The sequence below is a fragment of the Enterobacter sp. ECC-019 genome (genome assembly GCF_043974075.1).
GTDB classification, from domain to species: Bacteria; Pseudomonadota; Gammaproteobacteria; order Enterobacterales; family Enterobacteriaceae; genus Enterobacter; species Enterobacter asburiae_D.
The window spans coordinates 4,523,720-4,882,692 of sequence record NZ_CP143759.1 but is presented as its reverse complement, the minus strand read 5'-3'; the positions used below and the strand labels follow the sequence as shown (position 1 = coordinate 4,882,692).

Annotated in this window: 322 protein-coding genes, 7 tRNA genes, 2 other RNA genes, 1 pseudogene and 1 riboswitch (1 of these 333 cut by a window edge); of the genes and pseudogenes, 183 read left to right on the top strand and 149 right to left on the bottom strand. The window is 55.4% G+C overall.

The window, feature by feature from the left end:
• Positions 1-21: 21 nt before the first annotated feature.
• Both V1566_RS23140 and V1566_RS23135 read right to left on the bottom strand, forming a co-directional pair.
• The gene (locus V1566_RS23140) at positions 22-417 is read right to left on the bottom strand and encodes a YraN family protein (protein WP_028014533.1); all 396 of its coding nucleotides are present in this window, start codon (positions 415-417) and stop codon (positions 22-24) included.
• The gene (locus V1566_RS23135) at positions 375-2,522 is read right to left on the bottom strand and encodes a penicillin-binding protein activator (protein WP_395304752.1); all 2,148 of its coding nucleotides are present in this window, start codon (positions 2,520-2,522) and stop codon (positions 375-377) included. Before V1566_RS23135 ends, V1566_RS23140 begins: the two co-directional genes overlap by 43 nt.
• Before the next feature lie 62 nt (positions 2,523-2,584).
• On the opposite strand from V1566_RS23135, the gene rsmI reads away from it, so the two are divergent.
• The gene (gene rsmI, locus V1566_RS23130) at positions 2,585-3,448 is read left to right on the top strand and encodes a 16S rRNA (cytidine(1402)-2'-O)-methyltransferase (protein WP_023309315.1); all 864 of its coding nucleotides are present in this window, start codon (positions 2,585-2,587) and stop codon (positions 3,446-3,448) included.
• Between the two features lie 5 nt (positions 3,449-3,453).
• Positions 3,454-4,434, top strand: a complete 981-nt coding sequence (locus V1566_RS23125; protein WP_395304751.1) for a Fic family protein — start codon at positions 3,454-3,456, stop codon at positions 4,432-4,434.
• Between the two features lie 19 nt (positions 4,435-4,453).
• Here the strand turns inward: V1566_RS23125 and V1566_RS23120 are convergent, their stop codons facing one another.
• The 11 genes from V1566_RS23120 to kbaZ form a co-directional block, all read right to left on the bottom strand.
• Positions 4,454-6,343 (bottom strand): enterotoxin, encoded by a 1,890-nt coding sequence (locus tag V1566_RS23120; protein WP_395304750.1) that lies wholly within the window; start codon positions 6,341-6,343, stop codon positions 4,454-4,456.
• Positions 6,344-6,360: 17 nt separating this feature from the next.
• Positions 6,361-7,533, bottom strand: coding sequence for a MalY/PatB family protein (locus V1566_RS23115; protein ID WP_395304749.1), 1,173 nt, complete (start codon positions 7,531-7,533; stop codon positions 6,361-6,363).
• Positions 7,534-7,545: 12 nt separating this feature from the next.
• On the bottom strand, positions 7,546-9,117 hold the full coding sequence (gene malX, locus V1566_RS23110) for a maltose/glucose-specific PTS transporter subunit IIBC (protein WP_395304748.1): 1,572 nt from the start codon (positions 9,115-9,117) through the stop codon (positions 7,546-7,548).
• A gap of 116 nt (positions 9,118-9,233) precedes the next feature.
• Entirely contained in the window at positions 9,234-10,106 is an 873-nt protein-coding gene (gene kbaY, locus V1566_RS23105) for a tagatose-bisphosphate aldolase subunit KbaY (protein WP_395304747.1), read from the bottom strand.
• A gap of 12 nt (positions 10,107-10,118) precedes the next feature.
• A complete protein-coding gene (locus V1566_RS23100; protein ID WP_395304746.1) occupies positions 10,119-11,267 on the bottom strand; it encodes an SIS domain-containing protein in 1,149 nt (382 codons plus the stop codon).
• A 246-nt stretch (positions 11,268-11,513) separates the two neighbouring features.
• Positions 11,514-12,644: an N-acetylglucosamine-6-phosphate deacetylase gene (gene nagA, locus V1566_RS23095; RefSeq protein ID WP_395304745.1), complete on the bottom strand. Its 1,131-nt coding sequence runs from the start codon at positions 12,642-12,644 to the stop codon at positions 11,514-11,516.
• A complete protein-coding gene (agaF, locus tag V1566_RS23090; protein ID WP_395304744.1) occupies positions 12,641-13,075 on the bottom strand; it encodes a PTS galactosamine/N-acetylgalactosamine transporter subunit IIA in 435 nt (144 codons plus the stop codon). The genes nagA and agaF overlap by 4 nt, the downstream gene beginning before the upstream one ends.
• Positions 13,076-13,091: 16 nt before the next feature.
• Positions 13,092-13,970, bottom strand: coding sequence for a PTS N-acetylgalactosamine transporter subunit IID (agaE, locus tag V1566_RS23085; RefSeq protein WP_029739649.1), 879 nt, complete (start codon positions 13,968-13,970; stop codon positions 13,092-13,094).
• Complete coding sequence (gene agaW, locus V1566_RS23080; RefSeq protein WP_023309308.1) at positions 13,960-14,739, bottom strand: PTS N-acetylgalactosamine transporter subunit IIC; 780 nt, start codon at positions 14,737-14,739, stop codon at positions 13,960-13,962. The genes agaE and agaW overlap by 11 nt, the downstream gene beginning before the upstream one ends.
• A gap of 10 nt (positions 14,740-14,749) precedes the next feature.
• Positions 14,750-15,223: a PTS N-acetylgalactosamine transporter subunit IIB gene (gene agaV / locus V1566_RS23075; protein WP_063143553.1), complete on the bottom strand. Its 474-nt coding sequence runs from the start codon at positions 15,221-15,223 to the stop codon at positions 14,750-14,752.
• Between the two features lie 20 nt (positions 15,224-15,243).
• Positions 15,244-16,539: a tagatose-bisphosphate aldolase subunit KbaZ gene (gene kbaZ / locus V1566_RS23070; RefSeq protein ID WP_395304743.1), complete on the bottom strand. Its 1,296-nt coding sequence runs from the start codon at positions 16,537-16,539 to the stop codon at positions 15,244-15,246.
• A 251-nt stretch (positions 16,540-16,790) separates the two neighbouring features.
• Here kbaZ and V1566_RS23065 point away from each other — a divergent pair, with 251 nt between their 5' ends.
• Positions 16,791-17,594, top strand: coding sequence for a DeoR family transcriptional regulator (locus V1566_RS23065; RefSeq protein WP_063143552.1), 804 nt, complete (start codon positions 16,791-16,793; stop codon positions 17,592-17,594).
• A gap of 46 nt (positions 17,595-17,640) precedes the next feature.
• Here the strand turns inward: V1566_RS23065 and garD are convergent, their stop codons facing one another.
• Positions 17,641-19,212 (bottom strand): galactarate dehydratase, encoded by a 1,572-nt coding sequence (garD, locus tag V1566_RS23060; RefSeq protein WP_395304742.1) that lies wholly within the window; start codon positions 19,210-19,212, stop codon positions 17,641-17,643.
• Positions 19,213-19,586: 374 nt separating this feature from the next.
• Here garD and garL point away from each other — a divergent pair, with 374 nt between their 5' ends.
• The 14 genes from garL to V1566_RS22990 all read left to right on the top strand — a co-directional run bounded on the left by garL (position 19,587) and on the right by V1566_RS22990 (position 35,903).
• Entirely contained in the window at positions 19,587-20,357 is a 771-nt protein-coding gene (garL, locus tag V1566_RS23055) for a 2-dehydro-3-deoxyglucarate aldolase (protein WP_395304741.1), read from the top strand.
• Between the two features lie 21 nt (positions 20,358-20,378).
• Entirely contained in the window at positions 20,379-21,269 is an 891-nt protein-coding gene (gene garR / locus V1566_RS23050; RefSeq protein WP_395304740.1) for a 2-hydroxy-3-oxopropionate reductase, read from the top strand.
• Between the two features lie 59 nt (positions 21,270-21,328).
• An RNA gene (gene rnpB, locus V1566_RS23045) (RNase P RNA component class A) lies at positions 21,329-21,706 on the top strand.
• A gap of 525 nt (positions 21,707-22,231) precedes the next feature.
• Positions 22,232-22,843 (top strand): hypothetical protein, encoded by a 612-nt coding sequence (locus tag V1566_RS23040; protein WP_395304739.1) that lies wholly within the window; start codon positions 22,232-22,234, stop codon positions 22,841-22,843.
• On the top strand, positions 22,844-24,313 hold the full coding sequence (locus V1566_RS23035) for a PAAR domain-containing protein (RefSeq protein WP_395304738.1): 1,470 nt from the start codon (positions 22,844-22,846) through the stop codon (positions 24,311-24,313).
• 52 nt (positions 24,314-24,365) lie between these two features.
• The gene (locus V1566_RS23030; protein ID WP_227441845.1) at positions 24,366-24,710 is read left to right on the top strand and encodes a hypothetical protein; all 345 of its coding nucleotides are present in this window, start codon (positions 24,366-24,368) and stop codon (positions 24,708-24,710) included.
• A gap of 816 nt (positions 24,711-25,526) precedes the next feature.
• A complete protein-coding gene (gene tdcA / locus V1566_RS23025; protein ID WP_008501504.1) occupies positions 25,527-26,447 on the top strand; it encodes a transcriptional regulator TdcA in 921 nt (306 codons plus the stop codon).
• A gap of 101 nt (positions 26,448-26,548) precedes the next feature.
• On the top strand, positions 26,549-27,538 hold the full coding sequence (gene tdcB, locus V1566_RS23020; protein WP_395304737.1) for a bifunctional threonine ammonia-lyase/L-serine ammonia-lyase TdcB: 990 nt from the start codon (positions 26,549-26,551) through the stop codon (positions 27,536-27,538).
• A gap of 9 nt (positions 27,539-27,547) precedes the next feature.
• Positions 27,548-28,879 (top strand): threonine/serine transporter TdcC, encoded by a 1,332-nt coding sequence (gene tdcC, locus V1566_RS23015; protein ID WP_395304736.1) that lies wholly within the window; start codon positions 27,548-27,550, stop codon positions 28,877-28,879.
• A gap of 30 nt (positions 28,880-28,909) precedes the next feature.
• Positions 28,910-30,118, top strand: a complete 1,209-nt coding sequence (tdcD, locus tag V1566_RS23010; protein WP_395306035.1) for a propionate kinase — start codon at positions 28,910-28,912, stop codon at positions 30,116-30,118.
• 15 nt (positions 30,119-30,133) lie between these two features.
• The gene (pflB, locus tag V1566_RS23005) at positions 30,134-32,428 is read left to right on the top strand and encodes a formate C-acetyltransferase (protein ID WP_395304735.1); all 2,295 of its coding nucleotides are present in this window, start codon (positions 30,134-30,136) and stop codon (positions 32,426-32,428) included.
• A 148-nt stretch (positions 32,429-32,576) separates the two neighbouring features.
• Positions 32,577-32,987 (top strand): Spy/CpxP family protein refolding chaperone, encoded by a 411-nt coding sequence (locus V1566_RS23000; RefSeq protein WP_395304734.1) that lies wholly within the window; start codon positions 32,577-32,579, stop codon positions 32,985-32,987.
• 262 nt (positions 32,988-33,249) lie between these two features.
• The gene (locus V1566_RS22995; RefSeq protein ID WP_395304733.1) at positions 33,250-34,581 is read left to right on the top strand and encodes a hypothetical protein; all 1,332 of its coding nucleotides are present in this window, start codon (positions 33,250-33,252) and stop codon (positions 34,579-34,581) included.
• A gap of 20 nt (positions 34,582-34,601) precedes the next feature.
• Entirely contained in the window at positions 34,602-35,903 is a 1,302-nt protein-coding gene (locus tag V1566_RS22990) for a serine dehydratase subunit alpha family protein (protein WP_395304732.1), read from the top strand.
• Between the two features lie 46 nt (positions 35,904-35,949).
• Here the strand turns inward: V1566_RS22990 and V1566_RS22985 are convergent, their stop codons facing one another.
• On the bottom strand, positions 35,950-36,651 hold the full coding sequence (locus V1566_RS22985; RefSeq protein ID WP_395304731.1) for a pirin family protein: 702 nt from the start codon (positions 36,649-36,651) through the stop codon (positions 35,950-35,952).
• 104 nt (positions 36,652-36,755) lie between these two features.
• On the opposite strand from V1566_RS22985, the gene V1566_RS22980 reads away from it, so the two are divergent.
• Entirely contained in the window at positions 36,756-37,658 is a 903-nt protein-coding gene (locus V1566_RS22980; protein ID WP_023333543.1) for a LysR family transcriptional regulator, read from the top strand.
• Positions 37,659-37,699: 41 nt separating this feature from the next.
• On the opposite strand, the gene V1566_RS22975 is transcribed toward V1566_RS22980, so the two are convergent.
• From V1566_RS22975 to V1566_RS22925, 11 genes are all read right to left on the bottom strand, one after another.
• Positions 37,700-38,065, bottom strand: a complete 366-nt coding sequence (locus V1566_RS22975; protein ID WP_395304730.1) for a DUF805 domain-containing protein — start codon at positions 38,063-38,065, stop codon at positions 37,700-37,702.
• A gap of 106 nt (positions 38,066-38,171) precedes the next feature.
• Positions 38,172-39,158 carry a glutathione S-transferase family protein gene (locus V1566_RS22970; RefSeq protein WP_159514973.1) on the bottom strand — a complete coding sequence of 329 codons (987 nt, stop codon included), beginning with the start codon at positions 39,156-39,158 and terminating at the stop codon, positions 38,172-38,174.
• 71 nt (positions 39,159-39,229) lie between these two features.
• Entirely contained in the window at positions 39,230-39,622 is a 393-nt protein-coding gene (locus V1566_RS22965; protein WP_023309292.1) for a DoxX family protein, read from the bottom strand.
• A gap of 254 nt (positions 39,623-39,876) precedes the next feature.
• On the bottom strand, positions 39,877-40,173 hold the full coding sequence (locus V1566_RS22960; protein WP_032659774.1) for a YqjK-like family protein: 297 nt from the start codon (positions 40,171-40,173) through the stop codon (positions 39,877-39,879).
• 2 nt (positions 40,174-40,175) lie between these two features.
• Entirely contained in the window at positions 40,176-40,568 is a 393-nt protein-coding gene (locus tag V1566_RS22955; protein ID WP_023333540.1) for a phage holin family protein, read from the bottom strand.
• A gap of 1 nt (position 40,569) precedes the next feature.
• Positions 40,570-40,875 carry a YqjD family protein gene (locus V1566_RS22950; protein ID WP_008503141.1) on the bottom strand — a complete coding sequence of 102 codons (306 nt, stop codon included), beginning with the start codon at positions 40,873-40,875 and terminating at the stop codon, positions 40,570-40,572.
• A gap of 31 nt (positions 40,876-40,906) precedes the next feature.
• Positions 40,907-41,275, bottom strand: coding sequence for a DUF1090 domain-containing protein (locus V1566_RS22945; protein WP_008503142.1), 369 nt, complete (start codon positions 41,273-41,275; stop codon positions 40,907-40,909).
• Between the two features lie 142 nt (positions 41,276-41,417).
• Positions 41,418-41,801 carry an EnvZ/OmpR regulon moderator MzrA gene (gene mzrA, locus V1566_RS22940; protein ID WP_395304729.1) on the bottom strand — a complete coding sequence of 128 codons (384 nt, stop codon included), beginning with the start codon at positions 41,799-41,801 and terminating at the stop codon, positions 41,418-41,420.
• A 2-nt stretch (positions 41,802-41,803) separates the two neighbouring features.
• Entirely contained in the window at positions 41,804-42,466 is a 663-nt protein-coding gene (yqjA, locus tag V1566_RS22935; RefSeq protein ID WP_024906405.1) for a DedA family general envelope maintenance protein YqjA, read from the bottom strand.
• A 344-nt stretch (positions 42,467-42,810) separates the two neighbouring features.
• Positions 42,811-43,587, bottom strand: a complete 777-nt coding sequence (exuR, locus tag V1566_RS22930) for a transcriptional regulator ExuR (RefSeq protein ID WP_023309288.1) — start codon at positions 43,585-43,587, stop codon at positions 42,811-42,813.
• Positions 43,588-43,777: 190 nt separating this feature from the next.
• On the bottom strand, positions 43,778-45,076 hold the full coding sequence (locus tag V1566_RS22925; protein WP_159514971.1) for an MFS transporter: 1,299 nt from the start codon (positions 45,074-45,076) through the stop codon (positions 43,778-43,780).
• Between the two features lie 476 nt (positions 45,077-45,552).
• Here V1566_RS22925 and uxaC point away from each other — a divergent pair, with 476 nt between their 5' ends.
• Both uxaC and V1566_RS22915 read left to right on the top strand, forming a co-directional pair.
• On the top strand, positions 45,553-46,965 hold the full coding sequence (uxaC, locus tag V1566_RS22920; protein WP_395304728.1) for a glucuronate isomerase: 1,413 nt from the start codon (positions 45,553-45,555) through the stop codon (positions 46,963-46,965).
• A 17-nt stretch (positions 46,966-46,982) separates the two neighbouring features.
• A complete protein-coding gene (locus tag V1566_RS22915) occupies positions 46,983-48,470 on the top strand; it encodes a UxaA family hydrolase (protein ID WP_395304727.1) in 1,488 nt (495 codons plus the stop codon).
• Positions 48,471-48,556: 86 nt separating this feature from the next.
• Here the strand turns inward: V1566_RS22915 and sstT are convergent, their stop codons facing one another.
• The 4 genes from sstT to V1566_RS22895 form a co-directional block, all read right to left on the bottom strand.
• The gene (sstT, locus tag V1566_RS22910; RefSeq protein ID WP_134347461.1) at positions 48,557-49,798 is read right to left on the bottom strand and encodes a serine/threonine transporter SstT; all 1,242 of its coding nucleotides are present in this window, start codon (positions 49,796-49,798) and stop codon (positions 48,557-48,559) included.
• A 255-nt stretch (positions 49,799-50,053) separates the two neighbouring features.
• Positions 50,054-51,019: a TerC family protein gene (locus V1566_RS22905; RefSeq protein WP_023333533.1), complete on the bottom strand. Its 966-nt coding sequence runs from the start codon at positions 51,017-51,019 to the stop codon at positions 50,054-50,056.
• Positions 51,020-51,269: 250 nt separating this feature from the next.
• Positions 51,270-52,268 (bottom strand): Gfo/Idh/MocA family protein, encoded by a 999-nt coding sequence (locus V1566_RS22900; protein ID WP_395304726.1) that lies wholly within the window; start codon positions 52,266-52,268, stop codon positions 51,270-51,272.
• A gap of 70 nt (positions 52,269-52,338) precedes the next feature.
• The gene (locus V1566_RS22895; RefSeq protein WP_023333531.1) at positions 52,339-52,842 is read right to left on the bottom strand and encodes a YgjP-like metallopeptidase domain-containing protein; all 504 of its coding nucleotides are present in this window, start codon (positions 52,840-52,842) and stop codon (positions 52,339-52,341) included.
• An 83-nt stretch (positions 52,843-52,925) separates the two neighbouring features.
• On the opposite strand from V1566_RS22895, the gene rlmG reads away from it, so the two are divergent.
• A complete protein-coding gene (gene rlmG / locus V1566_RS22890) occupies positions 52,926-54,062 on the top strand; it encodes a 23S rRNA (guanine(1835)-N(2))-methyltransferase RlmG (protein WP_395304725.1) in 1,137 nt (378 codons plus the stop codon).
• 138 nt (positions 54,063-54,200) lie between these two features.
• On the opposite strand, the gene V1566_RS22885 is transcribed toward rlmG, so the two are convergent.
• From V1566_RS22885 to lsrR, 3 genes are all read right to left on the bottom strand, one after another.
• Positions 54,201-56,222 carry an FAD-dependent oxidoreductase gene (locus V1566_RS22885; RefSeq protein WP_395304724.1) on the bottom strand — a complete coding sequence of 674 codons (2,022 nt, stop codon included), beginning with the start codon at positions 56,220-56,222 and terminating at the stop codon, positions 54,201-54,203.
• Positions 56,223-56,407: 185 nt separating this feature from the next.
• Complete coding sequence (lsrK, locus tag V1566_RS22880; RefSeq protein ID WP_395304723.1) at positions 56,408-57,988, bottom strand: autoinducer-2 kinase; 1,581 nt, start codon at positions 57,986-57,988, stop codon at positions 56,408-56,410.
• 34 nt (positions 57,989-58,022) lie between these two features.
• The gene (lsrR, locus tag V1566_RS22875) at positions 58,023-58,991 is read right to left on the bottom strand and encodes a transcriptional regulator LsrR (RefSeq protein ID WP_010435856.1); all 969 of its coding nucleotides are present in this window, start codon (positions 58,989-58,991) and stop codon (positions 58,023-58,025) included.
• Positions 58,992-59,206: 215 nt separating this feature from the next.
• On the opposite strand from lsrR, the gene lsrA reads away from it, so the two are divergent.
• From lsrA to lsrG, 6 genes are read left to right on the top strand one after another with little or no spacing between them, the layout of a single operon-like run.
• A complete protein-coding gene (gene lsrA / locus V1566_RS22870) occupies positions 59,207-60,694 on the top strand; it encodes an autoinducer 2 ABC transporter ATP-binding protein LsrA (protein WP_395306034.1) in 1,488 nt (495 codons plus the stop codon).
• On the top strand, positions 60,691-61,722 hold the full coding sequence (lsrC, locus tag V1566_RS22865; protein WP_395304722.1) for an autoinducer 2 ABC transporter permease LsrC: 1,032 nt from the start codon (positions 60,691-60,693) through the stop codon (positions 61,720-61,722). The genes lsrA and lsrC overlap by 4 nt, the downstream gene beginning before the upstream one ends.
• Entirely contained in the window at positions 61,723-62,700 is a 978-nt protein-coding gene (lsrD, locus tag V1566_RS22860) for an autoinducer 2 ABC transporter permease LsrD (RefSeq protein ID WP_395304721.1), read from the top strand.
• A gap of 1 nt (position 62,701) precedes the next feature.
• Positions 62,702-63,703 carry an autoinducer 2 ABC transporter substrate-binding protein LsrB gene (gene lsrB, locus V1566_RS22855; RefSeq protein WP_023333523.1) on the top strand — a complete coding sequence of 334 codons (1,002 nt, stop codon included), beginning with the start codon at positions 62,702-62,704 and terminating at the stop codon, positions 63,701-63,703.
• Positions 63,704-63,714: 11 nt separating this feature from the next.
• Positions 63,715-64,602: a 3-hydroxy-5-phosphonooxypentane-2,4-dione thiolase gene (gene lsrF, locus V1566_RS22850; protein ID WP_395304720.1), complete on the top strand. Its 888-nt coding sequence runs from the start codon at positions 63,715-63,717 to the stop codon at positions 64,600-64,602.
• A complete protein-coding gene (gene lsrG / locus V1566_RS22845; RefSeq protein ID WP_395304719.1) occupies positions 64,599-64,892 on the top strand; it encodes a (4S)-4-hydroxy-5-phosphonooxypentane-2,3-dione isomerase in 294 nt (97 codons plus the stop codon). The genes lsrF and lsrG overlap by 4 nt, the downstream gene beginning before the upstream one ends.
• 96 nt (positions 64,893-64,988) lie before the next feature.
• Here lsrG and V1566_RS22840 read toward each other — a convergent pair whose 3' ends face one another.
• Positions 64,989-65,678 (bottom strand): B3/4 domain-containing protein, encoded by a 690-nt coding sequence (locus tag V1566_RS22840; RefSeq protein WP_395304718.1) that lies wholly within the window; start codon positions 65,676-65,678, stop codon positions 64,989-64,991.
• A gap of 42 nt (positions 65,679-65,720) precedes the next feature.
• Here V1566_RS22840 and V1566_RS22835 point away from each other — a divergent pair, with 42 nt between their 5' ends.
• Positions 65,721-66,323, top strand: coding sequence for a helix-turn-helix domain-containing protein (locus V1566_RS22835; protein ID WP_395304717.1), 603 nt, complete (start codon positions 65,721-65,723; stop codon positions 66,321-66,323).
• Between the two features lie 38 nt (positions 66,324-66,361).
• Here V1566_RS22835 and ygjG read toward each other — a convergent pair whose 3' ends face one another.
• Positions 66,362-67,741, bottom strand: coding sequence for a putrescine aminotransferase (ygjG, locus tag V1566_RS22830; protein WP_032660397.1), 1,380 nt, complete (start codon positions 67,739-67,741; stop codon positions 66,362-66,364).
• Positions 67,742-68,176: 435 nt separating this feature from the next.
• Here ygjG and V1566_RS22825 point away from each other — a divergent pair, with 435 nt between their 5' ends.
• Complete coding sequence (locus V1566_RS22825; RefSeq protein WP_395304716.1) at positions 68,177-69,697, top strand: methyl-accepting chemotaxis protein; 1,521 nt, start codon at positions 68,177-68,179, stop codon at positions 69,695-69,697.
• A 335-nt stretch (positions 69,698-70,032) separates the two neighbouring features.
• Complete coding sequence (locus tag V1566_RS22820) at positions 70,033-71,592, top strand: methyl-accepting chemotaxis protein (RefSeq protein WP_395304715.1); 1,560 nt, start codon at positions 70,033-70,035, stop codon at positions 71,590-71,592.
• On the opposite strand, the gene V1566_RS22815 is transcribed toward V1566_RS22820, so the two are convergent.
• Positions 71,589-72,083 (bottom strand): PadR family transcriptional regulator, encoded by a 495-nt coding sequence (locus tag V1566_RS22815; RefSeq protein ID WP_023333504.1) that lies wholly within the window; start codon positions 72,081-72,083, stop codon positions 71,589-71,591. The two genes, V1566_RS22820 and V1566_RS22815, sit on opposite strands and share 4 nt — an antisense overlap.
• Before the next feature lie 147 nt (positions 72,084-72,230).
• Here V1566_RS22815 and V1566_RS22810 point away from each other — a divergent pair, with 147 nt between their 5' ends.
• On the top strand, positions 72,231-72,995 hold the full coding sequence (locus V1566_RS22810; RefSeq protein WP_395304714.1) for a siderophore-interacting protein: 765 nt from the start codon (positions 72,231-72,233) through the stop codon (positions 72,993-72,995).
• On the opposite strand, the gene V1566_RS22805 is transcribed toward V1566_RS22810, so the two are convergent.
• Both V1566_RS22805 and V1566_RS22800 read right to left on the bottom strand, forming a co-directional pair.
• Positions 72,996-74,165 carry a DNA repair protein gene (locus V1566_RS22805; RefSeq protein WP_395304713.1) on the bottom strand — a complete coding sequence of 390 codons (1,170 nt, stop codon included), beginning with the start codon at positions 74,163-74,165 and terminating at the stop codon, positions 72,996-72,998.
• A gap of 321 nt (positions 74,166-74,486) precedes the next feature.
• A tRNA-Ile gene (locus V1566_RS22800) sits at positions 74,487-74,562 on the bottom strand.
• Positions 74,563-74,687: 125 nt separating this feature from the next.
• On the opposite strand from V1566_RS22800, the gene mug reads away from it, so the two are divergent.
• Complete coding sequence (gene mug / locus V1566_RS22795; RefSeq protein ID WP_395304712.1) at positions 74,688-75,194, top strand: G/U mismatch-specific DNA glycosylase; 507 nt, start codon at positions 74,688-74,690, stop codon at positions 75,192-75,194.
• Positions 75,195-75,295: 101 nt separating this feature from the next.
• Here the strand turns inward: mug and rpoD are convergent, their stop codons facing one another.
• The 3 genes from rpoD to rpsU all read right to left on the bottom strand — a co-directional run bounded on the left by rpoD (position 75,296) and on the right by rpsU (position 79,373).
• Positions 75,296-77,143, bottom strand: coding sequence for an RNA polymerase sigma factor RpoD (gene rpoD / locus V1566_RS22790; RefSeq protein WP_395304711.1), 1,848 nt, complete (start codon positions 77,141-77,143; stop codon positions 75,296-75,298).
• A 153-nt stretch (positions 77,144-77,296) separates the two neighbouring features.
• On the bottom strand, positions 77,297-79,042 hold the full coding sequence (gene dnaG / locus V1566_RS22785) for a DNA primase (protein WP_023333458.1): 1,746 nt from the start codon (positions 79,040-79,042) through the stop codon (positions 77,297-77,299).
• A gap of 115 nt (positions 79,043-79,157) precedes the next feature.
• The gene (gene rpsU, locus V1566_RS22780; RefSeq protein WP_001144069.1) at positions 79,158-79,373 is read right to left on the bottom strand and encodes a 30S ribosomal protein S21; all 216 of its coding nucleotides are present in this window, start codon (positions 79,371-79,373) and stop codon (positions 79,158-79,160) included.
• A 236-nt stretch (positions 79,374-79,609) separates the two neighbouring features.
• Here rpsU and tsaD point away from each other — a divergent pair, with 236 nt between their 5' ends.
• Entirely contained in the window at positions 79,610-80,623 is a 1,014-nt protein-coding gene (gene tsaD, locus V1566_RS22775) for a tRNA (adenosine(37)-N6)-threonylcarbamoyltransferase complex transferase subunit TsaD (protein ID WP_032650276.1), read from the top strand.
• A gap of 71 nt (positions 80,624-80,694) precedes the next feature.
• Here tsaD and ureG read toward each other — a convergent pair whose 3' ends face one another.
• The 10 genes from ureG to plsY all read right to left on the bottom strand — a co-directional run bounded on the left by ureG (position 80,695) and on the right by plsY (position 88,509).
• Entirely contained in the window at positions 80,695-81,312 is a 618-nt protein-coding gene (gene ureG, locus V1566_RS22770; RefSeq protein WP_157189741.1) for an urease accessory protein UreG, read from the bottom strand.
• A 9-nt stretch (positions 81,313-81,321) separates the two neighbouring features.
• Positions 81,322-81,996: an urease accessory protein UreF gene (locus tag V1566_RS22765; RefSeq protein ID WP_395304710.1), complete on the bottom strand. Its 675-nt coding sequence runs from the start codon at positions 81,994-81,996 to the stop codon at positions 81,322-81,324.
• Positions 81,996-82,535 carry a HupE/UreJ family protein gene (locus tag V1566_RS22760; RefSeq protein ID WP_395304709.1) on the bottom strand — a complete coding sequence of 180 codons (540 nt, stop codon included), beginning with the start codon at positions 82,533-82,535 and terminating at the stop codon, positions 81,996-81,998. The genes V1566_RS22765 and V1566_RS22760 overlap by 1 nt, the downstream gene beginning before the upstream one ends.
• A 9-nt stretch (positions 82,536-82,544) precedes the next feature.
• On the bottom strand, positions 82,545-83,003 hold the full coding sequence (gene ureE, locus V1566_RS22755; protein ID WP_134348913.1) for an urease accessory protein UreE: 459 nt from the start codon (positions 83,001-83,003) through the stop codon (positions 82,545-82,547).
• A 9-nt stretch (positions 83,004-83,012) separates the two neighbouring features.
• Entirely contained in the window at positions 83,013-84,716 is a 1,704-nt protein-coding gene (ureC, locus tag V1566_RS22750) for an urease subunit alpha (protein WP_395304708.1), read from the bottom strand.
• Positions 84,709-85,023, bottom strand: a complete 315-nt coding sequence (locus V1566_RS22745; protein ID WP_395304707.1) for an urease subunit beta — start codon at positions 85,021-85,023, stop codon at positions 84,709-84,711. Before V1566_RS22745 ends, ureC begins: the two co-directional genes overlap by 8 nt.
• 10 nt (positions 85,024-85,033) lie before the next feature.
• On the bottom strand, positions 85,034-85,336 hold the full coding sequence (locus V1566_RS22740) for an urease subunit gamma (RefSeq protein ID WP_006811999.1): 303 nt from the start codon (positions 85,334-85,336) through the stop codon (positions 85,034-85,036).
• A 10-nt stretch (positions 85,337-85,346) separates the two neighbouring features.
• The gene (locus V1566_RS22735; RefSeq protein ID WP_395304706.1) at positions 85,347-86,174 is read right to left on the bottom strand and encodes an urease accessory protein UreD; all 828 of its coding nucleotides are present in this window, start codon (positions 86,172-86,174) and stop codon (positions 85,347-85,349) included.
• A gap of 163 nt (positions 86,175-86,337) precedes the next feature.
• Positions 86,338-87,804, bottom strand: a complete 1,467-nt coding sequence (locus V1566_RS22730; protein WP_395304705.1) for an MFS transporter — start codon at positions 87,802-87,804, stop codon at positions 86,338-86,340.
• Positions 87,805-87,888: 84 nt separating this feature from the next.
• Positions 87,889-88,509 carry a glycerol-3-phosphate 1-O-acyltransferase PlsY gene (gene plsY, locus V1566_RS22725; protein ID WP_023309216.1) on the bottom strand — a complete coding sequence of 207 codons (621 nt, stop codon included), beginning with the start codon at positions 88,507-88,509 and terminating at the stop codon, positions 87,889-87,891.
• A gap of 107 nt (positions 88,510-88,616) precedes the next feature.
• Here plsY and folB point away from each other — a divergent pair, with 107 nt between their 5' ends.
• Together folB and bacA are read left to right on the top strand one after the other, a co-directional pair.
• Positions 88,617-88,985: a bifunctional dihydroneopterin aldolase/7,8-dihydroneopterin epimerase gene (folB, locus tag V1566_RS22720; RefSeq protein ID WP_395304704.1), complete on the top strand. Its 369-nt coding sequence runs from the start codon at positions 88,617-88,619 to the stop codon at positions 88,983-88,985.
• A gap of 105 nt (positions 88,986-89,090) precedes the next feature.
• A complete protein-coding gene (gene bacA / locus V1566_RS22715) occupies positions 89,091-89,912 on the top strand; it encodes an undecaprenyl-diphosphate phosphatase (protein WP_395304703.1) in 822 nt (273 codons plus the stop codon).
• Between the two features lie 10 nt (positions 89,913-89,922).
• On the opposite strand, the gene V1566_RS22710 is transcribed toward bacA, so the two are convergent.
• Both V1566_RS22710 and V1566_RS22705 read right to left on the bottom strand, forming a co-directional pair.
• The gene (locus V1566_RS22710; protein ID WP_395304702.1) at positions 89,923-91,164 is read right to left on the bottom strand and encodes a multifunctional CCA addition/repair protein; all 1,242 of its coding nucleotides are present in this window, start codon (positions 91,162-91,164) and stop codon (positions 89,923-89,925) included.
• 60 nt (positions 91,165-91,224) lie between these two features.
• A complete protein-coding gene (locus V1566_RS22705) occupies positions 91,225-91,845 on the bottom strand; it encodes a TIGR04211 family SH3 domain-containing protein (RefSeq protein ID WP_024906484.1) in 621 nt (206 codons plus the stop codon).
• A gap of 229 nt (positions 91,846-92,074) precedes the next feature.
• On the opposite strand from V1566_RS22705, the gene V1566_RS22700 reads away from it, so the two are divergent.
• From V1566_RS22700 to hldE, 3 genes are read left to right on the top strand one after another with little or no spacing between them, the layout of a single operon-like run.
• A complete protein-coding gene (locus V1566_RS22700) occupies positions 92,075-93,376 on the top strand; it encodes an inorganic triphosphatase (RefSeq protein WP_395304701.1) in 1,302 nt (433 codons plus the stop codon).
• 21 nt (positions 93,377-93,397) lie between these two features.
• Positions 93,398-96,253 carry a bifunctional [glutamate--ammonia ligase]-adenylyl-L-tyrosine phosphorylase/[glutamate--ammonia-ligase] adenylyltransferase gene (gene glnE, locus V1566_RS22695; RefSeq protein WP_395304700.1) on the top strand — a complete coding sequence of 952 codons (2,856 nt, stop codon included), beginning with the start codon at positions 93,398-93,400 and terminating at the stop codon, positions 96,251-96,253.
• Between the two features lie 40 nt (positions 96,254-96,293).
• Positions 96,294-97,724: a bifunctional D-glycero-beta-D-manno-heptose-7-phosphate kinase/D-glycero-beta-D-manno-heptose 1-phosphate adenylyltransferase HldE gene (gene hldE, locus V1566_RS22690; RefSeq protein WP_395304699.1), complete on the top strand. Its 1,431-nt coding sequence runs from the start codon at positions 96,294-96,296 to the stop codon at positions 97,722-97,724.
• Between the two features lie 115 nt (positions 97,725-97,839).
• On the opposite strand, the gene ubiK is transcribed toward hldE, so the two are convergent.
• Positions 97,840-98,136, bottom strand: coding sequence for a ubiquinone biosynthesis accessory factor UbiK (gene ubiK, locus V1566_RS22685; protein ID WP_014071796.1), 297 nt, complete (start codon positions 98,134-98,136; stop codon positions 97,840-97,842).
• A 119-nt stretch (positions 98,137-98,255) separates the two neighbouring features.
• Positions 98,256-98,406: riboswitch (FMN riboswitch) on the top strand.
• Positions 98,407-98,512: 106 nt separating this feature from the next.
• Between ubiK and ribB the strand changes: the two genes are divergently transcribed.
• On the top strand, positions 98,513-99,166 hold the full coding sequence (ribB, locus tag V1566_RS22680) for a 3,4-dihydroxy-2-butanone-4-phosphate synthase (RefSeq protein WP_023309208.1): 654 nt from the start codon (positions 98,513-98,515) through the stop codon (positions 99,164-99,166).
• A 32-nt stretch (positions 99,167-99,198) separates the two neighbouring features.
• Here the strand turns inward: ribB and zupT are convergent, their stop codons facing one another.
• Positions 99,199-99,972, bottom strand: a complete 774-nt coding sequence (gene zupT, locus V1566_RS22675; RefSeq protein ID WP_395304698.1) for a zinc transporter ZupT — start codon at positions 99,970-99,972, stop codon at positions 99,199-99,201.
• Positions 99,973-100,168: 196 nt separating this feature from the next.
• On the opposite strand from zupT, the gene ygiD reads away from it, so the two are divergent.
• Positions 100,169-100,957 carry a 4,5-DOPA dioxygenase extradiol gene (gene ygiD / locus V1566_RS22670; RefSeq protein ID WP_395304697.1) on the top strand — a complete coding sequence of 263 codons (789 nt, stop codon included), beginning with the start codon at positions 100,169-100,171 and terminating at the stop codon, positions 100,955-100,957.
• 79 nt (positions 100,958-101,036) lie between these two features.
• Here the strand turns inward: ygiD and V1566_RS22665 are convergent, their stop codons facing one another.
• The 3 genes from V1566_RS22665 to tolC form a co-directional block, all read right to left on the bottom strand.
• Complete coding sequence (locus V1566_RS22665) at positions 101,037-102,197, bottom strand: glutathionylspermidine synthase family protein (protein ID WP_395304696.1); 1,161 nt, start codon at positions 102,195-102,197, stop codon at positions 101,037-101,039.
• 2 nt (positions 102,198-102,199) lie between these two features.
• Complete coding sequence (locus V1566_RS22660) at positions 102,200-102,868, bottom strand: DUF1190 family protein (protein ID WP_063145595.1); 669 nt, start codon at positions 102,866-102,868, stop codon at positions 102,200-102,202.
• A 194-nt stretch (positions 102,869-103,062) separates the two neighbouring features.
• The gene (tolC, locus tag V1566_RS22655; protein ID WP_395304695.1) at positions 103,063-104,541 is read right to left on the bottom strand and encodes an outer membrane channel protein TolC; all 1,479 of its coding nucleotides are present in this window, start codon (positions 104,539-104,541) and stop codon (positions 103,063-103,065) included.
• 204 nt (positions 104,542-104,745) lie between these two features.
• Between tolC and nudF the strand changes: the two genes are divergently transcribed.
• The 5 genes from nudF to parE are packed head-to-tail and all read left to right on the top strand — an operon-like array spanning position 104,746 to position 109,154.
• Positions 104,746-105,378 (top strand): ADP-ribose diphosphatase, encoded by a 633-nt coding sequence (nudF, locus tag V1566_RS22650; RefSeq protein WP_024906492.1) that lies wholly within the window; start codon positions 104,746-104,748, stop codon positions 105,376-105,378.
• A complete protein-coding gene (locus tag V1566_RS22645) occupies positions 105,375-105,797 on the top strand; it encodes a DUF1249 family protein (RefSeq protein ID WP_014833293.1) in 423 nt (140 codons plus the stop codon). The genes nudF and V1566_RS22645 overlap by 4 nt, the downstream gene beginning before the upstream one ends.
• A gap of 27 nt (positions 105,798-105,824) precedes the next feature.
• Complete coding sequence (gene cpdA / locus V1566_RS22640; protein WP_029740697.1) at positions 105,825-106,652, top strand: 3',5'-cyclic-AMP phosphodiesterase; 828 nt, start codon at positions 105,825-105,827, stop codon at positions 106,650-106,652.
• Positions 106,652-107,233 carry an esterase YqiA gene (gene yqiA, locus V1566_RS22635; protein WP_008502976.1) on the top strand — a complete coding sequence of 194 codons (582 nt, stop codon included), beginning with the start codon at positions 106,652-106,654 and terminating at the stop codon, positions 107,231-107,233. The genes cpdA and yqiA overlap by 1 nt, the downstream gene beginning before the upstream one ends.
• Before the next feature lie 28 nt (positions 107,234-107,261).
• Positions 107,262-109,154: a DNA topoisomerase IV subunit B gene (gene parE / locus V1566_RS22630; RefSeq protein WP_029740698.1), complete on the top strand. Its 1,893-nt coding sequence runs from the start codon at positions 107,262-107,264 to the stop codon at positions 109,152-109,154.
• Positions 109,155-109,236: 82 nt separating this feature from the next.
• On the opposite strand, the gene V1566_RS22625 is transcribed toward parE, so the two are convergent.
• Positions 109,237-111,378: a TonB-dependent siderophore receptor gene (locus V1566_RS22625; RefSeq protein ID WP_395304694.1), complete on the bottom strand. Its 2,142-nt coding sequence runs from the start codon at positions 111,376-111,378 to the stop codon at positions 109,237-109,239.
• Between the two features lie 385 nt (positions 111,379-111,763).
• Between V1566_RS22625 and V1566_RS22620 the strand changes: the two genes are divergently transcribed.
• Genes V1566_RS22620 through V1566_RS22600 form a run of 5 tightly spaced genes read left to right on the top strand, consistent with a single transcriptional unit; the run spans position 111,764 to position 116,437 of the window.
• Positions 111,764-112,576, top strand: a complete 813-nt coding sequence (locus V1566_RS22620) for an ABC transporter ATP-binding protein (RefSeq protein ID WP_395304693.1) — start codon at positions 111,764-111,766, stop codon at positions 112,574-112,576.
• A complete protein-coding gene (locus V1566_RS22615) occupies positions 112,573-113,556 on the top strand; it encodes a FecCD family ABC transporter permease (RefSeq protein WP_395304692.1) in 984 nt (327 codons plus the stop codon). The genes V1566_RS22620 and V1566_RS22615 overlap by 4 nt, the downstream gene beginning before the upstream one ends.
• Positions 113,553-114,593, top strand: a complete 1,041-nt coding sequence (locus tag V1566_RS22610; protein ID WP_395304691.1) for a FecCD family ABC transporter permease — start codon at positions 113,553-113,555, stop codon at positions 114,591-114,593. The genes V1566_RS22615 and V1566_RS22610 overlap by 4 nt, the downstream gene beginning before the upstream one ends.
• 9 nt (positions 114,594-114,602) lie before the next feature.
• Positions 114,603-115,553, top strand: coding sequence for an iron-siderophore ABC transporter substrate-binding protein (locus tag V1566_RS22605; protein ID WP_395304690.1), 951 nt, complete (start codon positions 114,603-114,605; stop codon positions 115,551-115,553).
• Positions 115,550-116,437, top strand: a complete 888-nt coding sequence (locus V1566_RS22600; RefSeq protein ID WP_395304689.1) for a MurR/RpiR family transcriptional regulator — start codon at positions 115,550-115,552, stop codon at positions 116,435-116,437. The genes V1566_RS22605 and V1566_RS22600 overlap by 4 nt, the downstream gene beginning before the upstream one ends.
• A 17-nt stretch (positions 116,438-116,454) precedes the next feature.
• Here the strand turns inward: V1566_RS22600 and lysM are convergent, their stop codons facing one another.
• The 5 genes from lysM to qseB all read right to left on the bottom strand — a co-directional run bounded on the left by lysM (position 116,455) and on the right by qseB (position 120,077).
• Positions 116,455-116,895: a peptidoglycan-binding protein LysM gene (gene lysM / locus V1566_RS22595; protein ID WP_395304688.1), complete on the bottom strand. Its 441-nt coding sequence runs from the start codon at positions 116,893-116,895 to the stop codon at positions 116,455-116,457.
• Between the two features lie 143 nt (positions 116,896-117,038).
• The gene (locus V1566_RS22590) at positions 117,039-117,353 is read right to left on the bottom strand and encodes a putative quinol monooxygenase (protein WP_032640570.1); all 315 of its coding nucleotides are present in this window, start codon (positions 117,351-117,353) and stop codon (positions 117,039-117,041) included.
• Positions 117,354-117,384: 31 nt separating this feature from the next.
• Entirely contained in the window at positions 117,385-117,966 is a 582-nt protein-coding gene (locus V1566_RS22585; RefSeq protein WP_047347835.1) for an NAD(P)H-dependent oxidoreductase, read from the bottom strand.
• Between the two features lie 105 nt (positions 117,967-118,071).
• On the bottom strand, positions 118,072-119,421 hold the full coding sequence (gene qseC, locus V1566_RS22580; RefSeq protein ID WP_395304687.1) for a quorum sensing histidine kinase QseC: 1,350 nt from the start codon (positions 119,419-119,421) through the stop codon (positions 118,072-118,074).
• A complete protein-coding gene (gene qseB, locus V1566_RS22575) occupies positions 119,418-120,077 on the bottom strand; it encodes a quorum sensing response regulator transcription factor QseB (RefSeq protein ID WP_395304686.1) in 660 nt (219 codons plus the stop codon). Before qseB ends, qseC begins: the two co-directional genes overlap by 4 nt.
• Before the next feature lie 139 nt (positions 120,078-120,216).
• On the opposite strand from qseB, the gene V1566_RS22570 reads away from it, so the two are divergent.
• From V1566_RS22570 to V1566_RS22550, 5 genes are all read left to right on the top strand, one after another.
• Entirely contained in the window at positions 120,217-120,618 is a 402-nt protein-coding gene (locus V1566_RS22570; RefSeq protein ID WP_395304685.1) for a YgiW/YdeI family stress tolerance OB fold protein, read from the top strand.
• A gap of 118 nt (positions 120,619-120,736) precedes the next feature.
• Positions 120,737-122,995 (top strand): DNA topoisomerase IV subunit A, encoded by a 2,259-nt coding sequence (gene parC, locus V1566_RS22565; protein WP_395304684.1) that lies wholly within the window; start codon positions 120,737-120,739, stop codon positions 122,993-122,995.
• A gap of 163 nt (positions 122,996-123,158) precedes the next feature.
• A complete protein-coding gene (plsC, locus tag V1566_RS22560; RefSeq protein WP_063145584.1) occupies positions 123,159-123,896 on the top strand; it encodes a 1-acylglycerol-3-phosphate O-acyltransferase in 738 nt (245 codons plus the stop codon).
• Between the two features lie 58 nt (positions 123,897-123,954).
• Entirely contained in the window at positions 123,955-125,367 is a 1,413-nt protein-coding gene (gene ftsP, locus V1566_RS22555) for a cell division protein FtsP (protein WP_032659948.1), read from the top strand.
• 151 nt (positions 125,368-125,518) lie between these two features.
• Complete coding sequence (locus V1566_RS22550) at positions 125,519-127,690, top strand: YgiQ family radical SAM protein (RefSeq protein WP_395304683.1); 2,172 nt, start codon at positions 125,519-125,521, stop codon at positions 127,688-127,690.
• Positions 127,691-127,774: 84 nt separating this feature from the next.
• Here V1566_RS22550 and dkgA read toward each other — a convergent pair whose 3' ends face one another.
• Positions 127,775-128,602 carry a 2,5-didehydrogluconate reductase DkgA gene (gene dkgA, locus V1566_RS22545; RefSeq protein WP_395304682.1) on the bottom strand — a complete coding sequence of 276 codons (828 nt, stop codon included), beginning with the start codon at positions 128,600-128,602 and terminating at the stop codon, positions 127,775-127,777.
• Positions 128,603-128,707: 105 nt separating this feature from the next.
• Positions 128,708-129,871 (bottom strand): alcohol dehydrogenase, encoded by a 1,164-nt coding sequence (gene yqhD, locus V1566_RS22540; RefSeq protein WP_182071638.1) that lies wholly within the window; start codon positions 129,869-129,871, stop codon positions 128,708-128,710.
• Positions 129,872-130,067: 196 nt separating this feature from the next.
• Between yqhD and V1566_RS22535 the strand changes: the two genes are divergently transcribed.
• The gene (locus tag V1566_RS22535; protein WP_395304681.1) at positions 130,068-130,967 is read left to right on the top strand and encodes an AraC family transcriptional regulator N-terminal domain-containing protein; all 900 of its coding nucleotides are present in this window, start codon (positions 130,068-130,070) and stop codon (positions 130,965-130,967) included.
• Between the two features lie 47 nt (positions 130,968-131,014).
• On the opposite strand, the gene yghB is transcribed toward V1566_RS22535, so the two are convergent.
• On the bottom strand, positions 131,015-131,674 hold the full coding sequence (yghB, locus tag V1566_RS22530; protein ID WP_159514908.1) for a DedA family general envelope maintenance protein YghB: 660 nt from the start codon (positions 131,672-131,674) through the stop codon (positions 131,015-131,017).
• 143 nt (positions 131,675-131,817) lie between these two features.
• Positions 131,818-133,005: a cystathionine beta-lyase gene (metC, locus tag V1566_RS22525; protein ID WP_395304680.1), complete on the bottom strand. Its 1,188-nt coding sequence runs from the start codon at positions 133,003-133,005 to the stop codon at positions 131,818-131,820.
• A gap of 252 nt (positions 133,006-133,257) precedes the next feature.
• On the opposite strand from metC, the gene exbB reads away from it, so the two are divergent.
• The 3 genes from exbB (at position 133,258) to V1566_RS22510 (ending at position 136,144) form a co-directional block, all read left to right on the top strand.
• Positions 133,258-133,989: a tol-pal system-associated acyl-CoA thioesterase gene (exbB, locus tag V1566_RS22520; protein ID WP_395304679.1), complete on the top strand. Its 732-nt coding sequence runs from the start codon at positions 133,258-133,260 to the stop codon at positions 133,987-133,989.
• Between the two features lie 4 nt (positions 133,990-133,993).
• The gene (gene exbD, locus V1566_RS22515) at positions 133,994-134,419 is read left to right on the top strand and encodes a TonB system transport protein ExbD (protein WP_023309173.1); all 426 of its coding nucleotides are present in this window, start codon (positions 133,994-133,996) and stop codon (positions 134,417-134,419) included.
• A gap of 273 nt (positions 134,420-134,692) precedes the next feature.
• Positions 134,693-136,144 (top strand): methyl-accepting chemotaxis protein, encoded by a 1,452-nt coding sequence (locus V1566_RS22510; RefSeq protein WP_395304678.1) that lies wholly within the window; start codon positions 134,693-134,695, stop codon positions 136,142-136,144.
• Here the strand turns inward: V1566_RS22510 and V1566_RS22505 are convergent.
• Together V1566_RS22505 and V1566_RS22500 are read right to left on the bottom strand one after the other, a co-directional pair.
• Positions 136,141-136,587: a cytoplasmic protein gene (locus V1566_RS22505; protein WP_395304677.1), complete on the bottom strand. Its 447-nt coding sequence runs from the start codon at positions 136,585-136,587 to the stop codon at positions 136,141-136,143. The two genes, V1566_RS22510 and V1566_RS22505, sit on opposite strands and share 4 nt — an antisense overlap.
• A gap of 1 nt (position 136,588) precedes the next feature.
• The gene (locus tag V1566_RS22500; RefSeq protein ID WP_395304676.1) at positions 136,589-136,993 is read right to left on the bottom strand and encodes a hypothetical protein; all 405 of its coding nucleotides are present in this window, start codon (positions 136,991-136,993) and stop codon (positions 136,589-136,591) included.
• Positions 136,994-137,096: 103 nt separating this feature from the next.
• On the opposite strand from V1566_RS22500, the gene V1566_RS22495 reads away from it, so the two are divergent.
• Both V1566_RS22495 and V1566_RS22490 read left to right on the top strand, forming a co-directional pair.
• Positions 137,097-137,600, top strand: coding sequence for an ESA_00282 family adhesion-associated protein (locus tag V1566_RS22495; RefSeq protein ID WP_023309170.1), 504 nt, complete (start codon positions 137,097-137,099; stop codon positions 137,598-137,600).
• Positions 137,601-137,681: 81 nt separating this feature from the next.
• Positions 137,682-138,170: a TIGR00645 family protein gene (locus V1566_RS22490; RefSeq protein WP_047347852.1), complete on the top strand. Its 489-nt coding sequence runs from the start codon at positions 137,682-137,684 to the stop codon at positions 138,168-138,170.
• 97 nt (positions 138,171-138,267) lie between these two features.
• On the opposite strand, the gene V1566_RS22485 is transcribed toward V1566_RS22490, so the two are convergent.
• Positions 138,268-139,308: an aldo/keto reductase gene (locus tag V1566_RS22485; protein WP_335244790.1), complete on the bottom strand. Its 1,041-nt coding sequence runs from the start codon at positions 139,306-139,308 to the stop codon at positions 138,268-138,270.
• 230 nt (positions 139,309-139,538) lie between these two features.
• Here V1566_RS22485 and V1566_RS22480 point away from each other — a divergent pair, with 230 nt between their 5' ends.
• From V1566_RS22480 to V1566_RS22470, 3 genes are all read left to right on the top strand, one after another.
• Positions 139,539-141,086, top strand: coding sequence for a methyl-accepting chemotaxis protein (locus tag V1566_RS22480; protein WP_395304675.1), 1,548 nt, complete (start codon positions 139,539-139,541; stop codon positions 141,084-141,086).
• 128 nt (positions 141,087-141,214) lie between these two features.
• The gene (locus V1566_RS22475) at positions 141,215-141,469 is read left to right on the top strand and encodes a hypothetical protein (RefSeq protein WP_395304674.1); all 255 of its coding nucleotides are present in this window, start codon (positions 141,215-141,217) and stop codon (positions 141,467-141,469) included.
• 348 nt (positions 141,470-141,817) lie between these two features.
• Positions 141,818-142,096, top strand: coding sequence for a hypothetical protein (locus V1566_RS22470; protein WP_395304673.1), 279 nt, complete (start codon positions 141,818-141,820; stop codon positions 142,094-142,096).
• Positions 142,097-142,106: 10 nt separating this feature from the next.
• Here V1566_RS22470 and V1566_RS22465 read toward each other — a convergent pair whose 3' ends face one another.
• Positions 142,107-142,697: a TetR/AcrR family transcriptional regulator gene (locus tag V1566_RS22465; RefSeq protein ID WP_395304672.1), complete on the bottom strand. Its 591-nt coding sequence runs from the start codon at positions 142,695-142,697 to the stop codon at positions 142,107-142,109.
• A 141-nt stretch (positions 142,698-142,838) separates the two neighbouring features.
• Between V1566_RS22465 and V1566_RS22460 the strand changes: the two genes are divergently transcribed.
• The 3 genes from V1566_RS22460 to V1566_RS22450 are packed head-to-tail and all read left to right on the top strand — an operon-like array spanning position 142,839 to position 145,707.
• Positions 142,839-143,894, top strand: coding sequence for a sugar phosphate isomerase/epimerase family protein (locus V1566_RS22460; RefSeq protein ID WP_395304671.1), 1,056 nt, complete (start codon positions 142,839-142,841; stop codon positions 143,892-143,894).
• A gap of 24 nt (positions 143,895-143,918) precedes the next feature.
• Positions 143,919-144,815 carry an alpha/beta fold hydrolase gene (locus V1566_RS22455; protein WP_395304670.1) on the top strand — a complete coding sequence of 299 codons (897 nt, stop codon included), beginning with the start codon at positions 143,919-143,921 and terminating at the stop codon, positions 144,813-144,815.
• On the top strand, positions 144,805-145,707 hold the full coding sequence (locus V1566_RS22450; protein ID WP_395304669.1) for an alpha/beta hydrolase: 903 nt from the start codon (positions 144,805-144,807) through the stop codon (positions 145,705-145,707). Before V1566_RS22455 ends, V1566_RS22450 begins: the two co-directional genes overlap by 11 nt.
• A 73-nt stretch (positions 145,708-145,780) precedes the next feature.
• On the opposite strand, the gene V1566_RS22445 is transcribed toward V1566_RS22450, so the two are convergent.
• Complete coding sequence (locus V1566_RS22445) at positions 145,781-146,113, bottom strand: glycine zipper domain-containing protein (RefSeq protein ID WP_213330193.1); 333 nt, start codon at positions 146,111-146,113, stop codon at positions 145,781-145,783.
• 155 nt (positions 146,114-146,268) lie between these two features.
• The gene (gene yghU, locus V1566_RS22440) at positions 146,269-147,135 is read right to left on the bottom strand and encodes a glutathione-dependent disulfide-bond oxidoreductase (protein ID WP_395304668.1); all 867 of its coding nucleotides are present in this window, start codon (positions 147,133-147,135) and stop codon (positions 146,269-146,271) included.
• Between the two features lie 184 nt (positions 147,136-147,319).
• On the opposite strand from yghU, the gene gss reads away from it, so the two are divergent.
• A complete protein-coding gene (gene gss, locus V1566_RS22435; RefSeq protein ID WP_395304667.1) occupies positions 147,320-149,182 on the top strand; it encodes a bifunctional glutathionylspermidine amidase/synthase in 1,863 nt (620 codons plus the stop codon).
• Positions 149,183-149,234: 52 nt separating this feature from the next.
• Here gss and pgaD read toward each other — a convergent pair whose 3' ends face one another.
• From pgaD to pgaA, 4 genes are read right to left on the bottom strand one after another with little or no spacing between them, the layout of a single operon-like run.
• The gene (gene pgaD / locus V1566_RS22430; protein WP_395304666.1) at positions 149,235-149,669 is read right to left on the bottom strand and encodes a poly-beta-1,6-N-acetyl-D-glucosamine biosynthesis protein PgaD; all 435 of its coding nucleotides are present in this window, start codon (positions 149,667-149,669) and stop codon (positions 149,235-149,237) included.
• Complete coding sequence (gene pgaC, locus V1566_RS22425; protein WP_395304665.1) at positions 149,666-150,997, bottom strand: poly-beta-1,6-N-acetyl-D-glucosamine synthase; 1,332 nt, start codon at positions 150,995-150,997, stop codon at positions 149,666-149,668. The genes pgaD and pgaC overlap by 4 nt, the downstream gene beginning before the upstream one ends.
• Entirely contained in the window at positions 150,990-152,927 is a 1,938-nt protein-coding gene (pgaB, locus tag V1566_RS22420) for a poly-beta-1,6-N-acetyl-D-glucosamine N-deacetylase PgaB (protein WP_395304664.1), read from the bottom strand. The genes pgaC and pgaB overlap by 8 nt, the downstream gene beginning before the upstream one ends.
• Positions 152,928-152,935: 8 nt before the next feature.
• Positions 152,936-155,374, bottom strand: coding sequence for a poly-beta-1,6 N-acetyl-D-glucosamine export porin PgaA (gene pgaA / locus V1566_RS22415; protein WP_395304663.1), 2,439 nt, complete (start codon positions 155,372-155,374; stop codon positions 152,936-152,938).
• 621 nt (positions 155,375-155,995) lie between these two features.
• On the opposite strand from pgaA, the gene V1566_RS22410 reads away from it, so the two are divergent.
• Positions 155,996-156,574: a helix-turn-helix domain-containing protein gene (locus V1566_RS22410; protein WP_395304662.1), complete on the top strand. Its 579-nt coding sequence runs from the start codon at positions 155,996-155,998 to the stop codon at positions 156,572-156,574.
• 291 nt (positions 156,575-156,865) lie between these two features.
• Positions 156,866-157,192: a hypothetical protein gene (locus V1566_RS22405; RefSeq protein WP_071995311.1), complete on the top strand. Its 327-nt coding sequence runs from the start codon at positions 156,866-156,868 to the stop codon at positions 157,190-157,192.
• On the opposite strand, the gene V1566_RS22400 is transcribed toward V1566_RS22405, so the two are convergent.
• The 3 genes from V1566_RS22400 to V1566_RS22390 all read right to left on the bottom strand — a co-directional run bounded on the left by V1566_RS22400 (position 157,170) and on the right by V1566_RS22390 (position 159,419).
• On the bottom strand, positions 157,170-157,988 hold the full coding sequence (locus tag V1566_RS22400; protein ID WP_024906534.1) for a DUF4225 domain-containing protein: 819 nt from the start codon (positions 157,986-157,988) through the stop codon (positions 157,170-157,172). The two genes, V1566_RS22405 and V1566_RS22400, sit on opposite strands and share 23 nt — an antisense overlap.
• 543 nt (positions 157,989-158,531) lie before the next feature.
• A tRNA-Phe gene (locus tag V1566_RS22395) sits at positions 158,532-158,607 on the bottom strand.
• 95 nt (positions 158,608-158,702) lie between these two features.
• Positions 158,703-159,419 (bottom strand): DUF554 domain-containing protein, encoded by a 717-nt coding sequence (locus tag V1566_RS22390; RefSeq protein WP_094935400.1) that lies wholly within the window; start codon positions 159,417-159,419, stop codon positions 158,703-158,705.
• Between the two features lie 181 nt (positions 159,420-159,600).
• On the opposite strand from V1566_RS22390, the gene V1566_RS22385 reads away from it, so the two are divergent.
• A complete protein-coding gene (locus V1566_RS22385; protein ID WP_395304661.1) occupies positions 159,601-161,736 on the top strand; it encodes an ornithine decarboxylase in 2,136 nt (711 codons plus the stop codon).
• Between the two features lie 86 nt (positions 161,737-161,822).
• Here V1566_RS22385 and V1566_RS22380 read toward each other — a convergent pair whose 3' ends face one another.
• The gene (locus tag V1566_RS22380; RefSeq protein ID WP_193940440.1) at positions 161,823-162,515 is read right to left on the bottom strand and encodes a response regulator; all 693 of its coding nucleotides are present in this window, start codon (positions 162,513-162,515) and stop codon (positions 161,823-161,825) included.
• Positions 162,505-164,130, bottom strand: a complete 1,626-nt coding sequence (locus V1566_RS22375; protein WP_395304660.1) for an ATP-binding protein — start codon at positions 164,128-164,130, stop codon at positions 162,505-162,507. The genes V1566_RS22380 and V1566_RS22375 overlap by 11 nt, the downstream gene beginning before the upstream one ends.
• Positions 164,131-164,475: 345 nt before the next feature.
• Between V1566_RS22375 and V1566_RS22370 the strand changes: the two genes are divergently transcribed.
• The 8 genes from V1566_RS22370 to citG are packed head-to-tail and all read left to right on the top strand — an operon-like array spanning position 164,476 to position 171,787.
• Positions 164,476-165,837: a 2-hydroxycarboxylate transporter family protein gene (locus V1566_RS22370; protein ID WP_395304659.1), complete on the top strand. Its 1,362-nt coding sequence runs from the start codon at positions 164,476-164,478 to the stop codon at positions 165,835-165,837.
• A gap of 17 nt (positions 165,838-165,854) precedes the next feature.
• Complete coding sequence (locus V1566_RS22365) at positions 165,855-166,718, top strand: fumarylacetoacetate hydrolase family protein (protein WP_395304658.1); 864 nt, start codon at positions 165,855-165,857, stop codon at positions 166,716-166,718.
• A gap of 13 nt (positions 166,719-166,731) precedes the next feature.
• Positions 166,732-167,754 (top strand): [citrate (pro-3S)-lyase] ligase, encoded by a 1,023-nt coding sequence (gene citC, locus V1566_RS22360; protein ID WP_395304657.1) that lies wholly within the window; start codon positions 166,732-166,734, stop codon positions 167,752-167,754.
• 16 nt (positions 167,755-167,770) lie between these two features.
• Positions 167,771-168,064 (top strand): citrate lyase acyl carrier protein, encoded by a 294-nt coding sequence (citD, locus tag V1566_RS22355; protein WP_008499773.1) that lies wholly within the window; start codon positions 167,771-167,773, stop codon positions 168,062-168,064.
• Positions 168,061-168,936: a citrate (pro-3S)-lyase subunit beta gene (gene citE, locus V1566_RS22350; RefSeq protein WP_395304656.1), complete on the top strand. Its 876-nt coding sequence runs from the start codon at positions 168,061-168,063 to the stop codon at positions 168,934-168,936. The genes citD and citE overlap by 4 nt, the downstream gene beginning before the upstream one ends.
• Positions 168,937-168,946: 10 nt before the next feature.
• Complete coding sequence (gene citF / locus V1566_RS22345; RefSeq protein ID WP_395306033.1) at positions 168,947-170,470, top strand: citrate lyase subunit alpha; 1,524 nt, start codon at positions 168,947-168,949, stop codon at positions 170,468-170,470.
• A complete protein-coding gene (gene citX, locus V1566_RS22340; protein WP_395304655.1) occupies positions 170,467-171,006 on the top strand; it encodes a citrate lyase holo-[acyl-carrier protein] synthase in 540 nt (179 codons plus the stop codon). The genes citF and citX overlap by 4 nt, the downstream gene beginning before the upstream one ends.
• Complete coding sequence (gene citG / locus V1566_RS22335; RefSeq protein ID WP_395304654.1) at positions 170,984-171,787, top strand: triphosphoribosyl-dephospho-CoA synthase CitG; 804 nt, start codon at positions 170,984-170,986, stop codon at positions 171,785-171,787. The genes citX and citG overlap by 23 nt, the downstream gene beginning before the upstream one ends.
• A 90-nt stretch (positions 171,788-171,877) precedes the next feature.
• Here citG and V1566_RS22330 read toward each other — a convergent pair whose 3' ends face one another.
• From V1566_RS22330 to mutY, 4 genes are all read right to left on the bottom strand, one after another.
• Complete coding sequence (locus tag V1566_RS22330) at positions 171,878-173,134, bottom strand: nucleoside permease (RefSeq protein ID WP_395304653.1); 1,257 nt, start codon at positions 173,132-173,134, stop codon at positions 171,878-171,880.
• Between the two features lie 225 nt (positions 173,135-173,359).
• Complete coding sequence (mltC, locus tag V1566_RS22325) at positions 173,360-174,436, bottom strand: membrane-bound lytic murein transglycosylase MltC (RefSeq protein WP_395306032.1); 1,077 nt, start codon at positions 174,434-174,436, stop codon at positions 173,360-173,362.
• A 124-nt stretch (positions 174,437-174,560) separates the two neighbouring features.
• Positions 174,561-174,833: an oxidative damage protection protein gene (locus V1566_RS22320; protein WP_023309138.1), complete on the bottom strand. Its 273-nt coding sequence runs from the start codon at positions 174,831-174,833 to the stop codon at positions 174,561-174,563.
• 26 nt (positions 174,834-174,859) lie between these two features.
• Positions 174,860-175,918: an A/G-specific adenine glycosylase gene (gene mutY, locus V1566_RS22315; protein ID WP_395304652.1), complete on the bottom strand. Its 1,059-nt coding sequence runs from the start codon at positions 175,916-175,918 to the stop codon at positions 174,860-174,862.
• 138 nt (positions 175,919-176,056) lie between these two features.
• On the opposite strand from mutY, the gene trmB reads away from it, so the two are divergent.
• The 3 genes from trmB to V1566_RS22300 are packed head-to-tail and all read left to right on the top strand — an operon-like array spanning position 176,057 to position 177,875.
• Positions 176,057-176,776: a tRNA (guanosine(46)-N7)-methyltransferase TrmB gene (trmB, locus tag V1566_RS22310; RefSeq protein WP_395304651.1), complete on the top strand. Its 720-nt coding sequence runs from the start codon at positions 176,057-176,059 to the stop codon at positions 176,774-176,776.
• Positions 176,776-177,102 (top strand): YggL family protein, encoded by a 327-nt coding sequence (locus tag V1566_RS22305; RefSeq protein ID WP_014885198.1) that lies wholly within the window; start codon positions 176,776-176,778, stop codon positions 177,100-177,102. The genes trmB and V1566_RS22305 overlap by 1 nt, the downstream gene beginning before the upstream one ends.
• Positions 177,103-177,158: 56 nt before the next feature.
• Positions 177,159-177,875, top strand: coding sequence for a DUF2884 domain-containing protein (locus V1566_RS22300; protein ID WP_395304650.1), 717 nt, complete (start codon positions 177,159-177,161; stop codon positions 177,873-177,875).
• Positions 177,876-178,096: 221 nt separating this feature from the next.
• On the opposite strand, the gene hemW is transcribed toward V1566_RS22300, so the two are convergent.
• Genes hemW through V1566_RS22275 form a run of 5 tightly spaced genes read right to left on the bottom strand, consistent with a single transcriptional unit; the run spans position 178,097 to position 181,411 of the window.
• Positions 178,097-179,239, bottom strand: a complete 1,143-nt coding sequence (gene hemW / locus V1566_RS22295) for a radical SAM family heme chaperone HemW (RefSeq protein WP_395304649.1) — start codon at positions 179,237-179,239, stop codon at positions 178,097-178,099.
• Positions 179,232-179,825, bottom strand: a complete 594-nt coding sequence (locus V1566_RS22290; protein ID WP_121932206.1) for an XTP/dITP diphosphatase — start codon at positions 179,823-179,825, stop codon at positions 179,232-179,234. The genes hemW and V1566_RS22290 overlap by 8 nt, the downstream gene beginning before the upstream one ends.
• Before the next feature lie 3 nt (positions 179,826-179,828).
• Positions 179,829-180,125: a DUF167 family protein YggU gene (gene yggU, locus V1566_RS22285; protein ID WP_023333349.1), complete on the bottom strand. Its 297-nt coding sequence runs from the start codon at positions 180,123-180,125 to the stop codon at positions 179,829-179,831.
• On the bottom strand, positions 180,122-180,688 hold the full coding sequence (locus tag V1566_RS22280) for a YggT family protein (protein ID WP_395304648.1): 567 nt from the start codon (positions 180,686-180,688) through the stop codon (positions 180,122-180,124). The genes yggU and V1566_RS22280 overlap by 4 nt, the downstream gene beginning before the upstream one ends.
• A 21-nt stretch (positions 180,689-180,709) precedes the next feature.
• Positions 180,710-181,411, bottom strand: coding sequence for a YggS family pyridoxal phosphate-dependent enzyme (locus V1566_RS22275; RefSeq protein ID WP_395304647.1), 702 nt, complete (start codon positions 181,409-181,411; stop codon positions 180,710-180,712).
• A 17-nt stretch (positions 181,412-181,428) separates the two neighbouring features.
• On the opposite strand from V1566_RS22275, the gene V1566_RS22270 reads away from it, so the two are divergent.
• Positions 181,429-182,409 carry a type IV pilus twitching motility protein PilT gene (locus tag V1566_RS22270; RefSeq protein ID WP_395304646.1) on the top strand — a complete coding sequence of 327 codons (981 nt, stop codon included), beginning with the start codon at positions 181,429-181,431 and terminating at the stop codon, positions 182,407-182,409.
• Positions 182,410-182,419: 10 nt separating this feature from the next.
• Here V1566_RS22270 and ruvX read toward each other — a convergent pair whose 3' ends face one another.
• The 8 genes from ruvX to metK all read right to left on the bottom strand — a co-directional run bounded on the left by ruvX (position 182,420) and on the right by metK (position 189,583).
• Positions 182,420-182,836: a Holliday junction resolvase RuvX gene (ruvX, locus tag V1566_RS22265; protein ID WP_021242076.1), complete on the bottom strand. Its 417-nt coding sequence runs from the start codon at positions 182,834-182,836 to the stop codon at positions 182,420-182,422.
• Positions 182,836-183,396, bottom strand: a complete 561-nt coding sequence (locus tag V1566_RS22260; protein ID WP_008499752.1) for a YqgE/AlgH family protein — start codon at positions 183,394-183,396, stop codon at positions 182,836-182,838. Before V1566_RS22260 ends, ruvX begins: the two co-directional genes overlap by 1 nt.
• An 82-nt stretch (positions 183,397-183,478) precedes the next feature.
• Positions 183,479-184,426: a glutathione synthase gene (gene gshB / locus V1566_RS22255; protein WP_395304645.1), complete on the bottom strand. Its 948-nt coding sequence runs from the start codon at positions 184,424-184,426 to the stop codon at positions 183,479-183,481.
• 19 nt (positions 184,427-184,445) lie between these two features.
• Positions 184,446-185,177: a 16S rRNA (uracil(1498)-N(3))-methyltransferase gene (gene rsmE / locus V1566_RS22250; protein WP_023309126.1), complete on the bottom strand. Its 732-nt coding sequence runs from the start codon at positions 185,175-185,177 to the stop codon at positions 184,446-184,448.
• Between the two features lie 51 nt (positions 185,178-185,228).
• Positions 185,229-185,936, bottom strand: coding sequence for a deoxyribonuclease I (gene endA / locus V1566_RS22245; protein ID WP_023333343.1), 708 nt, complete (start codon positions 185,934-185,936; stop codon positions 185,229-185,231).
• 94 nt (positions 185,937-186,030) lie between these two features.
• Positions 186,031-186,528 (bottom strand): SprT family zinc-dependent metalloprotease, encoded by a 498-nt coding sequence (locus V1566_RS22240; RefSeq protein ID WP_045888327.1) that lies wholly within the window; start codon positions 186,526-186,528, stop codon positions 186,031-186,033.
• A gap of 58 nt (positions 186,529-186,586) precedes the next feature.
• A complete protein-coding gene (gene galP / locus V1566_RS22235; protein WP_023309123.1) occupies positions 186,587-187,984 on the bottom strand; it encodes a galactose/proton symporter in 1,398 nt (465 codons plus the stop codon).
• A gap of 444 nt (positions 187,985-188,428) precedes the next feature.
• Positions 188,429-189,583 (bottom strand): methionine adenosyltransferase, encoded by a 1,155-nt coding sequence (metK, locus tag V1566_RS22230; RefSeq protein ID WP_010435443.1) that lies wholly within the window; start codon positions 189,581-189,583, stop codon positions 188,429-188,431.
• Positions 189,584-190,246: 663 nt separating this feature from the next.
• Here metK and yqgB point away from each other — a divergent pair.
• The 3 genes from yqgB (at position 190,247) to speB (ending at position 193,514) form a co-directional block, all read left to right on the top strand.
• A complete protein-coding gene (gene yqgB / locus V1566_RS22225; protein WP_127312443.1) occupies positions 190,247-190,378 on the top strand; it encodes an acid stress response protein YqgB in 132 nt (43 codons plus the stop codon).
• An 8-nt stretch (positions 190,379-190,386) separates the two neighbouring features.
• The gene (gene speA / locus V1566_RS22220) at positions 190,387-192,363 is read left to right on the top strand and encodes a biosynthetic arginine decarboxylase (RefSeq protein ID WP_023309121.1); all 1,977 of its coding nucleotides are present in this window, start codon (positions 190,387-190,389) and stop codon (positions 192,361-192,363) included.
• Positions 192,364-192,593: 230 nt separating this feature from the next.
• Entirely contained in the window at positions 192,594-193,514 is a 921-nt protein-coding gene (gene speB / locus V1566_RS22215) for an agmatinase (protein ID WP_014071686.1), read from the top strand.
• Positions 193,515-193,566: 52 nt separating this feature from the next.
• Here speB and V1566_RS22210 read toward each other — a convergent pair whose 3' ends face one another.
• Complete coding sequence (locus tag V1566_RS22210; protein WP_395304644.1) at positions 193,567-194,835, bottom strand: OprD family outer membrane porin; 1,269 nt, start codon at positions 194,833-194,835, stop codon at positions 193,567-193,569.
• A gap of 210 nt (positions 194,836-195,045) precedes the next feature.
• A complete protein-coding gene (locus tag V1566_RS22205; RefSeq protein ID WP_252046810.1) occupies positions 195,046-195,804 on the bottom strand; it encodes a M48 family metallopeptidase in 759 nt (252 codons plus the stop codon).
• Positions 195,805-196,076: 272 nt separating this feature from the next.
• On the opposite strand from V1566_RS22205, the gene tkt reads away from it, so the two are divergent.
• The 7 genes from tkt to V1566_RS22170 all read left to right on the top strand — a co-directional run bounded on the left by tkt (position 196,077) and on the right by V1566_RS22170 (position 204,446).
• Positions 196,077-198,068 (top strand): transketolase, encoded by a 1,992-nt coding sequence (gene tkt, locus V1566_RS22200; RefSeq protein ID WP_395304643.1) that lies wholly within the window; start codon positions 196,077-196,079, stop codon positions 198,066-198,068.
• 328 nt (positions 198,069-198,396) lie between these two features.
• A complete protein-coding gene (gene epd, locus V1566_RS22195) occupies positions 198,397-199,416 on the top strand; it encodes an erythrose-4-phosphate dehydrogenase (RefSeq protein ID WP_395304642.1) in 1,020 nt (339 codons plus the stop codon).
• Between the two features lie 49 nt (positions 199,417-199,465).
• Positions 199,466-200,629, top strand: coding sequence for a phosphoglycerate kinase (gene pgk, locus V1566_RS22190; protein WP_032660073.1), 1,164 nt, complete (start codon positions 199,466-199,468; stop codon positions 200,627-200,629).
• Between the two features lie 92 nt (positions 200,630-200,721).
• Entirely contained in the window at positions 200,722-201,801 is a 1,080-nt protein-coding gene (gene fbaA, locus V1566_RS22185) for a class II fructose-bisphosphate aldolase (RefSeq protein WP_029739216.1), read from the top strand.
• A 186-nt stretch (positions 201,802-201,987) separates the two neighbouring features.
• A complete protein-coding gene (gene mscS, locus V1566_RS22180; RefSeq protein WP_024906566.1) occupies positions 201,988-202,842 on the top strand; it encodes a small-conductance mechanosensitive channel MscS in 855 nt (284 codons plus the stop codon).
• 145 nt (positions 202,843-202,987) lie between these two features.
• Entirely contained in the window at positions 202,988-203,623 is a 636-nt protein-coding gene (argO, locus tag V1566_RS22175; RefSeq protein WP_395304641.1) for an arginine exporter ArgO, read from the top strand.
• A 91-nt stretch (positions 203,624-203,714) separates the two neighbouring features.
• Complete coding sequence (locus tag V1566_RS22170) at positions 203,715-204,446, top strand: oxidative stress defense protein (protein WP_008499728.1); 732 nt, start codon at positions 203,715-203,717, stop codon at positions 204,444-204,446.
• 41 nt (positions 204,447-204,487) lie between these two features.
• On the opposite strand, the gene argP is transcribed toward V1566_RS22170, so the two are convergent.
• A complete protein-coding gene (gene argP / locus V1566_RS22165) occupies positions 204,488-205,381 on the bottom strand; it encodes a DNA-binding transcriptional regulator ArgP (RefSeq protein WP_181620688.1) in 894 nt (297 codons plus the stop codon).
• A gap of 127 nt (positions 205,382-205,508) precedes the next feature.
• Between argP and rpiA the strand changes: the two genes are divergently transcribed.
• Together rpiA and serA are read left to right on the top strand one after the other, a co-directional pair.
• Positions 205,509-206,168, top strand: a complete 660-nt coding sequence (gene rpiA / locus V1566_RS22160) for a ribose-5-phosphate isomerase RpiA (RefSeq protein ID WP_003860091.1) — start codon at positions 205,509-205,511, stop codon at positions 206,166-206,168.
• Positions 206,169-206,434: 266 nt separating this feature from the next.
• Entirely contained in the window at positions 206,435-207,667 is a 1,233-nt protein-coding gene (gene serA, locus V1566_RS22155; RefSeq protein WP_048991660.1) for a phosphoglycerate dehydrogenase, read from the top strand.
• Positions 207,668-207,763: 96 nt separating this feature from the next.
• Here serA and V1566_RS22150 read toward each other — a convergent pair whose 3' ends face one another.
• From V1566_RS22150 to zapA, 3 genes are all read right to left on the bottom strand, one after another.
• Positions 207,764-208,360 carry a 5-formyltetrahydrofolate cyclo-ligase gene (locus V1566_RS22150; RefSeq protein WP_395304640.1) on the bottom strand — a complete coding sequence of 199 codons (597 nt, stop codon included), beginning with the start codon at positions 208,358-208,360 and terminating at the stop codon, positions 207,764-207,766.
• Positions 208,361-208,384: 24 nt separating this feature from the next.
• A non-coding RNA gene (gene ssrS, locus V1566_RS22145) (6S RNA) lies at positions 208,385-208,568 on the bottom strand.
• A gap of 41 nt (positions 208,569-208,609) precedes the next feature.
• On the bottom strand, positions 208,610-208,939 hold the full coding sequence (zapA, locus tag V1566_RS22140) for a cell division protein ZapA (protein ID WP_014071673.1): 330 nt from the start codon (positions 208,937-208,939) through the stop codon (positions 208,610-208,612).
• A 168-nt stretch (positions 208,940-209,107) separates the two neighbouring features.
• On the opposite strand from zapA, the gene V1566_RS22135 reads away from it, so the two are divergent.
• From V1566_RS22135 to V1566_RS22095, 9 genes are all read left to right on the top strand, one after another.
• On the top strand, positions 209,108-209,686 hold the full coding sequence (locus V1566_RS22135) for a YecA family protein (protein WP_395304639.1): 579 nt from the start codon (positions 209,108-209,110) through the stop codon (positions 209,684-209,686).
• Between the two features lie 31 nt (positions 209,687-209,717).
• Positions 209,718-211,031, top strand: a complete 1,314-nt coding sequence (gene pepP / locus V1566_RS22130) for a Xaa-Pro aminopeptidase (RefSeq protein ID WP_395306031.1) — start codon at positions 209,718-209,720, stop codon at positions 211,029-211,031.
• Entirely contained in the window at positions 211,028-212,206 is a 1,179-nt protein-coding gene (ubiH, locus tag V1566_RS22125; protein ID WP_395304638.1) for a 2-octaprenyl-6-methoxyphenyl hydroxylase, read from the top strand. The genes pepP and ubiH overlap by 4 nt, the downstream gene beginning before the upstream one ends.
• 12 nt (positions 212,207-212,218) lie before the next feature.
• Positions 212,219-213,421, top strand: a complete 1,203-nt coding sequence (gene ubiI, locus V1566_RS22120; protein ID WP_395304637.1) for an FAD-dependent 2-octaprenylphenol hydroxylase — start codon at positions 212,219-212,221, stop codon at positions 213,419-213,421.
• A 398-nt stretch (positions 213,422-213,819) separates the two neighbouring features.
• Positions 213,820-214,914, top strand: a complete 1,095-nt coding sequence (gene gcvT / locus V1566_RS22115; RefSeq protein WP_395304636.1) for a glycine cleavage system aminomethyltransferase GcvT — start codon at positions 213,820-213,822, stop codon at positions 214,912-214,914.
• 23 nt (positions 214,915-214,937) lie between these two features.
• On the top strand, positions 214,938-215,327 hold the full coding sequence (gene gcvH / locus V1566_RS22110; RefSeq protein ID WP_008499718.1) for a glycine cleavage system protein GcvH: 390 nt from the start codon (positions 214,938-214,940) through the stop codon (positions 215,325-215,327).
• A gap of 127 nt (positions 215,328-215,454) precedes the next feature.
• Positions 215,455-218,328: an aminomethyl-transferring glycine dehydrogenase gene (gcvP, locus tag V1566_RS22105; RefSeq protein ID WP_395304635.1), complete on the top strand. Its 2,874-nt coding sequence runs from the start codon at positions 215,455-215,457 to the stop codon at positions 218,326-218,328.
• Positions 218,329-218,398: 70 nt separating this feature from the next.
• Complete coding sequence (locus tag V1566_RS22100; protein WP_121424594.1) at positions 218,399-219,142, top strand: SDR family oxidoreductase; 744 nt, start codon at positions 218,399-218,401, stop codon at positions 219,140-219,142.
• A 223-nt stretch (positions 219,143-219,365) separates the two neighbouring features.
• Positions 219,366-220,352 carry an IS110 family transposase gene (locus V1566_RS22095; RefSeq protein ID WP_395304634.1) on the top strand — a complete coding sequence of 329 codons (987 nt, stop codon included), beginning with the start codon at positions 219,366-219,368 and terminating at the stop codon, positions 220,350-220,352.
• A 52-nt stretch (positions 220,353-220,404) separates the two neighbouring features.
• Here the strand turns inward: V1566_RS22095 and bglA are convergent, their stop codons facing one another.
• Entirely contained in the window at positions 220,405-221,838 is a 1,434-nt protein-coding gene (gene bglA, locus V1566_RS22090; protein WP_252033567.1) for a 6-phospho-beta-glucosidase BglA, read from the bottom strand.
• Positions 221,839-221,954: 116 nt separating this feature from the next.
• On the bottom strand, positions 221,955-222,686 hold the full coding sequence (locus V1566_RS22085) for a MurR/RpiR family transcriptional regulator (protein ID WP_395306030.1): 732 nt from the start codon (positions 222,684-222,686) through the stop codon (positions 221,955-221,957).
• Positions 222,687-222,951: 265 nt separating this feature from the next.
• Between V1566_RS22085 and V1566_RS22080 the strand changes: the two genes are divergently transcribed.
• Positions 222,952-223,611 carry a hemolysin III family protein gene (locus V1566_RS22080; protein ID WP_023333307.1) on the top strand — a complete coding sequence of 220 codons (660 nt, stop codon included), beginning with the start codon at positions 222,952-222,954 and terminating at the stop codon, positions 223,609-223,611.
• Between the two features lie 97 nt (positions 223,612-223,708).
• Here V1566_RS22080 and ygfZ read toward each other — a convergent pair whose 3' ends face one another.
• Positions 223,709-224,689, bottom strand: coding sequence for a tRNA-modifying protein YgfZ (gene ygfZ / locus V1566_RS22075; RefSeq protein WP_121424591.1), 981 nt, complete (start codon positions 224,687-224,689; stop codon positions 223,709-223,711).
• Between the two features lie 294 nt (positions 224,690-224,983).
• On the opposite strand from ygfZ, the gene sdhE reads away from it, so the two are divergent.
• Both sdhE and V1566_RS22065 read left to right on the top strand, forming a co-directional pair.
• Positions 224,984-225,250: an FAD assembly factor SdhE gene (sdhE, locus tag V1566_RS22070; RefSeq protein WP_010435322.1), complete on the top strand. Its 267-nt coding sequence runs from the start codon at positions 224,984-224,986 to the stop codon at positions 225,248-225,250.
• The gene (locus tag V1566_RS22065) at positions 225,231-225,641 is read left to right on the top strand and encodes a protein YgfX (protein ID WP_395304633.1); all 411 of its coding nucleotides are present in this window, start codon (positions 225,231-225,233) and stop codon (positions 225,639-225,641) included. Before sdhE ends, V1566_RS22065 begins: the two co-directional genes overlap by 20 nt.
• 6 nt (positions 225,642-225,647) lie before the next feature.
• Here V1566_RS22065 and fldB read toward each other — a convergent pair whose 3' ends face one another.
• Complete coding sequence (gene fldB, locus V1566_RS22060; protein WP_032643260.1) at positions 225,648-226,169, bottom strand: flavodoxin FldB; 522 nt, start codon at positions 226,167-226,169, stop codon at positions 225,648-225,650.
• 101 nt (positions 226,170-226,270) lie between these two features.
• Between fldB and xerD the strand changes: the two genes are divergently transcribed.
• The 5 genes from xerD (at position 226,271) to lysS (ending at position 232,364) form a co-directional block, all read left to right on the top strand.
• Positions 226,271-227,167 (top strand): site-specific tyrosine recombinase XerD, encoded by an 897-nt coding sequence (xerD, locus tag V1566_RS22055; protein WP_023309098.1) that lies wholly within the window; start codon positions 226,271-226,273, stop codon positions 227,165-227,167.
• A 28-nt stretch (positions 227,168-227,195) separates the two neighbouring features.
• Positions 227,196-227,909 (top strand): bifunctional protein-disulfide isomerase/oxidoreductase DsbC, encoded by a 714-nt coding sequence (gene dsbC / locus V1566_RS22050; RefSeq protein ID WP_029740340.1) that lies wholly within the window; start codon positions 227,196-227,198, stop codon positions 227,907-227,909.
• A 5-nt stretch (positions 227,910-227,914) separates the two neighbouring features.
• On the top strand, positions 227,915-229,648 hold the full coding sequence (gene recJ / locus V1566_RS22045; protein ID WP_395304632.1) for a single-stranded-DNA-specific exonuclease RecJ: 1,734 nt from the start codon (positions 227,915-227,917) through the stop codon (positions 229,646-229,648).
• 90 nt (positions 229,649-229,738) lie between these two features.
• Positions 229,739-230,837 (top strand): peptide chain release factor 2 gene (gene prfB / locus V1566_RS22040; RefSeq protein ID WP_154816141.1). Its coding sequence is split into 2 segments (ribosomal slippage): positions 229,739-229,813 and positions 229,815-230,837, totalling 1,098 coding nucleotides; the frame shifts between segments, so codons are not numbered across the junction.
• Positions 230,838-230,846: 9 nt separating this feature from the next.
• Positions 230,847-232,364 carry a lysine--tRNA ligase gene (gene lysS / locus V1566_RS22035; RefSeq protein ID WP_395304631.1) on the top strand — a complete coding sequence of 506 codons (1,518 nt, stop codon included), beginning with the start codon at positions 230,847-230,849 and terminating at the stop codon, positions 232,362-232,364.
• Between the two features lie 38 nt (positions 232,365-232,402).
• Here the strand turns inward: lysS and idi are convergent, their stop codons facing one another.
• A complete protein-coding gene (gene idi, locus V1566_RS22030) occupies positions 232,403-232,945 on the bottom strand; it encodes an isopentenyl-diphosphate Delta-isomerase (RefSeq protein WP_063439898.1) in 543 nt (180 codons plus the stop codon).
• 163 nt (positions 232,946-233,108) lie between these two features.
• Between idi and actS the strand changes: the two genes are divergently transcribed.
• From actS to V1566_RS22010, 4 genes are all read left to right on the top strand, one after another.
• Positions 233,109-233,852, top strand: coding sequence for an amidase activator ActS (gene actS, locus V1566_RS22025; protein ID WP_058840909.1), 744 nt, complete (start codon positions 233,109-233,111; stop codon positions 233,850-233,852).
• Positions 233,853-233,932: 80 nt separating this feature from the next.
• A tRNA-Gly gene (locus V1566_RS22020) sits at positions 233,933-234,006 on the top strand.
• An 89-nt stretch (positions 234,007-234,095) separates the two neighbouring features.
• Positions 234,096-236,048, top strand: coding sequence for a DUF6538 domain-containing protein (locus V1566_RS22015; RefSeq protein WP_395304630.1), 1,953 nt, complete (start codon positions 234,096-234,098; stop codon positions 236,046-236,048).
• 162 nt (positions 236,049-236,210) lie between these two features.
• Complete coding sequence (locus V1566_RS22010) at positions 236,211-237,368, top strand: Shedu immune nuclease family protein (RefSeq protein WP_050098015.1); 1,158 nt, start codon at positions 236,211-236,213, stop codon at positions 237,366-237,368.
• 87 nt (positions 237,369-237,455) lie between these two features.
• Here V1566_RS22010 and V1566_RS22005 read toward each other — a convergent pair whose 3' ends face one another.
• The 5 genes from V1566_RS22005 to V1566_RS21985 form a co-directional block, all read right to left on the bottom strand.
• Complete coding sequence (locus tag V1566_RS22005) at positions 237,456-237,782, bottom strand: NIPSNAP family protein (RefSeq protein ID WP_050098016.1); 327 nt, start codon at positions 237,780-237,782, stop codon at positions 237,456-237,458.
• A gap of 352 nt (positions 237,783-238,134) precedes the next feature.
• Complete coding sequence (locus V1566_RS22000) at positions 238,135-238,686, bottom strand: DUF4468 domain-containing protein (protein ID WP_062773132.1); 552 nt, start codon at positions 238,684-238,686, stop codon at positions 238,135-238,137.
• A 102-nt stretch (positions 238,687-238,788) separates the two neighbouring features.
• Entirely contained in the window at positions 238,789-239,361 is a 573-nt protein-coding gene (locus V1566_RS21995) for a hypothetical protein (RefSeq protein ID WP_395304629.1), read from the bottom strand.
• 407 nt (positions 239,362-239,768) lie between these two features.
• Positions 239,769-240,782: a hypothetical protein gene (locus V1566_RS21990; protein WP_062773138.1), complete on the bottom strand. Its 1,014-nt coding sequence runs from the start codon at positions 240,780-240,782 to the stop codon at positions 239,769-239,771.
• Between the two features lie 154 nt (positions 240,783-240,936).
• Complete coding sequence (locus V1566_RS21985; protein WP_062773141.1) at positions 240,937-241,407, bottom strand: DUF1643 domain-containing protein; 471 nt, start codon at positions 241,405-241,407, stop codon at positions 240,937-240,939.
• 192 nt (positions 241,408-241,599) lie between these two features.
• Between V1566_RS21985 and V1566_RS21980 the strand changes: the two genes are divergently transcribed.
• The 5 genes from V1566_RS21980 (at position 241,600) to V1566_RS21960 (ending at position 244,540) form a co-directional block, all read left to right on the top strand.
• Positions 241,600-242,223 carry a recombinase family protein gene (locus tag V1566_RS21980; protein WP_227523326.1) on the top strand — a complete coding sequence of 208 codons (624 nt, stop codon included), beginning with the start codon at positions 241,600-241,602 and terminating at the stop codon, positions 242,221-242,223.
• 66 nt (positions 242,224-242,289) lie between these two features.
• Positions 242,290-242,634, top strand: a complete 345-nt coding sequence (locus tag V1566_RS21975; RefSeq protein ID WP_126440979.1) for a hypothetical protein — start codon at positions 242,290-242,292, stop codon at positions 242,632-242,634.
• Positions 242,635-242,661: 27 nt separating this feature from the next.
• Positions 242,662-243,615, top strand: coding sequence for a DUF4365 domain-containing protein (locus V1566_RS21970; protein ID WP_395304628.1), 954 nt, complete (start codon positions 242,662-242,664; stop codon positions 243,613-243,615).
• A 1-nt stretch (position 243,616) separates the two neighbouring features.
• On the top strand, positions 243,617-243,808 hold the full coding sequence (locus V1566_RS21965; RefSeq protein WP_395304627.1) for a hypothetical protein: 192 nt from the start codon (positions 243,617-243,619) through the stop codon (positions 243,806-243,808).
• 105 nt (positions 243,809-243,913) lie between these two features.
• Positions 243,914-244,540 carry an SIR2 family protein gene (locus V1566_RS21960; protein ID WP_395304626.1) on the top strand — a complete coding sequence of 209 codons (627 nt, stop codon included), beginning with the start codon at positions 243,914-243,916 and terminating at the stop codon, positions 244,538-244,540.
• Between the two features lie 14 nt (positions 244,541-244,554).
• Here the strand turns inward: V1566_RS21960 and V1566_RS21955 are convergent, their stop codons facing one another.
• The gene (locus V1566_RS21955) at positions 244,555-245,052 is read right to left on the bottom strand and encodes a hypothetical protein (protein WP_045783877.1); all 498 of its coding nucleotides are present in this window, start codon (positions 245,050-245,052) and stop codon (positions 244,555-244,557) included.
• 239 nt (positions 245,053-245,291) lie between these two features.
• Between V1566_RS21955 and V1566_RS21950 the strand changes: the two genes are divergently transcribed.
• The 10 genes and pseudogenes from V1566_RS21950 to cysS all read left to right on the top strand — a co-directional run bounded on the left by V1566_RS21950 (position 245,292) and on the right by cysS (position 260,647).
• Entirely contained in the window at positions 245,292-245,756 is a 465-nt protein-coding gene (locus V1566_RS21950; protein ID WP_395306029.1) for a helix-turn-helix domain-containing protein, read from the top strand.
• Positions 245,757-245,930: 174 nt separating this feature from the next.
• A complete protein-coding gene (locus V1566_RS21945; RefSeq protein ID WP_395304625.1) occupies positions 245,931-246,803 on the top strand; it encodes a DUF6998 domain-containing protein in 873 nt (290 codons plus the stop codon).
• A gap of 287 nt (positions 246,804-247,090) precedes the next feature.
• Positions 247,091-247,388, top strand: a pseudogene (locus V1566_RS21940) (integrase); the annotation flags it as partial.
• 1,819 nt (positions 247,389-249,207) lie between these two features.
• A complete protein-coding gene (locus V1566_RS21935; RefSeq protein ID WP_395304624.1) occupies positions 249,208-250,860 on the top strand; it encodes an amino acid adenylation domain-containing protein in 1,653 nt (550 codons plus the stop codon).
• A 128-nt stretch (positions 250,861-250,988) separates the two neighbouring features.
• Positions 250,989-252,401, top strand: coding sequence for a citrate/2-methylcitrate synthase (locus tag V1566_RS21930; RefSeq protein ID WP_395304623.1), 1,413 nt, complete (start codon positions 250,989-250,991; stop codon positions 252,399-252,401).
• Positions 252,402-254,996 (top strand): aconitate hydratase AcnA, encoded by a 2,595-nt coding sequence (gene acnA / locus V1566_RS21925; protein ID WP_395304622.1) that lies wholly within the window; start codon positions 252,402-252,404, stop codon positions 254,994-254,996.
• Between the two features lie 297 nt (positions 254,997-255,293).
• A complete protein-coding gene (locus tag V1566_RS21920) occupies positions 255,294-256,778 on the top strand; it encodes a DUF6025 family protein (RefSeq protein ID WP_395304621.1) in 1,485 nt (494 codons plus the stop codon).
• 151 nt (positions 256,779-256,929) lie between these two features.
• On the top strand, positions 256,930-257,949 hold the full coding sequence (locus V1566_RS21915; protein WP_395304620.1) for a dipeptide epimerase: 1,020 nt from the start codon (positions 256,930-256,932) through the stop codon (positions 257,947-257,949).
• Positions 257,950-258,021: 72 nt separating this feature from the next.
• Positions 258,022-259,248, top strand: a complete 1,227-nt coding sequence (locus tag V1566_RS21910) for an MFS transporter (RefSeq protein ID WP_395304619.1) — start codon at positions 258,022-258,024, stop codon at positions 259,246-259,248.
• A 22-nt stretch (positions 259,249-259,270) separates the two neighbouring features.
• Positions 259,271-260,647, top strand: coding sequence for a cysteine--tRNA ligase (cysS, locus tag V1566_RS21905; RefSeq protein WP_395304618.1), 1,377 nt, complete (start codon positions 259,271-259,273; stop codon positions 260,645-260,647).
• 687 nt (positions 260,648-261,334) lie between these two features.
• Here the strand turns inward: cysS and V1566_RS21900 are convergent.
• The 6 genes from V1566_RS21900 to V1566_RS21875 all read right to left on the bottom strand — a co-directional run bounded on the left by V1566_RS21900 (position 261,335) and on the right by V1566_RS21875 (position 268,166).
• Positions 261,335-261,407 (bottom strand) — tRNA-Cys (locus tag V1566_RS21900).
• A 269-nt stretch (positions 261,408-261,676) separates the two neighbouring features.
• Positions 261,677-262,747, bottom strand: coding sequence for an ABC transporter ATP-binding protein (locus V1566_RS21895; protein WP_395304617.1), 1,071 nt, complete (start codon positions 262,745-262,747; stop codon positions 261,677-261,679).
• Positions 262,740-264,509: an iron ABC transporter permease gene (locus V1566_RS21890; RefSeq protein ID WP_023309073.1), complete on the bottom strand. Its 1,770-nt coding sequence runs from the start codon at positions 264,507-264,509 to the stop codon at positions 262,740-262,742. Before V1566_RS21890 ends, V1566_RS21895 begins: the two co-directional genes overlap by 8 nt.
• Positions 264,510-264,589: 80 nt before the next feature.
• Entirely contained in the window at positions 264,590-265,678 is a 1,089-nt protein-coding gene (locus V1566_RS21885) for an ABC transporter substrate-binding protein (protein WP_131633632.1), read from the bottom strand.
• A gap of 168 nt (positions 265,679-265,846) precedes the next feature.
• Positions 265,847-266,542: a response regulator gene (locus tag V1566_RS21880; protein ID WP_339275145.1), complete on the bottom strand. Its 696-nt coding sequence runs from the start codon at positions 266,540-266,542 to the stop codon at positions 265,847-265,849.
• Entirely contained in the window at positions 266,526-268,166 is a 1,641-nt protein-coding gene (locus V1566_RS21875) for an ATP-binding protein (protein WP_395304616.1), read from the bottom strand. Before V1566_RS21875 ends, V1566_RS21880 begins: the two co-directional genes overlap by 17 nt.
• Before the next feature lie 176 nt (positions 268,167-268,342).
• Between V1566_RS21875 and yjdI the strand changes: the two genes are divergently transcribed.
• Together yjdI and V1566_RS21865 are read left to right on the top strand one after the other, a co-directional pair.
• Positions 268,343-268,573: a 4Fe-4S mono-cluster protein YjdI gene (gene yjdI / locus V1566_RS21870; RefSeq protein ID WP_008499689.1), complete on the top strand. Its 231-nt coding sequence runs from the start codon at positions 268,343-268,345 to the stop codon at positions 268,571-268,573.
• 10 nt (positions 268,574-268,583) lie between these two features.
• Complete coding sequence (locus V1566_RS21865) at positions 268,584-268,856, top strand: GNAT family N-acetyltransferase (RefSeq protein WP_045329184.1); 273 nt, start codon at positions 268,584-268,586, stop codon at positions 268,854-268,856.
• A 27-nt stretch (positions 268,857-268,883) separates the two neighbouring features.
• Here V1566_RS21865 and V1566_RS21860 read toward each other — a convergent pair whose 3' ends face one another.
• A complete protein-coding gene (locus V1566_RS21860; RefSeq protein WP_395304615.1) occupies positions 268,884-269,495 on the bottom strand; it encodes a LysE family translocator in 612 nt (203 codons plus the stop codon).
• A 115-nt stretch (positions 269,496-269,610) separates the two neighbouring features.
• On the opposite strand from V1566_RS21860, the gene V1566_RS21855 reads away from it, so the two are divergent.
• A complete protein-coding gene (locus V1566_RS21855; RefSeq protein ID WP_023309067.1) occupies positions 269,611-270,081 on the top strand; it encodes an Lrp/AsnC family transcriptional regulator in 471 nt (156 codons plus the stop codon).
• 37 nt (positions 270,082-270,118) lie between these two features.
• Here V1566_RS21855 and V1566_RS21850 read toward each other — a convergent pair whose 3' ends face one another.
• Positions 270,119-271,348, bottom strand: a complete 1,230-nt coding sequence (locus tag V1566_RS21850) for an amino acid permease (protein WP_032660186.1) — start codon at positions 271,346-271,348, stop codon at positions 270,119-270,121.
• Positions 271,349-271,467: 119 nt separating this feature from the next.
• Positions 271,468-271,929, bottom strand: a complete 462-nt coding sequence (locus V1566_RS21845; protein WP_395306028.1) for a multidrug/biocide efflux PACE transporter — start codon at positions 271,927-271,929, stop codon at positions 271,468-271,470.
• A gap of 105 nt (positions 271,930-272,034) precedes the next feature.
• Here V1566_RS21845 and V1566_RS21840 point away from each other — a divergent pair, with 105 nt between their 5' ends.
• From V1566_RS21840 to V1566_RS21815, 6 genes are all read left to right on the top strand, one after another.
• Positions 272,035-272,901, top strand: a complete 867-nt coding sequence (locus V1566_RS21840; RefSeq protein WP_395304614.1) for a LysR family transcriptional regulator — start codon at positions 272,035-272,037, stop codon at positions 272,899-272,901.
• Positions 272,902-272,994: 93 nt separating this feature from the next.
• On the top strand, positions 272,995-274,173 hold the full coding sequence (locus V1566_RS21835) for an acetyl-CoA C-acetyltransferase (RefSeq protein WP_038417283.1): 1,179 nt from the start codon (positions 272,995-272,997) through the stop codon (positions 274,171-274,173).
• Between the two features lie 234 nt (positions 274,174-274,407).
• Entirely contained in the window at positions 274,408-275,244 is an 837-nt protein-coding gene (gene kduI / locus V1566_RS21830; protein ID WP_395304613.1) for a 5-dehydro-4-deoxy-D-glucuronate isomerase, read from the top strand.
• 63 nt (positions 275,245-275,307) lie between these two features.
• On the top strand, positions 275,308-276,069 hold the full coding sequence (kduD, locus tag V1566_RS21825) for a 2-dehydro-3-deoxy-D-gluconate 5-dehydrogenase KduD (RefSeq protein ID WP_395304612.1): 762 nt from the start codon (positions 275,308-275,310) through the stop codon (positions 276,067-276,069).
• A 312-nt stretch (positions 276,070-276,381) separates the two neighbouring features.
• Positions 276,382-277,797: a sugar porter family MFS transporter gene (locus V1566_RS21820; RefSeq protein WP_395304611.1), complete on the top strand. Its 1,416-nt coding sequence runs from the start codon at positions 276,382-276,384 to the stop codon at positions 277,795-277,797.
• A 133-nt stretch (positions 277,798-277,930) separates the two neighbouring features.
• Complete coding sequence (locus V1566_RS21815; RefSeq protein ID WP_395306027.1) at positions 277,931-278,623, top strand: aspartate/glutamate racemase; 693 nt, start codon at positions 277,931-277,933, stop codon at positions 278,621-278,623.
• Here V1566_RS21815 and V1566_RS21810 read toward each other — a convergent pair.
• The gene (locus tag V1566_RS21810; RefSeq protein ID WP_339275134.1) at positions 278,618-279,544 is read right to left on the bottom strand and encodes a LysR family transcriptional regulator; all 927 of its coding nucleotides are present in this window, start codon (positions 279,542-279,544) and stop codon (positions 278,618-278,620) included. The genes V1566_RS21815 and V1566_RS21810 overlap by 6 nt on opposite strands.
• Positions 279,545-279,665: 121 nt before the next feature.
• Between V1566_RS21810 and lysA the strand changes: the two genes are divergently transcribed.
• Positions 279,666-280,928, top strand: a complete 1,263-nt coding sequence (lysA, locus tag V1566_RS21805) for a diaminopimelate decarboxylase (protein ID WP_395304610.1) — start codon at positions 279,666-279,668, stop codon at positions 280,926-280,928.
• Here lysA and V1566_RS21800 read toward each other — a convergent pair.
• Positions 280,898-281,935, bottom strand: a complete 1,038-nt coding sequence (locus V1566_RS21800) for a LacI family DNA-binding transcriptional regulator (protein ID WP_395304609.1) — start codon at positions 281,933-281,935, stop codon at positions 280,898-280,900. The two genes, lysA and V1566_RS21800, sit on opposite strands and share 31 nt — an antisense overlap.
• Before the next feature lie 220 nt (positions 281,936-282,155).
• Between V1566_RS21800 and V1566_RS21795 the strand changes: the two genes are divergently transcribed.
• A complete protein-coding gene (locus V1566_RS21795; RefSeq protein ID WP_395304608.1) occupies positions 282,156-282,641 on the top strand; it encodes a GNAT family N-acetyltransferase in 486 nt (161 codons plus the stop codon).
• Here the strand turns inward: V1566_RS21795 and galR are convergent.
• The gene (gene galR / locus V1566_RS21790) at positions 282,602-283,618 is read right to left on the bottom strand and encodes an HTH-type transcriptional regulator GalR (RefSeq protein WP_395304607.1); all 1,017 of its coding nucleotides are present in this window, start codon (positions 283,616-283,618) and stop codon (positions 282,602-282,604) included. The two genes, V1566_RS21795 and galR, sit on opposite strands and share 40 nt — an antisense overlap.
• Positions 283,619-284,242: 624 nt before the next feature.
• Here galR and aas point away from each other — a divergent pair.
• Complete coding sequence (gene aas / locus V1566_RS21785; protein ID WP_395304606.1) at positions 284,243-286,402, top strand: bifunctional acyl-ACP--phospholipid O-acyltransferase/long-chain-fatty-acid--ACP ligase; 2,160 nt, start codon at positions 284,243-284,245, stop codon at positions 286,400-286,402.
• A complete protein-coding gene (gene lplT / locus V1566_RS21780; protein ID WP_395304605.1) occupies positions 286,395-287,588 on the top strand; it encodes a lysophospholipid transporter LplT in 1,194 nt (397 codons plus the stop codon). Before aas ends, lplT begins: the two co-directional genes overlap by 8 nt.
• 91 nt (positions 287,589-287,679) lie before the next feature.
• Here lplT and V1566_RS21775 read toward each other — a convergent pair whose 3' ends face one another.
• The 3 genes from V1566_RS21775 to mutH all read right to left on the bottom strand — a co-directional run bounded on the left by V1566_RS21775 (position 287,680) and on the right by mutH (position 289,891).
• Positions 287,680-288,720 (bottom strand): NADP(H)-dependent aldo-keto reductase, encoded by a 1,041-nt coding sequence (locus V1566_RS21775; protein ID WP_038417288.1) that lies wholly within the window; start codon positions 288,718-288,720, stop codon positions 287,680-287,682.
• 131 nt (positions 288,721-288,851) lie between these two features.
• Positions 288,852-289,070 carry a YgdI/YgdR family lipoprotein gene (locus tag V1566_RS21770; protein ID WP_008499668.1) on the bottom strand — a complete coding sequence of 73 codons (219 nt, stop codon included), beginning with the start codon at positions 289,068-289,070 and terminating at the stop codon, positions 288,852-288,854.
• Between the two features lie 128 nt (positions 289,071-289,198).
• On the bottom strand, positions 289,199-289,891 hold the full coding sequence (gene mutH, locus V1566_RS21765) for a DNA mismatch repair endonuclease MutH (RefSeq protein WP_395304604.1): 693 nt from the start codon (positions 289,889-289,891) through the stop codon (positions 289,199-289,201).
• A 683-nt stretch (positions 289,892-290,574) separates the two neighbouring features.
• Here mutH and rppH point away from each other — a divergent pair.
• The 12 genes from rppH to recD all read left to right on the top strand — a co-directional run bounded on the left by rppH (position 290,575) and on the right by recD (position 308,891).
• A complete protein-coding gene (gene rppH, locus V1566_RS21760; protein ID WP_013098553.1) occupies positions 290,575-291,105 on the top strand; it encodes an RNA pyrophosphohydrolase in 531 nt (176 codons plus the stop codon).
• 12 nt (positions 291,106-291,117) lie between these two features.
• Complete coding sequence (gene ptsP / locus V1566_RS21755; protein WP_395304603.1) at positions 291,118-293,364, top strand: phosphoenolpyruvate--protein phosphotransferase; 2,247 nt, start codon at positions 291,118-291,120, stop codon at positions 293,362-293,364.
• 194 nt (positions 293,365-293,558) lie between these two features.
• On the top strand, positions 293,559-294,434 hold the full coding sequence (gene lgt / locus V1566_RS21750; RefSeq protein ID WP_023309046.1) for a prolipoprotein diacylglyceryl transferase: 876 nt from the start codon (positions 293,559-293,561) through the stop codon (positions 294,432-294,434).
• 6 nt (positions 294,435-294,440) lie between these two features.
• Positions 294,441-295,235, top strand: coding sequence for a thymidylate synthase (gene thyA, locus V1566_RS21745; protein ID WP_014885081.1), 795 nt, complete (start codon positions 294,441-294,443; stop codon positions 295,233-295,235).
• 183 nt (positions 295,236-295,418) lie between these two features.
• Positions 295,419-295,880: a prepilin peptidase-dependent protein gene (locus tag V1566_RS21740; RefSeq protein ID WP_395304602.1), complete on the top strand. Its 462-nt coding sequence runs from the start codon at positions 295,419-295,421 to the stop codon at positions 295,878-295,880.
• The gene (locus tag V1566_RS21735; RefSeq protein WP_395304601.1) at positions 295,874-296,434 is read left to right on the top strand and encodes a prepilin peptidase-dependent protein; all 561 of its coding nucleotides are present in this window, start codon (positions 295,874-295,876) and stop codon (positions 296,432-296,434) included. Before V1566_RS21740 ends, V1566_RS21735 begins: the two co-directional genes overlap by 7 nt.
• Positions 296,431-296,832 carry a DUF2509 family protein gene (locus V1566_RS21730; RefSeq protein WP_395304600.1) on the top strand — a complete coding sequence of 134 codons (402 nt, stop codon included), beginning with the start codon at positions 296,431-296,433 and terminating at the stop codon, positions 296,830-296,832. Before V1566_RS21735 ends, V1566_RS21730 begins: the two co-directional genes overlap by 4 nt.
• Complete coding sequence (locus V1566_RS21725) at positions 296,817-297,140, top strand: prepilin-type N-terminal cleavage/methylation domain-containing protein (protein ID WP_395304599.1); 324 nt, start codon at positions 296,817-296,819, stop codon at positions 297,138-297,140. The genes V1566_RS21730 and V1566_RS21725 overlap by 16 nt, the downstream gene beginning before the upstream one ends.
• Positions 297,141-297,152: 12 nt before the next feature.
• The gene (gene recC / locus V1566_RS21720) at positions 297,153-300,527 is read left to right on the top strand and encodes an exodeoxyribonuclease V subunit gamma (protein WP_395304598.1); all 3,375 of its coding nucleotides are present in this window, start codon (positions 297,153-297,155) and stop codon (positions 300,525-300,527) included.
• Positions 300,528-300,667: 140 nt separating this feature from the next.
• Positions 300,668-303,535: a pitrilysin gene (gene ptrA / locus V1566_RS21715; RefSeq protein WP_395304597.1), complete on the top strand. Its 2,868-nt coding sequence runs from the start codon at positions 300,668-300,670 to the stop codon at positions 303,533-303,535.
• Entirely contained in the window at positions 303,532-307,074 is a 3,543-nt protein-coding gene (gene recB, locus V1566_RS21710; protein WP_395304596.1) for an exodeoxyribonuclease V subunit beta, read from the top strand. Before ptrA ends, recB begins: the two co-directional genes overlap by 4 nt.
• Positions 307,071-308,891 (top strand): exodeoxyribonuclease V subunit alpha, encoded by a 1,821-nt coding sequence (gene recD / locus V1566_RS21705; RefSeq protein ID WP_395304595.1) that lies wholly within the window; start codon positions 307,071-307,073, stop codon positions 308,889-308,891. Before recB ends, recD begins: the two co-directional genes overlap by 4 nt.
• A gap of 34 nt (positions 308,892-308,925) precedes the next feature.
• Here recD and argA read toward each other — a convergent pair whose 3' ends face one another.
• The gene (argA, locus tag V1566_RS21700; RefSeq protein WP_395304594.1) at positions 308,926-310,257 is read right to left on the bottom strand and encodes an amino-acid N-acetyltransferase; all 1,332 of its coding nucleotides are present in this window, start codon (positions 310,255-310,257) and stop codon (positions 308,926-308,928) included.
• Between the two features lie 227 nt (positions 310,258-310,484).
• Here argA and amiC point away from each other — a divergent pair, with 227 nt between their 5' ends.
• Complete coding sequence (gene amiC, locus V1566_RS21695) at positions 310,485-311,738, top strand: N-acetylmuramoyl-L-alanine amidase AmiC (RefSeq protein ID WP_134348866.1); 1,254 nt, start codon at positions 310,485-310,487, stop codon at positions 311,736-311,738.
• Positions 311,739-311,826: 88 nt separating this feature from the next.
• On the opposite strand, the gene V1566_RS21690 is transcribed toward amiC, so the two are convergent.
• From V1566_RS21690 to V1566_RS21680, 3 genes are all read right to left on the bottom strand, one after another.
• A tRNA-Met gene (locus tag V1566_RS21690) sits at positions 311,827-311,903 on the bottom strand.
• Between the two features lie 44 nt (positions 311,904-311,947).
• Positions 311,948-312,024 (bottom strand) — tRNA-Met (locus tag V1566_RS21685).
• A 44-nt stretch (positions 312,025-312,068) separates the two neighbouring features.
• A tRNA-Met gene (locus tag V1566_RS21680) sits at positions 312,069-312,145 on the bottom strand.
• A gap of 208 nt (positions 312,146-312,353) precedes the next feature.
• Here V1566_RS21680 and mltA point away from each other — a divergent pair.
• Both mltA and tcdA read left to right on the top strand, forming a co-directional pair.
• A complete protein-coding gene (mltA, locus tag V1566_RS21675; RefSeq protein ID WP_213328667.1) occupies positions 312,354-313,451 on the top strand; it encodes a murein transglycosylase A in 1,098 nt (365 codons plus the stop codon).
• Between the two features lie 75 nt (positions 313,452-313,526).
• On the top strand, positions 313,527-314,333 hold the full coding sequence (gene tcdA, locus V1566_RS21670; RefSeq protein WP_395304593.1) for a tRNA cyclic N6-threonylcarbamoyladenosine(37) synthase TcdA: 807 nt from the start codon (positions 313,527-313,529) through the stop codon (positions 314,331-314,333).
• Here the strand turns inward: tcdA and csdE are convergent.
• Both csdE and csdA read right to left on the bottom strand, forming a co-directional pair.
• Complete coding sequence (gene csdE, locus V1566_RS21665) at positions 314,324-314,770, bottom strand: cysteine desulfurase sulfur acceptor subunit CsdE (protein ID WP_023333259.1); 447 nt, start codon at positions 314,768-314,770, stop codon at positions 314,324-314,326. The genes tcdA and csdE overlap by 10 nt on opposite strands.
• A complete protein-coding gene (gene csdA, locus V1566_RS21660; RefSeq protein WP_395304592.1) occupies positions 314,770-315,975 on the bottom strand; it encodes a cysteine desulfurase CsdA in 1,206 nt (401 codons plus the stop codon). The genes csdE and csdA overlap by 1 nt, the downstream gene beginning before the upstream one ends.
• Before the next feature lie 192 nt (positions 315,976-316,167).
• On the opposite strand from csdA, the gene V1566_RS21655 reads away from it, so the two are divergent.
• The 4 genes from V1566_RS21655 (at position 316,168) to rlmM (ending at position 319,190) form a co-directional block, all read left to right on the top strand.
• A complete protein-coding gene (locus V1566_RS21655; protein WP_008499648.1) occupies positions 316,168-316,395 on the top strand; it encodes a YgdI/YgdR family lipoprotein in 228 nt (75 codons plus the stop codon).
• 349 nt (positions 316,396-316,744) lie between these two features.
• Positions 316,745-317,662: a glycine cleavage system transcriptional regulator GcvA gene (gene gcvA, locus V1566_RS21650; RefSeq protein ID WP_023309032.1), complete on the top strand. Its 918-nt coding sequence runs from the start codon at positions 316,745-316,747 to the stop codon at positions 317,660-317,662.
• Between the two features lie 39 nt (positions 317,663-317,701).
• A complete protein-coding gene (locus V1566_RS21645) occupies positions 317,702-318,097 on the top strand; it encodes a DUF423 domain-containing protein (RefSeq protein ID WP_023309031.1) in 396 nt (131 codons plus the stop codon).
• Positions 318,090-319,190, top strand: a complete 1,101-nt coding sequence (gene rlmM, locus V1566_RS21640; protein ID WP_395304591.1) for a 23S rRNA (cytidine(2498)-2'-O)-methyltransferase RlmM — start codon at positions 318,090-318,092, stop codon at positions 319,188-319,190. Before V1566_RS21645 ends, rlmM begins: the two co-directional genes overlap by 8 nt.
• 62 nt (positions 319,191-319,252) lie before the next feature.
• Here rlmM and xni read toward each other — a convergent pair whose 3' ends face one another.
• The 5 genes from xni to queF form a co-directional block, all read right to left on the bottom strand.
• A complete protein-coding gene (gene xni / locus V1566_RS21635) occupies positions 319,253-320,008 on the bottom strand; it encodes a flap endonuclease Xni (RefSeq protein WP_045355757.1) in 756 nt (251 codons plus the stop codon).
• 112 nt (positions 320,009-320,120) lie between these two features.
• On the bottom strand, positions 320,121-321,488 hold the full coding sequence (gene sdaB, locus V1566_RS21630) for an L-serine ammonia-lyase II (protein WP_023333255.1): 1,368 nt from the start codon (positions 321,486-321,488) through the stop codon (positions 320,121-320,123).
• Between the two features lie 65 nt (positions 321,489-321,553).
• A complete protein-coding gene (locus V1566_RS21625; protein WP_063144713.1) occupies positions 321,554-322,849 on the bottom strand; it encodes an HAAAP family serine/threonine permease in 1,296 nt (431 codons plus the stop codon).
• Between the two features lie 514 nt (positions 322,850-323,363).
• Complete coding sequence (ppnN, locus tag V1566_RS21620; protein WP_159514820.1) at positions 323,364-324,728, bottom strand: nucleotide 5'-monophosphate nucleosidase PpnN; 1,365 nt, start codon at positions 324,726-324,728, stop codon at positions 323,364-323,366.
• Positions 324,729-324,844: 116 nt separating this feature from the next.
• Positions 324,845-325,687 carry an NADPH-dependent 7-cyano-7-deazaguanine reductase QueF gene (queF, locus tag V1566_RS21615; RefSeq protein ID WP_395304590.1) on the bottom strand — a complete coding sequence of 281 codons (843 nt, stop codon included), beginning with the start codon at positions 325,685-325,687 and terminating at the stop codon, positions 324,845-324,847.
• Between the two features lie 69 nt (positions 325,688-325,756).
• Between queF and syd the strand changes: the two genes are divergently transcribed.
• From syd to V1566_RS21575, 8 genes are all read left to right on the top strand, one after another.
• Positions 325,757-326,302 carry a SecY-interacting protein gene (syd, locus tag V1566_RS21610; protein WP_395304589.1) on the top strand — a complete coding sequence of 182 codons (546 nt, stop codon included), beginning with the start codon at positions 325,757-325,759 and terminating at the stop codon, positions 326,300-326,302.
• A 631-nt stretch (positions 326,303-326,933) separates the two neighbouring features.
• On the top strand, positions 326,934-327,263 hold the full coding sequence (locus tag V1566_RS21605; protein ID WP_213328660.1) for a YqcC family protein: 330 nt from the start codon (positions 326,934-326,936) through the stop codon (positions 327,261-327,263).
• Positions 327,260-328,036: a tRNA pseudouridine(65) synthase TruC gene (truC, locus tag V1566_RS21600; protein ID WP_063144718.1), complete on the top strand. Its 777-nt coding sequence runs from the start codon at positions 327,260-327,262 to the stop codon at positions 328,034-328,036. The genes V1566_RS21605 and truC overlap by 4 nt, the downstream gene beginning before the upstream one ends.
• A 24-nt stretch (positions 328,037-328,060) precedes the next feature.
• Positions 328,061-328,510: a flavodoxin gene (locus V1566_RS21595; protein ID WP_221551397.1), complete on the top strand. Its 450-nt coding sequence runs from the start codon at positions 328,061-328,063 to the stop codon at positions 328,508-328,510.
• A gap of 295 nt (positions 328,511-328,805) precedes the next feature.
• Positions 328,806-330,161: a galactarate/glucarate/glycerate transporter GudP gene (gene gudP / locus V1566_RS21590; protein WP_033146426.1), complete on the top strand. Its 1,356-nt coding sequence runs from the start codon at positions 328,806-328,808 to the stop codon at positions 330,159-330,161.
• Positions 330,161-331,501, top strand: a complete 1,341-nt coding sequence (locus V1566_RS21585) for an enolase C-terminal domain-like protein (protein ID WP_395306026.1) — start codon at positions 330,161-330,163, stop codon at positions 331,499-331,501. Before gudP ends, V1566_RS21585 begins: the two co-directional genes overlap by 1 nt.
• A 15-nt stretch (positions 331,502-331,516) precedes the next feature.
• Complete coding sequence (gudD, locus tag V1566_RS21580) at positions 331,517-332,854, top strand: glucarate dehydratase (protein ID WP_395304588.1); 1,338 nt, start codon at positions 331,517-331,519, stop codon at positions 332,852-332,854.
• A gap of 78 nt (positions 332,855-332,932) precedes the next feature.
• On the top strand, positions 332,933-334,072 hold the full coding sequence (locus V1566_RS21575; protein WP_395304587.1) for a glycerate kinase: 1,140 nt from the start codon (positions 332,933-332,935) through the stop codon (positions 334,070-334,072).
• Positions 334,073-334,197: 125 nt separating this feature from the next.
• Here V1566_RS21575 and V1566_RS21570 read toward each other — a convergent pair whose 3' ends face one another.
• The gene (locus V1566_RS21570) at positions 334,198-335,355 is read right to left on the bottom strand and encodes a DDE-type integrase/transposase/recombinase (protein ID WP_395304586.1); all 1,158 of its coding nucleotides are present in this window, start codon (positions 335,353-335,355) and stop codon (positions 334,198-334,200) included.
• A 104-nt stretch (positions 335,356-335,459) separates the two neighbouring features.
• Positions 335,460-338,219 (bottom strand): two-component sensor histidine kinase BarA, encoded by a 2,760-nt coding sequence (barA, locus tag V1566_RS21565; protein ID WP_395304585.1) that lies wholly within the window; start codon positions 338,217-338,219, stop codon positions 335,460-335,462.
• Positions 338,220-338,276: 57 nt separating this feature from the next.
• Here barA and rlmD point away from each other — a divergent pair, with 57 nt between their 5' ends.
• The 5 genes from rlmD (at position 338,277) to eno (ending at position 345,961) form a co-directional block, all read left to right on the top strand.
• Complete coding sequence (rlmD, locus tag V1566_RS21560; RefSeq protein WP_395304584.1) at positions 338,277-339,575, top strand: 23S rRNA (uracil(1939)-C(5))-methyltransferase RlmD; 1,299 nt, start codon at positions 338,277-338,279, stop codon at positions 339,573-339,575.
• Between the two features lie 51 nt (positions 339,576-339,626).
• Positions 339,627-341,858 (top strand): GTP diphosphokinase, encoded by a 2,232-nt coding sequence (gene relA / locus V1566_RS21555; RefSeq protein WP_395304583.1) that lies wholly within the window; start codon positions 339,627-339,629, stop codon positions 341,856-341,858.
• Between the two features lie 69 nt (positions 341,859-341,927).
• Positions 341,928-342,719 (top strand): nucleoside triphosphate pyrophosphohydrolase, encoded by a 792-nt coding sequence (mazG, locus tag V1566_RS21550; protein ID WP_395304582.1) that lies wholly within the window; start codon positions 341,928-341,930, stop codon positions 342,717-342,719.
• 223 nt (positions 342,720-342,942) lie between these two features.
• On the top strand, positions 342,943-344,580 hold the full coding sequence (gene pyrG / locus V1566_RS21545) for a glutamine hydrolyzing CTP synthase (RefSeq protein ID WP_010434601.1): 1,638 nt from the start codon (positions 342,943-342,945) through the stop codon (positions 344,578-344,580).
• An 82-nt stretch (positions 344,581-344,662) separates the two neighbouring features.
• Complete coding sequence (gene eno, locus V1566_RS21540) at positions 344,663-345,961, top strand: phosphopyruvate hydratase (protein WP_010434599.1); 1,299 nt, start codon at positions 344,663-344,665, stop codon at positions 345,959-345,961.
• 52 nt (positions 345,962-346,013) lie between these two features.
• On the opposite strand, the gene V1566_RS21535 is transcribed toward eno, so the two are convergent.
• A complete protein-coding gene (locus V1566_RS21535) occupies positions 346,014-347,123 on the bottom strand; it encodes an SDR family oxidoreductase (protein WP_213328654.1) in 1,110 nt (369 codons plus the stop codon).
• Positions 347,124-347,482: 359 nt separating this feature from the next.
• Positions 347,483-348,307 carry a MurR/RpiR family transcriptional regulator gene (locus V1566_RS21530; protein WP_010434594.1) on the bottom strand — a complete coding sequence of 275 codons (825 nt, stop codon included), beginning with the start codon at positions 348,305-348,307 and terminating at the stop codon, positions 347,483-347,485.
• Positions 348,308-348,472: 165 nt separating this feature from the next.
• Between V1566_RS21530 and V1566_RS21525 the strand changes: the two genes are divergently transcribed.
• Genes V1566_RS21525 through queE form a run of 3 tightly spaced genes read left to right on the top strand, consistent with a single transcriptional unit; the run spans position 348,473 to position 351,465 of the window.
• Positions 348,473-350,032 (top strand): PTS transporter subunit EIIC, encoded by a 1,560-nt coding sequence (locus tag V1566_RS21525; RefSeq protein WP_395304581.1) that lies wholly within the window; start codon positions 348,473-348,475, stop codon positions 350,030-350,032.
• Positions 350,032-350,739 (top strand): N-acetylmannosamine-6-phosphate 2-epimerase, encoded by a 708-nt coding sequence (locus V1566_RS21520; protein WP_395304580.1) that lies wholly within the window; start codon positions 350,032-350,034, stop codon positions 350,737-350,739. The genes V1566_RS21525 and V1566_RS21520 overlap by 1 nt, the downstream gene beginning before the upstream one ends.
• 54 nt (positions 350,740-350,793) lie before the next feature.
• Entirely contained in the window at positions 350,794-351,465 is a 672-nt protein-coding gene (queE, locus tag V1566_RS21515) for a 7-carboxy-7-deazaguanine synthase QueE (protein WP_193940372.1), read from the top strand.
• 87 nt (positions 351,466-351,552) lie between these two features.
• Here queE and queD read toward each other — a convergent pair whose 3' ends face one another.
• On the bottom strand, positions 351,553-351,915 hold the full coding sequence (queD, locus tag V1566_RS21510) for a 6-carboxytetrahydropterin synthase QueD (protein WP_023309002.1): 363 nt from the start codon (positions 351,913-351,915) through the stop codon (positions 351,553-351,555).
• A 306-nt stretch (positions 351,916-352,221) separates the two neighbouring features.
• Here queD and cysJ point away from each other — a divergent pair, with 306 nt between their 5' ends.
• The 3 genes from cysJ (at position 352,222) to cysH (ending at position 356,550) form a co-directional block, all read left to right on the top strand.
• Complete coding sequence (cysJ, locus tag V1566_RS21505) at positions 352,222-354,027, top strand: NADPH-dependent assimilatory sulfite reductase flavoprotein subunit (protein WP_395304579.1); 1,806 nt, start codon at positions 352,222-352,224, stop codon at positions 354,025-354,027.
• The gene (cysI, locus tag V1566_RS21500) at positions 354,027-355,739 is read left to right on the top strand and encodes an assimilatory sulfite reductase (NADPH) hemoprotein subunit (protein WP_395304578.1); all 1,713 of its coding nucleotides are present in this window, start codon (positions 354,027-354,029) and stop codon (positions 355,737-355,739) included. Before cysJ ends, cysI begins: the two co-directional genes overlap by 1 nt.
• Before the next feature lie 76 nt (positions 355,740-355,815).
• Positions 355,816-356,550: a phosphoadenosine phosphosulfate reductase gene (gene cysH / locus V1566_RS21495; protein ID WP_023308999.1), complete on the top strand. Its 735-nt coding sequence runs from the start codon at positions 355,816-355,818 to the stop codon at positions 356,548-356,550.
• Positions 356,551-356,647: 97 nt separating this feature from the next.
• Here the strand turns inward: cysH and V1566_RS21490 are convergent, their stop codons facing one another.
• Complete coding sequence (locus V1566_RS21490) at positions 356,648-357,691, bottom strand: aminopeptidase (protein WP_395304577.1); 1,044 nt, start codon at positions 357,689-357,691, stop codon at positions 356,648-356,650.
• A 237-nt stretch (positions 357,692-357,928) separates the two neighbouring features.
• Between V1566_RS21490 and cysG the strand changes: the two genes are divergently transcribed.
• Positions 357,929-358,973, top strand: the 5' portion of a protein-coding gene (gene cysG / locus V1566_RS21485) for a siroheme synthase CysG (RefSeq protein ID WP_395304576.1). It continues 314 nt past the right edge of the window; 1,045 of the gene's 1,359 nt are visible here — the first part of the coding sequence; the start codon lies at positions 357,929-357,931; its stop codon lies beyond the right edge, outside the window.

The window sequence follows — 358,973 nt, the reverse complement described above, 5'->3', positions numbered from 1 at the left end:
GTTATCCCTTTTAAATCTTAATTATGCGTCTTCGCCAAAAGCGTTTTTAAGCCATTCGATCTCATTTCCGGTGAAGGCTATCACATCGAACCGGCAATCCACAGTATCAAAGCTCCCATTATGGCGGGCAAGCCACAAGTGGGCAGTCTGTAATAATTTATGTTGTTTGGCGAGCGTCACGCTGGCGGCAGCACCGCCAAAACGGGAGGACTGTCGAAAGCGGACTTCTACAAACACGATGACCTGACCGTCTTTCATGATCAGGTCGATTTCGCCGCCGCGCCCGCGGACGTTAGCGGCGATGAAGCGCAGTCCTTTGCCTTCAAGCCAGCGACGCGCCTTTAATTCCCACGCATCGCCGGTCTCTTTACGGCTTAACTGGCCGGGACGATTTGCCCCTGCTGGTATTTGAGCCATGATAACTTCCTGTTGATCACGCAGTCCTGAGTCGCGGTCAGATCGCCGGTGTTGCCGTTAAGCTCAAAGCCCGGAACCTGACGCATCTGGGTAAAGTGGTTCGCCAGCGCCCATGCATCGACGCCCATCGCATACAGACGCGCCAGCGAATAATCGTTACGTACGGTACTCAGCGCCTGCTGCATCAGCGCCGGGTTGCTGCCTGCCAGCATCGGGATTTCGCTGTACTGCAGACCATCCATTTCCAGACGGAAATCCGGGCCTGCAGTGCCCTGCGCGCTGCGCGAGCTGGCGTAGAGCGTTGCGCCGCTCTGGCTGCCGTTACGCATCGCGATCATGGGTTTGATAAAGGCGATCTCCTGCGGCGTGGCAACGATATAGGCCGCATCCACTTTACCGCCACCGCTAATCTGAGCGTCGGTAGGAGGGGCAGGGATCGTCAGGCCGCCAATCGTCACGCCCTGCTGCTGTGGCAGGCTCGCGGTGACAGGACTGCCGTTAAGCGCGATACCCGCTCCACCGTTTACGCCCGCGCGCAGTTCAGAGACGGAACCGAATTTCTGCTGCAGCACCACGCCGCCGCCAAGCTTCTGCCACTCATCGGCAAAGGCGTTGGCCACGCGATCCCCCAGCGCGCTGCGTGGGATGAGCAGCAGCGGAGCCTGTTTACCCTGTTCGTGAATATGACGCGCCGCGTCGCGGGCTTCATCTTCAGGGGAAAGTGCGAAATAGCAAATATTGGCCCGGTTCTGAACCTGCTCAGGCTGGTTGAGCGCCAGCACGTTCAGCGTGGTATTGCTCTTCATCAGCTCTTCCACGTTGTTTTTCAGCAGCGGACCGACAACGATGCTCGCCCCGTCCTGTTGAACCTGCGCCAGAACCTGGTCAAGCGGCTGCGAGCTGGTGTCGTAGATTTTCAGCTCAGCGCCCGGGTTGGCGCTGGTGGTTGCCACGGCCTGCGGCTGGGCAGCAGGTTGGGCCGCGGGTTGTCCAGGCTGCTGTTGAGGCTGTTCTGCTGTTGTGCTGGGCGCTGGCGCCGCTTGCGTCTCAGCCGGAGCCTGGGCAGCCGGTGCAGCTGTAGCCGGAGGCGTTGTTGGAGCCGTCACCGGGTTTTGCATCGTACCCTGCGCCGGCGCTTGCGCCGTGGTCAGGTCGCTGGTCTCTGCTGCTGACGGGCTGACAACGTCATTCACGTTAGCCGCCTGAGCCGCCTGCGCGGGAACCGCGCTGCCGGTAACCGACGTCGTGCCGTTTTTCGCTGCCTCAAAGCCCTGCTGAATGGTTCGGCCAAACACCGCCGCCTGGCCGTTGAGCGGCAGAAGCAGGGCGATTTTGCTGGTGGACGCTGGCTTAAAGTTCTGCACGTTCACCAGCTGGGTTGGCAGCATTTTCGCCCCCGGGTTTTGCGGGTAGCGCGTCTGCCAGTCCGTAATACCGGCCTTCAGCATCTTTGGATCGTTGCGGTTGTTAAACCACATCTGCTGCAGATCCAGCCAGCCCTGCAGGACGTTTTCATCGGCGTTGATGACCAGTGCCTGCGCCTGTTCCTGGGTCATAGAGGCAAGCGCTTGCCAGGTGGCATCAATATTTTTCTGCTTGTCGGCACCGCCGAGCAGCGGCTCTTGCGCGACGAGAGCACGGAGGAGCGTGAGGGATGGTCGCCCCTGCTCCGCGGTAATGCCCGCCTGCCAGAAGCGAGCTTGCTGATTTTTATCCAGCGCGCTCAGGTCGGTGTCACCGAGGATCTTCTTCGCGGCGGCGTAATCCTTCAGCGCGACCTTCAGCTCGGCAGAGAGCAGGCTCTGCTCACGACGCTGGGCGTCGTTAAGATCTTTCGGCAACTGGTTAAACAGTTCGGCAGCCTGCTGGGTTTTACCCTCTTTCAGCAGTGCACGAATGGCGAGTAATTGCCAGTTGGTCTTGGTATCATTTGAACTCTGCGACATTTGTTGCAGATAAAAGCCAGAATCAGCCTGAGCAGAACCCTGAAGATGGGCCGTGCTCTGGTCAGGTGCCTGGGTGCCACAGCCTGCAAAGATCAGGGCTGCCAGCAGAAGCGGCACGCTGCGCGTGGCTTTTTTTCGAAGAAACGTTAACGGTACCATACTGTATCCAGTGATTTTTTTTACGCAATGCTCAATATTAAATCGGCAATACGGACGAAACAATGAAACAACACGAAACGGCAGATAATTCTCAAGGCCAGCTTTATATTGTACCTACTCCTATCGGGAATTTATCTGATATTACCCAACGTGCGCTCACCGTACTGCAAGCTGTTGATTTAATTGCCGCTGAAGATACCCGCCACACCGGCCTGCTGCTGCAACACTTCGCGATTAACGCCCGTTTGTTTGCTCTGCACGATCACAATGAGCAACAAAAAGCCGAAACGCTGGTGGCGAAGCTGAAGGAGGGGCAAAACATTGCGCTGGTCTCCGACGCCGGTACGCCGCTGATCAATGATCCTGGCTATCACCTGGTGCGTACCTGCCGTGAAGCCGGTATTCGCGTTGTGCCACTGCCGGGGCCGTGTGCCGCCATTGCTGCGCTGAGCGCGGCGGGTCTGCCGTCTGACCGTTTCTGCTATGAGGGCTTCCTGCCAGCCAAATCCAAGGGCCGTCGCGATGTGTTAAAAGACCTGGAGGCGGAACCGCGCACCCTGATTTTCTACGAATCCACGCACCGCCTGCTGGAGAGCCTGGAAGATATGGTGACCGTCTGGGGAGAGGCCCGCTACGTGGTGCTGGCGCGCGAGCTGACCAAAACCTGGGAAACGATCCACGGCGCGCCGGTGGGTGAACTGCTGGCGTGGGTGAAGGAAGACGAAAACCGCCGCAAGGGTGAAATGGTGCTGATTGTCGAAGGACATAAAGCGCAGGAAGATGCGCTGCCAGCCGACGCGCTACGCACGCTGGCGCTGCTGCAGGCGGAACTGCCGCTGAAAAAAGCGGCGGCATTAGCGGCGGAGATCCACGGCGTGAAGAAAAATGCGCTGTATAAGCACGCGCTGGAGCAGCAGGGGGAGTAATCCAGATGAGCCGCTATCAGCCTCCGTTCACCATCACACCCTTTATCCTCAATCAGGTGGCTGAGATTGGTGAGCTATTGGGGCACTGGGCGGCACACTCAGGTAGAACTTCGCCACTTCTCCGTAAAGAGAACCGTATTCGAACCATTCAGGCCTCGCTAGCCATTGAACACAACTCTCTGACGACAGGGCAGGTGACGGCTATCATGGATGGCAAACGCGTGCTTGCACCTGAAAAAGATATTCAGGAAGTACGTAACGCTATCCTGGCATATGAAAAATTGCCCGAATGGAAGCCCTGGAAGCTCAATGACTTACTCAGTGCGCACCGATTATTGATGATGGGTCTGGTCGATCATCCCGGAAAGCTCAGAAATGGGGACGTAGGGGTGTACCGTGGAAACCAGTTAGTCCACATGGCTCCGCCTGCCTCGCAGATGAACCGCCTTATCGACGATCTTCTTTCCTGGCTTAAGCAAACCGATCTTCACCCGCTGATTGCGAGCTCGGTATTTCATTACGAGTTTGAGTTTATTCACCCCTTTTCGGATGGAAATGGCCGCATGGGGCGGCTGTGGCAAACGCTGATCTTAAGCCAGTGGCGTGCAGAGCTTGCATGGCTGCCCGTTGAGACACTCATTCACTTCCAGCAAGCGCGCTATTACCAAATTTTAGGACAATGCGATCGGGCCAGTGATTGCACGGCATTCGTGGCGTTTATGCTACAAAATCTGGCCGAAGCTTTGCGGGAAAGCATCGATATGACATCCATCATGTCGGAAAAAATGTCGGAAGAATTGTCGGAAAAGGAAAACACTATCCTTGACCTTCTTACCGTTCAACCGCAAATGACTGCGGTGATGTTGGCTTCTGTATTGGGCGTGACTTCCCGCACCGCAGAACGCTATCTCCATTCTTTGCAAACAAAAGGTAAATTAAAACGCCTGGGGGCAAGGAAAGGAGGAAGCTGGCAGGTCATGGCTTAACCTGCCAGCTGAACACTTTTTATTTTTCTGGCACCGCCTCAAACACCAGCGTTTCCAGCGGCTGCAGTGTAATCACCACCGCGTTTTTGTACTCCTCCGGTACGGTTGAATTACTGCCGTACACCGCTTTCAGACTAAACTGCGCCGCGTTTCCTCTCGGGATTTCGAAATCTTTCGCCAAATCCAGGAAGTAGCTTTGCGGCTTATCCGACGGGTTACGCAAGCCGAGAATCGCTTTGTCCTTGCTCCAGGATGCCCAGCCGTAAACCTGCAGCGCGGTTGGATCACCACCAATCCAGTGCGTGTCTACCAGCACGCTGGCGTTATCCCGCGACCATTTCGCCGCCTGCGCCAGGGTATCCCATTTCGCCTTGTTCAACATTGAAGGAGTGATATACAGCTCTTGCAGCTGCGTGCCGGTCGCGAAGTAGCTCCAGACCTGATCGGCAAAATCGCTGTCCGTTTGTACTTTTTCCAGCCCGTAATAGGCGTTTTCCGCGCTGACGATCCCGTGGTACATCAGCGAGTTCAGCGGGAACAGCGGGCCTTTGCGTACAATGGAGCGGTACGTTTCCGCATCGCGGTAGGTCATCCACTGCTGCACCGGTGTGCCGGGGCCGTACAGGTTGATGTCATCGCCCTGGCGCCAGATAGAATCGGCGTAGAACAGCCAGGACGGGCTGGCGTTGGTACCTGTCGTCAGGTTGATAAACAGATTCGGGTTGGCACTGCGCATGTTATGCAGCAGGGCGATAGAGGCGTCAAAATCCGAGGCATACGGGCTGCCCTGGATATGCGCATTGGCATTACCCATCCCGTCCAGCTTGAATGAGGTAATGTGTTCGTTTTTGATAAGCTTAACGATCTGCTCATTGAAGTTCTTAAAGTAGTTCGGCCCTGACAGCGCCAGCTTTCCGTCGACGGTTTCGAACCCATACTCTTTTGCATGCGAGACGCGCACGTCGCGCGGCTTGTTGTAGCCTCCCCACGGCGAGAGCCACAGTCCGACCGAGCTGTGCAGGCTGTCGGCTTTTTCCCTAACCTTGCCAAAACCGTTGCTGAATGCCGGGCCAAACAGCCAGCGCCCGGTAAGGTCGTCCCAGCCGTCGTCCAGCAGGAAGGCGTCCAGCGCCACGCCGCGTCCGGTAATAAATTCCTTATTCCACTCGTCCATCCGCCCCAGCACATCCTGCTCGGTGTATGGATTGAAAAAGCCGATATCCATCCAGCTGTTGTAGTGCAGATAAGGCTTGTACGGCCGTGGACGCACGGCATCAATAAACTGGTTCACGCTGCGGCGCAGCTGGCTGATTTCCGGAAAGGTGCCGAACCAGGTGGTAAAGCTGACCGGCGACTCTGGCTGGATCGGCGATTTCAGCTCTACGTTAAGATTGGTGGTCGCTTCATAGGCGTAAGTGTTAACGATGGGCTTGTCCGGCAAAATAAAGAACGAATCAGCAACGATCGGCGAGCTGTTAATCGCCCCGTCAACATAGGGTGCCTGAGACTGCTTTTGGGTCGGGAAGAAGGTAATTTTCGCCACGTCTCGCGGCTGGCCGACTGCGGCAACGGTGTAGTCGATACTGGCGTATTTTCCCTTCACCAGGTTCAGCTTCACCGTTACGTTAAAGTCCGGATGGGTAAAGTCGACGACAATTGCGTTGTCCTGCTTTTCGACGTGCTTAATGGTGAAATCCGCGGTGTGGATTTTTGTCTCGTCCGGCAGCGTCAGAAAGAACAGCTCCTGCGGCGTGATGGGGTGGTTCGTTTTCTTGTCTTTTACCACTACCGCTGAACTGGCATCGTCAAACGACAGAGCAATATTGTCGTTATCCAGCGCGTAGTTGGCGGCCAGAGCGCCGTGAGAAACAAACAGGGCCAGCATCGAGAGTGTGAGCACTTTTTTCATCAGGGTAAGATTCCTTATTAGTAATGCTTCAGCATTCGGTTGATGGATTGCTCCAGCCAGTAGCGCTGGGTGCCGAAGTTAATCCGCAGGTAGTTTTCGCCGTTTTGCACGTAGTGGCTGCCGTCTTCAATCACGACACCGGCCTGTTGGGCGAAATGTTGGGTCAACGCTGTGGCGCTGCGGTCGTCGGCGCTTACGTCTATCCAGGCCAGATACGACGATTCCGGGTTCATCATCTTCCACGCCGGGAAGTGGGTCTGAATAGCGTCCGCAAGGTAGCGGGCATTCCCTTGCAGGTAGCCGTTCAGCGCGTCGAGCCACGTCAGGCCGTGCTGGTAGGCGAGAATAATCCCCCATACGCCGAACATATTGGGTGAGGTAATCGAGTTCTTCTCAAGCTGCTGGCGGAAGCGCTGGCGCAGCGAATCGTCCGGGATCATGGAGTAGGACGTTTTTAGCCCGCCCAGGTTGAAGGCTTTATTTGGCGACGTCAGCACGATCAGGTTGTCCAGTGCGGCACAGCCCGAGGTCAGACAGCTGACGAATGTGCCGTCCAGAATGTGCTCAGCGTGAACCTCATCGACAACCAGAATCGTGCCGTAGCGTTTACAGAGATCGGAGACCTGGCGTATCTCATCCGCGCGCCAGATCCTGCCCGAGGGGTTATGCGGCGAGCAGAAGAACCACAGTTTTGGGCGGTGGGTTTTGAGCTGATCTTCAACCAGATTAAAATCCAGCTGATAGCGGTTTTGCTTCACTGATAGCGGGTTAGCAAGCACCCACACGCCCTGGCGCTGCGCCGCCATCGCAAACGGATCGTAGACCGGCGTGTTCATCATCACGCTATCGCCAGGCGTGCAGAACGCCTGGACCGTGTAATGGAGCGTGGAGACGGTGCCGTAGGTCAGGGTGATCCACGACTTTTCCACCTCAACCTGATGACGCGTGCGCTGGAAGGCCATCACCGCGTCGTAAAATTCGTCGAAGCACCAGGTATAGCCAAAGGTACCGTGCTCCACGATGCGCTGGAAGCCTTCAATAACGGCCGGTGGAGAGGTGAAATCCATATCTGCGATCCACAGTGGGATAAACCCCTGCGGGACATCACCAAAGCGTGAGCAGACAAACGCATGGTCCCATTTACGGCACTTATCGCTTTTACGCTCGACGATTTTGTCGAAATCAAACACAACAACCCCCTGTTAGGTTAAGGCTTCAATGCCGGTTTTGACGCTTTGCACCTGCGGGCCGATGATCACCTGAACGCTGTGAGCATCCAGCACCACCACCGACAGGGCGCCAGCCGCTTTCAGTGCCTGCTGATCGATAAGCCCCATCTCCTTCACGACCAGACGCAAGCGGGTGATGCAGTTGTCGAGCGACTCGATGTTTTCTTTGCCACCGAGCGCGCGCAGGATAAGCCCGTGATCGTATTTCGATTTTCCACGCGCGCGGGTGTTGGCTTCGACGGCCTGCTGCGTACCCTGCGCGTCCACCTCACGGCCCGGCGTCTTGATATCGTGTTTGAGGATGTACCAGCGGAAGACGAAGAAGTAGATGGCAAACCAGGCGATACCGACCGGGAACAGCAGATACCATTTGGTCGACATCCCTTGCATCACGCCAAAGATCAGCAGATCCAAAATCCCGCCGTCGGTGTTGCCGATGGTTACCCCCAGCAGGGCCATCACCATCAGCGCCAGGCCCGACATCACGATATGGAAGGCGTAAAGCGCGGGGGCGATAAACAGGAACAGAAACTCAATCGGTTCTGAAATACCGGTGACGACGGAAACCAGCACGCCGGAAAGCAGCAGCCCCTTAATCACCGGGCGGTTTTCCGGGCGCGCGGTGCGGTAGATGGCGTACGCCACGGCAGGTAAGCCAAAGATAAAGGTCGGCATAAAGCCTTGTGACAGAAACGCGGTAACGTGCGGGCTAAACGGCAGTCCGGCTTTCAGCTCGGCGTAGAAGATATTCAGCGCGCCGGCCACTTCATGACCGTTGACCATCTCAATGCCGCCTGCCGGCGTGAAGCGCACCATCGCCAGCAGAATGTGGTGCAGACCAAAGGGTTTAAGCAGCAGCACGCCTACGCCGTACAGGAACGGTCCGAAAACGCTGGTGCTCTGAATGATATGGCCAATTCCGGCAATCCCCAGCGCCACGTATTCCCACAACAGTGGGATAAACAGCCCGACCAGCGACAGCGTAAGGGCGGTGATAATCGGCACGAAACGAATGCCGCTGAAAAAGGCAAAGGCATCGTGTAACACGGTGTCCTGAAAACGCTCGTGCAGGAAGTAAGTGATTACCCCCACCACGATGCCGCCCAGCACGCCCATCTCCAGGGTCTGGATCCCCAGCACGATCGATTGCCCAACCTGCCTCATGGTGGCGGCGTCGGCAAGCTGGTGGGTGGCGGTCAGGTAGTAGTTGATGCTCATGTTCATCAGCATATAGCCAACGAACCCGGCAAAGGCGCCCACGGCCTTGTTGCGTTTGGCGAGGCCCATCGGGATAGCCATGGCAAACATCAGCGGCAGATAGGTAAAGGCGAAGCCGCCCACCATGGCGACAAAGCCAAAGGTCAGCTGCGTTAACTCACCGCCCAGAAAGGGAAAACTTTTAATGGTAGAAGGGCTGGTGACGGAGCTACCGATACCCAGCAGCAACCCCATAAAGGCCAGCAGAGAGACCGGGAACATAAACGTCTTTCCCAGGCTTTGGAAAAATTCCCACGCTTTCGATTTAAACGACTTTTCCTGTGTCATGTAGGGACTCCTCGGATTTTTAGGATAATGGAAGGCGCTGTCTGGCTTAAGGACGCGCCTTCATATTTGCGAGGCTTATAGTTATTTTTTTGGTATTGACGTAATGCGCGATGGGATCAGGCTTCGGCAGGAAGCAGGAGCCGATTTGCCGAGCCGCAAACGGCGATCTTGTTTTTGACCACCTCTTTCATGGCGTCCATGCCGACCCGCATGTAGAAGCGCGGATCGTTCCCCTGCGGGTTTTCGGCAAACCAGGCTTTAACCGCGTCAGAGAAGGCAATTTTCAGCTCGGTGGCTACGTTGACTTTGCACACGCCCAGCTCGATGGTGCGGCGCACAAACTCATCCGGCACATCGCTCGCGCCGTGCAGCACCAGCGGTACGGTGACCACTTCGCGGATTTCCGCCAGCCGCTGGAAGTCAATTTTCGGGCGTTTGGTATACAGGCCGTGTGCGGTGCCGATGGCGACGGCAAGGCTATCGACGCCGGTCAGCTCGACGAAGCGTTTCGCCTCCTGCGGATCGGTGAGGAACGCGCTTTCGGCGTCCACGCTCATGTCATCTTCCACGCCACCGAGACGGCCCAGCTCGGCTTCGACGCTGCAGTCGTTGAGGTGGCAGAAATCGACCACCGACTTCACCAGCTTCACGTTTTGTTCAAACGGATAGTGGCTGCCGTCGATCATCGCGCTGCGTACGCCCGCGTTGACCTTGCGGCGAATATCGTCCAGCGATTCGTGATGATCGAGGTGCAGCGCCAGCGGCATGTCGTAGGTGTGGGAGTACGCGCTGCACAAGGCGTAGATCTCTTCCAGCGCAATATGCTTAAAGGTGCCCGGCGTGCCCGCGAGGATCACAGGCGATCGCATTTCGCTGCACGCTTCGAGGATCGCCTGGATCGTCTCCGCGTTGTGGATGTTGAACGCCGGAACGGCGTAGCCTTTTGCCTGCGCGTCCTGCAGAAGATATTTGGTAGAAATAATACTCATGAGCCGATCCTCTTAAGCCTGCCACGGGTGAATAACAACGCCCTGCACTACGCGGTTGACCGTCCCGCTGGCGGATGGCGTATCGGGTGTATTTCCTACGCTGATTGACTGCGTGAGCGCAAAGACCTGGGCATACATCAGGAAGCAGAACGCCAGTTCCATATCGATAAACGGACGTGAAGGCGGCAGCAGAATGTGCGGACCCGCTTCAATGACCGGATCGTTTTCAGCGGTGATGGCGACGACGCGCAGGGCCTGGCGATCGCGGCGCAGCTCGGCCAGCAGATCCAGATCGTACTGACGCGTATACGGATGGCTGGAGATAAACACCACCACCAGCGTTTCGCTATCGACCAGAGATTTAGGCCCGTGACGGAAGCCCGTCGGGGAGTCGTAAAACGCCGCCAGCTTGCCCGCCGTAAGCTCCAGCACCTTCAGCGCCGATTCGCGCGCCGCGCCCTGCAGGCCGCCGCTTCCCAGATAGACAACGCGTTTCCACGCTTCATTGCCAAAGACGCCGTGACTGAAATCACCCAGAGCAGTGAGGATCGCCTGGCAGCGATCGGCGACGTCGCGGAAGGCGTGGCTATTGATCGTTTCCGGGGCGAATACGGCCAGACAGCTCGCCATCATGGTGGTAATGCTGCTGGTCATCGCGAACCCGCGATCGTGCGTTTCGGCAGGCATCAGCAGGGCCAAGGCGTTATCGCTGTCGACGGCGTTCTGGTACAGGCTCCCCGCCTCGTTGCAGGTAATCGACAGGTGGTAGCACTCCGGCACGAACTGGTTTGCCAGCTCAACGGCCGCGACGCTTTCCGGGCTATTGCCGGAGCGGGCAAACGAAATTAGCAGCAGCGGATGCGCAGGGCTGAAGTAGTCCATCGGGTTCGTGACCAGATCGGTTGTCGGGACGGCAGTGAAGTTTTTCCCGGTGTAGCTCGCGAGCCAGGGAGAAACAATATCGCCGATAAAGGCGGACGTGCCCGCGCCAGTCAGGACGATCCGCAGATCGTCCTTGCGCAGCAGCGGCGTCAGGAAACTGTCGATCGAAGCACGCAGGTTATCGATGTTGTTGAGCGAGCGGATCCAGCTGGCAGGCTGCTGGCGGATCTCTTCCTCGGTCCAGGTGCCGGTTGTCGCGGCGGTAGTGGTTTGTGGCATAACTCAGTCCTTAGTCGTGTGAATTCCACATCAGACGCTGGCAATCGTGTCGCTATCTTTCGTTTCGTTTCACTTGTTCACTTAAGCAGTTAAATAAAATTTATAGAAAAGAAATCGAAACTTCAATGGAATAAAAGAAATAAAACGAAAAGTGTGATCGTGAAAGGAAAGGGTAATTTTAAGGAAAAGAAAAGAAAGGCCTTACGATCGGGTGCCGTAAGGCCAACAGGAAACACAATGAAAGGGCTAAAGGGGGAGAGCCAGGCCCTGAATCCAGATCTGCTGGAGGTGTAAACCACCGTCCAGCGAAATAATATTGGCGCGTTTACCCGGGGCTATGGATCCGAGCTGACCGTCAATGCCCAGCAGCCGGGCAGGGTGCAGCGAGGCCATATGGATAGCGTCTTCAGGGGTTACGCCCGCATACTCCACCATATTCCTGACCGCGGCATCCAGCGACAGCGTGCTACCCGCCAGCCCGCCGGAGGCGGTTTTCACCACGCCGTGGTGCATCGTGACCTCTTCGCCACAGAGCGTATACCGTCCGTCCGGCATACCTGCCGCCTGCATGGCATCGGTAATCAGCACCACGCGATCCTGCGCGCAGCAGCATAAGCGCATCGCCCCCGGATGGACGTGGTGGCCGTCGGCAATCAGCTCCAGCCACGCCCGTTTGTCCGTAAGCCCTGCGCCGACCATACCGGGCTCTCTGTGGTGCAGCCCCGTCATGCCGTTGTAGCAGTGAACCAGCCCGTCGGCACCCGCATCAAACGCGGCGAGAGTTTGCCGGTACGTGGCAGCGCTGTGGCCCAGCATGACGCGTATACCGCGCTGTTTAAGATGGTGGATCGCCTGCAACGCGCCGGGTTTTTCTGGCGCGAGCGCCACTACCCGCAGCGTGCCCTGTGAAACGTCAACCAGCCTGTCCAGCTCAGCGATATCCAGCTCCCGGAACAGCTCCGGCGGATGCGCCCCTTTGTTCTGCGGCGTAAAGTACGGTCCTTCCAGATAGCTGCCCAGGATCTGCGCGCCGGGGCCGCCGGACTGAGTGCGCCGGGCGATACGCATCAGCGTGGCGTGAATACTCTCCAGCGGCGCTGTCACGGTGGTGGGTAAAAATGCGCCCACGCCTTCGCACGCTTTATGCATTGCCAGAGTATCAAGCACGTCAGGCGCATCATCCATGACGTCTACGCCCGCGCCGCCGTGGACGTGCGTATCGATATACGCCGGGCAAAGCAGCTCCGCATCGCGCGTCGTAACGCCCGCCGGGATGGGTTCAATCGCCGCAACCGCACCGCTTTCAATGCGTAGCTGGTGGTCGTCCAGCCAGCCCTGTTCGGTAAGGATCCGTCGCGCGCGCAGCAGCTGGCTCATATCCCTTCCTCGGCAGGGGCTTCCTCACGACAGCGCCCCAGCTCGTCCATCAGGCTCGTCAGACCGCGGTGTCCGCACTCCAGCGCCTGCAGACGAAACGCTTCGCTGCTTAATCCGTCGCGCTCCAGCACCATCTCCAGCAGCAGCTGCAGGTTGGTGCCGGTAATCACTTCGCTGCCCGGCCTTTGCATCGCGAGCGTGGATGCCACGCGGAACGGCGTGCCGCCGAGCAGGTCGGTGAGAAAAATAATATCGTGCTGCGCATCGAGTTCGCTCACCGCCTGCTCAAGCTGAGCGGTCAGCCGCGCGGTGGTGGAGGTTTCCGGAAAATCGATGGCGATAAACTGCGGCTGCTCGCCGAGGATCTGCTTCATCGCCTGCTCAAGCCCGCTGGCAAACCCGCCGTGACCCGTCAAAATAATGCCTAACATCGCAACCTCTTTGCTTTTACAGGAAGTGACAGAATTTACCGACAACGCCCAGCAGCACGGTGATACCAATCAGCCTCAGCGGGCTCCAGCCGCGGCGTACCAGCCAGAACATCGTCAGGGTGTAGACCAGCGGCAGGAACGCGGGCATCAGCTTGTCGATGACGTCGGCCTGCAGTTTGACAACGGCATCACCCGCCTTGATTTCGAGCGTGGTATTGAGGCGGACGTAGGTTGCCACCAGCGCGCCGATCACCGTCATCCCGACGATAGACGCCGCGTGGCCGACCTTTTTGGTGTTGGCTTTAATCAGAGGAATAGCCGCGACGCCCATCCGGTAAGCGTAGTGCGCCAGGCCAAAACGCAGGCCGAGGTGTACCACGTTAAACAGCACGATAAAGACCACCGCGCCCAGAATCGATCCTTGCAGCGCCAGGCTGGCACCAATACCGCCACAGATGGGCAGCAGGGTCAGCCAGAACATGGCATCGCCAATACCGCCGAGCGGCGCGCCGACGGCAATTTTGGTGCTCTGGATGCTGTTTACATCCTGCTTGGATCGCTCCATCGCCAGAATGATGCCGATAACAAAGGTCACCAGGAACGGGTGGGTGTTAAAGAAGCCCATATGGCCTTTCATCGCCCGCGCCAGGTCCCGCTTGTTGGTGTGGATCTTTTTCAACGCGGGCAGAAGCCCGTACAGCCAGCCGGAGGCCTGCATACGTTCGTAGTTAAACGAGGCCTGCAGCAGCATGGAACGCCAGGCCACGCGGTTAATATCCTTTTTCGTCAGTTCGGCACCGATGTTCTGGTCTTCGTAGACGTTTTCATTCACGCCGGTCAGCAGCGTCTCTTCGCTTTCAGACACGCCCGGCAGGGTGGTTTGGTTAGATGCCATCTTCGAATTCCTCTTTCTGAGCGGCGGGAGCCGTCGGTTCAGGTGATTTACGCATCAGGTCGATCAGCGCCATGGCCAGCGCGGCCGCCGCAATCGCCAGCACCGGAAGCTTGAGCCAGGCCGCGGCGACAAAGCCGATAATGAAGTAAGGGATGTAGACGTTTTTCATCATGATCTTCAACAGCACGGCGAAGCCGATGGCTGGCATGATGCCGCCCGCGACGCCGAGGCCGTCAATCAGACGCGCTGGCAGAACGTCAATGGCGGTTTTCGCGTGCTCCGCACCGAAATAGATGGGCAGAAATGCGCACAAGAAATAGAAGATGCCGAGCGCCAGCAGGGCCAGATAATTAACCCGTTCAATGCCGTTGGTATCAGCATTGGCCGCCATGCGATCGCAGCGGGACATCACGCCGGACATCACCGAGAAGAGGAACGTAATCCCCATCTGAACCGCAACGGCAAACGGCACGGCGACGCCAACGGCAACTTCCGGCTTCACGCCGGTGCTGATGGCAAATGCGGTGCCCACGATGGTGCCGATAATGACGTTCGGCGGCTGGGCACCGGCGAGCGGGGCCAGCCCCATCCAGACCAGCTCTAACGTACCGCCGGTCAAAATGCCGGTGTGCAGATCGCCCAGAATCAGGCCGACCAGCGGCCCGAGTACCACCGGGCGGTGCATGTGCGTTAACCCGTTAAACATATCCAGACCGGCGATAAAGGCGAGTATGCCCAACCCCAGCGCCTGCAACAGACTGATTTCCATTGTGAATCCCTCAGAGCAGTTTAAAGAGATCCAAAGCAGTTTCTGTTGGAACGCCCTGAACGAAGCATTCCACACCGGCCGCTTTCAGGCCGTTGAACGCGGCGATATCGTTCGCGTCGACAGAGACCGTTTTGGCAATTTGTTGTTTGCCACTGGCGTAGTGCATGTTTCCGACGTTAATACGGGTGATGGGCACGCCGCCCTCAACCAGCTTCAGAAAATCGGCGGGTGATTTGCAGACCAGCAGAATTTTCTGGCGGTCAGCGGCGCGGTGAATGTTGTCGATCGCTTTTTGCAGCGACCAGAAGCGCACGGCGATCCCTTCCGCGAGCACCATTTCCATCAGGTTCTGTTGAACCGGATCCTCTGCGACCTCATCGTTAGCGACCAGCACCAGGTTTGCCCCCGCAAACCCCACCCACTGCACGCCCACCTGACCGTGGATCAGGCGTTCGTCGATGCGGCATAAAACAATGTTTGGCATAGCGTTTTCCTCTTTTTTAATTATGCGTTTTGAGTCATTACGCCTTCGCAGGCGGCGTGGTACTGCTGGAGTATGTCCTGAATGTGGTCGATGATGAGTTCCCGTGGCGTTGACTTGAGAGCGCCCTCGCGAACTTTGCTGTACTGCAGCGGCAGGTACTGGCTGATCAGCGGCAGAGGAATAGGCTCGTCTGCCAGGTTACGCACCAGCCGTTCAAAGGTGTCGTCGATCTGGCTGTCCGGCCAGTAGTAGCGCACGCGGTCAGAGTAGCTGTAGCCGCGCGCCAGGCGACGCGCGTTGCCGTCACCGTGGTAATGGCTTTGCCAGTATTCCGGGCGATCGAGCATGACGTTTTCCAGCACGTGACGCAGGCCGGAGCTGGCTTTTGCCGGCAGCAGCTCCTCTTCTATGGCGGCCAGCGAGAACAGCGCTTCGCGCAGGGCGAAGGTCAGGGCGGGGCCAACTTTCAGAATCGCAAAATGATCGTTGACCAGCTGACGCAGCGCCTGCGGCGTCTGGTAGTCGGTGGAGTGCGCTTCAAACACCAGCGTATCGTAGGCTTCAACCATTTTGCTCAGGGCAACGGCTTTCTGTGGCTGATAGTCGCAGACGTGCGCGTGGTCGAACTCCACGCCGGGCTGGACCACCAGGCCAATAATGCGCGGCCAGATGTCACTTAAGCCTTCCTTTTCGAACGCGTGGCGGTGCGCTTCAAGCGTGGCGCGTGCCGCGTCCGGCGTGGTGACGGCAAGTTCGGTGAGCGTCTCGTGCGCACCACCGGGAACCGGCACTTCCGTGCCGATAACGTAGACCAGATCGGATTCACCAAACTGCTCGCGACAGGTCGCTTCGGCGATCTTCGCCAGGCGTGCGGCGCGTGCGGCAACGATCGCATCGGTCAGGGGAACGGGGTCGTCCTCGCATGACATGCTGCAGTCGAGGTGGATCTTTTTGAATCCGGCAGAGACATAGCTTTTGATCAGATCGTCTGCATTTGCCATCGCCTGTTCCGCAGGGAGATTTTGCCAGCGGTTAGGGCCCAAATGATCGCCGCCAAGGATCAGCTGTGACGTCGGGAAACCGAGCGAATCGGCAAGCTGGCAGACAAATCCGTAAAAATCTGCAGGCGTCATGCCGGTATAGCCGCCAAACTGATCCACCTGGTTGGAGGTGGCCTCGATCAGCAGTGGCGACTGATGCGAATGCGCGTAACGAATGGCAGCTTCAAGTACCAGCGGATGTGCGGAACAGACGGCATAGATCCCGTTTGAATTCCCTCGTTTATGTTGTTCCACCATTTCTGTCAGATGTTTCACTTTCCTCTCCATTTCGGATGGTAATGATATTTATCTTTCGTTTTGTTTCATTTAATCCTGCATCACGGTGATATAAAAATAAAACGAAAGATAATAGTTTTCCGATCTGTTTCACAAAAGAAACATAATGAAAGGTTTCAGCTCAGTGTTGGCTTGCGTCTGGACGTAAGGGGGGACTTGCATTCCCGAAAAAGAAAGGCCTTAATAGACAAAACGAAATGAAACGAAAGACTATTTATTAAGGAGCTCGTATGAGCAGCACCGATTCATCCGCGGAAAAGCGCATCACCGGCACCAGTGAAAGGCGAGAGCAGATCATTCAGCGGTTGCGGGCGCAGGGAAGCGTGCAGGTTAACGACCTGTCTCATCTGTACGGCGTATCGACGGTGACGATCCGCAACGACCTTGCGTTCCTGGAGAAGCAGGGCATTGCCGTTCGCGCTTACGGTGGGGCATTGATTTGCGAAGGCAACATGCCGGGCGCTGAGCCTTCCGTGGAGGATAAAAGCTCGCTGAATACGGCGGTGAAGCGCAGTATCGCGCAGGCCGCTGCCGCGCTGGTTAAACCCGGGCACCGTATTATTCTTGACTCCGGCACCACGACGTTTGAAATTGCCCGCATGCTGCGCCAGCACACGGACGTCATTGCGATGACCAACGGGATGAACGTGGCGAATGCGTTGCTGGAAGCGGAAGGGGTGGAACTGCTGATGACCGGCGGGCATCTGCGTCGTCAGTCGCAATCTTTCTACGGTGACCAGGCAGAACAATCGCTACAGAATTACCATTTTGACCTGCTGTTCCTGGGCGTTGACGCCATCGATCTCGATCGCGGCGTGAGCACGCACAACGAGGATGAAGCTCGTCTGAATCGCAAAATGTGCGAGGTGGCGGAGCGTATTATCGTTGTCACTGACTCCAGCAAATTTAACCGCTCAAGCCTGCATAAAATCATTGATACACAAAGGATTGATATGATTATTGTCGATGAAGGTATTCCGGCGGAGAGCCTGGACGGGCTGCGGAAAAGCGGGATTGATGTGGTGTTGGTTTAAGGTTTTTACCCTCTCCCCTATGGGGAGAGGGCAGGGTGAGGGGAAGTCACGTCACCGGTGCCGGGTTGAACACCGCCAGCTGATTATGCAGCCCCCACTGATCAGAGAACGTTTTCTTCCGCCCACTGGCCACATCCAGAATGAAGTGGAACAGTTTCCAGCCCACGTCCTCAATACTTTCTTCCCCGGTAGCGATGGTGCCTGCGTTGATATCCATTAAGTCATACCAGCGGTTTGCCAGCTCGGTGCGCGTCGCCATTTTAATCACCGGCACCGCCATCAGGCCGTACGGCGTGCCGCGCCCGGTGGTAAAGACCTGCACCGTAATGCCGGATGCCACCTGCTGCGTGCCACAAACAAAATCGCTGGCCGGCGTTGCCGCGTAAATCAGGCCGCGTTTCGTCGGGCGCTGGCCCGGAGATAGCACTTCTGCAATGGCACTCTGACCGGATTTTGCAATGGAGCCGAGGGCTTTTTCCACCACGTTTGCCAGGCCGCCTTTCTTGTTGCCCGGAGACGGGTTGGCGCTGCGGTCGGTTTTGCCCATATCAAGATAGTTGTCGTACCAGGCCATTTCCTCGAGCAGGCGCTTGCCGACCTCTTCATTAACGGCGCGTGGCGTCAGCAGATGGATGGCGTCACGCACTTCGGTCACCTCGGAGAACATCACCGTGGCGCCGCAGCGAACAAGCAGATCGGACGCATAACCCACCGCCGGGTTGGCCGTCACGCCGGAGAAGGCATCGCTCCCGCCGCACTGGGTGCCCACGACCAGTTCCGAGGCCTGGCACGTTTCACGCTGGCGGCGGTTAAGCTTGTCCAGATGACGCTCTGCCACCTGCAGAATATCGTCGACCATTGAGCGGAAACCAACGTGGTGTTCGTCCTGCAGGCGCACGATGCTGGCCTCGTCTGCCGGAATGGCTTTCACATCTTCGGTGCCCTGCAGCAGGCGCTCTGGCTGCAATTTTTCACACCCCAGACCGATGACCATCACCTCGCCGCCAAAGTTCGGATTCAGGGCGATATTGTGAATGGTACGGATAGGCACCACGGCAGCGGGTGCGTTAATCGCCACGCCGCAGCCGTAGAGGTGGTTCAGGCCCACCACGCCGTCGACGTTCGGGTATTTCGGCAGCAGATCGCGTTCGATGATTTTCACCACGTAATCCACGACGCCTGCCACGCAGTGCACGCTGGTGGTAATGCCAAGCAGGTTCTTGGTGCCGACGCTGCCGTCCGCATTGCGGTAGCCTTCGAAGGTATAACCCTCCAGCGGAGGTAGCGGTTCCGGCACGCGGGTCGCCAGCGGAAGCGTGTTCAGCGGCGGCGCTTCCGGCAGCGCCACCAGCGACTCCTCAACCCAGCTACCCTGTGGTATAGAGCGAACGGCATAGCCGATGACTTCACCGTAACGTACGATTTCGCTGTTAGCTGGGATATCCACCAGGGCGACTTTATGTCCCTGTGGAATATGTTCAATCAGTTCCAGCCCGTCCGGGAAGCGGGTGCCCGCTTTTAAGCCATTATCGTTGACAATAATCGCCACATTATCGGTGTCGTGTACTTTTATATAAAACGCCGTCGGCGCTGCCTGTCGAATTTCAATGTTGGCCATTGTTCAGTATTCTCCAGCAAAGTGTCTGATAATAAATTCAGCCAATTTTCTAACGGTAGAAATAAATACGCGGCTTTCAGAATTAAAGCATGTCAGTACAGGGGGCATGAAAATGTGATCGCGATCGCTCCCGAACCGGTAATCCCTGATTCTGTGCATTAGCGCCCAGTGCTTTGTGCATATGCAAAAATTTTTATCAAAATATACCGCAATGCTTGAGCATTACAACAATGTGCGGTCGTGGATTGCGTCTTATACTGAATGACGATTTTATAACGCCAAAATACGTCAGAATAATAAATACAATGCTGGCGCGGTGTCTGAATAAATAAAATGATACTGAAAAAGGCTGCGGAATAAAAAAGGTAAATACGATGAGTAACGATATCTTCCCGAATAAATTTAAAGCGGCCCTCGCGGCGCACCAGATTCAGATTGGCTGCTGGTCCGCGCTGGCAAACCCAATCAGTACCGAAGTGCTGGGCCTGGCCGGTTTCGACTGGCTGGTGCTGGATGGCGAACATGCGCCGAACGATATCAGCACGTTTATTCCGCAGCTGATGACGCTGAAAGGCAGCCATAGCGCCCCGGTAGTGCGTGTACCCACCAACGAGCCGGTGATTATCAAGCGTCTGCTGGATATCGGCTTCTACAACTTTCTGATCCCGTTTGTGGAGACGGAAGAACAAGCGGCGCTGGCCGTAGCTTCAACGCGCTATCCGCCAGAAGGGATCCGCGGCGTTTCCGTTTCGCATCGCGCCAATATGTTTGGCACCGTGCCGGACTACTTCGTGCAGTCTAATAACAACATCACCATTCTGGTTCAGATCGAGAGCCAGCAGGGCGTTGATAACCTCGACGCGATTGCAGCCACAAACGGCGTGGACGGTATCTTCGTCGGCCCAAGCGATCTGGCTGCCGCCTTTGGCCATCTGGGTAACGCCAGCCACCCTGACGTGCAGCGCGCGATCCAGCATATCTTTGCCCGCGCTAAAGCACACGGCAAACCGTGTGGCATTCTGGCGCCGGTTGAGGCTGATGCTCGTCGCTATCTGGAGTGGGGAGCCACGTTTGTTGCCGTCGGCAGCGACCTCGGCGTATTCCGCTCGGCTACGCAGAAATTAGCGGACGCTTTTAAAAAATAACCATCATTGAGGAAACAGATTATGACGCTGAAAGTGGGTTTTATTGGCCTGGGGATCATGGGTAAACCAATGAGTAAGAACCTCATCAAAGCGGGTTACTCACTGGTGGTATCCGATCATAATTCGCAGGCCGTGGCTGAGGTAATGGCGGCTGGCGCAGAAACGGCCACCACCGCCAGAGCCATTGCCGAGCAGTGCGATGTCATCATCACCATGCTGCCAAACTCCCCGCATGTTAAAGAGGTTGCGCTGGGTGAAAACGGCATTATCGACGGTGCGAAGCCGGGCCTGGTGCTGATTGATATGAGCTCTATTGCGCCGCTCGCGAGCCGTGAAATCAGCGAGGCGTTAAAAGCGAAGGGCGTCGATATGCTGGATGCACCGGTCAGCGGCGGTGAGCCGAAAGCGATCGACGGCACGCTGTCGGTGATGGTCGGCGGTGCTAAAGCCGTTTTCGATAGATTTTACGACCTGATGAAAGCGATGGCGGGCTCCGTGGTGCATACCGGGGATATCGGGGCGGGTAACGTGACCAAGCTGGCAAACCAGGTGATTGTGGCGCTGAACATTGCCGCCATGTCCGAAGCGCTGACGCTGGCAACCAAAGCGGGCGTCAATCCGGACCTGGTTTATCAGGCCATTCGTGGTGGTCTGGCGGGCAGTACCGTGCTGGATGCCAAAGCGCCGATGGTCATGGATCGTAATTTCAAACCCGGTTTCCGCATCGACCTGCATATCAAAGATCTGGCGAACGCGCTGGATACGTCACACGGCGTGGGCGCACAGCTGCCTCTGACCGCGGCGGTCATGGAGATGATGCAGGCGCTGCGTGCCGATGGCCTGGGCACGGCCGATCATAGCGCGATTGCATGCTATTACGAGAAACTGGCGAAGGTGGAAGTGGCGCGTTAATCACGCCTTGCCCACACCTTAGGGTGACAGCGGCGCGCAAACCCTCTATACTGCGCGCCGAAGCTGACCAGACAGTCGCCGCTTCGTCGTCGTCCCTTTCGGGGGAGACGGGCGGAGGGGAGGAAAGTCCGGGCTCCATAGGGCAGGGTGCCAGGTAACGCCTGGGGGGGAAACCCACGACCAGTGCAACAGAGAGCAAACCGCCGATGGCCCGCGCAAGCGGGATCAGGTAAGGGTGAAAGGGTGCGGTAAGAGCGCACCGCGCGGCTGGTAACAGTCCGTGGCACGGTAAACTCCACCCGGAGCAAGGCCAAATAGGGGTTCACAAGGTACGGCCCGTACTGAACCCGGGTAGGCTGCTTGAGCCAGTGAGCGATTGCTGGCCTAGATGAATGACTGTCCAACGACAGAACCCGGCTTATCGGTCAGCTTCAACTTCTTCTATAACAATACGTTGGTGTGTCTCAGATTTTCTAAGGCAAAACTGTGACACAGACTGTGATACAAAAGAGACACACCAACGGCTGTTCTATCCCCAACATCCTAAAGCGTGGCAATCGCTACAGCGTTCATTTCAGACTACCTTCAGGCGGTTTTTTCGCGTGTCTCTGGGCTGCGATTCAGCCAGTAGAGCAAGATTTATATCTTTCCGTCTCCCTATGTTCATTTCATTTGTAAAATCGTCCCGGTTTGAGCCAGCCCTACTATTGGATATCGTGCAGAAAAGGAGGAAATTAGAACAAAAATACATTGATGATTATTTACTCAGCATTCAGACCGCCTTCTATGTCGCAGCAAAAAATCCCCTCAAAAGTGCGTAGTACTATGCGAAAGTCAGGTTCGCTAGCTGATGAAAAACGTAATTTGTTTGAGTACCTACGTCACCAAGTCGAAACATTGTCCATACAGCAAAAGCTTCAATATTTCACAATCCGAATGAAATAACAGAAAATATTTACCGAGTGAATTATTTAAAACAATGTTTCAATTTTGGTGATAAACCGCTTTTGGGTGCATGGGTGTTATTTGTACAATGTGTCCGAGAACAGAAAAATTCACAGCAAGCAGAGGGACTTATGCAACAGTACACCAACGAACTCACTTCATCGGTCATCGCATCTTTCGATGCTCCCCGTTATACCGACCAGCAACTATCAGAAATGAATGTGGAAGCCCGCAATCTCATTATTGAACAGCAAGAATATGCCCGACACCATCCAATCACAGCCATCTATCGTGCAGCGGTTGCCGGAAGTCTTACTCTTCGGGGTGGCGTTGTCGATGAACCTAATCCGGATCCGAGTCAGGGCATGAAAGTCCAACTCGATAATGGTCAATGGGTCAGCATGGTTACAGAAGGTGCAACCGTGACCTATCCAGACGGGACTAAGGCCACCATTATCACCAGCGCCGGACAGTTAAGCGAATGGGAAGGTAAAGGGATCGCGCTGGTTGGTAGTTTACTTGATAACGGAGATCAAATTCTCAGCACCCCTGATTATAGATTGATGTTCTCTTTCCGCGAGGGTGAATCAATGCCAGATGATTTCCTGACTGTTGCAAAGGTGGCGTAAATGGGGGGAATGCGTCCAAACGTTTTAGGTCGTGGAATAGCGTTGTTTGGTGATCAGACTACAACTGGCGCAAAGCTAATCCCCTCACTTTCTTTCGGTAACATTCTGGGCCGTCGCCCGATTGTTCTGGGTGACAAGACCACAGCTTGCCCAAAATGCGGCAAAGAAGGAAAAGTTGTTGAAGGTGAGCCACACCGCACAATTCACCAGATCCCTGTTGCCGTGGACAAGTGCGTAGTTTTATGTGGCTGCCTCTCTGGATCTAACCGTATCATAGCCCCTTTGGGCTGGATAGGCCCAGGTGAATCCCCCTCTCAGGCAACAGCAAGGTATCTGGCAGAAGCGGCAACCGCAGCAGCCACTTTAGCTGCATCTCAACAGTCGCAGGTAGAACCAGAACAACACGCCCAAACAGCGAAAAAGAAAACAGGTATTGACGCAGGTTTTACCATTATTCCTTACGGCGGTACTACAGAAGCTTGGCAACGTCTGCTATTTACGGAAAACCCGCCAGCAGGCGTAAAGGAGCTATTCGCTACACTAAACGGCCCGGATAAAAGATATAAAGCGGGTTCTATCATGCTGGTAGTTGACCCCGATAAGCAGGATGAAGAGCAAATCTCCCATATGCGGGCCGCGAAACAGCGGATTGATGCAGCATTAGCGCCGCTCTCCATCCAGCAGGCTAACTTCCTTTTCAAATATAAAGATACCATTGAGATGTTTGCAGCTGCTGCGACTACTGCAAACGATGCTGCTGGAAAGGCAGGAAGAGCGACGGAAGCAGCGAAGGGATATTTCGAGAGAGTCGAAAAAATTCTCGTCGAGATCGAGAAGACATACAAAAACCAGTACATCACAAGCGGCACACTGATCGGTGAACAATTCTTCGTTGAACGCCGTCGCTTATTTGGTCAACTTGATAGCGTGCTGAAGATGTTCATGAAACATCGATTCATGTTCAACGAATACACCGATCTGAAAAGCGCCCTTGGCCTTTCCAGCCGTTCAATTACCCACCGCTGGAATGAAACTGGTGTTAGTGATATTGAAGGTTACGCAACCCATATCGAGAAGCTGGCGAAGTACGTTAAGTGGATGGAAACAGCCGGGAAGATCGGTATTGGTCTGTCTGCTTTGGATACCGCAGCGAAGATCATGGAAGCCTGCACCGTTGGCAGGGATTGCGCCAAAACCTCGTTTACTTCCATCGGTGAATTTTCAGGTGGCCTAGTAGGTGGAGCTGTGGGAGCTAGGATTATTGGCGCTGGCGCAGCAAATACTATTTGCGCTGTGGTTCTGGGGGCTGCAACCATAGAGGCAGGAGGAGCGGGAGCGCTGCTTTGCACGCTCAGTGTATCTGGCGGAATTGCATACGGAAGCGATAAAGCTTTTAGCTGGTCTGTCGGAAAAGCGAGCGAATCCATTGGGGAGGCCCTCGGTCTTTATGAGATTACCAGTGATGATTAGTATAAAAATGGTATCGGTTATAGCCACACTTACAGGATTGTTATTAGGTGTCTTGAGCATCGTCGTGTCCGTCTTAAACCGTAAACGGTTTAGCGAAATTTGCGTCCTGTACAAAAAAAAATATGGCAGCCTTCCTGATGCCGTCTTGCTGTTCGAAAACGTCAACACGCTTTACGTCAACATAGCCTATAGTACGAAAGTGCAGTTCATCTACATCCCTCTATTATGGAATCGCAGTTCAATCCTGACCAAAAACGATGACAAGGACTTCATCAGAGGACTTCCCAAACGGCTGATCGGACCTTTCTATGTCGAGATATATCTGGCTGTCGTCAGTCTAATCTTCTTTATCATTGGGGGGCTACTGATGGTAGCGATAGAGCGCGGTTGGGTGTAAAAGGCGCGTCCCTTAGCGGGCTTTACTCTATAACACTAAGTGCGATACAGTCTGCGACAAATGATAACCCCAGCGCCGCAGATGCCTGACGTATGGTTGAACGAACCCGGCTTATCGGTCAGCTTCAACTTCTCGGAGAACCCCGCTTCGGCGGGGTTTTTGCTTTCAGGGGGGTGTAGGCTGGGTAAGCGCAGCGCCACCCGGCACCAGACAAACGACATCAATTCTCATATTTGCGACATTAAGCACATTTCACTGTTTTTATCCCTTCCGTATCGCTCCTGTGTCTGCGGACGATCGTCATCACAAAATTTCACGCTAAAAAACAGGCTATTTTCAGTATTGATAATTTGTTATTATTGTTACCTTAATGATCGCGAAACTTTTCTCGTTTGATATGCATATATTGAATTCAAATACATTTCTCCCGTGAATATGTGACGTATTCCACTCTTTTCCGCCAGCCTGAAAATTCGCGTCGGAAAAATTTGATAATTGAAAGAATGTTTCAAACAAATAGCGGTTATTTATTGGCCTTTAATTGCCTGAAATATCGTCTTTATTGATTTTTTCCAGACGGTAAAATTTATCCGGGTTATCGCCATAAAATAAATTTATTACCGCTATTTTTGTTGATCAATATCAGCGTAGTAGCGTATTTATCCTATGGTATCCATTTGATAAATATATGTTTTATTGGTTTTTTGAGGTGTAGGTTAAGGGGGCTGGAAAGCAAATTGTGAGTAACAGCACATACCCCTTCAAACATTATTGAGTAGAATTCACCCCGTCATAGGGAAATAAGTGCAGAATATTATGAACACTATTATTCTACCGAAAACACAGCACCTCGTGGTATTTCAGGAAGTCATTAAAAGTGGCTCCATAGGTTCTGCAGCAAGACAGCTGGGCCTGACGCAGCCCGCCGTCAGCAAAATCATCAGCGATATTGAGTCCTACTTCGGCGTGGAAGTGATGGTGCGTAAAAACACCGGCGTAAAACTCACTGCCGCGGGCCAGGTTCTGCTCTCGTACTCTGAGTCGATCACCCGCGAAATGAAAAACATGGTGAGTGAGATCAACAGCCTGAGTTTCAGCACCGTTATGGACGTCTCCTTTGGTTACCCGTCGCTGATCGGCTTTACCTTCCTGTCTGAGATGATCAAAAAATTCAAGGAAGTGTTCCCGAAAGCACGCGTCTCGATGTATGAAGCTCAGCTCTCCTCTTTCCTGCCGGCCATTCGCGACGGTCGTCTGGATTTCGCTATCGGCACGCTGAGCGATGAAATGCTGTTGCAGGATCTGCACGTCGAACCGCTGTTTGAGTCCGAGTTTGTGCTGGTCGCCAGCAAAACGCGAACGTGCACCGGCCCGACGACACTGGCATCGCTCACGCACGAGCAGTGGGTGATGCCGCAAACCGATATGGGCTACTACAAAGAACTTCTGACCACCCTGCAAGACAACCACATCAGCATCGAAAACATCGTCCAGACCGATTCCGTCGTCACCATTTATAACCTTGTCCTGAATGCCGATTATCTGACGGTCATTCCCCGCGATATGATTGCACCGTTCGGTTCTGACCAGTTTATTGTGCTGCCAGTGGAAGATGAATTACCCGTGGCGCGTTATGCCGCCGTGTGGTCAAAAAATTACAGGATTAAAAAATCGGCGTCAGTATTAGTTGAGCTGGCAAAACAATATTCGTCGATGAATATCGAAAGACGACGATGAATAATTAGTATCCATTTTAAAAACACCCAGAGCGTTAACGTGTTAACGCGCTGATACCCTGACTTTGCCTGAAAAGAATGAATTATTATAACGAGGATATTATGCATATTACCTACGATCTGCCGGTAACGATTGAAGATATTCAGGACGCCAGAAAACGACTGGCAGGAAAAATATATAAAACCGGTATGCCACGTTCGAATTATCTGAGCGAACGCTGTAAGGGCGAAATATTCCTGAAGTTTGAGAACATGCAGCGTACCGGCTCGTTTAAGATCCGCGGCGCGTTTAACAAGTTAAGCTCGCTGACCGACGCTGAAAAACGCAAAGGCGTTGTCGCCTGCTCCGCGGGGAACCACGCGCAGGGGGTGTCCCTCTCCTGCGCCATGCTCGGCATCGACGGTAAAGTGGTGATGCCGATGGGCGCGCCGAAATCCAAGGTTGCCGCTACCCGCGACTACTCCGCAGAAGTCGTGCTGCACGGTGAAAACTTCAACGACACCATCGCCAAAGTCAGCGAAATCGTCGAGATGGAAGGGCGTATTTTTATTCCCCCTTACGACGATGCCAAAGTCATCGCCGGGCAGGGCACCATCGGTCTGGAAATTCTTGAAGATTTATACGATGTGGATAACGTCATTGTGCCTGTCGGCGGTGGCGGTTTAATAGCCGGGATTGCGACGGCGATTAAATCCATCAACCCCACCATAAATATTATCGGTGTACAGTCTGAAAACGTTCACGGAATGGCAGCCTCCTGGCAGGCAGGAGAAATAACCAACCATCGCGTTACCGGCACGTTAGCCGACGGCTGCGATGTCTCTCGTCCGGGGAAATTAACCTTCGAAATCGTTCGTGAGCTGGTTGATGACATTGTGCTGGTCAGCGAAGACAACATTCGCGACAGCATGATCGCGCTTATTCAGCGAAATAAAGTGGTGACGGAAGGCGCGGGTGCGCTGGCCTGTGCCGCGTTATTAAGCGGCAAGCTTGACCACTATATTCAGGGTCGTAAAACCGTCTGCATTATTTCCGGCGGCAATATCGATCTCTCCCGCGTTTCCCAAATTACCGGCTTCGTTGACGCATAAAGGTGACCTATGAGCAACACAGAAAGCATTATCGTTGGCCAGACAAAAACGTCCTCCTGGCGTAAGTCTGATACCACCTGGACGCTTGGCCTGTTTGGTACCGCTATTGGCGCAGGCGTGCTGTTCTTCCCCATTCGCGCAGGCTTTGGTGGATTGATCCCGATCCTGCTGATGCTGGTTCTCGCGTTCCCGATTGCGTTTTACTGCCACCGCGCGCTGGCGCGTTTGTGTCTGTCCGGCAGCAACGTTTCCGGCAACATCACCGAAACGGTGGAAGAGCATTTTGGTAAAACAGGCGGGGTGGTGATCACTTTCCTCTACTTCTTCGCCATTTGCCCACTGCTGTGGATTTACGGCGTCACCATTACCAACACCTTTATGACCTTCTGGGAAAACCAGCTCCAGCTGCCTGCGCTAAACCGCGGCGTGGTGGCGCTGTTCCTGCTGCTGGTGATGGCCTTTGTTATCTGGTTTGGTAAAGACCTGATGGTGAAGGTCATGAGCTTCCTGGTGTTCCCGTTTATCGCCAGCCTGGTGCTGATTTCCCTGTCGCTGATCCCTTACTGGAACTCGGCGGTGATCGACCAGGTCAACCTGAGTGAAATCGCCTTTACCGGCCATGACGGCATTCTGGTCACGGTGTGGCTGGGTATCTCCATCATGGTCTTCTCCTTCAACTTCTCGCCTATCGTCTCCTCGTTTGTAGTCTCCAAGCGCGAAGAGTACGAGCCTGAGTTCGGGAAAGAGTTCACCGAGCAGAAATGTTCCAAAATCATCGGTCGTGCCAGCCTGCTGATGGTGGCCGTGGTGATGTTCTTCGCCTTTAGCTGTCTGTTTACGCTCTCTCCGCAGAACATGGCGGACGCCAAGGCGCAGAACATTCCGGTGCTCTCTTACCTGGCGAACCACTTTGCGTCAATGTCAGGAACCAAATCGACGTTCGCAACGGTACTGGAATACGGTGCCTCCATCATCGCGCTGGTCGCTATCTTCAAATCCTTCTTCGGGCACTACCTGGGCACGCTGGAAGGGCTGAATGGCCTGATCCTTAAGTTCGGCTACAAGGGCGACAAGAAGAAAGTCTCTGTTGGCAAACTGAACACCATCAGCATGGTGTTCATCATGGGCTCCACCTGGGTTGTGGCCTACGCCAACCCGAACATTCTGGACCTTATTGAAGCCATGGGTGCGCCAATCATCGCCTCTCTGCTGTGCCTGCTGCCGATGTATGCCATCCGCAAGGCACCGGCGCTGGCGAAATACAAAGGGCGCACCGAGAACATCTTCGTTACCGCGGTCGGCCTGCTGACCATTCTGAATATCGTTTACAAACTGTTCTAACCCATTGCTCAGGAAGAGCGGAGTCACATGATGATTGAGTTTCCGGTTGTACTGGTTATTAACTGCGGATCGTCCTCTGTTAAGTTTTCGGTGCTCGACGCCAGCAGTTGCGATCCCCTGATGACGGGCATTGCAGACGGGATCAACACCGAGAAGGCCTTTATTTCCGTGAACGGGGGTGAGCCAGCCAGACTGGCTCACCAGGACTACGAAGGGGCGCTGTCTGCCATCGCCCTGGAGCTGGAGAAGCGTAACCTGATGAGCAGCGTGGCCTTAATTGGCCACCGCATTGCGCACGGCGGCGATCTCTTCAGCGAGTCGACCCTGATCACGGAAGAGGTGATTGAGCAGATCCGCCAGGTCTCCCCGCTGGCGCCACTGCATAACTACGCCAACCTGAGCGGCGTGGAAGCCGCAGAGCGCCTGTTCCCGGGCGTGCAGCAGGTGGCGGTATTTGATACCAGCTTCCACCAGACGCTGCCGCCGCAGGCGTATCTGTACGGTCTACCGTACCGCTATTTTGAAGAGCTGGGCGTGCGCCGCTACGGCTTCCACGGGACCTCTCACCGTTACGTGGCCGCGCAGGCGCATACGCTTCTCGGGCTGTCCCCCGATGACAGCGGGCTGGTGATTGCCCATCTCGGGAACGGGGCGTCCATCTGCGCGGTGCGCAACGGCGAAAGCGTCGATACCTCAATGGGGATGACGCCGCTGGAAGGGCTGGTGATGGGCACGCGCTGCGGCGACGTGGACTTCGGCGCGATGGCGTGGATTGCCCAGCAGACCGGCCAGTCGTTTGAAGATCTGGAGCGCGTGGTCAATAAAGAGTCCGGGCTGCTGGGGATCTCCGGCATCTCTTCAGACCTGCGCGCGCTGGAGAAAGCCTGGCACGAAGGCAGCGAGCGGGCACAGCTGGCAATACACACCTTTGTTCACCGTATTGCGCGGCACATTGCGGGTCACGCGGCGTCGCTGCACCGCCTGGATGGGGTGGTCTTTACCGGCGGCATTGGCGAAAACTCGAAGCTTGTCCGCGCGCTGGTGGCGGAACGCCTGAAAGTCTTTGGCATCATCCTCGACGATGCCAAAAATGCCCTGCCGGGCAGCGCGGGTGAGCGCGTCATTAGCACCGAGTCGTCCCGCGTGGCCTGCGCGGTTGTCCCTACCAACGAAGAAAAAATGATCGCGCTGGACGCCCTCCGTCTTGGGAAGGTTGCCCCGGCTGCGGCTTACGCCTGATAAAGCGAGAATCACATGAAAGTAACAATCGATACGGGCGTCGCACCCTACAGCGACGCATGGGCCGGGTTTCGCGGTGAAGAATGGAAAAACGCCGTCAACGTCCGCGATTTTATTCAGCATAACTACACCCCTTATGAAGGCGATGAAACTTTCCTCGCGCAGGCGACGCCAGCAACGACGGCGCTGTGGCAGAAGGTAATGGTCGGCATTCGCCAGGAGAACGCCACCCACGCTCCGGTGGATTTTGACACCAACATTGCCACCACTATTACGGCCCACGGGCCGGGCTATATCGACCAGGATCTGGAGACGATCGTCGGGCTGCAAACCGATAAGCCGCTCAAGCGTGCGCTCCATCCGTACGGCGGGATCAACATGATCCGCAGCTCGTTCGAAGCCTATGGCCGGGAGATGGATCCGCAGTTCGAATACCTGTTTACCGACCTGCGCAAAACCCACAACCAGGGCGTGTTTGACGTCTACTCCCCGGAGATGATGCGCTGTCGTAAATCCGGCGTGCTGACCGGTCTGCCAGACGGCTACGGGCGCGGACGCATCATCGGAGACTATCGCCGCGTGGCGCTGTACGGGATCGCTTATCTGGTGCGCGAGCGTGAACTCCAGTTTACGGATCTGCAGGGCAGGCTGGAGCGCGGTGAAGATCTGGAGGCGACGATCCGCCTGCGTGAAGAGCTGGCGGAGCACAAGCGCGCGCTGCTGCAGATCCAGCAGATGGCGGCGAACTATGGCTTTGATATCTCGCGCCCGGCGATGAACGCCCAGGAAGCGGTGCAGTGGGTCTATTTTGCCTACCTTGCCGCGGTGAAATCCCAGAACGGCGGGGCGATGTCGCTGGGGCGCACGGCCTCGTTCCTCGATATCTACATTGAACGCGACATGCAGGCAGGACGGCTGAATGAAGTTCAGGCGCAGGAGCTGATCGACCACTTCATCATGAAGATCCGTATGGTGCGCTTCCTGCGCACGCCGGAGTTCGACACGCTCTTCTCCGGCGATCCGATCTGGGCGACGGAAGTGATCGGCGGCATGGGGCTGGACGGGCGCACGCTGGTGACCAAAAACAGCTTCCGTTATCTGCATACCCTGCACACCATGGGGCCTGCACCGGAGCCGAACCTGACGATCCTCTGGTCTGAACAACTGCCGATCGCGTTCAAGAAATACGCCGCGCAGGTGTCGATCGTCACCTCTTCGCTGCAGTATGAGAACGACGATCTGATGCGTGCGGACTTCAACAGCGACGACTACGCCATTGCCTGCTGCGTCAGCCCGATGGTGATCGGCAAGCAGATGCAGTTCTTTGGCGCGCGTGCCAACCTCGCCAAAACGCTGCTGTACGCGATCAACGGCGGGGTGGACGAAAAGCTGAAGATCCAGGTCGGCCCGAAAACCGAGCCGCTGCTGGATGACGTGCTGGAATACGACACCGTGATGGCGAGCCTCGATCACTTTATGGACTGGCTGGCGGTGCAGTACATCAGCGCCCTGAATCTCATTCACTACATGCATGATAAGTACAGCTACGAAGCCTCGCTGATGGCGCTGCACGATCGGGACGTCTATCGCACCATGGCCTGCGGCATTGCCGGGCTGTCGGTGGCGGCGGATTCCCTGTCGGCCATTAAATATGCCACGGTGAAGCCGGTGCGCGACCATACCGGACTGGCGGTCGATTTCGTGATTGAAGGGGACTATCCGCAGTACGGCAACAACGACGACCGCGTGGACAGCATCGCCTGCGACCTGGTGGAGCGCTTTATGAAGAAAATTCAGGCGCTGCGGACCTACCGCAACGCGGTGCCAACCCAGTCGATACTGACCATCACCTCCAACGTGGTTTACGGCCAGAAGACCGGGAACACGCCGGACGGACGCCGCGGCGGCACGCCGTTTGCGCCTGGCGCGAACCCGATGCACGGTCGCGACAGAAAAGGGGCGGTGGCCTCGCTAACGTCGGTTGCCAAACTGCCGTTCACCTATGCGAAAGATGGGATCTCCTACACCTTCTCCATCGTGCCGCAGGCGCTGGGCAAGGACGAGCGGGTGCGCAAAACCAACCTGGTAGGGCTGCTGGACGGGTATTTCCATCATGAAGCGTCCATTGAGGGTGGGCAGCATCTGAACGTCAATGTCATGAACCGGGAAATGCTCCTCGATGCCATTGCGCATCCCGAGAATTACCCGAACCTGACAATCCGCGTTTCGGGCTATGCGGTGCGTTTTAATGCACTGACGCGCGAGCAGCAGCAGGATGTGATTTCGCGAACGTTTACCCAATCTATCTAAAGTGAGTTCTTATGCCCCCTCAACGCAGGGGGCATTTTTTTGCCCGCTAAACATACAAAATTGTTTATATAATTACTCACACATATTCATCCGCTCTTGAAAAACAATACGCCTGCTTTTCCCTATAACAGCATGTAAGGACAGTAAGATGATGAAAATGACCCGTATTGCGCTGGTCGCCGCCTCGCTGGCAGTGTGCAGTTTTACGGCACAGGCCGCGAACGTTGAGGCAGCCCCGTCTCCCTCGCAGGATCCGCTGGTACAGCACCTGAAGCTCAGCAATGAGCAGGTTAAGAAGATTGAAGATCTGCATAAGCAACTGGAACAAAATGTCAGCAAGATCTCGATGACGGGCGTGAAGGACGGCGCGCTGATCGACATGTTCCAGGCGGGTAAATGGGACGAAAGCACGGTAAAAAGCCAGCTTACCGCCTTTAGCAAAATTGAAGAGCAGACCCGTTATTACCGCGTGAAATATTACTTCGACGTCAGCCAGGTATTGACGCCGGAACAGCGTAAACAGATTCGAACCGATATGGCGAATGCGCTGGCTGAATGATTTCTGACCCGCGCCAGGCGCGGGTTTTTTATTTTTTGATCGCCGTCACTTTTAGAAAATCCACGTTAAACGACCAGAAACGGAAGCAAAATTTCCTCCAGATGCAGAATGTCCTTATAAAAATTGTGACATTTTTCTCTCGCGCTCCAGATATGATCTTTCCACACGAATAACACGCACCTGCTGCCCTCTGAATCGCCATCGCTGGCGATCGGAAACCTATAAAAACAACTGTTTACCCTACAAAATAAGCGAGTGCCCAATGGATACGGCAACAAACAGCAGTGTGATTGTGAGTGATTCCCCTGCGGCAAGGCGGGCGGGAATGAGCGAAAGCGAGTGGCAAGCGGCAATTAAATTCGACAGCACCGACACGGGCTGGGTCATCATGAGTATCGGGATGGCTATCGGCGCGGGGATAGTTTTTCTCCCCGTACAGGTAGGATTAATGGGGCTGTGGGTGTTTTTGCTCTCATCAATCATCGGCTATCCGGCCATGTATTTATTCCAGCGTCTGTTTATTAATACGCTGGCGGAATCGCCGGAGTGCAAAGATTACCCGAGCGTAATTAGCGGTTATTTGGGTAAGAACTGGGGCATCTTATTAGGCGCGCTCTATTTCGTGATGCTGGTGATCTGGATGTTTGTCTATTCCACGGCCATCACCAACGACAGCGCCTCGTATTTGCACACCTTCGGCGTGACCGACGGTTTGTTATCTGACAATCCGTTTTACGGGCTATGCCTGATCTGCATTCTGGTGGCCATTTCGTCGCGCGGTGAAAAGCTGCTGTTTAAAGTCTCCAGCCTGATGGTGCTGACCAAATTGTTTGTGGTGGCCGCGCTGGGGCTGTCGATGATTGGGCTCTGGCATCTGGCCAACGTGGGCATGCTACCGCCTGCGGGGCTGCTGATTAAAAACGCCATCATTACGCTGCCCTTTACCTTAACCTCCATTCTGTTTATTCAGACCTTAAGCCCGATGGTGATCTCATACCGTTCACGTGAAAAATCCGTGGAGGTTGCGCGTCACAAGGCGCTGCGGGCGATGAATATTGCCTTCGGCATACTGTTTGTGACGGTCTTTTTCTACGCCGTCTCTTTCACTCTGGCGATGGGGCACGATGAGGCGGTTAAAGCTTACGAGCAGAACATTTCGGCTCTGGCGATTGCAGCGCAGTTTATCAGCGGTGACGGCGCGGGCTGGGTCAAAATCGTCAGCGTGATCCTCAATATTTTTGCTGTGATGACCGCGTTCTTCGGCGTCTATCTCGGCTTTCGCGAGGCTACGCAGGGTATCGTCATGAACATCCTGCGCCGCAAAATGCCGGCAGAGAAAATCAGTGAAAACGCCGTCCAGCGCGGGATTATGCTGTTCGCCATCCTGCTGGCCTGGAGCGCGATTGTCTTAAATGCGCCGGTGCTGAGCTTCACCTCCATTTGCAGCCCTATCTTCGGCATGGTGGGCTGCCTGATCCCTGCATGGCTGGTCTACAAGGTGCCGGCCCTGCATAAATATAAAGGCGTATCGCTGGTGATTATCGTCATCACCGGACTGCTGCTTTGTGTTTCTCCTTTCCTCGCATTCTCCTGAGGGTAATTAAGGTCGTAACGATGGCTAAGCAAACTCATCCTTTATGGAATCAATTTATTCGCGCGGTGCAGGAAGAAGTGAAGCCTGCCCTTGGGTGCACTGAGCCCGTGTCTCTGGCGCTGGCCTGCGCGATGGCCGCAGACCTTCTGCCGGGGGAGGTCACGCAAGTAGAGGCGTGGGTATCGCCGAACCTGATGAAAAACGGGCTGGGCGTAACGGTGCCGGGCACTGGGATGGTCGGGTTACCCATTGCGGCGGCGCTGGGCGCGATTGGCGGTAACGCCAACGCCGGGCTGGAGGTGTTGAAAAATGTCTCCGCCGATGCGCTGATACGCGCCAAAGCCCTGCTTGAGACGGGGAAGGTGCAGGTCAAACTGCAGGCGCCGTGCGATGAGATTCTTTACTCCCGCGCCTGTGTTCATGCCGGGGACACCTCGGCAATGGTGACCATCGCTGGCGGGCATACGCGGGTGGTGGAGGTGGTTTGTCAGGGCGAAACGCGCTTTACGCTTGACGATCAACGGTGCCAGACGAATGACGATCCGCTGGCGGTGCTTTCAACTACCACGCTGTCGCAGATCCTGGAGTTTGTTGAGCAGGTGCCGTTTGAGGCGATCCGCTTTATCCTGCAGGCAGGGCAGCTAAACGATGCGCTCTCCCGCGAAGGGCTCAGCGGGAAGTGGGGGCTGCACATTGGCGCAACGCTCAGTAAGCAGCGCTCGCGCGGATGGATGGCGCAGGATCTGGGTTCAGACATTGTTATTCGTACCAGCTCAGCCTCGGATGCTCGCATGGGCGGCGCGACGCTGCCGGCGATGAGCAATTCGGGCTCTGGCAATCAGGGGATCGCCGCCACTATGCCGGTGGTGGTCGTGGCTGAACACGTTCAGGCTGACGACGAACGGCTGGCGCGGGCGCTGATGCTGTCACATCTTTCGGCGATCTATATCCACGTCCAGCTTCCGCGCCTGTCGGCGCTGTGCGCGGCGACAACGGCTGCGATGGGCGCTGCCGCGGGGATGGCGTGGCTGATGGGCGGTTCTTACCAGACCATTTCAATGGCGATAGGCAGTATGATCGGTGACGTCAGCGGGATGATCTGCGACGGGGCCTCTAACAGCTGCGCCATGAAGGTCTCAACCAGCGTCAGTAGCGCCTGGAAAGCGGTGATGATGGCACTGGATGATTCTGCCGTAACGGGCAACGAGGGGATTGTGGCGCACGATGTGGAGCAGTCGATCGCAAACCTGTGCGCGCTGGCGTGCCGCTCAATGCAGGAAACGGACCGGCAGATTATTGAGATTATGGCGAGTAAGGTGTAGCGCATTTCCCTCTCCCACCGGGAGAGGGTTAGGGTGAGGGCATTCTTTAAACCGGCAAATCAATCAGCAGCGCGCGCAGCGGCGTATCCGCCACCAGGGTGATATTCGCCTCATCACGAATAAACGCCCCGTCTCCGCAGGTGAGCGCTTCTTTCTCTTCCGTGTGCGTCACCGCATGCACCGTACCGTGAATAGACTGCAAATAGGCGCGCGGACCATGAAGCTGGAAGCTCGCCTGCTCATCTTTCTTCAGCTCGATATGGTGCAGCCACACCTGCTGACGCAGCTGCAGACTCTCTTTACTGCCGTCCGGCGATGCAATCAGCTGCTGCTTATCGCCCGTTAAATCTAACTTCTGTACCAGCGGATTTTCCCGCTCAGGGCAGGCGTCCAGCCACAGCTGCATACGGGTCAGCGTTTTGTCTTTGCTGAGGTTATGCTCGCTGTAGCTAATGCCCGGCTGCGTGGAAATTAACAACGCTTCGCCAGCCTTTGCCTGGACATGATTGCCCTCGCTATCGCGGTATTCTGCCTCGCCTTCCAGGATCAGGTTCAGGATATCGACTTTCGGGTACGTACGCGGCTGGAAGGAGGCGCCCGGGGCGAGCACTTCCTGGTTCAACACGCGCAATGAAGCGTAACCGAGGAGTTTAGGGTCAAAGTAGTGTCCAAAGGAAAAGGTGTAGCGGGCCTGCAGCCAACCGAAATCGGCTTGTCCGCACTGTTTAGCTGTTCTTGTCGTAATCATAAACTTGACCTCTCTTTACACTAAAACAATGGTAAAGGTATGGACGCTGCATTGTTAGCCAGATATTCTGCCCGGTATGTTCAAATTTCCTGAATGAGAACGAGATGGCTAAAGAGAGAGCATTGACGCTTGAGGCGCTTCGCGTCATGGACGCAATTGACCGGCGCGGCAGTTTTGCGGCGGCGGCAGATGAGCTGGGGCGCGTTCCGTCTGCGCTAAGCTACACCATGCAGAAGCTGGAGGAAGAGCTGGACGTGGTGCTGTTTGACCGCTCCGGGCATCGAACAAAATTCACCAACGTCGGGCGAATGCTGCTGGAGCGCGGCCGCGTGCTGCTGGAAGCGGCGGACAAGCTCACGACGGACGCCGAAGCGCTGGCGCGCGGCTGGGAAACTCATCTGACGTTAGTTACCGAAGCGCTGGTGCCGACTGAAGCGCTGTTCCCGCTGGTGGACCGCCTGGCGGCGAAGGCCAATACCCAGCTGTCAATTATAACCGAGGTGCTGGCAGGTGCGTGGGAGCGTCTGGAGACGGGCAGGGCGGATATCGTCATTGCGCCGGACATGCACTTCCGTTCCTCATCGGAAATCAACTCGCGCAAGCTTTACAGCGTGATGAATGTCTACGTTGCCGCACCCAATCACCCGATTCACCAGGAGCCGGAACCGCTCTCTGAGGTGACGCGCGTGAAGTATCGCGGCGTGGCTGTAGCGGATACCGCCCGTGAACGGCCGGTGTTAACGGTACAGCTGCTGGATAAGCAGCCTCGTCTGACGGTGACCTCGCTGGAAGACAAACGGCAGGCGCTGCTGGCAGGTCTGGGCGTGGCGACCATGCCGTACCCGTTTGTCGAAAAAGACATTGCGGAAGGGCGGCTGCGCGTTGTCAGCCCGGAATATAGCCACGAGGTGGATATCATTATGGCGTGGCGCCGCGACAGCATGGGCGAAGCCAAATCGTGGTGCCTGCGCGAAATACCTAAACTCTTCGCCCACCACAATAAATAAACGAGTAGGCCCGGTAAGCGTAAGCGCCACCGGGCTCTGATTTACACGCCTGCTTTCGGATCGGGACCAAAGCGATTTTCGCCCGGCGTCCCGCTCTGGCAGTTGAAGATCAAAATCACGATCCAGCCCACAATCGGGATCAACAGCAGCAATAGCCACCACGCTGAACGATCGGTGTCGTGCAGTCGACGGAACAGCACCGCCCATGATGGCAGCAGGACTAACAGGCCATAAATGGTGGTCAGCACGCCTTCACCGCCAGCCCGCTCCCAGCCAAGAATTTTATCTACAATACCCAGCACCATGATGAGGATGAAGTTCACCAGAACGAACATCCAGTACTCTTTACGGCGGGCGCGGCCACCAAATCCAATGTAGTTGCGCAGTACTTTTAAATACCAGTCCATTTTCCTTGCCTCATTAGTCAGTCAATCACTTGTTTTCTAAGCGATCGAGGTAAGGATAGATGGAGATTGTGAATTAAAAAAGGGCATCTATTGATGCCCTTAATATTTATCCAAAACGGACGTCGCGCCCGTGAGGTTCATCCAGATCCTGCCACGGCCCAATGGAGATAATGCCCGTCGGGTTGATGGTTTTGTGGCTGCGGAAATAGTGGGTGCGAATATGGTCGAAGTCGACCGTGTCGGCAATACCCGGCATCTGGTAGATGTCGCGCAGGAAACCATACAGGTTCAGGTAATCGCTGATGCGGTGCTTGTCGCACTTAAAGTGGGTGACATAGACCGGATCAAAGCGAACCAGCGTGGTCCACAGGCGAATGTCCGCTTCCGTCAGGCGATCGCCCGTCAGGTAGCGATGCTTGCCCAGGAGCTGTTCCAGACGCTCCAGCGATTCAAACACCTTTCCAACCGCTTCGTCATACGCTTCCTGGCTGGTGGCGAAACCGGCCTTGTAGACACCGTTGTTGACGTTATCGTAAATCCAGCTGTTCAGCTCATCAATTTTTTCACGCAGCTCAACCGGATAGTAATCTCCGGCACGGGCGCCGTGCGCGTCAAACGCGGTATTGAACATGCGGATGATTTCCGCAGACTCATTGCTGACAATCGTCTGGTTTTTCTTGTCCCACAGCACCGGCACGGTAACGCGCCCGGTGTAATGGGGATCGGCGCGCAGATAGAGCTGGTAAAGGAAATCGTGGTGGTAAAGATCGTCGCCGGTCGCCGCAGGGAAATCACTGTCAAACGTCCAGCCGTTTTCCAGCATCAGCGGGTTCACGACTGAAACCGGAATTAAGGATTCAAGACCTTTAAGCTTGCGCACGATCAGCGTGCGGTGTGCCCACGGGCAGGCAAGCGAAACATAAAGATGATAACGGTCTTTCTCAGCCGCAAAGCCGCCTTCGCCGCTCGGGCCTGGCGCACCGTCGGCGGTCAGCCAGTTACGGAAGGCCGAAACTGAGCGCTTGAAGCGACCTCCGGTGGATTTGGTGTCATACCAGACATCCTGCCATACGCCGTCTACGAGTTGTCCCATTTTTTCTCCTCCGTCAGATAGCAAAAGCGAGGAGATGTCTCCTCGCTTTGTGTTCATTCAGTATAGCGTGCTTACCATTTCTTATTCAGAACGCGGTCGATGCTGTATGCGCCCGGGCCAGTGACGGCCAGCAGCAGGAAGCCACCCGCGATGGTCAGGTTTTTCATGAACATCAGAGAGTTCACGCCTTCCGCAAAGTTGCTGTGGAAGATGAACGCCGTCAGCACGGTGAAGCCTGCGGTAAACAGCGCGGTGGTACGGGTCAGGAAGCCGAACAGTACCGCCAGGCCGCCGCCGAACTCAAGAAGAATGGTCAGTGGCAACAGGAACCCCGGAACGCCCATGGCTTCCATATACTGCTGGGTACCCGCATAACCGGTGATTTTTCCCCAACCTGCGACGATGAACAGAATTGGCATCAGAATACGCGCGACCAGTACACCAACATCTTCTAATTTTTTCATTTTACTCTCCAGGAAACCACATCAGCGGCTGAACTTTATTTGTCTGCAATTCCGGGTAGATACCGCGTCATTGCTGTCGATGGAGAGCATCATAAACGGGGCGGGTGGCAATTGTTAGCAAGGAAAACTGTCAATCTAATTCAAAGATATTGAGTAAGGGAGGGGGAGGCGGATTTTGCCGGGTGGCGCTGCGCTTACCCGGCCTACGATGGCATGTAGGCCGGGTAAGGCGTAGCCGCCACCCGGCGAGAAGGCTAGCGTAACTGCTGCTGACGGATCGTCGCTTTCACCAGACGCCAGGCGCTCCAGGCGCCAAACCCACGACGAGCCCAGCGGATCAGCATGTTCGGATGACGAACGGACCAGATAGCCATCACGCTGCTGCCGACCAGCGCCCATGAACGCAGGCTCAGGACGGTATTCCAGCCCCGGTCAAACCGTCGCGTCGCGTCAATCCAGTCGCGACGACTGGCAGACAGATCCAGCCGTTGCTGCTGGATCTGGCTTAACAGGTACGCTTTTCGCTTTTGACGTTCGGCTTTACCGCTCACGGCTAGTCATCCTCCAGCAGGGCGCGATCGTTCGCCAGCTCCTGACGCGTATGGCGCAGGAAAGTGGACTTGCGCGCTTTACGCAGCGTCCAGATACCGCCTATCAACGCGGCGACCAGCAGAACGACGGTGGTGGCAATCATCGCGTTAAGACGATACTGCGGATCGATGGCCCAGATGATTAACACCATCAGGCTCATCAGACCAAACGCGGCGAAGAGCATGGTCAGCCCGAGCATCAGCAGCATCTGGAAGAGGTTCGCTTTCTCCTCTTCCAGCTCGACCACTGCCAGCCGGACGCGCGTTTCGGCAATCCCGACCAGCGTCGTTAAAATACGCTGGCCGATGCCGAGGACGTTGTTAGCAGGCCCTTGTGCGTGACGAGGATCTTCCATATCAACGACGCGTCAGAAGGACACCCAGTACCACACCCACTGCGGCACCAATTCCGACACCCGTCCAGGGATTATCACGCACATATTCGTCCGCGCGCGCAGCCGCTTCGCGGGTCTGTTTCGCCAGTGCATCACCGGTTTCACCCAGGCGATAGCGGCTCTCTTTCAGCGCCTGCTCCGCCTTGCTGCGCAGTTTGCTGACCTCTTCTTTTGACTTGTCAGCAGAGGAGTTCAGCACCTCTTCAAGGGTATCGGCCAGGGATTTCAGTTCAGCGCGCAGATGTTCAGACGTCGTATCTTTTGACATGATTCTCTCTCCTGTTGAGATTTCCGTTAACTCAATAATCGCGAGCTTCCAGCGCTTTCAGATCATCCTGCGCTTCTTTCAACTTCTTCTCGCGCTTAGCAATTTTTTCCGCATCCCCTTTCTCTTTCGCTTCCTGCAGGTCGCGACGGCGCTCGGCTATCTCGTCCTTCTGTTCAGCGATTTTCTTCTGGTGGTCAGCACGAAGCTTGCTGTCTGAACAGTTCGCTTTCACTTCGCTCAGCGCTTTTTTAAGACCATCAACACGGTGCTGATTGTTATGCTTTTCGGCATAACCGATCTCACGCTGAATATCCTGTTCTTTCTCCTGACAGAGAGAGTTTGCGAAGGATGCTGTGCTTAAAGAAAAAAGGGCCAGAGCCAGAGTCATGCGGAATTTCATTATCGAAACCTTCCATTGTGTGGCGGCATAAGCCGCTATCCAAAGTTATGCGGAGTACATCGAGGGGTGCTCCGCGTACTTAAGCATAGTAAGTAAACGGGGGATTCACCAAAGTGAGTGAAAAGATTCGGAATCCTGGAAGTTATCCAAACCGATGCGACGTATCGCGAATCAATGAGAGCCAGGCTGCAGGTTGGCTCTCATCTTCCTGCTGAGCAATGATATACCCGTGCGGCAGCGTACGGTCGAGAACCACTTTCGCGGCGGCACTTTGCGCACGGGAATCAAACTTGATCAGTAAAACATCGTCCTGCGGGGTGATGCTCTTAAAGCGGATCCCGTTCGCATCCAGATGATGCCAGACAGAAAAACCGTCAGGCACGCTGGCTCCCTGGTTTACCGGGCGGATGGCCAGCGTCGATTCCTGATGCGAAAGCGTGCTCCAGGCCAGCAGCAGGGCGCTGATTACCACTAGGGTAATCACGGCAAAGGCAAAACGGCGCAGAGCGAGCGGTGAGATAACCATCGTCAGCCTCTGGCTCCGTATTTCTTTTTCCACAGGACAACCAGTGAGCCAATCAGGCCGAAGACCAGCAGAACGACGGGCAGCAGCATCAGGCAGGACATCAGCTGGTCTTCATATTTCATAAAGACCGGCGTTTTACCCAGTGCATAGCCCAGCGTCGTCAGAATAAGCACCCATAGCAGACCGCTCATCCAGTTAAAGAACTGGAAGCGCGTGCTGCTCAACCCCGACAGACCGGCAATGGTGGGCAACAGGGTGCGAACAAAGGCGATAAAGCGGCCAATCAGCAGCGCGGAAAGCCCGTGCTTATGGAAAAGGTGGTGCGCCCGCTGGTGATAATGCGCGGGAAGATGAGAGAGCCAGTTCTGGACGATCCGGGTATTGCCCAGCCATCTTCCCTGGATATAGCTCACCCAGCAGCCGAGGCTGGCCGCAACGGTCAGTAATAAAATGGTGTGTGGAAACGCCATCGCCCCTTTGGCACACAGCACGCCGACAAGCACCAGCAAACTATCACCAGGCAGGAAGGCAGCAGGCAGCAAACCGTTCTCAAGGAACAGGATCATAAACAAGACGAAATAGAGCATGCCAATCATGGAAGGGTTGGCCAGCGTTTCAAAATCCTGCGCCCAGAGGGCATGCAGTAGTTGGGTCAAAAGTTCCATTCAGTGTTCCTGGAAATCGGTTAACGTCACGCCTGTTATCCGGGACAAACAGCACGGCGACATTGTTGTGATTTCATTATGGTCGCTCGCGGACACATTGCGGTGTGGCCAACACTGTTCCCTGTTAATTGGCTGGTTAGCAAGCACTAACTTACAAAATAAGGAATTGAATCCAATTGTAACAAAGCCCAACGTTCTGCGTCACAGAATTTGCAGGGGTGAGTTGATTTTGGCGTAAGCCCTGGAAGTGAGCGAGGGGATTTACAAAGGCTGACACTATATATGTTTTGCTTACCCATTTAAGCCGGAAGGCGCAACGTAGCGCCTGCCAGCAGAAAGGTCATCTATTTTGCGGCACTGGATGCCGTATCGAGATGAACAACGGGATTATCGGCAAAAAGATAGCGGTCAGCGTTAAATTCGAAGTCATCGCTGGTTTCGTTGAACAGCATCTGCTTGGTGTTTTCCAGGTGCTGCCACATCGCCAGCTTGGCGGCATGCGGATCTTTACGAATCAGCGCCTTAAGGATTTGGTCGTGATCGTCACACCAGTTGTCGACGGTACGGGAATCGATATGGTCGTGCAGTTTTTTCCAGTACGGGTTGTGAACGCGCTGAGTCCACATTTTTTCTACGATTGCCGCCAGGGCCGTATTTTGTGTTGCCAGGGCGACCTGAACGTGGAACTGAAGATCCCACTCTGAATCGCGGAAACATTTTTCCTTACGGGCGTTCTCCTGGATCTCCATCAACTTCATGATGTCCTGCTTGGTCACCTGCGTCGCCGCAAACTCAGCAATATTGCTTTCGATCAGCTGGCGAGCCTGGAGCAGCTCAAACGGGCCATAGCTGGCGAATTCCAGGCTTTCGTCCGCGACGGGAGAGTGTTTCGGCAGATTAGAAATCACGTGAATGCCGGAGCCTTTGCGTACCTCAACGTAGCCTTCCACCTCCAGCATGATAATCGCTTCACGCACCACGGTGCGGCTCACGCTTTTTTCATCCGCGATGAAGCGCTCGGCGGGCAGTTTATCACCGACAAGATAGACCCCTTGCTCGATGCGATCTTTCAGCTCCGCAGCAAGTTGTTGATATAAACGACGTGGTTCGGTGATTTCCATATGCGCTCCAGGCAGGGTACGGCAGATGATTTGTTATACCACTTTTGCGTGCCACTCTCCAGATTTTGCCATTAAAAAAGCCGCTACTGAGCGGCCTTTAAATGCCGGGTGGCGCTGCGCTTACCCGGCCTACGGTTTTGTTGGTTGCTGTAGGCCGGGTAAGGCGAAGCCGCCACCCGGCACAGCGATGCTAACTCTGCGTCGCCGGTTTTCCGAGCGACTCTTTCGCCAGCTCTTCTGCCGATTTGCTTTTCAGCACCGTCCAGATAACCACCGCACCCATCAGGTCGAAGATCGCCAGCACCGCGAACAGCGGGCTGAAGCCGATGGTATCCGCCAGCGCGCCGACCACCAGTGCAAACATGGTGCTCGCGGTCCAGGCGGCCATGCCGGTCAAACCGTTGGCGGTTGCCACTTCGTTACGACCAAAGACGTCAGACGAGAGCGTAATCAGCGCGCCGGACAAGGACTGGTGCGCAAAGCCACCGATGCACAGCAGGGCAATGGCGATGTACGGGCTGGTGAACAGACCGATCATGCCCGGGCCAATCATCAGCAGTGCGCCCATGGTCACGACCAACTTACGGGAAACAATCAGGTTCACCCCAAACCAGCGCTGGAATAGCGGTGGCAGGTAGCCGCCCACGATACAGCCCAGGTCAGCGAACAGCATTGGCATCCAGGCGAACATCGCGATCTCTTTCAGGTTAAAGCCGTAGACTTTAAACATGAAGAGGGGGATCCAGGCGTTAAAGGTACCCCAGGCCGGTTCAGCCAGGAAACGCGGCAGGGCGATACCCCAGAACTGACGGGTGCCCAGGATCTGCCAGACGGTCATTTTTTTACCGTTGTTGGTCTGATGCTGCGCTTCCTGACCGCCAATGATGTATTCGCGTTCTTCTTCGGAGAGCTTTTTCTGATCGCGCGGGTGTTTATAGAAAATCAGCCACGCCATCGCCCAGGCAAAGCTCAGTACGCCAGAGATGATGAACGCCATCTGCCAGCTGTGCATCACGATAGCCCACACCACCAGCGGCGGTGCAATCATTGCCCCGATGGACGAGCCTACGTTGAAGTAGCCGACCGCAATGGAACGCTCTTTCGCCGGGAACCACTCGGAGCTGGCCTTCAGGCCCGCCGGGATCATTGCGGCTTCTGCCGCACCGACCGCACCGCGAGCCAGCGCCAGTCCACCCCAACTGCCTGCCAGCGCGGTTGCACCGCAGAACACCGCCCAGGCGATGGCGAAGAAGGCATAACCGATTTTGGTACCGAGGATATCCAGCACATAGCCAGCAACAGGCTGCATGATGGTATAAGCCGCGGAATAGGCGGCAATGATGTAGGAGTATTGCTGCGTGGAGATATGCAGCTCTTCCATCAACGTTGGCGCTGCTGCTGCCACGGTGTTACGCGTCAGGTAACCCAGCACGGTGCCTAACGTCACCAGTGCGATCATATACCAACGTAACCCTTTAATTTTACGCATCTAAAACCTCATCGTTATGTTATTTCCGCGCCAGAGCACGGCAACCTCTCAACCGTTTCCGGGAGCAGTTGTGTAACGGGAGGGGCGTAGCCGGGAGCATGTCCCGGAACGGCCCGAACCTTGCCATAAGTAAGCGTGCATAAGTCGGTATCCGTACCGTTAAACCCGATGTCTCTCACACCGGTAATGCATTCCGTCGGCTGAGTGTTTGCGACGGCGAAAAGATAACTTGTCATACAACTTTAAAAGGTGAGTGACATCACAAATGTATGATTCTTTGTGGGGACATTATCCGTTGCGCGCAAAGCCAGTAACGGCGGGGGCTGCAGAAGGGTTTACTCCATTGAGGGTAATTTATTTGTTGACGTTTATTGATCTCACTCACGAAAAAAGCTTCGGTGGGTGGAAATTGGTGTGATAACTTTGCAGCATATGAACATACGCTTTCTGACGCTCCCGTAATGAGGAAGACGATAATGACGCCGTTTATGACCGAAGATTTTCTGTTAGATACCGAATTTGCTCGCCGCCTGTACCACGACTACGCAAAAGACCAGCCGATTTTCGACTACCACTGCCATTTACCGCCGCAGCAGGTTGCCGAAAATTACCGTTTCAAAAACCTGTATGACATCTGGCTGAAGGGTGACCACTACAAATGGCGCGCCATGCGCACCAACGGCGTCGCCGAGCGCCTGTGTACCGGCGATGCGACCGACCGCGAGAAGTTTGACGCCTGGGCGGCGACCGTTCCGCACACCATCGGCAACCCGCTCTACCACTGGACGCATCTTGAGCTCCGCCGTCCGTTTGGCATCACCGGCAAACTGCTCTCCCCAACGACCGCCGATGAAATCTGGGATCGCTGCAACGCGCTGCTGGCGCAGGATAACTTCTCCGCGCGCGGCATCATGAAGCAAATGAACGTGAAGATGGTGGGCACCACCGACGATCCGATTGACTCCCTGGAACATCATGCGATTGTCGCCAAAGACACCGCTTTTGATATCAAAGTGCTGCCAAGCTGGCGCCCGGACAAAGCCTTCAATATTGAGCAGGCCACCTTTACCGATTACATGGCGAAGCTGGCGGAAGTGTCGGATACCGACATCCGTCGTTTCGCTGACCTGCAAACCGCGCTGACCAAACGCCTGGATCACTTCGCGGCGCACGGCTGTAAAGTGTCTGACCACGCGCTGGACGTGGTCCTGTTTGCGGATTCAAACGAAGCCGAGCTGGACAGCATCCTTGCGCGTCGTCTCTCCGGCGAAGGCTTAAGCGAGCACGAGGTGGCGCAGTTTAAAACGGCGGTGCTGGTATTCCTCGGTGCGGAATACGCGCGTCGCGGCTGGGTACAGCAGTACCATATCGGCGCGCTGCGCAATAACAACCAGCGCCAGTTCAAACTGATCGGTGCTGACGTGGGCTTTGACTCCATCAACGACCGTCCGCTGGCGGAAGAGCTGTCCAAACTGCTGAGCAAACAGAACGAACAAAACCTGCTGCCAAAAACCATCCTGTACTGCCTGAACCCGCGCGATAACGAAGTGCTGGGTACCATGGTCGGCAACTTCCAGGGCGAAGGGATGCCGGGCAAGATGCAGTTCGGTTCCGGCTGGTGGTTCAACGATCAGAAGGACGGAATGGAGCGTCAGATGACGCAGCTGGCGCAGCTGGGCCTGCTGAGCCGCTTTGTCGGCATGCTGACCGACAGCCGCAGCTTCCTGTCCTATACCCGCCATGAATACTTCCGCCGCATTCTGTGCCAGATGATTGGCCGCTGGGTGCACGCGGGCGAAGCGCCAGCGGATATCCAGCTGCTGGGCGAAATGGTGAAAAACATCTGCTTTAACAATGCGCGTGACTACTTCGCCATTGAACTGAACTAAGGCCGTTTGAGGTTGATATGCAATACATCAAAATCCATTCGCTGGATAACGTTGCCGTCGCGCTGGCTGATTTGACCGAAGGTACGAGCGTCACGTTCGACGGTCAGTCGGTCACGTTGCGCCAGGCCATTGGGCGTGGACACAAGTTTGCCCTGCTCCCCATTGCGAAAGGGGAGAACGTGGTGAAGTACGGTTTGCCCATCGGTCATGCGCTGACGGATATTGCGCCGGGTGAATATATTCACTCCCACAATACCCGCACCAATCTTAGCGATCTGGATGAGTACAGCTATCAACCTGATTTCCAGGCGGAAGCCGGGCAGGCGGCAGATCGTGAGGTGCAGATCTACCGTCGCGCCAGCGGCGAGGTGGGGATCCGCAACGAGCTGTGGATCCTCCCGACCGTCGGCTGCGTGAACGGGATTGCGCGTCAGATCCAGACGCGCTTCCTGAAAGAGACTAACGATGCCGAAGGCACTGACGGTGTACATTTGTTCAGCCACACCTACGGCTGCTCGCAGCTTGGCGACGACCACATCAATACCCGAACCATGCTGCAAAACATGGTGCGTCACCCGAACGCGGGCGCGGTGCTGGTGATTGGTCTGGGCTGCGAGAACAATCAGGTTGACGCTTTTCGCGACACGCTGGGCGAGTTCGATCCTGAGCGCGTGCACTTCATGGTGTGTCAGCATCAGGACGACGAAGTGGAAGCGGGCGTGGAGCAGCTTCATCAGTTGTATGACGTGATGCGCCACGACAGGCGCGAGCCGGGCAAGCTGAGCGAGCTGAAGTTTGGGCTGGAGTGCGGCGGGTCTGATGGTCTTTCCGGCATTACCGCCAACCCGATGCTGGGCCGCTTCTCGGACTACGTGATTGCCAACGGCGGCACGACGGTGCTGACCGAAGTGCCGGAAATGTTCGGCGCGGAACGTATTTTGATGAGCCACTGCCGCGACGAAGAGACGTTTGAGAAGACCGTCACCATGGTAAACGACTTCAAACAGTACTTCATTGCCCACAATCAGCCGATTTATGAGAACCCATCGCCGGGTAACAAAGCGGGCGGGATCACCACGCTGGAAGAGAAATCCCTCGGCTGCACTCAGAAAGCGGGCGCGAGCCAGGTGGTTGATGTGCTGCGTTACGGTGAGCGCCTGAAAACGCACGGTCTGAACCTGCTGAGCGCACCGGGCAACGATGCGGTCGCCACCAGCGCGCTGGCGGGAGCGGGCTGTCATATGGTGCTGTTCAGCACCGGGCGCGGCACGCCGTACGGCGGTTTTGTGCCGACGGTGAAAATCGCCACCAACAGCGAGCTGGCGGCAAAGAAAAAGCACTGGATCGACTTTGATGCGGGTCAACTGATTCACGGCAAAGCCATGACGCAGCTGCTGACGGAGTTCGTGGACGCTATCGTGGAATTTGCTAACGGTAGGCAGACCTGCAACGAGAAGAACGATTTCCGCGAGCTGGCGATTTTTAAGAGTGGTGTGACGCTTTAAGTTCTTTGTCGGGTGGCGCTAGCGCTTACCCGACCTACTGAACCCTGTAGGCCCGGTAAGGCGTAGCCGCCACCGGGCTTTTCTTTTTAACTGCGCAGGGCGTTCTTCGCTAAACGCGCATCTTCCGCCTGGCACACGGCGGCGGTGAACATCACGTCGGTGGAGGAGTTAATCGCCGTCTCGCAGGAGTCCTGCAAAACGCCGATGATAAAGCCCACCGCAACCACCTGCATGGCGATCTCGTTCGGGATGCCGAACATATTACACGCCAGCGGGATCAGCAGCAGGGAACCGCCCGCCACGCCGGATGCGCCACAGGCACAGAGCGCAGCAACAACGCTTAGCAGCAGCGCCGTTGGCAGATCCACCGGGATACCCAGCGTATTGACCGCCGCCAGCGTCAGCACCGTGATGGTAATTGCCGCTCCCGCCATATTGACGGTCGCCCCCAGCGGGATTGAGACGGAATAGGTATCGCGGTCCAGATTCAGCTTCTCACACAGCGACATGTTGACCGGAATATTCGCCGCTGAGCTGCGGGTGAAGAAGGCAGTCACGCCGCTTTCGCGCAGGCACATCAGCACCAGCGGGTACGGGTTACGACGGGTCTGCAGGAACACCAGCAGCGGGTTAATCACCAGCGCCACCACGGCCATACAGCCGATCAGTACCAGCAGCAGTTGGGCATAGCCCCACAATGCGCCAAAACCGGTCGTTGCCAGCGTCGAGGCGACAAGACCAAAAATACCAATCGGTGCGAAGCGGATCACCACCGTCACGATAAAGGTCACGGCGTTAGAAACATCGGTGATCAGGTTTTTGGTGGTGTCATTGCTATGGCGCAGCGCAAAGCCCAGGCCCACCGCCCACACCAGAATGCCGATATAGTTGGCGTTGATCAGCGCGTGAATCGGGTTTGCCACAATGCTCATCAGCAGGCCGTGCATCACCTCAACAATGCCCGCAGGTGGGGTAATGTCGGTTGCGCCGGTGGTCAGCTGCAGCGTGGAAGGGAAGATAAAGCTAACGATAACCGCCGTCAGCGCGGCGGAGAACGTACCCAGCAGGTACATCCACAGAATCGGGCGAATATTGGTTTTTTGCCCCTGTTGGTGGTTGGCGATTGAGGCCATCACCAGGGTCAAAACCAGAACCGGCGCGACCGCTTTCAGCGCGCCGACGAACAGCGTGCCGAGCAGGCCGGTGGCCTCGGCGGCAGGTTTCGAGATCAGTGCCAGCGCAATGCCGAGCACAAGGCCAACCAGTATTTGCTTAACGAGGCTGCCGCGCGACAGACGCGCAAACAGACCAGACGAGGATGCGGTCATGGAGATTCCTTAAGTGAAATTGCGTTCCATCCCGGATGTGCTCTTAGTCACATTTATGTCCGGATGTAAGTAAATGTTTGCCTGGTCGAGTATAGGGAAAGTGTCTTGGGAGGGAAGCGTAAAATGCTAGATTTTACGTGTTGCGTCATGTTTTTTAACTATTGATTAACGAAAATAGCGGGTGGCGCTGCGCTTACCCGGCCTACGGGGTGACGTTGTAGGCCCGGTAAGCGCAGCGCCACCGGGCAAAACGTACTAAGCCTGCTGCTTCTTATCGTGCTGGCGATTAACCCAGGTATTGATAATCAGCGTCACGATCAGAATGCCAAACACCACGCCGAGCGAAATGGCGATCGGGATATGGTAGAAATCGACGATCAGCATCTTGATACCGATAAACACCAGGATCACCGACAGACCGTACTTCAGCATCGAGAAGCGCTCCGCCGCGCCTGCCAGCAGGAAGTACATCGCACGCAGGCCGAGGATGGCGAACAGGTTTGAGGTCAGGACGATGAACGGGTCGGTGGTCACCGCGAAGATCGCCGGAATGCTGTCCACCGCGAAAATCACGTCGCTCAGCTCAACCAGAATCAGCACCAGCAGCAGCGGGGTGGCAAACAGCAGGCCGTTCTTGCGCACGAAGAAATGCTCGCTCTCAATCTTGTCGGTCATGCGCAGATGCCCACGGATCCACTTCACCAGCGGGCGATCGCCAATCGCGGAGCCGTCCTCTTTCGCCAGCGCCATTTTGACCCCGGTGAACAGCAGGAACGCGCCGAAGACGTACAGCAGCCATTCGAACTGGGTGATCAGCCAGCTGCCGGCGAAGATCATGATGGTACGCAGAACAATGGCACCCAGCACGCCGTAGACCAGCACGCGGCGCTGCAGGGCCGCAGGCACGGCAAAGTAGCTGAACAGCATCAGCCAGACGAAGACGTTATCGACCGCCAGGGCTTTTTCAATCAGATAACCGGTGAGGAAGGCGAGCGCCTGAGGATCGGCCACCGCGCGGCCTTCGGTCGAGGCCAGATACCACCAGAAGGCGGCACAGAAGAGCAGGGAGAGGGTGACCCACACCAGAGACCAGGCCGCAGCCTGTTTGATGCTCATACCGTGTGCGCCGCGACGCCCCTGCAAAAAGAGGTCGATCGCCAGCATGATGAGCACGACAACCGCGAATCCGCCCCACAACATTGGAGTGCCGACAGAATGCATACTATTTTCCTTACACATAAAAAACAAAAACGGCCATGGTCAGAAGACGATAGCCGTTAGCTTTTTATGCATAGACCTCGCCTTCCGGCAAGGTCTCACTTACAACCACGAGGGTTGCCCGGCGACCGGATGCGTGTTTAACGCATCGTAATGACGATCCACCGGCGAAGAAGTTACTCCCCTTTGCAGGTAACAAAATATGTCAGACCATCAGTTTCGTCAATGGTCTGCGCCGTTTCATTACACAGCTTTACGCGATCGCTTCCGCGTTTACGCCGTCTGCCGGGAACACCACGCCGGTCTGGCGGCGGATCTCCGTTTGCAGCTTCGCCGTGGTGCGGCTCACCGCCAGGCCAGGGTGATTCACTTCGTTGTCTTCCACCAGACGGGCGAAGACCTCTGCCTCATAGAGCATAGTGTTAATATGCTGAGGCTGCGTCAGCTCCTGCGCTTTGCCGCCGCGCGGCACAAAGCTCACCTTCTGGCACTCAGAGATTTTCTCGATCACCAACGACCCGGCTTCGCCCTGAATTTCGCTCGGCAGCACGGAATCGCTGACCTTGGAGTGCTGTAGCGTGACGCTGAAATCACCGTAATCCAGCACTACGAGTCCGTGCGCATCCACGCCGCTTTCCAGCAGGCTGGCGGTGGCCGTCACGCCGTGCGGCTCGCCCCACAGCGCCACGGCAGAGGCCAGGCAATAAAAACCGATATCCATAATCGAGCCGTTCGAGAAGGCCGGATTAAAGGTGTTCGGGTTCTCGCCGTCGAGATAACGCTGGTAGCGCGAAGAGTACTGGCAGTAGTTGATAAAGGCTTTACGCACCTTGCCAATTTTCGGCAGGGACTGCTGCAGCAGCAGGAAATTCGGCAGGCTGGCGGTTTTGAACGCTTCGAACAGCACCACCTGGTTTTTGCGGGCAAGCGCAATGGCCGCTTCCACTTCCTGGATATTTGACGCCAGCGGCTTCTCGCAAATCACATGCTTTTTGTGGCTGAGAAACAGCTTTGTCTGCGGGAAGTGCAGGGAGTTCGGGCTGGCGATATACACCGCGTCAATGGCGTCGCTTTGCGCCATCTCATCAAGCGAAGTGAAGAGATGCTCAACGAGGTAGTCGTTAGCAAAACTCTGCGCCTGCTCAAGGCTGCGGGAATAGACTGCGGTAAGTTTAAGTTTGCCGGTTTCGTGGGCGGCGTCGACGAACTGGCGTGTGATCCAGTTCGTACCAATGACTGCGAAACGTATCATAAACGTTTACGTACTCCGTAGCGGGGAACCTTTAGCCACTGTAGCACGTCATCATGACAATTCGCGTGCGCTATTCCGCATTACCATTTAACGATAAATGCGTAAGCCACAGCCGGGTATCAAACTCCAGTTGATGGTACTGCGGCTCCATGTGGCAGCACAGGGAATAGAACGCTTTGTCGTGCTCTTTCTCCTTCAGGTGCGCCAGCTCGTGGACGACGATCATCCGCAGAAAGGCTTCCGGCGCGTTACGGAAAACCGTTGCGACGCGGATTTCGGCCTTCGCTTTCAGCTTGCCGCCCTGCACGCGGGAGATGGCGGTGTGCAGGCCGAGCGCGTTTTTCAGCACGTGGATCTTGTTGTCGTACATCACCTTGTTGATCGGCGGCGCGCTCTTCAGATACCGGCTTTTCAGATCCTGCGTATACTGCCAGAGGGCCTTATCGGTCGCGAAATCGTGCGTGCCGGGATAGCGTTTTTCCAGCACCGCGCCGAGCTTCTGCTCGGCAATCAGGCTGCGAACCTGAGTCAGTAAATGCTCCGGATAGCCCTGGAGATAAGTAAGTTGGTTCATCAACGCCCCAAATCGACAATAAAACGGGTATACTCACGCACCCTTTTCAGGGATACGCCAAATTTTACCATTCAGGAGGGCCGATGAGCCACTTAGACAACGGTTTCCGTTCACTCAACCTTAAACGTTTCCCGGAAACGGACGACGTTAACCCGCTCATGGCGTGGGAAGCGGCGGATGAATATCTGCTGCAGCAGTTGGATGAGACTGAAATCCGCGGCCCGGTTTTGATCCTGAATGATGCGTTTGGCGCGCTGGGCTGTGCCCTGGCGGAACACACGCCTTACAGCATCGGCGATTCCTACCTGAGCGAGCTGGCGACGCGTGAAAACCTGCGCCATAACGACATCGAAGAGTCCAGCGTGAAGTTCCTCGACAGCACCGCGGACTACCCGCAGGCGCCGGGCGTGGTGCTGATCAAAGTGCCAAAAACTATGGCGCTGCTGGAGCAACAGCTGCGCGCGCTGCGTAAGGTCGTGACGCCAGAAACCCGCATCATCGCGGGCGCCAAAGCGCGCGATATCCACACCTCGACGCTGGAGCTGTTTGAGAAAGTCCTTGGCCCGACCACCACGACGCTGGCCTGGAAAAAAGCGCGCCTGATCAACTGTACCTTCACTGCACCAGCGCTGGCCGACGCGCCAGAGACGCTGAGCTGGAAGCTGGAAGGCACAGACTGGACCATCCACAACCACGCAAACGTCTTCTCCCGCACCGGTCTGGATATCGGCGCGCGTTTCTTTATTGAAAATCTGCCGGAAAACCTGGAAGGGGAAATCGTCGATCTGGGCTGCGGTAACGGCGTGATTGGCCTGACGCTGCTGGCGAAGAACCCGGAAGCCAGCGTGGTGTTCAGCGACGAATCGCCAATGGCGGTGGCGTCGAGCCGTCTGAACGTGGAAACCAACATGCCGGAAGCGCTGGACCGCTGCGAGTTTATGATCAACAACGCGCTGTCTGGCGTAGAGCCGTTCCGCTTCAACGCGGTGTTCTGCAACCCGCCGTTCCACCAGAAGCACGCCCTGACAGATAACGTCGCGTGGGAGATGTTCCACCACGCGCGCCGCTGCCTGAAAATCAACGGCGAGCTGTACATCGTGGCGAACCGTCACCTGGACTACTTCCATAAGCTGAAGAAGATTTTCGGCAACTGCGTCACCATTGCGACGAACAACAAGTTTGTGGTGCTGAAGGCGGTGAAGCTGGGTCGTCGTCGCTAAGATTGTTTTGCCTGGCGGCGCTTCGCTTGCACAGGCCTACGTAGTGTGCGGTCTGATGCCTGGTGGCGCTGCGCTTACCGGGCCTACAACGGCCTCGAACCCGTAGGCCCGGTAAGCGCAGCGCCACCGGGCAATGTTCTAGATCTCCAGAGCTAACTTCGTCCCCTGCGCAATTGCCCGCCGCGCGTCCAGCTCCATCGCCACATCGCACCCGCCAATTAAATGCACCGTTTTACCGGCTTCGCGCAGCGGATCGGCCAGATCCCGCTTCGGCTCCTGCCCGGCACATAAAATGACGTGATCCACGCGCAATAACTGCGGCTCGCCGCCGATCGTGACGTGCAGACCCTCGTCGTCGATCTTCTGGTAGCTGACCGCCGGGATCATCTTCACCCCGCGCGAGAGCAGGGTGGCGCGGTGGATCCAGCCCGTGGTTTTGCCCAGCCCTTCGCCCGGCTTGCTGGCTTTACGCTGCAGCATCACGATCTGGCGCGGGCTTTTCGGCAGCTGAGGCCCTTCCGGGCGTAGCCCGCCGGACGGCTTCAGGCTGGTGTCGATACCCCATTCCACGCAAAACTCGGCAATGTTCTGGCTGGTGGCCTCGCCCGGCTGGCTTAAGTACATGGCGGTATCAAAGCCGATACCGCCGCAGCCGATAATCGCCACCTTCTCGCCAACCGGCGTTTTGTCTCGCAATACATCCAGATAGCTCAACACCTTCGGATGATCGATACCCTCGATCGCCGGCAGGCGCGGGACGATCCCGCTCGCCAGGATCACCTCGTCGAAATCGATCAGATCCGCCGCGCTGACAAACTGGTTAAGCCGCAGATCGACGCCCGTAAGCTCGATCATTCGGCGGTAGTAGCGCAGCGTTTCATAGAACTCCTCTTTGCCGGGGATCTGCTTGGCGATATTAAACTGCCCGCCAATCTCCGCCAGCGCATCAAACAGCGTTACGCTGTGCCCGCGCGAGGCGGCATTTACCGCAAACGCCAGCCCCGCCGGGCCAGCCCCCACCACGGCCAGGCGTTTTTTATTGACCGCCGGAACGATCGGCATTTTGGTTTCATGGCAGGCGCGCGGGTTGACGAGGCAAGAGGTAACCTTGCCGACGAAGATCTGATCCAGACAGGCCTGGTTACAGCCGATGCAGGTATTAATCTCGTCCGCACGGCCGCTTTGCGCTTTGGACAGGAGTTCGGCATCCGCGAGGAACGGACGCGCCATCGACACCATATCGGCGTCGCCTCGCGAAATCACATCGTCAGCCACCTGCGGATCGTTAATGCGGTTGGTGGTGACCAGCGGAACTGACACTTTGCCCTTCAGCCTGCGCGTTACCCAGCTGAACGCCGCGCGCGGCACCGGGGTGGCGATGGTCGGGATGCGCGCCTCGTGCCAGCCGATGCCGGTGTTGATAATCGTGGCACCTGCGGCTTCAATCGCCTGCGCCAGCTGCACGGTTTCGTCGAACGTCCCGCCGCCCTCCACCAGGTCGAGCATCGACAGGCGGAAGACGATAATAAAATCAGCCCCTGCACGTTCGCGCACCGCGCGCACCACCTCCACGGCAAAGCGCATCCGGCGGGCATAGTCGCCGCCCCATTCGTCTTCACGGTGGTTGGTGCGGGCGGCGAGAAACTCGTTGATCAGGTAGCCTTCTGAGCCCATCACCTCAACGCCGTCGTAGCCCGCCTCGCGGGCCAGCGCCGCGCAGCGGGCGAAGTCGTCAATCAATGCCAGGATCTCATCGTGGGTCAGGGCGTGAGGTTTAAAACGGTTAATCGGCGCCTGAAGAGCCGACGGCGCGACCAGGTTCGGCTGATAGCTGTAGCGTCCGGTGTGCAGGATTTGCAGGGCGATTTTACCGCCCTCGCGGTGGACCGCGTCGGTCACAATGCGGTGGTGCGGCAGCTGTGACGCATCGTTCAGGACCGCGCCGCCCTCCATGCCCACGCCGGAAGGCGCAGGGGCCACGCCGCCGGTGACAATCAGCGCCACCCCATGGCGGGCGCGCTCGGCATAGAAGGCTGCGAGACGCTCGGCCCCGTCCGGATGCTCCTCCAGCCCGGTGTGCATCGACCCCATCAGCACGCGGTTTTTGAGTGTGGTGAACCCCAGATCGAGAGGGGCGAATAACGACGGGTAGCGGCTCATAGTCTCTTCCAGTGTAAAATTATTGTTATGTGGTCGGATGAGTTACTAATTTAGCCAGCGACAGCGGAAAGGTAAAAACGGGATCGAATGATTGTGATAGATCTCAAAGAACTTCCCCGGTGGCGCTGCGCTTACCGGGGCTACAAAACCCCAGGACGGATAAGCGCAGCGCCATCCGGCGTATTTTACGGCGCCGCTGCGCGCGCTAGCCCCGGGGCCTGCCACATCGACGTCGTCAGCCCGCTGTCCACCAGCCCAAGCTGGTCGGCGTACACCGCCTGCCATTTCTGCATCATGCCGTCGTACAGCTCGCGGTGCTGCGGGTTCGGCGTGAACTCGCGGCTCCACTTCACCAGCCGCTCGCCCGTCGAGGCCATATCCGCAAATAGCCCCGCGCCAGCACCTGCCGCGATGGCGCAGCCGAGCGCCGTCGCCTCTTTCACTTCCGGCACGCGCACCGGCAGGCCGGTGACGTCGCTTAAGATCTGGCTCCACAGGGCGCCCTTAGCCCCCCCGCCCGCAAACACCAGGCTTTCAAACGTCACGCCGGAGAAGTGGGAAATCTGCGCCAGGTTGCAGGCCGAGACGATCGCCGCGTTCTCTTCCAGGGCGCGGAACAGCGTCGCTTTGTTGCACTTTTCCGGGTCGATGGAGAGGTTAATAAACGACGGCGCGGCGTGGTACCACTGCTTAAAATGCATGGCGTCGGAGAAGATCGGCATCACCCCGTGGGAGCCCGCCGGTACGCGGCTCGCCATCTCTTCCAGCAGGGAGTAGGTGTCCATCCCCATCCGCTCGGCAATCAGCTTTTCCTCCGCGCAGAAGGCGTCGCGGAACCAGCGCATGGTCAGCCCGGTAAAGAAGCTGATCGACTCCGCCTGCGCCATGCCGGGAATAACGTGCGGGTTCACGCGGATGTTCATCTCGGGGTCGGTGCGCACCTGCGGCAGGTTTACGACCTGCTGCCAGAAGGTGCCGCCCAGCACCGCCGTTTGTCCGGCGCGGACCACGCCCAGCCCCAGACAGCCCAGCTGTACGTCGCCGCCGCCCATCACCACCGGGGTACCTTCGCGCAGGCCGCTCTGCTGCGCGGCCTCTTTGGTGATAGCGCCCAGCACGGTGCCGGTCTCTTTCACCGGGGAGAGGATATCGGCGCGCAGCCCGGCCATGTCGAGCAGCGCCGGACGCCAGTCGCGGGAAAACAGATCCAGCATGCCGGTGGTGCCCGCGTTCGACGGATCAACCGCCAGCTCGCCGGAGAGCTTCGCCGCCAGCCAGTCGCTGATCATGGTGATGGTCGCGGCCTTGCGGTAAATATCCGGGCGATGGTGCGCCAGCCACAGCAGGCGCGGCATGGCGCTCAGCGCCAGCGTCTGGCCGGAAACCTCATACACTTCGGATTCAAAACGGTCGTCGTGGATCTCTTTGAGTTCGGCCACCTCGCGGCTGGCGCGGGCGTCGACGTTGGCGCAGGCCCAGATGGCCTCGCCGTTGCGGTCGTACAGCACGATCCCTTCGCGCATCGAGCAGCAGGCGACGGACTGAATGTCCGCCGCGCTCAGGCGCGCACGCTCCAGCGCCTGATGAATGCACCGGCAGGCCAGCTGCCAGTTGGTCTCGAGGTCGAACTCCATCGACCCCGGCACGTTCTCCACGCTCAGATGCTTCCACTCGGCCTGGCCGACGGCAATCTGGTTGCCCTGTAAATCGAAAATAACGGCGCGAACGCTGCCTGTCCCTGCATCTAACGCTAAAAGGTAACTCATGAGCTTGCCTCATTGTTAGCGCAGGGCATCCCCGTTACGTCAGGGCCAGCACCGCGCGGGCTGTCGTCTCCTCCGTCACCAGGCCATTGATACGGCGACCCTTCAGTGCGGCATAAATCGCATCGGCTTTCTCTTCTCCTCCGGCCACGCCAACGATGGTGGGCAGCTGCGCCAGTTCATCGAGCGTGACGCCCAGCAGTTCTTTATGGATCTCCAGCTCCTCGACGCACTCGCCCTCGGCATTGAGGAAATAGCCGAGAATGTCGCCGACCGCCCCTTTGCGGGCGTACATCAGCTGTTCACCTTCGCTGATATAGCCGGAGCGCAGTATCGTGGCGTCACGGCGCTGGTTCACTGAACCAATGCCGACCACCGCCACGTCGGCGGCGGTGGCGGCGAGGATCACGTCCCGCACGCTGGTCTCGCGTTTTAAGATCCCGGCGACTTCAGCGGATGACACGCGAAGCGGGGCGGGGATCATGCTGACGCTGCAGGCCGCGTCCAGCTGGCCGATACCGGTCATATACGGCCCGACGCCGCCGGAGAGCGTCACCAGGCGGATCTGCTGCGAGCTGATAAAGCCGCTCAGGTGCTGCAGGCTGCTCATGGTGGTTTCACCAAACCCCACCGCCAGCAGCTGGCCGGGCTCCAGTACGCCCATCAGCGACTGCGCCGCGCCAATGCCCAGCCGCACGTTCATCGGCGGCGTATTTAACGCGGGCATCACGCGCACCAGCTTCAGGCCAAAGCGCTGCTGTAGCTCGGTTTCCAGCGCCAGGCAGCCCTCGTAGCGGGAGTTAATCTGCACGCGGATCACTCCGGACTGACGGCCCTTCTCCAGCAGGCGAGAAATCTTCAAACGCGGCAGCCCGAGCCGCTCGCCGATGTCGTTCTGGGTTAATCCGTCGTGGTAGTAGCACCAGGCCACGCGCGCCACGAGTTCCTCTTCCGCCAGTGCCAGCCCGGCAAACCGTCCTTCTTCCGCAGTGCGTTTATCGCTCATAGTTGAACTCTTATAAAAATTTAGATCATATGTTCGTGATGGCGCGAAGGGAAAGTGTGAGCCACGCGACAAAACGGATCTTTTAGATCGTTTCTGGTTTATCTGTATCTCAATCGATAAAACTGTGATCCCTGCACGGTTGTAAATATAGTTCACCGTCTACGCTTTTGAACATTATTAAATCTAAAAATCATTTGTTCAATATCGGAGCGATGATGACCTCACTTCTCGACGCGCGGAATATCAGCAAGCAGTTCTCAGGCGTGCCGGTTCTAAAAGGCATTGATTTCACGCTGCTTGCGGGCCAGGTGCACGCGCTGATGGGCGGAAACGGCGCGGGAAAATCGACGCTGATGAAGATCATCGCCGGGGTCGAAACGCCGGACAGCGGTGAACTTTCTGTCGAGGGGCAGTCATATGCGCGGCTCACGCCCGTACAGGCGCACAGGTTAGGCATTTACCTGGTGCCGCAGGAGCCGCTGCTGTTTCCCAACCTGACGGTGCGGGAAAACATCCTGTTCCGCCTGCCGCGCGAGCGCGATCTGGAAAAGCGGCTGGCGGAGAAACTCCAGCAGCTGCAGTGCCAGCTTAGCCTCGACGCCGCCGCCAGCACTCTGGAAGTGGCGGATCAGCAGATGGTGGAGATCCTGCGCGGGCTGATGCGCAATGCGAGGATCCTGATCCTCGACGAACCTACGGCCTCCCTCACGCCGGGTGAAACCGAGCGGCTGTTCCGCCAGATCCGCGCCCTGCAGGCGCTCGGCGTCGGGATTGTTTTTATCTCCCATAAGCTGCCGGAAATTCGCATGCTTTCAAGCCACGTCTCGGTGATGCGCGACGGCGCGGTAGTGCTGAGCGGTGAAACCGCGCAGTTCGACGATAACGCCCTGATCGCCGCCATGACGCCGGTAAGCCGGGAGAAATCCCTCAGCGATACGCAAAAGCTGTGGCTGGCGCTGCCGGGCAACCGCCGCACCCAGCCGCAGGATTTCCCGGTGCTGCGCGTTGACGATCTTACCGGGGAAGGCTTTATCGATCTCAGCCTTGAGATCTCTGCCGGGGAGATCGTCGGCCTGGCCGGGCTGGTGGGATCCGGGCGCACCGAGTTTGCGGAAACGCTCTACGGCCTGCGGCCTGTGCGCGGCGGCCGCGTCTGGCTGGAGAATCAGGAGATCACCGGCGAGCCGGTAAGTTCGCGCCTGGAGAAAGGGCTGGTCTACCTGCCGGAAGACAGGCAGGTGTCCGGCCTGTTCCTCGACGCGCCGATCCGCTGGAACACCGTGGCGCTCAACGAGCCGTCGATTTGGCAGCAGCGCAAGCGGGAGTCTGCGGTGGTGGAGCGCTATCACCGGGCGCTGGGGATCAAGCTCAACCATGCGGATCAAACCGTGCGCACGCTCTCCGGCGGCAACCAGCAGAAGGTGCTGCTCGCGCGCTGTCTCGAGGCCAACCCTTTACTGCTGATCGTCGATGAACCGACGCGCGGGGTGGACGTCTCGGCGCGCGCCGACATCTACCAGCTGATAAAAAGCGTGGCGGCGCAGAACGTGGCGGTGCTGATGATCTCAAGCGATCTTGACGAGTTCCCGGGCCTCGCGGACCGGGTGCTGGTGATGCATCAGGGCGTGCTAAGCGGCGAGCTGTCGCGCCACGCCGTCAGCCTCGACAAGATGATGGCGCTGGCGTTCGGAGGGCAATCATGAAGACCTTACTCAAAAACCGCGAGCTGAGCGCGTTTCTCGCGATTCTGGCGCTGTTCGCCGTGCTGGTGGCGCTAAATCCGTCCTACCTGAGTTTACAGACGCTGGGGATGATCTTCGCCAGCTCGCAGATCCTGATCCTGCTGGCCATCGGCGCGGCGCTGGTGATGCTGACCCGCAATATCGACGTGTCCGTCGGTTCCATTGTCGGGCTGTCCGCCATCGCCGTCGGCGTGGCGCTTAATAGCGGCTACAGCCTGCCGGTTTCCATTCTCTTCGCGCTGTCTATTGGCGCGCTGGCCGGGGCGTTCAACGGGTTTCTGGTGGTGGGGCTGCGCATCCCGGCGATTGTCGCCACCCTCGGCACGCTGGGGCTGTACCGCGGGGCGATGCTGCTCTGGACGGGCGGAAAGTGGATTGAGGGGCTGCCGCCGGGGCTGAAATCCCTCTCTGAGCCAGCCGCCGTCGGCATTTCGCCGCTCGGCATGCTGGTGTTGATCGTCGCGGCCACAGGCGCGTGGACGCTCTCGCGCACCGCGTTCGGGCGTGATTTCTACGCGGTGGGGGATAACCTCGCCGCCGCGCGCCAGCTGGGCGTGGCGGTGAACCGCACCCGCATGATTGCCTTTACCCTGAACGGCATGCTGGCAGCCTGCGCCGGGATCGTCTTTGCCGCGCAGATTGGCTTTGTACCCAACCAGACCGGCAGCGGGCTGGAGATGAAGGCCATCGCCGCCTGCGTGCTCGGCGGTATTTCGCTGCTGGGCGGCACGGGCACGCTGATTGGCGCGCTGCTCGGCGCCTTCTTCCTGACCCAAATCGACACCGTGCTGGTGCTGTTCAGGCTCCCGGCGTGGTGGAACGACTTTATCGCCGGGCTGGTGCTGCTGGGCGTGCTGGTGCTCGACGGGCGCCTGCGGCAGGCGCTGGCGCGCCATCAGCGGGCGCTGAAGTACGGTCGCTTCCAGCCGGGTAACAAAGGGGGAAAGCACGTCACCCCGTTTCCCAAACGCAAAAAAGAGGTGGCGTAAATGAGGCTTAACTGGGAAAGCGCGCTGCTGATTTTGCTGGTGCTGGAGATCCTGCTCTTTGGCGCCATCAACCCGCGCATGCTCGACATCAACATGCTGCTGTTCAGCACCAGCGACTTCATCTGCATCGGCATTGTAGCGTTGCCGCTTACGCTTGTGATCGTCAGCGGCGGAATCGACATCTCCCTCGGCTCAACCATCGGCCTGTGCGCCATCGCGCTGGGCGTCATGATGCAGGCGGGGTGGCCGATGGCGGTCGCCGTTCCATTGACGCTGCTGCTCGGCCTGCTGTGCGGATTATTTAATGCCGCGCTGATTCACTACACCGGCATCAGCCCGCTGGTGATCACCCTCGGCACCCTCTACCTCTACGGCGGCGGCGCGCTGCTGCTCTCCGGCATGGCGGGAGCGACGGGCTACGAGGGCATCGGCGGCTTCCCGGACAGCTTCACGGCGTTCGCTAACCTCACGGTGCTGGGTCTGCCGATCCCGCTGGTGTTGTTCGCGGTAATCACCGTCTTCTTCTGGCTGATTACCCACCGCGGGCGCTTTGGCCGTCATCTGTTTTTAATCGGCCAGAATCCTCGCGCGGCGCGCTATGCGGCGCTGTCGGTGAACGGAATGCCCTACGCGCTGTACGGTCTGGTGGGCGTGGCCTCGGCGATTGCCGCGCTGGTGATGGTCTCCTACTTCGGCTCCGCGCGTTCGGATCTGGGGCGCGATTTGCTGATGCCAGCACTCACCGCCGCCGTGCTCGGCGGGGCCAATATCTACGGCGGGTCAGGTTCGGTTGTCGGTACGGCGCTGGCAGCGCTGCTGGTGGGCTACCTGCAACAGGGTTTACAGATGGTCGGCATCCCTAACCAGGTGTCGAGCGCGCTGTCAGGGGCGCTGCTGGTTGTGGTGGTGATGGGACGTTCGCTGAGTCTGCACCGCGAGTGGGTGCGTTCTCTCTTTAGAAAACTATCCGGAGCGTAAGATGAAAACAAAACTGTTCGTCCTGGCAATGGCCCTCAGCTTCGCCTCGGCGCAGGCGGCGGACCGCATTGCCTTTATCCCGAAGCTGGTGGGCGTGGGCTTCTTCACCAGCGGCGGCAACGGCGCAAAAGAGGCGGGGAAAGATCTCGGCGTGGACGTGACCTACGACGGCCCGACCGAGCCGAGCGTCTCCGGCCAGGTACAGCTCATCAACAACTTCGTCAACCAGGGCTATAACGCCATTATCGTCTCCGCCGTGTCGCCGGACGGCCTCTGCCCGGCGCTCAAGCGCGCGATGCAGCGCGGCGTCAAGGTCCTGACCTGGGATTCCGACACCAAGCCGGAGTGCCGCAGCATCTACATCAACCAGGGGACGCCGGAGCAGCTGGGCGGCCTGCTGGTGGAGATGGCGGGCAAGCAGGTCACCAAACCGAACGCTAAGGTGGCGTTCTTCTACTCCAGCCCCACCGTTACCGACCAGAACCAGTGGGTGAAAGAGGCGAAGGCCAAAATCGAGAAAGATCATCCGCAGTGGCAGGTCGTGACCACCCAGTTTGGCTATAACGACGCCACCAAATCCCTGCAAACCGCCGAAGGGATCTTAAAAGCGTATCCGGATCTGGATGCAATCATCGCCCCGGACGCCAACGCGCTGCCTGCGGCGGCGCAGGCGGCGGAAAACCTGAAGCGCGAAGGGGTGGCGATTGTCGGCTTCAGCACGCCGAACGTGATGCGTCCGTACGTTGAGCGCGGCACGGTGAAAGCCTTCGGCCTGTGGGATGTCGTACAACAGGGAAAAATTGCGGTCAATGTCGCCGATCGTTTGCTGAAAAAAGGCGATCTTAACGTGGGCGACAGCGTGGACGTAAAAAATATCGGGGCGCTGAAGGTCGAGCCGAACAGCGTGCAGGGTTACCAGTATGAGGCGAAGGGCAACGGCATCGTGCTGCTGCCGGAGCGGGTGGTGTTCACCAAAGAGAACATCAGCAAATACGATTTCTGACGGGGGAGCAAATGGCTGATTTAGACGACATCAAAGACGGCAAGGATTTTGGCATCGGCACGCCGCAGCAGAATGTGCCGTTCACGCTGAAGGGCTGCGGCTCGCTGGACTGGGGCATGCAGTCCAGGCTTGCGCGCATCTTCAACCCGCAGAGCAACCGCACGGTGATGCTGGCCTTCGACCACGGCTACTTTCAGGGGCCGACCACCGGCCTTGAGCGTATCGATCTCTCTATCGCGCCGCTGTTTGGCGAAACCGACGTGCTGATGTGCACCCGCGGCATCCTCAGGAGCCAGGTGCCAGCCGCGACGAACAAACCGGTGGTGCTGCGCGCCTCTGGCGGTAACTCGATTCTGGGCGAGCTGTCGAACGAGTGCGTGGCGGTGGCGATGGAGGACGCCCTGCGCCTGAACGTCTGCGCGGTGGCGGCACAGGTGTACATCGGAAGCCCGTTTGAGCATCAGTCGATCAACAACATCATCAAGCTTGTCGATGCGGGCGCGCGCTACGGCATGCCGACGCTGGCGGTGACGGGCGTCGGCAAAGAGATGGCGCGCGACGCGCGCTATTTCTCGCTCGCCAGCCGCATCGCCGCCGAAATGGGGGCGCAGTTCGTCAAAACCTACTACGTGGACGAGGGCTTTGAAAAAGTGACCGCCAGCTGTCCGGTGCCGATTGTTATCGCCGGGGGCAAAAAGCTGCCGGAGCACGAGGCGCTGGAGATGTGTTGGCGCGCGATTGACCAGGGCGCTTCCGGCGTGGACATGGGGCGCAATATCTTCCAGTCCAGCGCGCCGCTCGCCATGCTGAAGGCGGTAAAAAAAGTGGTTCACGAGAACTGGAATGCCCGCGATGCGTTCCAGTTCTGGCAGGAAGAGAAACAGGGAGAAGCAAAATGAACGTGACGCTGGTGGAGATCAACATTAAGCCCGAGCGGGTGGACGAGTTTCTGGAGGTGTTCCGCGCCAACCACGAGGGGGCAGTCAAGGAGCCGGGAAACCTGCGCTTTGACGTATTGCAGGACCCGAGGGTCAAAACCCGGTTCTTTATCTATGAGGCCTATAAAGACGAGGAGGCGGTGCTGGCGCATAAGCAAACCCCGCACTATCTGGCGTGCGTGGATAAGCTTGAGGAATTGATGTCAGAGCCGCGTAAGAAACGCAGTTTTGTGGGGCTGTTGCCGGAGTAGCGGCTTTGCCCGGTGGCGCTGCGCTTACCGGGCCTACGGGTGTGAGGCTGTGTTGATTTTGTAGGCCGGGTAAGCGTTAGCGCCACCCGGCGTTGTTCAGGCCAGCTCCAGCAGATGCACCCGGGCCGTGGCTCCCGGCATCAGCCGCTGCAGGTTGTTGACCAGCTCTTCTCCTGCCTCTTCCAGTGCCGCCAGCGGCACTGATGGCAAACTTTCGAGAATAAACCACATAGACGTCGCCTGGCTGTCCAGACGGGTACGCACCCCCTGTCGCCAGTTCCAGCGGCGGCAGGTGACGCCGAGGTCGTCGCGCCAGATAACCTCGCCAGCATCCGGGTATTCCACCACCGGCTGGCCCTCTTTGAGGGTATCAAACGGCTCGCTGCCGTCGGCCAGCGTCAGACGCGGCGCGCCCGAGTACGCCGCGAGATTTTCTCCGCCAACCGGAATGGCATAGCGAATGCTCACCGCATTATAGATATCCACGACCGGATCCAGCGACGGCAGTGAACCGTCTTTCAGTACCCGCTTGCGCAGGGCTGCGGCGGAACAGGGCGTGCGTTTCGGTTTCGCGCCGAAGGCTTTAAACACCTCATCCCAGCCTGAAAGGTGTGCATCAGCCCACGGCACATCATCATTCAACATCTGCTGGCAGGCCTGCGCCAGCGCGGCGGGCGCAACCTCCGGGTGGGCAATCGGCGCAGCTTCAACCAGAATGCTCAGCGCCCGAAAGCCCGGAGCGATCCCGGCAAGACGCGAATCTATTGACGGCGTAACGAGAGACATAAATAATCCTGTATTGACTGTTTTATACCATGGTAGTGACCAATGACTGATAAAGTCAATATAATGACTGATTCGGGTGCCGATGTTGCCCAGGTAAGCCTGGCCGTGGCGAACCGCATCCGCAACTGGCGTAAAGAGAAAAAGCTGTCGCTGGACGAGCTGTCCCGCCGGGCCAGCGTCAGCAAAGGGATGCTGGTAGAGATCGAAAAGGGCGTAGCCAACCCCAGCATCGCCATCTTGTGCAAGCTGGCCGCCGCGCTCGGCATCTCCGTGGCGGATATCGTCAACGTCTCCAGCGAGCCGCTGGTGCATGTTATCGAAGAAGCGGCAATTCCGGTGCTGTGGCAGGGGGCACAGGGTGGACGCGCCAGACTGCTGGCGGGTACGGCAGGCCCGGACATGATTGAACTCTGGCAGTGGGAGATGCAGCCGGGGGAGCGTTTTACCTCTCCGGGGCACCCGGCGGGAACCTGTGAGCTGCTGCACGTGAACGAAGGGGTTTTAACGCTGACGGTGGACGAGACGGTGACGCAGGTGAATGCTGGCGCATCGGCGGTGGCGAAAACGGAAGCGGCGCACGGCTACGCCAATGAAGGCGATACCGTGCTTCGCTTCACCATGACGGTGGCGGAGTTTCACCGATAAAAAGTAGGCCGGGTAAGCGTAGCGCCACCCGGCGTTGATTACGCCTCTTCCACGCTCACCCGCAGCGCTGCCAGCGCTTTACGCGCCGCTTTCAGCACCTGCTCACACTGCTCAATGGTCAGCGTCAGCGGCGGTTCAATGCGGATGGTTTTCGAGTTGTTGAGCGTTCCGGCGACCAGCACCCGCTGGCGGAACATTTCGCTCGCGAAGCTATAGCCGGTTTCGTTATCGACAAACTCAATCGCCATCAGCATCCCTTTCCCACGCGCGTCCTGCACCAGGTCCGGATACTCCCGGCCTAGCTGACGGAAGCCGTCCAGCAGCATGTCGCCTTTCTGCTCCGCCTGAGCGGGCAGGTTTTGCTCCAGCAGCACGTTGATGGTCGCCAGCGCGGCCGCACAGGCCAGCGGGTTACCGCCAAAGGTGGTGGTATGCAGGAACGGATTATCGAACAGCACCGAGAAGACCTCCTCGGTGGCCACCGTCGCGCCAATCGGCATCACGCCGCCGCCGAGCGCTTTCGCCAGGCACAGAATGTCCGGCTGAACGTTTTCGTGCTCGCAGGCAAACATCTTGCCGGTGCGCCCCATCCCGGTCTGGACTTCGTCGAGGATCAGCAGGGCGCCAAACTCATCGCACAGCTGACGCACGGCGGGCAGATAGCCCTGCGGAGGGAGGATCACGCCGCCTTCGCCCTGAATCGGCTCCAGGATCACCGCCGCCACGTCATCGCCGGTTTTACGGCATTCGCTCAGCACGGTGCGCATGGCGTTGATGTCGCCAAACGGCACGTGGCGGAAGCCCGGCAGCAGCGGCATAAACGGTTTGCGGAAGGTGGATTTGGCGGTAGCAGACAGTGCGCCCAGGGATTTACCGTGGAACGCGCCGCTGGTGGCGATAAAGGTGAATTTCCCGCGCGGCGACTGGTACGCTTTGGCGAGTTTAATCGCCGCTTCGACCGATTCCGTGCCGCTGTTGCTAAAGAAGCTGTACTTCAGCTTGCCGGGCGTTAAGGCCGCCAGCGTTTTCGCGAGCATAGCGCGAAGCGGGTCAAGCAGTTCCTGGCTATGGAGAGGTTGTTTCGCAAGTTGATTCTGTACGGCGGAAACCACTACTGGATTACGGTGCCCCACGTTGAAAATTCCAAAACCTCCCAGGCAATCTATAAACTCCTGTCCCTGGGTGTCGACAAGCGTGTTTAGACTCCCCGCTTGCCACTCTACGGCTCCGTAATCCCCGCCGGCGGTAACAGATTTGCGATACTCCAGAAACCCTGGATTGACGTGCTCTTTAAAGTAATCGATGACCTCTCGGTTAAGTTGTTTCATCTCCTCATGATCGAGCGTTCGCTTCTCAATGAGATTCAGTGCGTGCGCGGTACAGGCAAGAGCCGAGGCGCTGGAAGGTAACCTGTTCAAAATGTGCTCCCGGGGATCGCGTATCACATGATACTGGATTAAGTATTGCAGGGATTACGCCACTTCAGATGACTTAACGAAAATCGGGATAAACGCCAGGTTAAAATAATGTTGCACAATATTTAATCATGCCGGAGGAACCGAAACGGGATTAAGCGATACACGGTAGAGAGCCTTAAAAAGAGCGGAAACGCGCAACTGCACCAAAGAAGTGCATGTGCTGCGACTTAAGCGGGCATTAACGGTTCATGCTTTGTGGGTAATTTCTTAGCGAAAGTATTTGAAATCAATGAATTATAAAATTGTACAAAAAGTATGGTTTAAGTGAAATCTGCGATCTTCATCAAGTTTAACAACTAAAGATAAATTGTTTACCGCCGAAAAAACATTGACCCACAAAATTAACATTCAAATAACCTGCAAGGGATGCCCACGATGTCCTCTCCAACCTATGTCACCCAGAATGAATATCCTCTGGACGATGACACCACCTTAATGTCTACCACAGACGTCCACAGCTACATTACCCACGCCAACGACACCTTTGTGCAGGTGAGCGGCTACCAGCTTGATGAGCTGACGGGCCAGCCGCACAATCTGGTACGCCACCCCGACATGCCAAAAGCCGCGTTTGCCGATATGTGGTACACGCTGCAGCAGGGCGAGCCGTGGAGCGGGATTGTCAAAAACCGCTGTAAAAACGGCGACCACTACTGGGTGCGTGCGAATGCGGTGCCGATGGTGCGCCGCGGGCAGGTGACGGGCTATATGTCCATTCGCACCAAAGCCACAGCGGAAGAGATTGCCACCGTGGAGCCGCTCTACCGGGCGCTGAATGACGGGCGCTGTAAAAAACGTATTCATAAAGGGCTGGTAGTTGGAAAGGGCAGGTTGGGTAAACTGCCGGCCATGCCGCTGCGCTGGCGCGTGCGCAGCGTGATGGCGGTGCTTTTTGCCGTGCTCGCCGCCACGCTGGTCGCGACCTCCGCCGGGTGGACGCCGCTCGCCGCAGCCGCGCTGGTGATGCTGCTGGGAACGCTGCTGTTTGAGCAGCAGATTGTCCGCCCGGTAGAGAATGTGGCGCGACAGGCGCTGAAGGTCGCAACCGGTGAGCGCAACAGCGTGCAGCATCTGAACCGCAGCGACGAGCTGGGGCTGACGCTGCGCGCGGTCGGGCAACTGGGCCTGATGTGCCGCTGGTTAATCAATGACGTGTCGAGCCAGGTGGTAAGCGTCCGTGACGGCAGCGACAGGCTGGCGCAGGGAAATGAAGATCTGAACGATCGGACGCGTCAGACCGTGGCGAACGTGCAGCAGACCGTCGCGACAATGAACCAGATGGCCGCTTCCGTTCAGAGTAACTCTGAAACCGCCGCCGAGGTGGATAAACTCTCCGTGGCTGCCAGTAGCGCGGCGACGAAAGGGGGCAACGCGATGCAGACCGTGGTCAAAACTATGGATGACATTGCCGACAGCACGCAGCGAATTGGCTCGATTACCTCCCTGATTAACGATATCGCTTTCCAGACTAATATTCTGGCGCTGAACGCGGCAGTTGAGGCGGCAAGAGCAGGGGAGCAGGGCAAAGGTTTTGCCGTGGTCGCGGGTGAAGTCCGCCATCTCGCCAGCCGCAGCGCCAGCGCAGCGAATGATATTCGTAAACTGATTGATGCCAGCGCCAGTAAGGTGCAGTCCGGCTCTGAGCAGGTGCACGCCGCAGGCCGTACGATGGATGATATTGTCGAGCAGGTGAAAAACGTGACGCAGCTTATCGCCCAGATAAGCCACTCGACGTCCGAGCAGGCAACCGGGCTGTCAGAGTTGACCCGTTCGGTAGCAGAACTCGACAGCATCACGCAGAAAAACGCCGACCTGGTCGAGGAGAGCGCCCATATTTCTGCGATGGTGAAACACCGCGCCGGACGCCTTAAGGATGCGGTGACTGTGCTCCATTGAGTCAATAATGTTCCGGAAAAGCCGTTTATACCGTAAGGCATAAGCGGTTTTTTTTGTGTGGATGTGACTATTAATGTGTTTTATTGTTAACCCCACATTAAATAACTAAAGAAAGTGCCTCGGTTATTTATCCCTGCCTAAGTCAGTTTTCCAGAATGCTATTTTGAAAAAGCCCCGTCCGGTGGTCTGATAACGATCGATGGGGCGGTATTAATAGCCTGTACCTATCCATTGTTATGGTTATGAAATAAAAAAACGATCAAAGTCATAAAGTTAGCGGATTCGTTACCGATAACAGCGATCGTCTGAGAAATAATCACATCGATGGAGAAAATATGTTCTTACATGACGTAAAGATCGGCACAAAATTATTTCTGGCGTTTGGGTTCTTTATTGTCCTGATGGCGATCAGCGCGAGCTTATCATTGCTGAGCCTGAACCGGGCAAATAATGGGATGCAATCCATTATTACCAGTGACTATCCAACCACGGTAAAAGCGAACCAGTTAATCGATAACTTCCAGGAATTTATTAGCACTCAACAGCTGATGCTGCTGGACGAGCAGGGCACCTACACGGGTCAATCTCAGCAGCGCCTGAAAGAGATCAGCGAGCACATCACGGTGATCCTGGGCGAGCTGAACAACGCGCTGCAGGATCAAAAGTCTCAGCAGGTGCTGGCGGATATCCGCAGCGTGCGCCAGCAGTATCTTGACTCGCGCTACCGCATTTTGCAGGCGGTGCAGAACAACAATCGTGCGGGCGCTATTCAGGAGATGATGACCACCACCCTCGCCGTGCAGCAGGCTTATAAAGCGAAGGTGAAGGAGCTGATTACCATTCAAAACAGCGAGATGCAGAGTGCAGGCGCGCAGGTGGAAGGAGATTTCAGGTCTAACCGCCTGCTGCTGATCCTGCTCACGCTCTTTAGCGTCGCGGCAGGAAGCCTGATCGGCTGGTTTATCGTGCGTGCTATCACTCGCCCGCTCGGCGAGGCGGTGCATTTTGCGAAAGCCATTTCAGAGGGCGACCTGACGGGCAGCATCACGCCACACGGCAAAGACGAAACGGGTCTGCTGCTGCATGCGCTGATGGAGATGAAGACGAGACTGCTGGACATTGTGCAGCAGGTGCAAACCGGCTCGGAGAATATTTCCAGCGCGGCCGCGCAGATTGTCGCCGGGAACCAGGATCTGGCCGCGCGCACGGAAGAGCAGGCAAGTTCTGTCGAACAAACCGCCGCCTCGATGGAGCAGATTACCGCGACGGTGAAAAATACCGCCTCGCATACCGGGGAAGCAACCAACCTCTCGGCGGATGCCGCCACGGTGGTCAAAAACAACGGTGAGATGATGAAGCAGGTGACCAGTAAAATGCGCCTGATTAACGAAACATCGAACCGGATGTCAGACATTATCGACCTGATCGACGCCATTGCGTTCCAGACCAACATTCTGGCGCTGAACGCGGCGGTGGAAGCAGCGCGCGCCGGCGAGCACGGCCGCGGCTTCGCGGTGGTTGCCGGCGAGGTGCGCCAGCTTGCCCAGAAGAGCGCGTCGTCTGCCAGCGAAATCCGCGAGCTGATTGAGAGCTCCACCAGCCAGACTCAGGACGGGATGAACCTGGTCGAAAAAGCGAGTGGGCTGATCAACGGGATGGTCGGCAACGTGGAAGAGATGGACGTGATCCTGCGGGAAATTCGCCAGGCCAGCCACGAGCAGACGGAAGTTATCTCGCAGATTAACAGCGCGATTGGCCTGATTGACGCCACCACCCAGCAGAACTCCGCGCTGGTGGAGGAATCTGTGGCTGCGGCGGCATCGCTTAACGAACAGGCGATGCACCTGAAAGAGCTGGTACGCGTCTTCCGCGTGAGCGAGCACGCGCCGGCTTAGTCCAGCTGGGAGATCTCGAGCGCCGCGCGGTCAATGACGCCGATAATCTGCTTGAGCTGCGCGTCGCTGAGCTCTCCCTGATTCACCTTCAGATCTAACACCGCTTTGAAGTTATCCAGCGCCCGTTTCATCTGCGGGTTTTTGCGCAGCTGAAAACCGACGGAACGGGCTTTGATACGCACCTGGATCTGTTCCAGCTGCTCCCGGTTTTCGTCCAGCCAGCGTTGTCCTTCAGCGGTAATCGCAATCTTCTTACGACCGCTCTCTTCCTCCGTAATGGTGATAAAAGTCTGATCCTGAAGATAATCCAGGGTTGGATAGATCACCCCTGGGCTCGGGGTGTAATTCCCCTGGGTCAGATTCTCGATCTCTTTGATCAGCTCATAGCCGTGGCTCGCGCTGCGGGTCAGGATATCCAGAATCACCAGCCGCAGATCGCCGTGGCCGAAAAAGCGCGGTCGACGCCCGCCGCTGTCGTGTTCGTGTCGCATAACAGATCCTTTAATTTGATATATCTAAACTATATCTAAGATATATTCAGATGCAATCTAAAAGTTCTTGCATTTTTACTGACTAGTAATCATTATCATTTGAAAATTAATTTAGATATATCGTATTCACCAGAGAAGGGGCTATAAATGGCATCTACCCGTTACCCACAACGTGTTCGTAATGACCTGCGTTTTCGCGAGCTGACGGTGCTCCGCGTTGAGCGCGCCAGCGCGGGTTTTCAGCGTATTGTTTTAGGCGGCGAGGCGCTGGAGGGCTTTAGCTCCCGGGGTTTCGACGACCATACCAAAGTCTTTTTCCCGGCCCCTGGGGCGGTGTTTGTACCGCCGGTGGTCACCGATGAAGGCATCGACTGGGGCGACGGTGTGCGTCCTCAGGCGCGCGACTATACGCCGCTCTACGACGAGGCAAATCATGAGCTGGTACTCGATTTCTTCATTCACGACGGCGGCATTGCCAGCCGCTGGGCGGTCGAGGCGAAAGCGGGGGACAGGCTGACCATCGGCGGTCCGCGCGGTTCGCTGGTGGTGCCGGTGGATTACGCCTGGCAGCTGTACGTGTGCGACGAGTCCGGCATGCCCGCGCTGCGCCGACGCTTAGAAAGCATTGCTAAACTGCCGGTTCGCCCGCAGGTTCATGCGGTAGTGACGGTCGGGGACGAAACTTATAAAGACTATCTGGCGCACCTGAGCGAATTCAACATCACATGGGTGGTGGGCCACAGCGAGCAGGCGGTAGGCGACCATCTGGCGGCACTGACCGTTCCGGGAGAAGACTACTTCATCTGGCTGACCGGAGAAGGGAAGGTGGTGAAAACGTTGAGCCGTCAGTTTGAAACCGACGCGATTGATCCTCAACTGGTGCGTGCCAGCGCATACTGGCACGCCAAATAGTCAGGCGGCGGAATCCAGCTGCGCTTCGCTCACCTGATGTTCGAGCGAGGCGCGGACCTCGTGCAGCGCTTTCTCCTGCTGAGCGAAGTAAGCTTCCATATTGTTCAGCGACGAGACCAGCAGCCAGGACTCCTCTTTCTCCAGTTCTGCCAGCTCGTTCACTAAGATGTCTATCTGCTCGCGAACCTGCGCCATTTTTTTGCGGATACGTTCCAGATCGTTCAGCCTGTCGCTTGCCATCAGCGGCTCGAAGCCCTGCTGCAGGCGGGCCACCAGTGAGCGAATGGTTTTAACGTCACCACGCTGCTTCGCCTGGTTGAGCTGCACCATCATCGCGTTGGCTTCCTCTTTCAGGTCGTCCGCCACCAGGTCCGGGTGGCAGAGCTTGCTCGCCTGACGCCAGAGACGCTTGAGCTCGTTCCGATCCTCTTCCGAAAGATCCTTGCCCTTGCGCAGTCGCACTTCGGCATCGTGATGCTGCTCGCGATACTTCTCGTACTCTTCGTTAGCGTCGTCGCGCGCCTGACGCGCAGGCTCCTCTTCGCGCGTTAAGCCGCTTTCCAGCTCCAGCGCTTCGGCCAGCAGGTTGGCAATCAGATTGCTTTGCTGCTCCAGATACTTACGCGCCTCAGCGGCCTGTACGGAGTCGGCCGGGAGATCGCGCCATCGCTGGGTGAGCGTCGCCAGCACCTCTACCGCCTGCGCCATATAGCGCTGGCAGCGACGGTAATCTTCCTCGCGACGACGCGCTTCCGCCTGCTGACGACGCAGGTTGAGCTCTGCCAGCGTTTTACGCAGGGCGAGGATCTGCTGCATCAGCGGGCCCAGACGGGAGAAATAGAGATCGTTGAACTCATCAAGCTGCTGCACCCGGGCGTTGCGGCGGTCAATCAGATCGCGCAGACGCTCTTCCAGCGCCTTTAGCTCAAGCTTGCTGGCGGCTACCTGCGGATCGCGCCATTGGGTTACGGCGCGCTGGCCCTGCAGCCACGCGGTAATTGCCGCCATCGCAGAGGTGTAGTTCTTCTCCTCAAGCGCCACGACGATTGCCTGTAGCTCATCGTCAAACGCTTCATTTTTCAGGCGTGTCAGCTGGCTCTGGATGATGTCGTCATCTTCCAGTTCAATGGCATTTTTAATGATTTCTAGCCGTTTTATCGGTGTGCTCATGATGCCTTTCGCTTTGGCGCTTAAGTATTTGAGTTAAGGTTAGTTGTTGTAAAAGCTACAGGAAATAATACACACGGATGATGATCGGCGCGATGGGGGATTTCTTTAGTTTTTAGGGTTTGTGAGGGTGAGCGGCAGGCCGGGCTACGTTTGATTGATTTCGTATGTGCTTGCATAGGGTGCAGCAAAAATCAGAGGCGGGATACAGCCTGGCGAATGCTTGAGGAAAACTCAGGGGACAACAAGGGGGCAGCCGTGATTCATCCAACAAAAAAGCCACTCAATTGAGTGGCTTAATCATATGATTCTACTGCTAAAATTTGGTGGCCCCTGCTGGACTTGAACCAGCGACCAAGCGATTATGAGTCGCCTGCTCTAACCACTGAGCTAAGGGGCCGTGGCGGTGAATTATAAAGTAACTCCCCGCAGCAATCCAGCCATTCACACCTGCCTGCTGTTTTTATAAACAACGCATAATCAATCCTTTATACTTCCCTGACGATGTATCAAGCGGGAGTAGAGATGATCAACGATATTCTGGCCCCAGGCCTGCGGGTGGTGTTCTGCGGAATCAACCCGGGTAAGTCCTCGGCGCACACCGGTTTTCACTTCGCCCATCCGGGGAATCGCTTCTGGAAAGTAATCTACCAGGCCGGGTTCACAGACAGGTTACTCAAGCCCGAAGAGGAGCAGCATCTGCTGGACACGCGCTGCGGAATCACCATGCTGGTCGAGCGGCCTACGGTGCAGGCGAGTGAGGTCAACCTGCATGAGCTGCGCAGCGGCGGGCGAGAGCTGGTCAAGAAGATCGAAGACTACCAGCCGGCTGCGCTGGCGATCCTCGGCAAGCAGGCCTACGAGCAGGCGTTTAGCCAGCGTGGAACGAAGTGGGGCAAGCAGAGCATCAGGATTGGCGTTACTCAGGTGTGGGTGCTGCCGAACCCGAGCGGGCTCAACAGAGCAACGCTGGATAAGCTGGTAGAGGCGTATCGGGAGCTGGATGAGGCGCTGATGGTGCGGGGGCTGTAATCCTCTGCGGCCTGATGCCCTCACCCTGGCACTCTCCCGGTGGGTGAGGGAATAAACAAAAAAAAAGCTCCCGATTGGGAGCTTTTTACTGTTTACCTGGATTAATCGTCCAGGAAGCTACGCAGCACTTCAGAACGGCTTGGATGACGCAGCTTACGCAGCGCCTTCGCTTCGATCTGACGGATACGTTCGCGGGTAACGTCGAACTGTTTACCCACTTCTTCCAGCGTGTGGTCGGTGTTCATATCAATACCGAAACGCATACGCAGGACTTTCGCTTCACGGGCGGTCAGGCCAGCCAGAACGTCGTGCGTCGCAGCACGCAGGCTCTCGGTGGTGGCAGAGTCCAGCGGCAGCTCGAGGGTGGTATCCTCGATGAAATCACCCAGATGCGAATCTTCATCGTCACCGATTGGTGTTTCCATGGAGATTGGCTCTTTGGCGATTTTCAGCACTTTACGGATCTTGTCTTCCGGCATCAGCATGCGCTCGGCCAGCTCTTCCGGCGTCGGCTCGCGGCCCATCTCCTGCAGCATCTGGCGGGAAATACGGTTGAGCTTGTTGATGGTCTCAATCATATGCACCGGAATACGGATGGTGCGCGCCTGATCCGCGATAGAGCGGGTAATAGCCTGACGGATCCACCAGGTTGCGTAGGTGGAGAACTTGTAACCACGACGGTATTCAAACTTATCTACCGCTTTCATCAGACCGATGTTGCCTTCCTGAATCAGATCCAGGAACTGCAGACCGCGGTTGGTGTATTTCTTGGCGATAGAGATAACCAGACGCAAGTTCGCTTCAACCATCTCTTTCTTCGCACGGCGGGCTTTCGCTTCACCGATGGACATACGACGGTTGATGTCTTTAACTTGCTCGATGGTCAGGCCGGTCTCTTCTTCAATCTGATGCAGCTTCTGCAGACCACGATAGACATCGTCCTTCACGTCATGCAGTTTTTCAGACCACGGCTTGTTCATCGCGATAGCCGCGTTGAACCAGGTTTCGCTGGTTTCGTTGCCGGTGAAGAGGGTGATGAAGTTCTTCTTCGGCATTTTGCACTGCTCAACGCACAGCTTCATGATGATGCGTTCCTGGGTGCGTACGCGATCCATCATCACGCGCATGCTGTTTACCAGGTAGTCGAACTGTTTTGGCACCAGGCGGAACTGTTTGAATACTTCAGACAGTTTCAGGATCTCTTCCTGAGCGGCGGCATGGCTGCGGCCTTTCGCTTTGATGGTGTCACGCGTCACTTCGTACTGGGTACGCAGCTCGGCAAACTTCTCACGCGCCAGTTCCGGGTCGATGCTGTTGTCATCGTCCGCAGTGTCGTCGTCGCTCTCTTCTTCATCTTCGTCTTCGTCATCATCCATCTCTTCCTGAGACAGTTCAGAACCGACGTGAGTGGCGGTAGGCGCCATATCTTCTTCAGCGTTCGGGTCGACGAAACCGGTGATCAGGTCAGACAGGCGCGCTTCTTCCGCTTCAACGCGATCGTACTGCTCCAGCAGATAGGTGATCGCTTCCGGGTACTCGGCAACGGAGCACTGAACCTGGTTGATCCCGTCTTCGATGCGTTTTGCGATGTCAATTTCGCCTTCGCGGGTCAACAGTTCAACGGTACCCATTTCGCGCATGTACATGCGGACCGGGTCAGTAGTACGCCCGATTTCAGATTCCACGCTGGACAGTACCTGTGCAGCAGCTTCTTCCGCATCTTCGTCAGTGTTGTTGGAGGTTTCAGCCAGCAACAGATCATCGGCATCCGGTGCTTCTTCCATCACCTGAATGCCCATGTCATTGATCATTTGGATGATATCTTCGATTTGATCTGAATCGACGATATCTTCCGGCAGATGGTCATTGACCTCGGCATAGGTCAGATAGCCTTGCTCCTTACCACGTTGGACAAGAAGTTTCAGCTGTGACTGCGGGTTTTGCTCCATAAGACGGTATCCACACTTAATTCGTTTGATTGGTGTCGGCGATGGGGCTGCCAACCTTTAAAGCGAGGGCGTACTTATATTTTTGCCGCTGCCTCTCAGTGCGGCTGCCGGGGGCTTCCCGATCGATATTCGGCACTTAAGCCGTTAAATTTTTTATTTCTTCGCCAGTTCCTGGTTAATCATCCAGAGCTCCCGGCGTTCTTCGCTGCTTAAACCGTGTGTGCGCTCGCGAGCAATTAACTCTTCCTGGCGCAGCTCAAGCATCGAATCAAACATATGGTTGAGTGAGTCGGTGAACGTTTTTTCTGCAATGTCCTTATCTGCTATATCGTCCCACATCGACAATTTTTCAAGGGTAGCGGCCTCTTTTGTGCCGCGATAATGCTCTAAAAGTTGTCCGGTGGTCAGACCTGGCTGAGACAAACACGTGTTGACCAGTTCTGAAAATAAGCCAAGCCCGGGCAATTTTTCGTGGTTTAAACCCGCCAGCGACGGCACCTGCGGCGCGAGCTCGGGGTTTTGTACCAGCAACCCTATCAGTATACGCATGGTTGTGCGTTTTAGCTGAGGCGCGGGGCGAACCGCACCGTTTTCAGCCTGTTTAGGCATTAAACGTTCAAGCTGGCTGTCATCCAGAATGCCGAGCTTGTTGCCTAATTCCTGACGCAGATAGATGCGCAGCGTTTCGCCGGGCACCTGGCTGATTAACGGCAGCGCCAGCGTACTGAGCTGCGCGCGCCCGTCAGGGGTACTCAAATCGACCTGCGGCATCAGGCTGTTAAACAAAAACGTGGAGAGCGGCTGAGCCTGCTCCATCCGCGCTTCAAACGCCGCTTTGCCCTCTTTACGCACCAGCGTATCCGGGTCTTCGCCGTCGGGCAGAAACATAAAGCGTAGCTGACGCCCGTCGGTCATATACGGCAGCGCGGTTTCCAGCGCACGCCAGGCGGCGTCGCGTCCTGCGCGGTCACCGTCATAACAGCAGATGACGTTGTTGGTCACCCTGAACAGCAGTTGAATATGATCGGCGGTGGTGGACGTGCCTAACGACGCAACCGCGTAGTTGATGTCGTACTGCGCCAGTGCCACGACGTCCATATAGCCTTCGACGACCAGAAGACGCGGAGGTTCCGCATTATTCTGTTGCGCCTCATAAAGACCGTACAGCTGGCGGCCCTTATGGAAAATATCGGTTTCCGGGGAGTTGAGGTATTTCGGCAGGGCATCACCCAGCACGCGACCACCAAAACCAATTACCCGGCCACGCTTGTCGCGGATCGGGAACATGACCCGTTCGCGGAAGCGGTCGTAGCTTCGTCCCTGGTCGTTGGTGACCAGCATGCCTGCATCGATGAGAGACTTACGATCTTCGCTATTGCCGCCAAAACGCTTTAACACGTTGTCCCAGCCGGGCGGGGCGTAACCAATAGCGAAACGCGCAATGACATCGTCGCTCAGTCCGCGCTTGTTCAGATACTGACGCGCAGGCTCAGCCGCAGAATGCTTAAGAGACTGTTGGTAAAACGAATTCAGGCCATCCATCAGTTGATACAGCGTTTGCCGTTGATGGCGCTCGATCTGACTTGGCCCACTGCCTGCTTCATACGGCACTTCAAGGTTATGCATCGCTGCCAGCTCTTCGACGGTTTCAACGAACTCGAGCTTGTCGTAGTTCATCAAAAAATCGACGGCATTACCGTGTGCGCCACAGCCGAAGCAATGGTAGAACTGCTTTTCACCGTTTACGGTGAAGGAGGGGGTTTTTTCATTATGGAACGGACAGCACGCATGGTAGTTCTTGCCCTGCTTTTTTAGCTTTACCCGCGCGTCGATGAGATCGACGATGTCGGTTCTGGCAAGCAGGTCATTGATGAAAACGCGTGGGATTCTTCCGGCCATATGCCCCGTTATTTTTAGTGACTCATAAACGAAAACAAGCCGCGCATTCCTTCCGGAAGCACGGCCTTACGACTATTACTCTGTCTGTCAATTGAGGGCTTTGGCCCTCAACCAATTAGTACAGACGAGTACGGCGTGCGTTTTCGCGAGCCAGTTTCTTCGCGTGACGTTTCACAGCGGAAGCTTTAGCGCGCTTACGTTCTGTCGTTGGTTTTTCATAAAACTCACGACGACGAACTTCAGCCAGAACACCTGCTTTCTCGCATGAACGTTTGAAGCGACGCAGTGCTACGTCGAACGGCTCGTTTTCACGTACTTTAATTACCGGCATGTAACTCTCACCTTTAATAAATTCGGTTTGCCGCTGGCATCAACGCCAGCTTATTTCAAAATGGTGCGGAATTTTACTGCAAATGCTGCTGCTTTGTAAAGCACCGATGCGATTTTGAAAGGGACTTTAATAAGGGTGAGGAGTATACACGAGCCTTCTTCCTGGGGCGAACAAAGTTTTACATCAACCCGCCCAGGCTCTACACTGCGCGGTATTGAAACGAGGTAAAACAAGTCATGCGTGTACTGGGTATTGAAACATCCTGCGATGAAACCGGCATCGCCATTTACGACGACGAAAAAGGGCTTCTGGCCAACCAGCTGTATAGTCAGGTGAAATTGCACGCTGACTACGGCGGCGTCGTGCCTGAACTGGCCTCTCGTGACCACGTGCGTAAAACGGTTCCCCTGATTCAGGCGGCGCTGAAAGAAGCGGGATTAACGGCAAAAGAGATTGATGCAGTGGCGTATACCGCAGGCCCGGGCCTGGTCGGTGCGCTGCTGGTTGGCGCAACGGTTGGCCGTTCGCTGGCGTTCGCGTGGGATGTGCCGGCGATCCCGGTTCACCATATGGAAGGGCACCTTCTGGCGCCGATGCTGGAAGAGAATCCGCCTGAATTTCCGTTTGTGGCGCTGCTGGTCTCCGGCGGTCATACGCAGCTGATTAGCGTAACGGGCATTGGCAAGTACGAGCTGCTGGGCGAGTCGATCGACGATGCCGCCGGTGAAGCGTTCGATAAAACCGCCAAGCTACTGGGGCTGGATTACCCGGGTGGCCCGATGCTCTCCAAAATGGCGTCGCAGGGGACGGAAGGGCGCTTTGTCTTCCCGCGCCCGATGACCGACCGTCCGGGGCTGGACTTTAGCTTCTCCGGGCTGAAAACCTTCGCGGCGAACACGATCCGCAATAACGATGACAGCGAGCAGACTCGCGCCGATATTGCGCGCGCGTTTGAAGATGCGGTGGTGGATACGCTGATGATCAAGTGCAAGCGCGCGCTGGATCAGACCGGCTTTAAGCGTCTGGTGATGGCCGGCGGCGTGAGCGCTAACCGCACGCTGCGCGCGAAGCTTGCCGAGATGATGCAAAAGCGTCGCGGGGAAGTGTTCTATGCCCGCCCGGAATTCTGTACCGATAACGGCGCGATGATTGCTTACGCCGGAATGGTGCGCCTGAATGCGGGCGCAACGTCCGACCTGAGCGTGTCCGTGCGTCCGCGCTGGCCGCTGGCGGAACTGCCGGAAGCGTGAGTTTTTTTGCCCGGTGGCGCTGGCTTACCGGGCCTACAGCATCCACGTGTGCCAACGGGCAATAAACCGCACTACACCCGCAGCATCCCTTTCTCTTCCAGAAACGCAATAATCGTCGCTAAACCGTCACCCGCCTTCAGGTTGGTAAACGTCCACGGACGATCGCCGCGCATGCGATTGGTATCGCGCTCCATTACCTCCAGCGATGCCCCCACGTACGGCGCGAGATCGGTTTTGTTGATCACCAGAAAATCGGATTTGGTGATCCCCGGCCCGCCCTTGCGCGGGATCTTCTCGCCTTCGGCCACGTCGATGACGTAGATCGTCAGATCCGCCAGCTCCGGGCTGAAGGTGGCGCTCAGGTTATCGCCGCCGCTTTCAACGAAGATCAGATCCAGATTGCCGAACTTCTCGCTTAACGCTTCCACCGCCGCCAGGTTCATTGAGGCATCTTCGCGAATGGCGGTATGCGGGCAGCCGCCCGTCTCCACGCCGACGATGCGCTCCGGCGCCAGCGCGCCCGCTTCGGTCAGGATGCGCTGATCCTCTTTGGTGTAGATATCGTTGGTCACCACCGCGAGATGGTAGGTATCGCGCATCGCCTTGCAGAGCGCTTCCAGCAGTGCGGTTTTGCCCGATCCTACCGGGCCGCCCACGCCCACGCGCAGGGGATGTTTGTAATCAGCCATGTTGACTCCTCAGGAACGGAATAGTCGTGAATATTGGGTTTCGTGGCGCGCGGAGGCGATGGCGGACAGCGGCGTTGCTGCCCCCAGCGCGTCGTCGCTACGTAAAAATGCCTGTTCAAAACCAGCGGCGTAGTGGTCGCTCAGTTCGATAATCAGCTGCTGCGCAGCCTGCTGCCCAAACGGTACCAGCTTGACGCCCGCCATGACCGCGCTCTCCATCCAGCTGTAGCCGAGGCTCAGCGCCAGCTCGCGCACGCTAATGCCCCAGCGCACGCCGAGCCAGGCCATGCCGCAGAGCTGGCTCTGCATAAACAGCGGCAGCCATTCGGGCGGACAGTCAGGTTCCCAGCTCTTAATCAGTCGCGTAAAGGCCGCCCCGCGGTTGCGCTCTTCTTCGCGCAGCTCGCGCGTTTCCCGGCAGGCGAGAAGGTATGCCGTCCAGCGTTTTGCATTTGTAAGATCGCGTTGCTCGCAGGCCTGATAAAGACGGACAAACAGCGGCAGATCGACGCAGAAAAAGCTCTGCTCCATCTGCTGGATTTGCCAGCATTTGAACGCGTCGGCATCCGTGACCCAGCCCGCCTCAACGGCCCACTCAAGCCCCTGCGACCAGGTAAACGACCCGACCGGCAGGCTGCTGCTGGAGAGCTGCATCAGGCGCAGCCTCTGGCGGGCGTGCTCCATCAGCTCATCAGCGCCAGCAGGGCGGAGACAATCAGCCCGCCGCCGAAGGTTTTACGCAGGCCGTCGTGACGGCGCAGCAGCAGCCCCACGGCAAAGCTGGCGCACAGCACCGTGGCGCTGGCGAGCATAAAACCGCTGGTGAAGAGCCAGAAGCTGTGTCCGGACATCTCCACGCCGTGCGCCCAGCCGTGGAACATCGCCAGGGCAGGTACCGCCAGCAGCAGACGGTTTTCAGTTTTAAACATCATCACGCCGGATACCGCCAGCGAGGCGATAATCAGCATCTCCATGCCGCTGAAGCCGCCGAGCAGGCTGCCCGCAATGGCACCGACAAGCATCATCCCGAGGGTGGCAAACGGCAGCAGGAGTTTGCGACCGCTCAGCGCCGAGAGCACGCCTGCGCCCGCCAGCATCAGCAGGTGATCGAGCCCGGTCAGCGGATGGAGAAAACCGGCCTGAAAGCTGTCGGTACCGTGGCCGGGATGCGCGAGCGCGGGAACGGAAAAAGCCAGCAGTAACAGCGGTAAATACTTGCGCATGATGGATCCTTAATGTGAATGAGCGTGAGAATGGCTGTGGGCATCGCTGGTGTAAGCGCCCGCTTCCGGTTCAAACGGCAGGCTGGCGTAGGCCACTTCCAGCCCGAACTGGCGCAGCATGTCGTCGAGAACGTGGTCGTGGTGATAGCGCAGCTCGCCGGGCATGATCTGCAGCGGCACGTGGCGGTTGCCCAGGTGGTAGCAGGCGCGGGCGAGCAGGAACGGATCGGCGCAGCGCACCACGGAAACCGACTCCGGAGCGGCGATCACTTCAATCACTTCGCTGCCGTCGTCGGTAGTCAGCAGGTCGCCCCCGCGCAGCAGCAGGCCGCGCGGCAGCATCAGCCCGGCTTCGCGGCCGTCGTTCAGCGATACGCGGGCGCGGCTTTTCACCCGCACGTCAATCGGCAGCGTGACGCTGGCGGTAATCGGATGCGCATGGTCCAGGCGTTGGGTTAAATAGATCATCATCACTCCTCAAAACAGGAAATAGCGTTGCGCCATCGGCAGAACGTCAGCCGGTTCGCTGTTTATCAATTGACCGTCGACGCGCACCTCGTAGGTTTGTGAGTCGACGGTGATATTCGGCTGCAGGCCGTTGTGGATCATGTCCGCTTTTTTGACCGTCCGGCAGCCTTTCACCACCGCGGTGGCGCTCTGCAGGTTGAGCTGCTGCGAGATGCCTTTCGCACTGGCGGCCTGTGAGATAAACGTCAGGCGCGTGGCGTGGCGCGCGGCGCCCAGCGATCCAAACATCGGGCGGTAATGCACCGGCTGCGGCGTGGGGATCGAGGCGTTGATATCGCCCATCGGCGCACAGGCGATCATCCCGCCCTTGACGATGGTGGCGGGCTTGACGCCGAAGAACGCCGGGGACCAGACCACGAGATCCGCCAGCTTGCCCGCCTCAATCGAACCGACTTCGTGGGCGACGCCGTGGGTGAGCGCAGGGTTAATGGTGTATTTGGCGACATAGCGCTTCACGCGGAAGTTGTCGTTATCGCCGGTCTCTTCCGGTAGCGCGCCGCGCTGGACCTTCATGCGGTGCGCGACCTGCCAGGTGCGGATAATCACTTCCCCGACGCGGCCCATGGCTTGCGAGTCTGATGACGTGAGCGAGAACGCGCCGATGTCGTGCAGCACGTCTTCCGCGGCGATGGTTTCACGACGAATGCGGGATTCGGCAAACGCCACGTCCTCGGCGATATCCGGATCGAGGTGATGGCAAACCATCAGCATGTCGAGATGCTCGTCGATGGTATTCACCGTGTAGGGCAGCGTCGGGTTGGTGGAGGAGGGCAGAATATTCGGGTGCGCGCAGGCGGTGATGATATCCGGCGCGTGGCCGCCGCCCGCGCCTTCGGTGTGGAAGGTGTGGATGGTGCGCCCGGCGATAGCCGCCAGCGTGTCTTCGACAAACCCGGACTCGTTCAGCGTGTCGCTGTGCAGCGCCACCTGAATATCCATCTCGTCAGCGACCTCCAGCGAGCAGTTAATTGCCGCAGGCGTTGCGCCCCAGTCTTCGTGGATCTTCAGCCCGATGGCACCGGCGGCAATCTGCTCGCGCAGGGCGTCCGGGTTGGAGCCGTTACCTTTGCCGAGCAGGCCGATATTCACCGGCAGCGTATCGGCAGCCTGAAGCATACGGGCGATATACCACGGCCCCGGCGTGCAGGTGGTGGCGTTGGTGCCCGCCGCCGGTCCGGTGCCGCCACCGATCATGGTGGTGACGCCGGAAACCAGCGCCTCTTCCGCCTGCTGCGGGCAGATCCAGTGGATGTGGGTGTCGATCCCACCAGCGGTGACGATCTTCCCCTCGGCGGCAATCACCTCCGTTGCCGCGCCAATCGGGATCGTCACGCCGGGCTGAATGTCCGGATTTCCGGCTTTGCCGATGGCGAAGATCCGCCCGTTCTTGACGCCGATATCGGCTTTTACGATCCCCCAATGATCGACGATCAGCGCGTTGGTGAGAACCAGATCCACGCAGCCGTCAGCGGTCATCTGCCCCTGTCCCATGCCGTCGCGGATCACCTTTCCGCCGCCGAACTTAACCTCTTCGCCGTAGACCGTGAGATCGTCTTCCACTTCAATCCACAGCTCGCTGTCGGCCAGCCGCACTTTATCCCCGATTGTGGGGCCGAACATATCGGCATACGCCCGGCGTGAAATGTCAGCCATGTTTCACCTCTCCCATCACCTCGCCGCGAAAGCCGAAAATGCGCTGCGCTCCGGTGACCTGAACGAGCGTCACTTCCCGCTTCTGGCCGGGTTCAAAACGCACGGCAGTGCCCGCCGGGATATTCAGTCGGTAGCCTTTGGTAGCTTCCCGATCGAACTTCAGCGCCGGGTTGACCTCGTAAAAGTGGTAGTGCGATCCGACCTGGATCGGCCTGTCGCCGTGGTTTTCGACAACCACGCGTTGGGTTTCACGCCCGACGTTGAGAGCAATATTTCCGGGCAGGATCCGGTATTCGCCTGGGATCATTACGCGCTCCTTAGACGATCGGGTTATGGACGGTGACGAGCTTCGATCCGTCCGGGAAGGTGGCTTCGACCTGAATATCCGGGATCATCTCCGGGACACCCTCCATTACCTGGTCGCGCCTCAGGACGTGGCGGCCCGCCTCCATTAGCGAGGCGACGGTTTCGCCATCGCGCGCGCCTTCCATAATGAAGGCGCTGATCAGCGCAACCGATTCCGGATAATTGAGTTTTACCCCGCGCGCAAGGCGGCGTTCGGCAACCAGCGCGGCGGTGAACAGCAACAGCTTGTCTTTTTCTCTGGGGGTCAGTTCCATAACGTTTCTCTTATGTCTGCCAGATACGCGGCGAACAGGCGGGTTTAGTGGTGAGAAGCGGGCGAAGCGACTGCCAGATATCGCGCATCACCCGCTGGCAAATCAGGTTGTCGTGGGAGAGAAAACGCACCGACAGCAGGCCATCGGTGAGCGTTGCCCCGGCAAACGTCTTCAGCGGTGCGAGCCGTTCGCGCGCCGCGTCGAGATGTTCTTCCCGGGCTGGGTAGAACAGCAGCGTGCCGATCCACGGATGCCCGGCGACGGGCGTGAGATCGCCGTCGCTAAGATGCTGGCGCTCAATCAGGCGCGGCTCATCATCTACCCACACCTCAAGGCGGCTCTCCAGGATGCCGTGGCTGAAGGTCTCACCGATCACCGGGCGACCCAGGCAGTACAACTCCCACGCCAGCAGCGTGCTGGAGGCCTTCAGGTGGAAGACGGAGCGCAGCGCGGCATTCGCGCCGGGAAAAATAATGGTGTCCTGCGGCAGCCACTCCAGGGTGGAATCTTCATCAAGATAAAAATGCTGGCTCAGACGGGCCAGCGGGCCGCTGCTGCGATAGAACTTGCTGGCGCCGGGCATGGTGATAAGCACATGGCTTTTGGTGTCCAGCCGAACGGAAATGTCCAGCGTATCGCCGCCCACAATCCCGCCGGGCGGGTGGAGCAGGTAAAGGTGGCAGGTTTCCCCTTCGGGATAAAACGGACGCTGAACGGTAAGCGGCCCGACGTGGTGGGCGGAGTGCAGGAGGGTTTTCTCAGGGGTGTGACAAAACTGCAGGGCAAGCGATGCCTGCCAGCCTTTATACGTATTATCAGTGACCTGAGCTGCTAACATACTGCATCCATTTCCACACCATCGGGATACGTTTCAGTATGCCCTGGAGGAAATGAAGCCTGTCATATGAGTCGCTTATGGATGGTCTGTAATGTAGGCCGGGTAAGCGCAGCGCCACCCGGCAAGAAAGGCGATGACATTATTAATGACGGGGTTTGCGGGATTACCGGTAATCCTCCGCATCCACATCATACCCGGAAGGTTCCCAGCGGATCGCCAGCAGCGATGCCAGGCCGATAAACGGTGCCAGCGCAATTACCCAGAACACGGCGGTATCCAGCGAGGCGACCAGCAGCGGGAACAGGAACAGCGACATCGTCGAGCTGCTTCTCATCAGCGTCTGATTGAGACCCACGCCCACACCGCGCAGCGAGGTCGGGTAGCTCAGCGAGGCAAACGTCATGGTGTGCGCGCCCGGGCCGAAGCCCTGACCGAACAGGAATAGCGCCAGCATCGCGACGGCGAGCACCCCTTCAGAGGCGCCTTCAGGGCGGCCAATCAGCGCCAGGCCCAGCAGCGCGACAAGCTGACAGGCATAACCCGCCAGCGACATCCGCCAGGCGCCGAAGCGCGGTACGTAGCGTACCGCCAGCAGTCCGCCGACGAAGGCAAACAGCAGGTTAAGCACCAGAGAAATGAGAATGGTGGTGAGCATCGACTGAACAAAGAAACTGGAGATGATCACCGGCAGACCAAACGCCACGGCGTTATAGGCAAACGAGGAGACGACGGAAAGCAGCGTGGCGAGCGTCGTGCGGCGTAAGTAGATGCCCCGGAACAGGTTCAGATAGTTTGACCATTTCGCTTTATTCACGACAGGGGCTGGCTGGCTGAGCGCATCCTGCGGCACGTGGGCATTGATGTTATACGACTGGCGTAAAATGGACGCGGCCTCTTTCAGGTTGCCCTGATTCGCCGCCCAGACCGGAGATTCGCTCATATAGCGGCTGCGGATGGCGATAATCACCAGCGCGGGCACTGCACCAAAGCCGAGAATCAAACGCCAGAGCCAGTCGCTGTGGCTTTCCGGCAGCACGGCGTAGAAGAAAAGCACCAGCAGGTAGGAGATGCTGATGGCGGCATACCAGGTGGGGCACCACATCGCGACGCTGGAAGCCTTATTTCCGGGCCCTTTCAGCCTGGCGAACTCGCTTAAAAACGCCATCGCCACGGGAAGGTCGATCCCGACCCCCAGCCCCATCACAAAGCGGGCGCCCGCGAGCACATATTCGTTCGGGGCCAGTGCGCAGGCGATAGCGGCTACAACGAAGAACACCATGTCAGCCATAAAAACGCGGTAGCGCCCGATTTTATCCGTTAGGTAACCGCCGAGCAGCGCCCCGACAATGGCACCAAAGGTAATCGCCGAGGCTACCATACCGGTACCGGCGGGCGTCAGGTTAAATTCGCGGGTGATGTCTTTAATGCCGAATGCCAGCGCGCCCAGATCGTAGGCATCAAGGAAAATGCCGCCCAGCGCGATACCGACCACGATACGGGCATTTGCCCGGCCCTGAGAACCGTCATTAACGAGGCGTGATACATCCGAAGCGCTGCGCACCCACTGGATGTCGCCATCAGGAGGAATACCTGCCGGTGAAAGGGGAGTTGTTTCTGTGATTTCAGCCATTTTCTTCTTATGTGGTTGTGTTGTGTCTTTAACAGTTACCACAGGCAGAAGGTGACCAAAATCACATTTGGCTATAAGGCATAACTAACCCTTCGGAGCGTCTTTTTTCTTTCTCTTGAGCTTCGTCCAGATTTTGGTCTCCTGACGACGCCACAGGCGCTGAATATTGTCGTGATGACGAAGCAGGATAAGACAGGAGAGCATCGACACCGGGAAGGTAAACTGGGGCTTGAACCACCAGACGTAGAACGGCGCGATCAGCGCGCTGACGATAGCGCCCAGCGACGAATAGCCGCTCAGCAGAATGGTCAGAAGCCAGGTCCCGGCCATGACGCCGGTTAAGTCCCAGCCGATGGGCGCAATGGCACCAAAGGCGGTCGCCACACCTTTACCGCCTTTAAAGCCGAAGAATACGGGCCAGATGTGGCCGACGCAGGCAGCAATAGCAATGAGCCCCAGCCAGAACGGCGTGACGCCCAGCGCATACGCGCCCCAGACGGGTAGCATCCCTTTCAGAACATCAAAAATCAAAACCGCTACGGCTGCTCCCTTGCCGCCAATTCGTAGTACGTTGGTCGCCCCCGGATTCCCGGAACCATTTTCACGCGGGTCAGGTAACCCGGCAATGCGGCAGACCAGAATGGCGCTGGAGATTGAGCCGCAAAGATAGGCGAGGAGGATCATTCCAGGCGCGATTGCACTCATAACGCTGTTCCGTTTTGAAAATGTATCTGTATTCTCAGCATCTGTGGATAATACGCATAATTCGCCGGAAGTGGTATCCGGTTTAGCCAAAAAGCAGGCAGGTCGTGATGGATATTGTATTTATAGAGCAACTTTCGGTAATCACCACAATTGGTGTTTACGACTGGGAACAGACCATCGAGCAGAAGCTGGTGTTCGATATCGAAATGGGATGGGATAACCGCAAATCGGCAAAAAGCGATGACGTGAACGACTGTCTGAGCTATGCCGATATCAGTGAAACGGTTATCGCCCACGTTGAAGGGCAGGGTTTTGCGCTCGTCGAACGGGTGGCTGAAGAAGTTGCAGAATTGCTGCTGACCAAATTCAACTCACCGTGGGTGCGCATCAAGCTGAGCAAGCCGGGAGCGGTGGCGCGCGCCGCCAATGTTGGCGTCATCATTGAGCGTGGCACAAATCTGAAAGGTACGAATTAACGTCATAATTGCTAAACCCTTTTAGGTTATATCTGTCTTATAGCTGTATCTTTCACGGTAGCCGTTGGGGCGACCGTTTTTTTATATCTTTTTAGGGGTTTATAGATGAGCGATATGCACTCGCTGCTGGTGGCGGCAATACTGGGTGTGGTCGAAGGATTGACGGAGTTTTTGCCGGTTTCCAGTACGGGCCATATGATTATCGTTGGCCATCTGCTGGGCTTTGAAGGGGATACCGCAAAAACGTTTGAAGTGGTGATCCAACTGGGGTCTATTCTGGCGGTGGTTGTGATGTTCTGGCGTCGCCTTTTTGGCCTGATCGGCATCCATTTTGGTCGTGCGCCTCAGCACGAAGGGGCCGGTAAAGGTCGTCTGTCACTGATCCATATCCTGCTCGGGATGGTCCCTGCGGTGGTGCTGGGCCTGGTTTTCCACGACGCCATCAAATCTCTGTTTAATCCGATTAACGTGATGTACGCGCTGGTGGTGGGGGGCTTCCTGCTGATCGCCGCGGAATTGCTGAAACCAAAAACGCCGCGCGCGGAAGGTCTGGACGATATGACCTATCGTCAGGCGTTTATTATTGGTTGCTTCCAGTGTCTGGCGCTGTGGCCGGGCTTCTCGCGTTCAGGCGCAACCATCTCCGGCGGGATGCTGATGGGCGTAAGCCGTTACGCCGCGTCAGAGTTCTCGTTCCTGCTGGCGGTGCCGATGATGATGGGCGCCACCGTACTCGACGTCTATAAGAGCTATCACTTCCTGACGGCTGGCGACATTCCGATGTTCGCTGTTGGCTTCATCACCGCGTTTATCGTGGCGCTGATTGCCATCAAAACCTTCCTGCAGTTGATTAAGCGTATCTCGTTTATTCCGTTCGCGATCTATCGCTTTATCGTGGCGGCAGCGGTGTACGTGGTCTTCTTCTGACCGATTGCCCTCAGTCTTTCGGCTGAGGGCAATGCTTTTCCTTCCAGTCCGACACCGCCTGAATTCGCCGTTTCGTGAGTTCTTCGCGAATTTCCGGTCCTTTGAATCCTGCTTCGACAACGTCCTTTGTGGGCACCGCTTTCGCTACGTCCCAGGCTTTACGCAGTAAACGTCCCTGCGGGTAATCGCACGCTTCAAACCCGGTACGACCGCGCACGTCAGCTTCGCTGGTGAGCGCAATTTGCTCTACGCGCTGGGGTTTGCGCCAGGCGTCGATGTTATCGAAAAGCTTAACGATGGTAGCCGGTTTCAGGATCGGGAAGGTGTGGATCAGATCGTGGAACTCGGCCACCAGTTTCGCCAGATCGCGGATCTCGTTCGGCACGCGCAGACGCTGGCACAGCCCCTCGACCAGCTTCACCCCTGCCGGGCCGTGCCCGTGGTGGCGAGGCCAGAATTCTTTTGGCGTTAAGCCTTTGCCGAGATCGTGGCACAGGGTGGAAAAGCGCACGTCCACGTCAGGGCTGAGCATGGCCGCCATGCTCAGGGTCATCAGCGTGTGTACACCGGTATCAATTTCCGGATGCCATTTTGCCGGGGCAGGTACGCCAAACAGCGCGTCTATTTCCGGGAACAGCACCTTCAGCGCGCCGCAGTCGCGCAGGACCTGGAAAAAGACCTGCGGGTTGCGCGTGGTGAGCGCATTTTCCGTCTCTTTCCAGACGCGCTCTGGCGTCAGGTGTGCAAGCTCGCCCGCCTCGGTCATGGCGGTCATCAGCGCCATTGTCTCATCGGCAATACGGAAGCTGAGATGGGCATAACGCGCGGCAAAGCGCGCCACGCGCAGCACGCGGAGCGGATCTTCAGAAAACGCCGGGGAAACGTGACGTAAAATACGGTTGCGCAGATCGTCCTGACCGCCATAGGCGTCAACGATCTGTCCGTGCTCGTCCTGCGCCAGCGCGTTGATGGTGAGATCGCGGCGCAGAAGATCTTGCTCCAGCGTCACGTCCGGCGCGGCATAGCAGGTGAAGCCCGTATAGCCCGAGCCCGACTTCCTCTCGGTTCGCGCCAGGGCATACTCTTCACGGCTTTTCGGGTGCAGGAACACGGGGAAATCGCGGCCTACCTGCTGGTAGCCCGCGTCGAGCATCTCTTCAGGGGTGGCGCCAACCACCACCCAGTCTTTATCTTTGACCGGCAGACCTAACAACGCATCACGTACCGCACCACCGACAAGATAACTCTTCACGCCCAACTCTCCCGTTTTCTCTTTTCCAGAATGATACGTAAGTCTGGCAGAGAAGACGAATTAGTTCATCCAGCGGTCTTTACGCTTGCGGCTTGGGATCAGATGCGGCAGGACCAGACCCAGTACCAGACCCACGCCCAGCACGCCGCCGCCATACATAAACCACTGCATGATAATGGTGCGCTGTTTGTCGTCGAGCTGCAGATTGGCGGCATTCACTTTCTTCTGCGCGACAATCAGCTCGTTTTTCAGTTTCTGGTTCTCTTCTTTCAGGCCGTTAATCACACCGTCGCTTTGCGCCACTTTCTGCTGCATTTCAGCGGTGCGCTGGTTCCAGGTGCCGTCGATGTTGTTCAGCTTGTCGGTCAGGGTCTTCACCTGGTTTTCCAGATCCGGTACGCGCGTGCGCAGGCTAGGCACGGTGCTCAGCTCTTTCAGCGGGATCCAGGAAGTACGACCGGTACTGTCGCGAACCTGACCGTAATTGGTGTCCGCGTTGGTCTGTAACAGGGTGACTTCCTCGCCGGCATTCACCGTGCCCACGAGGCGATAATTATCTCCGGGGCCACTGCGTACCCAGGTGTTCAGTTCGTCAGAAACGTAACGCTTTTCTTCAGCGTGCACTGCGGTTGCGGCGCTAAAAGCGAGTAAAGTAAGTCCAATCAGGCGTAATTTAAGCATCATTAGTCGTTATTTTCATAAATAGTGGAACGATAGTAGTGGCAACAGTGTCTCTACGCAAAGCATTCGTCAGCAATCAGAATCATCTGTGTCACGACTCTACAGATTTACGCCCGACAAATTGCTCATTGCATGGCAATTTGGCGCAAAATACTATGTACTGACAAACAAATGGCGAGGAAGTTCGCCCTCATTGACGCGTCTGTGACGCACGCAAAAGTACAAGGCTATGGCACAAGAAATCGAATTAAAGTTTATCGTCGAAAAAGACAGCGTTGACGCACTCCGCCAGCATCTGCATACGCTTTCCGGCGAACACCATGCACCGGTACAACTGCTTAATATCTATTACGAAACGCCAGACAACTGGCTTCGCCGCCACGATATGGGGCTGCGCATCCGTGGCGCGAGCGGGCGCTACGAGATGACGATGAAAATTGCCGGCCGCGTGGTCGGCGGTTTACATCAGCGCCCGGAATACAATATCGACATCAGCAAGCCAGAACTTGAGCTGGAACGTTTCCCGGCGGAAGTCTGGCCGGAAGGCGAGCTGCCTTCCACGCTGGCGGAACAGGTTCAGCCGCTGTTCAGCACCGATTTCTGGCGCGAAAAATGGCTGGTGACGGAAGGCAAAAGCCGCATTGAAATCGCCCTCGATCTGGGGGACGTGAAGGCGGGTGAGTTCCAGGAGCCGATTTGCGAACTGGAGCTTGAGCTGCTGGAAGGGGACGCGAATGACGTGCTGAAGCTGGCGCGCAAGCTGGTGAACCAGTCCGGATTACGTCAGGGAAGCCTGAGTAAAGCCGCGCGGGGTTACCATCTGGCCGCCGGAAATGCGCCGCGCGTGCTAAAAGAGACGACCATCCTGCACGTTGCGCCGAAAGCCAGCGTTGAGCAGGGTCTGGAAGCCGCGCTGGAGCTGGCGCTTTCTCAGTGGCAGTACCATGAAGAGCTGTGGGTGCGAAATGTGAAAAACGCGAAATCCCACGTGCTGGCGGCGATTGCCCTGGTGCGCCATACCCTGACGCTCTTCGGCGGTATTGTTCCTCGCAAAGCGAGCGCTCACTTACGTGACCTGCTGACGCAAACCGAAGCGCTGATGCTCTCTGACGTATCGGCGCAAACGGCGATCTACAGCCCGCAAACCGCGACGGCAAAACTGGCGCTGACTGAGTTTCTGGTGACGCGCGGCTGGCGCGCCTTCCTGGATGCGAAAGCAGAGGCCAAAATCGCGGAAAACTTCAAACGTTTCGCGGATATTCATCTTTCCCGCCATGCCGCCGAACTGAAGACTACGTTTGCTTACCCGCTGGGCGATCAGTATGGCGATCAGCTTCCCCGTCTTTCGCGCAATATCGACAGCATGGTGCTGCTGTCCGGTGCCTATGACGGCGTGAAGGCGCAGGCCTGGCTGGAGAACTGGCAGGGGCTGAAACACGCCATTGAAACCCGCCAGCATATTGAGATTGAGCATTTCCGTAACGAGGCCATTTCGCAAGAGCCGTTCTGGCTGCACAGCGGAAAACGTTAACTCTGGCAAGGAACCCCAATAATGCCGCTTTCTTCGCAGTTACAGCAGCAGTGGCAGACCGTTTGCGAACGTCTGCCCGAGTCATTACCGGCCTCATCGTTAAGCGAGCAGGCAAAGAGCGTGCTCGCCTTCAGTGATTTTGTGCAGGAAAGTCTCACCGCCAACCCGGACTGGCTGGCAGAGCTTGAGAACGCGCCGCCGCAGGCGGACGAGTGGCGGCATTATGCCGGCTGGCTGCAAACCGCGCTCGAAGACGTTGCGGATGAAGCCACGCTGATGCGCGTCCTGCGCCAGTTCCGCCGTCGGGTGATGGTGCGCATTGCCTGGGCGCAGTCGCTTGAGTTGGTAAGCGAAGAGAGCACGCTGCAGCAGCTAAGCGAGCTGGCGCAAACATTGATTGTCGCCGCGCGCGACTGGCTGTACGCCGCCTGCTGTAAAGAGTGGGGCACGCCGTGCAGTGAGGAAGGGGTTCCTCAGCCGCTGTTGATTCTGGGGATGGGCAAGCTGGGCGGCTGCGAGCTGAATTTCTCCTCCGACATCGACCTGATTTTTGCCTGGCCCGAGAACGGATCCACGCGCGGCGGCCGTCGCGATCTGGACAACGCCCAGTTCTTTACCCGTCTCGGCCAGCGTCTGATTAAGGCGCTGGATCAGCCCACGCAGGACGGTTTTGTTTACCGCGTGGACATGCGCCTGCGCCCGTTCGGTGACAGCGGCCCGCTGGTGCTGAGCTTTGCCGCGCTGGAGGATTATTACCAGGAGCAGGGGCGCGACTGGGAGCGTTATGCGATGGTTAAAGCGCGGATCATGGGCGACAGCGACGACGCCTACGCCAACGAGCTGCGCGCCATGCTGCGCCCGTTCGTGTTCCGTCGCTATATCGACTTCAGCGTCATCCAGTCTCTGCGCAATATGAAAGGGATGATCGCCCGTGAGGTGCGTCGTCGTGGGCTGAAAGACAACATCAAGCTCGGCGCGGGCGGCATTCGCGAAATCGAATTTATCGTTCAGGTCTTCCAGCTTATTCGCGGTGGCCGTGAGCCGTCCCTGCAGTCCCGCTCGCTGTTGCGGACGCTGAGCGCCATCGAGCAGCTGCACCTGCTGCCGGACGGCGACGCGCAAACCCTGCGCGAGGCCTATCTGTTCCTGCGCCGTCTGGAAAACCTGCTGCAAAGCATCAACGACGAACAGACCCAGACCCTGCCGGGCGATGACCTTAACCGGGCGCGCCTGGCCTGGGGCATGCGCGTGGACGACTGGGCGGCGTTAACCGAACGGCTGGATGCCCATATGGCAGGCGTACGCCGCATCTTTAACGAGCTGATTGGCGATGACGAAAGTGAATCGCAGGACGATGCGCTTTCCGAGCACTGGCGCGAGCTTTGGCAGGATGCGCTTCAGGAAGATGACACCACGCCGGTGCTGACGCACTTAACTGACGACGCCCGGCATCGCGTGGTGGCGCTGATCGCGGATTTCCGTCTTGAGCTGAACAAACGCGCCATCGGCCCGCGCGGTCGTCAGGTGCTGGATCACCTGATGCCGCACCTGCTGAGCGAAGTCTGCTCGCGGGCAGACGCGCCGGTGCCGCTCTCACGCATGATGCCGCTGCTGAGCGGGATTATCACGCGTACCACCTACCTGGAGCTCCTGAGCGAGTTTCCGGGGGCACTCAAGCACCTGATTACGCTCTGCGCCGCGTCGCCGATGGTGGCGAACAAGCTGGCGCGTTACCCGCTGCTGCTGGATGAGTTGCTCGACCCGAACACGCTGTATCAGCCAACGGCAACGGATGCCTACCGGGACGAGCTGCGTCAGTATCTGCTGCGCGTGCCGGAAGAAGACGAAGAGCAACAGCTGGAGGCGCTGCGTCAGTTTAAGCAGGCGCAAATGCTGCGCGTGGCGGCGGCGGATATCGCCGGAACGCTGCCGGTGATGAAAGTGAGCGATCACTTAACCTGGCTGGCAGAGGCGATCATCGACGCGGTGGTGCATCAGGCGTGGATACAGATGGTGGCGCGCTACGGTCAGCCGAAGCACCTGGCCGATCGTGAAGGCCGCGGTTTCGCGGTGGTGGGCTACGGCAAGCTGGGCGGCTGGGAGCTGGGCTATAGTTCCGATCTGGATTTAATCTTCCTGCACGACTGCCCGGTTGACGTGATGACCGACGGCGAGCGCGAGATTGACGGGCGCCAGTTCTATCTGCGTCTGGCGCAGCGCATCATGCACCTGTTCAGTACCCGCACCTCGTCGGGCATTTTGTATGAGGTGGATGCGCGCCTGCGTCCGTCCGGCGCGGCGGGCATGCTGGTGACCTCAACGGAATCCTTCGCCGATTACCAGAAGAATGAAGCCTGGACGTGGGAGCATCAGGCGCTGGTGCGCGCTCGCGTGGTGTATGGCGATCCGCAGCTCAAAACGCAGTTTGACGTCATCCGCAGGGAGGTAATGACCACCGTGCGTGATGGCAGCACGCTGCAAACGGAAGTGCGCGAAATGCGCGAGAAAATGCGCGCGCATCTCGGCAATAAACACCGCGATCGCTTTGATATTAAAGCCGACGAGGGCGGGATTACCGATATTGAATTCATTACCCAGTATCTGGTGCTGCTGCACGCCCACGACAAGCCGAAGCTGACGCGCTGGTCCGATAACGTGCGCATTCTGGAACTGCTGGCGCAAAACGACATCATGGACGAGCAGGAGGCGCAGGCCTTAACCCGCGCCTACACAACGCTTCGCGATGAGCTTCATCACCTGGCGCTGCAGGAGGAACCGGGGCACGTGGCGCTGGACAGTTTTGCTCATGAACGTGCTCAGGTAATGGCCAGCTGGCAGAAGTGGCTGGTGGAACCGTGCGTAACAAATCAAGTGTGATATTATCGCGCGCAAATTGTGAATCTTTCTGGAGTCAGGAATGAAAGTAACACTGCCAGAGTTTGAACGTGCTGGGGTAATGGTTGTTGGGGATGTGATGCTGGATCGCTACTGGTATGGGCCTACCAGCCGCATCTCTCCAGAAGCACCGGTACCGGTGGTTAAGGTCGACACCATTGAAGAGCGTCCCGGCGGCGCGGCAAACGTGGCGATGAACATTGCCTCTCTGGGCGCGCAGTCGCGTCTGGTGGGCCTGACCGGCATCGACGATGCGGCGCGCGCGCTGAGCAAGTCGCTGGCGGACGTGAACGTGAAGTGCGACTTCGTTTCTGTTCCGACCCACCCGACGATCACCAAGCTGCGCGTGCTGTCGCGCAACCAGCAGCTGATCCGCCTCGACTTTGAAGAAGGTTTCGAGGGCGTCGATCCTGAGCCGCTGCACGAGCGTATCAACCAGGCGCTGGACAATATCGGCGCGCTGGTGCTGTCCGACTACGCCAAAGGCGCGCTGGCGAGCGTGCAGACGATGATTAAGCTGGCGCGTAAAGCCAGCGTGCCGGTGCTGATCGACCCGAAAGGGACCGATTTTGAGCGCTATCGCGGCGCGACGCTGCTGACGCCAAACCTCTCCGAGTTTGAAGCGGTGGCAGGCAAGTGCAAAACCGAGGAAGAGCTGGTTGAGCGCGGCATGAAGATTATTGCTGACTTTGAGCTGTCAGCGCTGCTGGTGACCCGCTCCGAGCAGGGGATGACGCTTCTGCAGCCGGGCAAACCGCCGCTGCATATGCCAACCCAGGCGCAGGAAGTGTACGACGTGACCGGTGCCGGTGATACGGTGATCGGCGTGCTGGCGGCAACGCTGGCAGCAGGAAATTCGCTGGAAGAGGCGTGCTACTTCGCCAACGCTGCGGCGGGTGTGGTCGTCGGTAAACTCGGGACCTCAACCGTTTCGCCAATCGAGCTGGAAAACGCGGTGCGCGGTCGTGCGGATACCGGTTTTGGCGTCATGACCGAAGACGAGCTGAAGGTGGCCGTCGCCGCCGCTCGCAAGCGTGGTGAAAAAGTGGTGATGACCAACGGCGTATTTGACATCCTGCACGCGGGCCACGTGTCGTATCTGGCGAATGCGCGCAAGCTGGGCGATCGCCTGATTGTGGCGGTCAACAGCGATGCGTCGACGAAGCGCCTGAAGGGTGAAACGCGTCCGGTGAACCCGCTCGAGCAGCGTATGATTGTGCTCGGCGCGCTGGAAGCGGTGGACTGGGTAGTGTCGTTTGAAGAAGACACGCCGCAGCGCCTGATCGCCGGTATTCTGCCGGACCTGCTGGTAAAAGGCGGGGATTATAAGCCGGAGCAAATCGCAGGTAGCGAAGAGGTCTGGGCCAACGGCGGTGAAGTGATGGTGCTCAACTTTGAGGACGGGTGTTCAACCACCAACATCATTAAGAAGATCCAGAAAGACAGTCAGTAAAAAAACGGGCCAGCAGGCCCGTTTTTTATGTCGGGTGGCGGCTGCGCCTTACCCGACCTACGCGTTCATGTAGGCCCGGTAAGGCGTAGCCGCCACCGGGCACAACAGGGCGCACTTACTCCTGGTCGTCCACCGGTGGAATAGCCGGTGCCGGCTTCACTTCTTCCGGCGCATTACGGTTTTCCAGCTCGGTCAGACGCTGTTCCAGCAGCGCCAGCTTCTCGCGGGTGCGCAGCAGAACCTGGGTCTGCACGTCAAACTCTTCGCGGCTGACTAAATCAAGGCGAACCAACTGCGCCTGCAGCGTCTGGCGGATTTTCTTTTCTACGTCATCACCAAATTCACGAATGCCTTTTGGCATCGATTCATGAACCTGACGCGCAATCTGCTCAATTTTTTTCGGGTCAATCATTGTCGTTTCCCTTGATGGAAAGGTGTTAGTGTCCATTGTAGCGCGTCATGCCCGGGGTAAACAAAATTGTTTGATGCTTATGCATTGCCCAGGATAATCAATAGCGTTATAGTTATCTCGCTTATTCTCAGGGCGGGGCGAAATTCCCCACCGGCGGTAAATCAGCGTGACGCTGAAAGCCCGCGAGCGCTTTGGGTGAAAACTCAAAGGTCAGCAGATCCGGTGTAATTCCGGGGCCGACGGTTAGAGTCCGGATGGGAGAGAGTAACGATCCAGTCGGGCATGGGCCCGCTCACGTTATCTTTTTGCCGCTTATACGGCGCTCCTAAGACTGCCCTGATTCTGGTAACCATAATGTTAATGAGGTTTTTTTACCATGAATCAGACGCTACTTTCCTCTTTTGGCACTTCAACTCAACGTGTTGAACATGCACTGGATGCACTGCGCGAAGGCCGCGGTGTGATGGTGCTTGACGATGAAAACCGTGAAAACGAAGGCGACATGATTTTCGCCGCCGAAAACATGACCGTTGAACAGATGGCGCTGACCATCCGTCACGGCAGCGGCATCGTATGCCTGTGTATTAATGAAGATCGTCGTAAGCAGCTCGATCTGCCGATGATGGTTGAGAACAACACCAGCGCCTTTGGTACCGGTTTTACCGTGACCATTGAAGCGGCGCATGGCGTGACCACCGGTGTGTCAGCGGCTGACCGTCTGACCACCGTTCGTGCCGCGATTGCAGACGGTGCGAAGCCATCCGATCTGCATCGTCCAGGCCACGTCTTCCCACTGCGTGCGCAGGCGGGCGGCGTGTTGACCCGCGGCGGTCACACCGAAGCGACCATCGACCTGGTGACGCTGGCAGGCTTCAAACCGGCAGGCGTGCTGTGTGAACTGACCAACGATGACGGCACCATGGCGCGCGCGCCGGAGTGCATCACCTTTGCGCGTCTGCACAACATGCCGGTGGTAACGATTGAAGATCTGGTCGAGTATCGCCAGGCGCACGAGCGTAAAGCCAGCTGATAATAAAAACGCCGGGATATCCCGGCGTTTTTTTACCCGATTCCTGCGGTCTGCAGCAGAACCAGACTTAACCCCATCACCGACATCCCGCACAGGACCCCGTAGCTTGGGTTGTTGTTAGGATCGATCTCTTTCGCCAGCGGCATCAGTTCATCCACCGAAAGCGCAACCATAATCCCGGCTACCGCTGCCATAATCGCCGCCATCACTACAGGAGAGACCAGGCTACCAAGGATCAACCAGGCCAGCACCCCGCCAAGGATTTCGGCCATCCCGGAAATACCCGCCCAGAACACCGCGGTGCGTTTTGAGCCCGTGGCGGCATACACCGGTCCGGCGACGGCCAGTCCTTCAGGAATATTGTGTAAGGCGACCGCCAGCGCAATGCCAAAGCCCATCTCAAGATTGCTGCTGGCCGTCACGTAGGTTGCAACCCCCTCCGGGAAGTTATGCAGGCTGATGCCAAGCGTTAACAGCACGGCGGTGCGCTTGATATTGCGCGGCATGGGCGTCACGTTTTTCTGCATTAAATCCTGCGGATGCGCGTGCGGCAGCATCCGATCGAGGGCAAAGTATCCCAGCAGGCCAATGACAAACATGCCGTAACCCAGCAGCGGAGACATGCCTTCTGTTCCCAGCGCGGCAGGCAGCATCTCCATCAGGGAGATGAGCAGCATGATCCCGGCAGCAAAGCCCAGTGAGAACGCCAGTACGCGGTTAGAGGGCTTTTGGCCGATCACACCGAGGATCGCACCGATAAAGGTCGCGGCGCCCGCCAGTATGGTCAGGATCAAGGGGACTGACATGCATTGCTCCTTATGATAATGATTCTCATTAATATAAATGATTCATTTCAGGCAAAGCGAGGGGGGAACCCCGGCTTTACACATTCCTTACATTCAAATTTCCTGATGATGATCTTCATGCTTATCTGCGTTCATCTTTGCCAGATTGCGCGTAATGTAGCACCATTAAATTGACACCTTCTGTAAGGATATCACCATGACTTCTTCCCGTATGCCAGCCCTGTTTTTAGGCCACGGTAGCCCAATGAACGTTCTGGAAGACAACGTCTATACCCGTGCCTGGCGTCATCTGGGCGAGACGCTGCCGCGTCCGAAAGCGATCGTGGTGGTGTCTGCGCACTGGTTTACCCGGGGGACGGGCGTGACCGCCATGGAAGCGCCAAAAACCATTCATGATTTTGGCGGCTTCCCGCAGGCGCTGTACGACACGCATTATCCGGCCCCCGGCTCGCCTGAGCTGGCACAAGAGCTGGTAGATTTGCTGGCACCTGTTCCTGTAACGCTGGATAAAGAAGCCTGGGGCTTTGACCATGGCTCCTGGGGCGTGCTGATCAAAATGTATCCTGATGCGGATATCCCGATGGTGCAGTTGAGCATCGACAGCACCAAGCCGGCCGCCTGGCATCTTGAGATGGGCCGTAAGCTGGCAACTCTGCGTGATGAAGGCATCATGCTGGTGGCAAGCGGTAACGTGGTGCATAACCTGCGCACGGCACGCTGGCACGGTGAGAATACGCCGTACCCGTGGGCGACCTCTTTTAACGACTACGTCAAAGCGAACCTGACGTGGCAGGGCCCGGCTGAGGAGCATCCGTTAGTGAACTATCTGGATCACGAAGGCGGTTCGCTCTCTAACCCGACGGCGGAACACTTCCTGCCTCTGCTGTACGTTCTTGGCGCGTGGGATGGTCAGGAACCGGTTACGATCCCGGTCGACGGTATCGAGATGGGGAGTCTGAGTATGTTGTCGGTGCAGGTAGGGTGAAAACATGCCCGGTGGCGCTACGCTTACCGGGCCTACAAAACCGTAGGCCGGGTCAGGCGAAGCCGCCGCCCGGCAGATCTTACTCCACAAAGATGTGCGGATAGAACCGTGACAGATCCTGCGTGATCAGCGCGCGATCTTCGCGAATGCCAATCCCGGCTGGTTGATCGTTGATGAGCCAGCTGCCAATCAGCGTATAGCTGTCGCCAAACTTCGGCAGCTGATAGAACTCCTGGACGATCATCCCTTCCTCGCCGTACGGCCCTTCAACCGCTTCCAGCGTTTTACCGTTTTCGATAATCGAGACGTTTGCGCCTTCGCGGGAGAAGATCGGCTTAACGACGTACTTCTCCATCTGCGGATGGTCATCTTCCGCAAAGTACGCTGCCAGCAGGTTCGGATGGTTCGGGAACATCTCCCAGAGCATCGGCAGCAGGGCTTTGTTAGAGATAATGCTCTTCCATGCCGGCTCCAGCCAGCGCACGCCAGCATCTTCCAGCTTGGTGGAGAACATCTCGCGCAGCATATATTCCCACGGGTAGAGCTTGAACAGGTTGCTTATCACCTGGTCCTGCGTGTCGGTAAACTGACCTTTCTCCCCCAGACCGATATCCTCGATATAGAGGAACTCGGTCGCCACTTCCGCTTCTGCGGCGCAGTCCTGCAGATACTGAACCGTGCCACGGTCTTCTTCCGTATCGCGGCAGCAGGCGAGATGCAGCAGATTGAAGCCAAATTGCTCGCGCAGTTCGGCGAAGCGCTCGATCAGCTTTTCCTGCAGGCTGTTAAACTGGTCGCTGCCTTCCGGCAGGTTTCCGGCATTGGCCTGGTCTTCCAGCCAGATCCACTGGAAGAACGCCGCTTCGTACAGCGAGGTTGGGGTATCCGCGTTGTTCTCAAGCAGCTTAGGTTCGCCCACGCCGTCCCATGCCAGATCGAGACGAGAGTAAAGCGACGGCTGGCTGGTTTTCCATGATTGACGAACAAAACTCCAGGTGTGTTTCGGGATGCGGAACTTTGCCATCAGCTCGTCGCTGTCGATGACCTTTTCCACAACCTTCAGGCACATCTGGTGCAGCTCGGCGGTCACCTCTTCCAGTTTTTCCACCTGGGCCAGCGTGAGCTTGTAATAGGCATCTTCACACCAGTACGGCTCGCCGTACATGGTGTGGAAGTTAAAACCGTACTCGGTGGCTTTTTCACGCCAGTCCGGGCGCTCGGTGATACTGACTCGTTCCATGATCAGCCGCCCATTGAGCGAGTAGAGGAGGTACCGGTCGCACTGCGCTGCATGCTGGTCTGCTTCGCCACAGATTCACCAAACCCGCCGCGGGTGATGGTGTTGGTCGTTGCGGGCTTCGGCGCCATCGCCGTTTTCGGAACGGTCACGGTGCGGCCAGGGGTCGCTGCGCCATAGCCTTTGCCGCTGGCATCGGTATATTGACCGTAGGCCGGGCTGGCCGGGTTTTTCGAGCTAAACAGCGGCTGCTGCTGGTAGCCCGCACCGCCGCCCATCAGACGACCCATCATGTAGCCAGCCATCAGCGGCATCCAGAAGCTGCCGCTGGACTGCGCCTGCGCCTGATTTTCAGGTGCGGTGCCTGCCTGAGCCGGTGCCTGCTGGCACTGACCTTCACCAAACTCCGCCACGCAGTCTTCGCGTGAGGCATATTTCGGTGCGGTACGTTCCGCTTCTTTCAGCGCGCTCGTGTAAGCCGTTTTACATTCGGCGGCTTTGCCGGTTGCGGCGGAGCAGTCGTCTGCGTTTTGATACAGCGAAACCGTTTCGTCATTTTTCTCACAGCCTGCCAGCATAAAGACAGCCGTGACCGCCAGCGCAACAGGCGTGAGGTGACGCGCGTTCCAGCTCTTGCGGAACGAAGCGTGATTTATAGATTTTGTCCGTTTCATCTTTGTCTTCCTGGACCCAGTGGTAATAACGCTCAGAATAGAGGATGAGTGGTTGAAAATGAAGCGAAGAAGGGCCGAATCAGGGGGATCTTTACGTTGGCTTACGTTCGGATGTGATTTTGCGCCGGGTGGCGCTGCGCTTACCCGGCCTACGATTAAGTAGGCCCGATAAGCGCAGCGCCATCGGGCAATGCTTAGTTACGGAACGGATTATTGCCTTTGCTGGCAGGCGCAGTGGTACGCGCGGCGGCAGGCTGTGCAGCAGGGGTGTTGCTGTTACCATTGAAATTATCTACGGCAGCAACCTGATCGGGATTCTCAGGTGCAACGCTGTCCGGAGAGGTGGAGACCGGTTTGCCCAGCGCGCTGTTCAGCATCTGCAGGTCTTGCTCGTTCAGCGTACCCAGAGCCTGCTTAATGTTCAGCTGGTTAATCAGGTACTGGTAACGCGCGCTCGAGAGCTGCTGCTTCGCGTTGTACAGCGTGGTGGTCGCGTCGAGCACGTCAACGATAGTACGTGTACCGACCGAGTAACCCGCTTCCATCGCGTCCAGGGAGCTCTGTGCAGACACAACGGCCTGTTTATAGGCGTTGATGCTGCTGATCGAGGCGTTCACGTTGTTGAAGGACGAACGTACGGTCTGCACCACGTTACGATGCGCGCTTTCCAGCTGCTCGCTCGCGCCAACAAAGTTGTACTGCGCCTGTTTCACCTGGGAGTTGACCTGACCGCCCTGATACAGCGGCAGGGAGAAGCTCAGGCCAACTTTGTTCTGACCCATATTGCTGTCGTCATATTGGGACGTATTGGTTTTAGAGCCGCTATAGGTCGTATCAGAGACACCGGTAGAGGCGCTCAGGCTCAGGGTTGGCAGATGGCCGTCCTGCGCCTGACGAATTTGCTCGCGGGCCAGGTCCTGGCTCAGACGCGCCTGCAGCAAACTCAGGTTGCGGTTTTCCGCCTCTTTCAGCAGGGCGTTAACGGCCTGCGGTTTATCCGTTTTAAAGCTGTCCACGTTCAGCGACGCCAGCTCAGGATAGTAATTCCCGGTGACCTGACGCAGGGATTCCAACGCGTTATCGAGGTTGTTACGCGCGGTCACCTCGTTGGCCAGCACGGTGTCGTACTGTGAACGGGCGTTCTGCACGTCGGTGATCGCGACCAGACCTACGTTGAAACGCTGGGTGGTTTGATCTAACTGGCGGTAAATTGCCTGTTTCTGCGCTTCGGTGTAGGAGAGCGCGTCAATGGCGCTCAGCACGTTGAAGTACGCCGTGGCGGTGTTCAGGATCAGCGTCTGCTGATCGGTCTGATAGGTCACATCCTGGATACCCGCGCTCTTTTCCTGCAGGGTCAGGGCACGCCATTTGGACATATCAAACAGTGTCTGTGTCAATTGCAGTGAGGCGCTGGTAGCATTGGAGTTAACGCCGTTAGCGTCGCGGAAACCGTTGCTGTAGGTATAATCTGCACCTAAACCTAACTGTGGCAGCAAGGGGCTACGCGCTTCGTTAATCTTTTCAAACGCAGCATCACGATCGGCCGCTGATTTACGTAAATCAGGGTTGCCCAGACGTGCCTGCTGGTAGACCTGTAACAGGTTTTCCGCCTGGCTCATTGCACTGAAGCCCGTCAGGCTCAGGCCGATAAGGATGGGGAGCAATTTCTTCATTTGCATTCCTTGTTGTGAAGCAGTATTAGCGCTGATCTAATTAAAAAATAATTGCCGATTCTAACAGAATCTTCCATACCAAAAGGTTGGCGTTACGTGCCATCTGGCGGTAATTTGCACCAATCTACCATATAGCCTTACAAACGGCAGCCAAACAGCCTTGAAATTCACAATTTCATCACCATTGCTACCAGGACTCGACTCATGCAAAAACCAGATAAGTTGCCCGTGACATTCGCCAAAAACGATGTAGAAATTATTGCACGAGAAACGCTTTATAGCGGTTTTTTTTCAATGGATCTTTACCGTTTCAGGCATCGCCTGTTTAACGGGGAAATGAGCGGCGAAATCAGACGCGAAATTTTTGAGCGCGGGCATGCGGCTGTCTTGCTACCCTTTGACCCAGTGCGTGACGAAGTTGTGCTGGTGGAGCAGATCCGCATCGCCGCTTATGACGTCAGCGAGAGCCCGTGGCTGCTGGAGATGGTGGCCGGGATGATCGAAGAAGGCGAGTCGGTCGAGGACGTCGCCCGGCGCGAGGCGCTGGAAGAGGCGGGGCTGGTGGTCGGCCGCACAAAACCGGTGCTGAGCTATCTGGCAAGCCCGGGAGGCACCAGCGAACGCTTATCCATAATGGTGGGCGAAGTGGACGCCACGACCGCAGAAGGCATTCACGGTCTGGCAGATGAAAACGAAGATATTCGGGTTCATGTGGTAAGTCGGGAACAGGCTTATCAGTGGGTAGAAGAGGGGAAAATCGACAACGCAGCGTCTGTCATCGCCCTGCAATGGCTACAGCTGCATTATCAGACATTACGAAACGAGTGGAAAAAATGAAGCGTTATACGCCTGACTTCCCAGAAATGATGCGCCTGTGCGAAACCAATTTCGCACAATTGCGCCGCCTGCTGCCGAAAAACGACGCACCCGGCGAAACGGTAAGCTATCAGGTGAGCAACGCGCAGTATCGGTTAACGATAACAGAATCAACGCGCTACACTACGCTGGTGGAGATTGAGCAAACGGCCCCAAGCATTAGCTACTGGAGCCTGCCGTCGATGACGGTGCGCCTCTATCACGACGCGATGGTCGCTGAAGTGTGTTCAAGCCAGCAGATCTTTCGCTTCAAAGCGCGTTATGATTACCCGAATAAAAAGTTGCATCAACGCGACGAAAAGCATCAAATTAACCAGTTTTTAGCCGACTGGCTAAGATATTGTTTAGCACATGGAGCAATGGCGATTCCGGTTTGTTAGCGTCATAAACCTACCTAAGGACACCATTTGGAAAGCCTGTTGAACCTGACTGTTGCTGGTGGGGCGCCAGTCAGGATATTACAAATCACCGATACCCACCTTTTTGCCGAAAAGCATGAGACGCTACTGGGGGTGAATACCTGGGAGAGTTATCAGGCGGTGCTTAGCGCCATTCACGCTGAAAACCGTGCATGCGATCTGATTGTCGCAACGGGCGATCTGGCGCAGGATCAGTCCTCCGCGGCCTACCAGCATTTTGCTGAAGGCATCGCGAGCTTTAGCGTGCCTTGCGTCTGGCTGCCGGGAAACCATGACTTCCAGCCTGCCATGTTCAGTTCTCTTCAGGATGCGGGGATTTCTCCGGCGAAATGTGTTTTTGCGGGTGAACAGTGGCAGATCCTGCTGCTGGACAGCCAGGTATTTGGCGTCCCGCACGGTGAGTTAAGCGAGTTTCAGCTCGACTGGCTTGAGACCAAACTGGCTGCTGAACCTGAACGCCACACGCTGCTGTTGCTTCATCATCACCCTCTGCCGGCGGGCTGCAGCTGGCTCGATCAGCACAGCCTGCGCAACTCTGCGGCGCTGGATCGCGTGCTGGCGAAGTTCCCGCGGGTGAAAAATCTGCTGTGTGGGCATATTCACCAGGAACAGGATCTCGACTGGAACGGACGCCGCATGCTGGCGACGCCGTCGACCTGCGTTCAGTTTAAGCCGCACTGCGCCAACTTTACGCTGGATACCATCGCGCCAGGCTGGCGCTGGCTGGAACTGCATGCCGACGGCACGCTGACCACGGAAGTCTGCCGTTTGACCGGTGCAAAATTCCGCCCGGATACCGCTTCAGAAGGCTATTGATGTCTACGCTCCTTTATCTGCACGGATTCAACAGCTCGCCGCGCTCCGCAAAAGCGACACAGTTTCGCCAGTGGCTGAGCGAGCATCACCCCGACGTTGAGATGATTATCCCGCAGTTGCCGCCTTACCCGGCTGAGGCCGCGGAGATGCTGGAATCTATCGTTCTTGCGCACGGCGGCGAAACCTTCGGTGTGGTCGGTTCATCCCTGGGCGGGTATTACGCCACCTGGCTCTCACAATGCTTCATGCTGCCCGCCGTTGTGGTTAATCCGGCGGTTCGGCCATTTGAGCTGCTGAGGGACTTTCTTGGCGAAAACGAGAACCCCTACACCGGCCAGCAATATGTGCTAGAGTCACGCCATATTTACGATCTCAAAGTTATGCAGGTCGACCCGCTTGAGGCGCCGGATCTCATCTGGCTGCTGCAACAGACGGGTGATGAAGTGCTGGATTACCGCCAGGCAGTGGCGTATTACGCCTCCTGCCGCCAGACTATAGAAGAGGGCGGAAACCATGCTTTCACGGGCTTTGAGAATCATTTCACCCAGATTGTCGATTTTCTTGGACTGCACAGCCACTGACAATCAATGCGAATTGCTAGTTTAAATCATGACGCAAACCTATAACGCTGATGCCATTGAGGTCCTCACCGGGCTTGAGCCGGTTCGCCGCCGCCCGGGGATGTACACCGATACGACGCGCCCAAACCATCTGGGCCAGGAAGTTATTGATAACAGTGTGGACGAAGCGCTGGCGGGCCATGCCAAACGCGTTGACGTTATCCTGCACGCCGATCAGTCTCTGGAAGTCATCGACGACGGGCGCGGTATGCCGGTGGATATCCACCCGGAAGAGGGCGTGCCTGCCGTTGAGCTGATCCTCTGTCGTCTGCACGCGGGCGGTAAGTTCTCCAACAAGAACTACCAGTTCTCCGGTGGTCTGCACGGCGTGGGTATTTCCGTCGTGAACGCCCTGTCCAAACGCGTGGAAGTGAACGTCCGTCGCGACGGCCAGGTCTATAACATCGCGTTTGAAAATGGCGATAAGGTGCAGGATCTGCAGGTTGTCGGCACGTGCGGTAAACGCAATACCGGCACCAGCGTCCACTTCTGGCCTGACGAAAGCTTCTTCGACAGCCCGCGTTTTTCTGTTTCTCGCCTGACGCACCTGCTGAAAGCCAAAGCGGTGCTGTGTCCGGGCGTGGAAATCACCTTTACCGATCACGTTAACAATACCGCACAAACCTGGTGCTACGCCGACGGTCTGAACGACTACCTGTGCGAAGCGGTAAACGGCCTGCCAACGCTGCCGGAAAAACCCTTTGTCGGTAACTTTAGCGGCGATACAGAAGCTGTGGACTGGGCGCTGCTGTGGCTGCCGGAAGGCGGCGAGCTGCTTACGGAAAGCTACGTTAACCTGATCCCAACCATGCTCGGCGGTACCCACGTCAACGGCCTGCGTCAGGGGCTGCTGGACGCGATGCGCGAGTTCTGCGAATACCGCAATATCCTGCCGCGCGGCGTGAAGCTGTCGGCGGAAGATATCTGGGATCGCTGCGCCTACGTGCTCTCCGTGAAGATGCAGGATCCGCAGTTTGCCGGTCAGACAAAAGAGCGCCTGTCGTCACGTCAGTGCGCGGCGTTCGTCTCCGGCGTGGTGAAAGATGCGTTTACCCTGTGGCTGAACCAGAACGTTCAGGCGGCAGAGATGCTGGCTGAAATGGCCATTTCCAGCGCCCAGCGTCGTCTGCGCGCCGCGAAGAAAGTGGTGCGTAAAAAGCTGACCAGCGGCCCTGCGCTGCCGGGCAAGCTGGCAGACTGTACCGCGCAGGATCTCAACCGTACCGAGCTGTTCCTCGTGGAAGGGGACTCGGCGGGCGGATCGGCCAAGCAGGCGCGCGATCGTGAATATCAGGCGATCATGCCGCTCAAGGGTAAGATCCTGAACACCTGGGAGGTCTCATCTGATGAAGTGCTGGCCTCGCAGGAAGTGCATGATATCTCGGTAGCGATCGGTATCGATCCGGACAGCGACGATCTGAGCCAGCTGCGCTACGGCAAGATCTGTATCCTCGCGGATGCGGACTCCGACGGTCTGCACATCGCCACGCTGCTGTGCGCGCTGTTCGTGAAGCACTTCAAAACGCTGGTGAAAAACGGTCACGTCCACGTGGCGCTGCCGCCGCTGTACCGTATCGACCTCGGCAAAGAGGTTTACTACGCGCTGACGGAAGAAGAGAAAGCGGGCGTGCTGGAACAGCTGAAGCGCAAGAAGGGCAAACCGAACGTGCAGCGCTTTAAAGGGCTGGGCGAGATGAACCCGATGCAGCTGCGCGAAACGACGCTGGATCCGAACACGCGCCGCCTGGTGCAGCTGACGATCAGCGACGAAGATGAACAGCAAACCAACGCCATGATGGATATGCTCCTTGCCAAGAAGCGTTCGGAAGACCGACGTAACTGGCTGCAGGAGAAAGGCGATATGGCGGATATTGAGGCCTGATGCCTCACCCTAACCCTTTCCCACAGGGAGAGGGAATGGATCGTAGGCCCGGTAAGCGTTAGCGCCACCGGGCTTTTTTACGTCAAAACTCCATCTTCACCGTAAACTGCACTTCGCGCGGATCGCCAATCTGGTTGCCCAGGTTGTTGGTCGCAATGGACGATGTGTAGTAGGTCTTATCAAACAGGTTTTTCACGTTCACCTGCAGCGTCACCGGATACTGCAGCTTCATCTTGTACGCCGCAAACGCATCCGCCACGAAATAGCCCGGCAGATAATAATCCGCACCGTTGGTTGCGGAACGACGGCTTACGCCGTGCCCGCCGCCGCCCAGCGTCAGGGTATTCCCGGCAAACGCATTGTGAATATCGTAGGTCAGGAACAGGGAGCCGGTATGGCGCGGCACGTTCGGCAGCGGTTTGCCCGCGTAGTCCGGGTCTTCCAGCACCTTCGCGTCGGTATAGCCATAGCTGGCGATAATGTTGGTGTTCTCGGTCAATGACCCGGCAAGATCCACTTCCACGCCCTGAGAGCGCACGCGGCCCGCGGTTTTGGCGACGGTTTCATCTCCAATGCTCTCGGTGTAAAGCACGTTGCGTTTGTGGATATCAAACAGCGCGATGTTGGCGGTAATGCCGTCGAACAGGTCGAACTTTGCGCCCACTTCGTAAGCATTAGACGTTTCCGGCGGCAGGTCGCCGATGTAGCTCGCAATGGACGACTGCGGCATAAACGTCTGGGAATAGTTGGCAAACAGCGAGACCGCCGGGGTGAGCTTATAGACAAGACCCAGCTTCGGCGTCCACTGGTCGTCGCGGCTGTCTGTGTTCACGTTAAACGGACGTCCTTTCCCCGCGTACTGGGTGTAATACTGGTAGCGCAGCCCGGCGACGGCGATCCACTTATCGGTCAGGTAGAGGGCATCCTGCGCGTAGGCGGAGTAGCTCTCCTGCTTAATGGTTTGATCGCTGTCGGATGCCGAGACGGTGGTGCACTTGCCGAGGCTGCCGTAGCTCGGGTTGTAAATATTGAAATCCTTAACGTTCTTACAGCGGATCATGTCCGTTCGCAGCAGATCGTAATTCTCATACGACACGCCGGTCAGGATCTCATTGTAAAAGCCCGCGATGTCCACGTTCCCCTGCAGATCCGCTCGCGTCGTGTGCATACGCTGGGTCGAGCCCTGGGTCGCATCCACGCGGCGGGTCAGGTTGCCGGTTTTTGAATCGTAAGCCATCACGCGAGCCTGGTTATCGCTGTATTTATCCTGGCTGTAGCTGTAGTCGAACTTCGCGGTCCACTGGCTGTTGAGCCGATATTCTGCATTGAGCTGAGCGAGATCGGACTGGCCGTCGGTCACGTTGAACGGTTCATCGAAGCGGGTTTTGCGATCGACGTCGACGGCTTTCTGGGTGTTGAGATCGAAGATCGTTCCGCGATCGAACGGCGTTTTATAGTCGCGATGCGAATAGAGCACGGTCACGGTGGCATCATCGCCAAACCAGGTGAGCGACGGGGCGATAAAGGTGCTGCGTTCGTTGCCAAAATTACGCCAGTAATCCTCGTCCTGATATTCGCCCGTCAGGCGATACGCCAGGCGCGTGCCGTCAATCGGGCCGGTAACATCGATCTGACCGGTGCCGCCGCCAAAGCTGGATGAGGTGGCAGAAATTGAACCGCCGAAGGTCTTCTCCGGGCGTTTGGTGACGACGTTAATCAGGCCGCCCGGATCGAGAATGCCATAGAGCGTTGAGGCCGGGCCTTTCAGCACCTCCACGCGCTCGGTTGCGGCATTAAAGCTGCGAGGCAGGACGGTGCGCAGGCCGTTGGTCATGATTGAGCCGTCGCGGTTTGCGCCAAACCCGCGGCGCACGAAGGCATCCTGCGTGCCGCCCAGAGTGTTGGTCTGCACCACGTTGCTGACGTGATAGAGTGCTTCATCCAGCGTGGTGGCGTGCTGATCCTCAAGCACTTTATCGCTGACGGTATTGACCACCTGCGGGATATCCAGCATCGGCATGTTGGTTAACGTAGCGGTGGAGGTATTCAACGGCTGATAGCCGTTCGTGGCCTCCGCCGTCGTATTTGGATCGGCGGTGACGGTAAGCGTTTCGCCGTCTTTAGCCGCGTTGGTATCTGCTGCCTGAACCAGCGGCGCCATAAACAGCAGTGAAAAGAGCGCGCGCCCTTTTACCCCAGAGAGTGAAGGTGTGAACGTAGCCATTACATCTGTTATCCCGAAATATCCCGCGAATGCGTTTCGCAGCAAAATGTGTGAGTCATTGCCCTTTACGGTCTGTCCGTTAGCCTGCGGTGGCATCAGACATGTAATTGAGAATCATTCAATCACGCGCGAATGTAGTAGTAAATGGAAAAAAGAAAAAACGGCTACAGCATTTAACCGTGCGTATCAGCGCAGCGGGACAATAATTAACATATTGATATTACTGTTTTTGTAATCCATGACGTGTTCATCTTCCCTCTGGCTTATCCCTGGTTTTTTTGGGGTGTTTCTTCTCTTGACTACTACATGGCGCAGCGTCAAACTCTCAAAAGAGAATGATTTTTATTTATATTTGTTGCGCTTTTTCTATTACGTTGGCATTCACGTGGCACACAACACAAAAAAACCGGGACTGGTTCTGGAGAACCTCTCTGCGGGTTATCAGAAAAAAATCATCGTTGATGATATCTCCCTTGCGATCCCACAGCAGAAAATAACCGTTCTGGTGGGTGCGAACGGCTGCGGAAAATCCACGCTGCTGAGCACCATTGCGCGTTTGCTTCAGCCGCTTGGCGGCGCGGCAGTTCTCGACGGCAAGGCGATCCACGACCAGCCGACCAAAGCGGTCGCCCGTCAGCTTGGCATTCTCCCGCAGTCTCCGCTGCTGCCGGAAGGGTTAACCGTTTTTGAACTGGTCTCGCGCGGGCGTTTTCCCTGGCAGAACTTTATGCGTCAGTGGAGCGACGAGGACGAACTGGCGGTGGAAGAGGCCCTGCGCCTGACCGGTACGGCAGAATTTGCCCATATGCCGGTGGAAAGCTTGTCCGGCGGCCAGCGTCAGCGCTGCTGGATCGCCATGGCGCTGGCGCAGCAAACGCCGTATATCCTGCTTGACGAGCCCACGACGTATCTCGATCTCCGCTATCAGGTGGAGATCCTGGAACTGCTGCACACCCTGACCCGCCAGCACGGGCGTACCGTGGTGGTGGTGCTGCACGATCTCAACTTCGCCGTGAACTACGGCGATTCGCTGGTCTTTTTGCGCCAGGGGAAAGTTGAAGGCGTATTGCATGAGGGCGATGCCTGCACGCCGGAGCTGATCAAAGCGGTGTTTGATGTGGATGTGCATATGTCCATAAACCCGTTGACCGGCAAGCCGTTCTTTATGCCGTTTCGCCAGGGCACGGTTCAGCCATGATGCGCTCCTCTCTGGCCTTTCCAATCTTCGCGTTGCTGCTGGCATTGGGGGCGATTCTGCACCTGGGGATCGGCGCGCGCTTTATTGCTCCGCAGACGGTGGTGGAGGCATTCTTCCATTTCGACCCGCGCAATTTCGACCACAGCGTCATTATCAAATTAAGACTGCTGCGCCTCTGCGCCGCGATGGTGACGGGCGCCGCGCTCGGCGTGGCGGGCGTGATGTTGCAGTCCGTGATCCGCAATCCGCTCGGCGAGCCGCATATTCTGGGGCTCAACGCCGGGGCCGCGCTAGCGGTGGTGATTACCAGCGCGCTTGGGCTGTCTCTGCCGTTTGGTCGCCCGCTCGTTGCCGCCGCCGGTGCCGCCGCGCTGTTTTTGCTGGTGCTGATGTTCTCCTCGTCCGGTCGCACCGGGCTTACGCCGATGAAGGTCACGCTGTGCGGCGTGGCGATGTCGGCATTTGCCTCGTCGATTACCGCCGCGGTGTTAATCCTCGATGAACAGACGCTGCTCGCCATGCGCACCTGGCTGGCAGGGGATCTGGCCGGGATCAACGTGCAGACGCTCCAGAGCGCCCTGTGGGCTGCAACAGCCGGTTTTGTTCTCGCTATCGGACTGTCGCCCTCGCTCAACATGCTGGCGCTGGGAGACCGGATGGCGCAGGGGCTCGGCGTGTCGCTGTTGAAAACTCGCCTGCTGGCCCTGCTGGCCATCGCGCTGCTTTGCGGTGCGGCCGTCTCTGTCGCCGGGCCGATTGGCTTTATCGGCCTGGTCGTGCCGCAGATCATTCGCCGTCTGGTGTCGGTCGATTTACGCGTGATGGTGCCGCTGTCTGCCCTGTGTGGCGCGCTGATTCTGCTGCTGGCGGATATCGCCGCCCGCACGCTGTTTACGCCCTGGGAGCTGGCAACCGGCATTATGACGGCCCTGGTCGGCGCGCCCGTGTTCATCTTTATGGCATCGAGGATGTTCAAATGAACCGGGCCGGATTCCGCGCGATCCGAATTGGCCGCCTATCGACGCTGGTTCGCCCGCGGGCGCTGGCGTGCCTGACCCTTTTAGCGCTGGTGGCGCTAAGCCTGCTGGGCTTTGGCCTGACGCACGGTTCTCTGCCCATTCCCACCTCCGCCATCGGGCGCGCGCTGTTTTCTCCTGAGAGCCTGACGGCGGAGACGCGCTACATCGTGATGGATATCCGCCTGCCGCGCCTGATGATGGCGGTGCTGTGTGGGGCGATGCTCGGTATGGCGGGGGCGGCGATGCAGTCCATCACCCGCAATGGCCTGGCTGACCCCGGGCTTATCGGCGTGAAGGAAGGCTGTAGCGCGGCGGTACTGCTGCTGATTTTTCAGTTCCCGGCGCTGGGCCTGGCCTGGCTTCCACTGGTCGGCATGGCCGGTGGGCTGTTTACCGCGCTGCTGGTCATCGCCCTGGCGCGCGATATCTCGCGCCCGCGATTCATCCTGATCGGCATAGGCGTGTCATGGGCCTTCGCCGCGGCAATGGGCGTCTTTATGACCACGGCGGACGTGCGCGACGTGCAGACGGCGATGCTGTGGCTGGCGGGAAGCCTGCATGCGGCCAGCTGGACGCTGGTGGGGTTAGCCGCGCTCTGGGCTGCCCCCGCGTTTGCGCTGCTGCTGTTTACCGCGCGGGCAGCGGACGTGGCGTTGCTCGGCAATCAGGCCGCCGCGGGCCTTGGCGTACGCACAACCCGGCTGGCGCTGCTGCGGGTTCTTGCCCCGGTGGTGCTGACGGCGGCCTGCGTCTCCTGCGTGGGGAGTATTGGTTTCGTGGGGCTGATTGCCCCGCATATGGCGCGCCTGCTGCTGCGCGGTGGGCAAACCGCGCTCCTGACGGGAAGCGCCGCGCTGGGCGCGCTGCTGGTGCTGCTGGCGGATAACGTCGGCCGTCTGGCGTTTCTCCCGCTGCAACTGCCGGCGGGAATTGTGATTTCATTGATTGGCGGACCGTTTTTCCTGCTGCTGCTCTGGCAGCGTCGGGACAGATTTTAGGGGACTATAATGCGCGTAGTGTTTTCGATGCTGTTGCTGGTGGGGTTCGCGGTGAGTGCGGCGGAGCCGACGCAGACGTTTACTGACGATCTGAACCGAAAAGTGGTGGTGCCGGTTCATCCGAAACGGATTGTCTCCTTACACGATCTGGATATTACCATTCCGCTGATTGAGCTAGGCGTGCCGCCGGTGGCAAGCCATGGCCGCACGCGGCCGGACGGCAGCCACTTTCTGCGCTCCAGCGGCATGTTGACCGGCGTCGACTTCGATAATTCCGACATTACGTTTATCGGCACGGCCGATATCGACATTGAAGCCATCGCCGCCGCAAAGCCTGACCTCATTATTACCGAGCCGACCCGCAACACTCCGCTGGAACAGCTGGCGAAAATTGCCCCGACGGTGAGCATCGATCATCTCGACGGCGGCGCGCCGGAGATCTACCGCAAGCTGGCTCAGCTCACGGGAACGCAGGCACGGCTCAAGGTTCTGGAGCGGCGCTATCAGGAGCAGATTAAGGCGCTGAAGGCGACTATTGATACCCGCAAGGTGACCGTGTCCGTGATTCAGGCCAATCAGGGGAAGATTAACGCTATGCACAGCTACCACTCGCTGGGCCGCGTGCTGCGTGATGCCGGGTTCACCTTCCCGCCGCTGATTGAGTCCATTCCGGAAGAGGGGCGGATTGACGTCAGCGCCGAGCGTCTGCCTGAGCTGGATGCCGATTTCGTCTTCGCCACCTGGCGTGGGGATACGGGCGGTAAACCGCAGGACGAGCTGGCGGCGATGGATGCGGTCATGCCGGGCTGGTGTCAGTTCCTGAATGCCTGCCGAACCGGGCACTACGTGCTGATCTCGCGTGAAGAGGCCATCTCGAATTCGTTCGCCTCGTTAGGGCTGATGGCCGCGCAGGTGCAGTCGCAGATTGCCGGACGTCCGCTGCCGGAGGCGACACGGTGATCCGCAAAGAGAAAGGGCGCGTGGATGTCTACGGCGACCGCTTTCGCGCGCGCGCGCATCAGCTGACGCCGCGTCTGCTGCAGGTTGCACGCTATATCCACGACAACCGCGAAGCGGTGATGGAACAGACCGCAATGGAGATCGCGACGTTGTTGAAAACGTCGGATGCCACGGTAGTCCGCGCCATTCAGGCGCTGGGTTTCGCCGGGCTGCGCGATCTCAAGCGGACTCTGGAGCAGTGGTTTGGTCCGGTAGTCACTTCCAGCGAAAAGATATCCACCACGGTGAATACGCTCGCCAGCGACGTTAACGCGAGCATTGATTTCGTGCTGGAGGGGCATCAACACACCTGCGAGGTGTTATCCGAGCCGCACAACCGCTACGCGATGGCCCAGGCGGTCTCTCTGCTGGCGCAGGCGAGGCAGGTCGCCATATTTGGTATTGGCGCCTCCGGCATTCTGGCCGAGTACACCGCCAGGCTGTTCAGTCGTATGGGGTTACCCGCCACGCCGCTTAACCGTACTGGAATAGGGCTTGCCGAGCAGCTGATTGCGCTTCAGCGCGGCGACGTGCTGGTGATGATGGCGCAGAAATCCGCGCACCGGGAGGGGCAAACCACGCTGCGTGAAGCAAAACGTCTGGGCATTCCAACCATCCTGCTGACCAACGCCCTTGACTCACGTTTCAGCAAGGAGGCCAGCGTGGTGATCCACGTTCCGCGCGGCGGGGAAAAGGGTAAAATCCCGCTCCACGGCACGGTGCTGCTGTGTCTGGAGATGATCATTTTATCCGTCGCCTCTACCGAACCGCAGCGCACCATCAAATCGATGAAGCGTATCAACGAGTTACACCGTGGGTTAAAACCGGGGAAGAAAAGCAGCTGATTTCCCCGGCTTGTGGATCACGCTTTAGGAATACGCAGCGTCTGGCCAGGATAGATTTTATCCGGGCTGGAGAGCATCGGGCGGTTAGCCTCAAAAATCTTATTGTACTTGTTGGCATCGCCGTACACGGTTTTGGAGATAGCGCTCAGGGTATCGCCGGATTTCACCGTGTAGTAGGTGGCTTCATCTTTGGCATCGGTCGCGGTGATGTTGTTCTCCACCTCGCTGACGCCCGCGATGTTCCCGATGGCGACCTGAATTTTTTCTTTCTGCTCCTGGGTCAGCCCGTCACCCGTCACGCTGGCTTTGCCGTCGGTAACGTTAACCTGAACCTTATCTGAACCGGGAATATTGAGTTTTTTGAGATGCTCGGTGATTTTGTCGCTCTGGCCTTTGTGATCGGTCAGGTTATCCCATAGCTTTTCGCCTGCTTCTTTCACGAAGTTAAAAAGACCCATTCCATCCTCCTGTTAATCATGAAGTCAGAATAAGCATAGCAGTTGAGTTTTAAGCTGATAAAAAAACCCGATGGCGCTGGCGCTCACCGGGCCTGGATCTGTTCTCCCTCTCCCTGTAGGAGAGGGCTGGGATGAGGGAAAATTTAAACCCCTTGCTCCAGAATACGGATGTGGGTTTCCAGCACGTCACCCTTCACCGCGTCGCTCCACGCTTTCATGTGCGGGGTCTGCAGGTGCGCTTCAAGATGCGCGACGGTTTCCCACTGCTCAACCATGATGATCGAGTCTGGCGCGGTCGCCTGGAAGCTGGCGTCAGTGGCAGCATCCACCATCGGCGCGTAGCCGTGGCAGCCTTCTTCTTTCAGAACGGTCGGGATAATTTTCGCGAACTGATCCAGCACCGCCTGACGGTGATGTTGACCTGGACGAGTACGGATTTCTGCGATAACGGTAAGCATGTTTACTACTCCTTTAATTCCAGGCTATCAGTTAAGCAAAAATTTCCGCGAGATGCTTGCGATATTCTGCGATATAGCTCGGGACGTCAGGCATTTTAATCACGTCGTTGACGATAAAGGTCGGCAGCGGATCCATGCCCAGGAACTGGTTTGCCTTGTGGAACGGCAGGTACGCACCGTCAACGCCTACGCCTTCGAAGAACTGATCTTTCTCGGTGAAGGCTTCCATTGGCGCGTTCCAGGTCAGCGAGAGCATATATTTTTTGCCCTGAATCAGGCCGCCTGAGCCGTATTTTTTGGAAGCGTCAGAGCGGGTGCGGCCATCGCTGGCATACAGTGAGCCATGACCTTCGGTGAACACGTCGTCCATGTATTTTTTTACGGTCCACGGCGCGCCCATCCACCAGCCTGGCATCTGCCAGATCACCACGTCAGCCCACAGGAAGTTCTGCACTTCGGCTTTTACGTCGTAGTTGCTGTCCGCGCGCACGACCTTAACATCATGCCCGGCGTCGCGCAGGAAACCGTCCGCGACCTCGGTCAGGGTGTCATTCAGCTGGCCTTTAGAGTGCGCAAATTCTTTTGCACCGTTGATAATCAGAATGTTGCTCATTATTTGTCCTCGATGATGAGAGTATGGCGAGTATTCTACGCGCGAGGACGGTGCGGTAAAATGAGCAAAATGTGCAAAGTCTTTTGCATTAAACGCAATAATCCCTTACCAGCTGACCTTCGCTTCAAAACCGCCTTCAGGCGCATTGCTCAGAGAAACGCGCATCCCATGCAGGGCGGCGATGCGCTTTACGATGGATAATCCCAACCCGCTGCCCGTGGCATCCTGACCCGGCGGACGATAAAAGCGCTCGCCGATGCGCGCCAGCGCGTCCGGTGAAATGCCGGGGCCGTTGTCGCGCACGGTAAAGCTACGCGCGTCCAGCGTCACGTCCACCACGCTGCCGCGCGGACTGTAGCGAATCGCGTTATCCAGCAGGTTGCGCACCAGCAGGCTCAGGAGCAACTGCTGGCCCGTGCGTGTAACCTCTGGTGCATGGATGTTCAGGCGGATATCAATGCCTGCCTGCTGCGCTGGATGCCAGATATCCAGAACGGCCGACTGCAGTAAGTCGGCCAGGATAATCGGTTCGACATCGTCAAGGTTATCCAGCGTGTCCAGACGCGACAGCGTGAGGAGCTGATCCACCAGCCGGGAAGCGCGGTCGATGCCCGCATGCAGCTGCGTCAGCGCCTTTTCCCGCGCCTGCGGATCGTCATGAGAGAGCTGCGCCACGTCAGTTTGCACCTTCAGGGCCGCCAGCGGGCTGCGTAATTCGTGGGCGGCATCGGACGTAAAGCGGCGCTCGCGGGTCATCATCTCCTGGGTGCGCGCGAAGAGATGATTCAGCGCGTCGAGCAGGGGACGCACCTCAGTGGGTACCCCTTCCGTCGGCAGTTTATCGGTGGCATCCGGCGAGCGGGAGCGCAGGGTCTGCGCCAGCTTTTTCAGCGGCTTCAGTTCACGGCTCAACAGCAGGATCAGCAACAGCAGCATTACCGGCAGCGCCACCAGCCACGGCGTAAGCTGCGAGCTGACCACGTCCAGCGCCATCTCCTGGCGGTACTCCCACTCCTGGCCGACCACCACGCGGTACTTTCCATCGGGTGAGGTCAGCCATAAAAAGCGCCACTCATCGTTGTCGCCCTGCAGCTGCCCGTTATCGAACCCGTCGCGGCGATAGTGGTACGGAATATCGCGCCCGTTTTCACCGTCGTTGAGGATCATTTTGCCGTCGACGGCGTAAATGGCGAAGGCCAGCGCGTCATCGTCCAGACGGCCATGCTTCACTTTTTTCGGGATCTCGCGCATGCGTTCGGGGGCGCGGATCTCGTCCAGATCCATCGTCAGCAGCCGTTTAGCAAACAGCATCTGCTGGGTATCGAACAGCTTGTCGAGCTTGTGGGTCGTTTGCTGCCAGGCGACAACGCTGGCGGCAAACCAGGCCGTCAGAGACAGGAGTAAAAAGAAAAGCGTCAGGCGCAGCTTCAGGCTCAGGCGTTGCGTCAGCTTCATGCGTCACCCAGGGTGTAGCCGATGCCGTGCACGGTGCGGATAAACTCGCTGCCAAGCTTGCGGCGCAAATGATGGACGTGAACCTCGATGGCGTTGCTGGAGACGTCGTCATCCCAGTTATAAAGCTTTTCCTCAATCAGCTTTCGCGGCAGCACCCGGCCCGCGTTGCGCATTAACAGCTCCAGCAGCGCGAACTCTTTCGGCTTGAGCGTCAGCGGCTCACCCTCCAGCGTGGCGACAAGACGGGTCGGGTCGAGCGTGACCTTCCCGTGACGTAGCTCGCTACGCGCCTGCCCGTGGCTGCGGCGGACCAGCGCTTCGAGGCGGGCACCCACTTCAATCAGCGCGAACGGCTTACAGAGATAATCATCCGCGCCCAGACGCAGCCCCTCGACGCGCTGGTTCAGCGCATCCCGCGCCGTCAGAATCAGTACCGGCTCGCTGTGCCCGCTTTCGCGCCACGCGCGCAGGATGTCCAGACCGTCAATTTCCGGCAGCGTCAGATCCAGCACCACGGCATCATAGGGGGCAGAAGCGAGCGCGGCCTGACCGGTTTTACCGTCGGTAAACCAGTCCACGCTAAAGCCCATTTTGCTTAACCCTGCCTTGATACCGTCGCCGATTAACCTGTCGTCTTCTACCAGTAAAATGCGCATGTTCCCTCCTTGATGCCGTCAGTAAACCCTCTGCAAGCGCCTGCTGTACAGCAATAATAAATAAATTTTTCCCTTAAGAAGTTGTTAAGGATTACCCTGTTAAATGGATTGCGAAACGACATTAAAGGGAGAGATGAAGATGAAAAAATTCGCTGCAATTGCTGCCATCATGATGATGACCACCGCGCCGGTCTTTGCTGCTCAGGGCGGTTTTACTGGCCCATCGGCCACACAGACCCAGACGCAAACTCAGCAGGGCGGTTTTGTAGATAACAACGCCAACCTCACCACCGCGGCAAAAGTGAAAGACCTGAAGGACGATGCGTGGGTGAAGCTGCGCGGGAACATTACCGAGCGCCTGTCCGATGATCGCTACACCTTCCGCGATGAGACCGGCACGGTGGTCGTTGAGATTGACCACAAGCGCTGGAACGGCGTGACCGTCACTCCGCAGGATAAAGTTGAACTGCAGGGTAAAGTCGATAAAGAGTGGAACGATTTTGAAATCGACGTGAAGCAGGTTATTAAGCTGAACAAATAACCCGAAAAGGGCCGCCTGTGCGGCCCTTTTTCTTTGTGACTCAATTCATCAGATGAGGTAGTATCTGCGGCAATATTGCCTGAAACCCTTCGGTTTCTGAGTTGAGGAATCACACGTAATGAGCGATATGGCAGAGCGCCTCGCGCTACATGAATTCACGGAAAACGCCTACCTGAACTACTCCATGTACGTCATCATGGACAGGGCGTTGCCGTTTATCGGGGATGGCCTGAAGCCCGTTCAGCGCCGCATCGTCTATGCGATGTCCGAGCTGGGCCTGAGCGCCAGCGCCAAGTTCAAGAAATCCGCCCGTACCGTCGGTGACGTTCTGGGTAAATACCATCCGCACGGCGACAGCGCCTGTTATGAAGCGATGGTGCTGATGGCGCAGCCGTTCTCTTACCGCTACCCGCTGGTGGATGGACAGGGGAACTGGGGGGCGCCGGACGATCCGAAATCCTTCGCGGCGATGCGTTATACCGAATCCCGTCTCTCTAAATATGCCGAAGTGCTGCTGGGCGAGCTGGGTCAGGGAACCGTTGACTGGGTGCCAAACTTCGACGGTACGATGCAGGAGCCGAAGATGTTGCCTGCGCGTCTGCCGAACATCCTGCTGAACGGCACCACCGGTATCGCGGTCGGCATGGCGACGGACATTCCGCCGCACAACCTGCGTGAAGTGGCGAAAGCCGCCATCACCCTGATCGAGCAGCCGAAAACCTCGCTGGACGAGCTGCTGGATATCGTGCAGGGGCCGGACTACCCGACGGAAGCCGAAATCATCACCTCGCGCGCGGAAATCCGCAAAATCTACCAGAACGGTCGCGGCTCCGTGCGCATGCGCGCGGTGTGGAATAAAGAGGACGGCGCCGTGGTGATCACCGCGCTGCCGCATCAGGTATCCGGTGCCAAAGTACTGGAGCAGATCGCCTCCCAGATGCGCAATAAAAAGCTGCCGATGGTGGACGACCTGCGCGACGAATCCGATCACGAGAACCCGACCCGTCTGGTGATCGTGCCGCGCTCAAACCGCGTGGACATGGAGCAGGTGATGAACCACCTGTTCGCCACCACCGATCTGGAAAAAAGCTACCGCATCAACCTGAATATGATTGGCCTCGACGGACGCCCGGCGGTGAAAAACCTGCTGGAGATCCTCACTGAATGGCTGACGTTCCGCCGCGATACGGTACGCCGTCGTCTGAATTACCGTCTGGAGAAAGTGCTTAAGCGCCTGCATATCCTTGAAGGTTTGCTGGTGGCGTTCCTCAACATCGACGAAGTGATTGAGATCATCCGTACCGAGGACGAGCCGAAGCCGGCGCTGATGTCGCGCTTTGGCATCAGCGAAACACAGGCCGAAGCGATCCTCGAACTGAAACTGCGCCATCTCGCCAAACTGGAAGAGATGAAGATCCGCGGCGAGCAGAACGAGCTGGAAAAAGAGCGCGATCAGCTGCAGGCGATCCTCGCGTCCGAGCGCAAGATGAACACCCTGCTGAAGAAAGAGTTGCAGGCCGATGCAGACGCGTTTGGCGACGACCGTCGTTCTCCGCTGCACGAGCGCGAAGAAGCGAAGGCGATGAACGAGCACGACATGCAGCCGTCCGAGCCGGTGACTATTGTTCTGTCGCAGAGCGGCTGGGTGCGTAGCGCCAAAGGCCACGATATCGACGCGCCTGGGCTGAGCTACAAAGCGGGCGACAGCTTCAAAGCGGCGGTGAAAGGTAAGAGCAACCAGCCGGTGGCGTTTATCGATTCTACCGGCCGCAGCTACGCCATCGACCCGATCACGCTGCCTTCCGCGCGCGGGCAGGGCGAGCCGCTCACCGGCAAGCTGACGCTGCCGCCGGGCGCGACGGTCGACCATATGCTGATGGAAGCCGATGATCAGAAGCTGCTGCTGGCATCCGATGCGGGCTACGGCTTTATCTGTACCTTTAACGACCTGGTCTCCCGTAACCGTGCCGGTAAGGCGCTGATCAGCCTGCCGGACAACGCCCACGTAATGGCGCCGCTGGTGATTGAGAACGAAAGCGACATGCTGCTGGCGATCACCACCGCCGGACGTATGCTGATGTTCCCGGTCAGCGATCTGCCGGAGCTGTCGAAAGGCAAGGGCAACAAGATCATCAACATCCCGTCGGCGGAAGCCGCGAAAGGCGAAGATGGCCTGGCGCACCTCTTCCTCCTGCCGCCGCAGAGCACGCTGACCATTCACGTCGGCAAGCGTAAGATCAAGCTGCGTCCGGAAGAGCTGCAGAAAGTGGTGGGTGAGCGCGGTCGCCGTGGCTCGCTGATGCGCGGCCTGCAGCGCATCGACCGCGTGGAGATTGACTCTCCTGCACGCAGCACCGCAGGTGACAGCGAAGAGTAATGTCGTGATATCCCCCTCTGCCCGGAGGGGGAATTTCAATAAAATTTCCCGTAAAATCGTTGTTAATTCGTGCGTTGCGATTAACAATACGCGCTCGTAATAAAGTCCTTACCTGGCCACAGGTGAAGTATAATTGTCAGCTGTTGGGGCTTCAGAGGTCGCTATGCTATATATTGTTCGTCTTATTCTTACCGTTATCTACTGCATTCTGGTCTGTATTTTCGGCTGCATCTATTGCCTGTTCAGCCCGCGAAATCCTAAGCATGTTGCCACCTTCGGCCATATGTTCGGTCGCCTTGCACCGCTGTTTGGTCTGAAGGTTGAGAAACGTCTGCCTGAAGGGGCGGAAAATTTCGGTAACGCCATCTATATCGCTAACCATCAAAACAATTACGATATGGTGACCGCCGCAAATATCGTTTTGCCACCGACCGTGACGGTGGGGAAAAAAAGCCTGCTGTGGATCCCGTTTTTTGGCCTGCTGTACTGGCTTACCGGTAACCTGCTGATCGACCGTAACAACCGTGCAAAAGCGCACAGCACCATTGCGGAAGTGGTGAATCATTTTAAAAAGCGCAGAATCTCAATCTGGATGTTCCCGGAAGGAACGCGCAGCCGCGGCCGCGGCCTGCTGCCGTTTAAAACCGGTGCGTTTCATGCCGCAATTGCGGCTGGTGTTCCAATTATTCCTGTGTGTGTTTCCAATACTTCGAATAAGATTAATCTTAACCGCCTGAATAACGGGCTGGTGATTGTCGAAATGCTGCCACCCGTCGATACCAGCAAATATGGTAAAGACCAGGTGCGCGAGCTGGCAGCGCACTGCCGTGAGCTGATGGCTCAGCATATTGCGCAGCTCGACAAAGAAGTCGCAGAGAGAGAAGCCGCCGGTAAGATTTAATCCGGCGTTGAAGGGAAAACGAATTCCCGCGTTGTTAGTCGTTTCAGATGGAGCTTATATGTCACTCAGTCGGCGTCAGTTTATTCAGGCTTCCGGGATCGCCCTTTGTGCGGGTGCGATGCCGCTGACAGCCAGCGCCGCCGGGCAGCAACAGCCGCTGCCTATTCCGCCATTAATTGAATCTCGTCGCGGTCAGCCGCTTTTCCTGACGCTGCAGCGCAGCCACTGGTCCTTCACCCAGGGGACGCGTGCGCCGGTCTGGGGCATTAACGGACGTTATCTTGGGCCGACCATACGCGTGTGGAATGGCGATGACGTTAAGCTCATCTACAGTAACCGCACCCCTGAAAATGTCGCCATGACCATCAGCGGCCTACAGGTGCCTGGCCCGTTGATTGGCGGCGCGGCGCGAATGATGTCACCCAGCGCCGACTGGGCGCCCGTGCTACCGATTCGCCAGAGCGCGGCAACCCTCTGGTACCACGCCAACACGCCTAACCGCACGGCGCAGCAGGTCTATAACGGCCTGGCCGGAATGTGGCTGGTGGAAGATGAGGTCAGCAAATCCCTGCCGATCCCGAACCACTACGGCGTGGATGACTTCCCTATTATTATCCAGGACAAACGTCTGGATAATTTCGGTACGCCGGAATACAGCGAGCCGGGCAGCGGCGGCTTCGTCGGCGATACGCTGCTGGTCAACGGCGCGCAAAGCCCGTATGTCGAGGTCTCGCGCGGCTGGGTGCGCCTGCGCCTGCTCAACGCCTCCAACTCGCGCCGCTATCAGCTGCAAATGAGCGATGGCCGTCCGCTGCACGTGATCTCCGGCGACCAGGGCTTTTTACCGGCGCCGGTTTCCGTCAAACAGCTGGCGCTCTCGCCGGGTGAACGTCGCGAAATTCTCGTGGATATGACCAACGGGGATGAAGTGTCGCTGACCTGCGGTGAAGCGGCGAGCATTGTTGACCGTATTCGCGGGTTCTTTGAACCGTCGAGCATACTTGTCTCGACCCTGGTGCTGACCCTGCGCCCAACCGGTCTGCTGCCGCTGGTGACCGATAGCCTGCCAATGCGTCTGTTGCCGCAGGAGATCATGAGCGGCTCGCCGGTGCGCAGCCGTGATATCAGCCTGGGCGACGATCCGGGCATCAACGGCGCGCTGTGGGATGTCAACCGCATCGACATTACCGCGCAGCAGGGGACCTGGGAGCGCTGGACGGTCCGTTCAGATATGCCGCAGTCGTTCCATATTGAAGGGGTGTCATTCCTGATCCGCAACGTCAACGGCGCAATGCCGTTCCCGGAAGATCGCGGCTGGAAAGATACCGTCTGGGTGGACGGTCAGGTTGAACTGCTCGTCTACTATGGTCAGCCTTCGTGGCCGCACTTCCCGTTCCTGTTCCACAGCCAGACGCTGGAGATGATGGACAGGGGCTCCGTGGGGCAGATGCTGGTGAATCCGGCACCGTAAAACGAGTCGGGTGGCGGCTTCGCCTTACCCGACCTACAGGCCCGTAGGCCCGGTAAGCGTAGCGCCACCGGGCAATAAATACCCCTTCATTTCCCACATTGATCCAGCGTATAATCCCGCTCCTTTTGTCTATTTTTTCTTCGGAAGCATTATGAGCGCAATTTCCCTGATCCAGCCGGATCGTGACCTCTTCTCCTGGCCCCAGTACTGGGCGGCCTGCTTTGGACCGGCGCCGTTCCTGCCGATGTCCCGTGAAGAGATGGACCAACTGGGCTGGGACAGCTGCGACATCATTCTGGTCACGGGCGATGCCTACGTTGACCACCCAAGCTTCGGTATGGCCATCTGTGGCCGTATGCTTGAAGCGCAGGGCTTCCGCGTGGGGATCATCTCCCAGCCTGACTGGAACAGCAAAGACGACTTTATGCGTCTGGGTAAACCCAACCTGTTCTTCGGCGTGACCGCAGGCAACATGGACTCGATGATCAACCGCTATACCGCCGATCGTAAGCTGCGCCATGACGACGCCTACACACCGGATAACGTCGCGGGCAAACGCCCTGACCGCGCGACCCTGGTGTATACCCAGCGCTGTAAAGAAGCCTGGAAAGACGTGCCGGTGATCCTGGGCGGCATCGAGGCGAGCCTGCGCCGCACCGCGCACTACGACTACTGGTCAGATACCGTTCGCCGCTCGGTGCTGGTGGATTCCAAAGCCGACATGCTGATTTACGGTAACGGCGAGCGTCCGCTGGTGGAAGTGGCGCACCGTCTGTCGCAGGGTGAACCGGTGAACAGCATCCGCGATGTACGCAATACCGCCATCATGGTGAAAGAGGCGCTGCCTGGCTGGAGCGGGGTAGATTCCCGTATCATCGACATGCCGGGCAAAATCGACCCGATCCCACACCCGTACGGCGAAGATCTGCCGTGTGCCGATAACAAGCCGGTTGAACCGAAAAAAGCGGAAGCGAAGGCTATCGTCGTGCAGCCGCCGCGCCCGAAACCGTGGGAAAAGACCTACGTGCTGCTGCCGACCTACGAGAAGGTGAAAGCCGACAAGGTGCTCTACGCACACGCGTCCCGTATTCTGCACCATGAAACCAACCCGGGCTGTGCCCGCGCGTTGATGCAGAAGCACGGCGAGCGCTTTATCTGGATTAACCCGCCGGCGATCCCGCTCTCCACCGAAGAGATGGACAGCGTCTTTGCGCTGCCGTACAAGCGCGTGCCGCACCCGGCGTACGGCAACGCCCGTATCCCGGCGTACGAGATGATCCGCTTCTCGATCAACATCATGCGCGGCTGCTTCGGCGGGTGCTCGTTCTGCTCCATTACCGAGCACGAAGGCCGTATTATCCAGAGCCGCTCTGAAGATTCGATCATCAATGAGATCGAAGCGATTCGCGACTCGGTGCCGGGCTTTACCGGCGTGATTTCCGACCTTGGCGGCCCAACCGCAAACATGTACATGCTGCGCTGCAAGTCGCCGCGCGCCGAGCAAACCTGTCGTCGCCTCTCCTGCGTCTATCCAAGCATTTGCGAGCACATGGACACCAACCACGAGCCGACGATCAACCTCTATCGCCGCGCGCGTGACCTGAAAGGCATCAAGAAGATCCTGATCGCCTCCGGGGTACGTTACGACATCGCCGTGGAAGATCCGCGCTACATCAAAGAGCTGGCAACGCACCACGTCGGCGGCTATCTGAAGATTGCGCCGGAGCACACCGAGGAAGGCCCGCTGTCGAAAATGATGAAGCCGGGCATGGGCAGCTACGATCGCTTTAAAGAGCTGTTTGACACCTATTCGAAGCAGGCGGGTAAAGAGCAGTATCTGATCCCGTACTTCATCTCCGCCCACCCGGGCACGCGCGATGAGGACATGGTGAATCTGGCGTTGTGGCTGAAGCAGCGTCGCTTCCGCCTGGATCAGGTGCAGAACTTCTATCCGTCACCGCTCGCCAACTCGACGACCATGTATTACACCGGCAAGAACCCGCTGAGTAAGATTGGCTACAAGAGTGAAGAGGTGGTGGTGCCGAAAGGGGATAAACAGCGTCGCCTGCATAAAGCGCTGCTGCGTTACCACGATCCGAAAAACTGGCCGCTGATCCGCCAGGCGCTGGAAGAGATGGGCAAAAAACATCTTATCGGCTCGCGTCGCGACTGCCTGGTACCGGCCCCGACGCTGGATGAGATGCGCGAAGCGCGTCGCCAGAATCGCAATACGCGCCCGGCGCTGACCAAGCACACGCCGATTGTGCATCAGCGTTCAAACGGTAATTCCAGTGCGAAAAAGCCCGTGAAGCGCAAAGCGTAAATAAAAAACCCCGGTAAGCCGGGGTTTTTTATGTCGACACGTAGGCCGGGTAAGGCGAAGCCGCCACCCGGCTTTTTTACGCGATTACCCGCCAAACTGGTCCGGGTCCGGCCCAAGCCGCTTGCCCTTATCCAGCTTCGCAATCTCGCCCAGCTCATCTTTATCCAGCCGGAAATCCCAGACGTCGAAGTTCTCGGCGATGCGCGACGGTGTGACCGATTTCGGAATGACCACCAGGCCGTTGTCCAGATGCCAGCGAATGACAATCTGTGCCGGCGTTTTGCCGTATTTATCCGCCAGCTCATGGATGATCTTTTGATCAAACACCCCTTCGCCGCCCTGCGCCAGAGGGCTCCAGGACTCGGTCTGGATTTTATGCGTGGCGTTCCAGGCATGTAACTGGCGCTGCTGCATCAGCGGGTGCAGCTCGATCTGGTTAATCACAGGTGCAACGCCCGTCTCGTCAATCAGCCGCTGCAGGTGATGAACCTGGAAATTACAGACGCCGATGCTTTTCACCAGCCCCTCTTTTTGCAGTTCAATCATTCCTCTCCAGGCATCAACGTAGTGATCGATAGCCGGAACCGGCCAGTGCATCAGCCAGAGATCGACGAAATCGAGCTGGAGTTTCTCCAGGCTCTCCTGCAGGGCTTCGCGGGGGCGTTTTTGATCGTCGTTCCAGAGTTTAGTGGTGATGAATAACTCATCGCGGGGGACGCCAGCGCTGGCAAGTGCCTTACCCACGCCGTCCTCGTTTTTGTATGCGGCAGCGGTATCAATGGACCGATAGCCGACTTCCAGGGCTTTATGAATGGCGGAGACGACCTCGTCGTTACCGGCTTTCCATACACCTAGCCCCAGCTGGGGCATCACGTTGCCGTCCTGCAGCTTGATTACGGTTTGGTTTGCCATTTTTCCTCCTTCAGGTGCGCATCGCCGGAGGGTTCCTCCGGCGATGGGGTGTGCATTAAGTCTGGACGAAATGTCAAAAAACGAAAGTCGGGAGGGCAAAAACGCTTATCGCGCCGCTTCGTAGATGCGACGGCTGACGTCCAGCGTAATGTCGCCGTGCTCGCCCAGGTGGGTCATGCCGTGCTCTTCAAGTTTCGCCAGCAGGGCAGGGATGGAGCTGCCGTCCAGGCCGTAGCCGGACAGACGCGTTGGCACGCCCAGACCTTCAAAGAAGCTGCGGGTTGCTTCGATGGCGGCATCAATACGCGCATCGTCAGAACCCTCGGTGATGTTCCACACGCGTTCGGCGTACTGCAGCAGCTTGGCACGTTTGGTATCACGTTTTTCGTTCCACAGGGCAGGCAGAACAACGGCCAGCGTCTGTGCGTGGTCCAGACCGTGCATCGCCGTCAGCTCGTGGCCCAGCATGTGGGTCGCCCAGTCCTGCGGCACGCCAGCACCGATCAGACCGTTCAGAGCCTGCGTTGCGGCCCACATCACGTTGGCGCGAACGTCATAGTTTTCCGGCTCTTTCAGCGCTTTCGGGCCGTCTTCGACGAGCGTCAGCAGAATGCCTTCCGCGAAGCGATCCTGAATTTTGGCATTCACCGGATACGTTACGTACTGTTCAACGGTATGAACAAAGGCGTCGACCACGCCGTTCGCCACCTGACGCGCAGGCAGGGTGTAGGTGTAAACCGGGTCCAGAATGGCAAACACAGGCTGAACGTGTTCGTTCATAAAGGCCTGTTTGTCGCCGGTCGTTTTACGGGAGATCACCGCACCCTTGTTGGATTCAGAGCCGGTCGCTGGCAGGGTCAGCACGGAGCCCATCGGGATGGCGCTTTTAATGTCGCTGCCGCGGGTTTCCAGGATGTGCCACGGATCGATGCCGTCTGCATAGTGCGCTGCCGCCGCGATGAATTTGGTGCCGTCCAGCACGGAGCCGCCGCCGACGGCCAGCAGGAAGGTGATGTTTTCTTCGCGGGCGATTTTCACCGCGTTCATCAGCGTTTCGTAAGACGGGTTTGGCTCGATGCCGCCGAACTCACGCACGTCCAGACCGTCCAGCGCGCTATAAACCTGATCCAGAACGCCGGTTTTTTTCACGCTGCCGCCACCGTAGGTGATCAGCACGCGGGCGTCAGCAGGGATCTGCGCGCGCAGATCGGCGATGGCGTCTTTACCAAACAGAATGCGGGTTGGGGTGTGAAGATTAAAGTTGTTCATTGCTCGTTCCCTTATAGTGGGTGAAAAACCGTGGTGGCGCAGAGGGCTACCTGATGCTGCACATTGTGGCTTTCCGGGGCTATCCTCTCAATGCACATTCCTGCCGATGTCTTGCCCATTTCTACAGAGCGCTGGAGAAAGCGCGGAAAACGACGCACACTGTCAGCGTCGGAAACCGTACCCGGAGTAACGTAATATGAACCGTGAAGCGATCTGCCATCAGCTCACTACGCAGATTAAAAGACTGATAGATAACGAAAATGGCGTCAGTGGCCTGCTTCCTGACATTCGCCTGCTTTATGGCACGCAGCCAGGGACGCGCACGCCGGTGATGTACCAGCCGGGCATCGTTTTTCTCTTCTCGGGCCATAAAATTGGCTATATCAACGAGCGCGTGTTCCGTTACGACACCAATGAATATCTGCTTCTGACAGTACCTTTACCCTTCGAATGTGAAACCTTCGCGACAGAGGCCGTTCCGCTGGCCGGTATTCGCGTCAACGTCGATATTCTTCAGCTGCAGGAGCTGCTGATGGAGATTGGTGAAGACGAGTTCTTCCAGCCTTCGATGGCGTCGAGCGGGATTAACTCGGCGACGTTATCGGAAGAGATCCTATGCGCCATTGAGCGTCTGCTGGACGTGATGGAGAGGCCACTGGACGCGCGTATTCTGGGCAAGCAGATTATCCGCGAAATTCTTTACCACGTGCTGCTGGGACCGGGAGGCGGGGCGTTACTGGCCCTGGTGAGCCGGCAAACTCACTTTAGCCTGATCAGCCGCGTGCTCAAGCGTATTGAAAGCCAGTACACGGAAAACCTCAGCGTTGACCAGCTCGCCGCGGAAGCGAACATGAGCGTCTCGGCGTTTCACCATAATTTTAAATCGGTGACCAGCACTTCGCCCCTGCAATACCTTAAAACCTACCGGCTGCATAAGGCGCGGATGCTGATGATCCACGATGGCATGAAAGCCAGCGCGGCGGCGATGCGGGTAGGCTACGAAAGTGCGTCGCAGTTCAGTCGGGAGTTTAAGCGCTATTTCGGCGTTACGCCGGGAGAGGATGCGTCACGTATCCGAACCATGCAGGGAGCCTGACGGGAAATGTAGGCCGGGTAAGGCGTAGCCGCCACCCGGCAATTACCTCACGCGCTGCAGTACTTCTTCTTGATCACTACCGCGATGGTCCCCACCAGCCCTGCTACCAGCAGGAACATCGGCAGCACCATCAGGAAGGTCATCACCTGATCTTCGTGGTGTTTCACAAAGGGGATCATATTCAGCGCGTAGCCGAGCGTGGTGACTACACCCACCCACAGCAGGGCGCTCAGCCAGTTGAAGAACTGGAAGCGGCGGTTTGACAGACCGGAAATGCCCGCCATGGTAGGCAGGAGCGTGCGAACAAACGCCAGGAAACGCCCCGCCAGCAAAGCCAGCAGCCCGTGCCTGTCGAACATGCAGGTCGCACGCTGATGATATTTATGCGGCAGCTGCGCCAGCCAGCCTTTCACGACGCGGGTATTCCCCAGCCAGCGGCCCTGCAGATAGCTCAACCAGCAGCCCAGGCTGGCTGCGGAGGTGAGAATAACCATCGTTGACGTGAAGTCCATGACGCCTTTGCCGATTAACGCCCCGGCAAGTAAAAGCAGGCTGTCACCGGGTAAAAAAGAGGCTGGCAGTAATCCATTTTCCAGAAACAGAGTTGCGAACATCACGAGGTAAACGATACCGACGACGTGAGGATCCGCCAGCGCGGCAAAGTCGTGTTGCCAGAGCGCCGCGATAATATCTTGAATAACAGCCATGGACTTTCCTGTGGAACAGCAGATATAGCGCTATTGTACTCCCATATTCGGCCGTCGGGTTTGATCCCGGGCGCAACTCATGCAGACTTTTCTGCTTGCGGTGTTCACAAAAGCGTCCAGGGAGTACATTTTCAGCCAGCACTCTACACGATACGCTCGAACCCTGCTGCTAAATCGGCAATCAGATCGTCAACATTTTCTAAACCGATATGCAGTCGAATCAGGGTACCGCTGAAGTCCACTTCTCCGCCGGGGCGCAGAGCCGCAACCTGTTCCGGCTGGTTAGGCAGGATCAGGGATTCAAATCCGCCCCAGGAGTAGGCCATGCTGAAGAGGGTAAAATTATCCAGATAGCTCGCCAGCTCGTCGTTATTCAGCCGTTTTTTCAGCACGAACGAGAACAGGCCGCTGCTGCCCGTAAAGTCACGCTGCCAGAATTCGTGGCCTTTACTGCCCGGTAGCGCGGGGTGATTAACGCGCTCAACCAGCGGATGCTGCGCCAGCCATTCGGCCACCTTCAGGCTGCTTTCATGGTGCTGACGCAGGCGAACGCCCAGCGTGCGGATACCTCGGCTGGTCATGTAGGCCGTGTCTGCGTCCACCATCTGGCCCATCAGGTAGGCATTTTCACGCAGCTGATCCCAGCAGCGCGCGTTGGAGACCGCCGTGCCAATCATGCCGTCAGAGTGGCCTATCAGGTACTTCGTCGCCGCCTGAATCGAGATATCGATGTCGAATTCCAGAGCTTTAAACAGCACGCCTGCCGCCCAGGTGTTGTCGATCATCACGATCGCCTCTGGCGCTTTGCTGCGCACGGCTTTCACGATAGCCGGCACGTCGTGAACTTCCATGGTGAGTGACCCCGGAGATTCCAGGAACACGATGCGCGTGTTTGGCTGAATAAGTTCGGCAATGCCTTCACCGATCAGCGGGTCGAACCAGCCGGTGGTCACGCCGAGCTTGCTGAGGATTTTGGTACAGAAGTCCTGGCTGGGCTCATAGGCGGTGTTGGTCATCAGGATGTGATCGCCCTGTTCCACAAACGCCAGAATGGTGTTGGCGACCGCAGCCGCCCCGCACGGGAACAGCGCGCAGCCCACGCCGCCTTCCAGCTCGCACATCGCCTCCTGCAGAGAAAAATGGGTTAGCGTGCCGCGACGGCCATAAAACAGCCCGCCTTTCGCGCGGTTGCGCGTGGCGATTTTTTTCTCCTCAACGGTATCAAACACCAGCGAGGAGGCTCGTTGAATCACGCTGTTGACCGATCCCTGAGTATATTTTTTGCTGCGTCCTGCCTGTACCAGCGTGGTATCAAGATGCTTTTTTGTCATGTTCGCTAACCCTGTTTTTTATACGTCTGGACGTCCAGACTACCACGATTGGAAAAAACTGCACCCGGAGGCTTATCGAATAAGCAGAAAATATTAGCAAAAAAGCGCATAAGAAATTTTTACTGCGTAAGCGCAAGGAAAGTGAGCGAAAATTACGGCACCATGCAAATACTAATGAGAACTACTATCAATTCGACGACGTTTTGATATTATTACGCTCAGATTTTGTGATTTGCGTCCTGGAGATACAGAGTGGGTAATAATTTGATGCAGACGGATCTCTCCGTTTGGGGCATGTATCAGCATGCTGACATCGTGGTTAAGATTGTGATGATCGGCCTGATTCTGGCGTCCGTTGTCACCTGGGCTATCTTCTTCAGCAAAAGCGCCGAGCTGCTTTCGCAGAAGCGTCGCCTGAAGCGCGAACAGCAGCAGTTGGCTGAAGCCCGCTCTCTGGATCAGGCTGCCGACATGACCTCCTCCTTCCACGCGAAAAGCCTGACCACCCTGTTAGTGAATGAAGCACAGAACGAACTGGAACTCTCCGCTGGCAGTGAAGATAACGAAGGCATCAAAGAACGTACCGGTTTCCGCCTGGAGCGTCGCGTTGCGGCCGTTGGCCGACACATGGGACGCGGCAATGGTTATCTGGCGACCATCGGTGCGATCTCACCGTTCATCGGTCTTTTCGGTACGGTCTGGGGCATCATGAACAGCTTTATCGGTATCGCGCAGAGCCAAACCACCAACCTGGCGGTTGTGGCGCCTGGCATCGCAGAAGCGCTGCTGGCAACGGCAATCGGTCTGGTTGCTGCTATCCCGGCGGTGGTTATCTATAACATCTTCGCGCGTATGATTGGCAGCTACAAAGCCACGCTGGGTGACGTTGCCGCGCAGGTTCTGCTGCTGCAAAGTCGCGATCTCGACCTGAATGCCAGCTCGGTTAAGCCGGTGCATGCGGCGTCTAAACTGCGCGCAGGTTAATAGTATGGCGATGCGTCTAAACGAAAATCTGGACGATAACGGCGAAATGCATGAAATCAACGTGACGCCGTTTATCGACGTTATGCTGGTTCTGCTGATTATCTTCATGGTGGCTGCGCCGCTGGCGACGGTGGATGTGAAGGTGAATCTGCCTGCCTCTTCCAGTCAGCCCCAGCCGCGCCCGGAGAAGCCTATTTACCTGTCGGTGAAGGCGGATAAATCCATGTTCCTCGGGAACGACCCGGTGACGGCCGACTCCGTCATCCCGGCGCTGGAGCAGCTTACGGGCGGTAAGAAAGACACCACGGTCTTCTTCCGTGCGGATAAAACCGTTGATTATGAAACCATGATGAAGGTAATGGACACGCTGCATCAGGCGGGTTACCTGAAGATTGGACTGGTCGGCGAAGAGAAAGCGGCCTCGAAGTGATAAAGAAGCTGGCGAAAGCCGGCTTTTTTGTTTGTTGCTATGTTAAATCGTTATTATTTTCTGCTGTATATCCCCATTCTTCATATTTATTTATCAATAAAGCCATAATTAATAATCTATTGATAGTTAAGTAAATATCAGTATTCGGCTGCGCCATTAAAATATATCGTTTGCTGAAATGGCGTCGTGGAATATCCCCACTACGCTTAAAAAAGATAATAAAAACAGTCCTTCTTCGAAGGATCTTTTCACCTGCACAGCAAGAGATTCCCTATGGCTACGATGACATGGCTGTATCCGCACGCGCCTCAAAACGACCAGTTTTCGCTTTCCGCAATTCGACGACGCGCCGACAGGCTCATTCTGGTGCTTATCTGGTCGCTGTGGGGGATCTCTCTGGGGGTTGGTTATATGAACGAGAATATTGTGCAGGGGGCTATTGTCGGTACCTCTCTGGCCAGTTTATCGACGCTGCTGACGCTGTTGTTTCCCGGTGCGCTCCTGCTCCGCCTGAGCTCTGCTTTTGTGCTAATGGCATTTTCCGCGTTGCTCATTCATCTGGGCGAGGGTGAAACCGAATACCATTTCTCAGTTTTTGTCCTGCTTTCCGCGCTGCTTGCCTGGCGAGACTGGCGGCCTCTGGTGATGGGGGCGGCGGTCATCGCGTTACATCATCTGGTGTTTAACTATCTGCAGGAGAATGACCTTTACGGCGTCGTAGTGTTCATGCACACCGGCTTTCATATGGTGGTTTTTCATGGTCTGTTTGTGGTGGTCCAGACCGCGATCCTGGTCCTGCTGGCGATACGAATGGAGCAGGACGCCCGCTCTGCGAGCGAGGTGGCAGGGCTCGCGGGCGTGATCAACCGCGAACCTGGGTACCTCACGCTTGCCGTCGATGCGGTGCCTGCAGAGTCTCCTTTTGCCCGCACGTTCAGCCTGACGCTTGGCACCATGCGCGCCACGCTTGAGCAGGTCAGCGTCAATATTGGACAACTGCTGGAGGCATCCTGCGCGTTAGGACAGCGCAACAGCGCGCTGTCGGAACGTACCGATCACCAGGCAAGTTCGCTGGCAACGGCGGCCAGTGCGATGGAACAGTTAAGGGCTGTCGCTACCCTGACCAGTGAAAAAGCCAGCCAGGTCAGGGAGGTGGCGTTCAGTACCAGTAACGTGGCGGAGCAGGGGGGCCATAACGTACGGCAGGCGATTGCGGCGATGGAGCACATTCGCGAGGAGTCGCAGCGTATTTACGCCATTCTGGAGCTGATCGACGGGATTGCGTTCCAGACAAATATTCTGTCGCTCAACGCCTCGGTCGAGGCTGCAAGAGCGGGCGAACATGGTAAAGGCTTTGCTGTGGTTGCCTCTGAAGTGCGTGTATTGGCCCAGCGCAGTGAGGGGGCTGCAAAAGATATCCGCCAGCTTCTGACCGCATCGCAGGCGACCACGCTGCAGGGTGTCGAGCAGGTTGAGCACGCGGGTATGACAATGAAGTCGATCATTGAGAGTATCGAAGGGCTTCGCTCTCTGCTGGAAGAGCTGTCGCAGATGAGCGAGCAGCAGCGGGCAAGCATTGCGCAGATGAACGACAGCATTGCCAGCATCGATGCCAGCGTGCAGGAGAATGTGCGTCACGTTGCGCAAACATTGCAGGTGGCCGACGCGCAGCGGCAGCAGACGGGTCAGTTAAAAGAGGCAATTGCCGTATTCAGATTTAACTAGCTTTGCGGTTCGGAGGGGGTGCTGGTGCCAGACGCCAGCGCGTCCTCATCCAGCGCAACGCAGGTGACGTTTGAAGTACGGTACTTACCGTCTGACAGCCTGCGCGTCAGACGCAGAGTGGCGATTTCTCTGGCAAGCAGATACTGATAATTGGCCTCAAGACGGCCGAGAAGCTTCTCTTTCAGTTCTGGCCGCTGTTCAATGATGGCGTTCATCACGGCACCGTAAATTTCTTCTTTGACCTGAAGCGGATAAATTTCACGGCGATTCTGCCATTTCAGACGAACCAGCGTCGCCGGGATCGATACCAGGTCTTGTGTAATACGCGTCATCTCGTCATTTTTTGTTTTTCGCAGTGCGTCGAGATTTTGCTTTAAGATAAATTCATCACTTTTTTTATCATCTAAAGTCAAATAAACGTCATTGTTTTTAACTTCTTTCACGTTAATCTTCCCCCAGGTCATAAAAAATTGGGTTGTTTTTTTCGCGCGTAATTAAATTAAGCCAAATTTCATTACCAGCTTCATTAATCTCTTCGGTTTTCTCGGCCAATATTTGACTTAGTTTCTGGGCATCTATTTCACCCTCGGCCTGCAGGTCATTCAGTAGGTGGACAAAGGCTTCAATTTTTATGGTGCGAAATAAGCGGTCTTTTATATGGCGATCGTGCTCTTCCAGCACCATATTTCGGGATTTGCCAGTTCGGGATACACCAATTAATATATCGGGCTCGAAATCAGAGAGCTTTCTTTTCCCCTGAGTGAAACTGGCCTCTTTTTCTGCTTCCGTCGGTTGCTGTTCCACAGGCGTGATGTGGTACTTAGCCGGGACGAGATAGTCGGGCAGCATTTTTAATTTCCTTTAATTTCAACAGGGTGGGGTTGGTAAAGGCGTGAGATTCGTTGACAATATCATGAGGCAAATTTAAAATCAAAAAAAATGGAGCCTACCCATGAACAGCATCTTTTTTACGGTCATCACATTACTATTACTGACCGCTGGTGTTCTTTTATTGATGCAGGAGTTCAATAAAACGAAAGTGTCGAAAGACACCAGTGAACCCCCGCAACCTGAACTGATGACAAAAGAGGAAGGTGAAGACCATTTCTCTGTATTGATGAACTCCGTTACGCCTGTCTGGTACTGGCGGGTGAACCACGAATATATCGACTTTTTACACGCGACAATTAAGCGCATGAAAATGTCGGAAATTAATGATACGCCCGGACTGTTTGAGGCACAGCGTCGCTGTAGCGACCTGAATTCAGCAGTGTATAAATATTATGACAATATCAAAAAGCGCTGCCTTAACGGCGAGAAGGTATCTTATTCCGATCTGGACGTATTAAATTTGCGGCAGTGTTTTCGCGAGTTCAGCCTGGAAGCCTATCCTGAGCTGGTGGCGCTTGTCTGGCCGGAGTACGCACGTCCCGAGGTTAACCCGGACAACGTCTGAGTGACGTACTGTTGAGTTATTGCAAACAGTCAGCGCCGTTGAGATATACTGGGCGCTGGTTTCTTTTGCAAACAGGACTTTATGGAACGCTTTTTTGAAAATGCCATGTACGCCTCTCGCTGGATACTGGCCCCCGTCTATTTTGGCCTTTCGCTGGCACTTGTCGCGCTGACGATTAAGTTCTTTCAGGAAATCTGGCATGTTCTGCCGAACATTTTTTCCATTGCCGAAGCGGATTTGATTCTGGTTCTGCTGTCGCTGGTGGATATGACCCTGGTGGGCGGGCTGCTGGTGATGGTGATGTTCTCCGGCTACGAGAATTTTGTCTCCCAGCTTGATATCGACGAGCGTAAAGAGAAGCTCAGCTGGCTGGGCAAAATGGATGCGTCGTCGCTGAAGAATAAAGTGGCCGCGTCGATTGTGGCGATCTCCTCTATCCACCTGTTGCGCGTGTTTATGGACGCGAAGAACGTGCCGGATAACAAACTGATGTGGTACGTCATCATCCACCTGACGTTTGTGCTGTCTGCGTTTGTGATGGGGTATCTGGATAAGATCAGTAAGAAGTAGAGACACCTTACCCCTCACCCTAACCCTCTCCCCAAAGGGGCGAGGGGACCGCTCGGTGCGGCCTTTCAGAGGGCCGGGGTGAGGGCATCAGACCGCACTATTTATCCGACGACGCCTGCCACAGATTCAACTCCCCATCCGCAACATGCTGGTCAATCCGCTTGAGTTCGTCCTCCGTAAAGCGCAGGTTTTCCAGCGCCTGAACATTCTCTTCCAGCTGTTCCGGGCGGCTCGCGCCAATCAGTACGGACGTCACGCGCGTATCTTTCAGCAGCCAGCTTAGCGCCATCTGCGCCATGGTCTGGCCACGGGCATGTGCCATCTCATTCAGTAAACGCAGACTGCTCAGGTTGGCGTCGGTCAGCATCTTCTGCGTCAGGCCGCGCGCTTTATTCCCTTCGCGCTGCATGCGTGAACCCTCCGGAATACCGTTCAGGTATTTCCCGGTCAGCAGACCCTGCGCCAGCGGGGTAAAGGCAATACACCCCGTACCGTTTGCTTCCAGCGCATCCAGCAAACCGGTCTTATCGACCCAGCGGTTAAGCAGGTTATAGGACGGCTGGTGGATCAGCAGCGGGATCTTCCACTCGCGCAGCAGCTCGGCCATTTTTTGTGTGCGCTCGGTTGAGTAGGAGGAAATGCCCACATACAGCGCTTTGCCGCTCTGCACGGCGTGGGCCAGCGCAGAGGCCGTCTCTTCCATCGGCGTGTTTTCATCCACGCGGTGGGAGTAGAAAATATCCACGTACTCGACGCCCAGACGCTTCAGGCTCTGGTCGAGGCTGGCGAGCAGATATTTACGTGAACCGCCGGAACCGTACGGCCCTGGCCACATGTCGTAACCCGCCTTGGTGGAGATAATCAGCTCGTCGCGGTATGCGGCAAAATCCTCACGCAGCAGGCGGCCGAAATTCTCTTCCGCGCTACCCGCCGGAGGTCCGTAGTTATTGGCGAGATCGAAATGGGTGATGCCGAGGTCGAAGGCTTTTCGCAGCAGCGCGCGCTGGGCATCAAGAGGCTGGACGTGGCCGAAGCTATGCCACAGTCCCAGTGACAGCGCGGGCAGGCGCAGGCCACTTTTCCCGCAATAACGATATTGCATATTCTCATAGCGGCCGGGGTAAGGGTGCCAGGACATGATGTCTCCTTTCTTATCGATGAAATTTCGAAACAACGTTTTCATTCTGAACTTATCACATCACAAATTACATCACTAAGCGCGGGCATAATGGTTAACGGTAGCTGTGCGACCAGTGAAGCCACGCTAATTAAAAATGATCACAAAACGTTATAATTTCCCTCGTTCCTGCCGATAACGAGAGTAGTACTCGCCTCTGGGCGAACTCACCCTCACGGCAAGGAAGACTTATGAATATGCTCCGTAATTTCACGATCCGCTTCGTCATGCTGACGATCCTCGGGATCTTTTGTTTAATGTGGGCGGGTGTTGGCTTGTACAGCACCTGGTCCCTTTCTCGCGTAACGGATGGCAATGAAGTCGATCGCCAGCTGGTTAAACAGATGACGGTCCTCAGCCAGGGCAACGACCAGTATTTCCGCTTTGTGACCCGTCTGAGCCGCGCAATGGAAGTCAAAGCCGCAGGCGGCACGCCGGATTTGGCCTCTGCCCAACAGGCGCTGGATAACATGGGCAAGAAACTGGCCGAGATGAAAGCCATTTCTCCAGGCCCAATGGATGAGCAGGTCTCTTCCCGGGTGATCGGTACCTGGCAGGCGCTGCTCGAACAGGGCGTCACGCCGCAAATGCAGCAGGCAAAGCTGGAGTCTCTGGAAGGGTATCGTCAGCAGGCCAACAACGTCACGCCACCGCTGAGCCGGGCATTCGGCGCGGCCGCTGAGGAGTTCAACAATGCTGCCGCGAAGTCGCTCGACAGTACCCGCGTGGTGGTGGACGGCCTGACCAGCATGACCCGCACGGTGATAATCGCCGCCACGATTATCGGCCTGCTGATCCTGCTCTTCACCGACCGCTACCTGGTGGCGATGCTGGTTAAACCGCTGGACCGCATCCGTCAGCAGTTCCGCCAGATTGCCCAGGGCGATCTCAGCCAGCCCATTGAGCCGTTCGGCCGCAACTGCGTGGGACAACTGGTGCCGCTGCTGAGCGCCATGCAGGACAGCCTGCGCGAAGCGGTCAGCACAATTCGCTCCGGCAGTGAAAATATCTGGCGCGGCGCGACGGAAATCTCCAGCGGTAACAACGATCTCTCTTCCCGTACCGAAGAGCAGGCGGCTGCGCTGGAAGAGACGGCAGCCAGCATGGAACAGCTGACCGCCACGGTGAAACTGAACGCGGAAAGCGCGCGTCAGGCAAGCCAGCTGGCCGATGTGGCCTCAACCACCGCCAGCCGCGGCGGCTCGCTGGTGGAAGAGGTGGTGACCACCATGAGCGGAATTTCTGAAAGCTCGAAGAAAATTGCTGAAATCACCAACGTGATCAACAGCATTGCCTTCCAGACCAATATCCTGGCACTCAATGCGGCGGTTGAAGCGGCGCGCGCGGGCGAACAGGGTCGTGGTTTCGCGGTAGTGGCAGGTGAAGTTCGCAACCTGGCAAGCCGCAGCGCCAACGCGGCTAAAGAGATCGAGGGGCTGATTACCGACTCCGTTTCCCGCGTAGAGCAAGGGGCGAAGCTGGTGGGCGACACCGGCACCACCATGGATGCGATTTTGCGTGACGTGACGGAAGTGACGACCATTATGAAGCAAATCGCTTCCGCCTCTGAGGAGCAAAGCAAGGGCATTTCGCAGGTCGGGATTGCCATTACCCAGATGGACGGCGTTACCCAGCAAAACGCCTCGCTGGTTGAAGAGGTTTCCGCGGCGGCGGCGGCGCTGGAGCGCCAGACCGAAGATCTTCAGCGCTCGGTGCAAAAGTTCCGCCTGACGGCATAACGCAACGTCGCAAGGCCGCCTTGTGCGGCCTTGCATTATTAACGCCTTCCCCATTCAGCGCGCGCTGAAACTGCTATTCTTTTGCTAACCCCACTGACGTTCTGGGCTCTCTTCTGTGAGGTGTTGCTATGAACAGATCGTTATCTGTCGTCCCTTTTCTGTCTTTCATTTTTCTGATGCTGTTCTCGGTTTGTGCCAGCGCGACCCAGCAGGCGCAGGAACGGCGCGTGGCGCGTGATGTCAGGCAGGAAACCCGGGACGCGTCACGGCAGGTGAAGCAGGCCTGCGTGGCGAACAATAACCAGAGTAATCACGACTGCCGTCAGGACAAGCGTCAGATGAAACAGTCCGGAAGACAAAAGGCGCGGGATATTAAGTATTAATCAGATTTGCGAGACGGCTTCCAGGAATGCCCCTTGCCGCCTCGCCCTGCCACAGGAGATGGCCAGTGTGATAGAGGGTTTGCTGAGTGTACTGGTGATATATTACGCCGATACGCTGAAAGCGCCGCGCTGGATAAATACGCCGGAAGGGAATATCGCGATTAATTAAAATTGTCTTCTGTTGCCGGGTGGCGGCTGCGCCTTGCCCGGCCTGCGTTATTATTTTCATGTGTTAATGTAACAATATATTTGGCATTTTCTGCACCGTAAAGGCGATGGGAATTAATATAGCCTTAAGCTCATCCCGACATAATTAATTTTCTTATTTTACCGGAAATAATACAGTCTATGAAAAAGCTCTATATTGTATTGGCCGCCATGGCAGGCCTGGCTATGGTCAATTCAGCAATGGCGCAAAGCGTCACCGTGGATGTCCCGAGTGGTTATAAAGTGGTGATTGTCCCGTCATCCACCACGGTTCCGGAGGCGGTAACCGTCGCGCCAGCACCGTCACAAACTGTCTATGCCGCGCCAGCGCCTGCTCCGGTTTATCACCCGCGTGCGCGTCATGTGGCGAGCGTGGCGGAAGGGATGGTGATTGAGCATCAGTACGACGATCATCATTGATGCTTCTCACTCAGCAATGCGGCAGCAGGCTCAGCGCTTGCTTAACCGCTGCCTGCAAACGCGATTCCGGAACACCGTCCCTGGCCTGCACCGACAAACCATGTAAAAAGACGGCAAAAAAGTCTCCCAGACTCTCTGCATCGGTCGTATCCGGCAGTTCACCGTTATGCACTGCATGATGGAGATGGTCGATGATCTGCTGCGTACGCTGCAGGCGATGCTGTGCCAGCCAGGTTTTGAGCGTTTCATTTTCCGCACTGACGCTGGCTGCAGAGGCCACCACCATACATCCTTGCGGCAAATCCGGATGGCAGTACAGATAAACCGCATCCATTAGCAGCGTCTGGAGGGTATCCCGCATGTTGCCCCCTGCGGATAAGGCCCGATCCGCAAAACCACCTTCCTGTTTTTCGTAATCGGCGATAGCTTCCCGAAAGAGCTGCTCTTTTGAACCGAACGCCTTGTAAATCCGTGCCGATGCAATCCCCAGCTCTGCCACCAGATCCGACATTGAGGTTCCTTCATAACCCTGTCGCCAGAACAGGTTGCGCGCTTTGATAAGCGCCTGGTCGCGATCGAACTGGCGCGGTCTGCCTGCCATTTTGTTGCTCCGGTTGGTCCTGAATTCAGTGGAACAGGATCGCTTAAATCATCTGGATTACCAACGAATTTATAATTTTCGCTTGCGGTTATCCGACTTTACTCCTATTGTTTGTCAATCGACAAATAATAGGAGTATACGATGAAAACCCTCAAAGGTCCCTCTCTCCATCTGGCTCAGTTCAGCGATGATGCGGCCCCGTTCCATAATTTGCCTGCGATAGCCCGGTGGGCGGCGGAAACGGGGTTTAGCGCTCTGCAAATCCCGGTATGGGATCGCCGTCTCTTCGACGTGGCGACGGCGGCAGAAAGCCAGACCTACTGCGACGATCTGACCGGTATGCTGGCGGAGCATGGCCTGGTGGTGAGTGAGCTGACCAGCCACATCTTCGGCCAACTGATGGCGGTACATCCTGCTTACGACAGCTTATGCGACAGCTTTGTGCCGCCGGAAGTCCACGGCAACCCACAGGCCCGCGGCGAATGGGCACAGCAACAGCTGCTGATGGCGGTCAAGGCCTCTGCCAGGCTTGGACTCAGCGATCTGGGTACCTTCTCTGGCTCGCTGGCGTGGCCCTATTTGTTCCCGTTCCCGCAGCGCCCGGAAGGGTTAATTGAAACCGCCTTTGACGAGCTGGCCAGGCGCTGGATGCCGGTGCTCAACGCCTGTGACGAGCAGGGTATTAACCTCTGCTATGAGATCCACCCGAGTGAAGATCTGCATGATGGGGTGACGTTTGAAATGTTTTATCAAAGGGTGAAAGAGCATCCCCGCTGCCGGATACTTTTCGACCCCAGCCACATGGTATTACAGCAGCTTAACTATCTGGATTTTATTGATATTTATAAGGACATGATCAACATGTTCCACGTCAAAGACGCTGAATTTAATCCGACCGGGCGTCAGGGTATTTATGGTGGCTATCAGTCATGGGTTGATCGTGCAGGTCGTTTTCGTTCATTGGGTGACGGCCAGGTGGATTTCAGGGCTATTTTCTCGAAGCTGACTCAATACGACTATGCCGGCTGGGCAACCCTGGAGTGGGAGTGCTGTTTGAAAAACCCGCTGGATGGTGCCAGAGAAGGGGCAGCGTTCATCCGCGACCACATTATTCACATCACCGATAAAGTCTTTGATGATTTCGCCGGTGCGCCAGTTAACCATCAGCAAATCAACGCATTACTCGGCATTCGCTAAGCCAAGACATTACAGGGAGTCCCCATGGAACAACAATACGGTGAGATCGCGCATGCGGATCTCAGGGCAGAACACGTCTATACGAAAGTGAACGGACAGCGCATCCATTGCGTCGTGGCGGGAAAAGGACAACCGGTATTACTGATACCGGGCTGGCCGCAGACCTGGTATACCTGGCGCTATGTCCTTCAGGCGCTGGCGGCGGCGGGTTTTCAGGCGATAGCGGTCGACCCTCCGGGTATTGGTGAGTCAGATAAACCGCGTGACGGCTATGATACCGGACGTGTCGGTGCCATGCTGCATACCATGATGGGGCAGTTGGGTCATTCGTGTTACAGAGTAGTGGGCCACGATATTGGCATGTGGATCGGCTATGCCATGGCGAGCGATTTTCCTCAGGCGATAGAACGACTTGTGCTGACAGAAGCGGTTATTCCTGGACTGGCCCCGCCACCGCCGATTTTTGTCGCACCGGAAGAGAACATCTTTCTCTGGCACTTCATGTTCAATCAACTGGCGGATCTACCCGAAACCCTGACCAGCGGGCGCGAATCACAGTATCTCAGCTATATTTTCGACCGCTGGTCTCATCGCCGTGAACGGGTTGCCGCAGAGGTGTATATTGCCGCCTATTCAACACCCGGCGGGCTGCGTGCGGGCTTCGACTATTATCGCGCTATCCCGGAAACCATCCGGCAGAACCAACGCCGTGCGCAAACGCCTTTAACCATGCCGGTGTTAACCGTGGGGGCCGAACATGCGACGCGCGATGCGCCGCTGATAACCCTGCAGGGCAATGCCCTTGATCTGCGTGGCGAGACGGTGGCGAACTGCGGGCATTTTATTACCGAAGAGTGTCATGAGGCGTTTATTGGGCTGATCGTACCCTTTCTTTCAGAGGACACCGATCATGCCGCTTGATAAACACATTGCTGACTTTCTGGCTGCATCATGGGGCGCGCCGCAACCGGCGTCGTTAGCCGACCTGCGTGCCGCCACCGAAGTGGATTTGCTGCGGCTACAGGGTGAGGAGGAAACAGGTGGCGGCATTCAACATTACGTTGTTATCGCTGATGATGGTTACGCTATCGGCCTTCGCGCGTATACGCCTGCTGCCTCAAACGCTGAAATCGCGCAGCCTGCAATGCTGTTTGCTCACGGCGGCGGATGGTGTCTGGGCTCGTTGTCGCTGTACGATCGGCCCTGTCAGGCATTGGCCAATGCTACTGGCCGGAAAATACTCTCCGTTGATTACCGTCTGGCACCTGAGTTCCCCTTCCCAAGGCCGTTAGAAGATGTTTATCAGGTACTGTGCTGGGCCAGTGAACAGGCCGCGCTTTTGGGGATAGATGCGACCCGTCTGGCGGTGGGCGGCGACAGTGCAGGCGGCAATCTTGCTGCCGCGACAGCTCTGCTGGCCCGGGATCGCGGCGGACCTCGCATTGAGCATCAGTTGCTGCTTTACCCGGCGTTAAGTCGCGAAATGTCGTCCCAAAGCTATTGTGAATTTGCTGAAGGTTATTATTTAACGCGTGATGCGATGGCGTTTTGCTGGGAAAACTATCTGGGAGAATGTCGTCATCCTTATGCCGAGCCGCTGCATATGGCCTCGCTGAGGGGGTTACCGCCAGCTACCATCCTGAGTTGTGAATATGATCCCCTGCGCGATGAGGCTGAAGAGTATGCGCTGCGGCTTGAGGAGGCGGGGGTGCCAGTGCGCTGCGAACGGTTGCCGGGAATGGTGCATGCCTGCATGCATATGTCAGGGATAACGCCAGCCGCGCGTCGGTTGTTCGAACGGGCTTGTATCTGATTCAAAAACACAAAAAACCCAGCGCGATCGCTGGGTTTATTATTCATGCCTGTTCACAAGGTGGTACACAGCCTTAGTGCGTCGCTTCACCAATCAGCGCGCCTGAACCGGCACCAACGGCCGCACCTTTCAGCACGCTCTTGCCGGTAACCGCTGCGGCACCAGCGCCCACGGCAGCACCTACCGCACCACCTTTACGCGCGGCTTTACCTTTGTCGCCGTTTTTGAACATGGCACCGGTGCCTGCGCCAACAACGGCACCGCCAACGGTCGATTTCAGATCTTTACCCGTGGCCGCACCAATGGCAGCACCTGCTACCGCGCCAGCGGCGGTTTTGTCGATGGCCATTCCCGAGGTGGAAAAAATGAGGGCGCTGATAACCAGCGTTGTTTTAATAAGTTTCATAACAGATCCTTTGTGACTGCTGTCGGTTGAGACGTCATTTCTCACTCTCAGACGCGAGAAAAACGTCCAGATAGTGCCAGCAATACCGGCTCAACCTTTAGGCTAATCATGCCCTGAGCAAGGATCTGCCGGGCGGCGAACCGCCCGGTCAGTCGTCACGCCTGACGTTTGTCTTCTGTATTGGTCTCGAAGTCGCTCGCCGCGTGGCGTTCGTGGAGCTGCTCGTTCAGCTCGCCGCTGGTGCGGTTAACGATGCGTCCGCGCTTAACGGCATGGCGATTCGCCACGTCTTTCGCCCAGCGCTGCACGTTGGTGTACTTCTCTGCATCCAGGAACTCGGCGGCGTTGTACACGCTGCCCAGCGCCACGCAGCCGAACCATGGCCAGATGGCGATATCCGCGATGGTGTACTCCTCACCCGCCACGTAGCGACCGCGCGCCAGCTGTTTATCCAGCACGTCGAACAGGCGTTTGGCTTCCATGGTGAAGCGGTCAATCGCGTACTCGATTTTCACCGGGGCGTAGTTGTAGAAGTGGCCAAAACCGCCGCCGAGGAACGGCGCCGCACCCTGGAGCCAGAACAGCCAGTTCAGCGTCTCGGTGCGTCCCGCCGGATCTTTCGGCAGGAAGTGGCCGAACTTCTCCGCCAGATAGAGCAGAATATTGCCGGATTCAAATACGCGCGTTGGCGGGTTCGTGGAGTGGTCACGCAGCGCCGGTATTTTCGAGTTCGGGTTCACCTCAACGAATCCGCTGGAGAACTGATCGCCCTCGCCAATGCGAATTAACCAGGCGTCATACTCCGCGCCAGCAACGCCCAGTGCCAGCAGCTCTTCGAGCATGATCGTCACTTTCTGACCGTTCGGTGTCCCCAGAGAGTAGAGCTGCAGCGGGTGGGAGCCCACGGGCAGTTCTTTCTCATGCGTCGCGCCGGAGATCGGACGGTTAATATTGGCGAACGCGCCGCCGCCGTTCTTGTTCCATTCCCACACTTTGGGGGGCTGATACGTGTTGTCTGACATGTTGGCCTGCCTTTTGAGTGATGTGTTGAGGGAGTTTAGCAGGAGATGAATCGACCGTTTAACGATGTGAGCGCAATGGTCAGGGGAGGTGTATGATAAATCCACCTCTGTCAGGTTAATTACAACGTGCAGACGACGACAACCCCTTAAAAAAATTGCCGCCTGCCTGTTTTAGGTTGGATACATGCGTAAAGGAAAGTTAAGCAGTGATGCGCCATTCGGGACATTGTTAGGCTATGCGCCCGGTGGCGTGGCGATTTACTCTTCAAATTACGGCAGTCTGGACCCGCGCAGCTACCCGCAAGACGCGGATTTTCGCAGCTACATTGGCAACGAATACATGGGCCACAAGTGGCAGTGCGTTGAGTTTGCCCGCCGTTTCCTGTTTCTCAACTATGGCTTTGTGTTTACCGATGTCGGCATGGCGTGGGAAATCTTCTCCCTGCGCTTTTTGCGTCAGGTGGTGAACGATAACATTCTGCCCCTTCAGGCTTTTGCCAACGGTTCGAAACGCGCGCCGCGCGCCGGAGCGCTGCTGATCTGGCAAAAGGGCGGCGAGTTTCACGAGACCGGCCACGTGGCGGTGATCACCCAGCTTCTGGACGATAAGGTGCGAATTGCGGAGCAGAACGTGATTCACTCCCCGCTGCCACTCGGGCAGCAGTGGACGCGCGAGCTGCGTCTGAGCGTGGAGAACGGGTGTTACACGATCCATGACACCTTCAACGACACGGAGATCCTCGGCTGGATGATCCAGACCGACGACACGGAACACAGCATTCCCCAGCCGGAAATCGACGGTGAACTGCTGAAAATCCGCGGCGCGCGGCTGAAAAACAGGCGTCAGTTCGACGGAAAATGGCTTAACGAAAACGACGCGCTGCAGCAGGCGTATATCCGCGCGAACGGCCATGTGATCAACAAAGATCCCTGCCAGTACTTCACCATTACCGAAAGCGCCGAGCAGGAGCTGATCAAGGCCACCAACGAACTGCACCTGATGTACCTGCACGCGACGGACAAGGTGCTAAAAGACGACAGCCTGCTGGCGCTTTTCGACATCCCGAAAATCCTCTGGCCGCGCCTGCGCCTCTCCTGGCAGTGGCGTCGCCACCATATGATCACCGGTCGTATGGATTTCTGCATGGATGAGCGCGGCATTAAGGTCTACGAGTACAACGCCGACTCCGCGTCCTGCCATACCGAGGGCGGGCTGATTCTCGAAGAGTGGGTGAAAAACGGCTATCGCGGCAACGGGCATAACCCGGCGGAAGGGCTGCTGGAAGAGCTGACCGGCGCATGGAAGCACAGCCACGCGCGGCCTTTCGTCCACATCATGCAGGACAACGATGTCGAAGAGGACTATCACGCGCTCTTTATTCAGCGTTCGCTGATGCAGGCCGGTTTCGAAACCAAAATCCTGCACGGGCTGGAGGCGCTCAGCTGGGATGCCGCCGGGCAGCTGATTGACGACGAAGGTCGCCACGTCAACTGTGTGTGGAAAACCTGGGCGTGGGAAACGGCGATAGAGCAGATCCGTGAGGTGAGCGAAACCGAATACGCCGCCGTGCCGATCCGCACCGGGCATCCCGAGGGCGAGGTGCGCCTGATTGACGTTCTGCTGCGTCCGGAAGTGCTGGTCTTTGAACCGCTGTGGACCGTGATCCCCGGCAACAAGGCGATTCTCCCGGTCCTGTGGCAGCTGTTCCCGAATCACCGCTACCTGCTCGATACCGATTTTGAGGTTAACGATCTGCTGAAGCAGACCGGCTATGCCGTCAAGCCGATTGCCGGACGCTGCGGCAGCAATATCGACCTGATCAGTGCCCAGGACGAACTGCTGGATAAATCCAGCGGCAAGTTTGTCGACCGTAAAAACATCTACCAGCAGCTGTGGTGCCTGCCGAAGGTCGACGGCAAATACATACAGGTCTGTACCTTTACCGTGGGCGGGAACTACGGCGGAACCTGTCTGCGCGGCGATGACTCGCTGGTGGTGAAGAAAGAGAGCGATATCGAGCCGCTGATTGTGGTTAAAGATAAGTAGTTGACTCCCGCGATAAAAAAGCCCCCGCAGGGTATCCTGCGGGGGCTTTTCGTTACTGTTCTTCCTCTTCCAACTGCTCGCTGCTCTTCAGATCGATGATGCGGCCAATCTGATCGTGATACACCGTCAGCAGGTTGTACTGGCTCATCTCGGAGATGATCTGCGGTGAAACATTAAAGCTGCGGGCCAGCTCCTCCTGGTGAAAATAGCCCGGCTGACGCCGCCTCACGTGGGCGCGGCGGCGATTGTACTGATACCACAAAATCAGCAGCCAGCCGTTGAGCGCGGCGAACAGCAAATAGATCAACACCGTATTAAAGGACGCAATAATGACGCCCCAGCGGTAGTTGCTCTCCTCGGTTAGCTGCATCCAGAGCCTGGCATACAGGAAAAACAGAAAGCCTCCCCACGCCACCAGCGTTAACGCGGCATCAAAAAGACGCGGCAATAGCCGATGCTCGGTCAAAATTAAGGTATTTTCGTTCATTGAAGGCTTCCTTTTCCCCGGTCAGGACTGATCCAGCGCGCGCGGGCGCGCTGACGTTTAAGCATCACTTTTGGAAATGCGACGAGGGTGGTGAACAGGCCAATCATCCAGTACACCATCGGGAACCAGATCACCCAGAAAAGCGAGCTGGCCACTTTTCGTTCATAGCGCCGCTCGATGAACAAGCTGACCAGGAACTGCAGCAGGCACATCACCCCCAGCAGCAGCCCGGTAAACTCCGGTGGAAAAAGGCTCTCCACCGTCAGGTTGGGTGGAACAGGCGCGACATGGCTGATGAGGAACAGCAGCACCGTCATCGCGTACGCGAAGGCCCACAGCGTTGACAGCGCGTACTCCAGAAACAGCGGCCACATGCGGTGATGCTCCCAGCGCACAATCTTGCGCAGGTTGACCAGAAACACCTCTGCGCCTCCCTGGGCCCAGCGCAGACGCTGTTTCCACAGGCCCTTCAGTGTCTCCGGCATCAGGATCCAGCACAGCGCCCGCGGCTCGAAAAAGATATCCCAGTGGCGCAGCTGGAGCTTCCAGCTGATGTCGATGTCTTCGGTGATCATGTCCGGGCTCCAGTACCCGACGTCTGCCAGCGCCTGTCGGCGAAAGGCGGCGATGACGCCGGAGACGGTAAAGACCCGGCCATAGATCCGCTGCGTCCGCTTGATGAGCCCAATAATGGAAGAGAACTCACCCACCTGTATGCGGCCAATCAGCGTGGAGCGCGTGCGAATGCGCGGATTGCCGGTCACCGCGCCGACGTGGGGGTACTGAATCAGCGGGGCCACCAGATAAGCGGCGGTATCGCGATCGAGCAGGGCGTCGCCGTCAATGCAGACCAGCAGATCGCCCCGGGCCGCCGCCGCCCCGGCTTTGAGCGCCAGCGCTTTCCCCTGGTTCTCCGCGAGGTTAATCACCCGCAGGCGCGGCTGTTCCAGCGCCAGCGCCTGCAATACTTCCGCGGTGTTGTCAGATGAGCCGTCGTTGATGGCGATAACTTCTATATTTTCATACCGCTGATCCAGCGCGGCGCTGATGGTCTCCCGGGCATTTCGTCCCTCGTTGAAACAGGGGATAAGAATGGAAATGAGCGGCTCGCCCGCGAGCGTCGGGGCGGGCGTGTCTTGATCCCACGACCAGTGGCGTTCAAGCTGATACCAGAAATAGAGGCCGCCGGTTATCCAGAGCACCGACATGAACAGCGGCCAGAAGAATACAAAATCCAGAATCAGTTCGCCGGTAAAGAGGGCGGCCACGCCTAATGGCAACCCGAATACCAGACATAAAATAGAGAATGCGATAATGCGATCAGTCATTGTCAGGGTACCAGTACGAAGAAAATTCAGGCCTGATGCGTGAGATATCAGGTTGGTTGTTGAGGAAGTCGTCGGGGTAGTAACCGTAGTTTTTGACACCGTTCAGCTGGAGCACGCGCATCCACTGCACAAGCTGGCTATCGGCAACGGCGCGCTGTGGTTTCTGATCCCAGTCCCTGGCCTGCAGTTCGAAAATGGTTTTATCGAGCGCGCCGGGGCGGGTGGCGACCGCTTTAACCAGACGCGTCAGCCAGGCATCGCTCTCGTCTACCGGAACGGACTCCATCAGCGGCATGGCCATTGGCACCGTCCAGTCATACTCCGCCAGAAAATCATCAAGATTCTGCGCGAACCACGCCTCGCTTTCGGGCTGCAGAATGGGTAAGGCGAACATATTGCGGGCGGTTTTTATCTGCGGGCCACGGATATGCTTCACCGCCAGGCTCAGGGCGTGGGTAAATCCGATAAGCCGTTGGCTCTTCTGGCGAGTCGTGTCCTGTCCGGCATCGTCCACGTCCGTCAGCACCGCATCATCATGGAACAAAATCCCATTGAAGCTGGCATAGCGGGCCAGATCTTCATAGATGTCCGTCACCTGCTGGCGCACCTGCGGGTCCCATGGGGTGAGCCGGATATAGGGCTCGGTGGCTTCGCGCAGCTGGCCGGTTTGACGATCCCGGCGCTGCACGCGCGGCAGGGAAGGATCGAGATCGAACGAGAGCACCGGCATCCACGCGAAGACTTTTACCCCCGCGCGGGTTTGTAGCTGCCAGGCAACAAAATTAAAGAGATCGGCCCGGACCGGCAGCCGGCGGTTGGGGAAATAGAGCGCCTTGATCCTGCCGTCGCCCTGCGGGTCGGCAAACGCCTGCAGGAAAACATGGCTGATTTTCATGTCATAGACCCGCTGAATCAGCTTGTTGATGTTTTGGGTCTGCTGGGTCGGATCGGGATCGTAAACGTAGTCGAGATCGATGTGCATGACGCGCACGGGATCGCGCTCCTGAACCTGGCTGACAGTACTGGCAAACGCCTTGAGCGAGGGATTTCCGGCGATCAGCAGACGGGGAATGTTGCCCAGATCCTGCACATTCCCCAGCCCGTCCTCAAGGGTGAAGGCCAGCTGATAGCCCTGCTGTCTGGCGATAGCGAGCGACGTACCGCTGGCGGCGCCGTAGGGCCAGACCCAGGCGCGCGGCGCTTTGCCCGTCACCTGCGTGATTTTTTCAGTCACTTTGCGAACGTCATCGCCGATCCGCTGGTTGAACTGCTGGTCGGTTTCATAGCGGCCCGTGGCTTTGTCATAAAAGCGATTGGCGATCGCCGGTTCCCGGCTGCCCTGCGGGTTGGCCGGAATGCCGTAATGCGAGGCCCAGGTATGCGATCCGATCTCTATCAGCGGAGACTGGCTGAGCTCGCGCACCATGTCCCACGTCGCGAAGCGATCGCGGGGCGTCATCAGGCCGCCGAAGTTAACTTTTTGATTTGCCGGCGTATCCACCCAGCTGCCCACCGGCGCCCACAGCGCAGGAACGTTCCATGCCTGAAGCAGCGGCCAGACGCGGGTGTAAAAGCTGCTGTAGCCGTCGTCAAAGCTGAGCAGAACGGCTTTTGGCGGCAGCGTTTTTTTCCCGTCATGCGCATCCAGAATGTCCTGCACGCTGATGGCGTGATAGCCGTTGTGCAGAAGCCAGCTTATCTGCTCGTTTAACGCGCTGGTGCGAACGGAGAGGTAGCGCTGATCGGCGGCATCGTCTTCTACGTCGTGGTAGGCGAGGACCAGAAACTGGTTCTCCGGCCAGGGTTTACTCGCCTCCAGCTGCGGCCGCGCTTTGGGCGCAATGAACGAGATCGCCTGCGCGCAGACGCTCGCGCTGAGGCAGAGCCAGCCGAGGAGTATCAGACTCACGGAAATACGTGTGTTCAGCATATTCATCCTTAAAAGCGTAAAGTCGCGTCAAACGTGACGGAGAGGTTGCTCTCGCGTTTGCCGTCGTAAGGGCGTTTATCCCAGTTCAGCATCACGCCGGTATCAATAACGTTGTTCCATTGAACGCGTTGCCCGTAACCCAGCAGGGCGATGGCGCCAGCGGACTGATTTTTCTGCCAGTAGCTGCCGCCTCCCGCCACGAACTGCTGGCTCCAGAGGGTGTCGTAATGGCGGACCATCTCATGGTCAACGGCCAGGGCAGCCGTCACGGACAGATCCCGTGCCGGGTTGTAATAGAGCGTGTCCCGCAGGCTGTTTTTACTGGCGGCGATCCCCGGTTCGAGATCCAGCGTCAGGGACGGGGTCTGCCAGAGACGCTCCTTACCCGTGAGGGTGTATTCCTGGCGACGGTTATGATCGGAGAAGCGGCTGAGGGCGGCGCTGAACTGGTACTCACGTCGCTCGTTTTGATACCAGCGCACCCCGCCTTCACCCCGGTTGGCGCTAATTCCGTTGCGCAAGGCCCGAAGGGGCGTGGTGCGCGACAGGCGTTCAAGGCTGCCGCTGACCTGCCAGCTATCGGTCACAAAGTACGTTGTTGAGAGGCGAGCGCCCGGCTTGTTTGCCCCGTGATAGCGGTTGCTGGAGAGTTCGGCTTCGAGCTGGAGATCGCGTGGTCGCCATTCGACGCCGCCCAAAAGGTGACGGCTGGTGCCTTTGCCTTCATCGAAATTACTCTGCGCATAGCGGGTGCCCGCAAACAGCCGCCAGTTATCCGCTACGGGTGGGCCATAGAGCGTGGCGTCCCAGCTCAGGTCGTGTGTCCCGCTCACGGGGCTATCTGAGTGCAAGCCCTTGCTTGCGTTGAGGCGCAGTTCGGACATGTGGTGGACCGTTCTGAGCCTGTCGAGACGCCTGGCGCTGCGATCGGCGGGCGTGCGAGCCAGCACGTCGTCAGCCAGTAAATCCATCTGTCGCCACTCCTGCAGGTCCATCGCGACGTAAGCCTGCTGTTGCTCTAGCTCTGTATTGGACGGCTCCAGCGCCTCCGCCATTTTCAGTTTTTGCTCGGCCGCGCGCGGCAGGCCCCGCGCCTGAAGCAGGGTGGCGTAGTCAATCTGTAACCCCTGATTGCCCGGTGCCGTTGTCGCCAGATGGTGCGCCAGCTTTTCGGCTTCTGGCAGGGCATTCGTCGCCAGCAAATAGTTAAAACGGAGCGACTGCCCGGTAAGCCATTGATCGTTCGGCTGAGGGGTAGGGGAGCCGAAATCGTAACGGGTCCAGGGGACGTCGCGGGTCTGGCGCTCAACGTACTGGCGGGCGGCCTGGTACTGTCCCGTATCCAGCCAGGCGTAGAAAAGCGCGTGCTCCTCGTCCTCTGGGTCGGAAGCGTATTGCGGGTAGCGTTGCAGAAGCGCGTAGGCGGCGGCCGCGTTTTGCTCCTGCAGATACGCGGAGATCACCCAGCCGATTGCCCAGTCCGGCACCGGATGCTGAGCTGCCGTAAGATCCTGATATTCGCTAATCACCTGTGGGTAATCAGCATGGGCGTACAACACGCCAAGCCTGTCGATACGCGCAAGGACGACATCTTCCGCCGCCTGCGGCTCTTTTTGCCAGCGGGCAAGCAGAGCGTCGTAACGATTCAGCACAGATTGCGCAAACTGCAGGCGCTCCTTTTCTGTTCTGCCAGGCACATCGGCAAGGCGAACCCATTCGGCGGTGGCATTGCGCTCAAGACGGCGACGCTCCGCGGGAGACAGCGTCACGCCTTGTGAAAGCCTGAGCGCGGGGGTATTCACCCGGTTATCTGTAAGCGCGTCGATCAGTTCGCTGAGGAGCGCTTTATTCTCAGGTGCGACATTCAGCGCGCGCGTGTCAGCCAGCAGCCGATCCCAGCTTTTTCCCTGACGTAACCAGACATACGAGAGCGTCTGAAGATGCGCCAGAGAGGGATTTTCCGCCACCAGCCGTCGGGCTTCCTGCAGGGCAAGTGTATCCATGCGGGCATCGGCCAGGGTTTTGATGTAGCCGATACGATAATCATCGTTATCCGGCGCAAGGCTACGCGCCTCTTTCCAGAGCGCCAGGGCAGGCTGCCACGCTTTTTGATTTCGCCTGGATTGCGCGACGGCAGCAACGCCACGGGCGGGCAGCGGCATGTAAATGCCGTAACGCTGCCAGACCTGAATAACCTCGTCATCATGACCCGCCCAGGCTGCAACCTGTAACCAGTCCGCAACTTGTTCAGGTGTCAGGGCATGCTGCTGCTGATAACGCTGAAGATAATCGAGAAACGGCGTGTAATTACCGTTACGCGCCTGTTGAATCTGTTGCTCATATACGGATTCAGTTGCCTGAGCCAGAACAGGAAAGAGGAATAACAGGAACAATAATGTTGGGGTGCGATAAAAGAATAACGTATTGAAGCGAAGTGATCTTTCCATATCTATTTGCCATTTGTTTATCATGAATCCATTGCATAACACGGCCGCCTTTAAACTCAGCGTTAAAGGCCATAAATGAGAACATTAAATCTGAATGCAGTGATGTTACGGGGTACTTACCTAAAGGTAATTATGGATCCTTATCTCAGTGGACTGGGTGAAAGCTAATGTACACCTGATATGTTGCCGGATAAATATGTTGAAATGTGGGGTTGTCGTTTTGAGATAATTCTGTATTGAGTGGTTTTTGACGTTTTTATTGGAATGATTGATTATTTGTAACTCATTGAAATGTATTTGTTTTATTTATATTGTGACAACTTTGTATATATTTTTAATGCGGTTTTTCTGCCTCAATTAAAGTACTTTCTGGTGCATGTTTGGGAAGTTTCATGACAAAAACTCTTAATGTTTGGAGAAGTGACTTTTCTGCGATTGTTTTTTATTTATAATTAATGGCAGCCATTGAATGATAGTCTACAGGAAGTCTTACACATCAATGCCTGTATTGAGGGATGTCTAAAGCCAGAATACATTTATCGTTAATATAACAGCGCTATAAAACGAAGGCGGCCTTCTTTCTGAAGGATCGTTCTTGCTTTAATCTAAAAGGGATGGTTAGTGGCAACTTCAATAGTGTTAGTGACTCAGGATCGCTACCTTGTCAGGGGGATCCGGATATTTTTTCCAGATATTATCCTGCTCGACTCGATTGACAGAAACATATTTGATAATGGTGCAGATGAATATTCTGTATTGATTGATAGCCGTTCTCCGCTCCGTTTATATGATTACCTGATACGCCATCCGGCCAGAACGAAAAAAACAATCTGCTGCGTTATGCTTGATATGCGACACCGCGAGGAGAATCTGCTCAGTATGAAGTTATTTATGAACACGTCGTTCACCGCGCCGGATATGGCCTCGCTGTTTAATCTGGTTCTCAATATGAAGGGCAGGCGCCTGACCACGAAGTGGCTGCTTAATTTACGGCTTAGCACGCACGAAGCGATCATGCTGCGGTTGCTGAGGGCAGGGATGTCGATGGAAGCCATTGCCGATGAGCTGAATACGTCGGTGAAAAGCCTCTATCGCAAACGAACGGCACTCTCGGAACGCCTGGGGGCGGAGAACTTCAACGAGGCGTGTTTGTTTATCTTTAAAAACAAACTGCTGGATGCAGGTGGGAACGATCCCTAGAGTGGGGAGAAACCAAAAGCATAAAACTGACTTGCGGGCGGTATTCTGAGCTTTGAGAATGCTGGATGAGGACAACTTCCTGGCCTTAGGTTTGGATTTACTCTGGCTCAAAACGACACAAAGACGTTGTCATGGACACGATTGAAGAGTCTGGTCACCGCTACTGTGTAGCATATCTTCAAATATTTGATTTAAATAAAATTTTTACAAATATCGTCAAGGAGCGATTTATCCGTCAAATTAAGTTAAACTTCGTCACAGGTTTCAGTGAGTTATGGGACGGATGGCAGAATGACGAGCGAAGAAGCACTTTTAAAATCAGGTTTTAGTAAACGAGATCTTCAAAAGCTAAAAAACAATATCGAGAATTACGGTGGTTCGTTTGATAGCGTAACTCATGATCTGGCCAATCGTTTTAAGGCAATGAAGTGGATAACTATTATTGCCTTTATCATACTGGCTTTAACTCTTTTACTTGCATCCAGGGATACAAGTCTGACACTTGCGCTCACGTTATTGATTGTACTCCCTTTTATCTGGTATATAACGCCAGCAAAACTTGGCTACAAATCCTGGCGTTATCGTAAAATGCTGACTAATTCTGGGACGGGTCGCTGACGGACAACAGATCAAAAATAATCTTAGCTTTGACCCCATAACCAGCAATTTTCATTGTAAGCTGCGGGCGGCTCAGTGTGCTCACCTTTCGGTAATAGTCTGTGGGCATATAACGAAACAGTCGCCAGGTACCTGGTCGCCGCAACAAGCCAAAAATGGTATAAGCGTTAGCGGCCAGTGAAATTGATTTGTAGACACCTAACCCGTTCTCACGACTAAAGCCCATAAACTCAGCTGTAGACATCGCGGCATCCGCGACCAGCCCTTCACTGGTAGTGTTGTTCGTTGCGTAGCGAGCCACTTCTTTACTGATGCTGTTTGCCCCGTCAGTAACCAGAACCGCACCAGCAAGGACCCCGAGAGGGGTCATAGTGCCAATAAGGGTAAATCCTGCGGCTATTTCAGCACCGGCCAGGACAACACTAACTGCCGAGATAACATACCCAACAATTTTGTTATTCTCTCGGATGAACTCGACTTTAGCGTAAAGCTTCGCTGCCTTAGTTCGTAATAAACGAGCTTGTTCCAAAAGGTTATAGTTTTCTTCTCTAAGTTTTTTAACGCATTCCATGCATTCTTCATCTGATTTAGCCCGACGAGCTAACGTAAACTGTTGTTCTATGAGGTCCCGAATTTCCTGAATAAACTTCATTCGAGTCAGACCATCGCTGAGATGAAAAGCCGACAGAGTGTTGGCTGTATTTACCAGTTTTCTGGCTTCCATATTCACCATCGTTTCCGCCCAGGCTTTATTTCTTCCACCTGATTGCATCATGTTAAGCAATGCTGCATCCATTGTAATTCCTCTCAATTGCTTTACCGGCATCTGTTTAGACTGATAAACGGCTCCCTCTGACAGCCATGCGTGCCAACGCATGGACAATATAGTAGCAATGTAGTTACGGGGTCTGAAGCAGAAGTCGCTTTTTGCAGCTACAATCCCGGCCTATCAGACAGCTTTCACCGGGCATCACCGGAAGTATCAGACCAGATTTTTGCTCAATGGCATCAATGAGAAGCCCGCTCTGGCTTGAGTGGACGCTGTAAGTAGGGAAAGGGCAACACCAGCGGAAAGCCAGCCGTTTTTGTCGGGAATTTCACCATCAATCAGGCCGGATGTGCAGCACGACTGGACGTTTTCGGAGGCCCTGAGCAATCCGGTATGTGTCCACTGTATAGTAGGTGCCGTTTCGGTCTTTGGTAGGCTTTATCATAATGCCCATTTTGTACCACCGGGAAGCGGGGCCGGAGGAAAGATAAGGGTGGTAACTACTGATAAAACAACAAGTTATTTACTAAGAAAGCAAAAAACCGCCACGAGGGCGGGTTCTTTAAATAGTGGTGCCCGGACTCGGAATCGAACCAAGGACACGGGGATTTTCAATCCCCTGCTCTACCGACTGAGCTATCCGGGCAACGGGGCGCATTAAACCCGATCTGCCCCCTGTCGTCAACGAAAAATGTTGTTTTCGTTACAGACTGCGCAATCTCTCACCATTTCGCCGCATCCTTAAGCGAAAAAGTGCGTCCAGAGCGCGGAGAGCGGCATAGCGAGCAGCAATGCGGGCAGCATGTTCACCACGGCAAACATCTTAATCCCACAGATGCGCAGCCCGGTAGCCAGCAGAAGCAGGCCGCCGACGGCGGTAAAGTCTGCCATCATTGCCGGCGTGGTGAGCGGGAGAATCAACGTGGCGCAGGTGGCGAGTGCCAGCTGGATCAGCAGCATCGGCACGCAAATCGCTGCAACGGCAACGCCGAGCGTGGTGGCAAAAATAGTGGCCGTAAAGAAATCAAGAAACGCCTTCGCAATCAAAATGCTTGGGTCGCCTGTCATCCCCTCCTGCATTGAACCGAAAATCCCGGTGCCGCTGGCACAAAACAGAATGATGATGGCGACATAGTTTTGAATAAACGACTCGTGCGTGCCGTGTTTCGCCTTGCCGCCCGGTCGGGCAATCAGGTTTTTGGCTTTACTCACCGCGCTGTTAATGCCTTTTTCCAGATAGCAGAACTCGCCAATCAGCGCGCCGAGCAGGGTGGCCAGCACCATCACCGGCAGGTTGGCGCATTTGATGACTAAAAGAATACCGATTCCTAACGATGCCAGGCCGAATATCGAGGGCATGGAGGTGCGAATACGCTCCGGCAACCGCTGGCTCAGCACGGCGCCGAGTACGCCGCCGAGCAATACGGCACCTGCGTTAATAAATGGCCCGATAACCAAAGTTAACTCCTGTTATTTAATCATTGATATTGCATTATTATGGCACGTCAGGGCTGCGCGGGCCTTAGCTTTGGGTGGTTTCGTGCATACTGATTCTTTCTTGCACCTCAAAATAAAAGGTGACATTATTGCGCGAATTTTCTCCTCCCTGTCTCACCGCTCGGTGAGGGTAACTGCGCCTATGAAAACCATGAAAATTGCCGTCAGCCGCGAGCTGGCCTCCACCGTGTCTACGCACCGCGAAAAGGTGACGCTGGACAGCACTGATTTTACCGATGTGGCGGCCGTGGTCATCACAACAGCTGAAAGTCGCAGCGGCATTCTTGCACTGCTGAAACGTACGGGCTTTCAGCTACCGGTGTTTATTTTCTCGCAGGAGCCAACGGACGTACCTGACGGTGCCACCGCGGTTATCTCGGGTAAAGCTCAGGAGTTTCTGGAACTGGAGACCGCTGCCAGCCGTTACGAAGAGAACCTGCTGCCGCCCTTTTTTGACACCCTGAGCCAGTATGTGGAGATGGGCAACAGCACTTTCGCCTGTCCGGGCCACCAGCACGGGGCATTTTTCAAAAAACACCCGGCAGGGCGACAGTTCTATGATTTCTTCGGTGAGAACGTGTTTCGCGCCGACATGTGCAATGCCGACGTGAAGCTGGGCGATCTGCTGATCCACGAAGGGTCCGCCAAGCATGCGCAAAAATTCGCGGCGAAAGTGTTCAACGCGGACAAAACCTACTTCGTGCTGAACGGCACGTCAGCGGCCAACAAGGTGGTGACCAACGCGCTGCTGACCCGCGGCGACCTGGTGCTGTTTGACCGCAATAACCATAAATCTAACCACCACGGGGCGCTGATCCAGGCGGGTGCCACGCCGGTTTATCTTGAGGCCGCGCGTAACCCGTTTGGCTTTATTGGCGGGATTGACGACCACTGCTTTGACGATGGCTATCTGCGGGAGCTGATCCGTGAGACGACGCCGGAGAAGGCCGACGAGGCGCGTCCGTTCCGCCTGGCGATCATTCAACTTGGCACCTACGATGGGACGATCTACAACGCCCGTCAGGTGATCGACAAGATCGGCCACCTCTGCGACTACATCCTCTTTGACTCCGCCTGGGTGGGCTACGAGCAGTTTATTCCAATGATGGCGGAAACGTCCCCGCTGTTGCTGGAGCTTAACGAGAACGATCCTGGGATTTTCGTGACCCAGTCGGTGCACAAACAGCAGGCCGGGTTCTCGCAAACGTCGCAGATCCATAAAAAGGATAACCACATTCGCGGCCAGGCGCGTTTCTGCCCGCACAAGCGGCTGAACAATGCGTTTATGCTGCATGCCTCCACCAGCCCGTTTTATCCGCTGTTCGCCGCGCTGGACGTGAACGCCAAGATCCACGAAGGGGAAAGCGGACGCAGGCTTTGGGCGGAGTGCGTCGAGCTGGGGATTGAAGCGCGCAAGGCAATCATTGCCAACTGTCATATGATCAAGCCGTTTATCCCACCGGTGGTGGCGGGACGGCCGTGGCAGGATCATCCGACGCACGCCATCGCCAGCGAGCTGCGCTTCTTCAGCTTTGAGCCGGGGGCTAAATGGCACGGCTTTGAGGGCTATGCCCGCGAGCAGTACTTTGTCGACCCGTGCAAGCTCCTGCTGACCACGCCGGGTATCGATGTTGAAACCGGGGAGTACACGGATTTCGGGATCCCGGCGACGATTCTGGCGCACTACCTGCGAGAAAACGGCATCGTGCCTGAGAAATGCGACCTCAATTCGATCCTGTTCCTGCTGACGCCTGCCGAAAGCAGCGAGAAGCTGGCGCAGCTGGTGGCGATGCTGGGCCAGTTTGAACAGCATATAGAAGACGACACGCCGCTGGCGGACGTGCTGCCGACGATCTTCCAGAAATACCCGGTGCGCTACCGGGATTACACCCTTCGCCAGCTGTGCCAGGAGATGCACGATCTCTACGTCAGCTTTGACGTGAAAGATTTGCAGAAGGCGATGTTCCGTAAGGAGAGCCTGCCTGAGGGGGTAATGAACCCGCAGGATGCAAACCGGGCCTATATTCGCGGAGAGGTGGAGCTGGTTCGCATACGGGATGCCGCAGGGCGCATTGCTGCCGAAGGGGCGCTGCCCTATCCGCCAGGCGTGCTGTGCGTGGTGCCGGGTGAAGTCTGGGGCGGGGCGGTACAGCGTTACTTCCTGGCGCTGGAGGAGGGCGTCAATCTGCTGCCGGGCTTCTCGCCTGAGCTGCAGGGGGTTTACAGCGAGAAGGATGCCGACGGGATTAAGCGGCTGTATGGGTATGTATTAAGGTAGACCCTCTCTCGAACGTAGGCCCGGTAAGCTTGCGCCACCCGGCGACTTGCCCGGTGGCGCAAGCTTACCGGGCCTACAATACTGCATCAGGCTTCTGTGCGGCGGTACATCCTCCTCGGATGCCCAATCTTGCCGTACAGCATCTCCACCGTCAGAAAACCCGCCTCTACGCAGTGCTCCAGATAGCGCCGGGTGGTGGTTTTGCTTAATCCCGTTTCGCTCACCACCTCGTCAACGGTAAAGCAGTGCGTTGCTTTGTCGTTGAACAGCGTCTGCACCCGCGCCAGCGTATTTTCCTCAATGCCTTTGCTGCCGTTGTCCAGGCGGTAGTTTTTCGCCTGTAGCTGATAGAGCGAATCCACGTTCTGCTGGTCGACAATCTTCCAGACCCGCTGCTGTTCGGCAAACTGCACAAACCGCTCCAGCGACTGGCTGAGCCGCTTCCAGGAGACGGGTTTGAGGATGTAGTCGAACGCGCCGTTGCGAATCGCCTGGCTGCAGGTATCCATATCGCTGGCGGCAGTAATAAAAATCACCGAGCAGTTGGCGCGGGCCAGCATGGGGTTATTGATAAGCGAGATACCTTTGCCGTCCGGCAGATAGTTATCCAGCAGCATCAGCTGCGGCTGTTTGCTTTCAAGCTCTGCCTGGGCCGCAGCCAGCGACGAGGCAATGCCTACCAGCCTCAGACGCGGATGTTTGCTTATCAGCTCCGCGTGCAGTTGCGCCAGTTCGTTCTCGTCTTCAACAATCAGTACGTCGATAAGTTCATGTTGCATAGTCGGTGTCTTCCAGTTGCCGGGCGGTTCCCGTGGCCGGGATAAACAAGGAGAAAATGGCGCCGCGCGGGGTATTATCGGCAACTTCTATCGCGCCGCCAGCCTGTGTGACATAGCTTTCGATCAGATACAGGCCAATCCCATGATCGCCGCGTGTTTTGGTGGTGATACCGCGTTCAAAGATCCGATCACGGATCGCCGGTGCAATGCCAACGCCCTGGTCGGCCACTTCAATAATCAGCTCCTGTTCGCTGAGTTTTATCAGCACTTCTACCGGCGCATGGGGAAGCGGCGATCGCTGCGTCGCTTCGATGGCGTTATCCAGCAGGTTGCCAATAATTGAAATCAGCTCTTGCTCCCCCAGCGGCAGGAACGATCTGTCCAGCCGACAGGCCGGGTCGAAGCACATCTCGACGCCTTTCTCCCGCGCGCGGGCGGCTTTCCCCAGCAGCAGGCCGCACAGGGTCGGGGAGCTGAAGCGCGAAGAGATAAAGTCCAGCAGCTCCTGAGCATGCTCCGACTGCGCCTGAATGTAGCCAATGGCTTCCTCATAGCGGCCCATATGCAGCAGGCCGGAGAGGGTCGTCATCCTGTTTAACTGCTCATGACGCATAATGCGCAGGTTATCGACATAGCGTTTTACCTGGCTGAGCTGGGCGCTGAGCGAGTCGATCTCGTTGCGATCGCGGAAGGTGATCACCCAGCCCTGCAGCGACCCCTCAAGCATAATGTGCACCCGGCTGGCAATTACCGTCAGATCGTTAAAACGGCAAATCTCGTCATGGGTATCTTTCGCCAGCATCGTCTGCGTGTCGAAGAACGGGACCGGATCGATCACCTGGCTTATCAGCTGTCCGCGCAGCTCGCGGGCCGGCTGGCTCAGACCCAGCAGTTTGCGCGCTGCCTGGTTGATCACCTCAATCCGCCTTTGATCGTCAATGGCAATCACCCCTTCATAAATAGACTCCATCAGCGCCTTCTGCTGGCGCACCAGCAGGCCGATCTCGCGCGGCTCAAGGGAGAAGATCTGCTTCTTAATACTGCGGGTAAAGAACCAGGAGAAAATAAAGAGAGCAATCAGCAGCAGCACGGCGGCAATCAGGATATTGACCACTTTACTGACAGTAATTGTGTCCAGGTAGCTGGTGAGATAGCCGACCGAAACAATGCCGACCACCTGGCCGGCAGCGTTAAAGATGGGGGCTTTACTGCGCAGCGAAATGCCCAGCCCGCCTTTGCGGATGGTGGTGGTGCTTTTACCCTGCAATACGGCTTCATTGTCTCCGCCAACCAGGGTAGTGCCCACTCTGTCGGCAAAGACGGAGTGAAAAAGATGCTGCCCTTTATTATCACCAATCACAATAAAGCTGGCGTCACTGTGCGCAGAAATCTTCTGCATAAAATCATGGATGGCGGAGATATTCTTTTGTTCAACTTCATTACGCAATGTCGGAATAAGTGCAATCTCTTCAGCCTGTATTTTGGCTCGCGTACTCATTTCCTGATAAAGCTGTTTACCGACATCTGCATAATAATATCCGCCCAGCAGCGCAAAAAGTACTGAGAAAAAGGCAACCAGCGAAATAAACAACTTGATCTGGAAAGAGACTTTCATAACTATCACGCGAGGTAGCAGCAAAGATCGCCAATATATCATCTTTTTTCGCGCGGACGCCTGCTTTGCCGAAAACTTGTGATCCCTTGCACAGCGGGCACTGTAAAAGAGTTATCCTGGAGGCTAACGTGCTTCGGGCTGCGCGAACAAATGTTATTTGTTTGTTCAATTCGGAAAAGAAACCATAAAAACCACGGGAATAAATAAGGTATAAATCACATTAAATAAAAGAAACCATTAAAACCATAGCTGCCATTAAAACTTCGCTTTTAATATGTCATCCCTCACATAAAGTAAGCCTTTGTGACTCTAAGCTGAACGCACAAAATAACCAAGGGGCTTATTATGAGCACAACTGACGATTCTTTCTCTGTTACCCACGACCCGATTGAAATTCAGCGACCTTCGCTCAAAGAGCGCTGGTGGCATATTATGGATACCTGGAAAATTGGGATTATTCCTCTGCCGCTGTTCGTTCTGGCGGGCGCGCTGATTGCGATTGATTGCCTGGGCGGAAAGCTGCCGAGCGATATCGTGGTGATGGTCGCCACGCTAGCCTTCTTCGGCTTTGCCTGCGGCGAGTTTGGCAAACGCCTGCCGATTGTCGGCAAACTCGGCGCGGCGGCGATTTGCGCCACCTTTATCCCTTCCGCGCTGGTCTACTATGGCCTGCTGCCGGACGTGGTGGTCGAGTCCACCACCAAGTTCTACAAATCCACCAACATTCTCTATCTCTATATCTGCTGCATTATCGTCGGCAGCATCATGAGCATGAACCGCACGGTGCTGATTCAGGGCTTCCTGCGCATCTTCTTCCCGATGCTGTGCGGCGAAATCGTCGGCATGATTGTCGGCATGGGCGTTGGTATGGCGCTGGGTCTTGAGCCGTTCCAGATCTTCTTCTTTATCATTCTGCCGATTATGGCGGGAGGCGTCGGGGAAGGGGCAATCCCGCTTTCTATCGGCTATGCCACCTTACTGCACATGGACCAGGGCGTGGCGCTCGGCCGCGTGCTGCCGATGGTCATGCTCGGCGGTCTGACGGCAATCATCATCTCCGGCTGCCTGAACCAGCTCGGTAAACGCTACCCGCACCTGACCGGTGAAGGCCAGCTGATGCCTAACCGCGCGAATGCCGATACCACCGTCTCTCAGCCTGCGTTTTCCGGCAAAGCGGACGTCACCACTATCGCCTCGGGCGCGCTGCTGGCGGTACTGCTCTACATGCTGGGCATGCTCGGCCACAAACTGATTGGCCTGCCAGCTCCGGTCGGCATGCTGTTTATGGCGGTATTGGTGAAGCTCTGCAACGGCGCCTCTCCGCGCCTGCTGGAAGGCTCGCAGGTGGTGTACAAATTCTTCCAGACCTCCGTGACCTACCCCATCCTCTTTGCCGTCGGCGTGGCCATCACCCCGTGGCATGAGCTGGTGGCGGCGTTCACGGTCAGCAACCTGCTGGTGATTGTCAGCACCGTTTCTGCACTGGTGGCGACCGGCTTCTTCGTCGGCAAAAAGATTGGTATGCACCCGATTGATGTCGCCATCGTCTCCTGCTGCCAGAGCGGCCAGGGCGGTACCGGCGACGTGGCGATCCTGACCGCAGGCAACCGCATGAGCCTGATGCCGTTCGCCCAGATTGCTACCCGTATCGGCGGGGCGATTAACGTCTCTATCTCACTGCTGATTCTGGGCAACTTCCTCGTTTAAGTTTTCAGGAAAGAACAATGAAACTCGCAAGCTTTTTATACCAGGGAAAACGCAGCTACGGCATCGTCCAGGCCGACGGCGTGATTGATTTAGGCCGCCGTCTCGGCGACCGCTACAGCGACCTCAAGGCGCTGCTGCAGGGCAACGGGCTGGCGCAGGCCACCCGCTACCTGAACGACGCCGTGGACGTACTGTTGAGCGCCATCACCTTCTTACCGGTGATCGTGCAGCCGGAAAAAATCCTCTGCGTCGGCATGAACTACGCCGACAAGCGCAAGGAGTTTGACCAGCATAATCCGGCCCCAACGCTGTTTGTTCGCTTCCCGGATTCACAGACCGGCCACAACGAGCCGGTGCTGAAGCCGCGCCACTCCAGCGAGTTCGACTACGAAGGCGAGCTGGCGGTGATCATCGGCAAAGGCGGGGAGAACATCAGCCGCGACGATGCCCTGCGCCACGTGGCGGGCTACAGCTGCTACATGGACGGCTCCGCCCGCGACTGGCAGCACACCTGGTTTACCGCCGGTAAAAACTGGCGTCAGACCGGCGCGTTCGGCCCGTGGATGGCGACGGCGGATGAGATCCCTGATCCGCATCAGCTGGCTATCCGCACCTGGCTGAACGGTCGCATGGTGCAGGAAGACAACACCAGCAGCATGATCCACAAGGTTGCGGAGCTGATCGAGTACATCAGCACCTTTACCCGCTTAAGCCCGGGCGACGTGATCATCACCGGCTCGCCTGGCGGGGTGGGTAAAAAGCGTAACCCGCCGCTGTTTATGAAAGAGGGCGATCGCATTGAGGTGGAGATCGAGAATATCGGTCATCTGAGCAACGTGATCGTGGAAGCGCCAGCCGTCGGGCTTGCGGCAGCACATTAAGTAAGGCGGCAGCATGCAATCGCAACCCATCGATTTTCGCCACACGCTGGTGGCGAAGCACCCGGAACGCTTAAGCCAGATCCGCTACCTGCTGGCAGACAGCGGCCTTGGCCTGGACAATGACATCACGCTGTTTGTCGAAGCCTGGTCCGGCTCGCAGCTGGTGGGTTGCGCAGGGCTTGCTGCCAACGTCATCAAATGTGTGGCGGTCAATGAACAGCTTCGTGGCGAGAACCTCAGCGCGCGCCTACTGGCAGAGGTGGAAAATGCGGCGCTGGAGCGCGGCCATTTCCACCTCTTCCTCTGCACCCGCCCGTGCAACCGGGAGCGCTTTGCCCGCAGCGGCTTCTGGCCGATTACCCAAAGCGGGAATAACGCGGTGCTGATGGAGAACACCCCGCAGGGGATCGAACGCTACTGCCGTTCCCTGCGCGCGAAGCGCAGGTGCGGGGAGAACATTGGCGCGATAGTGATGAACGCGAATCCGTTCACCCTCGGCCATCGCCATCTGGTGGAGCAGGCGGCGACGCGGTGCGATGCCCTGCATCTGTTCGTGGTGCGTGAAGACGCCTCGTTCTTCCCGTTCAGCGCGCGCCTCGAGATGGTGCGCGCGGGCGTGGCGCATCTGCCGAACGTGGTGGTGCATGAAGGTTCGCAGTACATCATCTCCCGCGCCACCTTCCCGGCCTACTTCCTGAAGGAGACCGGCAAAGTGCAGCAGGCGTGGAGCGAGATTGACGTGCTGATCTTCCGGGACTTCATCGCCCCGGCGCTCGGCATTACGCACCGCTTCATCGGCTCGGAGCCGTTTTGCGATATCACCCGCCAGTACAACCAGACGCTGCACGACCTGCTGGCCTCGCATATCGAGGTGGTGGAAATGCCGCGCATCAAGGCCACCGGCAACGCCATATCAGCGTCCGAAGTGCGCCGCTTACTGAAGACACAGCAGTTTTCCCGGATCCGGGAGATTGTCCCGGACTCCACCTTCGCGCATCTCGAAACGCATTACCGTGCGAGTGCGGAAGTCGCTTAACTACCAGGAATTTATCATGAAAATTGTAAGGGAGGCGCTGGCCGGAACGCAGGAGTCCAGCGACCTGATGGTGAAAATCGCTCCCGCTCACGGCGAGCTGGAGATAGTCATCCACAGTGAAGTGATTAAGCAGTTTGGCGAGCAGATTCGCCAGGTGGTCAACGACACATTGCGCGCCATGAACGTGCACCAGGGATTAATCATTATTGAAGACAAAGGGGCGCTGGACTGTGTGATTCGCGCCCGCCTGCAAAGCGCGCTGATGCGTGCCGCCGATGAACAGGCCATCAACTGGGGGGCGCTGAAATGAGCAAACTCCGCCGCAGTATGTTGTTCCTGCCGGGCGCCAACGCCGCCATGCTCTCAACCGCCTTTATCTACCGTCCCGACTCCATCATGTTTGACCTTGAGGACGCCGTTGCCCTGCGCGAGAAGGATACCGCGCGCATGCTGGTGTTCCACGCGCTTCAGCACCCGATGTATCAGGATATCGAAACCGTGGTGCGTATTAACCCGCTCAGCACGCCGTTTGGCCTGCAGGATCTGGAAGCCGCCGTACGAGCCGGCGTGGACGTGATCCGCCTGCCGAAAACCGACACGCCGGACGATATCTACGAGCTGGAAGGCCACCTCGAGCGTATCGAGCGCGAGTGCGGCCGCGAGGTCGGCTCCACCCGCGTGATGGCGGCGATTGAATCGGCCATTGGCGTTATCAACGCCGTGGCGATTGCCCGCAGCTCTCCGCGCCTCATCGGGATTGCGCTGGCCGCCTTTGACTACGTGATGGACATGCAGACCGAGCGCGGCGACGGCACCGAGCTGTTCTACGCCCGCTGCGCCGTGCTGCACGCCGCCCGCGCGGCGGGCATCGACGCCTTCGACGTGGTGTGGTCAGACGTTAACGACGAGGCCGGGTTCCTGCGCGAGGTCGATCTGATCCGCAAGATGGGCTTTAACGGCAAATCGCTGATTAACCCGCGCCAGATTGACCTGCTGCACAACGCCTACGCCCCGACGCAGGAAGAGGTGGATCACGCCAGAAGGGTGATTGAGGCGGCAGAAGAGGGCGAGCGTAACGGCCTGGGCGTGGTGTCGCTCAACGGCAAAATGGTGGATGCACCGATTATTAACCACGCGCAGGTGGTGCTGGAGCGCGCGGCGGCCTCCGGCGTGCGTCGGTAAGGATGAAATGATGAATCAGACAGAACTTCTTCACGTGAATTTTCCCCATCTGCGGGACTTAAAACCCTTTGATACCGCCCACAGCGCCACGCCGTGGCTGGCAGACTGCGAGGCTAAACATAACCGAAAACTGTGTGCGACCGTTGAAGAGGCTGTATTACGCAGCGGTCTGCAGGACGGGATGACCATCTCCTTCCATCACGCATTCCGCGAAGGCGACCGGGTGATCAACACCGTCGTGGCGCTGCTGGCGAAAATGGGCTTTAAAAACCTGACGCTGGCCTCCAGCTCGCTGATGACCTGCAACGACGCGCTGATCGAGCATATTGAAAGCGGCGTCATCACCCGGATTTACACCTCGGGCATGCGCGGCAGGCTGGCGGACGCCATCTCCCACGGGCTGATGGACGAGCCGGTGCAAATTCACTCCCACGGCGGGCGCGTGAAGCTGCTCCAGGACGGCGAGCTGAACATCGACGTGGCGTTTCTCGGCGTGCCGTGCAGCGATGAGTTTGGCAACGCCAACGGAACGCACGGCAAATCGTGCTGCGGCTCGCTCGGCTACGCCATGGTGGACGCGCACTTTGCCCGCAAGGTAGTGCTGCTGACCGAAGCCCTGGTGCCGTTCCCCAATATGCCCGCCAGCCTGGTGCAGGACCAGGTGGACTACATCGTGCAGGTTGAAAGCGTAGGCGACCCGGCGAAAATCAGCGTCGGCGCGGCGCGCGTCACCAGCAACCCGCGCGAGCTGATGATCGCCCGCTATGCGGCGGACGTCATTGAACACTCCGGCTACTTCAAACCGGGCTTCTCGATGCAGACCGGCTCCGGCGCGGCGGCGACCGCCTGTACGCGCTTTATGGAAGAGAAGATGGAGCGCAGCGGCGTGAAGGCGCGCTTTGCGCTCGGCGGCATCACCGGCAGCCTGGTGGATCTGCACGAGAAGGGGCTCATCGAAAAGCTGCTCGACACCCAGTGCTTTGACGGCCAGGCGGCGGCCTCGCTGGCGCGCAACCCGAACCACGTGGAGATCTCCACCAACGTTTACGCCAACCCCGGCAGCAAGGCGGCAAGCTGCGACCAGCTCGACGTGGTGATCCTCAGCGCCCTCGAAATCGACGTCGATTTCAACGTCAACGTCATCACCGGCTCTGACGGCGTGATGCGCGGCGCGTCCGGCGGGCACTGCGACGTGGCCGCCGCGGCGAACCTGACCATTGTGGTCGCACCGTTGCTGCGCAGCCGCATTCCGACGGTGGTGAAGTGCGTCACCACGCGCCTTACGCCGGGCGAAAGCATCGACGTGCTGGTCACCGACCACGGCATTGCGGTCAATCCGGCACGCCCGGAGATCCGCGAGCGGCTGCTGGAAGCCGGGCTTAATGTTGTGGATATCAGCGCGCTTTACGCGCGGGCGATTTCCCTGACGGGCGTACCGAAACCGATTGAATTTACCGACAAAATTGTCGGGGTGATCCGCTACCGCGACGGCAGCGTGATCGACACCGTACGACAGGTAAAGGAGGAAGTGTGATTTCAGCGACACCCGTGCGGGCGGGTGTCAGCCTGGACGAACTGCTGGCGGCGAAAGATCGCCGCGCAGCGCGCCAGGCTGACATGCTTGAGCACTATCAACAATCGGTGATTTCCCTCACGCTGGTCACGCCAGGGGAAATCAAAGACAGCCTGCGCTATCGCAATACCATGGGTGTGGCGCTGCAAATGTGCGACCAGCTGCTGTGGGAAAACCGTTGGCAGGTGCTGGACCGCCAGGTGCTGTGGCTCCCTACCGGGCCAGAAGCCCTGTGGTGCGTGGCCCATCCGGCGGTGGAAATCAAAGCGCACTGTGCGGATCTGGAGCAGACGCACCCGCTCGGCAGGCTGTGGGATCTGGACGTGATCTGCCCTCAGCACGGCCACGTCGGGCGTCAGTCTCTGGGGGCGAATCTCAGACGCTGCCTGATCTGCGACGAGCCCGCCCACGCCTGTTCCCGCTCGCGAAAGCATCCTGTTGAGGCGGTAGTTTCCCGCGTGGAGAAGACGATCGATGACTGGTTTGCTCGCGACTAAACCGCGCCCGGCTGACGTGCCCGCGCTTGCCGAAGCGGCGCTGTGGCAGGAGCTGGAGCTGACGCCCAAGCCGGGGCTGGTGGACAAGCTCAATAATGGCTCCCATCGCGATATGGACCACGCGCTGTTCGTCCGCAGCATCGCGGCGATTGCGCCGTGGTTTTCGCGTTTTGCCGAACTCGGTAACGCGCATGCGGATAAATCCGCTGACGCACAGCTGCGGATTATCCGCCCGATGGGGATGGCTTGCGAGCAGGCGATGTACGCCGCGACGAACGGAGTGAACACCCACAAGGGCGGGATTTTTGCCCTGGGTTTACTGTGCTTCGCCGCCGGACGTGTGAAAAATATCTCCGCGGACAGCCTCTGTTGTGAGGTGAGTAACATCTGCAGCGGGCTTGTGTCGCGTGAGCTGGCCGCGCGCAGCGGGCAGGCGACGGCGGGCGAGCGGCAATTTCAGCAGTACGGCTTAACGGGCGCGCGCGGTGAGGCAGAGAGTGGCTTTGCAACGGTACGTAAGGCGCTGGCGCAGTGGAACGGACATTCCCTTCACGGCCTGCTGTTACGCCTGATGGCGATAAATCAGGACAGCAATCTGGTTTCGCGCGGCGGCATTGAGGGGCTGCGCTACGTTCAGGGCTATGCACGGGAATTACTGGCTAACGGCTGGGACCGCGAGGCGTTGCTTAGAATGGATAACGTATTGATTAAACGAAACCTGAGTCCGGGCGGCAGTGCGGATTTGCTGTCGGTGGGGTGGGTGCTGTCTGCAATAAAATAGCCGGGTGGAGCTAACGCTCACCCGGCCTACTCTCCGTGCTTTTGTAGGCCCGGTAAGGCGAAGCCGCCACCGGGCAAAAGACATCAAGGATCAATGCGCAATCGGCTGCGCACCGTGCGGCTCGCGCACGTGCTTGTACTTGAACAGCGCAATGAACGCGAAGAACAGCACCAGCGAGTACGCGGCGAAGATCAGCCACACAGGCTGCCAGTTGGTGATGCCGTTGGTGGTATACATCTCAACCACTTTACCGCTCACCACACCGCCCAGAATACAGCCGAAGCCGTTGGTCATCATCAGGAACATGCCCTGCGCGCTGGCGCGGATTTCAGGCTTCACCTCTTTTTCCACAAACACCGAACCGGAGATGTTGAAGAAGTCGAAGGCGCAGCCGTAAACGATCATCGACAGCACCAGCAGCACGGTGCCGAACGCGCTCGGGTCACCGTAGGCGAACAGGCCGAAGCGCAGCATCCATGCCGCGATACTGATCAGCATGACGTTTTTGATGCCGTAGCGGCTCAGGAAGAACGGGATGGTCAGAATGAACAGCGTCTCAGAGATCTGAGAGATGGACATCATCACCGACGCGTGCTCGACGATAAAGCTTCCGGCAAACAGCGGGTTGTTATCGAAGCTGTGCAGGAAGGTGTTGCCGAACATGTTGGTGATCTGCAGCTCAGCGCCCAGCAGCATGGAGAAGATAAAGAAGATCGCCATGCGCTTGTTTTTAAACAGCGCGAACGCGTCCAGGCCGAGCATGGCGCTCCAGCTCTGGTTTTTCTGCTGGTTAGAAACCGGAATGTGCGGCAGCGTCAGGGTAAACACGGCCAGCACCACGGAGAGCACCGCACCGATATAGAGCTGCATATGGCTCAGTTCAAAGCCTGCGAAGCTCACGCCCCACATCGCCATGATAAAGCCGATGGTGCCCCAGATACGGATTGGCGGGAAGTCGGTCACGATGTCCATGCCCGCAGACTTGATGCGGTGGTAGGAGATGGTGTTGATCAGGCCAAGCGTTGGCATATAGGCCAGCGAGTTAAGCAGGATCACCATGAACATCGCCCCCGGCGTGGTCACTTCGGCCGCCATAAACAGCGTCCCCGCACCCACCAGATGGCAAAGCATGTACAGCCATTTCGCACTTAACCATTTATCCGCCACGATGCCCAGCAGCGTTGGCATGAAGACAGCCGCAATACCGAGCGAGCTGTATACGGCACCGATTGACGCACCGTCGAACTTGAGCGTCACAAACATATAGGAGCCGAGTGTAGTCAGCCAGCTACCCCACAGGCAGAACTGCAGAAACGACAATATTTTAAGCTGCAGCTTAAGGTTCATGTTACTTTCCTCACAAGTGAGCGGGAGATATGTTGTTATAGGAACATTCAGGGTTGTTATTTGATGCAATTCTATCAGTTGGCAACGATATGTTTTGTTACCTCCCGCAAAAAAATGCAATCCACATTAATTTGCAGTTTGGATTGTGATGCAAATAACATTTTCGTATGGGTGTTCACGTTCCCTCTCCCTTTTGGGGAGAGGGTTAGGGTGAGGGGGCGTTTTTTAGCGACGACGATAGTTCTTCTGCGCCGTATTCACCTTATACAGATAGCGGCGTGATTCCGCAGACGGGTGGCGGGTGGTGAGGGTTGAGTAGACATCCCCCGGCGCCATGCTGTTGATGATGCTCGCGGCCTGCACCTTGTCATTTGAGAAGACGCGCAGCACGCTGCCCGCACCGCCGTTATAGGCGGTGATCACCGCATAGCGGCGCGACGTTGGGTTATCAATGCCGCCCAGGTAGACATTGTTCAGCATCGCCAGGTAGGCCGTGCCGGTATCAATGTTGCTCTGCGGATCGAACAGATAGCTGCGGCTCGGCGTGCCGGATTTCCCCTGTGCGCGGAAGACGTCTTTACCGGCGCTGTGCTGGACAACCTGCATCAGCCCCAGAGCGTCGGAACGGCTTACCGCGTACGGGTTGAATGAGGATTCAGTCTGCATAATCGCCAGGATCAGCGACTCATCCACGCCGTACTTACGGGAGGCCTGACGCACCATCCCAATGTACTTATGCGCACGCTTGTCGAGGTGGTTCGGGACGAGGTTGATGGTGACGCTGTAGATAATCTTCAGACCGTTAGAGCGACTTTTCAGGCGCGTCTGCAGCAGGTAGTCGGCAAATTTCGTGGCGCGGCCTTCCCAGCGGATCGGCTGGCCGGTCTGATCGACAACCTGGCCGTACAGGAACGGCTCTTTCGAGATCGTGATATCGTCGGCATCGGAGTAGAGATCGATAGATCCCGGATCGTCACCCATCAGCAGGGTTTTGATAATCGCCTGACGGAGTCGTGCCGCAGGGTCGGTGCCTGCAATGGTCTCAACCGTGATCGTACCCTCATCAAAGTTGATGTGGCTACGGGTCTGATAGGCATCGGTGTACTTAACGTAGTCCTTAGGTCCGGCAATAAGAACTTCGTTAAATCCCCATATATTCTCGATGTTGTGGGCAAACTGCCCCATCAAAATGTCAAAACCGTTGGTGTCCTTGATCCAGGCTTCGTTGTAATCTTCGCCTTTTTTTGACGAACACGAGACAAGCAACGGCGCAACAAGGGCTAGCGCTAAAAGTTTTTTCATCATTCCGGGAGTGCGTGTTGTGTTTGCTTAGTCGTTGCTATTGCCCGGCGGCGCTACGCTTGCACGGGCCTACGGTTTTGTAGGCCGGGTAAGCGCAGCGCCACCCGGCAACAGCCGCTCGATATTATTTTTCCGGTGGCGTATAGCCTTCGATGTGCACGTCTTTACCTTCGAACAGGAAGCTCACCATCTCCTGCTCCAGCAGCTTGCGGTGTTCCGGGTTCATCATGCTGAGTTTTTTCTCGTTGATCAGCATGGTCTGCTTTTTCTGCCACTGTCCCCAGGCTTCTTTGGAGATTTCATTGTAGATGCGTTTACCCAGGTCGCCCGGATAAAGCTGGAAATCCTGGCCCTCAGCGTCACGCTGCAGGAAAGTACAAAAAATCGTTCTGGCCATACTCATTCCTCTTTTTCTTGTCGATGCTAAACCATTGCACCGGCACGTAATTGCTGTAACAGGCGCTCCACGGGAGCCGCCAGTCCGACTGATGGCGGTTGCGCTAAGTTATACCAGAGAGCGGTGCCTTCATCCATGCACGAGGCAAATGACGACACGGGAAGCCACATGGGGACAATATCCAGGTGGAAATGGCTGAAGGTATGGCGAAACGCGGTCAGCTGCGTCAGGTTATCGGCAGCAATGCCACGCTGTTTAAGCCATTCATGCAGCAAGTCTTCATTTTCAAACTGTGGGAAGCAGTATAGACCACCCCACAGACCGCTCGGCGGACGCTGGGCGAGGAAGACCTCGTCACCGTACTGCATCAGCAGCATATAGCCGGTGCGCTCCGGCAGCGTCTGTTTGGGTTTCTTACCCGGATACTGTGCCCACGAATGGTTGGCATACGCCACGCAGAGATTATTCACCGGGCAGAGTTCGCATTTTGGTTTTGAGCGCGTGCAGACCATCGCGCCGAGATCCATCATCGCCTGGTTGAAACGCTCGACGCCGTTGGCCGGGGTGACCTCTTCACTTATTTCCCAAAGACGTTTTTCAACGTCCTTCTTCCCCGGCCAGCCGTCGACGGCATAGCAGCGTGCCAGCACGCGCTTCACGTTGCCGTCGAGGATCGGGAAATGCTTGCCTAAAGACAGGGAGAGAATAGCGCCGGCGGTTGAACGTCCCACGCCGGGGAGATCGGCCACCTCATCGAAGGTTTCCGGGAATGTCCCGTTGTGGCGCGTCGCAACCTGCTGTGCGGCCTTGTGAAGGTTACGCGCGCGGGCGTAATAGCCAAGACCGGTCCACAGGTGCAGGACCTCGTCCAGCGGCGCGTTGGCCAGATCGGTCACCGTCGGGAAGCGCGCCATAAAACGCTCGAAGTAAGGGATCACCGTGGCGACCTGCGTTTGTTGCAACATCACCTCGGAGAGCCATACTTTGTAAGGCGTTTTTTCAATTTGCCAGGGCAGGGTTTTACGCCCGTATTTGTCGTACCAGTCCAGCACCTGGGCTGAAAATTGAGAGGCTTGCATGGTCATCGATTCGCATAATCAGGGACGCAGATTGCAGCACAGCGTCAATCTGCTGTAAACCGGATCTTTCCCATGCTTGCATAGAAGCCTTAACTTTGGATAATGCCCGTTTCCCGAACATTCTCACAAGCAGACAACTCTTTTATGAAAAACGACGTCATTTCACCGGAATTTGATGAAAACGGTCGCCCGCTGCGCCGTATTCGCAGCTTTGTCCGCCGTCAGGGCCGCCTGACAAAAGGGCAGCAACATGCGCTGGACAACTACTGGCCGGTGATGGGCGTTGAGTTCAGCGAGCAGCCTCTGGACTTTACTGAACTGTTTGGCCGCGAAGCACCCGTCACGCTGGAGATCGGTTTTGGTATGGGCACCTCGCTGGTGACCATGGCGAAAGCCCGTCCGGAGCAGAACTTCCTCGGTATCGAAGTCCACTCCCCGGGCGTGGGGGCATGCCTGGCAACGGCTCATGAAGAGGGCGTTGAGAACCTGCGCGTGATGTGTCACGACGCGGTGGAAGTGCTGCATAAAATGATTTCTGACAATTCTTTAACCATGGTTCAGCTCTTTTTCCCTGACCCGTGGCACAAAGCACGTCATAATAAACGCCGTATCGTTCAGGCACCGTTTGCCGAGCTGGTGAAAAGTAAGCTGAAGCTGGGCGGCGTCTTCCATATGGCGACCGACTGGGAACCGTATGCGGAACATATGCTGGAAGTGATGTCGTCTCTGGATGGTTACAAAAACCAGTCTGCAAGCAACGACTACGTACCGCGTCCGGAATCGCGTCCGGTAACGAAATTTGAACAGCGTGGCCATCGTCTTGGTCACGGTGTATGGGACTTAATGTTCGAGAGGGTGAAATAATGGCAAAGAATCGTAGCCGTCGTCTGCGTAAAAAAATGCATATCGAAGAATTCCAGGAAGTGGGTTTCTCCGTTGCGTGGCGTTTCCCGGAAGGCACCAGTGTAGAACAGATCGATCAGGACGTGGATGCGTTCATCAATGACGTGATCGAACCCAACAAGCTGGCCTTCGACGGTAGCGGTTACCTGGCATGGGAAGGTCTGATCTGCACCCAGGAAGTGGGTAAATGCACCGAAGAACATCAGGCGCTGGTACGTAAATGGCTTGAGGACCACAAGCTGGAAGATGTCCGCGTCAGCGAACTTTTCGACGTTTGGTGGGACTAATAAAGAAGTCAAGGGCCAGCATTAGCTGGCCCATTTTGTCTGAGGGAGTGTTTAAGATGCGCAAAACGTTGCTGGCTGTTGCTTTGATGGCAACCGGATTCACGGCCCATGCGGATTATCAATGTAGCGTCACCCCGCGTGATGACGTGGTGTTAAGCCCGCAAACCGTACAGGTCAAAGGCGAGAACGGCAATCTGGTGATTACGCCGCAAGGGAACGTCACCTTTAACGGCAAGCAGTACAACCTGACTGCCGCACAGCGTGAGCAGGCGAAAGACTATCAGGCCGATTTGCGTACCGCGCTGCCATGGATTAATGAAGGCGCGCTGACCCGCGTTGAGAAAAGCCGCATCGCGCTGGATAAGATCATTACTAAAGAAGTGGGTGAGAGCAGCAATATGCGCTCTCGCCTGACGAAGCTGGACAAGCAGCTTAAAGAGCAGATGAACCGCATTATCGAGACGCGCACCGACGGCCTGACGTTCCACTACAAGGCGATTGATGAAGTGCGTGCCGACGGGCAGCAACTGGTGAATCAGGCGATGGGCGGCATCCTGCAGGACAGCATCAACGAGATGGGAGCCAAAGCCGTACTGAAAGGCGGCGGTAACCCGCTGCAGGGCGTGCTGGGCAGTCTGGGCGGCTTGCAGACCTCCATTCAGAACGAGTGGAAGAACCAGGAAGATGATTTCCAGCAGTTCGGCAAAGACGTGTGTAAACGCGTGGTGTCGCTGGAAGATAGCCGAAAGGCGCTGGTGGGGACGCTTAAGTAAGTTCCCTGCGCGCTGGGCCCCTCACCCTAACCCTCTCCCCAAAGGGGCGAAGGGATGGTTTGCTCCCTCTCCCTTTTAGGGTGTACGGTCCGGGGTGAGGGTTGCAGCATTTGCGGTGTCTCAAGGATCTTTTCCAACACAGCCTCTTCGTTTTTTCAGAGTTCGTTGTTCCAGAATCGAATGACATGCCAGCCTTTCCCTCAGTCGGCACAACGGGGTGTTCAGGAATCTTCGGCGAGGAACAGCTCAAGAAGAGAGTTTAAGAACAGTTTGCCGTGCTCGGTGATCTGCCAGTATTCCTCGCTCTCGGTCAGATACCCCTGCGCCAGCGCCTCGTCGATCTGCGGACGAATCACCGACTCTGGCAGCCCAGTGTAACGCGCAAATTCCGCGCGCGGCGCGGCTTCCAGCAGACGGAAGCGGTTCATAAAGAACTCAAACGGCTTATCCGCCGCCTCGACGTCGTGCTGACGCTCCAGGTAGCGGCCTTCCATATACCCGCGCGGGTGGCGGGTTTTGGCGGTGCGCAGAATGCGTCCGTCCGGGAAGGTCACCTTGCCGTGCGCGCCGCAGCCAATCCCCAGATAGTCGCCAAAGCGCCAGTAGTTCAGGTTGTGCTGACACTGGTAGCCCGGCTTTGCGTACGCGGACGTTTCATACTGCTGATAGCCCGCAGCGGTTAGAAGCCTATGACCCTGCTCGAAGATATCCCACAGCGCGTCGTCGTCCGGCAGCACCGGCGGGCGCGAGCCAAACAGGGTGTTGGGCTCGATGGTGAGCTGGTACCACGACAGATGCGGCGGGTTCAATTCGATCGCCTGGCGCAGGTCGTCCAGCGCCTCTTCCAGCGACTGGTCCGGCAGGCCGTGCATTAAATCGAGGTTGAAGCTGCGAAGATTTAGCCCCGTCGCCAGATGTGCCGCGCGCTTTGCCTCTTCCGGGCCGTGAATGCGCCCCAGACGTTTAAGCTTCGGCTCGCTGAAGCTCTGCACGCCGATGGAGATGCGGTTCACGCCTGCGCGCTGATAGTCGACAAAACGGTCGGCTTCAACGGTGCCGGGGTTGGCTTCCATCGTGATTTCAGCATCCGCCGCCAGGTTCAGGCGCGCACGCACGCCGTCCAGCAGCGTCTGCATCGCCGGGCCGGACAGCAGGCTCGGCGTACCGCCACCAATGAAAATGGTCTTAACTTCACGTCCCTGTGCGTAAGTGACATCGGCGTCCAGGTCGGCCAGCAGATGCGCAACGTAGTCATCGTGCGGCACTTCGCCCTTCAGCGCGTGCGAGTTGAAATCGCAGTACGGGCATTTCTGCACGCACCACGGGATGTGAATATAAAGACTCAGAGGCGGCAAATTAGCCATTACGCAGTGCTTCCAGTAACAGTTTCAGCGCGCGTCCACGGTGGGATATTGCGCTTTTCTCTTCGCGGGTCAGTTCCGCAGCGGTTTTGCCCTCGGTCGGGACAAAGAAAATCGGGTCGTAGCCAAAGCCGCCGTTGCCAGCCGCTTCACGGGTAATCACGCCCGGCCAGCTGCCGTGGCAGACGATCGGCGTAGGGTCTTCCGCGTGGCGCATATAGACCAGTACGCAGTGGAACTGCGCGGTGCGCTGTTCGTCCGGTACGTCTTTCAGGGCGACAAGCAGCTTTTCCAGATTCTGCTGGTCGGTGGCGTCAACGCCGGAGTAGCGCGCGGAGTAAATCCCCGGCGCACCGCCGAGAAAATCCACGGCCAGGCCGGAGTCGTCGGCAATCGCGGGCAGGCCGGTTACCTGCGCGGCGTGGCGTGCTTTCAGGATCGCATTTTCGATAAACGTCAGCCCCGTCTCTTCGGCGGACTCCACGCCAAGATCGGTCTGGGCGACTACGTCCAGCCCAAAATCATTTAATAGCGAGGCCAGCTCGCGCACTTTACCGGCGTTGCCGGTCGCGAGAACAACTTTCTGCATGGTTTAGTCCTGTTCTTTCAGAGCCGCGACTTCCGTCGGGATAGATTGCGGATTAAGGATTTTTACCTGTTTATGTCGCCCAAGTTCACCTTTTTCAATGATGACCTGGCTTTTGGCGACGCGAAACTGTTTTGCCAGATATTTGGTCAGATGCGCGTTCGCCTGGCCGTCAACCGGCGGGGCGGTGATGGCGACTTTTAACTCGTCGCCATGCAGCCCAACAATACTGTCACGGCTGGCTTTGGGCTGAATATACAGCCGCAAAACCAGCCCGTCAGCGCAGGTGCTTACTGCACTCATAGCGCCATCCACAGCCCCGGCAGCAGCACGTTGCCCGTGGACTGTAACAGTTCAGCGATCCCCATGTTGACCACATAGAGCAGCAGAACCAGGATCATCGGGGAAAAATCGATGCCGCCCATAGACGGAAGCAGGTTACGGATCGGACGCAGCAGCGGCTCGGCCAGCTGAATCAAAGCATACTCCACCGGGCTACGCCCCTGGCTCACCCAGCTCATGATGGCCATTACCAGCAGCACCCAGAAAATCAGCAGGCCGACGGTTTTGACCAGAATCAGGACTGCAGCAATCCAGATAATCGGCTGGAAGGTGATGACCATAAACAGCACGATCGCTTTGATAACGCTCAGAATAAACGCCACCAGCAGAGACGAACTGTCGATGGGACCCATGGCCGGGATAATACGGCGTAATGGTCCGACAATAGGCTGCGTGATTTTCACGACAAACTGCGAGAACGGATTGTAAAAATCACAGCGGGCCCACTGCATCCAGACGCGCAGCAAAAGCGCCATCGTGTACAGCTCAAGCACAGTTGAGAGCAGGAAAGTCAACGTCTTCATGGCGTTCCTCAGGTTTCCTTATTATTTTGAGTAGTCGCGCGCACCGAAAATTGCCGTGCCGATGCGCACCATAGTGCTGCCTGCCGCGATGGCGGCTTCCATATCATCCGACATGCCCAAAGAAAGCGTGTCTACCGTGTTATAGCGCGCTTTAAGCGCTTCAAATGCTACAGCCATTTGCTGTGCCACGGCAAACTGCCTTTCATAACTTGACTCAGGCGCCGGAATTGCCATCAGCCCGCGCAGGGTTAAGTGCGGCAGTTCGGCCACCTCTGCGGCCAGCGCGTCCAGTTCGCTCAGCGCAATGCCGGACTTGCTGTTTTCATCGCTGATGTTGACCTGAATAAGCACGTTGAGTGCCGGCATTTCTGCCGGACGCTGGTCGTTCAGACGGGTAGCAATACGCAGACGGTCGATGGTATGGCACCAGTCGAAGTGCTCTGCCACCAGACGGCTTTTGTTCGACTGCAGCGGGCCAATAAAGTGCCATTGCAGACTTGTCTTCCCCTGTTCCTGGAAGTAGCGAATTTTATCCACGCCTTCCTGCACGTAGTTTTCACCAAACGCCCGCTGGCCTGCATCAATGGCTTCTGCGATGGCGCTCGCAGGCTTGGTTTTGCTGACTGCAAGCAGCGTAATTTCTTCTGAAGCCCGGCCGCAACGCGTTGCAGCGGCTGAGATTTTGTCCCGGACCTGTGCCAGGTTATGCGCAATGTCGTTCATTTTCCGAGGAGTAGTCTATGGATGTGGAAGAAATTGTGGCCCTTAGTGTAAAGCATAACGTCTCCGATCTACACCTGTGCAGTGATTCACCACCGCGCTGGCGCAGATTAGGCCGGCTTGAGCCTGCTCCCTTTCCGCCTCCCGACGTTGGGGCGTTATTAAAAGCGTGGCTCAACGATGAGCAGCAGGGAACATGGTGGGCGAACGGGCAGGTGGATTTTGCCGCGACGGTGACGGGAGGCCAGCGTCTGCGCGGCAGTGCCTTTAAGCAGATGCGCGGTATATCTGTGACGCTGCGGCTGTTGCCGCGTACCTGTCCGCAGCTCGCTTCGCTGGGCGCGCCGAGGGCAATCCCGGAACTACTGTCCAATGACGCTGGGCTGATTCTGGTGACGGGGGCGACCGGCAGCGGTAAATCTACGACGCTGGCGGCGATGGTCGATTTTCTCAACCACCACATTGACGGCCATATTCTCACGCTTGAAGATCCGGTGGAGTTTATCTACCAGAGCGAGCGTTGCCTGATCCAGCAGCGGGAGATAGGCCAGCACAGCCCGTCATTTGCCGAAGCGCTGCGCAGTGCCTTACGCCAGGATCCGGACGTTATTCTGCTGGGAGAGCTGCGCGACAGCGAAACGATCCGCCTGGCGCTGACGGCGGCGGAGACCGGACATCTGGTGCTGGCGACGCTGCATACGCGCGGGGCATCGCAGGCGATTGAACGGCTGGTCGATACGTTCCCGGCGCAGGAGAAAGATCCGGTGCGTAACCAACTGGCCGGCAGTCTGCGGGCGGTGCTGGCACAAAAGCTGCTTCCCGATCTACAGGGCGGGCGCGTCGCGCTGTATGAACTGCTGGTGAACACCGCAGCGGCAGCGAATCTTATTCGTGAAGGGAAAACGTGGCAACTGCCCGGCATCATCCAGACCGGTCAGCAGGCAGGAATGCAGAACTTTGACCAGAGCCTGGCGGAGAGACGGGCGCAGGGGCGGCTGTAGGCCCCTCTGTCTAAAAGCCCTGTTCGAAATAGCTTTCGAGGATGATGACTGCTGAAGCGGAGTCCACGCTGCCCTTGTTGAGCGCCCGGAAGCCGCCGTGCTCAAACAGGCCAGCACGCGCTTCGACGGTGCTAAGACGCTCGTCGTGAAGCTTCACGGAGACGCCAAAGCGGCCGTGGATTTTATTGGCGAACTTACGCGCCCGGGCGGTAAGCGGCTGTTCTGTGCCGTCCATGTTCAGCGGCAGCCCAACAATCACGTCATCCGGCTGCCACTCTTTAAGCAGACGTTCGATAAGATTCCAGTCTGGCGTGCCGTCATTAGCCTTCAGGGCCGTGAGTGGACGCGCGGTACCGGTGATGCGCTGACCCACGGCGACGCCAATGCTTTTGGTACCAAAATCGAAGGCCAGAAGCGTTCCACTCATCAGGCGTGCCCCGCTACGCCAGGCATGGTCAGGATATCAATGCCAATCAGCTTTGCCGCGTCGCGCCAGCGATCGGCGATAGGGGTTTTAAACAGGATATTCATGTCCGCAGGCGCGGTAAGCCAGGCGTTATCGAGGATCTCTTGCTCAAGCTGGCCTTTCTCCCACGACGAATAGCCCAGCGCCACCAGCACTTCAGAAGGCTGCTCTGCGGTGCCTAGCGTTTCGAGCACGTCACGCGATGTCGTGATAACAGTGTTGTCGGAGATGCGGATGCTGGAAGAGAATACTGGCGGCGTATGCAGGATAAAACCGCGATCTTCTGCAAGAGGTCCACCCAGCATCACGGGTTTATCAAGCCGGATTTCCGGTAGTCGCGCTTCAGCCGGGATTTTCAGCTTGTCCAGAATTCCTTCAACCTGAAGATTTTCCAGCGGTTTATTGATGATAATACCCATCGCGCCGTCTTCATTGTATTCACAAATATACACCACGGCGCGGCGAAAAATCGGGTCCTGGAGAGCAGGCATGGCAATAAGAAAGTGATGCTGTAAATTCATTGTCAGAGGTACTGTTTCCTGGTTTAAAAAGCGACAGCGCCCAGTATGCGGAGAAACCCGGGCGCTGTCACTCATTGGTGGGTTATTTCTGCAGGCGTTTTTCGATAGCGTCCATCAGCATTCCGGTAATGGAGACCGGGAATTCCGCTTCAATTTCACGAATGCAGGTCGGGCTGGTGACGTTCACTTCGGTCAGACGATCGCCGATGATATCCAGGCCAACGAAGATCAGGCCTTTGGCTTTCAGCGTCGGGCCAACGCGACGGGCAATTTCCCAGTCGCTTTCGGTCAGCGGGCGCGGCTCGCCGCGGCCACCGGCGGCCAGGTTACCGCGGGTTTCGCCACCCTGCGGGATACGTGCCAGGCAGTAAGGAACCGGTTCGCCATCTACCACCAGAACGCGTTTGTCGCCGTCTTTGATCGCCGGAATATAGTTCTGTGCCATGCAGTAACGCGTGCCCAACTCGGTCAGCGTTTCGGCAATCACGCCAACGTTCGGATCGCCTTCCTTCACGCGGAAAATCGACGCGCCGCCCATGCCGTCCAGCGGCTTCATGATGATATCGCCGTGCTTCTGCCAGAATTCTTTCAGCTGTGCTTTGCTGCGGGTCACCAGGGTTTCCGGCGTCAGGTCAGAGAACCAGGCGGTGTAGAGCTTCTCGTTGCAGTCGCGCAGGCTCTGCGGCTTGTTGACGATCAGCGTTCCTTTCTCTTCAGCGCGTTCAAGAATATAGGTGCAGTAGATGTATTCGGTGTCGAACGGCGGATCTTTACGCATCAGGATGACGTTCAGATCGGCCAGGGCAATGTCCTGCTCGGTACCGAACTCGTACCATTTGTCGTAGTTCTGCTCGACGTTAACGATGCGGGTGCGTGCGCGGGCTTCACCGTTGATCAGGTAAAGATCGTTCATCTCCATATAGTGGAGTTCATAGCCGCGACGCTGCGCTTCCAGCAGCATGGCGAAGCTGGAATCTTTCTTGATGTTAATGTTTGCGATGGGGTCCATCACGATGCCGAGCTTGATCATGTTCTTCTCCGTTAATGCTTCAACCCAGATCGCCAAACCGTACCTGTAGCGCGGTAATGGCCGTGAGTGCCGTTGTCTCAGTGCGCAGAACGCGAGGTCCCAACAGAATATCAGTAAACTGGTAACGTGCCGTCATCGCAATTTCGTCCGCCGACAGGCCGCCTTCGGGGCCAATCAGCAGGCGTACGCGCTCAACGGGCAGGGGCAGCGTATTGATGCTGGCGCTGGCGCGCGGATGAAGATTGAGCTTCAGCCCGCTCTCCTCTTCTGCACACCAGTCCTCCAGATCCATCGCCGGGCGGATCTCCGGAATACGGTTACGGCCGCTCTGTTCGCAAGCCGCAATGGCGATTTTCTGCCACTGCTGGATCTTTTTGTTCAGACGTTCCGCATCCAGTTTAACGCCACAGCGCTCAGAAAAAAGTGGCGTAATGAGGCTTACACCCAGTTCAATGGATTTCTGAATGGTGAACTCCATTTTCTCACCGCGCGACATCACCTGGCCCAGATGGATGTGCAGCGGTGATTCCCGGTCATCCACTTCGCCACGCAGCACGTTAACGTGTACGCTTTTTTTATCCGACCGCGTGATTTCCGCGTCGAAAACCTGGTTCGAGCCGTCGAACAGCTGGATAGCCTGACCTGCGCCCATGCGCAGCACGCGGCCAACGTGGTTGGCGGCATCATCAGACAGGGCGATTTCGCGGCCTGCGGTAATCAGTTCAGGATGGTAAATGCGGGGAATGCGCATAGTCAGAAATTCCATGTGTCATGCGATATAAGCGAATTGCCGTAGTGTAGGTTAGCTCTTTTGCGCCTGGCAAGCCCGCTGGACGTAGGGGTTGTGATTCCCCTGGACTCTGGCGATACGTTCGTCGCGCTGGCATTCCCACTCCGTCACCGGGTACTGCTTGTCCCAGGCGTTGAACAGCTGTGTCTGCTGGCGGGAGAGGTTGAGGTCGTAACGGTCACGCATATAGAAGTAGGTGCGGGCGATACTGCCGCGCGCGCGGGCAGGGGGCTCGGCGACTTTCTCTTTAAAATCAACCTTCATACCGCACTGGCCGTACTGGCCTTCACCACCGTTCCACTGGCTGTACATGAAATTACCGCGGTCGCCGTTCACTTCTCCTACGGCAGGCTGCAGGTTATGCATATCGCTTTCCATCTGGCGATAAACCGGATCTTTGGCGCAGTTTTTTCGTCCGCCATCCTGCCAGCACTGGCGCTGGTGGCCAAACTGCCAGGCCGGAACGACATGCTCCCATTCAATACGGCTGGCGCGGTTTTCGTTTTTACGCACCTTATAGCCGCAGGACTCAAGGTCAACGACCCCTTTTTTACCCTGCCAGTTAATTTTACAGCCGCAGTAGAAATCGCCCGGCACATCGGCGTTCACCTTCACGCCTGCTGCCTTCGCCTGGGAAAAACTGTTGATACCGTCGGCCAGCGCATGGCCTGAGAGCGCCGTCGTCAGAAAGGCGACCGCGAGAGAAAAATTACGGGACATCTTACACTCCGTGTCAAAACGAGCACGCAACGTAACGAATGTTGTTCCTGTATGCAATCAGTCAGATCAGGAAAGTTCCTGAAAGTTCAGATGATTATTCCGCAACCAGCGGCTCGCCGCATTTGACGCAGCGGTAAGTCGCCTCGCCGCGCACCACGCGATTATGGCGGCGGACGGTAAGCTGATGCTGCTGACACTGGCAGCGGTAGGGGAAGGTATTGCGGCGCACCGATTCCAGCTCGAACTGATGGGTACGGCGTGCCGGAACGCCGAGCACCGCTTCCATCATCCACTTCCACTCTTTCCCGTGGGGCGCGACGCGTCCGAAGTGTTTCCACACCAGCAGATGCGCCAGTTCGTGCGGTACCACTTCCTCGATAAACGCCTGCTGGTTTTCCATCATCAGCACCGGGTTAAGGCGGATCTCATAAGGCTCGAGCCAGGCGGTGCCGGCCGCGGTGCCGCGCTGCTGATAAACGATCTTAGGTTCAGGGTAATTGCGACCGAGCTTCAGGTTCGCCTGGGCGAGTTTTTCCCGCAGGCAGCGCATAACGGCTTGTTGAAGGGCGATGGGGAGACGGGGTGCTTTCATAGGGGCAGAGCATAAAGCGCGAAGCGGGGAGGCGCAAGAGGCGCCTCCCGCATGAGGATCAGTCGTGGGCGCCGATTTCGCGCAGAGGACGACCTTTCATAAGGTTACGTTCAATATGTTCCAGAGAAACGTGTTTGGTTTCTGGAACCAGCCAGATAGTCAGCACAATAAAGAAGATATTCAGACCGGCGTAGACCCAGAAGGTGTTCGCGTTGCCCAGGGTATTGAGCATGGTCAGGAACGTTGCGCCGACGATCATGTTGGCAATCCAGTTGGTTGCGGTAGAGCAGGTGATACCAAAATCACGCCCTTTCAGCGGCTGGATCTCAGAGCACAGCACCCAAATCAGCGGGCCAGCGCTCATCGCAAACCCGACGATAAACATCAGCAGCATGCCGACGGCAAAGTACTGGGCGGTTGGTGAGTGAATGCCCACATGCATCATGGTACCGAGGACACCCATACCGGCCGCCATCACCAGGAAGCCCAGCGTCAGGGTTGGCTTACGTCCCCAGCGGTCCACCAGACCGATGGCGATAAAGGTCGCCAGCACGTTGGTCAGACCCACGATAACGGTTCCCCACATCTGCTCGGTGGTGTTGGTATAGCCCGCCAGCTCAAAGATTTTTGGCGCGTAATACATGATGACGTTCATCCCGGTGAACTGCTGCATCACCTGAAGCAGCACGCCGAGGAACACCGCGCGGCGGAAGTTGCTGTTCTCTTTAAACAGCGCCCAGCCGGACTGTTTGACCTTCAGGCTTTCGCGGATCTCTTCCAGCTCGTTTTTCGCTTCGGCGCTGGTGTCGCGCAGGCGCATCAGTACGCGTTCGGCATCGTGGAATCGACGTTTCGCGGCAAACCAGCGCGGGCTGTCCGGCAGGAAGAAGACCCCAATCAGCAGCAGAATGGCCGGGATGATGATCACGCCGAGCATCCAGCGCCATGCGCCGCTGTAGCTAAACGCGGTATCGGAAAGGTACGCGCCCAGAATACCGATGGTGATCATCAGCTGATACATCGAAATCATACTGCCGCGGATTTTCTCCGGCGCGATTTCAGACAGGTAAAGCGGGGCGGTATAGGACGCCACGCCCACGGCCAGGCCGAGCAGCACGCGGGAAACCAGCAGAACCTCTACGTTAGGCGCTGCGGCAGAGAAGAGTGAACCGGCAACGAACAGGATCGCGCCGATCATCAGGCTCTTTTTACGCCCGAGCTTGAAGGAGAGCCAGCCGCTGCCGACGGCACCCACTGCGGCGCCAAACATCATGGAGCTCACCACCCACTCCTGTGTGTGAGCGCTGATCTGGAACTCGTCAGTGATGAAAGGTAATGCACCGGCAATCACGCCGATATCCAGGCCAAAAAGTAATCCTGCCAGGGCGGCGAGGAAACAGACGAAGAATGTCATCGCCTTGTTGGACGTACGCCCCTGTTTTTTATTGTCAGGCATTATGCCCTCCAGTTGGGTTATCAGTTTTATTGATGTAAAGGGTAGGTGAGTGACCCGTAAAAATATGTGAGATTAATCACATAGGTGTAATCGGTTACACTAACGCGAAACCGTAAAAATAATTAAAGCTTTGAAAATATAGAGGTAAACGAGGTGATGCGCATCGCGTTTGTTAGAATTTCAGACTTAACTGAAATGAAATGTAACAGCAGAAGAAAGGCGATCAAGCAAAGAGATTATTCTGAAAGCGGTACTTATCGGGTGTGGTGTAATCGATTCCATATGGCGCGCCTTTCAGCCGGGTGGCGGCTGCACCTTACCCGGCCTAAAAATACCGCAAAACCCGTAGGCCCGTGCAAGCGAAGCGCCGCCGGGCAAAGACGATCGCACAAATGCAAAAGGCCAGCCCGAAGGCTGGCCTTTTATAAAGCAGTTGTCAGTCGATTACTTCAGACCGGCAGCTTCACGCAGCAGGGCGGCTTTGTCGGTTTTTTCCCATGGGAAATGCTCGCGACCAAAGTGACCGTATGCCGCGGTTTCTTTGTAGATTGGGTGCAGCAGATCCAGCATCTGAATCAGGCCGTATGGACGCAGGTCGAAGAACTCGCGCACCAGCAGCGTCAGCTGTTCTGAAGGCACTTTTTCAGTACCAAAGGTTTCAACCATGATGGAGGTTGGCTCAGCCACGCCGATAGCGTAGGAAACCTGGATCTCACAGCGGTCAGCCAGGCCGGCAGCAACGATGTTTTTCGCAACATAACGTGCAGCGTACGCCGCAGAACGGTCAACTTTAGACGGATCTTTACCGGAGAACGCACCGCCACCGTGACGCGCCATGCCGCCGTAGGTATCAACGATGATTTTACGACCGGTCAGACCGCAGTCACCCATTGGGCCGCCGATAACGAAGCGTCCGGTTGGGTTGATGAAGAATTTGGTCGCAGAGCTCAGCCATTCGGTCGGCAGAACCGGCTTGATGATCTCTTCCATCACTGCTTCCTGCAGGGATTTCTGATCGATATCTTCGGAGTGCTGGGTAGACAGAACCACCGCGTCAATACCGACGATTTTGCCGTCGTCGTACTGGAAGGTGACCTGGCTTTTCGCATCCGGGCGCAGCCACGGCAGGGTGCCGTTTTTACGCACTTCAGCCTGACGCTGCACCAGACGGTGTGCGTAGGTAACCGGTGCTGGCATCAGCACGTCGGTTTCGTTGGTTGCATAGCCGAACATCAGACCCTGGTCGCCCGCGCCCTGTTCCAGCGGATCGGCACGGTCAACGCCCTGGTTGATGTCGGGAGACTGTTTGCCAATCGCGCTCAGTACCGCGCAGGAGTTGGCATCAAAGCCCATATCAGAATGCACATAGCCGATCTCACGCACCGTGTTACGGGTGATCTCTTCGATATCAACCCATGCGCTGGTGGTGATCTCACCGCCAACCAGAACCATGCCGGTTTTGACATAGGTTTCACACGCTACGCGCGCTTTTGGATCCTGCGCCAGGATCGCATCCAGCACCGCATCGGAGATTTGGTCAGCAATTTTATCAGGATGTCCTTCTGATACGGACTCGGACGTAAACAGGTGTTTTGCCATGTTTTATTTCACCTAAGAGGAATTTGGTTAGCTCAAGCTGCTGTGTGGAATAGCCAAAGGAGATAATTCTACCAAGGCCTGCAGGTTTTTGACACTGGCAGTATGAGTGTTAATCAGTATAGATGGATTAACATCTGGATGGCTATTTTAGGTCACTTCTTCGCCCGATTTCCAGTTTTTTTTGACTAACCTCTCACTCAGTTGAAATTGCGGCTGGCAATAATTCCTGACGGCCCCGGCAACACTCACATTTATCTTTTGCTTTTTACCCCTGTTCTCGGTATAAAACGCGGCGCGCGGCTCATACAAAATAAGCGCTCGATGAACTCATCGTGTCGCCACTTCCAGCCGGGTTAAGCAGTGAACTTTTAGCTTTGGCTTGTGGTCCGTTTCAGCAGAGGCGGCCGTGGAGGTGATACGAGATAATGAACCATCGTTTTCCGCATATTCAGCGCAGCCGTTCTGGCGCGTATTTGATTCCCGCAACCCGCATTTCTAGTCTGCAAACCTGCCGATGTTATACCCATCTCGGCGCTTCTCAGGATTCCAGGGCCGGTCACGCTTTGTGAAAACTGAACAAGGGCGCTCTTGTTAATACAAGAGTTTTCTCGTGGTTTCGCCGAACCTTGTCATACAGAGTTCGGATACGTGTTTTACAATGATATGAATAAGAAACCGGTCGCACGGTCTGGTTTTCAGCATACTCTGCTGGGAAACGGAGCCGTTTATGGGTTGTTATCGCCGTATAACGCTGCGATAGTAGTCAACTGTTTTACACTTAATACAAAGAGTTGAGGTTCGCTATGTCTGACGACATGTCTTCTTTTTCGCCTTCGTCAGCGGGCGAACAGGGTGTACTACGTTCTATGCAGGAGGTTGCGATGAGCTCCGAGGAAGCCAGCAAGATGCTGCGCACTTACAATATTGCCTGGTGGGGCAATAACTACTACGACGTTAACGAACTGGGCCACATCAGCGTCTGCCCGGATCCAGACGTCCCTGAAGCGCGCGTGGACCTTGCTAAACTGGTGAAAGCCCGTGAAGCTCAGGGTCAGCGTTTGCCTGCACTGTTCTGCTTCCCGCAGATCCTGCAACATCGCCTGCGTTCTATTAACGCCGCCTTCAAGCGCGCGCGGGAGTCCTACGGCTATAAAGGCGACTATTTCCTGGTTTACCCAATCAAGGTGAACCAGCACCGCCGCGTAATTGAATCCCTGATCCACTCCGGCGAACCGCTGGGCCTGGAAGCAGGCTCCAAAGCGGAGCTGATGGCGGTTCTGGCGCATGCGGGCATGACCCGTTCGGTGATCGTCTGTAACGGCTATAAAGACCGTGAATACATTCGTCTGGCGCTGATTGGCGAGAAGATGGGCCACAAGGTCTATCTGGTTATCGAAAAGATGACCGAAATCGCCATCGTGCTGGAAGAGGCTGAGCGTCTGAACGTGGTGCCACGCCTTGGCGTGCGTGCGCGTCTGGCGTCGCAAGGTTCCGGTAAATGGCAGTCCTCCGGCGGTGAAAAGTCCAAGTTTGGCCTGGCGGCAAACCAGGTGCTGCAGCTGGTGGAAATTCTGCGCGAGCGCGGTCGTCTGGACAGCATTCAGCTGCTGCACTTCCACCTCGGCTCGCAGATGGCCAACATTCGCGACATCGCCACCGGCGTGCGTGAATCCGCGCGGTTCTACGTGGAGCTGCACAAGCTTGGCGTGAATATTCAGTGCTTCGACGTGGGCGGCGGCCTCGGCGTGGACTACGAAGGGACCCGCTCGCAGTCTGACTGCTCGGTGAACTACGGCCTGAACGAATACGCGAACAATATCATCTGGGCGATCGGCGATGCCTGTGAAGAGAACGGCCTGCCGCACCCGACGGTGATCACCGAATCCGGTCGCGCGGTGACCGCGCACCATACGGTGCTGGTCTCTAACATCATCGGCGTTGAGCGTAGCGAAATCTCCGAGGCAACGCCTCCGGCAGACGATGCCCCGCGTTCCCTGCAAAGCATGTGGGAAACCTGGCAGGAGATGCACGAGCCGGGCACGCGTCGTTCCCTGCGCGAATGGCTGCACGACAGCCAGATGGACCTGCATGACATTCACGTGGGTTATTCTTCAGGCACCTTCAGCCTGCAGGAGCGCGCGTGGGCGGAGCAGCTTTACCTGAACATGTGCCATGAAGTGCAGAAACAGCTCGACCCGAGCAACCGCGCGCACCGTCCGATTATCGACGAGCTGCAGGAGCGTATGGCGGATAAGATTTACGTCAACTTCTCGCTGTTCCAGTCGATGCCGGATGCCTGGGGTATCGACCAGCTGTTCCCGGTTCTGCCGCTGGAAGGGCTGAACCACGCGCCGGAACGCCGTGCGGTGCTGCTGGATATCACCTGTGATTCCGACGGCGCTATCGACCACTACGTTGACGGCGACGGTATTGCGACGACGATGCCAATGCCGGAATACGACCCGGAGAACCCGCCGATGCTGGGCTTCTTTATGGTCGGCGCGTATCAGGAGATCCTCGGCAACATGCACAACCTGTTCGGCGATACCGAAGCGGTGGACGTGTTCGTGTTCCCTGACGGCAACGTTGAAATCGAGCTGTCCGATGAAGGGGACACCGTGGCGGACATGCTGGAATACGTTCAGCTGGATCCGAAAAAACTGCTCACCCAGTTCCGCGACCAGGTGAAAAACACCGGTCTGGACGATGCGCTCCAGCAGCAGTTCCTGGAAGAGTTTGAAGCGGGTCTGTACGGGTACACTTACCTGGAAGACGAGTAGCCGCTGATGCCCGGTGGCGCTGCGCTTACCGGGCCTACGAATGTAGGCCGGATAAGGCGAAGCCGTCATCCGGCAGAATGCGATACTCACTTGAACCCGTATGCATTACCGGCGATAATTCGCCCCAATAAGCGATTTACGAATCAATCCCTTCCTCGTCGGGTTTAACGACGCGGAGGGGATTTTTTTTCATCTGTTTTTAATGTATCGACTTTAAAAGAGGTCAGGACATGAGCACTTTAGGTCATCAGTACGATAACTCTCTGGTATCTAACGCGTTTGGTTTTTTACGCCTTCCGATGAACTTCCAGCCGTACGACAGTGACGCTGACTGGGTGATCACCGGTGTACCGTTCGATATGGCAACATCCGGTCGTGCGGGCGGTCGTCACGGCCCGGCAGCGATTCGTCAGGTTTCCACTAACCTGGCCTGGGAGCATAACCGCTTCCCGTGGAACTTCGACATGCGCGAGCGCCTGAACGTGGTGGACTGTGGTGACCTGGTGTACGCCTTCGGCGACGCGCGTGAGATGAGCGAAAAGCTGCAGGCGCACGCCGAGAAGCTGCTGGCTGCCGGTAAGCGCATGCTCTCCTTCGGCGGCGACCACTTCGTGACCCTGCCGCTGCTGCGCGCCCACGCGAAGCACTTCGGTAAAATGGCGCTGGTGCACTTCGATGCGCATACCGACACCTACGCGAACGGCTGTGAGTTCGACCACGGCACCATGTTCTTCACCGCGCCGAACGAAGGTCTGATCGACCCGAATCACTCCGTGCAGATCGGTATTCGTACCGAGTTCGACAAAGACAACGGCTTCACCGTGCTGGATGCGGGCCAGGTTAACGATCGCGGCGTCGATGACATCATCGCTCAGGTGAAGCAGATCGTGGGGGATATGCCCGTGTATCTGACCTTCGATATCGACTGCCTGGATCCGGCATTTGCACCGGGAACCGGTACGCCGGTCATCGGCGGTTTGACCTCAGATCGTGCCATCAAGCTGGTGCGCGGTCTGAAGGACCTGAACATTGTCGGGATGGACGTGGTGGAAGTGGCGCCTGCGTACGATCAGTCCGAGATCACTGCGCTGGCCGCAGCGACTCTGGCGCTGGAAATGCTCTACATTCAGGCTGCTAAGAAAGGCGAGTAAGCCTCGACTGGCGTGAAAAAAACCTCTCTCTTGAGAGGTTTTTTTATTGTCTTTAGAACACGTTAAACGGGTATTCCACGTAAGCGCGGATCTCATCCCCGCCCACGTTGTACTCGCTGGCGTTGCTGGAGACGCGCAGTACGGAGTAGCGCAGTTTCAGCTTCAGATCCTTCGCCGGACCATCCTGCACCTGGTACTGGATCTGGTTAAACCACTCGTGCTCTTTGCCATTGCTGGTTTCAGAGGTTTTGATGTTATCGCCGCGCACGTAGGCGGTGGTCCAGCTCAGGCCCGGTAAGCCAAGGCCGCCAAAGTCCAGACCGTAGGATGCCTGCCAGGAACGTTCATCTTCGCCGTTAAAATCAGACCAGTAGGAGTTTGCCAGCCAGATAGTGTTACCGCCGTCACCCACGCCACCCTTGTCGCGATAGCCGCCGTAGTTGTAGCCGGTGCTGCCGCTGCTCTGCTGGTACGCCACTTTGAACGTGTGAATGTCCCAGATGTAGCTCGCCGCCAGGCTCCAGATGGTGTTGCTGCGGCCCGTGTCGAGGTTGTCAGCGTAACCCTGATCAAGACGGGAGTTATAACCGTTGAAGTCGAGCACCAGCTGCTGCCCGGTGCTGAACGGTTGTTTGAAGTTCATGCCCAGGTACTGCTTGTTCATCACCTCTTCATTATGAGAGGCGTACAGCGCGCCGCTGAACTGGTCGTTAAACTGATAGCTCGCACCGCCGAAGGAGAGGCTCTTCAGTCCGCTGTCGTGGCGGTCATCGCTTTTACGCTGCTCGTCGGTGAAGTAACCGGCGTTGACTTCCAGACCGTCGATCTCTTTCGAGGTGAGCATGGTGCCGGTGTAGCTTTCAAACAGCAGGCGGGAGCTGTCTGCATTGATGATAGGCAGCTCAGGACGCTGATTTCCGTAGCTCAGCACGGTGTTTGATATGCGCATTTTGGCGGTAGCGCCAAACTTTGCAAGATCGGATTTTGCCCGGCCATCGTCTTCCTGTTTAAAGAAGTCGATACCGCCTGCGCCGCTTTTGCCACGGCCGCCGTCCAGGCGCACGCCGTATTGAGCAATACCGTCCACACCAAAGCCCACCAGCCCTTCGGTATAGCCGGATGCAAACGTGGCGATGATCCCCTGACCCCATTCGGCTTTGTCCTGCTGGCCCTGATGGTAGTCGCGGCTGATATACGCATTGCGTAAAAACAGATCCAGATGGCTGTCGTCAATAAAACCCTGGCTGTCGGATTGCTGGCTTGCAGCGGCAGGTAATGCGGCAAATAAACTTAAAGCAATTAATGATAATTCTTTTTTCACGGAGGGAACGTCTCTGTCTGGATATATTAATTTGAATAACTGCGGGGGTGATAATTACCGGAAAAAGTAACCTTTGCAATAATTATGTGACCAGACATTTCAATGTGACAGGACAGATTTGGCGGGGCTTTCAGGGGTGTTATCGATACGTGCTGTTAAGTTAACAATTCATGCGAAATAAAAAGGAGGCAAAACTGCCTCCTTCTGAAATTATTTAATTCCGTCTGCGGCCATCCGGTCGCGAATATGCTGTGCGCGTTCTTCCGAAGCCGGGTGATCGTCAAACATGGAGCTTTGGCGTCCTGCTTCCAGCCTGGCCAGTTTTTCGAAGCTGGTGGCTAAACCTGATGGATTAATGCCGCGTTTGCGCAACAGATCGTAGGAGTAGTCATCCGCCTCGGACTCCTGACGCTGTGAGAACTGAGAGTTAACCAGCTTTTCACCCACGTCGCCAAGCTGTGACTGCGACAGGCTGCCAACGATACCGCCCGCTGAAGCCGCCGCTGCGCGGATGGCATTGGTACCCAGGGCAACCTGCATCCCTTTCTTCACGTGGCCCAGGGCAACGTGGCCCATTTCATGGCCGATGACCGCTTCCACTTCGTTGTCGGTCATCATGTCCATCAGCCCGCTATAGACGCGGATACAGCCGTTCGCCATCGCGAAGGCGTTCACGTCTTTCGCCATGTACACCTTGTAGTTCACCGGCTGGCCGTTGATGTTGTCGCCCAGCGCGGAAGCGATCTTATTCAGACGCTGCGTGTAGGTACTGTTAGCCGGCGCAAGCGTGGCTTTTCCGTCCATATCTTTACAGGCCTGGTCGCTCAGCGCTTTCACCTGCGCATCGCTCAGGGAATAGGCCTGAAAGGCCTCTGCGCCTGACGTCATCAGACCGTTAGAATCCATATTCTGACAGCCGCTCAGCAGGAGCGTTGTACCCAGGGCCAGCACTATTGCACGCATTTTCATGAGGTTGCTTCCGTACTCGTTAATCTGAATAAAATCCGAAAAGTGCACCGTCAGCGAAGCCGGTGTCGGGCTAAGTATAAGGAATATCGACAGAGCCGGGCGAGTAGATTGCGCAACATGCGAGCATGATCCAGAGATTTCTTAACAAGCAAAAGAATGCTCCATGTACATGACTTGCGGCTTGGGTTACATTGTTGGCACTTTTTTCCGGCGTAGCCCAAAACGCGCTGTCGTCAAGGGCATGGCCTTTAACAGTCCGATCTGGAGTTAAAATGTCCTCACGTAAAGAGCTTGCTAATGCTATTCGTGCGCTGAGCATGGACGCAGTACAGAAAGCCAAATCCGGCCACCCAGGGGCTCCTATGGGTATGGCTGATATCGCCGAAGTCCTGTGGCGTGATTTCCTGAACCACAACCCGCAGAACCCGTCATGGGCTGACCGCGACCGCTTCGTGCTGTCCAACGGCCACGGCTCTATGCTGATCTATAGCCTGCTGCACCTCACCGGCTACGATCTGCCAATCGAAGAGCTGAAAAACTTCCGTCAGCTGCACTCTAAAACTCCAGGTCACCCGGAAGTGGGTTACACCGCTGGCGTAGAAACCACCACCGGCCCGCTGGGTCAGGGTATTGCTAACGCTGTGGGGATGGCGATTGCTGAGAAGACGCTGGCGGCGCAGTTCAACCGTCCTGGTCACGACATCGTAGACCACTTCACCTACGCGTTCATGGGCGACGGCTGCATGATGGAAGGCATTTCTCATGAAGTGTGCTCCCTGGCAGGTACCCTGAAGCTGGGCAAACTGGTTGCGTTCTATGACGACAACGGTATCTCCATCGACGGTCACGTTGAAGGCTGGTTCACCGACGACACCGCAGCACGTTTCGAAGCCTACGGCTGGCACGTTGTGCGTGGCGTTGATGGCCACGATGCTGACTCGATTAAACGTGCAGTGGAAGAAGCGCGCGCTGTGACGGACAAACCGTCCCTGCTGATGTGCAAAACTATCATTGGCTTCGGTTCGCCGAACAAAGCCGGTACTCACGACTCCCACGGCGCACCGCTGGGCGACGCGGAAATCGCACTCACCCGTGAAGCACTGGGCTGGAAACACCCTGCATTCGAAATCCCATCAGAGATCTACGCTCAGTGGGATGCAAAAGAAGTAGGCCAGGCGAAAGAAGCGGCCTGGAACGAGAAGTTCGCTGCCTATGCGAAAGCGTTCCCACAGGAAGCGGCTGAATTCACCCGTCGTATGAAAGGCGACATGCCGTCCGACTTCGACGCGAAAGCGAACGAGTTCATCGCTAAGCTGCAGGCGAACCCGTCTAAAATCGCGAGCCGTAAAGCGTCTCAGAATGCGATTGAAGCGTTCGGTCCATGGCTTCCAGAATTCCTGGGCGGCTCCGCTGACCTGGCGCCATCTAACCTGACCCTGTGGTCTGGTTCTAAGCCAATCAACGAAGATACTGCCGGTAACTACATCCATTACGGTGTACGTGAATTCGGTATGACTGCGATTGCCAACGGTATCTCCCTGCACGGTGGTTTCCTGCCGTACACCTCTACCTTCCTGATGTTCGTTGAATATGCACGTAACGCTGTGCGTATGGCCGCGCTGATGAAACAGCGTCAGGTGATGGTCTACACCCACGACTCTATCGGTCTGGGCGAAGATGGTCCAACTCACCAGCCGGTAGAGCAGGTGGCTTCCCTGCGCGTGACCCCGAACATGAGCACATGGCGTCCATGTGACCAGGTTGAATCTGCGGTGGCGTGGAAATACGGCGTTGAGCGTCAGGACGGCCCAACCGCGCTGATCCTCTCCCGTCAGAACCTGGCGCAGCAGGAACGTACGCCAGAGCAGCTGGCGAACATCGCTCGCGGTGGTTACGTGCTGAAAGATAGCGCGGGCCAGCCAGAGCTGATCTTCATCGCCACCGGTTCTGAAGTTGAACTGGCTGTGGCAGCGTGGGAAAAACTGACTGCCGAAGGCGTGAAGGCGCGCGTGGTTTCCATGCCGTCTACCGACGCGTTCGACAAGCAGGATGCCGCTTACCGTGAATCCGTCCTGCCTAAAGCGGTTTCCGCTCGCGTGGCAGTAGAAGCGGGTATCGCTGACTACTGGTTCAAATATGTGGGCCTGAACGGTGCCATCGTCGGTATGACCACCTTCGGTGAGTCTGCTCCGGCAGAGCTGCTGTTCGAAGAGTTCGGCTTCACCGTTGAGAACGTTGTCGCGAAAGCGAAAGAACTGCTGTAATTGCTGTTTTGCCCGGTGGCGCGCTAGCGCTTACCGGGCCTACAAATGGCACGAAAGTAGGCCGGGTAAGCGCTAGCGCGCCACCCGGCTTTTTTGTAGGCATTATTCCACCTAAAATGTGACGCAAGTCATATAGCTCGCTTATTCATCTGGACAGACATTCCTTTTATTTCCCGATTCGCTTATTCTTGCTGAAGCGTTTCAGTCGATTAAATGTTCGACAATTGACCAATCAATCGCAGTTTGTGACAGCAAGGATTCCCCTTCGGGCGTAGCTGGATTACTCTTTCAGCCACCTCAAACTCAGGGATTGCTTTGCAGGAGATCTATGACCGTACGCGTAGCGATTAATGGCTTCGGTCGCATCGGACGTAATGTGGTTCGTGCTTTATATGAATCCGGACGTCGGGCGGAAATAACCGTGGTGGCAATCAATGAACTGGCGGATGCTACGGGCATGGCGCATTTGTTGAAATATGACACCAGCCACGGACGCTTTGCCTGGGATGTTCGCCAGGAAAGAGATCAGCTTTTTGTGGGTGATGACGCTATTCGTGTGCTGCATGAGAACAGCATCGCCGGGCTACCCTGGCGTGAACTGGGTGTGGATGTGGTGCTTGACTGTACCGGTGTCTACGGCAACCGCGAACATGGCGAAGCGCATCTGGCTGCCGGCGCGAAAAAAGTCCTGTTTTCTCATCCCGGCAGTAACGACCTCGACGCGACCGTCGTGTTTGGCGTCAACCAGCATGAGCTGCAGGCCGAACACCGCATTGTTTCCAACGCCTCCTGTACCACCAACTGCATTATTCCGGTCATCAAACTGTTAGACGATGCGTATGGCATTGAATCCGGCACCGTGACCACGATTCACTCCGCCATGCACGATCAGCAGGTTATCGACGCCTACCATCCGGATTTACGACGCACTCGCGCGGCGAGCCAGTCAATCATTCCGGTGGATACAAAACTGGCGGCAGGGATCACCCGAATTTTTCCGCAGTTTAATGACCGGTTTGAAGCGATTGCCGTGCGTGTCCCAACGATTAACGTCACCGCAATCGACCTCAGCGTGACGGTGAAAAAACCGGTAAAAGCCAGTGAAGTCAACCTGTTGCTGCAAAAAGCGGCGCTGGGAGCATTTCATGGTATAGTTGACTATACGGAATTACCGTTGGTCTCAGTAGATTTTAACCACGACCCGCACAGCGCCATCGTTGATGGCACGCAAACGAGAGTCAGTGGCGCACACCTTATCAAGACGCTGGTCTGGTGTGATAACGAATGGGGCTTTGCTAACCGAATGCTCGACACCACGTTAGCAATGGCCGCTCAAGGTTTCAGGTAAGACGCATTGTGCGTCTGCAAAACTTTAAGAATCAACGAGAGGATTCACCATGTCTGTAATTAAGATGACCGATCTGGATCTGGCTGGTAAACGCGTTTTCATCCGTGCCGATCTGAACGTACCGGTTAAAGATGGCAAAGTGACCAGCGACGCGCGTATCCGTGCATCTCTGCCAACCATCGAACTGGCTCTGAAGCAGGGCGCTAAAGTGATGGTCACCTCCCACCTGGGGCGTCCAACTGAAGGCGAGTACAACGAAGAGTTCTCTCTGCTGCCAGTGGTTAATTACCTGAAAGACAAACTGTCCAGCCCGGTTCGCCTGGTGAAAGATTACCTGGACGGTGTTGAAGTTGCTGCCGGTGAACTGGTTGTTCTGGAAAACGTTCGCTTCAACAAAGGCGAAAAGAAAGACGACGAAACCCTGTCCAAAAAATACGCTGCGCTGTGCGACGTATTCGTGATGGATGCCTTCGGTACGGCTCACCGTGCACAGGCGTCAACCCACGGTATCGGTAAATTCGCAGATGTAGCGTGTGCGGGTCCTCTGCTGGCTGACGAACTGGAAGCGCTGGGTAAAGCACTGAAAGAACCTGCTCGTCCAATGGTGGCTATCGTTGGTGGTTCTAAAGTTTCTACCAAACTGACCGTTCTGGATTCTCTGTCTAAAATCGCTGACCAGCTGATCGTTGGCGGTGGTATCGCGAACACCTTCGTTGCCGCTCAGGGCCACAACGTGGGTAAATCCCTGTACGAAGCAGACCTGGTTGACGAAGCTAAACGCCTGCTGACCACCTGCGACATCCCGGTTCCAACTGACGTTCGCGTAGCGACCGAGTTCTCCGAAACCGCAACCGCGACCCTGAAATCTGTAAACGACATCAAAGATGAAGAGCAGATTCTGGACCTGGGCGACGTTTCTGCACAGAAACTGGCTGAAATCCTCAAAAACGCAAAAACTATCCTGTGGAACGGTCCTGTTGGCGTGTTCGAATTCCCGAACTTCCGCAAAGGTACTGAAATCGTTGCTAACGCTATCGCAGACAGCGAAGCGTTCTCTATCGCAGGCGGTGGTGACACCCTGGCAGCAATCGACCTGTTCGGTATCGCTGACAAAATCTCCTACATCTCCACTGGTGGCGGCGCATTCCTCGAATTCGTGGAAGGCAAAGTTCTGCCAGCAGTAGCAATGCTCGAAGAGCGCGCTAAGAAGTAAGCCATTCAAGGGCAGGGAAACCTGCCCAATTTTCAGCGCGCTTTTAAGAGCTCGCACCTTTTCTAACGGCCGAAGATACAGGACTAAGCAACATGTCTAAAATTTTTGATTTCGTAAAACCTGGCGTTATCACTGGTGATGACGTACAGAAAGTGTTCCAGGTAGCTAAAGAAAACAACTTCGCTCTGCCAGCAGTTAACTGCGTGGGTACCGACTCCATCAACGCCGTACTGGAAACTGCTGCTAAAGTTAAAGCTCCAGTTATCGTTCAGTTCTCTAACGGCGGCGCTGCGTTCATCGCAGGTAAAGGCGTGAAAACTGACATTCCTCAGGGTGCTGCAATCCTGGGCGCTATCTCTGGTGCGCACCACGTACACCAGATGGCTGAACACTACGGTGTTCCAGTTATCCTGCACACTGACCACTGCGCGAAGAAACTGCTGCCGTGGATCGACGGTCTGCTGGACGCGGGTGAAAAACACTTTGCGGCAACTGGCAAGCCACTGTTCTCTTCTCACATGATCGACCTGTCTGAAGAGTCACTGCACGAAAACATCGAAATCTGCTCCAAATACCTGGCGCGCATGGCCAAAATGGGCATGACCCTGGAAATCGAACTGGGTTGCACCGGCGGTGAAGAAGACGGCGTGGACAACAGCCACATGGACGCTTCTGCACTGTACACCCAGCCAGAAGACGTTGATTATGCTTACACCGAGCTGAGCAAAATCAGCCCACGCTTCACCATTGCAGCGTCCTTCGGTAACGTACACGGCGTTTACAAACCAGGTAACGTGGTTCTGACCCCGACTATCCTGCGTGATTCTCAGGAATACGTTTCTAAGAAACACAACCTGCCGCACAACAGCCTGAACTTCGTCTTCCACGGCGGTTCCGGTTCTTCTGCTCAGGAAATCAAAGACTCCGTAAGCTACGGCGTAGTGAAAATGAACATCGATACCGACACCCAGTGGGCAACATGGGACGGTATCCTGCAGTACTACAAAACCAACGAAGCTTACCTGCAGGGTCAGCTGGGCAACCCGAAAGGCGAAGACCAGCCGAACAAGAAATACTACGATCCGCGCGTATGGCTGCGCGCTGCCCAGACTTCTATGATTACTCGTCTGGAGCAGGCATTCAAAGAGCTGAACGCGGTAGACGTTCTGTAATTTGAGCTGCTAACAGCATCAGAAGGCCCGCAAATGCGGGCCTTTTTTTATGCTTTTTCAATACCCTGCCAGGCCGGTTTTTGTGATCTGTTTGGCAATACTTGCGCTTTTTGTTTACCCTTTACGGACCTGCCTGTCTCCATGGGGGATGGATTTTGTGTTTTGGTTTAACAAAAGGAAGAATAAATGGAACAACTCGATGTTGTAGACAGCATCAATAACGCCGGTAACTGGCTGGTGCGCAACCAGGCGCTGCTGCTGAGCTATGCCGTGAACATCGTCGCGGCGATTGCCATCATCATCGTCGGGATGATCGTGGCGCGTATCGTATCGAACGCGGTTAACCGCGTAATGCTGGCCCGTCACATTGACGCCACGGTGGCTGACTTCCTCTCCGCACTGGTGCGCTACGGCATTATCGCCTTTACGCTGATTGCGGCGCTGGGCCGTGTGGGCGTGCAGACCGCCTCCGTCATTGCCGTTCTCGGTGCCGCTGGTCTGGCTATTGGTCTGGCGCTGCAGGGCTCGCTTTCAAACCTGGCGGCAGGCGTCCTGCTGGTCACCTTCCGTCCGTTCCGCTCCGGAGAATACGTTGACCTTGGCGGCATTGCCGGGACCGTGCTGCAGGTGCAGATTTTCTCAACCACCATGCGTACCGTCGATGGCCGCATCGTGGTTGTGCCGAACGGGAAAATCATCGCGGGCAACATCATTAACTTCTCCCGTGAACCGGTGCGTCGTAACGAACTGATTATCAGCGTGGCGTACGACTCCGATATCGATCAGGTGAAGTCGCTGATTAGCAACATCATTGCTTCAGACGATCGCATTCTGAAAGATAAAGAGCAGACGGTTCGCCTGAACGAACTGGGCGCGTCCTCGATTAACTTCGTGGTGCGTATCTGGAGCAAGAGCAGCGATCTGCAAAACGTGTACTGGGACGTGCTGGAACGCATTAAGCGCGACTTTGACGCCAACGGCATCAGCTTCCCGTACCCGCAGATGGACGTAAACGTCAAAAAAGTTAAAGAAGCAGAATAACTTCACCCGTAGGCCCGGTAAGCGTTAGCGCCACCGGGCTTTATTTTTATAAGTGCTGCTAATCCCCAATTAATATTATCAATTTCCTCTAATGTAATTCGCGCAGTATAGTCACCTTCCAGAAGAATACTGTGAGAATTTCGTCATGTTATCCTATTACTTTCAGGGGCTTGCCTTAGGTGCGGCCATGATCCTTCCCCTCGGCCCGCAAAATGCATTCGTGATGAACCAGGGCATCCGCCGCCAGTATCATCTGATGATTGCCCTGCTATGCGCGGTTAGCGATTTACTGCTGATCTGTGCCGGGATTTTTGGCGGCAGCGCATTGCTGATGCAGTCTCCCTGGCTGCTGGCGCTGGTCACCTGGGGCGGCGTGGCGTTTCTGCTCTGGTATGGTTTTGGTGCCCTGAAAACGGCGACGAGCAGCAACCTCGAACTGGCGAGCGCGGAAGTCATGAAGCAGGGCCGCTGGAAGATTATCGTCACCATGCTGGCGGTCACCTGGCTTAATCCGCATGTTTATCTGGACACCTTCGTGGTGCTGGGCAGCCTGGGCGGGCAACTGGACGTTGAGCCGAAACGCTGGTTTGCGCTTGGCACGGTCAGCGCCTCTTTCCTCTGGTTCTTCGGTCTCGCCATTCTTGCCGCATGGCTGGCACCTCGTCTGCGTACTGCCAAAGCCCAGCGCATCATCAACACTCTGGTGGGGCTGGTGATGTGGTTTATTGCTTTTCAGCTGGCAAAAGAGGGGATTCACCACGTTCAGGAATTGTTCAACTAATCCTTGTCTTATGGACAACTGAACAAGACCCGCTAAGCTTGCTGGCATGCGCCCTGTTAATGGGCACTCTTCGCAACATGGAGGAATAACAGTGAAGTTTAAGGTGATGGCCCTGGCGGCATTAGTAAGTTTTGGTGCGGTGTCGGTGCAGGCAAGTGAACTGCCGGATGGCCCGCACATCGTCACTTCAGGCACCGCAAGCGTGGACGCGGTACCCGATGTTGCAACGCTGGCAATTGAAGTCAATGTCGCTGCGAAAGATGCGGCAACTGCCAAGAAGCAGGCTGACGATCGTGTTGCGCAATACCTCTCTTTCCTCGAGCAGAACGGTGTAGGTAAAAAGGATATCAACTCCGCGAATCTGCGTACTCAACCTGATTACGACTACCAGAATGGTAAAAGCATCCTGAAAGGCTACCGTGCCGTGCGTACCGTTGAAGTGACCGTGCGTCAACTGGATAAGCTTAACTCGCTGCTGGATGGCGCGCTGAAGGCGGGTCTGAACGAAATTCGTTCCGTGTCGCTGGGCGTTGCGCAACCGGAGAAATACAAAGATGAAGCGCGTAAAGCGGCGATTGATGATGCCATTCACCAGGCGGAACAGCTGGCTTCTGGCTTTAAGAGCAAGCTCGGCCCGGTTTACAGCGTGCGTTACCACGTCTCTAACTACCAGCCAAGCCCGATGGTACGAATGATGAAGGCTGATGCAGCCCCGGTGTCCGCTCAGGAAACTTACGAGCAGCCAACCATTCAGTTCGACGATCAGGTGGATGTGGTCTTCCAGCTGGAACCTGTTGCAGCACAGCCGAAACCGGCTCAGTAATCTGTAGGCCGGGTAAGGCGAAGCCGCCACCCGGCTTATTTTTAATCCTGTCTCAGCACCTTGTGCCCAAACGCCAGCAGCGCGTCGGTGACGTTGCGCATCATACGGCTTTCCGGCGCAAAACGGTGCCAGTAGAGCATCCGACGCTGATACAGCCCCGGCGTTAAGTCAATCAGCTCACCGCTTTTCAACTCTTTCTCAATCTGCAGATGCGGGATCATGCAGCAGGTGGTGCCCTGACGCGCAAGCTGCACAAAGGCTTCTGACGAGTTAACGATATGGCACGGCACGCTGCCCGGCGGCAGATCGAAATTTTGCTGCAGGAACGCCTGATGCATATCGTCCAGATGGTCGAACGCCACGGCAGGAGCTTTCAGCAGCGCGGCGCGGGTGACGCCGTTCGGGAAGTAGCGATCGGCAAAAGCTTTTGACCCCACAAACAGGTAGTCCAGGGCGCCCAGCTGATCGACAAGACAGCTTGGCAGCGCCTGAGGCTGAATACTGACCGCCCCAACCACTTCACCGCGACGCAGGCGTTCCTGGGTACGGGTCTCATCTTCAACCTGGAGATTCAGGCGGATAGGGGAGTCTGCTAATACCGGCGCAAGGGCCGGCAGCAGCCAGGTTGCCAGACTGTCGGCGTTGACCGCCAGAGAGAGCAGCAGCGGCGTAGAGCCCGTTTGTTCGTCACCCAGCCACTCGTCTTCCAGCAGTTCAACCTGGCGCAGCAGGGCGAGGAGCTTTTGCCCCTGTTCGGTTGGACGTGGCGGCACGGTACGCACCAGCAGCGGCTGGCCGAACATGTTTTCAAGCTGTTTGATACGCTGTGATACGGCGGACTGGGTGATGCAAAGCTTTTGCGCCGCGCGCTCAAAACCGCGTTCACGAATAACTGCATCAAGTGCCTGTAGTGTTCTGTAGTCCGGACGTTTCATTGCTCTGGCTGGCTCCTTAATTTTGCTTATTCTGCACTATGACACAATTTTCCCTTTGTGGCAGACGAATTCCATTCGACGTGTTCTATAATGCGCCCTGAGTTTTCACACCACAGGCAAAACGATCATGACGCAGGATGAACTGAAAAAAGCAGTAGGATGGGCCGCTCTCCAGTACGTGCAGCCGGGTACCATTGTCGGTGTCGGTACAGGATCCACCGCGGCACACTTTATCGATGCGCTGGGCACGATGAAGGGGCAAATCGAGGGCGCGGTTTCCAGCTCTGATGCTTCCACGGAAAAGCTGAAAAGCCTCGGCATTACCGTTTTCGATCTCAACGAAGTGGATCGTCTGGGGATTTACGTTGATGGTGCGGATGAAATCAACGGCCACATGCAGATGATCAAAGGCGGCGGCGCGGCGCTGACGCGCGAAAAAATCATCGCCTCCGTTGCGGACAAGTTTATCTGCATCGCGGATGCCTCCAAGCAGGTCGACATTCTGGGTAATTTCCCGCTGCCGGTGGAAGTGATCCCGATGGCGCGTAGCGCGGTTGCCCGTCAGCTTGTTAAGCTGGGCGGTCGTCCGGAATATCGTCAGGGTGTCGTCACCGACAACGGTAACGTGATCCTCGACGTTCACGGTCTGGAAATTCTTGACGCGATTGCGCTGGAAAATGCCATCAACGGTATTCCAGGCGTAGTAACCGTAGGGCTATTCGCCAACCGTGGCGCGGATGTGGCGCTGATCGGCACCGCTGACGGCGTGAAAACCATCGTAAAATGATCTGACGGGGGGAGTCCTCCCCCCGCTAAAAAAATTTTGAAAAGCTAAATTCGGTGACTTGTGTCACGTTTTTCAGCCTCTTTTGCCGATCCTGCCGCGTTTGTAAATTTCCATAGCATTTTACTCTGACATTTTGCTCTGGATGACTTTTCTTCAGAGTGCCGACGCAAACGTTCATATTGCTGCAATAGTTTTTTTTGATATGTTGGCTACAGCGGATTCATATCCAGCACAACATCAGTTCAGACAAAAACAGGGTCGGGTAAATGGCAAAGGTATCACTGGAGAAAGACAAGATTAAATTCCTGCTGGTCGAGGGCGTGCATCAAAAAGCAATCGATAGCCTTCGTGCGGCAGGTTACACCAACATCGAATTTCACAAAGGCGCGCTCGATACTGAAGAGCTGAAAGCGTCCATTCGTGATGCCCACTTCATTGGCCTGCGATCCCGTACTCATCTGACTGAAGATGTTATTGCCGCGGCGGAAAAACTGGTGGCTATCGGCTGCTTCTGCATCGGTACTAACCAGGTTGACCTGAATGCTGCCGCCAAACGCGGTATTCCCGTCTTCAACGCCCCGTTCTCCAACACCCGTTCCGTGGCGGAGCTGGTGATTGGCGAACTGCTGCTGCTGCTGCGCGGCATTCCAGAAGCGAACGCCAAGGCGCACCGCGGCGTGTGGAACAAACTGGCGTCCGGCTCTTATGAGGCGCGTGGTAAAAAGCTGGGGATTATCGGCTACGGCCACATCGGTACGCAGCTCGGTATTCTGGCGGAATCTCTGGGGATGCACGTGTTTTTCTACGATATCGAAAGCAAGCTGCCGCTGGGTAATGCGACCCAGGTTCAACACCTGTCTGACTTGCTGAACATGAGCGACGTGGTGAGCCTGCACGTGCCGGAAAATGCGTCCACCAAAAACATGATGGGCGCGGAAGAGCTGGCGCTGATGAAGCCGGGCTCACTGCTGATCAACGCCGCGCGCGGCACGGTTGTCGATATCCCGGCACTGGCGGATGCGCTGAAGCGTAAGCATCTGGCGGGCGCGGCCATCGACGTATTCCCGACGGAGCCTGCCACCAACAGCGATCCGTTTACCTCTCCGCTGTGCGAGTTCGACAACGTGATCCTGACGCCACACATCGGCGGTTCTACCCAGGAAGCGCAGGAGAATATCGGTCTGGAAGTGGCGGGTAAACTGAGCAAATACTCCGACAACGGTTCTACGCTCTCTGCCGTGAACTTCCCGGAAGTGTCTCTGCCGCTGCACGGTGGCCGTCGTCTGCTGCACATCCACGAAAACCGTCCAGGCGTGCTGACCGCGATCAACCAGATCTTTGCCGAGCAGGGCGTCAACATTGCCGCGCAGTATCTGCAAACGAACTCGCAGATGGGCTACGTGGTCATTGATATCGAAGCGGATGACGATGTTGCCGAGAAAGCGTTGCTGAGCATGAAGTCTATTGCGGGGACGATTCGCGCGCGTCTGCTTTACTGATGGTGCGGTTTGTGGTGTCGGGTGGCGGCTGCGCCTTACCCGACCTACGCTGAGCATTTGTAGGCCGGGTAAGCGTAAGCGCCACCCGGCTTTATTCTACCAAAGCCACGTTTTACTGGGCGTCACCACCGCAGGCAACGGCACATCCCACTTCTCCACCGGCAACGCCTCCACGCCCTGACAATCATGCGCGTAACCCACCGGCTGCAATCCGTACTGCTGCCAGTTTTGCAGCGTCCGGTCGTAAAAGCCGCCGCCCATCCCTAAACGTTGACCCTGTTCATCAAACGCCACCAGCGGCGTAATCAGCACATCCAGCTGTGACAGCGGCAGCACGTCGCGGACGTCGAGTTTCGGCTCGGTGATTTTCAGGCGATTCACCACCAGTTCGCTGTGCGGGTGGTAGTGCAGAAACAGCAGATTCCCCTCGCTAAACGGGTGCAGCACCGGCAGATAGACCTTCTTTCCGGCGCGCCAGAGCTGTTCTATCAGCGGCTGGGTATCCAGCTCTCCGTCAAATGACAGAAACAGCGCAACGGTGTGCGCCATCACGACAGGGGGATACGCCATCATACGGGCGGCGGCCTGCTGGGCAAAATGCGCTTGCTGATCGGCGGTTAACGCACGGCGGCGCTGGCGAATTAACTGACGGATGTCCTGGCGTGAAGCAGAAACTTCAGGGAATTGAGTCATGGTAATCGGTAGAAGAAAAGAGAGGGAATCTCCGAGATGCCGCCGCAGGCTGTAACCCTTGAACCCTTGGTTCAAGGTGAATGTGTCGTCATAGTTTTAAGGCTTCTCGGACGGACCGAGCATGCTCACCAACCATGGAGCGCCACATTCTTGTGGTATGAAATATCGGCTCAGGGGACTGGCCCGCTTGCGAACATCTCAGAGAAATTTTGTCTTCACAGTTACTCTACCATAGTCAACTGAGAAGTGTTATTCAAACTTTGGTCCCGGTCTTTCGGGAGTGCGACCTTGATCAAGCAATGCCTGTTCTATGGTCTGCTGGAGCATTTTAATACGTTGCTCCATGCTTGCCGCGTAGTCGCGGGTCTTCGCTTTTTCCTGAGTCAGTTCATAGCTGATGTTCAACGCGGCGATGAAAACCAGCTGCTCAGTATTTGTGACTCTAGTGCGTTCTTTTAGATCTTGCAACCGCTGATTCAAATCGTCCGCTGCCTGATTCAAAGCATCCCTTTGTTCAGGCGGACAATTCACTCGCAGTGAACGGCCAAAAATCTGGAGATCGACGGGTTGTGCAGACATGCCACCTTCCTGCTGATTGACTGCGCTGCCTTCGCTTACTGCCCCGGGGGCTGCGAAGGGGCGACACTATAGCTACCCTGATGTGAAGATACAAGCCCTTTTCTGGTATCACCAGGGTCCAAAGTGGTAGCATATCATGAAACTTCCCCCCTTTGATGACGAATGCTCATGTCTATACAGAACGAAATGCCTGGTTACAAGGATTTAAACCAGTTACTGAACCAGCAGGGAGTCGGTTTAACCCCTGCCGAAATGCACGGTCTGATCAGTGGCATGCTGTGCGGCGGAAACAGCGACAGCTCATGGCAGCCGCTGATCCACGACCTCACGAATGAAGGGCTGGCGTTTGGTCACGAGCTGGCGGAAGCGCTGCGTAAAATGCACGCCGCAACCAGCGATTCGCTGGAAGATGATGGCTTCCTTTTTCAGCTTTATCTGCCTGAAGGCGACGACGTCAGCGTGTTCGATCGCGCCGATGCGCTGGCCGGCTGGGTAAACCACTATCTGCTGGGGCTCGGCGTGACGCAGCCTAAGCTGGATAAAGTGACCGGCGAAGCGGGTGAAGCGATCGACGACCTGCGTAACATCGCCCAGCTCGGCTACGATGAAGACGAAGACCAGGAAGAGCTGGAAATGTCTCTTGAAGAGATTATTGAGTATGTGCGCGTGGCGGCGCTGCTGTGCCACGACAACTTCACGCGCTCACAGCCGACCGCGCCGGAAATCCGCAAGCCAACCTTACATTAAGAAAAATAACGCACAGGAGGGTGTCATGGTTATCTCGAGTCAAGAGTATTCGCGCCGCCGCCAGGCGCTGCTGGCAACAATGCAGCCGGGCAGCGCCGCGCTGATTTTTGCTGCGCCCGAAGTTACGCGCAGCGCCGACAGCGAATATCCCTATCGCCAGAGCAGCGATTTCTGGTACTTCACCGGTTTTAACGAGCCGGAAGCGGTGCTGGTGCTGATTAAGAGCAATGACACCCACAACCACAGCGTGATTTTTAACCGCGTGCGCGATCTGACAGCCGAAATCTGGTTTGGCCGCCGCTTAGGGCAAGAGGCCGCACCGGAAAAGCTGGGCGTTGACCGCGCGCTGGCGTTTAGCGAAATCAACCAGCAGCTCTATCAGCTGCTTAACGGCCTCGACGTGCTCTATCACGCGCAGGGCGAATATGCGTACGCCGATGAGATTGTTTTCACCGCGCTGGATAAGCTGCGCAAAGGCTCGCGGCAGAACCTGTCCGCGCCGGCTACGCTGACGGACTGGCGTCCGGTGGTGCATGAGATGCGCCTGTTCAAGTCAGAAGAAGAGCTGAATTTGATGCGCCGTGCGGGCGAAATCAGCGCCCTGGCGCACACCCGCGCCATGGAGAAGTGCCGTCCCGGGATGTTCGAATACCAGCTGGAGGGTGAAATTCACCACGAATTTAACCGTCACGGCGCGCGTTATCCCTCCTACAACACCATCGTTGGCGGCGGGGAAAACGGCTGCATTCTGCACTACACCGAGAACGAAAGCGCGCTGCGCGACGGCGATCTGGTGCTGATTGACGCCGGTTGCGAATATCAGGGCTACGCGGGGGATATCACCCGTACCTTCCCGGTGAACGGTAAATTCTCACCGGCACAGCGCGCGATTTACGACATCGTTCTCGACTCGCTTGAGACGGCGCTCAGGCTGTATCGTCCCGGAACCTCCATGCAGGAAGTGACCGGTGAAGTGGTGCGCATCATGATTACCGGTCTGGTCAGGCTCGGGATCCTGAAAGGGGATGTCGACACCCTGATTGCTGAAAATGCGCATCGACCGTATTTCATGCACGGCCTGAGCCACTGGCTGGGGCTGGATGTACATGACGTTGGCGCGTACGGCCCGGACCGCTCGCGCGTGCTGGAGCCGGGTATGGTATTAACCGTGGAGCCGGGTCTGTATATCGCGCCGGATGCCGACGTGCCTGAAGAGTACCGCGGGATTGGCATTCGTATCGAAGACGACATCGTTATTACCGAAACCGGTAACGAAAACCTGACCGCGAGCGTCGTGAAAAACGCTGACGATATCGAGGCGCTGATGGCAGCGGTACGCGTATGAGCGTGATTATCGTTGGCGGCGGCATGACCGGGGCCACGCTGGCGCTGGCCATTTCGCATTTGACGAAAGGCCTGCTTCCGGTGCACCTGGTGGAAGCTGTTGCGCCGCAGGCAAAGCATCATCCCGGTTTTGATTCCCGCGCCATTGCCCTGGCACAGGGTACCTGTCAGCAGCTATCCCGCATTGGCATCTGGCAGGCGATCGCCGATTGCGCCACGGCAATTAACACCGTTCACGTGAGCGATCGCGGTCATGCCGGTTTTGTGACGCTGGATGCCCATGATTACCGTATCGACGCGCTGGGTCAGGTTGTTGAACTCCACGACGTTGGCCTGCGTCTGTTCCGTCTGTTACAGGATGCGCCGGGCGTCACGCTCCACTGTCCGGCTCGCGTCGCCAGTTTTAGCCGCAGCGAAGATGCGGTCAGCGTAGCGCTCGATAATGGCGACGTTCTCGACGGTCAGCTTCTGGTGGCGGCGGATGGCTCGCGTTCGACGCTCGGCACGCAGTGCGGCGTCGAGTGGCGGCAGCAGCCTTACGGGCAGGTTGCGGTCATTGCGAACGTCTCTACCGCAGCAGAACACCACGGCAGGGCGTTTGAACGCTTTACTCAACATGGTCCGCTGGCGATGCTGCCGATGTCGGACGGGCGCTGTTCCCTCGTCTGGTGTCACCAGCAGGATAAGGCTGAAGAGGTTAAAGCCTGGTCAGACGAACGTTTTTGTACCGAGCTGCAGAAAGCCTTTGGCTGGCGGCTGGGGCGTATTACCCATGCTGGCCAGCGGGCGGTCTACCCGCTTTCACTGACCACGGCATCTCAGTCCATCTCCCATCGTCTGGCGCTTGTCGGTAATGCCGCGCAGACGCTGCACCCTATCGCAGGGCAAGGATTCAACCTTGGTCTGCGGGATGTCATGAGTCTGGCGGAATCGCTGGCGCAGGCATGGGGTGAGCAAAAAGATTGCGGTGCTTATTCGGTACTCAGCCATTACCAGAAGCGACGTCAGGCCGATAAAGAGGCGACAATCGGCGTTACCGACGGCTTAGTCCATCTCTTTGCCAATCGTTGGGCTCCGCTGGTTGCAGGCCGCAACCTCGGGCTGATGACGATGGAATTATTCATTCCGGCACGTGACGTGCTGGCGCAGCGGACTCTTGGTTGGGTCGCGCGTTAAGGAGTTATCACCGTGCAAAATGTTGATGTCGCCATCGTTGGCGGCGGTATGGTCGGACTGGCGCTGGCCTGTGGTTTACAGGGCAGCGGCCTGCGCGTGGCGGTGCTGGAGCAAAAGCAGCCTCAGCCCGTTGCACCAGATGCTCCGCCGGAACTCCGCGTCTCGGCGATCAATGCCGCCAGCGAGAAATTGCTGACGCACCTTGGCGTCTGGGCAGATATTGTGGCGCAGCGCGCCAGCTGCTATCACGGCATGGAAGTGTGGGATAAAGACAGCTTTGGTCATATTGCTTTTGACGATGAAAGCATGGGCTATAGCCATCTGGGTCATATCATCGAAAACGCGGTGATCCACCACGCGCTGTGGCAGAAAGCACAGCAGTGCGGCGACGTGACGCTGATTGCGCCTGCGCAGATCCAGCAGGTGGCATGGGGTGAAAACGAGGCGTTTATCACCTTACAAAGCGGCGACATGCTGACCGCGCGTCTGGTGGTCGGTGCTGACGGTGCGAACTCCTGGCTGCGCAACAAGGCCGATATCCCGCTGACCTTCTGGGATTACCGCCATCATGCTCTGGTGGCAACAATCCGCACCGAGGAGCCGCACGGCGGCGTGGCGCGGCAGATTTTCCACAATGACGGCATTCTGGCGTTCCTGCCGCTTGCCGATCCGCACCTGTGCTCGATTGTCTGGTCCCTGGTGCCGGAAAAAGCCCAGCAGATGCAGGAGGCGACGCCGGACGCCTTTAACCAGGCGCTGTGCGTGGCGTTTGATAACCGCCTTGGCCTGTGCACCCTTGAAAGCGAGCGGCAGGTATTCCCGTTAACCGGCCGCTACGCGCGTCAGTTTGCCGCGCACCGTCTGGCACTGGTGGGGGATGCGGCGCATACCATTCATCCGCTGGCCGGGCAGGGTGTTAACCTTGGCTTTATGGACGCGGCGGAGCTGGTCGATGAGCTGCGTCGTCTGCATCGTGAAGGGAAAGATATCGGCCAGCATCTCTACCTGCGTCGCTACGAGCGCAGCCGCAAGCACAGCGCGGCGATGATGCTGGCGGGCATGCAGGGCTTCCGCGAGCTGTTTGCCGGGGCGAATCCGGCGAAAAAACTGCTGCGCGACATTGGCCTCAAGCTTGCTGACACCCTTCCGGGTGTTAAACCTCAACTCCTCCGTCAGGCGATGGGTCTTAACGACCTGCCGGACTGGCTACGTTAATTTAGACCCCTGTCACACTTTATTTTCCCGGCCTCTGCGCCGGGGAAATTCCCTCGTTTGAAATATTCTAATTTCACCTCATTTTTCGCATTAGATAATCTAATGTCGTGTTTTTCTCGTTACGGAAATACGGCCCGTTTTTCCGCATGAAATATCACCATGTGCTAAATCCTGTTAGATCATTGTTAATTTTGTGCGGGGTTAATCGCATTTTTCCAGTGAATAACTCTGTAGGCTTTTTAGCGTTTTTTGGTCATAAGCTAATGTGATGACCCGTTTTACCTTATGGTTAACCGCCGGTTTCGGTGGTAAGTTCAGGTAAAAGAGAACGTTTGCGTCGGTGCCTGATAACGGGGCCGATACCGGGTTTCACGGTGAATTTTTTCAACGAGGACAAGATGGCTCAACAGACTCCTTTGTACGAACAACACGTGTTATGCGGTGCCCGCATGGTGGACTTCCACGGCTGGATGATGCCGCTGCACTACGGCTCGCAGATTGATGAGCACCACGCGGTGCGCACCGATGCCGGTATGTTCGACGTATCCCACATGACGATTGTCGATCTGCGCGGTAACCGCACCCGGGAGTTTTTGCGTTATCTGCTGGCAAATGACGTCGCCAAACTGAAGACGCCGGGTAAAGCGCTCTACACCGGCATGCTGAATGCCTCGGGCGGCGTGATTGATGACCTTATCGTCTATTACTTCACTGAAGATTTCTTCCGCCTCGTTGTAAACTCCGCCACCCGCGAAAAAGACCTCTCCTGGATCACCCAACACGCCGAACCTTATGCCATCGACATCACCGTCCGTGACGATCTGTCGCTGATCGCCGTGCAGGGGCCGAACGCGCAGGCGAAAGCCGCGTCTCTGTTTAACGACGAGCAGCGCAAAGCAACCGAAGGCATGAAGCCGTTCTTCGGCGTGCAGTCGGGCGATCTGTTTATCGCCACCACCGGCTACACCGGTGAAGCGGGCTACGAAATTGCGATGCCGAACGAGAAGGCCGCTGATTTCTGGCGTGCGCTGGTGGAAGCGGGCGTGAAGCCTGCGGGTCTGGGCGCGCGCGATACGCTGCGTCTGGAAGCGGGGATGAACCTCTACGGTCAGGAGATGGATGAAGGCGTCTCTCCGCTGGCCGCCAACATGGGCTGGACCATCGCATGGGAACCGGCTGACCGTGACTTTATTGGCCGTGAAGCGCTGGAGATGCAGCGCGAGAAGGGCACTGAACAGCTGGTGGGTCTGGTGATGACCGAGAAGGGCGTCCTGCGCGGTGAACTGCCGGTGCGTTTTACCGATGCTGACGGTAATCCTCGTGAAGGCGTGATCACCAGCGGTACCTTCTCCCCAACGCTGGGCTACAGTATTGCACTGGCACGCGTGCCGGCGGGCATTGGCGAAACGGCGGTGGTGCAAATCCGCAACCGCGAAATGCCGGTCAACGTGACCAAACCGATTTTTGTTCGCGCCGGTAAGCCGGTCGCCTAATCATTTTTATCAGGAGAACTTCAATGAGCAATGTGCCAGCAGAACTGAAATACAGCAAAGAACACGAGTGGCTGCGCAAAGAGGCGGACGGCACTTACACCGTAGGGATCACCGAGCATGCGCAAGAGCTGCTGGGCGACATGGTGTTTGTTGACCTGCCTGACGTGGGCACGACCGTTAGCGCGGGCGACGACTGCGCCGTAGCGGAGTCCGTAAAAGCGGCATCTGACATCTACGCCCCTGTGAGCGGCGAAATCGTTGCCGTCAACGACGCGCTGAGCGATTCACCGGAACTGGTGAACAGCGAGCCTTATGAAGGCGGCTGGATCTTCAAGATCAAAGCCAGCGACGAATCTCAGGTTGCCGCGCTGCTGGATGCGACCGCGTACGAAGCACTACTGGAAGACGAATAACGTTGTGCCGGATGGCGCTGCGCTTATCCGGCCTACAGGTCAACGTAGGCCCGGTAAGCGTTAGCGCCACCGGGCAACAGCGTTACAGATAACTACGATTCACTGCACGTTTCAGGAACCATCGCTCATGACACAGACTTTAAGCCAGCTTGAAAACCGTGGCGCCTTCATTGAACGTCACATTGGGCCGGATGCTCAGCAACAGCAGGAGATGCTGAAGACAGTTGGCGCGGATTCATTAAACGCACTGATCGGCCAGATTGTGCCAAAAGACATCCAGCTTGCCACGCCGCCTCAGGTGGGGGAAGCCACTACGGAATTCGCCGCGCTGGCGGAGCTGAAGGCTATCGCAGGCCTGAACAAGCGCTATAAGTCTTACATTGGCATGGGCTACACCAACGTGCAGTTGCCGCCGGTTATCCTGCGCAACATGCTGGAAAACCCGGGCTGGTACACCGCTTACACCCCGTATCAGCCAGAAGTCTCCCAGGGCCGTCTGGAAGCGCTGCTGAACTTCCAGCAGGTGACGCTGGATCTGACCGGTATGGATATCGCCTCCGCCTCGCTGCTGGATGAAGCGACCGCTGCCGCCGAAGCAATGGCGATGGCTAAGCGCGTCAGCAAGCTGAAAAATGCCAACCGCTTCTTCGTGGCGGCGGACGTGCATCCCCAGACGCTGGACGTGGTGCGCACCCGTGCGGAAACCTTCGGCTTTGACGTGATTGTCGACGATGCTGACAAAGTGCTGGATCACCAGGACGTCTTCGGCGTGCTGCTTCAGCAGGTAGGTACGACGGGTGAAGTTCACGACTACGGTACGCTGATTGCCGAGCTGAAATCCCGCAAAGTGGTTGTCAGCGTTGCCGCCGATTTTATGGCGCTGGTGCTGCTGACGGCACCGGGCAAACAGGGCGCGGATATTGTCTTCGGCTCAGCGCAACGCTTCGGCGTGCCGATGGGCTACGGCGGTCCACACGCGGCGTTCTTCGGCGCGAAAGATGAATTCAAACGCTCTATGCCTGGCCGTATTATCGGCGTATCGAAAGATGCTGCCGGTAACACTGCGCTGCGCATGGCAATGCAGACCCGCGAGCAGCACATCCGCCGCGAGAAAGCGAACTCCAACATCTGTACCTCGCAGGTGCTGCTGGCAAACATCGCCAGCCTGTACGCCGTATTCCACGGCCCGGCAGGCCTTAAGCGCATTGCCAGCCGCATTCACCGCCTGGCCGATATTCTGGCCTGCGGTCTGCAGCAGAAAGGCCTTAAGCTGCGCCACGCTCACTACTTCGACACCCTGTGTGTGGAAGTGGCGGACAAAGCGGCCGTGCTGGCGCGCGCGAATGCGGCAGAGATCAACCTGCGCAGCGACATCCACAACGCCGTCGGCATTACGCTGGATGAAAGCACCACCCGCGACGATATCCTGAACCTGTTCAGCGTGCTGCTGGGTGACGCGCACGGTCTGGATATTGACGCGCTCGATAAAGAGGTTGCGCTCGACAGCCGCTCCATTCAGGAAAGCATGCTGCGTAACGATGCGATCCTGACGCATCCGGTCTTTAATCGCTACCACAGCGAAACCGAGATGATGCGCTATATGCACTCTCTGGAGCGCAAGGATCTGGCGCTGAACCAGGCGATGATCCCGCTGGGTTCCTGCACCATGAAGCTGAACGCCGCGGCAGAGATGATCCCGATCACCTGGCCTGAATTCTCCGAGCTGCACCCGTTCTGCCCGCCAGAGCAGGCGGAAGGTTATCACATGATGATCAACCAGCTTTCCGACTGGCTGGTGAAATTGACCGGTTATGACGCGCTCTGCATGCAGCCGAACTCCGGCGCGCAGGGCGAGTACGCGGGCCTGCTTGCGATCCGTCACTACCACGAAAGCCGCAACGAAGGTCACCGCGATATCTGCCTGATCCCAAGCTCCGCCCACGGTACCAACCCGGCCTCTGCCCAGATGGCGGGCATGGAAGTGGTGGTGGTGGCGTGCGATAAGAACGGCAACATCGATCTGGCCGACCTGCGTGCGAAAGCCGAGCAGGCGGGCGACAAGCTCTCCTGCATCATGGTGACCTACCCGTCTACCCACGGCGTGTACGAAGAGACCATCCGTGAAGTGTGCGAAGTCGTGCACCAGTTCGGCGGTCAGGTTTACCTCGATGGCGCGAACATGAACGCTCAGGTTGGCATTACCTCTCCGGGCTTTATCGGCGCGGACGTGTCGCACCTGAACCTGCACAAAACCTTCTGCATCCCGCACGGCGGTGGCGGCCCGGGCATGGGTCCTATCGGCGTGAAAGCGCACCTGGCACCGTTTGTGCCGGGCCACAGCGTGGTGCAGATTGAAGGCATGCTGACCCGTCAGGGCGCGGTCTCTGCGGCACCGTTCGGTAGCGCCTCTATCCTGCCAATCAGCTGGATGTACATCCGCATGATGGGCGCGGAAGGGCTCAAGCAGGCGAGCCAGGTGGCGATCCTGAATGCCAACTACATTGCGACGCGCCTGAAGTCCGCCTTCCCGGTGCTCTATACCGGCCGCGACGGTCGCGTGGCGCACGAGTGCATCCTCGATATTCGTCCGCTGAAAGAGCAGACCGGCATTAGCGAGCTGGATATCGCCAAGCGTCTGATCGACTACGGCTTCCATGCGCCAACCATGTCGTTCCCGGTTGCGGGTACGCTGATGGTGGAGCCAACGGAATCTGAAAGCAAAGCCGAGCTGGACCGCTTTATCGACGCGATGCTGGCGATCCGCATGGAGATCGATCGCGTACAGGACGGCGAGTGGACGCTGGAAGATAATCCGCTGGTCAACGCCCCGCACACCCAGCACGAGATGGTGGCAGAGTGGAACCACGGCTATTCCCGCGAGCTGGCGGTCTTCCCGGCAGGCGTGGCAAACAAATACTGGCCGATCGTGAAGCGTCTCGATGACGTCTACGGCGACCGTAACCTGTTCTGCTCCTGCGTGCCGATGAGCGAATACCAGTAATATTATTGGTGTAATCATAAAGGCCGGGTAAGGCGAAGCCGCCACCCGGCTTTTTTATTGGGAGAAGCGAATGGCAATTGCACTGGTCACCGGCGCGAGCCGGGGCATTGGGAAAGCCACCGCGCTGCAGCTGGCGCGCGAAGGCTACACCGTGGCGGTGAACTATCATCACAACATTAAAGCCGCGACGGACGTCATCAAGCAGATTGTGGATGCGGGGGGTAAAGCGTTTGCCGTCCGCGCGGATATCAGTGATGAAGCCCAGGTGCTGGCGATGTTTGACAGCCTCGATCGTGAAGGCGAGCCGCTTCGTGCGCTGGTCAATAATGCGGGCATTCTGTTTGAGCAATCCACTATCGAGAATCTCTCCGCTGAACGCATTAACCGCGTTCTGGCAACTAACGTCACGGGCTACTTTCTCTGCTGCCGGGAAGCGGTAAAACGCATGTCCTTCAAACATGGCGGCAAGGGTGGGGCGATAGTGAACGTCTCCTCTGCGGCGTCACGTCTGGGGGCGCCGGGTGAATATGTGGATTATGCCGCGTCCAAGGGGGCGGTGGATTCGCTGACAACCGGACTATCTCTGGAGGTGGCAGCGCAGGGCATTCGCGTCAACTGCGTACGTCCGGGGCTGATTTATACCGATATTCATGCGTCCGGTGGAGAGCCGGGGCGGGTGGATCGTGTGAAATCGTTGCTGCCGATGCAGCGCGGCGGCCAGCCGGAAGAGGTGGCGCAGGCGATTGTCTGGCTGCTGAGCGAGAAGGCGTCGTACGTAACGGGTAGTTTTTTAGAGTTGGCTGGCGGGAAATAAGCCGGGTGGCGGCTTCGCCTTACCCGGCCTTGTATTATCCTTCCGTGCAGAAAGAACCGGCCAGTACTTTCTGCCATGCAGTCCACATGCCGTACCCGGCCTTAGGCCACGCGCCTGTGTTGTAGATCCCTGCAGTGGACTGCACCTTCTCCACAAGTGACAAACCGGACAGTATCATGGACCGGTTTTCCCGGTAATCCGCATTCACAAGGTTGGTTTCACTATGGAACAGGAACTTCACTTTATTGGTATCGACATCTCCAAAGCTAAGCTGGATGTCGATGTGTTGCGACCTGATGGCCGTCACCGCAGCAAAAAATTTACTAACACACCTAAAGGTCACGAGGAGCTGCTCAGCTGGCTCCGCAGCCATAATGTGGCTCAGGCACATATCTGCATGGAAGCGACCAGCACCTATATGGAAGACGCAGCAGCATCCCTCAGCGATGCCGGTTTCACCGTATCCATCATCAACCCGGCTCTTGGTAAAGCCTTTGCGCAGAGTGAAGGCCTGCGCAGTAAAACCGATGCCGTTGATGCCCGTATGCTGGCAGAGTTCTGCCGGCAGAAGCGTCCGGTAGCCTGGGAGGCACCTCATCCGCTGGAGCGCGCGTTGCGGGCGCTGGTGCTGCGTCACCAGTCCCTGACAGACATGCACACGCAGGAGCTGAACCGTCGTGAGACGGCGCGGGAGGTGCAGATGCCGAGTATTGATGCGCACCTTCTGTGGCTGGAAGCGGAGCTGAAGCGGCTGGAGAAACAGATAAAGGACCTGACGGATGATGACCCGGACCTGAAGCACCGGCGAAAACTGCTGGACAGCATACCGGGTATCGGTGAAAAGACATCCGCGGTGCTGCTGGCGTATGTGGGGCTGAAGGACAGGTTCGGTCAGGCGCGGCAGTTCGCGGCTTTCGCAGGACTGACACCGCGGCAGCATGAATCCGGAAGCAGCGTACACAGGGCAGGCAGGATGAGTAAGGCAGGCCATGTCTCGCTTCGCAGGGCGCTGTATATGCCCGCGATGGTGGCGCTGTACAAAACGGAGTGGGGAAAAGCGTTCAGGGCGCGTCTGGAAAAGAACGGCAAGGGAGCGAAGCTGATAATCGGAGCGATGATGCGCAAGCTGGCGCAGGTGGCGTATGGCGTCCTGAAATCAGGACGCCCGTTCGATGCCACATTACATCAGGAAAATGCTTGCGTGGCATAACAGTATCTACTATTCATGTAGGCCCGGTAAGCGCAGCGCCACCGGGCAAAAATTACAGCGCCTCGCCGTTGCTGGCAATCACGCCTTTATACCACTCGAAGCTCTTCTTACGTGAACGCGACATGTCGCCCGTGCCGTCATCGTGCTTGTTCACGTAGATAAAGCCGTAGCGCTTGCTGTACTGGCCGGTGGTGAACGACACGCAGTCGATGCAGCCCCATGGCGTATAGCCCATCAGATCCACGCCATCGTGCGTGACGGCTTTGATCATCTCTTCCACGTGGGCACGCAGGTAGTCGATGCGATAGTCGTCGTTGATGCTGCCGTCTTCTTCCACCTTATCGTAGGCGCCGAACCCGTTTTCCACGATAAACAGCGGCTTCTGATAACGTTCGTACAGTTCGCACAGGGCATAACGCAGGCCCACCGGGTCAATCTGCCAGCCCCAGTCGGACGCCTTCACGTGCGGGTTCGGCACGCTGCCTTCGAAGCCGGAAATGGCATCGCCAGTACCCCCTTCTGCTTTCACCGCGTTGGTCATGTAGTAGCTGAAACCTAAGTAGTCGCAGGTACCTTCACGCAGGGTCTGCTCGTCGCCTGCCTCCATTTTGATGGAGAAGCCGCGGCGCTCCCACTCGTTCAGCACGTAGGACGGGTAGTAACCACGCAGCTGGACGTCGGTAAAAACATAGCGCTCGCGCATCGATTCCTGGGCGAACATCACGTCTTCCGGTTTGCAGGAGAACGGATAGAGCGCCACCATCGCCAGCATGCAGCCGACTTTCATCTCCGGGTTAATACGGCGCGCGGCTTTCACCGCCAGGGCGCTGGCCACAAACTGGTGGTGCAGGACCTGGTACATGGTCTCTTCCGGATTGTCATGTTCGGTATAGACCACGCCCGAGCAGCAGTAACCGAACAGCGGTGCGCGCCAGTTGCGCTGGTTGTTGATTTCGTTGAAGGTCATCCAGTATTTGACCTTGTTTTTGTAGCGCTCGAAGACCACTTCCGCGAAGCGCACAAAGAAATCGACCACTTTACGGTTGGTCCAGCTACCGTACTCCTGCACCAGGTGCAGCGGCATTTCGAAGTGGGAGAGGGTGATCACCGGTTCGATGTTGTACTTCAGCAGCTCATCGAACATGTCGTCGTAAAACTTCAGACCCTCTTCGTTTGGCTGCGTTTCGTCACCTTTCGGGAAGATGCGCGTCCAGGCGATAGAGGTGCGGAAGCACTTGAAACCCATCTCGGCAAACAGCTTGATATCTTCTTTATAGTGGCCGTGGAAATCGATAGCTTCATGATTGGGGTAGTATTTACCCGGCACCACCTCCTGCGTGATTTCGCGCGGCACGCCGTGCGCGCCGCCGGTTAATACGTCGCAAATGCTTGGCCCTTTGCCGCCTTTGTTCCAGCCGCCTTCAACCTGGTGAGCCGCAACCGCGCCGCCCCATAAAAAATCTTTTGGTAAGGTCAATTTTTTCATCGCTGTTATTCTCAATAAATGGCTTATTGGCATCGAGTCTAGCAAAGCGAAATTAAATGTCACGATATAACAATTCACAGTAAATGTAATTTGTTACATCAAAAAAACAGGGTGTTTTATTCTGTGAGTTTCTTCGCCAGCTTACGTCCGAGAGATTCCAGAATATAAATGACGGGAATTTGCGTGGTGATGTCGTAGACGCCTGCAATACGCGTCTGAGGAACATGCCAGGAGAGATTAAAATCCGCCAGTTTTGCGAGGCGCGAGTGCTCGTGGCTGGTAATAGAGAGCACCTTGCAGTGATGCAGGCTGAACTGGCTGGCAAAGCGCAGGATTTCCTCGGTCTCGCCCGAGACGGAGAGCACAATCGCCAGCGCATTTTTCGCCATATCATTTGTGACCGGGAAATAGGGATCATCAATATGGTTACTGAATTTCCCGATATTAGAAAAGAAACGTGCGCCATATTTTGCCAGCGAACCCGATGTCCCGGCACCGACAAATATAATTCGCTCGGACGATAAAATAATATCTACCGCATTATTTAATAACGCGTCGAACTCTTCATTATTCACGCTTTTAAAAAAGCTGATAATTTCACTGGCACCGAAGTTAGCCTGCTGGGGCTCGTTCTGTTCAAGATAAAGCTTAAAGCGCACGCGGAATTCAGAATACCCTTCGCAGTTAAGCTTGCGGCAAAAGCGCAGGATAGTGGTGGTTGAGACGTCTGCCGCATCCGCCAGCTCGCGGATGGTCATGTACATGACTTTGTCACGATTTTTTATGACATAGTTGTAGACCATCATCTCCAGGTTATTGAGACTGGCAATGGCGGAGTGGGTGAACATACTCACAATGGCATAACTCTCATTCTGACTTCATCGTCACATCATAACATGCACCCGGACGGCAGGATCCATTTTTATGCTCTTGATTCATAATGATTAAATTTTTATGTGAACAATTGTTAGGTGAAATATTTCTTTATATCTATGATTTTTAAGTATTAATTTTGAAGTTAATTTTTTTTAGCTAACAGGTGTTCACTGGAATCATTCTCAGTTAGCATAGTTATGCGATGAATAATCATCTTTTGTTTTCCCGGAGTTTTGTATGGTGAGCAGACCATTAATCGCACAAGGATATTCGCTGGCTGAGGAAGTAGCCAACAGCATCAGCCACGGCATTGGCCTGGTGTTTGGGATTGTCGGTTTAGTGTTATTGCTGGTGCAGGCGGTGGACGCCAATGCCAGCGCAATGGCCATTACCAGCTACAGCCTGTATGGCGGGAGTATGATCCTGCTGTTCCTGGCGTCAACGCTGTATCACGCGATCCCGCATCAGCGGGCCAAGACGTGGCTCAAGAAATTTGACCACTGTGCTATCTATCTTCTTATTGCAGGCACCTACACACCGTTTTTGCTGGTGGGGCTCAACTCACCGCTGTCGCGTGGCCTGATGATTGTTATCTGGAGCCTGGCACTGCTGGGGATCCTGTTTAAGCTGACCATAGCGCACCGGTTTAAGGTGCTGTCACTGGTCACCTATCTGACCATGGGCTGGCTGTCACTGATTGTGGTGTATCAACTGGCGGTCAAACTATCGGTAGGGGGCGTAACGCTTCTGGCCTTAGGTGGCGTGGTGTACTCGCTCGGCGTGATTTTCTACGTCTGCAAGCGCATCCCGTACAACCATGCCATCTGGCACGGTTTTGTGCTGGGCGGCAGCGTGTGCCACTTTTTGGCGATTTATCTGTATGTGGGGCAAGTGTAGTTTTTCCACCATACGGGCGGTTGCCCTCTCCCACAGAGAGAGGGAGGACACCAAAACCGTAGGCCCGGTAAGCGCAGCGCCACCGGGCGATACAGCATCACTCTTCCAGAGAGTACGGCAGCGGCTCAATACTCAACGTATTCGCATCGTCACGCACGCGGAACACGCTGTCGGCTTCCATGTCGTTGTTCATGACGGCTTGAACCAAAAGACGTCCATCATCCAGCTGTACGGCGGCTAACACGGTGCCGGTGCGGCGCCAGTTATCACCCATCTTCAGCTCTAAGTCTTCACCCGCTTCAGGTACACGGCTGGCATGGCCCGCCAGCGTCCACAGCGCACGTTTGTTTGCGCCGCGGAATTTTGCACGCGCGACCATCTCCTGGCCGGTGTAGCAGCCCTTTTTAAAGCTGATGCCCCCCAGCGCCTGCAGGTTGGTTGCCTGAGGAATAAACTGCGCGCTGTTTGCGGCGTCAATCACCGGCAGACCCGCTTCGATGTTCAGCGCCAGCCACTGCTGACTGTTGTTGAGCTGCGCTTCGCCGCGCAGCGCTTCGGTCACGCGTTCGGCAGTTGCCGCATCCGTGACTAACAGGAAACGCTCCGCCGGGTGTTCAAACCACAGGATGGACGTTGCGCCTTCGCTGACCACCTGCTTTTCTGCGTCCGGTAGTTCGCTGAAGAGATTTTTCAGCGCCGCACGGGCCTGGAAACCGGCCACACCCAGCAGGACATGTTCGTCGTCCGGGGTGATCGTGACTTTGGAAAAGACCGCGTACTTTTTCAGCTCTTTGAGCTGGGCCTCTTGCAGGCTGCGGCGCTCAATAAAGGCAAAACCGTCCTGACGGCGGAAGATACGCAGATTGCTCCACATTTTGCCTTTTGGGTCGCAATGCGCGGCCAGCAGGTGCTGGTGTTCGGTCATCTGGCTGACGTCGGCGGTCACCTGGCCCTGCAGGTATTTTTCGGCGTCGGCACCGGTGAGCGTTGCCAGCGCCCAGTCATCAAGAGAAATAAGCGTCAGCGGCAGACGCGCAGAGGCGGCGGGCTGGCGAGGAGAAAATGGTGTAAATGCCATAACGATATCCTGAATTGCTTAACGCTTTGATAATGCCTAATGGTAAAAGAGCCTGCAGGCAATGCAAGCGCTTTCAACAGACCATTTGTGCCATAAACCGGTTATGCGTAGTGCTACGCAAAATAATGTAATCCGCTGTCTTTGTAGGGATTATTCTGGAAGCCTGCTCGGCGAACGCAATATTCCAGTAATGAAACGGTCAAAAACACGTTACACTAGCTGGTGTCCCCGTAGAGAAATAAAGAACACTGAACGGGGTACCGACTGTGCCAAACGTAATGCAGGAAACTGAACATGGATATTAACAACAAGGCCCGTATTCACTGGGCGTGCCGTCGCGGCATGCGTGAACTTGATATTTCTATCATGCCTTTCTTCGAATATGAGTATGACAGCTTAAGCGATGACGATAAGCGTCTGTTTGTTCGTCTGCTTGAGTCTGACGATCCGGATTTGTTCAACTGGCTGATGAACCACGGCAAACCCGCCGACACCGAGTTGCAACGGATGGTGCAATTAATTCAAACACGGAATCGGGAACGTGGTCCTGTGGCAATCTGATCTTCGCGTCTCGTGGCGCTCGCAGTGGATGTCTTTATTGCTCCACGGCCTGGTTGCGGCCTTTGTGTTACTGATGCCGTGGCCGCTGAGCTATACGCCTCTGTGGCTGCTGTTATTGTCGTTTGTCGTTTTTGACAGCGTACGCAGCCAGCGTCGCATTAATGCCTGTCAGGGAGAGATTAAATTACTGATGGATTCCCGCCTGCGCTGGCAGGGTAAAGAGTGGGATATTCTCGGTATGCCCTGGATGCTCAACTGCGGCATGATGTTACGGTTACGCAAAGTGGACGGCGGGCGTTGCCAGCATCTGTGGCTGGCGGCTGACAGTATGGATGCTGCCGAGTGGCGAGACCTGCGCCGGATGCTGTTGCAACAGACGACGCAGGGGTAGCGCGCGCTAGCTAAACTTTTCGGCCATTTCGCCCAGGATCTGCTCGCACCAGCTTTGCAGGCGCTCATCGCTGAGATCGTACTGATTGGTTTCATCCAGCGCGAGTCCAACAAACAGCTCGCCGTCGGCAATAATCGGTTTTTTACTGGTGAACTCGTAACCTTCGGTTGGCCAGTAGCCGATAAACGACACCCCTTTCGGCGCCAGTTTGTCGTGCAGCATGCCGAGCGCGTCCAGGAACCATTCCCCGTAACCGAGCTGGTCCCCCATGCCGTACATGGCAATGATTTTGCCGTCGAGGTTGAGCGCATCAAGCTGGTCCCAGATAGCTTCCCAGTCTTCCTGTATCTCGCCGAAATCCCATGTCGGGATGCCGAGGATCAGCACGTCATACTGCTCCATCAGCGTAAGCGCGTCATCTTTCAGGTTATGCAACGTCACCAGTTCCGGGCCAATGATGTCGCGAATTTTCTCTGCCGCCATTTCGGTGTAGCAGGTGCTGGAACCATAGAACAGACCAATATTCATCGCGTAACTATCTCAATTCTTGCTTTGACTTTGCGCGTAGTGTACCAGAAACCGGTCGCAATCAGGCATAATGGCCTGACTGCAGAATCAAAGGGGCTGATGTGGAAAAGGATCTCGCACTGATCGAACAGTTTCTCGACGCGCTGTGGCTGGAGAAAAATCTGGCCGAGAATACCCTCAGCGCCTACCGTCGCGATCTCACCATGCTGGTGGAGTGGCTTGCGCACCGGGGGCTATCCCTTGCGAGTGCACAGCGTGACGACCTTCAGGCGCTGCTTGGGGAACGTATCGCGGGGGGCTACAAAGCCACCAGTTCCGCGCGCTTGCTCAGCGCCATGCGTCGGCTGTTCCAGCATCTCTACCGTGAGAAGATCCGCGAAGACGATCCCAGCGCGCTGCTGGCATCCCCTAAGCTTCCGCAGCGGCTCCCTAAAGATCTCAGCGAAGCACAAGTTGAGAGATTATTACAGTCACCGGCTGTTGACCTGCCGCTGGAGTTACGCGATAAAGCCATGCTTGAGCTATTGTATGCTACCGGCTTACGCGTTTCGGAACTGGTTGGCCTGACGATGAGCGACATCAGCCTGCGTCAGGGCGTGGTGCGCGTCATCGGTAAAGGAAACAAGGAAAGACTGGTTCCGCTGGGTGAAGAGGCGGTTTACTGGCTGGAAACGTACCTGGAGCACGGTCGTCCGTGGCTGCTCAATGGTACGTCTATCGACGTCCTGTTTCCGAGCCAGCGCGCCCAGCAGATGACGCGGCAAACGTTCTGGCATCGCATCAAGCATTACGCCACACTGGCGGGTATCGACAGTGAAAAGCTTTCGCCGCACGTATTGCGTCACGCCTTCGCGACGCATCTGTTAAACCACGGCGCTGATTTACGCGTGGTGCAGATGCTGCTGGGGCACAGCGATCTTTCCACGACGCAAATTTACACCCATGTCGCGACGGAACGCCTGCGGCAGCTACACCAACAGCACCACCCTCGTGCGTGAGTGCCGACGAATTGTAACAGGATCACATATGAAAAAGTCTTTCGCGCTGTTCACCCTGCTGGCAGCCTCATTTACCGGTTTCGCCCATGCGGACGACGCCGCCATCAAACAGTCGCTGGCTAAGCTTGGCGTCACCGGTAGCGATATTCAGCCTGCACCGGTTGCCGGCATGAAAACGGTGCTGACCAACAGCGGCGTGCTGTACGTCACCGAAGACGGCAAGCACATTATTCAGGGGCCAATGTACGACGTGAGCGGCGCGCAGCCGGTGAACGTCACCAACCAGCTGCTGATGAAAAACCTGAACGCGCTCGAAAAAGAGATGATCGTCTATAAAGCGGCGCAGGAAAAACACGTCATTACCGTCTTCACCGACATCACCTGCGGCTACTGCCACAAGCTGCATGAAGAGATGAAAGACTACAACGCGCTGGGCATTACCGTGCGTTACCTGGCCTTCCCGCGCGCGGGCGTGCAGAGCCAGCCAGAGCAGGACATGAAGGCGATCTGGTGTGCGAAAGACCGCAACAAAGCGTTTGATGACGCCATGAACGGCAAAGGCGTTAAGCCGGCCTCCTGCGACATTGATATTGCTAACCACTATGCGCTGGGCGTGCAGTTTGGCGTGAGCGGTACGCCTGCGATTGTCCTGAGCAACGGCTACGTCGTTCCGGGCTATCAGGGACCGAAAGAGATGAAAGAGTTCCTCGACGCGCACCAGAAACAGTTTGGTGGTAAATAATCCGCGTGAAAGCCCCAATAAAATTGCGCCGCCGCGAGGCGGTTGAACCGGTTGATTTGCCAGACGATCTCCCGGCACTGCTTAAGCGCCTCTACTCCAGCCGCGGCGTGCGTAGCGCTGAGGATCTTGAACGCAGCGTGAAAGGGATGCTGCCGTGGCAGCAGCTGAGCGGTATCGAAAAAGCCGCTGAAATGCTCTACAACGCGCTTCGTGAGGGAACGCGGATTGTGGTGGTAGGCGATTTCGACGCCGACGGCGCAACCAGCACCGCGCTGAGCGTGCTCAGCCTGCGCGCGCTGGGCTGCGATAACGTCACGTATCTGGTGCCGAACCGTTTTGAAGACGGCTATGGCCTCAGCCCGGAAGTGGTCGATCAGGCCCACGCCCGTGGTGCACAGATGATCATGACCGTCGATAACGGGATCTCTTCCCATGCGGGCGTCGATCATGCTCACGCTTTGGGGATCCCGGTGCTGGTCACCGATCACCATCTGCCGGGCGAAACGCTGCCGGATGCGGAAGCGATTATTAACCCCAACCTGCGCGACTGCGATTTCCCATCGAAATCCCTCGCAGGCGTGGGCGTGGCGTTTTATCTGATGCTGGCGTTGCGTACCCTGTTACGCGACAAGGGCTGGTTCGACTCCCGCGGTATTGCCGTACCTAACCTGGCAGAATATCTCGATCTGGTGGCGCTGGGTACCGTCGCGGACGTGGTGCCGCTTGATACCAATAACCGCATTTTGACCTGGCAGGGCTTAAGCCGCATCCGGGCAGGCAAGTGTCGTCCGGGGATCAAGGCGCTGCTGGAGATTGCCAACCGCGATCCGCTCAAGCTGGCGGCAAGCGATTTGGGCTTTGCCCTCGGGCCGCGTCTGAACGCTGCCGGAAGGCTGGACGATATGTCCGTCGGCGTGGCGCTGCTGCTGTGCGATAACATTGGTGAAGCACGCGTGCTGGCCAACGAGCTAGACGCGCTGAACCAGACCCGTAAAGAAATTGAGCAGGGGATGCAGGCCGAAGCGCTGACCCTGTGCGAAAAGCTTGAGCGCAGCGGCGATACACTGCCGGGCGGTCTGGCGATGTACCATCCTGAGTGGCATCAGGGCGTGGTCGGTATTCTGGCGTCGCGCATTAAAGAGCGTTTCCACCGTCCGGTGATCGCGTTTGCCCCCGCGGGCGACGGCACGCTGAAAGGCTCTGGCCGCTCAATCCAGGGTCTGCACATGCGCGATGCGCTGGAGCGTCTCGATACGCTTCACCCGGGTCTGATGATCAAGTTTGGCGGCCATGCGATGGCGGCGGGCCTGTCGCTGGAAGAGGCGAAGTTCGACGAGTTTCAGCGGCTGTTTGGTGATCTGGTCACCGACTGGATTGACCCGGCCCTGTTGCAGGGGGAAGTGGTGTCCGATGGCGAGCTTTCACCGCTTGAGATGACGATGGACGTGGCGCAAATGCTCCGCGATGCCGGTCCGTGGGGACAAATGTTCCCGGAACCGCTGTTCGACGGGCGTTTCCGCCTGCTGCAGCAGCGTATCGTCGGCGAACGTCATCTGAAAGTGATGGTCGAGCCCGTGGGCGGTGGTCCGTTGCTGGACGGCATTGCCTTCAACGTTGACACGGCGGTATGGCCGGACAACGGCGTGCGCGAGGTTGAGCTGGCGTACAAACTGGACATCAACGAGTTTCGCGGTAACCGCACCCTTCAGATCATCATCGACAATATCTGGCCAATTTAGCGGCAGTAATCTCTATAAAAAAGGGCGTGGATTCGGTACAATCCCGCTCTTATCACCGCATTTTGACAAGTCCATAAAAGAAAACAGACCATGTTTGAAATTAATCCGGTAAAAAACCGTATTCAGGACCTCACGGAGCGCTCTGACGTTCTTAGGGGGTATCTTTGACTACGATGCCAAGAAAGAGCGTCTTGAAGAAGTAAACGCCGAGCTGGAACAGCCCGACGTCTGGAACGAACCTGAACGCGCACAGGCGCTGGGTAAAGAGCGTTCCTCTCTCGAAGCTATCGTAGATACGCTGGATCAAATGGCCCAGGGGCTGGAAGATGTTTCCGGTTTGCTGGAGCTGGCCGTCGAAGCCGACGACGAAGAAACCTTTAACGAAGCCGTGGCAGAACTCGACGTGCTGGAAGAGAAGCTGGCGCAGCTTGAGTTCCGCCGTATGTTCTCCGGCGAATACGACAGCGCTGACTGCTATCTCGATATTCAGGCTGGTTCTGGCGGCACCGAAGCGCAGGACTGGGCCAGCATGCTGACGCGTATGTACCTGCGTTGGGCAGAAGCGCGTGGCTTCAAAACCGAAATTATCGAAGAGTCTGAAGGTGAAGTCGCGGGTCTGAAATCCGTCACTATCAAGATCATTGGCGATTACGCCTACGGATGGCTGCGTACCGAAACCGGCGTTCACCGCCTGGTGCGTAAGAGCCCGTTCGACTCCGGTGGCCGTCGTCATACCTCCTTCAGCTCCGCGTTTGTTTACCCGGAAGTTGATGAAGATATTGATATCGAAATTAACCCGGCGGACCTGCGTATCGACGTTTACCGCGCATCCGGTGCGGGTGGTCAGCACGTTAACCGTACGGAATCTGCGGTGCGTATTACCCACATTCCAACCAACACGGTAACGCAATGCCAGAACGACCGTTCCCAGCATAAGAACAAAGACCAGGCCATGAAGCAGATGAAAGCGAAGCTTTATGAACTGGAGATGCAGAAGAAAAATGCTGAGAAACAGGCGATGGAAGACAACAAGTCCGACATCGGTTGGGGCAGCCAGATCCGTTCTTACGTCCTTGATGACTCCCGCATCAAAGACCTGCGTACCGGGGTTGAAACCCGCAACACGCAGGCGGTGCTGGACGGCAGCCTGGACCAATTTATCGAAGCAAGTTTGAAAGCAGGGTTATGAGGAACCAACATGTCTGAACAACAAGCACAGGGCGCTGACGCGGTAGTCGATCTTAACAACGAACTGAAAACCCGCCGCGAGAAGCTGGCAGCGCTGCGCGAGCAGGGCGTGCCGTTCCCGAACGATTTTCGTCGTGACCATACCTCAGACCAACTGCACGCTGACTTCGACGCTAAAGAGAACGAAGAGCTGGAAGCGCTGAACATCGAAGTGGCCGTTGCAGGCCGCATGATGACCCGTCGTATCATGGGTAAAGCCTCCTTCGTGACCTTGCAGGACGTTGGCGGCCGTATTCAGCTGTACGTTTCCCGTGACGACCTGCCGGAAGGCATCTACAACGAGCAGTTCAAGAAGTGGGACCTGGGCGATATTCTGGGCGCGAAAGGTAAACTGTTCAAAACCAAAACCGGTGAACTGTCTGTCCACTGCACCGAGCTGCGTCTGCTGACCAAAGCCCTGCGCCCGCTTCCGGACAAATTCCACGGCCTGCAGGATCAGGAAGCGCGCTATCGTCAGCGCTACCTGGATCTCATCTCTAACGATGACTCCCGTAAGACCTTCAAAATTCGCTCCCAGATCATGGCCGGTATCCGCCAGTTCATGGTGAACCGCGACTTTATGGAAGTGGAAACCCCAATGATGCAGGTGATCCCTGGCGGCGCGTCTGCGCGTCCGTTCATCACTCATCACAACGCCCTGGACCTGGACATGTACCTGCGTATCGCGCCGGAACTGTACCTGAAGCGTCTGGTGGTTGGTGGTTTCGATCGCGTGTTCGAAATCAACCGTAACTTCCGTAACGAAGGTATCTCCGTTCGTCATAACCCAGAGTTCACCATGATGGAACTCTATATGGCGTACGCGGATTACAAAGATCTGATCGAGCTGACCGAATCTCTGTTCCGCACCCTGGCGCAGGATATTCTGGGCACCACCGAAGTCCCTTACGGTGAAGAAGTCTTCGACTTCGGCAAGCCGTTTGAAAAACTGACCATGCGCGAAGCGATCAAGAAATACCGTCCTGAAACCAACATGGTGGATCTGGATAACTTCGACTCTGCGAAAGCCATCGCCGAAAGCATCGGTATCAAGGTTGAGAAGAGCTGGGGTCTGGGCCGTATCGTGACCGAGATCTTCGAAGAAGTGGCCGAAGCGCACCTGATTCAGCCGACCTTCATCACCGAGTATCCAGCTGAAGTCTCTCCGCTGGCGCGTCGTAATGACGAGAACCCGGAAATCACCGATCGCTTCGAATTCTTCATCGGCGGCCGTGAAATTGGCAACGGCTTTAGCGAGCTGAACGATGCGGAAGACCAGGCGCAGCGTTTCCAGGACCAGGTTGACGCGAAAGCGGCAGGCGACGACGAAGCGATGTTCTTCGACGAAGACTACGTGACCGCGCTGGAGCACGGCCTGCCGCCGACGGCGGGTCTGGGTATTGGTATCGACCGTATGGTGATGCTGTTCACCAACAGCCACACCATCCGTGACGTGATCCTGTTCCCGGCGATGCGCCCGGTGAAGTAAGGCGTTAAGATGTAAAAAAAGCCCCGAAAGGGGCTTTTTTATTGCGCCGCGAAGGCTTTGAGTTTTTCGCGGGCGGTTGTCGCTTCCATGACCATCCACGGGCTAAAGGCCCAGGGCGTCGCGTCCAGCGCGCGGAATAACGCGTCCAGCTCAACCCACTGATAGTCCATCACTTCATCTTCGTTTATCGTCACGTCATTGGTGATGCGTGCAGCGAATACCGGACAAATTTCATTTTCCACGATCCCGGACGGGTCGGTTTCCCGATAGCGAAATTCAGGGGCGACGGCGGTGATATCGGCCAGTTCAGCGCCCACTTCAAAGCGGCAGCGGCGGATTATCGCCTGTATCGTCTCTTCGCCGGACTGCGGGTGGCCGCAGACGGAGTTGGTCCAGACGCCGGGCCAGGCTTTTTTGCTTAAGGCGCGTCGGGTGATCAGACATTCGCCGTTTGCGTTAAAAAGCCAGGAAGAGAAAGCCAGATGCAGCGGGGTATGTAAGGTGTGCGCGGCATATTTTTCCTGAGTGCCAATCACCATTCCCTGGTCGTTTACCAAAATAACGTGTTCTTGAATACTCATTGATGCTCCAGTGCCAAATTGCCGAGTGGTTCAGCACCATCAGCCGGATCATTATACGGCATTCTTATACGAACGGTTTGGCTCGTAGAGCGGAAAAGGGCATGACCCATATTCGTTTTGGCTGTTATCATAGTGCGCCATTCACGCTGACCGAGGATCTGTTTTGTTTGCAGGAAGCCTGACGAGAAACCCCATCACCGCCATTTTTTGCCTGACGCTGACGCTATTGCTGGCGGGCTGTTCAGGGAGCAAATCTTCGGATATGGGTAGCTATTCCGGTTCGGTCTATACCGTTAAGCGCGGGGATACGCTGTATCGAATTTCGCGCGCGACGGGGACCAGCGTGAAGGATCTGGCGCGGCTGAATAATCTCTCACCGCCCTACACCATCGAGGTGGGGCAGCAGCTGAAGGTTAGCGGCGGATCGTCCTCGGGTAAAAAATCCTCTTCGAAAGGCAAAACCGCCAAAGTGACGCCGTCTTACGCGGTGCCGCAGTCGTCCTGGCCGCCGGTCGGTCAACGCTGCTGGGTCTGGCCGGCCAGCGGTAAAGTGGTGCTGCCGTACTCCCTGTCTGAGGGGGGGAACAAAGGTATTGATATCGCGGCTGCACGCGGTACGCCGGTTTATGCCTCCGGGGCAGGGAAGGTGGTTTACGTGGGTAACCAGCTGCGCGGCTACGGTAACCTGATCATGATTAAGCATGGCGAAGACTACATCACGGCCTATGCGCATAACGACACGATGCTGGTCAACAACGGGCAGAACGTCAAAGCCGGGCAGAAGATTGCCACTATGGGCAGCACCGGTACGGATGCGGTGAAGCTGCATTTCCAGATTCGCTATAAGGCGACGGCCATCGATCCACAGCGTTATCTTCCAGCGCCCGGCAGCAAACCGAAGTGCTAAGTGATTATTTAATCGCCGGTTAGTTGCGAAGAGGCTTGTATGAAGGTGTGTAAGGTCTATAATGCCTTACGCACCTCAAAGCGGGCGTAGTTCAATGGTAGAACGAGAGCTTCCCAAGCTCTATACGAGGGTTCGATTCCCTTCGCCCGCTCCAAAAACTCCCTAACGTATTCATTCCACTATCTTTTTCTAAACCATACGTGACGGCGCTCGTGATCCTCCTACAAAGGGGTCATACAGCCGATGGCGCAGCGTGATAATCTCTATCGACGTCCAAGCGGTATCTATGTTCTGCGGATCACCGTTCCGGTTCGTTATCGCGCCATGATAGGGCAGCGTGAAATTCATGCATCTACCCGCACAACCCACCTTGCAAATGCCAGAGCTATTGCCGCGCGTTTGCTGGAGAAGTGGTATGCGTCTCTGGAAGAGTTCAGGCAAGTGGATAAAGAGAAGATCAGGGGCAATGCCCCATTGTTGACTGGAGCAGGCAAAATCAGCCTGGCGTTGTTTTGCGGTTCATTTGGGGTAGGGGCTGAGACTGTCGTCCAGCATCTTCTGGCAGCCAATGTGCCGCTGTATGCCCTTGTGTCTAACCAGCGTGGCTTTCTGATTGATGATTTCAGCACGCTTGAGCGTGATCCTGATACGCATGGGTTCGTTTTGAATAACATTGCGTATGGCGGTGCTGAGGCTGCGGTAAACGGCTATATGCAGATTTACCAGCCGCAGTTTGCCCTTGTTGAATTGCTGAACGGCCGAGAGGTTGAGGTTACGGTATTCAGGGCTAACAACGGCAATCCTCTTTCCCTCTGGTTGTTGGATTTACCCGGGGTGACGCTGAATGCAAGTTCTTTGTTCATCAACAACGTGCAAGCTGAAAAACTGCGTAGCGCTTGGGATAAGGCGCTTGCGAAATCGGAGCCAACATTAAGTGCTCTGCCATGCGCTCCGGTAGGTGTAACACCAGCGATTCCTGTGGCCGCTACCATCAACCCGTATTGCAACCCGACATATGCGAGCATGACGGTTTCAGCATTGCTGAAAGCGTTTTTGGTCTATAAAAATACAGGCGATATTAAGCTAGCCAGCGAGGGAAAAATTCGTTCCAGAATTGAACACTTCGTGGAGATAATGGGCGATTTAACTCTAGGCGAACTTAATCGTGACGTTGTGAAAGATTACGTCACCAAAATGCAGAATATGCCCGGTAATCTGTATTTGATGCGGCGAAAATACAAGATTTCAGATACGCAAAAGCTTATTGAAATAGCACTAGCTGATGGCCAGCCAGTTATGAGTCGAGATGCCATTGGCAGGCATATTGAGTCACTGGGTTCTATGCTCAAATGGGCTAAGAGCGAACGTTACCTTTTTGATAACCCTGCTGAGAATGTGCTGGCTCAGCGCCGCGTGATGGTGCGTGAGCAGGATCGCCGCGACCTCTTCACCGACGAGGAACTAGAGCAAATTTTCTCGGCTGACTGGTTTAAGAAAGGCGCGGGAAAGCCCAATCAATACGGACGTTATACGAGCTTCCGCCCGTTTCACTACTGGTTGCCTCTGTTGGCATTATATGTGGGCGGGCGCATCAATGAGCTTTGCCAGCTTTATCTGACGGATATTCGCGAAGATAAAAACGGGGTTGCCTATATTGATTTTAACCTTGATGCGCCGGATAAGGTGATGGATGAAGAAGCGCAGGCTGGTGGCGATAAATCATTAAAGACGGTGAATGCGATCCGTCAGGTTCCAATTCACCCGCGACTTATCGAACTAGGGCTGCTGGAGTATGTAGATGCATTGAAAGCTGCCGGGTATGATCGTCTTTTCCCTGAGTTGAAGCACAACAAAATCAAAGGATATCGTGCCGCCGCATCAAAATGGTTTAACGAAAACTACTTTGGCAAAGTCCTCGGTTTTACCCGTGACGGTAAGAAAACGTTCCATTCGCTGCGGCATACTTTCATCAACACCGTAGACAAGTTTGAGATCAACGAACGCACGATTGCGCAGCTTGTTGGACATGTTCGGGGCAGCACCACCGCGATGACAACCTATCGTAAGGATGCTGATGTGGGAGAGCAATTGGGCGTGATTTCGCAGCTTCGCTACAGTTTGCCTGATATTGCGCAGTTCGACTCGCAAGCGGGTATCAAGGCGGTCATCGACGCACGGCGCAGGCATAAATCATAGGATCTGCCAAACGCGCCAGGAAGCTCTGTGGCGCGTTTTTATCAAAGATAGTGTCTATCAGAGCAAAAGTTGCATTAGCCCTCGCTTGTGCTCTCTGTATCTGTAACCTAACAAATCAGCTAAAATAATTGTATTAGATAACTTTATATAGAGGATGAATTAATGGACAGCTACATGGAGCCAGATCCGGAGAAAACTTATATAAGCCCCAGCTTGCCATCTTTTGGTAACAAAGATTTGAAAATACGAATTGCCTCAAAAGCGATAGTTAGTAATGAAGGATATGAGTTCGCAAAAATTAAGGATGAAATTATACTCAGGCACAAGCTAGATGCATCAACTTATATAACAGCGAAGTTTTTTGAAAGTAGCAAGGAAATATTTGTTCTATCTATTCAAAAGTTTTCCACGCAAACTGGACAGCCTTATGGTTCTGGTTTTTCTTTTATAGGTGATGAAATTGGTAAGTTTATTGAATTTCTAGCTAACATTAATTCAATGGGCTTTAACGGCAATGGTCCCATGAAAATTACGGATGAGGAGCTTAGGGAAATCGTTTTAACTAATAACCAAGCTTCACAACTTTTAAATGGGAATGAGGTGGCTATCTCTGAGGCGCTTAAAACACATGTGACTAAAAAAGATATTATATCAATAGCATACCGTAAAAAACAACTTGATACATTTAATCGACTTCTTAATGATGAAGCATTTTTTGAATATGCTAAGAAAGAAAAAAACTGTTCGAATGAGGCTTTGTGGCAAAAGTTTTTTGAAAAAAATCCTTGGATTTTTGGATATGGATTAAGTTATATCTACTTATCAAGTTTGAACGATAAGAAAATAGAGCAAGTTGTTCAGGGAGTGCAGATTGGCCAACATGGAAAACGAGTTGATGGATTGCTGAAAACAAGAGGTGCAATTTCTAATCTATGTTTCGTTGAAATAAAAACAAATACAACTGGTTTACTAGCTAATACTCCATATCGCTCAGGTTGTTGGGCCCCATCTAGTGAATTAACTGGTGCGGTGGCACAAATTCAAGGGACAGTTTCTTACGCTATGGATTCAATAAAAAGGAATTTAAATTTAACAGATTCTTATGGGGATCCAACGGGAGAGGAACTATTTAATTTTAATCCAAAATCATTTTTGGTTGTAGGTAATCTCTCTCAGTTTTCATCTGATAATGGTATCAATCATGATAAATTGCGGTCGTTTGAAAATTTTAGAAGCAATTTGATACGTCCAGAAGTTATCACTTTTGATGAGCTGTATGAAAGAGCTCGGTTTATTGTTGCATTTAGCGAAAATATATGATCTCTTTTTTATATGAAAACTATAGATACCCCATAATGATCAAGGGGCTACAAATATTGTGGCGCCATGAACCGTATCCCTAATTATTTATTTTCGGAGCCCGTCCACGCTTTCTGGTGGTAGGTTCATTACTGTTCTAATGCTGGTTCCAATGCTGCGAATAATGTCTTCGCGTGGGCCGCTGCGCCAGTCATCGCTTGCATAAAAAGCATTGAGAATCGCAGCCATTTTTTCAGCGCTGTCAAAGGCGCGAATCAGGTAGTAGCAATCCGGATCATGAAGCGAGTTACCAAACGACACGACATCGATCCCGTGTCCTTGGTGTAGGGGAACACTGATTTCCTGCATGATGGCATGAAAAGCGGCACCGCTGCCTTTGCGTAAGGTGTATTGCAGTATTTCGACGATTCTCAAGCGTTATCTCCGTGTCGCCCTTGGGCGGCTCCTGGTTGACAGTAATAAAGTAAACCGGACTGGGCCATTAAGCTACTACTAATCAGTCAGTCATCCGTAAGCAGGAGCAGCAAGCCCCCTCAGACGCGCTGGGAAGCTCTCTGGCGAGTTTTTTAAAGAAGGTAGTGGAAATCATGGTGCAAAATTCGCGGCGCTCTCATAGAGTTCCTGGCGTAGCCAAGTGAAACAGGTTGCATTCGAATGGAATCAAAATGCCGCGTGATAACCTGTCATAACTATATTATGCGGCCACACATAATCCCGGCTATAAAAGCTCAAAAACTTCTCCGGCAAGTTTTTGAGCTGATGGCTGTTACCAGTCTTTTGCAGCAGAGCTACTTTCAGTCACGATCTCACGTTTGTATTGTTCAACAATATCATTCAACGCTTTTTTAGCTTTTGCTTGTCCACCAACAGTCATATTTGGCGAATCTATAGCAGGGAACGCAATCCCGCTGGCTACATGAGCCGGACGATAAATGTGGATATCATCAAAGGTAATGCGGGCTTTATCATCCTTTGTGTCGATTTTCATAGTGAATTTATATCGAACATCTTCATTAGCCAAGCAATCATTAAAACCGTCACATGGGTATTTAACATTCCCTTTACCAACAATCGAACCTTCTTCTTTATCGGCATATTGAATCACGCTGTTAGAATCAGTGAAGGCCTTTGCAACCCAAATTTTGGAACTGCTGTAAAGTGCATCCTTTTTAACCCCGGGAACGTTAACAACACTGACTATACTACCCAGCGGTTGTTTAGCTGCTTCCATATCTGGTGAGGTAACACAACCAGTCAACACTGTAATACTGGATACAATCAAACTTGCTAAAATAGCTTTCATCATTACTTTGTTCATTCGATTTGTCCTTAGCGCATTTTTATTAAGTGCAGTATGTAAATATGGCGCGGAATGAAGTTGGTTTCTCAAAGCCGCAGGAAAGGTCTCGCTTTTCTATTGTCAGCCATAGTGGATATAGGCCATAACAGCGACAGCAACGAGTGCGCCAAAACGTAATAAGCCTTTACGATGCTTGGTTACCCATTTCCGCTCGTAACGCAGCGGCGTGTAGAATGGAGTTACCCATTTAAGGAACTCTGCGTTGAGGTTGTCCAAAGACACTTCGGGTTCTTTAAGATTGCTGGCGACGATGTATTGGCGTCGTAGTAAATCGACCCGGCAGTTACCGATGCGTTCTCTTTCAGTTGTAAGCTCAGACTCATCAACGAAATTAAACGACTCTATGACAACTTGGTGTGCGGCCTGTAAATCTTTATGGGTGACAAAAGCATCACAGGTGATCAGGCTCCCTTGAGAGGTGAATGTCTGGAGGTCGATGCCGTGAGTTGCTTGTAAATTATCAATTAGTTGTTGTCTGATGCCTCTATAAAATGGCCGGATGTAACCCCATTTGGGATCGATATCTCGACCACACTCCACATAGCTGAAAAACTCGCCTTCTATGGAATTGCCATGCCAATCAAAGCGCACATAACCATCCGGTTGGGCTTGGTAATAACTGGATACGGGCATAAGCTTCCTTGAGAAAGACGATCAGAAAATTCCTAAGTAGCTAATTGAACTATGTGGGAGAGAATTTTTCAACAATGTTTATCTGCAAGTATAAGGATGATTTTGCAACCCCCGAAGTTTTTGAACGCAATGCCTAAGAGGGGGGCTTCCAAACCTAGGACCTCCACTTTTTCGCGCCCAGCTTATTTGGCTGCATTTGCACCGCGAACACGTTGAAGGTTAACAATGTTTGGTTCGTGTTTGATTGAAAGGAACAGCAACCAACAAACAGTGATAACTACGGTATGTAAGCTAATAGTTGAGTTGCTATATATAGTTATTAAGAGAACTGCATCCAGACCAGCAGGAATGCGGCTTCTTTCTTGCTGATTGTCACTTTTTTTTGGAATAGGGGAACGGGCCGCGGCTCAAACGTTGAGACGGCGTAAAGCACCTTTGACGGAGTTTTGCAGATCGTTAACAACCGCCAGATGAGAGCTTTCTTTACGCAGGCGCTTATCACCGTTGACCATCATCCAGCTACGTTTATCCCTACGGCCGATATTATCGAAAGAATGCAATCCGCGTTCGGCTGTAGCATCGTTCACCTTACGAACCGCATTGATAGCGGTAACCCGGAACATATCACCGTTAGCCATCATTTCAGGTTCAATTGGTTTGCGAAATTTGAACAGGTGAGTGAGGGTTTCAAATCGAAAGCGCTGCATGTCGCTAAGACGGTGAAGAGAGTAGTGAGTGAGCGCAGCACCTTTTAACGTGACTTCAACACGAGCGCGTTGCTCTTCTACAGGTAGTTTCTGACCGTTGTCAGTGCGTTTGTGGTAGACCTGCCACGAGATGTTGTCCCACTTGTTACCTGTCCTGAAGTTTCGATATGGAGTGATACGTGTTCCGGGGAAAAGGTAGACGTTTTTCCACGAAGTGGGATTGAATTGCCTTGGTCGGGTTCCGTTACTAAATAGGCTTGTCTGAAGCCGATAGGTCATTGCTCTTGTCGCTGATACTGACCGTTGCTTATGCCTGAAATCGCAGAAAACTTCGACTCCCACGATTTGCGGCTCATGCACAAAGGGGAAACGGTTTTGCAGTGATTTGAGTGCCGTTTCCAGCTTCCCGCAATGTTTTACCAGTAGATCGCGGAAGCGAATCCGAAACACATCGTTAGTGTTGCTTATCATGGGCTTTACCCACGGTTTTATGTTGTTACCGGGACGGAGTTCGCATGATGTCAACTTTGAGATACGTAGGCCGCAGGGTTCAACCCAGAGTTTTAATCCAGTGAGTTTATGTAGTTCGTCTTGGATGAAGCGATGCTGGGTCCGTTTGGATAAACTGACTTTTATGTCCAGCCAGTCGATCCCGGCTGAAACCTTAAAGGATTTGCGGTCTGCTTCGGTAGCTTTGCATTTTCGACTTTTCATAGTGCGACCTTATTGAACGAAACCTCAAAAACGCCCATAGGGTCATTAGCTGATGGGGGAATTTGAGTGTGTTTTGAGCAAGGTAGCACAACGATTTTCTTATAAAAACCTTATTTTTCATGGGACTGCGTTCAGTTTTTGAAAGCACTCATCGTCATTGGTTTAAAGGTATGAGAACACTGTCATTTTTCATATATAAAGGATGCCTTGGCTCACCTGTGGCGTTTAAGACGAAGCACATTGCGCTCGCTGGTAATAGCTGACGGATGGCCATTGAGCGTTTAAGGTGTCTGCCTTCGTTTCCCCATGCAGCAACGATAAGGCCTGCTCCGTCGATAAGTCGCATTAAGTGGCTGTCGTTGTCGGCTCCAATAGGGTCGGCTGCTTTCATCATCTCAAAGCGGTCGGTATGAACGAAAGCAAAAAGGTTGGCCATATAGACACCACCGTAGCCCCAGCTCTTGGCAAACGATATGCAACGGCTCAATGTTTGATCATCGTTCTCAACATCGGCGTATGAAGGGTTTAGCCCAATGAAAAGGGTATATGGTTTTGATGCGTCCCAGATCCGTGATAACGAGTAGCGATACTTTCTACACGGTGAAAATATAGCGTCTTTGATCATTTCCTGTGTCCTTATGAAGTGATGGATTCAGCCTAACAGGTTTACACGTAGTTTAAGCGCCAAAAAACGACCGTTTTCCGACACCTTCCAATCGCGTGCTTTCATACTGTTGGAAAATTAGCCTTGGCTTTTCTGGCAGGCCATCCTAATGTTGGCCTCGTTTTCTGGCAGGGGCCGGATGAGGAGATGACTATGGCGATTTTTGGCTACGGGCGTGTTTCGACATCGCAACAGGATACTGAGAACCAACGGCTGGAACTTGGGCAGGCTGGGTGGCAAATTGATTACTGGTTCGCTGATGTTGTTAGCGGGAAGGTTCCGGCAATGCAACGTAAAGCGTTTTCTGAAATGCTCAATAAAATCCGTGATGGTGAAACGTTGGTGGTAGCGAAACTCGATCGTCTGGGGCGTGATGCGATTGACGTCCTGCAAACGATAAAGGCGCTGGCTGAGCGTAATATCAAAGTCATTGTCCACCAGCTTGGCACAACTGATCTCACCTCTGCTGCCGGTAAGCTTCTGTTGTCGATGCTGGCAGCAGTTGCGGAGATGGAGCGTGACTTGCTAATTGAACGCACTCAGGCGGGGCTGTCACGAGCAAAAGCCGAAGGCAAGAAGCTGGGAAGACCGTCGAAAATAGCGCCTGAAGCCCGTGACGCGATTGTAGAGAAAAAGTATAGCGGAACCAGTGTCAGTGCGTTAGCACGAGAATATGGCGTTTCTAGAGCAACTATAGCGTCTATCATGTCTTTAAACGAGAGCAGAGTGTCACAGAATGAGAAGGATGAGATTGATGTCATTTATAAGGTGTTGTAGATTTTCTGAGTAGCTCATGATCGTCATAATGAGATAAGAGCGTAGTAATCATTATAGGGGGTGTAAATGTCGCTTGTTCTTCCTGTGAGATTAGATAGCGAAATATTAATTTCGAACGGAAATGATTCTTTTTCGATAACTCAATTAACAGATTTTTATATAACTGGTAATTATAGGTTTTTTGATTTGTCTGGGATGCCAACAAAGGTGAATGGTTATGACTCTTCAAATGAAAATGAAGGTAGAGGACTGAGGGTAACCAATCTATGTGGGATTCTAAATGGAGAATTTCTTAAGCTATGTCCAAAATGTGGTCAGGCCAAGAACTTTTATCATTATGGAGCTTCATATAGAACGACTAATGAGAAAAGAGACCAAAGTGAATGTGAGGTTTGTAGAGGTAATTATTAAAAAATTAAATGTTGCTAGGTGGTTTTTATGACAAGAGTAACTTCTGAATCCCACATTGGCGAGCTAGGTTCAGCGTTTTTACAATATCTATGTAGTAAACAAGAAGTAATTTACCGTCCAGTTAGGATTTTTGATGTTGGTATAGATGCGTTTATTGAGCCTCAAGTGGGCAATATTGCTACAGGAGCAATGATAGGAGTTCAAATAAAAACAGGGAAAAGTTTTAAAACGAGTTCAGGTCGTTATTCTTTCAAAAGTGATAAAGCTCATTTTGAATATTGGTCTAGATGCACTTTGCCTATAATAGGTGTCGTCTATGATCCTGAGGATGAAAAAGGTGTTTGGGTTAATTTGAGCGATATAGCTAAGGACAGGCTTACCAATAAAGGGCCATGGGTAATTAATCTTTCGGTTCAAGAACACTTATTAGACTCTGACAGCTTGCAAACCCTTATTGATAGCGCTGAATTAACAAGGATTAAGAAAGATTTTATTAAATTTTCTTACTTAACCATGCCTCAATCGAATCAAAAGAAAGAGAAAGATTCATTTCAAAATTTAAGCACCATCTCATCTCATACTGCATGGGATGAACTATTAGATACTTTTCTTTCCCTTCTTTATGATGACAGAATTGTTGCTGATGCTGGTTATAGATTAAGTTTATATTTCCCGAAGGAAAAAAGTGATTTTCGCTACCAATATATAATAAAAAGATTGTCTTTGCTTAATGATGTCCAGTTAATCAAAATGATATTTTCAGTGAAGGTTGCATTGGATGATTGTTATGAGCATGTGGCGGAGCATATATGTAATATAATGAGATACATTCCAGATATATGTTTAAGGTTGGAAAGTATTATCTTCAACAATAATTTGAGTAATGATGTGAATGCTGTTGCTATTCAATTGATTGAATCTTTATCAGAATATGAACGTCAAGATTTATGGGACATGATTAGTAATAAAAGGTTGTTGTAACATGATTTCTATATTTTTGGGGGCCGGTTTTTCTAAATGGGCTTTCGATTTGCCACTGGTAAGTCAGCTTTTTGATTTTAATATCTCTTACCTTACTGCCTCAGAAGAGAAAAAGCTCTATCTAATTAAGGAGGATTGGTCTGTCTGGATACAAAAAAATCCGGAAGCAACATACGAAAATTTTGTTTATTGATGTATTAATAAATCTTCTCACCGTAGGAGCAGAGTTGTTTGGTATGTTAATAGAAGGTTAACTGAACCATTCATTACTAGGATTCGTGGTGGATATTCTGCTGCTATGTTCGATGAAAAAATTGTGAAAAAAAATGAAAGGATAGTTTTTTTACGTAATTTATTTAATGAGCTAGAGCGGGCTGGTTTAAAAAATATCATTACTTGTAATTATGATAATATTGTCGAGTATATCCTAGGTTGCTCTGGATTTAATTATGGTATAAAAAATGAAATTTTAGTGGGAAGAGGAAGAAATCCACAATTTCCTTGGCAAAATGCAGATGTGAGAGTTACTGGTGAGATCCTGCTGGCTAAATTACATGGCTCTTTATCGTGGGACAAATATAATAAATACACCAGCGGCAAACCTGGCAGGACAGGGAAAGCTTTAATTGTTCCCCCTGCTCCTGAAAAAGAACCTCCGCTTGAATTACTAGATGTTTGGACATTTGCTAGGAATGCCTTAGCCAATAGCAAAGTCTTAATTGTTTTTGGTTTTTCTTTTAATGCGTATGATAATGCTTTGCTGAATCTATTGAGGGAAAGTGGCTCAAATTTGAAAAAGGTAATTTTGATAGATCCCTATCCGAAAGTTGATGAGGCCAAATGTCTTTGGCCTTCGGCATCAATAGAGACTATCAACCCCTTAAATGATATTGTTTTTCCGGAAAAGTGGTTCGAAATATTATGAGCAGGTTGCTTAATTTATTCAAATGAAGCTGCGATTACTTCCCCGGTATTGGCGTTGAAAACACAAAAATACTGAAGCGGTGTTTGCATCCCAAGACTGTTAATAGCCTTAGCCTGTTGTCCAAATGCTTGAATCGTTTTCTTTTTCTCGTCGTGCCATAAGTAAGTTCCGAAAACCGGTTGAGCTTCACTTTCCTGCCACACATGGCGAAACGTCGCTTTATTGTCCATTACCTGCTTGCACTGTCTGACGGGGTTGTGGTGCGCTTTTGCATAGCATTCCGGTGTATTATCTGAGCAAGAAGCACCTTGCTTTTCTGTTGTGTGTTCTGCACTCACAGCAGAAAACGCACACACTCCCAGCACCAAAGCGAGAGTTCCCAAAATGCCCCATGATATTGCTCGTATGCTGCTGATCTGCCGCTTTATTGAAACGTGAGCAACTATGCTGTAACTGGCCCAGCTAAGCACGGCTCCCGCTGCCATCGGTAATATAAAGCCTGATTCCGTCATGATTCCCTCATTTGCCAAACAACATCACAGCTTGTAGTGAGTGCTGGAGACACTTAACCAGTGATGACCATCATACGGTTTTGATTTTATTTGTCACTATTGGTATTCATTTTGAATCTATTTGGTGTAGTGATACAGGCTTCTTGCGAGGGAGATTGTGCTCACAAATAGAGCTTTTAGATTCAAAATGTCTCATATGGAGCGTGGCCTTACAGTGGTCAAAACTGCACATTCAGTGCATGAAAAAGACCTTGAGAATACAGTTTGGCGAGCGGGTAAAAGAACTGCGCATTGCCACCGGAATGAGCCAGGAAGCCTTTGCTGATCGGTGTGGGTTTGCTCGTAGTTATATGAGTCGTATTGAACGTGGTGGCTCCAACGCGTCTCTTGATGCGATTGAGGTGCTGGCTAACGCTCTGAGTGTTGAGCCATGGCAGTTATTAGCGTCTGACTCATCTAAAGATGACGACCCGGAACTGTTGGTTCCATACGCGGCCGATGGCTCGTGCTTTAATCCTGGACTTGCGAGTAGTCGCGATGGTTCGTTTGGCGTAGGTGATAAAGCGGCTCAGAAGCGTTTTGGCACGTTTTCCGAAGCACTTGAGTATCTACGTAGCATGGAGACCGCAAGGTGGCGTAGGCCCAATGCCAGTGGCAACTGGGGCATTGTTTCGGCAGTGCGGTGGGGCAAACTGAGAAAGTGAAGTAAGTGTAAGTTTATGAATTCTGGATGCTGTATTAATGAACAGTCTTCTTTGGCAAAAGGTGAGACACCTATGAATCAGTCTTACTCTTCTATAAGAGTCGACAAAACATCAAAATCTAGGTGCGTTACGTAGGCGTTACAGTGGCATTTCACTTCGGTAGTGGAGAGTTTTTTGAACAATAATCATTTAATATCATATGATTGGCTAAATGCGCTGAATAATCTTGAGTTACTGTCACTTCATTCCGAAATTTTAACGCAGTTGCGTTTTAGAGGTGTCATTCGCACCAAGAATAATCCTGTTGGTGACTATGCTGAATGGCTGGTTTCTAAAGCACTGGGTATGACTCTTCTCAGTAATTCGTCGGCGGGCGCTGATGCCATTGATGCTAATGGCCTGAAAGTGCAGATCAAAGCTAGGAGAGTTACGCCGGATAATCCTTCCCGGCAGCTTAGTGCCTTGCGTAACTATGAGGCAGCCGATTTTGATTATTTAATCGCGGTTATTTTCGATGAGACTTACAACATTCTTGATGCTTACAAAATCCCACATGAAGTAATTCGAGATTATGCACGGCATAGTGACCACGTTAACGCACATATCATTAACCTCAAGGGCGCGATTCTTACTGATCCCCGAGTTAGTTCCATCAAAGAAAACTTGATTGTCAGGAGTTCGGCTTCAGTCAATGAAGCGGCTATGCAAACCCTTCCACCCGAACCTATGGAAGAGGTTTTGAATCAACCAGAGAAGATAACGAGTAGTGTTACCCTGGTCAGCCTCCTTAAGGCTATTGGGATGGAGTGCTTCGTAAACTACTACCATCATTTTGCCGATTCAAATTTACCAAGCGCTTATATCATTGAGCAAATGCACTCACGTGAGGGTTATACAGAGAAAAGTTGCCGGAGCCGTCTCAGTAAAGCGCGAAAAGTGATCAGGGATGGTTTAAGTATTGAGGCTTTGGCGTTGATCGCTGACTCTGAGCGAATACAAGATTCTGTCAGAAATGACGCGCTAAAACTTATCAGCGTTCTGGAGTGAAGCGGTTTGCAAAACGTTGTAGTTCCTCCTACAAAAACCTCCTACAATGCATCACGTTTTTGTTAATAAATCCATGGGATTACGAGAACTTTGGAGCGGGGGTGATTTCCCTTCGCCCGCTCCAGACTCATGTCTCCTGAAACCTATCAAACTCAATTTTTCCGTGATATATCAGCAGTTATAGCATCCCATTAATCTATTGAACTCAATTGTACTCGCCCTGGGTCAAGCTCAATGTGGGGGTATGGATGGGGGTATAATTGTCCCCCTTCTGAGAGGCACCCCCAATGAAGCTGACAGCTCGTCAGGTTGGAACTGTAAAACCCAAAGAGAAACCTTACAAACTCGCTATTGGCGTTTATCCCGATATTTCATCAGCTGAAGCCATATGTGGGCGAGAGGATGCAAAAAAGGACATGAGCGGCTGGCAAAGAACCTTCTCTTGAACAGAAAATTGAGAAACTTAGTCGTCAACAAGATGCAGAAAACTCGTTTGAGGCTATCACGCGGGAGTAGTATCAGCGTCGCTATGACCGCTGGTCTGTGTCCTGTCGCGAAGAGATGATGAGAGCCTTTGAAAAGGATGCGTGAAGTGGTTTACTGAATTTCGCCCCTCTGTAAACACTTTTATAGAGTATGAACTTGAGCAACATGACCAGCTTCTACATGGTGTGGCGAAGACTGACTGAACCGGTCAGCCAGCAGCGACCGGATAATGGAAATGCAAGCAGTTGTTATTACCCGTTCTGGTAGCTGTTAAGGGTTACGGGTTATGAGAAAATAACTGACGCAAACGGTTTCGTGGTTTCGAGCCGTTGTAGACACATTATTTATTGCTGTGATGGCATTGTTGTTTAGCATTTTATTTCTGACGTCTCCGCTCCCTGTGGAGACGTTTTTTTCTCACTGAATCGCCACATATTTAACAGACACCTCGCAGTCATTTAAGATGGCTCAATGAGGAAGTACATCATTTCGAGCTTCTCCGCCTACAGAGCGTTGTAGAAAAATAAGTAAGTCTGCTTAAGTTTATTTGCCACTTCGGCAGCCTCCTGCACATGCCCATATAAACCGTTAATGGTTACCCCTGTCTACCTGTCGTTATGCGGTTTAGCGATAAGTTGTTGACGTGCAGTTAAAAATATGGCGCTGACCACCTTAGCAGGGGCGTCTATCTTATCACTACAACTAGCAACATAAGTATGTTGACGAACTCATGCTTATAGGCATAACATTAGTGTGGTTAATGTTTAGGGACAAATCGTACATTGATGTATTTTTGTCAAATACTGATGGCGCGGGCGTAAATGATTTAAGCATCCATGACAACGTAGCGAAGCTGTATTGGTTCGGATCGCAGTTCCTGTCACAACTAGAGAAAATGTAGCTTCATGAGCGCTTATAACGCATGGACTCAAACGACGCAATCGTTTGCGGGGAGTGGTAAGTGTAGACAACAGAAAAAGAAAAGTTGGAAAGATTGAATACCTGATAAGTTGCGCGGGGCTTGTCTTATGGATTCGAAGCTGCATACGTGTCTCTCGTTATGTCGTCTGGGACAAGGTTCCAACTCTAATACGGTGTACTTGTGATAACGGTACCCGAGGCTGAGAACGATTTCGATCTCTCGCTTTTATGACGTAATCAATCAAAAGCTTTTGTGTTGTTGGGCACTGGCTATAGGTGATGGTTTGACCGCTTATAGCGAGGTAGACCTCGGCAGGCTGCTTTTTATCACATATATAGGGATGTATATGCAGGGGGGGAAGTCTAGCCGAGGCAACAGGAATCATCATTTTTTCCGTTGTTCTTTGATGTCGTGAAAACCGTGTGTGAGTTGGTAAGTGTGGTTAAAAAGCGTCTCATACAAGCGCTAAATTGGTGAGATATGGCATCCCGCCAGTTCTGAAGCCGAGCAATGAAATGTGGAGTATTAATGCGAGAAGTTATTTAGGCCACAAGACTGATAGTTTAAGCAGAAAAACAGTGTGCAAATATGGTCAGTATTTCTGGTAGAAATAATTCCTGAATTAGTTCATTCGAGCCAACTGAAATACACCCCGCATACCAGTAGCGCGCTCATCATGACAGTTAATGGGTGTGGTAGGTTAATGCTTAACTTAGATGGGGTAATGTCGAAAACAATCGTTTAACTTAGAAAGCTTCAATGCTTCAAATCCCATTACATGACCAGGAGCTCAGCCGCGAAGTTGACTCAATAAAATAATTATGGATTCTACATCCCTATCTAGAATCCAGGGGAAGTCACATTCCTAATGTACTGAAATTACTTAGTATTGGCATGTAAATGTACAGTAATTGGTTATTGATCCAGTGCAATTTAAATACTTAATAATTTACACAAGGGTCTTTATGTTCTACTAAACAAGTATTTGAGAAAAATATGAATTCAAATTGCAATGAAACTGAATATGCATGTGATGTATCATTTATGGGCGAGAGTCGTTCATGCAATATGCGTGACGGATTTGTAAAAAGCAAAAATATAAATCCACACGCTATTGCAATGTGTATAGGCAAACAGAATTATTCCTATGAGTATGTGGATGACCTTGCGCGCCGTTGGGCTTCTGTCATCGTTGATGGAGCGCAATCAGAAAATTCTCGCGTTGCTATTCTTGGAGACCGAAATATTGTTTCTTACGTAGGTATTTTGGCCACGTTATATGCGGGAGCATGCTTCGTTCCTCTTAATAAAAACTTTCCAAATGAGAGAACTAGCCGCATGCTAGCGCAGGCTAATGTTGACTCAGTCATTGTTGAGTCCGCATTGCTTCCAAAATTGCTAGAAATATTAGAAGGACATGCTAAATGGCCAAACATCATTGTTCCAGATGGTGATGTAAGTGTCGGTTCATATAAAGTATTCGATAAGCGGTTAATTAATAGAAAAAGTAAGCTAGAAAAATTAGTCAATGTAGAAGAAGATGCTATCGCATACTTGTTGTTTACTTCCGGGAGTACTGGTCAGCCAAAAGGAGTTCCAATTACACATAAAAATGCGAGAGCTTTTTTTGAAGTAAATCAAAAAAGATATAAGCTTGTACCAAGCGACCGGCTAAGCCAAACATTTGAACAAACGTTCGATTTATCTTTGTTTGACGTGTTTATGGCGTGGGAGGCAGGAGCGGCGTTTTGTGCGATTAAACCAATTCAGTTGCTTTCTCCGTTTAACTATATAAAAGAAAATGCAATCACTGTTTGGTTCTCTGTTCCTTCCGTTGCGGCATTGCTAATCAAGAAAAATTTATTGATGCCTGATAGTATGCCTGGCCTACGCTGGAGTTTGTTTTGTGGTGAGGCTCTTCCGGGTTCAATTGCAGAAGCATGGAAAAAAGCTGCTCCTAATAGTATCGTAGAAAATTTGTATGGTCCAACGGAGCTGACTATTGCATGTTCTGTGTATAGGATGACTGCTAATAATAGTCATGAATACGATTTAAATCAAGATACAGTCCCGATCGGGAAGTTTTACGATGGAATAAGCTCAATCATTTTAGATCAACACGGGAAAATCGTCCTTGATGGAGAATGTGGCGAGTTATGCGTTGGTGGAGATCAAATGTTTCCGGGTTACTGGAAAAACAAAGAGCTTGACTGTGAAAAATTTATTTTTTATCGTGATATTAATAATGAATATAAACGATATTACAGGACTGGCGATATTGTAAAACGATTGCCGGATGGGAATCATATATATATCGGAAGAATGGACCAGCAAGTTAAAGTTGATGGTTACAGGGTTGAGTTAGGGGAAGTTGAAACCGCATTACGTCGAGCAGGATGTGTAGAGGCAGCTGCATTCACATTGGCACAAAAAGGAAATAGTCACTCTCTTCACGCAGCTGTAACAGGGTGTGTTGACAAAATGGATATTATCGCAGATATGAGAAAAAATTTACCTGCATATATGATTCCAAAGAGTATTGAAATCCTTGATTGTATGCCACTGAACGCAAATGGGAAGATAGATAGAGTCTCATTACGAAACCTGTTCATTGAGAATAGGGCCCTGCAGGAGTTGGAAATTATTTAATATAACGCAATTATGATGCATGCACATAATATGTAAAACATATTGCTGTTGATCATGTACTCTAATATATCTGATACAAGTAAAGTGACTTGTTATGAATGCGAAATTAATATTCGAGAAAATATCTCATGCAAAAAAATAATGTTAGTATTATGGACGCGGTTATTGCCAAAACACTAGAGTTGACTGAAATAGAAATGACTGATGATGTTGAATATCAATCAATTTACCAATGGGATTCTCTCAAGCACGTATCACTTATGTTAGCCATAGAGGCTGTATTTAATATAAAAATAGACGACAATTTAATTGTAGAGTTAAATACAATTGGTGCGCTGCGTAAGTTTGCTTCTGAAATTGATAAGAAAAATGATGATATGAACGTTTCAGAACAGTCAAAATGTGAAAATAGTAAGATACAATCAGAAATCCATCGTGGATTAAACAACGTTTATGTGGATCGGAGCAGTATAACCAATATTGATGGGCAGAGAGGTGCTTTGGAGTATAGAGGGTACTCTATACATGATCTTGCAGAAAATTCAACATTCGAAGAAACTGCATATTTGCTTATCTATGGAGAGTTGCCATCTTGCAAAGCGCTAAAACAATTCTGTAATGAATTGTACAGTATGAGGCAAGTACCTAATCAGGTCATGAAATTAATGGAAAGTCTTGCCGACGCACACCCGATGGAAGCATTGAGAACCGGTATATCCATGCTTGGGGCATTTGAAAAAAATCGAGTGAATTCAACGCGCGACCAAGTTATACGAAAAGGCATAAAATTAACATCACAAATCCCTATTCTAATAGCGGCTCATCATGCGGCAAGAATGGGAAAATCTTTGGTACCAATGAAATTTGATTCTTCGCACGCTGAGTTTATGCTTCATTTGCTTTTGGGAGAGAAACCTTCGGATTTAGCAGTAAAATTAATTGATCGAGATTTGATAATTCATGCAGATCATAGTGCTAATGCGTCCGCTTTTACTGCAAGGATCGCCACGGGTTGCCAATCGAATATGCATGCAGCGATTACTGCTGCCGTAGCTGCATTCTCCGGTGGGTTGCATGGCGGTGCTGCAGAATGTGTTATGCAGCTGATTGATGATGTTGGTGCACCAGAGAATGCCGTAGCTTATGTTCAAGAACGTTGGAAACGAAATGAACCGGTAATGGGATTTGGACATCGGGTATACCGAACTGAGGACCCTCGAGCCAGACATCTACGTGCAGCGGCTCTGAACCTAAGTTCTGTCAATAATGACATGAATGATTATGAAGTCGTTCAGGCAGTTGTGGACGCTATGACACCATATGCGAGGCATGGCATCGATGCCAATGTTGATCTATATGCCGGGTTAGTTTATCGACAGCTTGGTCTACCGGATGATTTAGCTGTGCCAGTTTTTGTTGCTGGTCGCACCGCTGGCTGGGTTGCACAGATTTTGGAGCAGTATGATAACAATATATTAATTCGCCCTTTATTGAAATATGTAGGGCCATCAAAATGTGAATATAAAAAAGAGAATATATAAATGAAATCAACAGGAAATAAAGATGTTGATGTCGAAAAAATAGTAAATATATGTGGGGAATATATCCGTGTTTGGGATGTTAAATCGCTCGGAATAAATGAAGGAATTAGTATTTCCAGTCTCCCTTTTGTTGGGCGTCTTCTGGTAGAGGCTATTGTACGTAGAGGATTGTTAACGGATGCTAAGCATTTAATGCATAGATTGGCTTCCGGGGAAAACCCTGATTGTGAATTTGCGTTCTTGCCTGCGAGAATATTGATGCAGGATTATACTGGAATCCCGGCTCTGGTCGATCTGGCCGCATTGCGTGAGCATGTTCATGCATGGGGGGGGAATGAAAGAAGTATCAACCCTATTATCCAAACTGACATCGTTGTTGATCACTCAATATTAGTTGACAGTGCAGGCCACAAAGATGCAATAAAGATCAATACAAATCTAGAGCGTCAACGTAATCGAGAACGCTATAATTTTCTAAATTGGGCTGCAAGTAAGTTTTCAAATCTTAATGTTGTTTCTCATGGTCAGGGAATTGTACATCAGATCAATCTAGAACGGTTGGCAAACTTGGTTGTGTTTCAAGAAACTGATGGAGTAACAAGTGCATATCCAGATAGCGTAATTGGAACAGACAGTCATACGACCATGGCAAATGGTTTGGGTATACTTGGTTGGGGAGTAGGAGGTTTAGAAGCAGAAGCGATCATGCTTGGAGAGCCGATATGTACAAAAATCCCACCTATAATTGGTGTTCAATTGTATGGAAAGCCGAAGCCAGGTGTATTTGCTACAGATATTGCATTAAACCTAACTCGCGTTCTTCGGGAACACAATGTTGTCGGCTCGCTCATTGAGTTTTATGGTCCTGCACTGAAAGATCTTCCTGCTGCCGATCGTTGCACAATTGCTAATATGGCCCCAGAGTTTGGTGCCATGTGTGCATATTTCCCGATTGATAGTCTAACAATTGACTACATGCGTCAGACAGGACGAGATGCAAAAGAACTCCAAAGGATCGAGACATATTATAAACAGCAGGGCTTTTGGAATTTCAATTCAGATGACACACTTGTATTTGGCAAGTCTTTGCATTTTGATTTAGGAAGTGTTGAAACAACGGTCGCTGGTCCACATTATCCACATCAACAATTGAATTTGTCACAGTTAAGGAATGCTGTTAAATATACTGATATTAACAATTCAGAATCAAATATACATGACGGTGATGTTGTAATTGCTGCAATTACATCATGTACAAACACATCCAACCCTAAGGGGATGCTTGCAGCAGGTTTAGTTGCAAGTAAAGCTGTTGCCTTGGGCCTATCAGTACCATCTTACGTGAAAACAAGTTTAGCTCCTGGTTCTCAAGCCGTTACGAGATACTTGTCTGATGCTGGCTTGTTGCCTGCATTAGAATTGCTTGGATTCTATGTTGTTGGATACGGATGTACAACATGTAACGGTGGGGCTGGGGAACTGAACGAAGGTGTAGCTGATACGATTGTAAAGCAAAATTTAAGCGTTGCAGCGGTCCTTAGCGGTAATCGCAACTTTGAAGGCAGAGTGCATCGTCTAATTAAAGCAAACTACCTTGCGTCACCTGCGCTAGTAGTAGCTCTCGCGATTGCGGGGACAGTACGTAAAGATTTGACAAATGAACCAGTTGGTATCGGCAGTTCAGGGAACCTGGTATATTTAAGTGATATTTGGCCGTCAGATGATGAAATTGATGAACTAGAAAATAAATATGTTACACCTGATATTTTTAAGTCCATTGCTATATCTGATGAAACTACATCAAGTTGCATTGATGAAGATTTATATTGTTGGGATATTGATTCTACATATATTCAGCGCCCACCATATTTTGATATGTCGGAAAATGTGGGGAAGGAAATAGTAAACGCTTGTGCTTTGCTTGTGCTGGGGGATAATATTTCGACAGATCATATATCCCCCGTCGGTGCTATTGCAATTGAATCACCTGCTGGTAAATATCTGGAGAAGGCTGGGATTCATTACTGTAATTATAATACTTACGGTTCACGTCGCAGTAATCATCAGGTTATGATGAGAGGTACATTTGCAAACACAAGCTTACACAACGAATTAGTGCCAATGAATAGTGGCGGGATGACAAGATATTGGCCTGAAGGAATTGTTGCAACTGTATTCGATGCTGCTCAGCATTATAAATCAAAAAACACGCCATTAATTATAATAGCAGGTAAAAATTATGGCATTGGATCGTCTCGAGATTGGGCTGCCCGTGGACCTTGGTTTTTGGGTGTAAAAGTCGTTATCGCCGAAAGTTTTGAGCGTATACATCGTACAAATTTGATTGCAATGGGTATTTTGCCGATAGAATTTAAGCCTGGCTCAGGGCGTAGCGAATACAGTTTAACAGGTGAGGAAACGTATTGTATAAGACCTCCATATCGGCCGTTTGGAGAGGTTAATATTGTTGTAAAACGTAAAAACGGTTATGAAGAAACCATACAGGGTATTGTAAGGATAGACTCTCAAGCAGAAATGGATATTTTTAATAAAGGCGGAGTGTTCCCCTATTTGAAATCAAAATTAATAAGTTAGTTATTAACCAGGTTATATATGGGCTTTGTACTTGCACTGTAACGATAAGGTGATATGTCAATAATGGCTTTAAATTCTACTTAAATTTGTATGTATCGTTAAAATAAACAGTGTTTGCTTGATTTTTCAATTATTCATAGAGCAATATGAGTGAAGTAAAAGTTAAAGATCAAGTTGCTCTGGGCTATTGGTCAATTAAAAGCCGACAGCGTGCTATATAGGTTTTCGTTCCCATGCATGTTTTATCGGTTTTGTGATTAATAATTAAGATGTTAACGGAAAGTATACTTAATAATCATGCAAGAAAATAAATCAATTACTCTTATAAAGAAACTCGGGTTATTTAATGCTCACGCTAAGCTTACTGACGAACGATTTGCATTGTTTGCGGAGCGAAGGCTAGCTTTTGATTGGGTACATCTGGGACAGACAGATGTTACTGTAAATCAGCTTATAGAGCTACTAGAAGGCGATTGTGAGCTAGTCCCCCCTCGCTCAGGGCACTTAGGAAATTGGTATGGGATTGCGAATGGGTGCGCCGGAGCGATGGATTTTAATAGAGTGAGTACGGTAAATGGAAGAGGCTACCCTCTGATTTATTGTTTTAATCAAACTGAAGACCCTGAACTAGAAAATGGAGATTGGGTGTATCAACCAGGGTCAATTGTAGATCAGCAAGGAAGAAAATTACTATCTCTGTATACATGGAATGGTAAAGAATTTGAAAAAAGAGATCGTAATTTATCTCTGTTCTCACCATTTGTCCTTGCAGATACTGATAATGGTCTCGTTCCACTAGTTACACTGCATTTTAGCAGGATGAAAGAATTGAATGATTTTGATTTTATACTAGAACCTACATTATTTTATAATAACAAGGCGCTAGTGCGAAAAATTCTAATTGTTCTAGTGAACGATGCCATCGATCATAATAATTCCCGTGGTGCATTTCAGGATTTATTTAGCCATCAGGTCTCTTTGGATGGAAAAATATGGAGAGAGTATATTGAGTATGATGGAATTAGATTTAAGATGGGGGATTTATATTATGATAATCCGGAGCACCTTGTTGACTCAGCGTTATGCGTTCTCCAGGCTGTAGCAGATCCCAAGAAGTTCTTTGATGAAATAGAATGCTTACCGACTGTTATGCCGTTGATTAGTAATATTGTATCTCGTGTCATTTCTGCCATTCTTGCGAGTCATTATCCAAATGGTGTATATGATCGCGAAAAACAAACCAAGCCAGTCAATCCTCATTTTCATTGGGGAGCACGTGATATGGCCGGTTACCCACCATATAGGAAAGGTTATTTTTCAAAGAAAAATAGATTTAAATCTATGTGCCAAACACTGCTTAATAATTTCAGTGAGATTGATCCGATACTATTTGTTTTGATGCCAGCTTCCATTTTCATGCTTTGTACGGCAGATGCATATGATGGCGATAGCAAGCAGGTACAGAAACTAATAAAACGCGTCATTAGTGAAACATCGCATATGAATCGTCAGCCTGAATTGATGGTTATTGCCGTTGAACATGTGGTTATGCGGTGGCTTGATGAATCAAAAACGCATTTGTCAGAGTACTTTCTGAATAGGTTTCATAGGCATCGCGGTGTAAGCCATCTTCCTGAAGAAACTAAACCTTCAACTTTTAAAGAGCCAATAGGTTTCAGGGATTTAACTCTTCGTCAGGCCTGTATGATTGTTGGCGCGATGATGAAATTTATAGGAGGAGAGTTAGATTTAGTCGATGCTCCAATTAAACAGAATTGCTGACGTTACGGTAAGTGCCAGGGTAGTTGGCATTTACCGGCTACTGTATATTTTTATAATGCAATAAATTTGCATAATAACCATGCTGAATTCTCGTGCATTTTTATGTATGCATGAACTAATCAATGAAGCGAATGATTTATGGAGATGAATTATGCAATTAAGCTATAATATGATCGACTTATCTCTTTCAAGAAATTTGGTGACCACGAATGGCAGGAAACCTAAAAACTTTAGAAACATTATTGTTACATTACACAATCATGGCCTTACGGGAATAGGGTCTGCTGTTCCAGCTTATGACTATGGAACTAATGAGTCATCGCTTGCACATTTTCTCGATAAATCAACTGATATTTTGACAGGGTACGATTTAGAGAAACGACATTTGCTATTCGATTTACTGATAGGAGAGGTTGGGGGACAGTGGTCTGCATTTGCAGCGATTGACATGGCGATTCATGATTTATTAGGTAAACAAGCAAATTTACCACTATTTCAATATTTAGGGCTCGATAGCAGGAAAATTCCATATACGGCAGCTACGATAGGTATTTGCGAGCCAGATGTTGCTGTGATTGAGGCTCAGCCCTATTTAAATTGGCAAACCTTAAAGCTTAAAATGGGAAGCTGTCCTGATTACGATCGAGTATTGGCAATAAGAAGTGCCTTTACTGGTTGTCTTTGGGTTGATGGAAACGGTGCTTTTCCAGCTAAAGATGCGCTGGATATTGCAAAGAAACTTGCGGCTTGTGGTGTTGATGTTCTTGAACAGCCGGTTGCACCTGGGCAATATGATTTATTACGCGAGATTCGTACCGAGACATCTCTGCTTCTTATTGCAGATGAGGATATTCATGGACCTGAGAGTGTTCTTGCACTTGCCGGTTGTGTGCATGGAATTAACATCAAGCTACTAAAATGCGGTGGTATAAAACGAGCTATTGACATGATAACCCTGGCAAGATACAGCGGCCTAAAAATTGTGCTTGGTTGTAAGGTGGAAAATAGTGTAGGGGTGACTGCAACTGCACATTTGGCTGGGCTTGCTGATTATGTAGATCTAGACGGACACCTTGGAATTAATGGAGATCCTTACTTAGGAGTAATGATTGGCTCTGATGGAAAGATCTGCTTGCCTCTTACACCTGGCCTTGGATTGGAAACCATATAATAATATTAAATATTTGATTGATTTGATCTTAAGAGTCAAATCATCTTATAGATAATCATAGGTAATTATACGATGAAGGTAAATTTGAAGAAATTTCCATTTCTGATCTGGATGATTTGTACAGGGACACTTCTGTCACGTACAGGTACTTCAATGAGTGTCCCTTTTTTGTCAATAATTTTGCATTATAAATATAATCTCGACACGTCAACAACTGGCTTAATAGTAGGTGCTTCATTTATTTCATATGTGTTCGGTGGGGTTATTGGAGGTTTTTTTTCTCAGCGGTACGGTGCTGCAAAAATTATGTGCACATCTCTCGCTTTTTATTCTTTCACTTTTTTCATAATTCCTATATATGGATTTGTTTCTGATGAGGGTTTAATTGTTGTTTCGTTTTTTTTGATAAATCTGCTTTCCGGATTCTGTCGATCAATAGTCGAGTCCACAGGACAGGCTATGATTGCTAATGTTGCCCAGGATCAAAATTTGAAGAAATCAGCTTTCGCTCTTCGATATACAATGGCGAACATTGGTAATGCAATTGGACCAGGAATTGGCGGTATTCTGGGATTTACAAAATCGTTGAATGTGTTTTTCTTTCCGGCGATTTTGGTATTCGTTTACTTAATTGTCATCGGCTTAGTCTTGAAGCGAAATTCAATTAAAATTGATCAGGATAGATCAAGAGTTGATTTTTTAAGTTCTATCAAATTGCTTGCCAGTGATAAAAAACTTATGTTCTACACGCTCGGTGGAGCTTTGGTATATCTTTCATATGTGCAGCATGAAGCAACATTAGGGATAGCAATTCTGCAATTGACGAACAATAGTTCAATTTATACTGCATTGCTTATGTTGAATGCATCTTTAGTAATTGTTGCTCAATATGCTTTAAATAATAAAATGCAGAACAAACTGTCGCTGATTGCATGTGTATCAATCGGGTGCCTTTTGTTTTCGACTTCTTTTTTTGTTTTTTCAATTGCAAAACAAATAGTCGAATTATATGTTGTCGGTGAGATATTGTTTACTCTTGGTGAAATATGTACATTGCCATTGACCGGTGTTTTTATAGACTCTATCGCCCCCAAAGAAAAGAGAAATCTTTATTTTGGGGTGATATCTCTCCAATATATAGGTAGAGGTGTGGGTCCGATATTGGGTGGTTATTTATTGCAGCATTATGGAGTTAGTTCAACCTTTGTTGCTGTGGGTATTGTGCCTATATTTGCCATGCTATTTTATGTTTTTGTTCACGTTAAAGAAGCGAGTCATGACGTTTCTTCTCTTACTTAATTGTTGATATTTTGGAGTTTGCATGCTTTCAATTTATAATACTCTAACTAAGACAAAAGAAATTTTTAAACCACGCATTCCCGGTAAGGTGAATATGTATGTGTGTGGTATGACTGTATATGATCATTGTCATATTGGTCATGCACGTATGTTGTTGTCCTTTGATCTTGTTGTCCGTTGGCTCAGGGTAATTGGCTATAATGTCACATATGTGAGAAATATCACTGACATTGATGATAAAATTATTAAACGATCTTTAATGTCGGGCGAGACAATTACCGATGTTACTCACCGCTATATAGAATCTATGAATGAGGATTCTTTGGCTCTTGGTATCGTAAGACCAGACTTTGAGCCTCGTGCCACGATGTTTATCAATGAAATGATTGAGATGATCGTTACTCTAATTGGCAATGGCCTTGCGTATCCTGCCGCAAACGGTGACGTATATTTTTCTGTTCGTAAATTCCCAGATTATGGAAAGCTATCTGGTAAATCCATTGATGAACTTTGCGCTGGTACCCGTATCACTGTAGACCCCTTCAAAAAAGATCCATTGGATTTTGTTTTATGGAAAGCTGCTAAATCAGGCGAACCTTCATGGCCTTCGCCTTGGGGAAAAGGGCGTCCTGGATGGCATATCGAATGCTCAGCCATGAGTACTCATTATTTTGGATCTCAATTCGACATTCATGGAGGTGGTGCGGACCTCGAATTCCCGCATCATGAAAATGAAATTGCCCAGTCAGAGGGCGCGCATAACTGCTCATCCGTTAATTACTGGATGCATAATGGGTTCGTACGAGTTAATGATGAAAAGATGTCTAAGTCACTAGATAATTTTTTCACAATCCGTGATGTGCTAAAGCACTATGATCCAGAAGTAATTCGTTTTTTTATTTTGCGAGCACATTATCGAAGCCCAATTAATTATTCAGATAAAAATCTGGATGATGCAAGGCAGTCTTTGACACGCCTCTATCTTGCAATGAGCCAAGTTCAATCGATTTCAGATGCTCCCTGTGATGATAATGATCCGTATGTGCAACGGTTTTGGGATGCGATGAACGATGATTTAAATACTCCTGATGCAATGGCTGTTTTATTTGAGCTTGCCGCTGAAATTAACAAGACCCATTCTCCGCATTTGGCTGGTAAATTGCGCAAACTTGCTAACCTACTGGGATTTTTAGAGCGAGATCCACGTGAATTTCTTCAGGGTAACGTCAGTGACAATGAATGCGAAGAAATTCTGTCTATTATCAATGCCAGACAAGCTGCACGAGTTGCAAAGCAGTTTGCTGAAGCTGACCGTCTTCGAGATTTGTTGTCTCAAAAGGGAATCGTGCTTGAGGATACAATAACCGGTACTACATGGCGTCAAGAGAGGGGTGGCTGAACGCCGCTTTTCTGATTCCGAGCACAGGAAGAGGGTAGCGTCTATGGTTCATCGTCTGGAGGTATTCTTTCCTATTAAAAAAATTAGCAACAGCATCTGGAAAAGATCCTATGCCCGGCGCTTTATTTTCGCGCGGGCAAGGGACTGACCAGGAAAGCGTCATCGTGTTCTGCATTGTAAGCTTCATCTATTTGGCGATAATAAGTATCTATCTATGAATAGATAGATACTTAAGACCGTAATGTGATTTCAGCTACCTCCTCATCACGTCTTAAGCGTTACCTGAGTGAGCTTGAGCGGTAATCCCACCATTCCGCCAAAAACCAGGTACATAACAAAAGCGCGAGAATAATCTGGTCGATGCTGATAAATGAGATCATGTATCAGACAGTGGGAAGTTAATATTCAGCCAGCAAAAGTTGCAGTGTACTGAGAAATAGTGACAGGTTGCACCTGCACAATCGGAACCACTGTTTTAACACTAACAGGATTTGGAGATGTTCTGAATTACCGATCCACTACAACTGAATCTCAGTGCAGATCATAATGTGCTCAGGGGGATTTGACGAGTATGACAATGGAAAATGGGTGAGGAGTATCGAGCCAAATTACCAGGGCTTTCCGATATATGAGACCCGAGTGCGGAGCCTATGGATTTTGCGCTTTCAGTAAGCTTGAAAATATCATTGGAGGCGGGGCCAGAATTAAACTGGCGTACACGGTTTTGCAGGCCGTGGCATAATCACTCTGCCAACCCGCCACAGAATAATGATATTTTTACACTATTACAACAATGTATCACGTTGTGTTTTATACAACGCTTAAAATTATACATCTTTAAAGCACTGTTGCAATCGTTTAATTATGGCTGTCGCCAATTTCCAATTGTCTGTAATAGACTCGCAACAAATTAACAACAAGAGCCGAGTCGGACAGCAACATTAAGCAGGCTGTTGAAAAACTAACGAAAGATTCTGTAATGGTAGATATCAGCCAAAGGCTGCATCCCGCAGCTTTTTCCCCTCACACTCAACCTTTCGGGAACACCCAAACATGCTTCTCCGGCAGCGAAAGATGGCAGTGCTGCGGATCCCGAACCTCATGTCCATACGCGCGGATCACAAAATCATCTCCCACCGTGCGGAACAGGTACTCCCAGCGGTCGCCGAGATACATGCTGGTGAGCAGCGGTAGCTCAAGCTGATTTTCCCCTGGCCCCTCGACTACCGCGACGCGCTCGACACGGATCACCGCCGTGGCTTCTTCACCGCTTTGCACCCCTTCGCCCGCCTGGCCCCACAGCACCCAGCCTTTTCCTTCGATACGCGCTTTGCCGTCGCGCACTTCTGTGACCTTGCCGTGCAGGCGGTTGTTGCTGCCCATAAACTCGGCGGTAAACAGCGTTTTCGGCGAGCCGTACATCTCCTGCGGCGTGCCCTGTTGCTCAATTTTGCCGTTGTTCAGCAGCAGGATGCGGTCGGATATGGACATCGCTTCGTTCTGGTCGTGCGTCACCATCAGCGCGGATAACCCGAGCTTGATAATCAGCTCGCGCAGGAACACGCGGGCCTCTTCGCGCAGCTTGGCGTCGAGGTTAGAGAGCGGTTCGTCCAGCAAAATCACCGGCGGGTTGTACACCAGTGCACGACCAATCGCCACGCGCTGCTGCTGTCCACCGGAGAGCTGGTGCGGGTGACGTTTACCAAGATGGCCCAGGCCAAGCTGGTCCAGCACGTCCTGCACGCGCTGCTGGATCTCTTTGGCCGGGACTTTACGCAGCTTGAGCGGATAGGCCACGTTCTCAAACACGGTCTTGTGTGGCCACAGGGCGTAGGACTGGAATACCAGCCCCAGGTTACGCTCTTCCGCCGGGACCTCGCTGCGTGGCGTGCCGTCGTAAACTTTATTTTGCCCAATGACAATCGAGCCCTGGGTCGGTTTTTCCAGACCCGCGACGGCGCGCAGCAGGGTGGTTTTACCGCTGCCAGAGGGGCCTAACAGGGAGACCACTTCGCCGCGCTTCAGGTTCATGGAGACACCTTTTAAAACAGGATTGTCGCCGTAGGTTAAGTGCAGATCGTCAACCGCTAATTCAATCATGTATTTTCACTCCGAAACGAAGGGCAATGCCCAGACCTACCACGACCAGCAGGATGTTAATGAAAGAGAGCGCCGCCACGATATCGATGGCACCCGCGGCCCAGAGGGAAACCAGCATCGAGCCGATGGTCTCCGTGCCGGGTGAAAGCAGGTACACACCCGTTGAGTATTCGCGCTCAAAGATCAGGAACATCAGCAGCCACGAACCGATAAGACCGTAGCGGGAGAGTGGGATGGTGACGTGGCGGGTGATCTGCCCGCGCGTCGCCCCGGTGCTGCGTGCCGCTTCTTCAAGCTCTGGCCCCACCTGCAGCAGCGTGGAAGAGATAAGCCTCAGCCCGTAAGCCATCCACACCACGGTATAGGCCAGCCAGACGCTGAAAATGGTGCTGCGCAGCGAACGCAGCCAGACGATGACGTTTTCACGCATCCAGTCGGTCCAGGCGAACCCGGAAAGCCAGCCGGATTTCAGCGAGTTATCCAGCCACATCGGCAGGAACAGGAACACCCACAGGAATGCCAGACCCGCCAGCAGGCCGGGCACGGCGCGCGGCACCAGCACGCTGTAGTCAAGGAAACGCGTGGTGTTATCCGGCTTGCGGTGCATGGCAATGCCGACAAACAGGTAGCACACTACGGCCAGCGCGCCGCCAATCACGCCAATCGCCATGGAGTTGACGATGGCGCGCAGCAGGTTGGGCTGCGCCCAGATGGTGCGGAAGGTGTTCAGAGAAAGCTCGTCCCACAGCGAAACGCCCACGCCCCAGTTGGAGATAAACGCGCGCAATACCACGCCGAGCAGCGGAACGCCGATGGTGACGGTGAGCCAGAAGGCAATCACTCCGCCAGCCACCCAGCGCCATTTACCCAGCGGCAGCGCGCGGGCCTGCGAGGCCTTGCCCTTCATGGTGACGAAGCGGTTGGCGGTGCGCATCAGGCGACGCTGGAGCATCACCAGCGGGATGGTGATGCAGATCAGCACCACGGCAACCGCCGCCATCAGGTTATAGGATGGGGTGCCCATCTTGTTCGTCAGCTTATAGAGATAGGTCGCCAGCACCATGTTGCCTTCCGGGTCGCCGAGCACCAGCATCAGGCCGAACACTTCCAGCCCGAGGAAAAACAGCAGCACGGTGGCGTACAGAATGGACGGGCGCACCATCGGCAGGCTGACGGAGGTCATCACCTGCCAGGGCGACGCCCCCGCGGTGCGCGCGGCTTCTTCCACATCGGAGCCCACGCTGCGCAGCGCTGACGAGATATACAGATAGGCGTGTGGGACGTGCGTCAGGCCGGCGATGACCACAATGCTCGACATGTCGTAGATATTCCACGGCACAAAGCCAATCAGCGCCTGAGCCCACTGGGAGAGAAAGCCCACCGGACCGGCGGCCACCACGTAGCCAAAGCCCAGCACCATCGGTGAAACGAAAATCGGGACCAGGATCAGCGGCTCAATCAACCGGCGGCCGGGCAGGTCGGTACGCACCATCAGAAACGCCAGCACGCCGCCCAGCGGAATGGATATAAAGACCAGCCCGAAAGCAAGAATAAAGCCGCTTTTCAGGGCCTTATAAAAATCAGGGTCGGTGAAAATAAATTCAAATGATTCAAAGCTCCACTCTTTTGACGGCGAAAAGAACGGGGCGGACAGGAAGCTCTGTATCACGATAAACGACAGCGGCGTGTAGATAACCAGGGCGGTTATCAGCACGACGATGCCTCGCGGCAGGCTTTGCCACTTTCTGCGTAATGTATTCATGGGGTATCCCTGGTGTTGCAGCCCAGAAAAACGAACTCAGTCGATAAGGGAGCGCGGCGGCCTGCGCCGCGCTCAGACGCTTATTTACCGGCGGCGGTACGCCACTCTTTGATGTACTCCAGGCGTTTTTTCGGCTGCAGGTATTCCAGCAGTGTTTCATCAACCGGAATTGGCTTCAGCGCGTTGCCGAGGATTTTGGTCAGGCCATCGATATCATTTTTCCCTTCGATATCGTTACGAATGGAGGGAATATCTGCCTGATTGGCCAGAATGTTTTGTCCTTGTTCAGACAGCACATAGTCAAGCCACAGCTTCGCGGCGTTGCCGTTTTGCGCCTGCTGGCTGATGAACGACACGCGCGACAGCACCAGGGTGTAATCTTTTGGATAGGAAATACCGAGCGACGGATCGTTCTTCGCTCGCGCTTCCGCGTAGGAGCCGAGGATGTTGAAGCCGATCAGGTTTTCACCGGAGGAGACGCGCTCCATCATGGTGCCGGTAGACGACTGCACCGATAAGCCACCTTTGGCGACGTCGGCCAGGGTCTTAAAGTAGTTAGGATCGGCGTTGTGATCCTGAACCGAGAGCATAAAGCCCAGGCCCGATTTTTCGATATCGTAGGTGGTGACTTTGCTCTTAAATTTGTCCGTCTGGCTGGCAATCAGCTTCGCCAGCGCGGCGTGAGAGTCCGGCACGTCGCCGGCCGGGATCAGTCGCTTGTTGTAGATAAAGACCACCGGCTCATAGGTAGTGCCGTAGGCCTTATCTTTCCAGACCGCCCATTTCGGCAGCTGGCCTTGCTCCGGAGATTTATACTCCATGGCGTAGTCGGTGGCGAGCTTCAGGCCCGTGTCCATAGAGGAGCTCCAGACCACGTCGCCGCTCACGCCACCGGAGGCCTGTTCGCTGATAAAACGGTTGTACAGCTCGGTGCTGTTCATATCGTTGTATTCAACTTTAATGCCCGGGTAGGTTTTTTCGAAGCCCTGGATCAGCGGCCCGGCGGCTTTGATGTCGGTGGTGGAGTAGATAACAACCTTGCCCTCTTTCGTTGCGGCATCAACAACTTTTTGATACTCAGCAGGATACCCCTGCGGCAGGGCAGACAGTGCAGAAGCAGAGAACAGTACAGTAGCGGTAAGCAGAGAAATTCGGAACGTGTTCGACATTATAGTTAACCTTTTAGTTACATTTGAGGAACTAATTGTCAACATAGCGTAAAGCGCGCCTCCGGCAATAGGGAGGCGCGGGCAATGATTCCGAAGTGTGATTGTCGCCATCGTTTCAGCAATTAACACCATAAAATCCGCGAACGTTAGCCTGTGAACGGTTCTGGATTATGGTTTATCGGGCGCTTTGCGGTATAACCTTCGCGGATGACCAATATTGCCATACAGCATTTCGACGCTGATTAACCCGCTCTCCACGCAGTATTCAAGGTAGCGTCGCCCCGTGGTTTTGCTGATCCCCACGTTTTCCACCACCTCTTCAACCGACATCGCGTTGTCGGGATGCTCGGCGAACAGGCGTTTAATCCGTTCCAGCGTCTGGGGCTCAATGCCCTTCGTCGACGGCGTAATGGAGGCTTCCGCAGCAGGCAGATTAAACAGGCGATCCAGCGCATGCTGGTCGACCACCTTCACCTGCTGCACGGTGTGGATGAAGCGCATAAACCGCTCCAGCGAGGCGTGCAGGCGCTGGAAAAAGACGGGCTTGATGAGGTAGTCAAACGCGCCGCTGCGCATGGCGTGGCTGCAGGTCTGCATATCGCTGGCGGCGGTGATGAAGATCACCGAGCACTCATAGCTTTTCAGCAGCGGGTTATCGATGAGCTCCACGCCTTTACCGTCCGGGAGATAGTTGTCCAGCAGGATAAGCCGAGGCTGATGCTGACGAATCAGGCTGCATGCCTGCTCAATCGACGCGGCGATGCCCACCACGCGCAAATGAAAATTTTGCTCGATATACTCGCGATGCAGCTCCGCCAGGTGCGGTTCATCTTCAACTATCACAACGTCAAGTGGTCGGGTCATGCTGTTGCCCATTCGGAATAAACACAGAAAAAATAGTGCCCTGCGGCGCGTTGTCGGCAATCTCAATACTGCCGCCGGCCTTGTCGATATATCCTGCCACCAGAAACAGGCCAATACCGTGCTCGGTACCCACAATGTCGTTTTCGCTGTCCGATTTGCTGCTGAACCCCTGGCGGAAAATATGCGGCTTCATCGCATCGTCCACCCCACAGCCCCGGTCGGCCACCTCGATCAGCAGCTCCTGGTTACGGTCAGAAATATAGAGTTCTACCGGCGCGTGGACCGGCGCGTTGAGGGTCGCCTCCACGGCGTTATCCAGTAGATTACCAATAATGGACATCAGCTCCGTTTCATTGAGCGCGGCAGGCATGCGGGTGAGCTGGCAGGCGGGATCAAACAGCAGTTCGATGCCTTTTTCGCGCGCGCTGACATATTTTCCGAGCAGCAGCCCGCACAGCGCCGGAGAGACAAAATGGGCAGAGACAAAATCCAGCACGCGCTGCGCGCCTTCTGACTGCACCTGGATGTAACGGATCGCCTCGTCATAGTGTTTCATCTGCAGTAACCCGACCAGCGTGGCGGTCCAGTTCAGCTGTTCGTGGCGCATGATGCGCAGGTTATCCGCATAGCGTTTGATCTGGCTAAGCTGGCTGCTGAGCGTGTTAATGTCATTTTTGTCGCGAAAGCTGTACACCCAGCCGCTTTCAACGCCCGGTTCGACCTCAATCGCTACGCGGTTGACGATCACCTCCCGCTGGTTCAGCACCGCAATCTGGTCGTGGCTCCCGCTGCTCACCGAGGCGTAGCGCTGGGATAAAAACCCCGGCGACGTCTGCAGGACGTCTTCCAGCGGTTTGCCGATAAGGTCTTTCTCACTTTGCCGAATATCCAGCATTTCTCGTGCCGCGCGGTTAATTAAAATCAGCTGCTTCTCGCCATTAACGGCAAATACCCCTTCATACATGGCTTCTAATAGCGCTCGTTGCTGCAAAACCAGCTGAGCGATATCTTTTGGCTCCAGTCGGAACATCTGTTTTTTGAGGTTGCGGGTAAATAGCCAGGAGAAAATAAACAACAGCATCAGAAGCGCAGCGCCGTACAAACCGGACTGCCAGAGAATGCGGGCATTAATGTTGGCAATATACGAGGTCAGATAGCCGACCGAGACAATGCCAATCACCTGATGCTGTGCGTTGAAGATGGGGGCTTTGCTGCGTAGCGACACGCCAATCCCGCCCTGACGCACGGAAATAATGGTTTTGCCTTTTAACACCTCCGCATTATCCCCGCCGATCATCGGTAAATTAATACGCTCCGGGGATTCCGAATGATAAAGGTGCTGTTCCTCGGTATCGCCAATCACAATGTAGCTGGCATCGCTTTCGGCGCGCAGCGGCTGAATTAATCGGGCGATGCCGGGGATATCTCTGGCCGCAACCATTGTCGCCAGACCCGGCATCAGCGCGATCTGGCTGGCCTGAACCCGGGCGCGCTGGCCGAGATCGTGATGGAGCTGTCGGTCAATAAAATGAAACAGGATTGTTCCCAGCAGAACTAACAGCAGGCAGGAGAAGCACACCAGCGCTAAAAACAGCTTTACCTGAAAAGAGAGTCTGCGTTTCATTCAACCTGCGGAAGTTATGTAAAAGTGACATTTTCCGAGCCTGACATGCGCCAGTAGCGGACGCAATCTGGCGAGAAAAGAGTTGTGACCTGGCTTTTCGTTTTCGGCGTTATAGCCATCAGGATCCCGTAAGGCTATGCTTCATTCAGCACGATAATAATTACAGAGGCAATGTCATGGATAAAGAACTACTGGATGCGGGTTACCGGGCCTATACCGGCGAGAAAATTGACGTTTACTTCAATACCGGGATCTGCAAACACTCAGGTAACTGCGTGCGTGGGAGCGCAAAGCTGTTTAATCTGAAACGTAAGCCGTGGATCATTCCCGATGAAGTGGACGTTGAAACGGTTGTCCGCGTGATTGATACCTGCCCGAGCGGTGCGCTGAAGTATCGCCAAAAATAAGCGAGGAACCATGGATATTCTGGAAGGCCATAACAAGTTTTACGTAAATGATGCGAACGGCAATCAGGTCGCGGAGATTGTCTTCGTACCGACCGGCGAGCACCTGAGCATTATCGAGCACACCGACGTGGATGAGAGCCTGAAAGGGCAGGGGGTCGGTAAACAGCTGGTGGCGAAAGTGGTGGAGAAGATGCGCGCTGAGAACCGCAAAATTATTCCCCTGTGCCCGTTCGCGAAACATGAATTTGATAAAACGCGGGAATATGACGATATTCGGGCGTAACTAACACCGGCGATGGCCGGTGTTTTTTCATCTCGCCTGCTCAAACAGCAATACCAACGCTATCACCACCATCAACCCTCCCGATGCCCTGCTTACCAGACGCGCCGCCTGTGGCCGGGTCGCCAGCACCGCTTTCGAACCATACCCCACCAGCAGGTACACCAGGGTACAGGTGATAAGATGCATCATCCCAAGCGCAGACATCTGCATCGCTAGCGACCAGCTTCCGGTTGGGTCTGTAAATTGCGGAAGCAGGGCCAGGAACAGCAAAAAAACTTTCGGGTTTAGGCCACTGATGCAGAGCCCTTTCACCGCCCACTGCGTCCAGTTTCCCGTATGGCGGGTAGCCTTTTCCGGTGCGGCCGGGTGACGCAGCAATGTGATGCCAAGCCACAGGAGATACAGGGCCCCCGCGATGGTCAGCCCGGTTAACGCCAGCGGATGTTGAGCAATCACTACGCCCACGCCAGCCACCACAATCAACGTGGCTAACAGATGCCCGGACATCAACCCCATTACCGCCGGCACCACGCGTCGCCCGTTAATCCCGGCGCTAATGGCGTAGGCCCAGTCGGCGCCTGGCGTCATGATAAGCAGAAAAGAAACCACCCAAAAGCCGGCCACAATACTCATTTCCATCGTCCTGAAGACTCCCGCAGTGCGTCAAACGTTGAGAAAAAGAATATCGTTAACCCTGCGAAATAGGCTTTCAATGTTATGCTCATAACACGGTGAAATTGAGAAAATCTTCCACATGGATAGCATCGATCGAAAAATTCTTGCTGAGCTACAGTCAGATGGCCGCTTATCCCTTACCGAGCTGGCTGAAAGAGTGAATCTGAGCCTCTCGCCGTGCCATCGTCGCGTGCGGGCGCTGGAGCAAAGCGGGGCCATAACGGGATACCGTGCCAGCCTCGATCCCGCCAAAATGGGATTCAACTTCCTGGCGATAGTGTTTGCGACGCTGAAGGAGGGTGACAGAAAGGCGGTTAGCGCATTTGAAGCGGCGGTGGAGGAAATCCCGCAGATCGTGCTGGCGCAGCGCCTGTTTGGCGATCCCGATTATCTGATGCACGTCGTGACCCGCGACCTGTCAGCTTTTCAGAAACTCTACGACGAGAAGCTCTCCGCCATGCCCGGCGTGCAGCACCTTCGCTCTACGCTTGTCATGAAAACGGTAGTGCAGGACAGACCTTTTCCGCTGGAATCAGCAGGGCGAGACTGAGAGGCATGCCCGGCAGAACGCCGGGCATGCAGGGCGTTTAGCCGACAAACATCACCGACACGCACAGCACGCCGACGATCAGCGTCAGCAGGTTGCCAATGGAACGGTACTGTTTCAGTGAGGGGATCAGATACGTCGACAGCGTCGGCATGATAAACAGGATCATGGCGATAAGCGGGCCGCTGATGGCGTAAATCATCGAAATGGCGTTCGGGTTAATGCAGCAGACGGCAAAGGTGATTAACGACACCCCCATAATGGAAATCGCGCGGTTAAAGGCGCGGCTCTTTTTCACGCCAACCTGATTGAGCGACGACTTCACGATCTCCGTTGCTCCTTCAATCACCCCAAAATAGGTGCCGAGGAACGATTTCGACATCGCAATTATCGCCACCACAATGCCGGAAATGCCCAGCCACGCCGGTGAAGAAGGCATCATCGACAGCGCGGACAGGATCGTTACACCTTGCTCTTTGGCGGCCACAATGTACGACGGCGGAATAGAGAGCAGGCAGCTGAAGACAAAGAACAGCACGCTCAGACAGATGATCAGGTATGCCACCTTCATGATTTTCTTGCATTTATCCATGGCACCGTCGGCAAATTTCTCGCGACGGTCAACGGCAAATGTGGAAATAATCGGGGTATGGCTGAAAGCAAATACCATCACCGGAATCGAAATCCATACCTGATGTAGCGTATGACGATCGACGGCCATCTGGCTGGTCAGCAGCGAAGGTTGCCAGCTTCCGGTCAGATAGAGCGAGACAAACAGAAAATAGGCAATCAGCGGAAATACCAGGAAGCCCATCACTTTTATCGTGATATGCCGTCCCATCAGGAAGATCAGATTCAGAACCAGCACCACCCCCAGGCTGACCAGCACGCGAACGGCGGTATCCACCGTCAGGTGTTTCGCCAGTTGCTCCGTGAGCGAGTTGGTGATGGCCACCGCATAAATCTGCACCACCACAAAGAAGGCGATGAAATAGAGCGTGGTGATCAGATTGCCAATCTTCCTGCCGTAGTAGTGCGAGACGGCGCCAGTGATCCCTTCATTGCCTTTTGTTTTCGACGACAGGATAAATTGCGCCAGCGCCCTGTGCGGCCAGTAGGTTAAGGGGTAGGCCACGAGGGCTGTAATAAACAGGACAATAGCGCCTGCGGAGCCCAGTTGAATAGGCAAGAACAGCGTTCCTGCGCCCACGGCCGTGCCGTAGAGAGCGAAACTCCAGAGAGTCTCATCTTTTGACCAAATTTTCGACATTAGAGCAACGTATCAACTATCAAACCATCGGAATGGAGAGCAATTTACCATAGTTATGCACGGAGAGCGCAGTTGCTTCGAAGGAGTTTAGCCGGAACGTGCGTCCGGCCAGAGGTGGTTTAGCCTGCCAGGGCGCGCCGTTGCTGGCGACGCTTAAGAAATTTCTCGCGAAAGCAATCGTATGCCCAGTTATAGAACATGGTGTATGGCAGGAAGAACAGGAAGAAACCTATTTCTAGCGTGAATGCCTGAAGCAGAGTGACACCCAGCACGGCGGCGACAATCGACACGCCAATCACAATGAACCCGCATTCGAACCCCAGCGCATGCAGCGCACGCACTTTTGCCGTTCGTTTGACGCGCTGAACAGGCCAGAAACGGTCGAAGCCGAAGTTATAAATAATATTCCACAGCATGGCGGTGGTGGCCAGAATAATGGTCAACCCACCCATCTCCACCACGGAACGCTGCATGAGCCACGCCGCCGTAGGGGCGAGGATCGCCGTCGCAATCCCTTCAAAACAGACAGCATGAAAGATCCGCTCCGGCAGTTTACGTTGGAGTGCATCCTGATGTTGCATAGTCATAGACCTCATTAAGTCGCCGGAATGGGCGTTGATGCAGCCTATTTTCATCGCTAAAGCTGATATATTAAAGATAGTATCCATCGTTAAAGTAGATAGGTTATGCGTTATTCACCCGAAGCCCTTAATGCGTTTGTCGAGACCGTTGCGGCGGGCTCTTTTTCTGCTGCCGCACGCCGGCTGCGTAAAAGCCAGTCGACGATCAGCACGTCGGTTGCCAATCTTGAAGCCGATCTCGGTTTCGAGCTGTTTGACCGCTCGGCGCGTCAGCCGGTGTTAACGGCTCAGGGAGAACAGGTGCTGGGCTACGTGCAGGCCATCCTGGCCGCCAGCACGCGGCTGGATGAGCTGGCGGTGTCGTTAACGGCGCAAACGGAGGCGCGTCTGACGTTTGTCCTTTCCGATACCCTCAACCCGGACGTGCTGGAAGATATGATGAAACAGTTTGACGCGCGTTTTCCCCATACGGAATTCGAATGTCTGATTGGCGAGGAAGAGGACGTGATCGATCTGCTGCAAAAGGAGCGAGCGCAGATTGGCCTGACGGAAGCGCGAGACAGTTACCCTACGGATATTGGCGCCACCCGCCTGCCGATGCAGACCCGCATGGCGATCTATGTCGCGACCACGCATCCGCTGGCCGGACAACATGACGTTCAGCGTGACGAGCTGCACGGCTGGCGAGAGCTGCGGCTGAGCACCTATCTTGAGCGCGAGGCTGAGATCGCGCGCGGGCCCGTCTGGTCAGCACCAAATTACCTGTTACTCTTGAGTATGGCGGTACAGGGATTTGGCTGGTGCGTGTTGCCGTGTGCGCTGGTGGATGAATTTGCCGCCGCGAAATCCCTGGTACAGCTTGATGTTCCCGGCTGGCCGCGGGCGATCGGTATCGATCTGCTGTGGAATAAGCGATCCCCTCCCGGCGTAGCCGGAAGCTGGCTGCGGCAGTATCTGCAGGATGCGCGCTGATCCTTGTGATTAAACTCACTATTTTTAAACAATTAAGATAATTGCCAGTAACAATCCTCTACTATCGTCATGTCATTTAACACAGAGGTCGTGATGAAAGATGTCGTAATAGTGGGTGCGTTGCGTACAGCTATCGGCTGTTTTCAGGGAGCGCTTGCGCGTCACTCGGCGGTTGACCTGGGGAGCGTGGTGGTAAAAGCGCTGGTGGAACGTAGCGGGATCGCAGCGCATGAAGTTGATGAGGTGATCCTGGGACAGGTCCTCACGGCCGGTGCCGGGCAAAACCCTGCGCGTCAGGCGGCGCTGAAGGGCGGGCTGCCCAATACCGTCTCCGCCATCACCATTAACGACGTCTGTGGATCAGGATTAAAAGCGCTGCATCTCGCTACGCAAGCCATTCAGTGTGGTGAAGCGGATGTGATCATTGCGGGCGGGCAGGAGAATATGAGCCGCGCGCCGCACGTGTTGACCGACAGCCGTACCGGCGCACAGCTGGGCAACAGTCAGCTGCTCGACAGCCTGGTGCATGACGGGCTGTGGGATGCGTTCAATGACTACCATATGGGCGTGACGGCGGAAAACCTGGCGCGCGAGTACGGTATCAGCCGTGAGGTGCAGGATGCCTATGCGCTAAGCTCGCAGCAAAAAGCGCGTGCGGCGATTGATTCCGGTCGTTTTCGCGACGAGATTGTCCCGGTCAGCACGCAGCGTCAGAGCGGCGAGCGTATCCTCGTGGATACCGATGAACAGCCACGCACCGACGCCAGCGCGGAAGGCCTGGCGAGGCTGAATCCCGCGTTTGAAATGCAGGGCTCGGTGACGGCGGGAAATGCCTCTTCCATTAACGACGGCGCTGCCGCCGTCATGATGATGAGCGAAAGCAAAGCCCTTGAACTCGATCTCCCCGTGCTGGCCCGCATTAAGGCGTTCGCCAGCGTGGGGGTTGATCCTGCCTTAATGGGGATCGCTCCGGTCTACGCGACCCGCCGCTGTCTGGAACGAGCGGGGTGGCAGCTTTCGGATGTGGATCTGATCGAAGTGAACGAAGCCTATGCCGCGCAGGCGATCTCCGTCGGAAAAATGCTGGAGTGGGATCCCCTGCGGGTCAACGTTAACGGCGGCGCGATCGCGCTGGGTCATCCTATCGGCGCGTCCGGCTGCCGGATCCTGGTTTCGCTGGTCCACGAAATGAAAAAGCGCAATGCCCGGAAAGGGATTGCCACACTCTGTATAGGCGGCGGGCAAGGGGTGGCACTGGCCATCGAACGCTAACCTCTCCTCATTAAAATGACCTCCTCCGGGAGGTTTTTTTTCGTGCCCTTTTTCTCCCGGCGGTTTAATTGTGATCCGAACATCATTTTCGTTATAAACAAAAATAAAAATGAAACGTTGTTTTAAATATAATTGAAAAGCACGCTTTATGCCGATAGTATGTGTTTATTATGAAAAACGAAACACTGTTTCGTTTATTTTTGCCTTCGGGCATGACCACATCTGGAGGTTACCGTGGACGTCAGAGAAAGCATCCACAGTGCGCACGCCAAAACGCTGGATACTCAGGGGCTGCGCAATGCATTTTTAGTCGAGCAGGTCTTCGAGGCCGACAGGTACACCATGGTTTACAGCCATATCGACCGCATTATCGTGGGTGGGATTATGCCCGTCACGAACAGCGTCTCCGTGGGCGGTGAGGTTGGTAAACAGCTGGGCGTGAGCTATTTCCTCGAGCGTCGCGAGCTGGGTGTGATTAACATCGGCGGGCCGGGCACCATCACCGTAGACGGACAGTGCTATGAGATTGGCCATCGCGAGGCGCTGTACGTGGGTAAAGGGGCGAAAGACGTGGTCTTTGCCAGCATCGACGGCAGCAAGCCTGCGAAATTTTACTACAACTGCGCGCCGGCTCACTCCACTTACCCAACCAAAAAAGTGACCCCGGCAGACGTCGCGCCCGTAACGCTGGGCGACAACCTCACCAGCAACCGTCGCACCATCAATAAATACTTCGTGCCGGACGTGCTGGAAACCTGCCAGCTCAGCATGGGATTGACCGAGCTTGCGCCGGGCAACCTGTGGAACACCATGCCGTGCCATACCCACGAGCGCCGCATGGAAGTCTACTTCTACTTCAATATGGATGAGGACGCCTGCGTGTTCCACATGATGGGACAGCCGCAGGAAACGCGCCATATCGTGATGCACAACGAGCAGGCGGTGATTTCACCGAGCTGGTCTATTCACTCCGGCGTAGGGACGAAAGCTTACACCTTTATCTGGGGAATGGTGGGCGAAAACCAGGTCTTCGATGATATGGACCATGTTGCGGTCAGCGATCTGCGCTAGTCGCGGGCAGTGAAGCATAAACCTGCCTGTGAGTGACAGGCTCTGAAAGAGTAAGGAATAAACATGATTCTGGATGCATTCTCTCTGCAGGGGAAAGTGGCTGTGGTTTCCGGGTGTGACACCGGGCTGGGTCAGGGGATGGCGTTAGGGCTGGCGGAAGCGGGCTGCGATATCGTCGGGATTAATATCGTTGAGCCGACGGAAACCATCGAGCGCGTGACGGCCCTGGGCCGCCGTTTCCTGAGCCTGACCGCTGACCTGCGTAAAATCGATGCCATTCCTGAACTGCTGGACCGCGCGGTGGCTGAATTCGGTCATATCGACATTCTGGTGAACAACGCCGGGCTGATTCGCCGCGAAGATGCGATCAGCTTCAGCGAGCGCGACTGGGACGACGTGATGGATTTGAACATCAAGAGCGTATTTTTTATGTCCCAGGCGGCGGCGAAGCATTTTATTGCGCAGGGGAAAGGCGGCAAGATCGTTAATATTGCCTCTATGCTCTCGTTCCAGGGCGGCATCCGCGTGCCGTCTTACACCGCGTCCAAAAGCGCCGTCATGGGCGTGACCCGCCTGCTGGCAAACGAATGGGCGAAATATAATATCAATGTGAATGCGATTGCGCCGGGCTACATGGCGACCAACAACACGCAGCAGCTGCGTGCAGACGAAGAGCGCAGCGCGGCGATCCTGGAGCGTATCCCGGCGGGACGTTGGGGCCTGCCGAGCGATCTGATGGGGCCGATTGTTTTCCTGGCCTCCCCGGCATCGGATTACATTAACGGTTACACCGTGGCTGTAGACGGCGGCTGGCTGGCGCGTTAATTCCACCTGTATTAAGAACCTCTGCCTATGGGCGGAGGTTTTTTTGCGCAAAAATTGGCTTAGTCCATATCGCTAAAGATGAAAAATCCATACTGAAAAATCATAAATGACGGCAATCACACTTTTATTGCTTAAATATTAAGTGATTAGTAAAAATACGTGATTATTCGCCACAAGTTGAAATTGTAATGTCCATCACAGAACCGTATGCCGTAGCGGAATAATCCATAACTTCGCGATTTCCGGCCTGACACTTTTCCTCGCTTTCTCGTAATTTCAGTTAACGAATTTTGCTGTTGAGGCAGGAAAAATATGACATCTATAAATGACTCTACCCTAATGCCCGCTGCGCTGCGTGATACTCGCCGCATGAACCAGTTTGTCTCCATTGCCGCCGCCGTGGCGGGCCTGTTGTTTGGGCTGGATATCGGCGTCATTGCTGGCGCATTACCGTTTATTACCGATCACTTTACCCTCAGTAACCGCCTGCAGGAGTGGGTGGTGAGCAGCATGATGCTCGGCGCGGCCATCGGGGCGCTGTTCAACGGCTGGCTGTCGTTCCGCCTGGGGCGTAAATACAGCCTGATGGTCGGGGCGGTCCTGTTCGTCGCGGGGTCGATCGGCTCCGCGTTTGCGACAAACGTAGAAGTGCTGCTGCTCTCCCGCGTGCTGCTGGGCGTGGCGGTGGGGATTGCCTCCTACACCGCGCCGCTTTATCTCTCCGAAATGGCGAGCGAGAACGTGCGCGGCAAGATGATCAGTATGTATCAGCTGATGGTCACGCTGGGCATCGTGCTGGCGTTCCTGTCCGACACCTACTTCAGCTACAGCGGCAACTGGCGCGCGATGCTGGGCGTGCTGGCCTTACCGGCGCTGGTGCTGATCGTCCTGGTGGTTTTCCTGCCAAACAGCCCGCGCTGGCTGGCGCAAAAAGGGCGCCACGTGGAGGCAGAAGAGGTCCTGCGTATGCTGCGCGATACCTCGGAAAAAGCGCGCGAAGAGCTGAACGAGATCCGCGAAAGCCTGAAGCTGAAGCAGGGCGGCTGGGCGCTGTTTAAGATCAACCGCAACGTGCGCCGCGCGGTCTTCCTCGGCATGTTGCTGCAGGCGATGCAGCAGTTTACCGGGATGAACATCATCATGTACTACGCGCCGCGCATTTTCAAAATGGCCGGGTTTACCACTACGGAACAGCAGATGATCGCGACTCTGGTGGTCGGGCTGACCTTTATGTTCGCCACGTTCATTGCGGTATTCACCGTCGATAAAGCCGGCCGTAAGCCGGCGCTGAAAATTGGCTTCAGCGTGATGGCGCTCGGCACGCTGATCCTCGGCTACTGTCTGATGCAGTTTGATAACGGCACCGCCTCAAGCGGGTTGTCCTGGCTTTCTGTCGGGATGACCATGATGTGTATCGCAGGTTACGCGATGAGCGCCGCGCCCGTGGTGTGGATTCTGTGCTCCGAAATTCAGCCGCTGAAATGCCGTGACTTTGGCATCACCTGTTCCACGACCACCAACTGGGTGTCGAACATGATCATCGGCGCGACGTTCCTGACGCTGCTGGACGCGATTGGCGCAGCGGGAACGTTCTGGCTCTATACGGTGCTGAACGTAGCGTTTATTGGCGTCACGTTCTGGCTAATCCCGGAAACCAAAGGCGTGACGCTGGAACACATCGAGCGCAGGCTGATGGCAGGGGAAAAACTGCGGAACATCGGCGTGTGACCGTATTACCTGATTAAGCATCCCAACGAATGCAGAAGACAACCGATATTTGTTTACAAAGGCGCTGAATACGGCGCCTTTTTTTATTGGCATCGGTTGTGTTAAAAAAAGAGACCAAAGATAAGGAGGGATGATGAAAACGATCGGCCTGTTAGGTGGAATGAGCTGGGAATCGACAATCCCTTATTACCGCCTGATTAACGAAGGGGTAAAGCAGCGTCTGGGTGGTCTGCACTCCGCAAGCCTGCTGCTGCATAGCGTTGATTTCCATGAGATCGAAGCTTGCCAGTCGAGCGGCGAGTGGGATAAAGCCGGGGAGATCCTGGCCCAGGCGGCGCTGGGACTGGAGCGCGCAGGTGCCGAGGGTATCGTGCTTTGTACCAATACCATGCACAAAGTGGCGTCGCACATTGAGGACCGCTGCGCGCTGCCGTTTCTGCATATCGCGGACGCGACCGGGCGTGCGATTGCGGCATCCGGAATGCGCCGCGTAGCGCTTTTGGGCACACGCTACACCATGGAACAGGATTTTTATCGCGGACGTTTGCACCGTGAATTTGGGATCGAAAGCCTGATCCCTGATGAAGAAGATCGGGCGCGCATCAATCAGATTATCTTTGACGAGCTCTGCCTCGGTACCTTCAGCGATTCCTCCCGCGCGTATTACGTCAGCGTCATCGATAAACTCGCGCAGCAGGGGGCCGAAGGGGTGATATTCGGCTGTACCGAGATCGGTTTGCTGGTACCCGTCGAGCGAAGCCCCGTCCCGGTATTCGATACCACCGCCATCCATGCCGCGGATGCCGTGGCGTTTATGCTGTCATAACGGATTTTGCAGGTCAGGTAAGCGAAGCGCCACCTGACGCGCATGCTCCTTTAAGTGTTCGGTGAAAGCGTCCACCAGCGCGGAGGCCGGACGGTGCAGCGGGCGGATCAGGCTCACGGTGAACGGGACGGAGACGCTAAAGCGGCGGATGACGATCCCGCTTCCGGCATAGTCCAGCGCCGTGAGCGGATTTACCACCGCGACGCCGACGCCTGCACGCACCATCGCGCAAATCGAAGCCGCGCTGTGCGTTTCCACCACCATTCGCCGTTTGACCTGATGCTCGGCAAACAGCGTATCCAGCAGTTGTCTGTAGCTGTCGGTCTGCGACAGGCTAATGTAGTTTTCCCCGTGGAAATCCTCCGGTGTGAGCACCGCCTTACCGGCAAGCCGATGCCCGGCGGGCAGAACGCACACTTCATCTAACGAGAGCAACTCCGTGCGTGCCGTTCCCGCTGGCGTGGAGAGGGTTTCGGTCAGGCCTAAGTCATGGCGCTGAGCCGAAAGCCACTCTTCAAGCAGGGGAGATTCCTGAGGCACGATGGTGAGGTTGACCTCCGGATATCGCGCCAGAAAAGGCTGCAGCAGCATGGGCAGGAACGACTGCGAAAAGACGGGCAGGCAGACGATGGACAACTCGCCCTGGCGAAACTCGCGCAGGCTTTCCGCTGCACTCACTATTCTGTCCAGCCCGTACCACGAACGCTGCACTTCTTCGAACAGGCGCAACCCCTGTACCGTCGGGTGAAGCCTGCCCCGGGTGCGTTCGAACAGCTTCAACCCCAGCACTTTCTCGAAGCGTGCCAGCTCGCGGCTCACCGTCGGCTGCGAGGTATGCAGCATCTGCGCGGCTTCGGTGAGATTGCCGGTGGTCATCACGGCGTGAAAAATCTCGATGTGGCGTAAATTGACGGCGGGCATAGGGCACCTGAAAGCAGATTACTGTCCATATCATTTTTGCATAGACTCGCGATAAAACGATATTTTTTATTCTCTTCGTGCTGTGGCGTAATCATCAAAACGCATTTACCCGGAGAAGACCATGCCACGCCCGCTGAACCAGACTGATACCGATTTGAACGCCGACAACCTGCTGCGCCTGCCCGCCGAGTTTGGCTGCCCGGTGTGGGTCTACGACGCGCAGATCGTTCGCGAGAAGATCGCCGCCCTGCATCAGTTTGACGTGGTGCGATTTGCCCAGAAGGCCTGCTCCAATATCCATATTCTGCGCCTGATGCGTGAGCAGGGCGTGAAGGTCGACTCCGTTTCACTGGGCGAAATCGAGCGCGCGCTGGTGGCCGGATTCGATCCGAAAGCTGACGGCGACGCGATCGTCTTTACCGCCGATGTGATCGACGATGCGACGCTGGCGCGCGTCCACGAACTGCAGATCCCGGTAAATGCCGGTTCTGTGGATATGCTGGAGCAACTGGGTCAGGTTTCTCCCGGCCATCGCGTCTGGCTGCGGGTGAATCCGGGCTTTGGTCATGGTCACAGCCAAAAAACCAATACCGGCGGCGAAAACAGCAAGCACGGGATCTGGTATGCCGATATGCCTGCCGCGCTGGAGGTATTACAACGCTACAGCCTGAAGCTGGTGGGTATTCATATGCACATTGGCTCTGGCGTGGATTACGGCCACCTGGAGCAGGTGTGCGGCGCGATGGTGCGCCAGGTTATCGACTTCGGTCAGGATCTGGAGGCGATCTCTGCCGGCGGCGGTCTCTCCATTCCTTATCGCGAAGGCGAAGAGGCGATCGATACCGATCACTATTACGGTCTGTGGAGCGCCGCGCGTGATCAGATTGCCGCGCATCTTGGTCACGCGGTGAAGCTGGAAATTGAGCCGGGTCGTTTCCTGGTGGCGGAAGCCGGTGTGCTGGTTTCGCAGGTGCGCAGCGTGAAAGAGATGGGATCTCGCCACTTCGTATTGATTGACGCGGGCTTTAACGATCTGATGCGTCCGTCCATGTACGGCAGCTATCACCACATTACCGCCCTGGCTGCCGACGGCCGCGACCTAACGCAGGTGCCGCGCGTTGAGACGGTCGTTGCGGGGCCACTGTGCGAATCGGGTGACGTGTTTACCCAGCAGGAAGGCGGCAAAGTGGAGACCCGCGCGTTGCCAGAGGTCAAACCGGGTGATTATCTTGTGCTGCATGATACCGGTGCCTACGGGGCGTCGATGTCATCTAACTACAACAGCCGCCCGCTGCTGCCGGAAGTGCTGTTTGATAACGGCAAGGCACGGCTGATCCGTCGTCGTCAGACCATTCAGGAACTGCTGGCTTTAGAACTCATCTGATGAAAGTACGGCCCCGTTGTGACCGAATCGCGTAAGACCAGCGTGCCGGTAAACGGCGGGATGGCATCGACCGGCTGGTTTTTTGCCAGCCGGATCGCCTGATCGATGGCCGTGACAATCATATTGTCGATGGGCAGATAAACCGACGAGAGCGCAGGCTCCAGCCATTTCGCGCTTGGGGCATCGTCAAAGCCGAACAGTGAAATATCCTGCGGGATTTTACGCCCCGCCTGGTGTAACGCTTTGGACGCACCCAGCGCCATATCGTCGTTACAGGCAAACAGGGCGCTAAACGATACACCGTCGGCAATCAACTCCTTGCACAGCTCGTATCCCCGCGTCATTCCCGCATCGCCGTACTTTATCCGACGCTCGTCCAGGCGGATGCCGTGCTTTTCCAGCGCCTTGCGATAGCCCATCAGCCTCGCTTTCCCGGTTGGGGTATGGATCGGGACGGTGATACAGGCGATCTCCCGATGGCCCTGGCCGATCAGGTAATCCACGGCCTTAAACGCGGCATCCTGCTGTTCGAAGAACACGCAGCGATCCGGCGCCTGGCTCACTTCACGGTTAATGACCACCAGCGGCGTTTTCACGGTGTCCATCAGTTTGACGATCGCTTTCTCGCTCATGTAGCGCGTGTAAAGCACGATGGCATCGCACTGGCGATCGGCCAGCATCTGCACCGCCTGTTCTTCCTGTTCAGGCGCGTCGTGGCCATCGGTGACGATCAGCTGTTTCCCGTGGGTTTCGGTCTGCCGCGACGCCTGCTGGAGAAGGCGGCCAAAGTAAAAGCCATCGAAAGTGGAGACGACCAGACCAATGCTGTTGCTGGTCTGGTTAGCCAGTGAACGCGCGAGAAAGTTCGGACGATAGCCCAGCTCTTCCATCGCCGTAAACACCTGCTGACGCGTGCTCTCTTTAACCTGACCCGTGCCGTTCAGCACGCGCGATACCGTGGCCTTCGACACGCCCGCACGCAGTGAGACATCCAGCATTGTTGCCATTCTACATTCCTGCTTCCACGTAATGGTCTGCAGTTTAACACAGACCTCACGACGTATAAGCGATGCGGGAAGCGCAAAAACTCCGCCACGATCACGCTTTTTGGTAACGATTCGTCTGGCCTGCATGAAGTAAAATGAAATAGTCTGACTCTGGTAAAATAATCGCCGAACCGAACCTGGGCGTCAGGCCAGCACATACATGAGAAAATGCAGGTGAAACGTGAAAAAGACTGTCATCCTTCCACTTTACCAGGCACCGCACTATGCGGAGCAGGTCACCGAGTGGCTCTGGCGGGCCTTTGGCGAAGGGCTTCCACGGGAATTTTTCCACAGCATTGTTGAGCACAGCCAGACGCCGGAAGCATTACCGCTGACTTTTATTGCCGTTGAGGATGAGCGGCTCGTGGGGACTGTGGGACTCTGGCGTTGCGATCTGATCGCTCGACAGGATCTGTATCCCTGGCTGGCGGCGCTGTATGTCGACGAAGCTGCCCGGGGGAAAGGGCTTGCGGGAAAGCTGCAGAAACATGTCCTGGCGTATGCGGCGCGAGCCGGGTATACCGAACTGCACCTGTGGTCTGCCTGCCGCGACTTTTACGAACGTTACGGCTGGCAGTATATCGGTGATGGGCTGGAATACCCCAACACGCGGGTTCACCTCTACCGTTATTCGCTCTGCGCTTCCGCAAGAGAGGCAACGGAGTGACGGCGAACCAGCGTCGGGCTAAACAGATGCGTAATATCCGGCGGCTGGCGCTGTTCAGCCAGCGCTAACGCCAGCTCGGCGGCCTGCGTTGCCATGGTGATAATCGGGTAGCGCACGGTAGTCAGACGCGGGCGCACGTAGCGAGAGACCAGCACGTCATCGAAGCCAATCAGCGAAATTTCTGCCGGGACCTCAATCCCGTTGTCATTCAACACCCCCATTGCGCCTGCGGCCATCGAGTCGTTATAGCTGGCAATCGCTGTGAAATTCCGTCCGCGACCCAGCAGCTCGGTCATGGCCTGTTCACCGCCACTCTCATCCGGTTCACCGTAGGCCACCAGGCGATCATTACACGGCAGTCCGTTTTCGCGCAGGGCATCGTAATAGCCCTGCAGGCGGTCTTCTGCATCAGAAATAGGGTGATTTGAACAGAGATAGCCAATCCGGGTGTGACCCTGCTGAATCAGATGACGGGTCGCAAGCCACGCGCCGTAGCGGTCGTCGAGCGCCACGCAGCGTTTTTCAAATCCCGGAATAATGCGGTTGATGATGACCATCCCGGGGATCTGCTTCATCAGATGAATCAGTTCGGCATCCGGGATCATTTTGGCGTGAACCACCAGCGCCGCGCAGCGGTGGCGGATCAGCTGCTCGATGGCCTGACGTTCTTTTTGTTCATTATGATAGCCATTGCCGATCAGCAAAAAATTGCCTGTCTGATAAGAAACCTGTTCAACGGCTTTCACCATCGCGCCGAAAAAGGGATCGGAGACATCTCCCACCACCAGACCAATGGTTTCTGTGGACTGCTGGGCGAGCGCGCGGGCATTGGCATTGGGATGATAGTTCAGGGATTCCATGGCGTTTTGTACCGCCTGGCGTGATGCGTCACTGGCTTTCGGTGAGTCGTTAATCACGCGGGAGACGGTTGCCACCGACACACCTGCCAGACGGGCCACATCCTTTATTGTCGCCATTCATTACCTTCTTATTGGGGGTAAGCGTTTACACACCAATTAGTGTTGCGGAAAAGCGGCGCGCATTCAAGGGGAGCGGATTTCCGCTCTCCACAAACGTGACGCAGGACAACCCTGGCGGTGTAATCGTTACACGCGCAGTCATGTCTGAAAAATGTCAATCTGAACCTTTGGTTACACTTTGCCTCAGGCTGTTGCGATTGTCCGATGGCGAGGACGTTAAAGAGGTTGATACAGTCGAGATCCCAGAGGTATTGATAGGTGGAATCAACTCCGGTTGATTAACACGCTTTACACCAACCTGCGTTTTTACGCAGGTTTTTTTTTGCCTGACAGTTCAACCTGTAACAGCAACAGAGAATATTCACACCTGGTTGCACTTCGGCTCATTCCCTTGCGTTTTCCTGCTGGCGAAGCGCAGGGTGAACGGCCAAAATCAAGATCCCAGAGGTATTGATTGGTGAGAATTCTTAGTACGGTTTCGTACTCATCTCTTGCACCAACCTGCGCGGATGCGCAGGTTTTTTTTCGCCTCCACTTTTGCTGTCGCTCCCGTATCACTTCTCGTGTAATCTGCCACCATTTACTATCAACCCTCCACACTGTCTGGCAAAGGGAGTTGAGATGCTATTTGGGTTCTTCCGTACACTATTCCGTATTCTCTTTCGCATCCGCGTTACTGGCGATGCCCAGGCGCTTCGCGGCGAACGCGTTCTTATCACACCAAATCATGTTTCCTTTATAGATGGCATCCTGCTGGCGCTGTTTCTGCCCGTGCGCCCGGTGTTTGCGGTTTATACCTCCATCAGCCAGCAGTGGTACATGCGGTGGCTCACGCCGCTGATTGATTTTGTGCCGCTCGATCCGACAAAGCCGATGATGATTAAGCATCTGGTGCGCCTGGTCGAGCAGGGACGTCCGGTGGTCATTTTCCCGGAAGGGCGTATTTCAGTGACCGGTTCGCTGATGAAAATCTACGACGGCGCGGGGTTTGTCGCGGCGAAATCAAAAGCGACCGTGGTGCCGCTGCGCATTGAAGGCGCAGAGCTGAGCCATTTCAGCCGCCTGAAGGGGCGGGTGAAGCAGCGTCTGTTCCCAAAAATCACGCTGCGCATTCTGCCGCCAACGTCGTTACCGATGCCGGACGCGCCGCGTGCCCGCGATCGCCGTAAAATCGCCGGGGAAATGCTGCACCAGATTATGATGGAAGCGCGCATGGCCGTGCGCCCGCGCGAAACGCTGTACGAATCTCTGCTTTCCGCGCAGCACCGGTATGGCGCGAAGAAAAACTGCATCGAAGACATCAACTTTACCCCGGATACCTATCGTAAACTCCTGACCAAGACCCTGTTTGTGGGCCGCATTCTTGAGAAGTACAGCAAAAAGGGCGAGAAAATTGGCCTGATGCTGCCTAACGCAGGCATCAGCGCGGCGGTGATTTTTGGTGCGGTTTCCCGGGGGCGCATCCCGGCCATGATGAACTACACGGCGGGCGTGAAAGGGCTGACCAGCGCCATCACCGCTGCCCAGATTAATACCGTCTTTACCTCTCGTCAGTTCCTGGATAAAGGCAAGCTCTGGCATCTTCCCGAGCAGCTCACCCAGGTGCGCTGGGTCTTCCTGGAGGATCTGAAAGCGGACGTAACCACCGGCGACAAGCTGTGGATTTTTGCTCACCTGCTGATGCCGCGTCTGGCACAGGTAAAACAGCAGCCGGAAGATGACGCGATTATCCTCTTCACGTCGGGATCGGAGGGCAACCCGAAAGGCGTCGTCCACAGCCACAAGAGCATTCTGGCGAACGTTGAGCAGATTAAAAGCATTGCCGACTTTACCGCGGATGACCGTTTTATGTCGGCGCTGCCGCTGTTCCACTCTTTTGGCCTGACGGTGGGGCTGTTTACGCCGCTGCTGACCGGCGCAGAAGTGTTCCTCTATCCAAGCCCGCTGCATTACCGCATTGTGCCGGAACTGGTGTATGACCGTAACTGTACCGTCCTGTTCGGTACCTCAACGTTCCTCGGCAACTACGCGCGTTTCGCCAATCCGTATGATTTCTATCGCGTGCGGTATGTGGTGGCCGGTGCGGAAAAACTGCAGGAGAGCACGCGTCAGATCTGGCAGGACAAGTTCGGCCTGCGCATTCTCGAAGGTTATGGCGTTACCGAGTGTGCTCCCGTGGTCTCGATTAACGTGCCGATGGCGGCGAAGCCGGGTACGGTGGGCCGAATTCTGCCGGGAATGGATGCGCGTCTGCTGGCCGTGCCGGGCATTGAGGACGGTGGCCGTCTGCAGCTCAAAGGGCCAAACGTGATGAACGGTTATCTGCGCGTGGAAAACCCGGGCGTGCTGGAGGTGCCCACAGCGGAAAACGTCAACGGCGAGGTTGAAACCGGCTGGTACGACACCGGTGATATCGTCCGTTTCGATGAACAAGGCTTTGTTCAGATTCAGGGACGCGCGAAACGCTTCGCCAAAATCGCCGGTGAAATGGTCTCTCTGGAAATGGTTGAGCAGCTTGCGACGGCCGTTTCCGCGGATAAAATTCATGCGACCGTGGTGAAAAGTGATGCCAGCAAAGGCGAGGCGCTGGTGCTGTTTACGACCGACGCTGAGCTTAAGCGCGACAGGCTGCTTAGCTATGCGCGTGAACACGGTATCCCTGAACTGGCAGTGCCGCGCGATATTCGCTTCCTGAAGCAGCTCCCGGTGCTGGGTAGCGGGAAGCCCGATTTCGTGACCCTGAAAGGCATGGTTGAAGAGGCGGAACAGCAAAATGCGTGAGTCAGTACACACTAACACATCGCTCAGGTCGAAAGGCATGATGGCCGTCATCGCCGCACAGTTTCTCTCTGCATTCGGTGATAACGCGCTGCTGTTTGCCACTCTGGCGCTGCTGAAAGCCGAATTTTACCCCGACTGGAGCCAGCCGATCCTGCAGATGGTGTTTGTGGGCGCTTACATTATCTTTGCTCCGTTCGTAGGCCAGGTGGCAGACAGTTTCCCCAAAGGCCGGGTGATGATGTTTGCCAACGGTCTCAAGCTGTTGGGGGCCGCCAGCATTTGCTTTGGCTTCAACCCGTTTATTGGCTATACGCTGGTGGGCATTGGCGCCGCCGCCTACTCCCCGGCGAAGTATGGCATTCTCGGTGAACTGACCACGGGCGATAAGCTGGTGAAAGCCAACGGCCTGATGGAGTCGTCAACCATTGCCGCTATCCTGCTTGGATCCGTCGCGGGCGGCGTACTGGCCGACTGGCATGTCCTGGCGGCACTGGGCGTATGCGCGGCGGTGTATGGCGGAGCGGTCGTGGCGAACCTGTTTATTCCCAAACTGCCGGTGGCTCGCCCGGGGCAATCCTGGCGCTTTAAACCGATGACCGGCAGTTTCTTTACCGCCTGTCGCGTGCTGTGGCGTAACGGTGAAACGCGTTTCTCCCTGATGGGAACCAGTATGTTCTGGGGCGCGGGCGTCACGCTTCGCTTCCTGCTGGTGCTGTGGGTGCCTGTGGCGCTGGGGATTACAGACAACGCGACACCGACCTATCTGAATGCGATGGTGGCCATCGGCATTGTGGTGGGGGCGGGTGCTGCGGCGAAGCTGGTGACGCTCGAGACGGTAGCACGCTGCATGCCCGCAGGGATCCTGATTGGCGTCGTGGTGCTGATTTTCTCGCTGCAACATGCGTTATTGCCCGCCTATGTCCTCCTCATCCTGATTGGTATTCTGGGCGGTTTCTTTGTGGTGCCGCTGAACGCGTTGCTGCAGGAACGTGGCAAGCAGACCGTCGGGGCGGGGAATGCCATCGCGGTACAAAATCTGGGTGAAAACCTGGCGATGCTGTTGATGCTGGGGCTCTACTCGCTGGCGGTAAAAGTGGGAGTGCCAGTGGTGGGGATTGGCGTCGGGTTTGGTGGGCTGTTTGCGCTGGCGATTGCGGGCTTGTGGGTCTGGCAACGTCGGAGCTGATAAATAGCCGGGTGGCGGCTTCGCCTTACCCGGCCTACGTTTGCGCACTTATAGGCCCGGTAAGCTCGCGCCACCGGGCAAAAGCATCAGGCTACGGCGCAGGATACGTATAAACCTGATGCACCGCTTCAATCTCCGCTAACACCTCTTCACTCAGGTTCAGATGGAAACTCTCAATATTGGTTTTCAGCTGTTCCATCGTGGTCGCGCCCAGCAGGGTGCTGGCAACAAACGGCTGACGACGCACGAAGGCCAGCGCCATCTGCGCAGGGTCAAGACCGTGACGCTTTGCGATATCCACATAGGCTGCGACGGCTTTCTGCGTCTGCTCACCGCTGTAGCGGGTAAAGCGGCTAAAGAGGGTATTCCGCGCCCCGGCCGGTTTCGCGCCGTTAAGGTATTTCCCCGTCAGCGTGCCAAAGCCGAGACAGGAATAGGCGAGCAGTTCCACTTCTTCATATTGCGTCACTTCGGCCAGACCCACCTCATAGCTACGGTTAAGCAGGCTGTACGGGTTCTGGATGGTGACGATACGCGGCAGATCGTGTTTATCTGCAAGGTGCAGATAGCGCATTACGCCAAAGGCCGTTTCGTTAGAGACGCCAATGTAGCGGATTTTTCCCGCGCGCTGGCACTCGGTCAGCGCTTCCAGCGTTTCCAGCAGCGTTACGGCGGGGGCGCTCTCATTCCAGCTGTAGCCGAGCTTACCAAAGCAGTTGGTTGGGCGCTGCGGCCAGTGCACCTGATACAGGTCGAGGTAATCGGTTTGCAGGCGCTTCAGGCTGGCGTCCAGTGCGGCGCGGATATTCTTGCGATCGAGGATCTGATTCGGGCGGATCCCGGTATCGTTGTTGCGCGCGGGGCCACTGACTTTTGAGGCAATCACCAGCTTTTCACGGTTGCCGTGTTTTGCCAGCCAGTTACCGACGTAGGTTTCGGTAAGCCCCTGCGTTTCCGGACGTGGAGGAACAGGGTACATCTCCGCGACATCAATCAGGTTAATCCCCTGGCTGACGGCGTAATCGAGTTGTGCATGGGCATCGGCTTCGCTGTTTTGTTCACCAAATGTCATCGTGCCCAACCCCAGTTGGCTTATTTCCAGAGCGCTGTGGGGGATACGGTGATAATGCATAGCCGGCTTCCTCATAAGACATATAGACCGCGTCAGGGCGTGCCCGACAAAGGAATATAAACATGGCAGAGGGGAAGCAAAAGGGGAAGAAAAAAATCAAAAAGGCCAGCAAGCTACTGACCTCTCTCTGATTATCGCTCGATAATTTGCGAGACTTCGTCGCGATTGATCTGCATTTTATTGCCTTCCTGGTCGCGGTAGCTGACCAGACCGGTATCATCGTCGACTTCGGGTTTGCCGTCGGTCAGGATCATTCGACCGTCTTTTGTCGCCATAACGTAATCGCTGCTACAGCCCGATACGGCAAACGCTAAACCGACTGCTGAAACTAACACTGCCCATTTTTTCATCGTTATCGTCCTCATCTGGCGCGTATCAAATCATAATCTAGTATTAACCCGATATGGCGACTTGAGGAAGCGGTAAAATCTTAAAAAGCAGTCGATTATGTTCGAGAGCTCGCAAAATAAGTAAAAAACTATGTTTTTAACAGGAAATGACGTGCCAGGAGTGCGCCGGTGAAATTCTTTTTGAGATAAAAACCGCGTGGCAATGTCAGTATCGGCTCACCCTGCGCGCCGATTGCCTCGGTAAGCGCTTTACTGTTGGCCGCTTTCGGGCGTAGTTGTAATACTTCTCCGTGCCGGGCGGTGATGCGCTCTACCTGCCCAAGAACGATCATGTCCATCAGTTCCTCCCAGTCCAGCCGCAGCTGATGCTCTTCATCGTCGTTCGGGCTCCAGAGCAGCGGCGCGCCAACGCGACGCTCAGCCAGGGGGATCTGTCGCTCTCCTTCAACCGGTACCCACAACACGCGCTTCAGCTTGTGGCGAACGTGGCTGGTTTCCCACGTTACGCCGGTGTTGCCGGTTAATGGCGCAACGCAGACGAAGGTGGTCTCAAGGGGCTTGCCCTGGCTGTCTATGGGGATGGTTTTTAACTCCACGCCAAGTGCTGCAAAATCCTGCTCGGGTTTGCTCCCTGCGCTGGCGCCCAGCCACAGTTCAAGCAGCATGCCGATCCAGCCTTTATCCCGCTTCAGATCCTTCGGGATCTGAAGCCCTGCCATTGCCGCCAGCTCGCCAAGCGAAAAGCCTGCCAGACGCTCTGCCTGCTGTAGCAACTGGCCCTCGCTGGACGGCGGTGAGAGCAAGGGTGTAAGCGGATGCATGAAGGTAACCTTTTGATTAAAAAATAGACGAAGAAATTGTCCCCTGTGGATAGAGTTTAACTATTTCTGTACCAATATTCCATGTGTATGATTTATAGGTTTTTTTATTGGTTTGAAATCGTTTCACCTGAGTCAGAAAACCGGTTGTTCAAATCTGGTCACTGACAATGAACAGGATCTTACACCATGTTATCCACAGAAAAATGGGATAACTGGGCATAACCCTAACTACTGTTTCAATTTACAGCCTTGACGTGCGATGAAAATCGAATTTTCAAACAAATTGTGACTAACTTATTGGCACAATCTGTGGATAAAACCGACGCTGTTCGATCTTTCATCAGCACGACGATCCCTGATGTGACGATCGTCACGCTATTCTGTTTTGTGTTCATTGAAATACATTTAACTCTATGAAAATAATTGTATTATTGAAATCAGGTGAGAGAGGGGACACGGCGGTGTTTTAGGTTGTTCATCGGTAATCAGACACTTCTTCACAACTATATCCACAGAAAAGGTGAATAAAATTCCCTTCACTGACTCTCATCTGTTTATAACTCAGCTCTTATTTGTGAGTTATTCAAATGTTATTAGGTTGCAGCCCTGTAAGAGAGTGGTTTACCGCCTCCCTGTAGTGTGAAACAATCATTCATATATAAGGTTTAGTTTGGGGTAGTCCGGTGATTGATGACGATGGCTACCGCCCGAACGTAGGAATAGTAATTTGTAATCGTCAGGGCCAGGTAATGTGGGCCCGGCGATATGGTCAGCACTCCTGGCAGTTCCCGCAAGGCGGGATCAATCCGGGAGAGTCCCCAGAACAAGCGATGTACCGGGAGCTTTTTGAAGAGGTCGGTTTAAGCCGAAAAGATGTTCGCATCCTGGCTTCGACCCGCAACTGGTTGCGTTACAAGTTACCGAAACGTTTGGTGCGTTGGGACACAAAGCCGGTTTGTATCGGCCAGAAACAGAAGTGGTTTCTGTTGCAGTTGGTGGGCAACGATTCAGACATCAATATGCAAACCAGCAGTACGCCGGAGTTCGATGGCTGGCGCTGGGTGAGCTATTGGTATCCTGTTCGTCAGGTCGTGTCATTTAAACGCGATGTTTACCGTAGGGTGATGAAAGAGTTTGCAAGTGTGGTAATGCAGCTTCAGGAGATCCCGCCTAAGCCGCAGAGCGCACCTGCATGGCGACGTAAAAGAGGTTAAGCTACGCAAATCATGCTCACCCGCTTGCGAGAAATAGTCGAGAAGGTGGCCAGTGCTCCGCGTCTGAACGAGGCGCTGAATATTCTGGTCACTGACATCTGTCTTGCGATGGAGACCGAGGTCTGTTCGGTGTATCTGGCCGACCACGATCGGCGCTGCTATTACCTGATGGCGACCCGTGGTTTGAAAAAACCACGTGGACGCACCGTAACGCTCGCATTTGATGAAGGTATCGTGGGTCTGGTTGGTCGGCTGGCTGAACCCATCAACCTTGCTGACGCGCAAAAACACCCCAGCTTTAAATACATCCCTTCCGTAAAAGAAGAGCGCTTCCGCGCTTTCCTTGGCGTGCCGATTATCCAGCGCCGCCAACTGCTCGGCGTGCTGGTCGTCCAGCAGCGCGAACTACGTCAGTACGATGAAAGCGAAGAGTCTTTCCTCGTCACGCTGGCCACGCAGATGGCGGCGATCCTCTCCCAGTCTCAGCTTGCCGCGCTTTTTGGTCAGTATCGCCATACGCGCATTCGTGCCCTTCCGGCCTCGCCAGGCGTGGCGATAGCGGAAGGCTGGATGGACGCCACCCTGCCGCTAATGGAGCAGGTTTACGAAGCCTCAACGCTTGATGAAGCGCTTGAGCGCGAGCGTCTTACCGCCGCGCTGGAAGAGGCGGCGAATGAATTTCGGCGTTACAGCAAGCGCTTTGCCGCAGGCGCGCAAAAAGAGACGGCGGCCATCTTCGACCTCTATTCGCACCTGCTCTCCGATGCGCGTCTGCGTCGTGAGCTTTTTGCGGAAGTGGATAAAGGCTCGGTCGCGGAGTGGGCGGTTAAGAAGGTAATCGAAAAATTTGCCGACCAATTTGCGGCACTGACCGACGGTTACCTGAAAGAGCGGGCTGGAGATCTTCGGGCCCTCGGACAACGTCTGCTGTTCCATCTCGATGACACCATTCAGGGACCGAATGCCTGGCCAAAACGGTTTGTTCTGGTCGCCGATGAACTCTCGGCAACGACACTGGCTGAACTGCCTCAGGACAGGCTGGCCGGTGTAGTGGTGCGCGATGGTGCAGCCAACTCACACGCCGCAATTATGGTGCGCGCGCTGGGTATTCCAACCGTTATGGGAGCGGATATCCAGCCGTCGGTTCTGCACCGCCGTACGCTAGTGGTTGACGGCTATCGCGGTGAGCTGCTTGTCGATCCTGAGCCAGTTCTGCTCCAGGAATACCAGCGTCTTATCAGCGAAGAGAATGAATTAAGCAAGCTGGCGGAAGATGACGTTAACCTCCCCGCACAGCTGAAGAGCGGTGAGCGGATCAAAGTCATGCTCAACGCCGGTTTAAGCCCTGAGCATGAAGAAAAACTTGGCAGCCGCATCGACGGTATTGGCCTGTACCGTACTGAAATTCCGTTTATGCTGCAGAGCGGTTTCCCCTCCGAAGAGGAGCAGGTGGCGCAGTATCAGGGGATGCTGCAGATGTTTAACGACAAACCTGTCACCCTGCGAACCCTGGATGTCGGGGCGGATAAACAGCTGCCCTATATGCCAATCAGCGAAGAAAACCCGTGCCTGGGCTGGCGTGGGATCCGCATTACGCTCGATCAGCCGGAGATCTTCCTGATCCAGGTGCGTGCGATGCTGCGCGCCAACGCGGCGACGGGCAATCTCAGCATCTTACTGCCAATGGTCACCAGCATTGATGAGATCGACGAGTCCCGGCGACTGATCGAACGTGCTGGCCGTGAAGTGGAAGAGATGATCGGCTATGCGATCCCGAAACCACGGATCGGGGTGATGCTTGAAGTGCCGTCTATGGTCTTTATGCTGCCGCAGCTGGCAAACCGTGTTGATTTTATCTCTGTCGGCACGAACGACCTAACGCAATATATCCTGGCCGTCGACCGTAACAATACCCGCGTCGCCAGTATCTACGACAGCCTCCATCCGGCGATCATTCGCGCGTTGGCGATGATCGCCCGTGAAGCGGAACAATACGGCATTGATTTACGCCTGTGCGGTGAAATGGCGGGGGATTCAATGTGTGTTGCAATCCTGATTGGTTTGGGATTCCGCCATCTGTCGATGAACGGTCGCGCCGTCGCTCGCGTGAAATACCTGCTGCGGCATATCGACATCAATGATGCCCGCGAGCTGGCTGAGCGTAGCCTTGAGGCGCAGCTGGCAGTTGAGGTTCGTCATCAGGTCGCGGCGTTTATGGAACGACGCGGTATGGGCGGCCTGATCCGCGGTGGCCGCTAACCGTCTTTCGCCCTCTCCCTGTGGGGGGAGGGCTCCAGTACGCATAAAACCCTATACACATCTTTTACATCTCTGGCGCATCCTCCGCGCCCGCCTTGTGCTATGATTCGCAACTTTGGAGCCTCTGCTTACAGCAGAATCGCATTTCTACCGCTGTCCACTTTCAGCGGAATAACAACATCTTGTGGTGACAGATGAACAGTGGTTATCTGCATTTTCCGGAATTTGATCCGGTCATTTTCTCAGTAGGACCTGTTTCGCTTCACTGGTACGGTCTGATGTACCTGGTGGGCTTCATTTTTGCCATGTGGCTCGCTGGCCGTCGCGCCAGCCGTCCGGGCAGCGGCTGGACTAAAAACGAAGTTGAAAACCTGCTATATGCGGGCTTCCTCGGCGTGTTCCTCGGTGGCCGTATTGGGTATGTGCTGTTCTATAACTTCCCGGTATTCCTGAATGATCCTCTCTATCTGTTCCGCGTCTGGGACGGCGGCATGTCCTTCCACGGCGGCCTGATTGGGGTGATCCTGGTGATGGTGATTTTTGCCAAACGCACCAAACGCAACTTCTTCCAGGTTTCAGATTTTATCGCACCGCTGATCCCGTTTGGTCTCGGCGCTGGCCGTCTGGGCAACTTTATCAACGGTGAGCTGTGGGGCCGCGTCGATCCGAGCGTGCCGTATACGATGCTCTTCCCGGGCTCTCGCGCAGAAGATATCGCGCTGCTGCCATCACATCCGGAGTGGCAGTCCATTTTCGATACCTACGGCGTGCTGCCGCGCCATATGTCTCAGCTGTACGAGCTGGCGCTGGAAGGTGTTGTGCTGTTTATCATCCTTAACCTGTTTATTCGCAAACCGCGTCCGATGGGTGCTGTCTCCGGCCTGTTCCTGATCGGCTACGGCGCATTCCGTATTATCGTCGAGTTCTTCCGTCAGCCAGACGCACAGTTTACCGGCGAGTGGGTACAGTACATCAGCATGGGGCAGATCCTCTCCATTCCGATGATTGTCGCGGGTGCCATTATGATGATTTGGGCGTATCGTCGTCGTCCACAGCAACAAATTTCCTGAGGAACCATGAAACAGTATCTTGAATTGATGAAAAAAGTGCTCGATGAGGGCACGCCGAAAAACGACCGCACCGGTACCGGTACGCTCTCCATTTTTGGCCACCAGATGCGCTTCAATCTGCAAGAAGGCTTCCCGCTGGTGACGACAAAGCGCTGCCACCTGCGCTCGATCATTCATGAACTGCTCTGGTTCCTGCAAGGCGATACCAACGTTGCGTATCTGCACGAAAATAACGTCTCAATCTGGGACGAGTGGGCAGATGAAAACGGCAACCTGGGCCCGGTTTACGGCAAGCAGTGGCGCGCATGGCCAACGCCTGATGGCCGCCATATTGACCAGATCACCACCGTGATGAACCAGCTGAAAAACGACCCGGACTCGCGCCGAATCATCGTTTCCGCCTGGAACGTCGGCGAGCTGGATAAAATGGCGCTGGCACCGTGCCACGCGTTCTTCCAGTTCTATGTGGCGGATGGAAAGCTTTCCTGTCAGCTCTACCAGCGCTCCTGTGACGTATTCCTCGGCCTGCCGTTTAACATTGCCAGCTATGCGCTGTTAGTCCACATGATGGCGCAGCAGTGCGACCTGGAAGTGGGTGATTTCGTCTGGACCGGTGGGGACACCCATCTTTACAGTAACCATATGGAACAGACACATCTCCAGCTGACCCGCGAACCGCGTGCGCTGCCGAAGCTGATTATCAAACGCAAACCGGCATCAATCTTCGACTACCGCTTTGATGATTTCGAGATTGAGGGTTACGACCCGCACCCTGGCATCAAAGCGCCCGTCGCTATCTGATGCGATAAAGCGTGACACAACCGGTGCTGTTTAGCGCCGGTTTTTTTTGCCTTTATCCCGTTTCCCGAGTCGTTATCCACAAAGCGTGCAACGCGCTGCAACTCTCCCAATTCTCCGGATAACGCCTCGTAAAAAGAGGATCCGTCGCTCGTCATCTTCACGGCGCTTCGCCACACTCCCGGTATGAAAAAAGAGAACGGTTTTACGCTTATCGAAACGCTGGTCGCGATTTCACTTGTCGTTATCCTCAGCGCCTCAGGTCTGTACGGCTGGGACAGCTGGCAACAGCAGCAGCGGCTGTGGCAAACCGCCAGCCAGGTGCGAGATTACCTGCTGTTTCTTCGCAACCATGCCAACCGTCACAACCGCGACCATCAAATTACCCGTCAGCAGGTGGGGGGTCGGGACTGTCTGGCGAGCTCTGCCGTGCAGGGCTGTGAGAAGGGCAGTCCCTTTGTACTGATTCCTCTCTGGCCTGAGGTCGAGGTCAGTGAAGTAACGCCGTCGCTGGCGTTCTATGGATTAAGGGATACGGCATGGGCGGGGCGGATACGCGTTCAAAGCCGTGCCGGAGAATGGCTGATTGTTGTCTCAAATGGAGGACGCATCAGGATGTGTAAGGTCTCTGAGGGAGGTTCATGTTGATGAGGCAGCGTGGTTTCTCACTGACTGAAGTTCTGATTGCCACGGCGATTAGCAGCCTTTTGCTGATAAGCGCATCGCGTTTTTTACCCGCATTGCAGCGGGCGGTTTTACTGCAATCCGGCCAGAGAGAGCTGGAGGAAGAGGTATGGCAGCACCTGTTTGCCCTGGGCAAGCAGCTTCAGCGTGCGGGGTACTGCGCGGGAAACTGTCAGGGACAGGCGCTGGTGATCGCGAGGCTTGGAGGCTGCGTCATTGTGCAGTGGGATGCCAACAGTAACGGCAACTGGGATAACACGGCATCAGAAAATGACAGCACCGGTTTTCGTCTGGAGTCGGGCGCGCTGGAAACCCTGCGTGGCGCGACGTCGTGTGAAGGAAAAGGATGGGAAAAGCTCACCGACCCGGACAGGCTTACGATCGTGCATTTTGTGGTGAGAAAAGTGGAACATACCGGTTTTGCGCCAGAGGTGAATATCGAACTGGCCGCGATGCGTAAAGGCGAGCAGGGGGAGCCCTGGGAGGCTTCGTATACGGTCACGGGGTACAACCTGTGAATCGTCAACGCGGAATGTCTTCGCTGGCGCTGGTTCTGCTTTTACTGGTGCTCGGTACCCTGATCCTGACGGGTCTCAATCAGCAGCTTACAATGTTTAGCGCGCTCGTCGGCGGCGAAAGCCGCTCGCTTCAGCAGCAGGCGACGGTACAGTCCGCGCTTGAGTGGGGGCGGGTTCAGAGCTGGTCGTCAGAGCCACAGGTTCAGTGCAAAAAGACATCGGCGTGGCGAGTGTGTTTGCGCCAGCTGAGTGAGGCGCGAGTGCTACTGATTGCCGGAGACAGTGGCCTGCTGCTCTGGCGCGCAGGAGAGATTGTCGACGGGAAAATTCGCTTTTCGCCTCACGGCTGGAGTGATTTTTGTCCCCTTAAGGAGAGCGCGTTATGTCAGCTGCCATGAACAGAGAAAAAGGGTTTAGCATGGTGGAGGTCCTGCTGGCGATGATGCTGCTGGTGATCGTCGTGACGGCTCTCTCGGGTTATCAACGGGCGCTGGCGGCGCGGTTTAGCGTGTTTAACCAGTATCGCCAGCTCTGGCACCATGCCTGGAATCAGTCTCAGCTCTCAACAAATGTTCTCCCTGCAGGCTGGCAGGCCAGTCGGGGGCAGACAACGCACGCAGGATGTGTCAGCATCACGGTTACACTTATTTCTCCTCTGGGGCGGCGCGGTGAGATGACGCGTCTGCATTGCCCGGTTAGCCAGTAGTCGGGAGCGTCTATGTTAAGGGTCTACCACTCAAATCGTCTGGATGTGCTGGAAGCACTGATGGAATTTATCGTTGAGCGCGAGCGGCTTGACGATCCTTTTGAGCCCGAAATGGTGCTGGTGCAGAGCACCGGTATGGCGCAGTGGCTGCAAATGTCGCTTTCCCGTAAATTTGGCATAGCCGCGAACATTGATTTCCCGCTGCCCGCGAGCTTTATCTGGGACATGTTCGTTCGCGTGTTGCCGGACATCCCGGAGCAGAGCGCTTTCAACAAGCAGAGCATGAGCTGGAAGCTGATGGCGCTGCTGCCGGACATGCTGCAGCGCGATGAATTCGCCATGCTGCGCCACTACCTCAATGACGATACCGATAAGCGCAAGCTGTTCCAGCTGGCATCGCGCACTGCCGATCTCTACGACCAATACCTTGTTTACCGTTCTGACTGGCTAATTCGTTGGGAAGCGGGCGAGTTGATTGAAGGGCTGCCGGAGGCGCAAATATGGCAGGCACCGCTGTGGAAAGCGCTGGTAGAGTATACGGAGAAACTTGGCCAGCCAAAGTGGCACCGTGCCAATCTTTACGATCGGTTTATCTCGATACTTGAAAATGCGTCGGAGCGCCCGGCCCGACTGCCGTCACGCGTCTTTATCTGCGGGATATCCGCATTACCCCCTGTCTACCTGAAGGCGTTACATGCGCTGGGTAAGCATATTGATATCCATATTTTGTTTACCAACCCCTGCCGACAATACTGGGGGGATATCCTCGACGAACGTTGGCTTGCCCGGCTGGTTACCCGACAAAGAAAACGCCTTTTTGAAGAACGTGCCGTCCCGCTGTTTAAAGACGGCTCGACTGCCGGGCAGCTTTTCGATGAAGACGGTATCCAGAACCTGCCCAATCCGCTGCTTGCCTCATGGGGGAAGCTGGGGCGGGACTATATTCACATGCTTTCAGACATCACTTCATCAGGTGAAGGCGACGTGGATGCCTTTGTCGAGATTGCCCCCGATAGCCTGCTTCATCATATTCAGCTGGATATTCTGGATCTGGAAAACCGTGCCGTGATGGGCGTGACGGCGAAAGAGTTCGAACGCAGTGACAGCAAGCGGAAGCTGGACGCTGACGATCGCAGCATTACGATCCATGTTTGCCATAGCCCACAGCGTGAGGTCGAAGTGCTTCACGACCAGTTGCTGGCGATGCTGCAGGACGATCCCGAACTGACACCACGCGATATTGTGGTGATGGTGGCGGATATCGACAGCTACAGTCCCTTTATTCAGGCCGTCTTTGGCAGTGCGACGGGCGAGCGATATCTGCCTTACGCTATCTCTGACCGTCGTGCCCGCCAGTCGCATCCGGCACTGCAGGCATTTATCACCCTGCTTTCACTGCCGGATAGCCGCTTTATCTCCGAAGATGTCCTGGCGTTACTGGATGTTCCCGTGCTGGCTGCACGCTTTAACATCAATGAAGAGGGCCTGCGCTACCTTCGCCAGTGGGTGAATGAGTCTGGCGTTCGCTGGGGGATCGATGACGATAACGTTCAGGAGTTCGAACTTCCTCCAACCGGACAGCACACGTGGCGATTTGGCCTGACGCGCATGCTGCTGGGCTACGCCATGGAGAGCAGCCAGGGCGAGTGGAACGAGGTGCTGCCTTACGATGAGTCCAGCGGGTTAATTGCTGAACTGGTGGGGCATTTAGCGTCGCTCCTGATGCAGCTTAACCGCTGGCGACACGAGCTGCTGCAGCCGCGTCCGCTTGACGCGTGGCTTCCAGTTTGCAGGGCGTTGCTTAATGATTTCTTCCTGCCAGATAGTGACACCGAAGCGGCGATGGCGCTCATTGAAACCCAGTGGCAGGCTATCATCGACGAAGGCGTGAACTCCCACTATCAGGAGGCTATCCCGCTGTCGCTGTTGAGGGATGAGCTGACGCAGCGACTTGACCAGGAGCGAATAAGCCAGCGTTTCCTGGCAGGCCCCATCAACATCTGCACCCTGATGCCAATGCGCTCTATCCCGTTTAAAGTGGTCTGTCTGCTTGGCATGAACGACGGTGTTTATCCGCGCGCGCTGGCGCCGCTGGGGTTCGATTTGATGAGCGCAAATCCAAAACGGGGCGACCGTAGCCGCCGTGATGATGACCGCTACCTCTTCCTTGAGGCGCTCATTTCTGCCCAGAATAAGCTCTATATCAGCTATATCGGCCGTTCCATTCAGGACAACAGCGAGCGTTTCCCCTCCGTTCTGGTGCAGGAGCTGGTGGACTATATCGGGCAGAGCCACTACCTGCCGGGGGATGAAGAGCGCAACTGCGATGAAACCGAGCAGAGGGTGAAAGCCCATATCACCTGTTTCCACAGCCGCATGCCGTTTGACCCGGTGAACTACACGGTCAGCGAGCGCCAGAGCTATGCGCAGGAGTGGTTACCAGCGGCGAAAAGGGAGGGGAATGCGCATACCGATTTCATTCAGGAACTTGACCCGCGCCCAATCGACACTCTGACCTTCGAACAGCTTCAGCGGTTTTGGGCGCATCCGGTGCGGGCCTTCTTCCAGCAGCGACTGCAGGTCAACTTCCGTTCTGAAGAGAGCGAAATTCCGGATGCAGAGCCTTTTACGCTGGAAGGGCTGGAGCGCTATCAGTTAAACCTGCAGCTGCTGAATGCGCTGGTTGAAGAGGAAGATGCTGACAAACTTTACCGCCGCTATCGTGCTGCAGGGCAGTTGCCCTATGGGGCGTTCGGGGAAATTGTCTGGGAGACGCAGTGTCAGGAGATGACCGCCCTGGCGGAGCGCGTGAGAGCGTGTCGGCAGCCGGGCAAAAGTATTGAAATCGATCTCAACTGCAATGGCGTAGAGCTCACGGGCTGGTTAACCCAGGTTCAGCCGGACGGGCTGCTGCGCTGGCGGCCCTCTATGCTGAGCGTTTCACAGGGGGTGCAACTCTGGCTGGAACATCTTGTCTACAGTGCGGGTGGTCATAAAGGTGAAAGCCGGATTTTCGTGCGTAAAGAGGGCGAATGGCGCTTCCCGCCGATGGAGCCTGAACAGGCGTTACGGTATCTGTCTTTGTACATTGAGGGCTACCGTCAGGGAATGAACAAACCGCTCCTGTTACTGCCGGAAAGTGGCGGTGCGTGGATAAAAGCCTGTTATGACGCGCAGAATGATGCGATGTTAACGGATGAGTCTTCGCTGCAGAAAGCACGCAGTAAATTTATGCAGGCCTACGAAGGTAATATGATGGTGCGTGGCGAAGGTGAAGATGTCTGGTATCAGCGCTTATGGCGAACCCTTGAGCCAGAGTACTTCGAGGCTATCACGGAAGAGGCGCAGCGCTACCTGCTGCCGTTGTTTAAATTTAATCAGTCCTGAGAGCTGTATAAAAATTGCGCAGCATGGGGTGTTCATTTATGATGCACTTCTTATCACGGACTGATGTACCCAATAAAGAGATGTTGGCGTGTCCAGCACGCAATGTGTTAATGATGTAGCCGTGATAAAGAGGTAGCACCTTGTTTAAAGCGTTTGTTTTGTTTTTCGCCCTCTGGGTACCCGTCACTCAGGCAGACTCCGGTTGGCAACCCGTTCAGGAAACTATTCGTAAAAGCGAAAAAGATACCCGTCAATATCAGGCTATTCGTCTTGATAACGGCATGACCGTACTGCTGGTTTCCGATCCGCAGGCGGTGAAATCCCTTTCTGCATTAGTGGTGCCGGTTGGATCGCTGGAAGATCCTGACGCTCATCCTGGGCTTGCACACTATCTGGAACATATGACGCTGATGGGGTCAAAAAAATACCCGCAGCCAGATAGCCTGTCCGAATTTCTAAAAATGCATGGCGGCAGCCACAATGCCAGCACGGCACCGTACCGCACGGCCTTTTATCTCGAAGTCGAAAATGATGCGCTGGAAGGTGCGGTCGATCGCCTTGCTGATTCCATCGCCGCCCCCTTGCTGGATAAAAAGTATGCCGATCGTGAACGCAATGCGGTGAATGCCGAGCTGACCATGGCCCGCACGCGAGACGGTATGCGCATGGCCCAGGTCAGCGCTGAAACCATCAACCCTGCGCACCCGGGTTCGCGTTTCTCCGGCGGTAACCTGGAGACGTTAAGCGACAAACCGAACAGCCCGGTGCTTGATGCCCTGCACGCGTTTCGCGATAAATACTACTCCGCCAACCTGATGAAAGCGGTTATCTACAGCAATAAACCGTTGCCAGAACTGGCAGACATGGCGGCTAAAACGTTTGGCCGGGTGCCGAATAAAAATATCGACCTGCCGCAAATAAACGTCCCGGTGGTTACGGACGCGCAAAAAGGGATCGTTATCCACTACGTGCCGGCGCTGCCGCGCAAAGTGCTGCGCGTGGAATTCCGCATCGATAACAACACCGCACAGTTTCGCAGTAAAACCGATGAGCTGGTGACCTACCTGATAGGTAACCGTAGCCCGGGTACGCTTTCTGACTGGCTGCAAAAACAGGGGCTGGTGGAAGGCATTCGAGCCGATTCCGATCCGGTTGTGAACGGCAATAGCGGCGTGCTGGCGATCTCTGCCACCCTGACCGACAAAGGGCTGGCAAACCGTGATGAAGTGGTGGCGGCGATCTTCAGCTACCTCTCTTTACTGCGTGAGAAAGGCGTCGATAAGCGCTACTTTGATGAACTCGCCCACGTGCTGGATCTCGATTTCCGTTACCCGTCCATTACCCGCGACATGGATTATGTCGAGTGGCTGGCGGATACCATGATCCGCGTGCCGGTGGAACATACTCTCGACGCGGTGAATATTGCCGACCGGTATGACGCCGAGGCGGTAAAAGCCCGCCTGGCGATGATGACGCCGGAGAATGCCCGCATCTGGTACATCAGCCCGAACGAACCGCATAACAAGACGGCATATTTTGTCGATGCCCCCTATCAGGTGGATAAAATCAGCGCGCAGACCTTCGCCGACTGGCAGAAGACGGCTGGAGAGATTGCGTTAAAGCTGCCGGAGCTGAACCCCTATATTCCGGATGACTTCTCGCTGACCAAAACGACTCAAGATTACCCGCATCCGGCGCTGATCATTGATGAGCCGACGCTGCGCGTGGTGTATACCCCCAGCCGCTATTTCGCCAGCGAGCCAAAGGCCGATGTCAGCGTGGTGCTGCGTAACCCGAAAGCGATGAACAGCGCTAAAAATCAGGTGATGTTCGCGCTTAATGACTATCTCGCCGGGATTGCGCTCGATCAGCTCAGCAACCAGGCGGCCGTGGGCGGCATCAGCTTCTCCACCAACGCCAACAACGGTTTGATGCTCAACGCAAACGGCTATACCCAGCGTTTGCCTCAGCTGTTCCAGGCACTGCTGGAAGGGTATTTCAGCTACACGCCGACGGAAGAGCAGCTTGAGCAGGCCAAATCGTGGTATGCGCAGATGATGGATTCTGCGGAGAAGGGAAAAGCTTACGATCTGGCGCTTATGCCAGCGCAAATGCTGTCGCAAGTTCCTTATTTCCAGCGAGAAGACCGCCGCGCGCTGCTGCCTTCGATCACCTTAAAAGACGTGCTGGCTTACCGTGACGCGCTGAAAACCAACACGCGTCCAGAGTTCCTGATCGTCGGCAACATGAGTGAGGATCAGGCCAAAACTCTGGCGGAGAATGTGCGCACTCAGCTCGGTTCGAAAGGCGACGAGTGGTGCCGCAACCAGGACGTGCTGGTTGAGAAAAAGCAGAATGTGATTTTTGAAAAGACGGGTAACAGCACGGATTCCGCGCTGGCCGCGGTCTTTGTGCCAACGGGGTATGATGAATTCGCCAGCTCAGCGCAGAGCGCCGTGCTGGGGCAAATTATTCAGCCGTGGTTCTATAACCAGTTACGCACAGAGGAGCAGCTTGGCTACGCGGTATTTGCCTTCTCCATGAACGTAGGCCGACAGTGGGGGCTGGGCTTCCTGCTGCAAAGCAGCGACAAACAGCCGGCGTATCTCTGGCAGCGTTACCAGGCCTTCTTCCCGCAGGTGGAAGCAAAGCTGCGCGCCATGAAGCCGGAAGAGTTTGCTCAGATCCAGCAGGCCGTCATCGCGCAGGTAATGCAGCCGCCGCAGACGCTGGGTGAAGAAGCCTCGCAGCTGAGCAAAGATTTCGATCGCGGTAATCTGAACTTTGATTCGCGTGATAAAGTAGTGGCCGAGATAAAACAGCTGACGCCGCAGAAGGTTGCCGACTTCTTCCATCAGGCGGTCATTAAGCCGCAGGGTATGACCATTCTGTCCCAGGTTTCCGGTAGCCAGAACGGGAAAACGGAGTACGTGAACCCGAAAGGCTGGAAAGTCTGGAAGAGCGTCAGCGCGCTGCAGCAATCTATGCCCTGGAGTAAGAAAGAATGACCGATACCGCTGAGTCCCTTGATCCCTTACGTTTACCTCTGCAGGGTGAACGATTGATTGAAGCCTCAGCGGGAACGGGAAAAACCTTCACCATTGCCGCCCTCTATCTGCGTCTGCTGCTGGGGCTTGGCGGCAACGCCGCTTTTCCACGCCCTTTGAGCGTGGAAGAGCTGCTGGTGGTGACCTTCACCGAGGCTGCCACCGCTGAGCTGCGGGGGCGTATTCGTACCAATATCCACGAGCTGCGCATCGCCTGTCTGCGTCAGAGCACGGATAACCCTCTCTACGCGAGCCTTCTGGAAGAGATTGCCGATAAGCAACAGGCAGCCCAGTGGCTGCTCCTTGCCGAACGGCAGATGGATGAAGCGTCCGTTTTCACCATTCACGGTTTTTGCCAGCGCATGCTGAGCCTGAATGCGTTTGAATCCGGCATGCTGTTTGAACAGCAGCTTATTGAAGATGAATCCGTGCTTCGCTATCAGGCCTGCGCGGATTTCTGGCGTCGCCACTGTTACCCGCTGCCGCGCGATATCGCCGAAGCGGTACATGCGTTGTGGAAGGGCCCGGAGGCGCTGCTGCGCGCTATCGATCGTTATCTGCAGGGGGAAGCGCCGGTCATCAAATCCCCGCCGCCTGCGGATGAAACCCTGGCCTCACGGCATGAAAAAATCATCGCGCAGATTGCCGACATCAAGCAAAAATGGATTGAGTCCGTTGGCGAGATTGACGCAATCATCGAAAATTCCGGGATTGACCGACGCAAGTTTAACCGTGGCAATCAGGGGAAATGGATCGACAAGATCAGCGCCTGGGCGCAGGAAGAGACGCGAGGCTATCAGCTCCCGGACGCGCTGGAGAAATTTTCCCGGCGTTTCCTGGTTGAACGGACCAAAGCCGACGGCATTGTCCCTGAGCATCCCCTGTTTGTGGCGATTGAAACCCTGCTGGCTGACCCCTTAACGCTCAACGATCTGATGATTACCCGCGCCATGACGGAAATTCGCGAAGCCGTCGCGCGTGAGAAACGCCGCCGGGGTGAACTGGGTTTCGACGATATGCTGAGCCGCCTTGATGCGGCGCTGTGCAGTGAAAACGGTGAAGCGCTTGCCGCCGCGATCCGCACCCGTTTCCCGGTGGCGATGATTGACGAATTTCAGGATACCGACCCGCAGCAGTACCGCATTTTCCGTCGTATCTGGCGCCAGCAGCCCGACACCGCGCTGCTGTTAATCGGCGATCCGAAACAGGCTATCTACGCCTTCCGCGGTGCGGATATTTTCACCTACATGAAAGCTCGCAGCGAGGTTGACGCGCACTACACGCTTGATACCAACTGGCGCTCCTCTCCCGGCATGGTGGAAAGCGTCAACGCGCTCTTCAGCCGCATGGATACGGCGTTTATGTTCCGGGAGATCCCGTTTCAGCCGGTAAAATTCGCCGAGAAAAATGCCTCGTTGCGCTTCGAGTTCAACGGCGAGACGCAGCCTGCCATGAACTTCTGGCTGCTGGACGGGGAAGGCTGCGGCGTTGCCGACTATCAAAATGCCATGGCCCAGCACTGTGCCGCGCAAATCCGTGACTGGCTCAGTGCGGGCGCGCGCGGTGAAGCGCTGCTGTGGAGGGGGGATAAACCCACCCCCGTAAAGGCGTCCGATATTACGGTACTGGTGCGCAGCCGTCAGGAAGCCGCGCTCATCCGCGACGCCCTGACGTTACTGAATATCCCCTCCGTCTACCTCTCCAACCGCGACAGCGTCTTTGAAACGCTGGAAGCGCAGGAGATGCTGTGGCTGCTGCAGTCCGTGCTGGCCCCGGAGCGGGAAAGCACGCTGCGCAGCGCACTGGCCAGCGCAATGCTCGGGCTGAATGCGCGCGACATTGATGCACTCAACAATGATGAAGCCGCATGGGATGCCGTGGTAGAAGAGTTTGTTCGCTACCGCGAAAAATGGCAGAAGCGCGGCGTTATGGCGATGGTGCGTGAGCTCATGGCACAGCGCCACATTGCGGAGAATATGCTGGCGACAGCAGGCGGCGAGCGTCGGTTGACCGATATCTTACATATCAGCGAGCTGCTGCAGGAAGCGGGTACGCAGCTGGAGAGCGAGCACGCCCTCGTGCGCTGGCTGGCGCAGCAGATTGCCGACCCGAACAGCAATTCGTCCAGCCAGCAGATGCGCCTTGAGAGCGATAAACATCTGGTGCAGATCGTTACCATTCACAAATCGAAAGGCCTGGAATATCCGCTGGTCTGGCTGCCGTTTATTGCCAATTACCGCGTGCAGGATCAGGCCTTTTACCACGATCGCGAGTCTTTTGAGGCGGTGCTCGATCTCAGCAACGCGGAGTCCAGCGTTGAGCTGGCAGAGGCCGAGCGTCTGGCGGAAGACCTGCGCCTGCTCTACGTCGCGCTGACCCGTTCGATCTGGCACTGCAGCCTGGGCGTTACGCCGCTGTTCCGTCGCCGTGGCGAAAAGACCGGGGAGAGCGATTTTCATCTGAGCGCGCTGGGGCGGCTTATTCAGCACGGCGAACCCAAAGACGCGGCGGGCCTGCGCCAGTGTATCGAATCACTTTGCACAGAGCATGTTGCCCTGCATATTCCGTCGCAGCCTGACACTAGCCGCTGGCAGATGCCGGAGCTGCGTGAGTCAGCGCTCCATGCCCGCCAGGTTGTGCGTACCATTGCCGACGACTGGCGCGTCACCAGCTACTCCGGTTTACAGCAGCACGGGCAGAGTATTGCGCAGGATCTGATGCCAAAACTGGACATGGATGCCGCAGGAGCCGGTAGCGTACCCGTTGAGCCGGTGCTTACACCGCACCAGTTCCCGCGCGGCGCCTCGCCGGGCACGTTTTTGCACAGCCTGTTTGAAGAGCTGGATTTTACCCAGCCGGTTTCCGAAGAGTGGGTGCTGAAGATGTTACAGAGTGGCGGCTACGACGCACAGTGGCAGCCGGTTCTCACCGACTGGATCCGCGCTGTACTGCACGCGCCGCTCACGACGCAGGGGATCTCGCTGAGTCAGTTGACCGCCAAAGATAAGCAGGTGGAGATGGAGTTTTATCTCCCCATCGCCAGCCCGCTCAGAGCCGAGGCGCTTGATGCGCTGATCCGCGAGTACGATCCGTTATCCGCCGGGTGCCCGCCGCTGAACTTCCGCCAGGTTCAGGGGATGCTCAAAGGCTTTATCGACCTGGTTTTCCGCCACGAAGGGCGCTACTACCTGCTGGATTACAAATCGAACTGGCTTGGCGAAAGCAGCGAAGCCTACACGCAAGACGCGATGGCCTCTGCCATGCAAATGCATCGCTACGATCTGCAGTACCAGCTTTATACCCTGGCGCTGCACCGTTACCTACGTCATCGCATGGCCGATTACCGCTACGAAGCGCATTTTGGCGGCGTAATCTACCTGTTCCTGCGCGGAGTGGATGCGAACGACCCGCGTTCCGGCGTCTTTAGTACGCGTCCGGCTGCGGAACTGATTGAAAAAATGGATAACCTGTTTGCTGCAAGCACGGAGGAGGTGGCATGACGATGCAGGCGCTACTGCTGGAAGCGGTTGAACAACGATTACTGCGCCACCTGGATGTGCAGTTCGCCATGATGGTGGCAGGTGAGGAGCCTGCCGTCATGCTGGCCGCCGCTATTCTGAGCAAAGACGCGGGGGAAGGGCACGTGTGTCTGCCGCTGTCGCGTCTGGCGGTGGATGAGAAGATGCCTCCGGCTTTACAGGCGTGTTTCGCGCTGCTGGGTGACGCAGTGGACTGGCAGGAGATATTACTCGGCTCGCCTGCCGTGAGCGGAGCCGATACCGGGACGCCGATGATCCTTGTCGGCGAGCGTTTGTATCTTAACCGGCTGTGGCGTAACGAACTGACGGTTGCGCGTTTCTTCAGCGAGACCAACGCCCCGCTTCCCTGCGATGAAGCGAAGCTCCGGAAAACGCTGGATACGCTGTTTACCTCTGACGACGCGACAGACTGGCAGAAAGTGGCGGCAGCCGTGGCCTTAACGCGACGGATCTCGGTGATTTCTGGCGGCCCGGGCACCGGGAAAACGACCACAGTGGCAAAACTGCTTGCTGCGCTGATTCAGCTATCGGGTGAGCAAAAGTGCCGTATTCGCCTGGCGGCTCCCACCGGTAAAGCGGCGGCACGTCTGACGGAATCGTTAGGTGGCGCGCTGCAAAAACTGCCGCTAACCGGGGATCAGCTTGCGCTTTTCCCAAATGAAGCCAGCACGCTGCACCGTTTGCTTGGCGCACAGCCGGGTAGCCAGCGTTTGCGCTATCATGCCGGTAACCCGCTGCACCTTGATGTTCTGGTGGTGGATGAAGCGTCGATGATTGACCTGACGATGATGTCGCGTTTGATCGATGCGCTCCCGCCGCACGCGCGGGTTATTTTCCTCGGCGATCGCGATCAGCTTGCCTCCGTTGAGGCCGGGGCCGTATTGGGGGATATCTGCACGTATGCCAGCCTGGGATATACCGCTGAGCGCGCTCAGGAGCTGGCCCGTCTCACCGGATGTTCGCTCACGTCTGAAAACCATTCGCTTGCAGGGGCGCTGCGCGACAGCCTGTGTCTGCTGCAAAAAAGCTACCGTTTCGGCAGCAACTCCGGCATCGGCCAGCTTGCGGCAGCGGTGAACCGGGGTGACCGGCGCACCACCACTGCGGTATTTGACGGAACCTTTACGGATATTGAGAAAAAATCGCTGCAAAGCGCGGAAGAGTATCAGGCGATGCTTGATGACGCCCTGCTGGGGTACCAGCACTTTCTGACGGGTGTACAACAGCAAAGTACACCGGAGCAGGTCATTGCCGCGTTTGGTGAATACCAGTTGCTTTGTGCGCTGAGGGAAGGCCCGTTTGGTGTCCGGGGTCTGAACGACAGGCTGGAACAGCTGCTGGCGCAAAAACGCAAAATTAACCGTACCCCGCACTCGCGATGGTATGAAGGGCGGCCGGTGATGATCGCCCGCAACGACAGCGCGCTGGGGTTGTTTAACGGGGATATCGGGATTGCACTCGATTGCGGTCAGGGCCTGCGCGTCTGGTTCCAGATGCCGGACGGGAACGTGAAGTCTTTCCAGCCCAGCCGTTTACCCGAGCATGAAACCGCCTGGGCGATGACGGTGCATAAATCCCAGGGATCCGAGTTTAACCATGCGGCGCTGATCCTGCCCACGCAGCTTTCACCCGTCATTACCCGCGAGCTGATCTATACCGCTATTACGCGCGCCCGTCAGCGCCTGTCGCTGTATACCGATGAACGGGTGCTGGTGCAGGCGATTGCCACCCGAACGGAACGCCGAAGCGGGCTGAGCGCGATATTTGAGTCCGTCTGAACGAAAGCCCTCGCCGGACGGTGAGGGCGTCGTATCATCCCAGATCGGCCATCAGCACTTTTGAACGACGCTGATAGTTGTACATCTCTTTCTTCGTTTCCGGCAGAGAATCGATATCCACCGGCGTGAATCCGCGCTCTTGGAACCAGTGAATGCTGCGCGTCGTCAGGACGAACAGCTTGCTTAGCCCCATCTGGCGCGCCTGTGCCGCCACGCGCTCAAGCAGCATTTCGCCGCGTGAAGAGCTGCGGTAATCAGGATGCACCGCCACGCAGGCCATTTCACCGATCTTCTCTTCCGGGAACGGATAGAGCGCGGCGCAGGCAATGGTCAGGTTATCGCGCTGAATAATGGTGAATTTGTCGATCTCCATCTCCAGCTGTTCGCGTGAGCGACGCACCAGAATACCCTGCTGTTCCAGCGGGCGGATTAGCTCCAGAATGCCGCCGATATCATTGATGGTGGCGCGGCGGATCTGCTCCGCACTCTCCATCACAATCTGTGTACCAATGCCGTCGCGGGAGAACAGCTCCTGCAGCAGGGCCCCATCTTCCTGATAGCTGATCAGGTGGCTGCGGCGCACGCCGCTGCGGCAGGCCTTCACAGCGCCACGGAGGAAGCGGACGGTGCCGGAGTGGTAATCGCCTTCGGCTTCCAGCGCCTCCACGCGAGCCTGGGCTTCATTCGGGAAGAGTTCCGGTACGATTGTTCCTTCATCGTTCACGACGCCCTGGGAGGAGCAGAAACCAATCATTTTTTCCGCCTTCAGCTTGATCGCCAGCTGCGTGGCAATCTCTTCAGACGTCAGGTTAAAGCTTTCGCCCGTTACAGAGACAGCAACCGGGCCCATCAGCACGATGGCGCCGCTGTCCAGCTGGCGATGAATAGCTTCTTCATCAATACGACGAATGCGGCCGCTGTGGCAGTAATCCACGCCATCGTCCACGCCGAGCGGCTGGGCAATGATAAAGTTGCCGCTCACGACGTTGATATGCGCGCCCTGTAGCGGCGTATTGTTCAGGCTCATGGACAGGCGAGCGGTAATATCCAGCTGCAGCAGACCCGCCGCCTGTTTCACCAGTTCAAGGGTTTTGGCATCCGTGACGCGGGTATGCTTGTGGTAAATCGGCTCGTGGTGATGAGCGGCCAGGTTGGCGTCGATCTGCGGACGTGCGCCATACACCACCACCAGGCGGATCCCGAGGCTGTGCAGCAGGCCAATGTCATTGACGATGCTGGAAAAATTTTCATGCTCAATGGCTTCGCCGCCAAGCATGATGACAAACGTTCTTCCCCGATGGGCGTTGATATAGGGAACAGAATGGCGGAATCCCTGGACCAGTTCGGTTCTACGTTCCTTCACCATGACACAACCCTTAATGAATGTTTATTCGTAATTTCTGTATTTTTATTCGATTGTGGTCGCGTGTGCAAGCGTAAATTTTCCGCGGCCCACAGAAATTGGTAAGTAATCCGTGCGTTAGCGTATGATTGTTTACCCTTTTATAGATGACAGTTTATGCGTCATTCGTTAAAGTTTTCGGTCAATTTGGACATTTTGTATATCAGTCAGTGTTCTTGCTCGGGAGAAGCATGTCGGGATCCAATTCAGCAATAAGCCGCCGCCGTTTGTTAAAAGGGGCCGGGGCAATGTGGTTGCTTAGCGTCAGTCAGGTCGGTCTTGCCGCCACCAGTCAGGTGGTGGCGGTGCGCGTCTGGCCGTCGTCGACCTATACGCGCGTGACGGTCGAATCCAATCGCGTGCTGAAATATAAGCAATTTGCCCTCAGCAACCCTGAACGCGTGGTGGTGGATCTCGAAGGCGTTAACCTCAACTCCGTGCTGAAAGGGATGGCGGCGCAGATCCGCGGCGACGATCCGTTTATTAAATCGGCTCGCGTCGGGCAGTTTGATCCGCAAACTGTGCGCATGGTCTTTGAACTGAAGCAGAACGTTAAGCCGCAGCTGTTTGCCCTGGCGCCTGTTGCGACCTTCAAAGAGCGCCTGGTGATGGATCTCTACCCGGCTAATGCGACGGACATTCAGGATCCGCTTCTTGCCCTGCTGGAGGATTACAACAAGGGCGATTTGCAGCGTCAGGTTCCACCTGCGCAAAGCGGGCCACAGCCGGGCAAAGCAGGGCGCGATCGTCCGATTGTGATCATGCTCGATCCAGGCCACGGCGGCGAAGACTCTGGCGCGGTGGGGAAATATCGCACGCGTGAAAAAGACGTGGTGCTGCAAATTGCCCGTCGCCTGAAAGCGTTGATTGATAAAGAAGGCAATATGCGCGCCTATATGACGCGCAATGAAGACGTCTTTATTCCGCTGAAGGTCCGGGTGGCGAAGGCGCAGAAGCAGCGCGCCGATTTGTTCGTGTCGATCCATGCGGATGCGTTTACCAGCCGCCAGCCAAGCGGCTCGTCGGTGTTTGCCCTCTCAACTAAAGGCGCGACCAGTACCGCAGCAAGATTCCTGGCTGACAGCCAGAACGCCTCTGACCTCATTGGTGGTGTGAGCAAAAGCGGCGACCGCTACGTCGACCACACTATGTTCGATATGGTGCAGTCGCTGACCATTAACGACAGCCTGAAGTTTGGTAAAGCGGTGCTGGGCAAGCTGGGCAACATCAATAAGCTGCATAAAAACAGCGTTGAACAGGCCGGGTTTGCGGTACTCAAGGCACCGGATATCCCGTCCATTCTGGTAGAAACCGCGTTTATCAGTAACGTTGAAGAGGAGCGTAAGCTCAAGACGGCAAAATTCCAGCAGGAAGTTGCGGAGTCGATTCTGGCGGGGATTCGGGCGTATTTCTCGGATGGGGCGACGCTGGCGCGACGTGGTTAGTGCTGTACGCCGGGTTATCGCCCGGCAGTTTCACAAACTGCAGATACAAAAAAACACCCTTAAGGGTGTTTATTGTTTTTAGAAGTGTTGGTTGCGGGGGCCGGATTTGAACCGACGACCTTCGGGTTATGAGCCCGACGAGCTACCAGGCTGCTCCACCCCGCGTCCGTCTTTCTACAGTCGTAGAAACTTACTTCTTCAAATTTGATTGGTTGCGGGGGCCGGATTTGAACCGACGACCTTCGGGTTATGAGCCCGACGAGCTACCAGGCTGCTCCACCCCGCGTCCGTCTTTCTACAGTCGTAGAAGATACTTCATCAAATTTTAATTGGTTGCGGGGGCCGGATTTGAACCGACGACCTTCGGGTTATGAGCCCGACGAGCTACCAGGCTGCTCCACCCCGCGTCCGTGGATGCGCACTATACTCGGATAGGTTTGTGATGCAACCCCTTTTTCACATAAATCATGATTTTGTATGCAAATTGAACGACATGGCTTTGTTTGGACTATTTTTTGCGCAAAATTTGCCAAAGGGCATGCGATCGCATTTCATTAGCCCTGGCGGTTTGTTATCTTCATCACGCGGAAATGGGCAACTTAAAGACGAGATATAATGAAAGGACGTTGGGCGAAGTATCTGATGGCGGGCGCAATGGTAGCGATTCTTGCGGCCTGTTCTTCCAAACCGACCGATCGCGGTCAACAGTATAAAGACGGGAAGTTATCCCAGCCTTTCTCTTTAGTTAATCAGCCTGATGCTGTCGGCGCACCGATTAATGCCGGTGATTTCTCCGAGCAGGTCTACCAGATCCGCAACGCGTCGCCGCGTCTGTATGGTACCCAGAGTAGCGTTTATAACGCGGTCCAGGATTGGCTGAAAGCAGGCGGCGATACGCGCAATATGCGCCAGTTTGGTATCGATGCCTGGCAGATGGAAGGGGCCGATAACTACGGCAACGTTCAGTTTACCGGCTATTACACCCCGGTTATTCAGGCACGACACTCCCGTCAGGGCGAGTTCCAGTATCCTATTTACCGTATGCCGCCAAAACGCGGTCGTCTGCCGTCCCGCGCCGAGATTTACGCCGGTGCGCTGAGCGAAAACTACGTTCTGGCCTACAGCAACTCCCTGATGGATAACTTCATCATGGACGTTCAGGGCAGCGGCTACATTGATTTTGGGGACGGTTCGCCACTTAACTTCTTCAGCTATTCCGGTAAAAACGGCCACGCCTATCGCAGTATTGGCAAGGTGCTGATCGACCGCGGCGAAGTGAAGAAAGAAGACATGTCGATGCAGGCTATCCGCGAGTGGGGCGAGAAACACAGCGAAGCCGAGGTGCGTGAGCTGCTGGAGCAGAACCCGTCGTTCGTCTTCTTCAAACCGCAAAACTTCGCGCCGGTGAAAGGGGCGAGTGCAGTTCCGCTGATTGGCCGCGCGTCGGTAGCATCAGATCGCTCGATTATTCCGGCAGGTACCACGCTGCTGGCTGAGGTTCCTCTGCTGGACCATAACGGCAAGTTCAACGGCCAGTATGAGCTGCGTCTGATGGTGGCGCTGGACGTCGGCGGGGCGATTAAAGGCCAGCACTTCGACATCTATCAGGGTATTGGCCCTGACGCAGGCCATCGCGCGGGCTGGTATAACCACTACGGACGCGTGTGGGTACTCAAGGCGGCGCCGGGTGCTGGAAACGTATTCAGCGGCTGATTGTGGTATTCTGAGCGCAATACGGATTACTGTTCAGGGTGAGGAAAACCTCACCCTTTTTACATCTGAGGTTTTATGTCTGTGGTAATCAGCGACGCCTGGCGCCAGCGTTTTGGCGGTACGGCACGTTTATATGGTGAAAAAGCCCTGCAGCTGTTTGCGGATGCGCATGTCTGCGTCGTGGGCATTGGTGGTGTGGGGTCGTGGGCGGCAGAAGCGCTGGCGAGAACCGGTATTGGCGCAATCACGCTGATTGACATGGATGACGTTTGCGTCACCAACACCAACCGTCAAATCCACGCCCTGCGCGATAGCGTCGGTCTGGCGAAATCTGAGGTAATGGCGGAGCGTATCCGTTTGATCAACCCGGAGTGCCGCGTGACGGTGATCGACGACTTTGTGACGGCAGATAACGTTGCGGACTACATGAGTAAAGGCTACAGCTATGTGATTGACGCCATCGACAGCGTGCGGCCAAAAGCGGCGTTGATCGCTTACTGCCGTCGCTACAAGGTGCCGCTGGTCACGACGGGCGGCGCGGGCGGGCAAATCGATCCGACGCAGATCCAGGTGGCCGATCTGGCGAAAACCATTCAGGATCCGCTGGCTGCCAAGCTGCGCGAACGCCTGAAGAGCGACTTTAATGTGGTGAAGAACAGCAAAGGCAAGTTGGGCGTCGACTGCGTGTTCTCGACCGAAGCGCTGGTCTATCCGCAGGCGGATGGGTCAGTCTGCGCAATGAAGAGCACGGCGGAAGGGCCAAAGAGAATGGATTGCGCCTCCGGGTTTGGTGCGGCCACCATGGTGACCGCCTCCTTCGGCTTTGTGGCGGTGTCTCACGTCCTCAAGAAAATGATGGCGAAGGCGGAACGTCAGGCCTGAGCCTGACGTGCGGCATCCAGTACCGCGTCGCTAAGCGCGATCAGCCCCTGACCGCGCGAGGCGCTGAGCTGCGCGCGCAGCCCAAGCTCATCAAATAACGCCAGCGGCGAATGTGCCAGCAATTCCGCCGCGCTTTTCCCTTCCACAGCGGTCAACAATACGGCCAGCAGGCCCCTGACGATGCGGCCTTCGCTGTCGCCGAAGAAGTGCAGCTTCTCGCCGGAGACGCTCACGCCCAGCCAGACGCGGTTTTCACAGCCTGCAATCTCTTTCGCCTGCGCTTTGAGATCGTCTGAAAGGGCAGGGAGCTGTTTGCCCAGCAGGATCAGCTGTCGATATTTATCTTCCCACTGCTGGAGCGGGGCGAAGGTCTGTTTTAAGGTCTCTTCTGTGATGACCGTGCCAAACGGATGTCCGGCTAAAGCAGCGCTAGTCATTAATCCACCAGTATTTCAAGGGCGCGGTCAACGGCGGCAACCAGCGCGTCGACATCGCTTTGGGTGTTATACGGCGCAAACGAGGCGCGCAGCGTACCGTTAACGCCGAGCGCCGCCAGCAGCGGCTGGGCGCAGTGCTGTCCGGCACGCAGGGCAATGCCGTACCCGGCCAGCAGCGTCACCATGTCGCTATGATGAACGCCCGCAAAATCAAAGGCGAGCAGGCTTGAGTCCTGAACGCGGAACGAGCGGAAGCCCGGGCGCGTTTTGAGTTCTTCCTCTGCCAGCGTCGCCAGCCCCCGGCTCCAGCTTTCAGCCTGGACAATGTCGGTTTCTGCCAGCCACTCCAGCGCCGCGCTTAAGCCAATCACCCCCGCCACGTTCGGCGTACCGGCCTCCAGACGATAGGGAACGTCCTGAGTTTTGAAGCCATCGAACGACACTTCGGTAATCATTTTGCCGCCACCGAGCCACGGCGTCATTTTTGCCAGCAGTTCTGGCTTACCGTACAACGCTCCTATACCGGTCGGCCCGTAGAGCTTATGTCCCGAGAAAGCATAGAAGTCGATATCAAGCGCCTGCACATCAGCGGGGAAGTGCACCACGCCCTGAGCGCCGTCGACCATCACCACCATCCCGCTGGCATGGGCGATGCGAATGGCCTGAGCCAGATCCGGGCAACCTCCCGTGACGTTCGACATCTGTCCGAGCGCCAGAATGCGGCTGCGGGGAGTAATCAGCTCGGGGAGACGGGCCACATCGGGCAGAAGGTCTGCACCCAGTGGGAGTTTCACCACGTGTGCACCCGTTTGCTCGGCCACCATCAGCCATGGCACCAGGTTGGCGTGATGTTCCGCTTCGCTGACGACGATCTCATCGCCCGGCTGAAGCAGCGGGCGCGCGTAACACTGGGCCACCATATTGATGGCCTCGGTCGTGCCGCGCGTCCAGACGATGTTTTTCCCGCTTTCGGCATTGATCAGGCGAGCGACCTGATCGCGTGCGGCTTCGTAGCGCGCGGTTAATCGCTGCGCTTCGGCAAACTGGCTGCGATGCACGTTCCCGGCGCTCAGGCTGTAGAACTGCTGCGTGGCCTCAATCACCGCCTGTGGCTTAAGGGCGGTGGCGGCGCTATCCAGGTAAATACCGGCATCGGCCAGGGCCGGAAACTGTGCGCGGAACTGCGCAGGACTGAAAGCGTTCATGGGATTCCTCATTTCAATATAGCGATCGTCGCGCAATTTCAGCGGCAGGGCAAGGAGGTTGATATCTATCAGAATTGTCTGCTTATCCTTACGACCTCAAAAAAGCAGGTTATGCTAAATAGTGTTAGGCGGATGTTTTAGCCTGTTATAAATCGAGGTTTGAATAGCATTAATTGCTAAAGGAGAATAATCATGAATAAGACAGCTGCAATCATTTCTGCCTGTGCGTTTACTTTTGCCCTGAGCGCCTGTTCTGGTAACAACTACGTGATGCACACCAACGATGGTCGTTCTATCGTTTCGGAAGGGAAACCGACTACCGATAATGATACCGGGATGATTTCGTACAAAGATGCTAACGGGAACAAGCAGCAGATCAACCGCACGGACGTGAAAGAGATGAAAGAGATCGAGCACTAACAGATCGCAGGCGAAAAAAAAGCACCGCAAATTGGCGGTGCTACATTAATCACTATGGACAGACAGGGTAAATGTACAGGAAGTGAAAAATTGGTAGCGTTGCTACCGTGGTCTGAATCGCAGACCAATTGCAAACACAACAACACAACATCACAACCGTAAGCCAAAAGCCCTTCAGAACACGCATTCCGAAAAAAGCTCTTCGTTCCGGCTCAGGAAGTGCCGCCACTATAGGTATTTGCTGGTAGTTCCTCAACGGACAAATTATAATGGCTCAGATAAAAAAAACTAATAGGTTAAACGTTGTTTCCTGTTTGTTAAAATCCGTTAACATCTAAGCCAGATAACCATGTCAAAGCGATTGCCACCCCTTAATGCATTACGTGTTTTTGATGCAGCAGCACGTCACCTGAGCTTTACCCGCGCAGCAGATGAGCTTTTTGTGACACAGGCCGCAGTAAGTCACCAAATCAAGTCTCTGGAGGATTTTCTGGGCCTTAAGCTGTTTCGTCGACGCAACCGTTCGCTGCTGTTGACCGAAGAAGGGCAGAGCTATTTTCAGGATATTAAAGAGATTTTTTCCCAGCTTACGGAAGCCACGCGTAAGCTGCAGGCTCGCAGTGCAAAAGGTGCCCTGACTGTCAGTTTATTGCCCAGTTTTGCCATTCATTGGCTGGTGCCCAGACTCTCAAGCTTTAACTCAGCTTATCCGGGGATCGACGTTCGAATCCAGGCGGTAGATCGCCAGGAGGACAAGCTGGCCGATGACGTGGATGTCGCCATTTTTTATGGTCGCGGTAACTGGCCGGGCTTGCGTGTTGAGAAATTATACGCAGAATATCTCCTGCCGGTCTGTTCTCCCCTGCTGTTAACAGGTGAAAAGGCGCTGAAGTCACCCGCTGATCTGGCTCAGCATACGCTTTTGCATGATGCCTCTCGCCGCGACTGGCAAACTTATACCCGTCAATTAGGTCTTACACATATAAACGTGCAGCAGGGACCCATCTTTAGCCACAGTGCGATGGTGTTACAGGCTGCCATTCACGGGCAGGGCGTGGCGTTGGCGAACAACGTCATGGCGCAGTCCGAAATTGAGGCAGGCCGCCTGGTTTGCCCTTTTAATGATGTACTGGTCAGCAAGAATGCGTTTTATCTGGTTTGTCATGACAGTCAGGCAGAACTGGGTAAAATAGCCGCCTTCCGGCAGTGGATACTGGCGAAAGCGGCAACCGAGCAAGAAAAATTCCGCTTCAGGTATGAGCAATAACGTTTGTGTGCCGGGCACGCATCAATTCAGGACTTAAACATGACCAGCCGATTCATGCTGATTTTTGCCGCGGTGAGTGGCTTTATTTTTGTAGCACTGGGCGCCTTTGGCGCACATGTATTAAGCAAGTCTTTGGGCGCAGTGGAGATGGGCTGGATCCAGACCGGCCTTGAATATCAGGCGTTCCACACGTTGGCGATTTTTGGGCTGGCGGTGGCGATGCAGCGTCGTATCAGTATCTGGTTTTACTGGAGCAGCGTGTTTATGGCGCTGGGTACCGTATTGTTCAGCGGTAGCCTGTACTGCCTTGCGCTCTCACATCTGCGCCTGTGGGCGTTCGTTACACCTGTCGGCGGCTTCAGCTTCCTGGCGGGTTGGGTATTAATGTTTATCGGAGCTATCCGTCTGAAACGCAAGGGCGTTGTTCATGAATAAGGTTGTTTTATATTGTCGCCCGGGGTTTGAGAAAGAGTGCGCCGCGGAAATTACCGATAAAGCGGCGAAGCGCGAAGTCTTCGGCTTTGCCCGCGTAAAAGAAAACGCGGGCTATGTGATATTCGAGTGCTATCAGCCTGAAGACGCAGACAAGCTGGCACGCGAGCTGCCGTTCAGCTCGCTGATCTTCGCTCGCCAGATGTTTGTTGCGGGTGAGCTGCTGAAGGATCTTCCGCCGGAAGACCGCATCACGCCAATTGTCGGCATGCTGCAGGGCGTGGTAGAGAAGGGCGGCGATCTGCGCGTTGAAGTGGCGGATACCAACGAAAGTAAAGAGCTGATGAAGTTCTGCCGTAAGTTCACCGTGCCGCTGCGTGCGGCGCTGCGTGATGCGGGCGTGCTGACAAACTACGAAACGCCGAAGCGTCCGGTGGTGCATATCTTCTTTATCGCACCGGGCTGCTGCTATACAGGCTATTCGTACACCACAAACAACTCTCCCTTCTTTATGGGCATCCCGCGTTTGCGCTTCCCGTCCGATGCGCCAAGCCGTTCCACGCTCAAGCTGGAAGAGGCGTTCCACGTCTTTATCCCGGCAGATGAGTGGGATGAGCGTCTGGCAAACGGCATGTACGCCGTCGACCTTGGCGCGTGCCCGGGCGGCTGGACCTATCAGCTGGTGAAACGCAATATGTGGGTATCGTCCGTTGATAACGGTCCAATGGCGCAAAGCCTGATGGACACCGGACAGGTCACCTGGCTGCGTGAAGACGGTTTCCGCTATCGCCCGAACCGTAACAACATCTCGTGGATGGTGTGCGATATGGTTGAGAAACCAGCAAAAGTGGCCGCGCTGATGGCCTCCTGGCTGGCGAATGGCTGGTGTCGTGAGACCATTTTCAACCTCAAGCTGCCGATGAAAAAGCGCTATGAGGAAGTGTCGCAGAACCTGGCGTACATTCAGGAGCAGATGGACGAGCATGGTATTAACGTGGAGATTCAGGCGCGTCAGCTGTATCACGACCGTGAAGAGGTGACGGTGCATATTCGTCGCTGGTGGGCTGCGGTCGGCGGACGTCGCGACGAGCGATAGTGCGTGCTTTTTTTTGCCCGGTGGCGCTGCGCTTACCGGGCCTACAAAGCCCTGAAGTCGTTTTAACATTCTAACCGCAGCTGCTGTAAATTCCCGTCCAGCTGTAAATCCGTCTGTAGCGTTGCGATTTCCCGGCAGATAAACGCCATCTCTTTATGCGCCTCCAGCTTCTTGCGCCACTTTTCTGGCACCTCATCCAGACGGGCGTAAATCCCTTCCAGACTCTGAAAATCCGTCAGCAGCTGCGCGGCACTCTTTGGTCCAATACCGGCGACACCCGGAACCTTAGAGCTGCTGATGCCTGCCAGCCCCCAGTAATCCGGCAGTTGCTCGGGTGAGACGCCGAACTCGCTGGCAATAAACGGCGCGTCCAGCCAGCGTTTTTGAAAATAGTCGCGAATGCGGATAGTCGGGGAGAGCAGCTGGCAGTAGCCTTTGTCAGTTGAAACGATCGTGGCCTGATGTCCGGCACTTGCCACCTTTACGGCCAGGGTGGCCGCGAGATCGTCGGCTTCATTTCCCTGTGCACCCCAGCAGGGGACGCCCCGCTGTTCAAATGCAGCGCGCAGCATGGGTAATTCAGCGTGAAGATCGTCCGGCATCGGTGCGCGTCCGGCTTTGTAGTCCGGCAGACGCTGGTGTCGCCAGCCCGTGTTGCGGGCTTCGTCATCAAATACCGCGACCGCGTGGGTGGGTTCACTGTGGCGGATAAGCTGTTCCAGCGCGTGCAGACAGGTGTCTTTACAAGGCGTCCCCTGTACCGCATGGATACGGCGGATCAGGTTAAGAGCATCGACGATAAGTAAATGAACGGCCACAGATAATCTCCCTTCTGTCTAATGCGTGAAGGGTAACACTGTCAGCAGCGTGAAACTATGAATGGTGGGGAAAACAGGAAGAAGCCTCGCAAAACGAGGCTTCCTGAGTGGTTTAATCGCAGGTCACGATCTTCATCGCCAGGCCGCCGCGAGAGGTTTCGCGGTATTTGGCGTTCATATCTTTACCGGTTTCGTACATGGTTTCGATAACCTTATCGAGACAGACGCGCGGCTCGCTGGTGCGGCGCAGCGCCATACGTGCCGCGTTCACCGCCTTCACGGAGGCAATCGCGTTACGCTCGATGCACGGCACCTGTACCTGTCCGGCAACTGGGTCACAGGTCAGTCCCAGGTTATGTTCCATACCGATTTCCGCAGCAATGCACACCTGTGTCGGGCTTGCACCCAACAGTTCGGCCAGACCCGCCGCCGCCATGGAGCACGCCACGCCGACTTCACCCTGACAGCCCACTTCCGCACCGGAAATGGACGCGTTCATCTTATACAGCGAACCAATCGCACTGGCGACCAGCAGGTAGCGAGCCAGTGAGTTCGCGTTCACTTCACGGATAAACTTGTCGTAGTACGCCAGCACCGCCGGAACGATACCGCAGGCACCGTTAGTCGGTGCGGTGACCACACGGCCCCCTGCGGCGTTCTCTTCGTTCACTGCCAGTGCGAACATGTTGATCCAGTCTACGACGGCCATCGGGTCCGTTGTCGTTTTGTCGGTGCTCACCAGCATACGGCGCAGCGCTGCAGCACGACGCGGCACGCGAAGCTTGCCCGGCAGAACGCCTTCGGTGGTGATCCCACGCTCAATACCGCCGCGCATCACTTCCCAGACGTTAGTGAAGTGCTGTTCGAGCTCTTCTTTACTGTGAAGTGCCAGCTCGTTTTTCATCATCAGGCCGGAGAGGGAAAGGCCCGTCTCCTGGCAGTGACGCTGAAGATCCGCCGCCGTTTTGTACGGATACGGCACCTCGACGGAAGCGTTATCGGTTTGACCAAAGTGGTCTTCGTCGACGATAAAACCGCCGCCGATAGAGTAATACGTCTGGCTGTAAACCGCTTTGTCGCCGGCCAGCGCGGTAATGCGCATGCCGTTTTCGTGCAGCGACAGGTTGTCCGCATGGAAATTCATGCAGTGGTCAACCGGGAATTCAACCTCATGCTCACCGTTCGCCAGCAGCAGGCGACCGTGGGTGTTCACATCCTGGATGAAGCCAGGGATCGCATCAATATCAACGGTATCCGGCAGATTTCCCGCCAGGCCCATGATAATGGCGATATCGGTATGGTGGCCTTTCCCGGTCAGGGAAAGCGAGCCGTATACATCGACAACCACGCGGGTAATGTCATGCAAGATGCCGCGTGCAATCAAATCATCCGTGAACTGCTTACCGGCTTTCATTGGTCCGACGGTGTGAGAGCTGGAAGGACCAATACCGATTTTGAAAATATCGAATACGCTAATCATGATGCGTCCATTGCTTTCAGTCAGAGAGGGAGGAGTGCGCCGTCCGAAGACGGCGCGGGTGATAATCAGAACATGGTGTACAGGGAGTAGAAGATCGCAGAGATTGCGATAAGACCCATGATAACCACAAAGACGTTGCTCACATGACCGCTGTACTTGCGCATAGCAGGGACTTTCTGAATCGCGTACATCGGCATCAGGAACAGAATCATCGCGATGACCGGGCCGCCCAGGGTTTCAATCATGCCCAGGATGCTTGGGTTCAGCGTTGCTACCGCCCAGGTGGTGAGCAGCATGAACAGTGCAGTGATTTTGTTCAGCTTGTTGATTTCAATGCTCTTGCCTTTACCGCGCAGAGATTTAATCACCATACCGTTGAAACCTTCACGTGCGCCGAGGTAGTGGCCCAGGAAGGATTTGGTGATGGCGATAATCGCGATGATAGGTGCCATCCACGCAATGACCGGTGCGTTAAAGTGGTTCGCCAGGTAAGACAGAATAGAGATGTTCTGCTCTTTCGCTGCCGCCAGATCCACCGGGGAGAGGCTCAGTACGCAGCTGAAAACGAAGAACATAACGGTCAGTACCATCATGATGTGAGCGCGTGCCAGGATGCTGGAGCACTTCTTCTCTGCGCCATTACCGTACTCTTCACGTTTCGCAACAGCGAAAGAGGAGATGATTGGGGAGTGGTTGAAAGAGAACACCATTACCGGAATCGCCAGCCAGAGGGTCATCAGCAGGCCGTTACCGGTTACCGATGCGCTGCTCAGGGACAGAGTTTCCAGCGCTGCACCGTTCCACTGTGGGATCAGGTAGCAAGCCAGCACCATCAGAGCAATAACGAACGGGAAGACCAGTACGCTCATTGCTTTCACAATCATCTGCTCACCGAAGCGCACGATGGTCATCATGCCCACAATCAGGATCAGAGACAGAATCGCGCGCGGAGGCGGCGTCATGTGCAGCTGGTGCATCATGAAGCTTTCAACGGTGTTGGTGATCGCCACGCTGTAGACCAGCAGAATAGGGTAAATTGCGAAGAAGTAGAGCAGGGTAATCAATTTACCTGCGCCAACGCCGAAATGCTCTTCAACAACTTCAGTGATGTCTTCGCCCGGATTTTTACCGGACAGCACGAAGCGGGTCAGACCGCGGTGTGCAAAGAAGGTCATCGGGAAAGCAATGATAGCCATAATGATCAGCGGGATCAGACCGCCGACGCCTGCGTTGATAGGAAGGAACAGTACACCAGCGCCGATTGCTGTGCCGTAAAGGCCAAGCATCCACATGGTATCCGTTTTGCGCCAACCACTTCGGGATTCAATCGAAGCAACGGTGCTGGTTTGAGTGGTTTCCATCTATATCTCCTGGAGGAAGCGAATTGTCAGGTTTTTTAGTCAAATCCGATGAAAAAGTGCCTGACGGTAATATGAAATTCGTTCAGTGACGGTTTTTTAATAATTTTAACCCGTAACTATTGGCGGGCGGAAAGATACATTCTAGTTATGAATCTATCAGTGATCGTGATCCCAAATGCAATAATCCACTTATGATGTGGGCATCTTTAGACCATTTATCTGTTAAAAAAACATCAAAGAGAATTTACGGGCGCGAAGGCTACCACCAACGACATGTGAGCTGAAAGACTGACCCGTGATATAGGTGTCTTTAGCTGTAAAGAATTGGGTTTTTAGTATTTTCTGGCGGGTAATTTGGATTAAGGCTGATAACTTACGGTTGTAAAAATGAGGTAATCGTTTGCGTTTGTGAATAGTTTGTAAAAGACATAAGTGATACCTATGAGTTGCTTCGGTAAAAAAAAACCGGGACGCGCGAGAGGGCGACCCGGTTTTGATGAGACGCTGCTAAGCGTTAGGTGCAGATTTCGTAGCAAGGAATGTAGGCGGAGCCTGGCAGCTTCATGCGGTGCTGGGCGACGAAGCCCTGCAGCATGTCGTCCATGCGGCGCATCATCTCCGGGTCGCCGTGGATCTTGTACGGACCGTACTGTTCAATGGCGCGGATGCCCATCTCTTTGACGTTGCCCGCCACAATCCCGGAGAAGGCACGACGCAGATCGGCCGCCAGAACTTCCACCGGCTGGTCCGGGTAGAGTTTCAGGTTCGCCATATTTTCATGCGAAGGCTCGAACGGGATCTGCAGGTCCGGCGCAATGCGAATTGACCAGTTAAAACTGTACGCATCGCCGGTATCGCGACGGTTCTCTTTCACCAATGGCATCGCTTTCTTCATCTGGCGCGCCACTTCTGCGGCATCGTCAATGATGATGCGATAGTGACGACGCGCGGCTTCACCCAGCGTGTGCACGATAAACTCGTCCAGCACGCGGAAGTAGTCGGCGCTCTCTTTTGGCCCGGTCAGGATCAGCGGCAGAACCTGATCTTTGTTGGCCGGATTCATCAGAATACCCAGCAGGTAGAGCAGCTCTTCCGCTGTCCCCACGCCGCCCGGGAAGATGATAATGCCGTGGGCGATACGGACAAACGCCTCAAGACGCTTTTCGATATCCGGCATGATAATCAGCTCGTTAACCAGCGGGTTAGGTGGCTCAGCGGCGATGATTGACGGCTCGGTCATGCCGATAAACCGCCCCTCTTTATAACGCTGCTGCGCGTGTCCCACTGCGGCACCTTTCATCGGCGCTTCCATCGCACCCGGACCACAGCCGGTACAGATGTTCAGCTCGCGCAGGCCGAGCTGCGTTCCTACCCGACGGGCATAAAGGTATTCGGTTTCGTTAATGGAGTGACCGCCCCAGCAGACGACCATGTTCGGTGCTTCACCCACGTGCAGGGCGCGGGCATTGCGCAAAATGGAGAACACCAGGTTGGTAATATGGACCGAGCTTTCCAGGTCGAGATGCTGGAAACGTCCTGCGTTGTGGATCTGCCCGTTAACAAACAGGATGTCACGCAGCACGGCAAACAGGTTAGCCTGAAGTGAACGAATGATGCGCCCGTCGACAAAGGCCTCTTCCGGCGGGTTGATGACTTCAAGCTTCACGCCACGCTCGCGGCGTAGCACGTTGATATCAAAGCTTTCGAAGCGGGACAGCAGTTCTTTACTGTTATCTGTCAGGCTTCCGGAGTTCAGTACGGCAAGTGAACAGTTACGAAACAGTTGATAAAGATCGCTGCTGGCCGTGCGCTTAAGCATGTCCACTTCCAGCTGCGACAACATATCCATTGAGCCAAGCGGGCTAATATGTGTAATCAAGTGAGCTCCTTACGGGACGATTATCGTCTTTCCCTGTTGATTACAATAGCCCTGGCGCGTGACGTTTCACAACCTAAAGCGCGGAAGATACCGCGCATATTGTGAAAATATTTATATTATTGACGCACCAGCCGTCCCGTTGCCGGCACAAAATCGGTATTGGTGCGCCACGGGTTAATGTCCAGACCGCCGCGGCGGGTGTAGCGTGCATAAACGCTCAGTTTTTCTGGCTGACAGAAACGCTGAATATCGCTAAAGATACGCTCCACGCACTGCTCGTGGAATTCGTTGTGATGGCGGAACGACACCAGGTAGCGCAGCAATTTTTCCCGGTCAATTTTCGGGCCGCGGTACTGGATCTGCACCGAGCCCCAGTCCGGCTGGTGGGTGATCAGGCAGTTGGACTTCAGCAGATGGCTGACCAGCGTCTCTTCGACCACCTTTCCGCTCGCCGCGTTTTCGAGGTAATCGGCGCTGAATTCATAATTCTCCACCTCGATATCCTGATCGTCGATGCAGGTCCCGTTGAAGTGGGCGACTGGCTGCCCTTCCAGCTCGTGCAGGCGATACAGTGAAACGCTTACCTTTCCCTGCGCGCAGGCGCTTAAATCACGTTCCAGGGTGTGCTGAACGTCGTCCCAGCTGTTGAATTTTGTCTGGTTAAAACTGTTGAGATAGAGCTTAAAGCTTTTGGACTCGACGAGATTAACGCTGGCGTAATCCAGCTCAACGTGGCCCACCGCCACCTGCGGCAGACCGCGTGCGTTGAGCCAGGAGAGTTCGTACAGCGTCCAGATATCGCCGCCGACAAACGGCAATGCGTCCGCATGCAGACCCAGAGGATCGCGATTCAGGCTGCGCGGCACGCCCTGCAGCATGCTTGCATCGTAGGTATCGCGGTAATCGGTCGATTTACCCAGCGTTAAGCCGGTTAACGCCTGATGATTTTCGTAAGACATGTTTCATAGCCACTTTACAGGTACACTTATGGGCTGAGTTTATCCTGTCTGACAAGAAGAGAGAAATCGGTGGACATCAAAACTGCAAATGCCCTCACTACCTTCACGACCCGCTATTGTGACGCATGGCATGAAAAGCAGGGCTCGTGGCCGCAAAGTGCTGATTTATATGGCGTACCCTCGCCGTGCATTATCTCTTCGCTTGAGGATTACGTTATCTGGCAGCCGAAGCCCAATACCGGCGAGCAAAATGTAAATGCGGTTGAACGGGCAATGGACATTGTGGTACAACCAGCGGTTCATGCGTTTTATACCACGCAGTTCGCAGGGGATATGCCCGCGCGCTTTGCTGATATCACGCTGACGCTATTGCAGACCTGGAGCGAAGACGATCTGCAGCGTGTTCAGGAAAACCTGATTGGTCATCTGGTCACGCAAAAACGCCTTAAGCTTTCTCCGACGCTCTTTATTGCCACGCTGGACAGCGAACTGGATGTGTTATCCGTCTGTAACCTGTCAGGTGAAGTGGTTAAAGAGACTATCGGTACCCGCAATCGCGAGACTCTCGCCCCCTCTCTTGCGGATTTCCTCACCCGACTTGAGCCACTTCTGTAATCCATGATGCTATAGCGCGTGTGAGAGATCTCTTACAAGGTTTGTGAGAGATCGCTGGAACATTCAGTATTACCTCATTTAATTCAGATTAATATCACTCTATTTTTCAATGGATTAGTGGTTTATCACATCGTTTTTAGGGGATTCTTACGGCTTACAACGCTGAAAGGGTGGGTTGTAAGACGAAGCGGAATAGCGGATTCTATCTCCGTCGACAGGACGCCGACACGAGAAACGAACATCAGGATGATGGCGTATCTCACTCAGGACTCGTCAGGATGGCGCTGCAGGAAGGCTTCAGGATGAAGCAAAGTGGATAACGCAGGATGCGTAAGGGACACCTCCAGGAAGGAGAACGAGAGCCGGTCAGGATGGTCGGTGGGTCAGGAAGACCAGGACGTTTCAGGATGAAACAAACACGTCAGGAAGATGTGTGCAGGATGCAACGGTTTACGGATGACCAGGCCTTCGGGCTTCAGGAAAAGTTGTCACGGATGAGCAGGGAGCACGAATTGTAGCTGGAATGCTGCGGAACGAACCGGGAGCACTGTTTTTACAGTGCTCCCTTTTTTTATTTCTGCCTTCCGCAGTGCTATGCTGCGCGCCGTTCACTTTTTCAGTTGAGGTTACTATGACGCAACACGATAGCGTTCGTGCCCAGTTGCACGCCATCGAAGCCCTTTTGCGCCAACATCAGCTGTGGCAGGAGACCGCGCCGCAGCCAGAAGCGTTCGCGAGCACCCAGCCCTTCTGCCTGGATACGCTGGCCCCGTTTGAGTGGCTGCAGTGGGTGTTAATTCCGCGCATGCACGCCCTGCTGGAGGGCGGTCACCCGCTGCCGCAGGCGTTTGCTGTCTCTCCCTACTATGAAATGGCGCTCGAGGCGACGCACCCTGCGCGCGACGTGATGCTGGTCGAACTGGAAAAACTGGATACCCTGTTTGCCGGTGATGATGCATGACGCTTGAGATCCTCTATCAGGACGAGTGGCTGGTGGCGGTGAATAAACCGTCAGGCTGGCTGGTACACCGCAGCTGGCTCGATCGTGATGAGAAAGTGGTGGTGATGCAGACCGTTCGCGACCAGATTGGTCAGCATGTTTTTACCGCCCATCGTCTCGACAGGCCGACCTCCGGCGTGCTGCTGATGGGGCTTTCCAGCGAGGCGGGACGCCTGCTGTCACAGCAGTTTGAACAGCATCAGATGCAAAAGCGCTACCATGCGATCGTCCGTGGCTGGCTGACCGAATCCGCCACGCTGGACTACCCGCTGGTGGAGGAACTGGACAAAATCGCCGATAAATTTGCCCGCGATGACAAAGGTCCGCAGCCCGCAGTGACGGATTATCGCGGCATGGCGACGACCGAAATGCCAGTGGCAACCAGCAAGTTTCCGACCACACGTTACAGCCTGGTTGAGCTTCTGCCTAAAACCGGGCGTAAGCACCAGCTGCGACGCCATCTCGCACACCTGCGCCACCCGATTATTGGCGACAGCAAACACGGTGATTTGCGCCAGAACCGCAGCGCGGCCGAACACTTTGGCTGCCATCGTCTGATGCTGCACGCCAGCGAGCTGAGCCTGACGCACCCGTTTACCGGCGAACCGTTGACTATCCGTGCGGGGCTGGACGACGTCTGGATGCAGGCGCTGTCACAGTTTGGCTGGCTGGGACAACTCCCCGAAAATGAAAGGGTTGAGTTTGTATCGGGCAACGTTCAGGATGAACGGTAAACGCATTCATTATGGGAAAATATCATGGCTGAAGTAGGCATTTTTGTCGGCACAATGTACGGCAACTCGCTGCTGGTAGCGGAAGAGGCTGAGGCAATACTCGCCAGCCAGGGCCATAAAGCCACGGTCTATGAAGACCCGGAACTGGCTGACTGGGAAAAGTATCAAGATAAATATATTCTGGTGGTGACCTCCACCACCGGGCAGGGCGATCTGCCGGACAGCATCGTGCCGCTGTTCCAGGGCATTAAAGACCAGCTTGGCTATCAGCCGAACGTGCACTACGGCATCATTGCCCTGGGCGACAGCTCTTACGCCAACTTCTGCGGCGGCGGCAAGCAGTTCGATGCGCTCCTGCAGGAACAGAGCGCCCAGCGCGTCGGCGAGATGCTGCTGATTGATGCCGGGGAGCACCCGGAGCCAGAAAGCGAATCAAACCCGTGGGTCGAGCACTGGGCAACTCTCCTTAAATAGTTTTCCAGGCCGGGTAAGGCTTAGCCGCCACCCGGCAACGAAGCCGCAGCAAATCCTCAATTCCGTGAACCACCTTCCACTCCCCTGGGCTTATGCCATAAACAACCTCTCATAAACCCTACAATACTGTGTTTCTGCACGGTGAGAGAACGTGGCACTCCTTCATATACTTTCCCGGTCACTATAAAACGGCTTCAGGCCGTACCAAAACGACAAAACACAAGTCTCATTCTGATTACCCTACCGGTGCTGTACAGAATGAACCAGGCGAAAGCTATGTTTCAGGAGTGCAACAATGAGTACATTAAGCCACGCAGCGAGCAGCGCTGAAAAGCGCACCAACGCCCGCTACTGGATAGTGGTGATGCTGTTTATCGTCACGTCCTTTAACTATGGTGACCGCGCCACGCTGTCGATTGCCGGTTCGGAAATGGCAAAAGATATCGGCCTTGATCCCGTGGGCATGGGTTACGTTTTCTCCGCATTCTCATGGGCCTACGTCATCGGGCAAATTCCTGGCGGCTGGCTGCTGGACCGTTTTGGATCTAAACGCGTCTATTTCTGGTCCATTTTTATCTGGTCGATGTTTACCCTGCTGCAGGGTTTCGTCGATATCTTCAGCGGCTTCGGCATTATCGTGGCGCTCTTCACGCTGCGCTTCCTGGTGGGCTTAGCGGAAGCACCTTCCTTCCCGGGCAACAGCCGCATTGTGGCGGCATGGTTCCCGGCGCAGGAGAGGGGAACGGCGGTGGCGATTTTCAACTCTGCACAGTACTTCGCAACGGTGATCTTCGCGCCAATCATGGGCTGGCTGACGCATGAGGTGGGCTGGTCACACGTCTTCTTCTTCATGGGCGGGCTTGGGATCGTCATCAGCTTCGTCTGGCTGAAAGTGATCCACGAACCCAACCAGCATCCTGGCGTGAACAAAAAAGAGCTGGAGTACATCGCGGAAGGCGGAGCGCTGATCAATATGGATCAGAAATCCGCAAAAGCAAAAGTCCCGTTCAGCCAGAAATGGGCGCAGATCAAACAGCTCGTCGGCTCGCGCATGATGATCGGCATCTATCTGGGCCAGTACTGTATTAACGCCTTAACCTACTTTTTCATCACCTGGTTCCCGGTGTACCTGGTGCAGGCACGCGGCATGTCGATTCTGAAAGCAGGATTTGTTGCCTCGGTCCCGGCAATCTGCGGCTTCGTCGGCGGCGTGCTCGGCGGGGTGATTTCCGACTGGCTGATGCGCCGCACGGGGTCACTGAACATCGCGCGTAAAACGCCGATTGTGCTCGGCATGCTGCTCTCCATGACCATGGTGTTCTGTAACTACGTCAGCGCCGAATGGATGATCATCGGCTTTATGGCGATGGCCTTCTTCGGCAAAGGCATTGGCGCTCTGGGTTGGGCGGTGATGGCGGATACGGCTCCGAAAGAGATCAGCGGCCTGAGCGGCGGTTTGTTCAACATGTTCGGCAACATCTCCGGGATTGTTACGCCAATCGCTATCGGCTACATCGTCGGTACCACCGGCTCTTTCAACGGGGCGCTGATCTACGTGGGTGTACATGCGCTGGTGGCGGTGCTGAGTTACCTGGTGCTGGTGGGGGATATCAAGCGCGTCGAACTTAAACCTGTTGCGGAGCGTGGATGATGACAACGCAATCGACTCCAACCGTCACGGAGATGAAGGTCATCCCGGTGGCCGGGCAGGACAGCATGCTGCTCAATATTGGCGGTGCGCATAACGCCTGGTTTACCCGTAATATCGTCGTGCTGAAAGACAGCGCAGGGAATACCGGCGTGGGCGAGGCCCCTGGCGGAGAGGTGATTTACCAGACGCTGGTCGATGCCATTCCGCAGGTCGTGGGGCAGGAGATTGCCCGTCTGAACAAAGTGGTTCAGCGGGTGCATAAGGGCAATCAGTCGGCAGACTTTGATACGTTCGGTAAAGGTGCCTGGACGTTTGAACTGCGGGTCAACGCGGTCGCCGCCCTGGAGGCCGCCCTGCTCGATTTACTGGGTAAGGCGCTCAATGTTCCGGTTTGCGAGCTGCTGGGGCCCGGCAAACAGCGCGATGCGGTTACCGTGCTGGGCTATCTGTTCTACGTTGGCGATCGCAATAAGACCGATCTCCCCTATCTGGCTCGATCCACGGGCGATCACGACTGGTATCGCCTGCGCCACCAGGAAGCGCTCTCCAGCGACGCGGTGGTGCGGCTGGCTGAGGCGGCGCAGGATCGCTACGGCTTTAAGGATTTCAAGCTGAAGGGCGGCGTGCTGCTCGGCGAGCAGGAGATTGAAACGGCCCGGGCGCTGAAAAAACGCTTTGCGGATGCACGGATCACCGTCGATCCCAACGGTGCATGGCTGCTGGATGAAGCGATTAGCCTGTGCAAAGGGCTGGGGGATGTCCTGACCTATGCGGAAGACCCCTGCGGCGCGGAGCAGGGCTTCTCGGGCCGTGAAGTCATGGCTGAGTTCCGTCGCGCCACCGGGCTGCCTGTCGCGACCAATATGATCGCCACCAACTGGCGTGAAATGGGTCACGCGGTGATGCTGAACGCCGTCGACATTCCGCTGGCGGATCCGCACTTCTGGACGCTTTCAGGTGCAGTGCGCGTGGCGCAGCTGTGCGATGACTGGGGGTTGACCTGGGGCTGTCACTCGAACAATCACTTTGATATTTCGCTGGCGATGTTTACCCACGTTGGCGCGGCGGCGCCGGGTAACCCGACCGCCATCGACACCCACTGGATTTGGCAGGAAGGGGAAGCCCGCCTGACGAAAAATCCGCTGGAAATCATCAACGGCAAGATTGCCGTACCGGATGCGCCGGGCCTGGGCGTGGAGATTGACTGGGATCAGATCCATAAAGCCCATGAGGCGTATAAAAAGCTACCGGGCGGCGCGCGTAACGACGCGGGTCCGATGCAGTACCTGATCCCCGGCTGGACATTTGACCGTAAGCGCCCTGTTTTTGGACGTCACTGATAAAAGGATTGAACGATGAGTACTTTTTCTACCCCTGTAGTTACCGCCATGCAGATCGTTCCGGTTGCGGGCCATGACAGCATGTTGATGAACCTGAGCGGCGCGCATGCGCCATTCTTTACTCGCAACATTGTCATCATCAAAGACAATTCCGGCCATACGGGCGTGGGTGAAATTCCGGGCGGGGAGAAGATCCGCCAAACGTTGGAAGATGCCATTCCGCTGGTGGTGGGCAAAACGCTGGGTGAGTACAAAAATGTCCTCAACACCGTGCGCAACACCTTTGCCGATCGCGATGCCGGAGGGCGCGGCCTGCAGACCTTCGATCTGCGTACCACCATTCACGTGGTGACCGGGATTGAATCCGCGATGCTGGATCTGCTGGGTCAGCATCTGGGCGTCAACGTTGCGTCGCTGCTGGGTGAGGGCCAGCAGCGCAGCGAAGTGGAAATGCTGGGCTATCTGTTCTTTGTCGGCGATCGCAGGCTGACGCCGCTGCCTTATCAGAGCCAGCCGGATGAACAATGCGACTGGTACCGACTCCGCCACGACGAGGCGATGACCCCGGATGCGGTGGTGCGACTGGCAGAAGCTGCTTATGAAAAATATGGCTTTAATGATTTCAAACTGAAAGGCGGCGTGCTGGCCGGTGAGGAAGAGGCGGAAGCCGTGACCGCGCTGGCAAAACGTTTCCCGCAGGCCCGCGTGACGCTGGATCCGAACGGCGCATGGTCGCTTGATAAAGCGATCAAAATTGGTAAGCAGCTGAAAGGCGTGCTGGCGTATGCGGAAGATCCGTGTGGGGCTGAGCAAGGCTTCTCGGGACGTGAAGTTATGGCGGAATTCCGCCGCGCAACGGGGCTGCCGACCGCGACCAATATGATTGCGACCGACTGGCGTCAGATGGGACACACCCTGTCATTACAGTCTGTTGATATTCCGCTGGCGGACCCGCACTTCTGGACGATGCAGGGGTCGGTGCGCGTGGCGCAAATGTGCCACGAGTTTGGCCTGACCTGGGGCTCGCACTCTAACAACCACTTCGACGTGTCGCTGGCGATGTTCACGCACGTTGCCGCCGCCGCGCCGGGCACGATTACCGCTATCGACACGCACTGGATCTGGCAGGAAGGTAACCAGCGTCTGACTAAGCAGCCGTTTGAGATCAAAGGTGGCATGGTGCAGGTGCCTTCCACCCCGGGGCTGGGAGTTGAGCTGGATATGGACCAGGTCATGAAGGCCCACGAGCTGTATCAAAAACACGGTCTGGGCGCGCGCGACGACGCGATGGCGATGCAGTATCTGATCCCGGACTGGACATTCGACAATAAACGCCCGTGCATGGTACGATAAACGCATTTGGGACCGCTCCCATTGGCGGTCTTTTACGTGGTGTATGCTTAACGTAACGACTATGCGTAAGGATGGCTTATGAAAATTGTTATCGCACCGGACTCGTATAAGGAAAGTTTGAGTGCGCTTGAGGTTGCGACAGCGATAGAGCGTGGTTTCCGCGAGATTTTTCCCGACGCGGAGTACGTCAAACTGCCGGTCGCCGATGGTGGCGAAGGGACGGTTGAGGCGATGATCGCGGCAACGCAGGGTCGCATTGTGCATGTTCCGGTGACCGGCCCGCTGGGTGAGCGCGTGGAAGGGTTTTATGGCTTATCCGGTGACGAGCAGAGTGCCTTTATTGAAATGGCGGCGGCAAGCGGCCTGGAGCTGGTCGTCCCTTCGCAGCGTAATCCCCTGAAAACCACCTCGTGGGGCACGGGCGAACTGATTCATCACGCGCTGGATGCAGGCGTTAAGCATATCATCATTGGCATAGGCGGCAGCGCCACCAATGACGGCGGAGCAGGGATGGTGCAGGCGTTGGGGGCAAAGCTGCTGGACGAGAGCGGGCAGTCCCTTGGTCAGGGCGGGGGCGAGCTGGGAAAACTCTCGCGTATCGACCTGAGCGGGCTGGACAGACGTCTGGCGGAATGCCGGATAGAAGTCGCCTGTGATGTGACGAATCCGCTCACCGGAAAGGATGGCGCGTCAGCCGTATTTGGCCCGCAAAAGGGGGCCACACCCGAGATGATCGTTACCCTGGACAATGCGCTGGCACAGTATGCGAGAGTCATTGCCCGGGATCTGGATATCGATGTGCTAAACCTTGCTGGCGGCGGCGCAGCGGGTGGCATGGGCGCCGCGCTGTACGCCTTTTGCGGCGCGCAGCTGCGCCAGGGCATTGAGATAGTGACCGATGCGCTACATCTGGCCGACCAGGTAGCCGATGCGGATCTGGTGATCACGGGAGAAGGTCGCATCGACAGCCAGACGATCCACGGCAAAGTCCCTGTGGGCGTGGCGAAAGTGGCAAAACGCTTTAACAAACCCGTTATCGGCATTGCAGGAAGTCTGACGGCGGACGTTGGCGTGGTACACGATCACGGCATTGATGCGGTGTTTAGCGTGATCTTCACCATCTGCTCACTGGAAGATGCGCTGGAAAATGCCAGCGAGAACGTCAGGATGGCCGCAAGGAATATCGCGGCGGTGCTGAAAATGGGGCAGACATTTTAACTGTGATTGCCGGGTGGCGGCTTCGCCTTACCCGGCCTACGTCAGAGCACCTGTAGGCCCGGTAAACGTAGTGTATGACCGGATACATAGGTGACAGATCAGACCGGGAACATAGGTAACACTTTTTAGTCTATCCGGAGCACACTCTGGGTTCTTCGGTCATAGTACGCAAGCGTTATTCCGTTAAAGATGATGGCCTCAAGGCCATCATCTTGTTCTTCCAGCATGATGTACTCATCAGTCAGTGCTTCACTCAGGAACACCGTCCTCTTTTTCCCCATATAGAGTGTCCCCCTCGATTTCACCCTGTAGACCGTACCGCCTTCCGGATAAGCATATTCAGGAACCCTGCCATCCCAGTGACGGCCTGAGGGCTTCCACACCGTTCCGGGCGTTGCACCCGCCAGGGCTTCATGCGGCCTTTCGTGGTTAAATTCTTCCCGGTAGTCACTGAACCACCGCTGTTGTTCTTCCATCGTCATGAAGGTGTTGCCCTGTTTCACTGCACTTTTCAGCGAGCGGTGCATTCGCTCATGACGGCCGTTTTCTTCCGGATGCCCCTTTCTGATACGTTCCGGTCTGATGCCCAGCTTTATCAGCCAGACTGCAAGGCGACTTAACCCGGCGATACCTGTTCCCGCGAACGGCTGACCATTATCCGTTCTCAGGACTTCCGGCAGACCGTACTCCAGGAACGCATCCGTCAGGCACTGCCTGACGAAGGGCTCGCTCTCCCGGTGTGTTCCCCGGCAGCTCAGAAGATACCGGCTGTGATTGTCGGTCAGGGTGAAGGGATGACAGTATTCCCGGCTCAGCAGCCTGAACTTGCCTTTAAAATCAGCGCTCCAGACCTGATTGTTCTCACTGATGATGGTCAGGGGCTGGCGATTGCCCGGGGTTCTGCGTTTTCGCTTTTTATCCGGAACCAGGCCTTCACGCTTGAGGATATCGCCGATAGTGCTGGCAGCAGGGACGGTAAAATCGACGTGATGATTGAGCAGCCACATCCGCAGTTTTTTGGGACCCCAGTCAGGGTGTTTTTGCCTCAGGGCCGTAAGCTGTCCGGCGATATCATCAGGAACCGTCCGGGAGTGGGAGTGTGGCGCGCGCGACCGGTCAGAGAGAGATGACAGGTCAGAGGGGTCAAAACGCTGAAGCCATTTATAGCCGGTTTTACGGCTGATGCCAAAAAGACGGCAAAGAGCGGAGAAGGAGTCCGTACCTGCATGGCAGGCACGGATAAAATCAAGGCGTTGCATAGGGCGGGTCTCAGTCCAGGGCATAGCGAGTCTCCTCTTCTATGCCAGTTATAACTGTTACCCATGTATCCGGTCTAAAGTGTTACCCATGTTTCCGGTTCATACCGTAGCGCCACCGGGCTTTTACCTCAGTTCCCCAATACCTTCATCGCTTCCCGCGTCACGTTATCCATTTCATCCAGCAGCTCCAGGAATTCCGGTTCAAGCTCCGATTCCGGTGTACCGGCGCGCAACTGCTGCTCCAGCAGCTGGCAGAGGTTTTTCAGCCGCGGTACGCCGCTGTACCCGCAGCTACCGTGCAGCTTGTGGATTGCTTCCAGCAGATCTTCCGGGTTTTCACCCACCAGCTGCTCTTCCACCTTATTGCGAATTTCAGGCAGAAACGCGACCAGCATTTGCAGCATTTCGCGGGCCAAATCGGGTTTACCTGCCGCCTGACGCAGGGCAAGCTGCCAGTCAAAGGTTGCGTTCTGGTTGACGCTGATTTCAACCGGCTCGCTGGATACCGTGTACGTCCCGCCAATATGACCCGGCTTATAGCGTAACAGCAGGTTATGAAGTTTCTCTTCATCGATTGGCTTCGCCAGATAATCATTCATTCCGGCGCTCAGCAGCTTCTCTTTCTGGCCGGCCATCGCGTGCGCGGTGACCGCAATGACCGGCGTTTGCTGCTGATGTGGCAGCTGGTGGATCAGCTCGCAGGCCCGAATGCCATCCATGCCCGGCATCTGAATATCCATCAGTATCAAATCAAACTGCATCTGCTTAGCCTGTTCAACCGCCTGTGCGCCGCTGGTGCACAGCTCCACATGCTGAACCTGGTCTTCAAGCAATGCGCCAATAAGCTTCAGGTTGGCCGGATTATCATCCACCGCCATCACGCTCATCGGCAATTTTTTCTCATCGTCTATCAGCGGGAGGGCATGCTGGCTAAGGCGGCAATACTCCGTGAGCGCGGGCAGCAGGCGGGTCGCGGTGAGCGGTTTCAGCAGACACGCGGCAGCCCCGTCATTTTTCAACTCTTCTGCATTGAGCTGGGCGTGGCAAGGCAGCGCCAGCAGGAGATAGTCGGTCATCGACGCGGCTTTCGCCAGCCGCTCCTGCTGCATGGTCAGTTCGCCGGTGAAGGTGACCGGGATCCCCATCAGCAGAATGTCGTAATGCTCAACGGCAAGGGCTGAGAAGGTAGGGCTGTAGACCACCTCCAGCGGCGTGGTGCTTAAAATATCGAGCGCGCACTGCGCTGCCGCGGCGTTAGGTTCGACGTAGGCCAGACGCTTGCCTTTCAGGCAGTCCGTCACTGGGCCATCGGTCAGCACGTTCGGATTGAGGTCGAGATTAATGTGGAACCAGAAGGTTGAGCCGCGGTTCGGCTGGCTGTGGAAAGAGATATCGCCGCCCATCTCGTTCACCAGGCGCTGCGTGATCACCAGCCCCAGGCCGGTACCGCCATGACGGCGGGAGATACTCGCATCCGCCTGGCGGAACGCCTGGAACAAACGCGACTGATCCCGCTCCGGAATACCGATGCCGGTATCGCGGATCTGGACTTCAATCTGCACCTTATTGCTGCTGATCGAGCGTTTTTCTACCAGAATGTCGATGTTACCGCTTTCGGTGAATTTAATGGCATTCCCGACAAGGTTGGTAATGACCTGCTGCAGACGCAGCGGATCGCCAATAACGTTATCCGGCACGTCGTTTTTAATGTTGAGCGTCAGCTCAAGGCCTTTGTCGTGCGACGAGTGCGCGAGCAGCGTCACCACCTCATCCAGCGTACTGCGCAGCGGGAAGGGAATACTCTCCAGGATCAGCTTACCCGCTTCCAGCTTGGAGAAGTCCAGCACGTCGTTGATGATCGCCAGCAGGTTGTTGGCCGAGCGTTCAATGGTGTGCAGGTGATCGCGCTGAGTCGGGTTGAGCTCGCTTTTTAGAGTCAGGCGGGTGAAGCCGATCACGCCATTGAGCGGCGTACGCAGCTCGTGCGACATATTGGCCAGAAATTCCGACTTAATACGCGCCGCTTCCTGAGCGCGCTTTTTCGCCAGATCCAGCTCAACGTTCTGAATCTCCATCTGCTCCAGCGTTTCGCGCAGGTCGGACGTCGCCTGGTCAACGTTGTGCTGCATCTCTTCGTGGTACGCCGCCAGTGACATCGCCATCGAGTTGATGCCGTTTTTCAGCATATCCAGCTCGCCCAGCATAAACCCTTCCACACGGCTGTCGAGCTGTCCCCGGCGGATGCGGTCAACCGTGTTAACCATGTTGCGGATGGGGCCCGTCACGTCGCGCATCAGGCGCCAGCCGAAGATCAGCGCAATGCCAATGCAGAACAGCATCATCACGCCGGAGATGAAGATTTCTTTGTACTGCTGTAGCCGGACCGACTTGAGATCCAGCTCCAGCGCCACATATCCCAGCATATTGTTGCTGGATTTGGCGTCGGACTGCGCAGACTCATCGGGTGAATAGCTTTCCGATACGATCGGCGTGCGCAGGATCATGATATCGCCGCGCCGCAATACGGTGAGGTGGCGCGGGAACGGCGTACCGTCCGGGATCTTCAGAGCCGCCGGGTCGAGATGAAAATTCGAGGTGACAAACAGGCGGTTATGTTCGTCGTAAACGGAAATGGCGCGTACGATGTCCGAGTGGCGGCGGTGGAGTACGCTGATTAACTGACCAATGGATTCGCGGTTTTGCAGGTTCATGCCGTACTCGCTGGAAACGGCAAGCGGTTCGATAATGCTGGCGCCTGCATCCTCCAGCTGTCGCTGCAAATCGTTATAGCGGTGCACCACAAAGAAGATACTCAGCAGCAAACCGATGAGAACGGTGGGGGCGAGGATCAAAATCATCATGCGCGCGCGCAGGCTGTAGTTGGTCATGGCGTTCCGTTATGGGACAATTAAGATAATTATGTTTATGTGAGAAAAATCTCGGCGATGGCGCAATTCTACTCTGCAAAGCGACGCGTGACGACGCGTCAAATCATCACTGTTGAAGCCACGGACCTCGATCCGTTTGGTCAGGGAGTGGCACGTCACAATGGTAAGGCTCTGTTTATAACAGGTTTACTGCCAACAGAACGAGCAGAAATTACGCTGACGGAAGATAAACGCCAGTTCGCGCGCGGACAGGTTAAGCGTCGCCTCAACGATAGCCTGGAGCGCGTGAAGCCCCGCTGCCCACATTTTGGCGTTTGCGGGGGCTGCCAGCAACAGCATGTGAGCACAGAATTACAGCAAAAAAGCAAAAGCCGCGCGCTGGCGCGTCAGCTTAAACACGATGTTAACGAAATTCTCGCCGATGAGCCCTGGGGCTATCGGCGGCGCGCCCGCCTGAGCCTCAGCTATCAGCCAAAAAAGGCGCTGCTGGAGATGGGGTTTCGCAAGGCCGGCTCCAGTGACATTGTCGATGTGAAGCAATGCCCTATTTTGGTGCCCCATCTTGAGGCGTTGCTTCCGGATGTGCGCACCTGTCTCTCCGGGCTGGACGGCGTTCGCCACCTCGGACATGTCGAACTGGTCATGGCCAACAATGGACCGCTGATGGTCCTGCGCCATACCGCGCCGCTGTCGAAAAAAGATCGCGAAAAACTGGAACGCTTTTCGCATTCCCACGACCTGGCGCTTTTCCTTGCACCACAAAGCGAGATACTTGAGCAGGTTACCGGTAAGGCGCCCTGGTATGCGTCAAACGGGCTACGCTTAACGTTCAGCCCGCGGGATTTCATTCAGGTGAATGACGGCGTAAACCAGCAGATGGTTGAGAAAGCGTTGACGTGGCTGGATGTTCAGAAAAGCGATCGGGTGCTCGATCTGTTCTGCGGAATGGGCAACTTCACGCTGCCGTTGGCGCGAAAAGCGGCCAGCGTCGTCGGTGTGGAAGGCGTTGAGGCGCTGGTGGCTAAAGGGCAGGAGAACGCACAGCAGAACGGCTTGCAAAATGTGACATTCTTTCATCAAAATCTTGAGGAAGATGTCACCCAACAGCCGTGGGCAAAACAGGGCTTTGATAAAATTTTGCTCGACCCGGCGCGTGCCGGTGCCCCGGGGGTGATGGCACATATTATTAATCTCGCGCCGAAGCGTGTGGTCTATGTTTCCTGTAACCCGGCAACGCTTGCCCGGGACAGTGAGGCATTAATCAGTGCGGGTTACCAGATTCAGCGTCTGGCAATGCTGGACATGTTCCCGCACACTGGTCATCTGGAATCGATGGTGTTGTTCGAGCACATCTAATTTGTTTGGCTTGTCGACTTCGACAGGCCCTGGTCCCTAAAGGAGAGGACAATGGTTGCGGTAAGAAGTGCACATCTCAATAAAGCTGGGGAATTTGACCCACAAAAATGGATCGCAAGTCTGGGAATTTCCAGCCAGCAGTCGTGTGAACGCTTAACCGAAACCTGGGCCTATTGTCTGCGCACCACGCAGGGGCATCCTGACGCTGAGCTTCTGCTGTGGCGCGGCATCGAAATGGTCGAAATTCTCTCCATGCTGAACATGGACATCGAAACGCTGCAGGCCGCACTTCTTTTCCCCCTCGCGGATGCGGACGTGGTCAGCGAAGATGTGCTGCGCGATAGCGTCGGAAATGCCGTCGTCGCGTTGATCCATGGCGTGCGCGATATGGCGGCCATCCGCCAGCTCAAAGCCGCGCACACCGATTCCGTCTCCTCAGAACAGGTCGATAACGTTCGCCGGATGCTGCTGGCCATGGTGGATGATTTCCGCTGCGTGGTCATCAAGCTTGCCGAGCGGATTGCCCACCTGCGTGAGGTGAAGGATGCGCCGGAAGACGAGCGCGTGCTGGCCGCCAAAGAGTGTACAAACATCTATGCGCCGCTGGCGAACCGCTTAGGGATTGGTCAGCTGAAATGGGAGCTGGAAGATTACTGCTTCCGCTATCTGCACCCGGCGGAATATAAACGTATTGCCAAACTCCTGCATGAGCGCCGTATCGACCGCGAGCACTATATCGAGGAATTTGTCGGCGGCCTGCGCCAGGCGATGAAAGAAGAGAACGTGCGCGCCGAAGTCTACGGTCGGCCTAAGCATATCTACAGCATCTGGCGCAAAATGCAGAAGAAACACCTCGCCTTTGACGAGCTGTTTGACGTGCGCGCTGTGCGTATCGTGGCGGAGCGTCTGCAGGACTGCTACGCCGCGCTGGGGATAGTACACACTCACTTCCGTCACCTGCCGGACGAGTTCGATGACTATGTCGCCAACCCCAAACCGAACGGCTATCAGTCTATCCATACCGTTGTGCTTGGCCCTGGCGGCAAAACGGTCGAGATTCAGATCCGCACTAAACAGATGCACGAAGACGCCGAGCTGGGCGTCGCCGCACACTGGAAATACAAAGAAGGCACGTCCGGCGGGGCGCGTTCAGGACATGAAGACCGCATTGCCTGGCTGCGCAAGCTGATTGCGTGGCAGGAAGAGATGGCCGACTCCGGCGAGATGCTCGATGAAGTGCGTAGCCAGGTCTTTGACGATCGCGTCTATGTCTTTACCCCGAAAGGGGACGTTGTCGACTTGCCTGCGGGCTCTACGCCGCTCGATTTTGCCTACCACATCCACAGTGATGTGGGACACCGCTGCATCGGGGCGAAAATCGGCGGACGAATCGTTCCGTTCACCTATCAATTGCAGATGGGTGACCAGATTGAAATCATTACCCAGAAGCAGCCTAACCCGAGCCGTGACTGGCTTAACCCTAACCTGGGCTACGTCACCACCAGCCGCGGGCGCTCGAAAATTCACGCCTGGTTCCGTAAACAGGATCGTGACAAGAACATCCTTGCCGGTCGCCAGATCCTCGACGACGAGCTGGAGCATATCGGGATAAGCCTGAAAGAGGCGGAGAAATTCCTGCTGCCGCGCTACAACTTCAACGAGCTTGACGAGCTGTTAGCGGCCATTGGCGGCGGTGATATCCGACTGAATCAGATGGTGAACTTCCTGCAGGCGCAGTTCAATAAGCCAAGCGCGGCAGAGCAGGACGCGGCGGCGCTGAAGCAACTGCAGCAGAAAACCTACGCGCCGCAGCAGCGCAGCAAAGACAACGGTCGCGTGGTGGTCGAGGGTGTGGGCAATCTGATGCACCATATTGCCCGCTGCTGCCAGCCGATTCCGGGCGACGATATTGTCGGCTTTATCACCCAGGGACGCGGGATTTCGATTCACCGTTCCGACTGCGACCAGCTTGCCGAGCTGCAGTCGCATGCGCCGGAGCGCATCGTGGAAGCGGTCTGGGGTGAGAGCTATTCCGCCGGCTACTCGCTGGTGGTGCGCGTTACTGCCAATGACCGCAGCGGCCTGCTGCGCGACATCACGACCATTCTCGCCAACGAGAAGGTTAACGTGCTGGGCGTTGCCAGCCGCAGCGATACCCGCGAGCAGCTTGCCACCATCGATATGACCATCGAAATCTACAACCTGCAGGTGCTGGGCCGCGTGCTCGGCAAACTGAACCAGGTGCCGGATGTGATTGACGCGCGTCGTCTGCACGGCGGATAAGATTTCCCTCTTTTGTAGGCCGGGTAAGGCGTAAGCCGCCACCCGGCGTTTTTTTATCAGGACATAACCATGACTCAAATCGACCGCCTGCTCGGCATCATGAAACGCCTGCGCGACCCGGAAAACGGCTGCCCGTGGGACAAAGAGCAGACTTTCGCGACCATCGCACCGTACACCCTCGAAGAAACCTATGAGGTGCTGGACGCTATTTCACGCGAGGATTTTGACGACCTGCGCGGCGAGCTGGGCGATCTGTTATTCCAGGTGGTGTTCTATGCGCAAATGGCGCAGGAAGAAGGGCACTTTAACTTTGACGACATCTGCGCTGCTATAAGCGACAAGCTGGAGCGCCGTCATCCCCATATCTTTGGCGATGCCACCGCAGGGAACAGCGCCGAGGTGCTGGCCCGCTGGGAGCAGATCAAAAGCGCCGAGCGGGCGGAAAAATCTCAGCATTCTGCGCTGGATGATATTCCGCTGAGCCTGCCCGCGCTGATGCGCGCGCATAAAATCCAGAAACGCTGCTCCGCCGTGGGTTTTGACTGGACCTCCCTCGGCCCGGTGCTGGATAAAGTGCACGAAGAGATTGATGAAGTCATGCACGAGGCGCAGCAGGCGGTGGTGGATGAAGCCAGGCTTGAGGAAGAGATGGGCGACCTGCTGTTTGCGACCGTCAACCTTTCTCGCCACCTGGGTGTAAAAGCGGAAACCGCCCTGCAAAAAGCCAACATAAAATTCGAACGACGCTTTCGCGAAGTTGAGCGGATTGTCGCCTCGCGAGGCCTGGAAATGACCGGAATTGACCTCGAGGCAATGGAAGAAGTCTGGCAGGAAGTAAAGCGCCAGGAATCTGATCTCTAACGAGATTTTGCGATCAAGCGCAATTTGTGTGATTTTTTAAATGACAAGCGCTTGATTTGCGTCAAAAACATTTACCCAAAAGGGGCTATTTTCTCACTCCTTATGTTTGTCATGGCCTGGAATGGAGACGGAGAATGAAAGTTTGTGGCGCTCGCCGTGTTCGGGTATACTACTTTCCCGTCCTGGTTATTCCATCGTTTCACCCTAACTTCTCAGGTTCAGCATGACAACGAACTATATTTTTGTGACCGGCGGGGTCGTATCCTCTCTGGGTAAAGGCATTGCCGCAGCCTCCCTCGCAGCCATTCTTGAAGCCCGTGGCCTCAATGTGACCATGATGAAACTGGATCCGTACATCAACGTCGATCCGGGTACCATGAGCCCAATCCAACACGGGGAAGTGTTCGTTACTGAAGACGGCGCTGAAACCGATCTGGATCTTGGCCACTACGAGCGTTTCATCCGCACCAAAATGACCCGTCGTAACAATTTCACGACTGGCCGCATCTACTCCGACGTTCTGCGTAAAGAGCGCCGTGGTGACTACCTGGGTGCAACCGTTCAGGTTATCCCGCACATCACTAATGCAATCAAAGAACGCATTGTTGCGGGTGGCGAAGGCCACGACGTGGTGCTGGTGGAAATCGGCGGTACCGTGGGTGATATCGAATCCCTGCCATTCCTGGAAGCGATTCGTCAACTGGCGGTAGATATTGGTCGTGAACACGCGCTGTTCATGCACCTGACCCTGGTGCCGTACATGGCCGCCGCAGGTGAAGTGAAAACCAAGCCGACTCAGCACTCTGTGAAAGAGCTGCTCTCTATTGGTATTCAGCCAGATATCCTGGTTTGCCGCTCCGATCGCGCGGTTCCGGCGAACGAACGTGCGAAAATTGCATTGTTCTGTAACGTGCCTGAAAAAGCCGTTATTTCAATGAAAGATGTCGATTCCATTTATAAAATCCCGGGCCTGTTGAAATCGCAGGGCCTGGACGATTATATTTGTAAACGATTCAGCTTGAACTGTCCGGAAGCTAACCTGTCTGAATGGGAACAGGTTATTTATGAAGAAGCCAACCCGGCAGGCGAAGTGACTATCGGTATGGTCGGCAAGTACATTGAACTGCCGGATGCCTATAAGTCAGTGATCGAAGCGCTGAAACACGGTGGTCTGAAGAACCGTGTCTCCGTGAACATCAAGCTGATTGATTCGCAGGATGTTGAAACGCGTGGCGTTGAAATCCTGAAAGATCTGGATGCTATCCTTATCCCTGGCGGCTTCGGCTACCGTGGTGTAGAAGGCAAGATCGCCACCGCGCGCTATGCGCGTGAAAACAATATTCCATACCTCGGCATCTGCCTGGGTATGCAGGTTGCGCTGATCGAATTTGCGCGCAACGTAGCGGGAATGGAAAACGCGAACTCTACGGAATTTGTGCCAGACTGTAAGTACCCTGTGGTGGCGCTTATCACTGAATGGCGTGACGAAGAAGGTAACGTCGAAGTCCGTACCGAGAAGAGCGATCTGGGTGGCACCATGCGTCTTGGCGCACAGGCCTGCCAGCTGTCTGACGATAGCGTGGTTCGCAAGCTGTATGGCGAACCAACCATCACCGAGCGCCATCGTCACCGCTATGAAGTCAACAACATGTTGTTGAAACCTATTGAAGCCGCGGGCCTGCGTGTTGCGGGCCGCTCCGGGGATGATCAGTTAGTCGAGATCATTGAAGTGCCAAACCATCCGTGGTTTGTCGCCTGCCAGTTCCACCCGGAATTTACTTCAACGCCACGTGACGGGCATCCGCTGTTTGCAGGCTTCGTGAAGGCCGCCAGCGACTACCAGAAGCGTCAGGCGAAGTAAAAAAAGTTAGAACGGCAACGCGTACCTTTGGTACGCGTTGTTTGTCTGGAGTTTTAGTTTAACTTGTACTGAGGAAAATCTAATGTCCAAAATCGTTAAAGTCATCGGTCGTGAAATCATCGACTCCCGTGGTAACCCGACCGTTGAAGCCGAAGTTCACCTGGAAGGTGGTTTCGTTGGTATGGCTGCTGCTCCATCAGGTGCTTCTACTGGTTCTCGCGAAGCGCTGGAACTGCGCGATGGCGACAAATCCCGCTTCCTGGGCAAAGGCGTACTGAAAGCGGTTGGCGCTGTAAACGGTCCGATTGCTCAGGCAATCCTTGGCAAAGACGCCAAAGACCAGGCTGGCATCGACAAGATCATGATCGATCTGGACGGTACTGAAAACAAATCTAACTTCGGTGCGAACGCAATCCTGGCTGTTTCCCTGGCGAACGCCAAAGCAGCTGCAGCAGCGAAAGGTCAGCCACTGTTCGAGCACATCGCTGAACTGAACGGCACCCCAGGCAAATACTCCATGCCTGTACCAATGATGAACATCATCAACGGTGGTGAGCACGCAGACAACAACGTTGATATTCAGGAATTCATGATTCAGCCAGTTGGCGCGAAGTCCCTGAAAGAAGCGGTACGTATGGGTTCTGAAGTGTTCCACAACCTGGCTAAAGTTCTGAAAGCTAAAGGTATGAACACGGCTGTGGGTGACGAAGGTGGCTATGCGCCAAACCTGGGTTCTAACGCAGAAGCACTGGCTGTTATCGCAGAAGCAGTAAAAGCTGCTGGCTACGAGCTGGGCAAAGACATCACCCTGGCGATGGACTGTGCAGCATCTGAATTCTACAAAGACGGTAAATACGTTCTGGCTGGCGAAGGCAACAAAGCGTTCACCTCCGAAGAGTTCACTCACTTCCTGGAAGACCTGACCAAACAGTACCCAATCGTGTCTATCGAAGACGGTCTGGACGAGTCTGACTGGGCTGGCTTCGCATACCAGACTAAAGTACTGGGCGACAAAATCCAGCTGGTTGGTGACGACCTGTTCGTAACCAACACCAAGATCCTGAAAGAAGGCATCGAGAAAGGCATCGTTAACTCCATCCTGATCAAATTCAACCAGATCGGTTCTCTGACCGAAACTCTGGCTGCGATCAAAATGGCGAAAGACGCTGGCTACACCGCTGTTATCTCTCACCGTTCTGGCGAAACTGAAGACGCTACCATTGCCGACCTGGCTGTGGGTACCGCTGCAGGCCAGATCAAAACCGGTTCTATGAGCCGTTCTGACCGTGTTGCTAAATACAACCAGCTGATTCGTATCGAAGAAGCGCTGGGCGAAAAAGCACCATACAACGGCCTGAAAGAGATCAAAGGCCAGGCATAATTGCTTAAGCCTTAAAATGAAAATGCCAGTCGAATGACTGGCATTTTTTTGGCTATTTAAAATCGACCGCCATTTGCTCCGGAATGGTCAGCCCCTGGGTGGTTTGCACGCAGCGGGCGATGTAATCTGTAAACCGGGGTGGCTTCGGCATCCCCATGCTCAGCAGCTTATCGTTGCTGAAGCGCACGTTAAGCGTGGCAAATGCACCGTATAAACGCATGGCTTTCAGCATCAGACGTTCGTTGCACGGCCCAAAAATATGTTTCAACTCGCGGCGCATTCTGACCAGCGTTTCGTAGCTGACCTGCGCATATTTATCCCCGACGGGGGCTTTCTCCAGCGCCTGCGCCATTGCCTGATCGATATCCGCAAAGCGAACACTGTTCTCTTCTCCCGCAGAAATATGTACCACTTCTCCCGGACGAGCGTTGCTGTTGAGCAGCATTAACATCGCGTCGGCGCAATAATCCACCGGAACAACGTCGATCCGGTCTTCCATTGAGCACATAAACTTCTGCAGCATCAGGCCCATGCTAAAGACCCAGAAAATGCTGCTCGACGGCGTGCAGCCGTGACGGGTATGGCCGACGACGATGGACGGACGGGCGATGAGCAGCGGCAGGTTCGGACACTCCTGGCGCATCAGCTGTTCGATGGTTGACTTCGAAAACGTGTATTCCACCAGGTGTTCAGCATTCTCTCTGAATTCAGCGCTTTCGGCGACCAGTGAATCCTGCTCCGGCGTGCAAGACATCGCGGTGCCGACGTGGAGGAAGCGCTGCAGCCCTGTGACCTGCTCCATACGGCGCGCCAGCGCGAGCGTACCTTCAACGTTGACCTTCCAGATCAGCGGGTTATTACCAAATGAGGCGACAGCCGCACAGTTAACGACATGCGTGACCCGATCCAGACGGGGATCGTTGAGAAAGGCTTCAGGCTGGCTGAGGTCGCCAATCAGGATATTATCCACCTTCAGAGAGGCCAGTTTGTCCTCAGGAACGTTGAACTTGCGCATATTCTCCAGCACGCGCTCCAGCCCGCTCTGCGGATCGCCGGCGCGCGCAAGCAAAAGGAGTTCTACGGATTGATCATTGGTAAGGATTTTTTCAAGAACTGCACCGCCCAGAAATCCGGTCACGCCTGTAATCAATAACATCTTCATTAATACCGTCTCATTATGATTGATGAGGCGGATTGTAGGCGCGCAAAAGTAAACGGCATTTAAATAATAAATCGCCGAAACCGACAGCATCTTAAGCTTATTTTAAGGAAAGGAAATCGGGTGGATATATTGGACATTAGCGGAAGGGTAAAAATTCACTCTATTAAAATTTAAATTTTAACCTGTTGAATTTAATGTTTTTTGTTGTAGCTCTCTCGAATGGTAAACTTAATTCAAAATGTAATAAATATAATAATTTGTTACACCAAACATTTACCAAATAAATGATTTAAACACCACTTAACTAAAATCAGCCGGCATAACTCGCAGGCTGTTTTATTTAGCCTGCGAAGGATTTTTTAGAGTAACAGGGGAAGCGTGGCGCTGGCTGTTTGTTGGCTAACGTCGCCGTAATGACCATCCAGCGCAATCATGGACGTCGTCAGCAGCTCGACCAGCAGCATCACCCCAACCTTAGCATTGAGTGCGCCTGCGCTAAGAGGGCCCTCTGGTTTGGCGGCAACCAGCTGCATGTCGCTCAGAGACGCCAGCGGGCTGCGGGGCGTATTGCTGAGTGCCAGAACCTTAACGCCGCGCTTGCGGGCAAGCTTCACCACGTGGAGTAAATCCCGCGTTGAACCCGAACTGGAGATGGCCACAACCAGCGTCTCTTTCGACAGCGTTGTCGCATTCATGGCCGCGCGGTGCATATCGCTAAACAGCTGTGCGGGTTTGCCCAACCGCAGCAGCTTGTAATGCAGATACTCCCCAAGGATGGCGCTGGCCGCAACGCCATAAATCTGCACGGATTGCGCCTGGTGCAGCGCCAGCGCCGCCTTTTCAAGCAGCGTGCGGTCGAGGAGTCGGGCGGTATCCTGCAAAGCCTGCACCGACTCATCCACGACGTTATCAATCTCATCCCCCGCCTGACGCGCGGGCTGGCCCTGCTGAATATCCAGCGCAAGCGCCATTTTAAATTCGTTATAGCCCTTGCAGCCCAGCGTCCGGCAAAGGCGCGTGACGCTGGCCTCGCTGGTGTGGCTCTCGCGCGCCAGCTCGGTGATCGTCAGGTAAAGCACCCGGGCAGGATCGCTGAGGACAAACTCGCCGAGTTTTTGTTGCGTTGGGCTGTACCCGGAAGCCTCCTGGCGGAGCTTCAGCAGCAGATTTTCATGGTCCGACATGCCACGTCCTTAATGTGTTTCGCTGCGACTAGTGTGGCGGAAAGGAGGGGAAAGATGCCAGTCATTTTGAAAAAGTATGATCGGCTTCCTGGTTTTTGATGATAATTTTCACGTAATAATATTTGTGTGGTAAAAATTTTCATCAATTAACGGGGAGATGAAAAAATGATGCAAATGTTCAGTGGCGCTTCTTCGGGGGGATGGTTTGAAAAAGCGCAGCGCTTTGGTAAATCCTTTATGTTGCCCATCGCCGTGCTGCCCGCGGCGGGTCTGCTGCTGGGGATAGGCGGCGCGTTATCCAATCCCAATACGCTGGCGGCTTATCCATTTTTAGACGTGGGCTGGCTTCAGGCCATTTTCACCATCATGAGCAGCGCCGGTTCAATCGTGTTTGCGAACCTCTCGGTGCTGTTTGCGGTTGGGGTTGCCGTCGGGTTGGCAAAAAGCGATAAGGGCACGGCTGGGCTGGCGGCGCTGCTCGCGTTTCTGGTGATGAATGCCACCATCAACGCGCTGCTGATCCTCACCGGCAAACTGGCGCACGACAACCCGGGCGCTGTGGGGCAGGGCATGACGCTGGGTATTCAGACGCTGGAAACCGGCGTGTTTGGCGGCGTGGTGATTGGTCTGGTGACCTGCACGCTCCATCATCGGTTTAATAAAATTGCGCTTCCGCAGTTCCTCGGGTTCTTTGGCGGCTCGCGCTTTGTTCCCATCATCAGCTCGCTGGCGGCGATACTTGTCGGCGCGCTCATGACCGTGGTCTGGCCGCATTTCCAGAAACTGATTTTTGGTCTCGGTGGGCTGGTGGATGCCACCGGTTATCTGGGCACCCTGCTGTACGGCTTCATTTTACGCATGCTGGGCCCGTTTGGTTTGCACCATATCTTTTATCTGCCGTTCTGGACCACCGCGCTCGGCGGCAGCGAGATTGTCAACGGCCACCTGGTTGAGGGCACACAGCGGATCTTCTTCGCCCAGTTGGCCGACCCGAACACGCAGCATTTCTATGAGGGCACGTCGCGCTTCATGTCCGGGCGCTTTATTACGATGATGTTTGGCCTGCTCGGCGCGTGTCTGGCGATGTACCACACGGCAAAACCGGAGAACAAAAAGCGCGTTGCCGGGCTGCTGCTCTCTGCGGCGTTAACCTCGTTCCTGACCGGGATTACCGAGCCTATCGAGTTCTCATTCCTGTTTATTGCGCCGGTGCTTTACGTCATTCATGCGCTGTTTGACGGGCTGGCGTTCATGCTCGCACACATGCTGCATATCACCATCGGGCAAACCTTCTCCGGCGGTTTTATCGACTTCGTACTGTTCGGCATTTTGCAGGGGGAGGCCAAAACCAACTGGATGTTCGTTCCGCTGGTCGGCGTGCCGTGGTTCTTCCTTTACTACTTCACCTTCCGCTACCTGATTAACCGCTTTGATTTCGCCACGCCGGGTCGGGAAAAGGAGGCGATGGCCAATGAGGTGACCTTCTCGCAGAGCGAGCGCGCCGTTGCGGTGATCGCTGGATTAGGCGGAAAAGAGAATCTGGAAGAGGTGGACTGCTGCGCCACGCGGCTTCGCGTCACGGTCAAGGACGGCAGCAAAGTGAATGATGCGGCGCTGAAAGCCACCGGCGCGTGCGGCGTTATCGTGCGCGGCAACGGTGTTCAGGTCATTTATGGCCCGCACGTCACGATTATCAAAAACGAAGTGGAAGAGATCTTATCGTAATGAAAACTGTACTGGATAACCTGAAGGGAAAACTGGTCGTCTCCTGTCAGGCGCTGGAGAATGAACCGCTGCATAGCCCGTTTATTATGTCGCGCATGGCGCTGGCGGCGGCGCAGGGCGGGGCCGCTGCCATTCGTGCCAACAGCGTGGTGGATATCGAGGCCATTAAGCAGCAGGTCTCTTTGCCTGTCATCGGCATCATCAAACGGGATTACCCGGAAAGCGAGGTGTTTATCACCGCCACCATGAAAGAGGTGGATGAGCTCATGGCCGTCTCGCCGCAAATCATAGCGCTTGATGCGACGGCGCGGGAGCGTCCCGGTGGGGAATCCCTGGAAACGCTGGTCATGCGCATCCGCTCGCGCTACCCCTCGGTACTGCTGATGGCAGATATTTCCACCGTGAGTGAAGCCGTGACGGCGCAGGCGCTTGGCTTTGACTGCGTCGGCACCACGCTTTACGGCTATACGGCGGAAACAGCGGGCCATTCGCTTCCGGAAAACGACTGCGCGTTCCTGAAGGCTGTGCTGGCTGCCGTGACGGTTCCCGTGGTGGCCGAAGGGAACGTGGATACCCCTGAACGCGCGGCCAGATGCCTGGCGCTGGGCGCGTATACGGTCGTCGTCGGCGGCGCGATCACCCGTCCACAGCAAATTACCGAGCGTTTCATGGCGGCGATTGGCGCGCAAAGCACCGATGGAGCATGACCATCCGGCGGGGATCTGCGATACTTATCGTTTATCCCCTTTACTGAGATGACTATGCAGTACCCGATTAACGAGATGTTCCAGACCCTGCAAGGCGAGGGTTACTTTACCGGCGTTCCCGCTATTTTCATTCGTTTACAGGGATGCCCGGTTGGCTGTGCCTGGTGTGATACCAAACATACGTGGGATAAGCTCGCAGATCGGGAAGTGTCGCTGTTTAGCATTCTGGCGAAAACCAAAGAGAGCGATAAGTGGGGCGCGGGCAGTTCAGAAGATCTGCTGGCCATTATTGGTCGTCAGGGCTGGACGGCGCGCCACGTGGTGATCACCGGCGGTGAACCCTGCATCCACGATCTGACGCCGCTGACCGAGCTGCTCGAAAAGAACGGCTACAGCTGCCAGATTGAAACCAGCGGCACCCATGAAGTGCGCTGTTCACACACGACCTGGGTGACGGTATCGCCAAAAGTGAATATGCGCGGCGGGTATGACGTGCTGTCTCAGGCGCTGGAACGCGCGGATGAGATTAAGCACCCGGTAGGGCGCGTGCGTGATATTGAAGCGCTGGATGAACTGCTGGCCACGCTGGCAGATGAAAAGCAGCGCGTCATTGCCCTGCAGCCGATCAGCCAGAAAGACGACGCCACGCGCCTGTGCATTGAAACCTGTATTGCGCGTAACTGGCGCCTGTCGATGCAGACGCACAAGTATCTGAATATTGCCTAAAAAAAAGCCCGGTGGCGCTAGCGCTTACCGGGCCTACGGTTCGAGGCTCTTGTAGGCCGGGTAAGCGTCAGCGCCACCCGGCAAGCATCACTCCCCGCGATAGATACAGCCAGCGGTGCAGGTCTCTTTGATCATCACCGCGCTCAGCAGCGGCACCAGCGGCTTCATCTGATCCCAAATCCATTTGGCCAGCACTTCGCTGGTCGGGTTTTCAAGGCCCGGGATATCATTCAGGTAGTAATGATCCAGACGATCGTAGGTCGGCTTAAACGCCGCCTTCAGCTCGGCAAAATCCATGATCCAACCGGTATGCGGATCAACTTCACCGGTGATCTCAAGACGCACCATGAACGAATGCCCGTGCAGACGGCCGCATTTATGCCCTTCTGGGACATGCGGAAGATGGTGGGCGGCTTCGAAGGTGAAATCTTTAAACAGTGTGGTGGACATGATCGCTCTCAGTAATGCGGAAAAAACCGCCGCATAGTACCGGAAAGCACAATTTTTAGCATTAACTAAAACGGCTCAATAGGTACTGAGCCGCTAAACGTCCAGTTTTTGTTAATTTTCCTATTATATTTCAATTGGTTAATTAATCGTTTTTACTGTTAAGAACGATAAGTAAAACAGGTTAGTCCATTTGGTTATTTATTATTTCCATCCCTTCTTTAATTGTTATTATCCTCGCCGTTAACCTTATCTTCAGTTTGGATTTATTCGCTTAAAGTCCGCTTGGCTACTGGAACATAACGACGCATGACAACACAGGCCCCACCTTCAAATTTGCTTCCCTTGAACCCGGAGCAACTGGCGCGCCTTCAGGCTGCCACCTCTGATTTTTCTCCCACTCAGCTTGCCTGGGTCTCCGGTTATTTCTGGGGAATGCTCAATCAGCAGCCTGGCGCTGTGGCGGGGGCACCGGCAACGGCCGTTGAAATTCCGGCCATTACCTTGATTTCTGCCTCGCAGACGGGTAACGCCCGCCGCGTGGCCGAAGCGCTGCGCGACGACCTGCTGGCCGCCAAACTGAACGTGAACCTGGTCAACGCCGGGGATTATAAATTCAAACAAATCGCGTCAGAAAAACTGCTGGTGGTGGTTGCCTCTACGCAGGGCGAGGGTGAACCCGCTGAAGAGGCGGTGGCGCTCCACAAGTTCCTGTTCTCGAAAAAAGCGCCGAAGCTGGATGGCACGGCTTTTGCCGTCTTTGGCCTGGGCGATACCTCCTATGAATTCTTCTGCCAGTCCGGTAAAGACTTCGACAGCAAGCTGGCGGAGCTGGGCGCGGAGCGCCTGCTGGACCGCGTTGACGCGGATGTCGAATACCAGACCGCCGCCGCCGAATGGCGTGCCCGCATCGTTGAGGTGCTGAAAGCGCGCGTGCCGAAAGAGACGTCGGCGCAGGCCGCGTTCACCGCAACGGGTGCCGTTAACGACATCCACACCAGCCCGTACACTAAAGAGGCGCCGCTGACGGCGAGCCTGTCGGTGAACCAGAAAATTACCGGCCGCGATTCGGAAAAAGACGTGCGCCATATCGAAATCGATCTCGGTGACTCTGGCCTGCGCTATCAGCCGGGCGATGCGTTGGGTATCTGGTATCAGAACGATCCGGCGCTGGTGAAAGAGCTGGTCGAACTGCTGTGGCTGAAGGGTGACGAGCCTGTCACCGTTGACGGCAAAACCCAGCCGCTTTCAGAGGCGCTGCAGTGGCATTTCGAACTGACGGTGAACACCCCAAATATCGTCGAAAATTATGCCACCTTAACGCGCAGCGAATCCTTGCTGCCGCTGGTGGGCGACAAAGCGAAACTGCAGCATTACGCCGCGACGACGCCAATTGTCGATATGGTGCGTTTCTCTCCGGCCCAGCTGGATGCCGATGCGCTGATCGGCCTGCTGCGTCCGCTGACCCCGCGTCTGTACTCCATCGCCTCTTCGCAGGCCGAAGTGGAGAGTGAAGTGCATGTTACCGTCGGCGTGGTGCGCTACGACATCGAAGGCCGCGCCCGCGCGGGTGGGGCATCAAGCTTCCTGGCGGATCGCGTGGAAGAAGAGGGCGAAGTGCGCGTCTTTATCGAGCACAACGACAACTTCCGCCTGCCTGCGAACCCGGAAACCCCTGTCATCATGATTGGCCCCGGCACCGGCATTGCGCCGTTCCGCGCCTTCATGCAGCAGCGCGCGGCAGATGAAGCGCCGGGTAAAAACTGGCTCTTCTTCGGCAACCCGCACTTTACTGAAGATTTCCTCTACCAGGTTGAGTGGCAGCGCTATGTTAAAGAAGGCGTACTGACCCGCATCGATCTGGCCTGGTCCCGCGACCAGAAAGAAAAAGTATACGTACAAGACAAACTGCGCGCACAGGGCGCAGAGCTGTGGCGCTGGATCAATGACGGTGCCCACATTTATGTCTGCGGCGACGCCAATCGCATGGCGAAAGACGTTGAGCAGGCACTGCTGGAAGTGATTGCCGAATTCGGCGGTATGGATGCCGAAACGGCGGATGAATTTTTAAGTGAGCTGCGCGTTGAGCGCCGTTATCAGCGAGATGTCTACTAATGAGCGAAAAACATCCAGGGCCACTGGTGGTCGAAGGTAAACTGACAGACGCCGAGCGCATGAAGCTGGAAAGCAACTATCTGCGCGGCACCATTGCTGAAGATCTGAATGACGGTCTCACCGGTGGTTTCAAAGGTGATAACTTCCTGCTGATCCGCTTCCACGGTATGTACCAGCAGGACGATCGCGACATCCGCGCCGAGCGTGCTGAACAGAAGCTGGAGCCGCGCCATGCGATGCTGCTGCGCTGCCGTCTGCCGGGCGGGGTGATCACCACCAAACAGTGGCAGGCCATCGACAAGTTTGCGGGTGAAAATACGATTTACGGCAGCATCCGCCTGACCAACCGCCAGACCTTCCAGTTTCACGGCATTCTGAAGAAGAACGTGAAGCCGGTGCACCAGATGCTCCACTCGGTCGGGCTCGACGCGCTGGCGACCGCCAACGACATGAACCGTAACGTGCTTTGCACCTCGAACCCGTATGAGTCTGAGCTGCACGCCGAAGCCTATGAGTGGGCGAAGAAGATTTCCGAGCACCTGTTGCCGCGCACGCGCGCCTATGCAGAGATTTGGCTCGATCAGGAAAAAGTCGCCACCACGGACGAAGAACCGATCCTTGGCCAGACCTATCTGCCGCGTAAGTTTAAAACCACGGTCGTGATCCCACCGCAGAACGATATCGATCTTCACGCCAACGACATGAACTTCGTGGCGATTGCCGAAAACGGCAAGCTGATTGGTTTTAACCTGCTAGTGGGCGGCGGCCTGTCCATTGAACACGGTAACAAAAAAACCTACGCCCGCACCGCGAGCGAGTTCGGTTTCCTGCCGCTGGAGCACACGCTGGCCGTGGCCGAAGCGGTAGTAACCACCCAGCGCGACTGGGGCAACCGTACCGACCGTAAAAACGCGAAAACCAAATACACCCTGGAGCGCGTGGGCGTTGAGACGTTCAAAGCGGAAGTGGAGCGTCGTGCGGGCATCAAATTTGAGCCGATCCGCCCTTACGAATTCACCGGTCGCGGCGATCGCATCGGCTGGGTGAAAGGTATCGATAATAAATGGCACCTGACGCTGTTTATCGAAAACGGCCGTATTCTGGATTATACGGGCCGTCCGCTGAAAACCGGTCTGCTGGAAATTGCTAAGATCCATAAAGGCGAATTCCGCATTACCGCTAACCAGAATCTCATTATTGCCGGCGTGCCGGAGAGCCAGAAGGCGAAGATCGAGAAGCTGGCGCGCGAACACGGGTTAATGGATGCGGTGAAGCCGCAGCGTGAAAACTCGATGGCCTGCGTGTCGTTCCCGACCTGCCCGCTGGCGATGGCCGAAGCGGAACGTTTCCTGCCGTCATTCACTGACAAGGTAGAAGCGATTCTGGAAAAACACGGTATTCCGGACGAGCATATTGTTATGCGCGTCACCGGCTGCCCGAACGGCTGCGGTCGTGCAATGCTGGCCGAGCTTGGGCTGGTCGGCAAAGCGCCGGGTCGTTACAACGTCCACCTTGGCGGTAACCGTATGGGGACGCGCATTCCGCGTATGTACCGTGAAAATATTACGGAACCGGAAATTCTTGATTCCATCGACGAGCTTGTCGGGCGCTGGGCGAAAGAGCGCGAAGCGGGTGAAGGCTTCGGCGACTTTACGGTGCGTGCGGGCATCATTCGCCCGGTGCTCGATCCCGCAAGGGATTTCTGGGAGTAACATCCCGACGGTTTTACAGGTTTTGTAGGCCGGGCAAACGCAGTGCCGCCCGGCAAAACAGGCAAACGAGGTTCTTATGTCCGTACTCGATCTAAACGCCCTTAATGACCTGCCAAAAGTCGAACGCATTCTGGCGCTGGCAGAAACCAATGCCCACCTTGAAAAGCTGGACGCCGAAGGGCGCGTGGCGTGGGCGCTGGAAAACCTGCCGGGAGACTATGTGCTGTCGTCGAGCTTTGGTATTCAGGCGGCGGTCAGCCTGCATCTGGTGAATCAGATCCGTCCGGACATTCCGGTGATCCTCACCGATACCGGCTACCTGTTCCCGGAAACCTACCAGTTTATTGACGAGCTGACGGACAAGCTCAAGCTGAACCTCAAAGTTTACCGCGCGACGGAAAGCGCGGCCTGGCAGGAGGCGCGCTACGGTAAGCTGTGGGAACAGGGCGTTGAGGGCATTGAGAAATACAATGAGATCAACAAAGTTGAGCCGATGAACCGGGCGCTGAAAGAGCTCAATGCGCAGACCTGGTTTGCGGGGCTACGCCGCGAGCAGTCCGGCAGCCGTGCAACCTTGCCGGTGCTGGCGGTCCAGCGCGGGGTGTTTAAAGTGCTGCCGATTATCGACTGGGATAACCGGACGGTGTATCAGTATCTGCAAAAACACGGGCTGAAGTACCATCCGCTGTGGGACCAGGGCTATCTGTCGGTTGGCGACACCCACACTACGCGCAAATGGGAACCGGGAATGGCGGAAGAAGAGACGCGATTCTTTGGGCTGAAGCGCGAGTGCGGGCTGCACGAAGGATAGTGTCATTTCGCCCGGTGGCGCTGCGCTTACCGGGCCTACAAAGGCTCAATCGATACGTAGGCCCGGTAAGGCGTAGCCGCCACCGGGCTTAACGACCTCAGGCTTTCCCCGCTTTCGCCAGCTCCTTCACCAGCGGCAGCATCACCTTCACCACATCCCGGCTGCGGTGCTCAATCCGCTGCGGCAGCGCGCTATCAATGTGCTGCTGATTATCCAGCATCACGTTGTGCCAGCTCGTCCCATCAGGGAAGGCTTTCGATTTAGCCCGCTGCTGATAACCATCTTTCTTGCCCAATGCCCAGTTTGTCGCTTCCACGTACAGCACCGGAATGCCTGCCTTATCGAACACTTCCCCGTCGTTACAGCAGCCCGTTCCTCGCGGATAACCCGGGTTACCGCCGGGGTTGCTGGTGGCATAAACGCCATGGCTGCGGGCAATCGCCAGCGCCCGATCGCGCGTCAGTTTCCGCACGGTACCCGGCGTACTCTGCCCGCTGTTGAAATAAAGCTTATCGCCGACGATCAGGTTATCGAGGTTGATCACCAGCAGCGTATTTTTCTTCTCCTCAGCGCTCATGCGTTTAAGGAGATTCTCAGCGCCGAGTTTGCCCTCTTCTTCACCGCTGGTGGCAACGAAACGAATGCCATATTGAGTTGGAATATCTTTCATCCGCTCAGCCAGTTCAAGCATCACGCCCAGGCCCGCCGCGTTGTCGTCCATGCCCTGCAGCGTCAGCCCGCCGAGGTTGTTATCCGTATCGGCATCGCTCAACGGGGCGTAGGTATCAAGGTGGGCCATAATAATGATTTGTTCAGCCGCGCTACCTTCATGCGCCGCGATAACCGTACTGCCGGTCACGTTATGCCAGTTTTTCGTTTTATTTCTGGAGGTATAAACGTAGCGGCTGTGAAACGCGCGGATATCGCTCTGGTAACCCATGTCGGCAAACTGCTGGCGAAGATAGTCCGCGGAGAGCATTTCCGCAGGCGAACCGGTCATGCGGCCAGGAAAGACGGTGGCAATATGCCGCGCCTGCATAGTGGCGATTTCACCATAAGGTTGGTTTTTTGCCTGGGCCGGAAGAATAAAGCAAACGCCGAGCGCCAGGGCAGCAATACGGTGGCGCGTTGCGGAAAACATAGTGAGTCCTTAAAAACTGAGCAAAATAATAACCCGCTTAGTATGAAACTGTGATCGTCCATACACAATTTGAATTGCTCTTAAATGCCCGAAATTGCGCGTGTTAAGCACTTTTTGGTATTAGCTTTTTCATGGCGTTATTCCATTGAGTAACTACTCATTCCAATTCGTAATTTCATTCGCTCTAAGCCGCCCCCTATAGTCCCTTTATTCCTCGTTGTTAGTGAGTTGTAGCTTGTGGACTATCTGCCCTTATTTGCCGCGATAAAAGAGAAGCCGGTGCTGGTTGTAGGCACGGGTGAAATTGCCGATCGCAAAATCGCGTTTCTGCAGCGCGCAGGGGCGCAGGTGCGGGTAGTAGCAGAACCGGATTTTGACGAATCACAAATCGACAGCGTAGTACTGGTGATTGCGGCGACCGAAGATCGCGACCTGAACCGACGGATTTCCGACGCCGCTCAGGCCCGTTACCGCCTGGTGAACGTGGTGGACGACCAGCCATTATGCTCGTTTATCTTCCCGTCGATCGTTGACCGTTCGCCGCTGCTGGTGGCGATCTCCTCCGGCGGTACCGCACCGGTGCTGGCGCGCGTGCTGCGTGAAAAAATCGAAGCGCTGCTGCCGACCAGCCTCGGGCGCATGGCCGAAAAAGCCAGCTTCTGGCGCAACCACCTGAAAACACGTCTGACCAGCGTGACGGAACGCCGTCGCTTCTGGGAACGCGTATTTCGCGGTCGCTTTGCCAGCCTGATGCATGCCGGTAATGAGACGGCTGCGCAGAAAATCCTCGAGGACGAACTGGATAACCCCGGCAGCACGGGCGGGGAGATCATTCTGGTGGGGGCAGGGCCGGGCGATGCCGGGCTTCTGACACTGCGTGGCCTGCAGGTGCTGCAGGACGCGGACGTGGTGTTCTACGACCATCTGGTCACCGACGGCGTGCGCGAGCTGATCCGTCGCGACGCGGAGCAAATCTGCGTCGGCAAACGGGCTGGCGAGCACTCGGTGCCACAGCATGACACCAACCAGATGCTGGTTGACGCCGCCAAAGCGGGTAAAACCGTGGTGCGCCTGAAAGGGGGAGACCCGTTTATCTTCGGTCGCGGCGGCGAAGAGCTGCAGGCGGCAGCCGAAGCGGGCGTACCGTTCCAGGTGGTGCCCGGTATTACGGCAGCCTCTGCGGTAACGGCGTACGCCGGTATCCCGCTGACCCACCGCGATTACGCCCAGAGCGTGACCTTTGTGACTGGCCACTACAAGGCCGACAGCACACCGTTCGACT

Excerpts from the sequence above, each read along its gene's own strand:
- V1566_RS23140 (WP_028014533.1), bottom strand. The coding sequence starts at position 417 with ATGGCTCAAATACCAGCAGGGGCAAATCGTCCCGGCCAGTTAAGCCGT.
- V1566_RS23135 (WP_395304752.1), bottom strand. The coding sequence starts at position 2,522 with ATGGTACCGTTAACGTTTCTTCGAAAAAAAGCCACGCGCAGCGTGCCG.
- rsmI (WP_023309315.1), top strand. The coding sequence starts at position 2,585 with ATGAAACAACACGAAACGGCAGATAATTCTCAAGGCCAGCTTTATATT.
- V1566_RS23125 (WP_395304751.1), top strand. The coding sequence starts at position 3,454 with ATGAGCCGCTATCAGCCTCCGTTCACCATCACACCCTTTATCCTCAAT.
- V1566_RS23120 (WP_395304750.1), bottom strand. The coding sequence starts at position 6,343 with ATGAAAAAAGTGCTCACACTCTCGATGCTGGCCCTGTTTGTTTCTCAC.
- malX (WP_395304748.1), bottom strand. The coding sequence starts at position 9,117 with ATGACACAGGAAAAGTCGTTTAAATCGAAAGCGTGGGAATTTTTCCAA.
- kbaY (WP_395304747.1), bottom strand. The coding sequence starts at position 10,106 with ATGAGTATTATTTCTACCAAATATCTTCTGCAGGACGCGCAGGCAAAA.
- V1566_RS23100 (WP_395304746.1), bottom strand. The coding sequence starts at position 11,267 with ATGCCACAAACCACTACCGCCGCGACAACCGGCACCTGGACCGAGGAA.
- nagA (WP_395304745.1), bottom strand. The coding sequence starts at position 12,644 with ATGAGCCAGCTGCTGCGCGCGCGACGGATCCTTACCGAACAGGGCTGG.
- agaF (WP_395304744.1), bottom strand. The coding sequence starts at position 13,075 with ATGTTAGGCATTATTTTGACGGGTCACGGCGGGTTTGCCAGCGGGCTT.
- agaE (WP_029739649.1), bottom strand. The coding sequence starts at position 13,970 with ATGGCATCTAACCAAACCACCCTGCCGGGCGTGTCTGAAAGCGAAGAG.
- agaW (WP_023309308.1), bottom strand. The coding sequence starts at position 14,739 with ATGGAAATCAGTCTGTTGCAGGCGCTGGGGTTGGGCATACTCGCCTTT.
- agaV (WP_063143553.1), bottom strand. The coding sequence starts at position 15,223 with ATGCCAAACATTGTTTTATGCCGCATCGACGAACGCCTGATCCACGGT.
- V1566_RS23065 (WP_063143552.1), top strand. The coding sequence starts at position 16,791 with ATGAGCAGCACCGATTCATCCGCGGAAAAGCGCATCACCGGCACCAGT.
- garD (WP_395304742.1), bottom strand. The coding sequence starts at position 19,212 with ATGGCCAACATTGAAATTCGACAGGCAGCGCCGACGGCGTTTTATATA.
- garL (WP_395304741.1), top strand. The coding sequence starts at position 19,587 with ATGAGTAACGATATCTTCCCGAATAAATTTAAAGCGGCCCTCGCGGCG.
- garR (WP_395304740.1), top strand. The coding sequence starts at position 20,379 with ATGACGCTGAAAGTGGGTTTTATTGGCCTGGGGATCATGGGTAAACCA.
- V1566_RS23035 (WP_395304738.1), top strand. The coding sequence starts at position 22,844 with ATGGGGGGAATGCGTCCAAACGTTTTAGGTCGTGGAATAGCGTTGTTT.
- tdcA (WP_008501504.1), top strand. The coding sequence starts at position 25,527 with ATGAACACTATTATTCTACCGAAAACACAGCACCTCGTGGTATTTCAG.
- tdcB (WP_395304737.1), top strand. The coding sequence starts at position 26,549 with ATGCATATTACCTACGATCTGCCGGTAACGATTGAAGATATTCAGGAC.
- tdcC (WP_395304736.1), top strand. The coding sequence starts at position 27,548 with ATGAGCAACACAGAAAGCATTATCGTTGGCCAGACAAAAACGTCCTCC.
- tdcD (WP_395306035.1), top strand. The coding sequence starts at position 28,910 with ATGATTGAGTTTCCGGTTGTACTGGTTATTAACTGCGGATCGTCCTCT.
- pflB (WP_395304735.1), top strand. The coding sequence starts at position 30,134 with ATGAAAGTAACAATCGATACGGGCGTCGCACCCTACAGCGACGCATGG.
- V1566_RS23000 (WP_395304734.1), top strand. The coding sequence starts at position 32,577 with ATGATGAAAATGACCCGTATTGCGCTGGTCGCCGCCTCGCTGGCAGTG.
- V1566_RS22995 (WP_395304733.1), top strand. The coding sequence starts at position 33,250 with ATGGATACGGCAACAAACAGCAGTGTGATTGTGAGTGATTCCCCTGCG.
- V1566_RS22990 (WP_395304732.1), top strand. The coding sequence starts at position 34,602 with ATGGCTAAGCAAACTCATCCTTTATGGAATCAATTTATTCGCGCGGTG.
- V1566_RS22985 (WP_395304731.1), bottom strand. The coding sequence starts at position 36,651 with ATGATTACGACAAGAACAGCTAAACAGTGCGGACAAGCCGATTTCGGT.
- V1566_RS22980 (WP_023333543.1), top strand. The coding sequence starts at position 36,756 with ATGGCTAAAGAGAGAGCATTGACGCTTGAGGCGCTTCGCGTCATGGAC.
- V1566_RS22975 (WP_395304730.1), bottom strand. The coding sequence starts at position 38,065 with ATGGACTGGTATTTAAAAGTACTGCGCAACTACATTGGATTTGGTGGC.
- V1566_RS22970 (WP_159514973.1), bottom strand. The coding sequence starts at position 39,158 with ATGGGACAACTCGTAGACGGCGTATGGCAGGATGTCTGGTATGACACC.
- V1566_RS22965 (WP_023309292.1), bottom strand. The coding sequence starts at position 39,622 with ATGAAAAAATTAGAAGATGTTGGTGTACTGGTCGCGCGTATTCTGATG.
- V1566_RS22955 (WP_023333540.1), bottom strand. The coding sequence starts at position 40,568 with ATGGAAGATCCTCGTCACGCACAAGGGCCTGCTAACAACGTCCTCGGC.
- V1566_RS22950 (WP_008503141.1), bottom strand. The coding sequence starts at position 40,875 with ATGTCAAAAGATACGACGTCTGAACATCTGCGCGCTGAACTGAAATCC.
- V1566_RS22945 (WP_008503142.1), bottom strand. The coding sequence starts at position 41,275 with ATGAAATTCCGCATGACTCTGGCTCTGGCCCTTTTTTCTTTAAGCACA.
- mzrA (WP_395304729.1), bottom strand. The coding sequence starts at position 41,801 with ATGGTTATCTCACCGCTCGCTCTGCGCCGTTTTGCCTTTGCCGTGATT.
- yqjA (WP_024906405.1), bottom strand. The coding sequence starts at position 42,466 with ATGGAACTTTTGACCCAACTACTGCATGCCCTCTGGGCGCAGGATTTT.
- exuR (WP_023309288.1), bottom strand. The coding sequence starts at position 43,587 with ATGGAAATCACCGAACCACGTCGTTTATATCAACAACTTGCTGCGGAG.
- V1566_RS22925 (WP_159514971.1), bottom strand. The coding sequence starts at position 45,076 with ATGCGTAAAATTAAAGGGTTACGTTGGTATATGATCGCACTGGTGACG.
- uxaC (WP_395304728.1), top strand. The coding sequence starts at position 45,553 with ATGACGCCGTTTATGACCGAAGATTTTCTGTTAGATACCGAATTTGCT.
- V1566_RS22915 (WP_395304727.1), top strand. The coding sequence starts at position 46,983 with ATGCAATACATCAAAATCCATTCGCTGGATAACGTTGCCGTCGCGCTG.
- sstT (WP_134347461.1), bottom strand. The coding sequence starts at position 49,798 with ATGACCGCATCCTCGTCTGGTCTGTTTGCGCGTCTGTCGCGCGGCAGC.
- V1566_RS22905 (WP_023333533.1), bottom strand. The coding sequence starts at position 51,019 with ATGCATTCTGTCGGCACTCCAATGTTGTGGGGCGGATTCGCGGTTGTC.
- V1566_RS22900 (WP_395304726.1), bottom strand. The coding sequence starts at position 52,268 with ATGATACGTTTCGCAGTCATTGGTACGAACTGGATCACACGCCAGTTC.
- V1566_RS22895 (WP_023333531.1), bottom strand. The coding sequence starts at position 52,842 with ATGAACCAACTTACTTATCTCCAGGGCTATCCGGAGCATTTACTGACT.
- rlmG (WP_395304725.1), top strand. The coding sequence starts at position 52,926 with ATGAGCCACTTAGACAACGGTTTCCGTTCACTCAACCTTAAACGTTTC.
- V1566_RS22885 (WP_395304724.1), bottom strand. The coding sequence starts at position 56,222 with ATGAGCCGCTACCCGTCGTTATTCGCCCCTCTCGATCTGGGGTTCACC.
- lsrK (WP_395304723.1), bottom strand. The coding sequence starts at position 57,988 with ATGAGTTACCTTTTAGCGTTAGATGCAGGGACAGGCAGCGTTCGCGCC.
- lsrR (WP_010435856.1), bottom strand. The coding sequence starts at position 58,991 with ATGAGCGATAAACGCACTGCGGAAGAAGGACGGTTTGCCGGGCTGGCA.
- lsrA (WP_395306034.1), top strand. The coding sequence starts at position 59,207 with ATGACCTCACTTCTCGACGCGCGGAATATCAGCAAGCAGTTCTCAGGC.
- lsrC (WP_395304722.1), top strand. The coding sequence starts at position 60,691 with ATGAAGACCTTACTCAAAAACCGCGAGCTGAGCGCGTTTCTCGCGATT.
- lsrD (WP_395304721.1), top strand. The coding sequence starts at position 61,723 with ATGAGGCTTAACTGGGAAAGCGCGCTGCTGATTTTGCTGGTGCTGGAG.
- lsrB (WP_023333523.1), top strand. The coding sequence starts at position 62,702 with ATGAAAACAAAACTGTTCGTCCTGGCAATGGCCCTCAGCTTCGCCTCG.
- lsrF (WP_395304720.1), top strand. The coding sequence starts at position 63,715 with ATGGCTGATTTAGACGACATCAAAGACGGCAAGGATTTTGGCATCGGC.
- lsrG (WP_395304719.1), top strand. The coding sequence starts at position 64,599 with ATGAACGTGACGCTGGTGGAGATCAACATTAAGCCCGAGCGGGTGGAC.
- V1566_RS22840 (WP_395304718.1), bottom strand. The coding sequence starts at position 65,678 with ATGTCTCTCGTTACGCCGTCAATAGATTCGCGTCTTGCCGGGATCGCT.
- V1566_RS22835 (WP_395304717.1), top strand. The coding sequence starts at position 65,721 with ATGACTGATAAAGTCAATATAATGACTGATTCGGGTGCCGATGTTGCC.
- V1566_RS22825 (WP_395304716.1), top strand. The coding sequence starts at position 68,177 with ATGTCCTCTCCAACCTATGTCACCCAGAATGAATATCCTCTGGACGAT.
- V1566_RS22820 (WP_395304715.1), top strand. The coding sequence starts at position 70,033 with ATGTTCTTACATGACGTAAAGATCGGCACAAAATTATTTCTGGCGTTT.
- V1566_RS22815 (WP_023333504.1), bottom strand. The coding sequence starts at position 72,083 with ATGCGACACGAACACGACAGCGGCGGGCGTCGACCGCGCTTTTTCGGC.
- V1566_RS22810 (WP_395304714.1), top strand. The coding sequence starts at position 72,231 with ATGGCATCTACCCGTTACCCACAACGTGTTCGTAATGACCTGCGTTTT.
- V1566_RS22805 (WP_395304713.1), bottom strand. The coding sequence starts at position 74,165 with ATGAGCACACCGATAAAACGGCTAGAAATCATTAAAAATGCCATTGAA.
- mug (WP_395304712.1), top strand. The coding sequence starts at position 74,688 with ATGATCAACGATATTCTGGCCCCAGGCCTGCGGGTGGTGTTCTGCGGA.
- rpoD (WP_395304711.1), bottom strand. The coding sequence starts at position 77,143 with ATGGAGCAAAACCCGCAGTCACAGCTGAAACTTCTTGTCCAACGTGGT.
- dnaG (WP_023333458.1), bottom strand. The coding sequence starts at position 79,042 with ATGGCCGGAAGAATCCCACGCGTTTTCATCAATGACCTGCTTGCCAGA.
- rpsU (WP_001144069.1), bottom strand. The coding sequence starts at position 79,373 with ATGCCGGTAATTAAAGTACGTGAAAACGAGCCGTTCGACGTAGCACTG.
- tsaD (WP_032650276.1), top strand. The coding sequence starts at position 79,610 with ATGCGTGTACTGGGTATTGAAACATCCTGCGATGAAACCGGCATCGCC.
- ureG (WP_157189741.1), bottom strand. The coding sequence starts at position 81,312 with ATGGCTGATTACAAACATCCCCTGCGCGTGGGCGTGGGCGGCCCGGTA.
- V1566_RS22765 (WP_395304710.1), bottom strand. The coding sequence starts at position 81,996 with ATGGAGCACGCCCGCCAGAGGCTGCGCCTGATGCAGCTCTCCAGCAGC.
- V1566_RS22760 (WP_395304709.1), bottom strand. The coding sequence starts at position 82,535 with ATGCGCAAGTATTTACCGCTGTTACTGCTGGCTTTTTCCGTTCCCGCG.
- ureE (WP_134348913.1), bottom strand. The coding sequence starts at position 83,003 with ATGATCTATTTAACCCAACGCCTGGACCATGCGCATCCGATTACCGCC.
- ureC (WP_395304708.1), bottom strand. The coding sequence starts at position 84,716 with ATGGCTGACATTTCACGCCGGGCGTATGCCGATATGTTCGGCCCCACA.
- V1566_RS22745 (WP_395304707.1), bottom strand. The coding sequence starts at position 85,023 with ATGATCCCAGGCGAATACCGGATCCTGCCCGGAAATATTGCTCTCAAC.
- V1566_RS22740 (WP_006811999.1), bottom strand. The coding sequence starts at position 85,336 with ATGGAACTGACCCCCAGAGAAAAAGACAAGCTGTTGCTGTTCACCGCC.
- V1566_RS22735 (WP_395304706.1), bottom strand. The coding sequence starts at position 86,174 with ATGTTAGCAGCTCAGGTCACTGATAATACGTATAAAGGCTGGCAGGCA.
- V1566_RS22730 (WP_395304705.1), bottom strand. The coding sequence starts at position 87,804 with ATGGCTGAAATCACAGAAACAACTCCCCTTTCACCGGCAGGTATTCCT.
- plsY (WP_023309216.1), bottom strand. The coding sequence starts at position 88,509 with ATGAGTGCAATCGCGCCTGGAATGATCCTCCTCGCCTATCTTTGCGGC.
- folB (WP_395304704.1), top strand. The coding sequence starts at position 88,617 with ATGGATATTGTATTTATAGAGCAACTTTCGGTAATCACCACAATTGGT.
- bacA (WP_395304703.1), top strand. The coding sequence starts at position 89,091 with ATGAGCGATATGCACTCGCTGCTGGTGGCGGCAATACTGGGTGTGGTC.
- V1566_RS22705 (WP_024906484.1), bottom strand. The coding sequence starts at position 91,845 with ATGCTTAAATTACGCCTGATTGGACTTACTTTACTCGCTTTTAGCGCC.
- V1566_RS22700 (WP_395304701.1), top strand. The coding sequence starts at position 92,075 with ATGGCACAAGAAATCGAATTAAAGTTTATCGTCGAAAAAGACAGCGTT.
- glnE (WP_395304700.1), top strand. The coding sequence starts at position 93,398 with ATGCCGCTTTCTTCGCAGTTACAGCAGCAGTGGCAGACCGTTTGCGAA.
- hldE (WP_395304699.1), top strand. The coding sequence starts at position 96,294 with ATGAAAGTAACACTGCCAGAGTTTGAACGTGCTGGGGTAATGGTTGTT.
- ubiK (WP_014071796.1), bottom strand. The coding sequence starts at position 98,136 with ATGATTGACCCGAAAAAAATTGAGCAGATTGCGCGTCAGGTTCATGAA.
- ribB (WP_023309208.1), top strand. The coding sequence starts at position 98,513 with ATGAATCAGACGCTACTTTCCTCTTTTGGCACTTCAACTCAACGTGTT.
- zupT (WP_395304698.1), bottom strand. The coding sequence starts at position 99,972 with ATGTCAGTCCCCTTGATCCTGACCATACTGGCGGGCGCCGCGACCTTT.
- ygiD (WP_395304697.1), top strand. The coding sequence starts at position 100,169 with ATGACTTCTTCCCGTATGCCAGCCCTGTTTTTAGGCCACGGTAGCCCA.
- V1566_RS22665 (WP_395304696.1), bottom strand. The coding sequence starts at position 102,197 with ATGGAACGAGTCAGTATCACCGAGCGCCCGGACTGGCGTGAAAAAGCC.
- V1566_RS22660 (WP_063145595.1), bottom strand. The coding sequence starts at position 102,868 with ATGAAACGGACAAAATCTATAAATCACGCTTCGTTCCGCAAGAGCTGG.
- tolC (WP_395304695.1), bottom strand. The coding sequence starts at position 104,541 with ATGAAGAAATTGCTCCCCATCCTTATCGGCCTGAGCCTGACGGGCTTC.
- nudF (WP_024906492.1), top strand. The coding sequence starts at position 104,746 with ATGCAAAAACCAGATAAGTTGCCCGTGACATTCGCCAAAAACGATGTA.
- V1566_RS22645 (WP_014833293.1), top strand. The coding sequence starts at position 105,375 with ATGAAGCGTTATACGCCTGACTTCCCAGAAATGATGCGCCTGTGCGAA.
- yqiA (WP_008502976.1), top strand. The coding sequence starts at position 106,652 with ATGTCTACGCTCCTTTATCTGCACGGATTCAACAGCTCGCCGCGCTCC.
- parE (WP_029740698.1), top strand. The coding sequence starts at position 107,262 with ATGACGCAAACCTATAACGCTGATGCCATTGAGGTCCTCACCGGGCTT.
- V1566_RS22625 (WP_395304694.1), bottom strand. The coding sequence starts at position 111,378 with ATGGCTACGTTCACACCTTCACTCTCTGGGGTAAAAGGGCGCGCGCTC.
- V1566_RS22615 (WP_395304692.1), top strand. The coding sequence starts at position 112,573 with ATGATGCGCTCCTCTCTGGCCTTTCCAATCTTCGCGTTGCTGCTGGCA.
- V1566_RS22610 (WP_395304691.1), top strand. The coding sequence starts at position 113,553 with ATGAACCGGGCCGGATTCCGCGCGATCCGAATTGGCCGCCTATCGACG.
- V1566_RS22605 (WP_395304690.1), top strand. The coding sequence starts at position 114,603 with ATGCGCGTAGTGTTTTCGATGCTGTTGCTGGTGGGGTTCGCGGTGAGT.
- lysM (WP_395304688.1), bottom strand. The coding sequence starts at position 116,895 with ATGGGTCTTTTTAACTTCGTGAAAGAAGCAGGCGAAAAGCTATGGGAT.
- V1566_RS22590 (WP_032640570.1), bottom strand. The coding sequence starts at position 117,353 with ATGCTTACCGTTATCGCAGAAATCCGTACTCGTCCAGGTCAACATCAC.
- V1566_RS22585 (WP_047347835.1), bottom strand. The coding sequence starts at position 117,966 with ATGAGCAACATTCTGATTATCAACGGTGCAAAAGAATTTGCGCACTCT.
- qseC (WP_395304687.1), bottom strand. The coding sequence starts at position 119,421 with ATGAAGCTGACGCAACGCCTGAGCCTGAAGCTGCGCCTGACGCTTTTC.
- qseB (WP_395304686.1), bottom strand. The coding sequence starts at position 120,077 with ATGCGCATTTTACTGGTAGAAGACGACAGGTTAATCGGCGACGGTATC.
- V1566_RS22570 (WP_395304685.1), top strand. The coding sequence starts at position 120,217 with ATGAAAAAATTCGCTGCAATTGCTGCCATCATGATGATGACCACCGCG.
- parC (WP_395304684.1), top strand. The coding sequence starts at position 120,737 with ATGAGCGATATGGCAGAGCGCCTCGCGCTACATGAATTCACGGAAAAC.
- plsC (WP_063145584.1), top strand. The coding sequence starts at position 123,159 with ATGCTATATATTGTTCGTCTTATTCTTACCGTTATCTACTGCATTCTG.
- ftsP (WP_032659948.1), top strand. The coding sequence starts at position 123,955 with ATGTCACTCAGTCGGCGTCAGTTTATTCAGGCTTCCGGGATCGCCCTT.
- V1566_RS22550 (WP_395304683.1), top strand. The coding sequence starts at position 125,519 with ATGAGCGCAATTTCCCTGATCCAGCCGGATCGTGACCTCTTCTCCTGG.
- dkgA (WP_395304682.1), bottom strand. The coding sequence starts at position 128,602 with ATGGCAAACCAAACCGTAATCAAGCTGCAGGACGGCAACGTGATGCCC.
- yqhD (WP_182071638.1), bottom strand. The coding sequence starts at position 129,871 with ATGAACAACTTTAATCTTCACACCCCAACCCGCATTCTGTTTGGTAAA.
- V1566_RS22535 (WP_395304681.1), top strand. The coding sequence starts at position 130,068 with ATGAACCGTGAAGCGATCTGCCATCAGCTCACTACGCAGATTAAAAGA.
- yghB (WP_159514908.1), bottom strand. The coding sequence starts at position 131,674 with ATGGCTGTTATTCAAGATATTATCGCGGCGCTCTGGCAACACGACTTT.
- metC (WP_395304680.1), bottom strand. The coding sequence starts at position 133,005 with ATGACAAAAAAGCATCTTGATACCACGCTGGTACAGGCAGGACGCAGC.
- exbD (WP_023309173.1), top strand. The coding sequence starts at position 133,994 with ATGGCGATGCGTCTAAACGAAAATCTGGACGATAACGGCGAAATGCAT.
- V1566_RS22510 (WP_395304678.1), top strand. The coding sequence starts at position 134,693 with ATGGCTACGATGACATGGCTGTATCCGCACGCGCCTCAAAACGACCAG.
- V1566_RS22500 (WP_395304676.1), bottom strand. The coding sequence starts at position 136,993 with ATGCTGCCCGACTATCTCGTCCCGGCTAAGTACCACATCACGCCTGTG.
- V1566_RS22495 (WP_023309170.1), top strand. The coding sequence starts at position 137,097 with ATGAACAGCATCTTTTTTACGGTCATCACATTACTATTACTGACCGCT.
- V1566_RS22490 (WP_047347852.1), top strand. The coding sequence starts at position 137,682 with ATGGAACGCTTTTTTGAAAATGCCATGTACGCCTCTCGCTGGATACTG.
- V1566_RS22485 (WP_335244790.1), bottom strand. The coding sequence starts at position 139,308 with ATGTCCTGGCACCCTTACCCCGGCCGCTATGAGAATATGCAATATCGT.
- V1566_RS22480 (WP_395304675.1), top strand. The coding sequence starts at position 139,539 with ATGAATATGCTCCGTAATTTCACGATCCGCTTCGTCATGCTGACGATC.
- V1566_RS22475 (WP_395304674.1), top strand. The coding sequence starts at position 141,215 with ATGAACAGATCGTTATCTGTCGTCCCTTTTCTGTCTTTCATTTTTCTG.
- V1566_RS22470 (WP_395304673.1), top strand. The coding sequence starts at position 141,818 with ATGAAAAAGCTCTATATTGTATTGGCCGCCATGGCAGGCCTGGCTATG.
- V1566_RS22465 (WP_395304672.1), bottom strand. The coding sequence starts at position 142,697 with ATGGCAGGCAGACCGCGCCAGTTCGATCGCGACCAGGCGCTTATCAAA.
- V1566_RS22460 (WP_395304671.1), top strand. The coding sequence starts at position 142,839 with ATGAAAACCCTCAAAGGTCCCTCTCTCCATCTGGCTCAGTTCAGCGAT.
- V1566_RS22455 (WP_395304670.1), top strand. The coding sequence starts at position 143,919 with ATGGAACAACAATACGGTGAGATCGCGCATGCGGATCTCAGGGCAGAA.
- V1566_RS22450 (WP_395304669.1), top strand. The coding sequence starts at position 144,805 with ATGCCGCTTGATAAACACATTGCTGACTTTCTGGCTGCATCATGGGGC.
- V1566_RS22445 (WP_213330193.1), bottom strand. The coding sequence starts at position 146,113 with ATGAAACTTATTAAAACAACGCTGGTTATCAGCGCCCTCATTTTTTCC.
- yghU (WP_395304668.1), bottom strand. The coding sequence starts at position 147,135 with ATGTCAGACAACACGTATCAGCCCCCCAAAGTGTGGGAATGGAACAAG.
- gss (WP_395304667.1), top strand. The coding sequence starts at position 147,320 with ATGCGTAAAGGAAAGTTAAGCAGTGATGCGCCATTCGGGACATTGTTA.
- pgaD (WP_395304666.1), bottom strand. The coding sequence starts at position 149,669 with ATGAACGAAAATACCTTAATTTTGACCGAGCATCGGCTATTGCCGCGT.
- pgaC (WP_395304665.1), bottom strand. The coding sequence starts at position 150,997 with ATGACTGATCGCATTATCGCATTCTCTATTTTATGTCTGGTATTCGGG.
- pgaB (WP_395304664.1), bottom strand. The coding sequence starts at position 152,927 with ATGCTGAACACACGTATTTCCGTGAGTCTGATACTCCTCGGCTGGCTC.
- pgaA (WP_395304663.1), bottom strand. The coding sequence starts at position 155,374 with ATGGAAAGATCACTTCGCTTCAATACGTTATTCTTTTATCGCACCCCA.
- V1566_RS22405 (WP_071995311.1), top strand. The coding sequence starts at position 156,866 with ATGACGAGCGAAGAAGCACTTTTAAAATCAGGTTTTAGTAAACGAGAT.
- V1566_RS22400 (WP_024906534.1), bottom strand. The coding sequence starts at position 157,988 with ATGGATGCAGCATTGCTTAACATGATGCAATCAGGTGGAAGAAATAAA.
- V1566_RS22385 (WP_395304661.1), top strand. The coding sequence starts at position 159,601 with ATGAAAACCATGAAAATTGCCGTCAGCCGCGAGCTGGCCTCCACCGTG.
- V1566_RS22380 (WP_193940440.1), bottom strand. The coding sequence starts at position 162,515 with ATGCAACATGAACTTATCGACGTACTGATTGTTGAAGACGAGAACGAA.
- V1566_RS22375 (WP_395304660.1), bottom strand. The coding sequence starts at position 164,130 with ATGAAAGTCTCTTTCCAGATCAAGTTGTTTATTTCGCTGGTTGCCTTT.
- V1566_RS22370 (WP_395304659.1), top strand. The coding sequence starts at position 164,476 with ATGAGCACAACTGACGATTCTTTCTCTGTTACCCACGACCCGATTGAA.
- V1566_RS22365 (WP_395304658.1), top strand. The coding sequence starts at position 165,855 with ATGAAACTCGCAAGCTTTTTATACCAGGGAAAACGCAGCTACGGCATC.
- citC (WP_395304657.1), top strand. The coding sequence starts at position 166,732 with ATGCAATCGCAACCCATCGATTTTCGCCACACGCTGGTGGCGAAGCAC.
- citD (WP_008499773.1), top strand. The coding sequence starts at position 167,771 with ATGAAAATTGTAAGGGAGGCGCTGGCCGGAACGCAGGAGTCCAGCGAC.
- citE (WP_395304656.1), top strand. The coding sequence starts at position 168,061 with ATGAGCAAACTCCGCCGCAGTATGTTGTTCCTGCCGGGCGCCAACGCC.
- citF (WP_395306033.1), top strand. The coding sequence starts at position 168,947 with ATGAATCAGACAGAACTTCTTCACGTGAATTTTCCCCATCTGCGGGAC.
- citG (WP_395304654.1), top strand. The coding sequence starts at position 170,984 with ATGACTGGTTTGCTCGCGACTAAACCGCGCCCGGCTGACGTGCCCGCG.
- V1566_RS22330 (WP_395304653.1), bottom strand. The coding sequence starts at position 173,134 with ATGAACCTTAAGCTGCAGCTTAAAATATTGTCGTTTCTGCAGTTCTGC.
- mltC (WP_395306032.1), bottom strand. The coding sequence starts at position 174,436 with ATGAAAAAACTTTTAGCGCTAGCCCTTGTTGCGCCGTTGCTTGTCTCG.
- V1566_RS22320 (WP_023309138.1), bottom strand. The coding sequence starts at position 174,833 with ATGGCCAGAACGATTTTTTGTACTTTCCTGCAGCGTGACGCTGAGGGC.
- mutY (WP_395304652.1), bottom strand. The coding sequence starts at position 175,918 with ATGACCATGCAAGCCTCTCAATTTTCAGCCCAGGTGCTGGACTGGTAC.
- trmB (WP_395304651.1), top strand. The coding sequence starts at position 176,057 with ATGAAAAACGACGTCATTTCACCGGAATTTGATGAAAACGGTCGCCCG.
- V1566_RS22305 (WP_014885198.1), top strand. The coding sequence starts at position 176,776 with ATGGCAAAGAATCGTAGCCGTCGTCTGCGTAAAAAAATGCATATCGAA.
- V1566_RS22300 (WP_395304650.1), top strand. The coding sequence starts at position 177,159 with ATGCGCAAAACGTTGCTGGCTGTTGCTTTGATGGCAACCGGATTCACG.
- hemW (WP_395304649.1), bottom strand. The coding sequence starts at position 179,239 with ATGGCTAATTTGCCGCCTCTGAGTCTTTATATTCACATCCCGTGGTGC.
- V1566_RS22290 (WP_121932206.1), bottom strand. The coding sequence starts at position 179,825 with ATGCAGAAAGTTGTTCTCGCGACCGGCAACGCCGGTAAAGTGCGCGAG.
- yggU (WP_023333349.1), bottom strand. The coding sequence starts at position 180,125 with ATGAGTGCAGTAAGCACCTGCGCTGACGGGCTGGTTTTGCGGCTGTAT.
- V1566_RS22280 (WP_395304648.1), bottom strand. The coding sequence starts at position 180,688 with ATGAAGACGTTGACTTTCCTGCTCTCAACTGTGCTTGAGCTGTACACG.
- V1566_RS22275 (WP_395304647.1), bottom strand. The coding sequence starts at position 181,411 with ATGAACGACATTGCGCATAACCTGGCACAGGTCCGGGACAAAATCTCA.
- V1566_RS22270 (WP_395304646.1), top strand. The coding sequence starts at position 181,429 with ATGGATGTGGAAGAAATTGTGGCCCTTAGTGTAAAGCATAACGTCTCC.
- ruvX (WP_021242076.1), bottom strand. The coding sequence starts at position 182,836 with ATGAGTGGAACGCTTCTGGCCTTCGATTTTGGTACCAAAAGCATTGGC.
- V1566_RS22260 (WP_008499752.1), bottom strand. The coding sequence starts at position 183,396 with ATGAATTTACAGCATCACTTTCTTATTGCCATGCCTGCTCTCCAGGAC.
- gshB (WP_395304645.1), bottom strand. The coding sequence starts at position 184,426 with ATGATCAAGCTCGGCATCGTGATGGACCCCATCGCAAACATTAACATC.
- rsmE (WP_023309126.1), bottom strand. The coding sequence starts at position 185,177 with ATGCGCATTCCCCGCATTTACCATCCTGAACTGATTACCGCAGGCCGC.
- endA (WP_023333343.1), bottom strand. The coding sequence starts at position 185,936 with ATGTCCCGTAATTTTTCTCTCGCGGTCGCCTTTCTGACGACGGCGCTC.
- V1566_RS22240 (WP_045888327.1), bottom strand. The coding sequence starts at position 186,528 with ATGAAAGCACCCCGTCTCCCCATCGCCCTTCAACAAGCCGTTATGCGC.
- galP (WP_023309123.1), bottom strand. The coding sequence starts at position 187,984 with ATGCCTGACAATAAAAAACAGGGGCGTACGTCCAACAAGGCGATGACA.
- metK (WP_010435443.1), bottom strand. The coding sequence starts at position 189,583 with ATGGCAAAACACCTGTTTACGTCCGAGTCCGTATCAGAAGGACATCCT.
- yqgB (WP_127312443.1), top strand. The coding sequence starts at position 190,247 with ATGAATAAGAAACCGGTCGCACGGTCTGGTTTTCAGCATACTCTGCTG.
- speA (WP_023309121.1), top strand. The coding sequence starts at position 190,387 with ATGTCTGACGACATGTCTTCTTTTTCGCCTTCGTCAGCGGGCGAACAG.
- speB (WP_014071686.1), top strand. The coding sequence starts at position 192,594 with ATGAGCACTTTAGGTCATCAGTACGATAACTCTCTGGTATCTAACGCG.
- V1566_RS22205 (WP_252046810.1), bottom strand. The coding sequence starts at position 195,804 with ATGAAAATGCGTGCAATAGTGCTGGCCCTGGGTACAACGCTCCTGCTG.
- tkt (WP_395304643.1), top strand. The coding sequence starts at position 196,077 with ATGTCCTCACGTAAAGAGCTTGCTAATGCTATTCGTGCGCTGAGCATG.
- epd (WP_395304642.1), top strand. The coding sequence starts at position 198,397 with ATGACCGTACGCGTAGCGATTAATGGCTTCGGTCGCATCGGACGTAAT.
- pgk (WP_032660073.1), top strand. The coding sequence starts at position 199,466 with ATGTCTGTAATTAAGATGACCGATCTGGATCTGGCTGGTAAACGCGTT.
- fbaA (WP_029739216.1), top strand. The coding sequence starts at position 200,722 with ATGTCTAAAATTTTTGATTTCGTAAAACCTGGCGTTATCACTGGTGAT.
- mscS (WP_024906566.1), top strand. The coding sequence starts at position 201,988 with ATGGAACAACTCGATGTTGTAGACAGCATCAATAACGCCGGTAACTGG.
- argO (WP_395304641.1), top strand. The coding sequence starts at position 202,988 with ATGTTATCCTATTACTTTCAGGGGCTTGCCTTAGGTGCGGCCATGATC.
- argP (WP_181620688.1), bottom strand. The coding sequence starts at position 205,381 with ATGAAACGTCCGGACTACAGAACACTACAGGCACTTGATGCAGTTATT.
- rpiA (WP_003860091.1), top strand. The coding sequence starts at position 205,509 with ATGACGCAGGATGAACTGAAAAAAGCAGTAGGATGGGCCGCTCTCCAG.
- serA (WP_048991660.1), top strand. The coding sequence starts at position 206,435 with ATGGCAAAGGTATCACTGGAGAAAGACAAGATTAAATTCCTGCTGGTC.
- V1566_RS22150 (WP_395304640.1), bottom strand. The coding sequence starts at position 208,360 with ATGACTCAATTCCCTGAAGTTTCTGCTTCACGCCAGGACATCCGTCAG.
- zapA (WP_014071673.1), bottom strand. The coding sequence starts at position 208,939 with ATGTCTGCACAACCCGTCGATCTCCAGATTTTTGGCCGTTCACTGCGA.
- V1566_RS22135 (WP_395304639.1), top strand. The coding sequence starts at position 209,108 with ATGTCTATACAGAACGAAATGCCTGGTTACAAGGATTTAAACCAGTTA.
- ubiH (WP_395304638.1), top strand. The coding sequence starts at position 211,028 with ATGAGCGTGATTATCGTTGGCGGCGGCATGACCGGGGCCACGCTGGCG.
- gcvT (WP_395304636.1), top strand. The coding sequence starts at position 213,820 with ATGGCTCAACAGACTCCTTTGTACGAACAACACGTGTTATGCGGTGCC.
- gcvH (WP_008499718.1), top strand. The coding sequence starts at position 214,938 with ATGAGCAATGTGCCAGCAGAACTGAAATACAGCAAAGAACACGAGTGG.
- gcvP (WP_395304635.1), top strand. The coding sequence starts at position 215,455 with ATGACACAGACTTTAAGCCAGCTTGAAAACCGTGGCGCCTTCATTGAA.
- V1566_RS22100 (WP_121424594.1), top strand. The coding sequence starts at position 218,399 with ATGGCAATTGCACTGGTCACCGGCGCGAGCCGGGGCATTGGGAAAGCC.
- V1566_RS22095 (WP_395304634.1), top strand. The coding sequence starts at position 219,366 with ATGGAACAGGAACTTCACTTTATTGGTATCGACATCTCCAAAGCTAAG.
- bglA (WP_252033567.1), bottom strand. The coding sequence starts at position 221,838 with ATGAAAAAATTGACCTTACCAAAAGATTTTTTATGGGGCGGCGCGGTT.
- V1566_RS22085 (WP_395306030.1), bottom strand. The coding sequence starts at position 222,686 with ATGTTCACCCACTCCGCCATTGCCAGTCTCAATAACCTGGAGATGATG.
- V1566_RS22080 (WP_023333307.1), top strand. The coding sequence starts at position 222,952 with ATGGTGAGCAGACCATTAATCGCACAAGGATATTCGCTGGCTGAGGAA.
- ygfZ (WP_121424591.1), bottom strand. The coding sequence starts at position 224,689 with ATGGCATTTACACCATTTTCTCCTCGCCAGCCCGCCGCCTCTGCGCGT.
- sdhE (WP_010435322.1), top strand. The coding sequence starts at position 224,984 with ATGGATATTAACAACAAGGCCCGTATTCACTGGGCGTGCCGTCGCGGC.
- fldB (WP_032643260.1), bottom strand. The coding sequence starts at position 226,169 with ATGAATATTGGTCTGTTCTATGGTTCCAGCACCTGCTACACCGAAATG.
- dsbC (WP_029740340.1), top strand. The coding sequence starts at position 227,196 with ATGAAAAAGTCTTTCGCGCTGTTCACCCTGCTGGCAGCCTCATTTACC.
- lysS (WP_395304631.1), top strand. The coding sequence starts at position 230,847 with ATGTCTGAACAACAAGCACAGGGCGCTGACGCGGTAGTCGATCTTAAC.
- idi (WP_063439898.1), bottom strand. The coding sequence starts at position 232,945 with ATGAGTATTCAAGAACACGTTATTTTGGTAAACGACCAGGGAATGGTG.
- V1566_RS22015 (WP_395304630.1), top strand. The coding sequence starts at position 234,096 with ATGGCGCAGCGTGATAATCTCTATCGACGTCCAAGCGGTATCTATGTT.
- V1566_RS22010 (WP_050098015.1), top strand. The coding sequence starts at position 236,211 with ATGGACAGCTACATGGAGCCAGATCCGGAGAAAACTTATATAAGCCCC.
- V1566_RS22000 (WP_062773132.1), bottom strand. The coding sequence starts at position 238,686 with ATGAACAAAGTAATGATGAAAGCTATTTTAGCAAGTTTGATTGTATCC.
- V1566_RS21995 (WP_395304629.1), bottom strand. The coding sequence starts at position 239,361 with ATGCCCGTATCCAGTTATTACCAAGCCCAACCGGATGGTTATGTGCGC.
- V1566_RS21990 (WP_062773138.1), bottom strand. The coding sequence starts at position 240,782 with ATGAAAAGTCGAAAATGCAAAGCTACCGAAGCAGACCGCAAATCCTTT.
- V1566_RS21985 (WP_062773141.1), bottom strand. The coding sequence starts at position 241,407 with ATGATCAAAGACGCTATATTTTCACCGTGTAGAAAGTATCGCTACTCG.
- V1566_RS21980 (WP_227523326.1), top strand. The coding sequence starts at position 241,600 with ATGGCGATTTTTGGCTACGGGCGTGTTTCGACATCGCAACAGGATACT.
- V1566_RS21975 (WP_126440979.1), top strand. The coding sequence starts at position 242,290 with ATGTCGCTTGTTCTTCCTGTGAGATTAGATAGCGAAATATTAATTTCG.
- V1566_RS21970 (WP_395304628.1), top strand. The coding sequence starts at position 242,662 with ATGACAAGAGTAACTTCTGAATCCCACATTGGCGAGCTAGGTTCAGCG.
- V1566_RS21965 (WP_395304627.1), top strand. The coding sequence starts at position 243,617 with ATGATTTCTATATTTTTGGGGGCCGGTTTTTCTAAATGGGCTTTCGAT.
- V1566_RS21960 (WP_395304626.1), top strand. The coding sequence starts at position 243,914 with ATGTTCGATGAAAAAATTGTGAAAAAAAATGAAAGGATAGTTTTTTTA.
- V1566_RS21955 (WP_045783877.1), bottom strand. The coding sequence starts at position 245,052 with ATGACGGAATCAGGCTTTATATTACCGATGGCAGCGGGAGCCGTGCTT.
- V1566_RS21950 (WP_395306029.1), top strand. The coding sequence starts at position 245,292 with ATGAAAAAGACCTTGAGAATACAGTTTGGCGAGCGGGTAAAAGAACTG.
- V1566_RS21935 (WP_395304624.1), top strand. The coding sequence starts at position 249,208 with ATGAATTCAAATTGCAATGAAACTGAATATGCATGTGATGTATCATTT.
- V1566_RS21930 (WP_395304623.1), top strand. The coding sequence starts at position 250,989 with ATGCAAAAAAATAATGTTAGTATTATGGACGCGGTTATTGCCAAAACA.
- acnA (WP_395304622.1), top strand. The coding sequence starts at position 252,402 with ATGAAATCAACAGGAAATAAAGATGTTGATGTCGAAAAAATAGTAAAT.
- V1566_RS21920 (WP_395304621.1), top strand. The coding sequence starts at position 255,294 with ATGCAAGAAAATAAATCAATTACTCTTATAAAGAAACTCGGGTTATTT.
- V1566_RS21915 (WP_395304620.1), top strand. The coding sequence starts at position 256,930 with ATGCAATTAAGCTATAATATGATCGACTTATCTCTTTCAAGAAATTTG.
- V1566_RS21910 (WP_395304619.1), top strand. The coding sequence starts at position 258,022 with ATGAAGGTAAATTTGAAGAAATTTCCATTTCTGATCTGGATGATTTGT.
- cysS (WP_395304618.1), top strand. The coding sequence starts at position 259,271 with ATGCTTTCAATTTATAATACTCTAACTAAGACAAAAGAAATTTTTAAA.
- V1566_RS21895 (WP_395304617.1), bottom strand. The coding sequence starts at position 262,747 with ATGATTGAATTAGCGGTTGACGATCTGCACTTAACCTACGGCGACAAT.
- V1566_RS21890 (WP_023309073.1), bottom strand. The coding sequence starts at position 264,509 with ATGAATACATTACGCAGAAAGTGGCAAAGCCTGCCGCGAGGCATCGTC.
- V1566_RS21885 (WP_131633632.1), bottom strand. The coding sequence starts at position 265,678 with ATGTCGAACACGTTCCGAATTTCTCTGCTTACCGCTACTGTACTGTTC.
- V1566_RS21880 (WP_339275145.1), bottom strand. The coding sequence starts at position 266,542 with ATGACCCGACCACTTGACGTTGTGATAGTTGAAGATGAACCGCACCTG.
- V1566_RS21875 (WP_395304616.1), bottom strand. The coding sequence starts at position 268,166 with ATGAAACGCAGACTCTCTTTTCAGGTAAAGCTGTTTTTAGCGCTGGTG.
- yjdI (WP_008499689.1), top strand. The coding sequence starts at position 268,343 with ATGGATAAAGAACTACTGGATGCGGGTTACCGGGCCTATACCGGCGAG.
- V1566_RS21865 (WP_045329184.1), top strand. The coding sequence starts at position 268,584 with ATGGATATTCTGGAAGGCCATAACAAGTTTTACGTAAATGATGCGAAC.
- V1566_RS21860 (WP_395304615.1), bottom strand. The coding sequence starts at position 269,495 with ATGGAAATGAGTATTGTGGCCGGCTTTTGGGTGGTTTCTTTTCTGCTT.
- V1566_RS21855 (WP_023309067.1), top strand. The coding sequence starts at position 269,611 with ATGGATAGCATCGATCGAAAAATTCTTGCTGAGCTACAGTCAGATGGC.
- V1566_RS21850 (WP_032660186.1), bottom strand. The coding sequence starts at position 271,348 with ATGTCGAAAATTTGGTCAAAAGATGAGACTCTCTGGAGTTTCGCTCTC.
- V1566_RS21845 (WP_395306028.1), bottom strand. The coding sequence starts at position 271,929 with ATGCAACATCAGGATGCACTCCAACGTAAACTGCCGGAGCGGATCTTT.
- V1566_RS21840 (WP_395304614.1), top strand. The coding sequence starts at position 272,035 with ATGCGTTATTCACCCGAAGCCCTTAATGCGTTTGTCGAGACCGTTGCG.
- V1566_RS21835 (WP_038417283.1), top strand. The coding sequence starts at position 272,995 with ATGAAAGATGTCGTAATAGTGGGTGCGTTGCGTACAGCTATCGGCTGT.
- kduD (WP_395304612.1), top strand. The coding sequence starts at position 275,308 with ATGATTCTGGATGCATTCTCTCTGCAGGGGAAAGTGGCTGTGGTTTCC.
- V1566_RS21820 (WP_395304611.1), top strand. The coding sequence starts at position 276,382 with ATGACATCTATAAATGACTCTACCCTAATGCCCGCTGCGCTGCGTGAT.
- V1566_RS21815 (WP_395306027.1), top strand. The coding sequence starts at position 277,931 with ATGAAAACGATCGGCCTGTTAGGTGGAATGAGCTGGGAATCGACAATC.
- V1566_RS21810 (WP_339275134.1), bottom strand. The coding sequence starts at position 279,544 with ATGCCCGCCGTCAATTTACGCCACATCGAGATTTTTCACGCCGTGATG.
- lysA (WP_395304610.1), top strand. The coding sequence starts at position 279,666 with ATGCCACGCCCGCTGAACCAGACTGATACCGATTTGAACGCCGACAAC.
- V1566_RS21800 (WP_395304609.1), bottom strand. The coding sequence starts at position 281,935 with ATGGCAACAATGCTGGATGTCTCACTGCGTGCGGGCGTGTCGAAGGCC.
- galR (WP_395304607.1), bottom strand. The coding sequence starts at position 283,618 with ATGGCGACAATAAAGGATGTGGCCCGTCTGGCAGGTGTGTCGGTGGCA.
- aas (WP_395304606.1), top strand. The coding sequence starts at position 284,243 with ATGCTATTTGGGTTCTTCCGTACACTATTCCGTATTCTCTTTCGCATC.
- lplT (WP_395304605.1), top strand. The coding sequence starts at position 286,395 with ATGCGTGAGTCAGTACACACTAACACATCGCTCAGGTCGAAAGGCATG.
- V1566_RS21775 (WP_038417288.1), bottom strand. The coding sequence starts at position 288,720 with ATGCATTATCACCGTATCCCCCACAGCGCTCTGGAAATAAGCCAACTG.
- V1566_RS21770 (WP_008499668.1), bottom strand. The coding sequence starts at position 289,070 with ATGAAAAAATGGGCAGTGTTAGTTTCAGCAGTCGGTTTAGCGTTTGCC.
- mutH (WP_395304604.1), bottom strand. The coding sequence starts at position 289,891 with ATGCATCCGCTTACACCCTTGCTCTCACCGCCGTCCAGCGAGGGCCAG.
- ptsP (WP_395304603.1), top strand. The coding sequence starts at position 291,118 with ATGCTCACCCGCTTGCGAGAAATAGTCGAGAAGGTGGCCAGTGCTCCG.
- lgt (WP_023309046.1), top strand. The coding sequence starts at position 293,559 with ATGAACAGTGGTTATCTGCATTTTCCGGAATTTGATCCGGTCATTTTC.
- thyA (WP_014885081.1), top strand. The coding sequence starts at position 294,441 with ATGAAACAGTATCTTGAATTGATGAAAAAAGTGCTCGATGAGGGCACG.
- V1566_RS21740 (WP_395304602.1), top strand. The coding sequence starts at position 295,419 with ATGAAAAAAGAGAACGGTTTTACGCTTATCGAAACGCTGGTCGCGATT.
- V1566_RS21735 (WP_395304601.1), top strand. The coding sequence starts at position 295,874 with ATGTTGATGAGGCAGCGTGGTTTCTCACTGACTGAAGTTCTGATTGCC.
- V1566_RS21725 (WP_395304599.1), top strand. The coding sequence starts at position 296,817 with ATGTCAGCTGCCATGAACAGAGAAAAAGGGTTTAGCATGGTGGAGGTC.
- recC (WP_395304598.1), top strand. The coding sequence starts at position 297,153 with ATGTTAAGGGTCTACCACTCAAATCGTCTGGATGTGCTGGAAGCACTG.
- recB (WP_395304596.1), top strand. The coding sequence starts at position 303,532 with ATGACCGATACCGCTGAGTCCCTTGATCCCTTACGTTTACCTCTGCAG.
- recD (WP_395304595.1), top strand. The coding sequence starts at position 307,071 with ATGACGATGCAGGCGCTACTGCTGGAAGCGGTTGAACAACGATTACTG.
- argA (WP_395304594.1), bottom strand. The coding sequence starts at position 310,257 with ATGGTGAAGGAACGTAGAACCGAACTGGTCCAGGGATTCCGCCATTCT.
- amiC (WP_134348866.1), top strand. The coding sequence starts at position 310,485 with ATGTCGGGATCCAATTCAGCAATAAGCCGCCGCCGTTTGTTAAAAGGG.
- mltA (WP_213328667.1), top strand. The coding sequence starts at position 312,354 with ATGAAAGGACGTTGGGCGAAGTATCTGATGGCGGGCGCAATGGTAGCG.
- tcdA (WP_395304593.1), top strand. The coding sequence starts at position 313,527 with ATGTCTGTGGTAATCAGCGACGCCTGGCGCCAGCGTTTTGGCGGTACG.
- csdE (WP_023333259.1), bottom strand. The coding sequence starts at position 314,770 with ATGACTAGCGCTGCTTTAGCCGGACATCCGTTTGGCACGGTCATCACA.
- csdA (WP_395304592.1), bottom strand. The coding sequence starts at position 315,975 with ATGAACGCTTTCAGTCCTGCGCAGTTCCGCGCACAGTTTCCGGCCCTG.
- V1566_RS21655 (WP_008499648.1), top strand. The coding sequence starts at position 316,168 with ATGAATAAGACAGCTGCAATCATTTCTGCCTGTGCGTTTACTTTTGCC.
- gcvA (WP_023309032.1), top strand. The coding sequence starts at position 316,745 with ATGTCAAAGCGATTGCCACCCCTTAATGCATTACGTGTTTTTGATGCA.
- V1566_RS21645 (WP_023309031.1), top strand. The coding sequence starts at position 317,702 with ATGACCAGCCGATTCATGCTGATTTTTGCCGCGGTGAGTGGCTTTATT.
- rlmM (WP_395304591.1), top strand. The coding sequence starts at position 318,090 with ATGAATAAGGTTGTTTTATATTGTCGCCCGGGGTTTGAGAAAGAGTGC.
- sdaB (WP_023333255.1), bottom strand. The coding sequence starts at position 321,488 with ATGATTAGCGTATTCGATATTTTCAAAATCGGTATTGGTCCTTCCAGC.
- V1566_RS21625 (WP_063144713.1), bottom strand. The coding sequence starts at position 322,849 with ATGGAAACCACTCAAACCAGCACCGTTGCTTCGATTGAATCCCGAAGT.
- queF (WP_395304590.1), bottom strand. The coding sequence starts at position 325,687 with ATGTCTTACGAAAATCATCAGGCGTTAACCGGCTTAACGCTGGGTAAA.
- V1566_RS21605 (WP_213328660.1), top strand. The coding sequence starts at position 326,934 with ATGACGCAACACGATAGCGTTCGTGCCCAGTTGCACGCCATCGAAGCC.
- truC (WP_063144718.1), top strand. The coding sequence starts at position 327,260 with ATGACGCTTGAGATCCTCTATCAGGACGAGTGGCTGGTGGCGGTGAAT.
- V1566_RS21595 (WP_221551397.1), top strand. The coding sequence starts at position 328,061 with ATGGCTGAAGTAGGCATTTTTGTCGGCACAATGTACGGCAACTCGCTG.
- gudP (WP_033146426.1), top strand. The coding sequence starts at position 328,806 with ATGAGTACATTAAGCCACGCAGCGAGCAGCGCTGAAAAGCGCACCAAC.
- V1566_RS21585 (WP_395306026.1), top strand. The coding sequence starts at position 330,161 with ATGACAACGCAATCGACTCCAACCGTCACGGAGATGAAGGTCATCCCG.
- gudD (WP_395304588.1), top strand. The coding sequence starts at position 331,517 with ATGAGTACTTTTTCTACCCCTGTAGTTACCGCCATGCAGATCGTTCCG.
- V1566_RS21575 (WP_395304587.1), top strand. The coding sequence starts at position 332,933 with ATGAAAATTGTTATCGCACCGGACTCGTATAAGGAAAGTTTGAGTGCG.
- V1566_RS21570 (WP_395304586.1), bottom strand. The coding sequence starts at position 335,355 with ATGCCCTGGACTGAGACCCGCCCTATGCAACGCCTTGATTTTATCCGT.
- barA (WP_395304585.1), bottom strand. The coding sequence starts at position 338,219 with ATGACCAACTACAGCCTGCGCGCGCGCATGATGATTTTGATCCTCGCC.
- rlmD (WP_395304584.1), top strand. The coding sequence starts at position 338,277 with ATGGCGCAATTCTACTCTGCAAAGCGACGCGTGACGACGCGTCAAATC.
- relA (WP_395304583.1), top strand. The coding sequence starts at position 339,627 with ATGGTTGCGGTAAGAAGTGCACATCTCAATAAAGCTGGGGAATTTGAC.
- mazG (WP_395304582.1), top strand. The coding sequence starts at position 341,928 with ATGACTCAAATCGACCGCCTGCTCGGCATCATGAAACGCCTGCGCGAC.
- pyrG (WP_010434601.1), top strand. The coding sequence starts at position 342,943 with ATGACAACGAACTATATTTTTGTGACCGGCGGGGTCGTATCCTCTCTG.
- eno (WP_010434599.1), top strand. The coding sequence starts at position 344,663 with ATGTCCAAAATCGTTAAAGTCATCGGTCGTGAAATCATCGACTCCCGT.
- V1566_RS21535 (WP_213328654.1), bottom strand. The coding sequence starts at position 347,123 with ATGAAGATGTTATTGATTACAGGCGTGACCGGATTTCTGGGCGGTGCA.
- V1566_RS21530 (WP_010434594.1), bottom strand. The coding sequence starts at position 348,307 with ATGTCGGACCATGAAAATCTGCTGCTGAAGCTCCGCCAGGAGGCTTCC.
- V1566_RS21525 (WP_395304581.1), top strand. The coding sequence starts at position 348,473 with ATGATGCAAATGTTCAGTGGCGCTTCTTCGGGGGGATGGTTTGAAAAA.
- V1566_RS21520 (WP_395304580.1), top strand. The coding sequence starts at position 350,032 with ATGAAAACTGTACTGGATAACCTGAAGGGAAAACTGGTCGTCTCCTGT.
- queE (WP_193940372.1), top strand. The coding sequence starts at position 350,794 with ATGCAGTACCCGATTAACGAGATGTTCCAGACCCTGCAAGGCGAGGGT.
- queD (WP_023309002.1), bottom strand. The coding sequence starts at position 351,915 with ATGTCCACCACACTGTTTAAAGATTTCACCTTCGAAGCCGCCCACCAT.
- cysJ (WP_395304579.1), top strand. The coding sequence starts at position 352,222 with ATGACAACACAGGCCCCACCTTCAAATTTGCTTCCCTTGAACCCGGAG.
- cysI (WP_395304578.1), top strand. The coding sequence starts at position 354,027 with ATGAGCGAAAAACATCCAGGGCCACTGGTGGTCGAAGGTAAACTGACA.
- cysH (WP_023308999.1), top strand. The coding sequence starts at position 355,816 with ATGTCCGTACTCGATCTAAACGCCCTTAATGACCTGCCAAAAGTCGAA.
- V1566_RS21490 (WP_395304577.1), bottom strand. The coding sequence starts at position 357,691 with ATGTTTTCCGCAACGCGCCACCGTATTGCTGCCCTGGCGCTCGGCGTT.